The following is a 451,435-nucleotide window of genomic DNA, read 5'->3' as shown; positions in this document are numbered from 1 at the left end:
CTACTGCGGAACCATTCGTCCACGTGCGCAGGTATATGCCCATTCCGGCTGCATTGGTAGCGCCCCCGTTGAGCGCGTCCGGCCGGACGTGAGTATTGAAGACTTTTGCGGAGCCAGCGGCATTCACGAGACCTGTTGCCGTATCGCAGTCACCGTCTACAAATCCCGTGTTGCCTGCTGCGCCGACGTTGAGTTTGTCAATCAGAGGGACACGATGGTGGACTGTGTCAGGGCCGATGAAAGCCAAGAAATACTGGAGGCTGGACCAGTACGTACCGGCCTTAAGCGCCACTACAAGCGCGTCGGCCAGAGCCTTGTCGGGGCTGGTGACGGTTCCGCCTAATGCGACTACGCGAGACTCCCAGGTATTTGTTTCGGTCTGGAACCCGCCGCCGCCGCCCGATCCGCCGTACGCAAAAAGAATTTGCTGCATGCCCATGATTACGCTCACTGTTTCAGTTCCAAGAAAAAGCCCCGTGCAAGGCGAGGGTGCGTGAAAGGGAATTGGCTACTTCTGGTATCCGAGAAAAGTTCTCGGCCACTCATGCCCACCGACCCCGTTTGCACCAATAAGACGGGCGCGTAGCTCGCACACAGGAGCTTTCAGTGGACGGACAAATCAGAATTGGCGAACAAAGCAGGCCGCTTTCCGAGGCCAGCAATGACTGGATCAACTCTCAGATTTCGGGCCGGCAAAAGGACGGGCCCGTCTGCGTGCAAATCCAACTGACTTCGCCAATGGTGAACGTGACGTTGACCACCGGAGCATGCAAAGGCAGCGTCGGTGGAGGTGGCGGCCGCCGCGCGCCTAACGAGCAAGAGCGAGAACTGCTCGACGCCTGGGAGGCTCGTGGACTGAACGCGACTACCTTCAACCACGGCAAGCTCGTTTCGTTCATCAATTCATTGCGATAGGCGCCGCATCACATCGGCGAGGAAATGCCCGGAGGCCTAAGTGCCCAATGCTGCGGCTGGCGTGGTTATTTCGTGACACGGACACTCACGCCTTGTCCGTATGGGGTGGGCAGCCGCAACGCCGCCCACCCGTCCGTCATTCGTTAAGCGCGCACGCCCGTCACCAGGGCAAACGCCTGCGGATACAACGCGGCAACGTCCACGCGCGCATGGCACACGAAGCCGATTTCGCCGGTTGCGGCGTACAGTTCATTGAGCATTTGCACGCTCACGCCTTCGCGCAGGAAGAACACGAACTGCGAGAAATCGCCTACGTAGATTTCGCTCGTATCGCTCGACGAACCCACCGTGAGGTTGGTCGGGATCTGCGAGGTCTGGACGAAGCGCATGGTGTCCAGGAGTTCCGGACGGCGCAGGGGCTGGCCCGTGCTATCCGCCAGGTTCGCGAACTTCGCCATATCACGCGGATGCATGATCGCGGCCCTCGGCGCCGGAGCGTTGTCCGACACGATTTCTTGCCATGCGCTGACGAAGTTTGCATAGCTAGTCGGGCTCGCGCCGTTCGTGCCATTGGTGACCGTGTTGATGCCGGAAATGTTCTTCAGGCCACGTATCTCCGGCGCGGTGCCAGTGCCGCGCAAGCCAGCACGGTCCATTTCCTTCGCAAACGCCTGAGCAATGGCCTGCTGGAGCGCTTCATCGATGTTAGGCGAATCCTGCAACAGTTCGCGACTCACCTTGAACCGGAACGCCAGGCTGCGCGGGGTCACCACGATGGCGCGGAACGCGGGGTCACTCTCCGCAACCGCGCCCGCTTCACTGCGCCAGGCAGCGGTCGGGATTGAATCAACGCCCGCCAAAGTAAACGTCTTCGCATCCGTGCCCAGGACGGCCAAGCTCGCGCCAGCGGTCAGCAGCGATGAAGCTGGAACCAGGGCCGACAGGATGCGCGGCATGAGCACTTCGGGGACCGTGTAGCCACCGGCCGAATCGGTGCCTTCGCTCAGCGCCGCACGGATGCCTTCCGAAGACTTCATCTTCGCTACGCCCCGGAAGAAGTCGCCGAGGTTCGTGTCGCCAGCGTTGGAGATGTTGAGGCGGGCCGCGATTTCATGCTCGGTCGCGAGCATTTCGGTCGTCAGCACGGACCCAACACGCTGGCCGTTGGAGTCCCGGAGTTCCGGCGCGTTGTGCTTGGCGCGGGAGCTACCGTTCGGGGTCCATTCCTCCAGGTCGATCATGTTGGAGATCAAGTCAATCTCCGTGTGCAAATAGGTAACGGCGTTCAACTTCGCGTCATAGGATTTCTGGTCGTCGGCGCTCCACTTCGTGGCTGGCGTCGAGTCGAGCAGTTCGCGCGTAGCCTGGGAGAGCGCGTTGACCACCCGGCGAAGGTCGGCACGTCGTGCGAGCATTTCGCTGCGGCCGTTGACGTTGTTGCCCGCCTCAAAGTCGAACTTCAGGCCGAGCTTTCCGACTTCGGCCGCGGCGTCGATTCGGAGGCGGCGGTCAGCGAGGGTGATACGGAGGTCTTGCATGGATTTCATGGGATTGGATTCCTTGTGAAACAAAAAAGGCCGCCTCTCGGCAGCCTTGGGATTGGTTGGTTGGTCGCGCCCCCGGCGTAGCCAGGTCGCAGCCATAGGGCGAGCGTGCGGGCCCGTGGGGCGCGCGGCTCGTTGGCCTAGGGTTCGGTTGTCGGCGTCGCTGTGCGAGCGCGGTGGGCGCGCTGGCGGCAGCGAGCGCTGCAATAGGTCTTGTGGGGGCCGTGGAACCGTTGTGTCAGGGGTGCGGCGCACACGGCGCACACGCGCGGCCTGGTCATCCATCCCCACGGAGATGCGGGCTTGTCACAGGTCATTTTGAAAATTGTTCCGATTTAGCAAAGCAACTGAGTACGACCGGCCCACAAATCGGGGGCTCGGAACTTTGGGAGCCCCCCTCCTCCGACCGCATGCACTCATTCGCACGCACCCCTGCAATTGGCCGGACGGGGGTCGTCCCGCCAATCGCGGACACGCATGCGAACGGAAGCGATCGGTCATCGCGAACGAGCCGGCCAAAGATTTCGATATGCCCACACGGGGCGATTTTCCGGGCGGTTCGTCTAACGACCGGCTGGGGCTATGCTTCCTTGAAAATTGGACTCAGGGGAAATTGCCATGACGGCTAAGTCATCTCCGTGGGGGCTTGCAATAGCCGCCTCGCGTGGCCGAGTGGTGCGGGCCGTGTTGCTCCTCGCTCTAGGCGCTTCTGTTTCCCTAATTGCCGCCGGGAGGCCAGAACTCTTTAGAGCCGAGGACTCGGCCGAATGGGCGGGTGCGGTAGCAAACGTCCTAGCCGTGATCGTCGCTCTTGGCCTAGGGATCTATGCCGTCCAGCAAGATGGCCGTCGGCAGAAAAAACACGCTCATGGCGCTGCGCTGGTTTTCTACACAGCAGCGTCCGAGATGCTAGCCACTATTGAGCTGATCGAGGACCACGAGGACCAAATCAGAAAGTCCAAGTTTTCGGCAACAGCTTGGCGGAACTATTTGGTAAATATTGCCCCACTCCTTCCCAATGACACACTGACATTCTTGCCAGATCTACCAGAGCACACGGCGAAATTACTTGTCTTGAGTGCCCAGCGGCTAAGCACCGCAAAAATCAAGCTCAACATCCAAACTGACGACGAGCACCAGCTTGCGGAACGGGTTCTTGGGATGGCGGCGTTTATGAAAGGTAGCTACCTACCCCTCGGCAATCTGTTGCACCAGGAGATTTTCGGCGATACCCAACCCGCGTGGCGTGTTTAGGCCGAGTCAACGCGCGTTTCGCGTTGTGGCAACGAGCCGACTCATCCCATGACGCGGCCAATTAAAATTTGGAAGCCACCCGTTGTCGCGGGGTGGCGCGCGAGGATCGCAGGTGCCGGGGGGCGTTGATCCTGTCCGCAATTCTGCCTAGATCAGGGTGGCGGCGGTTCCCAAAGATCCGCCGCGATTCCATAGCGCCAGTTCGCGTCAAGGATTCCCGCTCGCAGCCAAGCAGATGCGCGCGAGCGCAAGGCCAGGAAATCGCGCTTTCGCATTCGCAGAACCTTCGCCGCGCAAGGTCTGCGACGTGTCAACACGTGCAGCATTGCGTCTCGGATTATCGCAGCCGCATCCGATGCGTCGCAGTTCCAGCCAGCGGCGATTACCCGACGTGCCAAGTACAACTGGACCTCTTGTGTCTGCATGCGGCCCGCCGAGCGGAACCACACCAGCAAGTCGTCGCCTTCTCGGGTCATGTGGTCGGCGATGCCTCGCGCGCCAGCGTCCAAGCCAACCAGTGCAGGCACCCTGGATCGCCTATCGCGGCTGCCAGAGGGCCTCATCGCCGCGCCCCTAACATGGCCGCCGCCATCCAGAGCCTTGAATTGACAGCCTCAACAGCACGGCTTGACGGGCTGCGCCCTTGGTAACTTATAAAGGTGTACGTTTCGCGACTAATGACGAGCGCGAAAAGGGGCTGACTGCTACACCTCGCGACTAGTGACGGGCTCACGGGGAAACGTCCTTTGCCGAACTGCTACACGTCGTGACTACTTCGGGCCCGATTTCGACTACAGAAAGTGTTTTTCGCCAAGCGTGACTGGCCTTGTGTTCGGGGACCACCTCTAGCCATTTGCCTTTGCATGCGTCCACGGGCCACCAGGTGAGCGCGTATAGGGCGCACCGATTCCGCCCGCCCGTTCGCGTGGACAACAGCCACCTTTCGCTCAGAAGCCGTTTGATCGCCTTATTGAGCGTGCCAGGACTGCGCCAACCCCGATGACGCAGCACTGAGAATGCGGCGGACAGGTCACCGTTGTTCTTTCCTGTGTAGTGCGCCGCAAGCTCGATGAGAAGCTTGAGCGCCCACGGGTCCAGCCCGCCGAACTCCTGCGACCTCAGGATGTAGTGCGGGATGCCTAGGTAGCTGTGCTCACTCGCGCGACCGCGCTTGCGGAAGCGCCGCGTAGTGTCGTTTGCCATTTCGCCCCCCGGCGGTTAGACGGTGGGCGGCTCGCCCTGCACCAACTCGCTGGAAAGTTGGCGGCAGACGGTGGACACCTGGTGCAGTTCCCGCACCATGAGCTCGCATCGCTCGGGGGTCGCGTCCTTGAACAACTCAATCAATTGACCGTAGGTGCGCTCGGCCAGTTCGACTAGGCAGGCGCGGAGTTCGTGCGCGCGGACAGTGGTCATGCCTGCGCCCTCCCCGCTTGCGGAGACACGGGGCCATCGGGGTTTTGCGCGGCGATCCAGCGGTCGAAGCCATCAGCGTCGATGTAAACGCGTCGGCCCCCAACGCGCACGAGCGCGCCAGACGCCGCTAGGCCATTATCGTTGGCGCGAAAAATGAACCAGCGAAGTTGGCTCTCGGAAAACGGCCCGTTGGCCGCGAAGTCCTTTACGGACCGAAGATTGCGAGTTGTCACTGTTGTTGCCCACGTTTGGCCATTAGCCGGTGGACAAAGAATCCTTGGAACGCCGAGGGCGTTTAAGTGTGCTACGGAGAGAATCTTCTACGGGTTAGCAGCCCCCAGCTAACGCGCCGGTAAATCCGCAGATAACTCAAGGCGCGAGCGTAGCGACTGTCGATTCGTCCAAGTCGCTACAGTCAAAAAAAATCGACGTCACGGCCAACGTATTCGCGCGAAGAGGCTGTCCATACCAATACCGAAAGAGATATGTGAATCGACGCAAAAAGTAGCGTCGCTCCGCGTCTCCAGAATTCGGCCGTTCAACAATTGGTTTCGTCGTTGCCCAGCCGGAGACCGCATCATTAACGGCTGAAAGAATGCTGGGCAGCGAATCGTAGATCTCCATGCTGAACAAAGAGTTTCCGCTGGAATGAACTTCGATTGCATCTGCAATTCCGTAGCTTTCCCGCAGCCGTTGAAATGCTGCTGGTCCGTATTGCAGTCCAAGGTCATCCATGACCTTGCCCAGGGAAATCTCCAGAGCGCCTCCAATTTCGTCAGGGATGATCCCAAGCTCTGTGGTCTGAAGTCCACGCATACACGCCACTACCTGATCAGATGCCTTCTTTAGCTTGTCGGCGAGTGCGCGTCGCTCCGAGAGCTTCAGCCTGCCAGATCCAGAGAACTCCTCACGAAACATGACAACAGAATCAGCCAACACGAGCGCCTTTGGCAGGTTTTGAATGCGCGGAATCTTTCGTTCCAAGCTCGCCCAAACCTTCTCCATTTCCTTATGCACAAGCAATTGGGCGAAGATCGCCGGGCCCTCAGCTGTCGCATAGGCACCCTCGACGAATTCTTCCCAGACCCAATCGGGAACCCATGCAGGCTTCTTGTCCAATTCGCTTCCCTCCGCGCCCCTTGGAGAAGTCCGCGCCAGCGCCGCAGGGGTCACGGCGTTTTCGCCCCGTCGGGCTAGGCGCGGAAGGTCGTGCTAAATCCTGTCGATGTGCTCAAGCTGTAGCCGAAGGCTCCGCCGCCGACGCTCGATCATTTCCGAGAGATCTTCGGTGCTGAAGGTTCCGCGCTCAACGAGGCGCTGTGCAACTTCAAGCCACTCGTCGAAGAACTCCCCGTAGTTGTCTTGACCCACCGCCTTCAACGACATGAGTGCCGCGTAGCGGTGCGCCAAGCCACGATTGGGGAATGAGATCACTTTGGCGTTCATGGCTACATTCCCGTCTTCTTGATCGCCCGTTCCGCGATATCTTCGATTACCGAAGCGGTGCCGTAGAGGCCAGATTTGGCGTAAGCGATGTTCTGGCTCGCCTCCTGGAGAATCTGCGCGAGTGACACAATTCCACACAGGTCGCGGTAGATATCAGCGATTGCTTCTTTGGTAGGGGCCGCCTGCGATACGCTTTCGATTGCCATTGCTGTTCTCCTAAGGAACTGCGGTGGAAGGCGTGGCCGGGTGCCTCAATCACCCGGTCGCGCCGCTTTTCCCGGCTTAGCCGGATTCGGGTGTTTCGGTCAGGTGGCCCGCCATCCGTTCCAACGTCGAACGGACGTGCTCCCCGGTCTGGTGGCTGTAACGCTTCGCCATGACGAGGGTCCGGTGCCCGAGGGCTTCGGCGACTTCGGCCAGGCTCGCGCCGTTCATGGTCAGGTAGCTGGCCGTCGTGTGGCGCAGGTCGTGGAATCGGAAGTCCTGCAACTTCGCCGCCTCACGCAGCTTTCGCCAAGGCTTGTCCAGATCTGCCGGGGCGTCGTCGTGCGCGCCTTTGAAGACCCAGCCCTCGCCGGTCGGATCGCGGTCGTGGTGCGCCTGGAGAGCGACTTGGGCAGGGCCGACAACGGGTACGTAACGGGGTTGTCCGTTCTTCGTCTCCGCGAACCGAAGACGCCATTGGTCGCGGTCTACGTCGCTCCATTTCAGACCTCGGATGTTGGAATAGCGCGCGCCTGTGGCAAGCGCCAACAACACAGCCGTGGCGATGTTCGAGTCAGAGGATTCCCGACACGCTTTCAGGAGCGCGTTGCGCTCGGCGTCGGAGAGGAAGCGGACGATGCCCGTGGACTCAGGGGCTTTGGAAACGTCCAGGACAGGATTAGATGGCAGCCAGCGCAGTTCCTTCCAGGCCCACTTACAGACGGCGCTGAGGGCCGCCAGGTGGCGATTCACGGTCGCACCGCTCAATGGCTCACCGTTGCGCTTGCGACGCGCCTGGAGCTTCCTGCGTGCCTCTGCGATGGTTTCCGGCTGCAGCTTGTCCAGCGTTAGGTGGCCGAAGTTCTCTTCCCACCAGGTCAAGAGCGACCGCTGCTTCGATTCGTCGCGAATCCCACGGGTCGGCAGGTACTCGTCGCGGTACTTCTCGATGAGGACTTTGAGCGTACGCCGCCGCTCACGTGCGGTTGGTACGTAGGCGCCGTGGCCCATATCGGATTCGACCTTTGCGGCCCACGCTTTGGCATCCGTCAGGCGCTTGAAGGTTTTCGTGCGGGGCAACTCGCCTTGCAAGCGAACCCGAACGCGGTAGCGCTTCGATCCATCACTTGCGACACGTGGCTCAATCGTTGCCATATTGGGACGAGTTGACAGCTACTGTCCCAAGAGTGTCCCACGGGATGAGTGGTCGGTCACGCCGCAATGCACAAACGCCTTATTTTATGGTGCCCGGAGTGGGGATCGAACCCACATGACCTTGCGGTCGAGGGATTTTAAGTCCCTTGCGTCTGCCAGTTTCGCCATCCGGGCGCGTGCCTGGCGCGATTCTAACCACGTGGCACGACGTGGCGTGTTCCTGCACGCAACTGCTATAAGGTCCTCCGATTCCGGGCAGGGGGCCCGGACAACAGGGGAACTGAAAGTAATGAATGCCATTGCCGTGCCCGCGTCCAACGCGAGCGCCAAAGCCGCGTGGGTGTGCCTTGCGATTGCGTGGGTGTGTTTCCTGCTGCCGATACCCGGCACCGGGATGTTCGTTGGTTGGCCGCTGAACCTGGTCGCCTTCATCCTCGCGATCGTCGCGATGTCGAAGCGCGGCGCGATGGCCGGGATTTTCCCGATGCTCGCGTCACTGCTCGTGTCACCTGCCATCTACTTCATTGGGCTCCTGATCTTCGCCGGCAGCATCGCGGCAGTGTCGGATGCCGCCGACACGACGACGCCCTCCACGACGCAGGCCCAGGCGGCCGACGCGATTTCCATCAATGCGCGCGCCCTCCAGGCGTCCTACAGCGCCAATGAAGTCGCTGCAGACCAGCAATACAAGGGAAAGCCGTTGCGCGTGACGGGCGTGGTCGAGTCGATTGAATCGGGAATCGCGGACGAACCCGTCGTCCAGCTTTCGGGCGGCGACTTCAGCATTGTCCAGGCGCATGGCCTGCTGCCGCAGCACGCGGCCAGCCTGGCGAAGGGCGACCGCATCACGCTCGCCTGCACAGGGGGCGGCGAAATCATGGGGATGCCAACCCTGGACGACTGCTCGCTGCTCTGACCGCGTGACCGGCGGGGCGCGACGTGCGCGCCCCGCACTCTCGGAAACCGCGCCGCGGCCCGCGGGAATGTCCGGTGGTGCAGATCGTCGTTGGCGTGAAGCGTCACGGTGTCTTCGCACGTTAGCATCGGTCCCCATGGAAACCATCGGTAGTCCCGGGCTCTGGGTTGCATTCGCCGCCGTCGTGATCGCGGCGCTCCTGGTCGATCTCGTGCTCATGCGCCACGGCGGGCCGCACAAGGTCACGATGCGCGAGGCCACGTGGTGGAGCCTCGGCTGGGTGGCGCTGGCGCTCGCGTTCAACGCGGCGCTGTGGTGGTGGGTGGGGCGCGAATCGGGCCCCGTCGCGGGGCAGCGCGTCGGCCTGGAGTTCCTCACCGGTTACGTGGTCGAGAAGTCGCTCGCGGTCGACAACATCTTCGTGTTCCTGCTGCTGTTCCAGTACTTCGCGGTGCCGGAGGAACAACGCCAGCGCGTGCTGGTGATCGGCGTGCTGGGCGCCATCGCGTTGCGCGCGATCATGATCTTCGCCGGCGCGCTGCTGCTGGCACGCTTCCACTGGATCCTCTACGTGTTCGGCGCGTTTCTGGTCTTCACCGGGATCAAGATGTTCCTCGCGGCCGGCAAGCCGCCGGACCTGGAAGCCAATCCCGCGTTGAAGTGGATGCGCAGGCACCTGGCGCTGAGCGACGGCTACCACGGCCATGCGATGTGGTTCATGCGCGAAGGGCGCCGCTGGTTCACGCCGCTGTTCGTCGTGGTGGTGCTGATCGGCATCACCGATGTGATCTTCGCGGTCGATTCCATCCCCGCCATCTTCGCGATCACCAGCGATCCCTTCATCGTGCTGACGTCCAACGTCTTCGCCGTGCTGGGCCTGCGCGCGATGTTCTTCCTGCTGCAGGGCATGGCCGAACGCTTCCACCTGCTGCCCTACGGCCTGGCCACCGTGCTGGTGTTCATCGGCTCGAAGATGCTGCTGCTGGACTTCGTGAAGATCCCGATCGTGTGGTCGCTGGTGGTGGTCGCGCTGATCCTGGCGGCGACGATCGTGTTGAGCCTGCGGATCAAGCCCCGCGAGTGAGCGACAGCGGGTCGTCGGAGAAGAAGCCCGACACGCCGAGCGCGAGCAACCGATCGCGTTCGGCGCGATCGTTGACGGTCCACGCGATCATCCGGAAGCCCGCGTCGCGCCACGCCGCGTACACCGCGTCGGGCGCCTTGCGGTCCAGCCCCACCCACGTCACGCCCATCGCGCGCGCCTCGGCGATCGCATCGCGGCGCGCGGTGAGGAACATCGCGGGATAGCCCGCCGCGATCGCGGGGGCGAGGTCCGCAAGCGCGAAGGCCTGCACGAGCGCGTGCTGCTGCTCGATGCCGGCCGACGACAATGCATTCGCCAACGCCGCGCCACACCCCCGCGCCTTGGCTTCGGGCACGAACAGCACGCGGCCCTTGAACTCCGACAGCACGTCCGCGAACAACGGCGGCGACACGAAAGCGGGAAAGCCCGCGTAGCGGCGCGCATCGATCCGCAACGCACGGAAGCGCGCGGTGTCGAACGTCTGCGCCAGGCCGGAGCCATCCGTCGTGCGGTCCACCGTGTCGTCGTGCATCACCGCGAGGGCGCCGTCGGCGAGCACGACCACATCCTGCTCGATCACGCGCAGCCCGGTGGCATACGCCGCGCGATACGCCTCGAGTGTGTTCTCCGGGGACAGCGCCGCTGCACCGCGATGGGCGATGTACAGCGGGTTGCGCGGGCTGCAGTCGTCGAGCGCGGGGATCGCAGCGTCAGCCATCGCGCGCGTGGCCTACGGATGCGCCAGCGCGTAATCGATCGCCGCCCGCAACGCCGCCACCTGCGCGGCGTTGCACTGCTCGGGCGTGGCGCGCGGGCTGTCGGGATAGACCTCGGTCGTGGTGCGGTAGCGCGCGTTGGTGATGCCCGCGCACAGGCCGAGCGCCTTCACCGGATAGTTGATGACGCCGTGCGCGACCACCGGCGAGCCGATGATTTCGTGCTTCGCGTCCGGCGGCGCGATGTGGGTCACCTGCTCCACCGCCGCGATGATCGCCTGCTGGAAGTCCGGCTGCGGATCCTCGGTGTCGCCGACGAGGTAGAAGCCATCGGGGATGCCTTCGGGCGTGGACGGCTTGCCGTCGCGTGCGGCGAGCGCGGGGCGGAATTCGGTTTCGTCGGTGTCGGTGGTTTCGTGCAGGTCGATGTGCACCAGGGCCCGATCGCGGAACGGTGCGAACAGGCGCACGAGCGCTGCGGATTCCTCCGCCGGGCTGCCGTCGCGGAACGAACGATTGGGATCGATCGCCAACGGATTCCAGCGATGGATGCGCTCGTAGGCCCACGGACTGACGCACGGCACGACCAGCAGGTTGATGCGGCCCGCGTACGCCTCCGCGTGCTGGTCGACGAACTGCAGCGCGCCATGCACGCCGCTGGTCTCGTAGCCGTGGACGCCGCCGGTGACCAGGATCGTCGGCAGCGTGTCGTCCCAGTGGCGCGACTGGATCGCGAGCAGCGGAAACGTTTCGCCGTCGTAATCGAGGCGGCCGTATTCCGTCACGTCGAAGCGCGAACGCAGGCGATCGACGACGGCCACGACATCGTCGGCGTGGCTGCGGTGGCGCACCTGGCGCGCACGCCACTGCTGCTTTTCGGCATCGCCCCAGGGCTGGAGGGGCGTGCCGATGGGGTACGGGGTCGAGGTCGTCATGGGAACTCGTGCGTCGACGCGGGGGAGCTGGCGAATTTAGCACTGGCGCCACGGGCACCGGAACGCCCGGGCGGAAGGCGCCATTCTGTGTTGAAGTGACCGCCGACGCTGTTCCCGATGGCACGAACATCCAGGGGAATCACCATGCAGGTTCGCACGCTGCTGTCGTTGGCCCTTGTCGTCGGTTTGGTGGGTCCTGCCGATGCGATCGTCTCCAGCGCACGCACATCCCACGCGGCGTCCACCGCCGCGCCCGCGGAAATCGTCTGGGGACGCCTGCGCCTGGCGCTCCCCGCCGGATGGACGATCGAGGCGCGGGACGATGGCCCGATCGGGCATTCGCGCGACGGCAACGAGGACGTCCGCATCACGTTGTTCGGAGCGCCGCTCGCACTTCGCAACGCGACGCCCGCGGCGCACCTGAAGCGCTACATCGACAACCTGTCGCGGCCCGATCCGGAATGGCCCGGGATCAAGGACGTCGTCCCGTACACGCCCTTCGCGATGCCCGGCGGCGAGCCGGCGACGATGCGCATCGAAGACCTCGGGGACGACGACTTCGTCGTCGAATTCGCGGTGGCGCTGCCCGGCGAGCTCTACGCGATCAACTTCTACCGCACCGGGAATCCGAAGGACGCCGCGGTGACGTACACCGAACTCGTGCGACACGCGCGATTCGTGCCTGAAGGCGATCGCGCGTACGAATGAAAACGCCCCGCATGAAGGGATGCTTCAAACGGGGCGCACATTCGAATCTGGAGGCCGAGGTCGGAATTGAACCGGCGTACGCGGATTTGCAGTCCGCTGCATAACCACTCTGCCACCCGGCCGGATGACGTATCGCTGCGGGATTCTACACATCCCGCGAAAACAACGAAGCCCCGCGAACGGGGCTTCGTCAAATGGACTCGAGGTCCACAATCTGGAGCGGGAAACGAGACTCGAACTCGCGACCCCGACCTTGGCAAGGTCGTGCTCTACCAACTGAGCTATTCCCGCGGTGAGCCCGACATTCTAATGACGAATCATGGGCTGTCAACACCCGGCTGCACGGCCTGCGCACGCAACGAGGGCCAGGCCGCTCGCAGGTATTCGTAGCCGGACCACAACGTGAGCAGGGCCGCGACCGCGAGCATCCATTCCCCGATCGTGAACACGGGAATGCCGAAGAATGAGGCTTGGTACAAAAGCAGCGTCACCGCGACCATCTGCACGATCGTCTTGATCTTGCCCACCGAGGCCACGGCCACTTTCGCGCGCTGGCCCAGCTCCGCCATCCATTCGCGCAGCGCGGAGACCGCGATTTCGCGGCCCACGATCACCGCGGCCCACAGCGCCATCCAGCGCGTGGGATGGCTCTGCACGATGAGGAACAGGGCCGTGGCCACCATCAGCTTGTCGGCCACCGGATCCAGGAACGCGCCGAACGCCGAGTACTGGTGGTAGCGCCGCGCGATCCAGCCATCCAGCCAATCCGTGATGGAGGCGAAGGCGAACACGAACGCCGCGGCGAAGTTGGTCCATTTGTAAGGGAGGTAGAACACGACCACCAGGATCGGGATCATCGCGATCCGCGCCAGGGTCAGCATGGTCGGTACCGTCATCTTCATGCGTTGCGTCCTGCCTCGTCGTTCCCCGTGGCCGCCGGCCCCGTCGCGGGCATCGGCAGCCCGTGCAGCGTCGCATAGATTCGCTCGGCCAGCGCGGCATTGATGCCTTCCACGCGCGCGATCTCCTCGGCCCCGGCCTGTTTCAGGCCCGCCAATCCCCCGAAATGCTTCAGCAGGCTCTGCCTGCGGCGCGGACCGATCCCGGGGATGTCTTCCAACCGGCTGCTGGCGCGCGCCTTCTGGCGGCGGCCACGGTGGCCGGTGATCGCGAACCGGTGGGCTTCGTCGCGCACCTGCTGCACGAGTTGCAGCGCGGGGGATTCCGGGCCCGGGCGCAGTTCGCGGCCGTCGGGCATCAGCAGCGTCTCGTGGCCCGCGCGGCGCTCCACGCCCTTGGCCACGCCGACCACCACGATGCCCCCGACCCCGAGTTCGCCCAGGACCGCGTTGGCCTGCGCGAGCTGGCCCTTGCCGCCGTCGATCAGCAGCACGTCGGGCATCACCCCGCCCTCTTCGATCGCGCGCTTGAAGCGGCGCTCGAGGGCCTGGTGCATCGCTGCGTAGTCGTCGCCCGGTTCGATGCCCGCGATGTTGTAGCGGCGGTACTGGCTGCGCACGGGCCCATTCGAATCGAACACGACGCACGAAGCGACCGTGGCCTCGCCCATCGTGTGGCTGATGTCGAAGCATTCGATCCGCTTGGGCACCTCCGTCAGGCCGAACAGATCGCGCAGGGCCTCGGCGCGCGCGCTCTGGGCGGCGTGGGTGGCCAGTTCCGTGGCGAGGGTGAGTTCGGCGTTGCGGCGCACGAGGTCGACGTAGCCCGCACGATCGCCGCGCACGTTGCACTTGAGCTGGATCTTGCGGCCGCTGGCTTCCGACAGCGCGACTTCGATGAGTTCGCGATCCGGCACGTCGCGGTCGAGCACGATTTCCTTCGGCGGCGTTTGCTCGGCGTAGTACTGCGACACGAACGCGGCCAGCACTTCATCGGGCGGTGCGCCGTTGCTCTTCGGGAAGAACGCGCGCGTGCCCAGGTTGCGCCCGTCGCGGAAGGCGAGCAGCAGCACGCAGGCCGACGCGCCCTGCATCGCGACCGACAACACATCGAGGTCCGCGGCCTGGCCGTCGACGTACTGGCGCGCCTGCAACTTGCGGATCGTCGTGATGAGGTCGCGCAGGCGCGCGGCTTCCTCGAAATCCAGGCGCGTGCTGGCCGCTTCCATCGACGTGGTGAGTTCGTTGCCGAGCTCCTCGCTGCGCCCGTCGAGGAACAACGACGCACGCCGCATCGCATCGGCGTATTCGCGCGCCTGCACCAATCCCACGCACGGCGCGCTGCACCGTCCGATCTGGTACTGCAGGCACGGCCGCGACCGGTTGCGGAACACGCTGTCCTCGCAGCTGCGCAGCTTGAACAGCTTGTGCATCGAGTTCAGCGTTTCGCGCACCGCCGCCGCGCTGGGATACGGCCCGAAGTATTTCCCGGGGATCGACTTCGGCCCGCGATGGAACGCCAGGCGCGGCCAGGCTTCCTGCGTCAGCAGCACGTACGGATAACTCTTGTCGTCGCGCAGCAGCACGTTGTAGCGCGGATGCAGCGACTTGATCAGCTGGTTCTCGAGCAGCAACGCCTCCGCGTCGGTGCGCGTCACCGTCACTTCCATGCGCTGGACCTGCGCGAGCATGGCCATCGTGCGCGTGGTCTTGGGCGTGGCGTTGAAATAGCTGCCGACGCGGTTCTTCAGCACGCGCGCCTTGCCGACGTACAGGATCGCGTCGTCCTTGCCGTACATGCGGTACACGCCCGGCTGCGAACCGAGGCCGCGGGCGAAGGCCTTGCCGTCGAAGGGCGGCGGGGTGGGGTCTTGCGTCATGCAGGGATTATCGGGGATCGGCGATGAGGCGGGTTCTGACGCCTCATTCGCCGATCGGCAGGTGCTGCACGGCCCCGGTCTTCGGCTCCACGCGCAGCACCGCGTGCGCGTCCGTGTCCGCGATCCACACCGCGCCCGCCCCCACCGCCATCCCGGCCGGCCCGTGCAGCGGCTGCGCGAGCGGGTGCGAGGTGAGGTCGCCGCCGCCCAGGCGCAGGCTGCGCAGGCGATCGTTGCCCGCGTCGGCGATCCACAGGGTCGGCGAATCCGGATCCAGCGCGATCGCCTGCGGTTCCTGCAACTGCGCGATCGTGCGCGGCCCGTCGGCCTGGCCGAACGCCCACGCGCCCTGCCCGACCACCGTCTGCACCGCGTTGTCGCGCAGTTGCAGCGAACGGATCGCCGAACCCGCGGCATCGCACACGTACACCGTCTGCTGCACCGCGGCCAGCGCGACCGGCTGCGCGAACGCGGCGGACGCGCCGCGCCCGTCCTTCACGTCCAGCGCGCCGGAGCCCGCGCGCAACGTGAGCGTCGCCTTGCCGAGGTCGTAGCTCCACACCTGGTTGTCGCCGGCGAGGGCGATATGCAATTGATCGTTGACCGCGGCGACGGCGCGCGGCGAATCCAGCATCACGTCCTGCGACGCGCGCACCGGGCCTTCCTTCGGCGCGCCGCGGCGGCCGTTGCCGCACAGCGTGTCGATGTCGCCCGTGCGCAGGTTGATCCGGCGCACCGCGTGGTTGCCGCAGTCGGCGACGTACAGCGTGTCGCGCATCAGCGTGAGGCCATGCGGCGACTGGAACGACGCATGCCCCGCATCGCCATCGATCAGGCCCGGGTCGCCGCTGCCGAACTGCCGCAGCACGCGCCCGGCGTGGCTGCATTCGAGGATGCGGTGGTGGCCGCTGTCGGCGACGTAGAGGTATTGCGCGTTGACCGCCAGGCCCATCGGGAAGCGCAGCGGCAGATCGGGTTCGCGCACGCGGCGTTGCAGCGTGGGATCGTCGCCGGGCGCATCGGACTCCATCGCCTGCAGGCGACGTTCGAGGTCGGCAAGCACGCCTTCCCCTTCGATGCGCGCCTGCACCTGGCCCATGCCGTCCACCAGGAACACGGTTGGCCACACGCGCACGCCGAACTGCTGCCAGGCCACCCAGTCGGCGTCGAGCGCCAGCGGCAGCGTGATGCCCTCGCGATGCGCGCGTTTCATCGCGCGCCGCGCATCACGCTCGTGGTCGAAGCGCGGGACGTGCAGCACGAGGGCGCGAAGGCGATTGGGGTAGCGCGCGCGCAGCGTCTGCAACGCCTGCAGGGCCTGCAGCGACCAGGCCGAGCCCAGGTTGGCGAAGGCGATCGCCGTCAGCCAGCCCGGCATCGCGCCGGGCGGTGCCACGCCGGCGTTGAGCCACTGCAATGTCGAAGGAAACCCCGGAACCTGCGCCAACCCCATTGCCACCACTCCCCCTGGATCCCGAACGTCGCGTCGCGCGTCGATTCTAGGCCTGCTTGCGATGCAGCATGGGCCCATTGCCCGGCCGGGCAGGCATCAACGTTGCGATGCCCATCGCGCTTCGGCGCGCGCGAGGTCCTCGGGCGTGTCGACGCCCGGCGGGAAGGGTTCCGGCGACAACGCGACCGCGATGCGATGGCCGGCTTCGAGCACGCGCAGTTGTTCCAGCGATTCGATGCGTTCCAGGCGACCGGGCGGCAACGCCGTGAAGGTTTGCAGGAAGCCGGCGCGGTACGCGTACAGGCCGATGTGGCGCAGCCAAGGGCCGCCCGCGGGCATCGTGTCGCGTGACGTCGCGAATGCATCGCGCGGCCACGGGATCGGCGCGCGACTGAAATAGAGCGCGTCGCCGTTCGCGGCGCGCACCAGTTTCACGGCGTTCGGATCGAGCAGCGTGGCGACGTCGTCGATCGGCGTGGCGAGGGTCGCCATCTCCGCGCCGGAGCTCGCCAGCACGGACGCGGCCGCGCGCAGCCCCGATGCGGGGGCGAAAGGTTCGTCGCCCTGCAGGTTCACCACGATCGTGTCGTCCGACCAGCACGCGATGCGTGCGCATTCGGCGAGGCGGTCGGTACCCGAGACATGGTCCGGCGACGTCATCGCGATGCGCACGCCGCTGCCTTCGAGCGCGTCGGCGATGCGCTGGTCGTCCGCGGCCACCCACACATCGTGTGCGCCGGCGGCCAGCGCGCGGCGCGCGACATGCAGCACCAGCGGCTCGCGGCCGATCAGCCGCAGCGGTTTGCCGGGCAGGCGCGTGGCCGCGTACCGCGCGGGGATCGCGACGACGAAATCGGGCGTGTCGGTCATGCGGTCGTGTCCTGCGTGCGCGGCGGGAGGCGATCGAGCAAGGCGATCCAGAAGGCTTCGGGCAATTCGGCACGCACCGGGACGGAATGGAAGTCCGCGTCGGCCAGCGCGCGGCACTTCACGGCGTCCTTCTCGGTCATCAGCACCGGGAGCTTGCTGCCGAATTCGAAATCGGCCGCAACGTACACGTGGTGATCGGAGAACGCATGCGGCACCACCGCGATGCCGCGGTCGCGCAGCATCGCGAAGAAGCGATCGGGATTGCCGATGCCGGCGACGGCGTGCACGCGCTGGCCGGCGAACGACGCAAGCGGACGCGGCCGGCCGCCGACCAGCGGATGCGCATCGCCCGGCACCAGTTGCATCGGCCATTCGCCGAAGCCGGCGATGCCTTCGCCGTCGCCGCCGGCGCCGACGTTCACGACGCGGAAATCGCAGCGCATCGCGCGTTCGATCGGTTCGCGCAGCGGGCCGGCCGGCAACAGCTGGCCGTTGCCGCGACCGCGGCGGCCGTCGGCGACGTCGATTTCCACGTCACGCGCGAGGCGGTAATGCTGCAGGCCGTCGTCGCACACCACGATGTCGCAGCCCGCCTGCGCGAGCGCGCGTGCGGCGGCAACGCGGTCGCGATCGACGCGGACCTTCGCGCCCGTGCGCATCGCGATCAATACAGGTTCGTCGCCGCCCTCGTCGGGCGACGTGTTGCGTTCGACCCAGCGCGGCGTGCGTTCTTCACGTCGTCCGTGGCCGCGGCTGGCAACGCCCGGCGTCCAGCCCGCATCGCGCAGGCGTTCGACGATGGCGATGGTGAGCGGCGTCTTGCCCGTGCCGCCGACGGCGATGTTGCCGACGACGACCACCGGCACCGGCACGCGATGCTGGCGCAGCAGGTGCCGTGAATACAGGCCGCGGCGCAGGCGCGTGACATCGCCGTACACCGAGGACACCGCGCGCGCGATCAACGGCACCGGCGCGTTGTCGAACCACCAGGCCGGCAGGCGCGCCTTGGTCATGCCTCGGCCGGTGCGTCGCGGAACTGCATGCGGTGCAGGTGCGCGTACACGCCCCCGCGCGCGAGCAGTTCGGCGTGCGTGCCCTGCTCCACCAGCCGGCCTTCGTCGAGCACCAGCACCTGGTCGGCGTGTTCGATCGTCGACAGGCGATGCGCGATGACCAGCGTGGTGCGGTCGGGCATCAAATGATCGAGGGCGTCCTGCACGAGGCGTTCGGATTCGTTGTCGAGCGCGGCGGTGGCTTCGTCGAGGATCAGGATCGGGGCGTCCTTCAACAAGGCGCGCGCGATCGCGAGGCGCTGGCGCTGTCCGCCCGACAGGCGCCCGCCGTGTTCGCCGATGCGCGTGTCCAGGCCGCTCGGCAGGCGTTCGACGAATTCCATCGCGTTCGCACCGCGCACGGCGCTGGCGAGCTTGGCCGGTTCGGCGCCCATCATTTCGCCGTAGGCCACGTTGTCGGCGATGCTCGCGTCGAACAGGATCACGCGCTGCGAGACCATCGCGACCTGGCGACGCAAGTCGCCCAGCGGATACGCATCGATGGGCTGGCCGTCGAGCAGCACCTGGCCGGATTCGGGTTCGTAGAAGCGCGGGATCAGCTTGATCAGCGTGGTCTTGCCGCTGCCCGAGCGCCCCACGATCGCGGTGACCGTGCCCGGCCGCGCGGTGAAGCTGATGTCCTGGATCGCCGGCCGCGTTTGTCCCGCGTAACGCGCGGTGACGTTGCGGAATTCCAGCAGGCCCTTGGCGCGCGGCAGCGGCGTGGTGCCGGTGTCGCGTTCGTCGGGCGTGTCGATGACGGTGAACACGCGCTCGGCCGAATTGACGCCGCGCTGGAGCATCGCCTGCACGTTGGTCAGCTGGCGCAGCGGCGGGATGATGCCGACCATCGCCGTCATCAGCACGGTGAAATCGCCGGCAGTGAGGCGACCCGCGGCGGCTTCGCGCGCGGCGAGGAACAGCAGGAGGGCCATGCCCATCGCGCCGAGCACCTGCACGAAGAAGGAGATCGAACCGCGCGTGACCTCCACCTTCAGCGCGAGCTGCAGGTTCTTCTGCGTTTGCGCGGCGTAGCGGCCGATCTCCGCATCCTGCGCACCGTAGATCTTCACTTCCTGGTGGCCGTGCAGCGCCTGGTCGGCGGACTGCAGCATGTCGGCGGCGTTCTCGAGGATGCGATGGTTGATGTTGCGGTAGCGACTGCCGACCTTGTTCATCGCGAACACCAGCGCCGGCGCGAGCAGCAACAGCGCGATCGTGACGCGCCAGCTGGTGTCGAGCATCGCCCACAGCATCGCGACCGTCATCAGGCTGGCGCTGATCATCACCTTCAGCGCATCCACGGCGGCCTGCGCGACTTGTTCGGTGTCGCCGCCCAGGCGCGTGAGCATCGACGCGACGGGTTCTGCATCGAAGCGTTCGCCCGGCAAACGGAAATACTTGCCCATCAGCAGCAGGCGCAAGTCGCGCGCCACGCCGCGGCCGGAGCGCGCCATCGTGTAATCGCCCGCCAGGCCGCACAGACCGCGCGCGATGAACAAGCCGATCAACGCCGCCGGCAACCACATCTCGAAACTCTTCGGATCCGCCAGCCCATCGACGATGGGCTTGAGCAGGCGCGTGATGCCGTAGCTCGCGGCGGCTTCCAGCATCATCGCGAACGCGGCAATGCCGAGCCAGGCGCGATACGGCTTCGCGTAGCCGAGCAAGCGCCGGTAGGTCTGCGCGGGCGTCGCGGCCGTCATCGCGTGGCCGCCTTCTGCACGACCGGCGGCGCGGTGGCGATCGACACCTTCGAGAATCCGAGCTGCCCCAGCGCATCGAGCGCGGTGACGACCGACTGGTGCGGCGTGCGGCCGTCGGCGCGCAGCAGCACGGACATGGTGCGATCGTTGCCGGCCACGTCGACGAGCGTCTGCTTCAGCGATTCGACATCGGTGCGCAGGGCTTCGCGGTCATCGATGAAATAACGGCCTTCGGCATTCACGAGCACGCTGAGCTGCTTGCCCTTGGCTTCCACCGGCTGGCCGTTGGCCTGCGGCAGTTGCAGCTTGAGCACGGAGCGCGCGTCGAACGTGGTGGTGACGACGAAGAAGATGATCAGGCACAGGACGACGTCGATCATCGGGATCAGGTTGATCTCCGGCGTGTCGTCGTCGCGGAAGTCGCGGATGCGCATGCGTCAGTCGGCGTTCGCGTGGGCCGGCGCGGCGGACGGGCCGCGGTCGATCGTGCCGTCGGCGTACGCGCTCGCGGCGGCCACGCGCTGCGCGGCGGCGCGCGGGTCCAGCGCGTCCATCAACTGGAAGGCTTCGTGTTCCATGTCGACGATGTACGTGGCGATGCGGCCGCGGAAATAGCGGTGGAAGCACAGCGCGGGCACCGCGACGATCATGCCGGTGGCGGTGCACACCAGCGCCTTGCCGATGCCGCCGGCGAGTTCGTTGACGTCGCCGATGCCCTGGTCGCCGATCGTGAGGAACATCTGGATCATGCCCACGACGGTGCCGAACAGGCCGAGCAGCGGGCCGGCCGAGGCGATGGTGCCGAGGGTGTTGAGGAAGCGTTCCATCTTGTGGACGAGGTGCCGGCCGACGTCTTCGACGCGCTCGCGGATTTCCTCGCGCGGGCGGTGGCGGACGTCGAGCGCCGCGGCCAGCAGCGCGCCCAGGGGCGAGTTGCGGCGGAGCGAATCGATATGGGTGGGGTCCAGGCGGCCACGGCCGGCCCAGGCGCGGACTTCGGCGCCGAGGGTGGGCGGGATGACGACCTTGCGCCGCAGGCTCCAGAAGCGTTCGACGATGATGGCCAGGGCGACCACCGACAACAGCAGCAGCGGGATCATCGGCCAGCCGCCCGCTTTCACCAGTTCCAGCACGCTCAATCCTCCGCGGGCCGCGGTGTTGCGGGCCCTTCGCCTTGATGCGGGCGATAGCATAGCCCAGCGCTCCGGGGGGACCGGGGCGTTGCGTCCCAAAGTCGTGGATGGGTTGCGCGGCGTGGCGCGACCTGCGTGCCGGCCGGACCGATGTCCGCGCGCACTGCGCCGCTGGCCGCCGTATCGAAGACCCGGGCCCCTGCCCTGCACCAGCGGGCCACGACGGCCGGGCGCGGGTGCCCGAAGCGATTCCCCGCGCCGGACGCCACGAGGGCGTGGCGTGCGCCGGTCGCGCGGATGAACGCGGGGTCGGAGGAGCCATCGCTGCCGTGATGAGGGATCAGCACCACGTCGGCTTGCACCGAGGCCCGGTCCCGATGGATGAGGGCGCGTTCGATGACTTCGCCGATATCGCCCGTGAGCAGCGCGGCACCGTGCGGCGTTTCGATGCGCAGGACGCAGCCGGCTTCGTTGCCGAGGTACGGGAAGTACGGGACCGGATGCAGGATCCGGAACACGACGCCGTCGCGTTGCCATGCCTGGCCGGCGAGGCACGGCGCATCGGCGACGGTCGGGCTGCCGTCGGGCGTCAGCGTTCGCGCGATCGGGAATGCGCGGCGCACCGCGGGCCAACCGCCGGCATGGTCGCTGTCGGCGTGGCTGATGATCGCGACGTCGAGTTTCCGCACGCCGAGCGCGCGCAATGCGGGAACGACGGCGCGTTCGCCTGCGTCGTAGCCGTCGTGTTGCGCAGGGCCCATGTCGTAGAGGAGCGTGTGCGATTGCGTGCGCACGAGGATGGACAGGCCCTGTCCGACGTCGAGCACATCGAGGCGCACGCCGCCGTGGGGCGGAAGTTCGCGCGAGGGAAACAGCAGCGGCAACCACGCGAGCGATGCGAGGGCCTTGCCGGGCACGCGGCGCGGCAGCAACCACCACGCCGCCGCGATCAACGCCATCGGCAACGCGAACCAACGCGCTTCAGGCAGCCACCACAACGCGAGTGCGCTGTCGCCGAGGTGTTCGAACCAGGGCCACGGCAGATCGAAGGCGAAGGCCGCGGCTTGCCACGCCCAGTCGCCGGCGCCGTGCTGCACGGTGTCGAGCCCCGTGCCGAGCAGCGAGAGCGGCACCACCACGAGGCTCCACCACGGGATCGCGACGAGGTTGGCGATGGGCCCTGCGAGCGAAGCTTGTCCGAACAGCGCGACGGTGAGCGGCAACAGCCCGATCGTCGCGACGGCCTGCGCACTCGCGAAACCCCGCAGCAACGACGTGTCGCCGCGCGGCAGGCACCACACGAGCCACGCGACGCCGCACACGCTCAGCCAGAAGCCCGCGCCGAGCAGGGACAACGGATCGACGACGATCATCGCGGTGACCGCCAGCGCGAGTGCGGCGAAAGGCGACAGTGGTCGACGCACCAGGCGCGCGCCGGCGACGACCGCGATCATCAACGTGGTACGCACCGTCGGTAGCGCGAAGCCGGACGCCGCGGTGTAGAGCAACGCGCCAAGCAAGGCCGCGATCGCCATGGCGGCGGGGCGCGGGAGGCGCAGCGCCAGGGATGGCAGCAGTCGCCAGAGCGCGGATGCGCCCAATGCGAAGAAGCCGGCGACCAGTCCGACATGGAAGCCGGAGATCGCGATGAGGTGCGTCAGGCCGGTGGCGCGCAGCGTGGCCCAATCGCGTTCGCTGAGATAGCGCGTGTCGCCGAGGGCGAGTGCGCGGACGAAGCGATCGCTCGGGCGCGCGACGGCGGCATCGATGCGATCGGACACGCGGGCGCGCCAAGCGTGCAGGCCGGACGGCGGCGACAAGATTCGCGCGGAAGCGGGATTGCGCACGTAGCCCGTCGCGGCGATGCGTTGCGCGAAGGCGTGGCGTTCGGCGTCGAGCGTGCCCGGGTTGCGCAGGCCGCGCGGCGGGCGCAGGCGCACGTCGAGATGCCAACGGCTACCGGCCGTGGGGCGCGGGCCGGGGGTGGCGTCGCGCGCGTCGTACCAGGCCAGGCGGACGAGACGGCCACGCAGTGCTTCGGGTTGGTCGCTCGCATCATCGACGCGCAGGTGGAATCGCACGCGGCGTGGTTCGGTGACGGGAAGATCGACGATGCGGCCGGTAATGCGGGTGTCGGCGCCTGCGAGCGCGTGCGCTGGCGGTGCGAGCGCGACGTGCGCGTGGATGCCGGCGAGCAGCGCGCCGGCGAGTGCGATCGCGCCACATCGCATCGCGAAAATACTGCGCGGCTGCCTGCACCAAGGCATGCAAACGAGTGCGGCGATTGCAAGCGCAACGCAGATCCAGACCCACGCGGGCAGCAACACCGGCAACCGGAGACAGGCCAGCGCACCGCAGGTGAGCAACACCGCCACGGCGATGGGCCCGGGCGTGCGCGGCGTTGTGCGGGCGACGTCCGGTGTGGGCCTCCGCGGCATCCGTGCCGCATCGCGCATGTCACACCTCGCTGGGTGCCAGTTGTCGCAGTCGGCCTTCGTGGAGTTCCAGCACGCGGTCCAGCTTGCGCGCCAGGCTGCGGTCGTGCGTCACCAGCACGAGGCTGGTCTTCTGCGCGCGGTTGAGTTCCAGCATCTGCTCGAACACGTGCGCGGCGGTGCGTTCGTCCAGGTTGCCCGTGGGTTCGTCGCCCAGCACGCACGCGGGTTTGTTGACGAGTGCACGCGCGACGGCGGCACGCTGGCGTTCGCCGCCGGAGAGCTCGCCGGGCTTGTGCTGCAGGCGATGCGAGAGGCCGACGTTTTCGAGCAGCACCTGCGCACGCGAGGCGGCTTCGGCCACCGGCTTGCCATCCAGCAGCACCGGCAGCATCACGTTTTCGAGCGCGGTGAATTCCGGCAGCAGGTGATGGAACTGGTACACGAAGCCCAGCGCGCGATTGCGCAGTTTGCCGCGCGCCGCGTCGGTGAGGGCGTTCATGCGCTGGCCCGCGACCCACACTTCGCCCGCCGTCGGCGTATCGAGCCCGCCGAGCAGGTGGAGCAGCGTCGACTTGCCGGCGCCTGATGCACCGAGGATCGCGACCGTTTCGCCTTCCACCACCGACAGGCTCACGTCATGGAAGACGTGCGTCTTCAGGTCGCCTTCGGCGTACGTCTTGGCCAGGCCTTCCGCGCGCAATGCATCACTCATAACGCAGGGCCTCCGCCGGGGCCGTGCGCGCTGCGCGCCAGGCCGGGTACAACGTCGCGATGAAGGCCATGCCCAGCGCGACCAGCGCGATCACCACCACGTCGTCCGCCTTCAGTTCGGTGGGCAGGCCGGTGATGTAGTAGACGTCCTCGGGCATCAGCTGCACGCCGAGCACCTTTTCGATGCCGGCCAGGATGTGGTCGAGGTTGAGCGTGAGCAGCACGCCGCCGACCACGCCGAGCACCGTGCCGATGATGCCGATCAGCGAGCCCTGCACCATGAAGACCTGCATGACGCCGTTGGGCGTGAGGCCCAGCGTGCGCAGGATCGCGATGTCGGCCTGCTTGTCCGTCACCAGCATCACCTGCGACGACACCAGGTTGAACGCGCCCATCGCGATCAGCAACGACAGCAGGATCGCCATCACCGTCTTTTCCATCTTCAGCGCGCGGAACATGTTGGCGTTCTCGCGCGTCCAGTCGCTGACGCTGTACGGGCCGGGCAATTGCTCGGCGAGTTCGCGCGCGACGTCGAAGGCCTGGTCCATGTCGAACAGGCGCAGCCGCACGCCGGTCACGCCATCCCCCATGCGCAGCAGCTTCTGCGCGTCCTGCAGGTTGACGACGGCCAGGCCCTTGTCGAATTCGTTGTAGCCGGCTTCGAACAGGCCGCTCACCCTGAAGCGCTTGAACTGCGGCATCGCGCCCATGGGCGTGGCCTGCAGGTCGGTGGTGAGCACGACGCTGTCGCCGACGTTGACGCCCAGCCACATCGCCAGTTCCTTGCCGAGCACGATGTTGAACTGGCCGGGCTGCAGGGCGTCGAGCTTGCCGACGACCATCTTCTCGCCGAGCACCGACACCTTGCCCTCTTCCGACGGGATCACGCCGCGGACGATCGCGGGCTGGTTGCGCGCGCCGCGCAGCAGGCCCTGGGTTTCGATGTAGGGCGCCGCGCCGGCGACGCGCTTGTCCGCCGTGGCCACGCGCACTGCGTGCGGCCAGTCCTGCAGGGGCTCGCCGTAACCGCTGACGGTGGCGTGCGCGGCCATCTGCAGCATGCGGTCGCGGATCTCGCGCTGGAACCCGCTCATCACCGCCAACGTGGTGATGAGCGCAGTCACGCCCAGCGCGATCCCGAGGATCGATGCCAGCGAAATGAAGGAGATGAAACCGTTGCGGCGCTTGGCGCGGAGGTAGCGCAGGCCGATGGCGACAGGAATGGGTTTGAACATGCGGCCGCTATCCTCTCATTCCTGCCGTGATGCCGCGAGTCGCATGGCCCGCCGCCCCCGCGCCGCCAGGGTATCGGGCCACCAGGACAGGCCGTGGCGCGTATCGAAGGCCAACGGACCGCGCCAGTGCAGGTCGAGTTCCGCGATGCGCAACGTGCGGGCGGGCCGACGCCGTTCCCGGAGCGCCCGCAATGCACCGGCCAGCAGCGCGACGCAGGCCCCGGGAATAGCGAGGTCGCGCGGCAGCGCCGACGCGACCAGCCCGATGCCCCCGAAAACGCCGAAGACCAGGTGCGCGCCGACGACCCACCAAGAGGGTCGCCAGGTCACCGTGCTGGCCGCGTCGTTCGCCATGCCCGCACCGTAGCGGGACGCGGGCCATGGCGCCGTCAGGGAATGCCGCGCCGCGCGCCGGATTCCGGCGCGCGACGGAAACCTCAGGCCGCAGTCGACCGCAGTCGACTGTTCCGATACCCATACACCGCATAAATCACCAGCCCGATCACGGTCCACGCCGCCATCAGTTCCCAGTGCTCGGCGAACACCTGCCAGAACAGGTACAGGCACGCGACCGTCCCCGACAGGCTGATCACCCACACCGCCGGCACGCGGAACGGGCGCGGCACGTCGGGCCGCGTGTGGCGCAACACCAGCACCCCGATGCACACCGTCGCGAACGCCAGCAACGTGCCCATCGACACCAGGTCGCCGAGCAGGCCGATCGGCAGGAAGCCCGCCAGCAACGCCGCCACCGTGCCGACGACCACCGTGCCCGCATGCGGCGTGCGATGGCGCGGATGCACGCGGCCGAACAGCTTCGGCAGCAACCCGTCCTGCGCCATCGCGTAGAAGATGCGCGGCTGCCCCATCAGCATCACCAGCACCACCGAGCTCAGGCCCGCGATCGCACCGATCTCCACCGCGGTCTTCAGCCACGCCAGCTCCGGATGCCCTTCCAGCGCGGTCGCCACCGGTTTCGGCGTGCCGAGTTCCGTATACGGCACCAGGCCCGTCAGCACCGCCGCGAACACGATGTAGATCACCGTGCACACCGCAAGCGACCCGAGGATGCCGATGGGCATCGTGCGCTGCGGATCCTTCGCCTCGCCCGCCGCCGTCGACACCGCGTCGAAGCCGATGTACGCGAAGAAGATGATCGACGCGCCACGCACCACGCCTTCGATGCCGAACTTGCCCGGGCCTTCGTTCTCGGGGATGAACGGCGTCCAGTGCTCAGGCATCACGTAGCCCGCCGCGAACGCGACGAACAACACGATCACCGCCACCTTGATCGCCACGATCACGCCGTTGATGGCCGCCGACTGGCGGATGCCCACATAGCACAGGCCGCTCAAGCCGGCGATCAGCAGCACGGCGGGCAGGTTCACCAACGCCCCCGTGTGCACGAGCGCGCCATCGACGACGGACAGCGGCGCACTCGCCAGCCATTCCGGCAAGCCCATGCCGAACGACGCCAGGAAACTGTTGAGGTATCCCGACCATCCCACCGCGACCGCCGAGGCCGCGAACAGGTATTCCAGCACCAGGTTCCACCCGATGAACCACGCGACCGATTCGCCCAGCGTCGCGTAGGCGTACGAATACGCGCTGCCCGACACCGGCAACATCGCCGCGAACTCCGCGTAGCACAGCCCCGCAAGCGCGCACGCGATGCCGGCCAGCACGAAACTCAGCAACACCGCGGGCCCGGCGTGATTGGCGGCCGCATGGCCGGACAACACGAAGATGCCGGCGCCGATGATCGCGCCGACGCCGAGCAACAACAGTTGCCGCGCACCGAGCGTGCGCTGCAGTTCCGGCGCCCCGCCGGCGCCGGCCGTCGCGAGCGCGACGGGCTTGATGGCGAACAGATCCTTGAACATGCAAACCTCCGTTGGCAGTGGCGTCAGAACGCGACGTTGACCGCGACCTGCGGTGCGAGCACCGCGCTGCTGTTGCGCCCCGCGAGCGAGGCGAAGACGCCGGCGATGACGCCGACGTTGTCGTTGAAGTGGTATTCGACGGCGGGCGCGACCGAGAAGCGCCACGCGTGCGGGGACTTCGAGACGAAGCGACCGTCGGCATCGCCGATCGCCACGCCGAAGTCGCGTTCGTACACGCCGTCGATCGCCAGCACCCAGCGCGAATCGAGCGCGTATTCGAAGCCGGTGGTCGCCTGCCAGCCGCCTTGCAGGTCGGCGACGCCTTCGAACCCGGCGAACGTGGCGTAGACGCTTTCGCCATGCACCGTCGCACCGTCGTAGGGCAGCGTGTACTTGAGGTTGGCGCGGCTGCGCAGCGTGCGGCCGCCGAGCGTCGAATACACCTGGCCGTGCAGCCCGACCGTGGTGGTGGCCGCGCCGCTGCCCGTGGTGAGGTCGTGCGGCTCCAGGTCCATCTGATCGTGCTTGCCGATCGGCAGGTTCTGGCGGAACACGGCGGTGAGCGATGGACGCGCGGCGCCCTGCCCTTGCAGGAACTTGTACATCACCGATACCGACGCATCGCCCATGCGCGTCGTGCCGTCGCCGAACGCGTTGTCGCCGTGGAAGGCGTTGAGCACGGCGCCGATGGTGAGGCGGTCGGTGATGCCGTAGAGCATCGGCACGGCGAGGTGCCAGCCCGCCGATGATTCGGCGAGCGAGTGGCGATCGCCGTTCGCGTCGTAGTACGCGTCGACGTGGTTGTAGATCAGGTACGGCTCGATGTTGAACAGCCCCTGCGGCAGCGAGGGTGCGCCACTGACAAGCGGGCCGGTGAAGCGCGCGGGTGGCGCGGCATCGCCGCTGTCATCGGCGAAGGCGTGGGGTGCGATGGACAGGGTGAGTGCGAGTGCGCAGGCAAGGGAAATCGTGCGCGGAAGTCGCGGATGGATCGGCATGTCGGCCTCGTCGGAAAGAAGGGCCGCTGACCGTAGGCAATGCGTGGTGCGTGCAGGGGCGTCCCGCGTCTGACATGCGAAGCCGATTTGTCTGCGAACTGTGTCGGCAAATCCACAGGAAGCAGAACCTGCCGCGTGCGATGCAGTGTCCGCACGTGCGGCGATTCGACGCTCGCGCACTGCCGGCGATCGGAACGCTCTACCGCGTCGGCACCTGGAAGGCGTTGCCGACGTTGGGTGCGATCAGGGCGATTTCCTGACGATGTTCTTGCGGGGTTTCGTTGCCACCGACTTTCGCGCCGACGGAACCGACGCGGGCTTCCTGCGTGCGGTTTTGGCCGCGCGCTTCGCGGGCCGCGCCTTCGGCACGACCGACAGCGAGAACCCGAGCGTGTCGAGCACGCGCGCGATGGTGCCCAACCCCGGGTTGCCGCCTTCGCCGAGCGCCTTGTACAGGCTGGCGCGCGTGAGGCCCGTGTCTGCAGCAATCATGCTCATCCCGCGCGCGCGGGCGACCTCGCCCATGGCGTGGAGGAAGAGCGCGATGCCGCCTTCGGCCAGGCAATCGGCCAGGTAGTTCGCCATCGTCTCGTCGTCGACGAGGTATTCGGTGATGTCGAATTTTTCCGTCGTGGTGGTCATATGGCTCCGTGGATGGCTCCCAGTCCCGCCGCCAGCGCCTTCGCGCGGCGGATGTCGCGCGCTTGCGTGGATTTGTCGCCGCCCGCCAGCAACACGATGACGCGCGTGGCGCGGGTGACGAAATACACCCGATACCGGGGCCGTAATCGATCCTCGACTCCGACACGCCACCACCCACCGGCTTGCACGGGCCGACATTGCCGAGCGACATGTTGGACATCCGCGACAACACCTTGGTGCGCGCGCGGCCATCGGTGAGGGACGCGAGCCACGTTCTGAATTCCGGTGTGCGGCGAAGTTCGAACATGCCGACGACTGTATCCGGGAGGATACGCGGTCAACCAGAGGATACAAGCCCTATCGAGGGCCGGAGGCGTCCCGCGGCCTTGGCGAATGCACGGGAATCCGCCGTGCAATTCGCGCAACCTTGCGCAAACCGACACGCCATCGGCACAAACGAAAACGGCGACCCGTTTCCGGATCGCCGTTTCGCTTGAACATGGTAGCGGGGGCAGGATTTGAACCTGCGACCTTCGGGTTATGAGCCCGACGAGCTGCCAGACTGCTCCACCCCGCAGCAGGCCGCGCATTATGCGGAACCCGCCGCGGCATTGCAACCCGAAGGAAGAAACCGCCGGCAAACGCCGGCGGTTCCGGTTCACCCACCCTGCGATCAGAAGTCGTAGCGCGCCATCAAACGCAGCGAGCGCGGTTCCGAAATCTGGATCTCCTGGCCGTAGAACTGGTTCGGCACGTTGCGACGCACCGTGGCCGTGCCCTGCTCGTAGCGCGGGTTGTACGAACCCGCCGTCTGCCGGTTGAGGACATTGATGATGTCCGCCTGCAGCGTCAGGCCTTCCAGCCACGTCGGCTCGTACGCCACGTTGAGGTTCAGCTGGACCAGCCACGGCGTTTCGCCGTGCGAGCCACGCGGGGAAATCGCGTAGTCGGCGGCGGGCGCGCGGTAGTTGGCCGAGCCCGGCGCGGTGCCCGAACCGGACAGGCCGCAGAACCAGTACGCCGAACCGTTGTAGAGGCTCGCGTTGTCCGCCGGGTAGTGGCTGGTGCAGTTGCGCGGACGGCCCGACGCCGTGATCAGCGTTGCGCCCGTGCGCCACTGGTCGTTCCACTGGTAGTAGCCGAACGCCTTCAACGCATGCTTGCGGTGGTTCGGCAGCAGGCCGTTGGAGCCGACCATCAGTTCCGGGAGGTCCCAGTCCTGCGTGCGGCCCACGTCGGCCTGGCCGCCGGCGCCCGTGTCGAGGTCCGATGCCAGCTGGCCTTCGGTGTTGCCCCAGTTCTTCGAGTACGTGTACTCGAGCTTGCCGTACCAGTTGTCCGCGTACGAATGCTCGGCGAACAGGTCAAGCGCGTAGTAACGACGCTTCAACGCCGGGAAGCCCAGCTGCTCGGCCGTGAACGTGGCTTCCGTGTACGAGCCGTCCGCGTTCTTGAAGATGAACGTGTTCGTCTCGCCCGGGTTGGCGTTGAGGCACTTGTTGCGCAGCAGCGCGCCGCACACGTCGTCGATCGCGCTCTTCAGGTCGCGGTAGGTGAACTTCGCACCCCACGCGTACGTGGCGGACAGGCCCTGCTGGAAGCCGACGATGTACTCCTCCTGGTAATGCGACTTCAGGTTCTTCGCCGTCGTGGTCAGCGGATCCGGTGCGGAACCGCATTCCAGGTTCGACGAGACCGCCTGCGTGCCCGGGCAGATCGTCGGCGCCGGCGTCATCGGGATGCGGTTCGTGCCGGTCGGCGCGCCCGTCACCGGGTCGACGCCCGTGTAGGTGAAGTACTCGGTCGTGTTGAGCGAGGCGGACGCACCACGGATGGCGGCCTGGTTCGGCGTGGCGAGGTGGTAGCGGCCCACGTTGCCGAACAGCTTCAGCGTGCCGTCGCCCTTCATGTCCCACGAGAACCCGACGCGCGGATCCAGCTGGTTGCGCTGCGAGATGTACGGGCGGCCCAGGCCGTCGAAGTTGGTGAACTGCTCGTTGCGCAGGCCCAGCGACAGCAGCAGGTTGTCGGTGACGTGCCAGCGGTCTTCCAGGTACTGCGAGGCCTGCTCGACGCTCGGATCCGAGTTGGCCTGCAGCACGGTGCGCGTGACGTAGTAACCCTGCGCACCGAGGCCACCGCCGGACGACGGCGAACCGATGAACGTGGCGATCGGCGTCGTCGGCGTGGCGGCGCGCGCGTAGGTCCACAGCTGGCCACCGGCGCGGCCGGTGTGCACGGAGGCTTCCGCATCCTGGCGCTCGTAACCGACGCGCAGTTCGTGGTCACCGAGCACGTAGGCCAAGTCGATGCGCCAGCCGCTGGTGGATTCTTCCGGCTGCGAGAACGGGATCGTGGTGGACGTCGACGGCTGGCAATTGCGATACACCAGGCCCGGGGCCTGCGCGTTCGCCGGCGCGCTGATCTGCGGGCAGTTCGGGTTGTAGCCCATCGTCACGTTGTTGTGGCTGATGGACTGCTCGCCGTACATCGCCGACAGCGTGAGGTCGTCGGTGAGGTAGCCGGTGTACTTCGCGACGTACAAACGCGCGTCGTCGTCGTTCGTCGTGATCTGGCGCGGGATCGTGTTGTGCGTGAACGTCGCGTACGAGAAATCGCTGCGCTCGGAGTGCGTCGTGGTGCGGTCCTGGATGCCGGTGAATTCGATCAGGTGGTTGTCGTTGATGTTCCAGTCGACCTTGGCGGCCCAGCGCGGCGAGTTGAAGCGATAGGCGCGCCAGCCGGTCTGCGCGGCCGTGGAGTTCGCCAGGTCCGTGCGGCCCGACAGCACTTCGGTGCCTTCGCGCTTGGTGGTTTCCGCATCGAGGAAGACGAACAGGCGGTCCTTGATCAGCGCGCCGCTGCCGTAGAAACCGGTGGTCAGCGACCACGACAGGTTCTGCTGGCGCCAGATGTTCAGCGTGCCGTCGGTGCGCTCGTTGATCGCGCGGGCCGCGTTGTCGGCCGGGTAGAAGCCGGTGTTCGCGTAGTACACGTCGCGCGGTGCGGCGCGCGTGGCTTCGGGCGTCCAGATCGTGTAGACGCCGCCGTGCCACTCGTTGCCGCCACGCTTGGTGACCAGGTTGATCACGCCGCCGGTGGAACGGCCGAACTCGGCGCCGTAACCGCCCGTGAGGATCTGCTGCTCGCCGATCGCCTCGAACGGCAACGTCGTGAAGCCCACCGAGGTCAGCGGGTTGGTGACGTTGTAGCCGTTGATGAAGTACGCGTTCTCCGACGCAGCCGACCCGCCGAAGCTCGGCACGCCGCTGTAGCTGTCGCTGCGCACCACGCTCGGCGCGAGCAGCGCCACGCTGGCGACGTCGCGGTTGATCGAGATCTTGGACAGCTGTTCGGCGGTGAGCACCGTGCGCGTGTCGGTCTGCGACACGTCGACCAGCGGCACGCCGCCGCCGATGATTTCGACCGCGTCGAAATTGGTGGTGCCGCCGGCCGAGGCGAACGACACCTCGGTGCCGCCGGCGATGTTGACCTGGATGTTGTCGCGGACGCTGACGACCGCGCCATCCTTCTGCAACGTCACCTTGTACCGGCCGTTGGGCAGCGACGCGGCGCGATAGTCGCCGTCGGCGCCGACCTGCAACGTGCGGGTCAGGCCCGTGTCGAGGTTCTGGATCACGACCGTGCTGCCGGTCCCCACCGGTGCGTGGCCGTAGATCATGCCCGTGATGTTCGACTGGGCGCTCACGCCCGCTGCGAAGCTCATTCCCAGCGCGACGAACAGCGCGCTGCGCTTCATCCCCTTGCGAAAACTAGACGTAACCAACGTTGGAATCCCCTGGTGTGTCGATGGCGAAAGGGCCATCGGTCCTTCCCGGATCACGGGAACGGGCGACACTACCGGAGTGAAGGTTTCGTTAACAGCGCGTGATACTTACATGACAACGAAAAAAAGGCCGATCTCGCGACCGGCCTTTCGTTCTGCAACGCGGGTCACGATTTCCGTGTCAACGGAACGACGCGAGGCACCACTGCATGATGGGGTTCCACAGGATGCCGAGGACCAGCAGCAGCATCGCGTTGACGCCGAAGGCCACGCGGACGGGCATGTCGTCGCGCTCGCGGGGGCCCTCGCCCACCGGCTCGTCGAAGTACATCACCTTGATCACGCGCAGGTAGTAGAACGCGCCGATCACCGCGAACACGATGCCCACGATCGCCAGCCACAGCATGTCGCCCTCGATCGCGGCGCGCAGCACGACCAGCTTGGACCAGAAGCCCAGGAACGGCGGCACGCCGGCCAGCGAGGCCATCACGCACAGCACCAGCAAGGCCATCCACGGGCTGCGGCTGTTGAGGCCCTTGAAGTCGTCGATGGTGTCGCTCTCGAAGCCCTTGCGCGACAGCACCACGATCGCGCCGAACGCCGCGGTCGACATGATCGCGTAGGTGATCGCGTAGAACATCGCCGCCGCGTAGCCCTGCGGCCCGCCGCCGGCGAGGCCGAGGAACAGGAAGCCGACGTGCGAGATCGTCGAATACGCCAGCATGCGCTTGAGGTTGGTCTGCGCCAGCGCCGCCAGGTTGCCGATGACCAGCGACAGCGCCGCCAGGCCTGCGATCAGCAGACGCCAGCGATCGTCGAGCGGACCGGCGCCGGTTTCGAGCAGGCGATACGCCATGCCGAACGAGGCGAGCTTGGGCGCCGAACCGATGAACAAGGTGATGGGCGTCGGCGCACCGTGGTAGACGTCCGGCAGCCACATGTGGAACGGCGCCGCACCGAACTTGAAGGCGATGCCCGCCAGCAGGAACACCACGCCGGTCAGCATCAGGCCCGGCGACGCGCTGCCGATGGCGACGCTGATCTCCTTCAGGTCGAGCGTGCCGGTGGCGCCGTAGATCAGCGACATGCCGTACAGCAGCATGCCCGAGGCCAGCGAACCGAGGACGAAGTACTTCATCGCCGCTTCGGACGCGAGCGGGCTGTCGCGATCGATCGCCACCAGCGCGTATTGGCACAGCGCCAGCATTTCCAGGCCCAGGTACACCATCACCAGGCTGCCGGAGGACACCAGCAGCATCATGCCCGTGGTGGCGAACATCACCAGCACCGGCACTTCACCCTTGTACAAACCGCGCTCGCGCAGGAACGGCCACGCGTAGACCAGCGACAACGCGGACACGAGGCACGTGAACAGCTTCAGCACGTCGGCGGTGACATCGCGCACGAACATGCCGTTGAGCACCGTGCCCTGCCCGCCCGTGCCCGAGGCCACCAGGCCCGCGACGACGACCAGCGTGCCGATCGCGAGCACGTGCGTGACCCAGCGCTGCCGCTCGGAGAGGAACAGGTCGAGCATCAGCAGCGCGAACGCCATGCCGACGAGCACCAGTTCGGGCAGCAGCGGCAGCAGGTCGGCGGCGGTGGGCATCGAGGGATTCATGCGTTCGGTGTCTCTCAGAGCTTGGACGCCGCCAGCTGGCTGGCGAGCTGCGCGATGGAGGGCTCCATCAGGTCGGTCAGGGGCTTGGGATACACGCCGAGGGCGAGCACGCCGATCGCGAACACGCCGAGCACGATCCACTCGCGCGGATTGATGTCTTCGAGCTCGGCGACGTGCGCGTTGCCCACCTCGCCGAAGATCACGCGCTTGACCAGCCACAGCGTGTACGCCGCGCCCACGATCAGCGTGGTGGCGCCGGCGAAGGCGAGCAGCGGGTGCTGCTGGAAGCTGGCCAGGATCACCATGAACTCGCCGATGAAGCCCGACGTGCCCGGCAGGCCCGCGTTGGACATGCCGAAGAACACCATGAACATCGCGAACCACGGCATCACGTTCGCCACGCCGCCGTAGTCGCGGATCATGCGCGAGTGCATGCGGTCGTACAGCACGCCGACGCACGAGAACATCGCGCCGGAAATGAAACCGTGCGAAATCATCTGCACCATCGCGCCCTGCAGGCCGAGGCGCGCGGCGTCGAGGTTGCCCGTGTCGCGCACCAGCGAGAACGCGATGAACGTGCCCAGCGTGACGAAGCCCATGTGCGAGATCGACGAATACGCGATCAGCTTCTTCATGTCGTCCTGGACCAGCGCGACCAGGCCGATGTAGAGGATCGCGATCAGCGACAGCGCGATGACGACCCATGCGTACTCGTGGCCGGCATCCGGCACGATCGGCAGGGTGAAGCGCAGGAAGCCGTATCCGCCGATCTTCAGCATGATCGCCGCCAGCACCACCGAGCCGCCGGTGGGCGCCTCGACGTGCGCGTCCGGCAACCACGTGTGCACCGGGAACATCGGCACCTTCACCGAGAACGCGGCGAGGAACGCGAAGAACAGCCACGCCTGTTCCTTCATCGTCAGCGGCAGCGCCGCCATGTCGGCCAGCTGCCAGCTGCCGCCCTTGAGGTACAGGTAGATGATGCCGACCAGCATGAACACCGACCCGAGGAAGGTGTACAGGAAGAACTTGATCGACGCGTACACGCGGCGCGGCCCGCCCCACACGCCGATGATGATGAACATCGGGATGAGCATCGCCTCGAAGAACACGTAGAACAGCATCGCGTCCATCGCGGCGAACACGCCGATCATCAGGCCTTCGAGGATCAGGAACGCGGCGACGTACTGGCTCACGCGCGTGTCGATCGAGCCCCACGCGCCGATCAGCACCAGCACCGTCGTCAGCGTGGTCAGCCCGATCAGCGCGACCGAGATGCCGTCCGCGCCCAGCGCGTAGCGGATGTCGTAGGCCGGGATCCAGTTGTGCAGTTCGAGGAACTGCATCGCCGCGTTGCCGCGGTCGAAGGTGGTGATCAGCGGGATGCTCAGCAGCAGCACCACCATCGACGTGGCGAGCGCGATCCAGCGCGCCAGTTGCGGACGGGTGTTGCCCGCCAGCAGCGCCAGCACGCCGCCGAGCATCGGCAGCCAGATCAGGAGACTCAGGAGGGGCGCGTTCGCCACGTCTTCGATTCCGTGCAAAGTTTGGTGAGCGGCCGGACCGTCAGGTCCAGAGCTTGTAGATGATCGCCAGCAGCGCGATCAGGCCGACGATCATCGCGAAGGCGTAGTGGTACAGGTAGCCGGACTGCACGTGGCGCACCAGGCCCGACACGAAGTCGACCACCCGCGCGCTGCCGTTCACCGCCACGCCATCGATCACCTTGCTGTCGACCGCGCGCGAGGCCTTGCCCAGCGCGATGCCGCCGCCGGCGAAGCCGTCGATCCACAGGTCGTCCATGTAGTACTTGCGCTCGAGCACGCGCACCGGCCAACGCAGGGCGTGGGCGATCTTCGCGGGGAGCTCGGGGCGGACGAGGTACAGGAAGGTGGCGAGCGCGAAGCCGGTGAAGGCGAGCAAGAAGGCCGGCGCCATGAAGCCGTGCAACGCGAACGCGATCGCGCCGTGGAATTCCTCGCCCAGCTTCGCCATCACGCCGTGCTCCGGCATCTGGATCGCGCCGAGGAAGTACGGCAGGCGTTCGTGCGCGCCGCTCCAGTCCTTGCCGAACAGCATCGGACCGGCGGTGAAGAAGCCGATGAGGATCGACGGGATCGCCAGCAGGATCAGCGGGATCGTCACCACCCACGGCGATTCGTGCGGCGTGTGCGGACCATGGCCGTGGCCGTGGTCGTCGTGCGCATGATCATCGTGCGCGTGCGCCGCGTCGCCGTGCTCGGCGGCCAGCGAGGCCTCGTGCTCGGTCGAATCCGCTTCCGGCGCGATGTAGTGGTCCGGCACCGGATCGTTGAAGCGTTCGCGGCCGTGGAAGGTGAGGTAGAGCAAACGGAAGCTGTAGAACGAGGTGACGAACGCGCCCAGCAGCACGGCCCAGTACGCGTACGTCGCGACCCAGTTGCCGGCTTCGTGCGAATGCTCCATCGCCGCTTCGATGATGGTGTCCTTCGAATAGAAGCCGCTGAAGAACGGCGTGCCCACCAGCGCCAGCGTGCCGATCACCATCGTCCAGTAGGTGATGGGCATGTACTTCTTCAGGCCGCCCATGCGGCGCATGTCCTGCTCGTGGTGCATGCCGATGATCACCGAGCCCGCACCGAGGAACAGCAGCGCCTTGAAGAACGCGTGCGTCATCAGGTGGTACACGCCGGCCGAATACGCCGACACGCCCAGCGCCACCGTCATGTACCCCAGCTGCGACAGCGTGGAATACGCGACGACGCGCTTGATGTCGTTCTGCACGATGCCGATCAGGCCCGTCCAGAACGCGGTGGTCGCGCCGATGAAGAGCACGAAGTTGAGCGCCGCCGGCGACAGCTCGAACAGCGGCGACATGCGCGCCACCATGAAGATGCCCGCGGTCACCATGGTCGCGGCGTGGATCAGCGCGGAGATGGGCGTGGGGCCTTCCATCGAATCGGGCAGCCACACGTGCAGCGGCACCTGCGCCGACTTGCCCATCGCGCCGATGAACAGGCACACGCAGATCAGCGTGGCGACCGACCAGGGATGGCCGGAGAACACTTCGGTGGTCTGGCCCACGATCGTCGGCGCGTTGGCGAAGACGGTGGCGTAGTCGAGCGTGCCGAACCAGTACAGCACCGCAGCGATGCCCAGCAGGAAGCCGAAGTCGCCGACGCGGTTGACCAGGAACGCCTTGAGGTTGGCGAAGATCGCGCTCGGGCGCTTGAACCAGAAGCCGATCAGCAGGTACGACACCAGGCCCACCGCTTCCCAGCCGAAGAACAGCTGCAGGAAGTTGTTGCTCATCACCAGCATGAGCATCGAGAAGGTGAACAGCGAGATGTAGCTGAAGAAGCGCTGGTAGCCCGGGTCTTCTTCCATGTAGCCGATGGTGTAGACGTGCACCAGCAGCGACACGAACGTGACCACGACCATCATCATCGCGGTGAGCTTGTCGACCATGAAGCCGACATGCGCGTTGTACGCGCCGATCTCGAACCACGTGTAGACGTTCTGGTTGAACGGCACCGCGCCCTGCCCCACCAGCTGCCACAGCACGTACATCGACAGGCCGCAGGCGATCGCCACGCCGCCGATGGTGACGGTGTGCGCGCCGACGCGACCGATGCGCTTGCCGAACAGGCCGGCGAGGATCGCGCCGAGCAGCGGCGCGAGCACGATGGCCAGCAGGACGGACTTGGAGATCACGATTTCGGTGCCCATCGCCCGTCAGCCCTTCAACGTATCGAGTTCGGCGACGTTGATCGTGCGCCGGTTGCGGAACAGCGTGACCAGGATCGCCAGGCCGATCGCGGCCTCGGCCGCGGCCACCGTGAGGATGAAGAACACGAACACCTGGCCCGACGGATCGCCCAGCTCGCGCGAGAACGCGACGAAGTTGATGTTGACCGCGAGCAGCATCAGCTCGATCGACATCAGCAGCACGATCACGTTCTTCCGGTTGAGGAAGATGCCGGCCAGGCTGATGCAGAACAGCACGGCGCCCAGCGCCAGGAAGTGCCCGAGGGCGAGATGGCCGATCATCGCTTGCCCTCCGATTCCATCTTGACCATGCGCAGGCGGTCCGACGCACGCACGCGCGCCTGGGCCGACGGATCCTGGTGCTTCACGCCGGTGCGGCGGCGCAGGGTCAGCATCACCGCGGCGACGACCGCGACCGTCAGGATCACCGCCGCCACTTCGAAGGGCAGCAGGAAATCGGTGAACAGCGAACGCGCCAGCCACGTGGTGTTGGGGATGTTGGCGGTGGCCGCGGCGTCGGGCGCCAGCGGATTGGCCGACAGCAGACGAACGCCGATCAGCGTGCAGATCTCCACCAGCATCGCGACCGCGACGACCAGCCCGAGCGGCAGGTAGCGCACGAAGCCTTCGCGCAATGGGGCCACGTCGATGTCGAGCATCATCACGACGAACAGGAACAGCACCATCACCGCGCCCACGTACACCAGGATCAGGGCGATGCCGAGGAATTCGGCGCCGGCGAGGATCCAGGTGCAAGCGACCGAGAAGAACGTGAACACCAGCAGCAGCGCTGCGTGCACCGGGTTCTTCATGCTGATCACGCCGACGGCGGCCATGACGGCCGTGGCGGCGAAGGCGTAGAAGGCGAGCGTGGGGAAATCCATAAGTCTCGGGCTCAGCGGAACGGGGCGTCGGCGGCGCGGCGCGCGGCGATCTCGGGCTCGAGCAGATCGCCGAGGGCCAGCAGCTGCGGCTTGGTGGCGATGTTCTGCCCGCGCTTGTCGAAGTGGTATTCGTGGATGTGCGTCTCGACGATCGAGTCCACCGGGCAGGATTCTTCGCAGAACCCGCAGAAGATGCACTTGAACAGGTCGATGTCGTAGCGCGTGGTGCGGCGGGTGCCGTCGGCGCGCTGTTCCGAATCGATGGTGATCGCCAGCGCCGGGCACACGGCCTCGCACAGCTTGCACGCGATGCAGCGCTCTTCGCCGTTGGCGTAGCGGCGCAACGCGTGCAGGCCGCGGAAGCGCGGCGACTGCGGCGTCTTTTCCATCGGGTACATCAGCGTGTACTTCGGGCGGAACAGGTACTTGAGCGTCAGCCCGAGGCCCTGCATCAGCTCGACGAGCAGCAGGCTCTTGAAGAACGAGACGATGCGAGTCATGCGCGTCACAGCCCCTTCGTGAACACGTTGAAGTGGACGAGCAGCGCGGTGACGAAGATCCACGCGATGGTGACCGGGATGAACACCTTCCAGCCCAGTCGCATGATCTGGTCGTAGCGGTAGCGCGGGAAGGACGCGCGGAACCAGATGAAGCAGCTCGCAAAGAAGAAGACCTTCGGCGCCAGCCACCACCAGCCGTCAGCGGACAGGAACGGGATGCCGAGGCCATGGAACGGGCTCAGCCAGCCGCCGAGGAAGAAGATCGACGTCGTCACGCTGACGAGCAGCATGTTGGCGTACTCGGCCAGGAAGAACAGCGCGAACTGCGAACCGGAGTACTCGACCATGTGGCCGGCGACGATTTCCGATTCGCCTTCCACCACGTCGAACGGCGCGCGGTTGGTCTCGGCCACGCCGGACACGAAGTACACGATGAACAACGGGAACAGCGGCCACATGAACCACTCGAACAGGCCGGCGTTGCCCGCCTGCGCCATCACGATCTCCGAGAGGTTGAGGCTGCCGGCCGCGATGAGCACGCCGACCAGCGCGAAGCCCATCGAGATCTCGTACGACACCACCTGCGCCGCGGCGCGCATCGCGCCGAGGAACGCGTACTTGGAGTTGGACGCCCAGCCCGCGAGGATGATGCCGTACACGCCGAGCGAGGTCATCGCCAGCAGGTACAGCAGGCCCGCGTTCGCATTCGACAGCACCACCTGCGCGTCGAACGGGATCACCGCCCACGCGGCGAACGCCGGCACCAGCGCGATCAGCGGCGCGAGGCGATACAGGAAGGGCTGCGCCACCGTGGGCTGCACCACTTCCTTGAACAGCAGCTTGAACACGTCGGCGAAGGCCTGGAGGATGCCCTTGCCCACGTACATCGGCCCGTGGCGCACGTGCATCCAGCCGATCAGCTTGCGCTCCCACACCACGTAGAAGGCCACGCCCAGGATCACCGGCACGGCGATCAGCAGGATCTTCAGCACGATCCACGCCAGCGCGCCGATCACGCCGAGCGAGAGCATCCAGTCGCGGAACAGATCGACGTACATCATGCGCGTCGCACCTCGACGTTGCCCGACAGCAGCGCGGCCGTGGCGCCGTAACCCGATTCGACCCACGCGCAGCCGCGCGCGACCTTGTCGCTCACCGCAACCGGCAACGTGGCCGTGCCCGCGTTGGTGGCGACCTTCGCCACGCCATCGGCATGCACGCCGGCGGCGCCCGCGTCTTCCGGATGCAGCACGATGCGCGCGCCCAGCGTGAGCGGATGCGCCTGCAGCGCTTCGGCGCGACGCACGGTGCCGTCGGTGCGGTAGATCGCCTGCGACGCGACGACTTCAAGCCCGGCGCCGTGCGGCTGTGCGTGCGCGGGGGCTTCGCCCTTCGCGACGTCGACCTTGCGCGGCTGCATGCCGGCGCGCAGTCCGTCGAAATGCGTGAACTCGAACCCCGGCACGCCGAGGTCGCCACCGAGCGCGCGCAGCACGCGCCAGCCCTGGCGCGCCTGGCCCGGCAGCTTGCCGCCCGCGACGCCGCCCTGGTCGCGGCCGTCGAGGTTGGTCATCGACGCATCGACTTCCGGCAGCGCGCCGATCGGCAGGATCACGTCGGCAACCTTGCGCGTGGATTCGCACGCGTAATGGCTGAAGGCCACGACCTGCGCACGCGACAACGCGTCGAGCGCGCTCTTCTGGTCGGCGAAATCCAGGCCGGGTTCGATGCCGTAGATCACGTACGCGCTGCGGGCGTCGGCGAGCATGGCCTTCGCATCGCGCGCCGTCGGCAGCACGCCCATGCGCGCCAGGCCCAGCGCGTTCGCGCCCTGCGGAATGCGGCAGATGGCGGCGTTGTTGGCCGAAGCGAAGCCGCGCACGGCGGCACGCACGGCCGCGGCGTGGTCGCCGAGTTCCGCGACGGCACCGACGATCACGACGGCACGCTTCGCATCACCCAGGTCCACACCGGCCAGCGCGGTCGCGAGCTGCGACGGCGGCACGATCGTGGACGACGCCAGTTCGAAGGCGACATCGAACGCGACCGGGTTGACCATGTGGATGCGCGCGCCCTTGCGCTGCGCCTGGCGCAGGCGCTGGTGCAGCAGCGGGAGTTCGTGGCGCAGGTGCGTGCCGACGAGGACGATGGCGTCCGCGTTCTCGATCTCGGACACCGGCATGCCGAACGCTTCGGCCACCGCGCCGTCGGACAGGTCGTGCTGCGCGATGCGGTGGTCGAGGTTGCCGGTGCCCAGGCCTTCGGCGAGGCGCGCGAGCAACGCGCCCTCTTCGTTGGACGTGGCCGGATGCACGAGCACGCCGACCTGGTCGCCGCCGTTGTCGCGCAGGATCTTCGCGGCCTTGGCCAGCGCTTCTTCCCACGACGCTTCGCGGAACGTATCGCCGTCGCGGACGAGCGGCACGTTGGCGCGATCGGCCGCGTACAGGCCCTGGTGCGAATAGCGATCGCGGTCCGAGAGCCAGCACTCGTTCACCGCATCGTTGTCGCGCGGCACGGTGCGCAGGATCTCGCCGCGGCGCACGTGCAGGAAGAGATTGCTGCCGAGCGCGTCGTGATAGCCCAGCGATTCGCGCGCCACCAGTTCCCACGGGCGCGCCTTGAAGCGGAACACCTTGTTGGTCAGCGCGCCGACCGGGCACACGTCGATGACGTTGCCGGAGAGTTCCGTCGTCAGCGGCTTGCCGTCGTAGGTGCCGATCTGCAGGTTCTCGCCGCGCAGCATGCCGCCGAGTTCGTACGTGCCGGCCACTTCCGCGGTGAAGCGCACGCAGCGCGTGCACTGGATGCAGCGGGTCATGTCGCTGGCGACCAGCGGGCCGAAATCTTCGTCGGCCACCACGCGCTTGCGTTCGCTGAAGCGCGAGACCGAACGGCCGTAGCCGAGCGAGAGGTCCTGCAGTTCGCACTCGCCGCCCTGGTCGCAGATGGGGCAGTCGAGCGGATGGTTGATCAGCAGGAATTCCATCACGTTGCGCTGCGACTTCAACGCCTTGTCGCTGCGCGTGACGACCTTCATGCCGTCCATCACCGGCGTCGCGCACGCGGGCGCGGGCTTCGGCATCTTCTCGACTTCCACCAGGCACATGCGGCAGTTGGCCGCGACGCTGAGCTTGTCGTGGTAGCAGAAGCGCGGGATCGGGATGCCGGCCTTGTCGGCGGCCTGGATGATCATCGAGCCCTTCGGCGCTGTCATCGCGACGCCGTCGATCTCGATGGCGACGTGGCCTTCGGGCACGACGGGCTTGGTGATGTCCGGCTCCGAACCAGTGTTCACGACGGCGCTCATGCGGCAACGTCCTCTTTGGGGACCACCGTGCCGGCGCGCTGGTCGTCGACCAGGAAGCGTCCATTGACGATGGCGTATTCGAATTCGTCCCAGAAGTGGTGCAGGAAGCCCTGCACCGGCCACGCGGCGGCTTCGCCGAACGCGCAGATGGTGTGGCCTTCGATCTGGCCCGCGGCGGCGCGCAGCATCTGCAGGTCGTCGAGCGTGGCCTTGCCTTCCACGATGCGCGTGAGCATGCGGTACATCCAGCCGGTGCCTTCGCGGCACGGCGTGCACTGGCCGCAGCTTTCCTTGAAGTAGAAGCGCGCGATGCGCTGGCACGCGCGCACCATGCAGGTGGTTTCGTCCATCACGATGACGGCGCCCGACCCCAGGCCCGAACCGGCCTTCTGGATCGAGTCGTAATCCATCGTGCAGGCCATCATCGCGTCGGCCGGCAGGACCTTCATCGACGAACCGCCGGGGATGACGGCCTTGAGCTTGTGGCCGTTGCGGATGCCGCCGGCGAGCTGCAGGAGTTCGGAGAACGGCGTGCCGAGGCGGATTTCGAAATTGCCTGGCTTGGCGACATGCCCCGACACCGAGAACACCTTCGGCCCGCCGTTGTTCGGCTTGCCGAGGTTGAGGAACCACTCCGCGCCGTTGCGGATGATCGCCGGCACGGACGCGTAGGTTTCGGTGTTGTTGATCGTCGTCGGCTTGCCGTACAGGCCGAAGTTGGCCGGGAACGGCGGCTTGTAGCGCGGCTGGCCCTTCTTGCCTTCCAGCGATTCCATCAGCGCGGTTTCTTCGCCGCAGATGTAGGCGCCGGCGCCGAGCACGTTGTACAGGTCGATGTCGACGCCCGTGCCGAGCACGTTCTTGCCGAGCCAGCCGTTGGCATACGCTTCGCGCGTGGCCTCTTCGAGATGCTCGAAGGGCTCGTGGTGGAATTCACCGCGCAGGTAGTTGTACGCCGCGGTGGAACCGGTGGCGTAGCACGCGATCGCCATGCCTTCGATCACCGCGTGCGGGTTGTAGCGCAGGATGTCGCGGTCCTTCGCCGTGCCGGGTTCGGATTCGTCCGAGTTGCACAGGATGTACTTGGTGCCCGGGCCCTTCGGCATGAAGGACCACTTCAGGCCGGTGGGGAAGCCCGCGCCGCCGCGGCCGCGCAGGCCCGAGGCCTTGACCATCTCGATCACCGCCGCCGGCTCGATCTTCTCTTCGAGGATCTTGCGCAGCGCGGAATAACCGCCGGTCTTCAAATAATTGTCGTACGACCACGGCTTGTCGAAGTGCAGCGTCGTGTAGACGACGTTGTGCTCCTGCGGCGCGGGGCCGACGGGACCGGTGGGATCGCTGTAATGGGAGTGGCCGGCCATTGCGATTACTCCAGCCCGTCCAGGAGGGCGTCGACCTTCTCGGGCGTCAGCTTCTCGTGGTAGTGGCCGTTGATGACCATCATCGGCGCGCCGCAGCACGCGGCGAGGCACTCTTCTTCGCGCTTGAGGAACACGCGGCCGTCGCTCGTGGATTCGCCCAGCTTGCAGCCGAGTTTCTTCTCCGCGTGCGCGACCAGGTCTTCGGCGCCGTTGAGCCAGCAGCTGATGTTGGTGCAGAAGGCGACGTTGTGGCGGCCGACCTTCTGCGTCTCGAACATCGAATAGAACGTGGCGACTTCGTACGCCCACACCGGCGGCAGGTCGAGGTACTTTGCCACCGCGGCGATCAGTTCGTCGCTGAGCCAGCCGCCGTTCTGTTCCTGCGCGGCGTGCAGGCCCTGCAGCACGGCCGAACGCTTGCGGTCGGCGGGGAACTTGGTCAGCCAGTGATCGATGTGCGCCCGCGTGGCGTCCGACAGCACCTGCTGCGGGTCCACGTTGCGCGCGTTCTCGAAATTGCCGGTCGCTCTCATCGGATCAGTGCCTTGCTCGATTCATTGCCACACGGGTTCAGCGATCGATCTCGCCGAACACCACGTCGTAGGTGCCGATCATCGCGACCACGTCGGCCAGCATGTGGCCCTTCACGACGTGGTCCATTGACGACAGGTGCGCGAAGCCCGGCGCGCGCAGCTTGCAGCGGAACGGCTTGTTGGCGCCGTCGCTGACCAGGTACACGCCGAATTCGCCCTTGGGCGCTTCCACCGCGGAATACGTTTCGCCCGCGGGGACGCAGTAGCCTTCGGTGAACAACTTGAAGTGGTGGATCAGCGCTTCCATGTCGTCCTTCATCTCCTCGCGGGAGGGAGGCGCGACCTTGTAGTTGTCCAGCATCACCGGGCCCGGGTTGGCCTTCAGCCAGCGCACGCACTGTTCGATGATGTGGTTGGACTGGCGCATTTCGGCGACGCGCACCAGGTAGCGGTCGTAGCAGTCGCCGTTGGTGCCGAGCGGAATGTCGAAGTCGACTTCGGCGTACTTGGCGTAGGGCTGCTTCTTGCGCAGGTCCCACGCAAGGCCGGAGCCGCGCACCATCGGGCCGCTCATGCCCCACGCCAGCGCATCCTCGGGCGACACGACGCCGATGCCGACGGTGCGCTGCTTCCAGATGCGGTTCTCGGTGAGGAGCGTTTCGTATTCGTCGACGCGCTTGGGGAAGTCCTTGGTGAAGGCTTCCAGGTAGTCGAGCATCGAGCCTTCGCGCCACTCGTTGAAGCGCTTGAGCTTGCCGCCCTTCTTCCACGGCGATTCGCGGTACTGCGGCATGCGGTCCGGGAGGTCGCGGTACACGCCACCGGGGCGGTAATACGTGGCGTGCATGCGCGCGCCCGACACCGCTTCGTACACGTCCATCAGCTCTTCGCGTTCGCGGAAGGCGTACAGGAACACCGCCATCGCGCCGAGGTCGAGCGCGTTGGAGCCCACCCACATCAGATGATTCAGGATGCGCGTGATCTCGTCGAACATCGTGCGGATCCACTGCGCGCGTTCGGGAGCTTCGATGCCCAGCAGCGTTTCGATGCCGCGCACGTAGGCGTGCTCGTTGCACATCATCGACACGTAATCCAGGCGATCCATGTAGCCGATCGACTGGTTGTAGGGCTTGGATTCGACGAGCTTCTCGGTGCCGCGATGCAGCAGGCCGATGTGCGGATCGGCGCGCTGGACGATTTCACCGTCCATTTCGAGGATCAGGCGCAGCACGCCGTGCGCGGCCGGATGCTGCGGGCCGAAGTTGAGCGTGTAGTTGCGGATCTCGGCGTTGTTGAGGCCGGAGGTCGCGGTGTTCACGGGGGGCAACAGGCGGGCGTTCATTCCTTGGCCTCCGTGCTCGACGGCACCGAGCGCTGCGCGCGGCCGGCGCTGTGCGGACGCAAGTCGCCGCCCTCGCCTGCTGCCGTGGCGTAACGCGCGTCGTCGCGGATCACGCGCGGCACGAGGACGCGCGGTTCGACGGAGGTGACCGGTTCGTACACCACGCGCTGCTTCTCGGCGTCGTAACGCACTTCGACGTTGCCGATCAGCGGGAAGTCCTTGCGGAACGGGTGGCCGACGAAACCGTAGTCGGTGAGGATGCGGCGCAGGTCCGGGTGGCCTTCGAACAGGATGCCGAACATGTCGAACGCTTCGCGCTCGAACCAGTTGGCGCCCGGCCACAGGTCCACGACCGAACGCACGACGGGCATCGTGTCGTCGGCGGCGAAGCAGCGCACGCGGATGCGCAGGTTGTGCTGCATCGACAACAGGTGCGCGACGACCGCGTAGCGGCGGCCCGATTCCAGGCCCGCGACGCTCGGCGCTTCGCCGTACTTGAAGCGGCCCGGGCCGCGGCCTTCGACGCCGCGGCTGAAGCCTTCGGACGACACGTCGGTGGTGTCCCACTCGTCGATGCCGTAGCCGAGGTAATCCACGCCGCACACGTCCATGCACAGCTCGAAGCCGAAGTCGTCGCGCAGCGCGCGGCAGGCGTCGTGCCAGCGGTCGGGGGCGACGTCGAGCGTGATTTCGTTGCGCGGCTGCACCACGTCGAACTTCGCGCCGGCCCAGGCAGCGTCGGTGAAATGCGCGCGCAGGCGCTCGCCGAACTCCGCCGTGCTCATGCGCTCAGCTCCGGCGACGCTGCTTCCTTCTTGCGGAAGGGATGCGTTTCGTTGCGGCGGATCTTCTTCTGCAACTGCAGGATGCCGTAGACCAGCGCTTCGGCGGTCGGCGGGCAACCCGGCACGTAGATGTCGACGGGCACGATGCGATCGCAACCGCGCACGACGGCGTACGAGTAATGGTAGTAACCGCCGCCATTGGCGCAGCTGCCCATCGAGATGACCCACTTCGGGTCGGGCATCTGGTCGTAGACCTTGCGCAGCGCCGGGGCCATTTTATTGACGAGCGTGCCGGCGACGATCATCACGTCGGACTGGCGCGGCGAAGGACGGAACACGACGCCGTAACGGTCGAGGTCCAGGCGCGCGGCGCCGGCGTGCATCATTTCGACCGCGCAGCAAGCCAGGCCGAAGGTCATCGGCCACATCGAGCCGGTGCGCGCCCAGTTCCACAGCGCATCCATGCTCGTCGTGACGTAGCCCTGCTGCAGCAGCGGGTTCTCGCCTTCCGGCCGCAGGATGTCGCCGACGCGATCTTCCGGCAGCGGGTTGTGCATCAACCCCGAAACAGTCTGGATCACTCCCATTCCAGCGCACCCTTCTTCCAGACGTAGACGAAACCGATCACCAGCAGCGCGAGGAACACGCCCATCTCCACCAGGCCGAACACGCCCAGTTCGCGGAACACGAGCGCCCACGGGAAGACGAACGCGATTTCCAGGTCGAACACGATGAACAGGATCGCGATCAGGTAATAGCGGACGTCGAACTGCATCCGCGCGTCCTCGAAGGCCGCGAAGCCGCATTCGTACGGGGAAAGTTTCTCGGCGCTCGGGCGCTTGGGCCCCAGCACGTTGCCGATGATGATGAGGGCGACGCCGATACCGGTGGCGACGATCAGGAACAGCAGGGTCGGCAGGTATTCGGCCAGCACGCTCGGACCTCTCGTTCCAGTCCGACGGCCGGTGTCCCCTGCAGGGTTGGACCGGCGTCGTCTGAGTTGCTGCGTATGGTGCCCAAGGGGGGACTCGAACCCCCACGACTTGCGTCGCTACCACCTCAAGGTAGTGCGTCTACCAATTCCGCCACCTGGGCAATCAGGTTCCCGCAGCGCATGCGCTGCGGAGTCGCGCATTGTAATCGCTATCAGCCGCCCTGCGTAGGCGTCTTCGGCGATTGCGTCGTCGCAGGCGCCGTGGTGGCGGGCTGCGTCGTCGCGGGTTGCACGACCGTGGTCGCCGCGGCCGGGGCCGTCGGGACCGAAGTATTCGTCGTCGGCGCGACCGGGACCGCGGAACCCGACGGCGCGGCGGTGGCCGGCGCGGCCGGGACCGACGACATCAGGCCCAGGTCCTGCGCGACCGGCTGGTTCGGGCCGGCCTTCGGGCCTGCCTTGTGCACGGCCATGTAGGCCATGCCCATGCTGATCAGGAAGAACAGGATCGCCAGGTACTTCGTGCTCTTGGACAGGAAGTTGCCGGCGCCGCGCGAACCGAACACGGTCGCCGAAGCGCCCGCGCCGAAGCCGGAACCGGCCTGCGCACCCGCGCCCCGCTGCATGAGGATGAGCGCGATCATGGCGATCGCGATCAGGACGTACACCACGTTGAGAATGGTCGACAACATCGGAATGCAGCAGCCTTGCGGTCAGGCCGTCGCCGCGGCTGCGGCGATGGCAAGGAAATCCCGGGCGACCAATGACGCGCCACCCACCAGCCCGCCGTCGACGTCGGGCTGCGAGAACAGCGCCTGCGCATTGTCGGGCTTGACGCTGCCTCCGTAGAGGATCGGCAGCGAGCCGGCGATGGTAGCAGAGCGTGCCGCGACCTCGCCACGGATGAATGCATGCACCGCCTGGGCCTGCTCGGGGGTGGCGGTGCGGCCGGTGCCGATGGCCCAGACCGGTTCGTACGCAATGATCGCGCCCGCCAGGGCCTCGGGGCCGCCTTCGGCGAAGACCGGTTCGAGCTGCTGTTCGATGCGCCATTCGGTCTGGCCGGCCTCGCGTTCATGCAGCGATTCGCCCACGCAGAGGATCGGCACCAGGCCGGCGCGCTTGGCCGCGAAGAACTTGCGGGCCACCAGTTCGTTGGATTCGGCGTGGAACTGCCGGCGCTCGGAATGGCCGACCAGGCCATACGCGGCGCCCACGTCCTTCAGCATCGCGGCCGAGACCTCGCCGGTATAGGCGCCCTTCTCGTTCACGCTGACGTCCTGCGCGCCGAAGGCCACCGCGCGGGGGCCGAAGTGCTCGACCAGCTCGCTCAGGTACGGCAGCGGCGGCAGCACGATGCGCTCGACGCCCGACGGAGCCGGGACCGCGGCGATCTCTTCCACCAGCGCGCACGCGAACGCGCGGTCGCCGTGCAGTTTCCAGTTCCCCGCCACGATCCTGCGACGCATCGGTATGGTCCTTCGTTGGAAGCGCGGGAGTTTACCGCGCCGCCCCCGCCACACGTGCCGAATGGGGGGTCGCGCCCCGGGCGCGCGCCCGTATGATCGGCCGCATGCCTGCCGTCCAGCCCCGCCGCCCGCTCCCGATGCTCCCCTATCGCACGCCCACGCCGGGCCGCGATTACTGGGTGTTCGACGATGTCCTGCCGGATGCGGCCGCCGTGCGCGCACGCACCCTCGCCCGGACCGATTGGGTGCCGGGCTATCCCCATGCGCCGGAAAGCTGGCCGGGGATGCGCGTGATGCCGGGGCTGGAGGCCGGGGAACTGGCCCGCGTCGAAGCGCTGGTGCGCGAGGCCACGGGTGCGACGAAGTTGTGGGTGGAGACGGCGCCGGATGGCGCGCAGCTCAACCACAACTGCATCCAGGTGGTGGGCGCGGACGAATGCGAATCGCGGCCGCATACGGATTCGCGCGCGCTGTGCCGGTTTGCCGCGGTGCTGTACCTCAATCCCGACGTGCCCGACGACTGCGGGACCAGTTTCTTCCGCCAGCGCATGCCGGGCGGACAGCGTGGCGGGAACATGGTGATGCCGCCGAACGAGACACTCGTGCAGGCGCTGGGTACGCGGTTCGTGCCGGCGGATTCGTTCGTCGAGGACGTGCGCGTGCCGCACAGGTTCAATCGCCTGCTCTTGTATCGCGCCAACCTGTTGCACAGCGCGACGGCGTACCACGGGCGCGAACTCGCGGACAAACGCATGGCGGCGGTCTTCTTCTGGATGGCGAAGACATGAGCGACGAGGGGATCAAGTACCAGGCGGTCGTGGACCTGGGCGAGCGCAACAATTCGCACACGTTGCTGCACGAACTCGCGGTGTCGGGCGGGCAACCGCGGTTGTCGATGCTGGAGGTCGGGTGTTCGTCCGGGTATCTCGGCGCGTCGCTGGTGGCGCGCGGGCACACGGTGGTGGGCGTCGAGCCGGATCCGGATGCGGCCGCCGAGGCCACGCGCGTGTTGTCGTCGGTGTGGACCGGCGGACTGGACGATTACCTCGACGCGAATCCGGACGTTCGCTTCGACGTGCTGATCTTCGGCGACGTGCTGGAGCACATGGTGGATCCGGCGGCGGCGCTGCAACGCGCGCTGCGGCACATGGCGCCCGGCGGCAGCGTGGTGGTGTCGTTGCCGAACATGGCGCATGGCAGCGTGCGTGCGATGTTGCTGGCGGGGCGGTTCGATTACGAAGACCGCGGGATCCTGGATCGCACGCACCTGCGCTTCTTCACGCGCGAGGGGATTGCGCACCTGCTCGCGGATACGGGGCTGGCGCTGGAGAAGCTGTACCAGGTGGGGCAGCCGATCGACGTGGTGGGCCGCGAGTACGGGATGGGCCTGCAGCAGGAACTGATCACGGCGGTGGAATTGCTGGATGACGCGGGGACGCGGCATGCGTTCCAGTACGTGTTCCTGGCGAAACCGTCGGAGGCCGGGCGCACGGCGTTGCTGGCGCGCAACCTGGCGGTGCCGAGTGAAGCGACGGTGCCGTTGCCGCATGTGCGGGGGGCGGGGTCGTGGAAGCAGAAGGTGCAGGTGTGGGTATTCCGCGAGTTGTTGAAGCGGATCAGTGCGCGGCGGTTTCGCGCGGAATAGTTCAACAGCCACTGTTTTCGACTCCTTTGCAGAGGCCAGGGATGCCATGGCGACCTGCAGGCGCGATCCAGCTGGGACGACCAAGCGCATCGGGGAATGGCGTCGCGGCCTGGAACAGGCTGAGGATGTCGGAGCCGGAACGATAGGAACGGACGAGTGCGTTCGCGCTCGCGCCTGCACTGCGTAGTCCGAGCCGCGACAACGTCCCGGGATGCACGCCGGCTGCGTTGAACGTGATCGCTTGACGACCCGTGGCGACCGCCGCCAACGAAGCGAGACCGCCGCCTAGCGAGTGACCTGTGAACACCACACCGTCGCCGTATTTCGCATGCACGTACTGCGCTGCGTGCAGCGCGCTGCGATATTGGCCCACGCGCAACCCGAGCGCCTGCGGGTAATTCGTGCCCCACCAATCGCCGCCGCGCAACATGCCGCCTTCGCTGCCGCGCATCGCGGCGACCACGCCTTCGCCATCTCGATAGACCGACATCGAGAATCCGTTCGATTGGTCGACGGTTTCAAGCAAGTCCGCGTGCCCGGGTGCGTACGTATCGCGCGCGTAGGCGAGCAAGCGTGCGTCTTCGCTCGGGACGTCTGCGTAACGCGGCGCGATCCCCGCCAGTGCAGCCTGCAATCCCGCCGATGCCGCGCCGTTGGCGAAGCGCCCACCGGTCGCCTCCGAGATCGCACCTCCCAGCAACGCCCCTGCAACGCCGCGCACGACGATGTGATCGATACGCCCGACCTGTGGCATGAGCGCGCCCGAGACGCCCGCAGCAACGAAGCCATGACCGAACGTGCCGCCTTGCAGCACTTCGACGGCACCCCCGCCCACGGCGCGCGCCGCCCACGCGGACGACCCGTCCACGCCCGCCACATGCATGCCGATCGAGAGGCCCGCGCCGAACGCGCCGGCCACACCTGCGCGCCACGCGCCGTTCGACGCGACCATGCCCGATGCGAACCCGCCGGCCATCGCCACGGTGAAAGCCGTGCCGACATTGCCGGCGGCGAGCGCCGCACCCGCGACGCCGCCCGTCCAGAAAGTGATCCCCAGGGCGATCACGCCGCGCAACGCATCCTGCTCGCGCTGGCCCCACAGGCCTGTGGGATCGGTCCACGCGAGCGGTGCGTTGTTCGCGTACGCGTAGGCCTGCCATCCCACTGCGGACGCCGGCGCGACGACGAAGGGATCGGGTTGCAGGAAGCGACCATCCCACGGATCCAGCAGGCGGCCATTGGCGTGCACGATCTGCAGCGCGTGCGGCGTGCCGAGATGCGCGTGCCCGGTGAATCCTTGCGCGGCGCCCAAGTCGAACGGGCGCACATCGCGTGTCCCGGGCGCGTCGTGGCGACGGGGTTCGCCGAACGCGAACCAGTCCCGCGCATCGATCATGGCCCCCGCGCGATCCAGGACGCGTGCGACCGATCCCAGGTGATCGTGGATCAGGATGCGTTCCTGCATACCTGCGGCATGGGTTTCGAGCACGACGCCGGGTGCCACGGTGCGACGAAACACCACGTGGGCGCCGACGCGTTCGATGTCCACGCCGTCGATCGACAGCACGACGCGGCCGCCCGTTTCCTGCTTGTAGCGCACGCCGTCCGGCCCGTACCAGAGGCGCGTCCGCTGCGTCGGCGACGCCACCGGGCCGAGCGTGATCTCGTGCGGGCGATCGTCGAGGGCGTAGTGCACGCGCCGCTCCGGTGACGTGCCGCCGGGCATCGGTCGACGCTCGACCTGGTTGCCGCGCGCGTCGAACGCATACACGTAGTCGCCGATGCGCAGCGCCTGCCCTGCCCCGTGCGCCGGCTCCGCACCGCTGCCCGGCAGCCCGCCGACACCACAGCCCGCCCGGCCCGCGTAATGCGAATCGCGCACGATCGACGCGACGTCCGCCCGACACAGGTTGCCGATCGCGTCATAGGTGAAGCGCTGGCGTGCGTCGATGCCGGGACCCGAGGCGCGTGCCTCGACGAGGCGATCCAGCGCGTCATGCACGAAGCGCTCCGTGAAGCCGGGACGCACGCGTTCCGCCAGGTTGCCCGCTGCATCCCATGCAAGCGTGTCATCGAACAGATCACACGTGCCCGTGCCTGCGCGACCCGCGCAAGCGCGAAGCTGTCGTCCGCCGAACGGGTCGTACTCATGCGTGAGTTCGACCGCTTGCTGCGATCCGAGTCGCTGCCGGGTTGGACGACCGCGCGCATCGCCAGCCAGGACGCGACGATGGGGCTGCGCGCAGCCGGGCGTGGTGTCGGTCGCTTCGCTAATGCAGGACGCCACAAGGAATCCCGATGCGTCGAATACGCGCTTGTCCCATCCGCCGCTGGGATCCTGCGACTTCCACGCGCGACCTAGCGCGTCGTACACGATGCGGCTGGAATACGGGACGCCGTCGACCTCCGTGCGCCGCTCGGTCGGGCGGCCCAACCCGTCGTAGGTCAGCGTCCGGGAAAACGAGAGCGCCATTTCGGCTGCGCCGCGCCATGCGAGGTACGTGCCTGTCACGCGTTCCTGGTGCAGCAGGCCCAGGCCGGACGGCGCCGTGTCGAAAATGAATTCCGATTCCGACTCGAGGCTGCCGTCGGCGGCAACGACACGCTTTCGATGCACGCGACCCTGCCCATCGCGGTGGTGTTCGATGCGATGGCCCGATGCATCCGTCTGCGCGATCAGTTCTCCCAATGCGTTGTAGTCGAAGTGGGTGGTGCCGCTGTCGGGATCGTCCTGGCGTCGCTTGCGCCGTTGCGCGTCGTACGTGAAGGCGTGGACCACCGGCCCACGTCCGGCGTCGCGGACAACTTGGCGGAGCGCCCCGTCGGCCTCGTGCTCGAACGACAACAGATGCCCACCCGGATCCACCACGGCCTGCACCTCGCCGAGCGCGTTACGCAGCTTCGTCGTGACGTGGCCGAGCGGGTTCGTGGTGCGCGTCGACAGGCCCGTGCGCGCGATGCGCGTTTCCGCGCCGTCGGGCTGGACGATGCGCAGCGCGTGCCCGAGGGCATCGAACGTCGTGCGCGTCCATGCGCGCTGGGACGTTGCGCAAGCCGTGGTCAACGCTGCCGTATCCAGTGATTCGATGGACGCCGACAGGAAGAACGGCGCGGACACGTCCGTGGTCCGGCCTTTCGCATCGTAGGCGGTACACGTGCCGGCGAGCGCTCGTCCGTCGCCTTGCGCGCCCAAGGCCTGGACGACGTCCAGCACGACGCGATCGAGCACATCGAAATACGACCACGCGCCGGGCGCGCCTTCCGTCACCACGCGCCGACGGTAGGCAGCGCCCGCCGGACACGACACCGCGGACGCGCCTGCGCCACACCAGCGATATGTCGTGTAGCGCTCGACGCCGCCGGCTGGCGCGCCCGGCACGCTGCCCGGCACGCTTTCCAGCCAGGTGTAATACGGCCGTCCGAGTGCGCCGTGGACCGCGCCGGTATCGGTCCCGTTCGCGTCGACCGAGTGCGTGGCCGCACCGAGCGCATCCCGCGCGAGCACGCGCATCACATCGCGCTCTGCGGCAACGCCCCCGCCGGCGTTGAACAACGCGCGCGTCGCGACCGGATACCGAGCCGCAGCATCGAACACGGTGCGCGTCGTGCGCTGGACGGCAAATGGATCGTCGGCATGGAATTCGTCCGACGCCATGCAGCGCCCGCCGCCGCCGCAGGCATGCGTCGCGACCACATTGCCGCGCTCGTCGCGGACATCGACGCGCTCGAGCGCAAGCGTGGTTCCGGGTTGCGTGGTCTCTCCTACCAGCAGGCCGGCGGCATCGTAACGGTGTGTCACCGTGCGTACGACGTCGGGCATGCCGGGACGCTGGTGCGTCACCGTCGATTCGCGCACGCGCCCGAGCAGCCAGCGCGCCGGGTCATCCGAGTACGACGCGTGCGTGACTTGCGTCGCCATCCATGCATGCCCAGCCCCGGGGAAGGTCTGAACGCGCGACTCGACGACGTTGCCGTGGGGCCCGTGCTGCACCGTCGTTCGTATGCGGCGCAACGGCGCGCCGGATTCCGGATCGTCATGCATCACTTCACTTGCCGATGCGCGCACGTGCACCGGCAGTTGCACGCCCTGCGTGAAAGGGATGCCCATCGCGGCTGCGGATGTCTCGCTCGACCACGTCTGCGTCACAAGCGACACGCGACGACCGGTGCTCGGCCACGATGCACTCCCCGGCGATCCGAAGCATGCATTGGCCACGGGATCGGACAAGCACGGCCCGGGGTCGAAACCGGCGACCTGCAGGCGGGTCTCGCTGCTGGCAGGTTGCCCGGTGAAAGGAAATGCCTGGTGGTACCGCGTCGTCGTGGAAACCGTCGCGTCCGCTGCGTTCGCCTCCAGGGTTTCGATCGAGGCGAACCCGAGGAATCCACGGCCGCCGGATTGCATGCGTGCGCCGGCGTAGCGGTAATGCACGGTCGCCATGGCGGCTGGCGCATCGGCCTGCGGGGCGCTGCTCGACACGCGCGCGACGATCGGCATCGAACCCCCGAGGTCCGACACTGGTGCGCCGCGACCGGACGACACCGTGTCGCGCGCGTTCGATCCCCGCTTGTGCACGCCGCCGTTCGCCAGCGCGACGTAATCGATCGATGTCCTTGCCCCCAACCCGTTGCGCACGTCGATGACGATGTCGCGGGGCCGCCCACGCGCCGCGCTGCCTGGTTGCGCCAGGAGGAACACGGGCTGCTCGGCGATCTGCAGCGCGAAGTAGTCCGGCGAGCCGTCTGCATCCAGGTCCGCGAAGGCGTGCGCGTAACGATCCGGATCGCAAGGCTGCCCGATGCAGGCATAGGCGCCATTGCCGGGGATGTCCGCGTCAGCCCCGAAACCACCACCGCCCAACGCGCGCCGCATGCGGAAGCGGAACGTGCCGTCGGGCCGCGCATCGACGAACACGAGTTCGCTGCGCGCGTCGCCGTCGATGTCCACCAGGCGGACGGAGGCGGGCCGCGGCAATACACCGACCGACAATGGCGCGAGGAAACCCTGCCCGGTGTTCAATGCCACGGCCCACTTGCCGTCGACCACGCCCTCGTACACGAGGTCGGTCAGGCCATCGGCATTGACGTCGCCCGGCAACACGCGCGCATCGCGTTTGCGATCGTCCATCAAGGAACCGCTGCTGCGCGCTAGCGTGATCGTCGACGGCGTGATGCCCGACACGCGGTGGGCGAACAGCAGGTCACGACTCGCACGCGTGCCGCAGTCGCCGTGCGGAATGCGCGTGCAGGGCTCGTACTCCTGCCAGGACTGTCCGATCGCGAGCAGGAGATCGGTCGCCGCGTCGCCGTCGAAGTCGAGCAGGCGCAGCGTCTCCGGATTCCAGGCGCGGGGCGCGGACTGCGTGCACTTCCCGGCACTCGCCGCCTCCGGGCACGGCAGCGGCGCTTCAGGCGCGAATCCGATCGTGCGCTCGTGGCCCCAGGACCATCCGGTCGCTTCGCGAGACATCAATCTCGCCTGCAATCCGTTGTAGGAGTACACGATGTCGAGCAGGCCGTCGCCGTTGAGGTCGGCCAATTGCGGGTGCGCGCCGCTGGTGGAGGTCGCAAGTTGCGGAATGAATGTGTCGGCAAGCAGGTCCTGCGTCGTGTCGATCGGCGCGCCTTCCCGCCCCTTCGACGGATGCAGGCGCCAGCGCCCCGTACCCGCCAGGAACAAGTCGTCGCGCCCGTCCCCGGTGTAGTCGAACAGCTGCCACGCGCCCTCGCCCAGCGCGGATAGCTCGGTCGACGTGCATCCCGAGAACACGCCGGGCGCGAATCCTTGCCGGCCAGCCGCGTCGCGTTCGCCGAAGCTCACCATCACGTGTTCGGTCGGGCAGGATTCCCCGGGCGCGCCATCCTTCAACCAGACCATGTCCGGACGCCCATCGCCGTCGACGTCGCCCAACTTGAAGCCCTCGAACTTCGACGCGCTGCCGAAGCCCGCAGGGTGCCAGGCGGGCGTCGCTTCGAGCGAATGCTGCGCCGCGCTCCAGGTGAACTGCGTCGGCGCAAGGCAGGTCGCGCCGCTGTCGTTGCGGCATTCCTGCACGTGTTGCAGCGTGTCGACCCCGCTGCCCGACGGACTGGGCGCGTATGCGAACTGGTACGCGCGCGCCTGTTCCGCTGTCGCACAGACCGTGGCGGATCGCGTGCAAGCGACCACCGAGGCCAGCCGCCGCGTCTGCACGAGCGCGCCGCCTGCAGCGAAACGTCGTTGCCAGGCAGCCTTCGGCAAGCGCTCGTAGCGGAATTCGAACGACGCGAACGGCGACAGCACCAACGACTGCCCGGGCAACGCCAGCTTGCCGGTGTAGTGCACGCCCTGGAGCAGGTGTTCGCCTTCGCCCGGGCCTTCTGGATTCTCCAGGTACGTCCAGTCAATGTAGTTGCCCGACGTGTCCTGCAACCGCACTTGCGCCCACGCGATCGCTGCGGCTTCGTGGCCCGGCGTCGTGCTTTCGATGAATCCGTCGGGCCGGTTCGCCGCGCCTGCGTTGTCGCGATCGCCATACCACGCCATCGTGCCGTCGGGGCGCTCGACGGTGATGAAGGCAGGGCCGCGTGACGGGCCTGCAGCCGAGTACGCGCAGACGCGGCGGAATGATTCGATCTCGGTACGCAGTTGCGCGACCTGCATGCCCGCGACGCTTCGACATGCGGCACTGCCCGCCGGGGCCGGCAGCAAGCGTTGTCCATCGAGGCACAGGCGATCGCTGGCGTCGAAGGCGATCGGCGCGGAAACGCCATCCGTTGCAATGCCATCGACGATGAAATCGCCGGCCTCGCGCGTTGCGCGGCAACGGACGATGCGCGACGTGCCTGCGATGGACCAGCCTTTGCCCATGGCGCCGTCGCCGCCATGGCTGGAGTACGCGAGCGACAGCACGGGCGCCAGGCCTGCTGCGCCAGGTACGCCCTGCAACGGAATCGTGTACGTCGCCGCACCGGACTCATCGACGCGAAAGGCCCCGGCGGTTGCGCCCACGCGATCGGACACCGCATCGGGCACGATGATCGCTGCCTGGTTTCCGCCAGTGCGCGGAGGTTTGCGCACCGACGCGCTCGCCATCGATGACCAGAGTGCGGCGCACGCCAAGGTCCACGCCATCCAGCGTCCATGCACGCGATCCATCGCGACCTCCTTGCCGCAAACGCGCATCCCGTCGTGCGCCGCGTGTCCTTCTACGCCCGTGCGTTACGCAACGCGACGAGCGCGTCTCGGATTCGCCGACGGTGTCTCCGCACGATGTAGATGGACTTCCCCGCGTCACGCCACCTTCGACGGTCGCACCCGGAACGCCAACGAGATCCGCGGCCCGACCGCATGCTTCGTCTTCGGAATCCCATGGTCGTAATGCGACTGCATCGCGTAACTCATCACGAGCAGACTCCCAGGCTCCAGGTCGATGCGCACCACGCCGCGCGGCGGCGCCTTCGCACGGATCTCCATGCGCCGCGCGCTGCCCAGCGAAACCAGGGCGATCGGCTCCCCCGCGATCAGCGTCGACAGCTTGTCGTTGTGGGGCGCGACACTGTCGTGGCCGTCGCGGTAGTAGTTGAGGCCCACGTGGGTGAACGCGACTCCGAGTTCTGCGCAGACCCGGGCATGGGCCTCGCCGAGTACGGCAGGCAACGCCTCGCTCCCATTGAGCGCATAGCCCGATGTGAGCCGCGGCACCTCCACCACCCGGTCGTACATCGGGCGGCGTTGCTGGCGCCAGTCGACTTCATCGCGCAACGCGGCGAACCACGCGTCCGCGCGGTCGACGTCGATGAATGCGGGCACATACCGGCAGCCTCCTTCCTCGTCCTCGATGAGGACGCGCTCGGCGGGGCTGAACAGGTCGGAGGCAAACGTCGCGGACGAGGAGTTCATGTGCGCGCGAGTGTGGCGCTCCCCCGTCTCAGAAGCTGCGAAAGCGCGGACCACGGTCCGCCCCTTCTTGTTGAAGGGGCACGCGCGTAGCGCGGGGGATAAGGCATGCCGCCCCGAAGGGGCTCAAGCCAAAAAGAGAAACCCCGCTCTCACGGGCTTTTTCAGGGCCTGGAGGGGAGCGAGGTTTCAGTTTGCCGAAGTCGTTCCCTTGATCGTGAATATCTCGGGTTCTTCTTCGACGGTGCAGATATTACCTGCGGGGTCGTGATGCGTCCGTCAAGCCAGCCGTAGGCGCATCGCGTCAGAAGCGCAGGGTCGCCGTGGCGTACAGCACGTCACGCGCATTGTCCGGCGGCGGGTTGCGGGGGTCGGCGGGCGGATCGCGCCGGTTCTGCATGGGTTCTGCGTGCGTGATGCTGAAGCTGGCGTGCTTCCAGTTTCCACGCAGGCCCAGCGCGAACCCCGAGATCGCTTCGTGCCGCTTGTCGGAGTGGTTGCTGTCGACCACGCCGATGTCGGCACCGACGAAGGCGGTCAACACCCGGTTGATCGGCATGGACACGGTGTTGGACAGATAGATGCCGCGGTCCCCGGAGACCGACGCCCCCTTGAAACCGCGCACGGTGTACTCGTCGCCGATGCTGAGCTGGTTGGCGGCCAGCAACTTCCTCGGCGAATACTGCCAGCCACTGCGCAACGCGTAGTCAAAGCGCCTGTCGCCGAACTTGATCGGGCGACTCCAGCTCACGTTGCCGGCGTACTTGTAGTACAGCGCGGGCGTGTGGCCTTCCCTCGGATCGATGACGACATTGTTGGCGCCCAGCCATTTCGTGCCGCGGCTCCAGTTGAAGTCCACGTACAGGGAGCCGCCCCAGAGCTGGTCGACGCGCGACATGCCCAGCGTCAGGTCGGTGTAGACCTTGCTGTTGGCGTCGATGCGCGTGCCGTTGATGAAATTCTCGCTGTCCTTGCGCTGGATGCGCAGGCTCACGTCGGTCTTCCCGCGCTTGGACCGCGAGACGGTGTGGCCGACCTTCAGGCTCTGGTCGTTGGATTTTCCTTCCGAGCCATAACTGGTGAAGATCGACTCGATTTCCTTGACGTAACGCGAATCGCCGCGACGCAGTTCGAAATCCCAGAAGCCGGCGGGAATCGACACCGCAACGCTCCGGCTGTCTTCGAAATCCGCGTAACCGTCGTAGTAGTGCCGGCGGGTGCCGCCGAACGACCAGGTTTCCGCGCCGATGCCGCGCAGCGAAGCCCCCAAGGTGGTCTTGAAGCGCCCGTATCCCGGCGGGGAAGTGTTGTCGCCCTTCGGGACGAAGGCGTCTTCGTTGGCGCCCGAGTTGTCCAGCCCGATGCTGCCGCCGATGGGCAACTTGCGTTGCACCTTGACATCGATCCACGACCAGCCAGTTTCGTCAGCGGGGACGATGCTGACCTGCGCGGTCTGGCGTTCATTGCGGGAGGGCTCCACGGGCAGGCCGAAAAAAGTGGCCGGCAGTGTCGTGGCAGACACCTGTTGCAAGAATCCGAATCCTTCCGCCATCCCGCAGGATGCAGCGCGCCTCGCCGCGCGAAAGCTAGCTGACGTAAGTCAGACGTTTCCCATGTTGGACGAATTGCGTACTTCGTCGCGACTCCACGGCCACCAACCCGTGCCGGTCAACGCGTAGCGATCGGCTGCACGTTCGAATCGATTGCGCACGCTCACGCCGCCGAAGGCGAGGTACAGCGGCAGGAACAACGGCCCCAGCACCATGTACTGGAAGACGTGCGCGCGTTCGTGGTCGGCGAGGACGATCGCCGGCTCCTTCGCATGCCCGGCCCGGTGCGCGTACGTCACGCAGGGCGCATCCAGCGAATCACCGGTATGCAGGATGGTGTTGCCCAGCGTGATCGCCCCGCCCGGCCCCCAGGGCCAGCGATGGAAGACGATCGCGCATTCGCGCCGCGACAGGTGCGCATGCGCGCCAAACGCGATGCCCACGATCCCGGCCACCAGGCCGAGCACCGTGTTGGGCACGGTCCAGAGGATCCCGAAGGCGCGCGCGATCCGAATCAACGCGCGCCCCATGGTTCAGCGCTTGCCGAGCCAGTCGTGGATCGTCTGCGGCACTTCCTTCTGCGCGCGGCCCGACACGTAGATGCCGATGTGGCCGCCGCGGAACGAGAGCTCCGTGTAGTCGTCGGTGCCGACCAGCCCGCGCAACGCCTTCGACGCCGCCGGCGGCACGAGGTGGTCCTGCTCGGCGAAGATGTTGAGCACCGGCATCTCGATCATCCCCAGGTGCACGTCGCGCTCGCCGATGGTCACGCCGCCGTTGACGAACCCGTTGGCCTGGTAGAACTGCTTCACGAACTGGCGGAACGCCTCGCCCGCCTGGTCCGGCGAATCGAAGATCCACTTTTCCATGCGCAGGAAATCCTCGACCGCCTGCTTGTCGTCCAGGATGTCGACCAGCCCCACGTACTTCTGCACGAACAACCGCGCCGGCTTGAGCGTGAGGTAGCACCAGTTCATCAGGTCGGCCGGCACGTTGCCCAGGGTGTCGACGAACAGGTCCACGTCCATCGCGCGCGTCCAGCTCGACAGCATGTTGTCGTCGGTGTGGAAATCCACCGGCGTCACCATCGTGATGAGGTTGCGGATCTTCTCCGGGTGCAAGGATGCATAGCACAGCGAGAACGCACCGCCCTGGCAGATGCCGAGCAGGTTGATCGAATCCAGCCCATGCGTGCGGCGCAGGTGGTCGACGCAGCCGCCGAGGAAGCGCTCGACGTAATCCTCGAGCGTGAGGTAGCGATCCGAACGATCCGGATAGCCCCAGTCGATGATGTACACGTCTTCACCGCGGGCCAGCAGACCACGCACGATCGAACGATCCGACTGCAGGTCCACCATGTAGGGGCGGTTGACCAGCGCGTAGCTGATGAGCAGCGGGACCTTGGCGGTCGGCGACTGTTCGCCGCGATAGCGATACAGCGTGACCTTGCCGTCGGACCACACGGCTTCCTTCTTCGTCGCGCCGTATTCGACGTCGTCGACCTCGCGCAGCGTGTTGAGGCCGGCGCCCAGCTTCTGCTGCATCTTCATCGCCTCGGTGGCGAGCTGGTCCGGCGAGAAGTCCAGCGGACCCTTGTTCTGCAGGTTCATCAGCGCTTCCCCTTCTTCTTCGTCGGCGCCGGTGCCGGCGTGGCCTTCGCGGGCGCGGCCTTCCTGTTGCCGAGGATCTTGTCGCCCTGCACCTTCAGCGACGCTTCGTTCGGACGCGACGCGGGCGCGGCCGCTTTCACGGGCGCGGCCGGCTTCGCATCGAGCATCGCATCGCGCAACTTCCGCACCTCGCGCTCCAGCTGCGCGATCTTCTTGTGCGCGGCATCCACTTCATCCCGCGTGGGCATGCCGAGCGAACCGGTCATCTGCGCCACTTCGCGCTGCACGCCGCCGCGCACGCGCATCTGCGCGTCCACCAGCTTGCCGTACACGCCGCGGAATTCCGGCGACAACGCGATCTCCGCGTACGCCTCTTCGGCCGCGTCGATCCACACATCGAACATGGCCCGCGCCGATTGCAGGCGATCGCCCGACTTCGCGCGCGCTTCCAGCTTCTGCTCGAACACTTCGTACGCACGCTGCGCGGACTTCATCATCAGCGCGTTGTAGGCGCTGTTCTGCTGCTGCAGGTCCATCTGCGCCTGCGCCAGCTGCTGCCAGCGTTCCTGGTGCTCGCGCGCGAACCCGAAGGCCGGCATGCCGAGCCACGAGCTCGCTTCGCGCTTCCACGAGTCGAGGAACGGCGAGGCGTCTTCGATCCACTGGTCGAGCCCCTGCTGCCCCTGCCCGCGCATCGCGCGGAACAATTCGGGGAACGGGTTCTCGCCGACCGCGCCGAGCGCCGATTTCCACGCCTGCGTGATGTCGTGCGCGCCCGCATTCTTGCCGGCGAACTGCGCAGCGACCTGCTGCATCGCGCCGAACCAGCCGCGCGCCTGCGAATTGAAACGATCCACCGCCGCGTTCACTTCGCCGCGCTGGCCATGGGCGAGCTGCGTCCACCAGTCCACGGCGTCGTGCCACGCCTGCGCACCCGGGGGCTGCGCGGGCTGGGCCGCCTGGGTGGCGCTGCGGAGCATGTCGCCCCAGTTGCTCCAGTACTGGCGCGACAGCGCCTCGAAATCCTGCGTCGGGTCCATGGGGGCCTCCAGAGAAGGCCGCCATCGTAGCGCCGCGCAGGTGGCAGGGCGATCACGGCCCTGCGTCGGAAGCCTTACAGCTTGGGGATCCGCATCGTCTTGCTGATCATCAGCGACCCCGACAGCGCGAACACAAGCACCAGCGGATGCAGCTGCCAGGGCCCCAGCTTCACCATGCCGAACCACAGGTCCGTGCCCAGGCGATCCTGCACCGCGGCCACCGCCAGCAGCACGACCAGCAGCAGGCTGGTGGGGATCGGCGTGCCCTCGAAGTACTTCACCTTCGCGTCCTCGCCGGACAGCTGCTCGGCGGTGACGTTGTAGCGCGCCAGGCGGCTGACGCCGCAGCCGACGAAATACGACAGCACCACCCAGTCCCACCCGCCCTGCAAGCCGCAGGCGTAGGCGAGGGCGGCGGGCGCGACGCCGAAGGAGATCACGTCGGCAAGCGAATCCAGTTCGCGGCCCAGCGTGGACGCGGACTTGCGCCAGCGCGCGATGCGGCCGTCGAGCGCATCGAAGATGAAGGCCAGCGGGATCAGCGCCATGCCAACCAGCAGGTCGCGCACCACGCCTTCCTGCAGGAAGCGCATGGCGGCGAAGATCGCACCGGTGCCGCAGAACGCGTTGGCGAGCGTGAACCAGTCCGCCAGGTGGAAGTCGCGCAGCATCGAGAAATGCCGGGGTCGCTGCATGGGGGTCGCTCCCTGTCGAGGCCGGCAGGGTGCCAAACCTCGCGTGAAAGCCGCAAGGCCGCTTCGACGCCTCCCCCTGCGGGGGAGGCCGGGAGGGGGACGCCCCGCTCGCTGCGTTATCGAGGAATCGCGAGATTCGTTGCCGTCAGCGCCTCGCCACCACGCGCCTTCGTCTCGACCACCGCATCCGCCGGCAACGCATTCGACGCGTCATCCAGGTGCGCCGCCACCCGATCCAGCGCCGCATACACGTACGGCAACAGCGGCACATACCGCGCACCGTACTCCGGCAACGCCAGGAACCCGTCGAAATGCTGCGCGTTGCGCACCTGCCAGTAGCGCACGTCGCGCCCGGCCGCTTTCGCCATCGCCACGTAGGGCGCACTCGAGAACGCCGGCGGAATCAATCCGTCATCCATCCCGTGCACCACGATCACCGGCAGGCCCTTGCGCGGGGCGGAGGCGCGCACCTCGGCGACGCCCTTGCGTACGCGATCGGCGTCGGCACCCTGCCCGGTCCAGAGTTCGCGCAGGCATTCGATGCCGGGGCGCGTGAAATCGGGTGCCGCCATCCTGGTATCGATGATGCCCACGCCCGCGCCCGGCGGAATGCCGCTCGCATCCGAGCGCCACGCCGCGATTTCCGCGGGCGTGGCGGCACGCGGCGTGAAGTCCTTGTTCTGCGCGGCGAAATTGAAACCGCACGGATGTTGGCCGAACGCGTATCGCCCATACGCCGAGGCATACGTCACCGCGACCGCGCGATACAGATCGAAGTCGACGGACAACGCGGCCGCATGCATCGCCGCATCGGTCCAGCCGGCGGCGTGCAACTTCGCGCGCGCTGCTTCGCCCGTCAGGCCCAGCGAAGCGCAACGCGCCGCGCCCATCGCGCGCCCCATCGCCGACAGCGGCGATTGCGCGAGCCCTTCCACATCGCTCAACGCACACGGCATCAACACCGCCGCCTCGGTGGTGTAGTCATACAACGATCGCCCGCCGGGCACATCGACGTTCGGCTCGCCCGCCACCACAGCATCGATCAAATCACCCGGCAATTCCGCCGCCCGCAACACCGCGCCACCGCCATTCGAAATCCCCACCGCGATCACGCGCGTGTTGTCCGCGCGGAACGGCGCCTGGTCCGGGAACGCTTCGGTCAATGCATGCAGCGCGAACTCCGCCGCCTGCACCACGTGCCGTCCCCAATCGGCTTCCGGGTTGTCCTGCGAATGCGCATGTTTGACCTCGACGCCCGCGGCGCCGTGGTCGATGTAATCCGTGCCCGCGCCCTTGTCGGTGTACGCCACCGCGCAGCCCTTCGGCAGGCCCCACGCCCCGGCGACCGCGATCGCGCCGTAGATGCCGCGCGAACCCGACGACGCCGACACCACCACGCATCGCTTCGCCTGGTCGAACGCATCCGGCACCTGCACCAGCACGCGATGCGGTTGCTTCGCGCCGGGGATGCGCGCGTCCGCGCTGAACTCGCGCCCGGGCACGTTCGCCGTGCTGCCGTAGAGCGTGCCGTAATTCCCGAGCGGGCCGAGGTCGGCGATGCCGCGCCAGTTGTTCCAGAGCGCGCGGCGGCGCACTTCGGCGTCGGTGGGATTGGCCGGGTCCGCGAACGCCGGCGCGGCCGTCCCGCGCAAGCCGTCCAGCCCCAGGCCGCCGGTGAGGAGGTCATCCGCGCCGCGATGTTCGGTCACGCGCTCGCCGTTGAACAAAGCCGCTGCCTCCGAATGCGGCGCCGAAGCGCAGCCCGCCAGTCCCGCCAATGCCGCGCCCAGCGCGACCCCCATCCAACCGTGCGTGCGTGTCGTGTCCATGCCGGCACCCTAGCAAGCCCGCGCGCGAGGCAAGCATCGTACTTTCGTCCGAAGGCGACCGGGCGCCGCCCTGCTAGGCTGCGGCAGCCCCCACGCGCCAGAGCCTCCACCATGACCTCGCGTTGCATCCTCATCACCGGCGCCGGCAGCGGCATCGGCGCCGGCGTCGCCGCCGAACTCGCGGCCGCCGGCCACCACCTGGTCGTCACCGACCTCGCCCTGCCCGCCGCGCAGGCCGTCGTCGACGGCATCCTCGCCGCCGGCGGTTCGGCCGAAGCGTGCGTCCTCGACGTCACCTCCGATGCCAGCGTCGCCGCCGCGCTCGCGCAGGCCTCGCGCCCCGTCGAGGTGCTGGTGAACAACGCCGGCCTGCAGCACGTCGCGCCGCTGGAGGAATTCCCGATCGAGAAATGGGACTTCCTCGTGCAGGTGATGCTGGTCGGCGTCGCGCGGCTCACGCGCGCCGTGTTGCCCGGCATGCGTTCGCGCGGTTTCGGCCGCATCGTCAACATCGGCTCGATCCACTCGCTGGTCGCCAGCCCCTACAAGAGCGCCTACGTCGCCGCCAAGCACGGCCTCGTCGGCTTCTCGAAAGTGATGGCGCTGGAAACCGCGGACACCGACATCACGATCAACACGATCTGCCCGACCTACGTGAAAACCCCGCTCGTCGACAGGCAGATCGCCGACCAGGCGCGCACGCGCGGCATCCCCGAAGCGGACGTCGTGCGCGACGTGATGCTCAAGCCGATGCCGAAGGGCGTGTTCATCGGCTTCGACGAACTGGCCGGCATCACCGCGTTCCTGCTCACGCCGCACGCGCGCAACATCACCGGCCACACGATCGAAGTCGACGGCGGCTGGACGGTCCAGTAGAACCACCGGATGCCTTCGCTGCTCATCGCCGACGACCATCCCCTCTTCCGCGCCGCCCTGCGCGGCGCGGCGAAGGATGCCGTGCCCGATCTCGACGTGCGCGAAGCCGATTCGCTCGAAAGCGTGCTGGCGCGGCTGGAGGAAGAACCCGGCATCGACCTGGTGCTGCTCGACCTGCACATGCCCGGCAACCACGGGCTCGCGGGGCTCGCCGCGATTCGCGCGCAACATCCGGGCGTCGCGGTCGTGGTGGTGTCGGCGAACGACGATCCGCGCGTCGTGCGTCGCGCCCTCGATCACGGCGCCGCGGGGTACCTGCCGAAAAGCACCGGCCTGGACGACCTGCGCGAAGCGATCCGCAGCGTCCTCGCCCTCGAACAATGGTTGCCGCCGAAATTGCGTGCGTCCGTCGACGGTGCGCCGTCCGCGCCCGCCGATGCCGTCCTCGCCGCGCGCCTGGCAAGCCTGTCGCCGCAGCAGTTCCGCGTACTCGCGCTGGTGGCCGAAGGCTTGCTCAACAAGCAGATCGCCGATCGCCTCGGCGTGCAGGAACGCACGGTGAAAGCGCACCTCACGTCCATCTTCGAACGCCTCGGCGTGCGCAACCGCACGCAGGCCAGCGTGATCCTGCGCGAACTCGAACTCAGCGATCCGTCGAAGCAGATGGAGTGACGCGGCGCGTCAGGCCTCGACGCCCACCTCCACCAACCCCGCCTCCATCAGCACCCGCGCAATCCGGCGCACCAGCGGATCCGTCGCCGAGGTCTTCCCTTCGCCCGTCAGCCGCTGCATCAGCGAACGCTTGCGCTCCAGCATCACGTGCCACTCGCCGCGATCCGGGTTGTCGGCGAGCGCGTCCGAGTTCCCCGCCACGCACACCAGGTACGTGGTGCCGTCGAGCGTGGCCTGGTTGGACCAGCCGAAGTCCTCCATGCCGATCACGCTCGCATCGACGCCGGTCCTGCGCAGCGCGCCAACGAGCCAGCGCGAGAAGTCCTCGCCGAAGCAGCAGTCGTTGATGAAGTGCGGCCCGACGGCCGAGAGGTTGAAGCGATCGGTGCGGCACGTGATGTCGATGATCATGGACGCCCCCCGAAGTCCGATGTGCGCAGCAGCAGCCCTGTCCCGCAGTTCCCGTGGCCCGAGTCTGCGCCGGCGCCCTGCAAAGTCCGGGTGATGACGCGACGAGGTTTTTGCGGGCTCAGGTGACCGCGCGGGCGGCCAGCAACCGGTCCAGCACGCTCTTCAGCGCCAGCGGCTTCAGGGGTTTCATCAGCAGGGGCAGGCCCGCTTCGTGCACGGCCGCCCGGACGTCGGCCCCCGCGTCGGCGCTGAGGATCACGGTGGGCCGTGCGCCATGCGCGTCCGACAGCCGCCCGTGCGCGCCCACGCCGGTGTCGCCCGCGTCCAGGTGGTAGTCGAACAGCCACAAATCCGCCGGCGTCTCGCGCAGGACGTCGTGCGCGGATTGCGCGTCGGGCACGTCGACGACCGAGCAGCCCATGCCTTCGAGCAACTGCCGCAAGGCATTGCGCGCCATCGCTTCGTTGTCGAGCACCAGCACGCGCGTGCCGGCCAGGCCGCCGCTGCGCGTGGCGACCAGCGGCGCGTCGTGCGCGGGGCCGGCCACGCGCGGCAGCGTCACGGCAAAGACCGTGCCGACGCCGGGCGTGCTGCGCAGCGTGAGCGGTGCATCGAGCAGGCGCGCGATGCGGTCCGCGATCGCCAGCCCGAGGCCCAGGCCCTGCCCCGCGGCGTCTTCGCCCCGGCGGAACTCGTCGAAGATGTGCGATTGCGCTTCGAGCGCGATGCCGGGGCCGGTGTCGTGCACCTCGATGCGCACGCGGTCGCCGTCGCGTCGCACCCCGAGCACGACGCGCCCCTGCTGCGTGTAACGCACGGCATTGGCGAGGAAGTTCTGCAGCACGCGCCGCAGCAACTGCGGGTCGCTGCGCACCCAGGCGCGCGTCGGCAACGCATCGAATTGCAAGCCATGTTCGGCGGCGAGCACGCGGAATTCCGACGCCAGCGGCTCCAGCACGTCCGCCAGCGCGAAGTCGCGCGGCTGCGGGTCCAGGCCACCGGATTCCAGGCGCGACATGTCGAGCAGCGCGGTGAGCAAGTCCGTCGTCGAATCCAGTGCGCCACGGATCTGCTGCACGCTTTCGCGCCCCGCCTCCGGCACCTGCCGTGCGAGCGCGTCGGTGAACAGGTGCGCGGCGTGCAAGGGTTGCAGCAGGTCGTGGCCGATGGCGGCGAGGAAGCGGCCCTTCGCGTCGTTCGCGCGCTCGGCTTCGCGGCGCGCGGATTCCAGATCGGCGGTGCGTTCGTCGACGCGCTGTTCGAGCGTTTCGTTCGATTGCAGCAGCGCGGCTTCGGTACGGCGGAACGCGGTGACATCGGTGAACGTCGCAACGAACCCGCCGCCCGGCATCGGGTTGCCGCGGATTTCGACGATGCCGCCATCAGGGAACACGCGCTCGGTCAGGTGCGCCGTGCCCGCGCGCATGTGCGCCAGGCGGCGTTGCAACGCACGTTCCGCGTCGCCGTTCGGCGGCATCTGGCGCAAGGCGTGGCGCGCGAGGTCGGCGATGGGCGTGCCCACCTGCAGCAGCGATTCGGGGAAGTCGAACAGTTCGGCGTAACGCGTGTTCCAGGCGACCAGGCGCAACTGCGCGTCGACCACGCTGATGCCCTGGCTCATGTTCTCCAGCGCCGCTTCGAGCACGCGCTGGTTGAAGCGCAGGTCGCGCGAGGCTTCGCCGACGATGGCGGCGACGGTGTCGAGGTGGCCGGATTCGCGACGCGCCGCATCGAGCAGCACGCGGGCGGAGGCGGATCCCAGCACGGCGGCGAGTTCGCGTTCGATGCGGGCTTCCGTCGCGGCCGGCACCGCGCCATCCGGCGGCGCGTCGCGCAGGAATTCGGCGACACGCTCCGGCGGGAGGAAGCGCAGGCCCGCGTCGCGCAAGGTGCGCGCATCGAGGCCACGCCGCGCGCGCCGCGGCAGGTCGCGCGTCCACAACGCCACGAGCACCGTCGCGAAGGTGCCGACGAACAGGCTCGCCCCCACCGCGCGCCCAAGGCGGCTCCACCCCGTCAACCCGAACAACCCGTTCGACGACAACCACGCCAGGCCGAACGGCCCCTGCGACAACCAGTCGGTGGACACACCGCGCAACGCGAAGACCGTCGGCAGCAACTGCACCCAGCACCAGGTCGCGAACGCCGCGACGATGCCGGCCACCACCGCGCGCGCCGGCGTCTGCGGCCGCCACACGGCGAACGCGAGCGCCGGCACCAGCGTGCCGAGCGCCGAGAACGACACCGCACCGACGTCCGCCAACGCTTCGCTGCCCGCGACCAGGCGACTGTAGATCCACGCCAGCAACATGATCGCGACGATGCCGATGCGCCGCAGCGCAAGCACGTGCCCGCGCAAGTCCCCGCCCTCGCCGCGCCACGCGCCGCGCAGCAGCCCCGGCGCGAACCAGTGATTGCCGATCATCAGGCTCAGCGTGAGCGTGCTGACGACGACCATGCCGGTCGCCGCACTCAATCCGCCGAGGAACGCGAACAACGCCAGCGCATGCTGTCCCTGCGACAACGGCAGCGCGAGCACGTACAGGTCCGACGGCACCCGATCGCCCAGCAACGCCGTCCCCGCCTGCGCGAGCGGCAACACCGGCAGCGCGATCAACGCGAGATACAACGGGAACTGCCACCGCGCCGTGCGCACGTCGTCCTGCTGCCGGCATTCGACGACCGCGATGTGGAACTGGTGCGGCAGGATGAACATCGCGAACGCACCCAGCAGCACCAGCGGCGCGAAGCCACTGCTCGACACGGGCGGCGTTGCGCGCACGACCGGCGCCGCATGCGAGAGATCCAGCCCGAACCACACGAATGCGCCCAGCGCGAGCATCGCGGCGAGCTTCAACACCGACTCGAACGCCATCGCCAGCACGAGCCCGCGGTTGTGCTCCGCCGCGCTCACCCGCCGCGTCCCGAACAACATCGCGAACAAGGCCATCGCGAGGGCGACGTACAACGCGCTGTCCTGCCACGCCGGCGCGGTCGCTTCAACGGGCCCGCGCGCCGTGAGCATCGCGAAGCTCATCGCCATCGCCTTCAGCTGCAACGCGATGTAGGGCACCAGGCCGAGCGCGGCGACCAGCGTCACCGTCGCGGCCAGCCACGCATCCTTGCCCAGGCGCGTGGCGATGAGGTCGGCGATGGACGTGGCGTTGGTTTCGCGCGCCAGGCGCACGAGCCGCACCATGAAGGCGCCGGCGACGAGGTACAGCAGGATCGCGCCGAGGAAGGTGGGCGGCAGCGCCCAGCCGTACCGCGCGGCCTGGGTGACCGTGCCGTAGAACGTCCACGAGGTGCAGTGCACCGCGAGCGACAACGCGTAGATGTGCTTCCACTTGCCGGCGAACGCGCGCGGGTGGCGCTCGCCGTACAGGCCCGCGAAGAACAGCACGCCGAGCCACGCGAGCGCAGCGAGGACGACGACGCTGGTGGTCAGCATGGGAAGGCACGGGTCATGGCGGCAGCATAAGGCCGGTCGGCGGAAAGACGAACGGCGAGCTCGCGCTCGCCGTCGTCCCTTCGTCCCTCACTTTCGGGGGTTCCGGACGCGAAGCCCTCAGAACTCGTACTTGGCCGTCAGGCTGACCTGGCGCGGCGGCCCGTAGAAGCCCGTGTACACGCCCAACGCCTGGTTGAGGTTGTAGCCGGTGGTCTTGTATTCCTTGTCGGCCAGGTTGGTGCCCAGCAGCGAGAAGGTCCAGTGGTCGTCCAGCGCCCACGTGACGCCGGCATTGACCAGGCCATACCCGTCCTGCGTGATCGGCGGCGCGCCGAAGGGCGCCACCGGCGGCACGGTCGCGCGGATGATCTCCGTCGTCGCCGTCACTTCGCTCTGGTAGGCGTAGCTCACGCGCGCCGACAGGTTGCCCATGTTGGCCAGCTGCGTGCGCCATTCGACGTTGAGCGCACCGGAGAACTTCGGCGCATTCGTGAAGTCCTGCTCGTCGGCGATGTCCACCGTGCGGCGCACGGCCGGGTTGGTGTCGAAGTACAGGAACTCGTCGTAACGCGCGTCCAGGTACGCCAGGTTGCCGGAGATCACCCAGCTGCTGCTCGGCAGCCACTGGTATTCGACTTCCAGGCCGTCGACCGTGCCCTTGCCCGCGTTGGTGAAGTCGCCGAAGAACCCGCCGCCCGGCAGCGCGGTGAACACCGACAGCTGGATGTCTTCGTACTTGTTGTGGAAGGCCGACAGGTTGAGGAACAGCGACTGGTCCAGCAGGCCCATCTTGGCGCCGACCTCGTAGCTGTCCACCTGCTCGTCGTTGAACGGATTGGCCGACGTCGGGGCGATCGTCGCCTGCGCGCGGATGTTGTAGCCGCCCGACTTGAAGCCGCGCGAGAACGACCCGTACACCATGATGTCCGGCGTGATGTCGTAGTCCAGCGAGATCTTCGGCGAGGTGTTCTTGAAGTTGATCGTCTTGTTGAAGCGTGCCACCGCGGTGTCGTCGTTCGGATTCAGCGGCGTGCAGTCGATCGGCGTGGCGAACGTGGCGCTGGAATAGCAGCGGTTCAGCACGACCGCGTGCTTGTCCTCGTCCGTGTAGCGCGCGCCGACGTCCAGCTTCAGCTTCTCGGTCAGGTCGAACGTCCAGTCGGCGTAGAACGCGGTGCTGGTGGTGAACACCGTGCCCTGCGTGTCGCCGAAGGACAGGTTGAAGAAGTTGTTCTGCACCTGGCCGCCGGCTTCGCCGTCGAAGTAGTAGATGCCCATCACGCCGCGCGCGCGGCCGCCGGCGTCGTAGTTCACCTGCAGCTCGTGGCTGATCTGCTGGTCGCTGTACAGCGCATGCACGTCCGCGATCTTGTCCGGCGTGGTGTCGAAGTCGATGTTGGTGTCGGTGTCCGACTCGCGCTTGGCGAAGACGTACTTGAGCGACAGGTCGTCGCTGAACTTGTAGTTGGCGGCCAGCGACACGCCCAGCATCGTGGTGTCGTTGACGTTCGGCATGCCGTTGCGCACGTCGTAGCGGTCGGCCATCGGCAGGAACGGGCCGGTCGCCGGCGTCAGCAGCGTGTCGAAGCGGTTCGGCAGGATCATCTGCGCGCCGCGCACGCCGGAGGTGTCGTCCAGGTGGTCGAAGGCGAGCTGCAGGTTGAAGTCGTCGGTGACGTACGCGCCGATGTTCAGGCGCCACGCGGTCACGTCCTTGTCGCTGACGTCGTCGCCGGTGATCACGTTCTCGCCGAAGCCGTCGCGGTGCAGGTCGGCCACCGAGATGCGCGCGCGCAATGCGTCGTTGCCGCCCAGGCCGCCGCCCACCGCGGCCTTGATGTCGCGCTGGCCGTAGTTGCCGATGGTGACCGAGCCGAAGCCGGTGACGTCGGTGGTCAGCGGACGGCTGATGTACTTGATCGCGCCGCCCACCGTGTTCTTGCCGTACAGCGTGCCCTGCGGGCCGCGCAGCACTTCCACGCGCTCCACGTCGAACACGTCGAGCAGGCCGCCCTGCGGACGCGCGATGTACACGTCGTCCAGGTACAGGCCCACGCCCGGGTCCACGCCCCACAGCGGATCGGACTGGCCGACGCCGCGGATGTAGGCGGTGATGGTGCTGTTGGAACCGCGCGCGGCGTACAGCGTGAGGTTGGGGACCTGCGTGTCGAGGTCGGACAGATCGTCCACGCCCAGCTTGTCGAGGGCCTCGGCGGTGAAGGCGGTCACGGCGACCGGCACTTCCTGCAAGGTTTCCTCGCGCTTGCGCGCAGTCACGGTGACGGTGTCGAGCGTGGCCGGCCGGTTCGACGCGGGCGTCGTCGCAGCGGCAGCGGGCTGGGCGTCCTGCGCCCACGCGAGGGCCGGGAACATCGCGACGGCGATGGCCAGGCTCAGGGTCTTGCGGTTCATGCGATCGATCTCCCCAATGCAACCGTACGCGGACGATCCGCGGATTGGCGCCAAGGCTAGGGCCGCATGCCACGTGGGCGGCATTGGACCTTCGTCCGATGGGCCGCGCGCGGGCGCTTGCCGAACACTCGCCCCCTGCAAAGGCCGCATCGCGCGGCCGGGGATCGTGCATGGCCTTCCTGATCGTCCTCGCGGCGCTCGTGTTCCTGATGGTGGTCGCCTACCGCGGCCACAGCGTCATCCTGTTCGCGCCCATCGCGGCGCTGGGCGCGGTGCTGCTGACGGATCCCTCGCTGGTCGCGCCGATGTTCACCGGCTTGTTCATGGACAAGATGGTGGGGTTCCTCAAGTTGTATTTCCCGGTGTTCGTGCTGGGCGCGGTGTTCGGGAAGGTGATCGAGCTGTCGGGATTCTCGCGGGCGATCGTCAACGCGGCGATTCGCGTCGTCGGGCCGCAACGCGCGATGCTGTCGATCGTGCTGGTGTGCGCGCTGCTCACCTATGGCGGCGTGTCGTTGTTCGTCGTGGTGTTCGCGGTGTATCCCTTCGCGGCCGAACTCTTCCGCCAGTCCGACATCCCCAAGCGCCTGATCCCCGGCACGATCGCGCTCGGTGCGTTCACCTTCACGATGGATGCGCTGCCGGGCACGCCGCAGATCCAGAACATCATTCCGGCCTCGTTCTTCGGCACGAACGGCTGGGCGGCGCCGTGGCTCGGCACGATCGGCGCGGTCGCGATCCTGATCGCGGGCATGACGTACCTGGAGTCGCGTCGTCGCGCCGCCGCGCGCAAGGGCGAAGGCTACGGCGATGCCGCGACGCTGGTGAACGAACCCGTCGCCTTCACCGGCGCGCGCCTCGCGCATCCGCTGGTGGCGCTGTTGCCGCTGGTGCTGGTGGGCGTGGTCAACAAGCTGCTCACCTCGGCGATCCCGAAGTGGTACGGCGCCGAGCACAGCTTCAAGCCCGGCGTGATCGGCGATCCGGCGCCGGTGGTGCAGGAGATCGCGAAGGTCACGGCGATCTGGGCGGTGGAAGGCGCGTTGCTCGCGGGCATCCTCGCGGTGCTCGTGCTGGCGTGGAAGCCGGTGCGCGCGCGGTTCGCCGAAGGCAGCAAGTCCGCGATCGGGGGCGCGTTGCTCGCGTCGATGAACACCGCGTCGGAGTACGGGTTCGGTGCGGTCATCGCCGCCCTCCCCGGCTTCCTCGTCGTGGCCGATGCGTTGCGCGCGATCCCGAATCCGCTGGTCAACGAAGCGGTGACGGTGACGGCGCTGGCCGGCATCACCGGCTCGGCATCGGGCGGCATGAGCATCGCGCTGGCCGCGATGGCGGACACGTTCATCGCCAATGCGAACGCCGCGGGGATTTCGATGGAAGTGCTGCATCGCATCGCGGCGATGGCCTCCGGCGGCATGGACACGTTGCCGCACAACGGTGCGGTGATCACCCTGCTCGCCGTGACGGGGCTGACGCATCGCCAGTCGTACAAGGACATCTTCGCCATCACGCTGATCAAGACGATGGCGGTGTTCCTGGTGATCGCGGTGTTCTACGCCACCGGGATCGTCTGACGCGCGTTACTTGTCGAGCGCGGCGCGTACCGCGGCCATCGCGACGTCGGTGCCCGCTGCGATGTCGCCCGGCTTGGGCGATGCAGCGATGTCGGGCGTGAGGCCGGCATCCGGCGGCGCCTTGCCGTCGCGCATCGGGAAGCGCGCGATCAGCGGCACATCGACTTCCAGCCCGGTGTTCGTGAGCTGCAGGAAGAAGAACGCACCGCCGTTGATGCCGCGCTGGTTGCCGCCGGTGGGCTCGCCGACCAGCGTCGCCAGCTTCGCCGCGCGCACGCGTTCGGCGAACTGGAACGTCGCCGAACTGTTGCTCGCATCGATCAGCACGAACACGCGCCCGCGATAGCGCGGCGCCTTCGGGGCCAGCGTGCGTTCGATGACCTCGGTGCCGGGCGCGATCGGCGGCGCATCGTCGTCGCGCAGCGTGAAGTAGCGCTGCCCGTCGATCTCCTTCGCGTAGGGCTGTGCGTCGTCGCCCCAGTCCTTGAAGCTGGGATCCCAGGTTTCCAGGTACGGCAGCAGCGGCTTGGCAACCTTGCGATAGCGGACGAGGCGGACTGGCTCGCTGAGTTTCATCGGCGCATCGACCAGGTGCGGCAGCAGCGCATCCCCGGCATCCAGCCCGCCTTCGTTGCCGCGCAGGTCGACGACGAGCGCCGCGCGCGGCGACTTGTCGAGTTGCACGAAGGCGTCCTCGATCCAGCCCTTCCAGTCCCACTTCGTGTCGTACAACGCCCACGTCGGCATCTTCATCACCGCGATGCGCGGATCGGAGGTATCCAGGCGCCAGCCGGCGTGCGGGTCGTCCGCTTCGACGTGGCGCGCGGCCAGGCGCTGCGCGTAATCGAGCCCCTGCACCACGACGTCCTTCGATGCGCCCGCGGGGGTCGTCGTGCGCAAGGTCATGCGCTCGCCGAGTTGGGGGAAATACAGCGGCAGGTAGACGTCGAACGGCTCCCATTTCTCCAGCCCCTGCACCTGCAGCTGGTCGCGGCGCTTCGCGTCGTTGCCGCCGTCGGCGCGGGCGATGCGCATCAGGCGCGCGAGGACGTCCTTGGTGTCGATGCCGTCGATCGCGGAGATCACCGTCCCCGGCGGCAACACGCCCTTGCCGGTGAGATCGCGCGTGACGAGCATCCGGCCGTCGCGCCACAGGAACTCGGCCGGCACGCGGACGCGCCCGCGTTCGAACAGCCCGCGCTGCACGTCCTTCGACTGGTTGCTGAAATTCGCCCACGTGTGCCCGCATTGCACCGTCGCCGCGAACTCGGAGAACGCGAGGTACGCCTGCGCGAGCGTGCGCGACCCATCGAGCGCCTTGCGCAGGTCCGCGAAGTGCGCACGCATCTGCGCCGGCGTGTTGTAGCGATAGAGGCCGGGGTGCAGCGCGGTGTAGGTGCGCTCGACGATGTCGACGTCGGCCTGCAGCGAACTGCGCTCGAACGTCATCTGCGGCGCGATGCCGACTTCGTCCTGCGCCGCGGGCGGCGACTGCGCGGCCATCGGTGCGGACAGCGCAAGCAACAACGAGGCGACCAGCAACCGCGGGACAAGACGCATGCGACGACTCCGGCGCGAGATGGCCGAAGTGTAAGCCGGCCTTCGCGTCAGCCCGTGACGCCGTGCAGCACCGGGTCCGGCTCCCGCAACAGCGCGCGTCGCATGGCTCGTTGTTCGTCCAGCGTCGTCGGCCCCAGCCACGCGAGCTTCCCCGCCACCCACGTCGCGACGGGGACACCATCGCGATACAGCACGCGCGCGCCGAGGTGGCGCGGCACCTTGTCGCCGGCCAGCACGGTGCCGACCAGGTTCAACGGATCCAGCGCGGACACGCTGACCAGCGCGCCGTCGTGCGGGCGCTTGCGCACGGCGCGCAAGGCGCCGATCGCTTCGGGCAGCGCGAACTGTTCGCCCGACAGGCCCGCGATGAAGCGGCCGCCGCGGATTTCGCCGCGGGCTTCGAGGCGGTGGTAGACGCGCAGCAGGTCGCGCCACGGCGGCAGCCACGCGGCTTCGCGTTCGAGCAGGCGCCAGCCGACGACGCCGTAACGCCGCAGCAAGGTGCGCGCGATGTGTTCGAGGGACTCCGGCGACAGCGGTTCACTCGTGTCGGCGTGCCGGCGCGTGAGCGTCCAGCGGCCGGCGTCCTCGATGCCGAACAGCGCGGTGCGACGGCCGCGACGACCGCCGAACGACGACGGCCGCTTGGCCTGCGGCACCAGCAACGCGCGCAGGCCGGCGAAGCTGTCGCAGTGCACGCGACCGCGCGCGACCAGTTCGGCCAGCGCGTCCTCGAGTTCGGTGCGCAGCAGGTGCGCGCCGCCGACGAGTTCGTCGAAGAACGAGGCGCCGTGGTCGCGCAGGTAGTCCGCGACCTTTTCCGCGCGCGACGACAACGCCGCATCTTCTTCGCCGCGATGCGCGGCCACGTGCGTCCACGTCGCGAGCTGGCGGCGCGGCAGCAGCACGATCGGCGTTGCGCGCACGGGGCCGCTGGTCGTCGAGGTCGAGCGCCCTGCCCCGGTGTCGACCGGCGTGTGGCGCAGGCGCGCCCACGTCACGCGGCCGGCGGTGCACAGGTCGTCGAGCCAGGCGATCGAATAGTCGGCGACGCGCGCCGGCAGCAGGTCGCTTTCCCACGCCGAGGCCGGGGCTTCGAAGCCTTCGAGTTGCGCGAGCACGCCGGCCAGCGCTTCGGGACCGCTGACGCGTGCGCCCGGCGCGACACGTTGCCAGTCGCACAGGAAGCGCAGGTAGTCGCGCGGTTCGACGGGTTCGATTTCGCGGCGCAGGCGCCCGATCGTGTAGCGATGGATGCGCGCCAAAAGATGACGTTCGCACCATTCCTCGTCGTGCGGTGCATCGGGGCCCGGGGTGAAGCGGCCGCGCATCGCGAAGCCTTCGCTTTCCAGCGTGGCGAGCGCGAGGTCGATCGTGCTGCGCAACAGGCCCAGCGCTGCAGCGAGTTGCGCGGCGGTGACCGGGCCGAGGCCGGTGAGCCGCGCACGCAGGAGCGCGACGGTGGCGTCTTCCGGCGTCCACGTGCGGGCGAATTCGGCGGGCGTCGCGATCGCGGGCTGCATCATCGCGGCCGGATGCAAGGCCTGCGCCTGCGGCAAGCGTTCGGCGGGCCACCACTGACCCCCGGCGATCGCCAGGCGCGTGGCGCGCTGGTCCTTCGCCAATGCGTCGAGCCAGCGCTGCCAGCCATGCAGGTCGGCTTCGGCCTGCGTCACGCAGCCCAGGCCCATCAGCGCGTCGTGCATTTCATCGGCGTTGCGGGCGTCGGGCCAGGCTTGCGCGCGGACTTCGTCGATCGCGGCGGCGTCGAGGCGGCCAAGGTCTTCCGCCGTGTCGGCTTCGCCATAGCGGCGCGCCATGACGGCCTGCGTGCGGCGTTCTTCCAGCGGTGCGTCGTCGAGGAAGGCGTACGGCCGCGCGTTGAGGGCTTCGGCGGCGAACGGGGACGGCGCGGTGAGGTCGCGCGCGACGATGTCGATCTCGCCCGATTCCATGCGCCTCAGGACATCGAGCCAGCCGGCCGCATCCATCGCCTCGTGCAGGCAGTCGTCGAGCGTCTGCGCGACCAGCGGGTGGTCGGGCACTTCGCGTTCGCCGACCAGGTTTTCCGCGCACGCCACCTGGTCCGGGAACACGGTGGCCAGCAAATCCTCCGACCGCATCCGCTGCAACTGCGGCGCCACTTTCTTCCCGCCCGTGAAGCGCGGCAGTGCGAGCGCCGTCGTCGCGTTCCAGCGCCAGCGCACGCCGAACAAGGGGGCATCGAGCAACGCCTGCACCAGGATGTGTTCGGCCGAGGACGAATGCAGGTAATGCGCGACTTCGATCAGCGGGAAGCTGTGGCTGGTGGAGAGCGACAGGACGATCGCGTCTTCGGTGGCCGCAGCCTGCAATTCGAAATTGAACTTGCGGCAGAAGCGCTTGCGCAGCGCCAGCCCCCACGCGCGGTTGACGCGGCTGCCGAACGGCGAATGCACGATGAGCTGCGTGCCGCCGGATTCGTCGAAGAAGCGTTCCAGCACGATGCGCGACTGCGTGGGCATGGCGCCCAGCGACACGTGCTGGCGCGCCAGGTAGTCGGCGAGCTGGCGCGCGGCGTCTTCGGGCAGGCCGACGTCGTTGACGAGCCACGCGATCGCGTCGGTCAATGCGTCGTCGCCTTCGCCCAGTCGCGCGACCACTTCTTCGCGCAACCGCGAGACGCCCTGCGAGAGCTCATCCGTGCGTCCCGGCGCTTCGCCGAGCCAGAACGGGATCGTCGGCGGCGCGCCGTGCGCGTCTTCCACGCGCATGCGGCCGGGCTCCAGCTTCAGGACGCGATAGCTGGTGTTGCCGAGCTGGAAGATGTCGCCGGCGATGCTTTCGATCGCGAAGTCTTCGTTGACCGAGCCGATGTTGAGCGCCTGCGGCTCCAGCACCACGGCGTAGTCGCCGGTGTCGGGGATCGTGCCGCCCGACATCACCGCGGTGACGCGCCCGCCCTGCCGGCCGCGCAGGCGGCGATGCACGGCGTCGCGATGCACGTAGCCGGCGCGCGGGCCGCGCCGCGTGGTGAAGCCTTCGGTGAGCATCGCGACCACGGCGTCGTAGTCCTTGCGCGCGAGCTGCGCATACGGCCACGCGCGGCGTACGAGGTCGTACAACGCATCCTCGTCCCATTCCTGCATCGCGACTTCGGCGACCAGGTGTTGCGCGAGGACATCCAGCGGCGCGCGCGGCAGGTGCAGCGCATCCAGTCCGCCGCGACGCACGCAGTCGAGCAGCGCGGTGCATTCGGCGAGGTCGTCGCGCGATTGCGGGAACAGGCGCCCCTTCGGCGTGCCGCCGACGTGGTGCCCCGACCGCCCGACGCGCTGCAGGAACGCCGCGATCGCGCGTGGCGACCCGAGCTGGCACACGAGGTCCACGTCGCCGATGTCGATGCCCAGTTCGAGCGACGCGGTCGCGATCAGCACCTTCAGCTGCCCGGCTTTGAGGCGCTGCTCCGCATCCAGGCGCAATTCGCGCGCGAGGCTGCCGTGGTGCGCCGCGACGTGTTCGCGGCCGAGCTTTTCGCCGAGGTGCCGCGCGGCGCGTTCGGCCATGCGGCGCGTGTTGACGAAGACGAGCGTGGTGCGGTGCTGCTCGACCAGTTGCGCGATGCGCGCGTAGACCTGGTCCCATTGCTCGTTGGACATCACCGCCGACAACGGCGTGGGCGGCACTTCGATGGCGAGGTCGCGCGCGCGGGTGTAGCCGATGTCGACGATCGCGCAGTCGGGCGTGCCGTCGGGCGCCACGGCGGCGCTGCCGACGAGGAAGCGCGCGACTTCATCGATCGGTTTCTGCGTGGCGGACAAGCCGACGCGCACGAGTGCGCGGCCGCACAGCGATTCGAGGCGTTCCAGCGACAGCGACAAATGACTGCCGCGCTTGCTGGCGGCCACCGCGTGGATTTCGTCGACGATCACCGTGCGCGCCTTCGACAGCATCGCGCGGCCCGACTCGGAGCCGAGCAACACGTACAGCGACTCCGGCGTGGTCACCAGCACGTGCGGCGGGGCGCGGCGCATCTGCGCGCGTTCCTTCTGCGGCGTGTCGCCGGTGCGTACGGCGGTCCGGATGGGGACGTCGGGAAGGCCGAGGCGTTCGAGCTCTTCGCGGATACCGGCGAGCGGCGCTTCGAGGTTCAGGTGGATGTCGTTCGACAGCGCTTTCAACGGCGAGACGTAGACGACGTGCGTCTCGTCGGACAGGCCGGTCGACAGGCCTTCGCGCACGAGCGCATCGATGGCGGCGAGGAACGCGGTGAGCGTCTTGCCCGACCCGGTGGGCGCGGCGACGAGCGTGTTGCGGCCGCTGGCGATCGCCGGCCAGGCCAGCGATTGCGCTTCCGTGGGCGACGGGAACGTGCGCGAAAACCACGCCGCGACCGCGGGGTGGAACTGGGCGAGGACGGAGGCCGGGGGCATGCCCGCGGGATTATCCGCCCGGGATTCGCGAGGGGGATGAACGGGCATGGCACGAGCCTGGCACGGGCCCGTCTCACCTCCTGCGACGCAAAGAAAAAGCGGGCCGAAGCCCGCTTTTTCGTGAAGCCTGCGATGTCGCGCGGCCGATTACTCGGCGGTCACGCCCTCGCCTTCTTCCACGGCCTTCATCGACAGGCGGATGCGGCCCTGCTTGTCGACTTCCAGCACCTTGACCTTCACCACGTCGCCTTCCTTGAGCTTGTCGCTGACCTTCTCGACGCGCTCGTTGGAGATCTGCGAGACGTGCACCAGGCCGTCCTTGCCCGGCAGGATGGTCACGAACGCGCCGAAGTCCATCAGCTTGACGACCTTGCCTTCGTAGATGCGGCCCGGCTCGACGTCGGAGGTGATCTGCTCGATGCGCGCCTTCGCGGCCTGGGCGGCGGCGGCGTTGACCGAAGCGATGACGATCGTGCCGTCGTCCTGGATGTCGATCTGCGTGCCGGTTTCCTTGGTGATCGCCTGGATGGTCGAGCCGCCCTTGCCGATCACTTCGCGGATCTTGTCGGGGTGGATCTTCATCGTCAGCAGGCGCGGCGCGAACTCGCTCAGCTCACCGCGCGGCGTGGTGATGGCGTTGGCCATCTCGCCGAGGATGTGCAGGCGGCCGGCCTTCGCCTGGGCCAGCGCGACCTTCATGATTTCCTCGGTGATGCCCTGGATCTTGATGTCCATCTGCAGCGCCGAGATGCCCTTCTGCGTGCCGGCCACCTTGAAGTCCATGTCGCCGAGGTGGTCTTCGTCGCCCAGGATGTCGCTCAGCACGACGAAGTCGTCGCCTTCCTTCACCAGGCCCATCGCGATGCCCGCGACCGGCGCGGAGATCGGCACGCCCGCGTCCATCAGCGCCAGCGAGGAACCGCAGACGGAGGCCATCGACGAGGAACCGTTGGACTCGGTGATTTCCGACACGATGCGGATGGTGTACGGGAAGGCTTCCATCGACGGCATCACGGCGAGCACGCCGCGCTTGGCGAGGCGGCCGTGGCCGATTTCGCGGCGCTTCGGGCCCATCATGCGGCCGGCTTCACCCACGGAGAACGGGGGGAAGTTGTAGTGGAACAGGAAGTGCTCCTTGTACTCGCCGGCGACGGCGTCGATGATCTGGCCATCGCGCGCGGTGCCGAGCGTGGCGACCACGATCGCCTGCGTCTCGCCACGCGTGAACAGCGAGGAGCCGTGCGTGCGCGGCAGGATGCCGACCTGCGAGTTGATCGGGCGCACGGTGTCGAGCGCGCGACCGTCGATGCGGACCTTGGTCGACAGGACCGAGCCGCGCATCGTCTGGTATTCCAGTTCGCCGAATTCCTTGCCGAATTCGCCCTGCGTGAAGGCTTCGGCCTCGGCGCGGCCCGAGAGCTGCGCCCACAGGTCCTTCTTGATCGCCTGGATGGCGTCGCGGCGCTGGCCCTTGTCGCGGATCTGGTAGGCCTGCGCGAGCTGCGTGCCGGCGCCTTCCTTGATGGCGGCGATCAGGCCCTGGTGCTTGGTCGGCTCGACCCACGTGTTGGCCTTCGTGCCGGCTTCGACGGTGAGTTCGTTGATCGCGTTGATGACCTTCTGCATCTCGCGGTGGCCGAACATCACGGCGCCGAGCATCACGTCTTCCGACAGTTCCTTCGCTTCGGACTCGACCATCAGCACGGCGTTGGACGTGCCGGCGACGACGAGTTCGAGTTCGGAATCGGCGAGTTCCGTCATCGACGGGTTGAGGATGTACTGCCCGTTCTTGTAACCGACCTTGGCGGCGCCGATCGGGCCCTGGAACGGGGTGCCGGCGAGCGACAGCGCGGCGGACGCGCCGATCAGCGCCGGGATGTCACCGTCGACTTCCGGGTTGAGCGACATCACCGTGGCGATGATCTGGACTTCGTTGCGGTAGTCCTCGGGGAACAGCGGGCGGATCGGGCGATCGATCAGGCGCGAGATCAGCGTTTCCTTTTCGGTCTGGCGCCCTTCGCGCTTGAAGAAGCCGCCCGGGATGCGGCCGCCGGCGTAGAACTTCTCCTGGTAGTCCACCGTGAGGGGGAAGAAGTCCTGGCCTTCGCGCGCCGACTTGGCGGCGACGGCGGTGACCAGCAGGACGGTGCCGTCGACCTTGACGACCACGGCGCCGGACGCCTGGCGGGCGACTTCGCCGGTTTCGAGGGTGACTTCGTGCTTGCCGTACTGGAAGGTCTTGGTGATTTTCGCCACGTGAGGATGTCCTTGGAATTGCTAGCTGATGAACCGCGACGGCCCTTGCCGACGTCGGTGCGGTCGCTGCGCGACCTGGGGGGCTTTGAAGAAAAACGTACTGCCGAAACGAAGACCGCGGCGCATTCCTGCGCCGCGGTCGGGTAGTGCTTTAGCGACGCAGGCCCAGCTTCTCGATCAGGCTCTTGTAGCGCTCGATGTCCTTGCGCTTGAGGTAGTCGAGCAGGCTGCGGCGGCGGTTGACCATCATCAGCAAGCCTCGGCGGCTGTGGTGGTCCTGCTTGTGCGTCTTGAAGTGGCCCGTCAGCTGTTCGATGCGGGCGGTGAGCAGGGCGACCTGGACTTCCGGCGAACCGGTGTCGTTGTCGCCGCGCTTGTGTTCGGAAATGACTTTCGCGGAATCGATGGACATGGAAAACCTCGTGTGATGCGCGGCCTCGCAGGAACGTCCGGGGTCCGGCCCGGGACGCACCGCATGGCCCGCCGCGTGCGGGAATGCAGGGATCTGCAGATGGGTGGTGCTGGAAAAGCCGCGGGATTGTAAGCGCCCGCTGCCTTTCAGGACAAGGGTTTAGCGACGGTCGGAGCGGGCTGGCCCAGTGCGGCCGCCCACGTGAACAGGCGTTGCGGGCGCAGGCAGCCGGTTTCATCCACCTGGCCCAGGCCGAGCGCGCGGCCCGCGTCGTCGTACAGCGCGACGCGGCCGGGCGTGGACGAGGCGCCGGCCACCGACTGGCCGCGCGCCAGGCGCATGGCCTGCGCGGCCGAGACGCGCAGGTGCGGCCACGCGGTCATGCCGGTTTCGATCGGGAGCAGGCAGGCGTCGAGCATGCGTTCGCCGCGGTCGGCGAGTTCCTGCAGGGCTTCCAGCGTCCACATGCGCGGATCGCGGAAGGGATCGACCCACAGGCGGCGCAGCTCGGCCACGTGCGCGCCGCACCCCAGCAGTTCGCCCAGGTCCCGCACGAGGCTGCGCACGTAGGTGCCCGAGCCGCATTCCACGTGCAGGCGCAGCAGCGGTTCGTCGCCGTGCAGCAGGTCGGCGGCGGAGATCAGTTCGAAGGCGTGGACGTCGACCGGCCGTGGCTCGACTTCGAGCACTTCGCCGCGGCGCGCGCGGGCATACATGGGTTCGCCGCCGCGCTTGAGCGCGGAATAGATCGGCGGCCGCTGCATCTGCGCGCCAGTGAGCGTCGCCAACGCGGCGTCGATGACGGGAATCGTGAGGGCGGGCACCGGCCGTTCGCGCAGCGGCGCGCCTTCGGCGTCATCGGTGTCGGTGACGATGCCCAGGCGCGCGACGGTTTCGTACCCCTTGCGCGCGCCGAGCAGGCCGCCGGCGATCTTCGTCGCTTCGCCGAAGCACACCGGCAGCAGGCCGGTGGCGAGCGGATCGAGGCTGCCGGTGTGGCCGCCCTTCTCCGCGCGGAACAGATGGCGCACGCGCTGCAACGCCTGGTTGGAACTCAGGCCGCGGGGTTTGTCGAGGAGCAGGATGCCGTCGAGCTTGCGGAAGCGCGTGCGCTTGCCGGGGCTCGGGACTCGGGGCTCGGGGCTCGGGTCCAAAGGCGATCCGTGGTCAGGCGTCCGGCGTTCCGGGACCTGCGTCCCGCAACAGGTGGTCGATGCGCTCGCCCTTGTCGACGGAATCGTCGTAATGGAAATGCAGTTCGGGCACGTGGCGCATCTTCACCGCGCGCGCGAGCTGGTAGCGGATTTCCGGCGCGAGCGCCTTGAGCGCCTTGACCGTTTCCGCCGCCTTCTCGGCCTGCAGCACGGTCACGAACACCTTGGCATGCGCCATGTCGCGCGTGACTTCAACGTCGGAGACGCTGGTGGACCCCAGGCCATGCTCGCGCACGGCGGCGTGCACGAGCGTGCCCAGCTCGCGGCGGAGCTGGGCCGACACGCGGTCGGTGCGATGGAAGGACTTCTGCGCCATGGGAGTGTGGAGCGCGCGCCTTACAGCGTGCGCTGCACCTCGATGCGCTCGAAGCATTCGATCTGGTCGCCCGGCTTGACGTCGTTGTACGCCTTGACGCCGATGCCGCACTCGGTGCCGTTGCGCACCTCGTCGACGTTCTCCTTGTAGCGACGCAGCGATTCCAGCTCGCCCTCGTAGACGACGGTGTTGTCGCGCAGCACGCGGATCGGCTTGCTGCGCTTGACCACGCCTTCGATGACCATGCAGCCGGCGACCGCGCCGAACTTGGAGCTGCGGAACACGTCGCGCACCTCGGCGATGCCGATGATCTCTTCGCGGATCTCCTTGCCGAGCACGCCGGAGGCGATCTGCTTCACCTGGTCGATGACGTCGTAGATGATCGAGAAGTACCGCAGGTCGACGCCGTTGGACTCGATGACCTTGCGCGCCGATGCGTCGGCACGGACGTTGAAGCCGATGACCGTGGCCTTCGACGTCGCCGCCAGCGTGGCGTCGGACTCGGTGATGCCGCCCACGCCGCCGCCGATCACGTTGATGCGGATCTGCGGGTTGGACAGGCCGGTGAGCGCTTCGCGCAGCGCCTGCACCGAACCCTGCACGTCGGCCTTCACCAGCAGGTTGAGCGTCTGCTGGGCAGCGCCCTCGCCCATCTGCGCCATGATGTCTTCCATGCGGTTGCCCGCCTGGCTGACGAGGCGCGATTCGCGGCGCTTGGCATCGCGCTGCTGCGCGACGTCCTTCGCCAGGCGTTCGTCTTCGACCACCGTGAAGTCGTCGCCCGCATCCGGCACGCCGGACAAGCCGAGCACCTGCACGGGAATCGACGGCGTCGCTTCCGGCACCTGCTTGCCCGTTTCGTCGAACAGCGCGCGCACGCGGCCGTACTGCACGCCGCACACCAGGTAATCGCCCTTGCGGAGCGTGCCCTGCTGCACGAGCACGGTGGCGACCGGGCCGCGGCCCTTGTCGAGCGCCGACTCGATGACCACGCCGCTGGCGCGGCCGTCGAACACGGCGCGCAGCTCGAGCACTTCGGCCTGCAGCGTGATCGCGTCGAGCAGGTTGTCCACGCCCTGGCCGGTCTTGGCGGACAGTTCCACCATCTGCGTGTCGCCACCGAATTCCTCGGCGACCACGCCCTGCGCGAGCAGGTCGTTCTTGACGCGCAGCGGATCTGCGTCGGACTTGTCGATCTTGTTGACGGCGACGATGAGCGGCACGCCCGCGGCCTTCGCGTGCTGCACCGCTTCGATCGTCTGCGGCATCACGCCGTCGTCGGCCGCGACCACCAGCACGACGATGTCGGTGAGCTTGGCGCCGCGCGCACGCATCTGCGTGAACGCTGCGTGGCCCGGCGTGTCGAGGAAGCTGATGACGCCCTTGCTCGTTTCGACGTGGTACGCGCCGATGTGCTGGGTGATGCCGCCGGCTTCGCCCGAGGCGACCTTGGTGCGGCGGATGTAGTCGAGCAGCGACGTCTTGCCGTGGTCGACGTGGCCCATGATCGTGACGACCGGCGGACGCGGGAGCTTCTCGCCCTGCTGGTCCTCGGTGTGCGCGAGCAGCACGCCTTCCACGTCGCCGGCATCGGCGTGCACCGCCGTGTGGCCGAGTTCTTCGGTGACGAGCACCGCGGTGTCGTGGTCGATCGACTGCGTGATCGTGGCCATGACGCCCATCTTGAAGAGCATCTTGACCACCTCGCCGCCCTTCAGCGCGAGCTTCTGCGCGAGGTCGGCGACGGTGATGGTGTCGCCGATGACGATCTCGCGGACGATCGGCGCGGTCGGGCGGTTGAAGCCCGTGCCGGTGCGCGACTGGTCCTGCGAACGACGCTTGGTGGGGCGGCCGCGCGCGGCGCCGCGGCGGGCGCGCTCGGAGGCGCTGAGGTGCAGCTGGCCGGCGAAGCGCGCGGCGTTGTCGTCGTCCTCGATGGACGTGACCATCGCGTGCGAGCCGCGGTTGGGCTTGCCCTTGTGCGCGGCGGCCTTGTCGTCGACGCGCGGGGCGGCCGGCTTCGGATGACCGTGGTGGCCGGGCTTGGGCTTGGTGGTCTCTTCGGCCACGGCGGCTTCGGCGGCGGCGACGACGGCGGCCTGGCGTTCCTTCTCGGCGGCTTCGTCTTCCAGGCGCTTGCGCTCGGCGATCTCGGCCTTGCGCTTGGCGTCGGTCTCGGCGAGGCGCTGCTGTTCGGTAAGGTTGCGCTGGCGCGATTCCTCGAGCTTGCGCAGGATTTCCGCGCGCTCGGGATCCAGGCCCTCGATGGCCGCGGCCTGGGCGGCCGGCGAGCTGTCGATGACGGCCGCTTCGTCGGGCTTCATGTAGGTGCGCTTCTGGCGCACTTCGACGGCGACGGTGCTCTTGGTGCGGCCCTGGGCGACCGTCACTTCCTGCACCTTGCGGCGGTTGAGCGTGATCTTCGAGGGCGCGGCCGCGTCGGCGGCCGGTGCGTCGGCCTTGCCGTGCGTGCGTCGCAGGAAGCCCAGCAGCTTCACTTTCTCGGTGCTGGTGACGACCTGGTCCGGACCGTTGAAGCTCATGCCCGCCTCGGACAGTTGCTCCAGCAGTTTTTCGACCGGCGTATTCACCAGTTCGGCGAGCTTGCGGATGGTGGTTTGCTGCGACATTCGTTATCCGTTTCGTGGCCCGGGTCCTGCGTTGGCCCCGGGCTGAGGGGGGCGATTCTAGCGCGGGCCGCGTCGGCCCCCGCGAGTCGCTCGCGTGTTACTCGAACCAGTGCTTGCGCGCTTCCATGATCAGGGCCGCGGCACGCTCGGCATCCATGTCTTCGATGTCGGTGATCTCGTCCACCGCCATGTCGGCCAGGTCGTCGCGCGTGCGGATGCCGCGCGAGGCCAGCACGTAGGCCGTGGCCTCGTCCATGCCCGCGAGCGAGAGCAGGTCTTCGGCGGGCTGGTGCTCGTCGAGTTCCTCTTCCACCGCCAGCGCTTCGTTGAGCAGCGCGTCGCGGGCGCGGGCGCGCAGTTCCTCGACGATGTCCTCGTCGAAGCCCTCCACCGCCAGCAGCTCGCCGACCGGCACGTACGCGATCTCTTCGACCGTGGTGAAGCCTTCCGACACCAGGATGCCGGCGATCTCTTCGTCGACTTCCAGCTTTTCCATGAACAGGCCGCGCGCGGCGGTCTGCTCGGCTTCGCTCTTGGCCTGCACCTGGTCGGCGGTCATGACGTTGAGCTGCCAGCCCGACAGGCGGCTGGCGAGGCGCACGTTCTGGCCGCCCTTGCCGATCGCCTGGGCGAGGCGGTCTTCGGCGACCGCCAGGTCCATCGAATGCTTTTCTTCGTCGACGATGATCGACTGCACTTCGGCCGGCGCCATCGCGTTGATCACGAACTGCGCGCTGTTGTCGCTCCACAGGATGATGTCGACGCGCTCGCCGTTGAGCTCGTTGGACACGGCCTGCACGCGCGAACCGCGCATGCCGATGCACGCGCCGATCGGATCGGTGCGGTGGTCGTGCGCGAGCACGGCGATCTTGGCGCGGTCGCCCGGATCACGCGCGCAGGCCTTGATTTCCACCAGGCCCTGGCCGACTTCCGGCACTTCGAGCTTGAACAGCTCGATCATGAATTCCGGCGCGGCGCGGCTGATGAACAGCTGCGGGCCGCGCGGTTCGGTGCGCACGTCGTAGAGGTAACCGCGGACGCGGTCGCCGGCGCGCAGCACGTCGCGCGGGATGCCCTTGTCCTTCGGAATGAAGGCCTCGGCGTTGCCGCCCAGGTCCACGAAGATGTTGCCGCGCTCGGCGCGCTTGACGATGCCGGTGACGAGTTCGCCGACGCGGTCCTTCCACTGGTCCACGACCTGCGCGCGCTCGGCTTCGCGCACGCGCTGCACGATCACCTGCTTGGCGGCCTGTGCGGCGATGCGGCCGAAGTCCGGGTTTTCGATCTGTTCTTCGATGTAGTCGCCCACTTCGGCGCCTTCGCTTTCGTCCAGCGCATCCATCAGGCGCAGCTGGCGGTCGGGCGATTCCATGACCACGTCGTCGGCCACCACTTCCCAGCGGCGGTAGGTCTCGTAGTTGCCGTCCTTCGGGTCGATCTGCACGCGCACGAGCACGTCCTGGTCGGGGTAGCGCTTCTTGGCGGCGGACGCCAGCGCGGCCTCGATGGCCTCGAAGATCACGGACTCGGGCACGCCCTTTTCATTGGCGACCGCGTCGACGACAAGCAGGAGTTCTTTGGACATCGTGAAAGTCTCTCTACGAAATGCGGGTTGCGTTGCGAAGCGCGGGTCTTACGACTTCTTCTTCGCGGCTTTTTTCTTGCCCGGGCGCGCATCGCGGCCACTGGCGTCTTTTGCGGGTGCGAAGCCAAGCGCGGCCCAGTCGGGCACCAGCTTGGCCTTCTCGATGTTCTCGAAGGACACCGCGAACGGCTGCCCATCGACATCGAAGGTGATCGTGTCGCCGGCGACGGCGTCGATGCGGCCCTGCAGCCGGCGGCGGCCGTCCTGCGGGAGCTTCAGCGTCACCTTCGCCACCTGCCCCGCGAACCGCTGGTACTGCGCGGGGGCGAACAGCGGGCGGTCGATGCCGGGCGAGGACACTTCGAGCGTGTAGTTGCCGCTGATCGGATCCTCGACGTCGAGCTGCGCGGACACCTCGCGGCTGACGGCTTCGCAATCCTCGATGCCGACGTTGCGCTCGGCGGCCTCGGCTTCCGGCACGTCGATGTAGAGGCGCAACACGGCACCGCCGGGCGACGGGAGATAGTCGGCGCCGAGCAGTTCCAGGCCCAGCGACGTGACGGTCGGGGCCAGCAAGGCTGAGATTTCGCTCGCTTTGTCGGTCATGTGGGTCCGGGTCGGAAAAACAAAAAGGGGCCCGGCGGGCCCCTTGTCCGATACAACTGGATGTCGGCGGGGCGCCCGTGCTGCAGCGCCTCCAAGCCCGCGTCCCCGAATGAAAAAAGGCTCCGAGGAGCCCTTGATCGCCAGCCCGGGGAGCTGGTGCGGCGCGCAGTGTAGTCCCCTGCCCCGTTCACGGCAACCCCGAGGGGCAAGCCTGAACACTTGGCCATCGGCAAACGCGTGTCACCCAATTGGAGGATTGCGCTCACCTGGCGTGGACGAGCGCTGCTCTACGGTGCGCGCCATCCCCCAGCGTTCCCCGGAGTTCCCAATGCCCCGCGTCCAGACTCTCGTCGCCGTCATGCTGCTGGCGTCCTGCTGCGTCGGCACCTCCCTGATGGCGCAGCAACGCGTCCCGACGCTGGTGTTCCAGGAAGTCGCCAAGGCGAAGGCCGTGCGCGAGGCGAAGACCGCCGCGGACGCCGAAGCCGCCCAGGCCCAGGCCTCGGTGCAGCCGCAGGGTCCGTCCTCGGACCAGGCCGGCGCGAAGTAATCCCGCGAATTCGGCGCCTCAGGGCGCCGTCGACGTGATCCGTTCGACCAGGCGCCGCAGCGCGGCGTCCTCCGGGACCTCGTGGCCCAGGACCCAGCGCCACAGCCGATCGTCTTCCGTATCGAGCAATTGCAGGAACGTGTCGCGTTCCTGCGGCGACGACGTGCGCCATCGCGTGTCGAGCCAGCGCTCCAGCAACTGATCGAGCTCGCGCATGCCGCGCCGACAGCGCCAGCGCAGCTTGCGGATCTCGGTCTCGTCGTCCATCAGCCTCGTCTGGCCAGCATCAACTGCTTGATCTCGCCGATCGCCCGCGCCGGGTTGAGGCCCTTCGGGCAGGTCCGCGCGCAGTTCATGATCGTGTGGCAGCGATAGAGCTTGAACGGGTCTTCCAGTTCGTCCAGGCGCGCGCCGGTGTCTTCGTCGCGCGAGTCGACGATCCAGCGGTAGGCCTGCAACAGGATCGCGGGACCCAGGTACCGGTCGCCGTTCCACCAGTAGCTCGGGCAGCTCGTGGAGCAGCACGCGCACAGGATGCATTCGTACAGGCCATCGAGCAGCGCGCGGTCTTCCTTCGACTGCAGGCGTTCGCGGTCCGGCGGCGCCGGGGTCTGCGTGCGCAGCCACGGGCGGATCGACGCGTACTGCGCGTAGAAGTGCGTCATGTCCGGCACGAGATCCTTCACCACCGACATGTGCGGCAGCGGATAGATCGGCACTTCGGGCTTGGTGCAGTCCCTGATCGCGCGCGTGCACGCCAGCGTGTTGGTGCCGTCGATGTTCATCGCGCACGAGCCGCAGATGCCTTCGCGGCACGAACGGCGGAACGTGAGCGTGGGATCGATCTCGTTCTTGATCTTGATCAGCGCGTCGAGAACCATCGGGCCGCACGTCGCCAGGTCCACGTCGTACGTATCCACGCGCGGGTTCAAGCCGTCGTCGGGGTTCCAGCGGTACACCTTGAAGGTGCGCACCTTCGTCGCGCCGGCGGGCGCCGGGAAATGCTTGCCCGGCTGGATCTTGGAGTTCTTCGGGAGTGCGAATTCGGCCATGGGTGATCTCCCGATCAGTAGACGCGCGGCTTCGGCGGAACGACGTCGACGTCGCCGCTGAGCGTGTACATGTGCACCGGGCGATAGTCGATCTCGGTGGTCCCGTCTTCGTGTACCCAGCAGACGCTGTGCTTCTGCCACTGCGTGTCGTCGCGATCCGGGAAATCCTCGCGCGCATGCGCGCCGCGGGATTCGGTGCGGTTCTCGGCGGACACGATCGTGGTGAGCGCCTGGCCAAGCAGGTTCTGCAGTTCCAGGCTTTCGACCAGGTCGGAGTTCCAGACCAGCGAGCGGTCGGTCACGCGCACGTCGGCGAACGAGGCGTGGATCTCGCGGATCTTCTTCACGCCCTCGGCCAGTGTTTCACCGGTGCGGAACACCGCGGCGTCGGCCTGCATGGCGCGCTGCATGTTGTTGCGGATCTCGGCGGTGGGCAGCGAGCCGCGCGCGTTGCGCACGCGATCCAGGTTGGCCAGCGACTTGTCGCAGGCGTCCGAGGCCAGCGGCTTGTGCGGGCCGCCCGGCTTGATCGTCTCGGCGCAGCGGTTGGCGACCGCGCGGCCGAACACGACCAGGTCGAGCAGCGAGTTCGAACCCAGGCGATTGGCGCCATGCACCGACACGCACGCGGCTTCGCCGATCGCGTACAGGCCCGGCACCACCGCGTCGGGATCGCCGTTGCGCAGCTGCACGACTTCGCCGTGGTAGTTGGTCGGGATGCCGCCCATGTTGTAGTGGACGGTGGGGATGACCGGGATCGGTTCCTTCTCCACGTCCACGCCCGCGAAGATGCGCGCGCTCTCGGCGATGCCGGGGAGCTTTTCGTGGATGTCCTTCGGGTCCAGGTGCGTGAGGTCCAGGTTGATGTGGTCCTTGTGCGCACCGACGCCGCGGCCTTCGCGGATTTCGATGGTCATCGAACGCGAGACGACGTCGCGCGAGGCGAGGTCCTTCGCGTTCGGCGCGTAGCGTTCCATGAAGCGCTCGCCGTTGGCGTTGCGCAGGATGCCGCCTTCGCCGCGCACGCCTTCGGTGATCAGGCAACCGGCGCCGTAGATGCCGGTGGGATGGAACTGCACGAACTCCATGTCCTGCATGCCCAGGCCCGCGCGCAGCGCCATGCCGCCGCCGTCGCCCGTGCAGGTGTGCGCGGACGTGGCCGAGAAATACGCGCGGCCGTAGCCGCCAGTGGCCAGCACCACGCCCTGCGCGCGGAACAGGTGCAACGTGCCTTCGGCCAGGTCCAGCGCGAGCACGCCGCGGCAGGCCCCCTCCTCGTCCATGATCAGGTCGAGCGCGAAGTACTCGATGAAGAAGCGCGCGTCGTGCGCGAGCGACTGTTGGTACAGCGTGTGCAGGATCGCGTGGCCGGTGCGGTCGGCCGCGGCGCACGTGCGCTGCGCGATGCCCTTGCCGTAGTGCGTGGTCATGCCGCCGAAGGGACGCTGGTAGATCTTGCCGTCTTCGGTGCGCGAGAACGGCACGCCCTGGTGCTCGAGCTCGATGATCGCGGGGATGGCCTCGCGGCACATGTATTCGATCGCATCCTGGTCGCCCAGCCAGTCCGACCCCTTGATGGTGTCGTAGAAGTGGAAGCGCCAGTCGTCCTCGCCCATGTTGCCGAGCGCGGCGGAGATGCCGCCCTGCGCCGCCACGGTGTGCGAGCGCGTCGGGAACACCTTGGTGATGCACGCGGTCTGCAGGCCCTTCTGCGCGAGGCCGAAGGTGGCGCGCAACCCGGCGCCGCCGGCGCCGACGACGATCATGTCGTACTTGTGTTCGGTGATCTTGTAGGCGGAAGGAACGTTCGGAGAGGTCATGTCGTCAGGCCGTCAGCGCGATGCGGGCGATCGCGTACACCGACGCGATCGCGCCGAGCGTGCACAGGAAGGTGTTGAGCAGGTGCAGCGCCACTTCGGAGGCGCGCGTGTGCACGTAGTCCTCGATGACGACCTGGATGCCGAGCTTGGCGTGCCAGAACATCGCGATCGAGAACGCCGACAGCAGGATCGCGTTCCACGGCCGCGCAAGCGTTTCGCGCGCGGTCTGCGCGTCGCTGCCGGCCATCGAGACGAGCATGCCGATCAGCCACGGCACCAGCAGCGCGAGCGCGACTGCGGTGACGCGCTGGATCCAGAAGTGTTCGGTGCCGGTCTTGCCGGAGCCCAGGCCGCGGGCGCGGCCGAGCGGCGTGCGCAGGTCGTTCCGCATCACACCACCCCCAGGGCAAGCACCCAGATCAGCGCGGTGAACACCACCGTGAGCGCCGCCACCGTGTACCCCGACTTGTAGACCTCGGGGATGTCGTAGCCGCGGCCGGCATCCCACATCAGGTGCCGGATGCCGTTGAGCAGGTGGTAGACCAGCGCGAGCGAGAAGCCGAACAGCAGGAACAGGCCGACGGGCGAGCCGACGATGTGCATCGCGCGGCCGGCGGTTTCGCCACCCTGCGCCATCGCCAGCAACCACCAGGCGAGGCCGAAGGCGCCGATCGTCAGTCCGACACCGCTGACGCGGTGGAGGATCGACATCGTCATCGTGATCTGCCAGCGATACACCTGCAGGTGCGGGGACAGGGGACGTTCGCGGGTCGCCATCGTGGCTGGTCCTTCGTCAGTGGCGCGGTGTGCTTTCGAGGTGTCTTGCGGGGCGAGCGTCAGAAATCGATGCAGCGGCCGTTCTTTTCCCAATCGCCGAAGCGCGTGGGATCGATCTGTCGACCGTCCGGCCCCTTGCGGCCCCCGATTTCCACGGGCGCGGGCACGTCGCCATCGACGGGCTTGCCCTCCGGCGCCGTCGACTGTGCCCCATCGGGCACGCCTTGCGCGTCGGTACGTGGTTCGGATTGACCTATGATTTGCGTCGTCACAGCCCGCGAAGTTTAAGTCCCGCCACGGATGCCGAACAACCCGCAGTCCATTTCAGAGCTTTCGGACGCCCTTGCGCCCGCCCCCCGCTTCGCCTTGCCGGGCCATCGCGTGATCGCCTTGTCCGGGCGCGACGCGGTGGCGTTCGCGCAGGCACAGTGCATGAACGACGTCGAGGGCGTGGCCCCCGGACGCTGGCAGTGGAACGGGTGGCTGACACCCAAGGGGCGCGTGATCGCCCTGTTCGCGCTGGCGCGGATGGCAGCGGACACCTTGTGGCTGATCGTGCCGGATGCCGACGCAGAAGCCCTTGCGGCCGCGCTGCAGCGCTATGTGCTGCGTCGCCAGCTCAGCGTGGCGCTGCGTGACGACCTGCATGCGAGCGGTGCGTTCGAGGCGCCCGCGGTGGCGGTCGGCGCCCAGTTCGCGGGCGACGAAGCTTCTGCCGTCGAGTTCGATTTCAGCGGCTTCGGCGTGCCGCGCACGTTGCGGATCGCCTCCGTGCAGGCCGGCGTCGACCCGGATTCGGAAACGCGCTGGGCCGCGGGCGACCTGCGCCTGGGCTTCCCGCGCCTGCCGGCCTCGCAGGCCGAACAGTGGACGCCGCAGCAGCTGTCGCTCGACCGGATCGGGGCCTTCAGCGTGAAGAAGGGCTGCTATCCGGGCCAGGAGATCGTCGCGCGCACCCATTTCCTCGGGCAGGCCAAGCGTGGGCTGGCGTTGTTCGAAGCCGCGCAGGCGCCGGACGTCGGGGTTTCGGTCGAAGTCGGCGCCGGCGCGCTCGGTCAGGTCGTGAGCACGGCGCGCAACGGCGAAGGCCATGTCGTCCTCGCCGTGTTGCCGGTCGAACGGCCCGATGCGGCGATCAGCGCAAGCGGGATCGCACTGCGCGAACGCGCCTTGTTGGCGGGGCTCGCGCGGTAACGACCGCGATCAACCGGCGATGCGATCCGCGGCGGCGACGATGTCCTCGTCCGACGGAATCACCAGGAACGCAGCCCCCGCCAACGGCGTGAACGTATCGGCGCCCACCACGCGCTGGAACGGGCGCGCGGCGTAACCGCCTTCCACGATCGCGGTGATCACGCCTTCGCTCACGCCCGCGCTCTTGCGGCCTTCGTCGACGATGAGGATGCGCTTCGCGTTCTTCGCCTGGTCGCGGATGAACGCATCGTTGAGCGGCACCAGCCAGCGCAGGTCCACCACGCGCGTCTTCCAGCCGTGCTTGCGCTGGATCTCGCGCGCGGCGCGCAGGCTCATCGGCACGCCGTTGCCGAAGGTGAAGATCACCAGGTCGTCGCCTTCGCCGTAGACGCGGCCTTCGCCGAGCGTCATCGCCTGGTCGGGCGCGGGGTACTCGGTGAGCCAGCCGCCGTCGCCCGCTTCGTACAGGTCCTTCGTCATGTACAGCGCGATCGGTTCGAGTACCGCGCACACGCGGCCGTCGACCTTCGCCAACGCCGCGAGCGTGCGGAACATCATCGCGGCATCGTCGCCGCGCGACGGGCAACCGACGACCAGGCCGGGAATGTCGCGCAACGCGGTGATCGAGTTGTCGTTGTGGAAATGCCCGCCGAAGCCGCGCTGGTAACCGAGCGAGGCGATGCGCATCACCATCGGGTTGCGGTACTGGCCGTTGCTGAAGAACTGCAGGCTCGCCGCCTCGCCGCGGATCTGGTCGCAGGCGTTGTGGAAATACGCCAGGTACTGGATCTCGGGGAACGGCAGCATCCCCATGTTCGCGTAGCCCTGCGCCAGGCCCAGGATCACCGTTTCGTCGAGCAGCGTGTTGAACACGCGGCGGTTCGAGAACGCCTTGTGCAGGCCCTTGGTCACCGTGTACACGCCACCCTTCTGCGCGACGTCCTCGCCGAACAGCAGCGCTTCGGGATACTTCACGAACAGATCGTGCAGCGCGTTGTTGATCTGGATCGCGAGGTGGCGCGGCAGTTGCTTCTCCGGCAGCTTCGCCTCGCCGCCGAACACCTGTTCGCGGCGCGCGGCGTCGGGCACGCGCGTCGCTTCGGCGCGCACGGCGTCCGGCGAATACGGCGCGAGCGGCGCCATGACATCTTCGAGCTTCGTCAGGCGCGGGCGGCTGTCGGCGTCTTCGGCCGCGGCGAAACACTTCTTCCGCGTGTCTTCGTACAGCGCGAGGATCTGGTCCTTCGACATCAGGCCCGACTCGAGCGCGATCGCCGCCGAACGCAGCAGCGGATCGCTCGCCTCCACCGCGCACAACTCTTCGATCGAACGCCATTCGATTTCGAAGTCGGTGCCGGCGTGGCCCATGATCCGCGTGGTGCGCAGGTGCAGGAACGTCGGGCGGCGCGTGCGGCGGCAATGCTCCACCGCGGCCTGCACGTCGCCGTAGCCGTTCGCGAGGTCCAGGCCGTCGGCGTAGAAGTAATCCAGGTCCTTGCGGTCCTTGAAGTTCTGCCCCACCCAGCCCGTCGGCGTCTTCACCGAGATGCCGATGCCGTTGTCCTCGCACACGAACAGCACCGGCGCTGGCAGCTTCTGGTACGCGGTCCACGCGGCGGCGTTGAACGCGGTCTGCGCGGTGGCGTGGTTGCTCGACGCATCGCCGAAGGAGCACACGACGATGCTGTCGTCGGGGATCGGCAATGCATGGCCGATGCGCGGGCCCTGCTCGATCGCGATCGCGGTGCCGAACGCCTTCGGCAAATGCGAGGCGATGGTCGAGGTCTGCGGCAACACCCACAACGGCTTGCTGCCCCACACCTTGTGGCGGCCGCCGGACGCGGGATCTTCCGCGCTCGCGGCGAACGACAACGCCGAATCCATGATCGGATCCATGCCCGGCAACTTGCGGAAGCGCTCGGCCATGAAGCCGCCCGAGCGGTAATGCAGGAACGCCGGATCGGTGTGGCGCGTCAGGCGCGCGACCATCGCGTTGCCTTCGTGGCCGCTGGACCCGATCGTGTAGAAGACCTTGTTCTGCACGCGCAGCACGCGCGCCATCAGGTCGAGGTGCCGCGAGATCAGCTGCGATTCGAACAACGCACGGAAGCCCTGCGCATCGAGCGCGCTGCCGTCGAGGATCGCTTCGTGCGGCGCGGGTGCGGCGTCGGCGTGGCCGTTCCAGTCGCGCACGAATTCCTGGAAGTTGACGTCGCAGATCTCGGCGCGGTTGAGGCCCTTCATGCGGGCGGGGATGACGGTCATGGGCGACTCTCGGGCGAAGGGGTGCGGGGGGAACGCCACGCGGAGGCATGGCGGCGCAATTGCGTGCCCTGCCGTCGCACGACGACGGCGAGCAGGAAAGTGGTGAGGAGCAACGCCAGCGCGATCCAGCGCCAGGGCGCGGCGTTGTTCCAGGGGTTGCCCGGCGCGTCGGCGGCGTCGGCGGCCTCCGCGCCGATCTCGACGGAATAGCGCATCAAGGCCTGGATGCGATCCACGTCGTCGCGCACGCGCGCGTAGTCGGCGGGCGGGACTTCGGCCGCCAGGCGCTTCCATTCGCCGACGATCTCCAGCGTGTCGCCCACCACGCGCACCGTGCGGTGGAAGGTGAAGTACGCGTTCGCGACGGTGTCGTCGCTCGCCGGGATGTCCCAGCCGCTGCCCAGGTGCGTGCGTACGACCTGCCGCCCGCTGCGCGGGCCTTCGAGCGCAAGCGGCATCGTGCGCACGTCCAGGTCGAGGTCCGGCAACCAGTCGATCAGCTGGAACAGCACGATGTCGAAGTCCGCGCCCTGCGAGGCGGGCCAGTGCAGCGAATAGCGTTCGGTGGTGCGCACGGCGCCCACGCTGGCGTCGCGCTCGCGCAACGACGGCGTGCCCGCGCTGCGCAGGCCGGCGTAGTAGCGGCGCATGTAGGTGAGGTAGCGCGTGGCCGGGTCTTCGGCGCCGTCGGCGAAATCGTCGCGGACGTCGTCGGCCTTCTCGTTGCGGTAATCGCTGACCACGACGAAATCGGCGCGATAGCCCTTGTCGTCTTCATGCAATGCGATGCGCTGGCCGACGTCGACCTCGGGACGGCGCGGCAGGGGTTGCGGGATCGCGACGAGCTTGTCGCAGCCTTCGCAGATCGGCAGGCCGAGTTCGAACGGCAGCGGCGTGCGATCGGCCAGTGCGTCGGCTTCGGGATCGCGCGTGGGATCGATCCACACGACCTGGTCGCCGAGGTGCGCGCGCACGACCACGTGGTCGAACACAGTCGCGCTCGGTTGCCGGCCGGCGAGCGACCTGCGGGCCTCGGTGTCGACGAGCACGGGCTCGGCGCGGATGCCCGCTTCGGCCAGCAGCGCCGACAACAGCAGCGACTTGTCCTTGCAGTCGCCGAAGCGGCGCGCGATGACGGTTTCGGGCGCGTTGGGCTCGTGCGAATTCTTGCCCATGTCCAGCGCGGTGTAGCGGATCTGGCCTTCGACGAAGGCGATCGCACGCATCATCGCGGCGCGCGGGTCCTTGTCGTCCAGGCGCAGGTCGTGCACCAGCTTCTGCGCGAGCGCGCGGTCGCTGAAGTGCGGCCGGTACATCGGCAAGGCCCAGGCGACGATGTCGGACCACGTGCGCGCGGTCGACAGGTCGATGCGGCCCCACGGGTCGAAGCTCGACGGCATGTCGTCTTCGGCCGCAACGCGGTGCAGGCGATGCGCGACGAATTCGACGTAGCGATGCCCGCCCTCCTCGCCTTCCTTGCGCGTGTAATCGGTGGTCGGCGCACGCGCAAACAGCGGCGCATCGGCATCGAAGCGCGCACGCACGCGGCGATAGCCCAGCGCCGTGCTGAAGCGCGCGCGATAGCTGTCGAAGTACGCACGCCCGAACACCGGATTGGCGCCCACGGTGCTGAAGCTGACATCGACGATGTCGCCCACGCGCACGTCCGGCACCGTGATGCTCAGCGTGTTCTCGCCGTCGAAGATGCCCGAGTCCAGGTCTTCTTCGCGCCGCAGCACTTGCAGCTGCGCATCGCGGCGGTGATCGATGCGCTGGCCGTCGCGCCACACGTCGAGCGTGTGCAACTCGACGCGCTGGTAATCGGGCTGGAACGCGATCGACACCTGCCCGCCTTCGGCGAGCGCACGCGGGCCGTCCATGCGCGTGGCGAAGCGGCGATACCAGACCGGTTGCGCCTGCGTGGTGTCCACCTGGTCGTCGAGCAGCAGGTAGCGCGTGCCATCGCTCGTCGGCGCGGCATCGGCCGCCGCGGGCATCGGCGCGAGATGGACCCAGGCGGGCGTGGGGGTGAGCGTGTGCGGAGTCGCGGCGAAGCTCGGGCTCGCGATCAGCAGGCAAGCCAGCAGGAGGATCGCGAGCGACGCGCGGAGGTTCATGCGGTGCGCGCCACGCGCTCGGCGGCTTCGGCGTCCAGGCCGACCATCTCCACGAACCCCGGCGTTGCGCGCACGCGCCCCAGCCAGGCGCGGATTGCGGGGTACGGTTCGAGCGACACGCCGCCATGCGGTGCGACATCGGTGTAGGCGAACAGCGCGATGTCGGCGACGCCGTAGCGCTCGCCGGTGAACCACGCGTGCGTGGAAAGATGGCGTTCCATCACCGCGAGCGCGCCGTGCGAACGCTCGCGCAGGCGCGGCAGGTCGGCGCGGCGCGGCGAATCCAGCGGCGTCCAGCCGGCGATGAAGCGCGCGACGGCGACGAAAGGTTCGTGGCTGTACTGCTCGAAGAACATCCACGACAGCGCCTGCGCGCGCGCCCACGCATCGGCCGGCAGGTACTGCGTGCCGTCGGCGAGCCAGCACAGCATCGCGTTGGATTCGGTGAGCACGGCGCCATCGTCGCGCACCAGCACGGGCACCTTGCCGTTCGGATTGAGCGCGAGGAAGTCAGGCGTGTGCGTGGCGCCCTGGTCGCTGCGCGTTTCGATCCAGCGAAACGGGCGGCCCAGGTGTTCGAGCAGCAGGCGCACCTTGTGGCAGTTGCCCGAAGGCGAGAAGCCGTGGACGGTGACGGGCGCCTGCGTGTTCATCGCTGCGCGCGCCGTGCGTTCCACTCGTCCCGCGTCTGGCCCCAGATTTCGATCGGGACGTCTTCGAACGGTGCAGGCAACTTGCCGGGGCCGCGGTTGCGCGATCCCAGGCGGCGTGCGAGTTCCTGCGAGCCGAAGTTCTCGTAGTCGATCGAATGGATCACGTCGGTCCAGCCCAACTCGTCGAAGGCCCAGTCGATCGCGGCGGTGGCGGCTTCGAGCGCATAGCCCTTGCCCCAGGCCTTGCGGCGCAGCGCCCAGCCCACTTCGGTGCCGGGCCAGCCTTCGGGCTGCCACGGGCCGATGTTGCCGATCCACTCGCCGCTGGACTTCTCGATCACCGCGAACATGCCGAAGCCCTGCAGCACCCAGGCACCGGGCATCTGCAGGAACTTGCGCCATGCCGCGGCGCGCGGCGAGGTGCCACCGATGTAGCGGCAGGCTTCCTCGTCCGATTGCAGTTCGGCGAAATAGTCGAAGTCTTCGGCACGCTGCACGCGCAGCAGCAGCCGCGGGGTTTCGAGCCGTGTATCGAGCCTGTTGACTGCGGACATCGGCGCCCCGTCGTTGGTCAGAACGCGCTGATGCCCGTGAGCTCGCGGCCGATCACCAGCTGGTGCACGGTTTCCGTGCCTTCGTAGGTGATCACCGATTCCAGGTTGAGCGCGTGGCGGATGGCGCCGTGCTCGGTGGTGATGCCGGCGCCGCCGAGCAGGTCGCGGCATTCGCGCGCGATGTCGATGGCCATGCGGCAGTTGTTCCACTTCGCCAGCGACACCTGCGAGGGCTGCATCTTGCCGGCGTCCTTCAGGCGACCCAGCTGCAGCACGAGCATCTGCGCCAGCGTGATGCGGCGCGCCATCTCGGCCATCTTGATCTGCGCGCTCTGCGTGGCCGCGACGGGGCGGCCGAACAGGATGCGTTCCTTCGTGTAGTGCAGCACTTCGTCCAGGCACGCGATGGCGGCGCCGATCGGGCCCCACGTGATGCCGTAGCGCGCCTGCGTCAGGCAACCCAGCGGGCCCTTGAGGCCCTTCACGTTGGGCAGGCGGTTGGCTTCGGGCACGCGCACGTTGTCGAAGAACAGCGCGCTGGTCACCGACGCGCGCAGCGACATCTTGTGCTTGATCTCCTGCGCGGCGAACCCGGCCATGCCCTTCTCGACGACGAAGCCCTGGATGCCGTCGTCGGTCTGCGCCCACACGATCGCGATGTCGGCGAGGTTGCCGTTGGTGATCCACATCTTCGAACCGTTGAGGATCCAGTCGTCGCCGTCGCGGCGCGCGTTGGTCTTCATGTTGGCCGGATCCGACCCGCCCTGCGGCTCGGTCAGGCCGAAGCAGCCGATGACCTTCCCCTTCGCCATGTCCGGCAGCCAGCGCATGCGCTGTTCTTCGGTGCCGTAGGCGAAGATCGGGTACATGCACAGCGAGGACTGCACGCTGACGAAGCTGCGGATGCCGCTGTCGCCGCGTTCCAGTTCCTGGCAGATCAGGCCGTAGCTGACGGCGTTGAGGCCGGCGCAGCCGTACTTCTCCGGGAGCGAGGAGCCCAGCAGGCCCAGTTCGGCGATCTCGCCGACCAGTTCCTTCGGGAAGCGGCCCTGGTCGAAGGCATCGCCGATGATCGGCAGCACGCGTTCGTCCGTGAAGCGCGCCACGGTGTCCTGGACGGCCTGCTCCTCTTCGGTCAGCAGCGAACGGACGTCGAACAGGTCGTAGGGGTGCAGGGCCATGGGGGACAGCTCGGAGCGGCGGAAGCCGCGCATTGTACGAGGGGCGTCCCGGCGGCGGCACCCCGCGTAACCGGTTACTTGCGCGAGGCGGGCAAAAAAAAGGGGCCGGTTGGACCGGCCCCTCGGGGAAAAGCACGCGATTGCGCTCGCGCGTGGATCAACCGTTGTCGTTGGAACCGGCGGCCGCGGCCACCTGGGTGACGACCTGGCCATCGATGACCGGCAGGCGGTCGCCCGGCTTGTCGTCCATGCGGATGGTGTGTTCGGCGCCGTCGTAGCGGTAGGTGACGTCATAGCCGACCGTCTTGCTCTCGCTGCCGAGGTTGATGCGGCTGCCCGGCTTGTCGCCCGTGCGCATCGTGCCCGTGGTGCCGTCCGGATTGCGGTAGGTCACGTTGTAGGCGACGGTGCGCGAGGACTGCGAGGTCGAGGTTTCGGTGTGGCACTGGCGCTCGGTCTTGTCCACGACCTGGCCACCGACGTGGCGCTTGTCGATCTCGCGACCGGCGAAGCCACCGGCGACCGCACCGGCGACGGTGGCGGCCTTCTTGCCGTTGCCGCTGCCGACCTGGTTGCCGAGCAGGCCACCGACGACCGCACCGACCACGGTGCCGCCGACGTTGCCGTCGCGTTCCGGCGCGCGTTCCTGCACGACGACGTCGTTGCAGACTTCACGCGGCGAGGAGGTGGTGCTGGTTTCGCGGACCGGTTCGGTGCCGATGACCTGCGCATACAGCGCTTCCTTCTTGGTGATCGGCTTGACGTTGACGACGTCCGCGTATTCGACGCGGCCCGAGGCCGGGATCGCGGAATCGTTGGCGGCCATGTCGGCGCCGGCGATGGAGGCATCGGTCGCCAGCGACGCCGGCGGCGTTGCGATGTCGGCGTTGGCCGGCTGCGACGAACGATTGTTCATGAAGGCCGCAGTGGCGACGCCACCCACGAGCAGCGCGGCCAGGGCAATGGCGAGGGTGTTGTTCTTCATCTGGGGCCTCCTGGGCTCCTGGGGTTTCAGTCCATTCCCGGCGGTGCATTGCTGGGTGCGGCGCGATTCCACCACTGTGCGGCTGAACGAAACCCTCTTTTCTTTACGCAATATTTACCAAACCGTGAATGGGGCCACGAATACACGAGGTGCGTGCTAGCGTTCGTCCATTCGTCGCATGGGAAACAAGCCCGATGGCCAACCCGCTCCTCGCGCCCGTGATGCGCTACGTGTCGAAGTTGAGCTATCCGCGCCTGTTCCTGCTGGCCGCCGGGTTGTTCATCGTCGACACGCTGGTGCCGGACATCATTCCCTTCGCCGATGAAATCCTCCTCGGCCTGGGCACCTTGCTGCTGGCCAACCTGAAGAAGCGCAAGGGTCCCGACGTCATCGACAAGGACGATCGCCGCTGATCCGATGCTGGTCGACACGCACTGCCACCTCGACGTCCCCGAGTTCGACGCCGACCGCGATGCGGTCATCGCACGCGCGCGCGCCGCGGGCGTCACGCGGCAGATCGTGCCCGCGATCGAAGCCGCGACGTGGCCTGCCCTGCGCGAGGCGTGCGCACGCGACGCGGGCCTGTTCCCCGCCTACGGCCTGCATCCGCTGCTGATCGAACGCCATCGCGACGCGCACCTGCGCGAACTGCGCGACTGGATCGAACGCGAACGCCCCGTCGCCGTCGGCGAATGCGGGCTGGATTACTACGTCGAAGGCCTGGATCCCGATACGCAGTCGAAGTATTTCGAAGCGCAACTGCACCTGGCGCGCGACTTCGACCTGCCCGTCGTCGTGCACGCACGGCGCGCACTCGATGCGGTGATGGTCGCCATCAAGAAGGTCGGCAAGCTGCGCGGCGTCATCCACAGCTATCCCGGCAGCGTGGAACAGGCGCGCCAGTTGGCGGACCTGGGTTTCCTGGTCGGTATCGGCGGCCCGGTGACCTACGAACGCGCGAACAAGGTGCGCCGCGTCGCCGCGAACGTCCCGCTCGACACGCTGCTGCTCGAAACCGACGCGCCCGACCAGCCCGACGCCGACCATCGCGGCCAGCGCAACGAACCCGCGCGCATCCTGCGCGTGCTTAAGGTGATCGCGGAATTGCGGGGCGAAGCCCCCGACGTCATTGCGCAGGCGACGACGCGGAATGCGGAGCGTCTGTTTTCGCTTCCGGCGCATCCTTCCGCGGCTTGAGCAACAACTCGATCGCGCGCCCCACCGCCGCGAACGCGAACGCGCCGGTGACATGCGTCGCCGCACCGAGCCCCGCACCGCAATCGAGTTTCAGCGCGGCATCTTTATCCATCGCCGGCCGCACGCCACACACGCTGCCGTCGGCCTGTGGATAGCGCACGTTCTCCAGCGAATAGATCGCCGACACGCCGAAATAGCGGTCGGGGCTGCGCGGGAAATTGAATTCGCTGCGCAGCTTCTTGCGGATCAGCGACAGCATCGCATCGTGTTCGGTGCGCGACAGGTCGCGCACGCGCACTTGCGTCGGATCGGTGCGCCCGCCCGCGGAGCCCACCGTCACCATCGGCAGCTTGCGGCGGCGGCACCACGCGATCGAGACCACTTTCGTGCGGAAGCTGTCGCAGGCATCCAGCACCAGATCGAAGTTGCGGTCCAGCAGCGACTCGAGGTTGGACGTCGTCAGGAAGTGCTGCACCGGATCCACGTCGATCTGCGGATGGATCGCGCGGCAGCGCTCGGCCATCGCCTCGGCCTTGTTGCGCCCGTACTGCCCGGCGATGGCCGGCAGCTGGCGGTTGGTGTTGGACAGGCACAGGTCGTCGGCGTCGATCAGGGTCAGGTGCCCCACCCCGGTGCGCGCCAGGGCCTCGGCCGCCCACGCCCCCACGCCGCCCAGCCCGACGATGGCCACGCGGCGCCGGTCGAGGGTTTCGACCGTGCCGCGGCCATAGAGCCGGTCGATCCCGGCGAAGCGTTCCCTGAGGTCGTGTCGCATGCGCACGCATTCTATTGGTAAGGTGCGGGCCATTCGACCGGAGGGATTCGACATGGCAGGCACGGGTGCGCGGTACTTCTTCCTTTTCGCCATCGGCCTGGTGGTCGGCGTGGTGGCCACCGTCATGGGCATGCGTGCCTGGCAGGCGCGGCAGGATCCCTTCCCCGAAGCGCTGATGCACGTGCAGGGCTACCACTTCAAGCAACTGCGCGACGACGTGCAGGCCAATCGCTGCAACGCCACCGACACCCTCCCGCACCTGTCCGCGCTGCGCACCACCGCGAGCGACCTGGAGTCGGCGTTCCCCGACCTGAAGGACGACGCGCGCTTCGCCAAGGCCGCGAGCAACTTCCGCGCGACGCTCGACACCGCGCGCGCCAATCCGCCGCTCAATTGCGAAGGCCTGGTCGCCGTCGTGAAGAACATCGACGACTCCTGCAAGGCCTGCCACCAGGACTTCCGCAACTAAGCGCGCGCGAAGACACGGTGACATTCCGCAACGCGCGTTGAACCGCGCGTTGCGTCTGAATGGCGTCTGACACACAGCCTTGCGATCTACGCGTCGTTCACCGCTGCGCCCCTAGCGTCGGGTCGTCCTCAACAGTGACCCCTCCAGGAGCCACGCAATGAACATTCGTCTGATCAGCGCCGCGACCATCGCTTCGCTCGCCCTCGCCGGCTGCGCTTCCACCTCGCCCAGCTACTCCGGTTCGCCGGCGCCGAACACCTATCCGCCGTCGAACAGCGCCACCTGCTACGACTGCGGCACCGTGACGCGCATCGATGCGGTGGGCGGCACGGGCCAGACCAGTGGCGCCACGGGCGCGGTGCTGGGTGGCGTCGTCGGCGCCGCCGCGGGCCGCGCGCTCACCAACGATGAAAGCAAGGGCAAGCAGAACACCGCGACCGTCGCGGGCGCCGTCGCCGGTGCCGTGGCCGGCAACGCGATCCAGAAGAACATGCAGAACAAGGCGAACAACTACGTCGTCTACGTGCGCATGGACAACGGCCAGAACGTCTCGATCAACCAGGCCGACATCGGCAGCATCCGCGAAGGCAGCTACGTGCGCGTCTACAACGGCCAGGTCTGGACGCGCTGATCCGCGCAACCGACAACCACCCGGCGCCGACCATTCGACGCCTCCGGAAGGCCGCCCGCCCGGGCGGCCTTCTGCGTTGGCGCTCCCGTCACGCGCGCGCGGGCACAAGCGGCCGGGCGTGCTGCGCCGCAAGGTGCGGCGCGGGTCGGCGGGGACTAAGGTCGGGGACACCCGCCCCCCGGCGGGTCCATTGCAAGACACAACCAGCAGTCCCCACCCGCAGTTCCCTTTGCCCGCCACGGGCGTCCCTTTCCACTGTTCGGGGGTTCCAATGACTCTGTCCGTCCGCCATACCGTCGCGGCCACCGCGATCCTCGCCGGCGCCATCGCCGCCGCCGTCGCCGCGCCGCCGTCGGCCCGCACCAATCCCTTGCAGGTGAGCCTGGTCGGCCTCGGCAACGGTGTGTTCGAAGTCGCCGTCACCAACACCAGCCGCCACACCGTGCGCGTTCCCGCGTGGGAACTGCCGTCAGCGCTGGCCGAATCCAAGCTGTTCTCGGTGTCGCGCGACGGCAAGCCCGTCCAGTACGAAGGCCCGCTGGTGAAGCGCGCGCTGCCGTCGTCGGCGGACTTCGCGATCCTGCGCGCCGGCGAAACGCGCACCGCGCGCGTCGACCTCGGCGATGCGTACGACCTGAGCGCCAGCGGCGACTACACCGTCGCGTTCGACTCGCCGCTGCAGCACGCATCGTTGTCGACGGGCGAAATGCTGCGCCAAGGGTCCGGCGCGCCGATGATCGCCAAGTCGGTGCCGGTGCGGATGTGGATCGATGGCGGCGATCGCCTCGGCAAGAACACCAACGCTGCGAAGGGCAAGCCCGGCGGCGGCGGCACGACGGTCGTCAACGGCGTGAGCTTCGTAGGCTGCAGCAGCACGCAGATCACCGGCGCGGGCGATGCGGTCGTGCAGGCGCGCGTGTATTCCGAGAACGCCAAGGGTTACCTCAACACCGGCACCGTCGGTCCGCGCTACACGACGTGGTTCGGCGCGTACACGAGCACGCGCTACAACACCGCCAAGTCGCACTTCACCTCGATCGACGCCGCGCTCGACCAGAGCGGTGGCCAGATCAAGATCAACTGCGGCTGCAACCAGAGCTACTACGCCTACGTGTATCCGACCCGGCCGTACGAGATCTTCGTCTGCCGCGCGTTCTGGTCGGCACCGCTGACCGGTACCGATTCCAAGGCCGGCACGCTGATCCACGAAACCAGCCACTTCAACGTCACCGCCGGCACCGACGACCACGTGTACGGGCAATCGGGTGCGAAGAGCCTGGCGCTCTCCGATCCGGACTCCGCGCTCGACAACGCCGACAGCCACGAGTACTTCGCGGAAAACAACCCGCACCAGAACTGATCGCGATGGAAAGAAAAAACCCGGCCGATGGGCCGGGTTTTTTCATGCACGACGATGCGGGCGCGTCAGACCGGTTGCACCTGGTCCGCCTGCAGTCCCTTCTGGCCCTGCACGACGATGAAAGTGACCTGCTGTCCTTCCTTCAGGCTCTTGAAGCCCTGGGTCTGGATGGCGCGGAAGTGGACGAAGACGTCATCGCCGCTCTCGCGGCTGATGAAGCCGAAGCCCTTCGCATCGTTGAACCATTTGACGGTCCCGGTTTCGCGGTTCGACATCGGTGGCGCTCCCTCGGTACGGTGGCTGCTCCGCCGGGACCCCGGCGAAACGGCCGCACCGTACGCCCGGGTCCGTGAAAATGCAACGGGCATGAATGCGCCCCCCAACCCCCTGCCAGAGGCCCTTCGCATGCCCCCGCAAACCCTGCTTTACGGCCTCGCCGCCCTGCTCGTGATCGTCGGCCTGGTCGGCGTGGTGCTTCCCGCCCTGCCCGGCTTGCCGCTGGTGTTCGCCGGGATGCTGCTGGCGGCGTGGGCCGGGGGCTTCCAGCAAGTCGGGCCGGTCGCGCTCGTGATCCTCGGCCTGATGACGGCCCTGTCGTTCGCGATCGACTTCTGGGCCACGGCGCACGGGGCCAAGCGGGTCGGCGCGAGTCGCAAGGCGATCATCGGCGCGATCCTCGGCACGTTCGCGGGCCTGTTCGTGTTCCCGCCGTTCGGGTTGTTCATCGGACCGTTCGCCGGCGCGCTGATCGGCGAACTGCTGCACGGCCGCGACCTGCCGCAGGCGACGAAGGTCGGCTTCGGCACGTGGCTGGGCATCGTGCTCGCGGTGGTGCTGAAGCTGGGGCTCGCGTTCGCGATGCTCGGGGTGTTCGCGTTCGACTGGTATTACTGACGCGCGCGGCCTGCGCATTCACATGCGGCGTGCAGCCGCTTCCGTACCGTGGCGCAACTTCGTGGGGGCACCATGGTCTGGAGCAGGAAGCGCATGCTGACAACGATCGTCATCACGGTCCTGGTGACCGGTTTTCTCGTGATCCTCGGCTTGAATTTCGCCAAGCCGGAGAAAAAACTCGAGCGCAAGGTCGAGCACCGCTTCGCCGTGCACGACCCGCAGTTCCGCCGCGAGATGGGCGTGCTGATGGGGCCGGCGATCATCTCCGGCAACACCATCAAGGACCTCAACAACGGCGCGGAGATCTTCCCGGCGATGCTGGACGCCATCCGCGGCGCGAAGAAGACGATCAGCTTCGAAACCTACATCTGGTGGGAAGGCCAGATCGGCAAGGAGTTCGCCGCCGCGCTGTCGGAGCGCGCGCAGGCCGGCGTGAAAGTGCACGTCACGATCGACTGGGCCGGCAGCTACAACATGGACGAGACCCTGCTCAAGCAGATGCAGGCCGCGGGCGTGAACGTCCAGCGCTACCGTCCGCTGCACTGGTACAACCTGGCGCGCATGAACAACCGCACGCACCGCAAGCTGCTGATCGTGGACGGGCGCATCGGCTTCACCGGCGGCGTGGGCATCGGCGATCCCTGGCAAGGCAACGCGCAGGACAAGGACCACTGGCGCGACATCCACTTCCGCGTCGAAGGCCCGGTGGTGGCGCAGTTCCAGGCCGCGTTCAACGACAACTGGATCAAGACGACGGGCGAAGTGCTCAACGGCGTCGACAACTTCCCCGCGCTCGAGAAAGTGGGCGACATCGATGCGCACATGTTCACCAGCTCGCCGAGCGGCGGCAGCGAGAGCATGCACCTGATGTACCTGATGACGATCGCCGCGGCCGACAAGACGATCGACCTGGAAGCGGCGTACTTCATCCCCGACGAGCTGATCACGCAGGCGTTCCTCGCCGCGCGCAAGCGCGGGGTGAAGATCCGCGTGCTGGTGCCGGGCAAGAACACCGATTCGGACGCCGCGCGCCACGCGTCCAAGGCCGACTGGGGCCCGATGCTGCAGGCCGGCATCGAGATCTACGAATACGAACCGACCATGTTCCACAACAAGATGCTGATCGTGGACAAGCTGATGGTCTCGGTGGGCTCCACCAACTTCGACCTGCGCAGCTTCCAGCTCAACGACGAAGCGAGCCTCAACGCCTACGACCCGGCCTTCGCCGAGCGCATGACGGAAGTGTTCGAACAGGACCTCAAGCCGACGCAGCGCTACACGTACGAAACGTGGAAGAACCGTCCCTTGAAGGACAAGCTGTACGAGAAGTTCGTGCTGCCCATCAAGTCGCAGTTGTAGACTCCGGCGCTCGTCCCCCACGCTCGACGGTGTCCATGGTCCGGGTCTTCGCAGCGCTGCTGCTCGTTTCGCTGAGCGCCTTCGCCTTCGCCACGCCCGCCACGGTGGCGCCCGCCCCGGCGACCACCGTCGCGTCCGACCTCGCCACCGGCAAGCGCCTGGACGCGCGCCTCGACGCCGTCCCGGAACTGCGCGACGTCGAATCCAGCGTCATCGACGGCGTCGCGCTGCTGCATGGCGAAGTGATCGCGCCGGCCGACCTCAAGCTGGCCGTCACCATCGCGGCGCAGACGCCGGGCGTGAGCAGCGTCGAAAACCGCATCACGTTGAGCGCGCGCCTCAAGGATCGCTTCGCGGTGGCGTGGACGGCGGTCGGCGAAAAACTGGTGCGCCTGGTGGCCGCCACGCCGTTGCTGATCGTGGCGCTGCTGATCGTGCTGGCCAGCGTGTGGATCGGCCGCGCCTTGTCGCGCCGCACGCGCTGGCTGCAGCGCGTGCACAGCGACAACCCGTACATGGAAGGCCTGGTGCAGCGCATCGTGCAGTGGGCCGTGGTGCTGGCGGGCGTGCTGATCGCGCTCGACCTGCTGGGCGCCTCGTCGCTGGTGGGCGCGGTGCTGGGCTCGGCGGGCGTGATCGGCCTGGTGCTCGGTTTCGCGTTCAAGGACATCGCCGAGAACTACGTCGCCGGCATCCTGCTCAGCCTGCGCCGGCCGTTCGCGCCGGGCGACCACGTGCTGATCGATCGCGTGCACGAAGGCAAGGTGGTCGCGCTCACCTCGCGCGCAACGCTGCTGATGACGCTCGACGGCAACCAGATCGCGTTGCCGAATGCGCTCGTGTTCCGCTCGGTGGTGCTCAACTACACCGAGAACCCGAAGCGCCGGTTCGATTTCCTCGTGCCGCTGGATCCCAACGCCTCGGTCGGCGATGCGCAACGCGTCGGCCTGGCCGCGGTGGAAGGCATCGAAGGCGTGCTGGCCGATCCGGCGCCCTACGCGCTCGTCACCGAATACCTGCCCGATCGCATGACGGTGCAGTTCTTCGGCTGGGTGGACCAGAAGGCCAACAGCGTCGCGCGCACGCGCAGCGCGGCGATGCGCGCGGTGAAAGGCGCGCTGGACGACCACGGCGTGCGCCGCGCGGGCACGCAGCCGCCGGCGGCGGAAATCCCGATGCACGCGCCGCAGGAAGAACAGGCCGCGCCCGCCGACACGTCGGTGGACAAGGAAATCGACGCGCAACTGGCCGCCGCGCAGCGCGCGAACGATGCCGAAAACCTGCTGGACGACCGCAACGCGGCGACGCCGCAGTAACTACTCGCCGTACATCAGCCAGTGGCGCGCGGCGACCTCGTCGCCCGACACGTGCACGGTGACGCCGCGCTCGCTCGCGAGGATCTCGCCGAGCTCGCTGCCCTGGATGTCGGACTGCAATTCGACGAACGCGGTGCGGATCTTCGCGAAGCCGAAATCCGCCATCGCATCGACCACCTTCGCGATGTCGTCGACGTCCACCGTGGACGCCAGGTCCTCGACCACGAGCAGGCGCTTCACGCCATGCTTGGCGCACTGTTCCGACAACAGCTTCCACATCGCGATCGACACCTGCAGCGAGTCGCGCCCGTCGTGCACGTACGCACGCAGGTAGCCGTAGTGGTGTTCGATGCGGACCTTGAACCCCTCGCCGTCGAGGATGGCCGGCGCGATCACTCGACGACCACGGGGATCTTGCCGATGCGCGCCTGCCATTCCGCGGGGCCGGTGCGATGCACCGACGTGCCCTGCGAATCGACGGCGACCGTCACCGGCATGTCCTGCACGGTGAATTCGTAGATCGCTTCCATGCCCAGGTCCTCGAACGCGACGACCTTCGCCGCCTTGATGGCCTTCGACACCAGGTACGCCGCGCCGCCCACCGCCATCAGGTAGGCCGAGCCGTGCTTGCGGATCGCCTCGATCGCCGCCGGGCCGCGTTCGGCCTTGCCGACCATGCCGAGCAGGCCCGTCTGTTCGAGCACCTGTTCGGTGAACTTGTCCATGCGCGTGGCGGTGGTCGGGCCCGCGGGGCCGACGACTTCGTCGCGCACCGGATCGACCGGGCCGACGTAGTAGATGAAACGCCCGCGCAGGTCGACGGGCAGCGGTTCGCCCTTGTCGAGCATGCCGACGATGCGCTTGTGCGCGGCGTCGCGACCGGTGAGCAGCTTGCCGTTGAGCAGCAGCACTTCGCCGGGCTGCCACGTGGCGAGGTCGGCCTTCGTCAGCGTGTCGAGATCCACGCGACGGCCCTTCGACGCGTCGTACGTGAGCGTCGGCCAGTCTTCGAGCGACGGCGGGTCCAGCATCACCGGGCCGCTGCCATCGAGCGTGAAATGCGCGTGGCGCGTGGCGGCGCAGTTCGGGATGAGTGCGATCGGCAGGTTGGCCGCGTGCGTCGGGTAATCCTTGACCTTGATGTCGAGCACGGTGGTGAGGCCACCCAGGCCCTGCGCACCGATGCCGAGCGCGTTGACCTTGTCGTACAACTCCAGGCGCAGTTCCTCGGCGCGATTGGACGCGCCGCGCTGCTGCAGCTCGACGATGTCGATCGGCTCCATCAGCGCTTCCTTCGCCAGCAGCATCGCCTTCTCGGCGGTGCCGCCGATGCCGATGCCGAGCATGCCCGGCGGGCACCAGCCGGCGCCCATCGTCGGGACCGTCTTGAGCACCCAGTCCACGATCGAGTCGGACGGATTGAGCATCGCGAACTTCGATTTGGCTTCCGAGCCGCCGCCCTTCGCCGCCACGATCACGTCGACGGTGTTGCCCGGCACCACCTTCACGTTGACCACGCCGGGCGTGTTGTCCTTCGTGTTGGTGCGCTTGCCCGCCGGATCGGCGAGCACGCTCGCGCGCAGCTTGTTGTCGGGATGGTTGTACGCGCGGCGCACGCCTTCGTGGACCATGTCTTCCACGCCCATCGTCGCGTCGTCCCAGCGCACGTCCATGCCGATGGTGAGGAACACGGTGACGATGCCGGTGTCCTGGCAGATCGGCCGGTGGCCTTCGGCGCACATGCGCGAATTGATCAGGATCTGGGCGATCGCGTCCTTCGCGGCCGGGCTTTCCTCGCGGTCGTAGGCGGCGGACAGGTTCCGGATGTAGTCGACGGGGTGGTAGTACGAGATGTACTGCAGCGCGTCGGCGATGGACTGGACCAGGTCTTCCTGGCGGATCGACACGGGGCCCGCGGGGCGCGGCGAAGCTTGGTGGGGGGTCACGGACAGCCGGGGACGGGATGCGAGGGGCGCGATTCTATCCCGGCCCGGGGCGCGGGGGCCTTCTAAACCTTGCGGCTGGCCAGCGCATCGGACTGGGTATGCTGACTTCCGCCGTGACCGAATGGACACCCGCCACCACTGCCGCGCCCGTGCCCGCCGAGGATCCGGACGGCGTGCTGGTGCGTGCCGCCGGCCGCGGCGACATGACCGCCTTCGAGGCGCTGTATCGCCGGCATAGCGGTCGCGTCCACGGCGTCATCGCCCGCCTCGTCGGGGGCCATGCCGGCCGCGCGGAAGACCTGACGCAGGAAGCCTTCGTCCGCGCGTGGCAGGCGCTGCCGGGGTATCGGTTCGAGAGTGCGTTCACCACCTGGCTGCATCGCCTGGCCGTGAACACCGCGCTGATGGAATTGCGCGCGCGCCGCAGCCGGCCGCAGGCCAGCGACGACGAAGATGCGCTGGACAACCTCGGCAGCATCGATTCGGCCGGGCACGTCACCGCCCTGTCGATGGACCTGGAACGCGTGGTGGCCACCCTGCCCCCGCGGGCCCGTGCCGTCCTCGTGCTGCACGACGTGGAAGGCTGGAAGCACGAAGAGATCGCCGCCGAACTCGGCATGGCGGTCGGCAGTTCGAAAGCCCAGTTGCACCGCGCGCGCGGATTGCTGCGCACGCGCCTTGGAGAAGCACGATGATCGACATCCAGCACGACGACGCCCCGACTCCGCTGCCCGACGCCCTGCGCTGGGAACTGCGCGCGCTGCGCCGCGACCTGCCGCCGTCCACCGACTTGTGGCCATCGATCGCCCAGCGCCTGGCCGCGACGCCGCAACGCGCCCCGGCCAGCCCGACGGTGCCGCTGCGCAACAAGCGCCTCGTGCCCTTCGCGATCGCCGCGTCGCTGGCGCTGGTCGCCGGCCTCACCTGGCAGCTGCGTCCGGCGCCCGCGCCGACCGGTGCGTCCGGCAACGACCCGCACCACCAGTTGCTCGCCCGCGAAGCCGATGCGATGACGCTTGAATACCAGGCCGCCCTGAAAGTGATGGATACCGGCGTGCCGACGCGCCGCACCTCGGTCGCGCCGGAACTGCAGGTCCTGGATCGCAGCGCCGCGCAGATCCGCACCGCGCTCCAGCGCGATCCGGACGCGCGCTTCCTCCTCGACCGCCTGCAACGCACCTATACCCGCCGCCTGGCGCTCACCCAGCGGATCGCCACGCTCGCCACATGACCAACACACATTCCAGCCGAACGCATTTGCACGACTTTTCCGGAGAACACCCCATGACCCGCAAGCTCATCACCGTCGCCCTGATCGCCTGCATGGCCGCACCCGCGGCGTGGGCGGGCACGCCGATCGACCAGACCCGTCCCCTCGACAAGCGCGGGCACATCGAAATCGACAACGTGAAAGGCCGCATCCAGGTCCGCGTGTGGGACAAGCCGGAAGTCCACATCGGCGGCACGCTCGGCAAGGGCGTGGAGAAGCTGTCCATCGAAGGCGACGAGAGCGATCTCAGCATCCGCGTCGAATATCCCAAGCGCAGCGGCTGGGGCGGCGGCGACAACAAGACCGAGCCGACCGAGCTGATCATCAACGTGCCCGTGCTGGCCGAACTGGAAATCGACGCGGTGTCCGCCGACGTCGACGTGCTCGGCACCGCCGGCGAATCGCTGCAGATCGACAGCGTGAGCGGCGACGTCGTCGTCGCCGGCGCGCCGCGCGAAGCCGACATCGAAAGCGTCAGCGGCGACCTGCGCCTCACGCTCAACAGCCGCGAAGTCAGCGCCACCACCGTCAGCGGCGACCTGGAACTGCGCGGCAAGCTCACCGGCGAGATGCACGTGGAAACCGTGTCCGGCAACATCCAGGCCGATGCCAACGGCCAGCGCCTGCGCCGCATCGCCGCCTCCACCGTGTCAGGCGATGTGACCGTGCGCGCCGGCCTGCTCGACGGCGGCGAACTGAAGGCCGAATCGGTGAGCGGCGACCTGCACCTGCGCCTGCCGAAGGCCACCTCGGCGCGCGCGTCGGGCGAAACCTTCAGCGGCGACCTGAAAGCCCCGGGCGCGGAAATCGAACGTCCGAAGTACGGCCCGGGCGCGAGCTTCGAACACCGCTACGGCACGGGGTCCGGGCAGATCCGGATCGAGACGTTCTCCGGCGATGCGGAGTTGATCTTCGAATAAAGCCGGGACCGGGGACCTGGGACCAGGGACCGGGGCAAGGACGAGAGCCGCGCAGCGATGCGCGGCTTTTTCTTTTTCCGGGCCCCGGCTTCACGGGCGTCCCCGCAGACTGCGGCAATGGCCGAGCCTGCCCGCCCATCCAACCCGTCCCTGCGCGAACGCGTCAGCGCCCTGCGCAACCTTCCGCCGTTCCTGCGCGAGATCTGGGCGACCAGCCGCGGGCTGACGATCGCGAGCCTCGGCCTGCGCTTGATCCGCGCATTGCTGCCGATCGCCACGCTCTACATCGGCAAGCTGATCATCGACGAAGCCGTGCGCCTGGTCGGCCGCGGACTCGGCATCGATTCGTTGCCCGAGGCGTGGCGCAGCGGCCAGCTCGACCACCTCGCGATGTTGCTGCTCAGCGAATTCGCGCTCGCGATCCTCGCCGACCTGCTCGCACGCCTGGTGAGTTACGCCGACTCGGTGTTGTCGGAGATGTTCACCAACGCGACCAGCGTGCGCCTGATGGAACACGCCGCGACGCTGGACCTCGAAGACTTCGAGGATCCCGACCTGCAGGACAAGCTCGACCGCGCGCGCCGCCAGACGATGGGCCGCATGAACCTGCTCAGCCAGTTGTTCGGGCAGGCGCAGGACGCGATCACCGTCGTGAGTTTCGCCGCCGGGCTGCTGGTGTACGCGCCGTGGCTGATGGTGTTGCTGGCGATCGCGCTGGTGCCGGCGTTCGTCGGCGAGTCGCACTTCAACGCGCTCAACTATTCGCTCAACTTCCAGTGGACGCCGGAACGCCGGCAGCTCGAATACCTCCGCCAGATGGGCGCGAGCGTCGAGACCGCGAAGGAAGTGAAGATCTTCGACCTGCACAAGTACTTCATCGCGCGCTACCAGACGCTCTCGACGAAGTTCATGCTCGCCAACCGCGCCCTCGCCCGCCGCCGCGCGGTGTGGGGCACGCTGCTCGGCGCGCTCGGCACGCTCGGCTACTACCTGGCGTATGCGTACATCGCGTGGCGCACGGTGCGCGGCGATTTCAGCATCGGCGACCTCACCTTCCTCGCCGGCAGTTTCCGCCGCCTGCGGCAGTTGCTCGAAAGCCTGCTGATCGGGTTTTCCCAGGTCGCGGGCCAGGCGATGTACCTGGACGACCTGTATTCGTTCTTCGAGATCCAGCCCGAGATCCGTTCGAAGCCCGACGCGTTGCCGATCCCGCGCCCGATCGCGAAGGGCTTCCGGTTCGAGAACGTCGGATTCCGCTATCCCGATGCGGAGCGCTGGGCGCTGCGCGGCCTGGACTTCGAACTGCACGCGGGCGAAGTGCTCGCGCTCGTCGGCGAGAACGGCGCCGGCAAGACCACCTTGGTGAAACTGCTCGCGCGCCTGTACGACCCCGACGAAGGCCGCATCCTGCTCGACGGCCGCGACCTGCGCGACTACGACCTCGACGACCTGCGCGCGAACATCGGCGTGATCTTCCAGGACTTCGTGCGCTATCACCTGACGGCCGGCGAAAACATCGGCGTCGGCCAGATCGAAGCGATGGACGATCGCGCGCGCGTGGAAGACGCCGCGCGGCGCGCGTTCGCGGACGAAGTGATCGCGGGGTTGCCGCAGGGCTACGACCAGGTCATCGGCCGACGCTTCCGCACCGGCGTGGATCTGTCCGGCGGCCAGTGGCAGAAGATCGCGATCGCGCGTGCGTACATGCGCGATGCGCAGGTCATGATCCTCGACGAACCTACGGCCGCGCTGGATGCGCGCAGCGAGTTCGAAGTGTTCCAGCGCTTCAAGGAACTCTCGACCGACCGCACCGCCGTGTTGATTTCGCACCGCTTCTCCAGCGTGCGCATGGCCGACCGCATCCTGGTGCTCGCCGAAGGACGGCTGGAGGCCAGCGGCACGCACGCGCAATTGCTGGCCGAAGGCGGCCGCTACGCCGAATTGTTCGAATTGCAGGCGGCAGGCTATCGTTGACCCGTTGCGAACGAGGAGAACCGCCATGGCACCCCGTGCGTTGTTGTTCCTGGCCGTCGTCGCGGGCTGCGCCTGCAGTGCGCAGCAATCGCCCGCCGCGGCGCCCGCCGGATCGGCCGCGGCACCGCAAGCCTCGACCGCCAGCAACGGCATGCGCGTCGAAACCCTCGCGCATGGCCTGTCGCATCCGTGGTCGGTCGCGTTGCTGCCGGAAGGCGGCTTTCTCGTCACCGAACGCGATGGCCGCCTGCGGCACCTCGATGCGCAGGGCCGCATCGGTGAACCGATCGCCGGCGTCCCCACGGTGTTCGCGCAAGGCCAGGGCGGCTTGCTCGATGTCGTGCTCGCGCCCGATTACAAGACCTCGCATCGCCTGTGCCTGAGTTACGCCGAGCCCGGCGACGACGGTACGGCCGGCACCGCGGTGTCGTGCGGCACGTTGAACGACAACGCGCTGGCAAACATGCGCGTCGTCTATCGCCAGGCACCCAAGCTCTCCGGCAGCAGCCACTTCGGTTCGCGCCTGGTGTTCGACGGCCACGGCCACCTGTTCATCACGCAGGGCGAGCGCACGTACCGACCGCTCGCGCAGCAACTCGACAAGCTGCAGGGCAAGCTGGTGCGCCTCAACGAAGACGGCAGCATCCCGCGCGACAATCCCTTCGTCGGCCGCAAGGATGCACGGCCCGAAATCTGGAGTTACGGCCACCGCAACATGCAGGGCCTCGCGCTCGACCCGCGCACCGGCACGTTGTGGGAAAGCGAACACGGCCCGATGGGCGGCGATGAAATCAACCTGCCGCAACCCGGCAAGAACTACGGCTGGCCGATCATCACCTACGGCATCGACTACTCCGGCCTGAAGATTTCCGAATCCGTCGGCACCGCCGCGCCCGGCATGGAACAGCCGCACCACTACTGGAAGAAATCCCCCGGCCTCTCGGGCCTGGCGTTCTACACCGGCCGCCCCGGCAACGCCTGGAACGACAGCCTGTTCCTCGGCTCGCTCGCCGAATCCAACCTCATCCGCCTCACGCTGAAAGGCAACACCATCGTCGGCGAAGAACGCCTGCTGCAGGACCAGGGCGCGCGCATCCGCGACGTGCGCGTCGGCAACGACGGCCAGGTGTACGTGCTGACCGACGAAGAAGACGGAAAGCTCCTGCGCCTCACACCACCCGGCATGAAGTAATGGAGCTCCACGGCGCCTGTCATTGCGGCAACCTGCGCTTCGACCTGACCTGGCCCGCCGCAGCCGCGCGCATCCCCGCACGCGCCTGCACCTGCACCTTCTGCCGCAAGCATGGCGCCACCTGGACCTCGCACGTCGACGCCCGCCTGCGCGTGCACATCGAAGACCCCGCGCACATCGCGCGCTACGCCTTCGGCACGAACACCGCCGACTTCCACGTCTGCACACGCTGCGGCGTCGTCCCGCTCGCAACAAGCACCATCGACGCCCGCACGTACGCAGTCGTCAACATCAACACCTTCGAAAACATCGATGCGGCCCTCTTCGACCGCAGCGACAGCAGCGTAGAAGGCGAATCCCTGGACGCAAGGCTGTCGCGCCGCAGCGCCCGCTGGATCGCAGACGTGCAATTCGCCGACTGAGCGCAAGTGACCCTGCAGGGATCCCGCTCTTGATTGCCGCGAAAGAAGTGATTGGGTTGTGCGTGCGTCACCACGCACGCCAGCGACCTCATGCAAAGGTCGGCCCCTTGATCGAAAAGGCGCGCAAGGTGATGCCCCAGCCCGTGGTGGGGTGAGAATTTTCGCCGCCACGTCGGCGAGAAATTCTTACCCCGCCGCGGGTTCGGGCGACGCGGTCTTCACCCCAGGCGGGCTTCTGCAGCGCCCCATGGATCCCCGCCTTCGCGGGGATGACAGCCTCAGGCCGACGCGACTTCTTTTTCCGGCCGCACCGGCGCCGGCGCCACATCATCCGCCACCTTCCGCAACGCCAACCGATAAGCATTGTCCATCGCCGGCACCTTGCCCACCTCGCTGCAGCTCTTGCCCGGGCACACCGCCTGCTGCATGAAGTCCACATCGAAGTTCAAGCGCTCGACCAGGAAATCCACGAACGCCCGCACCTTCGGCGACTGCACGCGCCCGCGCGGGAACACCGCGTTCAACTCGTACTCCGGCCCGTTCCACGCCGGCAGCACGCGCCGCACGTACCCGTTGGCCGTGTACGGCTTCATCATGATGTCGTTGGCGAGCATCAACCCCTCGCCGCCGAGCAACGCACCGCGCAACCCCGCCGGATCGTTGGCCACGAACACCGGATCGATGCGGTAATCGGTGGACTGCGTGCCATCGTGCAAGGGCCAGGCGAACCCGAACCCGTTGCGCCGCTGCTTCTGCATCGCCAGCGTCGAATGGTGTTGCAGGTCGTCCGGATGCAGCGGCTCGCCGTGCTCCTCGAGATAGCGCTGGCTGGCGTACACCTGCGTGCGCAGCACCGCGAGGCGGCGCGCAGCCAGGTTGGAATCCGGCAGGTTGCCTACGCGCAGCGCGACATCGATTTCCTTGTCGATCAAGTCGAGCGGCTCGTTGTTGAGCACCATCTCCACGCGCACTTCCGGATGGCGCGCATGGAATTCGCCGAGCAGCGGCGCGATCCATTCGATGCCCATCGAATACGGCGCGGTGATGCGCAACCAACCACGCGGGCCGCCCTGCAACTGGCCCACCGCGCTCTCGGCTTCGTCGAGCTCGCGCGCGATGCGCTGGCAATGTTCGTAATAGATGTTGCCCGCCTCGGTGAGCCCGAGCTTGCGCGTCGTGCGATGCAACAGTTGTGCGCCGAGGCGGACTTCGAGGTCCTGCACCTTGCGGCTCACCGTGGTCTTGGGAAGGCGCAGCGCGCGCGCCGCGGAAATGAAACTGCCGTGTTCGACCACCTTGACGAAGATCAGGGTGTCGTTGAGATCGCGAGCCATGCACTGCTCCTGATTGGGCCCCCGGCGGGGAGGGAATCGTCGCAGGGACGATTGGACCGGGGCCGGGACAATTATTCCCCGATTTGCCGGCTAATCAAGTGCCACCTGCAAGCCTAAGGTGTGCGCCATCCCCACCCGACCCACCGTGCCATGTCCGTCGTGCAGCGTACCCGCCTCTTCGTCCTCCCGCTCCTCATCGCCGCGCTGGCGGTGCTGGGCTGGCTGGGTTTTGCCGCGATCAGCGAAGCCATGTCCGGTGGCAACGGCCAGGCCTGGCTGATGGCCTGGGTGCTCGCGTTCCTGGTCGGCATGCCGCTGCTGGTGCTCGTCCTCGCGGTGGCCGGCGCGCTCCAGCGCCACGACCTCGCCCGGAGCCTCATCCCATATTCGGGAGAAAACATCCCGGGAGCGGGACAATGACCGCCCGGGCCGCTTTGTTGGTCCTCGGCGCGACCGGTGCCATCGGGCGGGGCGTGGTCCGCGCCGCGCTCGATGCCGGTCGGCCCGTCATCGCGGTGTCCTCCGACCGCGATGGGTTGCGCGAGATGCAGGGAACGCATGCGCACGCCGACTTTCTTCCCCTGGTGGCCACGCTCGACGGCGAACGTCGCGCCGCGGCGCTGGCCGCCAAGCTCCGCAAGCTCGACCGTCCGATCGACGGCGTGGTCGCCGCGCTGTGCACCGAACGCGAGCGCGGCCGCTTGCTCGATGCATCGTCCGACGCATTGCGCGAAGCGATCGACAAGGGCGTGATCGCCCACCTCGCCGCCGCGCGCCATCTCCTGCCGCTGCTCGCGAAGGGCGGCCGCACCGGCGGTTACATCCTCATCGACGGCCCGGGCGGCGAACGTCCGTGGGCCGGTTACGGCCATCGCTCCGTCGGCGCCGCCGCACTGCACATGCTCGCGCGCGTGCTGCACGACGAAGCCCGCGCCCTCGGCGTGCGCCTGCAGCTGCTGTCGCTGCAATGGCCGGTGCGCACGGATGCGAATGCCGCGCACGCCTGTTCGCAGTGGCCGAGCGCGAACGGCATCGGCCGCCGCGTGCTCGAACTCATCGATCGTCGCGATCGCGCACCGACGCAAGCCGTCATCACCTGTACCGGGCCCTGCCCGGACGACGACCCACCGCAAGCCGCGGATATCGATGCGGCCCTGCTGACATCACGCTGTCTGCAGGACGCGCGCACATTGCTCGGATCGATCGCAACGCCCTCCGCTCCCTCCCCCTCCAAGGAAGACACCCATGACCGTCCGACCCGCCGTTGACCAGGCGCCCGCACGCGGGCGCAACGTTCCGCTCGCAGCGCTGCTGTTGTCCGCGCTGCTGCCCGCCGCGATCGCCGCGTGCAACAGCGAAGCCGCGCCGCAGGGCGCGCCGCCGCCGCCGGAAGTGAGCGTCGCCACCGTGCTGTCGAAGGACGTGCAGCAGTGGGATGAATTCACCGGCCGCGTCGCCGCCGTCGAAAGCGTCGACCTGCGCCCGCGCGTCTCCGGTTACGTCCAGCGCGTGGCGTATCGCGAAGGCCAGGACGTCCGCAAGGGCGACCTGCTGTTCGTGATCGACCCGCGCCCGTACCAGGCCGCGCTCGACCAGGCCACCGCCAACCTCGAACGCGCCCGCGCCGAACAGACCCTCGCCCGCATGCAGGACAAGCGCGCGCAGACGCTGATCGAAGCCAAGGCGATCTCGCGCGAAGAGTTCGAGATCCGCAAGGCGGCGTCGTCGCAGGGCAACGCCGGCGTGCGCGCCGCCGAAGCCGCGGTCGCCGCCGCGCGCCTGGACCTGCAGTTCACGCAGGTGCGCGCGCCGATCGACGGCCGCGCCGGCCGCGCGATGGTCACCGAAGGCAACCTCGCCCAGGCCGACGCCACGCTGCTGACCACGCTGGTTTCGCAGGACCCGATGTACGTCTACTTCGAAAGCGACGAGCAGGCCTACCTGCGTTACGGCGCGCTGGCCCGCAAGGGCGAACGCAACGGCGTGCGCAACCCGGTGCACGTCGGCCTCGCCGACGAAACCGGTTATCCGCACGACGGCGCCGTGGACTTCGTCGACAACCAGGTCGATGCGAAGACCGGCACGATCCGCGCGCGCGCCGTGGTGCCCAACCCCGACCGCGTGTTCACCCCGGGCCTGTACGCCCGCGTGCAACTCCCGGGCAGCGGCACCTTCCACGCGATGCTGATCGACGACAAGGCCGTGCTCACCGACCAGGACCGCAAGTACGTCTACGTGCTCGGCGCGCACAACACCGCCGCGCGCAAGGACATCGTGACCGGCGGGATGATCGATGGCCTGCGTGTCGTGCAGACCGGCCTTGCCGCCAACGACAAGGTGATCGTGCACGGCGTGCAGAAGGTCTTCATGCCGGGCATGCCGGTGGCGCCGAAGGTCGTCGTCATGGGCGCGGGACCGGCGGGCGAGAAGGTTGCGGTGAAGTAGCACGTACGGGACCAGGGACCAGGGACTTGGGACCAGGGAAGAGCAGAACGCTCTGCCCCGGGCCTTGCTTTCCCTGGTCCCCAGTCCCCGGCCCCTAGTCCCCGCTTTTCCGAATTACAGCAACGACGCCGCGTCCGCCGCGTCAGCCTCTCCGGAGCCCCCATGGACTTCTCCAAATTCTTCATCGATCGCCCGATCTTCGCCGCGGTGCTGTCGATCGTGATCTTCGCCGCCGGCCTGATCGCGATCCCGCTGCTGCCGATCAGCGAATACCCCGAAGTGGTGCCGCCGTCGGTCGTCGTGCGCACCGTGTATCCGGGCGCCAACCCGAAGGTGATCGCCGAGACCGTCGCGACGCCGCTCGAGGAAACCATCAACGGCGTCGAGGACATGATGTACCTCAAGTCGGTGGCCGGTTCCGACGGCGTGCTGCAGATGACCGTCACGTTCAAGCCGGGCACCAACGCCGACGACGCGGCGGTGCGCGTGCAGAACCGCGTCGCGCAGGCACTCGCGCGCCTGCCGGAAGACGTGCGCCGCCAGGGCGTCACCACGCAGAAGCAGTCGCCCGTGTTCCTGATGGTCGTGCACCTGGTCTCGCCCGATGGCAAGTACGACACGCTGTACCTGCGCAACTACATGCGCCTGCACGTCCGCGACGAACTCGCGCGCCTGCCCGGCGTGGGCGACGCGCAGACCTTCGGCGGCGGCGATTACGCGATGCGCATCTGGCTGGATCCGGACAAGGTCGCCGCCCGCGGCATGACCGCCGGCGACGTCACGCGCGCGATCCGCGAGCAGAACATCCAGGTCTCCGCCGGCCAGCTCGGCGCCGAGCCGATGAAGAACGGCAGCGACTTCCTCACGCTGATCAATGCGCAGGGTCGCCTGCGTTCCGTCGACGAGTTCAAGAACGTCGTGCTGAAGGCCGGCGATGACGGGCAAGTCGTGCGCCTGTCGGACGTCGCGCGCGTGGAACTCGCCGCCGGCGACTACACGCTGCGCGCGCGCCTGGACGGCATGGACGCGGCCGCGGTCGGCGTGTTCCAGGCGCCGGGCGCCAATGCGCTCGCGATCCGCGACGGCGTCGTGGCCAAGATGGAACAGCTCAAGACGCGGTTCCCGCCCGGCGTGGAATACCGCACCGTCTACGACACCACCATCTTCGTCCGCGATTCGATCAAGGCCGTCGTCACCACGCTGCTCGAAGCCATCGCGCTCGTCGTGCTGGTGGTGATCCTGTTCCTGCAGACCTGGCGCGCCTCGATCATTCCGTTGATCGCCGTGCCGGTGTCCATCGTCGGCACGTTCGGCGCGCTGTACCTGCTCGGCTTCTCGATCAACACGCTGACCCTGTTCGGGCTGGTGCTCGCGATCGGCATCGTCGTGGACGACGCGATCGTGGTGGTCGAAAACGTGGAGCGCAACATCGAGGAAGGCCGCACGCCGCTCGAAGCCGCGCACCAGGCGATGAAGGAAGTCTCCGGCCCGATCATCGCGATCGCGCTGGTGCTGTGCGCCGTGTTCGTGCCGATGGCGTTCCTGTCGGGCGTGACCGGCCAGTTCTACAAGCAGTTCGCGGTGACCATCGCCATCTCGACGGTGATCTCGGCGATCAACTCGCTCACGCTGTCGCCGGCGCTCGCCGCCAAGCTGCTGCACTCGCACGACGCGCCGAAGGATGCGTTGTCGCGCGGGATCGACCGCACGTTCGGCTGGGCGTTCCGTCCGTTCAACCGCTTCTTCAAGCGCAGCTCGGCGCAGTACCAGGGCCGCATCGGCGGGTTGCTCGCGCATCGTGGCCGCGTGTTCGCGGTGTACGGCGTGCTGTTGCTCGCCACGGGCCTGGTGTTCTCGTGGGTGCCGCGCGGCTTCATCCCGATCCAGGACAAGCTGTACCTGATCGCGGGCGTGAAGCTGCCGGAAGGCGCGTCGATCGAACGCACGGACGCGGCGCTGAAGAAGATCGCCGCCGCGGCGAAGGGCATCGACGGCGTGGCGCACGAAGTCGCCTTCCCGGGCCTCAACCCGCTGCAGTTCACCAACACCCCGAACAGCGGCGTCGTGTTCTTCCCGCTCAAGCCCTTCAGCGAGCGCCACCAGTCCGCGAAGGAAATCAACGACCAGCTCAACGCGAAGATCGCCGGCATCCAGGAAGGCTTCGCGTTCTCGCTGATGCCGCCGCCGATCCTCGGCCTCGGCAACGGGTCGGGCTACTCGCTGTTCGTCGAAGACCGCGGCAACCTGGGCTACGGCGCGCTGCAGAACGCCGTGCAGGGCTTCCAGGGCATGGCCGCGCAGACGCCGGGCATGGGCTTCCCGATCAGCAGCTACCAGGCCAACGTGCCGCAGCTCGACGCCGAAGTGGACCGCGTCAAGGCGAAGGCGCAGGGCGTTCCGCTGACGGAACTGTTCGACACGCTGCAGACCTACCTCGGCTCGGCCTACGTCAACGACTTCAACATGTTCGGGCGCACGTGGCAGGTGATCGCGCAGGCCGATGGCCCGTTCCGCGACCACGTGGAAGACATCGCCAACCTGCGCACGCGCAACGTCAACGGCGAGATGGTGCCGATCGGTTCGATGGTCACGATCAAGCAGACCTACGGCCCCGACCCGGTCCTGCGCTTCAACGGCTATCCCGCCGCCGACCTGCTGGGCGAAGCCGATCCGCGCGTGATGTCGTCCGGCGAAGCGATGGCGAAGGTGTCGGAGATCGCGACGCAAGTGCTGCCCAACGGCATGGGCTTCGACTGGAGCGACCTGAGCTACCAGGAAGCCACGCAGGGCAACGCCGCGTTCATCGTGTTCCCGCTCGCCATCCTGCTCGCGTTCCTCGTGCTGGCCGCGTTGTACGAAAGCTGGACGCTGCCGCTGGCGGTGATCCTGATCGTGCCGATGTGCATGCTGTCCGCGCTGCTCGGCGTCAAGCTGACCGGTGGCGACAACAACACGTTCGTGCAGGTGGGCCTGGTGGTGCTGATGGGCCTGGCGTGCAAGAACGCGATCCTGATCGTCGAATTCGCCCGCGAACTCGAACTGCAGGGCAAGGGCATCATCGAAGCCGCGCTCGAAGCCTGCCGCCTGCGCCTGCGCCCGATCGTCATGACCTCGATCGCCTTCATCGCCGGCACCGTGCCGTTGGTGCTCTCGCATGGCGCGGGCGCAGAAGTCCGCTCGGTCACGGGCATCACGGTGTTCGCCGGCATGCTGGGCGTGACGCTGTTCGGCCTGTTCCTCACCCCCGTGTTCTACGTCGCGCTGCGCAAGCTCGTTGCGCGCGACGCCCTGCCGGCCACTGCGTCGGCCCACGCCTGATTCCCTCCCCCATGAGGATTTGCATCCAATGAACACCAACAAGATCGCGCTGGTCACCGGCGCCACCCGCGGCATCGGCTTCGAGACCGTCCGCCAGCTCGCCAACCAGGGCGTGCACGTGCTGCTCGCCGGCCGCAACCACGACAAGGCCGTCGAGGCCGCGCTGAAACTGCAGGCCGAAGGCCTGTCGGTCGAAGCGATCACGCTGGACGTCGCCAACGACGACAGCATCGCCACGGCCGCGAGAGAGGTCGCGCGCAAGCACGGCCACCTCGACATCCTGGTCAACAACGCCGGCGTCCTGCGCGACGACTGGGACCGCAAGCCCTCCGAGCAATCGATGACCACGTGGCGCGAGACGTTCGACACCAACGTGTTCGGCGTCATCGCCACCACCAACGCGTTCCTGCCGCTGCTCAGGCAGGCGCCGGCCGCGCGCATCGTCAACGTGTCGAGCCTGCTGGGCTCGATCGCGGCCAGCAACGATGCGGCCTCGGTGATCTACGACATCAAGATCCCGGCCTACAACGTGTCCAAGAGCGCCGTGAACGCGTGGACCGTGCAGCTCGCGCACGAACTGCGCGACACGCCGATCAAGGTCAACGCCGTGCACCCGGGGTCGGTGAAGACCGACATGAACGGTGCCGGGGATCTCGAAGTCGCCGACGGTGCGCGCACCAGCGTGCGCATGGCGCTGCTCGACGCGAACGGCCCGAGCGGCGGCTTCGTCCACTTCGAGGAGACCCTGCCGTGGTGAGTTTGAAACCCCTCGTGCCTGCGCTGGCCGCCGCGTTGCTGGCGGCCTGCGCGGTGGGGCCGGATTTCGTGCGGCCCACCTCGCAGGCGCCCGACACGTTCACGCGTGCCGAAGCGCCGTCCGCCGTCGCGGCCACGCCGGCCGACGACGAATTCTGGCGCCGCTTCAACGACCCGATGCTGACCTCGCTGGTCGAGGAAGCCCTCGCCGCCAACCACGACCTGCGCGTCGCGCTCTCGCGCTACGACCATGCCAATGCGTTGTTGCGTGGTGCGCGGTTCGACCAGGTGCCCACCATCACCGCGCAAGGCACGGCGAGCGACACGCGCCTGAGCGCCGACCAGGCCGCAGGCATCTCGCGCGCCGACCGCGACAACAAGTCGTATTCGGTGAACGCGCAAGCGGCATGGGAGCTCGACTTCTTCGGCCGCGTGCGGCGCAACGTGGAAGCGGAACGCGCGGGCGCGGAAGCGTCGGCGCAGGACCTCGCGGCGGCGCAGGTGGCGATCGTGGGTGAAGTCGCGCGCACGTATTTCGAACTGCGCGGCTTGCAGGAACGATTGCACGTCGCGACCGACAACGCCGCCAACCAGGCGGAGACGTTGCGGCTGGTGCAGGCGCGCTTCGATGCGGGCCGCGGCACGGAGTTCGATACCTCGCGTGCACGGGCGCAGCTCGAAGCCACGCAGGCCAACGTGCCGGCGCTGGAAGCCCTGGCCGCGGTGTCGGAGCATCGCCTCGCCGTGCTCACCGGTCGCCCGCCGGGCGCATTGGTCGCCGACCTCGATCGCGTTGCACCGCTGCCCGCGTTGCCCGATCGCCTCGATGCCGGCACGCCCGGTGCGTTGCTGCGTCGTCGCCCCGACGTCGCCGCCGCGGAATTGCGGTTGCACTCGGCCACCGCGCGCATCGGCGTGGCGACGGCGGACCTGTTCCCCCGCTTCACGCTCGGCGGGCTGATCGGCACGCAGGCCATCGATTCCTCGGCGTTGTTCGAACGCGACAGCGAAACCCGCCTCGTCGCGCTGGGCATCGATTGGTCGTTCCTCGATGCGGGGCGTGTCCGCGCCCGTATCGCGGCGGCCGACGCCGACGCCGAAGGCGACCTCGCGCGTTATCGCCAGACCGTGCTGCTCGCGCTGGAAGACACGGAGAACGCGCTCGTCATCCATGCCCGCGCGCGCGTGGAAGACCAGCATCGCGAACAAGCCGCCGTCGACAGCGCCAATGCCGCGCGCCTGGCCCGCGTGCGTTACGAAGCCGGTGCCGCGGACCTGTTCGAAGTCCTCGACGCCGAACGCACGCGCCTGCAGGCGCAGGATGCGTTCGTCGATGCGCGCACGCGCACGACGACGAGCGTGGTCGCGCTGTACAAGGCGATGGCCGGCGGCTGGCCGGGCCGGATGCCGTTGCGCGAGAAAGTCGCGCGCCAGTGAGTCGTCACCGTCATCCCCGCTTCGGCGGGGATGACGTTGTTCAGAACAATGAACCGGTTTCCGGTTCGAAGTACTGCAACCGGCCTTCAACGATTCGCGCCGCGCCCGTCCACGGATGTTCCTCCGCCCGCCCTGGCGCCATCAGGTGCATGACCTGCCACCCGTGCGCCTTGAAGTCATCCGAAATCAGCCCGCGATGGCACTGCCACCACACGGCCTCCGCGCACATCACCGCCGTCGGTGACGCATTGGCCAACGCTGCCAGTGCTTCATGCGCCGCGCGATACGCCTGGGTGTCCATGTAATCGGCATACGCCCGGAAGCTCGCGTTCCGCCACAAGGTGTTGCGCGAATCCGCCGACGGCGTGCGCCGCCCGCCCAGGGCCGGCATCGGCACATAGGCAACGCCCGCCTCCGCCAGCGCCGGCCCCATCGCCTCGCCCGAAAACTGCGGATGCCGCCGCGAGCCCGCGAAGCGCCGCACGTCCACCAGGGTTGCGATGCCCGCATCGCCCAGCATCGCGACGAAGACGTCCCAGGTCCGCGTCGAGTGCCCGATGGTCCACAAGGTCTGCATGGCGGGATTGTGCATCGGTGGATGGTGGTCACGGTGACGTTCGTCACTTCGCGTTGGCTGCACGTACGCCCCACCGTGGCTTCACTGCGTCCCGCGAACCTCGCCGGGACCTCGCATCCACCCGGGCCCCATGCAACTCACCCTCCGCGACATCCGCAAGACCTATCCCAATGGCGTGCAGGCGCTCGATGGCGTCAGCCTGACGATCCCGGTCGGCATGTATGGGTTGCTCGGGCCCAACGGCGCCGGCAAGTCGACGTTGATGCGCATCCTGGCGACGTTGCAGGAAGCCGACAGCGGCAGCGCGATGCTCGGCGAGCTCGACGTGTTGAACCGCAAGGAAGACGTGCGCAAGACCCTGGGGTACCTGCCGCAGGAATTCGGCGTCTATCCGCATGCCAGCGCGTATTCCCTGCTCGATCACTTCGCCGTGCTCGAAGGCATGGCCGGCAAGGGCGCGCGGCGCGAGGTGGTCGAATCGCTGCTGCGCCAGGTGAACCTGTGGGACGTGCGCCACCAGAAACTCGGCGGCTATTCGGGCGGCATGCGGCAGCGCTTCGGCGTGGCCGTGGCGCTGCTGGGCAACCCGAAACTGCTGATCGTCGATGAGCCCACCGCCGGCCTCGATCCGGCCGAACGCGTGCGTTTCCTCAACCTGTTGAGCGAACTCGGCGAAACCAGCGTGGTGATCCTGTCCACGCACATTGTCGAGGACGTCTCGGAGCTGTGCACGCGCATGGCGATCATCAACCGCGGCCGGATCCTGCTCGAAGCGCAGCCGCAGGACGCGATGACCCACCTCCGCGGCCGCATCTGGCGACGCGTGGTGGCACGGGACGCGCTGCCGGCCGTGCAGCGCGACCACGCGGTGATCTCCACCACCCTGCTCGGTGGCCGCACCGTCGTGCACGTGTACGAAGAAGCGTCGCCGGGCCCCGGCTTCGACGCGACGGAACCCGATCTCACCGACGTGTACTTCAGCACCATGGCCGGGCACATGGGGCAGCACGGCGCGCACGCGGCTGCCGCCGCATGAAGCTCGGCAAGATCTTCCGGTTCGAATTCGCGTACCAGGCACGTCGCGTCGCGACGTGGTTCCAGGTCGTTGCGTTGTGCTTCGTGGCCTGGAGCGTCATCCAGGGCAACTACGTCGATGACGCGCGCAACGGTTACATGCTGGTCAACGCGCCCCTGGTGATCGCCTCGACCACGGTGGTCTGCTGCCTGCTCTGGCTGTTCATCGGCGCGTCCGTCGCCGGTGACGCCGCCGCACGCGATATCGAAACGGGCCAGCATCCTCTCAGCTATTCCGCGCCGGTCGGCAAGTTCGATTACCTGGCCGGCCGCTTCCTCGCGGCGTATGCGCTCAACGCCCTGATCCTGCTGGCGGCACCGGTAGGTATGTGGATCGGCATGCACTGGCCCGACGTCGAACCCGGCATCGTCGGTCCCTGGCGGCCCGCGGCCTTCGCGCTGGCGTACCTGCTGATCGCGCTCCCGAACGCGTTCATCGCGACGGCGGTGCAGTTTTCGTTCGCCGCGCTCGGACGTCGCGCCATCCTGAGCTACTTCGGCAGCGTGGTGTTGTTCTTCGCCTCGATGGGGCTGGCGACGTTCGTCGCGGTGGCGCTGCACCAGCAGGACCTGGCGCGGTTGCTCGACCCGGTGGGGATGATTTCCATCGTCAGCCACCTGTCCGATACGTGGACGCCGACCGAAACGAACACGCGCCTGGTCGGCATGCAACCCATGCTGCTCGGCAATCGCCTGTTGTGGGCGGTCGCGGGCCTCGCGGCGCTTGGCTTCACGTATCGACGGTTTCGCCTCGTCCATCCGGCGGAAGGGCGTCGCCGGTTGCGTCACCGGTTGGCGCGGGCTGCGACGCAGGAGGCTGCGAGCGAGTCACCCAGTGCACGACCGATCTCCGCCTCCTCGCTGGAGGCCGAACGCCACTTCGGCTTCACCACGCACCTGCACCAACTTCGCGCCGTCGCGTCGCGCTCGCTGCGCATGCTCGCGAAAGGCTGGACCGTGTTCGCGCCGCTCGCACTGGTGGCCTTCCTCGCCTGCGTCGCGGTGCCCGCGCGCATGAACTGGGTCGGCGTGCCGTTGCTGCCGCGCACCGAACACGTGCTGACGTATCTCACCGCCGCGCTCGCCAATCCGGGCAACCGCGTGTGGATGGTCATTCCGTTAATGATCATCTTCTACGCCGGCGAACTGGTGTGGGGCGAGCGCGACGCGCGCATGGGCGAAATCGGCGGCACCGCGCCGGTGCCGGATTGGGTCTTCTTCGTCGGGAAGTTCCTGGCGCTTGCACTGTTGCTGGTCGCGTGGATGGTCGTGCTGGGCATGGCCGGCGTGGTCGGACAGGTCGCGCTGGGCTACCACCACGTCGAGATCGGCGTGTACGCGAAGGTCCTGCTCGGGCTGCAACTGACGGACTACCTGTTGTTCGCGCTGCTCGCGTTGACCGTGCACACCGTGGTGAACCAGAAGCACCTCGGCACGCTGGCGGCGCTGGCGCTCTACGGGCTGATCGCGTTCGCGCCCTTGCTCGGGCTCGAACACAAACTGCTGGTGTTCGGCGCCAGTCCGGACTGGTCGTACTCCGACATCCGCGGTTTCGGCGCATCGCTGCTGCCGTGGCTGGCGTTCAAGGCGTACTGGATCGCCTGGGCCGTGTTGCTGGCGGTGCTGGCGCGCCTTGCGTGGGTGCGCGGCCGCGAATCCGACCCTCGTGCACGGCTGGCATTGGCCCGCGCGCGCATGACGCGCCCGACGATGATCACCGCTGCGTTCGCGACCCTCGCGGTGCTCGGCCTGGGCACTGGCATCCTCTACAACACCAACGTGCGCAACCATTACCGGTCGCACGACGCAGGCCTGGCGAACCAGGCCGCGTACGAACGTCGCTACGCGCGTTACGCCGATGTACCGCAACCGCGCGTCACGGCATCGAGCATGCGCGTCGAGCTCTACCCGAAGCAGCGCGCCGCTGATTTCCGCGGTCGCTATCGCCTGGTCAATGCCACTCCGCACGCCATCGACACCGTCCATGTGGCCACCGCCACCGACGACGGCATCGAGACGCGCAGCCTGCGCTTCGACCGGCCGGCGACGCGCGTGCTCGACGACACGCGCCTAGGACATCGCATTTACAAGCTGGCCACCCCGTTTCAACCGGGCGAGTCCATGCAGCTCGACTACGACGTGCGCTTCGCACCACGGGGCTTCGGCAATCGTGGCGCGGACGAGACCATCGTCGGCAATGGCAGCTGGATCAGCGCCCTGCACTTCGTGCCCACCATCGGCTACCAGCCTGCGCGTGAATTGCGCGAAGCCGGCGACCGCCTCACGCAGGGCCTGCCCGCGCGGCCGCGCGTGCCGGTGCTGGAAGACCTGAAGGCGCGCGCAGGCGTACCCGGCGACGCAGGCATGAAGTTCGATGCCATCGTCGGCACGGACGACGACCAGGTGGCACTGGCGCCCGGCACCTTGCGCCGCAGTTGGCGCGAACACGGCCGCCGGTATTTCCAGTACGCCAGCGACGCGCCGATCGGCGAGGACGTGCAGTTCTTCTCGGCCCGCTACTCGGTGCGGCGCGCGCAATGCCAGGGCGTGGGCGTCGAAGTCTTCCACCATCCCGCGCACGACAGCATCGTCGGGACCATGGCCCGCAGCGCGTGTGCGTCGCTCGCGCTCTACACGCGCCTGTACGGCCCCTACCCCTATCGATCGCTGTGCATCGTCGAGAACGCTTCGCGCGACATCGGCGCCCACTCCGAACCCGGCCTCGTCGACTACGGCGATGGCTTCGCGCTGCTGGATCCTTCGCGCGAACCCGATGGCCTGGACCTCGTCTTCGCCGTCACCGCGCATGAAGTCGCGCATCAATGGTGGGGCGGCGCGCGGTTCTCGCCGGCGCGCGTGGAAGGCGCCGGACTGTTGATCGAAAGCATGGCCACGTATTCGGCGACCCAGGTCGTCGAGGACACGCTGGGCTCCGCGCAGTTGCAGGCCTACCTCGACATGATGCGCCGCGAGTACGAAGTGCCGCGTTCGCGCGCATCGCCGCCGCTGCTGCGGGCGACCGAGCAGTTCCTCAACTACCGCAAGGGTCCGTTGGCGATGTACGCGTTGAGCCAGTACATCGGCCGCGACCAGGTGAACCTCGCGCTGCGCCGATTGCTGGAGGCACACCCGCCGGGCAGCACGCCCTTGGCGACCACGCTGGACCTGTATCGCGAATTGCAGGCGGTCACGCCGAGGCAGTACCAACCGGTGTTGCACGACCTGTTCGCCGCCAACACGTATTGGGAGCTCTCCGCGACGCAGGCCAAGGCGACCAGAACGCCCGACGGTCGTTGGCAGGTCGCCGTGGACGTACGTGCGCGCAAGCTGCTGGTCGACGACGCGGGCGCGGAAATCGAGCGCCCACTCGACGAATGGGTCGAGATCGGCGTGTACCCCGGCCCGGCGCAGAAGCAGGAAAACGGCCAGGTGATTCCGGGCAAGCCGATGTGGCTGGCGAAGCACCGGATCACCCGCGCGACGCAGACACTCCTGGTGACGGTGCCGCGCGAACCGGGGTACGTCGGCGTGGATCCGCGCGCCCTGCTCGTGGACGTGCGGCCCCGGGACAATTTCGCGGAAGTGGCGCGTCCGGCGACGCGATAGCGCCCCATTCCCCACCCCGGGTGAAATCCCATTGACGCCCGCGCGTCTACGCTGCCCGCATGAATGGGCATTCCCCGAACCTCGCGCGCAGCGCACAGATCCTCCGCTTCCTCCTGCGGTATCGCGGCGCGGGCGTGTTCACCGGCATCGACCTGGATTCGGCGTCGCTGCCGACGGACGACACCGAGATCGAAGCCGGCGCCCCCGAAGAGTTCGTCGACGACCTCGAGGCGCTCGGCCCCACCTTCATCAAGATCGGCCAGGCGCTGTCGACGCGGCCCGACATGGTGCCGCCCGCCTACCTCGTCGCCCTGCAGCGCATGCAGGACGAAGTGGCGCCCGCGCCGTTCGAAGCCATCCGGCCGGTGATCGAGGACGAACTGGGCGTGCGCATCAGCAAGGCGTTCGTGCGCTTCGACGAAGTGCCGATCGGTGCGGCATCGCTCGCGCAGGTGTATCGGGCCGAATTGCGCGACGGCCGCGAAGTGGCGGTGAAAGTGCAGCGCCCCGGCGTGGCGGAACTGATCCGCGCCGACCTCGACACGCTCGCCGCGATGGCCGACAAGGCCGATCGCATGACGGACATCGGCCGGCGCATCCGCTTCGCCGACTGGGTGCACGAGTTCCGCAAGACGCTGCTGGCTGAACTGGATTACCGCATCGAAGCGGAAAACCTCGCGCGCTTCGCGGACCACTTCACCGCGTATCCCGAATTGTTCGTGCCGCAGCCGATCCGCGACCTGTGCGCCACGCGCGTGCTCACGATGGACCTGGTGCACGGCGTCAAGGCCACCGAACTGTCGGGCATCCGCCGCACCGAACAGGACCTCGGCAAACTCGGCGAGGCGCTGCTGCGCGGTTACCTCGACCAGATGTTCGTGCACGGCGAGATCCACGCCGATCCGCACCCGGGCAACCTGCTGGTGACGAACGACGGCCGCCTGGGCCTGTTCGACCTCGGCATGATCGCGCACGTCCCACCGAAACAACGCGAGCGCCTGCTCAAGCTGCTGTTCGCCTGCGTGGATGGCCGCGGCGAAGAAGTGGCGAACGAATCGATCGCGATGGGGACGCGGCTGGACGATTTCGACCAGGAGCGTTTCGTCCGCGAGATCGGCCAGCTGGTGTCGCGCTATGCCGCGCACTCGGGTTCGCAATCCTTGTCCGAAGGCCGCCTGGTCGTCGAACTGGTGCGCATCGCCACCGCGTGCGGCCTGCGCACGCCGCCGGAACTCAGCCTGCTGGGCAAGACGCTGCTCAACCTCGAACAGGTGGCCTTCGCGCTGGATCCGCAGCTGGACGTCAAGGCGATCGTCGAGACGCACATCCAGCACGTGATGCGCGAGCGCATCAAGCAATCGTTCTCGCCGGCCAACCTCGCCAACGAGATGATGGAAATGCAGGCGCTGGTGCGCGAGTCGCCGCGCAAGGTGTCCGACATCCTGTCGCTGCTCGCCGAGAACCGCCTCACCGTGAACCTCGGCGGCCTGGACGACTCGCAGCTGATGGAGAACCTGCAGAAGATCGCCAACCGCATCAGCGCCGGCGTGATCACCGCCGCGCTGATCCTGGCCTCGGCGATCCTGATGAAGGTGGAGACGCCGGGCATCAAGCTGTTCGGGTATCCGGCGCTGGCGCTGGTGCTGTTCCTGATCGGCACGGGCGTGGGCCTGATGCTGGTGTGGAGTTCGCTGCGCCGCGACCACAAGGCGCGCCCGAAGGAAGAGCGCGGGCCGCGCTAGAATCCGCGTCCCCCGCAAGCCCGCTCGCCCCCATGTCCTCCCCCTTCGGCACCGAGACCGTGCTGGATGTCCGTCACTGGACGGACGCGTATTTCAGTTTCACCACCACGCGCGACGATGGTTTCCGTTTCGAGAACGGCCAGTTCGTCATGATCGGCCTGCCCGTCGCGCAGCCCGACGGCAGCACGCGTCCGCTGCTGCGCGCGTATTCGATCGCCAGCGCGAACTGGGAAGAACAACTCGAGTTCTTCAGCATCAAGGTGCAGGACGGTCCGCTGACCTCGCGGCTGCAGCACATCCAGCCCGGCGATGCGCTGCTGATCGGGCGCAAGCCCACGGGCACGCTGCTGATCCACGACCTGCATCCGGGGCGCAACCTGTACCTGCTCGGCACCGGCACCGGCTTCGCGCCGTGGCTGGCCGTCATCAAGGACCCGGCGACGTACGAACGCTTCGAGCGCGTGATCCTGTGCCACGGCGTGCGCAACGCGCGCGACCTCGCGTATCGCGACTACATCGTCAACGAATTGCCGCACCACGAATTCCTGGGCGAGCAGATCGGGAAGCAGTTGCTGTATTACCCGGCGGTGTCGCGTGAAGGGTTCGACTTCGGCGGCCGCGACCAACGCGGGCGGCTGACCGAGTTGATGGACAGCGGGCGGATGATGGATCACCTGCGCATCGAGCCGCTCGATCCCGCACGCGACCGCGCGATGATCTGCGGCAGCCCGCAGATGCTGGCGGATTTCCGCGGGTTGCTGGACAAGCGCGGTTTCGTCGCCGCGCCGCGCATCGGCGTGCCGGGGGATTACGTGTTCGAGCGGGCGTTCGTCGAGAAATAAGATCGCTTTCACGCCCCGCGCGTTAAGGTCCGCGCGTCCCTGGATCGCGCACATCCCCGATGGCCTTGACCGGGCAACACGCTCGACCCGATGCACGCCCGCAGGCGCCACCCGCGTCGCACGCGGAATGGCGCGCGGGGTCCACGCTCGCACGCTTCTTCACCCGCCGCTCGTTGCGCACGCTCGATGAAGACGAGTGCCGCAAACTGATCGAAGGCCAGGTCGAGGCCACGCGCCCGATCATCAGCGGCCTCATCGCCAGCGGCGCGATGATCCTCGCGCTCACCGGCATGTTCGAAGCCTTCAACGTCGCGCCCGGGATCGGCTGGCCGTGGTGGCTGGTGGAACTGGTGGCGCTGACGATGGCGGGCAGCGCACTGGCGATCTGGCATTTGTCCGACTGGCGTCCGCGATTGCTGCTCACGGTGCTCAGCACCTTGTTGTTCGCAGTGTTCCTGTCGGTGCCGGTGCCGGGCACGCAGTACGGCATGGCCTTGCGCATGGCGCTGTTCTCGCTGATGCCGATCGCGTTGCTCGCGTTGATGGTGCGCCGCGCGTCGATCCTCGCGCTGTCGGGCACGATGTTGTTCGTCGCGTGGCTGCGCGTGTACCTGCACGGCGATCTCGCGGCGGGCTCGGCCGTGTACTGGTTGTACAACCTCGCCACGATCGGCTTCGGCTTGCTGCTGGGCGGGTATCGCACGGACTTCGCGGTGAGCAACTTCCGCATGCGCCAGCGCCTGCGCTACCAGGCCACCACCGACGAACTCACCGGCCTGCGCAACCGCGCCGGCTGGAACCGCGACGCGGAAGCCTGCTACGAGGATGCGATCAAGCGCGCGAAACCCGCGAGCTTCGCGTTCTTCGACATCGACTACTTCAAGCGCGTCAACGACACGCACGGCCACGCGGTGGGCGACCGGATCCTGCAGCAGCTCGGCCAGATCATCCGCGAGCGCGTGGGGTCGCGTTGCTGCGCCGCGCGCATGGGCGGCGAGGAATTCGTGGTGCTGCTGGTCGACTACCCGGCCGAATCGGTGGAAGGGTTCGTGCAACGCGTGCGCAAGGAATTCGACGACGCCACGCGCGACATCGGCGTCACCGTCAGCGCGGGCGTGGCGCATCGGCTCGAGGCGGAAAGCATGAGCCAGCACCTGCGCCGCGCGGACATCGCGTTGTATGCGGCGAAGGCCGAAGGCCGCGACCGGATGGTGGTGGCGAAGGGCTAGTCTGGGCGCAACGCGTCGCGGTACGTGCGGCTGCACGGCACCACCGTGCCGTCGTTCAAGACGATGCGCGCATCGCCGGTGTCCAGCGGTTCGATCTGCGCCACGCAATCCAGGTTGACCATGTGGCTGCGGTGCACGCGCACGAAGCGCGCGGGGTCGAGCTGCTGTTCCAACGCGGCCATGGTGCTGCGCAGCGGGTAGTCGCGGCCGCGCACGCGCAGGTTCACGTAGTTGCCGCTGGCCTGCAGGGCTTCGACGTCGTTGGCGGCGATCAGGAATTCCTTGCCGAGCTTGCGCACGAGGAAGCGCTCGGGACGTTCGGGCGCCACCGGCGCCGGCACGTCGTCGTCCGACGGCGCGAGCACACTCGCCTCGCCCTGCCAGCGGCGCAGGAACCAGCGATACGCCTCCATCGTCGCCACCAGCCCGAAGTAGCTCCGGATGTCCTTGAGGTATTCGTAGCCCCATTCGTGGAGCCAGTTGCCGAAATCGTAGTCGGCGCCCTGCGTCGCATAGGCGACCTTGCGCAGCGCGACCATCCCCGCGACGTGCGCGACCGACCAGGCCACCGAGCCCAGCAGGTGCAGCGGCAGCGCGCGCTTCCAGGTATCGAAGCGCACCGGGACCTTATTCGTGTACCAGGCGACCGCCGGCACCAGGGCCAGGCAGACGATCGCGCTCGTCCATTCCCACACCGCCGGTTCCCAGGCCTTGAAGCCCAGGTGTGCGCGCTGGATGTCGAGCCAGGTGACCGCGCTGTTGGCGATCGCGTTCATCAGGTAGGTGACGACCCAGAAGCCCACCTCGAACGTCCGCTTCCACGGGCGGAAGCGTTCCCAGGCATTGGGCGGACTTTGCGGTGCGGTGGCGACGGTCGACATGTCGCGCATTGTGGCCGAGCGCGGCCCGGGGACGGAATCGGCTCGTCCCTTGCGTCCACGTTTCGTCCCGCGGCCGCGCACCTCCGTCCCTTCGCGCTGTCGCCGGATGCGGCGCGGCGCCAACGTGCGGGCACCTTCCACCGGCCCGCCGCCATGACCGACACCGCGTTGCCCACCCGCCGCCACGACATCGACGCCCTGCGCGCCCTCGCCTTCGCCCTGCTGATCCTCTACCACTGGGCCATGCTCTACGTTGGTGGCGAGGACTGGGGCTGGCACCTCAAGAGCCTCCACACCACCGAAGCGATCCAGCTGCCGATGCTGCTGGTCAACCGCTGGCGCATGGACCTGATCTTCCTGATCTCCGGCTTGTCGGTGCACTTCCTGATGCGCGACACCTCGATCGGCCGGTTCGTCCGCCTGCGCACCTGGCGCCTGCTGCTGCCGCTGGTGTTCGGGATGCTGGTGGCCGTGCCGATCCAGCCGTATGCCCAGGGCGTGGCGAACGGGTTGGTGGCGCCGGGGTTCTGGTCGTTCCTCGCGCGGTACTACAGCGGCTCGAGCTGGCCGCCGGGCGCGTTCGACGGCTGGGAACACGGCTTCACCTGGAACCACCTCTGGTACCTGGCGTACCTGTGGACCTACTCGCTGGTGTTCGCTGCGCTGCTGCCGTTGCTGCGTCGCCTGCCGAACCCGCTCGCCAACCTGCGCGGCAAGGCGTTGCTGATCCTCCCCGCGCTGCCGCTGGTGCTGTTCACCGTGACGCTGCAGCCGCACTTCGAAGACACCGGCGACCTGGTGCACGACTGGTTCCGCCATTCCATCTACTTCACCGTGTTCCTCTACGGCTGGTGGCTGGGCACGAACGCAGGCGTGTGGGCCGAACTCGTCCGCCTGCGCCGCGTCGCCTTGTCCTGCGCGCTCGGCCTGTTCTCGATCTACGTCGTGTTGTTGTTCACCCTGCCGGACGACGGCGGCACGTGGGGCCCGGTGGCGGCGCGTACGCTGCGCAGCTTCTACATCTGGTGGATGTTGTGCGCGATCCTCGGGTTCGCCCGCGCGTACTTGAACCGCCCCTTCCGTTGGTTGCCCTGGGCGAACGAAGCGGTGTATCCGTGGTACGTGCTGCACCAGACGATGATCATCGCGTGCGCGATGGTGTTGCTGCCGATGCACCTGGGGGCGGTGGTGGAGCCGGCGTTGGTGTTGATCGGGACGGTGGCGGGGTGTGCGGTGGGGTTTGCGGTGATCCGGCGGACACCGATCTTGCGGCCGTTGTTCGGGATGAAGTGGAAGCCGCGGGGGGCTTCGATTCCGGCAGCGACCAAGTCGGCACCCGCGGTTGCATAGCCGGAGAAACGACAAGGCCCGCAATCGCGGGCCTTGTTGCATGGGTCAATCGCGGGCGCGAATCAACAGAAGGGAAAGATACCCAGCCAGTGCAGGGATCCAGAACCCAACCACGAACGCCAAGTGCGGATAGGTCATGAACGCAGCGGCCACGTTCGCTGCAATCATCAGGAGCGAACAAGCGACGATCCGTTTCGGCCTCCGGGGTTTCGTGAGCACCGCGGAAAGAAACAGACCATCCCCGACGATGCACGCGAGGTACACCGCGTACCTTCCCATTGCGGCGAGGCCATGATCCCGAAGGGCCAGGACCAGGATGATGGCGCAGCCGACCGCGATGACGCCGTTGTCGAACCTGTCCCCGGATTTGTCTTCGCGCATCAACCCAGCGCGGCCTCGATGTCCTTCGCCAACGACTCCGGCGTATCCGTCGGCGCGTACCGCTTGATGACCTTCCCATCGCGCCCGACGAGGAATTTCGTGAAGTTCCACTTGATGGCATCGATGCCGAGGAACCCGCCCTTTTCGTCCTTCAGCCACTGCCACAGCGGATGCGCCTGCTTGCCGTTCACGTCGATCTTCGCGAACAACGGGAAGTCGACGTCGTACGACAGCGAGCAGAAATTCTTGATCTCCGCTTCGTCGCCCGGTTCCTGGTGGCCGAACTGGTCGCACGGGAAGCCGAGCACCACGAGCCCGCGGTCGCGGTAGGTGCGCCACAACTGTTCCAGCCCGCTGTACTGCGGGGTGAAGCCGCACTTGGATGCGACATTGACGACCAGCAGTACCTTGCCGGCGTAGTCGGAAAGCGACTGCGGCTGGCCGTCGATGTCGTTGGCGGTGAAATCGAACGCAGTGGTCATGGCCGGCTCCTTGTCAGGACTCGGAGTTTAGGCATCGCCAGCGCCGCGTGGATTCCCGCCTTCGCGGGAATGACGCGCGATGGCTCAATGCTTCGCGGTCTTGCCCGGCTCCGACACCTGCTTCACCACTTCCGCGGCCTGGTTGTCCTTGCCGGCCAGCGCGACGTCGGCCAGCGACACGATGCCGGCCAGCTTGCCGCCCGCATCGACCACCGGGACGCGGCGGATCTTCGCGGACTCCATCAGCGCGGTCGCGTCCTTCAGGCTGCTGTCGTCGCGCACGGACTTCGCGGGCTGGCTCATCGCGTCCTTCGCGGTCGCGGTCATCGTGTCGTGGCCCTCGGCCACGATGCGCACGGTGATGTCGCGGTCGGTGACCACGCCCACGAGCTTGCCGGCCGGGTCGACCACCGGGATCTGGCCGCAGTCGTTCTCGATCATCATGCGCGCCACTTCGCGCAGCGGGGTTTCCACCGTGCAGCTGGCGGGGTTGGCGGTCATCACGGACGTCACGTTGGCCATTGGGGGCTCCGATTCGATGGCCGCCCGACGCGGCCCAGGGACGGAGCATCGCGCCGACGCGGTGCCGGCCACGTGAACCGGGCCGCCAAGGCTCGGCCGTTTCCCGGATCGGGGGGCGCTTTCACCCGCCATGCCTTTCGTCATTCGTACGATCACGCCGCCCTCGGGTAGATTGCGGCTCCCGTCCGACGAGACCCGCCCCGATGAAGCACCCGCTCGCCTGCGCCCTGGCGCTTGCCCTTGCCGCAGGATCGACCCTGGCGGCCACGCCGCAGGCCACGCAAGGAACCACCCCCGCGATGACCGCCAACACCGCCAACCCGTTCTTCGCCGACAGCACGCTGCCGCTGCACTACCCCGACTTCGCGAAGATCAAGGACACCGACTTCGGGCCGGCCTTCGACCAGGGCATGGCCGACGACCTGGCGGACTACGCGAAGATCGCGAACAACCCCGCCTCCCCGACCTTCGACAACACCATCATCCCGATGGAGAAGGCCGGCCGCACGCTGACGCGCGCGACCACCGTCTTTTACAACCTGCTCGGCGCCGACAAGAACGACGCGCGCGAGAAGCTCGACGAGCAGTACTCGCCGAAGTTCGCCGCGCACCGCGACGCGATTCGCCTGGATCCCAAGCTGTTCGCGCGCATCAAGTCGCTGTACGACCACCGCGAACACATGAACCTCGACGCGCAACAGACGCGCCTGGTCGAGCGTTACTACACCGATTTCGTCCGCGCCGGCGCCAACCTCAGCGACGCCGACAAGACCAAGCTGAAGGCCATCAACGGCCAGCTCGCCACGCTGGGCACGCAGTTCGACCAGAAGCTGATCGCCGGCCGCAACGCCGCCGCGGTGGTGGTCGACACGCGCGCCGAACTCGACGGCCTCACCGACGCGCAGATCGACGGCGCGGCCGAAGTCGCCAAGCAGCGCAAGCTCGAAGGCAAGTACGTCCTCACCATCCTCAACACCACCGGCCAGCCGGCCGCCGCGCAGCTGACCAACCGTGCGCTGCGCGAGAAGCTGTACAAGGCGTCGATGTCGCGCGGCAGCACCGGCGGCGAGTTCGACACCACCGCGATCATTTCGCAGGTGACCAAGCTGCGCGCCGAAAAGGCCAACTTGCTCGGCTACCCGAACTGGGCCGCGTTCGTGCTGGAAGACGAAACCGCGAAGACCCCGCAGGCCGTCAACGACATGCTCGGCAAGCTCGCCCCGCCGGCCGTGGCCAACGCCAAGCGCGAAGCCGCCGACCTGCAGGCGATGATCGACGCCGAGCAGAAGGCCAAGGGCCAGCCGACGTTCAAGCTGGAACCGTGGGACTGGTCGTTCTATTCGGAGAAGGTGCGCAAGGCGAAGTTCGCGTTCGACGAGAACGAACTCAAGCCGTACCTCGAGCTCGACAACGTGCAGCAGAACGGCGTCTTCTACGCCGCCAACCAGCTCTACGGCCTGACGTTCAAGGAACGCAAGGACCTGCCGGTGTACGAGCCGGACGTGCGCGTGTTCGACGTGTTCGACAAGGACGGCAAGCAGCTCGCCATCTTTATCTCCGACATGTACGCGCGCGATTCCAAGCAGGGCGGCGCGTGGATGAATTCGTACGTCGACCAGAGCGAGCTGTTCGGCACGCTGCCGGTCGTCGCCAACCATCTCAACATCCCGAAGCCGCCGGCCGGCCAGCCGACGCTGCTGACGTGGGATGAAGTGACCACGATGTTCCATGAGTTCGGCCATGCGCTGCACGGCATGTTCTCCGACGTGAAGTACCCCTACTTCACCGGCACCAGCGTGCCGCGCGACTTCGTCGAATATCCCTCGCAGGTCAACGAGATGTGGGCCGACTGGCCGCAGGTGCTCGCCAACTATGCGAAGAACTACAAGACCGGCGAGCCGATGCCGAAGGCGCTGCTCGACAAGGTGCTGGCCGCGGGCAAGTTCAACCAGGGCTTCACCACCACCGAGTACCTCGGTGCGGCGATGCTCGACCAGGAATGGCACCAGGTCGGTCCGGCGCAGATTCCGCCGGCCTCCGGCGTGATGGCGTTCGAAGCCGCGGCGCTGAAGAAGGACGGCGTGGATTTCGCGCCGGTGCCGCCGCGTTACCGCACGCCGTACTTCAGCCACATCATGGGCGGCTACTCGGCGGGCTACTACGCGTACATCTGGTCCGAGGTGCTCGATGCGGACACGGTGGAATGGATCAAGGCGCACGGTGGCCTGACGCGCGAGAACGGTGATCACTTCCGCGCGACGTTGCTGTCGCGCGGCGGCAGCAAGGATGCGCTGCAGCTGTTCCGCGATTTCGCGGGCCGCAATCCGGACATCACGCCGCTGCTGAAGCGTCGCGGCCTGGACGGCACGCAGCCGGATGATGCGAAGAAGCCGGCGGAAGCGACTCCGGCGAAGAAGGCGTCGGCGAAGTAACCGACCCATCGCTGCAAACGAAAAGGGCCGCGCAAGCGGCCCTTTTTTGTTCTTGCTCGTCATTCCCGCGGAAGCGGGGATCCATGGTCTTCCGCGAAAGCCCGCCTGGGGTGAAGACCGCGTCGCCCGAACCCGCGGCGGGGTAAGAATTTCTCGCCGACGTGGCGGCGAAAATTCTCACCCCACCACGGGCTGGGGCATCACCATTCGAGCCTTTTCGATCAAGGGGCCGACCGTTTCCCAAGGTCGCTGGCGTGCGTGGTAACGCACGCGCAACCCAATCACTTCTTTCGCGACGAGCAAGAGCGCATGCCGGATGCAGGCGCGGCGACGTCCAGGAAACGTCGATTCTTGCCCTGAAGCAGTCGCAGCTTTTGATTGCCGCGAAAGAAATGATTGGGGTGTGCGTGCGTTACACGCACGCCTGCGACCTCAGGTAATGGTCGGCGCCTTGATCGAAAAAGCGCGAAAGGTGATGCCCCAACCTGTGGTGGTGTGAGAATTTTCGCCGCCACGTCGGCGAGAAATTCTTACACCGCCGCGGGTTCGGGCGACGCGCAACTGCACCTCAAGCGCGCTTTTGCAAAAAAGCCCATGGACCCCTGCTTTCGCAGGGTTCGCTGGCGTGCGAGGTAACGCACGCAAACAAAAATCCCCGCCTTGGCGGGGATGACGTTCACAAGACTGGAAGGCAAGAGACTAGGCGGCGGACTGCATACTCACCGGCGCGTCATCCTTGCAGCACGTGTCCTTGCTCAGGCGCGCGATCTGCCACGCCGCGTGCGCTTCCTCGCGCACCTCGTTCCAGCCCAGGTGCGACTCGCCGCGCACGCGGTTCCAGTCGCTCGCCATCTGCGGTTCGACCGACTGCCACGCCAGGTTCGGATAAAAACCGGTGGCCAACTCGCCCAGCGCGCGGGCCCGCGCCGAAGTCACTTCGTCGATGTCGCGCGGCGCCGCATTCAGGTGGATCACCATGGGAACAGGACCTGGGGGACTCGGGGAGCGTGCAATCTCGGCATTGGCACGTAATGGATGAGTGAAAAAACGCCGGGATTTCCCATTCATTTTGATGATGTGCGAACTCGGCCGTATCCTGCCGGCCACGACAGGCGGAGACGGGAATGACAAAGCTCGAAGCACCGGCCGGCGGCCGCGGCGCACTGCGCGGCACGGTGCGGGCATGGCGCGAGCAAGGCATCGCCATGAAGCTGGTGCAGTCCTTCCTCGTCGCCAACAAGGTCACCGGATTCGATTGCCCGGGGTGCGCGTTCCCCGACAAGCCCGGCCGCCCGCTCGTCGACAGTTGCGAACAGGGCCAGAAGGCCATCGCGTGGGAGATGACGCGCAAGGCCGCGGGTGCGGACTTCTTCGATGGGAAGACGCCGGCGGACCTGCAGGCGCTCGGCGACTTCGACCTGGAGTTCCAGGGGCGCCTGACGACGCCCGTGTTGTACGAAGCCGCGCGCGGCACGTTCCGCGCGATCGACTGGGACGAGGCGTACGCGATCGCCGCGCGGGAGTTGCGTGCGCTGGATCCGGACACCGTCGCGTTCTACGCCTCCGGACGCAGCAGCAACGAAGCCGCCTTCCTGTGGCAACTCGCCGCGCGCGTCTACGGCAGCCCGCACCTGCCCGACTCGTCCAACTTCTGCCACGAACCCTCGGGCCATGCGCTGACCGAAAGCATCGGCACGCGCAAGGGCACGTGCACGCTGGACGATTTCGAACACGCCGATCTCTTCATCGTCATCGGCCAGAACCCCGCCAGCAACCACCCACGCATGATGGGCGCGCTGCACGAAGCGAAACAGCGCGGCGCGACGATCCTGGCGATCAATCCGTTGCGCGAGAAAGGCTTCACGAATTTCTCCGATCCGAAGGACATCGGCGAACTCGTCACCAACCGCGGCATTGAAGTCGCCGACGCGGTGTACCAGGTGACGCTCGGCGGCGACATGGCGTTGCTGAAGGGCGTGATGAAGGCGCTGCTCGAACGCGAACGCGGCGCGCCCGGCACGGTGTTCGACCACGCGTTCATCGCGGCGCACACGGAAGGCGTCGATGCGTTGCTCGCGGATCTCGATGCGTGTGCGTGGACCGAACTCGTGGCGCGCTCGGGCGTGACCGAAGCGCAGATGCGCGAGATCGCCGACCACTACGCCGCGGCGAACGCCACGATGATCACGTGGTGCATGGGCCTCACGCATCACCCCGAAGCGGTCGCGACGATCCAGCAGGTGCTGAACCTGCTGCTCCTGCGCGGCAACATCGGCCGCCGCGGTACCGGTGCGATGCCCGTGCGCGGGCATTCGAACGTGCAAGGCGACCGCACGATGGGCGCGACGTCCACGGTGACGCAACGCTGGCTCGACAACCTCGAAGCGACGTTCCCCGGCGCGCCGTTGTGCCGCGATGGCGGGCGCGATGCAGCCGGCGTGCTCGACGGGTTGTTCGATGGCCACATGCAGGGGCTGCTGACGCTCGGCGGCAACTTCGGCGTCGCCGCGCCGGATTCCCCGCGCGTGCTCGCCGCGCTCGAACGCCTCCCCTTCACCTTGCACATCGCCACCAAGCTCAATCGCACGCATTGCCATCCGGGCGCGGTGGGCCTGTTGCTGCCGACGCTGGGCCGCACCGATCGCGACCTGCGCGCCAGCGGCGAGCAATGCATCTCCACCGAGGACTCGTCGAGCACCGTGCGCGCCTCGCGCGGCGTGCAGGCGCCGATCAACGAACGGCAGCGCAGCGAACCGGTGATCGTCGCCGAGCTCGCGCAGGCGCTGGGTTGTGCGCCGACGGTGCCGTGGGACGAGTTCGCGCAGGACTACGCCGCGATCCGCGCGCGCATCGAACGCTGCCAGCAAGGCGTCACCGACGGCTTCGAGCGCTACAACGACCGCTTGCTGCAGGACGGACGCTTCGCGCTGCCGAACGCGGCCGCGGAGCGGCAATGGAACACCGCCAGCGGCAAGGCGCGCTTCGTGGCGCATGCCTTCGACGACGACACGCCGCTCGCACGGGCGCGCCGCGTGCATGGCGATGCGGTGCTGACCTTGATGACGATGCGCGCGCACGACCAGTTCAACACGACGGTCTACAGCCACGATGACCGGTACCGCGGCGTCGCAGGCGATCGGCGCGTGTTGTTCGCCAATGCGCAGGACCTGGCCGCGCGCGGGCTGGCCGATGGCGATTGCGTCGACATCGAAACGCTGGTGGACGACGGGCACGAACGGCGCGTCACCGCGTTCACGGCGCACGCGTGGGATATCCCGAAGGGGTGTTGCGCGGCGTATTTCCCGGAGGCGAGCAGTTTGATTGCGGCGAGCGTGTATTCCGCGGGGAGTCGGACGCCGCTTTACAAGGAGATGCCGGTGCGGGTGACGAAGAGCGCCCTTACTTCAGCTTGATCTCGCGCAATCGCTCTTCGAGATACCCCTGCGCCGTGATCGCCTCCGGATAGCGCGACGGATTGTCGGCATCCACGCACGACGGCAGCACGTCGATCAGGAAATCCGGGTTCGGGTGCAGGAAGAACGGCGTGGAGTAGCGCGGCTGGCGCGCGAGTTCGCCCGGCGGGTTCACCACGCGGTGCGTCGTCGACGGATACACGTGGTTCGTCAGGCGCTGCAGCATGTCGCCGATGTTGACGACGATGGTGTCGGCGTCGGAGGTGAACGGCACCCACTCGCCCGTGCGCGACTTCACTTCCAGGCCCGCGGCGCTCGCGCCAACGAGCAGCGTGATCAGGTTGATGTCTTCGTGCGCGCCGGCACGCACGTTCGGGATGTCCGGCGTGGTGATCGGCGGGTAGTGGATCGGGCGCAGGATCGAGTTGCCGTAGTTCGTCTTTTCGACGAAATAGTCTTCCGGCAGCCCGATGTGCAGCGCGAGCGCGGCGAGCACCTGCGAGCCGAGCTTGTCGAGCGCCTGGTAGAGGCCGTAGCCGACGTCATGGAATTCGGGGATTTCGGCCGGCCACAGGTTCGGGTCCATCACGTCGGCGCACTGGTGGTCGCGCGGGATCTCGCGGCCGATGTGCCAGAACTCCTTGAGGTCGGAGTACTGCGCGCCCTTCGCGGTTTCCACGCCGAACGGCGTGTAGCCGCGCGCACCGCCGCCGCCCGGCACGTGGTACTGCTTCTTGGTGGCTTCCGGCAGCGCGAAGAAGCGCTGGAACACGTCGTACGCGCGATCGATCTGCGCCTGCGGGATGCCGTGGTTGCGGATGCCGGCGAAGCCCCACTCGCGGTAGGCGTTGCCGAGTTCGGACACGAACGCGGCGCGGTCTTCGGCGCTCGTCGGGTTCGTGAAGCGGTTGATGTCGAGCGTAGGAATGCGAGCTTGCGTGGACATGGACGTTCCGGAGGTCATTGCGCGGCCGCGCGCACGGCGTCGGCCAGTCGTTCGAGGGTGGATTGCATGAGCGCGTCGTCGTCGGCCTCGACGGTGACGCGCACGACGGGCTCGGTGCCCGACGGTCGCAGGAACGCGCGGCCACGGCCGGCGACCGCCGCCTGCGCCTGCGCGAGCGCAGCCTGCACGACGGGATCGTCGACCGGCTTGGCGCCGGCATCGATCTTCACGTTGATGGTCTTCTGCGGCACCTTGCGCAGGCCCGCGATCGCTTCGCGCAGCGTGACGCCGCGGCGACGCAGTACGTCGAGCACCTGCAGCGCGCTGACGATGCCGTCGCCGGTGCTCGCGCAATCCAGGCACAGCAAATGCCCGGAGGCTTCGCCACCCAGCACGCCGTCGTGCGCGATCAGCTGCTGGTGCACGTAGCGGTCGCCGACCTTCGCGCGCACGAACGGGATGCCGAGCTTGCCCAGCGCCTGTTCGAGGCCGAAGTTGGTCATCAGCGTGCCCACCAGCGGGCCGCGCAGGCGGCCACTGCCCTGCCAGTCGGTGGCGAGCACGTACAGCAGGTCGTCGCCGTCGCACACGGTGCCATCGTCGGCGACGAACAGCACGCGGTCGCCGTCGCCGTCGAACGCGATGCCCAGGTCCGCGCCGGTGGTGCGCACGTGTTCGGCCAGGAATTCGGGATGCGTGGAGCCCACGCCGTCATTGATGTTCAGGCCGTTCGGGTCGACGCCGATGGCATCCACGCGCGCGCCGAGTTCGCGCAGCACGAGCGGGCCGATCTGGTACGTCGCGCCGTTGGCGCAGTCCATCGCGATCTTCATGCCGGTCAGGTCGAAGCCCTTCGGCACGGAGTTCTTGCACGCTTCCACGTAACGCTCGACCGCGCCGCGCGTGCGCACGGCCTTGCCGAGGCGCTCGGAGCGCACGGTGGAGAACGGCTTCTCGAGCGCGGCTTCGATCGCGAGCTCGGTGGCGTCATCGAGCTTCTCGCCTTCGGCCGAGAAGAACTTGATGCCGTTGTCGTAATGCGGGTTGTGCGACGCGGAGATCACGATGCCGCCATCGGCGCGCAGCGAACGCGTGAGGTGCGCGACCGCGGGCGTGGGCATCGGGCCGACCAGCTGCACGTCGACGCCGGCCGCGACCAGGCCCGCTTCCAGCGCCGCTTCGAACATGTAGTTCGAGATGCGCGTGTCCTTGCCGATGATCACCGTGGGCTTGCGCCATTCGCGGCGCGATTCGCGCTGCGCCTGCACGAGCGCGTGGCCGTAGGCGTTGCCCAGGCGCAGCACGAAGTCCGCCGAGATCGCGCCCTCGCCCACCCGGCCGCGGATGCCGTCGGTCCCGAAATGTTTCCGGCTCAAGCAGCAGCCTCCGCGTCGTCCGGCGGCGCGTCCTGTTTCATCATCAGCGCCAGCAGGTGCGACAGGCGATCGCGCATTTCGCGGCGGTCGCAGATCTGGTCGATCGCGCCGTGCTCGACGAGGAATTCCGAACGCTGGAAGCCTTCCGGCAGCTTCTCGCGCACGGTCTGTTCGATCACGCGCGGGCCGGCGAAGCCGATCAGCGCTTCGGGTTCGGCGATGTTGATGTCGCCCAGCATCGCGAACGAGGCGGACACGCCGCCCGTCGTCGGGTGCGTGAGCACCGACACGTACGGCAGGCCCGCGGCGCGCAGGCGCGCCAGCGCGGCCGACGTCTTGGCCATCTGCATCAGCGAGAACAGGCTTTCCTGCATGCGCGCGCCGCCGCTGGCGGAGAAGCACACGAAGGGGCAGCGCAATGCCAGCGCGCGTTCGGCGCCGAGGGTGAAGCGTTCGCCCACCACCGAGCCCATCGAGCCGCCCATGTAGGCGAAGTCGAACGAGGCGGCGACGAGGTCGCGTCCCTTCATCAGGCCTTCCATCGCGATCAGCGCATCGCGCTCGCCGGTGGCTTTCTGCGCGGCCTTGATGCGGTCGGAATACTTCTTCTGGTCCTTGAACTTCAGCACGTCCGTCGGGCCGAGCTCGGCGCCGATCTCGCGCGTGGGCGCGCCGGGATCGAACAGCGAGGCCAGCCGCGCGCGGGCGCGGATGGGCATGTGGAAGTTGCACTTCGGGCAGACCTCGAGGTTTTCCTCGAGCTCGGGCCGATACAGCACCGCGCCGCAACGATCGCATTTCTCCCAGAGGCCCTCGGGGACGCTGCGCTTGTTGCCGCCTTCGGTGCGGATGCGCGAAGGCATCAGTTTCTTCAACCAGGACACGTGGCGATCTTCCGTTCGTTCGTTCTTCAAGGGAGCGCGGGCCCCGGCTTGCACCGGGGCGCGGCAGTCTAGCGCAGGGCTTCGCGCAGGGGCGCGAGGAAGGCCCGCGCGGCGGCCGGCGGGTCGGCGGCATCCGCCAGCGCCGCCACCAGTGCGCTGCCGACCACCACGCCGTCGGCGTGCGCGGCCATCGCGGCGGCGGAGGCGGCGTCCTTGATGCCGAAGCCGGCGAGCACCGGCACGCGGCTGGCGGCGCGCAGCGCATCCAGGCGCGCGGCGGCGGCCGACGCGTCCAGCCGGTCGGCCCCGGTCACGCCGGCGAAGCTCACGAAATAGAGGTAACCCACCGCGTCGTCGACGAGCCGTTGCAGGCGCGCCTCCGGTGTGGTCGGCGAGGCCAGCAGGATCAGCGCGAGCCCGTGCGCGGCGAGCGCCGCACGCAGGTCGCCCGCTTCTTCCGGCGGCAGGTCGACGAGCAGCACGCCATCCACGCCGGCAGCGGCCGCATCGCGCGCGAACGCCTCGGCCCCGCGGATCTCCACGGGATTGAGGTAGCCCATCAGCACGACCGGCGTGCGGTCATCGGTGGTGCGGAACGCGCGCACGGTGTCGAGCACGTAGCCCATGCCCGCGCCGCGTGCGAGCGCGCGTTCGGAACTGCGCTGGATCACCGGGCCGTCCGCCATCGGGTCGGAGAACGGCACGCCCAGTTCCAGCACGTCCGCGCCGGCCGCGACCAACGCGTGCAGCACCGGCACCGTCGCCGCGAGCGAGGGATCGCCCGCGGTGACGAAGGGCACCAGCGCTTTCCGCCCGGCGCTCTGCAGCGCCGAGAACGTGGCTTCGAGTCGGCGCATTTCGATTACGACTGCGCGCTGTCCTGCGCGGCCTTGGCCTGTTCGGCGGCCATGGCGGCGTAATCGGCGGCGAGTTCGGATTCGCCCACGTCGATGCCGCGCTCGGCGCCCAGGCCGTCCAGGTGCTCGTTGAGCATGCGGCGGTACAGGGTGGTCATGTAGTCGAGGAACTTGGTGCGGTCGGTCGCGGCCGTGCTGCCGGCGTTGGCCAGGTACACGTGCGAATTGAAGCGCGCGGTGGCGTACAGGCTGGCCATGCTGATGCGCTTCAGGCCCTGCTGCTGCGACTGGCGGTTGGTGAGTTCCAGGAACTCGTTGACCACGCTGAAGAACTGCGGGTCGAGCGGCGCGCCGTCCTGCGACTGGGTGAGTTCGGGCTGGGCCTGGGTTTCGTCGGTCATTTCAACAACTCCACTGGTAAGGAAAATCGGTCGATTCAAACTGCGATGCCGTCGCGCGCGGCGATGGTGTGCACGTCCTTGTCGCCACGCCCGGACAGGTTGCACAGGACGATCGCATCGCGGGGCATCTCCCGCGCGAGCTTCATCGCCTGTGCGATGGCGTGGCTGGATTCCAGCGCGGCGAGGATGCCCTCGGTGCGCGCAAGCTGGTGGAACGCGGCGAGTGCTTCGTCGTCGGTGATGCCGACGTAGTCCGCGCGACCGGTGTCCTTGAGGTACGCGTGCTCGGGGCCGACGCCGGGATAGTCCAGGCCGGCGGAGACCGAATGCGTTTCGACGATCTGGCCATCGTCGTCGCACAGCACGTAGGTGCGGTTGCCGTGCAGCACGCCGGGGCGGCCCGCGGCGAGCGAGGCGGCGTGGCGTCCGGTGTCGATGCCGTCGCCCGCGGCTTCGGCGCCGACGATGCGCACGGACGGATCGTTGAGGAACGCGTGGAAGATGCCGATCGCGTTGCTGCCGCCGCCGACGCACGCGGTGACGACATCGGGCAGGCGATCGTATTCGGCGAGCATCTGCGCACGCGCTTCGCGGCCGACGACGGCGTTGAAGTCGCGCACCATGCGCGGATACGGATCCGGGCCGGCCACGGTGCCGATGATGTAGAACGTGTCCGCCACGTTGGTGACCCAGTCGCGCATCGCTTCGTTCAACGCATCCTTGAGCGTCTTCGAACCGCTGGTCACCGGCACGACCTTGGCGCCGAGCAACTGCATGCGGTAGACGTTGATCTTCTGCCGCTCGATGTCGGTGGCGCCCATGTAGACGACGCATTCCAGTCCGAGCCGCGCGGCGACGGTGGCCGACGCCACGCCATGCTGGCCCGCGCCGGTCTCGGCGATGATGCGCCGCTTTCCCATCCTGCGCGCGAGCAACGCCTGCCCGATGGTGTTGTTGATCTTGTGCGCGCCGGTGTGGTTGAGGTCTTCGCGCTTGAGCAGGATGCGCGCGCCGCCAACCGCGGCCGACAGGTGTTTCGCTTCGTAGATCGGGCTCGGGCGGCCGACGTAATGCGCCAGGTCCGATTCGAATTCCGCGATGAAGGCAGGATCCACGCGCGCCTCGTCGTAGGCGGCCGCCAGTTCTTCGAGCGGGCCCATCAACGTCTCGGCCACGAAGCGGCCGCCGAAGCGGCCGAAGTGGCCGTTGGCGTCTGGAACCTGGTGGTAGTCGATCGGGGCGGTGGGGCTGGGGACCCGATCAGTCTGGATGGCAGTCGGCACGACGGACTTCTTCGACGAAACGCCGCATCTTATCGCCGTCCTTGATCCCGGGCGCGCTTTCGATGCCGCTGGCCACGTCCACGCCCCACGGGAGCGTGGCGTGGATCGCGTCGAAGACGTTGTCCGGCTTCATTCCACCGGCCAGGACGAAGGGTTTGCCGAGCCCGGTGGGGATCTGCGACCAGTCGAAGGTCCGGCCGGTGCCGCCCCGCTCGCCCTGGGCGTGGCCGTCGAACAGGAACGCCGCCGCCCCCGGATAGCGCAGGTGCAACTGGGTCGCGTGCCCCGCGCGCTGCGCCGGATCCAGCCCGACCATCGGGATGCCCTTGATGTAGGGCAGCCCGAAGCTGCGGCAGAACGCGTCGTCCTCGGCCCCGTGGAACTGCAGCAGGCTCGGCCGCACCTGCTTGATCACCGCGCGGACTTCGTCGGGCGCGTTGTCCCTGAACAGCGCGACCGCATCCACCAGCGGCTCCATCGCGTTGCGCATGGCGCGCGCTTCCTCCGGCTGCAGGCGGCGCGGGCTGTCCTCGGCGAACACGAAGCCGATGGCATCCACGCCGAGTTCGCTGGCCAGGCGGACATCGCCGGCGCGGGTCATGCCGCAGAACTTGATGCGGGTGCGAAACAGGGTCTTGCTCACGCGGTCACCTCGTCGGGCAAGCCGAAGCCGGGGGGATACAACGGGCCGACGAACACCAGCCCGGCGGAGGGCGCGGTAGGTCCTGCGGCCTTGCGGTCGCGTCCGGCCAGCAGTTCGGCGATCCAGGCCGGGGGGCGGTCTCCGCGCCCCACGACCAGCAGTGACCCCACGATATTGCGAACCATGTGATGCAGGAATGCATTCGCCCGCACCTCCACCACCACGTCATCCCCCGACCGGGTGACGGAAATCGCCTGCAGGTCGCGCCGCGCATGCGGGGCCTGGCAATGCACGGTGCGGAAGGCGGTGAAATCCTGTTCGCCGACCAGGACTTGCGCGGCCTCATGCATGGCCTGCGCATCGAGCGGCACGCGCTCCCAGCTCAGCCATTGGCGACCGAGCGCGGGGCGCACGGGCTGGTTGCGCAGCGTGTAGCGATAGCGGCGCGCGATCGCGGAGAAGCGCGCGTTGAAATCGTCGGCGACCGGGACGCACCAGCGCACCGTCACCGACAACGGCAGGCGCGAGGTGGTGCCGAGCACCCAGCCGCGCGGATCGCGCACAGCGTCGGTGTCGAAGTGCACGACGTTGCATTGCGCATGCACGCCCGCATCGGTGCGGCCCGCGCACGTGGTGGCGATGCGCGCATCGGCGATGGTGGACAGCGCGGTTTCCAGCGCCTGCTGCACGGTGTCGTCGCCCGGTTCACCGGGCTTGCTCAGGCGCTGCCAGCCGAGGAACTCGCTGCCGTCGTATTCGACGCCCAGCGCATAGCGCATCAGAGGTCGCGCAACAGCCGCGCCGCTGCCTCGCGCGCCGCCGGATCGCGGCCATCCATCACTTCGCGCAGCACGACGCGTGCGGCGTCGTCGTCGCCCATGTCGAGGTAGGCGCGCGCGAGTTCGAGTTGCTGCGCGGGCGTGACCGGATCGGTCACCGCCGGCGCGACCGGCGCGGCGACGCCACCGCCGCCGGCATGCCACGTCGGCGCGTTGCCGAGCGTTGCGGGCGCGGAGGTCCAGTGCGACGGGCCCGGGCGCGGCGCGGGTTCGGAGAACGCGGGCGGCGGCGGTGCGGGCGGGGCGTCGGGTTCGAGGTCGAAGGCGTCGTCGACGAGGTCGTCGTCCGGCGCGGTCTTCGGCATGCCGGCCGCCATCGCTTCGGTGTCGTACGCGCGGCGCGGCAGCACCGGTTCGGCCGGGGCGCGGCGGCGGCGCGAGAACACCCACGCCAGCAGGCCGAGCACGATCAGCCCTGCCCCGCCCCAGACCCACGCGGGCGTGGAGGCAGGCTGCGGTGCCGGCGGCGACTGCGTCGCCTGCGCCTTCGCGACCGTCGTGGCCGGCGCGGCGGTGTTCGCCTTCGCCAGCTGCTGTTCGGCGGCGGCGAGCTTGCTGTCCTTCATTTGCAGCAACGCGGCCTGGTCCTGCTGGAGTTTTTCCAGTTCGGCCACGCGCGCCTTGAGGTCGGCCACTTCCGCATCCTTCGCGGCGAGCGTTTCCTTCGTCTGTTGCAGTTCCTGTCGCAGCATGTCGCCCTCGCCCCCGGCGCTTGCGCCGGATCGTGATCCCGGTGTCTTCGCGCCCGTCGTCGGCGGCACGATCTCGAGCCGCGCCTGCGAGACGCGCGGCGTTGCGCGGGTCGTCGACGTGGCGGCGTTGTTCTTTTCGTTGCCCGTGTCGGCGACGGCCGCCGGCTGCGGCGCCGGCGCACTCATCGCGCGCCATTGCGACAAATGATCGCGCACGACGACCGCGGCTTCGCTGGCGCTGAGCGTGGCGACGTCCTGCGCCGGCGGCACGCGCAGCACGGTGCCGGCCTTGAGCAGGTTGATGTTGCCGCGCACGAACGCGTCGGGATTGGCGCGCAGCAGCGCGAGCATCGCCTGGTCGAGCGTGTAGCCGCGCGTGGCGAGCGGTGCGGCGAGTTGCGAGAGCGTCGAACCGGCATTCACCGCGATGCTGTCGGGCGATGCGGCTGGTGCCGGCGGGGCCGGGGCTTCGACCGGCGCGAGGGCCGGTTCGGGTGCCGGCGTCGGCGCGATCGCGGTGGTGTCGGCGGGCGCGGGTTCGGGCGGCGCGGCTTCGGGCGGCGGCTGCGTGGCTTCGGTGGGCGCGGGCTCGGCGGGCGCCGGTTCCGGCGGCGGCACGGGCGCGGCGGCGACCGGGCGTTCCACGATGTTGGGCTGCGCGACCGTGGGCGCCTGGATCGGCGGCTGCGCGGGCGCGGCGACGGTGCGCGGGGTGTCCAGCAGCGCGGAGTACTCGCGGACCAGCTGGCCCGAGCCCCAGTCCACTTCGACCAGGAAGGTCACCAGCGGCTGGGTGACCGGCTGGCTGCTGGTGACGCGGATGACCGGGCGGCCGCGGGAATCCAGCGCGACGGTGAACTGCAGGTCGGCGGCCACGCCCGTGGGCGGGTCCAGGCCGATGCGGCGGAAGGTGTCGGGCGAGGCCAGGCGGGCCTGCAGCTGTTCCAGCTCGGCCGGATCGCTGGAGACGATGGGGATTTCGGCCAGCAGCGGCTGGTCGACCCGCGACTTGACCTGGATCTGGCCCAGCCCCAGCGCCGCCGCCTGCCCGGACAGGGCCAGCAGGGCGATGCCCAACGCCGTGCGCAATGGTTTGCTCATTCGTGCGACGCGCATGTCGATTCCCTCCCCGGGACCGCGCTGACAATAGCCGTGCGCTGCCGCGCGTGTAAACGCGCGGTGCGACATGCGGCCCCGGATCAGCCTTCGGCGGCGACCAGTTCGGCGATCTGGACCGCGTTGAGCGCGGCGCCCTTGCGGATGTTGTCCGAGACGATCCACAGGTTGACCGCGCGCGGGTGCGAGTAGTCGTCGCGGATGCGGCCGACGTAGACCGCGTCGGTGCCCGAGGCGTGCGTGACCGGCGTCGGGTAGCCGCCCGCCTTCGGTTCGTCCACCACTTCCACGCCAGGCGCGTCCAGCAGCAGCGCGCGCACTTCGGCGGCCGTGATCTTCTCGCGCGTCTCGACGTTGACCGCCTCGGAATGCCCGTAGAACACCGGCACGCGCACGGCGGTCGGGTTCACGCGGATCGCGGCGTCGCCGAGGATCTTCTGCGTCTCCCACACCAGCTTCATTTCTTCCTTCGTGTAGCCGTTGTCCTGGAAGTCGTCGATGTGCGGGATCAGGTTGAACGCGATCTGCACCTGGAACTTCTCCGGCCTGGCTTCCTGGAAGTTGAGGATGCCCGCGGTCTGCCGGCCCAGTTCTTCCAGGCCCGAACGCCCGCCACCCGACACCGACTGGTACGTGGCGACGTTGATGCGCTCGATGCCGGCCTTGCGATGGATCGGCGCGAGCGCGACCAGCATCTGCATCGTGGAGCAGTTGGGATTGGCGATGATCCCGCGCGGGCGGTTGCGCACCTGGTCGGGGTTCACTTCGCTCACCACCAGCGGCACGTCGTCGTCGTAGCGGAAGGCCGAGCTGTTGTCGATCACCACCGCGCCCGCGGCGGCGAACTTCGGCGCGTATTCCTTCGACGTCGCCCCACCCGCGGAGAACAGCGCGATGTCCACGCCCGCCGGATCGAACGTGGCCAGGTCCTGCACCGGGATGTCGCGCGCCCCGTATTTCACCTTGCCGCCGGCCGAGCGCGCGCTGGCGAGCGCGACGACTTCGGACACCGGGAACTGGCGTTCCGCGAGGATGGACAACATCACTTCGCCGACGGCACCGGTGGCACCGACGATCGCGACCTTGAAAGTCTTCTGCGTCATTTCTTTACCTGGGGGATGAAGGGTGTTGCGCAAATGGGATGGCGTGCGCGGCTCAGCGTTTGCCCGCGCCGGGCGCGATGCGCGGCGACACGTCGCCGACATCGCCGCACTGCGCGCGATGGCGCAGGGCCTGGTCCATCAGCACGAGGGCGACCATCGCCTCGCAGATGGGCGTGGCGCGCACGCCCACGCAGGGGTCGTGGCGACCGGTGGTGACCACTTCGACGGGCTGGCCGTCCATGTCCAGGCTGCGCGCGGGCAAGCGCAGGCTCGAAGTCGGCTTGAACGCCGCCGACACGACCACTTGCTGCCCGGTGGAAATGCCGCCGAGGATGCCGCCGGCGTGGTTTGACAAAAAACCGGTTTCGCTGATCTCGTCGCGATGCTCGGTGCCGTGCTGCGCGACCACCGCGAAACCGTCGCCGACTTCCACGCCCTTGACCGCGTTGATCGACATCAGCGCCGCGGCGAGTTCGCCGTCGAGCTTGCCGTAGATCGGTTCGCCCCAGCCGGGCGGCACGCCATCGGCGCACACGGTGATGCGCGCGCCGACGGAATCGCCCGACTTGCGCAGCGCATCCATGTACGCCTCCAGCTCCGGCACCTGCGAGGCATCGGGCCAGAAGAACGGATTGCCTTCCACGGCGCTCCAGTCGAAGCCGCGCGGCACCACGTTGCCGATCTGCGCCAGGTGCCCGCGCACGCGCACGCCGAACTTCTCGTTCAACCAGCGCTTGGCCAGCACGGCGGCGGCGACGCGCATCGTGGTTTCGCGCGCGGACGAACGCCCGCCGCCGCGCGGATCGCGATGGCCGTATTTCTGCCAGTACGTGTAATCGGCGTGGCCGGGGCGGAACGTCTGCGCGATGGCGTCGTAGTCCTTCGACTTCGCATCGGTGTTGCGCACCAGCAACGCGATCGGCGTGCCGGTGGTGCGGCCTTCGTATACGCCGCTGATGATCTCGACCTCGTCGGCCTCGTGGCGCTGCGACGTGTGGCGCGTGCGGCCGGTGGCGCGGCGCGCGAGGTCGTCGCGGAAATCGTCGGGGCTGATGGTCACGCCGGGCGGGCAGCCGTCGATCACGCACCCGATGGCGGGCCCGTGGGACTCGCCGAAGGTGGTGACGCGGAACAGCTGGCCGAAGGTGTTCACGTAATCAGCCGGCCTTGCGCATCTGCGCGCGGCGCGCGTCGGCGAGCTCGCGGATGCGCGCGTTGTGCGCGACCAGGTCGCTGCATTCGGCGACGAAAATGCCCATCTGCCCGACCTTGAATTCCACCCACGCGAGCGGGAGTTCCGGCAGCAATGCGCTGAGCGCCTTTTCGGCTTCGCCCACTTCGCAGATCAGCAGGCCGTCGCGATCCAGGTGCAGCGGCGCGTCGGCCATGATCTGCAGCGCGAGGTCCAGGCCATCGTCGCCGGCGCGCAGGCCGAGTTCGGGTTCGTAGCCGTATTCGCGCGGCAGCGCGTCGGTTTCGGCGTTCGTGACGTAGGGCGGATTGGTCACGATCAGTTCGTAGTGTTCGCCCTGCAGGTGCGAGAACAGGTCGGACTGCAGCAGTCGAACGTTCTCGGCGTGCAGGCGTTCCTTGTTCTCGCCGGCCAGGGCGAGTGCGTCGGGCGAGAGGTCCACCGCGTCGACGTGCCAATCGGGGTTGTAGTGCGCCATCGCGATCGCGATGCAGCCCGACCCGGTGCACAGGTCCAGCGCACGGCGCACTTCGCGTTCGCCGAGCCAGGGCTGGAAGCCGTGTTCGATCATCTCGGCGATCGGCGAGCGCGGCACCAGCGCGCGGCGGTCCGTCTTGAAGCTCAGGCCGGCGAACCACGCCTCGCCCGTCAGGTACGCGGCGGGGATGCGTTCTTCGATGCGGCGCAGGAACAGCGACAGGACTTCTTCCTTCTCCGCCTCGGTGACGCGCGCCTGGCCGTAGACCGGACTGAGGTCGTGCGGCATGTGCAGGGCGTGCAGGGTGAGCTGCGTGGCCTCGTCCAGCGCGTTGTCGTAGCTGTGGCCGAAGGTGAGCCCCGCCGCGTTGAAGCGGCTGGCGCCGTAGCGGATCAGGTCGATGATCGTGGCGAGCGCTTCGGTCATGGCTGGAATGAAGGAACCGCGGATGCGAAAGGCCGGTGATGATAGCGCGCCCGCTATCATTCGCCGCCGCCGGCCCCCGCGAACCGCCTTCCAGGAACACCCGCCCATGTTCAACCGCACCACCCTGTGGATCCTCCTGGTCGCCGTCGCCGCGGGCCTGGGCCTGTGGGCCGCGCAGCACGCCTTCGCCCCGCACGCCCCGGCCGCGCCGGAATTGCGGGCCGTCCGCCTGTTCCCGGAACCGCGCCCCCTGCCCGCCTTCTCGCTGCAGCAGTCCGACGGCACGCGGCTGGTCCCGGGCGAACTGCAGGGCCACTGGACGGTGGTGTTCCTCGGCTTCACCCATTGCCCGGACGTCTGCCCGACCACACTGGCCGAACTGGCGCAGGCGCAGAAACAGTGGAGTTCGCTGCCGGACCCGGTGCGCCCGCGCGTGCTGTTCGTGTCGGTGGATCCCGCGCGCGACACCGCGCTGCGCGCCGGCGAATACGCGCACGCCTTCCACAAGGACACGATGGCCGCCACCGGCGACGAGCCGGCGCTGGAGGCCTTCGCGCGCAGCCTGTCGATGGTCTTCATGAAGGTCGCGCCGCCCGAAGGCGTGCCCGCCGACCAGTACTCCGTCGACCATTCGGCCACGCTCGCCGTGCTCGATCCGCAGGGCCGCATGGCCGGCATCGTGCAACCGCCGCTGGATCCGCGCGCGATCGCCGCCGACCTCGCGGCGCTCACGACGTCCGTGGCACGGTGACCCGATGCGTCCCGTCACCGCCCTCACCTACGTCCTCCCGCATCGCTTCCTGTCCTCGCTCGCGCGGCGGCTGGCGTATTCCACGAATCCGCGCACCAAGCAGTGGCTCATCGACACGGTGGTGCGCAAGTTCAACGTCGACCTGGATGAAGCGCTCGAGTCCGATGCGACGCGCTACCCGACGTTCAATGCGTTCTTCACCCGCGCGCTGAAACCCGGTGCACGCGCGCCGCATCCGGATGCGCGCGCGTTGCTGATGCCCGCCGACGGCCGCATCAGCGAATGCGGGCACATCGGCCGCGCGGGCGACGCGGAACACGAAGACCCGGGCCACATCTTCCAGGCGAAGGGCCACGGATTTTCGGTCGCGGAGTTGCTGGGCGACGAAGACGCGGCGGAGAAATTCATCGGCGGCACGTTCGCGACGGTGTACCTCTCGCCCCGCGACTACCACCGCGTACACATGCCGTGGACCGGCACCCTGCGCGAAACGGTGCACATCCCGGGGCGGCTTTTCAGCGTCGGCGAGGATGCGGTGGGGTCGGTCTCGAAACTGTTTGCCCGCAACGAGCGCGTGGTCTGCCATTTCGACACGGACTTCGGGCCGATGGCGATGGTGATGGTGGGTGCGTTGCTGGTGTCGGGCGTCGAAACGGTATGGGGCGGCGTGGAGATTCCGCCGTACGGTGGGCCGATCACGGTGAAGGACTATCGCGGGCGTGGGTTCATCGTGGAGCGCTTTGCGGAGATGGCGCGCTTCAATTACGGCTCCACCGTGATCGTGTTGCTGCCGGCGGGTGTGGCGCAGCTTGATGAAGGGTTGCGGCCGCAGGGGTCGGTGAAGTTGGGCGAGCGGTTGGCGACGTTGCTTTGATCTCTGCGAAAGCAGGAATGTTGGTGCACTGCAGAAGCCCGCTTGGGGTGAAGACCGCGTCGCCCGAACCCGCGGCGTGGTAAGAATTTCTCGCCGACGTGGCGGCGAAAATTCTCACCCCACCACGGGCTGGGGCATCACCATTCGAGCCTTTTCGATCAAGGGGCCGACCTTGATTTGAGGTCGCTGGCGTGCGTGTGACGCACGCGCAACCCAATCATTGCTTTCGCGGCAATCAAGAGCTGCTGCGCGAATCGTCGGCAGTGTCACTGCAAGAAAGAGGTTTCCGGGCGTCGCCAACCATGAGTTCTTCGGCAAGCGCTTTTGCTCGTCGCGAAAGAAATGATTGGGGTGTGCGTGCGTTACACGCACGCCTGCGACCTCATGTAACCGCAGACACCTTGATCGAAAAGGCGCGAAAGGTGATGCCCCAACCTGTGGTGGCGTGAGAATTTTCGCCGCCACGTCGGCGAGAAATTCTTACGCCGCCGCGGGTTCGGGCGACGAGCAACCTCACCTCAGGCGAGCTTTTGCAGCGAACCATGGATCCCTGCTTTTCGCAGGGATGAAGGTCAGTCCGCAGTGCAACCTTCCAGCTGCAACGTCTGCCCCGGACGAATGGCGTAACGCGGCGCCTTGATCTTGTTGGCTTCCGCCAGCGCACGCGTATCGCAGGAGAACTTGCGCGAGATCGCCGTCAGCGTCTCGCCGCTGCGCACCTTGTAGGACTTCTTCTTCGCCGGCTTGGCCGCGGCAGCCTTCGCCGCCGGCTTCGCATCCGCCGCCACCGCAACGGGCGCCGTCGGCGTGGTCACCCCGCCCACCATCGCGATGTCGCCCACGCGCACCACCGCCGTCGTCGGATCGCTGATGACCAGCTGGTGCGCCAGGTCCGCGCGCTTGCCCATCGTGCAGTGGCGGTTGTACAGGCCCACGATCTTCGTCGTCGCATTGAGCGACGCGCCCGCCGGCAGCCTGCTGTCGGCTTCGTAGCGCGGGTTGAGGTTGCGCAGCGCGCGCATGTAGCCCTCGCGCGTGCCGCCGTTGCCGAGGCAGATCGTGAGTTCGTAGATCGACGCCGCACGCGTCAGCTTGAGCATCGCCGGTTTCGCATCGACCTTCGGGAAGGTGATGCCGTATTGCTTCGGGTGCAGGAACAGCCACGCCGCCGCGATCACCATCGGCACGTAGTCGCGCGTTTCCGGTGGAAACTGGTTGTACACCGACGCATCCCAGAAGCCCTTGCCGCCGCCGGCCTGGTACACGCGCAACGCGCGGCCTTCGCCGCCGTTGTACGCGGCCAGCGCGAGTTCGATGCTGCGGTTGAGCTCGCCCATGCGCTCGTTGAGGTACGAGGCGCTGGCTTCGGCGGCCGAACGCGCGTCGAAGCGCGTATCGAAGCCCGTGCCGTCCGGGCCCAGGCCGAAGCGCTTGCCGGTGTTGTACATGAACTGCATCGGGCCGGCCGCGCCGGCGCGCGAACTCACGTGCACCTTGCCGTTGGATTCCTTCGCCATGATGCCGAACAGCAGCGCTTCGGGCAGGCCCGCGCGCTCGTACTGCGGCCACATCAGGTGACGCATGTATTCGTAGTTCTCGTAGCTGTCCATCAGCGCCGGGCGCATGTCGGTCAGCCAGCGGCGGATGCCGGCCTGCACGGCCGGGTTGTACTGCACCATCTGGTCGAAGCGGTGGTCGTCGTCCAGCAGCTGCGCGGCGCGCGCGGCTTCCGGCACGTCGGCGGCCATCGCGTTGATGTGGTCGTCGCCGTCGCCGTCGTCCATGTCGTCGTCGCCGTCGGCCACCTGGGCTTCGGCGTCCGCATTCACCTTCAGCAGGCGCTTGTACGTCGTGAGCATCGTCGGCACCTGGCAGCCCTTCTGCTGCATGCAGGCGGCAACCACGTCTTCCATGTCCTCCAGCGCCGAATCGGCCTGCGCCTGGCCGGTGGGATCGGCGTTGCCGATCTTCACCACGGCGGCGCGGTACTTCTGCTCGGCGGCCGACATGCGCTGGTTGAGCGCGTCGATGCTGGCCTGGTCGCGGCGCGACACGGCGCCGGCGTCGGCAGGCATCAAGCCGGTGAACGCGAGGCCTGCGGCGAGGACGAGCGGAAGGCGGAACGTGACGGAAGCGGCCATAAAAATGCAAAGACGGGGTGAAGAAGATGGGGGACGGTAACCCTCGCGCGCGCCGCACTGCAACACGCCATCGGGCAGAACTGCGGACGCGGGCCGCCTTTCGACACAAACCGCCGACGGAGGGTCGGCGTGTTTAGAATCGACGCGACTCCTGAACAGGCACCCCGCATGCAACCCATCCTCGTCGGCAAGTCGGTCACCACGCCCGAGGGCGGGAGCGTCCTGCTCGAACCCAGGTACGGGAATCGACACGGCCTCGTCGCCGGCGCCACCGGCACGGGCAAGACCGTCACGCTGATGACGCTCGCCGAAGGCTTCTCGCGCATCGGCGTGCCGGTGTTCCTCGCCGACGTCAAGGGCGATGTCGCCGGCCTCGCGGTGGCCGGCACGCCCGACCAGAAACTGCTCGACCGCGTCGCGCAGATCGGCGTGCCCGATTACGCGCCCGCCGCCAATCCGGTGATCTTCTGGGACCTGTACGGCAAGCGCGGCCATCCCGTGCGCACCACCGTCAGCGAAATGGGCCCGACCTTGCTCGCGCGCATCCTGGAGCTCAACGACACGCAATCGGGCGTGCTCGACATCGTGTTCAAGCTCGCCGACGACCGCGGGCTGTTGCTGCTCGACCTCGAAGATTTGCGCGCCCTGCTCGGCCTGGTGTCGGACGAACGCAAGGACATCACCACGTCGTACGGTTTGGTGAGCACGCAATCGGTGGGCGCGATCCAGCGCGCGCTGCTGCGCCTGGAACAGGACGGCGCGGACGAATTCTTCGGCGAACCGGGCCTGGAACTCGCGGACCTGATGCGCACCAACACCGACGGCCGCGGCGTCATCGGCATCCTCGCCGCGGACCAGCTGGTGCTGAAGCCGCGCCTGTATTCCAGCTTCCTGCTCTGGCTGCTCAGCGAGTTGTACGAAACGCTGCCGGAAGTGGGCGACCTGGACAAACCCAAGCTCGCCTTCGTGTTCGACGAAGCGCACCTGCTGTTCGACGACGCGCCGCCCGCCCTGCAGCAGCGCATCGAACAAGTCGTCCGCCTGATCCGGTCGAAGGGCGTGGGCGTGTATTTCTGCTCGCAGTTCCCCGACGACGTACCCGACAACATCCTCGGCCAGCTCGGCAATCGCGTGCAGCATGCACTGCGTGCGTTCACGCCGCGCGACCAGAAAGCCGTGCGCGTGGCGGCGGAAACCTTCGTCGCCAATCCGGCGCTGGATGTTGCGAAGACGATCTCCGCGCTCGGCGTGGGCGAAGCGCTCGTGTCGATGCTGCACGACGCGCCCAACGCGCGCGCCGTGCCGATGCCGGTCGAACGCACGCTCATCGCCCCGCCGCGCTGCCGCATGGGCGCGATCACCGACGCCGAACGCATGCAGGTCCGCGCCGGCAGCCCGGTGGGCGCGAAGTACGACACGCGCATCGATCGCGATTCGGCCGCGGAAAAACTCGCTGCCGGCGTCGAAGCCACCGCTGCGCGCACGAACGCGCCGCCTGCCAAGCAAGCCGCCGACGACGATGGCGGCGGTTTCAGCCAGGCGGTGAAGGACGCCGTGTTCGGCACCAAGCGCCGGCAAGGCATGGTCGAAACGATGGCCAAGCAGACCGCGCGCACCGTCGGCAGCAAGGTCGGGCAGCAGATCCTGCGCGGCGTGCTGGGCAGCATCTTCGGCGGCCGCCGCTGAGTCCGTCATACCCACGCAATTCCAACCACGATGAGGATCACGATGCGCAAGTCGCTCCCGTTCGCTTTGCTCGCCCTCGCCACGCTCGCGGCCTGCAACCGCGCGCCGTCCACCGACGCCACGCCGGCCGCCGCCACGGTCGCCGCACCGGCCACCGTTGCAGAGGTGGCCCCCGCCGCCCCCGCGACGACCGCGCATTACGGCGTTGCCGAATCCGCCGCGCCCGGCGAACACACCACGTTCGACGCGAAGGCGTTCGCCGGCAGCTTCGGCAACGCGAACATGTCGGTCACCTTCACCGCCGACGGCATGTACAACATGACGAACGAAAGCCTGGCCGCGAAGGAACCCGCCACCGGCACGTGGACGCTCGAACCCGATGCGCACCACGTCCGCCTGGATCCGAACAGCAAGGCCGACGCCGACCGCGTGTACGAACTCGTGTCCAACGACGAGTTGCGCAACGGCGACGAGGTCCTCAAGCGCAGCACCGCGCAATGAGTGCCAGGCCCCGCGCGGCCGTCGCGCCCGCCGAACCGTTCTGGCAACGCATCCCGTCGATCGCGCTCTACCCGGGGCGCGGCGCGGCGCTGATGACGCTGATCGCGTTGTCCCTCGCGGGGCTGCTGCGGGTCATTCCCTTCATCGGCGGCATCGTCGGCATCCTGGTGTGGCTGGCCGCGTACAAGTACGCGTTCGAGATCCTGCGGCGCACGGCGGACGGCTACATGGATCCGCCGGAAGTGGAGGTGTCGATCGACGACGGCGTGGTGTGGCGCTTCATCGCGCTGCAGCTGATCCTGATCGCGGTGCTGCTGATCTGCGTGGGGCTCGGCGGGCCGAAGCTCGGCTTGCTGGCGCTGGTGGTCGTGGCGTTCCTGCAGCCGGGCATGACGATGATGCTGGCGATGACGGGCAGCCTGTCGTCCGCGTTGAATCCGGCGCAGTCGCTCTCGCTGGTCGCGCGCGTGGGTTTCCCCTACTTCGCCGTGTTCGGCCTGCTGCTCGTGATCCAGGCCAGCGCGCTGATGGCGGGGGCGTGGATCGCGCGCGTCATGCCGCTGCTGGGGCCGGTGGTGCTGATGTTCGCGCTGTTCTGGGCGATGTTCTCCGCCTTCCACCTCATGGGGTACCTGCTCTACCAGTCGCACGAAGCGCTCGGCTTCGAACCCGAGGCGTTGCGCGACGATGCGCATCCGCTGCCCGGTGCGCCGGGCGGCGATGCGTTGCTGGCGCAGGTCGAGCCGCTGGTGCGCGACGGCAAGACCGACGAGGCCCTGGCCTTGCTGCGCAGCGAAGTCCGCACGCGCTCGGTGACGACCGACGTGCACGAGGTGTATCGGCGCCTGCTGAAGCAGGCCGGCGATCCGGCGGCGGTGCTGGAACACGCACGCCAGTTCCTGCACCAGCTGATGCAGGAACGCCAGGATCGGCGTGCGCTGGGCCTGCTGCGCGAATCGCTCGATGCCGATCCTGCGTTCGTGCCCCTGGATTCGACGCACGCCGAGCGCCTCGCCGAACAGGCTCGCCTGGGCGGCCAGTCGCAACTCGCGCTGGATGCGTACCAGGCGTTGCTGCGCACGTATCCGGCCGATCCGAACGCGCCGCAATGGGGCCTGCACGCGGCGATGTTGCTGGTGGATCGCTTCGGCCGCGATGCGGACGCGAAGGTGTTGCTGGAACAGGCGCGCGCACGCGCGACCGATCCGGCGATGCAGCAGAAGCTCGAGGCCGCGTTGAAAGCGGTGGGACCGGTCGCGGGCTGAGGCCCGCGATCGCGTCGTGCGTCAGGCCTGTTCGAGCAGGAAGCGCGCCTTCGCCGCCTGCGGTTGTCCCGGGTGGCGTTGTGCGAGCAGGCGCAGGCAACGCAGGTGCGCGTCGTGCGCGCCTGCGTCGCGGTAGCGCAGCGCGACTTCGAACCAGCGCTGCGATTGTTCCGGGACGACTTCATCGGCCGGCAGGCCTTGCAAGGCGTGTTCCGCCGCATCGGGCCACTGCATCGCGAGGAAGCGTTGCGCCAATGACAGGCGCAGCGACGCCGGCAGTGCGATCGCCTGCGCATCCAGTTCGTCCAGCAACCCGACCTGCGCCGTCGCGGAGGCCACGTCGCGCGCATCGATCGACAACGCGTCCATCGCGCGTTCCAGTGCATTCGCTGCGCGCCCGCCGTTGCGCGCGACGCGATAGCGCGCGATGCGCACGTCGACGCGCTGCGGCTGCTCGGCCGCCAGCGTTTCCAGCAACGCATCGGCTTCCGCCAGCTGCATGCGGCCGATGTGGCGCTGCGCGCGCTCCCAGCGATCGTCACGCGCCGCCGCGGGATCCTCGTCGCGCAGGAAGGCCTGGCGCACCTGCCCCGTCGCAGACAACGCCCAGCCCAGCACGGCGCCGGTCACCAGGCCGCCCGCGTGCGCTTCGAACGCGACGCGCGCATCGTCCTGCGTGAGCAGGTTGAACACTTCCCACCCCAGCCACGCCGGGAACAACCACAACGCCGGCGCGCGCACGTAATCGAACCACACGCCGATCCAGAAGAAGAACCGCACGCGCTGCCGGCCCCAGATGAAACAGAACGCGCCCATCAGCGCCGCGATGGCGCCCGACGCGCCGAGGCCCGCGGTCGCTTCGCCCCAGTGCCAGGCGAGCGAGGCCGCGCTGGCCCCCAGGCCACCGAGCACGTACACGACGAGGAAGCGCCACGGCCCGATCGCGCCTTCCACCAGCAGGCCCAGCGCGACGAGGAACAGCATGTTCCCGAACAGGTGCAACGGATCGGCATGCAGGAACGTGGAAGCCAGCATGCGGCCCAGGTCGAATTCGCTGGCGCGCGCGACGTGCCGCCACGTGAAGATGTCTTCGAGCTGCGCGTCGTAGCGGGCGCGCAAGGGTTTCCACGCAGCGAAGTCCTTCGCATCGGCGAACGGCGTGCCGGTTTGCAGCGCGCGTTCGTAATCCGGATCGAAGAGCGTTTCGCGCGCGACCAGCGGGCCGCGCTTGTCGTCCGGCGCCGCGCGCAGGGCGTCGAGCGCCTTGCCGCGTCCGCCGCGCGTTTCCACCCAGCGTTCGTACGCGGGCACTTCCAGCCGGGCCAGGCCGGACTGCTCGTACTGCACGAGCGCGGCTTCCAGCTTGGCGTCGTCGCCCCACTGGAAACCGAAATACACGATCACGTTGGCCAGCAACAGCAAGGCCGTGACCACGGGGAAGGTCGCGCGCGTGAGCGGGCGATGCAGCGGCAGGATCAGCATGCGGCAAGCGTCCGCGAACGCCGTCGGCCGCGCAAGCGCACCGCCGCGCTTGATCGCGGCGCGCCGACTTGGCATAAGCACAGGCCGTCATTGGAATCCTGCGCATGGGTCGCTGGCGACCACCCGCCGAGAAAAGCACCGCGTTGATCACGCCCGACGGGCACGCACGCCTGAAGGCGGAACTCGACGAGTTGTGGCGCCGCAAGCGCCCCGAGGTGGTCAAGGCGCTGGCCGCCGCCGCGGCCGAGGGCGACCGCTCGGAGAACGCCGAGTACACGTATCGCAAGAAGCAGCTGGGCGAGATCGACCGGCGCGTGCGGTACCTGTCCAAACGCCTGGAATCCTTGCGCGTGGTGGACACCGTGCCCGCGGATCGCGAGGCCGTGTACTTCGGCGCGCAGGTCGAGATCGAACACGCCACCAGCGGGGAAACGCAGCGCTATCGCATCGTCGGCCCCGACGAGACCGACGCGAAGCTCGGATGGATCAGCGTGGACTCGCCGTTGGCGCGCGCGATGCTCAAGAAGCGCGTGGACGACGAATTCGAAGCCGTGCTGCCGGGCGGGCCGGCGCGCTACGTGATCGTCGAGGTCAGTTACGCGGCGTAGGACGTCTCGCCGAACAGGTCGTGTTCGTCGCTGCCCAGGATTTCGACGTCGACGAAATCGCCGGGCTTCAGGCCCGCGTCGCGCCCGTCCTGGATCTGCACCAGGCCATCGATTTCCGGCGCATCGAAGCGCGAACGCGCGATCGCCAGTTCACCATCCAGCGCATCGACCAGGCACTGCTGCACCGTGCCGACCTTCGCTTCCAGGCGATCGGCGGAAATCATCGCCTGCCGTTCCATGAAGCGCGCGAGGCGCTCCTGCTTCACGGCTTCCGGCACCGGATCGGGCAACGCATTCGCGGTGGCGCCGTCGACCGGCGAGTACGCGAACGCGCCGACGCGGTCGAGCTGCGCTTCGTCGAGGAAGTCGAGCAGCGTTTCGAATTCGGCTTCCGTCTCGCCGGGGAAGCCGACGATGAAGGTCGAACGGATCGCGAGTTCCGGGCACGTTGCGCGCCAGCGCTGGATGCGCTCGAGCGTCTTCTCCACCGCACCCGGCCGCTTCATCAGCTTGAGGATGCGCGGGCTGGCGTGCTGGAACGGGATGTCGAGGTACGGCAGCAGCTTGCCGTCGGCCATCAGCGGGATGATGTCGTCGACGTGCGGGTACGGGTACACGTAGTGCAGGCGCGTCCACAGGCCGAGTTCCGACAGGCCTTCGCACAGCGTCTTCATGCGCGTCTGGTACTGCTTGCCGCGCCAGGTGCGCTCGGCGTACTTCACGTCCACGCCGTAAGCCGAGGTGTCCTGCGAGATCACCAGCAATTCGCGCACGCCGCCCATCGCGAGCTTCTCGGCTTCGCGCAACACGTCGTCGACGGGGCGCGACACGAGGTCGCCGCGCATCGACGGGATGATGCAGAAGCTGCACCGGTGGTTGCAGCCTTCGGAAATCTTGAGGTACGCGTAATGCTTCGGCGTCAGCTTGATGCCGGTGTCGGGCACGAGCGACAGGAACGGGTCGTGCGCCGGCGGCAGCGCGGCGTGCACCGCGGTCATGACGCTCTGGTAATCTTGCGGGCCGCTGATCGACAGCACGTCCGGATGCGCTTCGCGGATCTGCTCGGGCTTCTTGCCCAGGCACCCGGTGACGATGACCTTGCCGTTTTCCGCCAGCGCCTCGCCGATCGCATCGAGCGATTCGGTGACCGCCGAGTCGATGAAGCCGCAGGTGTTGACCACCACGATGTCGGCATCGTCGTAGGACTGGACGATGTCGTAGCCCTCGACCTTCAGCTGCGTGAGGATGCGCTCGGAATCGACCAGCGCCTTCGGGCAGCCGAGGCTGACGAAGCCGACGCGGCCCCCGGTGGCGGCGGGTTTCGGCTTGGAAATGACGGACATGCGGGGGGCTGCTGCGGGACGAAGGCGGCGGATTATAGTCGCGCGCGCCCGGCCGCCAGCCGGCGTAGGATCAATCCCCCACTCGGCCTTCAGGTGCAGCCCGTGAATCGCTGGATCGACCTGGAAACCCCGCACGGCCCGATCCGCGGCTGGCGGGCCGAACCCACGGGCCCCTCGCGGGGCGCGGTGCTGGTGATCCAGGAGATCTTCGGGGTGAATGCGCACATCCGCAGCGTGGCCGACCGGCTGGCCGCGGCGGGCTTCGTGGCGCTGGCGCCGGCCCTGTTCGACCCGGTGGAGCACGGCGTGGAGCTCACCTACAGCGACGCCGACCTGCAGCGCGGCCGCGCCCTCACCGCCGCGCTGGGCATCCCGCGCGCGATGGACCTGCTGAACGCGGCGGCGGAAAAACTGCAGATGGAAGGCCTGCGCGTGGGCGCGGTCGGGTTCTGCTGGGGCGGCACCCTCGCCTTCCTGTGCGCCACGCGGCTGCAACTGCCGGCGGTGGGTTACTACGGCGCGCGCAGCGTGCCGTTCCTCGACGAAACGGCCGGTGCGCCGTTGCTGTTCCATTTCGGCGGCAAGGATCCTTCGATCCCGCCGGACGACATCGAAAAGCATCGCAAGCTGCAACCGCAGGCGCAGGTGTTCGTCTACGACGACGCAGGCCATGCGTTCAACCGCGACGTCGATCCGCACGCCTACGCGCCAGAAGCGGCGACGCTGGCCTGGCAACGCACGCTCGCCTTCCTCGAGGCGAACCTGCGATGACCGCGCAGCCACTCCCGTGGTCGCTGCATCCGCAGTTGTCGGAAGACACCCATCCGGTGGCGTCGTGGCCGCTGTGCGAACTGCGCCTGATGGACGACGACCACCATCCCTGGCTGATCCTGGTCCCGCGCGTGGCGGACGCCACCGAGATCACCGACCTGGATGCCGCGCAGCAGGCGACATTGATGCAGGAGATCGATCGCGCCGCACGCCTGCTGCAGGTGTTCCGCCCGCAGAAGTTGAACGTGGCCGCGCTCGGCAATCTCGTGCCGCAACTGCACGTGCACGTGATCGCGCGCTTCCACGACGACATCGCCTGGCCGAAACCCGTCTGGGGCATGACCGCGGCGCGGCCCTACTCGATGGAGGCGCTGGTGGAACGGATGCGCATGCTACGGTCGCGCCTGGAATCCGGAGACGCCTGATGCGCAAATCGTTGTTGCTCGCCGTGCTGCTCGCCTGCACGCTGCCCGCACACGCGGGCCTGTTCGACAAGAAACCCGAAGACGCCGCCGCCGAAGCGCAACGCACCGGCTTGCAGGCCGCGACCATCTGGGTCGACGCCAGCTGGGGCTTCCGCAACCAGGGCGCGGCCAATGCGCTCAGCCGCGCGCACAACGCGTTCGCGCAGCACGGCTACAAGGTCGTGAGCGTCGAGCCGTACATCGAGAACGGCGACCTGCAGGGCTTCTTCGTGACGTACCAGAAGCCCTAGGTGCGGGGCAGCGTCACGCCCTTCTGGCCCTGGTACTTGCCGCCGCGGTCCTTGTACGAGGTCTCGCAGACTTCGTCGCTCTGGAAGAACAGCATCTGCGCCACGCCTTCGTTGGCGTAGATGCGCGCCGGCAGCGGCGTGGTGTTGGAGAACTCCAGCGTGACGTGGCCTTCCCATTCGGGTTCGAGCGGCGTGACGTTGACGATGATGCCGCAGCGGGCGTACGTGCTCTTGCCCAGGCACACCACCAGCGTGTCGCGCGGGATGCGGAAGTATTCGACGGTGCGCGCCAGCGCGAACGAATTCGGCGGGATGATGCACACGTCCGATTCGATGTCGACGAAGCTGCCGGAATCGAAATGCTTCGGGTCGACGATCGTTGAATTGATGTTGGTGAAGACCTTGAACTCGCGCGAGCAGCGCACGTCGTAGCCGTAGCTGGACGTGCCGTAGCTGACGATGCGCTGGCCGTCGGCGGCCACCTTGCACTGGCCCGGTTCGAACGGTTCGATCATGGCGTGCTGTTCGGCCATGCGTCGGATCCAGCGGTCGCTCTTGATGCTCATTCGGGTCGGGGTCCGTCTTGGGGCGGAAAGGGCGGGATTCTAAAGCGTCAGAGCAGCTGGGCGCCCAGCGAGACCTGCGCGCGCGGCCGCTTTTCGAGTTCGGCCAGCAGGGCCCGCGCCGTTGCGCGGTAGGCCTCGGCCGCGGCCGAATCGGGGGCGAACGCGAAGATCGGCGTGCCCACGTCGCCCTGCTCGCGGATGCCGATGTCCAGGGGCAGCGACCCCAGCAGCGGCACGCCGTACTGCGCGGCGATGCGCTGGCCGCCGCCCTGGCCGAACAGGTGTTCGACGTGGCCGCAGTTCGAGCACACGTGCACCGCCATGTTCTCGACCAGGCCGAGCACCGGCACGTGCACCTTCTCGAACATCTTCAGCGCCTTGCGCGCGTCGAGCGTGGCCACGTCCTGCGGCGTGGTGACGATGACGGCGCCGGCGACCGGGATCTTCTGCGCCAGCGTGAGCTGGATGTCGCCCGTGCCCGGCGGCAGGTCGACGATGAGGTAATCCAGCTGCGCGTCTTCGCCCGCGCCGCCCCACAGGGTCTGCTCGAGCAACTGCGTGAGCGCGGAGGTGGCCATCGGGCCGCGCCAGATCAGCGGCGAGTCTTCTTCGATCATCAGGCCGATCGACATCGCTTCGATGCCGTGCGCGCGCATCGGCACGATCTGCTTGCCGTCGGGGCTGTCGGGGCGGCCGGTGAGGCCCAGCATCGTCGGGATGCTCGGGCCGTACACGTCGGCATCGAGCACGCCCACGCGCGCGCCTTCGGCGGCGATGGCCAGCGCCAGGTTCACCGCGGTGGTCGATTTCCCCACCCCGCCCTTGCCCGATCCGACGGCGATCAGGTTCCGGATGCGCGGCAGCGGCTTGAGGCCGGGCTGCACGGCGTGCGCGGTGGCGGGCCTGCGGGGGATGCTGCTCATGCGGCGTGCTTCGAAGGTGCGGGGGAAGCGCGGCATGGTACCGAGTCGGCGACGCTCACGCGGCCCAACGCCGACGCAACGGGCGGCCGCCCCCTTCCGTCGGGCCATGGCACTTGGGGTATAAAGGCCGCGCGTCGCCATACGGGGGCGCATCCGACACAACACATTGCATTCCCTGGGAGGGGTCCATGCGCACCAAGCTTTTCGCGTCGCTGCTCGCGCTGCCGCTGTTCGGCGCCGCGCTGATCGCGTCGGCCCAGACCTCGCCGGTCGGCCGCTGGAAGACCTATGACGAAGAAACCGGCAAGCCGCGCCTGATCGTCGAGGTGTACGAGGCCAAGGGCGGCACGATCGCCGCGAAGGTCGTCGACACGCTGTTCGCCCCGGACGCCAAGTGCGATGCCTGCACGGGCGCTGCCAAGGGCAAGCCGATGAAGGGCATGGTCATCGTCTGGAACCTCAAGCCCGACGGCGCCAGCGCCTGGGACAGCGGCACGGTCCTCAAGCTCTCCAACGGCAAGACCTACAAGTCGAAGGCCGAACTGGTCGACGGCGGCAAGAAGCTCAACGTCTACGGCTGCGTGAGCTTCATCTGCAAGCACCAGGAGTGGACGCGCGAGTAACCGCGCGTCGTTCCGATCGAATGGCGACGGCCCCGGAAGGGGCCGTTTGCTTTTGGGGATGCAAAAGGCGGGAACGGGGAACGGGGAAGGAATTGACGTTCCCTGTTCCCTGTTCCCTGTTCCCTGTTCCCTGTTCCCTGTTCCCGCTCTCGGCACTCGACGCCGGGCCTCGCTCACCCCCCATGCAATAATCCCCGGCCCCCAGTTTCGCCACGCCCATGACCCGCCACGTCGCCGTCAGCTGCGCCCTGCCCTACGCCAACGGACCCCTGCACCTCGGCCACCTGGTCGGGTACATCCAGGGCGACATCTGGGTGCGTGCGCGGCGCATGTCGGGCCACAAGGTGCGCTTCGTGTGCGCCGACGACACGCACGGCACGCCGATCATGCTCGCCGCGGAGAAGGCCGGCGTCACGCCGGAAACCTTCATCGCCGGCATCCAGGCGCAGCACGAACGCGACTTCGCCGAATTCCACGTCGCCTTCGACCACTACGATTCCACCAATTCGCCGCACAACCGCGCGCTGACCGAAGCGATCTTCGCGCGCCTGGATGCGACGGGACACATCGCGCACCGCAACGTGGCGCAGTTCTACGATCCGGCCAAGGGCATGTTCCTGCCCGACCGCTACATCAAGGGCACCTGCCCGAACTGCGGCACGCCGGACCAGTACGGCGACAACTGCGAAAACTGCGGTGCGACGTACGCGCCGACGGACCTGAAGGAACCGCGCTCCGTCCTCAGCGGTGCCACGCCCGAACTGCGCGACTCCGAGCACTTCTTCTTCGAAGTCGGCACGTTCAGCGATTTCCTGCGCACGTGGCTCGACGGCGACGTAGCGATCCCGGGCGTGAAAGCCAAGCTGCTCGAATGGCTCGACGCCGAAGGCGGTTTGCGCGCGTGGGACATCTCGCGCGATGCGCCGTATTTCGGGTTCCAGATCCCGGGGCATCCCGGCAAGTATTTCTACGTGTGGCTGGATGCGCCGATCGGCTATCTGTCCGCGTTGCAGGTGCTGTGCGAGCGCGAAGGCGCGAACTGGATGGAATACCTGGCGCACGACAGCGACGCGGAGCTGCACCACTTCATCGGCAAGGACATCGTGAACTTCCACGGCCTGTTCTGGCCGGCGGTGCTGCACGGCGCGGGCTTCCGCGCGCCGACGAAGCTGCACGTCAACGGCTACCTCACCGTCGACGGCGCGAAGATGTCCAAGTCGCGCGGCACGTTCGTCATGGCGCGCACGTACCTCGACAGCGGCCTGGATGCGGAAGCGCTGCGTTACTACTTCGCGGCCAAGTCCGGCGGTGGCGTCGATGACCTCGACCTCAACCTGCAGGACTTCGTCGCGCGCGTGAACGCCGACCTCGTCGGCAAGTTCGTCAACCTGGCCAGCCGCTGCGCGGGCTTCATCGACAAGCGCTTCGGCGGGCAGCTCGCCGATGCATTGCCGGAGCCGGCGATGTACCAGCGCTTCGTCGACGCGATCCCATCCATCGTCGCGGCGTACGACGCCAACCAGCCGGCCGCCGTGCTGCGCCACGCGATGGCGCTGGCCGACGAAGCCAATCGCTACATCGACGAAACCAAGCCGTGGGTGCTCGCGAAGCAGGACGGCAGCGATGCGCAACTGCAGGCCGTGTGCACGCAGGGCATCAACCTGTTCCGCGTGCTGTGCGCGATGCTCAAGCCCGTGTTGCCGAAGCTGGCCGGCCATGCCGAAGCCTTCCTCGCCGCGCCGGTCGCCCGATGGGACGACCTCGCGCAGCCGCTCCTCGGCCGCCGCATCAACGCGTACGCCCCCCTCTTCACCCGCATCGACCCGAAGCAGATCGACCAGATGACCGACGCCAGCAAGGACACCATGGGCGGCACCGCGCCCGTCGCCGCCACGCCCGCCGCGAAGCCCGCGCCGAAGGTGGAGGCCGCCGCACCCGCGGCCGCCGCCGCCGCGCACATCGGCATCGACGATTTCGCGAAGCTCGACCTGCGCGTGGCGAAGGTGCTCGCGTGCGAGTTCGTCGAAGGCTCCGACAAGCTGCTGCGCTTCGAACTCGATGCCGGCGACCTCGGCAAGCGCCAGATCTTCTCCGGCATCCGCGCGTCCTACGGCGATCCCGCGGCGCTCGTGGGCCGCAACGTCGTGTTCATTGCCAACCTGGCGCCGCGCAAGATGCGCTTCGGCGTGAGCGAAGGGATGATCCTGTCCGCCGGCGTCGATGGCGGCGGCCTGCACCTGCTCGACGCCCCCGATGCACCGGCCGGTTCGCCGGTGAAGTGAGCCTGTCGATGGCCATCGCCATCGATCTCGTCGAACGCCTCGATCGCCTGTTGCCGCAGACCCAATGCGGCCAGTGCGGGTTCGCGGGTTGTCGTCCGTATGCCGACGCGATGGCGCGTGGCGAAGCGGACGTCGATCGTTGCCCGCCCGGCGGCGATGCCGGCGCGCGTGCATTGGCGCACGCGCTGCACGTGCCCGCGAAACCCTACGACCGCGAACGCGGCACGCACAAGCCGCCGATCGTCGCGCTGGTGGTCGAAGCCGACTGCATCGGCTGCACGAAGTGCATCCAGGCCTGCCCAGTCGACGCGATCGTCGGGGGGAGCAAGCGCATGCACACCGTCATCGACGCGCTGTGCACCGGGTGTGAGCTGTGCGTGCCCGCGTGTCCTGTGGACTGCATCGTGATGGTTTCGCTTGGCATTCCTGCAGAAGCCCGCCTGGAGTGAAGACCTCGTCGCCCGAACCCGCGGCGGGGTAAGAATTTCTCGCCGACGTGGCGGCGAAAATTCTCACCCCACCACGGGCTGGGGCATCACCTTGCGTGCCTTTTCGATCAAGAGGCCGACCTTTTCCTGGGTTCGCTGGCGTGCGTAGTAACGCACGCGCAACCCAATCACTTCTTTCGCGACAATCAAAAGCGCGGTGCCACCGCTTTCCTTCCTAATGTGTGGAAGGCACAGACTTGGACAGGCGCCCCGCCTGCCAGAGAGCAGTGAGGCATTTCAGATGCGAGGGCTCGAGGTGGGCGGCGCGCCGTCCATCCGGAGCAGATGTGTTCGCCAGCAACTGTCCGCTGCGGTGCATGGGTCTACGCAGGCGTGTTGGCGCGAACAAGACGGCGACGAGATCCGACGCGGCACGTCGTACGGTCTTTTCTGCCGCGTTGCTCTTGCGGCAGAAAAGACTGTGCGATGGGGCGTGGCGGAGCGCCCCTCTGGGTGTCCCCGCCTTCGCGGGGACGACGCAAGTAAACAGTCAGTGCTTGCAGGCGCTGCAGATCCGCTCGACCTTGAACCCCTTCGCGCGCAGCTTCTCGACGACGCCATCGTTGCCGAGCAGGTGCAGCGCACCCACCACGACCAACGTATCGTCCGTGCCCGGCGCGCGCAGCAAGCCTTCGAGCTTCGGCACCCACGCATCGTTGCGCTCGACGTTGATACGGCGGTAGAGCGCCGGGAACTTCGCGCGCGTCTCCTTGCCCATGCCGTTCCACAACGCATCGGCATTGCCGGCGCGCCACTCGCGGTGCAGCGATTCCATCTCCTGCTTGCCGTCGGACGATTCGGTCAGCGCCTCGTCGAGCAACTGCAGCTGCTCCTCGCGCGACATGCCCGAGAACAACGCCAGCTGCTGCGCGCCCGTTTCCAGGCCGCTGGACGGCTTGCCCGCGGCCTTCGCCGCCGCGGAGAGGTGCATGTCGAGGCCGAGCTCCGATTCCATGCCCATCCCCTTCGCATCGACCAGCGACACCAGGATGCCCACCATCCACGGCTTCATCTTCTGCAGCAGTTCCGCGCCCGCGGCGCCGCCGAACATTGCGCGGATGTCGGTATCGTGCGCGGCCACCCACTTGTCGTAGTTCTTCTGCATCGCCGGGGTGAGATCGTCGGACAACGTCGTGCCGTCGGTGCGCACCGCGGCGACGAACATGCTCTGGCCCAGCTCCACCGAACCCATCTCTTCGGGCGGCAATTCGAACATCACCGATTCGGCATCCGTCAGCGCCGCATCGATGTCCTTCGACAAGGGATAGTCATCCTTGCGCAGCAGGTGGAAGGAACCGAGCAGGTACACGCTGTTGTTGGCGTCGGACACCTTCCACAGCAGCGGCACGGGCGAGGACTGCGGTGCCGGCGCCTTCGCGGGCGACGCCGCGAGCACGGGCAACGCAGCGGCGAGGAGGAGCGACAACCAGGCGGAACGGGGCATGGACGATCCTTGGTGGAATGCGGTGGTCAGTGTTTGGCGTAGGCGCGCTCGCCCGCCGCGATCGCGAGATCGAGGCGGTTGGCGGCCGGCGGCATCGGGCACGTCGCGTACGCGGTGAACGCGCACGGCGGGTTGTAGGCGCGGTTGAAGTCGAGCGTCACGTTGCCCTTCGCATCCGGGCGCGCGATGTCCATGTAGCGGCCGGCGGGATAGCTGCCGTGGCCGCTGGTGCGGTCGGCAAACACGAGGAACAACGTCGGTTCGCCTTCGTCGATCGCTTCCAGCCGGTAGGTCTTGCCGTCGCGCTGGAATTCGACCAGGCCCGGGTTCGGCACCTGTTCGACCTGGTTGATGATGTTGACGATCTGCACCGTGCGCCCGGCTTCGTGCGGCACGAACTTGCCCGGCACCACCCACGACGCGCCGCCCGGCCACCATTGCAGCCCGGCGAACTGCGTGCGCGCTTCGGCATCGGCGTGCTTGACGCGCAACGCGGTGCGATCACCACGCACGATCACCGTCGCCACGCCCTTGCCGTCGTCGAAGCCGAGCTTGCTCGCGCCGCCTTCATCCTGGTCGGTGCGCATCACGATCGCGCCCTGCAGCGGTTGGCCATCGAGCGTCAGCGCCAGGCCCTTGGCCGGCACGAAGCGCACGAGGCCCTTGGGCGAGACATCGAACATGCCCAGGTTCGCCGGGCCCTTCGCCAGGTGGATGCCGTTGTTCGGCGCTCTGCCGGCGTAGTGCGAACCGCGTTCGAGCCAGTGCAGGCCGACCAGCGTGGTCCAGCCTTCCGGCGCGAGCAGGCCGTCGATGCGTTCCTTGCGATACGGCGCTTCGTGCGCCGCGAACGCCTTCGCTTCCGCGGCGGCCTTCGCGCGCGCGGCGGCGCCGTCGTCGCCCTTGTTGCAGCCGGCGAGCGCGAACGCCACGCCGAGTGCGATTGCAATCCCCTTCCCCATTTCAACGTCCTCGCAGGAACCAGCGGTCGATGTCGGTGAGCGAAACGCGCGTCCACGTCGGGCGGCCATGGTTGCACTGGCCGGACCGTTCGGTCGCTTCCATCTCGCGCAGCAACGCGTTCATTTCCGGGATGCCGAGGCGGCGGTTGGCGCGCACCGCGCCGTGGCACGCCATCGTCGACAGCAGTTCGTCGCGCGCGTTGGCGATGCGGCGGGATTCGCCGTGTTCGCGCAGGTCGGCGAGCACGTCGCGCAGCAACGCTTCGACATCGCCATCGGCGAGCAGCGCGGGCACGCTGCGCAAGGCGACCGATTGCGGGCCGGCGCGCGTGGCTTCGAAGCCGAGTTGCGCGAGCGTGGCGGCTTCGCGTTCGGCGACGTCGGCTTCGCGCTCCGACACGGCCACCGTCATCGGCACGAGCAGCGGTTGCGTGCGCAGGCCGGCGCCGTCGTGCGCGTGCTTGAGTTTCTCGTAGCCGATGCGTTCGTGCGCAGCGTGCATGTCCACGACGATCAGGCCCTCGGCGTTCTCGGCGAGGATGTAGATGCCGTGCAACTGCGCGATCGCAAAGCCGAGCGGCGGCGCGGCATCGTCGCGCGCTTCGGGCATCGGCATCGGGCGTTCGGCGAGTGCGACGTCGGTGTCCGCGTCGACCGGGGCGTACAGGTGCGCGTAGCCGGCGCGGGTTTCTTCGACGCGCAACGACAGGCCCGATTGGTTGTTGCCCTGCCAGGTCGAGGGGCCCACCCACGTGCGCGCACCGATGTCCGCGACCGGCGCCACGTCCGCGGCCATGCCCGCGCGCGTTTCCGCGAGCGCCTGCTGCAGCGTGCGATAGGTGAAGTCGTGCACGAGGCGCGATTCGCGGAAGCGCACTTCGTGTTTCGCCGGATGCACGTTGACGTCCACCGTGCGCGGATCCACTTCGAGGAACAGGACGTACGCCGGCTGCCGGCCATGGAACAGCACGTCGCTGTAGGCCTGCTTCACCGCGTGCGCGACGCTGCGATCGCGCACGCTGCGGCCGTTGACGTACAGGTATTGCTGGTCGGCGCTGGCGCGGTTGTACACGGGCTGCGCGATCCAGCCGTGCAGGCGCAGGCCGGCGGCTTCGTGGTCCACGCGCAGGGCGTGCTTGGCGAATTCTTCGCCAAGGGTTTCGAACAGGCGATCGGTGGAGGCCAGCATGTTGTCGCCGCGATACCGGCGCGCGGGGCGGCCGTTGTGCGAGACGCGCAGTTCGACGTCGAGCCGCGCGAGCGCGAGCGAGCGCAGCCATTCTTCGATGTGGCCCATCTCCGTGCGTTCGGCGCGCATGAACTTGCGGCGCGCGGGCACGTTGTAGAACAGGTCGCGCACTTCCACCGTGGTGCCGGTCGGATGCGCCTTCGGCGTGACGCTGCCGACGCGGCCGCCGTCGACTTGCAACGCGGCGCCGTGGTCGCTGTCGGTGTGGCGCGAGGCGAGCATGAAGCGGCTGACGGACGCGATCGATGGCAATGCTTCGCCGCGGAAGCCGAGCGTCGCGACGGCTTCGAGATCATCGAGCGACGCGATCTTGCTGGTGGCGTGCCGCGAGATCGCGAGCGGAAGTTCGTCGGCGGGAATGCCGCCGCCGTCGTCGCGCACGCGGATCAGGCGGATGCCGCCTTCTTCCAGGTCGATCTCCACGCGATGCGCACCGGCATCCAGCGCGTTCTCGACGAGCTCTTTCACCACCGATGCGGGCCGTTCGACGACCTCGCCCGCGGCGATCTGGTTGATGAGCGTGTCGGGGAGCTGGCGGATCGGCACGGCGGGCGCTGCGGCAGGAAGCAGTGCCGATGATAGCCCGGCCTTGGCGGCCGTCAGCGGCTGCCGGCGGTGGACGCGGTGGCTTGTTCGGCGGCTTCGGCGCGCGCGGCGTACAGCGTGCCCGGCGGCGGCTGGCGGGTGAAGTAGGTATTGACGCCGTCGAGGATCGCGCGCGCCAGTTCGGTGCGGTGGCGCGGGTCGTTGAGCTTGCGCTCCTCGTCCGGGTTGGTGATGAACGCGGTCTCGACCAGCATCGACGGCACGTCGGGCGAGCGCAGCACGACGAAGTTCGCGCGCTCCACCGACGACTTGTGCGTGCGGCCCAGGCGCTTGAGGCCCGTCAGCACGTGGCCGGCGATGTCCTCGGAGGCCTTCATCGTGGCGCTCTGCGACAGGTCGAGCAGCACCGAGGCCAGCGTGTTGTCCTTGTCCTGCAGGCGCACGCCGCCGACCAGGTCGGCCGCGTTTTCCTGGTTCGCCAGCCACCGCGCGGCCTGCGACGAGGCGCCGCGCTGCGAGAGCACGAACACCGACGAGCCGCTGGCTTCGGGATTGTTGAACGCATCGGCGTGGATCGACACGAACAGGTCCGCCTTCGCCGCGCGCGCCTTCTGGTAGCGCTGCGCGAGGGGGATGAACACGTCGGTGTCGCGCGTGAGGTACGCCTTCAGGCCGGGCGTGGCGTTGACCTGGCGCGCGAGTTCGCGCGCGATGGCGAGCGTGAGGTCTTTCTCGCGGCTGCCGTTGGCGCCGCGCGCGCCGGGATCCTGGCCGCCGTGGCCCGCATCGATGGCGACGATCAGCGGGCGCATGCCGCCACGCATCAGTTGCTGCATCGACTTGGTCGCGCCGGGCGGCGGCGTGGTCATGGCCGAATTCGGGGACGGGAGCGTCGGCGCCACCTTCGTGGGCACGCCGGTCGCGATCGTGGTCGGGACCGTGCTGCTCGATACCGTGCCAGCCGGGAGCGTGCCGGTCGAAACGGTGCCGTTCGGAATTACCGTCGTCGCGCGGCGCGCGGTGGCCGGCGGCGGATTCACAGGCGCCGTCGTGGCGGCGATCAGGCGCGAGGTGGCCTGCGCCGACGCCGCGGCTTGCGCAGCGGTGTCGACCGGCGGGGGCGCGTCGGATTCGTCTTCCTTCGTTGCGAACGCGGCGATCGGATCGTCCGCGGCGCTGGGCGCCGGCACGTTCGCGACCGCGGTGTTCGCGCTCGTGCCGTCGCCCGGCCACTCGAGCACCAGGCGCGCGCCGTCGGCGGTGGGTTCGATGCGGGGCTTGAGCGCGACGACCGGCAGGGCCAGGTCGAACACGATGCGGACGGTGCCCGGCACGGGATGGCCGGTGCGGACTGCCTTGACGACGCCGGCGCCGGCCGGCGCACGGACGCCGCGGGCGAGGCTGGATTCGGGGAGGTCGACCACCAGCCGGTCGGGGCCGGCGAGGGTCAGCGTGGTGAACTTGGCCGGGGCGTCCAGGCGGAGCTCGGCGCGGGTGCCGGTCGGCCCTTCCGTGACCGCCAAGTCCTTGATTTCACTGGCGCGCGCAATGTTCCAGCACAGCGCCCAGACCAGCGCTGCGCCAAGCATCCATTGCTGCAATGTCGCCCCCTTGATGCGCATGGCCGGGAGTTAAGCACCGGGTCGCATCGATTGCAAGCGAAATTTCCTTATGAATCCGAGACCTGCCGCCCCTTCCTCTTAGCCAGCCACAGGAAAGGTCCGCAAGTCGGGATCGGCCCCCAGGCGGCGCAGCCAGTCGGCCCCCGCCGGGGTGCCGGCCGTGGCGGCGAAGGAGCGGCCCGGGCCTTCCAGCGCCAGTTCGATCGCCAGGTCCGGCGGCGGCAGCGCGGTGGCGCCCCGCTCCGGCCATTCGATCAACCACAACGTGCCTTCCGCGGGATCCAGGCCGAGGAACTCGAGTTCGCCCGCATCGCCGATGCGATACAGGTCGAGATGCAACGCATCGCCGCCTTCCGGCAACGGATAGCGTTCGACGAGCGTGTACGTCGGACTGCGGATCGCACCGGTGACACCGAGTGCACGCAACAACGCACGCGCGAGCGTGGATTTGCCTGCGCCGAGATCGCCACGCAGGTGCACGATCGCGCGCGGCGGACGCGACGCGGCGAGTGCCGCACCCAGGCGATCCGTTGCAACAGGCGATGGCAGGTGCAGGCGCATCAGCGTGCGATCTCCGCGTTCGAAAGACGCCGCAGGCGCGGCAACAGATCCGTCGGCAACAAACCGCGTTCGCCGCCATCGCGCGCAGCGTCGTCGCCCGCGGTGGCATGCAGCAACGCACCGATGCACGCGGCATCGAACGCGGGCAAGCCTTGCGCGCGCATCGCCGCGATCACGCCCGTCAACAAATCGCCCATGCCGGCGACGGCCATGCCGGGATTGCCTGCGCCGATGAGCGCGGAACGTCGTCCCGGCGCAGCGACGATCGTGCCTGCGCCCTTCAGCACGACGACGGCATCGAAGCGATCGGCGATCGCTTGCGCGGCGCCGAAACGATCGCGTTGCACGTCTTCCGTCGTCGATCGCAGCAGGCGCGCGGCTTCGCCCGGATGCGGCGTGAGCACCGTTTCGGGCGGCAACGCGGGGGCGTTTTCGCGCGCAGCGAGCAGGTTCAATGCATCGGCGTCGAGCACGAGCGGCTTGCCGCTGCCGAGCGCGGCGCCGAACAACACGCGGCCCCACACGCCCTGCCCCAGGCCGGGACCGACGGCGACGACGGTGGCGTGTTCGATCTGCGCGGCGAGGTCTTCGCTGCGCTCCACCGCGCGCGCCATGGCTTCTGGACGCCGCGACAACAACGCGGCGACGTGCGCCTCGCGCGTGGCGACATCCACCAGGCCCGCGCCGCTGCGCATCGCGGCCTCGGCACACAGCATGATCGCGCCGCCGCTGCCGTGGTCGCCGCCCAGGCACAGCACGCGGCCGGCCATGCCCTTGTGCGCGTCGCGGCGCCGCGGACGCAACACGTTGCGCAAGGCTTCCGACGATAACTGCGCGCAGGCCGGCGTGACGCCTTCGAACAAGTGTTGCGCGAGTTGCAGTTCCGCTAGTTCCAGGCGGCCGGCGATGTCGATCGCCTGGCCCGTGCGCAGGCCCGGCTTGGGGACGATGAATTCGAGCGTGCGCGTGGCGGCGACGGCGACGCCGCGGATCGCGCCGGTATCGGCGTCGATGCCGCTGGGCACGTCGAGCGCCAGGCACGGCGCGGGATGCGCGTTCATGGCCTCGATCAGCGCGGCCGACGCGCCTTCGGGCGCGCGCTTGAAGCCGATGCCGAACAGCGCATCGACGATGAGGTCGGCCGGCGGCAAGGCATCGACGAAGGCTTCGGTGCGGCCGTTGCGCTCGCGGAATTCATCGCGGGCGCGCGTGGCGGCGGGGCTGCGCGGCGTATGTTCGGCCAGGCGCACCACGCGCACGTTGCGCCCGGCTTCCAGCGCCAGGCGCGCGAGCACGTGCCCGTCGCCGCCGTTGTTGCCCGGCCCGCAGACCACGACGATGCGCTGCGCCTGCGGCCAGTGGCGCAGCGCGCAATGCCACGCGGCGCGGCCGGCGCGGCGCATCAGTTCGAAGGCGTCTCCGCCGAGTTCGGCCGTCGCGCGAACGTCCAGCGTCCGTGCGGCGTTCGTGTCGAAGAGCGCGAGGGTCGGCGGCATCGTGGCGATTCTATACTTGCGCCGTGACTTCCCCTGGGGCCAATGCGGTGCAAACCGCGACGCACGACCCGGATCGGCTGGCCGCCCTCGCGGACAGGATCCGCGCGATCGCGCGCGAGCTCGGGTTCCAGCGCTGCGGCTTTTCGGGCATCGAGCTCGGGCCCGACGAAGACCACCTGCGCGACTGGCTGGCGCAGGGCCTGTACGGCTCGATGGACTGGATGGCGCGCCACGGCGACAAGCGTTCGCGCCCGGCGGACCTGCTGCCCGGCACCGTGCGCGTGATTTCGGTGGGCCTCGATTACGGACAGGACGACGACGCCGCGTGGGCGACGCTGGACGACGGGGTGCGCGCCTACGTGGCGCGCTACGCGCTGGGCCGCGACTACCACAAGCTGATGCGCCACCGGTTGCAGGTCCTCGCCGATCGCATCGCGGCGGAGATCGGCCCCTTCGGGCATCGCGTGTTCGTGGATTCGGCGCCGGTGCTGGAACGCGCGCTCGCACGCAACGCGGGCCTGGGCTGGATCGGCAAGCACACGTGCCTGATCGATCGCGACGGCGGTTCGTGGTTCTTCCTCGGCGAGGTGTACGTGGATCTGCCGCTGCCGGTGGATGGACCGGCCAGCGCGCATTGCGGCACGTGCCGGCGCTGCATCGACATCTGCCCGACGCAGGCGATCGTGGCGCCCAACCGCCTCGATGCGCGGCGCTGCATTTCGTACCTCACGATCGAGCACGAAGGCGCGATCGACCCGGAACTGCGGCCGTTGATGGGCAACCGCATCTTCGGCTGCGACGATTGCCAGCTGGTCTGTCCCTGGAACAAGTTCGCGAAGCGGACCGACGAGCCGGATTTCCGTGCGCGCAACCACCTGGACACGGCGACGCTGCCCGAGTTGTTCGCGTGGACGGAAGCGGAATTCCTGCAGCGCACGGAAGGCTCTGCGATCCGGCGCAGCGGGCATGCGCGGTGGTTGCGGAACATCGCGGTGGCGTTGGGGAATGCACCGACGACGCCGGCGGTGCTGGGGGCGTTGCAGTCACGCGCGGGGATCGAAGACGCCGTGGTGCGCGAGCATGTCGAATGGGCGCTCGAACAACACGCCGCGCGCAACTCAGGGATCGCGCTGGATCTCGTCGAGTAGCGCGCGCGTCACCGGATCGGCGATCTCCGCGGGCTGGCCGCGCAACGCGGGCAGCAGGCCGTTCGCGAGTTGCTTGCCGAGCTCCACGCCGAACTGATCGAACGCGTTGATGTCCCACGCGAGCGATTGCAGGTACACGCTGTGTTCGTACAAGGCGATCAGCGCGCCGAGGCTGCGCGGCGTGAGCGCGTCGAGCAGCAACAAGGTGCTCGGGCGATTGCCCGCGTAACGGCGATGCGGATCGTCGCTGCCCTGCCCGTTCGCGAACGCTTCCACCTGCGCGAGCAGGTTGGCGAACAACGCACGGTGGCTTTCGCGATGCGGATGGTCGGCGCGCGTCACGCCGACGAAGTCGCCCGGGATGATGTCGGTGCCCTGGTGCAGCGCCTGGAAGAAGCTGTGCTGCACGTCGGTGCCGGCGCCGCCCCACCACACCGGTACGGTGGAGGTGTCGACCGGCGTGCCGTCGAGGTGCACGGACTTGCCGAGGCTTTCCATCACGACCTGCTGCAGGTGCGCGGACAGCAACTTCAGGCGTTCGTCGTACGAGAACACGCCCTGCGACGCGAAGCCGAGTGCGTTGCGATTCCACAACGCCGTCAGCGCATGCCAGGCACCGAGGTTCTCGCGCAGCGGTGCTTCGAGCACGTGCGCATCCATCTCGCCCGCGCCGGCCAGCAATTGTTCGAACGCGGGCATGCCCAGCGCGAGCGCGATCGGCAGGCCCACGGCGGACCACAGCGAATAGCGCCCCCCCACCCAGTCCCACATCGGCAGGATGCGCGCTTCCGGGATCCCGAAGGCCGCAGCGCGTTCGACGTTCGCGGTGACGGCGAGCAGGCGCGTGTCGTCGCCGAGCCATTCGCGCACGATGGCGCCGTTGAGCAGCGTTTCCTGCGTGCCGAAGGTCTTCGACACCATGATCGCGGCGGTGCGTTTCGGATCGAGCGTGGCGAGCACGCGCTGCGCGGCGGCGCCGTCGACGTTCGAGAGGAAATGCACGCGGAAGCGGCCCGGCGTTGGCGGCGACAGCGCATCGACGACGAAGCGCGGGCCGAGGTCCGAGCCGCCGATGCCGATGCTGACGATGTCGGAGACCGGCGTGTCCTGCAACGTTTCGATGACGTCGCGCATGCGCTCGAGCGCTTCGAGCGCGGTGTCGTGCGCGGCCGTGGCGATGGGCGAACGCGAGAGGTTGCTGCGCAGCGCGGTGTGCAGCGCGGCGCGATGTTCGGTGGGATTCACTTCCGCGCCGTCGACCAGCCGCCGCATGCCGCCGGCGAAGTCCGCGGCGTCGGCCAGCGCGAACAAGGCATCGAGCGCCTCGCCGTCGTAACGCTGCCGCGCGAAGTTGGCGTACAGCGGGCCCACGCGCAGCGCACAGCCCGTCGCGCGCGCGGGATCGGCGTCGACGAGCTGCTTGATCGAGGTGTCGGACAACCGCGCGGCGTGCGCGCGGAGCGTGGCGAAGTGCGTGGCGAGGGTCGCGTCCATGCGCCCCAGCTTACGCAGCCTGCTTCGGCATCGAGTGATTGGTGTGCGTCAGCGCGTTGTGGCGATCGACGTAGACCAGCGTCGGCTTGAACTTCGCCGCCTCGGCTTCGTCGCACGCGCCGTAAGCGCAGATGATCACCAGGTCGCCCGGCTGCGCCATGTGCGCGGCCGCGCCGTTCACCGAGATCACGCCCGAGCCTTCTTCGCCGCGGATCGCATAGGTGACGAAACGCGCGCCGTTGTTCACGTTGTAGATGTGGACCTGCTCGTATTCGCGGATGCCGGAAATGTCGAGCAGCCGGCCGTCGATCGCGCACGAGCCTTCGTAATGCAGCTCGGCGTGGGTGACGGTGGCGCGGTGGATCTTGGCTTTGAGCAGGTTGAGCTGCATGGAAACGGCTCCGCGATCGGCCGGGTCGGCCCGGGAAAGGTGCGCAGTCTAGGTGGGGGTTTGTGGCGCTGCAACAAAGGGGGCCGCACGGCCCGGCCGCGTATTCAGGCGCGCGCGGTCGTGAATTCCAGGTTGTCGATCAGCCGGGTGCGGCCCAGGCGGGCGGCGACCAGGGCCACGCGGGGGCCGGGCGACGCGTCGGGGTCGACCAGGTCCGGGGCGCGCACGACCGCGTAATCGACCTCGAAGCCGGCCGCATCCAGTGTGGCCCGGGCCTCGGCCTCCACAGCCCCGCGCGCGGCGCCGGCCAGCAGGCCGTCCCGCATGCGCTGCAGGCTGCGCTGGATCAGGGCCGCCACCGGGCGCTCTTCCGCCGAGAGGTACTGGTTGCGCGAACTCATCGCCAGGCCGTCGGCTTCGCGCAGGGTCTCGCCCGCCAGCAATTCGATCGGGAACGCGAGGTCGCGCGTCATGTAGCGGATCACCGCGAGCTGCTGGTAATCCTTGCGGCCGAACGCGGCGACATCGGGCTGCACCTGGTTGAACAGGCGCGCGACGACGGTGCACACGCCGTCGAAATGCCCGGGGCGATGCGCGCCTTCGAGCACGTCGGTGATGCCCGGCACGCGCATGCGCACCGCGCCATCGGCGCCGTAGGGATACATCGCGTCGACGCTGGGCAGCCACAGCACGTCGCAGCCGACGGCATCGAGGCCGGCGGCATCGGCGTCGGGCGTGCGCGGGTAGCGCGCGAAATCTTCGTTCGGCCCGAACTGCGTCGGGTTCACGAACACGCTCGCGACGATCCTGTCCGCATGCTGCCGCGCGAGCGCGACGAGCGAATGGTGGCCGGCGTGCAGGTTGCCCATCGTCGGCACGAAGCCGACGCGCAGGCCGTCGCGCTTCCAGGCACGGACGCGCGAACGCAACTCGTCGAGCGCGGTGACGGTGTCGATCATCAGTCGTAGGCGTGCGCGGCGTCCGGGAACGCGCCGCTGCGCACCGCGTCGGCGTAGGCCTGCACCGCGCCGGCGAGCGAACCGCCTTCGGCGAGGAAATCCTTCACGAACTTCGGGCGGCGATGGCCGGTGTTCACGCCGAGGAAATCGTGCAGCACCAGCACTTGCCCATCGCACGCAGCGCCTGCGCCGATGCCGATGGTGGGAATCGCCACGGACGCCGTGATCGCCGCGGCGAGCGGCGACGGCACGCATTCGAGCACCAGCAACGTGGCGCCGGCGTCTTCGACCAGTTTTGCGTCTTCGCGCACGCGTGCGGCCGCGGCTTCTTCGCGCCCCTGCACCTTGTAACCGCCCAGGCGCAGCACCGATTGCGGCGTGAGGCCGAGGTGCGCGCAGACGGGGATCTCGCGTTCGACGAGGAAGCGGATGACTTCGAGCTTGTGGCCCGCGCCTTCCAGCTTGACCATGCCCGCGCCCGCCTGCAGGCAACGCAGCGAGGCATCGAGCGCGCGTTCGGGCGTGGCGTCCGCACCGAACGGCAGGTCGGCGATCAGCAACGCGCGACGCAAACCGCGCGCCACGCACCGCACGTGGTAGACGATGTCGTCGACGGTGACGGGCAAGGTGCTGTCCTGTCCCTGCACCACCATGCCGAGCGAATCGCCGACGAGCACGAGGTCGGTGCCGTTGTCGTCGAGCACGCGCGCGAAGCCCGCGTCGTACGCCGTGAGCATCACCAGCTTGCGGCCTTCGCGCTTGGCGTCGGCCAGCATGGGCACGGTCCAGGGCTTCATGTCCGCCGGCTTGCTGTCTTTGCTGGTGTACATGACCCTAGCCTAGCGCCTGGATGTCGCCGGTGACCATCGCGGCGACGATGTCCGCCGCGCGCCCACGGCCGGGAATGACGACGTCCGGTGCGATTTCGACCAGCGGCACCAGCGCGAACGCGCGTTCGTGCAGGTGCGGGTGCGGGACGTGCAGGCCGGGTTCGTCGATGCGGTCTTCGCCGTAGAGCAGCAGGTCCAGGTCCAGCGTGCGTGCGCTCCAGCGTTCGTTGGCGCTGCGGTCGCGGCCGAAGGTGCGTTCGATCGACAGCATCGCGTCGAGCAGGGCGCGCGCGTCGAGTTGCGTGTCGAGCACGGCTGCGGCGTTCACGAATTCGGGCTGGTCGGTCTTGCCCCAGGCCGGCGTGCGGTAGAGGCGCGAGGCGCGCAGCAGGCGCGTGTCGGGCAGCGCGTCGAGCGCCTGCAACGCGGCCTGCACGGTCGCGCTCGCATCGCCGAGGTTCGCGCCGAGGCCGACGCAGGCGAGCATGGGGTTATCCGCCGCTCGCTTCGGGCCGGCGACGACGACGACGGCGCTTGCGCGGTGCGTCTTCGGCTTCGGCGGCTTCGATCGCGCGCGCTTCGAGCTGCGCGGCCACCGCTTCGCCCGGTTGCGACTGCACGTCGGTCCAGAACGCGATGTCTTCGGCGTGCTCGGGCGAGGCGTGCTGGCGCAGCACGAGGAAATCGAACGCGGCGCGGAAACGCGGATGGCCCAGCAGGCGGAACACGCGCTTGCGCTGGCGCTGGTTGAAGCGCGACTGCAGCAGCCAGATTTCCTGCATCGGCAGCGAGAAGCGGCGCGGCAACGCAATCGTGTTGAGCAGGTGCAGCGTGACGCGATCGGCGGCGCGGCGTTGCGCTTCGGCCGCGTGCACGCCCGAGGCCTGCAGGCCCATCAAATCGCGGCAATACGCGGGCCACAGCAGCACGGCGAACAGGAACGCGGGCGAGACGGGTTCGTCGTTGGCCACGCGCGCATCGGTGCTGCGCAGGCCTTCGATCACCATGCGGCGCAAGGCACCGCTGCGATTGCTGGCGAGCGCCTGCGCGGTCTCCGGCAGGAACGCGGCGAGCAGGCCGTGGTGTTCGAGGCGTTCGAAACTCGCGACCGCATGGCCGGAGAGGAAGAGCTTCAAGGCTTCTTCGAACAGGCGCGCCGGCGCGGATTCGCGCAGCAGCGGCGCGAGCGCGGGCAGCGGCGCGGCGGTGGCGGGTTCGATCGTGAAGTCGAGCTTCGCGGCCAGGCGCACGGCGCGCAGCATGCGCACGGGATCTTCGCGGTAACGCGTTTCCGGATCGCCGATCAGCCGCATCACGCGCGCCTGCACGTCCTCGAAACCGCCGGTGTAGTCGCGCACCGAGAAATCCTCGATCGCGTAGTACAGCGCGTTGGCGGTGAAGTCGCGGCGGATCGCATCTTCCTCGATCGTGCCGTACACGTTGTCGCGCAGCAGGCGGCCGCCTTCGTGCATTTCGCGATCGCCGCTGCCGTCGTCGACGTTGGCGCGGAAGGTGGCCACTTCGATGATCTCGCGGCCGTACACGACGTGCGCCAGGCGGAACCGGCGGCCGATCAGGCGGCAATTGCGGAACAGCGCCTTCACCTGCTCGGGCGTGGCGTCGGTGGCGACGTCGAAATCCTTGGGATGTCCGCCGACCAGCAGGTCGCGCACGGCGCCGCCGACGAGGAACGCGCCGAAGCCGCCCTCACGCAGGCGATAGAGGACGCGCAGCGCATTCGGACTGATGTCCTTGCGCGAGATCGCGTGTGCATCGCGCGGGATCGTGCGCAGGATCGGTTGCGCACTGGGCAGGGTCATGGGGGTCGTCGTGGACATCGGTTGCGGCAGGGCCGCGAATGAGGGCGGGATGGCAGGTCGTTCCGTTGCCTGGGGCCACGGCGGCCCGTATAGTAGCAAGCCTTCCGCGGGGGCCCTGTTTTTCCGGGGCCTGGTGCCCGTCCCCCGCCGACCAAGCCTTCGCTCCCATCGTCTAGAGGCCTAGGACACCACCCTCTCAAGGTGGACACACGGGTTCGAATCCCGTTGGGAGTACCAGATCCGTGAAAGCCCGTGCCGCAAGGCGCGGGCTTTTTCATATCCGCGCGCGCGGACGTACACTTCCCCGCCTCCGACCCCACGCCGACACGCCATGCCCTTCGTCGTCACCGACAACTGCATCAAGTGCAAGTACACCGACTGCGTCGAGGTGTGCCCCGTCGATTGCTTCCACGAAGGTCCCAACTTCCTGGTGATCGATCCGGACGAATGCATCGACTGCACGCTGTGCGAGCCCGAATGCCCGGTCAATGCGATCTATCCGGAAGACGACGTGCCGGCGGGACAGGAGGTCTTCGTTGCGCTCAACGCCGACCTGTCGAAGGCCTGGCCGGTGATCACCGTGCGCAAGGATCCGCCGGCGGATGCGAAGGACTGGGAAGGGAAGACGGACAAGTTGCCGTTGCTGGAGCGGTAACTTTTTCGGGATTCGGGCGACCTGCGGGTCCCCACCCCTGCCCTCCCCCCGAGGGGGGAGGGGGAAATCGGATCAACCGCCGAGCGCGGCCTTCAGTGCGGCCATCAGCTTCTGCGGCGCTTCGCCCGCGGCCGGCAGGCCGCGCGGGTCGACGGCCGAGACGTACACGCCGGCTTCGACCTTCGTCACGCGCACCAGGAAATCCGACCCGGCGTAGTTGATGTCGTACGTGCCGAGGATCTGCGCCTTGCTCGCGATCTTCACGCCTTCGGTCGCGGCGAGCGCATCACCCACCTTCGCGAACACGGCATCGCGTTCGCCCGGCACCGTGAAGCCGATCGGCGAGGCGGCGGTGGCGGAGGCGGCGTTCGGCGCGCCCGGCGTGGTGGCCGAAGCGGTGGGCGGCAGCTTCATCGCGGCATCCACGGCGGGGCGATCCAGGTCCGGCGGCACTTCGAGAGGACGCTGTTCCGGCGCCATCGCGTAGGGGCCCTTGTCCTTGCCGAACCAGTGGCAGCCCGTGGCCGCGACGACGACCAGGGTGGCGAGGGACAACGTGCGTGCGAGCGTATTGACGCGCATTTCGGGGGAACTCCTGTCAGGCCGCGAGCGAATCGCGAAGGGTGTGTTCGAGGGTCTGGATGTCGGCGGCGATGACCGGCGTGCGCACGGCATGCGCCGCGGACAACGGCAGCAGCGGCAGGCGCAAGCCATGGCCGTAGCCGAAATGCGCGAGCACGGCTTTCACCGGGATGGGATTGGGTTCGACGCCGAGGAAGTCGTAGGCCGGCTGCATGCGGGCATCGAGCGCTTCGGCCTCGTCGCGACGCCCGCCGCGTGCAAGATCGCACAAGCGACGGAACGCGACGGGCAGGACGTTGGAGGCGACCGACACGATGCCGTCCGCGCCGGCGAGCATCGCGCGGCAAGCGGTGGGATCGTCGCCGCTGAGCACGCTGAAGCTGGCATTGCGCAGGCGCAGCAGCGCGGTCATGCGCGCGGGATCGGCCACCGCTTCCTTGATCGCGACGATGCGCGGATGACCGGCGAGTTCCGCCACCGTCTCCACCTGCATGTCGCAGCCGGTGCGGCCCGGCACGTTGTACAGGACGATCGGCAATGCATCGTCGTCGGCGACCGCGCGGTAGTGCGCGACGAGGCCGGCTTGCGTGGGGCGCACGTACGGCGGCGTCACGACGAGCGCGAGATCGGCGCCGAGCGCGGCGGCGCGGCGCGTCTGTTCGATGGTTTTCGCGGTGTTGGACTGGCCCGTGCCCGCGAGGACGGGAATGCGCCCGGCGACCAGGTCGACCGCCGTGCGGAGCAAGGCGTCGTATTCGGCGTCGTACAACGCCGCCGCTTCGCCCGTGGAACCCGCGACGACAATGGCCTGCGTGCCTGCCTGCAGCTGTGCTTCAAGCAAACGGCGCCAGGCGTCGAGGTCGATTTCGCCGGTCGACGTGAAAGGCGTCGCCAGCGCAGTGATGCTGCCGGAAAGATGCAAGTGGATACGCTCGCTGCGTGCGTGGGGGGCGTGCCGCCCGTCGCGATCTTACTTGCGGCGTGAAACCAGCGGCAAGTATGCTGGCCGCGCCCCGGAGTCTTGTCCGGGACGCCGTTCAGACCTCGGAAGGCCGCCTTGACCGAAACCCCCGCCCGTCCTCCTGCGCCGAACGAGAACCACCTGCTCATCAATGCGTACACGACGCACCCGCAGTCGCCGCTGCTGGCGGTGACCCGCCGCATTTCCGACAGCGGCTGCAACCTCGTCGATGCGCGCCTGAGCACGGTGGGCCGCGACGTGTCGGTGACCGCGCTGGCCACGGGGTCGTGGGACGCGGTGGCCAAGCTGGAAACGATGCTGGGCCGGCTCGAACGGGAAGAAGGCCTCAAGCTCGTCTTCTATCGCACCGGCCCCAAGCAGGTGCAGTCCAACCTGCTGCCCTACATCGTCGAGGTGGTGGCGGCGGACAAGCCGGGCATCCTGTTCCAGCTGGCGGACTTCTTCGATCGCCAGGGCATCACCATCGAATCGCTGCATTGTTCGCGCTACCGCGCGATGCAGACCGGCGCCGACATGTTTTCCGCGCAGGTCACCATCGGCATTCCCTCGGACATGCACATCGCGGCGCTGCGCGACGATTTCCTCGAGTTCTGCGACCACCTCAACCTCGACGCGATCATGGATCCGATGAAGTTCTGATGGCCAAAGCCAAGCCGCTGTCCAGGAAGCTCCTCGATGCGCCGCTGGCGCTCGCCGGCAGGGACGGTCCGCGCGAAGGCCGCTTGTCCGACCACGCCGGCCGCTGGCTCGTCCTCTACTTCTATCCGAAGGACAGCACGCCGGGCTGCACCACCGAAGGCCTGGATTTCTCCGCCCTGCTCCCGAAGTTCCGCAAGCTCGGCGCAGATGTTCTGGGCGTGTCGCGCGATTCGGCGCGTTCGCACCAGAACTTCTGCACGAAGCAGGGCTTCGCCTTCGACCTGGTCAGCGATGCGGATGAGGTGCTGTGCACCGCGTTCGATGTCATCCGCGAGAAACAACTCTACGGCAGGAAATACATCGGGATCGATCGGAGTACCTTCCTCATCGACCCGGCGTCACGCGTCGCGCGCGAATGGCGCGGCGTGAAAGTCCCCGGCCACGCACAGGCCGTCCTCGATGCTCTGCAACAGGCCCAACAGGAACCTCAATGACGCGTAGCAAGCGCATCCATGTCCTCGACACCAATGTGTTGATGCACGATCCGACGGCACTGTTCAAGTTCGAAGAGCACGATGTCTACCTGCCGATGCAGGTGATGGAAGAACTCGACAACGCCAAGAAAGGCACGTCGGAAGCCAGCCGCAACGCGCGCCAGGTCAGCCGCTTCCTCAACGAACTCATCGAGACCCAGGGCGTCGCCGACGTCCACAACGGCATCCCGCTCTCGCGCCCCAACGGCCTGCAGCTGCGCGGCGCCGAGAGCGCGGGCCGCCTGCGCTTCCAGACCAGCAACTTCGACGCGGGCAAGCGCTTCGGCGCGGTGATCCCCGACAACCACATCCTCGGCGCGATCCTGGCGCTGAAGGAAGACGAACCCGATACGCCGATCGTCTTCGTCTCCAAGGACATCAACCTCCGCATCAAGGCCGCCATCGCCGGCATCGTGTCGGAGGACTACGAGAACGACCGCGCCCTCGACGACTTCAGCCTGCTCTACACCGGCGCCACCGCGCTGCCGGAAGACTTCTGGACGATCCACGGCAAGGACCTGCGCTCGTGGACGGAGAAGGGCCGCACCTTCTACGAGATCGCGCGCCGCGACGAGGACGACTGGTATCCCAACCAGTTCCTCTACCTGCCGGGCGACGAAGAAGCCGAACTGCGCGTGGCGCGCGTGACGGACGCGAAGATCACGCTGCAGATCGTCGACGACTACCGCCACAACCAGCACAACGTGTGGGGAATCACCGCGCGCAACCGCGAGCAGAACTTCGCGCTCAATGCGCTGATGGACCCGGAAGTCGATTTCGTGTCGCTGCTCGGCACCGCCGGCACCGGCAAGACGCTGCTCGCGCTCGCCGCGGGCCTGGCGCAGACGATGGACCAGCAGCGCTATCGCGAAATCATCATGACGCGCGCCACCGTGAGCGTCGGCGAAGACATCGGCTTCCTGCCCGGCACGGAAGAGGAAAAGATGACGCCGTGGATGGGCGCGCTCACCGACAACCTGGAAGTGCTCACGCACAACCAGGAAGGCGGCAGCTGGGGCCGCGCGGCCACGAACGACCTGCTGGCCTCGCGCATCAAGATCCGCTCGCTCAACTTCATGCGCGGGCGCACGTTCCTGTCGCGTTACCTCATCCTCGACGAGGCGCAGAACCTCACGCCGAAGCAGATGAAGACGCTGATCACCCGCGCCGGTCCGGGCACCAAGATCATTTGCCTCGGCAACGTCGAACAGATCGACACGCCCTACCTCACCGAGACGACCTCGGGCCTGACCTACGCGGTGGATCGCTTCAAGGGCTGGGCGTACAGCGCGCACGTGACGCTGCGTCGCGGCGAGCGTTCGCGCCTGGCGGATTACGCCTCCGAAGTGCTCTGAGGCCATGGCGCAGGGAAGCGCACGCGTCTCCGCGTTGACCATCGCCGGATCCGATTCCGGCGGTGGCGCGGGCATCCAGGCCGACCTGAAAACCTTCGCCGCGCACGGCGTGCACGGGCTGTCGGCGATCGCCGCATTGACGGCGCAGCACACGCGCGGCGTCACGGCGGTGCACGTGCCGCCGGTGGAATTCCTGCGGGCGCAGGTGGATGCGTGCTTCGACGATTTCGACATCCGCGTCGTGAAGCTGGGGATGCTGGCGACCACCGACGTGATCCGCGAAGTCGATGCGTTGCTCGAGGCGCATTGCGCGGTGCCGGTGGTGCTGGATCCGGTGATGGTGGCGACGTCGGGCGCGAAGCTGCTCGCCGACGACGCCCTCGATGCATTGCGCATGCGCCTGCTGCCGCGCGCGACGATCGCGACACCGAACCTGCCGGAAGCCGAATTGCTGCTCGGCGCGCGCATCACCGACGTCGAATCGATGCATGTCGCCGCCGGTGCATTGCTCGCGCACGGCGCGCGTGCGGTGCTGCTGAAAGGCGGCCACCTGGCGCAGGGCGATGCGGTCGTGGATGTCTTCGCCGATGCGCATGGCATGCAGGAGATCGTGCATCCGCGCCTGGCACTCGAAGCGCACGGTACGGGCTGCACGCTCGCCTCCGCCATCGCCGCGCGCCTGGCGCTCGGCGACGCGCTGCGCGAGGCCTGCATCGCGGCCTCGGATTACGTGCATCGCGCGCTGGCGTCGGGGTACCGCCCCGGCCGCGGCGACATCGTGGTCCTGGATCACTTCGGCGCGGCGCGCTGACGATGGAGGCGATCGAACTGCCGGTGGTCTCCGCCGACGGCCATCGATCGCAGCTGCAGGCCCGCATCCCGCCCTCGCCCACCGCGACGTTGCTGTGGTTCGGCGGCATGGGGATCGCGGCGCGGCATTTCCTCCCCTTCGCCGAAGCGCTCGCGCAACGCGGCATCGCGGTGTTCGTGCACGACTGGCGCGGCCTGGGCAGCAGCAGCGTGCGCGCGAGCCGTCGCGAGGACTGGGGCTACCGCGCATTGCTGATGCAGGACTTCCCCGCGTGCGAAGCGGCGATCGAACACGCCCTGCCCGGCCTGCGCCGCATCGTCGGCGGCCATAGCCTCGGCGGGCAGCTGGCGAGCTGCCGGCTCGGGCTCGCGCACGGCGTCGCGTCCGAATTGTGGCTCGTCGCCAGCGGCACGCCCGACTGGCGCGCCTTCCCGCCGCGCACGCGCTGGTGGCTGCCGATGGCCTACCAGGCGCTGCGGTCCATCGCGGTGCTGTGCGGCAAGTTGCCGGGCCGCCGGCTCGGGTTCGGCGGCGAGGAAGCACGCGGCGTGGTCCGCGACTGGTCGCGCACCGGGCTCACGGGGCGCTACGCGGCGGTCGGGGTGGACGATCTCGAAGCGGCGCTCCGGTCCGTGACGGTCCCGATCCGCGCGGTCCGCATGGCCCACGACTGGCTCGCGCCCGGCACGTCCCTTGAGGCCCTGCTGGCGAAGATGCCCGCCGCGCCGCGGTCGATCGCGGTCGTCGAGGAGGCCGCGCCTGGCGTGCGCGCCGACCACTACGCGTGGATGAAACACCCCGCGCGGACCGTGGAGGCCCTGCTTGAGCGATAATCGCCGCCGCTTCTTTGGCCCCGTAGCTCAGTTGGATAGAGCGGTCCCCTCCTAAGGGACAGGTCGCACGTTCGAATCGTGTCGGGGCCGCATCGGTACTGGTCGCACATCCATGTGCTACTGCCCGCACATCCCTGTGCGGACTGTTCACTTCGAAAGCGTTCCCCCATTGGAGTTTTATCGTGACCCATCCCGTCCTGACCGCGCTCGGCCTGCGCGACATCGAATCCGGCACTTTCCTCGGCAACGACACCTGGTCGAAGACCACGGATGCCGGTGTCCTGGAACCGGTGAACCCCACCGACGGCGCGGTGCTCGCGAAGGTCCACGCCTCCTCGCAGGCGGACTACGACACGATCGTCGAGCGCGCGCAGGCGGCCTACCAGGTGTGGCGCACCACGCCGGCGCCGCGTCGCGGCGAAGCCGTGCGCCTGTGCGCCGAAGCGCTGCGCACGCACAAGGATGCGCTGGGCTCGCTGGTCGCGCTGGAAATGGGCAAGTCGAAGCCGGAAGGCGACGGCGAAGTCCAGGAAATGATCGACATCGGTGAATTCTCCGTCGGCCTGTCGCGCCAGTTGTACGGCCTGACGATGCATTCGGAGCGCCCGGGCCATCGCATGTACGAGCAGTGGCACCCGATCGGCATCGTCGGGATCATCAGCGCGTTCAACTTCCCCGTCGCGGTGTGGGCGTGGAATGCGTTCGTGGCCGCGGTGTGCGGCGACATCTCGATCTGGAAGCCCTCGCCCAAGACGCCGCTGTCGGCGATCGCGGCGATGAAGATCTGCAACGAGGCGCTGAAGAAGGGCGGCTTCCCGGACATCTTCTTCCTGTTCAACGACGCGGGCACCGAGCTCGCCTCGACCTTCGTCGACGACAAGCGCATCCCGCTGATCTCGTTCACCGGTTCCACCAAGGTCGGCCGCATCGTCGGCGAGCGCGTCGCCCGCCGCATGGGCCGCTCGTTGCTGGAGCTGGGCGGCAACAACGCGATCATCGTGGACAAGTCGGCGGAGCTGAAGCTGGCGATCCCGGCGATCGTGTTCGGCGCCGTCGGCACCGCGGGCCAGCGCTGCACCACCACGCGCCGCCTGATCGTGCACGAGTCCATCTACGACGACGTGCTGGCCAAGCTGGTCACCGCGTACAAGCAGGTCGAAAAGAAAATCGGCGACCCGACGGATCCGGCCAACCTGATGGGCCCGCTCAACAGCCGCGACGGCGTCGATGCGTACCTGGATTCGATCGCCAAGGCCCGCGCGGCCGGCGGCAAGATCGAAACCGGCGGCACCGCGATCGAGGGCAAGGGCAACTTCGTGCTGCCGGCGATCGTGACGGGCCTGACCAACGACGCGGAGATCGTGCAGCACGAAACGTTCGCGCCGATCCTCTACGTCATGAAGTTCAAGGCGCTGGATGAAGCCATCGCGATGCAGAACGCCGTGCCGCAGGGCCTGTCGTCCTCCATCTTCACCACCGACCTCAAGGCGGCCGAGGCCTACCTGGCCGCGTCGGGGTCGGATTGCGGCATCGCCAACGTCAACATCGGCACCTCGGGTGCGGAGATCGGCGGCGCGTTCGGCGGCGAGAAGGAAACCGGCGGTGGCCGGGAATCGGGTTCGGATGCGTGGAAGGCTTACATGCGCCGACAGACGAACACGATCAACTACTCCGATGCGCTGCCGCTGGCGCAAGGCATCAAGTTCGACCTGTGAGCCACTGACCGCATGTACGGGCTCGCCAGGCCTTTCCTGTTCGGGCTGGACGCCGAGCGCGCGCACGCGCTCGGCCTGTCCGCCCTCGAAGCCGCGTATCGCACGGGTACCAACCCGTTGCTCGCGCGCGCGCCCAAGCCGCTCGCGGTCAAGGTGTTCGGGCTGCAGTTCCCCAACCCGGTGGGCCTGGCCGCGGGGCTGGACAAGAACGGCGCGCACATCGATGCGCTGATGGCGCTGGGTTTCGGCTTCGTCGAAGTCGGCACCACCACGCCGCGGCCGCAGGCGGGCAACCCGAAGCCGCGCATGTTCCGCCTGCCCTCGCAGCGCGCGATCATCAATCGCCTGGGCTTCAACAACGACGGCGTGGATGCGCTGGTGGCCAACGTCTCGCGCGCGCGTCGCCGCGGCGGATTGCTCGGCATCAACATCGGCAAGAACAAGGACACGCCGAACGAATCGGCCGAATCCGATTACCTGTTCTGCCTGGAGCGCGTGTATCCGCTCGCCGACTACATCACCGTCAACATTTCCTCGCCCAATACCGCGGGGCTGCGCGAACTGCAGGAAGAACAGCAGCTGCGCCGCCTCGTGGGCACGCTGCGCGAAGCACAGGAGCGCCTGGGCGCACAGCACGGGCGCCGCGTGCCGATGCTGGTGAAGATCGCGCCGGACCTGTCGGACGAAGACATCGATGCGGCCGGCCGCGTGCTGTCGGACCTGGAAGTCGATGGCGTGATCGCCACCAACACCACGGTGTCGCGCTTCGGCCTGGAACACGTGCGGCACGCGGACCAGGCCGGTGGCCTCTCGGGCGAACCGCTGATGGGCCGCTCCACGCTGGTGCTGCGCAAGCTGCGCACGCGCCTGCCGGAACACATCCCGCTGGTGGGCGTGGGCGGCATCCTGTCCGGCGCGGATGCAGCGGCGAAGGCCGCGGCGGGTGCGTCGCTCGTGCAGGTGTATACGGGCCTGATCTATCGCGGGCCGGCGCTGATCGGCGAATCCGTCGATGCGATGCGCCGCCGCAAGGAAGCGCCGAGCCGCGGGAACCTGCCACCCGATGCCTGAGGCGATCCACGTCGGCGGCGGCTATCGCCTCGTCGAGCACGCCCGGCTCGATGCGCGCAACACCTTCGGGGTGGCCGCGCGCGCGCCGATGCTCGTGGAAGTGTCCGACGTCGCGGCGCTGCCGGAGTTGTTCGGTTACGCGATGTTGCGCGATGCACCGGTGCTGGTGCTCGGCGGCGGCAGCAACCTGCTGTTCGCCGACGATCCGCCGGGTGCAGTGCTGAGCCTGGGCGCGCAATCGATCGCGATCCTCGAAGATGACGGCGACACGGCGATCGTGCGCGCCGACGCGGGCGTGGAATGGCATGCGCTGGTGCTGTGGACGCTGGGCCACGGCCTGGCGGGCCTGGAGAACCTCGCGCTGATTCCCGGCACCGTGGGTGCGGCGCCGATCCAGAACATCGGGGCGTACGGCGTGGAAGTGCGCGAGTCGATCCATGCGGTGCACGTGTTCGAACGCGCGACGCGCACGACGGCGACGCTGACGGCCGAAGACTGCGCCTTCGCATACCGCGACAGCGTGTTCAAGCATGCGCCGGATCGCTGGCTGGTCACCGCCGTCGATTTCCGCCTGTCGCGCACGCCGCAGTTGCGCCTGGATTACTCGGGCGTGGGCGACGAGCTGAAGGCGATGGGGATCGACGCACCGCGCGCATCGCAGGTGGCCGAGGCCGTGTGCCGCATCCGCCGGCGCAAGTTGCCGGACCCGGCGGTGATCGGGAACGCGGGCAGCTTCTTCAAGAATCCGATCGTGCCGGTCGCGGTGGCGGATGCGTTGCACGCCGAACATCCGGGCCTGCCGATGTTCCGCGGCGCCGGCGAAGGCACGCGCAAGTTGTCCGCCGCGTGGCTGATCGACCAGTGCGGCTGGAAGGGCCATCGCGATGGCGACGCGGGCGTCGCGGACTCGCATGCGCTGGTACTGGTGAACCATGGCGGCGCGACCGGTGCGCAGCTGCTCGACCTGGCGCGACGCATCGCGGCGTCGGTGCACGAACGCTTCGGCGTGCCCATCGAACCCGAACCGCGGATCGTCGGCGCCACGTGGTGACGCTGCCGATGCCGCGGATGCCGGGCGCGCATTGGCGCGCTGCGCTGCTGATGCTGGGCAGCGCGTGCTTCTTCGGGCTGATGGCGGTGGCGATCAAGCTGGCATCGGCGTCGCTGCACACCTTCGAGATCGCGTTCTTCCGCAATTTCTTCGGCCTCGTCGCGGCCCTGCCGTTGTTGCTGCGCCACGGGCCGCAGCTGTTGCGGACGACGCAATTCCCCCGCTACATCATCCGTTGCGTCATCGGCGTGGTGTCGATGTTCTGCGGCTTCTGGGCCATCGGCCACCTGCCGCTCGCGCAGGCGATCGCGCTGTCGTATTCCACGCCCCTGTTCGTCACCATCGCGGCGGTGTGGATGCTCGGCGAACAGGTGCGCGCGCGCCGCTGGGCCGCGGTGGTCGTCGGCTTCATCGGCGTGCTGATCATCGTGCGGCCCGGCAGCGCCAACTTCACCCTCGGCACGCTCGTGGCGCTGTCGGCGGCGGTGCTGAGCGGCCTGGCCGCGATCCAGATCAAGCAGCTCTCGCGCGTGGAGCCGGCGGACCGCATCGTGCTGTACACGACGATGCTGTGGGTGCCGCTGTCGTTCCTGCCCGCCCTGTTCGTGTGGGAGTGGCCGCGCGGGATCACCTGGCTGTGGGTGGTGGCCGCGGGCTTCATGGGCACGGGCGGGCACATGCTGTGGACGCGCGCGCTGAAGATCGGCGAGGTGTCCGCGCTCTCGCCCATCAGCTTCATGCAGTTGCCGATCGTCGCGGTCTTCGGCTACTTCCTGTTCGACGAACGCCTGGACAAGTGGACCTTCGTCGGCGCCTCGATCATCTTCGCCGCGAACGTCTACATCTCGCACCGCGAAGCCCAACTCGCAAAGCGCAACGCGACCCAGTCCCCCTCCGAAGCCGCCCAACCGAACGAGTAACGCGCGTCCATCCGGAGACCCCAGCCCCTTTTAGTAAAAGGGGCGCGCGACAGCGGGGGTATTTGGCGGTATGCCGCCAGGGGCCCAAAGTTTGCCGCGCAAACTTTGGGTCGGCGCGCTGAGCGCGCCGACGCGCCACTCCCAAAGAAAAAGGCCGATGCGTTTAAGCATCGGCCTTTTTCTTTGGAGTGGCGCGCCCGGAGAGATTCGAACTCCCGACCACCAAGTTCGTAGCCTGGTGCTCTATCCAGCTGAGCTACGGGCGCAGGAGCGGAATTATGAAGAACGTGTCATCACTTCGTCAACGTGCATTTTGAAAATCCATGCAAGTTTTCGTCGTGACTTGTAACTGGCGGAGACTGAGGGATTCGAACCCTCGATGGAGCTTTTGACCCCATACTCCCTTAGCAGGGGAGCCCCTTCGGCCTCTCGGGCAAGTCTCCGGAGGCACTTCATCGAAGTGCCGGCGAAGGATACAGATTCACTCCGTGCCCGGCAAACCGGATTTGCCGTCGCCCGGCTCTTCGCCGCGCTGGATTCGCTGGTAGATCTCTTCGCGATGCACGGCAACGTCCTTCGGCGCGGTGATGCCGATGCGGACCTGGTTGCCTTTAACGCCCAGGACCGTGACGGTGACCGAGTCGCCGATCATCAGGGTTTCGCCGACTCGCCGAGTCAGGATCAACATGTGGCTCTCCTTCGCCAGCGGCCATCCCGCTGGTCCGTTCCGCCGCGAAATCGCGGCGGGGCACATCCATTGGTGCGCGAAGCTGAACGATCATAGGTCGCAGGGCCGGGGCCAGACAACCGCAGGACGTCATGCCTCAGTTTAGGCGCTGGGCCACCCACTGCGGAACCTCGGCCAGCGCGGCCTGCAATGCGGGGCCATCATCACCGCCGCCCTGCGCGAGATCCGGACGGCCGCCGCCTTTGCCGTTGATGCGACTGGCGACATGCGCAAGCAGTTCCCCGGCCTTGACCTTGCCGACGAGGCCGCCCGTGACACCGGCGACCAGCGCGGCCTTTCCGTCCGACGTGCCGGCCAGCACGATGACCGCTTCGCCGAGCTGCTGTTTCAGCCGGTCGACCGCATCGCGCAACGCCTTCGCATCGAAGCCTTCCAGGCGCGAGGCGAGCACGCGCACGCCGCCCACCTCCACCGCCGCGCCCGCCAGGTCCGACGTGGCGCCGGAGGCAGCCTTCGCCTTCAGCCCTTCGACTTCGCGTTCGAGTTTCTTCTGGCGATCGAGCAGTGCGCGGAGCTTCTCGCCCACGTCCGCGACGTTGCCACCCAGCATCCGTGCTGCTTCGTTCAAGCGACGTTCCTCGTCGGCCACGTAATCCAGCGCGCCCTGCCCGGTCACTGCCTCGATCCGGCGCACACCGGCGGACACGCCGCCTTCGGAGACGATCTTGAACAGGCCGATGTCGCCGGTGCGTGATACGTGCGTGCCGCCGCACAACTCGGTGGACGTATCGCCCATGCGCAGCACGCGCACGCGCTCGCCGTATTTTTCGCCGAACAGCGCCATCGCGCCGAAGTCCAGCGCTTCCTGCATGCCCATGTGCTGCACTTCGGCCGCGTGGTTGCCGCGGACTTCGGCGTTGACCATGCGTTCGATGGTCGCCAGTTCGTCGGCGGTGACCGGCTGGAAGTGCGAGAAATCGAAACGCAGGCGATCCGGCGCGACCAGCGAGCCCTTCTGCGTGACGTGCGTGCCCAGCACCTGGCGCAACGCGGCGTGCAGCAAATGCGTGGCGCTGTGGTTGAGGACGGTGGCGGCGCGGCGCGCGTGGTCGATCGCGCCGACGAGGTGGTCGCCGACCTTCAGCTCGCCGGCCTTCAGCGTGCCGACGTGGCCATGGAACTGGCCCGCGAGCTTCTGCGTGTCGCGCACTTCGAACAGCACGCCCTGCTCGGCGAGCTGGCCGGTGTCGCCGACCTGGCCGCCGCTCTCGGCGTAGAACGGCGTGCGATCCAGGATCACGATCGCTTCTTCGCCGGCGCGCAACGCGTTGACCGGGCGGCCTTCGCGCACGATGGCCTGCACGACGAGGCCGCCGACGTCGACGTGGTCGTAGCCGTCGAATTCGGTGGGCGCCAGTTGCGAAATCAGTTCGCCAGGCAACGACAGCCCGCCGCCGAACTTGCCCGCGGCGCGCGCGCGTTCGCGCTGCTGTTCCATCAGGCGTTCGTAGTCGGCCATCGTCGTTTCGGGCAGCGTCGTGCCCTTCTCGCGCAGGATGTCGGCGATCAGGTCGGGCGGGCAGCCGTAGGTGTCGTGCAGCTGGAAGAGCTGGTCGCCGGTGAGCGTGCCACCGGATTGCTGCAGGTAGGTGTCGAGGCGCTGCATGCCCGCATCGAGCGTCTGCGCGAACGCGGCTTCTTCGGCCTTGAGCGCGCGTTCGACGAGTTCGCGCTTCTGCACGAGCTCCGGATACGCCTCGCCCATCGCTTCGCACAGCGGCAGGACCATGCGCCAGAACGCGCCGCCCGGCTGCAACGCGCCGAGCTTCCAGAAGTGGCGCACCGCGCGGCGGATGATGCGGCGGAGCACGTAGCCGCGGCCTTCGTTCGACGGCAGCACGCCGTCGACGATCAGGAAGCTGCACGCGCGAATGTGGTCGGCGATGACGCGCAGCGACTTGTGTTCGAGGTCGGACGTATCGGTGATCGTCGCCGCGGCGCGGATGAGGTGCTGGAACAGGTCGATCTCGTAGTTGCTGTGCACGTGCTGCAGCACGGCGGCGAGGCGTTCCAGGCCCATGCCGGTGTCGACGCACGGCGCAGGCAACGGCACGAGCGTGCCGTCCGGCTGGCGGTCGAACTGCATGAAGACGTTGTTCCAGATTTCGATGTAGCGATCGCCGTCTTCATCGGGCGACCCCGGCGGGCCGCCGGCGATGTGCGCGCCGTGGTCGTAGAAGATCTCGGTGCACGGGCCGCACGGGCCGGTGTCGGCCATCTGCCAGAAATTGTCCGACGCGAACGGCGCGCCCTTGTTGTCGCCGATGCGGATGATGCGATCGGCCGGCAGGCCGACGATCTTGTGCCAGATGTCGAAGGCTTCGTCGTCGGTGTGGTAGATCGTGACGAGCAGGCGCTCGGGCGGCAGCGCCCACACCTGCGTCAGCAGTTCCCACGCCCATTTGATGGCGTCGTGCTTGAAGTAATCGCCGAAGCTGAAGTTGCCCAGCATCTCGAAGAACGTGTGGTGGCGCGCGGTGTAGCCGACCTGGTCGAGGTCGTTGTGCTTGCCGCCGGCGCGCACGCAGCGCTGCGACGAGGTCGCGCGCACGTAGCTGCGCTTCTCGGCACCGAGGAACACATCCTTGAACTGCACCATGCCCGCGTTGGTGAACAGCAACGTGGGGTCGTTGCCCGGCACGAGCGGGCTCGACGGGACGACGGCATGCCCCTTGGAGCGGAAGAACTCGAGGAAATCGGTGCGGATCTGGTGACTGCTGCGGAGGGGCTGTTGGGGATTCATGCGGCGACCGGAAGGGGAACGCGGGCGCGACGGCGGCCGCGTCGCCGGGGGCGGACGCGGAGCCTGCGCTCCGGGAGGGGCGAAGCGTATCAGCCCGGCCGGAATGCCGTCAGGTCGTGGGTGAAACGCGTGGTTCCGCGATCGGCTGCGATCGGTGCGGCCGCGGGCTCAGTCGTCGGGATCGAAGCGGGTCGCGGCCCGGACGTGGTCGTTGGAAAAACCGCGGCGCAGCAGCCAATCGGCGGCCTTGTAGCGGAGGTCGCGATCGTCGGCGACGGCGGGGCCGAAGCGGCGTTGCACCAGGTCGCGGGCGAGCGAGGGCCAGTCGGCTTCGGCCGATTCCATCGCGGTGGAGACCGCTTCGCGCGGGAGGCCGTGCATGGCCAGTTCGGCGCGGATGCGGACCGGGCCGTAGCCGGTGGCCGCCCGGCTACGGATGAGTTGTTCCGCAAAGCGGCCGTCATCCTGCCAACCGGCCGCCTGCATCTTGTCGACGGCCGCGACGGCGGCATCGACCTCCACGCCGCGCGCGGTGAGCTTGCGCGTCAGCTCGCGGCGGGAGTGTTCGCGCCGGACCAGCAGGCCGAGGGCGCGCTGGGCAGGCGTGGCTTCGGGACGCTTGCGGCGTGCGGGGCGATCGTCGGGTTTGCGCGCGTCGGCGGCCGAGGCCTCCGACGACGCATCCGCGGCTTCGCGTGCATCCGCCTGGTCCCGATCGCCCTCCCCGCTGTGCCATCCCATAGCCAGCGGGGAGGACGTCGGGTCAGTCTTCGATCGCTTCCGGTGCGGCATCGCGCGGCGCATCGATCTGCGGCACGAGCTTGGCGCGCAGTTCCGTTTCCAGGCGCAACGCCATCGCCGGGTTGTCCTTGAGGAACTGGCGCGCGTTCTCCTTGCCCTGCCCGATGCGCTCGTCGTACGCGCTGTACCAGGCGCCGGATTTCTCGACGAGCTTGGCGTTGACGCCCATCTCGATCAGTTCGCCTTCGCGGCTGATGCCTTCGCCGTAGAGGATCTCGGTGATGACCTGCTTGAACGGCGGCGCCATCTTGTTCTTGACGACCTTGATGCGCGTTTCGTTGCCGATGATCTCGTCGCCCTTCTTCACCGAGCCGATGCGGCGGATGTCGAGGCGGATGGAGGCGTAGAACTTGAGTGCGTTGCCGCCCGTGGTGGTTTCCGGGCTCTGGCCCGGCATCATCACGCCGATCTTCATGCGCAGCTGGTTGATGAAGATGACCATGCAGTTGCTGCGCTTGATGTTGCCGGTCAGCTTGCGCAGCGCCTGGCTCATGAGCCGCGCCTGCAGGCCCGGGAGCTGGTCGCCCATTTCGCCTTCGATTTCCGCGCGCGGGGTGAGTGCGGCGACGGAGTCGATGACCACCATGTCGACGGCGGCCGAGCGCACGAGCATGTCGGCGATCTCGAGTGCCTGTTCGCCGGTGTCGGGCTGCGAGACCAGCAGGTCTTCGATGTTGACGCCCAGCTTCTGCGCGTAGCCCGGATCGAGCGCGTGCTCGGCGTCGATGAACGCCGCGGTGCCGCCCGCCTTCTGGCACTGCGCGATGGTCTGCAGCGTGAGCGTGGTCTTGCCGGAGGACTCGGGACCGTAGATCTCGACCACGCGCCCCTTGGGCAGGCCGCCGATGCCGAGCGCGATGTCGAGCATCAGCGAACCGGTGCCGATGACCTCCGCCGCTTCCACGGGCTTGTCGCCCATGCGCATCACCGAGCCCTTGCCGAACTGCTTCTCGATCTGCCCGAGGGCGGCGGAAAGGGCGCGCTTCTTGTTCTCGTCCATCGTCGTGTCCTTGGCTCTATTTGGATTTGGGTTCGAATCCGGGCGAGGCATCGTCTTGGAAACCGCCGCCCCGTCGTCTGGGGAGGAAGCTACTCGGGACTTGTCGCGTGGGCTGAGACGTGAGCGCATGGGGAAGATTTTTTCTCATCGGGGAGGGAGTTGGACATCGGGCAACGCCGCGCCCGCGTGTCGGAAAGCACCGACCCAGGAGAAGTGCGCTCGTACATCGAATTCATCGGTTGGGCCGCACCAGGCCGCAATACAGCCCTTCGATCGCGAAGTCCTGGCCGGGCTGCACGTCGATCGGTGCGTAATCGGGATTGCGGGGCAGCAGGCGGATGCGGTCGGCGGACATCTTCAGCAGCTTCACCGTGATCGCGTCATCCACGCGCGCCACGACAATCTGCCCGGAACGCGCGTCGCGCGTGCGGTGCACGCCGATCAGGTCGCCGTCGAAGATGCCTTCGTCGATCATCGAATCGCCCTTGACCTTCAGCAGGTAATCCGGCGCCGGCGAGAAGAACACGCGATCCAGCAGCACGTAGCTGTCGCCGCTGATGTCCGCGCCGATCGGCACGCCCGCCGCGACGCGGCCCAGCACCGGCAGGCGCAGCGCGTCGTCGTTGGCAGCCATGGGGGCGGCGTCGCCGGCCGGATGCACGATGCGGATGCCCCGCGCCTTGCCCGGCAGGCGCTGGATGGCGCCGGCGGTTTCCATCGCCTCGAGGTGGTACTGCGCCGCCCGCACGCCCTTGAAGCCGAAGGCGTGGGCGATTTCCGTCTGGGACGGCGGGACCCCGTCGCGCGCGATCCGCTCGGCGATGAGGGCGAGGATGGCTTGCTGGGTTTCGGTCAGGTCCATGTGAGTAGTAATACTACTCACGCCCCGGAGCCGTCAACACCTCAGTCGAGCAAGGCGCCCAGTCCCCGCAGGGCGGCGTCCACGGTCTGCCGGCGCACGGCCTCGCGGTCGCCGTCGAACTGGAACACCTCGGCCTTCGGATAGCCCCCGCGCCGCTTCCAGGCGATCCAGACCGTGCCCACCGGCTTGTCGGCCGTGCCACCGCCCGGCCCGGCGATGCCGGTCACGGCCACCGCGAGCGACGCGCCCGAATGCACCAGCGCCCCGGCCACCATCTCCAGCGCGGTCTCGCGGCTGACGGCGCCGTGGCGTTCCAGCGTCTCCGGGCGCACGCCCAGCAACGCCTGCTTCGCTTCGTAGCTGTAGGCGGCCAGGCCGCAGTCGAACCAGTCGGACGACCCCGCCACGTCCGTCACCGCCTTCGCGATCCAGCCGCCGGTGCAACTCTCGGCGGTGACCAGCATGTGGTGCGACGCGCGCAGGCGTTCGCCGAGTTGCGCGGACAACGCCTGCAGGGCGGGATCGTCGGGAACGGCGGCAACGGTCATGCGAACGCTCGGGGGAAGACAAGCGCGCGTTGTAACGCAAATCGACGCTGCGCGCGCAGGCCGTGCGTCATTGGCCGAGGACGTGGCGCGCCATGCCGTCGGCCAGTTCCGCTTCGCCGAGGAACACGCGCCCGACGTGTTCCTGCGTCAGCAGCGCGGCTTCTTCCTCGTTGTGGCTGCGCACGACGATGTCGATGCCGGGATTGAGCGTGCGCGCGGTCTCCACCATCTGCCGCACGCTGAAGGTGTCGGGGATCGCAACGATCAACCAGCGCGCCCGCGCGATGTGCGCCTGCACCAGCACGCCCGGTTCGGCCGCATCACCCGACACCGCGGCCGCGCCCTGTTCGCGCAAGGCTTCGACGCGCTCGCGGTGCTGCTCGACCACCACCACCGGCACGTCGCGCGCCGAAAGTTGCGCCGCGATCCGCCGCCCCACCCGCCCGTAGCCGACGAGCACCGCGTGGCCGGCGAGGAATTTCGGATCGGTCGACATCGGCAGCGCGGCCATCGGATCGACGGGCTGCTCCAGTTGCCGCGCCAGCGCCGATCGCGCGCGGATCCATCGCTGCAGCGGTTCGATCGCGCCGAACAACAGCGGATTGATCGCGATCGAAATGAGCGCGCCCGCGAGCACCAGGCTGTTGCCTTCCGCAGGCAGCAGGCCCAGCGACATGCCCAGCCCCGCGAGGATGAAAGAGAACTCGCCGATCTGCGCCAGGCTCGCCGACACCGTGAGCGCCGTGTTCAACGGATAGCGCAACAGCAGCACCAGCAACGCGGCGGCCAGCGTCTTGCCGAGCACGATGATCGCCACGACCAAGAGCACGCGCAGCGGCTCGTGCACCAGCACCATCGGATCGAACAACATGCCGACCGACACGAAGAACAACACCGCGAACGCATCGCGCAGCGGCAACGATTCGCTGGCCGCGCGGTGCGCGAATTCCGATTCGCGCAACACCATGCCCGCGAAGAACGCACCCAGCGCGAACGACACATCGAACAGTTCGCCCGCCCCGTACGCGATGCCCACCGCGCACGCGACCACCGCCAGCGTGAACAATTCGCGCGACCCCGTCTGCGCCACCCACCACAGCAGCCGCGGCAGGAACTTGCGCCCCGCGATCAGCATCACCGCGAGGAACGCGCCCACTTTCAGCAACGTCGTGCCCAGCGCGAGCCAGAGGTTGCCCGTCTCCGGCGCATTCGTGCCGCCCAGCGCGCCGGCCATCGGCGGCAGCAGCACGAGCACCAGCACCATCGCCAGGTCCTCCACCACCAGCCAGCCCACGGCGATGCGCCCGTTCATCGATTCCAGCAGGCCGCGCGACTCCATCGCGCGCAGCAGCACCACCGTGCTCGCCACCGACAACGCCAGGCCGAACACCAGCGCCGCGCCCCACGACCAGCCCCACCAGTGCGCGACCAGCGCCCCCAGCCCCGTCGCCGCCGCGATCTGCAGCACCGCGCCGGGCAGCGCGACCTTGCGGACTTCCATCAGGTCGTCGAGCGAGAAATGCAGCCCCACCCCGAACATCAGCAGCATCACGCCGATTTCGGCGAGCTCCGCGGCCAGGGCCGTGTCGGCCACGAAGCCCGGCGTGAACGGCCCGATCAGCACGCCCGCCAGCAGGTAGCCCACCAGCGCCGGCAGCCGCAGCCGTGCCGCGATGAACCCGAGGATCAGCGCCGCCCCGAAGGCGGTCGCGAGCGTGGAAATCAGAGCTACGCCGTGGGGCATCGTCACCTCGGGATTGCGGAAGGCTCCATCCTACCTGCCCGCCCGCGTCGTCCCGTGCTTCGAAGCGCGCCGCAATCGCGACATACTGTCGCCCGCGGTGCGCCGCACTCCGGAGCCATGTCGTTGAAAGAGAAGGAAGCGGCCGCCAGCGCGCGCGCCCAGGCCGAACACACGCCCCTCATGCGCCAGTTCTTCGCCGCGAAGGCGGAGCACCCGGACGTCCTGCTGTTCTTCCGGATGGGCGACTTCTACGAGTTGTTCTTCGACGACGCGCGCAAGGCCGCGCGCCTGCTCGACATCACGCTCACCCAACGCGGCAGTTCCGCAGGCCAGCCCATCCCGATGGCGGGCGTGCCGGTGCATGCGTGCGAGGGGTATCTGGCGCGCCTCGTCGCGCTGGGCGAATCGGTGGCGATCTGCGAACAGATCGGGGATCCCGCGACGTCCAAGGGCATCGTCGACCGCAAGGTCGTGCGCGTGGTCACCCCGGGCACGGTCACCGACGAAGCGCTGCTGAGCGAACGCCGCGACACGCTGCTGCTTGCGCTCTCGCGCGACAAGCGCGGCTACGGCCTGGCGTGGATGGACCTGGCGAGCGGCCGGTTCCTCGTCAACGAAGTGGATAGCGACGACGCCCTCGAAGCCGAACTCGCGCGCCTGGAGCCGGCCGAAACCCTGGTGCCCGACGACGGCACGTGGCCGCCCACGGTCCTCGAACGCACCGGCGCGCGCCGTCGCCCGCCGTGGTTGTTCGACGCCGACACCGGCCGTCGCCAGTTGCTGCAATTCTTCGCGCTGCACGACCTCACCGGCTTCGGCATCGAAGACCGTCCGCGCGCGATCGCGGCCGCCGGCGCCCTCCTCGGCTACGTCGAGGAAACGCAGAAGCAGCGCCTGCCGCACATCGGCGCGATCGCGATCGAAGCCAGCGACGGTGCGATCGCGATGAACGCCGCCACGCGCCGGCACCTGGAACTCGACACGCGCGTCGACGGCGACACGCGCACCACCCTGCTCGGCGTCATCGATACGACGATCACGCCGATGGGCGGGCGGCTGCTGCGCCGCTGGCTGCATCGCCCGTTGCGCGACCGGCGCATCGTCGGCGAACGCCACCACGCCGTCGCCACGCTCGCCGACGCTCGCGCTGAATCCACGTTGCGCGAGAGCTTCCGCGCGCTCGGCGACCTCGAACGCATCCTCACCCGCATCGCGTTGCGCAGCGCGCGCCCGCGCGACCTGTCGACGCTGCGCGACGGCCTGGCGTTGCTGCCCGGCGTGCGCGCCCTGCTCGCGCCGCTGGATTCGCCCCGCCTGCAGGCGCTCGCCGCCGAACTCGGCGAACACGCGGCCAACGCGCATCTCCTCGCGACTGCGCTCGTGCCGCAGCCGCCGGTGCTGGCGCGCGATGGCGGCGTGTTCGCGGACGACTACGACGCCGACCTCGCCGAACTGCGTCGCCTGTCGACGAACGCGGACCAGTTCCTCGTCGACCTGGAAGCGCGCGAACGCGCCGCCACCGGCATCGCGACGCTGAAGGTCGGCTACAACCGCGTGCACGGCTACTTCATCGAGATCAGCAAGGGCCAGTCGGTGCGCGCGCCCACGCATTACACGCGCCGCCAGACGCTCACCGGCGCCGAGCGTTACATCACCGAGGAACTCAAGCAGTTCGAGGACAAGGTGCTGTCCGCGCGCGAGCGTTCGCTGGCGCGCGAGAAGCTGCTGTACGACGGCCTGCTCGACACGCTCAACCGCGACCTCGATGCGTTGAAGCGCTGCGCCGGCGCGTTGTCGGAACTCGACGTGCTCGCCTGCTTCGCCGAACGCGCGCAGGCGCTGGACTGGGCGCGCCCGGAATTGCGCGACGCACCCGGCATCCACGTCGAGCGCGGCCGGCACCCGGTGGTGGAAGCCGTGCGCGACGAACCGTTCGAACCCAACGACCTGGTGTTCGACGAGCACGTGCGCATGCGCGTGATCACCGGCCCGAACATGGGCGGCAAGTCGACGTACATGCGCCAGAACGCGCTGATCGTTTTGCTCGCGCACATCGGCAGCTTCGTGCCCGCCGCACGCGCGGTGATCGGCCCGATCGACCGCATCCTCACGCGCATCGGCGCCGGCGACGATCTCGCGCGCGGGCAGTCGACCTTCATGGTCGAGATGGCGGAGACGAGCTACATCCTCCACCACGCCACGGCGGAGTCGCTGGTGTTGATGGACGAAATCGGCCGCGGCACGTCCACGTACGATGGCCTGGCGCTCGCCGATGCGTGCGCGCGGCATCTTGCCGCGGTCAATCGCAGCTACACGCTGTTCGCGACGCATTACTTCGAACTCACCGCGCTGGCCGAACCCGGCAGCGGCATCGCGAACGTACACCTCGACGCGGTGGAGCACGGCGATGCGCTGGTGTTCATGCACGCGGTGAAGGACGGGCCGGCGAATCGCAGCTTCGGCTTGCAGGTGGCCGCGTTGGCGGGCCTGCCGAAGGCCGTCGTGCGCCAGGCGCGCGGGCGCCTCGCGGAACTCGAACAGCAAGGCCGCGATGCACCTGTGATGCCGATGACGGTGGACGCGCTGGAGTCGCCGCAGCAGTTCGGTTTGTTCGCACCGTCGTCGGCGGCGATCGAAGCGCTGGCCGCGATCGAACCGGACGAACTCACGCCACGCCAGGCGCTGGAAGCGCTGTACCGCCTGAAGGGATTGCTCTAGAGCGCGTCGATGTCGCCGAGCGCGCGGATCAAGCGACGCGCGCGTTTGTCGGGCTTGCCTTCGGGCGCGCGGTAACCGGCGCGTTCCGCGGCGCGCGTGGCGCGCTCGGATTCGCGCCGTGCACGCGAAGCTTCGGATTCGACGAACAACGTTTGCGCGATCGACGCCGGCCCGCGCTTGTCCGCCAACCCGCGCACTTCCACTTCGAAACGTTCCTCGCCGCGCAGCACGACCAGCGCATCGCCGACGTGCACTTGTCGCGACGCTTTCGCGCGCTGGCCGGCGACGTCCACTTTCCCGTGCTCGATCGCCTGCTTGGCCAGGCTGCGCGTCTTGTAGAAGCGCGCTGCCCACAGCCAGAGATCGATGCGGACGCCGGCGGGCGGCGCGGGCGCGACGGGCGGGGATTGCGTCATGGGCGAAGTATCGACCTGGTGTTGTCGCTGAAACGCAAACGACCGCCACTTGGGCGGTCGTCTGGTGGCGCGCCTTGCGGCGCGCGATGCAACGAGGATTACTGCTGCGCGGCAGCGGCGGCGGCCGCAGCGGCCTTCGCCTTGGCGTTGCCCGCCAGGTCTTCCTTGATGCGCGCGGCCTTGCCTTCCAGGCCACGGAGGTAATACAGCTTGCCCGCACGCACGTCGCCGCGGCGCTTCACTTCGACCGAGTCGATGACGGCGCTGTGGGTCTGGAACACGCGCTCGACGCCGTAGCCGTGCGAGATCTTGCGCACGGTGAACGCGGAGTTGAGGCCGGCGTTCTTCTTGCCGATGACCACGCCTTCATAGGCCTGGATGCGTTCGCGGTTGCCTTCCTTCACCTTGACGTTGACCACGACGGTGTCGCCGGGGCCGAAGTCGGGAAGCTGGCGCGTGATCTGGTCGGCTTCGAAGTTCTGAAGCAGGGTGTTGAGCGAGGGCTTGTTCATGGTGACGGCCTGTAGATGAAGTGCGTCGGCGCCCTCACGGCGGCGACGGGTTGACGCGAAGCCGCGCATTCTAGCGGGCCTTCGCGGGAATTGGCTAGCTTTTCTTTGAACCTGAGGGGCTTACGCGGGTCAGGCGTCTCCGTCCGGTTCGTCCAGGGCCCGGAGGTAGCGGCTGCGGAAGGCCTCGAGCAGGGCTCGGTCGGCCTTGCCCAGCGCCGCTTCGTCCAGCAGGTCCGGCCGGCGCAGCCAGGTGCGGCCCAGCGATTCCATCCGGCGCCAGCGCGCGATTTGCGCGTGGTTGCCCGACAGCAGGACCTCGGGCACCTGGCCCAGCGGGTGTTCCAGCGGCCGGGTGTAGTGCGGGCAATCCAGCAGGCCGTCGGACTCGAAGCTGTCCTGGGCCGCGGATTCGGCGTCGTTCAGCGCGCCCTCCTGCAGGCGGGCCACGGCGTCGACCAGCACCGCCGCGGCGAGTTCGCCGCCGGACAGCACGTAATCGCCGATCGACAGTTCCTCGTCGACCTCGGCTTCGATCAGGCGCTCGTCGACGCCTTCGTAGCGGCCGCACAGCAGGACCAGGCGCGGATGCGCGGCCAGCTCCCTGACCTTGGCCTGCGTCAGGCGCGTGCCCTGCGGCGTGAGGTACACGACGCGGGCGTCGGCGGGATCGGCGGCGCGCGCGGCGTTGAGCGCGTCGCGCAACGGATCGATCAGCATCACCATGCCGGGGCCGCCGCCGAAGGGGCGGTCGTCGACGCGGCGGTAATTGCCGGTGGCGTAGTCGCGCGGATTCCAGCCGTGCAGCGAGAGTAGCGCGCGTTCCTGCGCCCGCCCCACCACGCCGAACGCGGCGCATTGCGCGACGAACTCCGGGAAGAGGCTGACGATGTCGATGCGCATCGTCAGAAGTCCGCGTCCCAGTCGACGGTCACCACGCCGGCGTCGAAATCGACGGAACGGATGTAGTCGGGTGCGACGAAGGGAATCATGCGTTCGCGATCGCCGAGCGCGACGAGCACGTCGTTGGCGCCGGTGGCGAACAGGTGCGAGACGCGCCCGAAATCCACGCCTTCGACGTTCACCACGCGCAGGCCTTCCAGGTCGACCCAGTAGTACTCGCCGGGTGCCGGCGGCGGCAGCGCGGAACGCGGCACGTACAGCTCGGTGCCTTTCGTGGCGTCCGCCGCATCGCGGTCTTCGATGCCGGGCACGTGCACGACGAGGCCCTTCGGACTCGAACGCCCACGCACGCCCGCGAGCGTGCGTTCGCGGCCCTGCGCATCGCGCAGCAGCCACGGTTGGTATTTGAGGATGCGATCGGCGGGCTCGGTGAAACTCTCGAGTTTCACTTCACCCTTGACGCCGAAGGCGCCATGAAAACGCCCCACCAGAATCGTCTTCTGCGGGGCGTCGTCGGTGTTGCTCATGCGGTCATCGCGCCAGGCGCGAGCGCAAATATCAGGCGGCCGGCGCGGCGGCCTTGCCGGCCTGCTTGGCGAGATCGGCGACCTTGTCCGTCATCTGCGCACCCTGGCCGACCCAGTGGTTCAGGCGGTCCATGTTGAGCTCGACGCGCTTCTCGGCACCGGAGGCGATCGGGTTGTAGAAACCCAGGCGCTCGATGTTGCGGCCGTCGCGCGCGCTGCGGCTGTCGGTGACGATGATGTGGTAGAAGGGGCGCTTCTTCGCGCCACCGCGGGTAAGGCGGATCTTGACCATGGTGCGGGGTTTCCTGTGTTGCCCAGTCGGCGGACGTGCCGAGGTAAGCCGGCGATTCTAAGCCAATCCCCCGGCCCGGGGGAACCCGCGGGAGCGCCCGGCCCCATCGATCCACCCGAAATCCGCCCGGAACGCGCCCAAAACCGGGGCGCCAGGGCCCCGCCTGGCCGTCGCCCTCAGCGGAACGGCATGCCGCCGCGCCCGCCCATCATCCCCTTCATGCCCCGCATCAGGCCCTTCATGCCGCCTGCGCCGAGCTTGCCCATCATCTTTTCCATCTGCTGGAACTGCTTGAGCATCTTGTTGACGTCGGCCGGCGTGGTGCCGGAGCCGCGCGCGATGCGCGCACGGCGCGAGCCGTTGAGCAGGTGCGGGTTGCGGCGCTCCTTCGGCGTCATCGACCCGATGATCGCGATCATGCGCGGCACTTCCTTGCCCGTGACCTGCTGCTTGAGGTGCTCGGGCACCTGGCCGATGCCGGGCAGCTTGTCCATCAGGCCGCTCAGGCCGCCCATGTTCTGCATCTGCTCGAGCTGGTCGCGCATGTCTTCGAGGTTGAAGCGCTTGCCCTTGGCGACCTTCTCGGCCAGCTTCGCCGCCTTGTCCTTGTCGACCTGCTGTTCCACCTGCTCGACGAGCGACAACACGTCGCCCATGTCGAGGATGCGGCTGGCGATGCGGTCGGGATGGAAGACGTCGAGGCCATCGGGCTTCTCGCCCGTGCCGATGAACTTGATCGGCTTGCCCGTGATGTAGCGCACCGACAACGCGGCGCCGCCGCGCGCATCGCCGTCGGTCTTGGTGAGCACCACGCCCGTGAGCGGCAGCGCTTCGCCGAAATGCTTCGCGGTGACCGCGGCGTCCTGGCCCGTCATCGCATCGACGACGAACAGCGTTTCGACCGGCGCGACGGCGGCATGCAGCGCCTGGATCTCGCGCATCATCGCTTCGTCGATGCTCGTGCGGCCCGCGGTGTCGACGATCAGCACGTCGACGTAGGACTTGCGCGCGTCCTCGATGGCGGCGCGCACGATCGCTTCGGGTTTCTGCGATGCATCCGACGGGAAGAACAGCACGTCGACCTGCTGCGCGAGCGTCTTCAGCTGTTCGATCGCGGCGGGACGATAGACGTCGGCTGACACCACCATCACTTTCTTCTTTCGGCGTTCCTTCAGGTGCTTGGCGAGCTTGGCCACCGTGGTGGTCTTGCCCGCGCCCTGCAGGCCCGCCATCAGCACCACGGCCGGGGCCGGGACATTGAGGTTGAGGTCGGTGGCGGCCGCGCCCATCAGCGTGGTGAGCTCGTCGCGCACCACCTTGATCAGCGCCTGGCCAGGCGTCAGCGACTTCAGCACTTCCTGGCCGACGGCGCGCACCTTGATGCGTTCGATCAGCGCCTGCACCACCGGCAGCGCGACGTCCGCTTCGAGCAGCGCGATGCGCACTTCGCGCAGCGATTCGCGGATGTTCTCTTCGGTCAGGCGACCGCGGCCGCGCAGGCGCTCGATGGTGCCGGACAGGCGCTGGGTCAGGGATTCGAACATGGGGGATGCACGGCTGCGGAAAACGGCCGCGCAGTATACCGCCGCGCCCTCCACCCCCTTCCCGCCTGAACGCGGCATGCGACACTCCGCCGCATGACGCTCGCGCTCCTCGCCGCCCTCGCCTACGTCCTGTCCGCCGGCCTGCTGGCCCGCGGCGTCGCCGCCGATCGCGCGACGCGCGGCTACGCGTGGGTGCTGCCAGCGCTCATCGCACTGGTGCTGCACGTGGCGGTGCACGTGACCACCTGGCGCACCGCGGGCTCGCTGGACCTGCACTTCTTCTCCGCGCTGTCGCTGGTCGGCCTGGGCATGGCGATCCTGACCACGCTGTACGGCGCGACGGGCCGCATGGCGGCGCTCGGCGTCATCGTGTTCCCGCTCGCGGCGGCCGCGCTGGTGGGGTACGCGGCCTATGGCCACGTGCACACCGACACGCTGGACTGGCGCCTGCAACTGCACGCGTGGTGCGCGTTGCTGGCGTACGCGACGCTCGGGATCGCCGCGGTCCTCGCCTTGCTGCTCTGGGCGCAGGAACGCGCGTTGCGTCGCCGCGAATTCCACGGCTGGCTGCGCGCGCTGCCGCCGCTGACGGAACTGGAATCGCTGCTGTTCCGCACCATCGCGGTGGGCTTCGTGCTGCTCACCGCCACGCTGCTGACCGGCGTGCTGTTCGTCGAGAACCTCCTCGCCCAGCACCTGGTGCACAAGACGGTGCTGAGCGTCCTGTCGTGGCTCGCCTTCGGCGCGCTGCTGCTGGGCCGCTGGCGGCGCGGCTGGCGCGGCGCCACCGCGGTGCGCTGGACGCTCGCGGCCATGGCCCTGCTGATGCTGGCCTTCTTCGGCAGCCAGTTCGTCCTCGAAATGGTCCTCAAGCGGGTCTGACGACCCGCCCCGGCCCCGCTGGGCCGGCTTGTTCCACTGCCGGGACAATAATTGCATTGACAACTATTGCGGGCGCATGGATCATGCCGCCCCATGAACACCGCCCCCTGCAACGGTTCCAGCCTCGGCCTGCTCTTCCGCCAGGTCCGCGACGCCATGTGGGCCCGCATGGAACGCGAGCTCGCCACCACCGGCCACGAGCTCAACTTCAGCCAGTTCATCACCATCAAGTACCTGGCCAACGGGACGGCCGGCGTCGGTGAACTCGCCCGCGCCGCCTACCTGCACCCCGGCGCCATGACCCGCCTGCTCGACAAGCTGGAGGCCCGCGGGATCCTCACCCGAGTCGCCGACCCCGCCGACCGCCGCGCGCTCCACATCCACCTCACCCCCACGGGCGAGGCGATCTGGAAGGACATCAACGAGTGCGCGCAGCGCGTGCATTCGCAGGCGACCGCAGGCCTGGACGAATCGCAACAGGACGAACTCCGCCGCCTGCTCGAGCAGGTCCGCGACAACCTTTCGAACGGAAGCTGACATGCGCCACGCGTTCCCCACAGTCGCCGCATTGGCCCTGGCCGTCGCCCTCGCCGGGTGCGCGAGCTCGCGCGGCCTCGCCCCCGAATCGCAGCCGCGCGACGCGAACGCGCTGGAGATCCAGCGCTCCGTCGGCGCAACGTCCGATGCGCAGTTCCCCACGCAGGCGTGGTGGACGGCGCTCGGCGATCCGCAACTCGATGCGCTGGTCGACGAAGCCTTCGCCGGCACGCCGTCGCTCGCCGCCGCCGATGCGCGCGTGCGCCAGGCGGCCGCGCAGGCCGGCCTCGCCGATGCGGCGCGCAAGCCCACGCTCGGCGCCACTGCGCAATACGTCGGCGTGATGCTGCCCGAGAACATCGCCGGCTCCGACCTCGGCGGCAATTACCAGGGCGTCACGCTGCTGGGCCTGAATTTCAAGTGGAGCCCCGACCTGTGGGGCGGCCACGCCGCGACGTGGCGCGCCGCGCTCGACCAGGCGCGCGCCAGCGAAGTCGAAGCGCAGGCCGCGCGCCTGATGCTCGCCTCCAACATCGCGCGCACCTACATCGTGTTCGCGCAGGCGAATGCCGCGCACGACACCGCCGAAGCGGAAATCGCGCGCGCCTCGCACCTCACCGAACTGGCGCAGCAACGCGTCAAGGCCGGCCTGGACAACCAGGTGCAACTGCGCACCGCCGAAACCAACGTCGCCACCGCGCGCCAGCAATCGCAGGCCGCGCAACAGCAGATCGATGCCTCGCGCAACGCCCTCGCTGCGCTGCTCGGCAAGGGCCCGGATCGCGGCCTGTCGATCGGCAAGCCCGGCGTGTTGCAGGCGTCCGCGCCCACCGTGCCCGGCGTGCTGCCGAACGAACTGCTCGGCCATCGCCCCGACGTCGTCGCCGCGCGCTGGCGCGTCGAAGCCGCGGGCGAAACCGTCCACGCCGCGAAGGCCGACTTCTATCCGACGGTGAACCTCACCGCGCTCGTCGGCCTGGCGTCGGGTCATCTCTCCGACCTGTTCACCAGCGATGCGCTGCTCGTCAACGGCGGTCCCGCGCTGAGCCTGCCGATCTTCGATGGCGGCCGCCTGCGCAACCAGCTCGCCAAGCGCGATGCCGACTACGACCTCGCCGTCGCCGATTACGACCAGTCGCTCGTCGGCGCCGTGCGCGAAGTCGCCGACGCCGTGCAGGCCGCGCGTGCACTCGATGCGCAGCTGCAGTCCGCCAACCAGGCGCGCGACGCCGCGCAGCGTGCGTACGACTTGTCCACCGCACGCTACAAGGCCGGCCTCGGCACGCAGCTCGATGTGCTCGCCGCGCAGCGTCCGCTGTTCCAGCTCGACCAGCAGCGCGACGCACTCACAGCGCAGCGCCTCACCGCCACCGTCGACCTGCAGCGTGCCCTCGGCGGCGGCCTGCAGATCGCGCATCCCATCGCCCTCGACGCCGACGCGTCGACCGCCTCCCACTAATCCCGGCCCACTTCCATGACGACTGCGATCAATCCCCCCGCCCCCGCCGCCGCGCCGAAGAACGGCAAGCGCAAGCGCGCCCTGATCATCCTGGCGCTCGTCGTGCTCATCGCCGCGATCGCCTGGCTGCTCTGGTACTTCCTCGTCGCGCGCTGGCACGAAGGCACCGACGATGCGTACGTACAGGGCAACATCGTCACGATCACGCCGCAGACGCAGGGCACGGTGGTCAGCATCGGCGCCGACGACGGCATGAAGGTCACCGCGGGCCAGGTGCTCGTGCAGCTCGACCCGAACGATGCACGCGTCGCCTACGAACAGGCCGCCGCCAACCTCGCCAATACGGTGCGCCAGGTGCGCGGCCTGTACAGCGCGGTGGATGCGAACCACGCCGACATCGCCGCTCGCCGCGTCGCCGTCGACAAGGCGCGCGAAGACGTCGCGCGTCGCAGCGGCCTGGTCGCCACGGGCGCGGTGTCGGCCGAGGAACTTGCGCATGCGCGCGACGAACTCGCCGCCGCCGAAGCCGCGCTCGCCAGCAGCCGCGAGAACCTGTCGAAGAACAACGCGCTCGTCGACGAAACCACGCTGATCGACCAGCCGCAGGTCGCCGCCGCCGCCGCGCAATTGCGTTCGGCCTACCTCAACCTGGAGCGCACGGCGATCGTGGCGCCGGTGGATGGTTACGTCGCCAAGCGCAGCGCGCAGCTCGGCCAGCGCGTGCAGCCCGGCGTCGCGCTGCTCACCGTGATCCCGCTGGACCAGGTGTGGGTGGAAGCGAACTTCAAGGAAACGCAGCTCGCGCAGATGCGCATCGGCCAGCCGGTCGAACTGCACTCCGACCTCTACGGCAAGGACGTGCGCTTCGACGGGCACCTCGTGAGCCTCGGCCTCGGCACCGGCAGCGCGTTCGCCCTGCTGCCCGCGCAGAACGCGAGCGGCAACTGGATCAAGATCGTGCAGCGCGTGCCCGTGCGCATCTCCGTCGATGCCAAGCAATTGCACGACCACCCGCTGCGCCTGGGCCTGAGCATGCACACCGACGTCGCGATCCGCGACCAGAGCGGTCCGCTGCTCGCCGCCGCGCCGCCGGCCAAGCCGCTGCTGGCCACGCAGGCTTACGCGAAGCAACTGGCCGAAGCGGACGCGCGCATCCAGAAGATCGTGCGCGCCAACCTGCCCGGCCGCGGCTGAGCCCGGGCAGCCCTCCCCATGTCCGCCACTGCAGCAAACGCCGGCGCACAGCCGCAGGCCGCCTTCCGCCCACCGAACATGGCATTGACGACGCTCGGCCTCGCGCTGGCGTCGTTCATGCAGGTGCTCGACCTGACGATCGCGAACGTGTCGTTGCCGACCATCTCCGGCAACCTCGGCGGCAGCGCGAACCAGGCCACGTGGGTGATCACGTCCTTCGCGGTGAGCAATGCCATCGCGCTCCCGCTCACCGGCTGGCTCACGCGCCACTTCGGCGAACGCAAGCTGTTCGTGTGGGCCACGGCGTTGTTCGTCGTCGCATCGCTGTTGTGCGGCCTGGCCAACAGCATGGGCCTGCTGGTCGCGGCGCGCGCGTTGCAGGGCTTCGTCGCGGGCCCGATGTACCCGATCACGCAGGCGCTGCTGATCTCGATCTATCCACCGCACAAACGCGGGCAGGCGATCGCGTTGCTGGCGATGGTCACCGTCGTCGCGCCCATCGCGGGCCCGATCCTCGGCGGCTGGATCACCGACAACTACAGCTGGGAATGGATCTTCTTCATCAACATCCCGATCGGCATCTTCGCCAGCTTCGTGGTCGGTCGCCAGCTGAAGGGACGCCCGGAGCGGCTCGAGAAGCCGAAGATGGATTACGTCGGGCTGATCACGCTCGTGCTCGGCGTCGGCGCGCTGCAGATCCTGCTCGACCTGGGCAACGACGAAGACTGGTTCCACTCCACGCTGATCGTGTGGCTGGCGGTGATCTCGACGATTTCGCTGGCGGTGTTCGTGATCTGGGAGATGACGGACAAGGATCCGATCGTCAACCTGCGCCTGTTCCGCCACCGCAACTTCACCGCGGGCACGATCGCGATGGTGGTGGCGTACGCGGCGTTCTTCAGCGTCGGCATCCTGGTGCCGCTGTGGTTGCAGCGGAACCTGGGATTCACGCCGATCTGGGCGGGTTTCGCCACCGCGCCGATCGGCATCCTGCCGGTGCTGCTCACGCCCTTCGTGGGCAAGTACGCGCACAAGTTCGACCTGCGCATGCTGGCGAGCCTTGCGTTCATCGCGATGTCGCTCACCAGCTTCGCGCGCGCCGGCTTCAACCTGGACGTGGACTTCAACCACATCGCGCTGGTGCAGTTGCTGCAAGGCTTCGGCGTGGCGTTGTTCTTCATGCCGGTGTTGCAGATCCTGCTGTCCGATTTGCAGCCGCATGAAATCGCGGCGGGCTCAGGGTTGGCGACCTTCATGCGCACGCTGGGCGGCAGCTTCGCCGCCTCGCTCACCACGTACGCGTGGACCGAACGCGGCGCCGTGCACCACGCGCACCTGACCGAAAAACTGTCGGCCTACGATCCCGGCACGATCGAGACGGCGACGCGCCTGGGCGGCGGCGACCTGCAACGCGGCGCGGCCATCCTGGAACGGATGATTTCCAACCAGGCGGCGCAGATCGGCTTCAACGAGATCTTCCACCTGCTCGGCCTGGTGTTCCTCGGCGTGATCGCGTTCGTTTGGATCGCCAAGCCCCCGTTCCAGGCGAAGGCCGGGCCGTCGGCGGAGGCCGCAGCGGGCGGGCACTGATCCGGGACGTTTCTGCCTCGTTTCGTGCTTGCCTGAATTCACATTAATGTTTACAGTGCGCCCACTGCCCGGCGGATGACCGGGCAGTGCTCCGACAGGACGGCGCGGCATTGCCCGACGGTCGCCGCGGTTCGCGCGCACCACCATGGACGCCGGTTTCCACGGCGCCATGGACATGAAGCAGTGCGAATTCCGCCGGTGGCTCGCATTGCGCGGCGCGTTGTTCAAGGAAGGCAGCAAGCACACGCGCGTGTACTACCGCGGCCGGCAGAGCACCCTGCCCCGGCATCCGGCGCACGAGATCGGTGAAGCGCTGCGCAAGGCGATCATCCGCCAACCCGGCCTCTGACAAGGAGCACGCGCATGCTGGTCTACCCCGTCACGATCGAACGCGATGGCAAGGGATGGTTCGTGCGTTTCGACGACATCCCCGAAGCGCTCACCTCCGGGCGTTCGCGCGCGCATGCGCTGTCGATGGCGCAGGACGCGCTCGAGAGCGCGATGGAGTTCTACTTCCAGGATCGCCGTCCGGTGCCGTTGCCGGGCAAGGCGAAGCCGGGCCAGGACACGGTCGAACTGCCCGCCTCGCTCAGCGCCAAGGTGCTGCTGCTCAACGAAATGCTGGTGCAGGGCATCACGCCGGCGGAACTCGCCCGCCGCCTCGACACCACGCCGCAATCCGTGCAGCGCATCATCGACCTGGACCACGTCACCAAGATCGACACCATCGCGCAGGCGTTCCGCGTGATGGACCGGCGGCTGGATTTCCAGGTGAAGCGTTGGCCGCAATCGGCCTGATCGCGGATCAGCTCGCCGCGGACATCGCGTCCGACAAGCGCTCCACGGGGATCACTTCCAGTCCCTTGAACATCCCGGCTTTCGGCGCGTTGGCCTTCGGCACGATCGCGCGCAGGAAGCCATGCGCCGCGGCTTCCTTCAAGCGTTCCTCGCCGTTGGGCACCGGGCGGATCTCGCCGGACAAGCCCACTTCGCCGAACGCCACCGTCTTGTCGGGCAACGGCCGATCGCGCAACGACGACAACACCGCGAGCAGCACCGGCAGATCCGCCGCCGTTTCCTGCAGGCGCATGCCGCCGACCACGTTGACGAACACGTCCTGGTCGCCGACGCCCACGCCCCCGTGGCGATGCAGCACCGCGAGCAGCATCGCCAGGCGATTCTGTTCCAGGCCCACGGCCACGCGGCGCGGATTGGACAGCGGCGAGGCATCCACCAGCGCCTGCACTTCCACCAGCAACGGCCGCGTGCCTTCGCGCGTCACCATCACCGCGCTGCCTGGCTGCGCGACGCTGCCGCCCGACAGGAAGATCGCCGACGGATTGGGTACTTCCTTCAAGCCCTTCTCGCCCATCGCGAACACGCCGAGCTCGTTCACCGCGCCGAAGCGGTTCTTGAATGCGCGCAGCACGCGGAAACGACTGCCGCTCTCGCCTTCGAAATACAGCACCGCATCCACCATGTGTTCCAGCACGCGCGGACCGGCGATGCCGCCTTCCTTCGTGACATGGCCGACCAGGAACACGGTGGTGCCCGTTTCCTTCGCGTAGCGCACGAGGCGGGCCGCGCTCTCGCGCACCTGGCTCACCGAGCCCGGTGCGGCGCCAAGCGATTCTGTCCACAGCGTCTGCACCGAGTCGGCGACGATCACCTTCGGCCGCATCGCCACTGCGTGTTCGAGGATGCGCTCCACGCCGGTTTCCGCCAGCGCGTGCAGGTGGTCGATCGGCAGGCCGAGGCGCATCGCGCGCCCGGCGACCTGCGCCAGGGATTCTTCGCCCGTCACGTACAGGCCCGGCAACGCGCCGCCCATGCGCGCGAGCGCCTGCAGCAGCAACGTCGACTTGCCGATGCCCGGATCGCCGCCCACCAGCACGACCGCGCCTTCGACCAGGCCGCCGCCGAGCACGCGATCGAATTCCGCGATGCCCGTCGGCACGCGCGCGTCTTCGCTGTGTTGCACGTCGCGCAACGCGGTGACCTTCGGCGCATCGACCTTGCCGGCCCAGCCGTCGCGGCGCGCGGCGGGCGCGGCCTCCGCGGCGCCGAGCGCCACTTCGCTCAGCGAATCCCACGCCCCGCACGCATCGCACTGGCCCTGCCATTTGGCGTAGTCGGCGCCGCATTCGTTGCAGACGTAGGCGGAACGCGATGCCTTCGCTTTGGACGCGGCGGATTTGTTCGATCCAAACCCGGTGACAGCCTTGGCCATGGTGTGTTGTTCGATGCGGGGAGCGACGCGGCACTGTAGCGGCTGGCGGTCTCGCCTGCCGAGACGCCTCCGGCACGCGCGCGAAAAAAAGGCCGGGCATTCCTGCCCGGCCTTGCTCCCCGATCGTGGCGTTTGTCGCCCTTACAAATCGGCGCCCGCCGCGGCGGCGTTCCGGATCAGGCCCGAGAACGGCAGCAGCTGCGTGATGTAGCGGTTCCAGCGCGTGATGCCGGCCGGGCCCACCCACACGACGTCGCCGGCGCGCAGCGGGAAGCGCGAGGCGAGCGCGAAGGCGGCAGGCGAGCGCGCGTCCAGGTGGTAGACGGTGGACGGCATGTTGGCCGTGTCGTCCATGCCGCGGATCACGTAGACCGCCTTGCCCTTGGAGGTTTCCGGATTCAGGCCACCGGCGCGGCCGAGGGCCTGCGTCAGCGACATGTCGCTGGTCTTGAAGCTGATCGCCTGCGGCGTGCGCACCTCGCCCACCACGTAGATCTGCTTGCGATCGTTGTACGGCAGGTACACGCGGTCGCCCGGCTTGAGGTAGATGTCCGGCGCCACGCCGTTGCGGTTGAGCGCATCGAGGTCGAGGTTGTAGTTGCGACCGTCGCGCGTGAGCACCAGGCCCGACAAGTCGGCATTGGCCACGTCCACGCCGGCGCGGCCGATCACCTGCGACAGCGTCTGCGGCACCACGGTGGTGTCCTGCGGCGCGGTGTTGGTGAAGGCGCCCTGCAGCGACACGCGACCGCCGTAGCCGACCACGTTGACGTCGACCTGCGGATCCTTGAGGTAACGCGCCAGGCGCTTCTCGAGCGTGCTGCGCACCTGCTCCACGGTCATCCCGCCGACCTTGACCTTGCCGGCGTAGGGATAGAACAGCGTCCCGTCCGGCTGCACCTGGCGGCCGTTGATGACCGTCTGCTGCTGCGAGCCGGCCGGCGTGGTGAGTTCCGGGTGGTCCCACACGGTGATGATGAGCGTGTCGCCCGGGCTCACTTCGTACGCGACGGGCTGGAAGCTCGCCAGTTCCTGCGGCACCACCACCGGGGCGCGCTTGGCACCGACCAGTTCGCTGGTGATCGGCATGACGTTGATCGATTCGCCCGACACCGTGACCGAGCCCGGTCCCGTCTGGGTCATCTGCTGGCCGGGAATGCAGCCGGTGAGCGCGATGGCCGATGCGAGTGCAAGGCTCAGTGTCGCGCTGGTCATTGCAGCTCTCGAGATAGTGCTCAAGGTGGATCCCTCCTGGCTGGTCGACGGCGGCCTGCGCACGTCGCGTTTGTGGTCACGTTGGCGTCGCGGAAAAGCAGGGAAAGCGCGCGACGCGGGCCGAATTCAGGTTGTCGCCGGGAGCCTACGTACAGGGATGCACGCGCCACGTGAAAAAGGGCCGCCCCACCACCCCGACCGGTTTCACGCAGGCTTATCGGCGCCGAGGCACAGGGCGACGAGGCCCGCGTACTCCTTCAACGCACGCCCGCTGCGCCACAGGGCACGGCCGCTGGGGATCCACTGGTCCGCCCAGGTACCGCCGAGCGTCGGCTCGGGCACCGGCACTTCGAAGACTTCCATGCCGTTGCGGCGGAACAGCAGGCTGGCCCGCGGCATGTGCACCGCCGAGGTGACCAGCAGGATCCGGTGGACACCCTGCTCGCGCGCCAGCATCCCGACGTAGCGTGCGTTGTCGTCGGTGTCGTGGCTCTTCTCTTCCAGCAGGAGCGCCGATTGCGGCACGCCCAGCACCTGCATGCCGCGCGCCATGTTGCGGGCCTCGGTGTTCTTGCCCACGCCGCCGCCGGACAGGATCACGCGCGGCGCGCGATCGGCCAGGAACAGGCGCGCGCCCGCGGCCAGCCGGCTGTATTTCAGGTCATCGATGGTCACGCCGGGGCGGCTCACCCACGTGTAACCGCCGCCGCCGAGCACGACGATCGCATCGGCGGTGGGCAGCGCGCGTTCGTGTTCGCTCGCGTGGCGGTCTTCCAGCGACTGCCGCAGCCATTCGGAATTGCGCGGCACCGACCACACCGCCGACCAGCCGAGCGCGAGGACGGCGAGCGTCATCGCCGTGCGGCGCCAGCGCAATCGCCACACGACGGCCGCCAACAGCAATCCCGCCAGCGTCAACGCAAGGGGAAACGTCAGCGCCACGAGCGCTTCGCGCAGGAAACCCATCACGTCAGGCCGCCGCGGCTGCCTTGTGCGCGGCGCGGCGCGTCGGCAGCAGTTCGTCGTACACCGCGATGGTGCGCGTGATCACCATCTGCTCGTCGAAGTGTTCCAGCGCGTTCTGGCGCGCGCGATCGCCGAGGCGGCGCAGCAGCACGCGATCGTCGTCGAGCTCCACCAGGCGATCGGCCAGCGAGCGCGCGCAACGCGGTTCGACGTGCAGGCCGTCGACGCCGTGTTCGCGCACCACTTCTCGGCAACCGGGCAAGTTGGTGGTCACCACGGCGAGGCCGCAGGCCGCGGCTTCGATGAGGCTCTTCGGCACGCCTTCGCGGTAATAGCTCGGCAACGCGATGACATCCATCGAACGCATCAGGCCCGGCATGTCTTCCACGTGCCCGCGCCAGTCGACGAGGCCGTCGGCGGCCCAGCCTTCCACCTGTTCGCGGCTCACCGAACGCGGGTTGCCCGGGTCGGGCGAACCGGCGATCACGAACTCGATGGTGCGGCCCTGCGCACGCAGGATGCGCGCGGCCTCGATGTATTCGCCGATGCCCTTTTCCCACAGCAGGCGCGCGGCGAGGAGCACGCGCAGCGGGCGCGGTTCGTCGATGGGCTGCACGGGGAGGAAGCGTTCCAGGTTGACGCCGGAACTGCGGATCACGCGGATGTGCTGTTCCGGCACCAGGCGCGCGCGCACGAAAGCGTCGGCGTCGTCCGGATTCTGCAGGATCAGGCGCGACTGCTTGCCACCCAGCGTGCCGCGCATCAGCAACTTGACCATCGGGCGCAGCGTGCGCGCGAGCATGCGTTCGCTGGCGAACACGTAACCCATGCCGGCCACCGCATTGACGACCGCGGGCACGCCGGCGGCGCGCGCGGCGATCGCACCGTAGATCGCGCACTTGACGGTGAAGTTGTGCAGCAGGTCCGGGCGCTCTTCGCGCAGCACGCGCGCCAGCGTGCGGATCAGTGCCGCTTCGCGCACCGGGTTGAGGCTGGCGCGATCCATCGCGAGCTGGATCCAGCGCAGCCCGTGCGTCTCGAACCGCGCGCCGAACTCGCCGGGCGGCGACAGCATCACCACCTCGTGTCCCTCCGACTTCAGGCGCAGCGCCGTGGAGAGGCGGAAGTTGTAGAGGTACCAATCGGTGTTGGCGTAGAACACGAACTTCATCGGAGCTCCGCAAGGCGATAGTCGTAGATGACGCCGCGGTGGCGCATGCGCGGCGTTTCCGCCGGCGCAGCCACGCCCGAACGCACCATCCACGGGAAGACGAGGAACAGCAGGAAACACGAGGCGTAACGGATGCCACTGCCGGGGTTGTAGATGCCGAACGGCACGTACGCGACCAGCGTCACCAGCATCGCCGGCAACCAGGCGAGCACCAGCACCTTGCGCGGCAGGCCGGCCGGGGCGCGGAACGCCTGCTGGATCGCATAGAGCAGCACGAAGAAGACGACCAGCCCCGACACCATGAAGGGGAACATCACCGGCCGCGACAGCACTTCGCCAGGCGTGGGACCGACCAGCGACAGCGGCAGCGTCCACCACAGGCTGGAGAACAATTCGTTGGTGTCGGCGATGTTGACCCACATGCGCGTCGTCGCCGACCCGATCGTGAAATACGAACGCGCCTTCGGCAGCACTTCGCCCGCGATGTACGCATCCAGCTGCGGCCACGCGACCACCAGCACGAGCGCCGCGAGCAGGAACATCACCAGCGCCTGCACGCCCGTGCTCAACCCGGTACGCGGTCCGCGCACGAGGATCCACGTCATCAGGAAGCAGCCCGCCATCGCCGCGCCGAACGGCGCGCGGATGAAGACCATGCCCGCGACGCAGAACACCGCGAGCCACCAACGCAGGAATCCACCCGAACGCACGTAACCGACCAGCGCGCCCATGAAGAATCCGAGCAGGCCGATGTACAGCGATTCGCGCCCCACCACCGACGCCCACACACCGAAACTGGGGATCAGCAGGATCGCGAGCAACGGCCAGCGGTACTGTCCGTGCAGGCGCGCCTGGCCGACGAGGTAGGCCACGCCGCTCGCCGCGAACAAGGAAAACACCAGGTGCGCGAGCACGTCGACGTGCACCAGGCCGATGACCGTCGTGGCCAGCTGCGTCACGAAGTACGTGCGCGCCGACGATGCATCGTCGTACGCGCCCGTGAGGTACGAGCGGGCATCGCCGAGCTGGCTGTATCGGCTGTAGACGAACACCGCGAACAGCGACCACGCCACGAAGATCGCGTAGATCGTCGCCTTCCCAAGCATCACGCGGGCAGGCGGCGGCGCCTGGTGTTCGGCGGCAATGTCGGTATAGGCCGGATCCATGACGCCGTGATAACGATCGAGCCGTGAGGGGTCCGTCATGAATGCATGCCCTTCGCACGGTGGAAATGCCGCACGCCGTGCCACGTCCCGAGCAACAGCACCGTTTCCGCGGCAACGGTCGCCCAGGCGGCGCCCACCTCATGGAAGAACGGGATCAAGGCGGCGTTCAGGACGATGGCCACGCCGGTGGCCCACGCCATCGCGTACACCCGGTACCGCATGTGGTGGTCGGTGAGCAGCGCCGAGCCCATTGCGGTCGACAGGAACCGGATCGGCGGACAGATCGCCAGGATCATCAGGATCGTGGTCACGCCGGCGTAGGCGTGGCCGAACACGCGCGGCACCACGAACGGCGCCACCACCACCAGCGAGGCGCTCACGGCGAGGCCGAGCAGGAACATGCCGAGGTTGCCGCGCTTGTACACGAGCCAGAACTTCGGCTGGTCGTGCGCGGCCCAGCGGTGCAGTTTCGACAACAGGAATTTCTGGTAGATCGTCGCGGGGATGAGGTAGATCGCCGTCATGATCGCGAGCGCGATGCTGTAGATGCCCGCGTACGCATCGCCCGCCAGGTACTTCAGCAGGATCGTGCTGATCTGGAAGAACACCGGATAGAGCACGGCGACCATGCCGTACATCCACGCCTGCGACCACACTTCCGCCACGCGCGGCGGTTGCGTCGGTGCGGGGATGTCGACGCGTGGGCCGTGGCCGCGCAGGTCGATCTCGCCACGGATCATGCCGCGCAGCTGCGGCAGCGCGAAGCCGACGAGCGCGAGCGAGATCAGCGCGTAGGAAATCGACACGAAGCGCCCGGTCAACGTCGGCACCAGCAACAGCGCGAGCGCCACCACGAACCGGCTCGCCGGGATCGCGAGCTGCCACGACGCCATCTGCCCGTAACGATCCTCCAGGCGCAGGCGGTTGCTCATCAAGTCGATCGCCAGGATGCTGAGCACCACCGGCGTCAGCACGAGCAGGTCGAAGCGCGTGTCCGCATCGGGCGCGACGAACAACGCCCAGAACACGATGATCGCGAGCGCGGCGATCGTGGTGCCCGTGGTGAAGCGCAACGACGGCCGCAACCAGCGCGCGGCGGCCCAGCCCTCGATGCCGTACACCTTCAACCGGAACTGGGTGAGCCCGAAACCCGCGAGCGGCGCGATCATCGTCACCGTCGCCAGCGACGACGCGAACAGGCCATAGTCGTCCGGCCCGAGCTCGCGCGCCAGCAGCGTCTGCGTCAGGAACACCAGCACGGCGCCCAGCGCGGTGGCCGCGCCCAGCATGCCGATCGTGGTCAGCGCCCGTTTCCAGCCCGGCACGAGCCAATGTGCGAGCCGTCCCGGGCCCGGTTCCATCGCCACCGAGGCACCCCCTGCCTGCTTCGAATCCATCCGCGCCGCGTCCTGCACCAAAGCCGCCGGACGATACCGGCGGCGTCGTGAAGAACAACGCACGAAGCAGGCGATGGATGCCAAACGACGGGCAAAAAGAAAGGCAGGCGCCCCCCGACGCCTGCCTTTGGGTGGGCCCGCGCAGCTGCGCGGGGCCCGCCGTCCGGTGGATTACTTGTAGAAGTTGGACATCACGCGCACGTTGGTCGTCATCGTCTTGACCAGGATGTCGCGCTCGATCTTCGAGGTCCACCCGGTCTGGGTGAAGTCGACGCGGTCCACGATGCCGTTGCGCGCGTAGTTGCCGTAGAAGGTGTTGCCGGTGATCTCGCAGTCGTTCGAACCGTCCTGGATGTACACGCCGGTCGCCGAATTGAGGCGGATCGTGTTGGCCTCGATGCGCATGCTGTTGGTGCCCACGGTGACGATGCCGCAGCTGCCGTTCTTCTCGATCGTGCAGCGGCGGATCGACGTGTTGGTCGAGCGCTTGTAGGCCATCAGGCCGTACTTCTTGTTGCCGCGCAGCACGCAGTTCTCGATCGACACCACGTTGGAGATGCCCGGATCGTCCGGCTCGATGTCGATGCCGCACTCCGGCGCCGTGCCGTTGCTGTTGCTGAATTCCGAATCGCGGATGACCACGTTGTTGCCGCGGCCGATCGACAGGCCCTGGCGACGGTTGTTGGTGCACACGACGTTGGCGACCACCACGTCCTCGGACGGGATGGGATCGCCGTTGAAGACCAGCGCCGCGCCGATCGACATGCCGTCGCCCCAGCAATCCGACAGCAGCATGTCGCGCACGGTCACGCGCTGCGAACCGCGCACGAACACCGCGTGGCCCCACTCGCCGGTCGTGCCGAGGTGGTTGTAGCGATCGCCGGTCACGCGGCCGCCGGAGATCTCCACGTCCGACACCTTGTAGGCGTAGATGACGTAGGCCTTCTCTTCGGCGTTGGGCTTGCACACCAGCGTGGCCGCCGGATCCAGCTGCAGGTGCATTTTGCTGCGAAGGTTGATCGAGGTGACGGCGTTGATCAGGTAGTTGCCGGCCGGCACGGTGACGGTGCCGCCGTCGGCCGGGAGCGCCTTGATGGCGGCGTTGAAGGCGGCGGTGTCGTCGTGCACGCCGTCGCCGAAGGCGCCGTACTTGCGCACGTCCAGCACGGTGGCGCCGCGGGTGCGGGCCGGCGGCGCGTAGATCGACTGGAGGGTGGGCGTGCGGCGGACCGTTGCGGCCGATGCGCCGAAGGCGACGCCGCCGAGCGCGAGCGGAACGCCCGCGAGCAGTGCGTTGCGAAGGAAGGTGCGGCGGCCGAGGCCGTCGAGCTGCTGCGTCTTCGTGTCCATTCCCCGTCCCCTTTCACGTCGCGCTCACATTCGCGGCGTGGGTCGGACACTAGGGAGAGGACGCAGCGAACGTCACTGGCCTCGTGTGCAATCTGTGGACTGCGTTGAATCTTCACCGGATGGACGGTCCGGCCTTCACGCGTTTCACGAATCTGACTGGGGAAATGCGCGGCTTGCGCCCGCCTGACTGGGGCAACGGGCGTCCGGGGGCAAGCGTGATCCAGTGCACGGAGTGCGCAATTCGCATATGGACAAGCGGGAACAGGGAACAGGGGAACAGGGAACAGATGGGTTGACCTGTTCCCTGTTCCCCGTTCCCCATTCCCGCTCTTGCTCAGTCGGTCTTGTTGTCCGGCGCGATGCGGACGGGGCCCACGCCGTCCTCGATCTTGATGTGCGGGGCCATGCGCGCGTTGGCGCCGAACGACACCAGGGGCTTGCCGCCCGCGTTGCGCGCGAATGTGTTGCCGGCCACCGTGACGCCCGAACTCTTGTCGCGGATCACCAGGCCTTGCTTGCCGTTGCCGCGGATCTTGTTGCGCTCGATCGCCACGTCGCTCGCGCCGACCGCCAGGATGCCGGCGTTGCGGTTGTCTTCGATCGTGCAATCGCGGATCGCCACCGACGTCGCGCGCTTCCACACCTGGATGCCCGGCCCGCGGTTGCGGCGGAAGATGCAGCGCTCGATGCGCACGTCCTTCGCCATGTCGCCCGCGTCGGGCTCCACGTCGATGCCGGCCGACGGCGGCGTGCCCCCGGTGTCGCTGAACTCGCAGTCGTGCACGTACACGCGCCGCGAGCGTCCGATGCTCAGGCCCTGGCGGCGATTGCCCAGGCTCGCCACGTTCGCGATCTCGATGTCGGTGCTCGGGCGCATCACGCCGCCCTTCCCCGCCTTCGTCGAGCCGATCGAAATGCCGTCGCCCCAGCAGCCCGAGATGCGCACGTCGCGCACCTTGACGTTGGACGCGCCGTAGATCGCGATGCCGTGGCCCCACTCGCCGGTGGTGCCCAGGTGCGCCTTGCGCTCGCCGAGGATCTGCCCGCCGCTGATCGTGATGTCCTGCACGCCCTGCAGCAGCAGCACGTAGGCGCGCGGCAAGGCATTCGGGATCGCACGCAGGCGCGCGTTGCGATCCATGCGCAGCTGTGTGCCGCTCGCCAGGCGCACGCTGCGTTGCGCATCGATCATGTAGTCGCCGGCCGGCACGACGACGATGCCGCCGTGCGCCGCGTCGATCGCGTCCTGGAACGCGCGCGTGTCGTCGCTGCGCCCGTCGCCGCGCGCGCCGAACTTGCGCACGTCGAACGTCGCGGCCGCAGTCGCAGCGCCCGCACCGAATACCAGCAACGGCACGCCCGCCACGGCGACGCGCAAACAGGCGCGCCGCGACACGGCGGCGCCGGAGGTCTTCGAAGGCGTCATGCGATGCGGTCCTGTCCCTGCAGGCGGCCCGTCAGCCAGGGCAGCAGCACGGCGAGCAGGTAGAACTTCGAGGCGTGGTACTTGTTGTCCAGCCGCGTGCGGTTGCGATCCAGCCAGTTGACCGCACCCGGCAACGCATGCCGCGCATCTTCGGCGAACGCATGCACCTGGTCGTAGCGCGCGGCGGCGAGCCCGCGCACGTCAAAGCGGAAGCTGCCCTTGTGCTGCACGTACGGCAGGCTCGAGAAGCGCGTGGCGATGTGCTGGCGCACGAGCACCTTGCTCAGGCCCGTGACCGGATCCATCAGCAACTCCACCGGCACGTCGCGGTAGATCCAGTCGCAGAAATGCGGATCGCAGAAGGGATAGGCGATCTTCATCGGCATCGCTTCGGCGGTGTACAGGCCCTTCGCGAAACCGCCGGCGGCCGCCGCGATCGACAGCGACATCACCCGGAATTCCTCCGGGCTCGTCGCCGTGCCGATCTCATCGAGGAACGGCTGCAGGCGCGCGCGCGACTGGTGCGCGATGGTGCGGCCGCACAGTTCGTCCACTTCCGCGTCGGTGAAGCGCGAACCGGGGAACACGCGCTCCACGGCGTTCATCTGCAACGTGCCCAGCGCGAAGCACAACTCGAAGTTGTCGCCGACCCACGGCAGTTCCGTCGTCTTGCGCGGCAGGCGCACGCCGCGCGCGAGCCACTTGAGGATCTTGTACTGCGAATTGACCGGGATGCCGAAGTACGTATCCGAGCCCAGCCCGTCGACCATGCCGTCGCCGCGCAACGACGCGATCTCGTAGGCCAGGTCGCAGTACGACAGCAACGCGAAGTCCGCGGTGAGCGACGGCATGCGCGGCGCGAGTTCGAGGTAGCGGTCGTACGCGCGGCCGGGATCGCAGGTCAGCGCTTCGTGGCGCAGGCCGAGCGTGGTGGCCACGGTGCGCGCGGACGCGACTTCGTTTTCCTCGGTGCCGCCGAGGTAGGTGATGCACGTGGTGTCGGGCCGCGCGTCGGCCAGCGCGATCGCCAGCGTCGTGGAATCCTTGCCGCCGCTCTGCAACGAGAACGGCGCGGCGATCTCCGCACAGCTGGACTCGATCGCTTCGCACAGGTGGCGATGGTAGGCCGCCACCCAGTCCGGGGACGCCACAGCGTGCCGGTCGCGCTTCTTCCCGCTGTCGCGCCAGCGGAAGCGCCATGCGTCCGGCCCGTGCGGATCGCGCCCGGCCAGGTTGGCCGAGAGCGACTGCATGTCGACGCCTTCGAAGATCGAATGCGGCGGATAGACGAACCCGTTGCGCAACACGTCGGCGACGGACACCGCATCGATCGCCTGCCCGTGCACGTCGGCGACGGGCGCGCGTGCGGCCGCCGCGGGCGACGGGGTCGTGGCAAGCGCGGACGGGGTCATCACGAGGGTCACGGCACCTGCTGTTCGCGTGCGCGATGCAACTGGATCCAGGGGAGCACCACCGCCAGCAGGTAGAACTTGGAGGCGTGGTACTTGTTGTCGAGGCGACGGCGATTGCGTTCCAGCCAGCCCGCGGCGCCCGGCAACACGTCGCGTGCCTGCACGGCGAACTCGTGCACGGTATCGAAGCGCTTGACGGCCAGGCCGCGCACGTCGAAGCGGAAACTGCCCTTGCGCTTGACGTACGGAAGATCGGGGAAGCGTGTCGCGATATGGTTGCGCACCAGCACCTTGTTGGTCCTCGTCACCGGATCGATCATCTGGTGCGGCGGGACTTCCCGGTACACCCATTCCCTGAAACGCACATCGCAGAAGGGATAGGACGCGTGCATGCCGAGCGCGCTGCACGTGTACAGGCCCTTGGCGAAGGCACCGGCAGAGCCGGCGATGGACGTGGACATGTCGCGCCATTCATCCGGGCTGCTCGCCGAGGCGATTTCCTCCAGGAACGGCGCCAGGCGCGCCTGCGATTCGCGCGAGATCGGCTGGCCGAACAATTCGTCGACTTCCGCATCGGTGAAGCGCGAACCCGGGAACACGCGCTCGATGGAGTTCATCTGCAGCGTGCCGAGCATGAAGCACAGCTCGAAGCTGCGGTCGATGAGCGGCAGTTCCGCCAGGGCCGGCGGCAGGCGCACGCCGCGCGCGAGGCGCTTGAGCAAGCGCTGCTGGCGCGACATCGGCGTACCGAAATAACTGTCGGCGCCGAGGCCGTCGATCACGCCGTCGCCGCCGCGGCCGGAGATTTCGGTCGCCAGGTCCACGTAGGACAGCAGCGCGAAGTCCGCGGTGAGCAGCGGCATGCGGTCGGCGACCGCGAGGTAGCGATCGTAGGCGCGCGCCGGATCGCACTGCAGCGATTCATGGCGCAGGCCGAGCGTCTTCGCCACCATCGTGGCGGACTCGACTTCGTTTTCCTCGCGCCCGCCCAGGTACGTCATGCACACCGTGTCGGGGCGCGCATCGGCGACCGCGATGGCGAGCGTCGTGGAATCCTTGCCGCCGCTCTGCAGCAGCCACGGGTTCTTCGACTCGCGCGTGGAGGCGGCCACCGCGTCGACGAGCAGCTTGTGGTACGTGCCGACCCAGTCGATGTCGTGGTCGGGATGCGAGGCATCGGTGTCGCCGCGCTTGCCCGAATCCCGGAACTTGAAGTGGAACTGCGGCGCCACCTGCATGTCCTGCGCCGGCGAGAAACCGAACGTCACCAGCTTGACGTCCTTGAAGATCGAGTTCGGCGGATAGACGAACGCGTTGCGCAGGATGTCGGCGACCGAGACGTAGTCGATCGGGCGATGCGGTGCGGTGTTCGCCACTTCGGAGAAATCCGGCGTGCCGTAGTACGGCGACATCGTGATCTGCAGCGGCGGCGGTCGCTGCAGGGACGGCGCGAGGGCGCGGGGATCGAGCATCGAGACATTCATGGGTCAGCGGTACGCCTGATGCTTGTTGCTGGTGGTCTGGGGGAGGTACTCGTAGTACGTGTATGCGTAGTGGCCACCGCTGCGCTTCTGGACGCCGTTGAAGATCGCGCCCTTCACTTCCACGCCGTTCTGCTCCAGGCGCTGCTTGGCCAGCGCGATTTCGCGCTGCTGGTTCAGGCCGAAACGCACCACCATCAGGCACGTGCCCACCTGGTGGCCGATCACCGCCGCGTCGGTCACCGCGAGCACCGGCGGCGTATCGATGATCACGATGTCGAAGCGCGGACCCACCTGCTCCAGCAACTCGTTGAACGCAGGGTTCATCAGCAGCTCGGACGGGTTGGGCGGGATCTCGCCGCGCGAAATGAAGGACAGGTTGTCGGCGCCGGCGACCTTGCGGATCGCTTCTTCCAGCGGGATCTGGCCGGTGATCAGTTCCGACAGGCCGCCTTCCGAACGCACGCCCACCGCGTGGTGCAGCGTGCCGCGACGCATGTCCGCATCGATCAGCAGCACCGTCTGGCCGGCCTGCGCCATGGTCACGGCGAGGTTGGCGCAAACGAAGGTCTTGCCGACGCCCGGGCTCGGCGCGGAGATCATCAGCAGGTTGTTCTTGGTCTTGAAGCGCGCGAAGTGCAGGCTCGTGCGCAGGCTGCGCAGCGCTTCCATCGCAAGGTCGGTCGGTGCGTTGAGCGCGAGCAGGCGCTGCGACCCGTTGGGGAAGCGGCTCGGGTGCATCGTGATCTCGCGGCCGCGCTCGCTGTACGGGATGGACGCGTACACCGGCAGGCCCAGCAGCTCGATGTCGGCCGGGTCTTCCACGCCGCGGCGCATCATCTGGCGGAACAGCACGAAGCCGAACATCAGCAGCGCGCCGAGCAGCGTGCCGCCGAACACCACCGGCAACGGCTTCGGCCACGCCGGGCTGTCGTAGTTGACGGCGGCCGGATCGATCACGCGCGCATTGCCGACCGCGCTGGCGCGCGCGATGTCGAGCTGCTGCGCCTGGTCGAGCAGGCTGGCGTAGGTCTGGTTGGTCACTTCCACGTCGCGCGTCAGGCGGAACAGGCCCTGCTGCGTTTCCGGCAGCGCGGCGATGCGGCCCTGCAGCTGGCCCTTCTGCGCCTGGAACTGCGCGATCTGCGACAGCACCGCCTTGTACATCGGATGCGCCGGCGTGAAGCGCGCGGCGAGGTCGGCCTGCTGGATGCGCAGCTGGCTGATGGCCGAATCGATCTGCACGGTCTGGTTGAGCAGCGACTGGTTCTGCACGCCGACATCCAGCGTCTGCGTGCGCGACTGGAACGCGGTGAGCGCGGCCTGCGCCTTGTCCAGTTCCTTGCGCACGTTGGGCAGCTGGCGCTTGACGAACTGCAGGCGCTTGGCGGCTTCGGCCGAATTGCGCGCGACGTTCTGGTGCACGTAGGCGCGGCTGACCTGCTCGAGCACCTGGCGCGCGAGCACCGGGTCTTCGTTCTCGTAGCTCAACGCGATCACGCCGGAATCGCGGCCCTGTTCGGACGCGCTGATGTCGTGGCGCAGCTTGTCGAGGATCGCCAGCGAGTTGAGGCGCGTCACTTCGAAGCGCATGCCCGGGTTCGCGTTGAGGCTGCGCACCAGCATGTTGACGCCGCCGGCCTGCACCGGCTTGCCGACGGTGCCGCGGACGAGCGCGCGGCCTTCCGGATCGTAGAGCGTGTAGGTATTCGCGTCGCCGGCGACGAGGCGCAGCGGCTGGTCGATCAGTTCCTGCGGCACGTCCAGGCGCGCGACCTGCACCGACTCGCCGCCCCAGCCGTAGCGCGCCATGCCGAACCACGGTTCGTTGACGGCGTTGGGATGCGACGGCGTGAAGTGGCGCGCGATGTAGCTGCCGAACAGCGGGAAGCGCGCCGGCTGCACCTGCACGTCCAGGTCGAGGTTGTCGAGCGCTTCGCTCAGCACCGTGCGCGAGGTGAGAAGCTGGATCTCGGTGGTGGCCGGCGATTCGGCCGGCGAGGACTGCTGCGCCGCGTTGGCGTTGAGGCCGGGGAACGTCGGCATGCGCCGTTCCACCTGCACCGTCGCATTGGCTTCGTACTTCGGCGTGGCCAGCACGACGTACAGCACGCTGAGCAGGAAGAAGGCGAGCGTGCCGAACAGGATCATGCGCTTGTGATCGCCCAGGGTGGACATCAGCGTGCGCAGGTCCAGCTCCTCGTCGCGCACCGAGGACGGGGCGATGTGCGGCGGCGGCGTGGTGCGGGTGGAAAGGTATGTCGCCATTGGTTTTTCACTCATCCATATAAGTTGGTTGAAACCCACGCCCGCTCAGGCGTCCGCTGCCTGCGCCGTGGATCCCCCTAGAACGAATCCGGTTTGAAGCGCCCCGCTCTCCTCAGGACACCTCTCGCACCCGGTCGCCCGCCGCCGCGTACCGCGGCAGGTCGGCCACCGGTGCCAGCGGCACCACCGGCGCGATGCTGGGCCGCAGCCCCGCAAGCGCCTCGACGATCCGGTCGCACACGTCCGCCTGCATGCGTTCGTCGGTCCGCAGCGTGTCCCACGCCCGACGATCGCTGACCAGGTGGAGCACCACGTCCGAGATCGTCTGTTCATGGAGGTCGAGACGACGGATGTTGGGCGCTTCACTCGTGAGCGGACCGTCAACGGCCGTATTCAGCACCAGGACAGGCGTTCCGAGCGGGGCGGCTTCGGCCGCCACGTCGCCCGACAGGGCCAGCACCAGGTGGGCCGCATCGGCCAGGTACGCGAAGTCCAGGTATTCGCCCGGCTCGACGAGGTGGATGTTGGCGAAGGCGCCGAGCATCCCGTCGATGCCATCCATGTTCCGGGAGGGCGGCAGCAGGCAGACGATGTCCAGGTCCGGGCGGCGCAGCGCGATGCGGCGCAGGGCGCGGGCCAGGGGTTCGGAGCGTTCGCCGAGCTTGTCGCGCGCCAGCACCAGCAGCAGCGGCGCGTCCTCGCGCAGGAAGCCGAAGCGCTGCACTTGCTGGCGGCGCAGGTCCTCTTCGTCGCGCAGGCGCGCGACCGCGGTGTGCAGCGTGCGGGCCGCCGGGTCGCCGGAGACGAGCACGCGCTCGGCGGACACGCCGTCGGCGATGAGCGTGCGGCCCTGCGATTCGGTGGCGGTGAAGTGCAGCGTGGCCAGCGAATCGATCACGCGGCGGGCCGCTTCCGGCGCGCTGCGCGAGGACGCGGGCCCCGCGGCTTCGATGCACGCGATCGGGATCTGCAGGTAGCTGGCGGCCAGCGCGGTGGCGACGCTGGTGGGCGCACCGGCCGGCACGATCACCATGTCGGGCCGGTATTCGGCCAGCACGCGGTCGATCGAGCCCAGGGCGGCGGACGTGGTCTGCGCGATGTCGGACGAGGCGGCGAGGTTGATGCGCACGTCTGCCGCGATGTCGAACAACGACAACACCTGTTCCGGATGTTCGGCGCACGAGGCGGCGACGCACATGCGCGCTTCGAAGCGCGCATCGCGCGACATCGCATCGGCGATCGGCGCGAGCTGCGCGGCGTCGGACGCACCGGCCACGACGTACAGCGCCTTGAGCACGTTCGGCGGCGCATGCGCCGTGGACGACGACGACGGGACCGGCGTGAGCGTCTGCACGTTCGCGGCGGGCGTGCGATGCGTGACGACGTGCGGCTCGCGGACGTGCGCCTTCGGCAAGCGACTGCCCAGCGCGGCGATGAGGTTGGGCAGGCGCGTCATGTAGGCGAACAGCAATACGCCGAACGTGGCCAGGCTCACCGACTCCGGCGCATCGCGCAGCACGAAGCCGAGGCCGCCGATCAGCAGGCCAGCGCCCGTGATCATCGCCAGCGCCATGCGCGCATTGAAACCGGCATCGAGCAGCAAGTGGTGCAGGTGCTGGCGATCGGGCTTGAACGGCGAGTTGCCCGCGCGCATGCGGCGCAGCATCACGCCGAGGGTATCCATCACCGGGATCGCCACGCACCACAGCGTGTCCACCGGCGCGAGCACGCCGACCTTGCCGTGGCTCAGATAGATCAGGCTCCACGCCATCAGGAAGCCGATGAGCGTGCTGCCCGCATCGCCCATGAAGATCTTGCGGCCGTCGGGCCAACCGAGGTTGACGCACAGGTACGGCACCAGCGCAGCGAACAGCACCTGCAGCAGGAGCAGCACGCCCAGCACCGGGAACCCGCCGTTGGCGAACAGCAGGATCGTGCCGATCGTGACCATCGCCATGCCCGCGGCGAGGCCGTCGATGCCGTCCATCATGTTGAAGGCGTTGACCAGGCCGATCACCGCGATGATCGTCACCGGGATGCCGAGCAGGCCGATCTGCAGTTCCATGTCGCCGAGCAGGTGGCCCGCGCTATCCAGGTACACGCCCGTCGCGCCGATCACGAGCCACGCGGTGCAGCACTGGATCACCAGGCGCGCCTTGACGCTCATGTCGTGCAGGTCGTCGACCAGGCCGGTCATGACGATCAGCGCGCACGGCACGAGCAGGCTCGCGACGAACGCATCGATGTAGCCCAGGTACAACAGGCCCGCGACGGTGCCGGCGAAGAAGCACAGGCCGCCGATCAGCGGGACGCGACCCTTGTGCGCTTTCCGTCCGCCGGGCTTGTCGACCAGCCCGAGCCGCCGCGCCATCGGGCGCAGGGAAAAAATCGCGAAGAGGGTGACGGCCAACGCGATCGCACTCGCGGCCACCAGTTTTGCTTCTTCCATGCGCGCCTCTCGATGACCGGACACCAGGCGCCGCGTACATGCGGAACCCCTTTCCGGCACCACCGCTTCGTGTTCACGAATGTGTCGGTGGTGCAGGTTCGGGAGAGGCTATTGAGAGGGAGTTGATGGAAAGATGAAGAAATCCCGTTAAAACGCGGATTTCGTGAACCCTTCGTACAGGGACCGTTGCCTTTCGTCGGCGTGGCCGCTGGGCTTGTCGGACTGCGTTTCCTCCGGGGATGCGTCGTTGCCGACCGTGCGCGACGCAACGCGCGCCACGCGTTGGCATCGATCCTGCATTGGCCCTACAGGTGCATGCGCCAATCGTGCGCCATGCGGTCGATGTCGCGGTACGAGGCTTCGAACACCGGCTGCGTCTTGCCGTAGGGATCGGAGACTTCGGTGTTCCCGCTCCACCGCCCCATGAGGAACGTCTTGCCGCGCGCCTGCGGGGAAATCGCGTGGATGGCGTCCAGGTGCCGCTTCTGCATGGCCAGCACGAGGTCGGCGGTGCCGATCATCGCCGCGGTGACCTGGCGCGCGACGTGTTCGGTGCCCGACAGGCCGTTGGCTTCGAGCACGCGTTGCGCGAGCGGATCGATGGGATTGCCGACCAGCGCGGCGAGGCCCGCCGATTCGACGCGCACGTGGTCGCCGCCGCCGAGGTGGTGGCGCAGGACGATTTCGGCCATGGGGCTTCGGCAGATGTTGCCGACGCAGACGATCAGGATGCGTTCGATCATGGCGCGAGTGTAAACACCCGCCGGCATGCACGCTTGCTCACGCGCGCGTCACGCCGGTGCCGGTGCCGGCTCCAGTTGCAGTTGCCAGTAGCCCACGTCGATCCAGCGATCGTGCTTGAAGCCCACCTGTTCGAAGTGGGCCACCTTGCGGAAGCCGAGGCGCTCGTGCAGCGCGATGCTCGCCGCGTTCGGCAACGCGATGCCGCCGATGACCGTGTGCAGCGAATGCGCGCGCAGGCGGTGCACGAGTGCGGTGTAGAGCGCCGTACCCAGGCCGCGGCCCATCTGCTCGGGCGCGAGGTACACCGTGGACTCGGCGGCGAAGCGATACGCGTGGCGTGCGCGCCAACGCGTGGCGTACGCATAGCCGACCACCCCGCCCTCGCCTTCCGCGACGAGCCACGGCAACGGCAGCGCCTGCGTGTCGGCGATGCGCGCGGCCATGTCGTCGGCGCTGACCGGCGCGGTTTCGAACGTCACGCACGTCGAGGCGATGTAGTGGTTGTAGATCGTCGCGAGGGCGGGCGCATCGGTGCGGGTGGCGTCGCGGAGCGTGGCGAGGGAGCGCATCGGGCCGAGTCTAGCGGTTGCATCGCCCGGGTTCGAAGCCCACCCTGCCCGCATGGAGACCCCCGCACCGTCGGCGTGGACCTGCCCCACCTGCGGGGGCCGCGTCGACACGGCGTTCTGCGCGTGCTGCGGGGAGCGCCGGCTGGAACGCCGCGACCTGGCGATGCGCAGCCTGTTCGATCGCGTGGCGCATGCGCTCACCAGCGTCGATGGCCGCGTGCTGCGCACCGCATGGACCTTGTTCCGCCGCCCCGGCGCATTGACCGTCGCCTACCTCACCGGGCGCCGCAAACCCTTCATCGCGCCGTTGCAGGTCTTCATCCTGGCGAACGTCGTGTTCTTCGCGATCCAGTCGTTCTCGGCGGCCAACGTGTTCGGCGCGAAGCTCGAATCGCACCTGCACCAGCAGGACTGGGCGCCGTGGGCGCAGGACGTGGTGGCGCACCGGCTCGCACCGTCGCATCGCACGGTGGCCGAATACGCGCCGGTGTTCGATCGCGCGGTGGAGCGCAACGCGAAGTCGCTGGTGTTCCTGATGGCCATCCCGTTCGCGCTGCTGCTGGCCGCGATGTTCCGGCGGCGGCGATTGCCCTTCATCACGCACGCGACGTTTTCGCTGCATTCGTGGGCGTTCCTGCTGGTCGTGTTTTCGTTCGCGACCTTGTTCGCCGATGCGGATGCGTTGCGTGGCGGCGCGGGATTGCGTTCGGCGATGCTGGACAACGTGTTGACGACGGTGTGCATCGTCGCGTGCCTGCTGCACATGCGCGCGGCGCTGGGGCCGGTGTACGGGATCCTGGGCGGAAGGCGCTTGCTGGCGAGCGTGTTGCTGACGCTGGCGGTGGGCGTGATCGTGCTCGGCTATCGATGGTTGCTGTTCGTGATCACGGTCTACTCGACGACGTGAGCGGACAACGGAAGGCCCGCTTGCGCGGGCCTCCTGCGAATTGCTGGAGCGGCATCAGCTCTTCAGGCAAGCGCTCTGCGCGGCCTTGTACTCGGCGCCCTTCTTGCCCTTGTTCTGCGCGGAGCACTTCGCCATGCGCTCCTGCGAGGACATCTTCGCCGGCGCCGCGGCGGGCTGGGCCTTGAGGCAGGCGCTTTGCGCGGCCTTGTACGCCTCGCCCGTCTTGCCCTTGTTGGCCGCCGAGCAGCTGGCCATCTTCTGTTGCTGGGCGGTGGGTGCCTTGGTGGCGGCAGATTGTGTCGCCGCCGCCTGGCCGGCGGGCGTGGCCGCGAAGGCCGACGTGGAAACCGTGAGCATCAATGCGAGCAAGCCAAGTCGAATGTTCATGGGACCTCCGATGGACGCGCATGCACAGGCGGGATGCCTGGCGCGTCGGGCGGCCACACGTTAGTCCTGCCGCGATCGAAGTAACGGCAAATGTGGATTAAGTTTTTTTAATCCAGCGAAGCCCGGGCAAACGGGGACATCCAGTCGTACGCATTGTTGCGTCCTAGCCGAATCCTTCGCTCCATTCTTGTTGATCAACTACGTACGCATCCACATGAAAGCCATCCTGTTGCTCCCGGAACCCTGGCAACAGCAGGTAACCAGCGATTGCCTGGTTGGCTTTCTCGGCTGAGGAAAACACGCCAAGAATCTTTTCGTCGTCCTGCAACTTCCCGGGATTTGCATGTGACAACAAATAGACCGTGTTTTCATTCCGGGTGTTCAAATGCGATCTCCTCGCGCAGTGGCTCACGAGTCCAAGGAACGTCAATGCTGTCCCGCCAAGCGCACCAGCCAGGAGCAAGGTCGGCCAAGTCCAGAAGCGTTGGGTCCATTTCGACGGGAAGACACATTTCGACGACCACAACGTCCGACGGCGGGTCCGCGCCGTCCAGGAATTGCCAGCCATGATCGTCGTCATCGTGTGTTACGAAAAGGATGGGGTGTCCGTCATACACGACTGACTTGGAAACGAGCGCTGCAGAATATGGAGTTTGATCGAAGCGCCACATTGAGATTCGAGCCGACGGAAGAACAGGGTCAGAGTAACAATTCCCAGGAGTCCGCCAATGCCAGGAGCGGACACTGCTGCGCAGATCGACCTACCGTGAACGCGCCCAGGCAAATGCAACGAGCGCGGCGCCAAGACACATGCCAGTCCCGATGAGATGCACGAAATCCACCGCCCGGATGGTGGCGAGGGACGGGCGAGCGAGCATGCTGCAGAGACTCATGAGGCCAAAGGCAGCAAGAACGAAGGCGATTCGAAACGATTCGCGGCGTGAGCTCATGGAGGGTCACCTCTCAAGCGTTGTGGACGAGGAGTTGGAACGTGACGTGGTGCGGTGCGTGCTACGACTTCTTCATGGCGGCGTGCGGGGAAGCAGTCTCCGAGTGACCAACGGCAGCATTCGGCCAAAAGCGGGTGCTCGCCAGTCCCGTTACCTAGGCGACCTCACAGTTATGCAGAAGTGCAAAGCATCGGCGCCACCACCGTGTTTTTCTTGCCAGTCCAACGCGCCAGCTTGGATCGACTTGCGCGCGTCCGCGGCAGCCTCAGCAACCGAAAGGTGTTCGGTGAAGGTATTCAAGTAGCCAGCGCTGCCATGCCCAACGCGACCGTCAGGCGCCTTTACCCAGCCCTCCCAGCCCAGGATCAGAGTCGATTGCGACTCTAAGTAGTTGATTGCTTCCAATGCATCGGCGAGGGGAAGCACGATCTCCCCCTTGGAGATTGATCGCTTCTGAAGGTGGGGCGGAATGTTGTCGAGTTGGCTCACGCCGCGAGCTTATGCAGGCAGGGTCCGACTCACAAGCCGAGCAGACGCTCAGCACTTAGGCTCGCCGAATATCCCCCTGGGTCGAAAGCGGACAGCAAGGTGATTACGGAGTGGCCTCCCCCGCCAGCCCCCAGGCGCGAAAAGGAAAAAGGGCCTGCAAGATGGTGCCTTGCAAGCCCCTGTTCCAACTGGTGCTACTCGCGCTTTGCCCTTGTCACCAAGGCGAGCGTGAATGTGCGCACCCACTCGGACGCCATTCTGTCGGTGACGGTGCATCGCGTTTCGACTTCGATCTGGAGGTCGGGACAATGCGGCACGACGATGTAGCCGGTTTTCTGGTCACCAACCATCAGGCACTCCCTCCCCTCAGCCATGTGCAGCGCAACGAGCAGGCAAAGGCAGGCATCCAACTTGTCCTGGTCGGTCTTGTGCGGGCGATCCTTGTCCCGCGCCTCATCCATCCAGCGAGCTATGCCACCAAGACTCAATTTTCTAAATGCAGCGGACGCCTCGCGGCAAAGGAATTGCCAATCGTCCAACGAAAACGTCTTTCTGCGCTCCGGGTTGTACTTGGGAAGGCGCCCCGCACGACGCGCATCCTCCCGAAGCCAGCCAAGCGCGATCAGCGCCAGGACCGGGTAGGTTTCAAAGACAACGGCGCCATCGGGTCGGGGAGTCAACGGGTCGCCTGCGCCGCCGAACTGATTGATGAAGGCCCATACCGGCGCGCCTTCGCCAAACATGTCTGCTCGTGCCGTGTTGGCCGGCTGCATGCCCCCATACCGAAGACTCACGCAGGAAGAAACGATGTTTTCGACAGGGCGTTGGCCTGCGCTGTTGTTCACGATCGTCGGCTGGTCGAGCAGGATGACGGTGGAGACCGGGGCGTGTTCGGCCTGCCACTTGCGAATTGCATCTTCAGCTTCCCGGAAGTTTGCGATTTGCGGATCGCCAAGAACCTGAAACGCGCCATCATCGTTTTGGATGGCGGCGACGATCGCTCCGCGCTTCCCTGGGGTCCAGGCCGAATCGAAACCAACCAGCAGTGTCGTCATTTCAGATGTATTGCTGCGGACTATTCCCGGCTTGCCACTCACAATGCATCAACGCAGGGGGGCTTACCGCTACCCAATTCAGGGGATGGGTACATGGACCCCAGCGCGCAAAAAGAAAAAGGGCCTGCAAGGTGGTGCCCTGCAAGCCCTTGTTTCTACTGGTGCCGGAAATAGGAATCGAACCTACGACCTACGCATTACGAATGCGCCGCTCTACCAACTGAGCTATTCCGGCGAGGGCGTGAATTCTAGGGGCGCGGGGGTGGCCGGGTCAATCGACCAGCGTGACCCGCAGCTCCTTCGGCAGCGCGAACACCATGTCCTCGGGTTCGCCGGACAGCTCGCGGACGCCACCGGCGCCCAGTTCGCGCAGGCGTTCGATCACGCCGCGGACCAGGACGTCCGGCGCGCTGGCGCCCGCCGTCACGCCGATGTGCTTGCGGCCCGCGACCCAGCGCGGGTCGATCTCGCTCGCGCCGTCGATCAGGTGCGCTTCCACGCCCTCGCGCTCGGCGAGTTCGCGCAGGCGGTTGGAATTGGAGCTGTTGGGCGAACCGACGACCAGCACGAGGTCGCATTCGCGCGTGAGTTCGCGCACGGCGTCCTGGCGGTTCTGCGTGGCGTAGCAGATGTCGTCGTTCTTCGGGCCCTGGATGTGCGGGAAACGCGTGCGCAGGGCGTCGATGATGGTGCGCGTGTCGTCCACCGACAGCGTGGTCTGCGTGGTGTACGAGCAATGCTCGGGCTGGCCGATGTGCAGGCGCGCGACGTCGTCGATGCTTTCGATGAGGTAGATGCGCCCGGTGCCGGCCTGCGCGTTCCACTGCCCCATCGTGCCTTCCACTTCCGGGTGCCCGGCGTGGCCGATCAGCACCATGTCGCGGCCGGCGCGGCATTGGCGCGCGACTTCCAGGTGCACCTTGGTCACCAGCGGGCACGTGGCGTCGAACACCTTCAGCCCGCGGCGCGTGGCTTCCTGGCGCACCGCCTGCGACACGCCATGCGCGGAGAAGATCACCGTCGCGTTGTCCGGCACTTCGTCCAGTTCCTCGACGAACACGGCGCCGCGATGCTTGAGGTCGTCGACCACGAAGCGGTTGTGCACGACTTCGTGCCGCACGTAGATCGGCGCGCCCAGCGTTTCGAGCGCGCGTTTGACGATCTCGATGGCGCGGTCGACGCCGGCGCAGAAACCGCGCGGGTTGGCGAGCAGGATGTCCATGGCGGGCGCGATTATCGCGCGTTCCCCGCCTTCTTGCCGTGCAGCAGGCCGAACAGGGCGATCCCGATGGCGCCGCAGACGATCGCCGAGTCGGCGATGTTGAAGGCCGGCCACGCGTGGTCGCGCCAATACCACTGGATGAAATCGACCACGTGGCCGTGGCGGAGGCGGTCGATCACGTTGCCCACCGCCCCGCCGATCACCAGCGCGAACGGCAGCGCCGTGCGCCAGTCGTGGCGCGGGGTGCGCGAGAGCCAGAACGCCAGCAGCGCGCTCACGCCGAACGCCAGCGCGGTGAACACCCACTTCTGCCAGCCGCCCGCCTCGCTCAGGAAACTGAAGGCGGCGCCGGTGTTGTAGCTGCGGTACCAGTTCCAGAACCCGTCGATGACGGGCACGGCCTGGTATTCGGGCAGGCGCGCGAGCACCCAGGCCTTCGACAGCTGGTCGAGGCCGATCACCGCGGCGGAGACCAGCAGCCACGGCAGTGCGTTGGGACGTTGCTGCATCAGAAGAACTTCCTCGTTTCGCCCGGGCCATCCACGTTGGAGACGCAGCGGCCACACAGTTCGGGATGCGCGGCCACGCTGCCGATGTCGCCGCGGTGCTGCCAGCAGCGCACGCACTTGGGCTTGTCGGTGCGCGTGGCGGTGATGGCGATGTCCTTCGCGGCGTCGTCGGCGATGAGCTGCACGTCGCCGCTGATCAGCAGGAAGCGCAGTTCGTCGACGAAGGGCGCGAGCCAGTTCTGCTGCGTGACACCGCAGCGCAGGCCGATCTCCGCTTCCAGCGCGGCGCCGATGTCGCCGGCGGCGCGCATGGGTTCGAGCACCTTGGCGATGTCGTCGCGCAGCGCGAGCAGGCGGTCCATGTCGTCGACCGACAACGGGGCGTCGTCGGGCAACGGCGCGAGGCCTTCGTACCAGGTGGCGAAGAGCACGTGCCCTTCCCGCTTGCCCGGCACGTGCGCCCACATCTCGTCGGCGGTGAACGACAGGATCGGCGCGATCCAGCGCACGAACGCTTCGCTGATGCGGTACATCGCGGACTGCGCCGAACGCCGCGCGGGCGAATCCTCGCGCAGCGTGTACAGGCGGTCCTTGGTGACGTCGAGGTACAACGCACCAAGGTCCACGCTGCAGAAGTTGCCGAGCGCCTGCACGATCTCCGCGAAGTCGTAGCGCGCGTACGCGGCGATGAGCTTGAGTTGCAGCGCATGCGCGCGGTGCACGATCCAGCGATCCAGCGCCACCATGTCCTCGAGCGGCTGCAGGTCGCGCGCCGGATCGAAGCCATGCAGGTTGCCGAGCAGGAAGCGCGCGGTGTTGCGGATGCGGCGGTACACGTCGCCGGTGCGCTTGAGGATCTCGTCCGACACGGCGATTTCGTTGCTGTAGTCGGTGGAGGCGATCCACAGGCGCAGCACGTCGGCGCCCATCTGGTCGATGACCTTCTGCGGCTCGATCGTGTTGCCGAGCGACTTCGACATCTTCCGGCCGTTCTGGTCGACCGTGAAGCCGTGCGTGAGCACCTGGCGATACGGCGCGTGGCCATCCATCGCGATGCCCGTGAGCAGCGACGACTGGAACCAGCCGCGATGCTGGTCGGAGCCTTCGAGGTACAGGTCGGCCGGCTTGCGCAGCTGGTCTTCCGGACGCTGCGCGAGCACGCACTCGTGGCTCACGCCCGAGTCCAGCCACACGTCCAGGATGTCGACGATCTTGTCGTACTTGTGCGCGGTGGCGCCCAGCAGTTCCTTCGCGTCGAGCGAATACCAGGCATCCACGCCGTCGCGTTCGACGCGCTCGGCCACCTGGCGCATCAGCGCCGGCGAATCCGGATGCGGCTCGCCCGTTTCGCGATCGACGAACAACGCGATCGGCACGCCCCACGTGCGCTGGCGCGAGATGCACCAGTCGGGGCGGCCTTCCACCATCGCGAAGATGCGCGCTTCGCCCCAGCCCGGGAACCATTCGACCTTGCCGATCGCATTGAGCGCGTCGCGGCGCAGGCCGGCCTGTTCCATCGAGATGAACCACTGCGGCGTGGCGCGGAACGCCACCGGCGTCTTGTGGCGCCAGCAATGCGGATAGCTGTGCACGAGCTTGGCGAAGGCGAGCAGCGCACGGTTGTCGCGCAGCACGTCGACGATCGCGTCGTTCGCTTTCCAGATGTGCATGCCCGCCAGCACGACGTCGCCCGCGGGCGGCGTGGACGGCAGGTACACGCCGCGGCCGTCGACGGGATTCATCTGCGCGGCGGTGTAGTTGTCGGTCAGGCCATAGCGCAGGCCGACCGCGAAGTCTTCCTGGCCGTGGCCCGGCGCGGTGTGCACGGCGCCGGTGCCGTCTTCGGCGGACACGTGGTCGCCGAGGATCAGCGGGATCTCGCGGTCGTAGAACGGATGCTGCAGGCGCTGGCCTTCGAGCTCCACGCCCTGCGCACGCGCATGCACGACGTAATCGGTGACGCCGTAACGCGCGAGCGCTTTCTCCGCGAGCGCTTCGGCGAGCACCAGCCACAGGCGATTGCCGTCGCGCGCGGGGCCTTCGACCAGCACGTAATCCAGTTCCGGGCCCAGCGTGACCGCGAGGCTGGCGGGCAGCGTCCACGGCGTGGTGGTCCAGATCGGCACGGCGACGTCGACGCCTTCCGGCACCGCAACGCCGAACGCCGAAGCAAGCGCCTGCGGCTGCCGCGCGCGATACGCGACGTCGATCGCAGGCGAGGTCTTGTCCTGGTATTCGATCTCCGCCTCGGCGAGCGCCGAGCCGCAATCGAAGCACCAGTGCACGGGCTTCACGCCGCGCGCGAGGTGCCCGCGTTCGATGATCTTCGCCAGCGCGCGCAGCATGTCCGCTTCGTAGCGGAAATCCATGGTCTGGTACGGACGATCCCAGAGACCGACCACGCCCAGGCGCTTGAAGTCGCGACGCTGGCCGTCGATCTGCTCGCCGGCGTATTCGCGGCACTTCGCGCGGAAGGCGGCGGCGTCGAGCTTGTCGCCGACCTTGCCGAACTTCTTCTCGACCACGAGTTCGATCGGCAGGCCGTGGCAATCCCAGCCGGGCACGTAGGGCGCATCGAAGCCGGACAGCAGCTTCGACTTCACCACCATGTCCTTGAGCACCTTGTTGACCGCGTGCCCGATGTGGATCGCGCCGTTGGCGTACGGCGGGCCGTCGTGCAGCACGAACAGGGGACGGCCGGCGGCGTGTTCGCGGATGCGCGCGTACAGGCCCTCGCTTTCCCAGCGCGCGAGCGCGACGGGTTCGCGCTTGGGCAGGTCGCCGCGCATCGGGAAGTCCGTCGCGGGCAAATGGATGGTGGCCTTGTAATCGGTGGTCACGCGAATGCCTGGTGCGGGGAATGGGAGAGGACGTCGCGCGCCTGCGCCGCGTCGCGATCCATCTGGACGACGAGCGAAGGCAGGTCCGCGAAGGTGAGCTCGTCGCGCAGGTGCGCCACGAACTCCACGGCGATGCGGCGACCGTACAGGTCGCCGTCGAAGTCGAACAGGTGCGCTTCGAGCAAAGGCTCGATGCCTTCCACCGTCGGCCGAGTGCCGAAACTGGCGACGGAGGCGTGCGCATTCAAGCCATCGCCATGCACCCGCACCGCGTAGATGCCCTGCAGCGGCGGGCGCTTGCCGCCGTAGCGCAGGTTGGCGGTGGGATAGCCGAGCGTGCGCCCGAGCTGCTTGCCGCGCACGACGCGGCCGGCGATCGCATAGCGACGGCCGAGGAAGCGCGCGGCGGTGTCGAAGTCGCCGGTCTGCAGCGCGCCGCGGATGCGCGTGCTGGAGACGCGTTCGCCGTCGACCATCACCTGCGGGATCGTGTCGGCGATGAACCCGAGTTCAGCCCCGAGGCGCTGCAGCAAGGCGAGATCGCCGGTGCGGCCCTTGCCGAAGCGGAAATCGGGACCGATCCAGATTTCGCGCGCGCCGAGGCGTTGCACCAGCACCTCGCGCACAAAGCGCTCGGCGTCCATCGAGGCCAGGCGCGCGTTGAAGCGCAGCAAGCCCACGACATCGACGCCCGCGTCGCGCAGGCCTTCGAATTTCGCGCGGGGCAGCGTGAGGCGCGGCGGCGGATCGGCGGGCTGGAAGAATTCGCGCGGCAGCGGTTCGAAACTCAACGCGACCGCGGGCACGCCGATGGCGCGCGCACGCTCGACCGCGCGGCGCACCAGCGCGCGATGACCGAGGTGCAGTCCGTCGAAGGCGCCGATGCAGACCACGCTGCCTTGGGGGCACAAGGGCCCGCCTTCGACGTCACGGAACAGCCTGCTCATGGAACGCGGGAGTATAGGTCAGTGCTCGCGCAGATCGGCCAGGCGGAAGCCCAGCGCGATCCACGCCATCGCATAGGCCGCGACCCCGGCCGCGACCAGCGCGGTGAGCCAGCCCACGCGCGTCCAGAACGCCACCGCCGTGAAATCGGGCGCGAAATGCAGGCCGATCAGCAGCGCGCAGGTCATCGTGCTGCAGGCCACCAGCAGGCGCAGCGTGAATCCGCCCCACCCCGGCCGCCGCTCGTACACGCCCGCTTTCCGCAGCCAGCGCCACAGCAGCGCCAGGTTGAGGTAACTCGCCACCGCGCTCGCCAGGCCCAGCGCGAAATGCAGGCCCGGCTGCTTGGCCAGCGCGACCAGGATCGGGCCCTGCTGCAATTCCGCCGGCACCCACAGCACGTAGAGGATCGCGAGGAACAGGCCGTTGAACACCATGTTGGCGATCAGCGAGGCCACGCCGGCGCGCATCGGGGTCTTGGTGTCCTGGCGCGCGTAGAACGCCGGCAGCACCACCTTCACCAGCGCGAAGGCCGGCAGGCCGAAGCTCAGGCCGAACACCGACAGTGCCGCCATGCGCGTGTCGAAGCTGGTGAACGCGCCGTGCTGGAACAATGTGGAGACCAGCGGGATCGCGAGCAGCATCAGGCCGATCATCGCGGGCATCGCGATCATCAGCGTGATGCGCAGGCCCCAGTCGAGCGCATTGGAGAAGCCGGCGCGGTCGGTGTTGATGTGGTGGCGCGCGAGCGAGGGCAGGATCACGGTGCCCAGCGCGACGCCGAACACGCCCAGGGGCAGTTCGAGGAAGCGATCGGCCTGCGAGAGCCAGGTCTGCGAACCGGCGACCAGCAGCGCGGCGATCACCGTATCGAGCAACAAATTGATCTGCGCGATCGACGAACCGAACAGCGTCGGCACCATCAGGCGCATGACCTTGCGCACGTCCGGATGCGAGCCGCCCCACTTCGGCAGCGCCAGCAGGTCCAGCTTCGCCAGCTGCGGCAACTGGAACAGCAACTGCAGGATGCCCGCGAAGAACACCGCCCAGCCCAGCGCGAGGATCGGCACCTCGAGCTTCGGCGACAGCCACAGGGCGCCGGCGATCATGCACAGGTTGAGGATCACCGGCGTCAGCGCCGGCATCGCGAACTTGTGGAAGCTGTTGAGCGCCCCGCCCGCGAGCGCGGTGAGCGAAACGAACAGCAGGAACGGGAACGTGAGGCGCAGCAGCTCGACGGTGAGGGTGAACTTGTCCGGGTCCCGCGCCTCCCCGCCCGAGAACAGCGTGGCGACCTGGGGCGCGAAGATCATCCCCAGCGCGACGATCAGCAGCAGGACGGCGCCCAGGGTGCCCGCCGTGCGGGAGACCAGTTCCTTCAACTCCGCGTGGGTCCGCTTCTCCTTGATCTCGGTGAACACCGGGACGAACGCCGTGGAGAACGACCCCTCGGCGAACAGCCGCCGCATGAAGTTCGGGATGCGGAAGGCCACCCAGAAGGCGTCGGTGCCCGCATTGGCGCCGAAGACGTGCGTGATGGCCACGTCCCGCACCAGGCCGAACACCCGGCTGACCATCGTCATGCTGCCGAAGGACAGCAGGCCCCGCATCATCCGGGGCTTGTGGGCAGCGGCCGTCATCGGAAATCCCCCGGCGGGTTGACGCAAGTACCTGATCCGCCCATACTTCCGCGCTTCGTCGGGCCGGCCCAGCTCTTCAGCGCCCCCGTCGACACCCCTAATTCCAACATCTGCACCCCAGGATTCCAGTCGTGGCCAATATCAAGTCCGCAAAGAAGCGCGCCAAGCAGACCGTCGTGCGCAACGCCCGCAATGCCGCCCAGCGCTCGATGCTCCGCACCGCCGTCAAGAAAGTGCTCAAGGCCCTCGACGCCAACGATGCCGCTGCCGCCCAGGCCGCGTTCGTCGTCGCCCAGCCGATCCTCGATCGCTTCAGCAGCCGTGGCCTGATCCACAAGAACAAGGCCGCCCGCCACAAGAGCCGCCTCACGGCGCGCATCAAGGCCCTGCAGGCCGCCTGATCCAGGCGCCGCAGCCGCCGTCACGAAGAACCCGGCCTCGGCCGGGTTTTTTGTTGCCCGCGAATCAAACACGCGGGGCATCCTGCGCGGCGCGCTCGGCCTCGTCTTCCTTGAGGCGATCGAAGAACGCCTGCACGGACAGCGCGATCGGCCAGGTGTTCTCGCGGCCGATGGCGGAGACCAGGTACCAGGGCTGGGTCCAACCGAGTTCGCGCACGACTTCCTCGGCGCGCTCGCGCGCCTCGTCCTCGAACAGCAGGTCGGCCTTGTTGAGCACCAGCCAGCGCGGCTTCTCGAGCATGCCCGGGTCGTACTTGCGCAGCTCGTGTTCGATGGCGCGTACCTGTTCGGCCGGCGAGGCTTCCACGCCGCCTTCCATCGGGGCGAGGTCGACGAGGTGCAGCAGCAGGCGCGTGCGCTGCACGTGGCGCAGGAACTGCGCACCCAGGCCCGCGCCGTCGGCCGCGCCTTCGATCAGGCCCGGGATGTCGGCGATGACGAAGCTGCGGCCCGGCTCGACGCTGACGACGCCGAGGTTGGGATACAGCGTGGTGAACGGATAGTCCGCGACCTTCGGCGTCGCGGCCGACACCGCGCGGATGAAGGTGCTCTTGCCCGCGTTGGGGAAGCCGAGCAGGCCCACGTCGGCGAGCAGTTTCAGCTCGAGCTTCAACGTGCGCGACTCGCCCTCGCCGCCCGGCGTGGCGCGCCGCGGCGAACGATTGATCGAGCTCTTGAAATGCATGTTGCCGAGGCCGCCCTTGCCGCCGTGCGCGACGAGCAGGCGATCGCCGTGCGCGACCAGGTCGCCGATGATTTCGTCGGTGTCGACGTTGTGCACGACGGTGCCCACGGGCACGGTGATCGTGTGGTCCGTGCCGCCCTTGCCGTACATCTGGCTGCCCATGCCGTTCTCGCCGCGCTGGGCCTTGAAGTGCTTCTGGTGGCGGAAGTCGACGAGCGTGTTGAGGTTTTCGTCCGCCTGGATCCAGACGTTGCCGCCGTCGCCGCCGTCGCCGCCATCGGGGCCGCCGAGCGGGATGAACTTCTCGCGCCGGAAACTGATGGAGCCGTTGCCGCCATTGCCGGCGGTCACGGTGATTTCTGCTTCGTCGAAGAGTTTCATGGCGTTACTTCGGTTGGCGCTGCGTACTGCGGGGGATCAAAACGAAGAACCCCGCCGGAGCGGGGTTCGTCGCACACCGGGTCGTCAAATTTACGCGACGACGCTGACGGTGCGGCGCTTCTTCGGGCCCTTGGTCGAGAACTCGACCTTGCCGTCTATCAGCGCGAACAGGGTGTGGTCGCGGCCGAGGCCGACGCCCATGCCCGGGTGGAACTGCGTGCCGCGCTGGCGAACGATGATGTTGCCCGCGTCGACGGCCTGGCCGCCGTACAGCTTCACGCCCAGGAACTTCGGGTTGGAGTCGCGGCCGTTGCGCGAGGAACCTACGCCCTTTTTATGTGCCATGGCTGCTGCTCCTTACTTCTTGTCGCCACCGGCGATGCCGGTGATCTCGATTTCGGTGTAATGCTGCCGGTGGCCCATCTGCTTGCGATGGTGCTTGCGGCGGCGGAACTTCACGATGCGCACCTTGTCGGCGCGGCCGTGCCCCTTGACGGTGGCGGTGACGCTGGCGCCCTTGAGCGCGTCGCCGAGCTTGACGCCTTCGCCGTCGCCCAGCATGAGCACGTTGTCGAACGTGATCTCCTTGCCGGCTTCGATGTCGAGCAGTTCGACGCGCAGCGTCTCGCCCTTCATCACGCGGTATTGCTTACCGCCGGTGACCAGTACTGCGTACATGACCAGACTTCCTCTGTAGTTATTGTGGTCGCTCTGACCGCCTTCGAGGGCGGACAGCCGCGGGATTCTAGGGGAATCAGTCGCTTGGAACAACCCCGGGGGCCCGATCCGGCCCCGATCCGCCCACCTGACTGCTTCAGGTCGCAGCCCCTGCGACCGGCCGCGCCCAGACTGGGTTTGCGGGGATTTGCCCCCACCTCCCCTCCTCGCTAGGCTCCCCTGTTCCCCGGGCCGCCCGCCCCCACGCACCCACCCCACGGATCCCGACACTCGATGGCGATGGACTTCATCCGCATCCGCGGCGCGCGGACGCACAACCTCAAGAACCTGGACATCGACCTGCCCAGGGACAAGCTGATCGTGATCACCGGCCTGTCCGGGTCGGGCAAGTCGTCGCTGGCGTTCGACACCATCTACGCCGAGGGCCAGCGCCGGTACGTGGAGTCCCTGTCGGCCTACGCGCGCCAGTTCCTCAGCGTGATGGAGAAGCCGGACGTCGACCACATCGAGGGCCTGAGCCCGGCGATCGCGATCGAGCAGAAGGCCACCTCGCACAACCCGCGGTCCACCGTGGGCACGATCACCGAGATCTACGACTACCTGCGCCTGCTGTACGCGCGCGTGGGCACCCCGCGCTGCCCGGACCACGGCTTCCCGCTGGAAGCGCAGACGATCAGCCAGATGGTCGACCAGGTCCTGGCCCTGGCCAACGACCCGAAGACCGCCGAGCAGCGCTGGATGCTGCTCGCGCCCGTGATCCGCGAGCGCAAGGGCGAGCACGCGCAGGTGTTCGAGCAATTGCGTGCGCAGGGTTTCGTGCGCGTGCGCGTGGATGGCGTGCTGCACGAGATCGACGCCGTGCCGCCGCTCGCGCTGCGCCAGAAGCACACGATCGAAGCCGTCATCGACCGCTTCAAGGTGCGCGACGACCTCAAGCAGCGCCTCGCCGAATCCTTCGAGACCTCGCTGAAGCTCGGCGACGGCATGGCGATCGTGCAGTCGCTCGACGACGACAAGCTCGATCCGCTGCTGTTCTCCTCGAAGTACAGCTGCCCGGTGTGCGACTACTCGCTGCCGGAGCTGGAACCGCGCCTGTTCTCCTTCAACTCCCCGGTCGGCGCGTGCCCCACGTGCGATGGCCTGGGCGTGAGCCAGTTCTTCGATCCTTCGCGCGTGGTCGTGCACCCGGAGCTCTCGCTCGCGGCGGGCGCGGTGCGCGGGTGGGACCGCCGCAACGTCTACTACTTCCAGCTGATCGCCTCGCTCGCGCGCCACTACGGCTTCAACGTCGACAGCGCGTGGCAGGAACTCACCGACGAACAACGCAACGCCGTCCTGCACGGCAGCGGCAGCCAGGTGATCACCTTCACCTACCTCACGGACGCGGGCGGGCGCACGCAGCGCAAGCACAAGTTCGAAGGCATCCTGCCCAACCTCGAGCGCCGTTACCAGGAAACCGAAAGCGCCGCCGTGCGCGAGGAACTGGCGAAGTACATCAGCGAGCGCCCGTGCGTGGATTGCGGTGGTGCGCGCCTCAATCGCTCCGCGCGCAACGTGTTCGTCGCCGATCGCCCGTTGTCGGACATCGTGGTGATGCCGATCGACGAAGCCGTCGCGTTCTTCAGCCACATGCAGCTGCCGGGCTGGCGCGGCGAGATCGCGGTCAAGATCGTCAAGGAAATCGGCGAACGCCTGCGCTTCCTCGTCGACGTGGGCCTGGATTACCTCACGCTCGAACGCAAGGCCGATACGTTGTCGGGCGGCGAAGCCCAGCGCATCCGCCTGGCGTCGCAGATCGGCGCCGGCCTGGTCGGCGTGATGTACGTGCTCGACGAACCCTCGATCGGCCTGCACCAGCGCGACAACGAACGCCTGCTCGGCACGCTCACGCGCCTGCGCGACCTGGGCAACACCGTCATCGTCGTCGAGCACGACGAGGATGCGATCCGCCTGGCCGACCACATCGTGGACATCGGCCCCGGCGCGGGCGTGCATGGCGGCGAGATCGTCGCGCAGGGCACGTTCGCCGACGTGCTGAAGGCGCCGCGCTCGCTCACCGGTGCGTACATGAGCGGCAAGAAGCGCATCGAGATCCCCGCGGTGCGCCACAAGCCCAACAAGAAGATGATGCTGAAGCTGCTCGGTGCGAGCGGCCACAACCTGAAGAACGTGGATCTCGAGATCCCCGCCGGCTTGTTCACCGCGATCACCGGCGTGTCCGGCTCCGGCAAGTCGACGCTGATCAACGACACGCTGTACGCGCTGGCCGCCAACGAGATCAACGGCGCGTCGCACAAGCCGTCGGCGCATCGCGAAGTGCACGGCATCGATCTGTTCGACAAGGTCGTCGACATCGACCAGTCGCCGATCGGCCGCACGCCGCGTTCCAATCCCGCGACGTACACGGGCCTGTTCACGCCGCTGCGCGAGTTGTTCGCGTCGGTGCCGGAATCGCGCTCGCGCGGTTACTCGCCGGGGCGTTTCAGCTTCAACGTGCGCGGCGGCCGTTGCGAAGCGTGCCAGGGCGACGGCCTGATCAAGGTCGAGATGCACTTCCTGCCCGACGTGTACGTGCCCTGCGACGTCTGCCACGGCAAGCGCTACAACCGCGAGACGCTGGAGATCCTCTACAAGGGCTACAGCATCCACGACGTGCTGGAAATGACGGTGGAAGACGCGCTGTCGCTGTTCGAACCGGTGCCCACGATTTCGCGCAAGCTCGAAACGCTGATGGACGTGGGCCTGAGCTACGTCAAGCTCGGCCAGCCCGCCACCACGTTGTCGGGCGGCGAAGCACAGCGCGTCAAGCTGTCGAAGGAACTCTCGCGCCGCGACACCGGCCGCACGCTCTACATCCTCGACGAGCCCACCACCGGCCTGCACTTCCACGACATCGAGCACCTGCTCGCCGTGCTGCACAAGCTGCGCGACGACGGCAACACGATCGTGGTGATCGAACACAACCTCGACGTCATCAAGACGGCGGACTGGGTGATCGACCTCGGGCCGGAGGGCGGCCATCGCGGTGGTTCGATCATCGCGACCGGTACGCCGGAAGACGTCGCGGGTGTTGCGCATTCGCACACGGGCCAGTTCCTGCGCAAGGTGCTCGGCACGGAAGCGAAGCCGACGAAACCCGCACCGTCGCCGCGTCCGGACGCGCCGCGTCCGCCGACGAAGGCCGAAAAGCTGGCGACGAAGAAGGCCGACGCCGCTGCGGCAAAGGCCGCCAAGGCCGCCGCGAAGAAGGCCCCGAAGCGGAAGTCCGCCGCATGACGGACACGCCGCACAAGCTGCTGTTCCGCATGCCGATGGCGTTGCGCTGGCGCGACCTGGACGCGTTCAACCACGTCAACAACGCCAACTTCATGACCTACCTGGAAGAGGCGCGCATCCGCTGGTTCGAATCGCTCGACCGCGCATGGATGGATGACACGATGGCACCGCTGCTGGCTGCGGTGCAGATGAACTACAAGATGCCGATCCCGTATCCGGCGAACGTGGTCGTCGAGCTGTATGCCGATCGCGTGGGCAACACCAGCGCGACGCTGGGCCATCGCATCGTGTCGGAGGACGGCAAGACGCTGTACGCCGACGGCCACGTGGTGATGGTGTGGATCGAACGCGCGAGCGGCCGCCCGATTCCGTTGCCGGATGCCGTGCGGGAGATGGCGAGCTAGTTTTTGCTCCTCCCCCGACACCGTCGGGGGAGGCTGGGAGGGGGCGCTCTTATTCGCCCGGTGCCTTCACCACAAATTCCCCCCGCACCACCCGCCCATCCTGCAGCGGGAATTCGATCGCCACCTTGCTGCCCGCCTTCAGCGGCGCGCGCGCTTCCATCAGCATCAGGTGCAACCCACCCGGCTTCAGCACCGCCGCGTCATCCGGCGCGATGCGTAGCGTCGGCACCGCCCGCATGCGGTTCACGCCATCGATGATCTTCGTCTCGTGCAACTCGGCCATGCCGTGCGCGGGACTGCGCGCGCCGACGATCGTCGCGGGCGTGGCGCAGCGGTTCTCGATGCGGCCGAAGCCCGCCTGCATCGAATCCATCCCCGGCACCAGGCGGATCCACCCGTCGCGCACGACCGGCACGCAGGCGGCCGCGGCGGTCGGCTGCTTCGCGCAGGCCGGGGCCAGGAACGACAGGACGAGGACGGCAGCGAACGGTGCGAGGCGGACGTTTTTCATGCGGCCTATGATACCGGCCGACCCCACGCACCGGATGCCCGCATGTCGCTCATCGAACGCACCACGCACGGCTCGATCGTCGAACTGAAACTCGCGCGCCCGCCGGTCAATGCCTTGAACCCGCAGCTGTGCACGGACCTGCGCAACGCGCTCGCCGAGGCCATCGCCGGTGGCGCTGCAGGCATCGTGCTGTCGGGCGGCCCCAAGGTGTTTTCCGCCGGCCTCGATGTGCCGCACCTGCTGAGCCTGGGCGATGACCGCGCTGCACTGCTGCAAGCGTGGGAAGCCTTCTTCGGTGCCGCGCGCGCGCTCGCCGAATCGCCGGTGCCGGTCGTGGCCGCGCTCGCCGGCCATGCGCCCGCCGGTGGCTGCGTGCTCGCGTTGTGCTGCGACTATCGCGTCATGGCCGACGGGCTGTATCGCATCGGGCTCAACGAAACGCAGGTGGGCCTCGTCGCGCCGGAAGGCATCCAGTACTTGATGCGCCGCATGGTCGGGCCGCAGCGCGCGGAGCGTTTGCTGGTCGGAGGCGAGATGGTGGACGCGCAGCGCGCGTTCGACATCGGCCTGGTCGATGAACTCGCCAGCGTCGATGAAGTCGTCAAGCGCGCGCACGTGTGGCTGGAAGCGCTGCTCGCCTTGCCGCGCCAGCCCGTGCTGGAAACGCGTGCGATCGCGCGCGCGGATGTCGTCGCGGCGATGCAGCCGGAACGCATCGGGCTTTCCCGCTTCATCGATGCATGGAGCGCGCCCGACACGCAGGCCGGGTTGCGTGCGTTGATCGCACGACTCGGGAAGTAATCAGGCCTCGCCGGTTGCGATGGGCCGCGCCGGATCGGTGATCCAGCCGCTCCACGATCCGGTATACAGGCGCGCACCGCGCAGCCCCGCGCGCTCCATCGCCAGCAGGTGGTGGCACGCCGTGACGCCCGAGCCGCACATCACCATCACCTGCTCCGGCGATGTGTGCCCGAGCAACGCGCGGAATTCGTCGGCGAGCTGCATCGGCGTCTTGAAGTGATCGTGGAGCAGGTTGTCCGGATACGGACGATTGACCGCGCCCGGCACGTGGCCGGCGATGCGATCGATCATTTCGTTCTCGCCGCGGAAGCGGTCCGCCGCGCGCGCATCGATCAGCATCTCGCCTTGCGCGAGGCGCGCCTGCACCTGCGCGCTGTCGAGCAAGCGCGACGTATCGAACGTGCCGGGATAGCGCCCGGTCACCGGCTTGGGCACCTGCGAATCCACGGGCAGGCCCACCGACGTCCAATGCTTCCAGCCTGCATCGAGCACGGCCACTTTCTCGTGGCCGAGCATGCGCATCAGGAACCAGAAGCGCGCCGCGTGCGCACCTTCGCCATCGTCGTACGCGACGATCTGGTGTTCCGGCCGGATGCCCCACGCGCCGAGCTTCGCGGTGAAGGTTTCCGCCTTCGGCCACGGATGGCGGCCTTCGCCACCGGGCGTCATGTCGGACAGGTCGCGCTCCAAGTGCGCGTACACCGCGCCCGGGATGTGGCCGTCGAGGTAGGCGCTTTCGCCCGCGAGGGGATTCATCAGCGAGAACCGGCAATCGACGATCGCCAGGTCTGGCCGATTGAGCGCGACGGCCAGCGTTTCGGCCTGCACGAGGGTGGTCCATCCGGCCATGTGACGCTCCTGGTGTGCGGGCTCAGCCCGCGGTCGTCGCGCTTGCGATGCGTTCCCGCAGGTTGAACAGGATCGAGGCGGTGGCGCCCCAGATCCGGTTCCGCGGGTTACCTCTATCCACGAATTCCAGCACGCGGCGCGGCCGTCCGCCCGGGAGGGGGCGACCGCCGACCGTCGTGATTTCGAGCTCGGCCAGGTTGGCCGGGTCGAGGATGTAGTCCAGCGGGACCTCGAAGACCTCGGCGACTTCGCCCGGATCCGGGCGCGCGACGAACTCCGCATCGACCATCGCGACCAGCGGCGACACGCGGAAGCCCGTGATCGTGCACAGCGGATCGAGGAAGCCCACGGGCGCGGCCTGCGACGGCAGCAAGCCGATTTCTTCGCGGCTCTCGCGCAGCGCGGCGGCGATGGCATCGGCGTCCACGGCTTCGATGCGACCGCCGGGGAAACTCACCTGCCCCGCGTGGTGCCGCAGCGCATCGGTGCGACGCGTGAGCAACACCTGCCACCCCTCGATGCGCGGCACGAGGCCCACGAGGACCGCGGCTTCGCGCAACGGAGGATCGGGCAACAGGCCGTCGAGTTCGGCGTGGTTCCAGCCGGGACCGGCGGGAGGCGCGTCGGTCGGATGCAGCACCGCGCGCAGGTGCGCCAGGTCCAGCGTCATTGCGCGTCGAAGGGCGCGCGCTGCGGCAGGACGATTTCCATCAGGCGCAGGCGCTCGTCATCGTTCATCTGGCCCCAGCGTGCGATCTCCGCCGTGGTGCGACGGCACCCCGTGCACAGCCCCAGGTCGTCGAGGCTGCAGATGCCGACGCAAGGACTGAGGACGGCGCGGAAAGTCATGGAATGCACGATGGAGAACTCTCATCAGAAAAACAAACGCCGGCGCGGGGCCGGCGTTCGTCGTCTTGCGACTGCGAGGTGTTACTTGACGCTGACCAGCTTCACTTCGAAGGCGACCGCGACGTTCGGCGGGAAGCCGGTGCGCGGGTCGGCGCCGAAGGCGCTGGCCGGCGGAACGACGATCTCCCACTTCGAACCCGCCGGCATCTGCGCCAGGGCTTCGCGCATCGCCGGCATCTGCACTTCGCTCAGCTTGATGCTCGGGATGTTCTGGATCTTGTCGTCCGCGGCCTTCTGGCCGAACAGGTACGGACCACCGACTTCCAGCGCGAGCGTGCTGTTGGCCGTGGGCTTGGCGCCGGTGCCCGGCTCCATCACGCGGTACTGCACGCCACTGGCGCCGGCGAGCGTCTTCACGCCGGCCTTGGCCTTGTTGGCGGCCAGGTACTGGTCGCTCTTGGTCTTGTTGGCGGCGGCATCCTTGTCGAACGCGGCCTTGGCGGCAGCGGCCTTCGCCTGCTGGCGCTTCTGGAAGGCTTCGACCGCCGGGCGCAGGTCCTTTTCGGCCAGCGCAGGCTGCTTCTTGCCGTAGCCGTCCTGGACGGCCTTGACCAGCGTGTTGACGTCGACCTGTTCGCCACTCTCGGCGAGGTCGCGACCGAACTGGTAGCCGAAGTAATAACTGAGCTTGCCCTTTTCGGTCGTGGTGTCCTGCGCCAGCGCGAGGCCGGACACAAGGGTGAGGGCCGCGACACTGGCGGCAAGCAGGCGCAACTTCATTCGGTACAACCTCTCTGGGTAGGAATCGAAGCGATCCGGCGCGATGTATTGCGCATGCAGGCCACCCCGGGGATTGCCCGTCCGTTGGTCCCGGAAGGGCGCGCTAGGATAGCGGCCGCCGCGCTGAATCGCCACTGACGACCGGGCCCTCTGACCGGACCCCGCAGGTTTAGTTCCGCGCCCCGGTTCGCCGCGTTTTTCCCCGTGAAAGCGGCGGTGCGCGCGACCCGCCCCCCTTCGAACACGCCCCAGCGAGCTTTCCGAATGACCGACTCCGCCCAGAACGACGCCGTCCTGCTCACCACCGACCACGGCGCGATAAGAATCCTCACGGTCCACCGCCCCGACAAGCTCAACGCGCTGAACCTCGCCACCCTGGACGCCCTGCATCGCGCCTTCGATGCGGCCGCCGCGGACCCGGCCGTGCGCGTCGTGATCCTCACGGGCAGCGGGCCGAAGGCCTTCGTCGCGGGCGCCGACATCGCCGAAATGCACGCCCTCACGCCGGTCGAAGGGCGCGACTTCTCGCTGCGCGGCCAACGCATGATGCGGCGCATCGAACGCATGCCGAAGCCCGTGATCGCGATGGTCAACGGCTTCGCGCTCGGCGGCGGCCTGGAACTGGCGATGAGCTGCCACCTGCGCATCGCGTCCGACACCGCGAAGGTCGGCCAGCCCGAGATCAACCTCGGCCTCATCCCCGGCTTCGGCGGCACGCAGCGCCTGCTGCGCCTGGCCGGTCGCGCCGCCACGCTGGAACTGTGCCTGGCCGGCGCGCCGATCGACGCGGCGCGCGCGTTGCACCTCGGCATCGTCAATCGCGTGGTGCCGGCGGCGGAGCTGGAATCGCACGTCATGGCCTTCGCGGAGCAACTCGCGAACGCAGCCCCGCTCGCGATGCGCGGCATCCTCGACTGCATCGCCGTCGGCGGCGAATGCGGCATCGAGGAAGGCCTGGAATACGAGAGCGCGCAGTTCGGTTTGATGTTCGCGACCGACGACATGCGCGAAGGCACCACCGCGTTCCTCGAACGCCGCAAGCCTGCGTTCAACGGCCGCTGATGCCCTGCACGGTGTGCGGTTGCGTTGATCCGCGCGGCGAGGCCGCGCATCGCATCGTCGATGCCCTGCGCGTCGACGATGTGGATCGCGCGCTCGACGCAGGCTTGCTCGGCGCGATCGAATGCGACGCCTGCAGGCCCGCCTGTAGCGCGCTGCTCGCGAACGCACGCGACGCACGCCGCGCCGCCCTCGACGCCCGCGAACGCTTCCGCGCCCGCAACGCCCGCCTCGAACGCCGCCGCGCCGAACGCGATGCGCGCCGCACCCCGGTCGCCACGCCGGACGTCGCGAAGCCGACGCTCCCGCCCGCCGCCGCGGCCGCCCTCGCCCGCGCGAAAGCCCGCGCCGCACAACGCAAGCCCGAATGAAGCAGCCCGCCCGCAGGACGAAGCGCACGAAGCTCACCCGCGCCGAAATCACCGAACTCTTCACGCGCCTGCGCGAACTCAACCCGCATCCCACCACCGAGCTCGAGTTCAAGAGCCCGTTCGAACTCTTGGTCGCCGTGGTGCTGTCCGCGCAGGCCACCGATGTCGGCGTCAACAAGGCCACGCGCAAACTCTTCCCGGTCGCCAACACGCCGGCCGCGATCGTCGCCCTCGGCGAAGCGAAACTGAAGAAGGCGATCGCCACCATCGGCCTGTTCAACACCAAGGCCGCCAATGTCATGGCGCTGTCGCAACAGCTGCTGGACGAGCACGACGGGCAAGTGCCGCGCACCCGCGAAGCGCTCGAAGCCCTCCCCGGTGTCGGCCGCAAGACCGCGAACGTGGTCCTCAACACCGCCTTCGGCGAACCCACGATGGCGGTGGACACGCACATCTTCCGCGTCGCCAACCGCACGGGCCTGGCGCCGGGCAAGGACGTACGCACGGTGGAGGACAACCTCGTGCACGTGATCCCCGCCGAATTCCTGCACGATGCGCACCACTGGCTGATCCTCCACGGCCGCTACACGTGCCTCGCGCGCAAACCCAACTGCCCGGGCTGCCCGATCGCGGACCTTTGCCGCTTCCCCGACAAGACCCCACCGCCGCAAGCAATCGCACCGAAAGTGTCACGCGCCCGCAACTTGTCACAATAACGAAAGATTCACGCCCTAGGCTGCGCGGCATTCCTCACCACCCCGCCCGAAGGGCTCGCCATGAACCTCACCCGCAGCACCCTGACCCTCGCCGTCCTCGGCGCGCTTGGCATGTTCGCCGCGCCCGCCGCGCACGCGCAGGTCGCGCTCGACGTCATCGCCGATTCCGAAGTCACCTTCGAAGGCCTGGTCCAGGCCGACGGCAACTGGTTCAACAACGACTTCGCCAACCTCAACGGCGATGCGCCGGACGGCAAGGACGCCGACTTCGAAATGCGCCGCGCCGAACTCGTGCTCAAGGGCAAGGGCCCGGGCAACCTCGAGTGGGTGCTCGGTTACGACGCGAAGGCCGACAAGTGGCTCGACGTCAACGCCAAGTACAAGATCCGCGGCAACGCCAACCACTTCTTCCAGGTCGGCCAGTACAAGCAGCTCAACTCGCTCGAAGAGCTGTCGTCGACGAAGAACAACGACTTCATCTCCAAGGCCGTCACCACCAACACCTTCGGCATCGCGCGCCGCCTCGGTGCGATGTACCAGTACGGCGACAACAACTGGGCGATCGCCGGCAGCGTCTTCACCAAGGAACTCACCGAGCATCCGGCGCCGACGCCGCACGGTCCGGGCTGGGGCGTGCGCGCCTACTGGGCGCCCATCAACGCGACGGGCTCGATCTTCCACGTGGGCCTGTCGTACAACAACTACGACACCTTTACCGACACGGTGCAGTGGCGCGCGCGTCCGGACGCCGACCTGGCCGGCCAGCGCATCGTCGATACCGGCGCGCTGCGCAACACGGACCGCATCGCGACGACGGGCCTGGAATCGTTCTGGGTGCATGGCCCGTTCAAGCTGCAGGGCGAGTACATGACCAGCACGACGGACCGCTACAGCGGCGTCGCGGGTGACTTCAAGGCGTCCAGCGGCTACATCTCCGGCGTCTGGAACATCACGGGCGAAACCTGGGGCTACAAGTCGGGCACGCCGTCCACGCCGCTGCCGAACAACCCGGGCAGCGGCATGTTCCAGCTGGCGCTGCGCTACGACACGATCGACCTGAACGATGGCTCGGTGATCCCGGGCGCGACGCCGACGGCGAACCCGACGGTGATCGGTGCGCTCGGCGGCGAGATGGATACCTGGACGGTCGGCGTGAACTGGTACTGGCGTTCGAACTTCAAGTTCATGCTGAACTACGTCGACGTCAGCAGCACGCGCTTCATCGGCCGCACCAGCGCTACGCAGGCCGCCGATCCGATCAACAACAACCGCACGTTCAACGCGTTCGTGGACGACAACCCGAGCATCGTGGAAGCGCGCGTGCAGTTCTACTGGTAATCGACTCCCCCATAGGGTCGGGAAAAGCGCGGCTTCGGCCGCGCTTTTTTTTGTTTTGCGCTCGTGGGAAAGCAGGGGTTTTGGGTGCGCTGCAGAAGCCCGCCTGGGGTGAAGACCGCGTCGCCCGAACCCGCGGCGTGGTAAGAATTTCTCGCCGACGTGGCGGCGAAAATTCTCACCCCACCACGGGCTGGGGCATCACCATTCGAGCCTTTTCGATCAAGGGGCCGACCTTTTCCAAGGGTCGCTGGCGTGCGTGGTAACGCACGCACAACCCAATCAATTCTTTCGCGACAATCAAGAGCACGGCGCGACCGCTTTCCTTCCTAATGTGTGGAAGGCACAGACTTGGACAGGCGCCCCGCCTGCCAGAGAGCAGTGAGGCATTTCAGATGCGAGGGCTCGAGGTGGGCGGCGCGCCGTCCATCCGGAGAAGATGTGTTCGCCAGCGACCCTCCGATTCGGTGCGCGGGTCTACGCAAGCGTGTTAGCGCGAACAAAACGGCGACGAGATCCGACGCGTCACGTCGCACAGTCTTTTCTGCCGCGTTGCTCTTGCGGCAGAAAAGACTGTGCGACGGGGCGTGGCGGAGCGCCCCCAATGGGTGTCCCCGCTTCCGCGGGGACGACGCAAACCTGAATCCGCACAAGAAGCCTGACCCGCCCGCCGGATGTCACGCGCCTGTCATATCGCCAACATCGCACTGTCATCGGATGGTTATGGAATGCGCGCATCCACTCGAGGAGTTGCGCCCGTGTCCAAGTTCCAGTCGCTTCGCACCACCACGCTCACCCTGGCGCTCGTCCTGGCCGGTGGGTTCGCGTCTGCCGCCAGTGCCGCCGACGTCACCGGCGCGGGCGCTTCGTTCGTCTACCCGATCATGTCGAAGTGGTCCTCCGACTACGCCGCGGCCACCAGCAAGAAGGTGAACTACCAGTCCATCGGCTCCGGCGGCGGCATCGCGCAGATCAAGGCCGGCACCGTTGATTTCGGTTCGTCCGACGCGCCGATGAAGCCGGAAGAGCTCGCCAAATTCGGCCTCGCGCAGTTCCCGTCGGTGATCGGCGGCGTCGTGCCGGTCGTCAACGTCCCCGGCATCCAGGCCGGTGCGATGAAGCTCGACGGCCCGCTGCTGGCCGACATCTTCCTCGGCAAGGTCACGATGTGGAACGACCCGCGCATCGTCGAACTCAACAGCGGCCTGCAGCTGCCGGCGAAGAAGATCACCGTCCTGCACCGCGCCGACGGCTCGGGCACCACGTTCAACTTCGTCAACTACCTGGGCAAGGTCAGCCCGGAATGGAAGACCAAGGTGGGCGAAGGCACGGCCGTGAAGTGGCCGACCGGCATCGGCGGCAAAGGCAACGAAGGCGTGGCTGCTTACGTCAAGCAGATCGCCGGCGGCATCGGCTACGTCGAGATGTCCTACGCGCTGCAGAACAAGATGACCTACACGCGCATGAAGAACGCCGCCGGCAACTTCATCGTGCCGTCCGACGACAGCTTCCAGGCCGCCGCCGCCAGCGCCGACTGGAAGAACGCGAAGGACTTCTACCTGGTGATGACCAACGCCCCGGGCGAGAAGTCCTGGCCGATCACCGCGACCAATTTCATCCTGATGTACAAGCAGCCGAAGAACGCCGCCGGCGCCAAGAACGCCAAGGACTTCTTCACATGGGCGTACGCCAACGGCGACGCCGCCGCGAAGAACCTCGACTACGTGCCGCTGCCGGACGCCCTCGTCCAGCAGATCGAAGGCTACTGGGCACAGAACCTGAAGTACTGATCGCACGCTCCCCCTGCACGACGACCCCCCACGTCGCTGCACCTTCCCAACGCGGGCTTCGGCCCGCGTTTTTTTCGGCCCACGCTTTTATCCGGCCCGCGTGTCATCCGGGTGTCATCGAACCGCCACACGCTACGCACGCCCCGCCCACGAACCGACGACGACCGCCGAATGAGTGCCATCCCCCTCGACATCGAGGCCCTCGACACCCGCAGCAGCCGCGACGGCCGCGCCGACCGCAGCTTCAAGTGGCTGGTGGGCATCGCCGGCGTGTTCGTGCTGGTGTCGCTGGTCGCCGCTGCGCTGTCGATGCTGTGGGGCGGCCGCCTCGCGTTCGAAACGTTCGGCTTCAAGTTCCTGTGGACCGATGCGTGGGATCCGGTCAACCAGCAGTTCGGCGCGCTGGTCCCGATCTACGGCACGCTGGTCACCGCCTTCATCGCCATGCTCATCGCCGTGCCGGTGAGCTTCGGCATCGCGATGTTCCTCACCGAAGTCGCGCCCAAGTGGCTGCGCGGCCCGGTGGGCGCCGCGATCGAACTGCTCGCCGGCATCCCCTCGATCATCTACGGCATGTGGGGCCTGTTCGTGCTCGTGCCGGTGCTGTCCGAACACGTGTATCCGTGGGTCGACGAACACATGGGCACCTGGCCCTTCGTCGGCCGCTTCTTCGCCGGCCCGCCGATCGGCCTGGGCATGGGCACCGCGGGCCTGGTGCTGTCGGTGATGGTCATTCCCTTCATCGCCTCGGTGATGCGCGAGGTGTTCCTCACCGTGCCGGGCCGCTTGAAGGAATCCGCGTACGCGCTGGGCTCCACGCGCTGGGAAGTGGTGTGGGACGTCGTGCTGCCCTACACGCGCTCGGCCGTGATCGGCGGCATCTTCCTCGGCCTGGGCCGCGCGCTCGGCGAAACGATGGCGGTGACCTTCGTGCTCGGCAACGCGCATGAACTCACCACGTCGCTGCTGATGCCCGGCAACTCCATCGCGGCCACGATCGCCAACGAGTTCTCCGAAGCCGATTCGGAAATGTATCGCTCCTCGCTGATCGCACTGGGCTTCGTGTTGTTCCTGGTGACCTTCGTCGTGCTGACCGTGGCGCGCCTGATGCTGCGCCAGCTGAAGAAGCGGGAGGGCACCTGATGGCCGCGTCGATGACCACGCTGTATCGCGTGCGCCGCTTCAAGAACGGCGTGGCGCAGGTGCTGGCCACGGCGGCCACACTCTTCGGCCTGTTCTGGCTGGCGTGGATCGTGTGGACTACTCTGCGCATGGGCCTGGCGTCGCTGGACATCACGCTGTTCACGCAGATGACCCCGCCGCCCGGCGAAAAGGGCGGCCTGCTCAACGCGATCTTCGGCAGCGTGGTGATGAGCCTGCTGGGCGTGCTGTTCGGTGCACCGATCGGCGTGCTGGCCGGCACGTACCTCGCCGAATACGGCGGCACGCGCTGGAGTTCGCGCCTGGCCGAGACCATCCGCTTCGTCAACGACATCCTGTTGTCCGCACCGTCGATCGTGCTGGGCCTGTTCGTGTACACGCTGGTCGTCGCGCCGATGGGGCACTTCTCCGCGCTGGCCGGTGCGATCGCGCTGGCCTTCATCGTGCTGCCGGTCGTCGTGCGCACCACCGATGAAATGCTGCGCCTGGTGCCCGCGCAGATGCGCGAAGCCGCGCTGTCGCTCGGCGTGCCGCAGTGGAAGGTGACCGTGCAGGTGCTCTATCGCGCCTCGCTGCCGGGCATCGTCACCGGCATCCTGCTGGCGCTGGCACGCATCACCGGCGAAACCGCCCCGCTGCTCTTCACCGCGCTCAACAACCAGTACTGGACCACCGACCTGTCGCAGCCGATGGCGAACGTGCCGGTGGTGATCTTCCAGTACGCGATGAGCCCCTTCGAGCAGTGGCACACGCTCGCCTGGGCCGGCGCCTTCGTCCTCACCGCGTTCGTGCTGCTCGTGGCGATCATCGCCCGCGCGGTCGTGTCGCGCTCGCGCATCGTCCACGAATGAACATGATGACCCGACTCGAAACCGTGCAGGCCCCCATGAAACTCGCCGCCCGCGGGCTCAACTTCCACTACGGCGATTTCCACGCCGTGCGCAACATCAACATGGACATCCCGGAGAAGCGCGTCACCGCGCTGATCGGCCCCTCGGGCTGCGGGAAGTCCACGCTGCTGCGCATCTTCAACCGCATCTACGCGCTGTACCCGAAGCAAGTGGCCAGCGGCCAGGTGCTGCTGGACGGCGAGGACGTACTGGATCCGAAGTACCCGCTCAACCGCCTGCGCAGCAAGGTGGGCATGGTGTTCCAGAAGCCGGTGCCCTTCCCGATGACGATCTACGAGAACGTCGCCTACGGCATCCGCCACCACGAACGCCTGTCGAAGGCCGAGATGGACGCGCGCGTGGAAGAAGCGCTGCGCCAGGCCGCGTTGTGGGACGAGGTGAAGGACAAGATGAAGCAGAGCGCGCTGGGCCTGTCCGGCGGACAGCAGCAGCGCCTGTGCATCGCGCGCGCCGTGGCCCTGCGCCCCGACGTGCTGCTGCTGGACGAACCGACCTCCGCGCTCGATCCCATTTCCACCAGCCGCATCGAGCAGCTGGTGGAAGACCTCAAGCAGACGTACACGATCATGATTGTGACGCACAACATGCAGCAGGCCGCGCGCGTGTCGGACTACACCGCCTTCATGTACCTGGGCGACATGGTCGAGCACGGCGAGACGGCGACGATCTTTTCCAATCCCTCGAAGCAGCAGACCGAGGACTACATTACGGGGCGGTTTGGGTGAGGTAAGCCGCTTGCGCGGCACTGCCGCGCGGCTTGCCGAACGCCCGGCCATGGATGGCCGGGCCGGACGATCCGAAGCACGAATGTTGCGCCATGGACGGCAGCGGCGACCTCATCGAGAAGAAGGGTAATGAATCAGATGCACGACCATATCGTGAAGAGTTACGACGACGAACAGCGCCGCCTGCTCGAGGAAATCCTGCGCATGGGCCACATGGCCGCCGCGCAGCTGGATGCCGCGCTGGACGTGGTGGAACGCCGCGACGACAAGGCCGCCGAACGCATCGTCGCCAACGACGAAGCCATCGACGCCATCGAACGCGCGATCGACCACGACGTGATGCGCCTGGCGTTGCGCGGCCCGATGGCCCGCGACCTGCGCATCATCCTGGCCGCGCTGAAGGTGAGCGCCGACATCGAACGCATCGGCGACTACGCCGCCAACGTCGCCAAGCGTTCGACCGCCCTGAACCTCTCGCCCCCGCTGCCGCATACGCGTGGCCTGGATGCGCTGGGCCGCCTGGCCGCGCAGCAGGTGCGCGACGTGCTGGACGCGTACCGCGACCTGGACGCCGACGCCGCCCAGCGCGTGCGCAACCGCGACGCCGAACTGGACACGCTCTACACCGGCCTGTTCCGCGAACTGCTGACCTACATGATGGAAGACGCGCGCGCGATCACCCCGTGCACGCACCTGCTGTTCATGGCGAAGAACCTGGAACGCATCGGCGACCACGCGACCAACATCGCGGAGAACGTGTGGTTCCTCGTGCACGGCGAAGAGCAGCTGCCGCCGCGCGAAAAGCGCGACGCCACCAACAGCGCCTGAGTTGTTGCCCCTCCCCCCACCGGGGGGAGGCTGGAATGGGGACGCTCCGATCGCGTCGAACCCCGAGGCCAGCAACGCGTTCCGGTACCCTGCGCCCCATGACGCAGTCCGAATCCCCGCCCCTCCCCGCCCCCGACGCCGCGCCCCCCGCGTTCCGCCGCATGGCCGACCGCTTCCGCGGCTACCTCCCCGTCATCGTCGACGTGGAAACCGGCGGCTTCGACTGGCAGAAGCACGCGCTGCTGGAAATGGCCGCGATCCCGATCGACCTCGACGACCAGGGCCGGTACATCCCCGGCGAAGTCAGCAGCGCGCACTTCCATCCCGCGCCCGGCCTCGAAATCGACCCCAAGTCCCTCGAGATCACCGGCATCCGCCTGGACCACCCCTTCCGTTTCGCGAAGGAAGAAAAGGAAGGCCTGGACCACGTGTTCGCTGCCGTGCGCGCCGCGGTCAAGAAACACCACTGCCAGCGCGCGATCCTCGTCGGCCACAACGCGCATTTCGATTTGAATTTCCTCAACGCCGCCGTCGCACGCGTGCAGCACAAGCGCAACCCGTTCCACCCCTTCAGCGTGTTCGACACGGTATCGCTGGGTGGCGTGGCGTTCGGGCAAACCGTGCTGGCGCGTGCGGTGCAGGCGGCGGGCATCGAGTGGAACGGCGAGGAAGCGCATTCCGCGGTGTACGACGCGGAGAAGACGGCGGCGTTGTTTTGTGCGGTGGCGAATCGGTGGTCCGAGATCGCGCCGCCTGGCTAATCGATCGAAGCCAGCACGCCCATCGCGATGAAAAGGGCGCACATCGACATGACGCCCACGGTGAGGCGAAAGCGCGCAATCGCCGCAACCTCGCCAGCCCGACCGCGCAGCGACAACCCCGAGGGATCGCCGAGGTACATGCGCAACACGCGAAATCCAGTCTTCATCCGCGTTTCGACCAGCGCCCCGTTTGCGCGGATCTCCCGCCACTTCCCTGGATCCTGCTTCTGCACCTCGGCGGAAAGCTGGCCCAGGGACATGAGGTACAGCAAGGTCCACGCCAGCGCGTTGACGAAAACGAGCGCGAATCCCATGCCAACGACATCCTGCCAAGTCGTCATGCGAAGCGGCGCCACTTTGTCCTCGCGCCGGTCTGCCTGCATGCGCAGAGCCCCGCGAGCGAACCCAGCGCTACAGGCCGGCAAATTCGATTCATTCCAGAAACCTCGCGCGCCCCGACTCTGAATTGGTAATAGACGCGATCCCGCCCCGCGCAGCAAGCATCCTTAACGACCGCAGGCCTAAGCTCGTCCACGCCGCCATAGACTCAAGCGCCGCCCCGACCCCTTCGGCATGAATCGCATCAACATCGAACTCGGCCCCCTCACCCTCGACGGCCCCATGGGGTCGGCGGCCGAGCGCTTCCTCAACATCACCGCGTCGCTGCGCATCACGGTCGATGGCGTCAGCGTGCTCGACGAACTCGCCGTGCCCGTGCTCGAACTGGCCGCCCAGCTGGACATGGCCGACCTCGAACACGGCTTCGTCTACACCTCGGTGGAATCCGACTACGCGCTGCTGATCGTGCTGCCCTGGAAGGACGGCATGTTCATCGCCTCGCCCATGTCCGGCACGTGTGCGGAGAAAGCGGTGTCGAAGGACGCGGTGCGCGTGGCGTTCACCGACATGCGGATGGGACTGGACCGGATCCTGGCGACGCGGCACATCGATATCCCGCGGGATACGCGGCATCGGGCGAATCCGTTTTTGTAGGCATTACTCCCAGTCCGGACACCACACCAGCGGATCGTCCTGCACGCGGCAATTCCGCGTGTCGTGCGTCTGGAGATAGAACGCAAGGGGGAAGAGCGACCACCCCTCGTCGCGCATGCACGATTCGACATCCCGCTTCGCCGAATTCACTCCGGGTCGATGCGTAGCCGCGTCCGAGAGTGTCTTGATGCATTGCGCCTCGGCCAGGTCGGCGTCCGTCGATTCGCTGCACCGTGCACCGTGATACGTGGGCGACAAGCTGGCAGTCGACGTCCAGCACCACAGGTGCGGCGCCTCGGTGTGGAGTGCATGCACGGCCCGGGTGTATTGCTGCGTGGTGCTACATCCGGCGAGCGCGGCAAGCATGAAGGCCATGCTGGTCAAAGCGCCTTGCGCCAGCCATCGATGCATCGTGCCGCCCCTTCTTCAGCCCGGTCGCGCCTTTCGCCCCCGCCACAATCCATACCCACTCACCAGCACCCATGCGCTTTCAAGCACGAACACCGCCACGTTGAAACTCCCCAGCAACGTGACCAGGATCGCCGCCGCGCCAAACATGTTCACCAGCTGGTACGCGCGCCCGTTGCCATCCATCTTCCCCGCCTGCAGCAGGAAGAACGCCACCAGGATCGCCAGCGTCCCCGCGAATCCCACGAAGTCGTACCAGTGCAGGCTCATGCGAGGCGCTGCCGCACGGCTTCGAACAGGGCCACGCCCGTCGCCACCGAGACATTGAGGCTTTCGAATTCACCGGGCATCGGAATGCGCACCAGTTGGTCGCAGTTCTCGCGCGTGAGGCGGCGCAGCCCATCGGCCTCGCCGCCGAGCACCAGCGCGACGTTGCCCTTCAGATCGATCCCATACAGCGACGCCTCGGCATCGCCTGCCAGCCCGTAGATCCACACGCCCTGCTGCTGCAGGTCGCGCAGGCACCGCGACAGGTTGGTCACGCGCACGACGGGAATGTTGTCCGCCGCACCGGCCGATGTCTTGCGCACGGTCGCGTTGACTTGCACCGCCTTGTCCTTCGGAATCACCACCGCCGTCACCGCCGCGGCCGCCGCACTGCGCAGGCACGCCCCGAGGTTGTGCGGATCCTGCACCCCGTCGAGGACGAGCACGAGCGCCTTGCCCGCCGCCGCCTCGACCAGCCCCTCCAGCTCGTTCTCGTCCCAGGTCTTGGCCGCCGCATACCGCGCGACCGCCCCCTGGTGGCGCAGCCCCCCGGCCACCCCATCGAGCGCGTTCTGCGCTACGCGCCGCACCTCGATCCCCACGCGCCGCGCCTGGGTCTCGATCTCGGTAATCCGGGGATTCTTGGCGCCGGCCTCGAGGAGCACCTCGCGGACGTTCTCGGCGTCGTGTTCAACGGCGGACGCCACGGCATTGATGCCGGCGATCCAGGGGGATTGTTGCTTGGTCATGGGGGGCATTGTGCTTCCAAAGGAGACGGGAGTGAACACTGCTCACAGCAACACATCGGTGAGCTCACCTTTCGATCACTGGCCACTCCGGGCCACCCCTTGCGTTTAGCCACTTCAAGCGGGCTGCCCTTTAGCACCCCGTTCGGCATACAAGTACAGAGGCGACACTACGTCCAAGTTCTAACGACTAAGCCTTCGAGTTGACGAACGAGAAGGGGCACGGTTACTGGCGAACTCGATCACAAGGACCAACTCACCCATGGAATCGGCCCGAATCTCGTCACTCGTACACTTCCTTGACTGGCTCGCCAGGACAACGCCACTCTTTCTCGCCTTCGTAGCGCTTCTCGCCTTTTACTACAGGGAGAAAATCAAACAAGTACTTTCGCGCGCACTGATGTCAGATTTGGAGGAACTCAAATCACGCCATGCAAGAGAACTGGCAGCCCACACGGCGAGTCTGGAGCGCGAACTAGAGGCATACAAGGTATCGCTCATTGCAGAAACCGAGCGCATTCGCGCGGCGCAAGAGATAAAGAAAGCGCTTGCACTTCGAGTAGCAGAACGAAAGTTCGTGGTAGTCGCCAATTTACTCGAGGCGCACATGGGAATTGATACCAACGTGGGCGCGCAAATGATCATTCCGCAATCGAATGGACAGGCTAACCAATCCGTCTGGAATGACGATCGACAAGCATTGATCAAGAGATTCTCTGCATACGCCTCGGCCGCTTCCGCGGCCAAGATATTCGTTTCGGCAGATGTGAATCTACTAAACATTGAAGTTCGCAAATTAGGCGCAGGCCTTATGAATCGCCGTCCTTCTGTGCAAACTCCCCCACTCAGTCCAAACGACCCTGAATTAAGAGACCTCCTCATGAAGTCAAGCCAGCTTGAGGCGCTGCTGCTAGCTGCGCTTCAGGAAATGGAGCAGCTCACTTGATCGGCTCAACGCGTGCGCATCTTCTGTTCGTCATGCTTCTGCCGAGTCACCGGCCAACACCTTGAACCGCCCCTTGTGACCTCTTCAACTATGCAGACGATAGCCGGGGCAAAGCGGCGCGTAATGCTGCAACAAGGGCCGGCGCGCGGTCGTTGAGAAGAATACGAGCAAGCCATGACTCAAACGAATCAAGCCTGGTACTGCGCAACCGGCTCGCGGCGCGGGCAATCAGTCCTTTGTTGTCTAAAAGCGCAAGAAGTGCAGGCAGATCTTGTGCAGCAATTGCTGCGTTAATTCCCCTCCTTCGATCTTCAGCAAGCCCATGAATGTTCAGGGCGTGCGCTTGCGCGCGAAACTCCGAATCAATCTGGTCAATTGAGCGTTCTCGGCTAACGTCTATTCGCTTTACCAAGCGATCAATTCGTCGAACCGTGTGACGACGGACCACAGCATCAATCGACTCAGGCTGCGCAGCGATGGTTAGGAGTTCGGTGCGTAGTTCACCTAGCCGCGCCTCGATCTCGGTGTCGTCTAGATGTTCCGCTCGCGCAATCTCTCTTGAAATATTGGGAAGGAGAAACACATTCTCCAATTCCGAAACCGGCAAAACTGAAACGCCCAGTTCCGTCAAACGTTCAATTTCGGTCACATCATAGTCGTCGGCATCAACGATCCCTGCACATCGAAGTCGAGTAAACGCGGCATTGGTTCGCATGGTTGCTACCGCACGAATAACGTCTTGGCACGAACCCATTGGGACTACGGTCCACTCGGGGTATACGCATCGATACACCGACTGATCCAGACTCCCACCGTCGCCTTCGACGAACAGAATCGGCCGACGGCTACCCAGCAGCAACGTTGTGATCTCTTCTGGAAATCCCGCGTCGACTGGCATTGCTTCCAGCTTCCAACGCGGGCCGGCACTGTATTCGCGAATGATGAACTTTTGCCCGACCCGCGCCGCCGCAAACTCTAGGTCGTGGGTGATAAATGCAAATGCACAGTCCGGTCGCGCATTCTCCAACTGATCCCAAAGCTTGTTCATGATTGAAGGATGGACGTGAAGCTCCGGCTCATCCACCACAAGCAGTGCCCCCTGCTCAGCGACCAGCACCTGGCCTGTTAGATAGAAAATTGCCCGTTCGCCGTCGCTCATCTCAGACGCGCTGTACAGAACTTCGGTCCCAGGCGCGCGGACGCGCACATCATCTCCACTTATGATGAGTTCGCGATGAGGTAACAGGTGATGCCAAATGTCCTGCAGCTTCTCGAACTTTGTTGGAGCCGCTGAATCCAGCGGGCCTTGGCGAACTTTTTGATGTGTCTCAAGTGCCGTACGAGATTGCTCTGCAAACAGAACCTGCAGCAGGAAATCAAAATCGTTCAGGAGAGCGACGGCTTCTTTTTGATGCCATCGATTTAGTCGCCGGTGTCCGAACTGAGAACTCTCGTCAGGGCGCCCAAACTTTAATCCTCGCTTAGCATTCGCTTCGCTGATTTTTGGAACATTTGGATTAAGGCCAAGTGCCCGGTGTGCCGAAATGCGATGACTGCGATCCTGAACTACTGTTTCGAGATGTACAGCAAGCCTTGACTTCCCGCTTCCGTTGGCTCCGACGAACGTGGTTGACGTGCCAAGCTCTATGTTGAGCTCCAATGGGGCGTTAGTGGTGGGAATTGAGATTCGAAATGACATGATGTCTTTGCCTAGCCAATTTATGAGCCGCGAAATTCCTGACCTCGACGCATCAGTTGTTCCGTCACATGTCGGAGAATACCGCCCCACTCGACTTCCGCACGATCAACGACGCCGGAATCATCTGACTCTCGATCGGCTCATCCCGAATCTGCTTCAACAACGCCTCGACCAGCAGCTCGCCCGCCCGCGTCGTGTTCTGGTACACCGTCGTCAACGCCGGATTGGCAAACCGCGCCATCGGAATATCGTCGAACCCCACGACGCTCACGTCTTCCGGCACCCGCAACCCAGACTCCGTCAACGCCCGCATCGCCCCAATCGCAATCAAATCGCTGGCCGCAAACACCGCGTCAAAAGGTTTCCCGCGCGCCAACAACGTCTGCGCCGCCGCATACCCCGCCTCTTCCGAACTCTCCGCATCCACCTGCAACGACGGATCCATCGTCACGTGCCAATCGTGCAGCGCCACCCCGCACCCCCGGTAGCGCGCAAAGAATTCCGGATAGCGATTGGACGCATCCCCGAGGAACGCCACCTGCCGCCGCCCCAGCGCATACAAGTGTTCGCCCACCAACTGCCCACCATGGAAGTTGTCGCAGCCAATGGAAACCCCCGGCTGCCCCGGCAACACCGCCCCCCAGCGCACGAAATGCGTCCCCTGGTCGACCAGCTGCTCCAGCGTGCTCTGGTAAGCCAGGTAATCCCCGTACCCCAGCAGGATCAACCCATCCGCCTTCATGCTGTTCTCGTAATCCGCATGCCAGTCGTCGGACAGCTGCTGGAAACTCACCAGCAAGTCATGCCCGTGCTTCGCGCACGCACGCGTGATCGACCCCAGCATCGAAAGGAAAAACGGATTGATGTGCGAATCATCCGGCGTCGGATCCTCGAACAGCAGCAACGCCAACGTCCCCGACCTCTGCGTCCGCAAACTGGAAGCGTGCCGGTCGACCTTGTAGTTGAGTTCGCGCGCCACCGCTTCCACCCGCTTGCGCGTCTCGATGTTGACCAGCGGACTCCCGCGCAACACGCGCGACACCGTCGCCTGCGAAACGCCGGCGCGGTACGCGATGTCGACGGAGGTGGCCTTGGTCTTTTTCGGCATGGGCCGGAGGATGACAGAGGGGTTACCCCGCGTGAAGGCCGGTAGCGAGGGTGTCCGGCGTTGACGGTGCGCCCATGAACAGGCGTGCGACCATGCGCGCCATGGCCAAACACCCCAGCAAGCGCGGCGGCAGCCGCGGCAAGTCCGCGACCCCGCCCGGCGCGACCCCCACGAAATCCCGCGGTCCCGCAAAAGGCGGCGCCCCCGGCGCCAAGACCGGCGGCCCGCGGCACAAGGCGGCACAGCGTCCCGGCTGGATGCCCGAGCCCCGCCCCGGTGGTCCGAAAGCCCCCGCCCGCGCCGCCCCCAGCCGCGACCCGAACCATGCCCGCGAAGCCGCGCGCTACGAACAACCCATCGCCAGCCGCGAAATGCTGCTGCGCATCCTGGAGGCCAACGAAGGCCCGATGGACGCGCAGGAACTGGCGGTCAAGCTCGCGCTCACCGAACCCGATCGCTTCGATGCATTGGCCAAGCGCCTCGGCGCAATGGTGCGCGACGGACAGCTGCTGCAGAACCGCAAGGGCGCGTACGCGCCTGCCGAACGCCTCGACCTGATCCCCGGCGTGGTGATCGCGAATCCGGAAGGCTTCGGTTTCCTGCGTCCCGAAAAAGGCCAGGGCGACGACCTCTTCCTGCCGCCCAACGAAATGCGCAAGGTGATGCATGGCGATCGCGTGCTCGCGTCCGTCACCGGCATGGATCGCCGCGGTCGCCGCGAAGGCGCGATCGTCGAAGTGCTGGAGCGTCGCCTCACGCGCCTGATCGGCCGTTACACCGTGGAAGCCGGCATCAGCTACGTCGTGCCGGACGATCGCCGCATCCAGCGCAACGTGCTGATCCCGCCGGGCGAAAGCAGCGATGCGAAGACCGGCCAGCTGGTCGTCGCGGAAATCGTGCACGCGCAGGATGCGCAGCGCCCGCCGATCGGCAAGGTGCTCGCGGTGCTCGGCGACAAGCTCACCGCGTCGCTCGCGGTGAAAGCCGCCATCCACGCGCACGAGATCCCGGATGAATTCCCGCCGGAGGTCCTCGCTGAAGCGACCGCCGTGCCGCTGGTGGTCGAGCCGTCGATGATCGAAGGCCGCGTCGACCTGCGCCAGCTGCCCCTCGTCACCATCGATGGCGAAGACGCGAAGGACTTCGACGACGCGGTGTACGCCGAACCTACGCGCGACGGCTTCCGCCTGATCGTCGCGATCGCGGACGTTTCGAATTACGTCAAGCCAGGCACGCCGCTGGACGATGAAGCGCAACTGCGCGCGACGTCGGTGTACTTCCCAGGCTTCGTCGTGCCGATGCTGCCGGAAACGTTGTCGAACGGCATCTGCTCGCTGATGCCCAACGTCGACCGCATGTGCTTCGTGTGCGACATGCACATCGACCGCGAGGGCGTGGTCACCAAGTCCAAGTTCTACGAAGCGGTGATGAACTCGCACGCGCGCCTGACCTACACCCAGGTCTGGAACGCGGTGGACGAGGCGGCGCTGCCGGAACACCGCGAGGACGCGCTGCAGCGCATCGGCTCGCTGCTGCCGCAGATCCAGCGCCTGCACCAGCTCTTCCACGTGCTGAAGAAGGCGCGCACCAAGCGCGGCGCGATCGAGTTCGAATCCTCCGAAGTGCGCTTCGTGCTCGGCCCGCAGGGCGAGGTCACGCAGGCCGGCATGATCCAGCGCAACGACGCGCACATGCTGATCGAGGAATGCATGATCGCGGCGAACGTGGAAGCCGCGCGCTACGTGCTGAAGAAGAAGATCCCCGCGCCGTTCCGCGTGCACGACAAGCCGCCGGAAGCCAAGTACACGGACCTGCTGGAGTTCCTGAAGGAATTCAAGCTCAAGATGCCGCCGTGGGCAAAGGTGGAGCCGCGCGATTTCACCGCGCTGCTGAAGAAGATCCGCGAACGGCCGGACGCGACGTTGCTGGAGTCCGTGCTGCTGCGCAGCCAGTCGATGGCGGTGTACGCGCACGAGAACCTGGGCCACTTCGGGCTGGCGCTGGAGGCGTACGGGCACTTCACCTCGCCGATCCGCCGCTATCCCGACCTGCTGCTGCATCGCGCGATCAAGCATGCGCTGATGGGCGGCACCGCCACCAACTATCTCTACAGCGACCACGTGATGGCCGCGCTGTGCCTGCAGTGTTCGGAACGCGAACGCCGTGCCGACGAAGCCGAGCGCGAGGTCGACGAGCGCTACCGCGCCGCGTGGATGGAACAGCACGTGGGCGGGCAGTTCAGCGGCACGATCAGCGGCGTCACCAGCTTCGGCTTGTTCATCGAACTGGATGATTCGAAGGTCAACGGCCTGGTGCACGTGACGCAGCTGCCGAACGACTACTACCACTTCGACCCGATCCGGAAGACGCTCAAGGGCGAACGCACCGGGCGCGAGTTCCGCCTGGGCGACCGCGCGGACATCGTGGTGCTGAAGGCGAGCGTGGAAGACCGGAAGATCGACTTCCGCCTGGTGGAGGAGAAAGGCGTGATGCCGCCTCCGCCGCGCGGGACGCCGGCGAAGAAGGTGAAGCAGAAGTACTGAGCGACGCCTGGGGCCTGGTCCGCGCGAGCGCGCGGATCAGGGCAGCAGGTCGATCCCGAACGGCTTGACGGCCCACGCGAACACGCCGAAGCACACCACCGTGATCACCGCGCTGGCCGCGAGCGTCGGCCAGAACCCGATGCGCGGCAGCAGCCACGGGAACGCCAGGAACATCGGCAGCGTGGGCACCACGTACCAGAACGTGTACCAGGCGTGGTTGGCGATCTTCGTTTCCGGCTGCTTCTCGACGTACAGCCACACCAGCGCGAGGAAGGTCACCAGCGGCAGGGCCGCGATGAATCCGCCGAGCTTGTCGCTGCGCTTGGCGGCCTCGGACACACCGACGACGACGAGCGCGGTGAGCAGGTACTTGGTGATGAGCCAGGGCACGGTCAGCCCTGCGCCTCGACGCCCGCCACCCGGCGCAACCAGTCGCAATAGGCATCGCCCGCGGGCGTCGCGTCGCATTGCGCGAGCGCGCGATCGAGTTCTTCCATGCCGAACGCGCGCCACACCAGCGGCGCCAGGTGCGACAGCGGTTCGACGCCGCCGGCCTTCGCCCACCAATGCAGCGTGCGCTGTTCGAAATCCAGCAGCACCGGCGAAGCCGACCGCGTCGACTGCGACAACCCCGCGAGGTACAGCAGCGCCGGCAACGGCGACTGCGGCCATTCCAGCGCCATGTGCAGCGGCCACTCGATCATGTTGCGCTCGCCCCACACGTCCTCGCGCGTCACCTGCCCGCTGACGAGCATGCTGAGCAACAGGTGTTGCGCGAGTGCGGTGAGATACGGGCCCATCGCTTCGCCCGGCATGCGGCGATACAGCGCGTCGTGCGGCTGCGCATGCAGCGGACCGAAGTACGACAGCACGCGCTGCTCGAGGTCCAGCACGTCGGCGCCGAGGTGCTCCGGCGTCGTGTCGATTTCCTCGATGCCCAGCAGCTTCGCCGGCGAGACCTGCCACACGCGGCACTGGATGCGCCAGCGCTCGTCGGCGTCGTCGATCGTGCCGAGCACCATGTAGTCGCCGTGCTCGGCGGCCTGCGCGACGGTGTCTTCGTCGCGCCCGCCATCGCCGAACACCACCGGCCCGCCGCCGGGCACGATCGGGATCTGCGTGAGGCTGCGATGCGCCGTCCATTCGTGCACGGCCTCGGCCAGGTACAGCGGCAGTGCGCGCGTCAGCTGGCCGACGGCGTCGGTGCGTTGCTTCTCTGCCTGTTCGTCCGCGCCCATCGCCTTGGCGAAGCTGAGGAACAGCACGCGCTTCGCATCGTCCGGCTTGGCGGGCAGCAGCCACGCGGGCGCACGCAAGCCGTAGCCCCACATCGGGCCTTCGAACGCCATCGCGACGATTTCCAGCTGCTCCGGATCGATCGGCGTGGATGCATCGTCATCGTCCTGCATCGCCACGGGCGGAACGGCCTGGCCCGGTGCCTCCGGGGCCTTCGGCTTCAGCAAATCCGTCAAGCGCTTGAACATCGCAAACCCTGCCGCATCGAGTGATGCCGCTAGTGGAGCATGCCGCCGCGCACGCGCGCCATCCCCGGGATGGGAGGTTGCCGACGTGGGTCACGATCAACGGTGGCGTTTACTGCGCCACGTGCCGCCGCGCCCGCGCCATCGTCCGGTCCAGTTCCGACTTCAACGCCACATCGGTCACCGGCGCATCGAGCACGTACACCGCGACATCGTGCGGCGCCACGGTCGCTTTCAGGGTGCCACCGCGGGCCACGTCGACGGCATCGCCCCCCAGCGGCTGCAACCAACGCCCGGCCTGCAGCGTGTTCTTCACTTCGAACACCTGCGGTGCGCCGCCCTTGTTCAGCAGCACCAGCACGATCTGGTGCACGTCGCCCTGCTGCAGCACGCGATAGAACGCGGCGCGATCGCCCTGCATTTCGACATCAAGCTGCAGGCCGCGCTGCAACGCCGGCGTCTTCGCACGCAACATCGCGATGCGCTTGAGCTGCGCGTAGATGCGGCCCTTCTGCGCGGCATCGATGCCCGCCTGGCCGAAGTAGTTGCGGTTGCCCGAATGCTCCCCCGTCCCGCGCTCGAAGCCGCTCTCGGAACCGTAATAGATCACCGGGATCCCGCGCGCGGTGAACAGGAAGTTGTTCGCATCGACGAACCCATCGTCGGTCGCGTCCATGCGCGCCATGTCGTGGTTGTCGTAGAACGTCATCAGCTCGTACGGGTTGGTGTACGGGCCATCGGTGAGGTACAGGCGCTCGGCGATCTTCTCGAACCCGCCACCTTCCTTGCCGAAGACGGCGCTCACGCGTTCCTTCAGCGGGAAGTCCAGCACGCTCACGCCCGCGTTCTCCGGCCAGGTGTGTTCGGCGATCTTGTTGGCGTCGTAATCGAACGCCTCGCCGAACATGAAGAAGCCCGGATGCTTCTCGCGGATGCGCGTGGTGAACTGGTGCCAGAAAGGATTGGGCATCCACCCGATCGTATCGATGCGGAAGGCATCGGCGCCCTGCTCGATCCACTGCTCGTAGGCGCCGAGGAAATAGGGCAGCACGCGCGGGTCGTTCTCGTTGATGTCCGACAGCTGCGCCAGGCCGCCCTTCGTGTTGTAGAACGCGTTGAGCGGGTTCTTCGGATCCAGCTTGTCCGGCGGCAGGTTCATGTGGTCGGCGATGAGCTTGCCGTCCTTGTCGTAGATCTTGCCGAACTTGGGCTGCGGCTTCGGCATCGAGAACGCGGGCGAGCCGTGGTTGAGCACGATGTCGAGCACCGTCTTCAACCCATGCGCCTTCAGGCCCTTCGTGAGCCCGCGGAAATCCAGGCCCGCGCTCGGCAGGTGTTCGTCGAGCTTGTAGAAATTCACGCCCCAGTAGCCGTGGTAACCGGTCTTGCCGCGATCGGTCCACATGCCGCCCCACTTCACCGGCTCGCCGCCGGTGAACGCTTCGTCCGGCTGGTCGACGATGGGGCTCAGCCACACCGCGCCGAAGCCCATGTCCTTGATGTACTGCGCGTTGTCGAGGAGGCCTTTGAAATCGCCGCCGAGGTAACCGACGTTGTCGCTGCGGCCCGGAGGCGCGCCCGGCGTCGGGCGATCGAACGTGTGCGTCGCGGCACCCCCGCCCTGCTTGCGGAAGTCGTTGGACTTGTCGCCGTTGACGAAGCGATCGGTGAGGACGAAGTACACCGCATCGGCGGCGAGCGGTTCGGTGGTGCCGTAATACTCGGTGGCGGCGGGCGCAAGCGCCTTCGCTTCCTGCTTCGGTGCAGGCGGCGGCGCAGGCGCGGTGCAGCCGGCGAGCAGGACGCTCGTCATTCCCGCGAAAGCGGGAATCCATGCATCCCGAAGGCGAGCGCGGCTCACGGCGCCACCGCCGCAACACCACGCACCATCGGTTCGCGCACCCGCAACACGCACAACCCCGCGACGATCAGACTCACCCCGCCGATCACCAGCGCATAGATCGGCTGGTTGCCGAAGAACAGGTGCAGCAGCAACCCGAGCAGGCTTGCCGCCACCAGCTGCGGGATCACGATGAAGAAATTGAAGATGCCCATGTACACGCCCATTTTTTTCGCCGGCAGGCAATCGGAGAGCAACGCATACGGCAGCGACAGGATCGACGCCCAGGCGAACCCGACGCCCACCATCGACAGCAGCAGCCACTTCGGATCGCGGATCACCGCGATCGACAACAAGCCCACCCCGCCCAGCACCGCGTTGATCAGGTGCGACGTGCGCAGGCCCCAGCGCTTCACCATGAAGGGAATCACGATCGCCGCCAGCGCCGCGAACCCGTTGTAGGCCGCGAACAGCACGCCCACCCAGTTCGCGCCCTCGTTGTATGCCGCCGACGTGGTGTCCGTGCTGCCGAAATGCACCTGCGTCACCGCGCCCGTGGTGAAGATCCACATCGCGAACAGGGCGAACCACGAGAAGAACTGCACGACCGCGAGCTGTCGCATGGTCGAGGGCATCGCGTACAGATCGTCCATCACTTCCGCGAAACCGCCCACGCGTTGCAGGCCCGTGCGCACGAGCAGCAGCACGCCGTAGCCACCGACGAGCCCGCCGAGGATGTACAACTCGCGCGCCCAGCCCTGCGTCGCGACGAGCACGGTGAACGCCGCGCCGATCCCCAGCCACACCAGCGCACTGCGGCGCATGCGTGCACGATCGAGGTCGCGCGGCGGGATCGGCGGCGCCTCATCCCAGGCCTGGAGGTTTTCCGGCGGATATTCGCGCGTGCGCAGCACGGTCCACGCGATCGCGCCCAGCAACACCGCGCCGCCCAGGTAGAACGCGTAGCGCACGGTATCGGGCACCTGTCCTTCCGCCGCCGTGTTCGCCACGCCCGCCTTTTCCAGCAACCACGGCAGCATGCTCGCGACCACCGAGCCCACGCCGATGAAGAAACTCTGCATCGCGTACCCGCTGGCGCGCTGGCGCACCGGCAGCTGGTCGCCGACGAAGGCGCGGAACGGTTCCATCGAAATGTTGATCGACGCGTCCAGCATCCACAGCAGGCCGGCCGCGACCCACAACGCCGGCGAGTTCGGCATGAAGAACAACGCGAGCGACGCGAGCACTGCGCCGACGAGGAAATACGGGCGCCGGCGCCCGAGCCCCGTCCACGTGCGATCCGAGAGGTACCCGACGATCGGCTGCACGATCAGCCCCGTCAAAGGCGCGGCGATCCACAGCACCGGGATGTCGTCCATCGACGCGCCGAGCGTCTGGAAGATCCGGCTGACGTTCGCGTTCTGCAGCGCGAAGCCGAACTGGATGCCGAGGAAGCCGAAGCACATGTTCCAGATCTGCCAGAACGTGAGCGTCGGTTTCGCGGTCGCGGGCGTGTCGGTCATCGTGTCATCCGTCGGGATCAGTGCGTGGGATCGAGGATCAGGTCGCCGACTTCGGCGTCGTTCAACGGCCCGCCCGCGCCGCCCTTGCCGCCGGTGTAGTGGACGAAGTGTGCGAGGTCGCTCATGTTCGTGCCGTCATGCAGGGTGAAGCGGCATGGTACGCCGGCCTTCGCGGTGTACGTCCAGGACGTCGAATCGCCCTCGCCTTCGCGGTGCGGCATGACGATGGGGCCCGTTTGCGCAGGCGCGTCGCCGCACTGCAGCACGAGGCGTTTCACCGCTGCGGTGATGCCGGTGTTGATCGGGCCGTTGGCGTTGCGGTAGCGGAAGGTGGCGATGTAGCGGCCCGCGCGTGGCGGGGTCCAGGCGCGCGGGAATGCACCCGCCACGCGCTGCGACGGCCCGATGCACGTCGTGGGCGAAGGCAGTGATTCCACGGCATCCGGCCCGACGTTGGTCACGGTGTAGCAGTGGCGGATCGAAGGCGGCTGCGCCATCCGGAAGCGATGCGCCGGGCCTTCGCCGTCATCGATGATCCACCCGTCGGAGTACAGGCGCACGCCTGCGCCCAGTTCCGTTTTCCATGCATTGCCGTCGCGTTCGATCACCGGGGCCGCAGGCGTCGACGGGGCCATCGCTGCGCCATTGCGCGACAAGCGCACGCCGCTGCCGGCCTGCCACGCGAGCGCGACGATGGTGTCGCGGCCTGCATCGTGCCGCGCGCCCGCCACCAGCACGCCGCCCGCGACGCCGTCCGGCTTGCGCAACACGATGCGCCGGTCCGCCGTCTGCAGCACGATCTCCGACCGTTCGCCGAACAGCATCGGCACGAGCTGCGCGGGGATCATCGGCTTCACGCTGCCATCGTCCTCCAGCCCGAAGACCCCGCGCTGCACCATGTCCAGGTACGCCGCGACGGACCACAGCTGCCGCGGGGAATTCACGACCGGCCCGCTCAGCTTGCCGTCCTCGAAATGCACGGCCTGCGTGGTGAGCTCGTAGTTCTCCATGTTCGATCCGGCCAGTGCGGCACCGCGCATGATCGATTGCACTTCGAAGGCGATGCGCTCGGTGTTGCCCGTCGTGCGCGCCGCACGCAGCGCGTACGCGCTCACGAACGGCCAGATCGCGCGGTTGTGGTAGATCGCGGTCTCCGGCTGTTGCGGCCAGATGACCGGGCTGCCCGCGGCCGAAACCGGATAGCGTTCGATCGCGCGTCGGGCGCGATCGGGCGGCGCAACACCGGAGGTCACCGCCAGCGACGTCCCCAGCAGGTCGTAGCTTTCGACCGCGGCGTCGTGGAACCACGGGCCGAGGTAGCTCATGTACAGGCCCCGGTCCTCGCGCCAGAACCGCGCGTTGATCGCCTTGCGCAAACGCTTCGCGCGATCGGCGTACGACGCCTGTTCGTCGGCCGGCGCCATCGTCGCCGCCAACCGCAACGCCTCGTAATGCAACACGTTGGTCGACAGCGCGAACGACTGCGCGATCCACGTCGTGTCCTTCGCCGTCCAGGCCGGGTAGTTCTGCTCGCGCCAGTCGAGGAACGACGTCTCGCCCCGGTACAGCTGCATCTCCGGGTCCCACGCATACAGGTCGTCCTGGGCCAACGTGTTCTTCAGCGCGCGCCAGGTCTCGTCCTTGAACTGCGGATCGCCCAGCAGGTGCCGCGCCGCGAGGAACCACACCACGCGATCGGTGCTGATCGGCCAGCTGCCGCCCGACCCCGTGTCCTGCGCCACCACGAGCCCCTGCGACACCTTCGGATTGCGCATCTCCGACAACTTGAAGCGCAACGACGTCTTCGTGCGTTCCGGGTCCAGGCGCGCCAGCGCCAGGTCCGCCGCGTACGACAGGTCGCGCGTCCAGACGTAGTGCCACTTCTCGCCGGTTTCGAAACACACGCACGGGTACGGCTTCTGGTCGTTGAAGGACCAGTCGGTGATCGCGTCCACCTTGTCCTGCGCCAGCTCGGCCTGCGCCATGGCGAACAGGCCGTCGAACAACGGGCTCGCCGTCGCCGTGCGCATCGGCTGCGGCGCGATCTCGCGCCGGCCGCCGGGGAACGCAAGCACGAACCCACCGTCCTTCCGCACCTTCACGCTTGCCTGCTGGCCTTGCCACGCCACGCTGTCCTGCCATTCCACGGGCGCGGATGCATCGGAGGCCGCCACCGTGTCGGCGAGCACCGCCGTGGCCAGCAGCGCGCCCGCGAGCGCCCCGCACGCCAGCAACGTGCCCGCCATCGAATTGCCTTGCCGCATGCCCGTCCCGCGCGAAGGCCCGGACCGGGCCGCGGGCCATGGTGTCATCGGGCCGGTTTGCGCCGCGTCGATTGCAAACGTATTCATGCCGGTGGCGCACGCGCCGATGGAATCATGCCCCCACGCACCGCGGCAGTTCGCGGCGCGGGGCTTGCCGAGGGAACGCATGGACAACATTCGCTGGTGGCGTGGCGCGGTGATCTACCAGGTCTACCCGCGCAGCTTCCGGGACACGGACGGCGATGGCGTGGGCGACCTGCCCGGCGTCCTCGAGAAACTGGACTACATCGCCAGCCTCGGCGTCGACGCGATCTGGATTTCCCCGTTCTTCAAGTCGCCGATGGCGGACTTCGGCTACGACATCGCCGATTACCGCGCGGTCGATCCCTTGTTCGGCACCCTGGAAGACTTCGATCGCCTGCTCGCGAAGGCGCACGCGCTCGGCGTGCGCGTGATGATCGACCAGGTGCTCAGCCACACGTCGATCGAACACGACTGGTTCACCGAAAGCCGCGCCTCGCGCGACAACCCCAAGGCCGACTGGTACGTGTGGGCCGACGCGCGCCCCGACGGCACGCCGCCCAACAACTGGCTGTCGATCTTCGGCGGCGTGGCGTGGCGCTGGGAGCCGCGCCGCGGCCAGTATTTCCTGCACAACTTCCTCGCCTCGCAGCCGGACCTCAATTTCCACAACCCGGCGGTGCAGGCCGCGACGCTGGAGAACGTGAAGTTCTGGCTGGAGCGCGGCGTGGATGGCCTGCGCCTGGACGCGATCAACTTCTGCTTCCACGACCGGCAACTGCGGGACAACCCGCCCAAGCCGGCGGAACTGCGCACCGGCCGCGGCTTCAGCGCCGACAACCCGTATGCGTTCCAGTACCACTGGTTCAACAACACGCAGCCGGAAAACCTGCGCTTCCTCGAAGACCTGCGCGCGTTGCTCAACCAGTACCCGGGTGCGACGTCGCTGGGCGAGATCTCGTCCGAAGACTCGCTGGCCACGATGGCCGAATACGTCGGCGACGCGCGCCTGCACATGGGCTACAGCTTCGAACTGCTCACCGACGACAGGAGCGCGGCCTACATCCGCATGACGGTGGAGACGCTCGAAGCGCGCATGCCGCACGGCTGGCCGTGCTGGGCGATTTCCAACCACGACGTCGTCCGCGCGGTCACGCGCTGGGGCAACGGTCGCGCCGACGATGCGCTGGCCAAGCAACTCGTCGCGCTGGTGTGTTCGCTGCGCGGCTCGGTGTGCCTGTACCAGGGCGAAGAACTGGGGCTGACCGAAGCCGATGTCCCGTTCGAAGCGCTGCAGGATCCCTACGGCATCGCGTTCTGGCCGAACTTCAAGGGCCGCGACGGTTGCCGCACGCCGATGCCGTGGCGCGACGACGCCAAGGCGGGCTTCACCGACGGCACGCCGTGGTTGCCGGTCGCGCCCGAACACCTGGCGCAGAGCGTGGACGCGCAGGACGCCAATGCGGCGTCCGTGCTGAATGCCACGCGCGCGTTCCTGCAGTGGCGCAAGGCGCAGCAGGCGCTGGTGGAAGGCGACATCGAATTCCTCGACGCCCCGGAGCCGATCCTGGCGTTCGTGCGTCGTCACGGCGATCGCGCGATGCTGGTGGCCTTCAACCTGTCGGATGCCGGGGTCGAATGGACGCTGCCGAAGCACGCGGATGCGACACCGATCGAAGCGCCGGGCGTGGACGCCGGTGCGATCCGCAACGGACGCCTGGTGTTGCCGGCGCGCGGCGTGCTGTACGCGCAAGCGTGAAGCGCTTCATTGCGTTGGGCGTGGCGTGCGTGTGCGCCGCGCCGGCGTTCGCGGGGCAGCCCACGCAAGCCGATTGCGATAACCCTGCGCCGTCTACGGTGCTGGCGCCTGCGGCGTCGAAAGCCACTGACGCCCGCGCATATTGGCTGGACGCGCAATCGATCGCCTGGCCAACCCCGCTTACTCCTCCCCCTGCGAAGGCAGGGGGAGGCCGGGAGGGTCCTTTCCGCGAGCTATCGCCTCGCCACGCCAGGCCGCGCCCCCATCCCGCTAACGCCGGACAACACACCCCTCCCCGACGCCTTCAAATTCATCGGCGAAGGCCCGCACCTCCGCGTCCCCACCAACACCAACGTCCGTGCGTTGCTGCGCAACGACGTGGTCATCGAACGCCTCGACGCCCGCGGCCACGTCACCGACCGCACGCACCTGCAAACCCCCGGCGCCCTCGACGCGCTCTACGCCGACGCCGCGGACAAGGTCGTCCTCGGCACGCACGACCTCGCCTACGACAGCATCCCCTTCGCCCTCTGGGCGCCGACGGCCCGCACCGTCGCGCTATGCCTGTACGACACGCCGCGTGGCGCATCGCGTTCGCGCGTCCCGATGGTGCGCGACCCCGCGAGCGGCGTGTGGTCGACCACCGTGTCGATGATTCCCGGGCCGCGCTATTACCTCTTCCTCGTCGACGTCGACGTGCCCGGCGTCGGCCTGGTGCGCAACCGCGTCACCGATCCATATTCGGATGCGCTGGCCGCCGACGGCGCGCGCAGTTTCGTCGCGCGCACGGAAGTGGACGACGACGCCGGGTGGCACGGCGACCACGCGCCGTCGCCGCGCACCAGCGTCATCTACGAACTCCACGTCCGCGACTTCTCCCGCGACGATCCCAGCGTGCCCGCCGCACACCGCGGCAAGTACCTCGCCTTCACCGACACGCAGTCCAACGGCATGCGCCACCTGCGCGCGCTCGCCGACGCGGGCGTGACCGACGTGCACCTGCTGCCGGTGTTCGATTTCGCTTCCGTGCCCGAGCGCCACTGCGATCCGAAGGGCGACAAGGCCCACGATTGCTTCAACTGGGGCTACGAACCGTTCCACTTCAATGCGCCCGAGGGCAGTTACGCGACCGATCCCGACGGCGACACGCGCGTGCGCGAATTCCGCGCCATGGTAAAAGCGCTGCACGCCATCGGCCTGCGGGTCGGCATGGACGTCGTCTACAACCACACCACGGCATCGGGCCAGGCCGCGAATTCGGTGCTCGACCGCATCGTCCCCGGCTACTACCACCGCCTCGACGCGAACGGCGCCGTCGCCAATTCCACCTGCTGCGCCAACACCGCCACCGAACACCGGATGATGGCGAAGCTGATGCGCGATTCGGTCGTGCAATGGGCGCGCGATTACCACATCGATTCGTTCCGCTTCGACCTGATGGGCCACCAGCCGCGCGCCGTGATGGAAGACCTGCAGCGCGCGTTGAAGGCCGCCACGGGCCGCGACATCCCGCTGATCGGAGAAGGCTGGAACTTCGGCGAAGTGGCGGACGGCAAGCGCTTCGTGCAGGCCTCGCAGCTGTCGCTGGGCGGCACGGGCATCGGCACCTTCAGCGATCGCGCGCGCGACGCGGTGCGCGGCGGCGGGCCCGGCGACCACGCGCCTGCGCTCGCGGAGGCGAAGGGCTGGATCAGTGGCGGCGCGGATGCACGCAGCGCCGACCTGGTGCGCGTCGGCCTCGCAGGCACGTTGAAGGATTACGAACTCCCGTCCGGCACGCCGCTGTCGAAGGTGGACTACAACGGCCAGCCCGCCGGCTACGCCACGCAGCCGAGCGAGGTCGTCAACTACGTCGAGAACCACGACAACCAGACGCTGTTCGACATCAACGCGTGGAAGCTGCCGCGCGACACGTCGCTCGCTGAACGCGCGCGCGTGCAGCTGCTCGGCGCCGCGGTCGTCGCCTTCAGCCAGGGCACCGCGTACTACCACGCGGGCATCGATGTGCTGCGGTCGAAGTCGCTGGATCGCAACAGCTACGACTCCGGCGATGCGTTCAACCGTCTCGACTGGACGTACCGGGACAACGGCTTCGGCATCGGCCTGCCGCCCGCGCAGGACAACGGCGTGGATTACGACGCGATGCGGCCGCTGCTCGCCGAAGCGGCGCACATCAAGCCCGCGCCTGCGGACATCGCGTGGATGCGGGATGCGTTCCGCGACCTGCTGCGCATCCGCTCGGGCAGCGCGTTGTTCTCGCTGCCCACGACCGATGAAGTCCGCGCGCGCCTGCGCTTCCCGGACACCGGCACGCCGGACCTGATCGCCGGCCGCCTGGAAGGTCGCGTGCTCGACGGTGCGAACTATCCGGCGATCCAATACTTCCTCAACGCCGCGACGGAAGCCCGCAGCGTGGTGTTGCCGGATTCCCACGGTGAACCGTGGACCTTGCACCCCGTACACCTGGCCCCCGACGCCACCGACAAGCGCGCCCGCGACGCCCGCTTCGACCGCGCGACCGGCCGCTTCACGATCCCGCCGCGCACCGCCGTCGTGTTCGTGCAGGGCGAGAGCGCCCTGCCCGCGCTGCGCACCTACCAGTTGTCCGCGACGTTGAAGGACGAAGAACCCATCACCGTCGACGTGCAACTGCCCCGCGGCTACGACGCACGGCAGCGCTATCCGGTGCTGTATTTCGACGATGGCCAGGACCTCGTCGCCGTCGACGCACTGCCGACCATCGAACGCCTCGACCGCGACAAGGCGATCCGCCCGTTCCTCCTCGTCGCCATCCACATGCCGAAGGATCGCCTGGCGGCCTACGGGCTGGCCGATCGCAACGCGAAGCACAGCGTCGTCGCGAACACGAAGTACGGCGCGGTCGGCGCCAACGCGCAGGCGTATTCGGAATGGGTCGCGCACACGCTCGTGCCGTTCATCGACGACAAGTTCAGCACGCAGCGCACGCCCGAAGGCCGCGCGATCCTCGGCTGGTCGCTGGGCGGCATCAACGCGTTCTCGCTGGGCTGGAACTACCCCGACGTGTTCGGCCGCGTCGGCGCGTTCTCGCCGTCGTTCTGGCTGCCCGCGGAGGCGAAGGACCCGACGCAGCGCATCGCCCCGATGCTGGTCGAACGCGGCAGGACGCCGCCTTCGTTCCGCGCGTACTTCGCGCCCGGCACTGCCGAGGAAACCGATGATCGCGACGGCGACGGCATCATCGATGTCGTCGACGACGTGCAGGACCTGGCCGCGTTGCTGCGATCGAAGGGCGCGCGCGAAATCAAGGTGGTCCCGCTCGAAGGCGGCAGGCATCGCCAGACCTCGTGGGCGGCGATGCTGCCGGGATTCCTGACGTGGGCGTTCCCGCGCTGATCAGCCCGTCATGTCCTCGAGTTCCATGCCCTTGGTCTCCTTCACCGCGCGCAGGACGAAGATGTACGAGATCACCGCGAACGCCGCGTACAGGCCATAGGCGAACGTCAGCCCCATCTCGGCCAGGCTCGGGAACGTCACGGTGATCGCGAAGTTCGCCAGCCATTGCGCGGAGGCCGCGACGGCTAGCGCGATCGCGCGGATGCGGTTCGGGAACATCTCGCCCAGCAACACCCACACCATCGGGCCCCAGCTCAGGCCGAAGAACACGACGTAGAGGTTGGCGGCGATCAGCGCGATCACGCCCCAGTGGCCCGGCAACGAGATGTCCGCCCCGCTCCCGATCGCGTGCGAGAACGCCACGGCCATCGCGCCCAGCGTGACCGCCATGCCCGCCGAACCGACCAGCAGCAACGGCTTGCGCCCCACCTTGTCGACCAGCGCAATCGCCACCAGCGTCACCAGCACGTTGACCACCGAGGTGGCCACCGTGATCGAGAACGAATCGGCTTCGCTGAAGCCCACCGAATGCCACAACGTCGACGAGTAGTAGAAGATCACGTTGATGCCGACGAACTGCTGGAACACCGACAGCAGGATGCCCACCCACACGATCGGCAGCAGGCCCATGCGCGGGCCGCGCAGGTCGCGCAGCACCGGGCGCGCTTCGGTCTTCAGGCTCTGGTGGATGTCCTCGACCTTCGCGTCCAGCGCGGCATCGCTGTGCAGGCCGAGCACCTGGCGCAGCACATCCTTCGCTTCGGCCATGCGGCCCTTGGCGACGAGGTGGCGCGGCGATTCCGGCACGCCGAACACCAGCGCGCCGTAGACCAGCGCCGGCACCACGGCGACGAGGAACATCCAGCGCCACGCTTCCTGGCCCAGCCACAACAGATGCGACGCGCCGCCGGCGATGTTCGCCAGCCAGGCGTCGCTGAGCAATGCCACGAAGATGCCGAGCACGATCGCGAGCTGCTGCATCGACCCGAGCCGCCCGCGCACGTGCGCCGGCGAGACTTCGGCGATGTAGGTCGGCGCGATCACCGAAGCGACGCCGACGCCGATGCCCCCCACGATGCGCCACAGGATCAGGTCCCACATGCCGAACGCGAGGCCGGAGCCGAGCGCGCTCACCGCGAGCAACGCGGCCGCCACGCGCATCGTCTGCACGCGCCCGTAGCGATCGGCGAGCGGGCCGGCGTACCACGCGCCGAGCGCGGAGCCGAGCAGCGCGCACGACACGGCGAAGCCCGTCGCGACCGCACTCAGGCCGAACGCCCCGCGGATCGAATCGACCGCGCCGTTGATCACGGCGGTATCGAAGCCGAAGAGGAAGCCGCCCAGCGCGGCCGCCGCGGAAATCAGCAGCACGCGGATGGTCGCGTGCTGTTCCTGCGCGGCCACGGCCGATGGTGTGGTGTTCATTGCATCGATTCCCCTCTGGTGTTCGAAATGGTCATGGCAGACGAATGGGGCCAACGGTATCGAGGATGCGTGCATCGCGCGCCGGATCGCCGCCGCCGAAGGCATGCGGACCGGCCACCGGTGCGAGCGCACGGTACCCGCCGTCGTAGTCCCACGTCGTCACGTGCACGCGCGCGCCCTGCAGGGTGCGCGGGCGGCCGAGGGCGGACGCGGGAATCGTGAAGGTGATGGTGCGCACGGCGGCGTCGACGTCGAGCTTCGGCGCCGGTGCGGGCGTGCCGTCCGCGGTGGCGGTCGCGCCGTGCGAAGTGAATGCCGCATTCGACCAGCCGTTCGCGCGCACGCGGTAGTGCCAGCGCATGCCATCGGGCAGCTCGGCGAATTGCTGCGGCATGGCGCGCGCGCCCTCGCCTGCGCCCGGCACCTCGACGAAGAGCGAAAACGCAACGTGGTCGAAGCCGTTCGGCGGATTCCAGGGCGTCGAGATGGCGCGCATGCGCACGACGATCTTCAGCGACGCGCCGGCGGTGAACACGTCCACGTGTTCGATGTCGCCCTGGCGCGGGGCGTAGCTGGCGTCGGACGGATAGGTGTAACGGCCGTCGGGGCCAGCATCGTCGTCGTGGGGATCTTCGACGGAAGCGACGCGCACCCATTGGCGATCGACGCGGAAGGTCCGGCGCGCCGACGCCCCGCCCGGCACCCACGCCACCACGCTGTGCGGCACTGCCGGATCGAGCATCGCGCTCGTATCGATGCGCGCGGTCCATGCCGATGCACGGGGCGTCACCGGGATCGCGTGCGCCAGGTCGTCGTCCACCACGATGCGCACCGCCGTCGGCGCAAGGCCGTCCGGCAACGCTCCGTGCACGTCGAAATCGCCGGCGAAGCGATCGCGGTCCAGCGGCGCAAGCATCGGAACCACGGCGTTGGAGATTGCGGAGGACTCCCGCGTGACTTCCTTCCAGACATACGCCGAGCGTGGCGGCAGCACCAGCGTCATGCGGCGATCGATCACCGGCTGGTCGCCCAGGGCGCCGCCCAGGGCGAACATCGCCTGCCATTCGTCGATTCCCGCGACGCCTGTCTCCAGGTTGTCCACCAGCACCGGATGCGCCGCGGTGTTGAACACCACCAGGCGCGCGTCGCCATCCGCGCCCCGCATCGTGTACGCCAGCACGCCGGGGCCGACCGGACTATCGCGCACCACCTTCGGCGTCCCGCGCGAGAACACCTTGTCGCTGCGCCGCAACGCGATCACCTGCTTGAGGTATTGCGCGAGCGGCGCCTCCGCATCGAAGTGATCGCGCCCGTTCGATCCATAACCACCGGCGAACATCGCCGCCCGCTGTTCGGTGAAGCCCTGCTCCGTCCCCTGCCACACCGCCGGAATCCCCGGCAGCGTCATCAGCATCAGCAACGCCTGTTTCAATCCGGCCTCGTCGCCGGCGGACAGGAAACGATCGACGTCGTGGTTGTCGATGAAGGTCACCATGCGCCACGGATCGGCGAAGTCCCGCATGCGCCGCGCGATGCGATCACCGAGCTGCGCCGTCGGCGCGCCGCGCGCGAACACATCGGTCGCGGTGGCATACAACGGGAAATCCAGCATGCCCGGCATCAACGGCGTGCCGTCGGGCATCCGCATGTAGGCCGCGATGCGCTTCGATTGCGTGTCGTCGAAGGGCTTGTCCATCGCGAACGCTTCGCCGAACACGTGGAAGTCCTTGCGCCCGGTTTCGCGCGCCACGCGCAGCACGCCGGGTGCCTTCGGATCGTCGGCCTCGAGGAAATCCTGGAAGAACGCCGGCGGCACGTAGAGCGCGGTGTCGACGCGGAACGCATCCACGCCCGCTTCGCGGATCCAGTCGCCGTACGACTTCCGCAACGCGGCGCGCACCACCGGGTTGTCGGTGTCCATGTCGTCGAGGCCGGCGAGCTGCCACGTGAGGCGTTGCGTCTCGTTGGCGAAATCGACGATGTCCGGCGTCCAGTGATAGATCGCCTCGCGCGCCTGCGCGGGATCGCGCGGGTCGTTGCGGTCGAACGGCGACTGCACCGGCGCGGTGCGGCCTTGCGTGTCGCGCACGAAGTCGACGCCCCTTGCCGGATCGCTTGCCGTCCACGTCTTGTCGTACCGCAGGTAGTTCGCGGTGTGGTTCACCACGATGTCCTGCACGAGGTACATCCCCGCGCCGTGCAACGCCTTCGACAGGTTGGCGTAATCCGCCTTGGTGCCGAAGTGCGCGTCGATCGCGCTGAAGTCCGTCGCCCAGTAGCCGTGGTAACCGCCGTAATGCGCCTGCGGGTTCCACCACTGGTTGGCCACCGGCGGCGTGATCCACACCGCGGTGAAGCCCAGGCCCTGGATGTACGGGAGGCGGCGCTGCACGCCGCGCAGGTCGCCGCCGCTGTATTTCGCGTTGTCCGCGGGATCGTATTCAGCCGCGTGCTGGTCGCTGTTGGTGCGGTCGGCGTCGTCGAAGCGATCGATCATCAGGAAGTACAGGACCTGGTCGCGCCAGTCCGGCGAGGGCACGTGCAGCGGGCCCACGGGCGTCCCCGCCACCGCCAGCGCGGAAGCGAACAGGGCACCGCTTGCGATCCACCTCGTGCGCGCCATCCGCCCCCCTTTGCCCCGCGGACTATTCCACGCACCCGCGACCGCCGTCCGCCGGGCCGACAGGCGGAACCAATGAATACGTATGCAAAAAAGCTTGCAGCGCAAGCCCTGCGCCTATGCTCCCGGCACGACTTGTTCCGGGCAGGGGCCGGGACTTTCTTGGTACATCCACTTGGGAGGGGAGCAATGCAGCAACTCAAGAGAAACCTGCTGAGCGTCGCGCTGGCTTCGGCCACGATGATGCTGGCCACCGGGGCCTTCGCGCAGACCGCGCCGGCCACCACGTCCGACCAGGACACGACGGCGACGAAGCCGGCCGACGCGAAGAAGGAAACGCCGGCGCAGGCCCAGGCCCGCCAGCTCCAGACCGTCGAGGTCACCGGCATCCGCGCCGGTATCGAAAACGCCATCCAGACCAAGCAGCAGTCCACGTCCATCGTGGAAGCGATCTCGGCCGAAGACATCGGCAAGCTGCCCGACGTCTCGATCGCAGAATCCATCTCCCGCCTGCCCGGCCTCGCCGCGCAGCGCGTCGGCGGCCGCGCGCAGGTCATCAGCGTGCGTGGCCTGTCGCCCGACTTCTCCACCACGCTGCTCAACGGCCGCGAGATGGTGAGCACCGGCGACAACCGCAGCGTCGAATTCGACCAGTACCCGTCCGAACTCATGGCCGGCGTGACCGTGTACAAGACGCCGGACGCCGGCCTCGTCGGCCAGGGCCTGTCGGGCACGATCGACATGCGCACCGTGCGCCCGCTCGACTTCGAAAAGCCCGTGTACGCCGTGAGCGCGCGCTACCAGCGCAACTCGCTGGGGTCGGCCGCCAACGCCGACGGCGACGGCAACCGCATCAACGCCAGCGCCATCACCAAGTTCGCCGGCGGCGACATCGGCCTGGCGATCGGCTTCTCGCATTCGGACACGCCGATCCAGGAGGAACAGACCGGCCTGTACGAGCCGTGGCAGACCGGCGGCCGCAACGGCGTGCCGGCGAACGTGCATGTCACCGACGGTGGCAAGGCGCTGCGCCGCACGGGCTACATCCGCCGCAACGCGGTGATGGGCACGGTGCAGTTCGCGCCGATCGCCGAGTGGACGTCCACGCTGGACATCTTCCACACCTCCGCGATGCAGGAAGACACCGCCAACCAGTTCGAAGCCAACTTCAACTACAACGGCAACCCCGACGCGCAGGTCTGGTCGCCCACCATCAACGGCAACGGCACGCTCACGGGCGGCACGCTGACCAACGCCTACCCGCTCGTGCGCGGCATGTACGAGAAGCGCCAGGACACGATCAACGGCGTGGGCTGGGGCAACGAGTTCAAGCTGGACAAGGTCAACCTGACCGCCGACCTGAGCTGGTCCAAGTCCAACCGCGACGAAGTGCAGCTGGAGAACAACACGCAGCTGCTGCCCAACCCGCAGTTCGACACGCTGTCCCTCAACTTCCCGGAATCCGGTTTCGCCACAATCCATCCGCAGCGCGACTACTCCAACCCGGGCTCGCTGTTCCTCGCCAACACGATCTACGGCTCGGGTTACGGCAAGACGCCGCGCGTGGTCGATGAACTGGTGGGCTTCAAGGTCAACGCGAACTTCGACTCGCCGTTCCTGGCCAGCGTGTTCGCGGACTGGGACGTCGGCGCCCATTACGGCGACCGCGAGAAGACCAAGCACCAGCCCGAAGGCAACATCAACCTCGGTCCGCAGGGCCCGACGCCGGTCGGCGCGGACCTGCAGTACGGCCTGGTCGACCTCAACTTCGCGGGCGTCGGCTACATCCCGTCCTGGAACGTGCCGGGCGCCGTCGCGCGCTACATGACGTTCGCGCCGGACGAGAACGCGTCGTACCTCGTGGCCAAGGCCTGGACCGTGTACGAGACGATCTCCACCGGCTGGCTGAAGGGCAACATCGACACCACGTGGGGTTCGATCCCGGTGCGCGGCAACATCGGCGTGCAGATGCAGCACACCGACCAGTCGTCCGCGTCGAACTACTGGGACGCCTCGCAGCCGGTCGGCCTGAACTCCCGCCCGTACGAGGACGGCAAGACCTACACCGACTGGCTGCCGAGCATGAACCTCGCGTTCTCGTTCTCGCATGACCAGACGCTGCGCTTCGCCGCGGCGCGCCAGATCGCACGTGCCCGCCTCGACCAGATGCGCGCGTCGTTCGAGTTCGGCATCAGCACGGCGACGGGCGTGCCGGGCGGTTCGGGCGGCAACCCGCAGCTGGATCCGTGGAAGGCCAACGCGTTCGACATCAGCTACGAAAAGTACTTCAGCGGCACGAAGGGCTACGTTTCGGCCGCGGCGTTCTACAAGGACCTGACGACGTACGTGGTCACGCAGTCGGTCACGCGCGACTTCTCGCAGTTCATCGCGCAGATGCCGCTGGACCAGCAGGCGCTGGTGTCCACGCCGTTCGGCCAGTTCTCCCAGCCCGTCAACGGCAAGGGCGGCAACCTGAAGGGCATCGAGCTCACCGCGTCGCTGCCGCTCGACCTGTTCTGGCAGGCGGCCGAAGGCTTCGGCGTCGTGGCCAGCGCGAGCTACTTCGACAGCAACATTTCGCTGCCGCCGGATCCGTCGGTGCAGTCGAGCGTGGGCACGGACGACATCATGCTGCCGGGCCTGTCCAAGAACGTCTACAACCTGACGGCGTACTACGCGCGCAGTGGTTTCGAGGCCCGCATCAACCAGCGCTGGCGTTCGGACTTCATCGGCGAGATCGGCAACTTCGCTGCGGAGCGCACGCTGCGCTTCGTGGAGGGCGAGGACATCACCGATGCGCAGGTGAGCTATTCGTTCGCGCCGGATTCGGCGTTGAAGGGTGTGACGATGCTGTTCCAGGCGAGCAACCTGACGAACTCGGGCTATCGCACGTACGCGCAGACCAAGGACCGTCCGCTCGAGAACATCGAGTGGGGGCGGACTTACCTGGTGGGTGTCAGCTACAAGTTCTGATCCATCGCGACAAAACGTGGAACCCCTCCTTCCCCTGCCGTGCCAACGGCGGGGGATTTTTTTGGGTGCTGCTTGGCATCTCTGCAGAAGCCCGCCTGGGGTGAAGTCCGCGTCGCCCGAACCCGCGGCGGGGTAAGAATTTCTCGCCGACGTGGCGGCGAAAATTCTCACCCCGCCACGGGCTGGGGCATCACCTTTCGAGCCTTTTCGATCAAGGGGCCGACCGTTGCCTGGGTTCGCTGGCGTGCGTGGTAACGCACGCCAACCCAATCATTTCTTTCGCGGCAAGCAAGAGCGGGTCAGGGCATTGCGATCGCGATGCCGTTGCAACGGCCTTCTACCTGGTCCACGACGGCTTGCGCGAGGGATTGTCCTCTTACGCGCTTGAGGCGGATGCGGAGCCATTCGTTGGCGTCGGCTTCGAGGTAGGCGTCCTGCCAGCGGTAGACCATGCAGGCGCCGGCCAGCTGGACGAGGTACGGGGGGCCGAGGGCTTCGCGGACTTCGCCTTCCTTCATGCCCAGGTGGATGAGGTCTGCCTTGATCGCGTAGACGTGCATGCGGGGCTCCTTGTGATGGAGCCCAGCGTGGGGTCGTCGCGATTGGCAGGCGATCGGCGGAACGCGCGAGCGCGCGTCGGGGATTTCCGAAACGCGGGCGTCAGCTTGCGGCGCGCAGGAAGGTGGCTTCGCGTGCGACGCGATAGACGATCGACCAGTCGCGTGCGGCCAGGGCGATCTTCGGGACCATCCACGAGCCGCCCACCGTCAGGACGTTGTGCAAGCCGAGGTAAGCGGGGGCCTTCTCTGCATCGATGCCGCCCGTGGGGCAGAACTTCGCGTGCGCGAACGGGCCGGCGAAGGCGCGCAGGGCGCCGACGCCGCCGGCGGCTTCGGCGGGGAAGAACTTGAAGCGGGTGTGGCCGAGTTCCAGGCCGCGCATGAGTTCGCTCGCGGTCGCGATGCCGGGGATCAACGGGATCTCGGCCGTCGATGCGGCGGTGTAGAGCGCTTCGGTGGTGCCGGGCGAGAAGGCGAACTTCGCGCCGGCCGACACCACCGACACGAGGTCCGCGCTCGTCAGCACCGTGCCGGCGCCGACGATCGCATCGGGCACGTCGCGTGCGATGCGCGCGATCGATTCAAGCGCGGCCTGCGTGCGCAGGGTGATCTCGAGGACCGGCAAGCCGCCATCGACCAGCGCGCGTGCGAGCGGCACGGCATCGTCGACGTGGTCGATCTGCACCACCGGCACGACCGGTGCGCGGGCGAGGATCGCGTCCACGGCGTCGCGGCGCGAATCGGGATTCCAGAGCGTCATGGCGTCCTCCGTGCATTGCGCAGGGCCATCGCGGCGCCGAGCAGGCCGGGCCGCGGGTGGGTGATGACATGGATGGCGACCGATTCCAGCCACGCGGCGAACCGGCCCTTGGCGAGGAAGCGTTCGCGGAAGGCGCTGCTGCGCAGGAACGGCACGAAGCGCGGCACCATGCCGCCGGCGATCACGACGGTGCGCGCGCCATGGATCAGCGCCGCATCGCCCGCCACGCTGCCCAGCACGGCGCAGAAGCGCGCGAGCGAGCGACGCGCGGCGACGTCGTGGCCTTCGAGCGCGGAGGCGACGATGTCGGCCGGTTCGCGCAGCGTCACCTTCGTCGCGACGTCGTGCGTGGCGCCACGCAACACCGCATCGATGTGCGCCAGGCCCGCGCCGCACAGCACGCGTTCGTTGGACGTGCGGCCGAACTGCGCGGTGAGCCAGCGCGCGATCGCCTGTTCTTCGTCGCCGAGCGGCGCGAAGCTCACGTGCCCGCCTTCGGTTTCGACCACCTGCCAGCCGGTGTCTTCGCTTCCGACGAGCAACGCGACGCCCAGGCCGGTGCCGGGGCCGATGATCGTGACGGGGCCTTTCAACGGGCCGGACGTCGGGCCATGCAACACGGTGCGATCCGCGGCGGTGAGGCCGGGCACGGCCCAACCGACGGCGCCGAAATCGTTGATGACGCGCAGTTCGTCGAAGCCCAGCACGCGCTGCAGTTCGCTGCGGCTGAAGGACCACGCGCGGTTGGTGAGTCTGATCTCGTCGCGATCGGCGGGGCTGGCCACGGCAAATGCGCCGCGTTTGGGCAGCACGCCGACTTGTTCGAGGTAATGCTCCGCGGCGTGTTGCAGGCTCGCGTATTCGGACGCGGGCAGCGCCAGGGGTTCGCGCAGCGTCGGCGACGGCGCATCGAGGTCGGTGAGCGCGAAGCGCGCGTTGGTGCCGCCGATGTCGGCGATCAACGCAACGTCCGGGGCGCAGGTCTTGTCGCTCATGCCAGGTCCAGTCCGAAGTCGGCCGAGGGCGTGACGCGCGCGGTCGGCGGGACGCCGAGGCCGCGCTGCGCATCGTGCACCGATTCGTCGATGAACAGCGCACTGCCGCCCTCCTCCGCCGTGCCCACCTGCGCGCGCATCAGCGCGAACAGTTCGCGCCCCATGCCGTGGCGGTTGGCGGCGAGGTTGGCGACGTGCGGCGTGCGCGCGTTCCATTCGGTGGCGTCGACCCTGGCTTCCATCACGCCCGCCTCGGCATCGATGCGGATGCGGTCGCCGTCGCGCAGGCGCGAGATCGGGCCCGCGTCGGCGGCTTCCGGCGTGACATGGATCGCGGCGAGCACCTTGCCCGAGGCGCCGGACATGCGACCGTCGGTGAGCAACGCCACGCGCTGCCCGCGGTCCTGCATCGCAGACAAGGTGGGCGTGAGCTTGTGCAGTTCCGGCATGCCGTTCGCGCGCGGGCCCTGGCCGCGGATCACCGCGACGAAATCGCCCTGCAGCTGGTCGGCCTTGAACGCATCGAGCAATGCATCCTGCGATTCGAACACGCGCGCGGGCGCTTCGATCGTGCGATGCGCGGGGTCGACGGCGGACACCTTGACGACGCCGCGCCCGAGGTTGCCGTCGAGCTTGCGCAGGCCGCCTTCCGAATCGAAAGGATCGGCTGCGGGGCGCACGACGGTGGGGTCGCGGGTTTGCGCGACGGGCTCGCGCCATTTCAGCGCGGTGCCGTCGAGGTACGGCTCGAGCGTCTGCTGGCGCAGGTCGCCCCCGTGCACGCAGGCGATGTCGGCGTGCATGCGGCCGGCGTCGAGCAGTTCACGGATCACGAAACCGATGCCGCCCGCGTCGTGGAAGCCGTTCACGTCGGCGGCGCCGTTCGGATACGCGCGTACCAGCAACGGCGTGATGCGCGAGAGTTCGTCGAGGTCGTTCCAGTCGATGCGCAGGCCGGCGGCGCGCGCCATCGCGACGAGATGGATCGCGTGGTTCGTCGAACCGCCGGTCGCGGCCAGCGCCACCATCGCGTTCACGATCGCGCGTTCGTCGACGGTGCGGCCCAGCGGTCGATAGTCGTCGCCGAGCGCGGTGATGCGCAGCACCTGTTCCGTCGCCGCCACCGTGAGCGCATCGCGCAACGGCGTGCCGGGATTGACGAACGCGGTGCCCGGCATGTGCAGGCCCATCGCTTCCATCAGCACCTGGTTGGAATTGGCCGTGCCGTAGAACGTGCACGTGCCCGGCGAGTGGTAAGACGCGGCTTCGGCTTCCAGCAATTCCTCGCGCGTGGCCTTGCCTTCCGCGTAACGCTGGCGGACCGCGGCCTTTTCCTTGTTCGACAAGCCGCGGCGCATCGGGCCCGACGGCACGAAGATCGTCGGCAGGTGTCCGAAGCTCAACGCGCCGATGAGCAGCCCCGGCACGATCTTGTCGCACACGCCCAGGCACAGCACGGCGTCGAACATGTCATGCGACAACGACACGGCCGTCGCCAGCGCGATGGTGTCGCGCGAGAACAACGACAGCTCCATGCCGGTGCGGCCCTGCGTCACGCCGTCGCACATCGCGGGCACGCCACCGCACACCTGCGCGCTGCCGCCGGCGTTGCGCGCGGCCATGCGGATGAGCGTCGGGTAGGTCTCCATCGGCTGGTGCGAGGAGATCACGTCGTTGTACGCGGTGACGATGCCGATGTTGCCGGTGGATCCGCCGCGCAGGCGCGGCTTGTCGTCGCCGGCCGCGGCGAATCCGTGCGCGAGGTTGCCGCAGCTCAGGTGCTGGCGGGCTGGATGGTCGGAGACAGCGGCGTCCAGGCGGGCCAGGTAATCGGCGCGCGTGTCGCGGCTGCGTTCGGCGATGCGCGCGGTGACGCGCGCGACCACGGGATGCAGGGACATCAGGGACTCCAGTGCACGTGCACGATCTGGTCGGGCGCGTTCAGCAGTGCGGCGATCGGGTGGCGCAACGCATCCTGCGAAGACTGCGCGACGCGCAGCACATCATGCTTCCCTTCGCCGCTGAGCGCGAGGTGCAGCGAGCGCGTGCGCAGCAGGCGCGCCAGGGTGAGCGTGATGCGCGGGAACGGGGCTTCGGGCGGCAGCGGATCGGGATCGATGCGGCAGGCATCGAGCACGCTGGCCGGATCGAGTGCGGCGGGCAGTTGCTTCGCACCCGGGAACAGCGACGCGGTGTGCGCATCCATCCCCATGCCGACGACGACGGCATCGAACGCATCGGGCTGGAACGCGAGCAAGCGGCAGGCCTGCGCTTCGGATTGGGCGGGATCGCCGGATTCCACCGTCAGCGATTCCAGCAGCAACCCCTCGGCGTCGGCGAAGGCCTTGCGCAACTCGGTGATGTTGGCCGCCGGGTGATCGTGCGGCACGCAGCGTTCGTCGGTGGGCAGCACCTGCACGTGTCGCCATTCGAGCGGCCGTTGCGCGAGGCGGCGATACGCGGGGAACGGCGTGCGCCCGCCGGCGAGGGCCAGGTGCGCGCGGCCGCGTTCGGCGAGCGCGGTGCGGCAGGTCTCTTCGAGCACCGTGGCGAGCGCCGCGCCCAGCGCATCCGCATCCTCGTACACGTGCTCGGTCCAGGCCATCGTCTACTCGCGCCAGGTGTGGCCGTGGCGCTCGGTCATCGCGATCGCGCTGGCCGGGCCCCACGTGCCGGCGGGATACGGGCGCGGGCGTACGTCGGCGGCGCGCCAGCCGTCGAGGATCGCGTCCACCCATTCCCACGCGGCTTCGGTCTCGTCGCGGCGCACGAACAGCGTGCCGTTGCCTTCCAGCGCATCCATGTACAGGCGCTCGTACGCGGGACGCCGCGTGGAATCGGCGAATTCTTCGTGCATGTCGAGGTCCAGTTCGACCTCCGACAGGCGCATGCCCGCGCGATCCAGGCCCGGCGTCTTGCTCATCACGCGCAGCTCGATGCGTTCGTCGGGCTGCAGGCGGATGGTGAGCGCGTTCGGCGCGATGTGCGCGCCGGGATCGAAGATCGAATGCGGCACGGACTTCAGCTGCAGGTGGATTTCCGTAGACCGCCGCGCCATGCGCTTGCCCGTACGCAGGTAGAACGGCACGCCGGACCAGCGCCAGTTGTCGATGTGCGCGCGCAGCGCGACGAAGGTTTCCGTGCGGCTCGGATGGCCGAGTTCGTCGATGTAGCCCGGCACGACCTTCGCGCCCACAGCGCCGGAGGTGTACTGGCCGGCGACGGTTTCGGCCTGCACTTCGTTGCGCCCGATGCGGCGCAGCGAACGCAGCACCTTGATCTTCTCGTTGCGCACCGCCGTGGGTTCGAAGCGCGCGGGCGGCTCCATCGCGGTGAGACACAACAACTGCAGCAAGTGGTTCTGCAGCATGTCGCGCGTGGCGCCGGAGGTGTCGTAGTAATCGCCGCGGCCTTCCACGCCGACGGTCTCGGCCACGGTGATCTGCACTTGCTGGATGTGGCGCGCATTCCACAGCGGTTCGAACATCGCGTTGCCGAAGCGCAGCGCGATCAGGTTCTGCACGCCTTCCTTGCCGAGGTAATGGTCGGTGCGGAACACGCGGTCTTCGTCGAACACGCGCGCGACGCCGTCATTGATCTCGATCGCGCTGGCCAGGTCGTGGCCGATGGGTTTTTCCAGCATCACGCGCGTGCCGGGGCCGGCCAGGCCCATCGCGCCGAGTGCGTCGCAGATGGGGCCGTAGAAGCGCGGCGCGGTGCTCAGGTGATAGAGGACGTCGCCGTTGCGCAGCGCGGTGACGCGTTCGCCGAGGCGTTGCATCGACGCGGCGTCGCTGCTGTCGGCGGCCTGGTAGTCCAGGCGCGCGAGCAAGGCGTCGAGCGAAGCGGGATCGACATCGGCGGCGGGCACGTTGCGGCGCACGGCATCGGCGACGAGGTCGCGGAAGGCGGCGACTTCGTACTCGCTGCGCGCGGTGCCGAGGATGCGCAGGCCGGCCGGCAACAGGGCCGCGTGCTGCAACCCGTAGAGGGACGGCAGCAGCATTCGCTGCGCGAGGTCGCCGGAGGCGCCGAAGATGACGAGCAGCGAAGCGGGCGTAGCGGGCATGCGGCCTGAATGGGGCGTCGGGGAGGTCCCACCATAAACCCGCCGGGCCTTCCCTGCGGTGACGGCGGCGGTGCATACGTTTGCATGGGCGTATCGTCCGGCCAGTCCTGCCAGGGAGATGCGCGATGCCGCAACGCTCGACGATGGCCGCCGGCCTGGCCGCCCTGCTCGCCTGCACCGCGCCCGCCTGCGCGGACGCCCCGCACGCCGGCCACCTCGGCCACGTGGACTTCCGCGTCGATTGCGCGCCGGCGGTGCGCGCCGACTTCGACCACGCCCTCGCCCTGCTCCACCACATGACCTATCCGGACGCGCGCGCGGCCTTCCGCAAGGTGGCCGAGCGCGACCCCGCCTGCGCGATGGCGCACTGGGGCATCGCGATGACGTTGTTCCAGCCGCTGTGGCCCACGCGGCCGACGCTGGCCGACCGCACGCTCGGCTGGGACGAGGTGCAGAAAGCGCGCGCCTTGAAACCGAGCTCGCCGCGCGACATCGGCTTCATCGACAGCGCAGCCGCGTTCTTCGAGACGCCCGCCTCGGAGGATTACTGGGCGCGCATCCATCGTTGGGAAGCGTCGCTCGCACGCCTGCATGCGTCACTGCCGAAAGACGACGACGTCACCGCCTTCTACGCACTTGCGATCCTGGCCACCACGCCCGCCGACCGCATCGACCGCACGCATGCCGATCGCGCCGCCGCGTTGCTCGTGCCGATCCTCGCGCACAACCCGGATCATCCGGGTGCAATGCATTACATCGTGCATGCCAACGATGTGCCGGGCCGCGAGAAGGAATTGCTCGACATCACCCGTCGCTACGAACGCGTCGCGCCCGACAACCCGCACGCGCTGCACATGCCCACGCACGTGTACACGCGCCTGGGCGACTGGGACGGCGTGGTGCGCGGCAACCTGCGCGCGGCCGAGGCCGCGTTGAAGGTGCCCGCGGGCGACAAGGGCCAGTACGTGTGGGACGAATATCCGCACGCGATCGAATACCTCGTGTACGCCTGGCTGCAGCAGGGCAAGGACGCGCAGGCCGCCGCGCAACGCGATCGATTGTGGGCGACCAAAGACCTGCAACCGTCATTCAAGACGGCGTTCCACCTGGCGTCGACGCAGGCGCGCTACGTGCTGGAGCGCCGCGACTGGCAGGCCGCCGCCGCGATCGTGCCGCGCCAGCCCGCGTGGGTGGACTGGGACAAGTACGCCTGGCCCGAAGCGATCGCGCAGTTCGCGCATGGGCTCGGCGCCGCGCACCTCGGGCACATGGACGATGCGCGCGCCGCGTTGACGCGCATGCGGGCCTTGCTGGACGCGATGGGCGCCGCGAAGGAAGCCGCGTTCGAACGCAACATCCACATCTTGTGCTTCGAACTGGAATCGGCGATCGCGAAGGCGAACGGGCACCCGGCCGAAGCGATCACGAAACTGCAGGCCGCGGCCACCCTGGAAGCGACCACGCCGAAACCCGCCGTCACGCCCGCACCCACGTTGCCCGCCGATGAACTGCTCGGCGACCTGTACGCATCGCTCGGCCGCGCGAACGACGCCCGCGACGCGTATCGCCGCACCCTCGCCCACTACCCCAATCGCCGCCATGCGCAGCAGGCGCTCGCGCGGCTCGATGCTTCCCCCGCCACAAGGACCGCACGCCCATGATCCTCGACCACGTCGGCCTGTATGTCAGCGACCTGTCCGCCAGCCGCGCGTTCTACACGGCCGCACTCGCCCCGCTCGGGATCTCCGTGCTGATCGAAGGCGACGGCTGGTGCATGTTCGGCAGCGGGCGCCAGCCGCAGTTCTGGATCGGCGATCGCGGGCCCGCTCCGGGCGGCATCCATCTCGCCTTCGTGGCAGCCGATCGCGCGCACGTGCACGCCTTCCATGCCGCGGCCCTGGTCGCCGGCGGCCGCGACAACGGCGCACCGGGCCCGCGCGATTACCACCCGGCGTATTACGGCGCGTTCGTCATCGGGCCCGACGGGCACAACATCGAAGCGGTCTGCCACACCCCCGAATGACGCGCGCAAAAGAAAGGGGCCCCCGATCGCTCGGGGGCCCCGCATGTCGCCGACGAGTGCGACAGGTGTAGCGATTACTTGTAGTTGTTCGAACCGATCACGATGCCGCTGGTGGTGCCGCGGATCAGGATGTCGCGCTCGATCTTGCTCGTCCAGCCGGTCTGCGTGAACGGCGTGCGGACCTTGGCGCCCAGGCGCGTGTAGTTGCCGTACGACAGGTTGCCGCTGTGGTTGAGGTTCTTGGTGCCGTCGTTGAAGACGATGCCGGTGGCGGAGTTGCTGCGGACCGTGTTGTTGGTGACCGTCAGGCCGTTGACGCCGTTGGTGCCCATGCCCAGGCTGCCGTTGAGCTCGAGCGTGGACTGCGTGATGGTGATGGCCGAGGTGTTCTTCCAGATGTTGATGCCGTACTTGTTGTTGTTGTTGATGCGGCAGTTCTGGATGAGCACGTTGGAGCAGGTGTAGCCCGCATCGGGTTCGATGTCGATGCCGCACTCCGGCGAGGTGCCGGCGGTGAAGCTGAACTCGGAGTCGTACACCTTGATGTTGGTGCAGTTGGTGACCGACAGGCCGTTGCGGCGGTTGCCGGTGGCGATGATGTTGGCGATGACCACGTCGCTGGACGAGCCGCCGATGCACACGCCGTCGCCGGTGCACTTGCTCACTCTCAGGTCGCGCACGGTGACGCGCTTGCCGCCGAGGATCTGGATGCCGTGGCCCCACTCGTCGGTGCTGGAGGTCATGTACTTGTGCGTGTCGCGCTCGCCCACCAGCTGGCCGCCCGCGATTTCGACGTCGGACTTGCCGTTGACGTAGATCAGGTAGTGGCGCGAGACCGAAGCGGTCTTGGCCTTGAGGATCGCCAGCGGGTCCATGCTGAAGAGCATCGAGCTGCGCAGGTTGATCTTCTTGGTGGTGTCGATCAGGTACGTGCCGGCCGGGACCGTCACAGTGCCGCCGGCGGTCGGCAGCGCGTTGATCGCGGCCTGGATGGCAGCGGTGTCGTCATGGATGCCGTCGCCGATGGCGCCGTAGTTCTTGACGTTGAGGACCGTGGTGCCACGCGTGCGAACCGGGGGTGCGGTCAGGGCAAGCGCCGGCAGCGAAACGCCACCGAGGATCGCGGGGACCGCCAGGAGGGCGGAGTTCTTGAGGAACGTACGGCGCGCCATCGGCGTCGTGACCACCTGGACCAGCTGCTCGTTGCTGCGATTCATTGGAAAGCCTCGGGAAAAATTGATTCGGGGGACGTCGCACGGGATGTCCCCGGGCCGAGGGCAAATGTATTGATGGCGTGAAAAAGTGGAAGCGCGAATGTCGAAAATTGTGGGTAAGTCCGGGTTTTCACACAGTCTTCATTCAAGAACACACTTCTGAATGCGGAAATCGAGCGATCAACGCAAAGTTAGGAATTCGCTAACTCTGCGGTTTGCGCAAACGAAGCGGCCGTCACGAATGTTGTCGACGCGTGAAGGAGTGACCGCGCGCACGTCACGCAGCCCCGCTTGCGCGATTCGTGAGGGCGGGCGTAGCGTGGGGTCAACAGGGCATGACGCCCTCGATGGAGGTGACACATGGCCAGCTCCGCCTTCTCCCCGTCCGTCCCCGCCGCCCGCGACTTCGCGGACATCAACATCACCCCGCTGGTCGACGTGATGCTGGTCCTGCTGATCATCTTCATGGTGGCCGCGCCCACGCTGTCGAAGGCGGTGGACTTCAACCTGCCCGGGATCGCAAAGGACCAGCCGGCGCCGCCGCCGACCGAGATCAACCTGCGCATCGACGCCAACAACGAGATCGCCTGGAACGGCAGCGTGCAGCCGTACTCGGCCCTGCAGGCCTTGATGGCGGTGGAAGCGCAGCGCGATCCCGCGCATCCGCCCCTGGTCAAGATCGATGCGAGCGGCGATGCCGACTACGGCGTGGTGACGCGCGTGCTGGCCGCCGCGCGCGAGGCCAACCTCGAGCACATCGCGTTCGTGCAGCACTGATCCAATACGCGAACGGCGCGATCGCCAAGGTCGCGCCGTTTTCGCGGAAGCGGCAAGGCTAGTGCAAGGTGCCGCGCGCCGAGCGCGGATGCGCCTGCCCGCGCACGGATTCGCGCAACGGGAATTCCAGCGTCGCGATCGCGCCCTGCCCCGGGCCGTCGCTGGACAGCGTCGCGCTGCCGCCGTGCATCGCGGCAATGGCCGAGACCATGCTCAGGCCGAGGCCGAGCCCGGCGAGGCTGCGTTCCGGTTCTTCCGCCGGGCGCGAGAACGGTTCGAACACGTGCGGCAAGGTGCGCGGCGAAATGCCGATTCCCGTGTCGACCACGTGCACCACCGCGTTGGCGCCGACGATCGCCGCGGACACCTCGATGCGTCCCCCCGGCGGCGTGCAGCGCACGCTGTTGTCCAGCAACTGCGCGAGCGCCTGGCGGATGCGCGCGGGGTCGCCCAGCATCGGCATGCGATCCGGCAACGGCGCCAGCGCGAGGCGCACTTCGGCCGCCTGCGCGGCAGCGTCGTGCGCGCGCACGGCCTCGGTGATCTCCTCGCCCAGGTCCAGCGGCACGCAGGTCGACGACGCGAGTCCGGTCAGCAACACGCTGCCTTCGAGCAGGTGGTCCACCAGGCGCGCCTGGCGCGCGACCTGCCGCGTCATGATGTCGCGCGCGCGGCGATGCGCGTCGAGGTCGGACGCATTGCCCTGCAGGTGCAGCGACGTGCGCAGCGGCCCGAGCAGCGCGCCCAGTTCGTGCGCGAGGCTGGCGAGGAATTGTTCCTTGCGCGCATTGGCGGCGCGCAGTTCTTCCACCAGCCGCAGGTTCACCAGCGCCAGGGCCGCCGAATCGGCGATCGCGCGCAGCGATGCGAGTTCGTCGTCCGTCGCTGCGTGCTCATGCGACCAGTACACGCCCATCGCGCCGATCGCCGGATCGTGCCCGATGGGCGTCATCGCCAGGCTGTGCACGAAGGTGGCCGCGTACAACGATTGCGGGATGCGCGGGTCCTGGCGGATGTCGAGGATCGCCAGTTGTTCGTCGTGGAGCATCGCCCAGCCGGAGATGCATTCTCCGATCGCGAAATCCTGGCCCTTCCACAATTCGCCGATCGCGTTTTCCTCGACGTAGCGGCAACGTTCGTGGTCGCGCATCACCACCGTCACGCCGTCGGCGCCGATCAGCTTGCGCGTGCATTCGGCCAGCGCGTGGCACACCTGTGCAGCGTCGGCGCACACGGCGAGGCGCTGGACGATGGCGACGATCTGCAGGTCGCGCGGCAGTGTGTTGGCGTGCTCCATTGCATCGGAGCCTACGCCGCGCGAGGTGAGGCCCGCCTGTATCACGGCCGCGTTCGCGCGTCGCGCTTTCACGCCGCGCTCGCATGAATGCGATCGAGCAGGCGATCCAGTGCGTCGAGGTCGGCGGGCTTCGACAAATGGTGGTCGAAGCCCGCGTCGCGCGTGCGCAGCTGGTCTTCGGCCTGGCTCCAGCCCGTCAATGCAATGAGCACGCGCGCCGCGCCGCCGGGTGCATCGCGCAGGCGTCGCGCGAGTTCGTAACCGTCCATCCCGGGCATGCCGAGGTCGAGGAACATCGCGTGCGGATCGAAGTCGCCGGCGATGCGCAATGCATCGAAGCCTCGAAGGCGATGCGATGGTCCACGCCCATCGACGACAGCAACATGCCCAGCGTCTCCGCCGCATCCACGTTGTCGTCCACGACCATCACGCGCAGCGCATTCGGGGTGGCGACCTCGGCCGCCGGTTCGACGAGCTCGGGGGTCGCAGGAAGCGCGTCGCCCTCCAGCAACGGCAACCGCACGCAGAACGTGGAGCCGCGTCGTGGCCCTTCGCTGTGCGCGCTCACGGTGCCGCCATGCAGTTCCACCAGCGTGCGCACCAGCGTCAGGCCGATGCCCAGGCCGTCCTTCGCGCGATGCGGGCCCTGGTTGCCCTGGGTGAACAAGTCGAACACGCGCGGCAACACCGCAGGCTCGATGCCGACGCCGGCGTCGACGATGGTGACCACCGCCTGCTGGCCTTCGCGCGCCACGGTCACGTCGATGCGCCCGCCCGGCGGCGAATACTTCGCCGCGTTGTTGAGCAGGTTGCTGAAGACCTGCGCGATCCGCACCGGATCGGCCATCACCAGCAGCGCGTCGTCCTGCACGTCCACGTGCAACGCATGCTGCCCCGCGTCGATGAGCGGCTGGCTCAACTCCACTGCGCTGCGCAACACCTCCGACACGCGCGCCGGCCGGCAACGCAGTTCCACCGTGCCGCGCGTGACGCGGGCCACGTCGATCAGGTCTTCGACCAGGCGCACCATGTGGTCCACCTGCCGGCGCATCATCGACATCAGCGCGTGCTCGTCCGAGCGCGGCTTCGCGCGCTGCAGCAACACCTGCAACGCGTTGCGGATGGGCGCGAGCGGGTTGCGCAGTTCGTGGCCGAGGATGGCAAGGAATTCGTCCTTGCGCCGCGCCGCCACGTCCAGCTGGGCACGTGCGTGCTCCAGCGCTTCGAGTTGCGCGTGGATCTGGTATTGCCGCCAGCGCGCGCGCAGCGCACTGCGCGCAGCGCTGGTCAATGTGGCCACCCGCAACGGACGTTCCAGGACCGTCGCGTTGCCGAGCTCGCTGGTGATGCGCGCGAGGTGGTGGGAGTCGCTGCCCACCCGCGCGAGCACCAGGATCGGCAGGTCCGACCAGCCCGGTTGCCGCACCACGGTGTCGCCCAGCACGCGCTGGGCACCGGTGGAGAGCCATTCTTCCGCGACGAACACCGCACCGACCTCGCCTTCCAGCGCACGCTCCAGGTCGAAGACCGTGTCGCAGCGCACCGCGGTGATGGCTTCGTCGGCCAGCAGGCGCGCGGCCAGTTCCGTGTCGCGCGGCGTGGGCAGCAGCAGCGCGACGGACATCCCGCGATGGGAAGGCGCTTCGCCCCTCACCGGCCAGCGCCGCCGGCCGACGCGCTGCGTTCCTGCGGCACGCCGGTCAGCACGCCGCGGAACTCGCGCAGCGGCTCGCCGATCTCGAACCCGTCGGGCCCGAGCTTGAACGGGCGGATCGTGCGTTCGTGCGCACCCGTGCGCTTCTTCAGCACCGAGATCGCCTGGCGCACTTCGCCGCTGGCTTCGAAGTACCGCAGCAGCACCACCGAATCGGCGAGGTAGCTCACGTCGAGGCTGTTGCTCATCGTGCCGATCAATCCCAGCTGCGCGCTGATGAGGATGGTGATGACGCCCAGCGATCCGAGGTAGGCCAGCAACTCGTGCAGTTGCAGCAGCATGTACTGCTGTTCCGGCATGGCGTTGAGATAGCCGTTGAGGCTGTCGATGACCACCACGCGCGCACCGTGCAGTTCCACCGCGTCGCGGATGACCTGGGTGAACTCGCCGGAGGACAACTCGGCCGGATCCACCGCCTGCAGGTGGATATGCCCATCGCGCAGGTAGCGTTCGATCGGGAAGCCGAGGCCCTGCGAGCGCGTGATGAAGGAGCGCACGCTTTCGTCGAAGGCGAAGATCGCCGAGCGCTCGCCGCGCTCCGCGGCCGTCGACGCGATCAGCGTGGCGAGCGACGACTTGCCCGTGCCCGCCGCGCCGATCAGCAAGGTGCTCGTGCCGCGATCGACGCCGCCGCCCAGGAGCGCGTCCAGTCGCGGCTCGCCCGTGCCCACGGAGCGCTGCTCGCCCTCGCGCCGGAACTCGGACGCCACCAGGCGCGGGAACACCTGCAGCCCACCATGTTCGATTCGGTAGTCGTGGTACCCGCCGATGAAACGCCGCCCGCGGTACTTGTTGACGCGCAGGCGCCGCCGGTCGCCGCCGAAGTCCGAATCCAGCGCGGACAGGCGCACCACGCCGTGCACGATCGTGTGCACCTGCATGCCGCCTTCCGATGCGGAAACGTCGTCCAGCAGCAGCGTGGTGCAGGCGCGGTCGGCGAAGTACTGCTTCAACGCCAGCACGTGGCGGCGATAGCGCAGCGCCGAGCCGGACAGCAATCGCAGCTCCGCCAGCGAATCGAACACCAGGCGGTCCGGCGCGATCGCTTCGATGTGCTCCATGATCCGGCGCGTGGTGTCGGCCAGTTCGATCTCCGAGGGATGGAACATCGTGTAGTGCGCATCGACCCCGGAGGCATCGACGGCCAGCGCTTCGTACAGGCAGATGCCGTCCAGCGACCAGCCGTGCGACTCCGCCATCTCGCGCAGTTCCGACACGGTTTCGGAAAGCGACACGTACAGCACGCGCTCGCCGCGTGCGCGACCGTCGAGGAGGAACTGCATCGCCAGCGTGGTCTTGCCCGAGCCCGGCAGGCCTTCCACCAGGTAGAGGCGGCCCGGCGTGTAGCCGCCGCCCAGCACAACGTCGAGCCCTGGAATGCCCGAGCCGATGGGAGTGTGTGTCACGTTCGTTCGCGCCCCTGCTGTAATGCATCGCGCCGAGCGCGCGACGTTGGCGTGCGCACCACGTGAAGAGCGTGTGCGACGACGTGCAAGTGTTCCTGACACTTGCTTGAACGCCTAGTTGGAAACGCGTGAATTCACGTAAAGAACGCGTAAATTTTCCGACCTGTTCGGTTGCGGGTCACGCGACGGCCGCTAAAACGTCCGTCGGTTTCAAACACCCAGCGAGCCGAATGCAGACCAACGCCAACACCAACCAGGACGAACGCAGGCAGCATCGCGCCGGCCATGCCGGTGGCGACGCGCCTGCGATGAACGATGGGCCGGCGGCCTTCCCGATGGCCCTGCTTGCTTCCGTGCTGCACGACCTGCGCGCACCGTTGTCGGTGATGATGGGCGCGGCGGAAGTGCTGCGGCATTCGCAACCGCGGATGGACGAAGACGAACGCCACGCGTTCCTCGCCATCATCCGCCACGAGGGCGAACGCCTCGACGGCTACCTGCGCAACCTGCAGCACATGACGCGCGCGTCCCGCGACGCCGCGGGCGGGCTTGCGCTCGTGCGCGACTGGGTCGGCATCGACGAGATCGTGGGCTGCGCGGTCAACCGCGCGCGGCGCCTCGGTGCCGGCGCACGCATCGACGTGGAGGCCGCACCGCGACTGGCGCTGCTGCACGTGCACGGCGCATTGCTCGAGCAGGCGATCTTCAACGTGCTGCACAACGCGACCAAGTATTCGCCGGCGGACGAGGCGATCCTGGTGCGCATCGAACAGAACGCGCGCGAGACGATCGTCGAGATCCGCGACGCCGGCCCCGGCATTGCGGCCTCGGTGGGCGAACACGCCTTCGAGATGTTCGTGACCGACGCGGGCGACACGCACGGCGGCTCCGGCCTCGGCCTGTGGATCAGTCGCAGCATCGTGCGCGCGCACGGCGGCGACATTCGCACCTGCCCCGCCGACCTGCCGCACGGCACCTGCTTCCGCCTCACCCTGCCGACGCGGGAGGCGCCGCCGGACGCTGCCCCGTGATCGGCGCCCTGGTGTCGGGCGCGGCGTGGACGGAAGACCACATCCGCCCCGCGCGCATCCTGGTCGTGGACGACGATGCGGAACTGCGTCGCTTCCTCGCCACGGTGCTGCGCGCGAACGGCTACAACGTGGATACCGCCGACGGCGAGCAACGCGGACTGCAATCGCTCGGCGCCCGGGGCGCGGACCTCGTCGTGCTGGACCTCACCCTGCCCGACGGCGATGGCCAGGCCTTGCTGCGCGCCGTTCGGCAATGGAGCCAGGTGCCCGTGATCGTCCTGTCCGGCCGCGCGGAGGAAACGGAAAAGGTGTCCGCGCTCGATGCGGGCGCGAACGACTACATCACCAAGCCCTTCGGCGTGCATGAACTGCTCGCGCGCGTGCGCGCGCAGCTGCGCGGACCATCCACCGTGCCGGAGCGCGCGACGCTGGACGACGGTTACCTGCGCATCGACCTCGCCGAGCGCACGGTGACGCTGGGCGGCGATGCAGTGACGCTGACGCGCAAGGAATACGCGCTGCTGGCGATGCTGGCGCGCAACGTCGGCCGGGTGGTCACGCAGTCGCAGCTGCTGCGCGAACTCTGGGGCCCCACCTACGAACAGGACACGCATTACCTGCGCATCCTGGTCGGCAAGCTGCGGCAGAAGCTGGGCGACGACGCGGCATCGCCCCGCTGGATCCTCACCGAACCGGGCGTCGGCCTGCGCCTGCTGCTCGCCCCCTGATCCGCCGGGGCGTCAGCGCGCGGGGCACTCGCCCGTGCGTTCGAACGCCAGGTCTTCGTAGTCGGAACTGAAGTCGCCGTCGGGATCGACCTTCGCCAGCGTCATCCGCCGCGCGACGCCGTCGCCCTTGAAGTCGACCCAGGCTTCCAGGTCCATGCGGTCTTCGTCCCAGTCGATGCGCCAGCGATCGCCCACCTTCACGATCGTGCCGTGCATCAGCGGCGACTTGTCGGAGACGAACGTCAGGCGATCGCCCGCCGGGCACACGCGCACGACGCCGAACCACGGGTCGCGCCACGTGCCGGTGCGCGTGGCGTCGAACGGCGCGACGACGGGCTTGCGCGCCACCTCCGCTTTTTTCGCCGGCTTCGAAGCCGCCGCGGCGGCCTTCGCTTCCGCATCCAGCTCGTCCGCGTACTGCTTCACCGTCGCGTGCTGCTGCGGCGCAGTGAACTGCTTCAGCAGCGTTTCGCCCAGCACCGTGCGCGCGTCGTCCGCATCGCCGTTGATCATGAAGACGAACCCGCTGCGCTTGTCCGGCAGCAGCATCATCATCGAATACATGCCCGACAAAGTGCCCGTGTGCGACACGGTCCACTGCCCGTCGACATCCGCCATGCGGAAGCCGTAGCCGTACGCATAGACGTGCGTGTTGTCCCAGCGCTTGCGCCGCGCCGACACCGGCATGGGCGTGCGCGCGAGCCACATCTGCTTGCGCTGTTCGGCGGAGAGCCACGGCTTCTGCGCTTCGGTGGGCGCGAGCCAGTTGCCCATCCACGCCAGCATGTCGTCGAGGCTGCAGCGGATGCCGCCGGCGGGCGCGGAGGCGATCGGTTCGACGTGCACCGCATCCGTGTTGTCGCCGACCTTGTAACGCCCGTCTTCCCCGCGCACGTGCGGCTGCGCCACGTTGCCCGTCGCATCGCGATCGAACGCGCCGACGCGGCAGCGCGACAGGTGCAGCGGCGCGAAGATCTCGCGCTGGACCAGTGTTTCGTACGGCGCGCCCCCCGCCGCCGCTGCAACCTGGCCCGCGACCACGTACAGCAGGTTGTCGTACGCATAGCCCGCGCGGAATCCGTACGCCGGCTTGATGTACCCCAGCCCGTGCACGATGTCCTCGCGCGAGAAATGGTTCGGCTCCGGCCACAGCATGAGATCGCCGCCGCCTTCCGGCAGGCCGCTGTTGTGCACGAGCAGGTCGCGCACCAGCATGTGTTCGGTCACCCACGGATCGTGCATCCGGAAGTCCGGCAGGTACTTCACCACCGGATCGTCCCAGTGCAGCTTGCCCTGGTCGACCAGTCTCGCCAGCACGCTGGCCGTCATCGCCTTGCTGTTGGAGGCGATCTTGAAGATCGATTGCGACGTGATCGGCTTGCCGCTGCCGGCTTCCGCTTCGCCGACGGTGCGGGTGTACGTGACCTTGCCGTCCTCGATCACCCCCACCGCCACGCCCGGCAGGTGGTAGCGCGCGACGACGTCGTCGACGATGCGGTCGTACGCGGGATCGGCGGCCCAGGCGTTTCCTGCGAAGACGCCCAGTGCCACGAAGCAGATCGATCGGAATGTGCGCATGGTGTCGAAGGATAGTGGAAAAAAAGCGGCGGCCAGGAAGGCCGCCGGAAGGGGTACCTCAGGACAACGTTGGAGCGATCAGAAGTCGACGGAGACCGTGATCTGGCCGTAGCGGCGGGACTGGTAGCCCGTGCCCTGGCCATAGAACTCGTTGAACGTGCCGAGGCCGTCCTCGAGTTCCAGGTCTTCGTTGACTTCGTTGACGCGTTGCTGGTTGAGCAGGTTGTAGACCGCGAACTTCACGCGCAGGTCGGCGGTGCCGAACGAATGCAGGTACGTCACGTTCGCGCCGAGGTCGTAGGTCCACGGCAGGCGACCCTGGGTGCCGCGCTGGTACAGCGTGAAGTTGCGCGCCGGGCTGGCCGGGCTGCAGTTGGGGGCGCACACGTAGAAGCTGTGGAACTCCGTGGCATCGAACGGGTTGCCGGCGCCGAACGCGCTCACCGGGCGACCGGAACGCGCATCGAGCGTCGCGCCCACCTGCCAGTTGTCGTTGAACGCGTACGTGCCGCGCATCTTGACCTGGTGGCGGCGGTCGTTCGGGAGATACCCGTCGCCGCTGAAGTTCACCCACGGATTGTCGAAGGCTTCGGTGCGGCCCGAGTCGGAGAAGTCGGTGTCGGAATTCACCGGGCCTTCCGCGTTGCCCTCGCTGTACGACAGCGTGTACGACGCATTGAACGCCCAGCGGTTGTCCCACGCGCGATCCAGCTGGAACTCCAGTGCCTTGTACGAGCGGCGCGGCTTCGGCCAACCGGTGATGCCGATGAGGTTCCCGTCCACGTCGTACATCGCCCAGCCCGTCTTCGACGTATCGATGTTCACGAAGGCGTCGTTCTCGCCATCGCAATCGGTGTCGCTGAGGACGGTGAGGTCCTTGCCCGGGTTGGCCATCGCGAAGAAGTCCACTTCGCAGAAGCCGTTCCAGGTGATCTCCATGTCGTCGATGGCGTTGTGCAGCTTGCGGTGGATGCCGCGGATGCCCCACGACCACGCATCGGTCAGCTGCTGCTGGAAGCCCAGGATCAGCTCGTCCTGGTAGACCGGATCCATGTCCGCGTCCACCTCGCCGCGCAGGTCGGCGACCTGGCCGTTGCCCTGCGATTCGTCGACGGGGCCGATCTGCGGCCCGAGGATCGGCGTGTTGTCGGGACCGAAGCCGTTGAACGCGTAGAACGTGCGGCGATCCAGGAACGGACCGGCCTGCTTGATGTTGATGACGTTGGCCACGGGCAGGAAGTAGCGCCCCACGTTGCCGAAGATCTTCATCCGGCCGTCGGCGTGCGGATCGAACGAGAACCCGAAGCGCGGCGCCACCATGTTGTCCATCTTGATGTAGCTGTCGCCGGCCGCGTTCTTGTTGTCGAAGCCTTCCACGCGCACGCCCGCGTTGAGCATCAGCTTGTCGGTGACCTGCCAGTTGTCTTCCAGGTACCAGGCCGAGTTGTCGGTTTCGAACGTGCCCTGGTTGCGGACTTCGCGCGTGCGCACGTAGGCCGTGGTGCCCGGGGGCACCGGCGTGCCGTTGACGCGGCCGCTGCCCGGCACGTTGAACACTTCGTAGCGGAAGCCCGGGCCCGGGTAGCGGCTGTTGTAGTCGCTGGTGTTCTGCTCGTGGTCCAGGCCGAAGCGCAGCAGGTGTTCGCCCAGCTGCCACTCGAAGTCCAGGCGCGCGGCCTTGCGTTCGTCGGTGCGGGAAATGACGGAGGTGTTGGCGGTGCAGCCGATGAAGTCGGAGCTCACCCGGCGGTCCTGCACCAGCGTGCACGCATCGTCGGCCAGGCTGTTGACGTTGGCGTTGCGCTGGTTCTCGCCGTACAGCGCCTTCATCGAGAAGGTGTCGGTGAGGTAGCCGGTGTAGGCCAGCGACCAGTCCTTGCCGCCGGTCTCGTTGAACGAGGTGTTCTCGTAGGTACGGATGCCGGCGTCGTCGACGTTGAACGAGTCGGTGGTCAGCGTGTCGTCGTCGGAGAACGCCAGGAATTCCAGCAGGTGCTTGTCGCTGATCTGCCAGTCGATCTTCGCGCCCCAGAACCCGCTGTTGGAGTCGCCGTCGAAGTAGTTCGAATAGCCGTCGTCGGAATTGCGCGGCTGGTAGTCGCGCGCCTCGTACATGCCGAAGAAGAACAGGCGATCCTTGATCAGCGGGCCGGACGCATAGAGGTTGAGGCTCGTGCGGTCGTATTCGTCGTAGCGCGAGATGCGGCCGACGTGGTCTTCCTGCGTGTCCTGCAGGAAGTCCGGCTCCCAGACCAGCTCGGCGCCGTACTGGAAGTCGTTGGTGCCGGACTTCGTCACCGCGTTGATCACGCCGCCCGTCGTGCGGCCGAACTCGACGGAATAGCCGCCGGTCTTGACCTGGAATTCCTTGAAGAAGGAGAACGGCACCGACGAGAAGCCGACGCGGTTGTAGAAGTCGGTGACGTTCAGGCCGTTGATGTAGACCGCGTTTTCCGCGACCGACGACCCGCCGAACGACACGCCGCCGAACTCGCCGCGCACCAGGCCCGGCGCGAGCAGCGCGACGGAGAGCGCATCGCGCTCCACCGGCAGGCGCTGCAGTTCCTCGGCGGTGATGTTGGTGGCCGATTCGGTCGACGTGGTGTCGATGATCGTGCCGCCGGCGCCGATCACGGTCACCGTATCCAGCGTCGACGCGCTGCCGCCGAGATCGGCGGTGGTCGCGTTGCCGAGGCTCACGTACACCGTGACCGGCGCACCCACCGCCGCTCCGCCCTGGCTCGCCTGCACGGTGTACGTGCCCACGGGCAGGAACGGGAAGCGATAGTTGCCGTCGGCATCCGCCGTGACGGTGCGTTCGAACCCGGTCTGCGGGTTGCGCGCGGTGACGGTGGCGCCCGCGGCCACGTGGCCGACCAGCGCACCATCGGTATTCGCCGCGAGGGCCATCGGCGCCGTGAAGGCCAAGGCCAGCGCGCACCACAACGACGTCCTGCGCATCAACGTGTGCTTCATGTCCCCTCCCGGAGCAATGTCCACTTGAAGTCGTAGTCGAACTGATCGAAGTAGAGGTTCCCGCCGCGCCACTCGGCTTCGCCGCGTTGCGAGTCGACGGTTTCGGATCGGAAGAAATGCTTCGCCTGCGGTGCGGTGGCGTCGAAGAACGGCACGCCCCACTCGTCGTTGAAGGCGATGCGATAGCCATCCAGGCCGCCGAGGTAGAACCACTCGGTGTCCGGGTTGCCTTGCAGGCGCCCGAACGTCACGTCCATCGGCACCCAGCCGTACGGCGCCAGGTACACCTGGCCCCAGTCGTGCAAATTCCAGTAATCGGTGGGCGAGAACATCATCCCCGACTGCCAGCGCGCGGGAATGCCGTTCAGGCGCAGCAGCGTCATCAGCAGCAGCGTCTGCTGGCCGCAGTCGCCGTGGTGCGCGTGCAGGGCGTAATCGGAAATGTTGGGGATCGTCGAATACTCGCGCGCGCCGGCCCACGGGTACTGGTCGTCCACCAGGCGGAAGAGTTTCTGCGCGATGCGGTACGGGTTCTTTTCGTCGCCGACGGTCTCGCGCGAAAGCTGCTTCATCGCATCGGTGAACACGATGTGCGGCGCACGCGCTTGCAGGTACGGCGCGAGTTCGCGGCGCTGCGCATCGGAGAGCGGCACGACCTTCGCTGCATCGATCGGGTGGTACTGCGCTGAGATCGTGACTTCGTACGAGACTTCGAAGGTCGTCGGCTTGCCCTGCACCGCCGGCGCTTCCATGTAGACGGTGCGCTGCAGGGCGGATTCCGGCGCGATGACGTGCGTGCCGGGCGTGCTCGACACGAACCTGATGGCGTCCTGCTGGCCGGGGATCGCGCGCGGATACGGCACCCACGCGCGCACCGTTTCGCCCGCGGGCACCGCGTCGGCTTCGACGGTGAGCGACTGCGTGACGCGGAACCGCTGCGGCAGCACGCTCGTCTTGCCGGTCTTCAACGCTTCGACGCGCGCCTGCGCGTGGTGCGGATGGGCGGATTCGAGCGGGCTGTCGGTGTATTTCGGCGGGGCCTTGCGGCGCGCCAGGGCTTCGGGGCTCAGGCGATACAGGTTCGACGCGCCGCGCGAGAAGTAACGCTTCTCGCCGTCGATCGTCATGTGTTCGAGCTGGTTGCTGCGCTCCCACGCGGCGAACTCATCGTCGCGCAGGTCCGGGACGTTCTCGCGCAACTGCTTGCGGACGTCGGCCTCGGACTTGTTGAAATCCAGGCGGATGCGGCGCATGCGCTCGCGTTCGAAGAGCAAAGCGTCGCGGTCTGAAGCGGAAATGCCCGGGGCCGCGAGGGCGGCATCGATGGCGGTGTTGGCTTGCTTGAAGTCGCCGGCATCGACCAGCGCCACGATGCGGGCGGGGGCCGGCGGCGGGATCTCGCCTTGATACAGGGCCGCCGCCATCGCCGCGCCGCCGCCGAGTACGATCGCCACCAGTGCAAGGGCCAGCCGGCCACGCATGCGGGGAGTGCCCGCTTGCGAAGGTCGGGGGGACATCGAACGGCGGGCCAGTTCGTCCAAGCGCAACCACCCTGTGACGGCATGCGTGCGGCTGTGTAACACGCGTCCGGGGGGCGGTCAATAAATTATTCTTCCAAGCCGACGAACGATGAATATATATTCCGACCACGCCCGGACCCCGGGCCGGATGGGGCGCGCATGATCCACACGGTCTGGCCATACCTGGCGTTGCTGCTGTCGATCGCGGGCCTGTTCCCGATGCTGGAACGGCGCTTCGGCTGGCGGCTGTTCTCGGTCATGCCCCCGATCGTCATGGTCTACCTGTGCGTCACCGGGCTGTCGGTGGCCGGGCTGTGGCAGATCAACCCGGAGATCCAGGGCGCGCAGAAGGCGCTGATCGGCCAGGCGATCCCCGCGATGCTGTTCCTGCTGATGATCAACTGCGACCTGCGGGCGATCTTCGCGCTCGGGCCACGCGTGCTCGCGGTGTTCTTCAGCACGACGCTGTGCCTGTTCGTCGCGTTCATCGCGACGTACCTGATCTTCCGCCACGTGTTGCCGGAGACCGGCTGGCAGCCGCTCGCCGCGTTGAGCGGGTCGTGGGTGGGCGGGTCGGCCAACCTGGTCGCGGTGAAGGAAGCGATCGGCATGTCCGACAACGCGCTCGCGATGGCGCTGTTCACCGATGCGCTGTGCTACTCGGTGTGGGTGGCCGTGCTGTTCTCGGTCGCGCGCCTCGCGCCCGCCTTCAATCGCTGGACGAAGGCGAAGGCCGCCGGCGACATCGTCGCGGCCGTGCCCGCGCCGCGCGGCCCGGTCACGCCGGACGCCGTGCTGCTGTGGCTGGGCCTGGCGCTCGCGGTGGGCGTGGTGTCGAGCTGGATCGCGGGGCTGATCCCCGATTCGGACTTCCTCAGCAAGACCTCGTGGACGATCATCTTCGCGACCGTCGCGGGACTCATCGTCGCGCACACGCCGCTGTCGAAATTCCCCGGCGCCGGCCCGATCGCCAGCGCGCTGCTGATCTTCGTCGTGGCGGTGCTGGCCTCGCAGAGCAATTTCGAAGGCATCGCCGCGGCGCCGTGGTACATCGCGTGCGGCCTGAGCATCCTGCTGATCCACGCCACGCTGCTCGTGCTGATGGCGAAACTCTTCCACTTCGACCTGCACCTGTGCGGCATCTCCTCGCTCGCGCACGTCGGCGGCGTGGCGGCCACGCCCGTGCTGGCCGCTGCGTACTCCCCCGCACTGGTGCCGGTGGGCGTCCTGCTCGCGTTGCTGGGCTATATCCTCGGCACCGGGTTCGGATTGCTGATGGCATCGATCCTGTCGTCGCTCGCTCCCTGATCGTGAGGTCCTCCATGCGCCTTCCGTCCATTCCGCTCGTCGCCGGCCTCGCCCTGGCGATCGCGTGCGCGCCTGCACCGGCGCGCGAACCCGTCCACGCGCTGGTGGTGCCCGCCTCCGGCGTGCCCGGCGTGACGGATGCGCAACTGGATCCGGCGTTCTGGGTGGCGCGCATGGGCGCCGATGCGGATCGCGTGCTGCTGGATGCGAATGCGATCGCCGCCGCCAACGCGCGCATGCAGGCCACCGATCCTTCGCTGTACGACCTGTCCGCCCTGCCCGCGTCGGTGACGAAGGCGCAGGCGAACGAATGGATCACCGATCTTTCCAGCCGCCCGTCGAAACCGCTGTACGACGAACAGCACCGCGCGATTCCCGCGGCAACGATCGACGGCCTCGTCGATGCGCTCGCGCTCGACAAGCTCGCCGATGCGCCGCTCACCTGGGCGCTCGTCGTGCAGCGCGCCTCGCTGCGCACCTTCCCGTCCAACCTGCGCGCGTTCACCAGCGACGACGACACCGACATCGACCGGTTCCAGGAAAGCGGCGTCTTCCCCGGCACGCCGGTGGCGATCGTGCACACCAGCCGCGACGGGCAATGGGCCTTCGTCGTGAGCCAGCGCTATCGCGCGTGGATCGAACGCAAGTTCCTGGCGACCGGCCCGCGCGACAACGTGCTGGCTTACGCCACGAAGTCGCCGTACCGCCTGGTGACCGGCGCGAAGATCCGCACCGTCTACACGCCCGAATTGCCGAAGGCCTCCGAAGTGCTGCTGGAGATGGGCACGCGCCTGCCGCTCGCCGATGCGAAGCCCGACGTGCCGGTCAACGGCCAGCATCCCTACACCTCGCACATCGTCTCGCTGCCGATCCGCGGCGACGACGGCACGTTGCAACTCGCGCCGGCGCTGGTGCCGAAGATCGCCGACACGCAAGCCGCCCCGCTCCCGCTCACGCGCGCCAACATCGTGCGCCAGGGCTTCAAGTTCCTCGGCGAACGCTACGGCTGGGGCCACGATTACGGCGACCGCGACTGCAGCGGCTTCGTGTCGGAGGTGTATGCCAGCCTCGGCATCCTGCTGCCGCGCAACACCAGCGACCAGGCGCGCAGCCCCGCGCTGCGCAAGACGCGCTTCGACGACACGTCCACGCGCGCGCAGCGCGACACCGCCGTCGCCGCGCTGGATGTCGGCGACCTCGTCTACATCCCCGGCCACGTGATGATGGTGATCGGCCGCATCGACGGGCAGCCCTACGTCATCCACGACACCAACGGCGGCAGCATCCTCGGCCCCGACGGGAAGCGCTTCTCGCTGCACCTCAACGCGGTGTCGGTGACGCCGCTGCTGCCGCTGATGTACGACCAGGACCACCGCTACGTCGACCGGATGACCAGCGTCGTCCGCGTTGCCGCGGCGCCCAATTGATTAGCCGCGGACCGACAGGGACCGACCCATGAAGATCACCCGCATCGAATTCGCCATGCTGCGCGTGCCGCTGAAGACGCCGTTCAAGACGGCGCTGCGCACGGTCACGCAGGTGGAAGACGTGATCGTGATGCTGCACACCGACAGCGGCAACATCGGCTACGGCGAAGCGCCGGCCACCGCGGTGATCACCGGCGACACCATCGGCTCGATCGTCGAGGCGATCCGGAACTACATCGCGCCACGCCTGATTGGCCAGGACATCTCGGACCTCAACCGCCTCACGCGCCTCGTGCAGACCGCGATGGAGAAGAACACCAGCGCGAAGGCCGCGGTGGAGATCGCGCTGTACGACCTGTTCGCGCAGCAGTTCGATGCACCGCTGTACCGCGTGCTGGGCGGCGGCGATCCGGTGATCACCACCGACATCACCATCAGCGTCGACACGATCGACAAGATGGTGGCCGATTCGCTGTCGGCGGTGGAACGCGGCTTCGATTCGCTGAAGATCAAGGTGGGCAAGGAAATCGGCGTCGACATCGAACGCGCCAAGGCGATCTACGCCGCGGTGGAAGACCGCGCGCTGCTGCGCCTGGACGCCAACCAGGGCTGGACGGCCAAGCAAGCGGTGCACGCGATCCGCGCGATGGAAGACGCGGGCATCCAGCTCGAACTCGTCGAACAACCCGTCAAGGCCGCGGACCTGGAAGGCCTGCGCTACGTCACCGAACGCGTCACCACGCCGATCATGGCCGACGAAAGCGTGTTCGGCCCCGCGCAGGTGATCGAGCTCATCCGCATGCGCGCCGCCGACATCGTCAACATCAAGCTGATGAAGACCGGCGGCATCTCCAATGCGATCCATATCGCCGACATCGCTGCGCTGCACGGCGTGGAATGCATGATCGGCTGCATGCTCGAGTCCAGCATCAGCGTCGCGGCCGCCGCGCACGTGGCGGTGGCCAAGGCCGACGCGATCACCAAGGTCGACCTCGACGGGCCGTCGCTGCAGCAGTTCAACCCGGTCGAGGGCGGCGTCAACTTCAACGAATCGGAGATCTCGATCCCCGACGCGCCGGGCCTGGGCATCCGCGGCATCCGCGGCCTCGAACCGCTGGCGGGGTGAGATGGATCCCCTGCTGAAAATCCGCGCCGAACGCGAGGGCATGTCCGCGATCGAGCGCCGCATCGCCGACTTCCTGCTGGAGAACGCGCAGCTGCTGCGCGACTACTCCTCGCAGCAGTTGGCCGCGGCGTTGGGCATCAGCCAGTCGAGCGTGGTGAAGTTCAGCCAGAAGCTCGGGTTCCGCGGCTACCCGGACCTGAAGTATTCGATCGCGCAGGCCGCGCGACCCGAAGGCACGCAGGACACCACCACGAACGGACGCACGGAGAAGCCGGAACTGCTTTCCGGCGACCTGTGGCGCCGCAAGTCCGACGCCGAATCCGAAACGCGCGCGATCAATCCGCCGTCGTCGCTGGAATACGTCGCGTCCGTGCTCGATCGCGCGACCACCGTGTTGCTGTACGGCACGGGCGAAGACGCGGACCTGGCGCGCGCCTTCGCGCACCGCCTCGCCCTGCTCGGCATCGTCGCCGTGCACCACAACGATTCCGGGCACCTGGCCGCCAGCATCACCGCGAGCCGCGTCGGCGATGTGTTGATGGCGCTCTCGGCGCAGGGCCGGCAACCGGCGCTGTGCCAGCTCGCGCGCCTGATGCGCGAGCGACCTGGCAAGGTCGTCAGCATCACGCGGCACATCGCCAATCCGCTGCGCGCGCATGCGGACGTCGCGCTGCTGGTGTCGGCGCACGACGAGCGCGCGTACGTCGAACCGCTGCTGCATGCAGCGGGCGTGCAGCACTTGCTGGATCGCGTGTTCGTGCTGTTGTGCGACGGACGCGCGGAGCGGCTGGCGCGGTTCGAAGCGAACCTCGAACGGTTACGCACCCTTTCCGACTGACGCGGGCGCGGGCGACAACCAGGTGGCCACGACGACCGCCAACGCTGCGCCGACCAGTTGCGCCACGATGAATCCACCGACATCCGCCGGCCGGATCCCCGCGAACGATTGCGTCAGCGACCGCGCGATCGTCACCGCCGGATTGGCGAACGACGTGCTCGCCGTGAACCAGTACGCCGCGAAGATGTAGCTCGCCACCAGCGCCGGCACCGCCGCGGGTGCGCGCCGCACACCGAGCAGGATCGTCAGCAGCAGCCCGAACGTCGCCACGCCTTCGCTCAACCACTGCGCCCCGCCCGTGCGCGCATGCGTGCCGGGTTGCAGCAAGGGCTGGTCGAACATCGCGTGCGCGAGCACCACGCCTGCGATCGCCGCGACGCACTGCACGACGATGTAGGCGAGCGCCTCGCCGTTGCGCATCGCACCCGACCACCGCGCCGCCAACGTCACCACCGGATTGAAGTGCGCGCCCGAGATCGGCCCGAGCACCGCGATCAGCACGTAGAGCACACCCGCCGTCGCTGCCGCATTGGCGAGCAACGCGATGCCGGCGTTCCCGTTCGACAACGCCACGCCCATGATCCCGGAGCCCACGACGGTCGCAAGGAGCAACGCAGTGCCCAGGCCTTCGGCCAGCAGACGGCGCGCGAGCGTCACAGCGACGCCAGCAACGCGCGCACGCGCGATTCGATGTCATCGCGCACCGCGCGATAACCAGCGTCGTCCATGTCGCGCGGATCCTGCAGCGCCCAGTCTTCGCGGCGCTTGGCCGGCACCCACGGGCACGCATCGCCGCAGCCCATCGTGACCACCGCATCGAATTCACCGTCGATGTCGTCCAGCGATTTCGACGCATGCGTGGCCAGGTCGTAGCCCCGCTCGGCCATGAAGCGCACCGCTTTCGGATTGATGCGGCCCGACGGCGCGGAACCGGCGCTCATTGCCTCCACCGCGTCGCCGCCATGCATGCGCGCGAACGCCTCCGCCATCTGGCTGCGATTGGAATTCTCGATGCACACGAACAGCACGCGTTTCATCAGCAGCACGCCGAGGCCGGTGCGCAGCAAGCGCCTTCGCCCGCGGCGGGCGCGGGCTGCATCTTCGCCACGTCCGGCGTGCACGCCGCGCCGTCGGTGGCGCAGGCCGAGTCGCCCGCGTAATACGTGGTCGCCTCGCCCATCGTGTGGAAGGTTTCCCAGCGCGTGCCCTGCGGGTCTTCCGTCCACAGCTTGTCCGATCGGGCGTAACAGCAGATGGCCGCGTCCTCCGGCACGACGGTGCCGCCGGCCGCGTCGAGGCGCTGACCAAGCCCGGTGAGTTCTTCGCTGGAGTCCACCTGGATGCCGAGATGGTCGATCCCCGGCGCGCGGCCCGTGTTGGAGATGGCGAAGTTGACGCGCGGCGCGTCGAGCATCCACTTCGCGTAGTCCGGTTTGCGGACGGTCGGCTGCGTGGCGAACAGCTCGGTGTAGAAGCGGATGCTGGCGTCGAGGTCGGCGACGTTGAGGTGCACGTGGAAGCGGCTCATGGCTTGGATCCTTTCTTCGATGGCGCGCATTGGGGAACCGGACCGCAGGCCGCGCCGGCGCAGCAGTTCTCGGTGAGGTAATCGATCAGGGCATTCATGCGCGCGTAGTGCGCGCGGACGCGGATGACGCGGCCGTCGCGTTCGTCCTGCACGAGGTCGGCGGCGCGCAGCACGTTGAGGTGCGCGCTGAGCGTGGCGGGCGGCAGGCCAAGGCGATCGCGAAGTTCGCCGACCGAGAGGCCGTCGGGCCCGGCTTGCACGAGTTCGCGGAAGGCGGCCAGGCGCGAGGCGTGGCTGAGGGCGGTGAGGGCGGCGAGCGCGTGGGGGGTCTGCATGATTCGATAGTTCCGGAATTCTGGAATTGAGTCAATCCTGCTACTTTGCCCACGCCATCGGGCATCGGGGGATGCATGCGCAAGGATCGGGCGTGGGTGGGGCTGGGGATGTTGCTGGCGGTGCAGGTCGCGGCCGCGCAATCGACGGGGTCGGAGCACGCGAAGATCGCTGCATTCCTGGAGCACAGCAGTTCGCAATTCAGCGACATGTTCCAGGTCCAGGGCGGGCAACCGGAGCCGCCATCCTTCGAAGATCGCCTCTACGCCTGGGCCAAGGCCGGCGATGACCTGCCCGCCCTCCAGCGCAAGGCCGCGGGCCAGTACGACCTGTCGCCCGAACTCACGCAACGCCTGCTCGAGCTCACCATCGAACGTGCGGTTCCCACGCGCGAGGATTACAACCCGCCCGCGCTGATCGACAAGTACATCGCGCTCGCGCACGACTTCCCGCGCGACGACACCGTGCTGGTGGAGGCCGGCCGCACCATCGACGAAGGCCACTACGGCGATTGCGACGTCGCGTCGCTGGAACGCTTGCTCGCCGGTCGTCCCGATGCCGACCGCGCGCGCGTGCTGCTGTACGACACCATCGGGTGCGATCCGCTGCTGACGACACGCACGACCTTGCGCGCCGCCGATTCCGGACCGTTCCTCGACCTCGCCGAGCGCGCCTCCGGATTGGAGGGCGAGATGCTGCAGCTCGCCGCGTTGCGCGTCGGCGATGCAAAGGCGCACGCCGACCCCAGCGTGTCCGAAGCGCGGCGCACGAAGCTGCGCGCCCTGCGCATCGGCGAGGAACTCGAGGCCGGCCGCACCGACGAAGCGCTGGCCCTGCTGCCCGAGTCACCGGCCACGCAACCGGCGTTGACCGCCGCCATGGACGACGATCTGCGCCTGGCGCTGGCGGCGGCCCATGCCTTGCGCGGCGACGCCACGCGCGCCCGCGCATGGCGCGCAAGCGTCGCACCTGCGCCAGCGCCGGCGAACGAAGAGGACTACCAGCGCAGGCAGCGCGAAGGCGATGCGTACCTCGCCGGCATGCTCGATCGCTTGCTCGATGCGCCCGCGCGCGAGGATTTCCCGTTCCTGGTGCAGCACTTCCGCGTGGATCCGGCGACCGGCGATGCGTACTACCGCACGTGGGAGGCGGTGTTCGCGCGGCTCGCCCGCGCGCAGGGATATCCGGGCCTGGTGGAGGCTGCCTTCCTGCGCGATCCGGCGGACGAAAAGCGCGAAGCGATCGCCAACTGCCATCGCTGCGCACCGGAACTGCTGGGCGAGATCGACCACGTCGCCGCCACGAATCCCGTTGCCGACAAGACGATCACCAACGCACCCGCGTCTGCCCTGCCCGACGCCGTGCGCGCACGGATGGACGCCGCGCTCGTCGCGACACGCCCCATATGGCGCGAGCAGGCGCTCCCCGTGCCGTTGCGTCGCCTGCATCCGACCGCGACGCAGGACCATGACGAAGCCCGCTTCGCCGGCCCGCCGCAGCGCAAGGCCCCGGCGTGGGCGAAACGACTTCCGGAAGGCGAACTCGTGCGCTGGCAACAGGATGGCGCGCGCATCGTCGCGTTCACGGCCTCGCAGAGCCTGGATCCCACGGGCGAGATCAGCGCCGGCGGTTACTGGGTGAGCGTGTCGCACGACAACGGCGCGCATTTCGATGGGCCGCTGTACACCGGCCTGCGCATGTTCGCGCCCTACGCGGTGCTCCCCGACTCGAAGCTGCCGATGCTCGACGGCGATCGCCTGCAACTGGAAGTCGCCGTGCGCGCGGTGGACAACGAACACATCATGCTGCCGCCGGTCTCGCTGCCCTTCCTCGAACAGCGCGACGATGCCTACGTCGAAGCCACGCTCGACGACCTGGCGCGCGACACCGACGCGGACGGCCTGACCGACCTCGCCGAATGGGCGATGCTGCTCGACGCCGCGCGCGCCGACACCGACGACGACGGCCTGCCCGATGGCCGCGACCCGCTGCCGCAGGTGTCCGCCACCACGCACGCGCGCGGCGCCGACGCGATGGCGCGCGTGCTGCAGGAAATCCTGGGCGACCGCCTCGGCGCCATCGTCACCACCAACGCCACCGACGCCTCGCCCGGCCGCACCTTCGCCCTCGGCGCCGGCACCGATCGCTACAACGCCGCGCGCACCTTGTTCATGCAAGCGCCGCCCGCATGGTTCGCGGGCCTGTCGTTCGACGGCCGCATCGTGGTGCTGGACCCGGCCCAGCGCGAACAGCTGTCGAAGGTGCGCGGCAAGACGTTCGCCACCGAAATCGAAGTCTTCGAAACCAGCCGCGACGGTTCGCAGGCCATCGTGAAATGGACGTCCGGCTGGACCGGCGGCACCTACCTGCTCACGCGCGAGCGCAACGGCTGGAAGCTCGACACGCTCACGCAATGGATTACCTGAGGCGCCTTATTCCGGCAACGTCTCGCCCGACCCACCCAGCTCCTTCGGGAAGTCGCGCATCTTCGGCAAGCCATCGCGCATGCGCAGCACCGTCTCGCCGTAGTTCACGTGCAACGCGGGCTTGAAGTCGAGCGTCGGGATCGTCGCCGCGTACACGTCCATCAAACCGAACGGCGGATGCATCGTCATCAGGTGCCCGCCGCATTCCGTGCAGAACTGCCGGTCGCTGTTTTCCGTCTTCGCGAAATGCCCCACGTGCTCCTGGCCGCGCGTGACTTTCACGTTCTCGGGCTTCCACAACGAGAACGCATTGACCGGCCCGGCCGACCACGACCGGCACGAACTGCAGTGGCAATAGCCCATCGCCTCCGGGCTGCCCGTCACTTCGACCTGCACCGCACCGCAGAAACACGTACCGCTATGGGTCGCACTCATGGCTCGCACCGCTCCTCGCACCGGGGGAATCCCCGGTTCAACGCAGGCCGGCGCCGCTCGCGGACATCGGGCGCGCGATCGCGGCGTCCGCGTTGCGCGCCGCGGCCTGCAACACCTGCTGCAACACCTGGATGTTCGGCGGCTTGACCATGTGGTGGTCGAAGCCCGCATCCAGCGCGCGCTGCCGGTCCGCGGCCTGCGCCCAGCCCGTGAGCGCCACCAGCGTGAGCGGCGCATCGGTCAAGCGTGCGCGCACCGCGCGGGCCAATTCGTAGCCATTCATCTCGGGCATGCCGATGTCGAGCACGGCCACGCTCGGCGTGAAATGTTCGAGCATCGCCAGCGCCTGCGCACCGCTGCGCGCCACGTGCACCTCGGCGCCGAGGATGCGCAGCAACGTGGCCAGCGTGTCGCCCGCATCCGGGTTGTCGTCCACCACCAGCACGCGTTGCGCGCCCAGGTCCACGGGTGCGGGCGCCGGCGCGATCTCCACCGGTGCTGCCTGCGCCAGCGGCACGCGCAACGTGAATTCGCTGCCGCGTCCCAGGCCTTCGCTGCGTGCGTCGAGGCTGCCGCCATGCAGGCGCGCGAGCTGGCGCGACAACGCCAATCCGATGCCGAGCCCGGCCTGGTGGCGATTGCTGTCGCGATCGCCGCGATTGAACATGTCGAAGATGTGCGGCAGCGCACCGGGCGAAATGCCGACGCCGTTGTCGCGCACGCGCACCACCGCATCGTGGCCGTCGCGCTCGGCGCGGATCTCGATGCGCCCGCCGTTTTCGGTGTACTTGGCCGCGTTGTTCAACAGGTTGGCGAGGATCTGCGTGAGGCGCACATCGTCGCCGTCCAGCACCAGGTCGTCGGCCAGGTCGATCACGAGCTCGTGCCTGGCCTGTTCGATGTCGCGCGCGCACGCATCCACGGCATCGCGGACCACGGTGGCCAGCGACACGCGTCCCTTGCGCAACGACAGGTTCGCGCTGTTGAGGCGCGAGATCTCCAGCAGGTCGTCCACCAGGCGCACGAGATGGATGACCTGGCGTTCCATCACGCCGAGCAGGCGCGGATCGGCCACCGCGTTGTCGCCGGCGCGCTTGAGCAATTCGATCGAATTCCGCAGCGGCGCCAGCGGATTGCGCAATTCGTGCGCGAGCGTGGCGAGGAATTCGTCCTTCGCGCGATCGGCCTCGGCCAGGCTGGCGGCCTGGTCGCGGATGGCCTGCTCGGCCGCGTTGCGATCGGTGACGTCGCGCGTGGTGCCGGCCACGGCCACCACTTCGCCGTCGCGATCCAGCACCGGCGCGAAGATGTAGTCGTAGATGCGCCGGCCGTTGGTGCCGGTGAACGGGATTTCGCTGCGGATCGGCGCGCGCGTGGCGATGACCTGCTCGATCTCCGAATCGTGCAGGTCCGCGTGCCACTGCTCGTAGCCCAGGTCCATCCACGTCTTGCCGCGCACGTCGTCCACGCCCCACACCTTCACCAGCGCGGCGTTGGCGTACAGCGCGCGGTGTTCCAGGTCGAAGACGTAGATGAAGTCGGGCGTGCTGTCGAGCGCGGTCTCGTAGATGCGGCGCTGGCGTTCGGCCTGCTCGGCGATGCGCGCGCGTTCTTCCTCGATCGCCTTCTGCGCGGTGACGTCGCGGAAGAACACCGAGATGCCCTGTGCGGCGGGATAGGTCGAGACTTCGAACCAGCGTTCCTGCGCGGGATAGAACGCCGTGAACGACGCGCGGACACGCTCGAACATCGCCGAGTGGTAGCCGCGCTCGAACTCGGTGCCTTCCAGGCCGGGGAACGCTTCCCACAACACGCGCCCCCGCAGGGCGCTCTCCCCGAGGATCCGGTGCGCTTCGGCGTTGACGTAATCGAAGCGCCACTGCCGGTCGAGGGTGAAGAAGCCCTCGCCGATGCTTTCCAGGATGTCGACGGCTTCTTCGGTCGCCGCCACCGCCGCGTCGTTGACGCGATGGATGATGTATTCCACCTCGCCGTGCGCGTCGAGGATCGGCGAGTTGATCGGCAGCCAGTGGCGTTCGACGAACTGGCCGTGTTCGTCGCGGATGTCGTAACGCTGCGGCGCCATCGCGTCCGGCGCGCGCGTGGCCAGCACGCGGAGCAGCGACGCGCGGAGGTTGGACACGCCGTCGGCCTCGATGTCCGGGTTGTCCGGGAACACGTCGAACAACGGCCGCCCGAAGATGGACGGATCGGTGTACGTCACCTGCAGGTAGCCGTGGCTGGCGCCGACGATCGTGAAGGCGGCGTCGGGGCGCAGGATGAGGTACCGGCCGGGAACGAACCGGAAGGCGCGCTGGATATCGTCGTCGTTCAAGGGGCGGGCAGGCAGCGTGCGAAGACGGCGAGGATACGGGAGACAGGTGAACATGCGTCCACAAACCACCCCCGGAGGCCCGATGGCCCTGCCCGCCCTGTTCAAGCCGCTGGACGTCCGCAACCTGCACCTGTCCAACCGGATCGTCATCGCGCCCATGTGCCAGTACTCGGCGGTGGACGGCTGCATGACCGACTGGCACCTGGTCCACCTCGGGCACCTGGCGCTGTCGGGCGCCGCGCTGCTCACGATCGAAGCCACGGCGGTGCTGCCCGAGGGCCGCATCAGCTGGGCCGACGTGGGCCTGTATGACGACACGACCGAAGCGGCCATGCGGCGCGTGGTCGAAGGCGTGCGCGCGTGTTCGGACATGCCGCTGGCGCTGCAGCTCGCGCATGCCGGCCGCAAGGCGTCGACCGAAGTGCCTTGGGAGGGCGGCGCGCCGCTGTCGCCCGACGATCCGCACGGGTGGCAGGTGCAGGCGCCGTCCGCGATTCCCTTCCACGACGATGCACCGGTGCCCGAAGCGCTCGACGCCGCCGGAATGGAGCGCATCCGCGAGGCGTTCGGCGCCGCGGCGGCGCGCGCGGCGCGCCTGGGCCTGGACGCGGTGCAGGTGCACGGTGCGCATGGGTATCTGCTGCACCAGTTCCTGTCGCCGCTCTCGAACAAGCGCACCGATGCCTACGGCGGCAGCCTGGAGAACCGCATGCGCTTCCCGCTCGAAGTGTTCGAGGCGGTGCGCGCGGCGTTCCCCGCCGACCGCGCGGTCACGATGCGCGTGTCGGGCACCGACTGGGTGGACGGCGGCTGGGACGTCTCGCAGACGATCGCCTTCGCGCGTGCACTCGAAGCGCGCGGCTGCGATGCGATCCACGTCTCCAGCGGCGGCGTGCATCCCGCGCAGCGCATCCCGGTCGCGCCGGGTTACCAGGTGCCGCTGGCGCGCGCGGTAAAACAGGCGATCGACATCCCGGTCGTCGCGGTGGGCCTGATCACGGAACCGGCGCACGCCGACGCGATCATCGCCAACGGCGACGCCGACATCGTGGCGCTGGCCCGCGCGATGCTCTACGACCCGCGCTGGCCCTGGCACGCCGCCGCGGCGCTCGGCGCGCGCGTGCATGCGCCGAAGCAGTACCTGCGGTGCCAGCCGCGCGGGCTGAAGGAGCTGTTCGACGTCACTCCAGGGTGAAGCCGGCCTTCAACGTCACCTGCCAGTGCATGACCTGCCCGTCGGCCACGTGCCCGCGCACGTCGGTCACCTGGAACCAGCGGATGTTGCGCACCGATTCGTGCGCCTTCGCGAGCGCCTTGCGGACGGCGTCGTCGGTACCGGTCGTCGACGAGCCGGTGAGTTCGATGGATTTGTAGACGTGTTCGCTCATGGCGGGGCCTCCGTTGCGTCCGGGGCAACGCGGCGCGCGACGCGCGGCGGCCATCGCCACGGCCGAGCTTGCACCGCGCGCGGCGGCGGTTCGTAATCGAAGTCCCGCGCCCAACAAGGCTTGCCATGTCCCCGGCCGCATCCGCTCTGCTCCAACCCGGCGACGCTGCGCCGGATTTCACCTTGCACGCCACGCCCGACCAGCGCGTCTCGCTGTCGGAGTTGCGCGGACAGCCGGTGATCCTGGCCTTCTATCCCGCCGACTGGAGCCCCGTGTGCGGCGACCAGATGGCGCTGTACAACGAAATCCTGCCGGCGTTCCGCGAATCGCGCGCGACGCTGCTCGGGATTTCCGTCGACGGCGTGTGGTGCCACGCAGCGTTCTCGGCCGAACGCGGCCTGCACTTCAACCTGCTCGCCGATTTCGAACCCAAGGGTGCGGTGTCGAAGCAGTACGGCGCGTACGACGATGCCGGCGGCGTGAGCAAGCGCGCGCTGTACGTGCTGGATTCGGAAGGCAAGGTGTTCTGGTCGCACCTCTCGCCGATGGCGATCAATCCCGGCGCGGACGGCATCCTCGATGCCCTCGACCGGTTGGGGGCGCGATGAGCACGCTGCGCACGCCGGTCGGCGAGAACGACCACATCGAAGGCCCGGAAGACGCGCGCGTCACGCTGCTGGAATACGGCGATTACGAATGCCCGTACTGCGGCGCGGCGTATCCGATCGTCAAGCAGATCCAGCATCGCTTCGAAGGCCGGCTGCGGTTCGCGTTCCGCAACTTCCCGCTGTCCAACGCGCATCCCAATGCGATGGATGCGGCGAGCGCCGCCGAGTTCGCGGGCGAACACGGGCGCTACTGGGAAATGCACGACGCGCTGTACGAGCAGCAGCAACACCTCGGCCCGGCCTTGTACGCAACGCTGGCCGAACGCTTGGGCCTGGATGCGGCCGCGTTGCAGACCGCGGTGGACGACGGTCGCTATCACGCGAAGATCCGCGCGCAGTTCACCGGCGGCGTGCGCAGCGGCGTCAACGGCACGCCGACGTTCTTCATCAACGGCACGCGCTTCGATGGCGTGGACTATCGCCAGCTCGGCGCCGAACTGGCGCAGGCGATCGACGCCGCGGGCAGTTGAACAACGGTCGCGGGGCCCGTTCGTCGGTCACTCCCCCGTCGGGGGGATTTCGCTGGCCGTTCCGCCATGCCTGCGGCGTAGCCTTTGGGTAGCCGCGCTGCGCGCGCTCGAGTGAGCCCCCCATGCACCGCAAGCGCGTCATCGTCGCCTTCGCCGCTGCCTCCCTCGCGCTGGCCGCGCTCGCCGGCGAGCCGCACCACGCGCCGCACTGGAGTTACGCGGGCGAGGAAGGCCCCGCGCATTGGGCGAAGCTCGCCCCCGAATTCAGCGCATGCGCCGGGCACCAGCAGTCGCCGGTGGACCTGGACCGGTTCAGCGACGTCGCCCTGCCCGCGCTCGCGCCGCATTACCAGGGCAGCGGGCGCGACATCGTCAACAACGGGCACACGGTGCAGGTCGACTACGCCCCCGGCAACACGTTGACGCTCGAAGGCAAGGTCTACACGCTCAAGCAGGTGCACGTGCACCTGCCGAGCGAACACCATCTGCATGGCAAGTCGCTCCCGATGGAAGCGCATCTGGTGCACGCCGACGCGGCGGGCCACCTGGCGGTGATCGCGGTGCTGTTCGACACGGGCAAGCCGAACACCGAGATCGCCCACCTGCTCGAACACGCACCGACCCACGCCGGCGCCCCCGTGCCGCTGGACGCCGCCGCGGGCATCGCGGTCGCCGGCCTGCTGCCGAAGGACCTGGGCTACTACCAGTACAACGGCTCGCTCACCACGCCCCCCTGCACCGAAGGCGTGCGCTGGCTGGTGCTGACCCATCCGCTGACCGCGTCGGGCCACCAGCTGCACGGGCTGGCCACGCTGCTCGGGCATTCGAACAACCGGCCCGTGCAACCGATCGGTGCACGGCGCGTCCTCGAATAACCCCGCGACGTGGCGGGTGGTGGTACAACCCTTGCGGCAGGGAAACGGAGGGGGAACGTGCCTCGTTGCGTCCGGACCACCGCGCTGACCTTCGTGGCCCTGTTCGCGGCCGGCTGCACGCTGGGCCCCGATTACGCGCGGCCCACCATCGATACGCCCACCGCGTACCGCAACGCCGACGCCACGTCCCCGGCCCCCACGCTCGAAAACGTCTCCGCGTGGTGGACCGGCTTCGGCGATCCGCAACTCGATGCGCTCGTGACCGAAGCGCTCGCCGCCAACCACGACCTGCGCATCGCCGCGCTGCGCGTGGATGAATTCGCGGCGCGCGCACGCACCACGCGGGCGCAGGCGTTCCCGCAGGTGGGCTACGGTGCGACCGCGGGGCGACAAGGCATCGGCGATGTCTCGACCGGCACGTATTCGGCCGTGTTGTCCGCGCGCTGGGAACTCGACCTGTGGGGTCGCGTGCGGCGCGAAACGGAAGCGGCGCGCGCCGACCTGTTCGCCACCGAAGAAGCCCGCCGCGGCATTGCGCTCACGCTGGTCGGCACCGTCGTGTCGGGCTACGTCACCTTGCTGCAGCTGGATCGCCAGCTCGCGATTTCCGAAGCGACCGTGGACGGGCGCAAGAAGAACGTCGACCTGTTCCGCGTGCGCCTGGAAGGCGGTGCGGTGTCGGACTTTGAATTCCTGCAGGTGCAGGCGGAATATGAAGCGGCACTCGCGACGCTCCCGGACATCCGCCTGGCGATCGCGCAGCAGGAACATGCGTTGTCGACGCTCGTCGGCCGCAACCCCGGCCCCATCGCGCGCGGCAAGCCGCTGGAAGGGCTCGCGGAGCCGCAGATCGCCGCCGAGTTGCCGTCGAAGTTGCTCGAGCGCCGGCCCGACATCCTGCAGGCCGAGCAGCAACTCGTGTCGGCCAACGCGCTCGTCGGCGCGGCGCGCGCCCTGTATTTCCCCAGCGTTTCGCTGACCGGCACGGGCGGCACCGCCAGCAACGAACTCGATGCGTTGTTCTCCGGACCCGCGCGCAGCTGGTCCTTCGTCGGCCAGTTGCTCGGCCCGTTGTTCGCGGGCGGCGCCATCGATGCCGCGAATGCACAGGCGGTCGCGCGTCGCGAACAGTCCGTCGAAAACTATCGCGCGACGATCCAGGACGCCTTCCGCGACGTCGACGATGCGCTGGCGGCGATCCGCGAATCGCGCGAACTCGTCACCACGCTGCAGCGGCGCGTGGCGGCGCTCGACCGCGCCGTGGGCCTGGCCACCGAGCGCTACGACAACGGCTACGCCGACTACTTCGAAGTCCTCGATACCGAACGCAACCTGTTCAACGCACAACTGTCGCTGGCCAATGCCCGCGGCGACGGCTATCGCGCGCGCACCGACCTGTATCGCGCGCTGGGTGGCGACTGGCGCGCGCAAGCGGTGCCGGCGCCGGACGCTGTTTCGCAAAGGAGTGAGTGAGTGTCCACGCAACCCGCCCCCGCGACCGCCCCGCCCCCCGCCCCCGCGCCCGACAAGCCGGATCGCCTGCGCAGGATCGTCAAGATCACGCTGCTCGCCCTGCTGGTGTTGTTCCTCTACAACATCGTCGCCGATCGGATCACGCCGTATTCGTCGCAGGCGAACGTCGATACGTACCTCGTGCAGATCGCGCCGGAAGTGAGCGGACCGGTCGTGCAGGTCGGCGTGCGCGACAACCGCCTGGTGCGCAAGGGCCAGCTGCTGTTCCGCATCGACGAAGCGCCGTATCGCATCGCGTTGCAGGCGGCCGAAGCCAGCCTCGCGGTCGCCTTGCAGGCCGAACAGTCCTCGGCGGCCGACGTGCGCGTGGCCGACGCGGCGTTGCGGAAACAACGCGCCGACCTGGCCGAAAGCCAGAAACTCGGCAAGATCGTGCTCAGCCTGGCGCAGAAGCGCGCGTTGTCGGAGACCTCCGCCATCCGCGCGCGCGCCGACATCGAAAAGACCAGCGCCGACCTCACGCGCGCCGAAGCCGAAGCCGTGCGCGCGCGCATCCGCCTGGGCGAAGGCAGCAACGGCAACCCGCAGGTGCAGCAGGCCCTGATCGCGGTCGAACAGGCGAAGCTGGATCTGCGGCGCACCTCCGTCGTCGCGCCCGCCGACGGCGCGATCACCAACCTGCGCCTGGCCGCCGGGCAATACGCCAACCGCGGATCGCCGGTGCTGAGTTTCATCGGCGGCGGCAACCGCTGGGTGATGGCGGACATGCGCGAGAACCAGCTCGGCAACATCGCGGCCGGCAATCGCGCGCTGGTGGTGTTCGACGACCATCCCGGCCACGTCTTCCCCGCGCATGTCGAAAGCGTGGGCTGGGGCGTGACGCAGGGCGGCGAAGCACCGACGGGCCAGTTGCCCGACGTCAGCGCGCCCGCGGGCTGGCTGCGCGAACCGCAACGCTTTCCCGTGCGCATCGCGCTGGATCCTCCGGAAGCGGGCGAGGCGCCGCTGCCGCCGGGGCGCAGCGGCGCGCAGGCGAACGTGGTCGTGCTCACGCGCGATACCTCGGTCTTCAATCCGCTCGCGCGCCTGTGGATCCGCGTCGTGTCGTGGATGAGCTACCTGCGATGAAACAGACGGAGGCGCAGTGGCAGTCGACGCTGCGCTTCGCGGTGGGCGTGACCGCGGCGTTCGTGTTGTGCGAATTCCTGAAGTGGTTGCCGTCGTTCCTGGCGGCCGCGCTGGTCGCGGCGTTGCTGGGCAACCTGCCGATCCGCCCGCCGGCGAAGGTCGCGATCGGGTTGCTGGTGACGATCTCCGTTTCGGCGCTCGGCGCGTTCCTGCTGTCGGTGTGGTTCCGTGGCATGCCCTTCGTGATGTTCGGATTGCTGGCGGTGTGGATGCTGCTGGCGTTCCACAAGATGCTCGGCGGCGGTTCGCCCTTGCCGCCGTTGCTGATGCTGATTTGCCTGGCCACCATCCCGGTGATCACGCTCACCGCACCGGCCTACGCCGACGTGCTGCCGATCGCGCTCGTGCGCGGGATGGTCGTGGCGCTGGCCATCATCTACCTGGTCTGGCTGCCGTGGCCCGCCGTGCAGCCGCCGAAACCGAAGCCGCTGCCGCCGCCGCGCGAGACCTCGACGTTGCGCCTGGCCTTGCTGGCCACCGCGGTGATCCTGCCGCTGATGCTGGTGTTCCTGCTGTTCGGCCTGGCCGACGTGCTGCCGGTGATGATCGCCTCGCTGATGATCGTCGCCAACTTCGATCCGCGCGCGGGCGGGCGGCAGGCGCTCGCGCTGATCGTGGCGAACTTCGGCGGCGGCATGTGCGGGATGTTGCTGTACATCGCGCTGTCGACGACACCCAGCCTGTGGTTCCTCGCGGGCCTGCTGTTCTTCGCCACGCTCGCGTTCGGCGCACGCATCAGCGCGGGCGGGCCGACGGCGCCGGTCTACGTGATCGCGTGCAACGCGATGCTGATCATCTTCGGCTCGTCGCTCGGCGACAGCGCGGGTTCGTTTTCGCTGTGGGTCACGCGCGTATTCCAGTTCACGGTCGCCGGTACGTTCGCGGTGGGCATGATGGAACTGGCCTGGCATCCACCGGTGCGCCTCCTGCCGCTCAGGGCGGGGCGTTCTTCGGGTTCTTCGCCCGGGAAAACTTGAGCTGGTCGATCACCGCGGCGGTCATCACCGCGGTCGACACCCCGAACATCAGGATCCCGTTGGCGGCTTCCACCGGCCCGAGCAAACGCCAGCGCGGCGACATCACGATGTCGCCGTAGCCGAGCGTGGAGAAGTTCACGGCCGAGTGGTACAGCGCGGTCGAGTAGTCGTTGAACTCGCCGAGCAGCAGGAACAGCACGGCCCACGCCGCCATCTGCAGGAAGTTGCCGAGCAGCATCAGCAGCATCACCGCCGACAGCGCGCGCACGTAGGACCACTGCGTGATCGGCGTCCTGCGCGGGTTGGCCTGGAAGTACGCGTACCCGCGCAGGCTCGCGCTGACGAACATCGCCTGCAACGCGACGCACAGCACGAGGACGGGAAATCCGGTCAGGATGGCGCGCAGCATGCGACGGTCAGGACTCGTCGAGGGGCGGCGACACCGGCGCGGGCGGGGCGAGCGGCACCGGCGCCAGCGATGGATCGTCGCCCTGGTCCACCCATTGCCAGAACAATTCGTAGCCCACCGCCAGCACGACGGGGCCGATGAACAGGCCGACGATCCCGCCCACCACCATGCCGCCGAGCGCACCGATCAGCACCACGGGCATCGGCACTTCGACGCCGCGGCCGAGCAGCAACGGCTTGAGCACGTTGTCGACCAGGCCGGCGACGAACACGTACACCGCGAACACGATCGTCCACAGCGACACGCCCTGCGTCGCCAGCACGTAGGCGATCACCGGCACCGTCACGATCGTCGCCGGCACCTGCATGATCCCGAGCACCAGCACGGCGAGCGCGAGCAGCGCCGCGCCCGGCACGCCCATCAGCACGAAGCCCAGGCCCACCAGCAGCATCTGGATGAACGCGATGCCGACCACGCCCTGCGCCACCGCGCGGATCGTCGAGGTGCACAGCTGCGCCACGTGGTGGCCGCGGCCCGGACCGAACAGGCGCGCGGCGATGCGTTCGGCGGCGCGCGTCCCGGTTTCGCCGAAGGCCATCACGATGCCGGCGATGATCAGCGCGGCGAGGAACAGCAGCAGCCCGATGCCCGCGCCCGCGAGCGCGCCCAGCGCCGAACGCGCGCCGCTGCGGATCTGCGGCGCGAACTTCTGCGCCAGGCTCGACAGGTCCGTGGCGGCCTGCGACCACAACGCGTGCAGGCGTTCGCCGACGATCGGCCAGCCCGCGACCGAATCCGGCGGCGGCGGAATGTGCAACTGCCCGCTGCGCGCGACCTGCAGCGCCTGCTGCGCCGAATCGGCCAGCGCCATGGACATGAAGTAGATCGGCACCAGCAGGATCGCGATCGACAGCACCACGATCACCGTGGCGATGCGTCCTTCCTTCGGGCCCATGCGCCTGCGCAGCCGCACCTGCAGCGGATACAGCATGATCGCCAGGATCACCGACCACACCATCAGGTGCAGGAAGGGCTTGAAGACCCAGTAGCAAGCGATGACCAGCGCCACGACCATGCCGGCGCGGAGCAGGACGTCCAGCAGCGCGCGCGGTGTGAGTTGTTGGTTCACTCAGGCTCCGATGCCGGATTCGGCGATGACTTCGTCTTCGTAGGCAACGAACCGTTGCAGGTCGAACGTGTCCATGCGCAGGCGCTGCGTGCCGGCGGAATACGCCATGGTCGCGAGCACGCGTTGCGGATCGCGCGCCCACGGCGGCACGTAATGCGCGTGGGCGATCACGCCGCTTTCCAGGTAAGGCGCGAGCGTGAGCACATCGGCGGTGGTCACGCGGCCGGCGAACAGCAACGGCAGCAATTCGCCCCGCCCTTCCTGCAGCACCTTGCGGATGAAGGCGTGCACGATCATCACGCCTTCGAGGTACGCCCCGTCCTTCGTGAAGCAGATGCGGCCGCGCACGTCGCCGCCGCGGAACAGCCGCGCGGCGCTGCGATAGCTTTCGATCTCGCTCTGCCCGGCATCGAGGAATCCCTTGAAGATCTCGATGAAGTCCGCGCCCGCGAGCGCCTTCTCCAGCATCACCACGCGCAACGCGATGCGGCGCAGGCGTGCGATGTCGATCGCCCCGGTGATGATCTCGGAGAACGTGGCCAGGCCTTCCTGCGTCTTCGTCGTGCGCGGCGCGCCCAGGGCGAGCGCGCGGAAATTCGGCTGGTGCTTGCCGTTGAGCGCGGTGAGCGTGTGGATGAAGGCTTCGTGCTCGGCCAGCTGGTCGAGGTCGCGCTCGGAGAACAGCGCGGTGGCGCGCAGCGTGATGCGGGTGCTGCAGGCGGTGGCCTTCGACGGCAGGTTGGGATCCAGCACGATCGCGACATCGTCGTCGCAGAAGATCGGGCCGATGCGGTCGCGCAGCCTGCGTGCGAATTCTTCGGCCGGAATGTCGAAGCGCGTTTCCGTGATCCGCGGGCCCGTCATCTCGTCGGTGACGCGGATCATTTCGCGCGCGCCGTCGGCGGCGGTGATCTCCTGGCTGCGGAAGCGCCTGTCCGGGCGCCCGTAGAGGTACGTGGAGCAGCGCGTGAATTCTTCCGTGCCGGCGCCTTCGAGCATGCGCGCGGCGACGAGGTAGCTCCACGCGGTCTTGTAGAGCCAGTGGCCGATCGGATGGCCGCGGTCGATCTGGCCCATCAGCGTTTGCAGGCCTTCGGCTTCGGCCTTGAAGGTCTTCGTGCACGGCGGCGGCGAGGGCAGTTCCGGCGCGCCGCGCTTCCAACCGTCGAGGAAGCGCGTTTCGACCTCGATCGGCCATTCGATGCATTTCAGCACCGTGATCTTCTTGCCGAGCTTGACGAGCGCGCTGTCCCACGCCTGCAGGCGCGAGAGGTCTTCGCCTGCGTTCGCCACCGTGTTCACACCGACTGCGGCCATGGCACCCTCGGTGGAGCGAGATCGTCCCTGCCCGGCCACCTTACGACCGGGACCCGCGCCTGCATTCACCGCCGGTCGGCTTGCGGCTCGCGAATCCACGCGTTCGCTTCTTCCAACGCATCCGGCGCGAAGTAGCGGACGTCGGTGGCGCGGAAGCCCTGCCCGACGAACGCCAGCGCCTCGTCCTGCCAGCGCGCGTCGCCGACGATGGCCATGCGGCGGATGCGATCGGCGTAATTGAGCATGTACGCGATGTCGTCGCCCCAGCGGTCGTTTTTCGCCCAGCCGTTGAAGTCGTCCAGCTCCACCAGCAGCCGCGTGTCCAGGCCGGCATCGATGGCGGTCTTCGCCAGCGCTTCGAGGACCTGCTGGTCCTCCAGCGTCATCAGGGCCGAGATGCGCGCAAGCACGAGGCCTGCTTCGTCGGTCGGTCGGATCTGGATCGGCATGCGCGGACTCCCTGTCAGGTTTTCGCCGGCGCATAGCGCGCCACGGTTTCCTCGATGCCCTTGCTCAGGGCCATGACTTTCTCGGCGTACTCGTTCAGCCGCTTGTCTTCGTCGTTCACCGGCGACCACGACGGCACTTCCATCGTCGCGCCCGTTTCGCGATCCACCGCGACGAAGGAGATGATGCAGTGCGTGCACAGGCGATCGTCGCCACCGAGCGGGTTGCGCGCGCGCACGTCCACCGCGAACTGCATCGACGTGCGGCCGGTGCGCACGAGCGTTGCGTTGACGGCCACGAGGTCGGAGATCTTCACCGGCGCGACGAACCGGATGCCGTCGACGGCCACGGTGACGCAGTAGCGGCCGCTCCATCCGACCGCGGCCGCGAAGCCCGCCTGGTCGATCCACTTCATCACCGCGCCGCCATGGACCTTGCCGCCGAAATTCACGTCGGTGGGTTCGGCGAGGAACTGCAGGGTGAGGCTGCGCTGGCGTTCGCTCATGGGTCGCCTTCCACCGGGGGTGCCGCCGAGTGTAGGGCCGCATGCAGCGGCCGTTGCGTGATCGCTTTGCCGTTGGTCGGTTTCATGGGGACCATCGCGCTGACGGACCTGGAGACGCTGGCCGTCGGGCTGGCTGCGCTCGTCGTGGCCGGGTGGCTGCACAAGCTGCCGGTGTTCTCGCGCATCGACGTGCCGGTGCCGGTGATCGGCGGCGTGCTCATGGCGGTGCTCGCCAGCGTGCTGCATCGCTTCAACGGCACGACGTTCGAGTTCGCCGGCACGCTGATGAACTTCTTCCTGCTGGTGTTCTTCACGACGGTGGGGCTGTCGGCGAAATTGTCCGCGCTCAAGTCCGGCGGGCGTCCGCTGGTGATCCTGTGCCTGGTGACCGTGGTGTTGCTGGTGCTGCAGAACGTGGTGGGCCTGCTGGTCGCGCGCGCTGCCGGCGCGAATCCGTTCTACGGCTTGCTCATCGGCAGCGTGTCGTTCGTCGGCGGGCCGGGCACGGCCGCAGCCTGGGCGAAGGAGGCACAGGCCGCGGGGCTGGCGAATGCACCGGAAGTCGCGGTGGGCGCGGCGACGCTGGCGGTGATCGTGGGTGCGATCGTGTCGGGCCCGATCACGGCGTGGCTGGTGCGTCGCCACCACTTGCACGGGCCGTCGGGGCCGACGCCGGCGAACTGGGTGGCGCCCGATCGCGGCGCACCGGCGCCGGCGCCGCCGGTCTCCACGATCCTGCGCGTGCTGCTGCTGATCATCATCGCGGTGCTCGTCGGCGATGCGGCGAACGAATGGGCGCGCGGGGCCGGCGTGGTGTTGCCGGGATTCCTGACGGCGATGCTCGCCGGTGCGCTCATCACCAACGTGGCGGATGTCATCGGGGCGCGCATTGCGTTCGCGCCCGTCGAGCGCGGCGGCGAGATCGCGCTGCAATGTTTCCTCGTGATGTACCTGATGGGCCTGAAGCTGTGGACGCTGGGCCCGGCGATCGTGCCGTTGCTGGCGAACCTGGTGGCGCAACTGGTGCTCGCGACGCTGGTCGGCGTGCTGCTGCTGTTCCGCTGGCTCGGCAAGGATTACGACGCGGCGCTGACCGTCGGCGGTTTCCTGGGCTTCGGCCTGAGTTCGATGCCCGTGGCGATGGCCACGATGGACAGCGTGGCCGCGCGGCACGGGCCGTCGCCGAAGGCATTCCTGTTGATCGCACTCGCGGGTTCGTTCTTCGTCGACTTCGCGAACGCGTTCATCGTGAAGGCGTTCCTGCTGCTGCCTGGACTGAACTGAGCCGCTTTTGGCTCCCTGCAGAAGCCCGCTTGGGGTGAAGACCGCGTCGCCCGAACCCGCGGCGGGGTAAGAATTTCTCGCCGACGTGGCGGCGAAAATTCTCACCCCACCACGGGCTGGGGCATCACCTTGCGTACCTTTTCGATCAAGGGGCCGACCTTGAGTTGAGGTCGCTGGCGTGCGTAGTGACGCACGCGCAACCCAATCATTGCTTTCGCGACAATCAAGAGCGCGGCGCTACCGCTTTCCTTCCTAATGTGTGGAAGGCATAGCCTTGGACAGGCGCCCCGCCTGCCAGAGAGCAGTGAGGCATTTCAGATGCGAGGGCTCGAGGTGGGCGGCGCGCCGTCCATCCGGAGAAGATGTGTTCGCCAGCGACCATCCGAATCGGTGCACTGGTCTACGCAGGCGTGTTGGCGAAAACCAGACCGCGACGAGGTCCGACGCGGCACGTCGCGTGTCTCTTTTCTGCTGTGGCAGCGGAAAAGAGACATGCGATGGGACGTGGCGGAACGCCCTCGATGGGTGTCCCCGCTTTCGCGGGGACGACGTGTACTCACCGCGCGCCTGCTTCCGCCTGGACTACGTGCCGACCGACGGTGATCGCCCGGTAACGAGCCGCGGAGTAACGTTGATGGCTTGCATGCCGGTCCGCCCCCCCACGGAGTCTTGAATGAACACGAAAGCCTACGGCGCACCCGCCGGCGACAAGCCGCTCGAACCGATGGACATCCAGCGCCGCGCCCCCGGTGCGCGCGACGTGCAGATCGAGATCAAGTATTGCGGCGTGTGTCATTCGGACCTGCACACCGTGCGCGCCGAATGGGGCGGCACGCAGTTTCCGTGCGTGCCGGGGCACGAGATCGTCGGGCATGTCACGGCAGTGGGCAGCGACGTCAAAAGCTACAAGGTCGGCGACACCGTCGGCGTCGGCTGCCTCGTCGACAGCTGCCAGCGTTGCGCCAGTTGCGCCGAAGGCCTGGAACAGTATTGCGAAAACGGTTTTGTCGGCACCTACAACGGGCCGACGGACGATCCGCCGGGCTACACCTTCGGCGGGTATTCGCAGCGCATCGTCGTGGACGAGAAGTTCGTGCTGAAGATCCGCCATCCCGAGGACCAGCTCGCCGCCGTCGCGCCGCTGCTGTGCGCGGGTATCACCACGTATTCGCCGTTGCGCCACTGGAAGGCCGGCCCCGGCAAGAAGGTCGGCGTCGTCGGCATCGGCGGGCTCGGGCACATGGGCATCAAGCTGTCGCATGCGATGGGCGCGCACACCGTGGCGTTCACCACCAGCGAGGGCAAGCGCCAGGATGCGCTGGACCTGGGCGCCGACGAGGTCGTGATCTCGAAGGATCCCGCGCAGATGGCCAAGCATGCGGGCTCGTTCGATTTCATCCTCAACACGGTCGCCGCACCGCACGACCTCGACGCCTTCACCGCGCTGCTCAAGCGCGACGGCACGATGTGCCTGGTCGGCGCGCCGCCCACCCCGCATCCGAGCCCCAACGTGGCCGTGCTGATCTTCGGGCGCAAGGCGATCGCCGGCTCGCTGATCGGCGGCTTGCCGGAAACGCAGGAGATGCTCGATTTCTGCGCCGAGCGCGGCATCGTGTCCGACATCGAGATGATCAAGGTGCAGGACATCGACCACGCGTACGAACGCATGTTGAAGAGCGACGTGAAGTATCGGTTCGTGATCGACAGCGCGACGCTGGCCTGAGCCTCAGAAGCGCAGCAGCGCGGTCAACCGCAAGGACCGCGGCGCGAAGACGTGGAAGTGCACGTCTTCGACGCCCTCGGCGGGCTCGCCCTGCAGGCGCGAGGCGTACAGGTAGTCGATGTCGTGGTCGTCGCTGTCCAGCGCGTTGAGCAGGTCGGCGTTGAAGGTCCAGCGGCCCCATTCACGGCCCACGCGCAGGTTGACGAGCGTGGAGCCGTTGGATTCCACGCTGCCGTCTTCGATCAGCGGATACGCACCGAAGTGTTTCAGCTGCGCCGTCGCAGTCCAGCCGTGCGCGTAGCGGCCGGTGAGGCCGGCACTGACGACGAGCGGGATCGATCCGGGAATCTCGTTGCCCACCGCGTCGGTATCGGTGAACCGCGCGTTCGTGCGTGACGCCTCGAAGCTGGCGACATAGCGCTCTCCGCCGAACCAGTACACGCCCAGTTCCACGCCCCGGCGCTGGCTCGGCCGACTCGGCTCGGTGATGCCCGCGTCGCCGACGAACAGCAGTTCGGAATCCAGGTGCAGGCTCCAGGCCGCCAACGTCGCCTGCAATCGATCGCCGAGGTACATGCGCGATCCCAGTTCGTAACCTTTCGACGGCACCAGTGCATCCACGCGTTGCGCGGGATCCCCGGTCACCGGATCCACGCGGATGGTCGTGCCGCGCGCGTCGTTGGAATGGAAGCCGGTGCCGTAGCTCGCGTAGAGCTCCAGCGCCTGCGACGGGCGATACGCCAGGCTCCCCTTGTACGACGTGCGCCCGTCGCGCGCGTCGCCCGAATTGGCGGCCAGCGAGCTGTCGACCTTGAAGTCGTATTCGTCGCGCCGCACGCCGAGGTAGCTGCGCCACTGGTCGTTGAAGCGATATTCCTGCGCCACGAACACGCCGAGGCTGCCCTCTTCCACCGCGTCGTCGCGCACCGTCGACAGGCGCGCGCGATCGCGCGTGCGGAACAGGCCGACCTCGCCGATGTCGTCGAAGCGGCCTTCCACGCCTACGCGCCAGTGCTGCTTGCCCGCGTCCCACTGTTGCGATGCGGAGAAGCCGTACAGCGTGCGATCGTCGACCTGTTCGAACTGGTCGCCGTTGTCGGGGTCGTCCAGGAAGTAGGTGAAGTCCGACCACAGGTCCAGCGTGCTTTTCACCACGTACGCATCGGCCCTGAACTGTCCGCCGAAGGCCGGGCCTTCCCAACCGGTCGACAGGCTGTACCGCGAAGACTCCCCGCCTACCGTTGTGTCGAGCGAACCGAATTCGGAGATCAGCCCCGCCTCCACGGCGCGCTCGGGTATCTGGTCCGGCGAATTCCACTGGTTGCGATACGCCATCAGCATCACGTGCCCGCGGCCTGTGCCGACCGCGCCGCTGTACCGCACGAGCGCGTTGCGCTTGCGCACGTCTTCGTCGATGTCCGTCCACGGACCGTCGCCCTGTTGCAGTTCGCCGGCGAAGTACAGGTCGCGACCGCCGACCTGCAACGAATCCACCACGACCGCACGCGCATACCCGTGTTCGCCCGCGGTCACTGCAACCTCGCCTTGCGTGGCCTTGTCTGCAATCGCGAAGCGCGCCGACCCCGTCGATGCGAAATCCCCGACGTCCGCGTAATACGTGCCCTTGCGATACGTGAGCGTCTCGACGGTTTCCGGGATCAGGAAATTGAGATCCGTCCAGCCTTGCCCGTGGCCATGCGTGCGCATGTTGACCGGCATGCCATCCACCCACGTCGCAAAGTCGGTGCCGTGGTCGAGGTTGAAGCCGCGCAGGAAATACTGGTTGGCCTTGCCGCTGCCCGAATGTTGCGTGGCGACGAGGCCGGGCACGAACTCGAGGAGATCGCCGGTGCGCAGCATCGGCCTGGCGGAAATCTCCGTGGGGCCGACTTCCCCTTCGGATGCGCTGATGGCTTCCCCGACGAGGCTGGCGCGGCGACCGAGGACGATGACCGTGTCGAGCTGTTCCGGCGTGGCGGTGCTTTGCGCCAGAGCGCCCGCCGAAGCCATCGAGGCGGCCAGGCCGAGCCAGCGCGCGGTATGTCGGGGAATCTGCATGTCCGGGAGGACCTCCGTGTCCGGTCTACGGACGCCACGCCCGCGCGGATGCACGGGCGCGACATTCACGCACGACGCCCTCGGGCGCTGTACTGCCCCTTGGTGCAAATCGTTTCCCCGTGGAATTCGGAGCGCTAGTCCGTCGCCGCGTCGGCGAACACCCGCTTCCAGTCCTGCGCCATGTCCACGACGACCCAGCCGTTGTCGTTCGCCGCGTCCAGCGCCTTGTCGAGCTTGCCGACCTTCGAATCGCGGTCGTAGGCGAACTCGCGCTTGTCGTCGGTGTGGTGGAGGATCGCGCCGAAGCGTGCGCCCTCGCCCGCCGTCGTCCACTGCAACATTTCGAAATCGCCGTCGGAATTGCCGAATGCGAACACCGGGCGCCGCCCGATGAAGCGCTGGATGCCGACCGGCTTGCCGGCGTGGTCGTCGACCAGGCCGATCGACGGGACTTTCAGCAGCACCGGGGTGCCGTCGCGCACTTCGAACTTCAGGTCGACGTAGCTGCCGACCACGTGCTCTGGCGGCACGCCGTACGCGGCTTCGACCCACGGCCGCATGAACTCCTGCCCGCCGCCCGACACGATGTACGTCTTGAAGCCGTTCGCGCGCAGGTGTTGCATCAGCTCCTGCATCGGCACATAGGTCATCCCGTTGTACGGCTTGCCGGTCGCGGGATGGCGCGCGGCGGACATCCAGTCGCGCACGATGGCGCTGAATTCCTCCGTCGTCATGCCGGCGTGCGTGGCCGCCAGCAGCACCATCGCGCCGTGTTCGCCGCTCGCCGCCACGCCCGCGATGTTGCCGGCGAGCACGGACTTGAAGGGTTCGGTGTCGCGCCATTCCGGATGGTGCGGCGCCAGCGCGCGGATGCGGTCCAGCACGAACAGCAGCTGGAAATACATCGGCTTCTCGGCCCACAGCGTGCCGTCGTTGTCGAACACCGCAATGCGTTCTTCCGGCGGGACGAACTGCGGCCCGCCGTTGCGCGTTGCCCCGGCGACGAAATCCAGGATCGCGCGCCGCGCCGCGCCGTCGTTCCACGACGGCAGCGGATCGCCTGCGTTCGACGTCATGCGCCTGCGCTTACTTGCCCGCCGATCCCGGCGGGAAGTCCGCGAACATCTTGTCCAGGCCCGCGTTGACGGCGGTGGCGAGCTTCTCCTTAGAATCCGGCACCGTGCCGCTGGCCACGCCGCGCCACACCGCCTTCTTCGTCTTCGCGTCGAACATGTCGAGCACCAGCGTGCCGACGGTGTAGGTGCGCACGGTGGTCGTCGCCGTGCCCATGCCGCCCCAGCCCCAGCCGTAATAGCCGCCGCCGCTGTAGAACGTGTCGAGCGATTGCTGTTGCTGCGTGGCCACGTTGGCGATGATCGCCAGGTCCGCGCTGCCTTCCGGCGCGAGCGACAGGCCTTCGGCGCGCATGCGGGCGTCGATGCCATCGATCAGGCGCTGCTTCGCCAGCGGGTTGGCGGTTTCGGGTTCCTTCGCCCAGTAGTAGGTGTGGAAGCTGGTGAAGTTGGCCGACGGATCGTGGTCGGTCTGCACGTCGGGCGTCGATGCGCAGCCCGCCAACGCCAGGCTGCACGCGACGAGGAAGCTTGCGCCGAACAACCGTGTCTGGAGCCGGGGCGCGTTCATGGGCAACCTGTTTTCGGGGGTCGGGCCGACACCGTAACGGCCGGTCCGGTTAACGTCATGCGAAGTTCTACGCACCGCCCATCCGAAAACTTACCTAGGACGGCGTGCCACCGGATCCGGGCAGTTCCACCGCTTCCTTCAGGTCGCGCTCGAGGAAGTAGTTGAGGAAGGTGCGGATCAACGCGATGGCCGCGAGCTGGCCGATGTCGTCCCAGTCCGGCGCGATGGCGCTGCGCACGATGTCCGCGGCCAGCATGAACTCCAGGCCCAGCAGCAACCAGCGCGCCAGGCTCAACCACGCCTGCCGCCGCAAGCCCTGCGAGGTCGTTGCATGCAGGCGCGCCAACGCGGGCAGCACGCGCCACAGCGCTTCCACCGCGCCGATCACGATCATCAGCACCGACAGGCCTTCCAGCGCCAGGGCGATCGCGCTGCTGACTTCGCGGAAGAGCTCCTCCATGGCGCGCTATCCGCGCACGACGCAGCGGAAGCCGAGGTGCGAGGTGGATGTATCGACGGGCTGCGCCATGCGCGCGGCCGGGCGATAGCGCCGGCAGTAATTGGGCGCGCACAGGTGCGAGCCGCCCTTCATCACGCGCCGCGGAATGTGCGCCTGCGGCACCGCGGGATCGAAGCTGTCTTCCTCGCGACCTCCGCGCGGGTTCTCGGGAATGCAGCAGGCCTTGATCACTTCCCCCGGATGCCGCGCGCGATACCAGTCGGAGGTCCATTCCCAGACGTTGCCGATCATGTCGTACAGGCCGTGGCCGTTGGGCGGGAACGCACCGATCGGCGACGTGCCGACATGCCCGTCTTCCGCGCGGTTGTCCCACGGGAACTCGCCTTGCCAGGTATTCGCGCGATGCACGCCGCCGGGAATGAATTCATCGCCCCAGGCGTATTCCGCGCCTTCGAGTCCGCCGCGCGCGGCGAACTCCCATTCGGCTTCCGTCGCGATGTCCTTGCCGATCCATTGCGCGTAGCGCGCGATGTCCACCCACGCCACGTGCACGACGGGATGGTCCTCCTTGCCGTCGATGCTGCTGCCCGGGCCTTGCGGGTGTCGCCAGTTCGCGCCGGGGATGAACTGCCACCACTGGAAATGATCTTCCAGCCGCACGCGCCCCCGCGGCGGCACGAACACGACGGACGCGGCGCGCAGCATCCCGGGCAACGCACCGGGATAGTCCGCCGGATCCGGTGGCACTTCGCAGAACGTGCGATAGCCCGTCGCCTCCACGAAGCGCGCGAAGTCCGCGTTGCTCACGGGCCGCGCGTCGATCCAGAAGCCATCCACCGACACGCGATGCGCCGGCGCTTCCTCCGGGTAATGCGCATCCGAGCCCATCACGAACGTACCGCCTTCGATCCACACCATGCCGGCGTCCGGCGCCGCGCGACCCGAGGGGGGAGGGTTGGCGCGCGACGCCGGTGCGTCGGCAGGTGCGATCGAAGCCGGGGCGTCCATGCGTGCGTCAGCCACCCGCGGCCGCCTGCTCCATCGCGATCGCCGCGTTGTCGACGGTGAAGGTGGCCGACTTCTGCCGCGGCGGGAACGCCTTGAACGTGCCCATGAAATCCGCGGCGATCTTCTGCGCGGCCATCAGGATGTAGGCATGGCTCATGTACCAGTCCCAGTACGTGTTGGACGTGATGTCCGCACGCTCGTACGGATCGGTGCGCAGGTTGTAGAACTTCGGCGTACGCAGCCGCACGAAGGGTTCGGCCCACACTTGCAACGTGCCGGGGCAGCGCTGCTCCAGGAACACGATCTTCCAGTTGTCGAACCGCAACGCGACCATGTCGCCGTCGTCGCTGAAGTACATGAAGCCCTTGCGCGGACTCTTGTCCTCTTCGCCCGTCAGGTACGGCAACAGGTTGTAGCCGTCGATGTGCACCTTGTAGGTCTTGTCGCCGGCCTTGTGGCCCTTCTTCAGCTTTTCCATGATGTCGGGCTCGCCCGCGGCGGCGAGGAACGTGGGCAGCCAGTCGTGGTGGTGCACGATCTCGTTCGACACCACGCCGGCGGGGATCTTGCCGGTCCAGCGAACGATCTCCGGGATGCGGAACGCGCCTTCCCAGTTGGTGTTCTTCTCGCTGCGGAACGGGGTCATGCCGCCGTCGGGCCAGGTGTTCATGTGCGGCCCGTTGTCGGTGCTGTAGATCACGATGGTGTCTTCGGCCAGGCCGAGTTCGTCGATGACGTCGAGCACCGTGCCCACGTTCTTGTCGTGGTCGATCATCGTGTCGTGGTACGGCGACTGCCAGCGCCCCGCCTGCCCCACGCTTTCGGGCTTGGTGTGCGTGCGCAGGTGCATGTGCGTGAAGTTGACCCAGCAGAAGAACGGCTTGCCCGCCTTGTGCTGGCGCTTGATGAAGTCCACCGCCGCGGCGGCGAAATCGTCGTCGCAGGTTTCCATGCGCTTGCGCGTCAACGGGCCGGTGTCTTCGATCTTCTGCTTGCCCACGCGGCCCCAGCGCGGCATCTCGGTGGCGTCGTCCTTGTCGGTGGCGAAGGTGTGCAGCACGCCGCGCGGACGGAAGTTCTTGTTGAACTCCGGGAATTCCTTCACCGACGGATAGTCCGGATCCTCCGGGTCTTCCTCGGCGTTGAGGTGGTAGAGGTTGCCGAAGAATTCGTCGAACCCGTGCACCGTGGGCAGGAACTTGTTGAGGTCGCCCAAGTGGTTCTTGCCGAACTGGCCCGTCGCGTAGCCCAGCGGCTTGAGCAGTTCGGCGATGGTGGGATCCTCGGCCTGCAGGCCGATCGGCGAACCCGGGATGCCGACCTTCGTCATGCCGGTGCGATACCCGCTCTGGCCGGTGATGAACGACGCGCGCCCCGCGGTGCACGACTGTTCGCTGTACGAATCGGTGAAGCGCATGCCTTCGTTGGCGAGACGGTCGATGTTGGGCGTGCGATAGCCCATCAGGCCGTCGGAATAGCAGCTCAGGTTCGAGATGCCGATGTCGTCGCCCCAGATCACCAGGATGTTGGGCTTGCCGTTGCCGCCCTTCCCGCCCGACTTGGCGGCTTCGGGCTTCTTTTTCGTTGCGGTTGCCATGGGAGTCTCCGTGAGGGGCGCCGCTTACGAGAACGGCGCAACGTTGAATGTCATGCTGACGACGGCGAACAGGCCGATCAGCCACAGCAGCGCGGCGGTGATCAGCGTCGGCGATACCGGGTACGGGCTCTCGCCGTGGATGAGGCCGGCCTGCACCATCGACTTGCGCTCGGCGCGCAGCACGCGCATGTAGACCACGTGGTGCCACAGCCCGAGCGTGAGCAGCACCATGCCGAGCGCCACCAGTGCGATGCCGAAGTTGCGCGGGGCGTTGGCGCCGAGTTCGAAGCCCGGCGTCTTCACCATCTTCCCGAAGAACTGGAAGATCGTGAACCCGAAGCCGATCAGCGACAGCGACGTGCGCACGATGGACATCAGCGTGCGATCGGTGCTCATGCGCGTGCGCTGGAACGACATGCCGGTGCGCCGCATCGACATCTCGGTGCGGTCGGTCGACAGGTTGGTGCGGTGCGAGGACAGGTCGGTGCGGTATTCCGACAGCGACGTGCGGTGTTCCGACAGGCCGGTGCGATGGTTCGACAGGCCCGTGCGATACGCCGAGTAGTTGGTGGACGCCACGTCGGACGCCTGGCCGGTGACGTCCGGGATCGGCGGCACCGGTTGTACCTCCACGCGATCCGGGCGCGGATGGACCACCGCCGCCTTGTCCTGGTCCGCGCTCATGTCCTGCGCTGCCGCCGGGGAATCGTGTGGGACATTCGCGCGCTGCCGTTCGCGAGGGACGCCAGAATCGACGGACCACCCTGCACCGCACAACGCGATAACTACTGCCCGGGGCCCAGTAGTTTTACTGTCCAACGCGCACGCGCCGGCTGCCTATGCTGCCGCCATGGCGCGCGACGACCTCTCCCTCATGCGCGGTGGCCCGGTGTTCCGCGTGCTGCACGCGATGGGCCTGGTGCGCCCGGATCTCGAGACGCCAACGCTCATCGCGATCGCCTTGGTGGTGGTCGCGCTCGGTCCGCCGGCGGTGATGGCGTGGTCGGCGGGCACGCTGCTGCCGGGCGGCGGCGCACCCATTCCCCTGGCCGGCGATTACCTCGTGATCGGGCGCTTCCTGTTCGCCGTGCCGGCGCTGGTGCTGGCCGCTTCACCGTGCGACCGGCTGCTGCGCGCGGCGCTGCGGCAGGTGGGGCGCGGCGGCATCGTGCTCGACGAACAACGCGCGGCCTACGACGGCCTGCTCGCGCGCGCCGGCCGCTTGCGCGATTCGTGGGTGCCCGAACTGGTGTGCGCGGTGCTCGCGATCGCACCGGCGCTGGTCGGCGCGGTGGCGCTCGGCGACCTGTGGCACCTGCGTACGTGGATGCTGGCCACCGACGGCACGCTCACGCCGGCGGGGGCGTGGTACCACGCGGTGTCGCTCTCGATCTTCCGCTTCGTCGGTTTGATCTGGCTGTGGCGGTACCTGCTGTGGTCGTGGCTGCTGTGGCGGCTGGCGCGCATCGGCCTGCGCGTGCAGCCCACGCATCCCGATGGTGCGGGCGGGCTCGCCTTCTTCGCCAATGCGCAATCGCGCTTCGCGGTGATGGCGTTCGCCTGCGGGTGCATCGTGGCGGGCAACAGCCTCAACCACGTCGTGTACCAGCACGTGACACTGTCGAGCCTGCAATACCTGCTCGGCGGCTGGATCGTCGCGGCCACGCTGCTGCTGGTGCTGCCGCTCGGGTCGCTGTGCGGCACGTTGCTGCGCGCCAAGCGGCATGCATTGTTCAAGTACGCCGCGATCGGGCAGCGCGCGTCGCTGGAATTCGACTTGCGCTGGAAGAAAGGCACGAGCGACGGCGCCGAATCGCTGCTCGACAGCCCCAACCCCTCGGCGCTGGCGGATTTCAACGCGGTGTTCGACAGCATCCGGCGCATGCGGCTGGTGCCGGTCTCGCGCAACGTGCTGGTCGCGCTCGCGTTGTCGGCGGCGCTGCCGTTGTTGCCGGTGGTGTTCGTGGCGGTGTCGTTCGACGAGGTGGTCAAGCGCCTGCTATCGATCATCGTGTGACGCTTCGTGGCGATGCCGCCCCGCGATCGACGCCGACACGAACACCTGCCCCGCCAGCGCCGCGTGCACCGCGGGAATCAGGTCGTCGCCCGCGTCGTCCTTGAGCACGTAGCCCAGCGCGCCGGCGGCGCGGACGCACTCCATGAGTTCCGGTTCGGTGTGCACCGAGGTGACCACCACGGCGAGGTCCTTGCGCTCGCGGCACAGGGTCTGCACCGCGGGCAGTCCATCCAGGCCCGGCAGGCGCAGGTCGGTGACCACCGCATCGGGCAGGAGGTCGCGCGCGATCTGCAGCAGCGACCAGCCGTCGCGCACCAGCGCCACCACTTCGAAGTCGCGCGCAAGCAGCCGGCGCAACTGGCGCGCAACCGACATGCTGTCTTCCGCCAACAGGATCCGCGGCGGATACCTGGAGTGCCCCGCGTTCATCGCCGAGCATCATGCAGTGCGCGGAGGCTCGTCCACCAAGGTAAAACAACCGAGGGCGGGCAAGTAAAACTACGCGCCGCGGACCAGCAGAACCTCGGTAGCGGCTGCCGTCAGTGCGTGCGCTCCTCGGCTTCGGGTTCTTCCTCGAAGCCGGAAATCAGCCCCATGCGCGAGGCCTTGCGCACCAGGTCCACGGTGCTGTGGACGCCGAGTACCTGCATGATCGTGTACTTGTGCGATTCCACCGTGCGCACCGACAGGCCCAGTTCCCAGGCGATCTGCTTGGAACGCAGGCCGCGCGCGACGCGATGCAGGATGTCGCTCTGCTTGTCGGTGAGCGCGGGCGCCGTGCGCGGGGCCGCCGAGGCGGAGATCGTGCGCACGGCAAGCGTCGGGGTGATGTAGGTGCGGCCCGCCAGCACTTCCTGGATCGCACGGACGAGTTCCTCGCCCGCCGAATGCTTGAGCACGTAGCCGCTGCCGCCCGCGTTGATGGCTTCGGCCGCCATCTCCGGCGATCCGTGCATCGTGAGGAAGATGAAAGGCGTGTCGTGGCCGAGTTCGCGCAGCTGCCGCATCGCATCGATGCCGCTGATGCCTTCCATGGTGATGTCGCTGATGACCACGTCGGGTTCGGACGCTGCGACCGCCGCGACCAGCGCTTCGCCCGACTGCACCAGCCGTACGTCGCCGAAGCATTCCATCAGCAGGCGTTCGACGCCCTGCGCGACCAGCAGGTGGTCGTCGGCGAGGAGGAGGTCGATGTCCCGCGCGGGCGCGTGGCCCGGTGCCACGTGGGTGTGCTCGCTCATCACTCGCTCCGTCGCGCGGCAAGTCGTGATAGTTGTGTGAACTCCGTTCAAACGCCGTGAAAACCGCGTATCGGAATGTTGTCCTCGCATCGCAGCCGTTCGCGTGACACTACGTATGGAAGGGCTGTTCAGGGCAGCCCGGTGCGCGAGGAGTGCATTCGTGGAATGGGCCATGTCCGCGAAATCGAGGTTCGGCGCGCCCATCGTCGTCGGGATCGCCACGGCCTTCGCGCAATCGCTCGAAGTGGAGCCGTGGACGCATTTGGTGTTCACGCACGTCGTCTGGTTTCCCGGCGCCGTATTGATGTGCTGCCTGTTGCTGGTGCCGACCGCGCGCTGGCCCGCGTGCATCGCCGGCGCGGTGCTCGGCAGTGCGTTGTTCTGCGTCGGGATGGGCCGGCCGTTGTTGCCGCATTGCGTGGTGCTGCTGGGGGAATGCGTGCTGGTGGCGGGCGCGAGCTTGCTGCTGCGTGCGCCGGCGCGCGACGGCATCCAGGATTACGTCGACATCGGGCGCCTGCTGCTCGTCGCGGGCATGGCCCTGCCCTTGATCGGCGGCGCATGGGCGCGCGCCGCCACGCACCAGCTCGGCCTGGTGGACATGCCGGATGCGTGGTCGCAGGTGGTGCTGGCGCGCAGCATCGGGTACCTGATCCTGGTGCCCTGCTTCATCGGCGGCCTGCATTACCTCCGCACACCGTGGCACGTGCGCCAGGCGCACTGGCCCGCCCTCGCGCTGGGCACCGTGCTGCTGCTCGCGCTCACGCTGGCCTGGAGTTCGCACTGGGCCACCAGCAATACCGCGCCCTTGCTGCTCCTCGCGCCCACCGCGTTCCTGATCTGGGCGTTGCAGGCCTTCGGCGTGGCGGGGGCGTTCGTCGCGTGGCTGTTCGTGTTCGCGATGGCGCTGGGACAGAGCAGCCTCGGCCTTGGCCCGCTGGTGCGCGACACGTTCGAGGCGACGATCCTGCGCACGCAGATGTGGGCGCTGGGCACGACGGGCGTGCTGCTGGTGCTGGCCGCGCTGTCCGAACAACGCCGCGTGAGCCGCGCGTCGCTGGAGGACGCCTACGGCCGCCTGAGCGCGCTGGCCCGCAAGATGATGATCGTGCAGGAAAGCGAACGCGTGCGGATCGCGCGCGAGTTGCACGACGACATCAGCCAGACGCTCGCGTCGATCTCCATCGAGATGAGCGCGCTCAAGCGCAGCATGGAAGGCGAAGACCGCGCGCGCGTGGACGATATGCAGGAACACCTGCGGGGCGTGTCGGAGGACGTGCGGCGCCTGTCGCACGACCTGCATCCCAGCATGCTGCGTTACACCAGCCTGGCCGCATCGCTCAGCGCGCTGTGCGAGAGCCGCACGCATCCCGGCGGGCTGCAGGTGCACTGCGACGTGGAAGACACGCCCACGCTGAGCAACGACCAGAAGCTCAACCTGTTCCGCATCGCGCAGGAAGGCATCCACAACGTGGAGAAGCATGCGCGCGCGGGCCAGGCGCGCATCACGCTGGCCTGCGTCGACGACGACATCGTGCTGCGCATCGACGACGACGGCGTGGGCCTGTCCCCGCGTGGCGGCAGCGTTGCGCGCGAGTCGCCGGGCCTGGGCATGATCAGCATCGGCGAGCGCGCGAAGATCCTGCAGGGGCACTTCACCCTGCGCGCGCGCAGCGGCGGCGGGACGCGCCTCGAAGTGCGCTGCCCGCTGCAACCGGCCGACGTCCAGTAGAACTACTGGCGGTGCACTGCGTAGAAATCGGGTTGGCGCGCGCCACCCGGGGCGGGCTTACTGCATGCCGGGCCCGTGGAGACCTCGCCATGCCGCGCGTCGCGTCGTTCATCGCATTCATGGTCGCGTGCTCGGGCGCGGCATTCGCGCCGGCGCACGCGTCAGAAGGCGCGCTGGGCCGCCCCATCACCGGCGTGCAGGGAACGAACTTCGCGGGCGTGGTGCCGGCGACGCCCGGCTTCAACCTGTCGGTGCAATACATCTACTACGGCGCGTCGATCGGCGCGGAACGCGAAGTGCCCATCGGCGGCACCTCCGCGCTCGGCATCGACCTCACGGCGCAGCTGCTCGCCTTCAGCGGCGTGTACGTGTGGCCCACCGGCGAAGGCAAGTGGAACTACGCCACCGCGGTCGCGGTGCCGTTCGCGGACATGGATGCCAGCGCCGATGTGCGCATCGGCCGCTTCGGTGCGAGCACCAACGACCGCGATTCGGGCCTGTTCGATGCGACCTTCGTGCCGGTGATCGCGAGCCGGCATTTCAGCCAGACCAGGCACATGTCGCTGGCCTTGTACGTCAGCGCGCCGACGGGCTCGTACGATCCCGACCGCCTCGCCAACCTGAGCCTCAACACCTGGATCTATTCGCCGACGGTGGGCTACACGCAGCTGTTCTCGAAGGGCGAAGTGGAATTCAGCACGCTGGCGGCGGTGGACTTCTACACGAAGAACGACGCCACCGATTACCAGAACGGCGCGGTGTTCCGCGTGGATGCGTTGCTGATGCGGCGCTATCCGAATGGCTGGGGCCTGGGCGCGGCGGGCGGCTGGATCGAACAGGTCGAAGACGACACCGGGCCCACCGCCGATCGCTTGAACGGCTTCCGCGGGCATTCGCTCGGCATCGGCCCGCTGGCGACGTATGCGAAGAAGTGGGAAGGCGGGCAAGTGGAGTTCTCGGCGCGCTGGTTGTACGAGTTCGACGTCAAGAACCGCTTCCAGGGCCATCCGATCATGGTCACCGCGACCATCCAGTTCTGAGGGCGACGCCGATGCGTATCGCAAAGTGGCTGTGGTTGTTGGCGATCCTCGCATCGCCGCTCGCGCGCGCGCAGGACAACGCGGACGAACTCGCGAAGCAACTCTCCAATCCCGTCGCCTCGCTGGTCAGCGTGCCGTTCCAGTACAACGCGGACTTCAGCATCGGGCCCGAGGATGGCGTGAAGCACACGCTCAACATCCAGCCGGTGATCCCGCATTCCTTGAACGAACAATGGAACCTGGTCACGCGCGTGATCGTGCCGGTGATCCAGCAGGACGATGTGCTCGGCAATTCCGGCAGCCAGTTCGGGCTCGGCGATACCACGCCGACGTTCTTCTTCTCGCCGAAGGCACCGACGGCGGGCGGATGGATCCTCGCCGCGGGCCCGGTCTTCCTGTTGCCGACCGCCACCGACGATCGCCTCGGCGGCGAGAAATGGGGCATCGGCCCGAGCGTGCTCGCGCTGAAGCAGACGCACGGCGGCTGGACCTACGGCGTGCTCGCCAACCACCTCTGGTCCGTCGCGGGCGCCGACGATCGCGCGGACGTCAGCTCGACGTTCCTGCAACCGTTCCTGGCCAAAGGCCTGTCCGGCGGCCGCACGATTTCGCTCAACGCCGAATCCAGCTACGACTGGAAAAGCGAGCACTGGAACGTGCCGCTCAACCTCGGCTATTCGAAGGTGACGCGTTGGGGCCAGCAGATGGTGAGCCTGCAGGGCGGCGTGCGCTGGTATCCGACCGCGTTCGGCGACGGCCCGGACTCGGGCGTTCGCTTCACGCTGACGCTGCTGTATCCGAAGCACTGACGAGGTCGCCATGGAACTGCATTACATGCTGGGGCTGTCGGATGTCTTCGTGCTGCTGTTCGTGACGCTGGGGCCGCCGCTCAAGGTGCCGGCCGCGTATTTCGACGTGACCCGCACGCTCGAGCCGCGGGCAGCGAAGCAACTGGCGACGCGCGCGTTCGCATTCGCGCTCGCCGCCTCCCTGCTCGGCGGCGCGGTGGGCGCAGCGTTGATGTCGAAATGGCACATCTCGATCCCGGCCATGACGCTGGCCGCCGGCGTGGTGTTCTTCCTGGTGTCGCTGCGCGGCGTGCTGGCCGAGTACGACGCGCACATGCATCCGCCTGTCGCCCCCGACCCGGCCGCGCCGGTCCCTTCGGCCTTCAGGATCGCGGTGCCGATGCTGGTCACGCCCTACGGGATGGCCGCGATCATCCTGCTCGTGGCGCGCTCGCGGCAGATGGAACGTGGCCTCACGGTGGGGGCGCTGGTGATCGCGGTGATGCTGCTCAACCTGCTGGCGATGCGCTACGCGCGCCCGATCCTGCGCTTCATCGGCACGATCCCGCTGCAGCTGTTCACCACGATCGTCGGCGTGCTGACGATCGGGCTGTCGCTGCAGATCCTGATTTCCGGGCTGGTGGGCCTGGGGTTGATCGACGCGGGCGTGGTCAACGGCGGATGAGTTCGATGTCCACGCCCATCACCGGCGCGGCCAGTTCGATCCCGAAGCGTCGCTCGCCGCGCAGCGCCCGCAGCTGCACGTAGTTGGCGGCGACTTCCACGTGGAAATCCTGGCTGTCGAGCACGTCGCGGAAGGCGTTCTTCAGCGCGAGCGCGATGGCGCGGTCGGTCTGGCCTTGCTTGACGTCGATCGACACGTCCATCGGCGCGGTGTCGTTGCGCCACAGGCGGAACGTCAACTTGCCGTCGGCCTTCGCGCTGCGCTCGACCTTGATCGACCAGGATTGCGAGGTGACCTTGGGACGCGCGGCCTCGTCGACGCCGGCGGAAGCGGCCGCGGTGGCGGGTGCGGCGACCTGCGCCTGCGCCACGCCGGACAGTAATGCGAACACCAGGACTGCCAGTTTCATCGCCCTCTCCTTCCCTTGATGTCAATCGACGTGGGTCCGGCGCGAGGTTACAACGTCCGCCCGTCCGTGCGGGAACGTGGTTTTACCTGTGCCCGGGCCAGTAGTTTTGCGGTGCCGCCCGGTGCGGGCGATCCCGATAATGCCGTCGTCATGCCGTCGACCCCGCGTTGCCACGCAGGAGGTTCCATGCGCACTTCACTTCGATTGGCCGTCGCGCTGCTGCTGGTGGTCGCGGGCGGTTGCGGGAAGAAAGACGCGACGCCCGCCGCCACGCCCGCAGCACGCACGGTCGCGCCCGCCGCGACGGTCGCGCCAACCTCGACGGTGGCGGCCGCCCCCGCGGCGGCGCCGGTGAAGGACGCGGTGTTCTCGCCGCCCGAACTCGACCAGATGGTCGCGCCGATCGCGCTGTATCCCGATCCGCTGCTCGCGCAGGTGTTGATGGCCGCGACGTATCCCGGCGATGTCGCCGATGCCGCGGCGTGGTCGAAGCAGAATCCGAAGGCGACCGGCGATGCCGCCGTGCAGCAGGTCGCGTCTCAACCGTGGGATCCGAGCGTGCAATCGCTGGTCGCGTTCCCGCAGGCACTGGCGACGCTCGGACAGGATCCGGCGTGGGTGCAGCGCCTCGGCGATGCGTTCCTCGCGCAACCGGACGACGTGATGGATGCGGTGCAACGCTTGCGTCACCAGGCACAGTCGGCCGGGAACCTCGAATCCAACAAGTACCAGACCGTCAGCGTGTCCGCTGCGCCCGCGCCTGCCGCCGGTGAAGCCGCGCCGATGGAGACGGCCCCGATGCAGGGCGGCATGGAATCCGGGCAGTCGAGCCAGTCGACCATCGTCATCGCGCCGTCGGATCCGGAAGTCGTGTACGTCCCCAGCTACAACCCCACCGAGGTCTACGGTGCGTGGCCCAACCCCGGGTATCCGCCCGCGTACTACCCGCCGCCGCCGGCGTATTACGCGGGCAGCGCGTTGATGGCGGGCCTGGCCTTCGGCACGGGCGTGGCGATCACCAATGCATTGTGGGGCGACATGAACTGGGGCGGCGACGACATCGACATCAACGTCAACCGCTACAACAACATCAACGTCAACAGCAACATCAACGCGAGCAGCAACCGCTGGCAGCACAACGCGGTGAACCGCGATGGCGTGCCGTACCGCGATCGCGCCAGCCGCGAACAGTACGACCGACGACTGCCCGGCGCGGAATCGCGCGAAGGCTTCCGGGGCGACAGCAACCCGCAACGTGCGCAGGCGCGCGAACAGGCGCGGGCGTCGATGGAACGGCGCGGCGTCGAACCGCGCGCAAACGCAGGCACCGGGACGCGCGATCTTGCGGGCGGCGGCAATCGCGACCAGGCCCGCGATCGTGCACGCGCTGCAACGTCGGACAATGCCGCGCGCGAACGCGCCCGCAACGCGAGCGGCAACGCGGGGCAACGCGATCGGGCGCAGCAGACGGCGCGGGATCGCGCGGGGGGTGCGCAGGGCGCGCGCGATCGCCAGCAGATGGCATCGAACGATGGCGCACGCCGCCAGCAGTCGCAACAGAACCATCGCCCGCGCGGCGAATCCACGTCGCAGTCGCGGCAGGCCGCGCAACGCCAGCAGCGCGCGCAGTCCGGCGCGCGCGACAACGCCTTCCAGGGCGCGCGCCAACCGCAGCAGGCGCGCGCGCAGGCGCAACGCGGCCAGGCCAGCCACGCGCAGGCGCGGCAGGCCAGCGCGGGCGGCGGGCGCGGCGGCGGCCAGCGCGGCGGCGGCGCATCGCGTCCCGCGGGACAACAAGTGAACCGCCAGGCTTCCGCGCCGCGCCAGAGTGGCGGCGCGCGGCAGGGCGGCGGTGGTCGCCATCGCTGAGGAGTTCGCCATGCATCACGCCGCGCTTCGCATTCCCCGCACGCTGCTGTTGATGGCGGCCCTCGCCTGCACGCCCGCCTTCGCGCAGCAGGCCTACCCCACCACCGACGCCGCCGCGCAGGCGTTCGTCGATGCACTCGGCACGCAGAAGGCCGACCAGGCGAAACTGGCCGCGCTGCTCGGCAAGGATTGGCGCACGTTCATTCCCATCGAAGGCGTCGAACGCACGGACGTCGACGCGTTCCTCAAGGCCTACGGCGAGAAGCACGCGATCCAGACCGGGAGCGACGGCACCGCGCACCTGGTGGTCGGCACCAACACGACGTGGACGCTGCCCATCCCGCTGGCGAAGGACGCGAAGGGCTGGCATTTCGACACGCGCGCCGCCGCCGATGAAATCCGCGTTCGCCGCATCGGCCGCAACGAAGACGCTGCGATCGAAGCCGCGAAGGCCTACCACGACGCGCAGATGGATTACGCCGAAGAAGATCGCAACGGCGACGGCGTGATGGAGTACGCGCGCAAGTTCTTCAGCACCGACGGCAAGCACGACGGTTTGTACTGGGCCGAAGACGACAGCGGCGAAATCAGCCCGCTCGGCCCGCTGTTCGGCGATGCCACGCCGGGCAGCGACTGGCACGGCTATCACTTCCGCATCCTGGAAGCACAGGGGCCGTCGGCACCGGGCGGCGCGTACAACTACAAGCTCGGCGACAACATGAGCCGCGGTTTCGCACTGATCGCTTGGCCCGCGAAGTACGACGACACCGGCGTGATGAGTTTCATGATCAGCCACGACGGCACGCTGTTCCAGAAGGACCTCGGGCCGGGCGGCGAAGCGCAGGCGAAGTCGATGAAAGCGTTCGATCCGGACAGCAGCTGGAGCGAGGTGCCTGCGTCGGCGCAGTGAGTCAGGTGATCGGCGGGCTGGTGAGCTTCAACGCCTCGCGCCGCGTTTCGTCGAACAGCACGTGCGCGACGGGGATGCAGCCGAAGGGCGGCAGCGATGCCGGGTCGGCGCCGTGCAGCGCGAAGCGTGCGAGGGCTTCCTCCAGCCGGTGGCCCGCGTCGTGGAGCGTGTAGATCGGAGAATCCGGATCGAAGTCGCCGGTGGAGCGCGCATCCAGGATCCAGAACGCCTCCCCGGCGGCGTTGGTCGCCAGGACCAGGCGCGGGACGTCCTGGAGATCCCGGGCTTCCACGATGCGGTGCCACTCGTTCGGCGTCATTCACTCACTCCCGGTCGGCGGGGTGCAGGATTGCACCGGGCGCAGGGCGACGTTGTAGCGTCCGCGCGATGACGAATCGGACAACGCCGGAGGATGGATGAAAACGTCCGCATGGAAGGTCCTGGCACTCGGATGCATCGCGCCGGTGTTCTGCCTGGCGGCCTGCGCGCGGGAGCCCCATCCTTCGGCGGACGTGCACGACGCAACAACGGAGGCTGCGGCCTCCACGACGTCCGGATCCCGCACGCCGCTGCCCGAGGCAGGTGACGTTGCATCGCGCGATGGCGGCGCCGCTCCGCCAGCGACTGCATCGTCGATCCCGCCACGTTCCGAACCCGCGCTGTCCCCGCCGGAATCCGTCATCGCGGACTATCTGGATCCCACGGCGGCCAACGGCATTCCGATTCCCACGACGATGGGCCGCGAAAACCACGTCGCCTTCATGGCGGAGAAGCGGGACGCCGAGTGGGCCGACTTCGTCGAAGGCCACCTGCGTGACTACCTCTCCAGGCAGCAGGACGCCCGCCTGGTGGTCACCGTCCGAATGGAATGTCGATCCACGATGTGCGAGGTGCTCGCGGTGAGCCGGACGCCGCAGGAGACACCGGATGCCGTGGAGCGATGGCAGGACGTGATCTGGCGCATGCACGAAGAACCCTGGTATCGCTCCGCAAAGATCGGCGAACCCGCCGTCGAGTTCGGGAGCAGCGGAGACGATCGGGTCGCGATCCTGACCTACCTGATTCGCGAATGACGCAGGAAAACGAAGCCCCGCATTCGCGGGGCTCGTCTTTTCCAACCGTGGCTGCGGAAGCTGCCGATCAGGGCGCGCCGCTGCAGGCGCACGAGCTCGGGCACCACTTCTGCGGGAGCGTGGCGCTCTTGCAGTGCCATTCCAGGCTGCCGGCGTTGCGGACGGCCGAGAACGACAAGGACTTCGCCGGCGCGGTGGACAGCTTGGCGTTGGCCTTGGAACCGGCGTAGGTGGCGATGATCACGCCGGTGGTGGTGCCGACGTTGACGTCGCTGACGTATTCGCCCTTGATCGACGCGGCGGTGGCGATGCCGGCCGACGAGTTGGCGGCGGGGTAGTAGCCACGGTTGTTGACGAACTCACCCACCGCGGTCTTGACGCCGTCGGCGAGCGACGAGCCTTCCGAGACCTGCGAGCGGATCACGTAATCCTGGTACTGGCTGATCGCGATGGCGGCGAGGATCGCGATGATCGCGACCACGATCATCAACTCGATCAGGGTGAAACCTGCGGCCTGCTTCTTCATGGAACTCCCCCGGGGTTTTGGCGATGCGATTTTTTATCCGAGTCACTGCCGCTTGCCAACCGCGCTTTGCTACGCGCTGCTCGCCCGATCCGTGAATGCGATTGCAGTTCGCGAACGGGACCGTCGCGCTACCATCACGGCCGGGGATCGGGGACAGGGGAACGGGGGCGTGAGCGAGATCTGGTACGTGCTGGTCGACGGGAACGCCGAGGCCCGCACGCGGGCGGACATCGCCTACCTGCGCTGGACGGGGTTGCTCGACGACGACGCGCTGGTGCGCACCGAAGGCATGCCCGACTGGGTGCCGTTCCGCGACTCCGCCCTGGCGTCGGAGCCGCCCTCGGACGTGCCGGGATTCCCGCCGCGCGTCGTGGTGCCGCCGACATTGGCGGTGAGCGACGACGGCTGGCAGGACACGACGCCTTCGCCGTGGCGCCGCTACTTCGCGCGCTCGCTGGATGTGCTGGTGCTGGGTGCGCTGGCGTGGTTGGTGACTGCGTTCGCGATGGCCGGCATCAGCACGCAGTTGTATGAAACCGTGTTCGCCTCGCCGCTGGTCGATAATTCCATCGTCTCGGGCATCGCGACGTGCGCGCTCGTGTTGCCGATCACCGCGTTGCTGCTCGGCACGAGCGGTTCCACCATCGGCAAGTGGGTCTTCGGCGTGCGCGTCACGCGGCAGGACGGCCGGCCGATCGGGATCATGGCCGCGCTCAACCGCGAGGTCGGCGTGTTCCTCAAGGGCATGGGGCTGGGGATTCCGCTGGTGGCGCTGTTCACGCATGCCTTCGCGTACTCGCGCCTCAGCGACCAGGGCGTGACCGCGTGGGACAAGGATCAACCGTGGGTGGTGACGCACCGCCCGCAGGGCTCGGGCCAGGTTGCGCTGTATTGCCTCGGCATCATCACGATCGTGGGAGGTTTCATCCTCCTTCGCGCGCTGTAACCATGGACGCGATCTACCTGCAGACACCGGCGGGCCAACTGGGTCCGCTCGCGGAAGACGAGGTGCGCAAGGCCTTCGACAAGGGCCAGCATGGGGTCACCACGATGTCGTGGAAGCCCGGCGAAGCGCGCTGGACATCGCTCGGCGCACGCTGGGAACGCAAGGCGCGTCCGACGCGCCATCCCTGGGGATGGGCCGCGGGTGCGGGCGCGGGCGTGGTGGCGTTCATGGCGATCGGGGTGGGCGTGCCGTCGGCGGTGTTCGCGGACGCGTTGCCGACGCCGTTGCGCTCGATGGGCGCGCAGATCGCGCTGATCGTCGTGGCGGGCGTGCTGGCGGTCGCGTTGCTGGCCGTTGCGATGCGCCGCGCCGCCGAGCGAGGCGGCATGCGCTTGCCGCTGGCCGTCGGCGTCCTGCTGTTCGTCGCGACGAGCCTGATGAGCGCGGGGTTGATGCGGCAACGCGCGAAAGTGGATCGCGCGCGCCATGAAAACGAAAACGCGTCGATGGTGCTCAACGCCGCCGGGGACGTGGTGCAGATCAAGGGGTACATCGCCGGCGATTTCGCCCGCGACTTCAACGCGCTGCTCGCGCGCGCGCCGCACCTGGCCACCATCGAGATCGACAGCCCCGGCGGCCTCGTCGACGACGCCCTGAAGGTCGCGGCCGTCATCCAGTCGCGCGACCTGCGCGTGCGCGTCGATCGCGAATGCGCCAGTGCGTGCGTCCTGCTGTGGGCGGCGTCGCCGACGCGCGAGATGGGCATCAGCGGCGCGATCGGCCTGCACCAGGCGCGCGGCTCCGGCGACATGCCGAAGGAATGGCAGGACGCGGGCCTCGCCCTGACCGAAGCGCCGTCGCAGGCCATCCTGAAAGGCGCGGGGTTCAGCGAAGCGTTGCTCGCCAAGCGCTCCACGACATCGCCGGACAGCATGGAGTGGATCGGGGCGGTGGAACTGGTCGACGAAGGCGTTGCGCTGCGCGTCGTCAACGACGCCGGCGCGACGCCGGGACGCGCAGAGCTGGTGATGGCGGACATGTTGCGGCGGGATGGCGCCGAGGGCGATGCGCGAAGGCTGTATCTCGCCTACGCGGTGGCCTCGCCCGGCCCGGCGTTGCGCCACGCCCAAGCCTTGCGCGCCGCACAGCGCGAGGGTCGCAGCCTCGCGCCGGCGAGCGATGCGATGAACACCGAGGCGCGCGCGTTCGCGATGTCGCATGCGCCCGACGATGCGCTGCTGCGATGGGCGACGCAGATGCTCGGCCTGTACGGCGAGGGGATCGACGGGCGCAACCCCAACGTGTGCGTCGCGCTGGTGGATGCCGCGCAGGGCACGCCGGATCCGGACACCAAGCGGCGCAGGCTCGAAGCGCTCGCGGACCTGATGGCCGCCATTCCCGCCAATGCACCGCGCGCGTCGTTCGACGCCAACATGGCGCGGGACGCCGACATCGCCATCCGCACCGAATTCTCCGCGCGCATGCGCCAGGGCCATCCCGAGTCGTGGCGCGACTGGACCACGCCGCAGCAGTGCGCGTTCGTCCAGCGCCTCTACTCGATGGCGCTGGCGCAGCCGCCGGACAAGGCCGCCACGGCGATCCGCGTGATCGAAGGCGTGCAGTAACCGACCGCGCCGTCCGCTGCGACGGCGTGGCCGACGCCGGTGCATGCCGGCGTTCCCTTGGTTGCATGCATGCACGCCACGCCGGGAGTCGCTCGATGACACGCACCCAGGGAATCGCCTGCCTGTTGTGGCTCGGCCTGCTGGCCTGCGCCGATGTTTTCGCACAGGCCCCGCCCAACCCTTCCGGCGAAATGGAATTCGCCGACGGCCAGAACTGGACGATCACCTCCCCGCCCCTGCGCTGGGAGATCGGCCAGTCGGGCGTGTGGATCATCGTCCCGAGCGGCTTCGTGCACGACAAGGCGAGCATCCCGCCCGCGCTGCAGTCGCTGATCCACAAGAACGGCACGTACACGCGCGCGGCGGTGATCCACGACTGGTTGTACTGGTCGCAGCGCTGCACGCGCGACCAGGCCGACAACCTGCTGGTCATCGCGATGAAGGAAAGCAACGTCGGCTGGCTGGATCGCCGCGCGGTGTATCGCGGCGTGCGCGTGGGCGGCGCGAGTGCATGGAACAGGAATGCGCAGGACCGCGCCCGCGGCGAACTGCGCTTCAACGGCGGCATGCTGCCGGAAGGCAACATGACGTGGCCGCAGATGCGCGCGGCGCTGAAGGCGCAGGGCCGCAAGGATCCGCCGATCGACCCGCGCAGCGATTACTGCAGGTTCGGGGATTCGCACGCGGTGCCGGGGCCGCCGGCCTAGCGCTTCCCCTGCCCCGCGCGCGCCAGCACGTCCAGCAGCGTCGCCTGGTCGATGGGCTTCACGAGGTGCACGTCCATCCCCGCGTCGCGCGAGGCGGCCTGGTCGTGCGGTTGCCCGTAGCCCGAAAGCGCGACCAGCAGTCCCGTGCGTTCGCGCAGTTGCGCACGGATCCGGCGCGCGAGCTGGTGGCCGGTGATGTCCGGCAAGCCGATGTCCAGGAACGCCACGTGCGGCGGCGCCGCGACGATCGCATCGAAGGCGTCGCCGGCACGATGGAACACGCGCGCGCGATGCCCGAGTGCCTGCAGCAACGACTGCAAGGTCTTCGCGGCATCGACGTTGTCGTCGACCACCACGATGTCCAGCACCGCGTCTTCGCGCGGCGCGGTCACCTCGGTGCGCACGTCTTCGGACACGGGCCCCTGCACCTGCGGCAGGCTGACGCTGAACACCGCACCGTGGTGGCGGCCCGCGCTGTCGGCGGTGATCGCACCGCCGTGCAGCGCGACGAGGCTGCGCACCAGCGCCAGGCCGATGCCGAGCCCGCCCTGCGTGCGGTCGGGCGAACGATCCGCCTGCGTGAACAGGTCGAAGATTCGCGGCAGGAGCACGGGGTCGATGCCCTGTCCGTTGTCGCGCACGTGGACGCAGGCGTTGCCGTCGGCGGCTTCCGCGTCCAGGTCGATCTCGCCGCCTTCCTGCGTGTACTTGGCCGCGTTGTTCAACAGGTTGGCCAGGATCTGCACCAGCCGCGTGCGGTCGCCGCGCACCCACAGCGGACCCGGCGGCAGGCGCGTGCGCAAGGCATGGCCGCGCGCTTCGATCAGCGTGCGCACCTGCTCGATGGCGCTGGCGACCACCGACTTGAGGTCGACCGTCTCCAGGTCCAGGTGCACCAGGCCGCGCGTGACGCGCGAGACATCGAGCAGGTCGTCGACCAGTTCCGTCATGTGGCGCACCTGGCGTCCGATCACCTCGCCGGCGATGCGCACGCGCGTGGGATCCGACGTCAGCAACAGCAACTGCGATGCGGTGCTGATCGGCGCGAGCGGATTGCGCAGCTCGTGCGCAAGCATCGCGAGGAATTCGTCCTTGCGCTGGTCCGCCTCGCGCAGTGCGCGCTCGCTGCGTTCCAGCGCATCCTGCGCGACGCGTTGCTCGTGGATGTCGGTGGCCGTGCCCAGCCAGCGCACGATCGCACCGTCGTCGCCGCGCACGGGCACCGCGCGCACCAGCACCCAGCGATAGTCGCCCGCGTGGTGGCGCAGGCGGAACTGGATGTCGTACTCCTCACCGGTATCCAGGCTATGCCGCCAGCGCGCCCACGCGCCCGGCAGGTCGTCGGGGTGCAGGACTTCCGCCCAGCGTTCGCCTTCCGTCGTGCCCGCGGTGAGGCCGGTGAATTCGTACCACTGCTGGTTGTAGTAGTCGTTGTATCCATCCGGCAGCGCCGACCACACCATCTGCGGCATCGCGTTGGTGATCGTCCGGAAGCGCGCTTCGCTGTCGCGCAGGTCCGCTTCGGCGCGCACGCGGTCGCTGATGTCGGTGCCCTGGATGAAGATGCCGTCGATCCGGCCGTCGTCGTCCGCGATCGGCTGGAACACGAAGTCCACGATGCGGTCCTCGATCTCGTCCTGGCCTTCGCGCCGCAGGCCGACGGGAACGCGGCGGCCGATGTAGGGCACGCCGGTTTCGAACACCTGCGTGAGCTGGTCGATGAACTTCTGGTCGAGCTCGGGCAACGCCGCGCGCACCGAGAGCCCGACGATGTTCTGGCGCCCGACCAGCGCCAGGTACGCTGGATTGGCGATCTCGTACACGTGCTCGCGCCCGCGCGTCACCGCCACGAAGCCGGGCGCCTGCGCGAACAGCGACGTCAGCCGCTGCATCTGCGCCAGGCGCATGCGCTCGGCGGTGACGCCCGTGGTGGTTTCCGTGCACGCGCAGTACATGCCCGCGACTTCGCCCTGCTCGTCGATGACGGGCGAATAGGAGAAGGTGAACCACGTGTGCTCTTCGTAGCCCTTGCGCAGCATCGTCAGCGGCAGGTTCTCGAAGTACACCGCTTCGCCGGCCAGCGCGCGCCGCGCCAGCGGGCCCACGTCGTCCCAGATCTCGAACCAGATCTCCTCGAACGGCCGCCCGAGCGCGTCGGGATGTTTCGTCCCGAGGATCTCCGAATACGGATCGTTGTAGAGGAACCCGAGCGACGGCCCCCACGCCACGAACATCGGGAACTGCGAGCGCAGCATCAGGCTGACGACGCTGCGCAGCGACTGCGGCCAGTGTTCCGGCGGACCCAGGGGCGAGGTGCGCCAGTCGTGCGCGCGCATCATGGCCGCAACCTCGCCGGGCGCATCGAGGAAGCGCAGGTTCGATGGAGCGTTCATGGGGCCGGCTTGGACGAGGCGGCCGGCATTATGGGCGGGCGCGGCGTGTCGGTCGATTTCACGCGCGGGTCGCGGCGCCGGCCGGCGACGGGCAACAAAAAACCCCGCGTTGCGGCGGGGTTTTGAGTGAATGCCCGGACCGCGGTGGACTGCGCCGGACTTCTGATTGGTGCCCAGGAGAGGACTCGAACCAGCATTCTAGGCCTTTGTTTTTGCATGTATTTTTAGATTATTTTACGACGCATACCCATAATTCAACCCGAGTGAGTAGTCGCAACTCTTTGGGCTGCTTCGACGCTCTCGAATTGGTACGAAATCTGCCTCTGCCCCCGAACACACTGAGGTCCTGGACCGAATCTGGGATCGCGCTGTGCACGACTCGACACACCTCCAGCCGACTGAGGGCACGTCGGCGGTCGACCCTCAACGCGTGCTATCCGCCGCCCAGAAGGACCAGTTCGCACGAGACGGATACCTGATCTTCGACCCCGGGATTCCGCTAAAGCTTATCGACAGCGCCGTCGCAGCACTGGATTCCCTCTACTTGGATTCCGACCAAACGCCAGACACGACTGCGAGTGTCGTGGCCTATCGTGACGACCGGCGAATCCAGGATGCGTGGAAGATTGTCGAGCAGATCAAAGCCATGGCAGTCGCACCCCGCGTCATCGGTGCGCTTCGCGATCTTTACGATCGACAGCCCTTGCCATTCCAGACGCTAAATTTCCGAGTTGGATCCGAACAGAAGACACACTCCGATACGATCCACTTCAACTCCGATCCCGCCGGCTTCATGTGCGGAGTCTGGGTCGCGCTCGAAGACATCGACCACTCAAATGGGCCAGTGGCGTATTACCCCGGGACCCATGCGTGGCCCGAAGCCACACTGTCCGATGTCGACCTGTTCCTTGCGGGATCACACATACGCTTGTGGTTGCGAAGGGGCCTCGCTCGTCTCAAGCGCCAACATCGCCGCGATCGCGACGCCACGGCCGACTACCTAGCTTACGAACGCATGATCGCCGATCGCATCGCCCGCGCCGGAATGGTTGCCCAATACGCAACCATCAAAAAGGGCCAAGCATTCATCTGGGCGGCGAATCTCCTCCATGGCGGCTCAGTGCAACTGGATCGCAACCGGACGCGCCATAGTCTGGTCACCCACTACTTCTTCGAAGGCTGTCGTCACCACACACCATTGCTCAAGCGCGGGGGGGAAACCTGTTGGCGGGCTCCCGCCTGGATTGCTTAGCCGCGATCGCGGGCGGGCCGCTAAGCATGCAGGTCCTGCAGCACGATCGCCATCATCAAACGGGACAACTAATCGCGCCTTTCGTCGAGAATCCACCAGCCATCATGCAGTAGTGGGCGAGCCTGACATGAATTCCACTTTTCCAACGGCAGAAGAGCACGCCTCGCTTGCTGCCGAGTTCCCTGCCATGTCGATGTTTGACATATTCGCCGAGCAGACTCGGATCACGGGTTCATACACCAACAAGGTGCTGGCGAACATCAACCAGGAGTGCCTGCGCCTGGCGGTCTTCGAAGGTGAGTATCGTTGGCATCACCATCCGGACTCCGACGAGTTGTTCCTCGTCGTCACCGGAAGCCTCCAGATCGATTTCGCCAACGGCGCGCAAGTCACGCTGACTCAGTGGGAATGCTTGGTGGTTCCGAGAGGCACCACGCATCGAACGCGGGCGCTAGGACGCACGGTCAACCTCACCTTTGAAAGGCTGGGCGCCCAAACCGTCTTTTCGGAAGGGCCGCCGAATACGACTCCGCCCTGCCTCGAATCTTGAGCTACCCGTGTTCGCGGTCGCTCGCGCCGTGTGCCAGGACTACGTATGCAGCGCCAACCTTCGGGCGCCCCATGTGCGAACACCTTTCTCGTTATCGATCACGGCGCGCGGCGCGCGATGTCTTCAACATGTCGGCAGTGAACAGAATGAGTGCTGCCCATACGAGCAGGTACCCGCTGCGTCTGATAGCGCGAACGGCGCATCCAGCACCAGCACGCCGCAGGCGAATTGCAAGATCGGTGCGATGAACTGCATCAGCCCCACCGTCGCCATGGGAACGACGCGCAGCCCCTTGGAGAACTCGATCAGCGGATAGGCCGTGGCCGCCCCCGTGAGTATCAACAAGGCATCGAGAGAGAGTCGGTGATCCGGCGATGCTGCATTCAAGAAGATCCCGTGGCCGCTCCAGGAGTACCAAGCAAGCGCGATCCCTGCCGGGACGACCATGTACGCGGTTTCAACTGAGAAGCCGACCAACGAATCGACCGCGACGATTTTGCGAACAAGCCCGTAGCATCCAAACGAAAGCGCCAACGCAAGCGCAATCCACGGAACATGTCCAACCTTCGCTGCCTGGACGACCACTCCAGCCGAAGCGATCACGACAGCGACCCATGGCGCGGGACGCATCCGTTCCCCAAGCACCACGACACCAAGAGCGACGTTCATGAGCGGGTTGATGAAGTAACCCAGCGCGGCGTCCAGGACACGGCCGTGATTGACCGCCCAGATATACAGCCCCCAATTCGTGCTGATCAGCAGGGAACTGAGCACAAGCGGCCCTCCGATCGCGCGCGACTTCAAGGCGCTCAAGACAGGGGTGAAGTTGCCGCGGAACAGCACGATGGCCGCCAGCACGGCGAAACTCCAGAACATCCGGTGGATCAGGATCTCCTCCGCCGGCACGACTGCGAGCAAATGCCAATAGAGCGGCATGACCCCCCACACGCCGAACGCGATTGCCACGTTGGCAATGGACCCTGCGCTTGTTGCGTCATTGCCTTGTGACATCGGACCGCCCCTCCACATACACAATCGCTAGCGCTTGAATTGGTTCCGCCAATCGGCAAATGTCATTCTTCGATGATGCGACTTGTTCCCGCACGAGGCCGCGCGCATCAGCGGGTCGGTGTCGCAGGGATGGATCTCGATCATCTGAACTCGTTCATGCGTGCAGGCTCAGCGTGCTCAGCAGGCGCTCTAGCGAGATATCTGCGCGCAGGCGCGCGGCATCGTAGCCGAGCGCGCTGGCTTGGTGGTGCAACGCAATCGCGATGGCGCACAGCTCGAATGCCACCTGTGCCGACTCCTCCCCGGGCGACAGCTCATCCATTTGTCGCGCAAGATCGATCGCACTCACTACTTCGGCGCGCCACCGCTGTTGATATCGGACGAGCAGGTCACGCTGCGGACCGGTGCGGCCGTCGTATTCGCAGGTGGCGGCGAGCAGCACGCAGGCTGGACCCGCGTCGCGCAAGCATTCGAACCACTGCTGCATCATCGCGCGCAGGCGCGGCCTTCCGCGCTCCGTGCGATTCGCAGTTGTCATCACCGAATGCAAGAAGAGCTCGGTGGCGAAATCCAGCACCGCGATCTGCAAGCCCTCACGAGTGTTGAAATGCGCGAGCAATCCGCTTTTGGAAATGCACGAAAGTGTCGCGACGCGACCGATGGTGATGCCTTCCAGTCCCGCCACGCGCGCGAGGTCGTACGCACACGACACGACGAGGCCGCGCCGTGTACCGCTGCGTGCCGTCATGCCGCACCGCCTGGGCGCGGGCGCAACCCCTGCCGCATCATTGGCCCGAGCAGCAGGCCGTGCACCACGAGGCACGCAGCAATCCAGTCCGGCGCGCGGCTCGGCACGATCGGGGCTGCGATCCACGGCACGATGCCCTGGTAGACAACTAGATACGCCGCAATGCCGTAAGTGGCGCCAGACACGAACCACCGCTGCGATCTAGCGCGCCACGCACGCACGATTGCGGCGAGCGCGAGCGTCATGGCGACGTAGATTGCGACGTGCACGGCCAGCCCCTCCATCGCGCGCGCAACGCCGGGGGAGGCCGCGGTCGGACCGACGATCCACGCGGCCATCGCCTGCAGCACCCTCAGTGGACCGATGTCCTGCGAAGCCCAATACCCCAGCGTGAACAGCAAGTCGATGGCCGCAACCGATGCGGCGACGCGTACGATGCGCAACGACTGCGCGCGCATCCCGGGTCGCGTAATCGAAAGTGTGCCTACGGTATCGAGGGGCGTGGCGGAGGACGGCATACCTTGGACGTTCCTGTTCAACGCGAGTGGGCCAATCGCAGCGCAGGGCCATGCGCGCGCAAAGCCCAACTGTCCAGGCACGCTGCGAACAACGTGACCGCCTCGCGTACATCACGCGTCGACATCGCGCCATAACCCATCAGCAATTCGCAGCGATCGGGCGGATCCAGGTAGCAATTCGTTGCCGGATACAACCCCAAGCCGCGCTCGCGCGCGTGGCGGATCAGCTGGACGCCCTCGGCCGCTGACAGCCCCGTGACCTCGGCAAGCACATGCATGCCCGCATGCGATGGCCGCAGTGTGACCCGGGCACCGCACTGGCGCACGATCGCATCGCACAGCGCGTGCCGGCGTTCGACCAGGCGTTTGCTCGCTGCACGGAGGTGGCGCTCGTAAGCGCCGGTAGTGATCAGTTGCGCGAGTGCAGCCTGCTCCAGGGCCGGCGTGCCGAAATCCGCCGCCCACTTGGCAGCCAGGAAATCATCGTGCAGTCCCGACGGCATCACGATGTAGCCCAGGCGCATCGACGGAAACAGCGTCTTCGAGAACGATCCCACGTAAAGCACGCGGCCATCGCGATCGATCGACTGCAACGCAGGCACTGGTTGCGCATCCTGGCGGAACTCGCCGTCGTAGTCATCTTCGAGGATCCAGCCTGCACACTGCCGCGCGTATTGCAGGACGTCGATCCGCCGCGAAAGCGAGAGCACCGCCCCCGTGGGAAAGTGGTGCGAAGGCGTGAGGCAGACCAGTTTGGCGGGACGGTTCGGTAACCGATCGGTACGCAGGCCCTCCGCGTCGACGGGGACACCGATGAGGTTCGCACCGTGCATCTGCAGAATCGTGCGAGCGCCGAAGTACTGCGGCTCTTCGATCACCACGTCGTCGCCCGGATCGACCAGCACGCGCGCGGCCAAGGAAATCGCTTGTTGCGCACCGCTTACGACGAGGATGTCCTGGGGGGTGCACTGCAGCCCGCGCGTGCGCGTGACGTGCTTGCAGATCGCTTCGCGCAGAGATGGCAACCCCTGCGGCATCGGGTAGTTCGGCCGGACGTAGGGCGCGGCGCGCCCGAGTTCCCGCAGCCACGCGGTATTCAGCGCCGCATTGACGAGCGGCAGCGCGTACTGGAACGCGTGGCGCATCCCGGGCAGCCGGCGACCTGAGAGGTCGTCGGGGTCGTGCAGCTCGCGTGCCCGCCGGCTGTAGGCGCTTTGCGGCAACACCGAGCGGCGCGCAACGGGTGGTCGCTGCGTCGGCGACGCCGGCGCATTCACGTAGCTCCCCGACCCAACACGTCCCGTCAACAGGCCTTCGGCGCGCAGTTGGTCAAACGCCGCCACCACGGTGGTGCGGGAGACAACGAGGTCGCGCGCGAGGTCGCGGCTGGCGGGCAAGCGCGTGCCGCCGGGCAGGCGCCCAGACGCGATCGCCTGTTTTAGCGCCCGTACCAGTTGCATGTAGCGCGGGCCGTTTCCGTCGAGAACCAGGTCCATGCTGACCTCCCTTTGCGGCATTCCAACCTGCATCCGTGGCCAATCACGTGCCATTCGGCGCGAGACCAGGCAAGACCATTCGGCCGGTGTTAGGTGCGCCTGTCGCTATGATTCCCGCGCGTGCCAGCAATACGCAGTGCGCGCCCAAGGAGGAGTCATGCTCATCAGGAAGGCCGAGCGCTTCGATGCCGGATCGATGTTCGCGATCGTTCGCGAAGCGACAGCCGCCGCAGACACATTGCCGTTCCGGGCCATGCCGGATGCGCTATGCGAAGCACACTGGTTCGGGCCCCACCAAGCATGGGTTGCAACGTCCGACGACGACCGCGTGGAAGGGATCTACAAGCTCGGCGACAACTATCCAGACTCGGGGTCGCACGTGGCGAGCGCAACCTACATCGTCGCCTCCGGCGCGAGGGGTCGTGGCATCGGTCGCACCTTGGTCGAGCACAGCCTGGACGAAGCACGGAGCCGCGGCTATTCGGCGATCGTCTTCAACTACGTCGTCGCGAGCAACGCGGCAGCGGTAGCGCTGTACCTCAAGCTGGGGTTCGCGGTGGTCGGAACGATTCCCGGTGCTTTCCGCCACCCGGCGCTAGGACCGGTGGACGTCTACGTGATGCACCGCGCTCTCTGACGCGAATGGACCTTTGGCGCAGGGCGCAGAATGGCCCGCTGCACGCAAGCGCGCGCACGCATGATAAGTGTCCCCGCTTTCCGCAGGACACCGCGATGACCGCCGTTAATCTCCAGCAGAAACCATCCATGTGCGAAGGGATCCTCCAGTCGCGCATCTCCAGCCGGTTCAACGGCATGGATGTGGCGGTCGTCAAGTCCAACGGACCCTTTGCATGGCACTCGCACGAAGAGACGGACGATTTCTATTTCGTCCTGCAGGGCGCGCTTGACATCGATATGCGACACGACACCGTTCAGCTTGGCCCCGGAGACTGCTTCGTGGTCCCGGCAGGCGTGGAACACCGACCGATCGCTCGCGGTGAAACGCATTTCCTGCAGATCGAACCTATTTGCGCGCAGATGGCTGGCAATGCCGCTACGGTCGTCGCGCGTCGCGTAATTTGAGCAGACTTGCAATGCGAACCGCTCGCAGAAGAGGCCTACAACTTCGAAACGGACATGGAGTTGTTGCAGGCGCTGCCTCTGGCGTCTGGGTACGCAGTGAGCATTCCTTTCTATGACGCGTTCCTTGATTTGGTTCCTCCGCAACGGATCCCCGTGAACGTCGTCAACGTGCATCACCGAATCTTCGACGCCCCCGCTGCGCGCGTCGCGGCATTGCTCGACACACTTGCCTCGGACACGGACCATATTTGGCCCCGCGAAGCCTGGCCGGCAATGGTGTTCGATCGACCTCTCGGCGTCGGCGCGGAAGGCGGCCACGGACCCGTGCGATACGCCGTTTGCAAATATGTGCCAGGCAATTCGGTGGTATTCGCGTTCCATGCGCCCGCCGGATTCCATGGTACGCATCGCTTCGACGTGTTGCGGTTGCCGCACGGGTGCGAATTGCGACACACGCTTTCGATGCGGGCCGGCTGGCCAGCCGTCGTCACCTGGCCCCTGCTCTTCCGCCCGATGCACGATGCGCTGATCGAGGATGCGTTGGCGAAGGCGCAAGCCGGATTGGGCGAACGGCCCTCGGTCGTGCCGTGGTCCTTGTATGTGCGGGCACTGCGCCGTCTGTTCTCGGTGGGGCGCGCTCCACGCCCCCAGACTTCGTACGACTCCGCCTCCTTGGCATGCCCGCCGCTGCGTGGGAAAAGATGAAGAGTGGTTCGGTCACTATTTCGCCTTCGTCCGCGCGATTCATGCCCGCGTCGGCGTACTTTCAGCGGGCTGGGCTTCGCGCTCACAGGGCGCAGCGCCTGGCCGCGGTCGACGCCATCGACGGCCCGCTCTACACGACGCTTTCGCAGGCCGGACGTGGTGCGGTCTTTGCGTTGTTGCAAGCAGGCCACTACCAGATGCTCGCCGACGAGGACGAATGAACGACGCCACCCAACCCTTCCGCGTGGACGTGGTCGACTACGCCACCGCCCTGCCCGACTTGCGCACCGTGCGCGAAACCGTCTTCGTGCAGGAGCAGCAGGTCCCGATCGAAGAGGAATGGGACGCGCTGGATCCGGACTGCGTGCACGTGCTGGCCCGCGCCTTCGACGGCTCGCCGATCGGCACCGGCCGCCTCACGCCCGAACACAAGATCGGCCGCATGGCGGTGCTGCGCGACTGGCGCGGCAGGGGCGTGGGCGATGCGATGTTGCTGGCGCTGATCGAAGAGGCGCACCAGCGCGGCTGGCGCGAGGTGTCGCTGCACGCGCAGGTCTCGGCCATCGATTTCTACCTGCGCCACGGGTTCCAGCCCTACGGCGAACGTTTCTGGGAAGCGGGCATCGAGCACCAGTCGATGCGCCGCGCTTTATCGGGCCCGAAGGCCGTCGACGATCGCTAGACCGCGATCGCCACCCTCGTCGCCGTCATCGACAACGCGCGCCGCGGCCTGTGGATCTACACCCGCGACCTCGATCCGGGCCTGTTCGACCACCCGGCCGTGGTGGATGCGTTGCGGCGCTTCGGCACCAGCGGCCGCGGCGTCGAGGTGTACTTCCTGCTGCAGGACGTCGCCGCCCCGCAACGCGCGCACGCCCCGCTGCTGACGCTCGCGCAGCGCCTGCCCAGCATCTTCCTGTTCCGCGAAGTCGACGATCCGGTCGACCGCGCCTACCCCTCGGCGTACCTGGCCAACGATGCCGGCGGCTGCGACTTCCGCACGCTGGGCCACCGCTTCGATGGCGAAGCGGACCTGCACGCACCCGGTCGCGCCCGCCAGCTGCGCATGGCGTTCATGGCGGTCTTGGAACGCGCGCGGCCGGTCTCTATACCGCGTGCCGGGCATTTGAGCGGCGTTCGTGCTCCGATGGCGTGTTCAACTCACTGTGGAGAGACCACGAAAGGCTTATGGCCTTCTGGTTCCTAATGCTCGGCGCGGCACTTTGGATTGTGGGGGCAGTGGGTGGTTTGGCTGGAACTGCGAAAGATCGCGCTGCCGGTGCGTCCGGCGTGCGAACGGCCCGCATCGCCGTGCCTAGGGCAGGACGACTTCACCGTTGCCAACAACGGCGATCGTCCCAAGTCCGAGCGCCACGACGGTGCGCGCGCCGGTGGCGTCGTCGGATTCCACCCGACAACGACATGCGAGTAGGCGCTTGCCCGCAGATTCGACCTCGGCAGTGGCGAACAACTCCGTACCAACGGCGGGCGTGAGGTACTGCACCTTGAACTCCACCGTCACCACCGGTGTGCCGGTCAAGCTGCCCGCTGCGAATGCCATCGCGTTGTCGACCAGGTAGGCAATCACCCCACCGTGCGCCTGGCCATATTGTTGGTGGTGTAGTGGTGCCAGCTGCAACGCGAGCACCGCGGTGCCGGGCGAAAGCTGCGCAAGTTCTGCTCCGATGAACACGCTGAAAGGCTGGGAACGCAGGACCTGTTCGCCGAATGTGTGCAGTGCAGAAGGCGACATGTCCATGACGTGTCCCCAGCAGTGGAAATCGGGAACAATAGCGGGCGAAGCACGCCATGCCGAATCCACTCAGCCGCACAATGCTCGAGACCAATGCCAGCTCGAGCAACTGCGCCCGCCTACAATTCCGCCATGGCGTGGGTTATGCACGCGGGAGAGACAGTGCAATGACGACTACGGGGATGCTCTGCGCAAGTCACGGCATCTGATCCTAGTTCAGGATTAGACGGCGTTGGACCGCATCATGTCGTATCGCGCATCCAGGCATTTGCCGAAGATCGACATCGCTGCACGGATCTCCTTGACCGAAAGCGCGCCGTAGGTCATGAGGATCCCTGCGCCGTCGGGCGGCACCAAATAGCAAGGGTCGATTAAGTGCATGCCCACGCCCTGCTCGTGTAAGTAGCGCTGGAACGCCGCCCCCTCTTTCGCAGCAACGTCTTTCAACCACACGAGTAAGTGGGCGCCGGCGCGCGAGTCGAAGTACGCAAGGCGACCGCGGTCAATCGCCTCGAGCGACTGCACAAGGGCTTCGCGTCGGTCGCGCAATGCCTTTGCTGCGACGCGCAGGTGGCGATCGAACGCCCCAGCTTTCATGAACGACGCCAGGGCAACCTGATCGATCGTATTGCACCCGAAGTCCAGGAGGAACTTCGCATTGATCAAATCTTGACGCAGGGCAGGCGGCATCACGATGTAGGCAAGTCGCAGCGAAGGAAACAATGTTTTTGAGAACGTTCCGACGTAGAGCACACGACCCTCGCGATCCTGCGAGCGCAAGGCGGCAAGTGGACGCATGGCATAGCGGAATTCGCCGTCGTAGTCGTCCTCGTAGATCCAACTGTCGTGGCGCTCCACATAGTCGAGCAACGCCTGTCGACGGGCCTGCGACAGGATCCCACCGGACGGGAACTGATGCGAAGGCGTCACGCACACCAGGCGCGCGCCGTCGGCCGGAAGCGCATCGGTGCAGATGCCGTCGAGATCCACCGGCGCGCCGATCAGGGATGCCCCGTGCGCCTGCAGAGCCTGGCGCGTTCCGTAGTACTGGGGCTCTTCAACGACGACAGGGGCGCCTTCGTCGACGAGGACGCGCGCAACGATTGCGAGCGCCTGCTGGGATCCACCAACGATCAGGATGTCGTCGGGCGCGGCAAGAACGCCCCGCCGGCGCGCGAGATAGTTGCAGACCGCCTCGCGCAGTGCGCCGACGCCCTGCGGACTTGGATAGTCCGGGATCGCATACAGCGCGGCCCGTGCCACTTCGCGACTCCATGCCGTTGACAACGCCGGATTCACGAGCGTCATCCCCGATTGGAAGATGTACCGGCAATTTTCGATGCGGCGAAAAGGCAAGGCGTCCCCGCTCCGGGCTTCCCGCGCTCGACCCGCGTAACGCGACGGCGGCGCGATGAAGCGCTCGGCGCGCGGGGACTTCATGGCGGCGATCTGGTGCGGCATGCGCACGAAACTGCCCGATCCAACGACGCCGTCCAGGTAGCCTTCCGTGCGGAGCTGGTCGTACGCCGAGACAATGGTTGTGCGGGACACCGCCAGTGAATCAGCCAAGTCGCGGGTAGATGGCACCCGAGTGCCGGTCGCCAACCGGCCGGACACGATCGCCGCCTTCATCGCACGGACGATCTGCGCGTTTAGCGGGCCCTGTCCGTCGAGTACCAAGTCCACGAAAACCTCCGAACGGTCTTATCGGACCGTCGCAGTATTTCCGGCTCAATACCATATCGATCGTGAGCGGACGTGACCAATCGGTTGGACGATTTACTCCAGAACGCGATCCAGCCGAAATTCCGTCTGTAATCGCCACGTCCGGCCGTCGTCTTCCAGGCAATGCGCCTGCCAGGTGAACGAGTTCCGCGCGATGTCCAGGAATCGCCAGCGTTGCGGCCGATCGTCCCAGTAACCCATCTGCACGATGCCCTCTTCCGTGCGCCGCCCCACGAGTCGGCAATGCACCCCGCGCGGGGGATTCCACCAGTCCACGCGCCACACCTCCGCGGACGGATCGAACACGCGCAGCGTCGTCCCGTGCATCCGACGCCGATAGGGGCTCACCTCTTCCGGAACGCCGGCCGGCGCAGACCACACATCTTGCACGGCACGCCCGTCGAGAACCCACGCGAAGCAGACTTCCAGCGGACCAGTCTCCTCGCCGTCGGGATGCGGATCACAATATGTGCCGCGCCATTTTCCGATTAGGCGTCCATACGTTTCGGCATGCGCTCCCAGGCTCGGGTGGGGGCTGCGGGACACCAGTTCTTCGAACATCGTTCTTCGCTCCGTCAACCCTAGCGGGCGCAGCGCGAAGCATTCTCGGCGCGCGATCGTGAGTCGAGACCAATGCATCTATCAGCATGCACGTCCAATGTCATTGTTGACATCGATTCAGCGTGTGATCGTGCCTTCACCGCCCAAGGAAGGATCGAGAATGCACACCAAAGCAACGGAAGCCGTGGTCATGCGAACGCGACGATACCCATTCCGTCCGCGCAGAGCCACATGCATGTCGTGGCCGACTCGTGGCGCCAAGTCCCTCGGCCACCTGGCCCGCATGGTGGTGTTGGTTGCGCTCCTAGCGTCACTCGCGGGCTGCCCGAGCGGGGGCGGCAGCGGCGGCCCCGGCTTCCAAGTGAGCGATGGCAACCGCGCACCGACCTTCACCTCCGCCGCGTCGGTCGCGGTGCCCGAAGACACCGCTGGCGTGTTCTACACCGCGAGCGCGAGCGACATGGATGGCAATCCGGTGACGTTCTCCTTGGTGGGCGGCGCGGATGCGGCCCAGTTCACGATCACGCGGGCGGGCGCGCTCGCGTTCGTCACGCCGCCAAACTTCGAAGCGCCCACCGATTCGGACGCCAACAATCTATACACAGTGCAGCTCGGCGCGAGCGACGGCACGTCGACCACGACGCTGCTGCTGTCCGTGACAGTAACCGACCGTGTCAGCGTGGGCTTCCGCGTTCGCCGCGTCGTTGCGGGCATGACCTCGCCCGTGTTGCTCGCCGCGGTGCCCGACAATTCTGGCCGCGTGTTCGTCGGCGAACTTGCGGGGCGCATCCGTATTCTCTCGCCGTCCACGGGGACGTTGGCGCCGGCGGATTTTCTAGACCTGCGCGGACAGCTCTCAACCGATGGCGAGCGCGGACTGCTGGGTTTCGCAACGGCGCCGGATTTCGCAGCCTCGGGCCTGTTCTACGTCTTCGTGACCGATCCGGTCGGGACAATCGAAGTGCGCCGCTATCGCACGTCGACCACCAACCGAGATCGCGCGGATCCGGCGACTCTGCAACTGGTTCTGCGCCAGCCACACCCCAGAAGCAACCACAACGGTGGCTGGCTCGGCTTTGGTCCCGACGGCATGCTGTACATCGCCATCGGCGACGGCGGCGGCTTCGGTGATCCCGACAATAAGGGGCAGGACCGCAACACTTTGCTCGGCAAGATCTTGCGGGTGGACGTCGCACGCGACCAGTTCCCGGGCGATGCGACGCGCAACTACGGCATCCCGACGGGCAATCCCTTCGCCAGCGCGGGCGGCGCGCCGGAAGTGTGGGCATTCGGGCTGCGTAATCCGTTCCGCAACAGCTTCGATCCAGCCACCGGCAATCTGTTCATCGGCGACGTGGGCGAAGACAGGATCGAAGAGATCGACATGATGCGGCCCGCCGACGCGGGCGCCAACTTTGGATGGTCGATCTTCGAGGGCACGCTTCCCTTCCGCGGCACCAACCCGGGCGGCCTGGCACCCCCGGTGGCGCAGTACATGCACGGCACCGGCACGCGCGAGGGCAACTCGGTGACCGGCGGCGTGGTGTATCGCGGCCCCGTGGATTCGTTGCGCGGGCATTACCTGTTTTCAGACTTCATTCGGCCGAATGTGTGGTCGATTCCCGTGGCAGCGATGGTGCCCAACACGACTTTGCCGAGCGCGGCGTTCACATTACGCAATGCGGACTTCGCACCGGATGCTGGCGCATTCAACAACATCGTGTATTTCGGCACCGACCAAACAGGCAACGTGTATCTCGTCGACCTAGATGGCGAGGTCTTCGTTATCGAAGCCGCACCGCCCGCCTCCGCGCCCCTGCACAGTGCGCGTGCCGGTACGACTCGCATGGCAGCCGACGCACCGTCGAGACATTTCTGCATCGAAGCCTGGAACGGACGCACCGTGCGCTGGTCCGGGGACACGATGATCCTCGGCGGCGAAGGCTTTACGTGCGTCCGGAAACACTACGAAACTCTGCGGGCGCGCATGTCTGGTGAATGATAGGGATTCTGACAAGGCCTTTGCTCGAAAACGCCCGCATTGCGGGCGTCTTTTTGCGACACCTCCACCGTCAGACCAATCACGTGCGGCCTCGTACCGTGCAACTGCCCCTTGACGGACTAGTCGGAAGCAACGCAACCCCTTCCTGAAGTGCGATCAGGCGCTGAGTCCAATGGGCCCAGAGACTCTTGAGTCCAATGCCGTTGTCGACATCGACTACGCGTGTAATCGTTCCTGCGTCGTCGACGGGACCAACGCGAATGCAAATCACGGCAGCAGAAACCGAGATCATGCGTGTGCTGTGGACCTGCCATCCGTTGTCCGCGGACGAAGTACACGCGGCACTGACCGACAGCACCGAATGGGAGGAGACGACGGTCAAGACGCTGCTCGGCCGGCTCCTCAATAAAGGGGCGATCTCCGCCGACCGCAACGGACGCCGCTACCTGTATTCCCCACGGCTGCGCAAGGACACATGGCTGTCGCAGGAATGCACCCGTTTGGTCGACAGGCTGTTCGGGGGACGCATCGCGCCGCTGGTCGCGCATTTCAGCTCGTCACAGCCACTGGGCGAGGAAGACATTGCGGCGCTCCGGCAACTGCTGGACGGGATGGGCGATGACGACCGCTGACTCCATCGATGCGCTCGCGCAGGCCACGCGTGTCCTGACGATCGGACTGGTCGTCATACTCGCGATGCGTCCGCTCGCTCGCCACGCGCTCGGCGCGCATACCTGCTATGCGCTGTGGTGGTTGGTGCCCGCTTTGATCCTCGCCGGCCTCGCGCCGCCATGGCCAGATGCGATCCATGCGTCGCATGTGGTGGCGTTCGACCTGACTCGCGCGGCACCCATGGCAAGTGCAGCACCATCCTCGCACGCGAGCGCGCTTATATTCTTGGCATGGCTGCTCGGCACCGCGACCATGGCCTGGTTGCTTTGGAAACGGCAGCTTGCATACGAGCGTTCGCTGGGCGTGCTGCGGCGGCGCGGTTGCACATGGATCAGCGACTGCGACGGTACGACGCCGTCCGTACTCGGCGCGCTGACCCCGCGCATGGTGCTTCCGAGCGATTTCCGCACGCGGTTCGGACGCCAAGAACGGCGCCTGATCCTTGCCCACGAACGCATTCATATCCAGAGAGGCGATCTCCTCGCGAACGCGGCGATCGCGATAGTGCGGTGCCTCTTCTGGTTTCATCCCCTAGTCCACCATGCCGCGGCGCGCATGCGTCTGGACCAGGAGGTCGCGTGCGACGCCATCGTCGTCGCGCGTCATCCCGATTCGCGACGCACGTACGGCGAAGCGATGCTCAAGACCCTGTCGCACGCACAGCCGGCACCACTTGGCGCGCACTGGGGCAACCCACATCCCATCAAGGAACGAATCCAAATGCTCACCCAACATGCTCCGCGGCGCTCAAGCCGCATCCTCGGCGCTGCGCTCCTCGGCGCGATCTGCTCGACCACGATGCTCGCCTCGTGGGCAACTGCGCCGTCGGCTTCGTCCGCCGAGAACTTCACTGCTCATGTCGTACTAGATTTCGCAAACGGCGCACACAAGGACCTGAAGCTCCGACAATCGTTCGGCAAGTCATTCACCATCAAGTCGGACGAAGGCGGCACGCCCTTCGCGCTTGCCGGTACGGTGACGAAGAACGCGGAAGGCCGCTATGACCTGCGGGCCGAGATCCGCGAGGGCGATACCGTCGCCGCCGCGCCGCACCTGGTGACGGCCCGAGGCAAGCCAGCGCGAATCCGCGTTGGAAACATAAACGCGTCCGGCGCATTCCATGGAACGACCGTGGCGATCACGTTTACCGCACGCTGATACGCGGTCCGAGCCGGAGGTCGCAAACGCGATGCCCGGCTTCGCACGCCAGCTGCGCACCACGCTCGCGTGACCATTTCGTGTCTTGTCAACGAAGACCACTCCGCCACGCATGCAGCGAAGATAGACATCGACCCTTCGACCCCGAGTGCAAGCATGCGAGCTCTGCTCCTCTTCTTCCTACTCCTGCCGATTTCATTGCGTGCCGCAAATCTGGCGCCGGGTGCGCAAGAATTGGTTGTGTCTGATGGGACACGCTTGCACCTCGTTGTAGGCGGGGCCGGCCCGCCGTGCATATTCATCCACGGGGGACCAGGCCAAGGGTTCGCGTCGTTCCGCCAATTGCGCGGCGCTTCACTCGAGTCACTGGCGACGATGATTTACCTCGACCAACGTGGCTCTGGACACTCTGGCAGTGCGCTCGATTACCACCTTTCCCGGCTGGAGGCCGACATCGACGAGGTCCGGCGCCACTTCGGCCTCCCGAAGGTGTGTCTGGTCGCGCATTCCTTTGGCGGAATAATCGCGGTGAACTATGCGGCGCACCATCCAGATCGGGTATTCGCCCTCGTGCTCGTCAACGCTTTATTGCAGTTCCGCGGCCCCTCCATCCAGCGCATGCAGATCGACTACGCAAACGGACTCCTGGGCACTCACATCGCACCCGATTCGCGTGACGGGCCCGATGCACTAAAGAAAGCGCACCTCGCAGCGCGCGACGCGCTGATGAAATCCGGTTACGGCTACCGTTTCCTTACCGATGATCCAGCGTCCTTGCAGAAGTTGATCCAGGCCGACGATAGCTATGCTCGTAATCACGACTTCGGCCAGGCCGTCATTGACCGGCCGGAAGAGTTCTCCGAGTACTACCGTGACCATGCACTCTTGTCGCAAGAGGTTCGGACGCCGACGCTGATCATCGCTGGCACGCGCGATCATGCCGTCGGGCCTGAAGAACACATGCGATTCCGTTTCTCATGCGCGCAGGTGCAGCAGATCGATGGAGGACACCTCCTCTATTTCGAAGCGTCACGGCTGTTCCAGGGCGCCGTGCAGAGCTTCCTAGCGCAGCGCCAGACTCCAGCCCAGCGGTCGATCAGGGAGGTGCGCTGCTAACGGGCTTGCCCGTTGCTTCGGTTTGCACGGCCAACGCCGCGTTGGCCTCCGGATCAACCGCGATGGTGCGCAGCCGAAGCACGACGTCGCGCAATTCCGGCGAGATGCATGCATACCGCTTCGCAGCACCCTTCCGGCGAACAGCGCGAATCCATCCGAACTGCTGGAGGCGGCGAACGTGCTGGTACATGTAAGGCCGCGCCATCTGTACGTGGCGTAACAACTCGGACACCGTCAGCTCGCCGCCCTCGGCGATCAAGTACAACACGCGAAAGCGGTCGAGGTTCTTGAGCATCAGCAGGACACGACTGCCGGCGATCTCTTCGTGTGCCGATTGTTGTGTCAGTTGAATTGACTGGGGGACCAAGAACGCTCGCCTTCGCGTGGGTGTTTCGCAAGTGTGGGACGACCCTTCGCGCGCGCGAAGGCCAATCACCGTGGCGGGCAACGAGCCATTAGGCTGCAGATGCCAAACACCTACGTGGAATCAACCTGAGGTTCCGACACGACGCCGACGTGACCTTGTTGCGCTTCACGACGAGGCGCTCCCTTTAGCGCCAGCATCGGCGACTCGATCAAATGCCACGACAGCATCGCCAGGGGTAACGATGCGATACCCGCAAGCGCCATCACCAGGAGTGGGCTTGCGCCAGGAACAGTCGCCACCACAACCTGTTGAATCGGGTACGCATACACGTATATCCCGTACGAATAATCACCGAGCGCGTTGAATCTCCGGATCGGACCTGACGGTACGTACGCAAGCCAAAGCACGATGTACGGCACCAAGAGCGGGTACACGAAGAAGAACCACTGTGGCTGCGCAACGACAATTGCCACAAGGGCGCAGGCACCGACGAGGAATCGTGGCGCAAGACTGATACGGTGACGGCATATCCACGCCACTGCACCGCTGGAGAACAGATAAAAAAGGCGGAAGGTCTGGTAGTGGGCATAGCCTGCCCTCATCCCCCATAACCACCCAAGCAGCATCAAGATGGCCACGCAAACTAGCAATCTCGCGAGCGCCGCTGCGGGCTCGGGCTTGGCACGACGACACAGCCAGTACAGAAGCGCGACGAGCGCGTAGCAGCGAATCTCGAACGGCAGTGTCCAGATCGAACCATTCATCATGAACGGAACGTGGTTCGACTCGAACACACCCGGCAATTTGTAACGAACCCCGGCAACGATCGTCGCGTTCTTGACGATAAAGGTCCACACCTCGTCGTCCAAGAAGTAGTCGGTAAGCGAGAGCGTTGTCATTGCCGCGCCAAGCACAAGCGCCGTTAGCACTGCCATGGCAGCCAGCGCCGGAAAGATACGTAACGCACGTGCGCGCAGGAATGACGTACTGACGCCGAGGCGCATGAGGCTGCCCGTGACCAGGAAACCGCTCGTCACGAAAAAGGCATCGACCCCAATGCCACCCAGCGTGTATCCGATTCGCGAGAACGGCTCCCCTGACCCTACCAGGGGAAAGCTATGGCTGATCAGCACTGCATACGCAGCGATGAGCCGTATCAAGTTGAAGTTGTTGTCACGACCGAACGATCGGTCGCCAAGATAAGACATCGGCATCCTGCGAACCCGTTGGCGCCTATGAGTTGGCGCAGGAAACTACGTGAGCCGGCTCGCTTGCTTGGGGCCAATGGACCGGCCTGCAGCATTGCAATTGGCCTCATTGCTGAAATGGGGGACGACTAGCTTCTTAGCGCCTTTTCCCTGCACGCGTCGGCGCGCGGACAACCTGGTTGCAAAGAATGAAAATCCGTCTACCGGCTGCCTTTCTGGTTGCAGCCATGTGCTCATCGCCGTGCTTTGCGCAGCAAGTGATCGATTGCGCATCCAGCGATGCAACCCTTGCGCATTGCCCAATCGATGCCAGCGGCGGCGCCTTCCTTCAACAGCAGCACAGTCGCGCCGCCTGCGTGCAGGGTTCGACTTGGGGATTCGACCGCAACGGCATCTGGGTGACGGGGGGCTGCCGTGCGACCTTCCTGGTCGGCGCGCCGCGTCATTCGCGCGTTGCAGAGCGCAATTCAGCGATTGCGGCAGCAGCTCTGCTGGCAGGGGCTTTTATGTGGTCGGCGCGGCAGCGTCGTAGCACCGATGCGCCGGAGTCCGCAGCGCCCGAGACCTTCGAACAAGGCTGCTCGGCCGCCCGCGCCTCGAGCGGCTTGCCGGCGAACGCCAGCGCTGCATTCAGGCGCGGATTCGCTGCCTGCAAGGATTGATCCTCCATGCGTATCCTTGTAATTGCATGCCCGGTCCTGACGCTGCATACGCGACCCAGTCACCCATGACCCATTCCCCGTGGGGTCGGGCCCTGCCGCTCGTCATTCTCCTTCCGCTTCTCTGGCCGCAAGCAGCGCCCGCGTTCGACGGCGCCTGCCAGGCTTCCGCTGCCCCGTCAGCCACCAAGGTGCGCGATGGGACCCAGAACATCCTGTCTGTTGACCTTCGCGCGCTGGTCGCGTGCCTCGGCGATCCTGATCCGGCCTTGCGCGACGACGTCGCCTATCGCGCGCTCGCACTCTTCGCATCATCCAGCAAAGCGAGCCCGGACCTGTTGCGTGGGTTGCTGGGCGATTTGATGCCGATTGCCGAGGAATCCGACGGCAACTCGCTGGCGCGCTCTTTCGCAATCCTGACGCTGGCCGAACTGGTGCGGCGCGACGCTCGCGCGGCGTGGATGACGGAGCGCGAGCGTGCACGCGTGGTCGCGAGTGCGGGGAGCTTCATGGGGAGCGTGGATGACTACCGGGGATTCGACGAGACCACGGGTTGGCATCATTCCGTCGCCCATGGGGCCGACCTGATCGCCACCCTTGCGAGCGATCCCAATGTCGATGCGGATCTGCTGCGGAGACTGCTGACACCACTGGCTTCCCAGGTTGTTCCCGAGGAGCAGGTCTTCTATGTGCACGGCGAAGCCGAGCGACTCGCCGCCGCCGCCGTCTCCCTGCGTCGAAGGGGGCTGATCAGCCACCCGGCATGGCTCGTCTGGCTGGACACGCTTCAGCAGAAGGTGCTTGCCATCCGGAAGCCGGGCGCGATGGGACTGTACCTTTCCCGTCGCCACAACCTGCGCTTGTTCAAGGCGGAGTTGCTTCTGTCTGGTCGCGGGTGGTTTGCCCTGGATCCCGACCGGGTATTCCAGTGGGACTGAAAAAGCGGCTTAACCGCGAAGGGCGCGTCGGACGATCCACGCGATAGGCAACCCGACGAGCACGACGTGCGCGAACAGCGAGCGCGCAATCGATGCCGGATCCGCCGGAAGCACGAAAGGCGCCGCGGACGCGGGCACGATGACGTACTGCATCGCCATCCAGCTCCCGACGCCGAAGGCCGCGGCGGACGCGACGATGTGCTCGACGAGGAAGCGCCAGCGCTGCGCCGCCGCGTAGTAGACGAACGCCATGCCGACGGCGATCGCCAGGTGGCAAGCCAGGCCGAACGCTGCGATGGGAAGCCCGCCTTCGAACGCCGGCTTGCCCAGTACGCCACTGGCGATTGCCTGCAGCATGCGCGCGGGCGAGCGACCCTGCGAGAGGACGAGCCCGATCGCATAGGCGATATCGAACGCGCCGGCGAGCAATCCGGCGGACACGACCCATGGCAACGGAGATCTGCGTGCGCCCATCGAAGTTGGCTCCCGGTTGGAGGGGCCAGTATCCGCAGGCATCGACCTGCGACCATGGCCAATCCCGGCGCGAATCCACGGGGCCATCGCGCTTGGTTGCTCCTTTCGGGATCGATGCGCGCCGAGTATCGTGACGCCTCCCAACCTCGAATCGACGCCATGTTCGGTTGGTTCCGGCGACGCAAGCCCCTCTCGCTCCCCCAGCTCGAAGCGCTGGCCGACCGCCAGGCGCGGCTGGCCGTCCATCTTCGCTCCGCCGAGCCACCGCAAGGGCGGAGTCGCCTCGGCGGGCGCCCCCCACTGCCGCCCGACACGCCTTGGCCCGTCGACGCCGGCGTGCCGATGGTGTGCCTCGGCACCCTCGACCTCGACGAAATCGCCGCGCTGGGCGTGTTGCCCTGGTTGCCGCAAGAAGGCCAGCTGCTGTTCTTCTGCAACCCCGAGACCGACGGTGAGGACGGCACGCTGCCTTGTTGCGTGCTGCATGCGCCGCAGCCGGGGACCGGGGCATCCGAAGCAACACCTGATGACACCCGTATCCGCCCCTTGGTGGCGCGAGCGTTCGCCTCCTTGCCGTCTCGAGAACGCCTCGAGCGCGAAGCGGGTCCCTTCACCAGCTACCGTGAACACATCGGAGACTACGAAGCGTTGCTCAATGCGCGCTTCGGCGGACAGTTGCGCCACCAGGTGGGCGGCTATCCTGCGGTTGTCCAGTACGACGACATGGAGCGACTCTGCGCAGAGCGCACGAACGCGAAGTTCGGCACGATGCAATCGCCGCCCGACGACTGGTGTCTTCTGCTCCAGGTAGATGGCGAGGACGATCGCCTGCTGCCCTGGACCGACTGGGGCACGTTCTACTTCTGGATCGAACGCACGGCCGCCGAACGGAGCGACTTCCGGAACGTGCAACTCCTGTTCCAGACAACCTGAATCGTCAGGCGAATTCGCGCTCGGCGATCGCCGCGGTCTGACCTCGCGCGTGCAGCAACACGCAGCGCCGGCGGAAGCCTTCGGCTTCCTCCTGCATGTACTCGCGCGTGAGCCGCCCCAGCCTGCGCGCCACGAGGCCCCCAAGCAGTCCTTCAAAGTGCACGTCCTGGCGCAGCGTGCACCCATCCGACGTCGGATCGAGTCGGTGCATCGCACGCACGCGCACGCCGGGATACCGCGATTCCCAAGTGAAATCGCATCCCGGCGTGCATGACGTCACCGTCCACGTCGCCGGCCGGAGGTGGGGCTGCCTGATGCGCACGCGCGCCCCCACGACCAGGTGCGTACCAACCTCCAGGTCTACCGACTCCATGGTCTGTGTCCACTCGGGCCAGGCCCGCACGTCCGACAGCACCTGCCACGCGACGAGTATCGGGACGCGCACGTGTTCGGTCACGGTGTGATGGCGCATGTCAGCGGGTTTCCTGCGGCGCACCCGCCTGGGAAGCAGTGCAATCGCGAGTCCATCCCGGCAACTGCTCCAACATGAAGCGTGCGAAGGACTCGGGTTCCTCGTACGGCGGGTTGTGCGCGGACCCCGGGAATGCGACCCAGCGCTTGCAGGGCGCATCCATCGCGTCGAAATACGTGCGCGCCACTGCAGTCGAGGTGACGTGGTCGTGGTCGCCCAGCAGGAACGCCACCGGCATGTCCCAAGGCCCCTGCACCGGCAATCGGAAGTCGCGGATTCCGGGCCAGAGGGCATCTAGCGAGACGTGGTTCCCGCGACCGAACAAGACCAGGTCGGGGATGCCGATCTTGTTGTCCTTCATCGCGGTGAACAGGAGCGTGCGAGTGCGCATCGGCTGGTGGAACGCGCCACCGAAGCGCTCGACCCACTTGCGCGAGACCAGCATCGCGTCGACATCGTGGGGCGGCGGTCCGATGCGATCCAAGGCCTTGAGCGCCTTCGCGTCCCCCGCGGCGACCGCGGAATCCCGGGCCCATTGCCAGCCCTCGCGCTCGGACGCCGGGACGTCGACCATCGGCCCGATCGCCACGTACGCCGCGATGCGCTCCGGATGTTCGCGCACGTAGAGCGCCGCGGGAATCGTGCCCCAAGAATGCGCCAGCAGGACCACCTTGTCCTGCTTGTACTTGCGCGTGAGAAGAGACACGAGTTCGCCCAGGTCGGAGACGAACTGCGGGATGTCGAGCGTCTGCCGCGGCATGCCCGGCGGCAGGGACCGCCCGGTGCCGCGCTGCTCCCAGTAGACCACCTGGTACGCGCTTTCCAGTTGGGGGACGTACTGCCGGTAAAGCGGATTCTCGTTGACGCCCGGACCGCCGTGCACGATCACGAGCAACGGCGCATTGGCCGGCCCGCGCACGAGTACGTGCTGCCGGATGCCGCCGATGACCAGCGAGGCTTCGAATTCCGATGGCACGTTCGGCAGGAAGCGCGCCGACGCTGGTGCAACGGCGAAGAGCATCGCCAGTGCCACGCAACCTGCAACTAATCGCACACGATGCAGCCAGCGCATCAGTCCCGCTCCGCTTCCTTGAAGTGACGAAGCGTAGTGCCAATCGCGCCGCTTGCGACGCGATTGGCACGCCCGCAAGGCGCAGGATTTGGACCCGCGCCCGCGATTTCACCAGCCAACGGCCGTTGAACACGGCATGCGCCCGCCGTTGTTCCGCAAGCCCAGCTTGAATCGCGTCGTGTTGAACCGGTTCTTCGTGGAATTGGTGCAGATGCTGTTCCACTTCGTGCTCGTGTAGCCCTTGTACTCCGCGATGAACACGGCCTTGTTCCGTTGCACATACAGCTGCAGGCCGGGCACCTCGTCGTCGAGATAGGGGTCGTACGGGTTCGTGCACTCGTTGTACTGGAAGCACTCTTCGTTCAACGTCCAGTCGAAGTCATCGACCAGGTCGCGCACCTGGATGAGGTCGCCCTTCTGGCCGATGGAAAGGCCAAGCTCGTGCGCCCACCGCGCCAACGCCTTGTTGTAGTTCAACTGGTCCTGGTAGGTGATCGGAAAGCCGGTGTCGTTCTCCCAACCATCGATCTCGTCGGGTTCGATGGCATCGAAGCCCTTGTCTTTGCAGACCTGCATGCGCGCTTTCATGATCGGCTCGAGCTCGTCCACGCGGCGAACATCGAGCCAGAACGAGTCGTTCCAGCCCTCATCCGCGTTACCCCAGATCCGGGGCGACAGCGCCTGGAAGCGATAGGCATCGGTGCGATAGGACTCGTACACGCCCGCGTCGAAGTAGCAGATGACCTTCTTCCCCTTGCCGTGAAGGTAGGCGACGGTGGCGGCGGAGTTCATTTCCCCGTCGATGTCGTACACGTTCGGTTCCGGCAGCGCATTTCCATTCATGTCTCGCAGCCCCATTTGCGTCGGACTGGTGACGTCCAGCGCTCCTTCGAGGACCCAGTGCAATGCAATGCGTTGGGTCGCGGTTGGCTTCCACCAATCGATGGATTGCGCGTGGAGGTGCTGCACCGCGCCGAACCCGACGCCAACCGTGAGGACGAGAATCAAGGTTGCACTCTTCAGCCGGCGCGCGAACTTGGTATTCCGAAGTTGCATGGAGTCAGTACCTGTTGGTAGTTGGGGAACGGAGGTGCTAGGGAGCGGTACAGCGCAGCCACCTGCCCGCGATCGCGAGCCAGGCGACGATGAGGAGGATCAGGCACCGCTGCGACACGCCGCGGGGCCAATCCAGCCCGAACGCGTGGAGCCAGAGTCCGGCGAAACACACCAGGGCTAGCGCGAACGCGAGGGGATAGCGATGCAGCCAGTGCGGATCGCTTCGCATGCGCCAGGATTGCATCACCATCGCCAGCGTCACCGCCAGGAAGGCCATGGGCGCTGCGACGGCATGCACGCGACCGGGGAGCGTCCATGGATGGCCCGAGATGTGTGTTTCGGCCAGGGCCGTCACGGCCAGTGCGAGCGCGGCGATGCCGAACAGCCACGGGGCCAGCGAACTGCCTCTCCCCGCTTGCATCGCCGTGCGGAATCGCACGCCGATGATCGCGATCGACAGTGCCAACCCGAGGTATGCGGCCTTGAGCCAGGCACCGTGCGCGCCCACAAGGTAGAAGCTCAGTGGCGTAACCGACCAGTCGAGGTCGCTGCGCAGGCCGTGCAACGCAGCTGCGACCACAACGAAACAACCGATTCCCACCATGGCGACATCGACCGACGAAATGCACCTGCACAGCGCTTGTCGGCCGCGGAACGGAGTTCGCATCCATCGAATCCTGAACAATCCAGCGCCAAGCCTAGGGCGCTGCGTCGTCCCGCGCATCGCGAATGGACTTGCTCCACCGGCACCGATTGGCCTTGCCGCGCAATGCGCCAGCACGTCGCACTGAAATGGCATTGCCCTGCACGCACGAAATCGGACATCAAGCGTCCTGACGAAAAATTAATGATTGCCGACGAAGTGCACAGTACTTCCCCTTGTTGCCCAAGGGTCTTCCAATTCCATGCAGGAGTTGCTGTGACCAAGAACCAACCTTCCCTCCAGCGCAAGTGCGCGCTGGCCCTCTCGTTGTCGTTCGCGCTTGCGACGGTGGCCCAAGCCCAGACCAATACTGCGGGTGCCATTTCCGGCCACGCGGCCTCGGGCGACACGATTACGGTTTCAAACCCCGCGACTGGATTCACGCGCACGATCACAGTTGATAGCGACGGTGCGTTCCGCGTCTCGCAGCTGCCGATCGGCCGGTACACCGTGACTCGAAATGGCGACAATGCTCGTCAGGTCAACGTGAGCGTCGGCACTGCGTCCGCGGTAGATTTCGTGGCCCCCGGCAACAGCGCTGCGGCGCTGGACACGGTCACCGTCGTCGGTTCCGGCGCGGTCAACCCGATCGACGTCTCATCGGTCGAGTCCACCACCATCCTGACGTCCGAGCAGATCGCGAAGATCCCGGTCGCCCGTGACACCACCAGCGTCGCGCTGCTGGCGCCGGGTACCGTCCGCGGCGACGCGGCGTTCGGCAACCTGGCTTCGTTCGGCGGTTCGTCCGTCGCCGAAAACCAGTACTACGTCAACGGCTTCAACATCACCAACTCGTTCCGCAGCCTGAACTTCTCGAACGTGCCCTTTGAGGCGATTGCCGAGCAGCAGATCAAGACTGGTGGTTACGGCGCCGAATTCGGCCGTTCGCTCGGCGGCGTGGTCAACCAGATCACCAAGCGTGGTACGAACGATTTCCACGCAGGCGGCAATGTGTTCTGGTCGCCCAAGGCGCTCACCGAAGATACAAAGAACACCTACCTGTCGAATCCCCTGGCCTGCGGTCCTGCACCTTTCGTCGTCTGCACCATGGGCCAGCTTCGCCAGGACAACAGCAAGGACTCGACCTACAACGTCGTCGGGAGCGTCTGGGCCAGCGGCGCGCTGATCGAGGACAAGGTGTTCGCCTACGGATTGGTGAGCTACCGCCGGCAGGGGGCCGACGCCTGGGGCATCGTCCAGTCTCCCACCAACTCCACCCAGGTCGTCGAGACTCCCGCGTGGCTCTTGAAGATGGACTGGAACATCACCGAGCAACACCTGTTTGAGCTCACGGCCTTTTCCGACAAGCAAAAGACGGAGACGGATGTTTACAGCAATACAATCGGCATCCTGAATCGCCTGAACAAGCGCGGCACGTCGTACCAGACCCAAGGTGGCACCAACTACGTCCTCAAATATACGGGCTACCTTACCGATTCATTCACGCTATCGGCGCTCTACGGTCACGGCGAGTTCTCGCGCGGCCAGCACCTGCTGTACGCGGACGGCACGGACGTGCGCTATAGCGGCAGCCTCAATGCACCCGCCAACGGTTGCCCGGTCGTCCTCGACATCCGTCCGCTGTCGCGGCGGCAGGTCACCGGCGAGTACGCGAGCCAGTGCAATATCACCGCCGGTGCACTGCCGCGGGCCGACTCGAAGGACACGCGCGATCAGTTCCGCGTCGATGCCGAATGGCAGCTTGGCGACCACCTGGTTCGCTTCGGCTACGATCAGGACGATTACACCTCGATCGCAGGTACCTCGATCGAAGGCGGGCGCCAGTTCCGCTATTCCGTGAATCGCTCTGGGGTCGATCAGGTGCGTGAGCGCGTCATCAACCAGGGGACGAAGAACGAAGTCAAGCAGCACGCTCTGTATGTTCAGGACAGCTGGAACGTCACGGACAATTTCGTCGCTTACATCGGTGGGCGATGGGATACCTTTGACAACCGCGATGGTTTCGGCAAGACCTTCGTCAAGATCGACAACCAGTTCGGACCGCGCCTGGGCTTCTCGTGGGACGTAGACGGAGACTCGACCTTCAAGGTCTTCGGCAATGCTGGCCGCTACGCGCTCCCGCTGACCTCCGACGTCGCCACGCGTGCTGCAAGCGCGTCCCTATTCCAACAGCGTCTCACTACTGCCTTCACCGGAGTAGATCCGTTCACCGGCGCGCCGCTCGGCCGTCCGAACACACCCTTTTCCTATATCAACGGTGAATTCGGTTCAGCGAAGAACAACCGGACGGTGGCTGCGCAGGATCTGAAGCCGATGTATCAGGATGAATACATCCTCGGCTTGCAAAAGACGCTGAGTGAACATTTTACATTGGGTGTTCGCGGCATCTACCGCGACCTCAAAGCCGCGATCGATGACAACTGCGACTACACTGCCATTCTGGATTCCGCCGGGTTCACATTCAACCCGACCACTGGTGACTGGGTTGACGGGGCTGGTCGTGCATCCGCACAGCCGAACGCTGGCTTCCCATATTGCCGCTTGTTCAACCCCGGCGACGACGCCGTGTTCCTTACCGACCTATATGGCGATGGCAACTTGACGCCTGTCAACGTCGCGGGCGACAGATTGAGCCCGAAGGCGAAACGCACGTACTCGGCGGTGGAGTTCTTCTTCGACGGCAATTGGGACAAGTTCTTCCTCCAAGGTTCGTACACCTACGCCAAGTCGAAGGGCAACACCGAAGGCGGCGTGAAGTCGGACATCGGCCAGGCAAACACAGGCATCACGCAGGACTTCGACTATCGCGAACTCACTGTGGATACTTACGGCTACCTCCCGAATGACCGACGCCATACCTTGAAGGTGTTCGGCAACTTCGAAGTCAACGATGAGTGGTCCATCGGCGCGAACGTGCTTGTGCAGTCCGGTCGCCCGGTCAATTGCTTCGGCATCCTGACTCCGTGGCTTGTCCCCGGCGGAGTTCATCCGTATGGCTCTTCGTTCGCGCGCTGCGGCACTACACCGGCTGGCGGATTCGGACCAGTTGCGCGCCGCCCGCGTGGCACGTCCGGCCGATTGCCCTGGACGAACGACCTGGATATCAACGTTGCATACCGTCCGGCATGGATGCACGGACTGCAGTTCAAGGTCGACGTCTTCAATGTGCTGAACTCGCAGAAGGTGACCTCAGTGAACGAAATTGCCGAAGACAATCCTTCGGGCTTGCCCTTGGACACCTACCTGACACCGGCGTCCTTCCAAGCGCCGCGCTCGGTGCGCTTCATGGTCCAGTACGACTTCTGACCTGTACGGGACGGACGGCGACAGGTGTCGCCGTCCATCCCGGAATTGGTGCGCACGCGGACACGCTCAATTGGACGCAGCGCATACCGGAGGCAGGATGACAATGACACTCCCGTCCCCGCCTGGATGTGGAACCCCTTTACGGCCCGGATGAACTCCGGGCCTTTTTTTTGAAACCAAGATGCGTGATGGCCAGATGCAGAGATCCGCATCAAGTCGCCGACTCCTCATCTGCGCGGCGACAGCACTATCTGATGGCTGCACAAATTGGTGTGCGCGCGCGCGTCCTTTAATGGATGCGAATTCCATTGGCGCGGCATCGACAATCTCTCCTCCCATCCCTCCCCGGATGTGGAACCCCCCGGGGGGCCCGGTGTGTCTCCGGGCCCCTTTTTCTTTGGTACGCAAAGTGAAGCATGCCTCGGAAGTTGTCGAGCACATGCCCCGAGACGCCGCCGTGCACAGCACAACAATCTCGATTGCGCTCACTGACGCCGAGATCTACGCCGCTTTCGAGGTCATGAATCAGTTGCGCCCGAACCTGGCGCGCGCAGATTTCGAGTCTCTGGTGCGATCACTCATGGACAACGAGGGCTTCCGCCTGGCCACGCTGCTAGATGAAGGCGCCGTCCGATGCGTGGCCGGCTATCGAGTGATCACGATGTTGTACCGCGGGCGCATCCTCGTGGTCGACGACCTGGTCACCGATGCTGCCGCGCGTTCGCGCGGATGTGGCGCTCGCATGATTAGTTGGCTCAAGCAGGAAGCCCGCCGCCTGGGCTGCGAGGAACTGCAGTTGATCTCGCGTTTGACGCGGACCGATGCGCATCGCTTCTACGTGCGTGAAGGGTTCCGCGTGGAGTGCGTGCACTTCATCGCAGATGCATGAGTGGCCTCCGCTCGCGCACGGTCTGCCTTGGACCTGCTGCGCACGACCCGTACCACGCTCGTCCGCCACTGGCTGAAGAGCGTGTCGCTGCCTATCACTTGCGCCGCCGCGTGGTCGTGGTCTTCGCGCCAGCGATCGATCGCCGCTTCGTCCTCCCAGAACGAGAGTGAGAGGTAGCGTCGAGGATCGGCGATGCTCTGGAATCGTTCGACGCCCGCGAATCCGGGCACCTCTTCGACCTTTGGGCGCAGCGCGGCCGCGATGCGCACGTAGGCTTCACGGCTCGCATCGTCGGCGAACTCAACTTCGAAAATGACTGCAAGCATCAGCTTCCTCCGAGGAACAGGGTGGTCTCGTCCCAGAGCACGGTTCGCCGCGGCTGCAGGTGCAGCCAATGGTTACCACCTGAAATTTTGACGTCGCGCTTGGCGTGCGTGCCTAGGGCATCGAACAACGCCCTGGCGTCCTGGTCGGTCGTGACGTGGTCCCATTCGCCCCGCACGATCAATGTCGGCTGCAGCAGGTGGCCGCTGTCCACCAGGCGCTCGCCCGACCATGCGCGCGCGACGTCGGCGGCCGGCCCGCTGGGCACTTTTACCGCGCTCGGCGACCTGGTGGGCGCATCGTGATCCGTCGCCTGGTAGGCCGTACACCAGCGCTCAAGCTCGTCCGCTCCGACGGGCGTCGGTTCCGAAAGCGGAAGCCCCGTGCGGTGGCGCGGTCGCTGCATCTCCGAGGTGACGAGGTGCCATGCATGATCGACAGGCGCTTCACGCTTGCCGGCACGGGTCACGACCGGCCCGAACAGGACGAGGCGCTGCATCAGATCCGTGTGCTCGATCGCGACGCGTTGCGCGGGCAATGTGCCCCAAGAGTGCGCGACCACATGGATGGGCGCATCCGGTCGCAAGCGCCGGACGTACGCCAGCACATGCTGGAGTTGCGACGCGGCCGCGACGGAATCGCCAAACGGCGGGGAAACATCGGCTGGCCGCGCGAACGCCGCGGGACGCGACGAAGCACCGTAACCGGCGAAGTCAAACGCCCAGGCATCGAATCCCGCGGCGTGCAACTGGTCCAGCCAGGAGCGGCCATGCATGCGCCAGCCCACCGCAAGGGCCGATGGAAACGTTGCACCATGCACGTACACAACAGCAGGGCCGCGGCCGCGCCGCCTGAACAAGGCAAGATCCAGTCGCTCGCCGCCACTGGACCATGACGCGACGTGCGATTCCTCCGCAGCCTGCATGGTGCCCTTGCTTTGCGCACCGGTAGCCCACGCAGCAGCGCCCATACCCGCCCACTTCAGCAACTCTCGTCGATGCATTGCGATAGCCTCGCTTTTGTTCGGCTACGCTATCCTTCGCACCTTCACCGATGTTTCGGCACGTATCGAATCATGGTCACCAGCCCTCCGCTTGCCAGGATCGCATCACTGATCGGCGAACCCGCACGCGCGCTCATGCTTGCAGCGCTCATGGACGACAGGTGCCGTACTGCCGGCGAGCTGGCGCGTGTCGCAAACATCACTCCGCAGACCGCAAGTGCGCACCTTGCGAAACTGGTGGAGGGCGGCCTCGTTGCCGTCCAACGGCAAGGGCGACACCGCTACCACCAGCTTGCATCGGCGGACGTCGCGTGCGCGCTTGAGTCGCTGATGTCGATCGCACCAGCGCGAACACATCGACTGGGGCCGGCCGACACGGAGCTCCGCCATGCCAGGTCGTGCTACGACCACATGGCGGGCGAAGTGGCAGTGCGATTCGCCAACCGATGCATCGCATGCGGCTGGATCGACGCTGGGCAAGCCGATTGGACGCTGACCGACGTCGGCGAACGGGCGTTGGTGGGACTGGGCATCGACCCGCCTGATCGCGGGTCGCGCAGGCACGTCGTGCGACCCTGCATGGACTGGAGCGAACGTCGTCCGCATCTGGCGGGCCAAGTCGGGGCAAGCCTGCTCGCGTTGTGCTTGCGTCGCCGGTGGGTGTCATCTCGCGAGGACACAAGGGTCCTCACAGTCACGCCGGCGGGATATCGCGCGCTCGAGACGCGTTAGTCACAATAAGCTGCGCCTCGAGCCTGGTCGAAAAACTTGCTGGCAACGAACTCAGACGAGTAGCGCGGTCAACGCCAACGTGGCCTTCGGTCGCAACCACTCGCTTGCACAGGTTGGCCAAAGTCGCCTCCGCGACGGGTCGTTCCCGGGATAGCCTTCGCTTGTGCGGCGATGCACCGCGTGTCTATTACGTTTTGGCGTTCAAGGGCTTGGCGATTTACCTGGTCGAGCGGATTGACTTTCGATGTCGGCGATGAGTCGATCCGGGTCGTCGACCCCGATCACCAAATCAAAGTCGCCTCGCAACTGCAATCGCACAGCACTTCGAGCGCGGCCTGCGGCCACGAAAACGGTGCTCCCATCCTTCGCGACGAACCATCCCAAGGCGAAGCCGGGCAGTCGTATTCCGTTCTTCCTCCACCGCAACGCCAGTCGATCCGGAGCGCGCGAGAAGCCTTCGATCGATTCGAGCGCAATCGTGCATCGATAGAAACCTGCCCCTACGCGAATCTCCGTCCCGGCCAGCGAGACGAAGCAATTGCGCATGTGCCAATGATCAGCGCGAACAAAGCCGCAGACGCCGCGCATGCAATGCTTCGCGTCGAGCCATCCAGACGCCAAAGTGTCAGTCCAAGAACAAGGGCGAACACTGCGGTCAGTGCTGAGACCGAAGTCAGATTGATGGCGTCGATGCGATAACGTATTGCAGCAGAACTCATGTTGATGCCTCCTTCATTGAGTCGGACGTCGGCGTCTTGATGACCCGCATGCGCACGAAGTCATCCCGTTCTAGATTCCGTTCGACCAGCGCCACGGGGTCGTTGGCAAAACAACCGGGTTGCAATGTCCTTCGAGAACAAGCACCACCTAGGGTGCCTCAGCGACAGGTGAAACCTGGTAGTCGCCTTCGCGGGGGCCGGACGCCACTTTCCATCCCGGATTCAGGACCAGCTTCCAGCCGTTGCCACGCAGCGCCACGGCATCAATCCCAGCGGCCGAGACAAATGCAACCTTGGTGTCGCCGTTAACCAGGGCGCCTCCGTCTTCGACCTCCAAGGAACCCCACGCATCGGTAAGCCTCATGGTCGGGTACACGGTGCCATGCACGCCGAGCGGTTTCAGGGTTTGGGGATTGAATTGGTACTTGGTCCGAGCGAGCGGCAGCTTCAGGACCGGACCATCGACCAGTCGATCCTCGAGGGTTTTGATCTCCGCCAGTCGACCTTGCTCGCGTGTTTCCTCGGTCGCGCGCAACGAACCGTCGTCGTATTGCGCGGTCCGCGCAGCAATCGTGCGCCGCTCAAGGGACTTCAACTTCAGGGCCGTAGAGAGGATCTGGTCGAGGCTTTGACCCGACCCAAGCTGCCCTCTCCACCCCGGCTGCGCGCCATCAAGCAGCAAACCATATGCAGGACCCGTGGCATATGCGAACGAGCGCACGAACGACGCTGCGTCGACGAACTTGCTGAGATCGCGCAACGCGTATGCAACCCGTTCCTCAGGCGCCTCTAAACCCACCATCACCCCGGTGTACTCGGGAATGCCCTCGTTGATCTCCAGCGCGGCTTCCTCGACCCGCGCTTCGGGATAGATACGGTACCGCTCCGCTCGAAAGGCAACCGCGTCGGCAACCGTGGCTAGACGTTCTTCCGACGTCCGGGCTTTCAACGCTCCCGCCAGGGCGCGCCACTCGAGTTGGAGCAGATAGCGACCCTCGAGAGCGTCAAGGTGCTGGTTCGGCATCTCGGGTCGGGCCAACCCCAAGTCTGGCTGGACGCGGTGGAACAGTTCGTGCGCGACGAGAACCTTCAGGGTTGCGTCGTCCTCAGGAAGGAGCGGGCCGATGAGCTGAGTCCAGCGCGTCCCGGACCACTCCGTAGGCGTGTTCGCAATGATGACCGACGCCGGCAGCACCCCGACGAATTGGCGACCAGCCGGCTTGAGCACATGATCGATATCGAGTTCGCTGGCAACCACGGATCGGTCATCGGGGTCGACCACCAGAATCGGACCGCACAGGGAGTGCCCCCAGAGCGCGCCGGCATCTCGCATGCAAATCGCGTTCGCCTCATCGAACACCCTCCGCGCGCTTGCCTCGCTGGTAGCTGCCAGCGCAGGTGAAGCGACCGCCGCACAGACAATGATGAAAATTGCAACGCGGAAAGTAAGTGCGGCGAATTGCATGTGCGGGTCCTGTCCGATGACGATGCCGCAAGCGTGAATTGCTAGGACGCTCATCCTCAGGCCAATCAGCATGTGCTGCAGACGCCCATTGGACTCCACTTGTTTTGGTATGACCTCATTCGCGATGAAGTGGACCCACCGGGCAGCCTGTGCACAGCGTGAAATGGGAGAACGACCGATTTTTGGGTCGACCCCGCCGGAAGCACCGGCTCTGCCACGGATCCACCAGATGGCGCCAACCGCTTGCGCATCCATGCTCATTCGCAGGCCCGCGTTGGATGTCTTCGATGCTTTCGTAAATCCGGAGATCACCCGCAGGTTCTGGTTCTCTAGCGGCAGTGGCCCGCTCGAACCAGGAAAGGTGGTCAGCTGGCACTGGGACGTGTACGGCATTTCGGCAGACGTGCGCGTCCTCGTCGTGGAGCCGGGCGCACGCATAGTCATCGAATGGCCCACGCCAGTGGAGTGGGAGTTCACACCGCAGAGCGCGGACACGACCATGGTGAACATCACAGCATTCGGGTTCACGGGCACAGACGCCGAGCGCGCCTCGAGTGCGATCGACTCGATGGGTGGGTTCTGTTACGTGCTGGCCGGGTGCAAGGCATTCCTTGAGCACGGCATCGAACTCAACCTCATCGCCGATCACGCCGCCGACGCGATCATCTATGAATGACAGCCGCGTGTAGTCGGCAGTGGTTTCGCCCCGACGTACCCCCATTGGCATGAGTGCTCCGGGACGCCACACATAGATTTGTGCGGCACCACCTTTGCGCGTCTGGTGCCCGCGCGCACACGTCCCTTCAATTCCCCCTATGAAATTCCCTTGCGTTGTTTCATTCCTCGCGCTCGCTCTTTCCGCACCAACTGCCCAGGCGATAAGCGTTGATGGGCGAATCGATCCTGTCGAATGGCAAGGCGCCCAGCACGTCACGGACTTCCGCCTGACGCAACCGCTCACCCGCGCGCCCGTGCCGCAGCCAACCGAAGCATGGATCCTGGCGACGCCGGAGGGATTGGCCGTCGGCTTCCGCAACACGCAGCCCGCCAGCGTTCCTCGCACGCGCCAACATTTGCAGCGCGACCAGAATGCCCAAGCCGATCGGGTGAACCTATACGTGGATTTCGATGGGGATGGCAGGGCCGGTTACGACTTCAGGGTCTACCTGTCCAACAGCATCGGCGATCTGACGATCACGAACGAAAACCAGTTCAACGCCGATTGGGACGGCGACTGGCGCCACGCGACCAGCGAAGACGACGCGGGCTGGTCGGTTGAAATGCTGATTCCCTGGCACCTTGCGCCGATGCGCGATCGCGAAGGAGGGCGGCGCACACTGGGGATCCAGCTGGATCGCACGATCGGCGCCACCGGGGAACGGGCGTCGTGGCCAGCCGTGAGTTTCAGCGAACAGCGCTACCTGTCGGCGCTGAACAAGATCGAGGTCCCCTTGTACCGACAGACCCTGCTGGCAGTCACACCCTATGTTGCGGCCGTGAGCGACCTGATGGCCGGCAGATACGCGGCGGACGCGGGCGCCGACGTGTTCTGGAAGCCGAACGGGCGCTTCCAGCTCAGCGCATCGATCAACCCGGACTTCAGCCAAGTCGAAAGCGATGCGTTGGTCGTCAACTTTAGCGCCACGGAAACCTTCTTCAATGAGAAGCGCCCGTTTTTCACCGAGAATCAGAATTTCTTCGACGTCCCTTTCGGTGCGTACAACGGCCGCAGCCGACTGGTGTACACGCGCCGCGTGGGTGCAGGATCCGACGACGGGACAGGACAAGGGGATGTCACCGCCGCCGTGAAGCTCAATGGCAGCGGCGCCGGCTTTAACTTCGGCCTGTTCGCCGCGACCGAAGCCGATGCCGAGGGGCGTGACTTCCAGGCTGCCCGAGTGACACGGGATTGGGAACACCAAGGCGTCGGTGCGATGATCACGCGGGTCACCCGTCCCAACCTTGATCGCGAGGCGAGCGTCCTCGAATTCGATCATCGCTGGATGCCGAATGCGTCATGGTCGGTACGTACGGCAGCGGCGGGCTCGCTGGTTGCCAAGAGCGGAGAGAAGGTGCGCGACACCGGCGCGCAAGCGCGCATCGATTGGGACATGGGAGGAGGATGGCGCCAGCAGCTCTACCTGCTCCACCTAGGCGACGATTTCCAGATGAGCGATTTCGGCTACCTGGAACGCAATAATTTCAACCTTGCTCGATATGACCTTGCAAGGCGGTACACCAGTTTTCCGGAAGCCTCGCGCTATCGCTCATCGGACTGGCACGCCGTTGTGTCCACGAGATATACCGATCGCGGATTGCATATCGCGGACACCCTGACGCTCAATCGCACCGGCCAGCTCCGGAACGGCGGAAACGACGCGTTCGAAATTGGCGTGTGGGGCCCATGGCGAGATGATCTGACTACTAGGGGACATGGCTTAGTTGAAATGCGCTCGAGCCTCTGGGCTACATACGATCATTCGCGCCCGCGACAGGGTGACAGCCCTTGGTCGTTCGACGCGGGAGCGGGATTCCTGGCCCAGGGTGTCGGCGACTTCGCTGGCGGTGAGATGCGGGCGGAGTTCGTACCGACATACCATGCTAGCGATCGCCTACGGATCTTCACCGGCCTCGAAGTGGATCGCGATCCCGAATGGCTGCTGTGGCGCGGACGGGAGAACGTGCTCGGCGAATATCGCAAGCGCATGCTGTCCCTCAACGCAGGCACGGAATGGCTGATCGATGACAGGCAGGAGTTGCGCATTCGCCTTGAATCGATCGGTCTGGACGCAAAGGCCAAGCGAGCATGGAACACAGGAGCGGGTGGAAAGCCCCAACCGGCAAGCACCATGATCCAGAACTTCGGACTGCGCAGCCTGGGGTTCCAAGTGCGATACCGATACGAACTGGCGCCCTTGTCCTATCTCTACATCGCCTACGTGCGCGGCGGCGACTCCATAGACGATGGACTCGGACCCTTCACCGCGCACCGCGAGTTCAGGAAGTCAATGGAATTGCGGGATAGCGAACAGGTGCTGGTCAAGTTGTCTTATCGATTCGAGTGAGGTTACTTCCCGATGCTGGTCCGCCACGCGAAATTGTGCTCTGCCCTAGTGTCGTCGTTGGTCGCGGTAGTCACGGTACTCGCCGCGGACGACGCCATCAGCGCAGAATCTTTCTCGCCGGCGCTGCGCAGCGACTTCCGCGTCACCACGCGCGACGGCATCGGGATCCACGTCCGCGAAGTCCACATCGGCAACCCCTCGCGTCGCGAACCATTGATCCTTGTCCACGGTGCTCGCGTGCCCGGGATCGCGTCGTTCGATCTGAAGGTGCCGGGCGGGTCACTCGCTGAGGAGCTGGCGCGCCGCACTGGACGCGTGGTGTACGTCATGGACGCGCGCGGTTACGGCGGCTCCGACCGCCCGGCCGCGATGTCGCGTCCGCCCAAAGAAAGCCTACCCTTGTCGCGCGCGTACGAGGTGGTGCGCGACATCGACGCCGTGGTCGCAGCGGCGCGCGAGCGTCAGGGCACGGACACCGTTGCGCTGTTCGGCTGGGCGTCTGGCGGGATGTGGGCGGGGTACTACGCCTCGCTGCATCCCGAACAGGGTGGGGCACCTGACCATGTTCAATGCGATTTACGGTGGGACGACCGGACACGCAATGCTTGAGGGATTGGCCGACCCGGCGAACGCACGACGCTTCGACCCGAGCGTCGGCGGGTATGCGCGCTACACCGCCGCCCAACTGTTGCCAGTGTGGGACCGTTCCATTCCCGTCGACGACAAATCGCAGTGGCGAGACCCCGCGGTCGCAACTGCCTACACCGCTGCCGCGGTCGCCAGCGACCCCGATGCCGCTGGCAGCCCGCCCACGTTTCGCGCGCCGCAGGGCGCAATGGAAGACAGCTTCCTGCAGGCGATGGGGCGACGTTTGTTCGATGCCTCGTCGATCACTGCTCGTGTCCTGTTAGTCCGATCGGAAAAGGATTTCTGGAGTCGCCCGGAAGACGTGGCAGGCTTCATCGACGATGCCTCGCATGCGCGTAGCGTCCAAGTGATCGAACTGACTGATGCCACACACTTGGCGCACCTGGATCGTGCGCCCCATGGCCGAGATCGCCTCATCGAGGCAGTGGCGAAGTTCCTGGAAGACTGACGTCGGCACGCGCAACGGTTGGAGGCCGGGTCCAATCGAGCTTCTCCAGCGGATCAGATTGGTCATGCCTTCCTGCATGGTTCCGACGAAACTCTCAAAGTCCGCATCTGCAATCCTAATCACATGATTGAATGCTTCCGCGAATATCGTTGCGCCGAAGGGCGCAACTACGAAGCTTTTGTTTCAAGCCCGCAGGAGGTTGCAGCACCCACCGTGCTCTTGTTGCACCACTGGGCCGGCCAGACTTCGGACACTCACGACATTGCTAGGGCACTGAGCGCGATCGGCTTCACGGTCGTCGCGCTGGACGTCTATGGATCGGGGCTGCGTGGGACGAGCCCCGACCAATGTCTCGCCCTCATGGCACCGCTTATGCAGCACCGGCACGTTCTTGCCGATCGGTTGAGGGCCGGACTCTCATTCGCAAGGTCGCAGCCTGAAGTCGACGAAACCCGCATGGTCGCGCTTGGTCATTGCTTCGGCGGTCTCTGCGCGCTCGACATCGCCAGGTTGAACCTGGGCGTGAAAGGCGTCATCTCGGTTCATGGCGTCTTGACGCCGCCCGAAGCCGGCGCAACGTGCGAAACGATTGGAGCCCGCGTCCTCGTGCTTCACGGGGACCGTGACCCAATGGCACCTCGCGCTGAAGAACTGGCCTTCAGGGAAGAAATGACCGTCCGCAGCGCTGAGTGGGAAGTGCAGATCTTCGGGCATGCAATGCACGCGTTCACATGGCCCGGCGCCGACTTGCCAGACCAAGGTCTCCAATTCCACCCCATGGCCGCTGCGCGTAGCCAGAAGGCAATAGCTCAATTCTTGCAGGAATGCATCGGATCGCCGGCATGACCCACCGGGGTGGATGGGTTGCCGCATGCATACAACACCTCCAACTGATTCACTGCGCCCTGCAAACCGGATTAGGCGCATGAAGACACTTACCACTCCTCGACTGCGGCTGCGCCAAGCGCTGGCCGAGGACGCTCACTTTCTCAACAGGCTCATGAACGAGCAGGGATACCTTACCAACGTCGGGGATCGCAACGTGCGCTCTCCCGGCGACGCCGCTACCTACGTCGCAACAGCCGCGATATACGACTATGTCAATGGCCTCGGATTCAACATCGTCGAAACTCGATCAGATGCGGTACCTCTAGGCATTTGCGGACTGGTCGCGCGAGGTGCCCCGGGCATTGTCGAAATCGGCTACGCCTTCCTAAATGAAGTAGCCGGACAAGGGTTCGCAACGGAAGCAGCCACGGCGACGGCACTGCATGCCCTCAATGAACTTCGCGTCACTGAGTTGCACGGAATCACAGGCGAAACCAACTTCCGGTCTCGTCGCGTCCTGGAAAGGTTGGGGATGATGCTGATCGACACCAGTTCGGATGGGGAATGCACGTACGGAATGCGCGCTTCTACTAGGTAGACTGGAAGACGCTAATTCCGAGCACCCCACCGGTTGGCCACCCACGAGCGCACGGCAGCGATATCTGAAATGTCGCCGTCGAACTTGAAGGTCGGGATAAACGGGCCAAGCACCATCTGCTCCGCGGGCGCGTAGGCCTGAAGAGTGGAAAACGTTGACAATCCACTCGGCATCATCACGTCGCGCACCTCGGTGTAACGGGTCGCTGCGTCGGTTTCTTGTCCGATCTGAACAGCACCCAATCGTCTGAAGTCAGCCACCATGGCCAAGCATGCGCTGAAGCAGCGTGCATCGGTCAGCACCAAAATTCTAGCGGGATCCATCGCGGCGCGCCCCGCTCTAACAACTTGTCCGGTGCCTCCGCCACAATGCGTAGAGCGGGTCAATGCTCGCCCTTCCCGCTGGGCTTCATCCGCTTGCACAATCAACGCATCCAACAGTTTTGCGACATCCGGGCCCCGCGCACTTCCGAACGTCTCCCGATACATGCGCAACGTCGCAACGTTAGCGTCCGAAACGCGCCAAACGCTTTCGCAGGCGTCATCGGGCGAACCCAAGTTCGCCATGACGTAGTTGCGGCCCAGGAGCAACTGTGCCATGCGACGTCCATAGGCCGACGACCCACCACCATTTCCGCGCAGGTCGATGACCATCACGTCGGCCAGCCTTACGCTCGTGTGGAAGGCTTCCAGGGCAGATAGAACGGTTTCCGCCCGCGGTCCAAGGTCCTGCAGCGAGATCCAGACACCCGCTTCGAACCTGGCAACACCGAATCCGGCCTGCCCCGTTCCAATCGCGCGTTCCAATCGCGGCCAGAGATCTTCCCGCTTCACGGGCCGCCAAGCCAGGTCGACCACCCGGGTTTCGTTGCGGTACTGGAACACACATCGCTGTGGGCGTTGCCACGCGCCAAACCCTTCATCCACGAGCAGCCACGGCGCAGCCTGTTGCTGTTGCGCAGGGACTTGCCAGTTGACGCGATAGGTTCCAAGGATTGCGCGGCCCAACGCGTCCGCCGATGTGCCGTCACAAGAGACCAGCCGCGCATTGATCAGAGATTGGCCTCCACCGGCGTCCTCGTCGACGACCACCCACGAATTCCTGCGCATCGCAACGATGAAGCCCGGCCACAGCGGCCTTGCCTTTACGAAGCTGGGCCGCGATCGGACGTGTCGATCGCCCATGGCGTTAGCAAATTCAGCCAAGACCGCCTGGTAGCCACCGAAATCCTCGACTAGTCGCGATTTTCTGCTGGCAACAGCGTGGGCGCGCGACAACGCACTCATGAACCTGGTGTCGCCGAGTTCCGCAAGAGCGGCCGGGTGGTTGTCCGACAGCAGCACGTAGGCCGCCTCGACATCGTGCTCGGCGACCGTTCGCCAATATTCCGAAGAATACGTTTCCGCGCTGGTCGTGTTAATGACCAGCGCGGTCATGCACAGACAGAAGGTGCCCAGTCGCTTCATTTCGTTCGCTCTTCCCTAGGTGACTCCGGGAAGACACATTCAAATCACCCCTGGTTGCACGCAACTCGCTCAATTGGACTCGCGCTGCGTCGACTCGATTGGTTCTTCTCAGGACATTGGCACAATTACTTTACGCATTGCATTACCCACCGGGTGTTCTTGGCATGCGATGCGCAGCTACAGGCACCAAATTGCACGCGCCAGTATCGAAGGATCACTGAATGACCATGCGAATTGGACTTGGCTTGCTCTCAGCTCTCTCCGTCTTCATTGCCGTGGCGTCCTCCGCTGCTCCGCGCGACGAAGATGAAGCGATGATCCGCGCCATCGACGCCTCATGGTCGCAAGCACTGCACCAAAAAGATCTGAATGGGGTGATGGAGAACTACTCAACGGATGCCGTCTTCTTGACGGCCGACCAACCCCTTATCCGAGGCCACGATGCCATCCGAGCGTGGTTCGCAAAGCGGTTCGCGACACCGGGCTACTCGGCGACCTTTGCGCCCACCCACATCGTCGTCGCCCGCAGCGGGGAGATCGCCTATGAACTTGGCTCGTTCCGGGTGGAGTCGTTGGGTGCGGACAATCAGACGATGGTTCGTATAGGCAAACACTTGGTCGCCTGGAAGAAGGACGGCAACGTCTGGCGCGTTGCCGCCGAGAGCATCAACGTTGATGGTCCTGCCGTTTCGGCTAAGGAAGCCGCCGCGGTTGGGGAGCGTCACTCGGCAGCAGCGTCTTCAGAAAGGTCCATAACTGCAATGCATGTCGCGTTCTTCACCGGCGAGTGGCAAGGCACGGGGAAATTTGCCGACGGGCGAACAATTACTGCCAGGGTGAACGCGCATCCAGCTAACTCCAATGGAGCATTGATCTACGTCCATGATGACGAGCCACCTAGCCGCTTCCATTCGACGGCGTTATGGGCTGCACGCGATGGCTCCACTCTCTCGACCGAAGCGAATAGCTCGGGCGGATTTCGCGTCTTTGTGGCGACCGAGGTGACGGATACGCGAATCGCGTTCATATCGAGAGGGCAACTGAGCCAACTTCTCAACGCCATGCCCAACTCAGCAAACAAGCAGGAACGAGTCACGTACGAGATCACATCGCCGAACTCCTACAAAATGACATTCGAAGCGAAGGTTGCCGGTGGCCCGTGGCGCTTGGTTGACTCCATCGACTTCAAGCGCCGTCGAAGTCCACTGCTGCCGTGAAGGCAACGACCGCCCAGAAGTCCGACGGCCGCTAGGGAGTCGATCTGCCTATCGAATCATCTGTCGTTGCCACGCACCCGGGGTCACGCCAAAACTGCCCTTGAAACGGCGCACAAGGTGGCTTTGGTCAGAAAAGCCAACCCTTGCCGCAACATCGGCCATGGGGACACCACGTGCCAGTAGACCCTTTGCAGCTTGCAAACGCCTCGAATTGAGCTGAACGTGCGGTGGAACGCCAAATACCTGCGAAAACGCCCTTGTCAGATGGACGCGCGACACCTGAGCAACATGGGCTAGGTCGTCGACAGTGACGTTTTCCGCGTAATGCGTATCCAGATACTCGCGCACCGCCGCAAGCCACTTTGCCGAAGATTGCTCGTGCACCGTCTTAGGTGCGTGGCCTGCGTGCCTGGCGAAAACATCCAGGACCGACTCGCACAGCAGTGACTCGCCGCGCAATGATTCGGTGTCTTGTGTCAATGCACGTACTGATCGCATCAACGCGCCAGAACCTGCCGGGTCGTGGATCAAAGCGCTGTGGAACAAGACGTGCTGGCTTTGCGCGCCGCTTTGTTTCAACCATGAGTCAATCAGCGATTCCGGCAGGTAGAGCATCGCGTATCGGAAGCCACTGGCATCTTCGCCGTGGCCGTCATGCGCTTCATCAGGCCGAAATACGATCAGGTCCCCATGGTGGCTGGTGGTAGTCGCGCCGCGACAACGGAAAGTCTGATTGCCAGCCAAAGTGACGCCGAGACACCAACCTTCGTGGCTATGCCGCTCGAAGGTGTGCCGCACGAAATGGGCACGCAGGAGTTCGACTCCCGATACCGGCGTTGCTTGCATGACGGCCCAGTCCGCGGCCGATTCGTGAGTTCCGGTGGCCATGTTCCAATCGTCCAAGACAGCCGATAGCGACAGGGAGGAAGCTACAGCTTCTTCAATACTGCACACTCAAATGAACGCGGCAATCAACCTGAATTCAAAGCTGAATAGCTTCGACGAATATTATGCGCCACGAACGGTCGCGACGTTCAACGACATGGACATTATGGTCGTGAAAGCCTGTGGCGAATTGAACTGGCATGTCCACGAAGACACGGATGATTTCTTCCTGGTGCTCCGAGGCCACCTCCGGCTCGAGACGGAACACGGCAACGTCGAGCTCGGCCCCGGCGACATGTACGTCGTTCCGAAAGGGGTGAGGCATCGCCCGGTTGCCGAGCAGGAATGCCACATCTTGCTCATCGAACCAACCGGCACCCCCAATACGGGCGATGCGTCGACGGCAGCGTCGCGCAAGGTCATTTGAGCGGGCACGAACTTGGCGAGCGTCGAGTACGCCGGAGGAAATCTGAGCATGAGTGACTTTGCGACCGTCGTTGGCATCTCCAGGGGCTACATCCATGATGGGGGCGGCCTTCCGGAACCGTTCGCCGGACTTGCCGTCGCAGGGCCCATCGTTGCCGGCGAGCACACTTTTGGGGGCCAGCCCAGGCTGATCCTGGACCCCGCGACAGGGGGCAAGCTGGCAGCGGTTTGTGACTCGAACGACCAAGCGATCGACAAAGCTGTGCACGCAGCAAATCGAGCGTTTGCTAGCTGGCGGTGGTCGACATCCCGGCATAAGTTTGAAGTGCTTTCATGTTGGGCAGCCGCGCTTCGCCAGCATGAGCTGGCACTCGCTCGGCTGATCACCCTTGAGCAGGGGAAACCGATCGCAGAGTCGATGGGAGAAGTGAACTACGCGGCGACATACCTTGAATGGTATGCCCACGAGGCAATGCGACCCCATGGCGAAACGATGCCATCGCACAAGAGCAACAGCGAACTTTGCGTCAGGAGCGAGCCGGTGGGGGTCGTCGCCGCCATCACTCCCTGGAACTTTCCATTGGCCATGCCTGCCAGAAAAGCGGCCGCGGCGCTTGCCGCTGGATGCCCCGTCCTGCTGATTCCTTCGGTACGCACACCGCTATCGTCGCTTGCGTTTGCTGCGCTGGGGCATCAGGCAGGTCTCGACGCATCACTACTGCAGGTGTTGCCAGGCGACGGCGCGTACGTCGTCCCGCGGGTGCTGGGGCATGCCGACGTGCGGGCCGTGACCTTCACGGGGTCGACGCGCGTGGGTCGCATTGTCAACAACCTGGCCACCCAGCACATGCAACGAGTGTCGCTGGAACTTGGCGGCCATGCGCCCTTCATCGTGTTCCCCGACTGCGACGTGGATGAGGCCGTGGCTGCCTGCGTGATCGCCAAGTTCACCACGGGTGGACAGGATTGCCTTGCAGCAAACCGCATCTACCTGCATGACGATATCGCCTCGCGCTTTCGTGAAAGGTTCGTCGCGCGCGTCGGGGCGCTCAAGGTCGGCCACGGCCTGGATCCCGGCGTGCAAATCGGACCCATGACGCTGCGGACCGGCGTAGACCATTGCCTCGCGCAAGTTGGCGATGCTACGAAAAAAATGGCACGCATCCTGGTAGGCGGATCGGACCTGACAAATCTTGGCGAGAACTTCATGGCGCCAACCGTTCTCGACGGAGTCCGGGGCGACATGGTGATCGATCAACAGGAGACCTTTGGCCCGATCGCGCCGTTGCAGACCTTCAACTGCACCCAGGATGTCCTCCGGCGCGCCAACCAAAACAACTACGGACTGGCGGCCTATGTGTTCACTGAGAGCGCGCACACCCAGGCATTGGCCGAAAGCGCGCTCGAGTACGGGATGGTGGCCATCAACACAGCGAGCTTTACCGGTGCTCCGATCCCGTTCGGGGGTTTCAAGGACTCCGGAGTAGGCAAGGAGGGCGGCGTCCGCGGGCTGGAGGAGTTCCTTCGCTTCAAGTACACGTGCCGATACCACAAGGGACTGGATGCGCATCGGTCGGCGCTGGGCGCAACGTAAGGCGGAGCGGATCACATGACCGAAGGATTGATCACGGTCCGGGACGGGAGCTCGATCTTCCATCGGGACGTCGGCTCGGGACCCGCCGTAGTCATGGTGCCTGCCTGGTCCATGACCGCCGACGCCTTTTCCCATCAGGTGGGGCATCTGGGCCAAAATTATCGCGTCATTGCATTGGATCCGCGAGGGCAAGGGCGCTCCTCCACGACGCTGGAGGGCAACGACTACGTGACCCATGCGCACGACCTGCACGATGTCGTCCAGCACCTTGGGCTCACGCGCTTTGCCCTGGTTGGCTGGTCCAACGGCGCGCTCGCTGCGGCCCACTACGTCGACATCTACGGGGTCGACCTGCTTTGGGCGCTCGTGGACATCGACATGCCGGCACTGGCGGTGCCGAAAGCACCCGGCGATTGGGCGGAAGTGCCGTGCCTCGATGCGTTCCAAGGCTTTCTCGGGCCTTTGACGGTAGATCCCGAGGCGTTCCGGCGCCAGATGGTGCGCTTCTTCGTCGAGCGCGACCTGTCCGATGAAGAGGAACGATGGCTGCTGGCACAAATGCATTCGCAACCCCCCTTCGTGGGTCGCTTGTTGCTGTCCGACATTCTTTTCTACGACTTCGCCGAGATGCTTTCGCGCGTCAGCGTCGCGACTCCCACGCTCGTGGCAGTCAAGTCGGCATGGGCACGGGATGCCGAGGACTGGGTACGTCGAACGTGTCCCGATGCGGAATTTGCGGCGTTCAACGGTGGACACATGTTCTTCTGGGAAGATCCCGAGCCGTTCAACGCCGTGCTGAAGCATTTTCTTGACGACGCCATTCAACGCATTGCCCATTATGCATGACGCGAACCGCATCTCCCCGGTCGACATTCCAACCGAGTCGCAAATCCGCGGCTTCTACAAGTCGGTGGACCTAGCCGATGCTTACGCGATCACCCTTCCCGATCACGCATCGCGCAACCCGGAAGTGCTCGCTCGTCTCCTTTTCGCGCAGCCGCCGCCGTCGATGCAGTGGCTCCTGAGGCTGCGGGACGTGCTGGTCAGGCCTTTCGGGATCAAGACAGCGACGCACCTTCAAGCTTCAAGCACGTCGAAGCCAGACCAGCGCATCGGCGTCTTCAGGATTTATTACTCGAGATCGAGCGAAATCATCCTTGGCGAAGACGACAAGCACCTGGACTTTCGACTGTCGGTACTTTGTCGACCGGTCGACGGCCCAGCCGAAGACGCGCACCAGGTAGTCGTGTCGACCGTAGTGACGTGCCACAACACACTTGGGCATTCGTACATTGCGCTCATCGCACCGTTCCATCGCATTGTCGTCCGGGCGAGCATGCGGCGGGCAGCGCGCCGCGGGTGGTCCGCCCCGTCATCGCGCGCGCCCTAACCCCACGCGGCCAGTCCTCGCATATTCGACCCCCAGATCGACGCCGCGCCACACCTTCGGCTGCAGCCGACAGGGCGTGAGGCCAGGTTCCTCCTGAATTGTTGCGCCTGAGCAACACCATCGCGACAAGCTCGTGGATATGTGTTGCGGGGGGCGTCTGGACGCGCGCGATCAGCGGATAACGTTTTGGGAGCGCCCGGTTCCTCCTCGGGGTTGCGATTCGCTGGCGGTCACACATGATGTTGCGCGCACCATCCGCACCCAGATGTATCGCGTTCTGCCCCGAATAGACTGCCGACCCCGAGCATTCCCAACATAAGTAGCGCCGCGCTCCACGTCCTCATCGACCTACTCTCGCGTTGATGTTTGTGGAGATCGTGCGGGACGCTGGGCGCTACGCCATCTGACGTCGGTCATTAATTGGTATCCCACCTCGAACAGTCACCGAAGCGATAGGCTTGATCAGCTACCCTTGGTCGAGCGCGAACGTCATCGGGCGCATCATGTTTGCCATCTAGTCGCTGGAAGGAGTCGCGTCGTTTGTGCCGGCGCCTGAGTCGATGCCGCGCGTGCCGCTCATGAAAAGCCGCGCCAGGCTGGGCTTCTTTAGTTGGCCGCAGGCGGCCATCCTGGTTTGTTCTGTGAATGCCTCAACGCGGGGACCAGATTCGTCAGACGACTAATTGGTCATCGCCAACCTGCTGAGTCGAAAAACTGGATGCACCGCACCTGCTGAATACCGGCGCTGGCCTCAGCGGTCGGGGCGCGCGGCGTTTCGACGATTTCGTTTGAACAGTCGGCCCAAGATGCCGTTCTCTTCCTCGACCCGTGACGCTTCGAGGCGCTCGCGCACGGCGTTGAGTTCGCGGCACGCCCGCAAAGTGAAGTCATCGAGTGAGGCGAGCACATCGATTTTCGACAGGGCTGCATAACGAAGATCGTCACCGCTACCGCTGATGCCCGGAGCGCTGGTCGACACTCCGGGAGTCGGGAGTTCAGGCTTCAACGAATAGCGAAGCGCCATCTCGACGAGTTCGCTGCCGTCGAGGCGATATCCCGTCGAACGAAGACGTTCGGCCATCATGTCCCAATGGAAACCCTCCGTCGGATGGCGGCCCGGTGTGATGGAAAGCGTATGGCTGCCAATCAGCGCCTTCCGCACGATCTGCTCGCTGCTCCGGATGGGGATATGCGCAAGGGGCAGGTCGATCGCCACGCCTACCGCGTCCGATGGGGAAACAAGCGCATGGTTGCCTGGGGCAACCGTGCACTGCCGCGCCACAGCTTGTGGGATGACAACCTTGTAATATTGATCCGGCTCGCTATCCCGCTGCACGAATCTGGCGTGCATCGGTGCGTCCGCCGGCACGTCTAAAGCCGGCACATAAGTTCGCCATGGAATCAGGCCGTACTGGTTCTCTTGAAGCTGCTCCTTCAACCGGTCCCAAGAGAAATCCGGCGGCGGCAGAAGATATTCGTCAGCATCCAAAGGCACGATGAAGTCGAATTTACCTGAAGCTGCCGCTTCCCGCACCAGCGCGCCGATGGTCTCGACCTGCGTTTGATAAAGGTGCTCCGCTCGCTGCACGGAGATGGGCAGCCCTTCCGACTGGAGTGCTGCAAGAATGGTCGGCGTCGAATCGCTGCTGCCGTGGTCAACGATGCAAATGTGGTCGAAGTGGCGAAGATTCAGGCGAACAAACGTCTCAATGATGTCGCATTCATTGCGGACCATCGATACGGCAGCGGCGGGCATGCGGTCATGGCTCATACCGAGGCGCGTTGCTTGCCTTCTACAGTGGAAGCAGTAACAGTAAACGCAGCGTCCAGGCGTTGGCTGATCCAGAAGCCAAAGGCAAGAATCCCGACAGCCAGGACTAACCAGATGTCGGCTGAATTCCGCAATCGGGCATGGAGTGAAGTCCAATTTGCGAACGCCCCGACCGCAATGACGAACGCCACGGCAAGATCCATGCTCCCTAGTGCAACCTCACTCACGATGGGAGCTGACAAGCTGTGCGATAGTGGTTAAGACTTTGACCGGTTCGACCACTCCCACTAGTACGTCGAACTTTCCAGAAGTTCGAATCAATATCGCGTTTCGCGTCAGTCCTCGTGCGACGAATAGTCGTCGGTGTCCGCCCCGAGACGAAAACCATCCCAGTCCGAATCCCGGCAGTGCAATCCCGTTTTGTCGCCAAGCCAAGCTGGTCCCGGATTGGTCCTGGGACGTGCCGATAATGTCGGAAACGGGAATGGAACGCCGATACAACCCAGAGCCCACGACTAGGCGATCGTCGTAGACCTTGATCACGGCAGTCGCCATGTGGAGGAATACAAAGCCCCCTACGACACACACAACAGACAATGCGATAAGGCGCGGCTGACCATGAAGTGACGCACTCAAAAGAAAAACTGCACCAAATATGCCGATGAGCGAAACGCAGGATCGAATATTCCACGCATCGACCCTGGCAACCAAGACTTCGGTAGATCTCACAATGGCAGGCTCCGTCCACGCGCCGGCACCACGGCCACGCATCGAGTTCAGAGTGATCGTCCCGTCGGTTAGAAATGTGGCCAATTCTGACCACCAAAAGCCAAACCAATCTTCCGAAAATGGCGAGACACTGTCGCGATCGTGGGCACCACTCGCAGCCGCCCTGCGGCAGTGAATACTACTGACGCCGATGAACCCCATTCCCAGCCATGTGGCAACCCCTTATGCCGCGCATTGCGGCCACGGGCGACTCTGCTACTCAGCTTGAAAGCAACTCAACTACACGAACAACGGTCTCTCGGCGGCGCCCTCCTACACGACGCAGCGCTGCCAAGACGCGACCTTCTAGCTCGTCGTGCGCATAGTCATTGAGCACGACCGCTTCGTCGAACGTTCCATCAATTGGACTGGGTGGCCCGCGACCCGTCGCCAGCCATTCGAAACAAACCCGTGTTTCGCTGGCGATTTGGGACAAGTGCGAGACGCTAGGCGTTGTACCAGCCGATCGCTCCCATTGCGTTACGGCGCTGCGTTGGACGCCCAAACGTCTGGCCAACTCGGTTTGAGTGAGCGTAGCCTTGGTTCGAGCGTGGCGGATACGAACAAAGATGGGCACCATACGAGCACCCTCGAGCTATGACCTTCCCTCGAACGCGTCGGGACGCAGGCAGCAGCCACCTTCCGTCCAACTTGACAACGGAGTTCACCCAGCCACTGGATTTCACTGATCGCCAGGGCCGGGGAGCCAAGTTCCCCGGCCACATCGTTACAGTTCCGGGGGGCCGAAAGGCTCAATTCGGGGGTCCGAAAATATGCCTACCTCCAGATCGTCGCCCGCTCCAAGATCGCGAAGCGCACTTTCGATTCGCGCGCGGGCCGATTCCTCAACTCTCACGGTATAGAGCCCCGAAGCGGAATCAATCGGCACGATGCCATACGCGGCATCAATGTCGTCGTCCGACAAGCCCAGTGCGTCGCGAACCGCTTCCAACCTGGGTGGGATCCTATCCTCACGCAACTGGACGAGCACTTTCGGCATCACCATCTCTCCTTAACTTTTTCCGCAACCGCAATCCTTCTCGCCACTACGTGTACCGGTATGCATCGCGGCCTCCACACCCGCCTCGAAGCCAGCACGATACGCCAGTTCCACCGCGTCCTCGTCACCACCCAGCATCGGCGCATCGCTGCCGGCAAATTGCTGAAAGCCGAGTTCGTTCTCCATGGAAGTGGGCCCGCGATCAATGGGGCGTGGCGGCTCGATCTCGCGGGGTGGCCACGGTTGGCCGTTCCTGCATAGCCATGGGTAGCGTTTGCAAATGTCGAATCGATCCTGGCAAATGCGCGGATACAGGTCGCAAATCGTCGGCACGCGAAATCGTCCGGCGAGCTTGCATCCACCAACGACGCCGTACCCAGTTTCGAAGTCGAATCCGCCGGCGCCTAAGTCTTCGGCTGTGGTGGCGATGAGGTTGCGGATCGCTGCAGGATGGGTCGACGGTGTCCCTGCGCTGTAAGGACGACGTGACCGAACGGCGGCGACGACGCCTGCGACGACCGGACAAGCGGCGGACGTCCCCCCATCCGCGGCATAGACGCCTGATCCCCGGAAATGCGTAAAGCCGCAGATGTCGGGCTTCTGGCGCGTCAAGCGTCCGGGCCCAATTGTGGAGTAACCGACCCGCGCCTTCGTGGTGTCCACGCCCGCCACGCACAGGACGGCAGGATGTCCATTCGCGCCATAGATGGCATTCGTCGTGATGCCGCGGCATCGACCGTCCGGACAATCCCGGCCGCAGTTTCCCGCGGCGAACAGGATATCGGCACCCGCCCGCTCGAGGTCGCCAACGATTCGATTGAATGGATGGTTCGGATTGTCGCTGTAGTTGCCAGGATCCCCGACCGGAAGATCCCAGGAGGGATGGAACATGCCCCAACTGTTGTTGACCACAAGCGATCGAGAGTCCCCCGGCCGGCGCGGCGCAAGCATGAAGGCGAGCAGATGCCGGTATGCGCGCAAAGCGTCCGACAGCACCCCGCTCATGATGGTGGGCCCGCTGGCCGTCGACTGCAGCACCGCGATATCCAGAAGGGTGCAGTTCGGCGCCGCGATGCAGACATCGTATGCGCACATGGTTCCGTGACTCACGGGCAAGCTTCCTGGGACAAGCCCCGGCCTCGGCACCCAACTATTCGCTGCGTCGAACGAGGGATTTTTGCCGTGCGCGTTGAGGTACGCGATGTTCACGCCCGTATCCACGATGGCGACGTTAACACCCTGCCCGGTCATTTTCGCCAGGCGCATCTTTGGCACGCACAGTAGCCGTTCGACATCGGCGTCGGTCCCGACGGGCCCGGCGCCTGGGCAGACGATCTGTGGCGCAATTTCGGGGTCGGAAAAGACCTCCACCACGTTCGGTGCCTTGCGTACCTCGTCGATTCGGCTCTCCTCGACAACAGCGCGAACGACGTACGTTGAGTTCTCGGGCTCCGTTTCCAAATCGAACATGTTGATCGCGTTCGGCGTATCGACTTCGGCCGGCATCGGCACCGGCGCAAATGTCGGGTCGAACTGGATCCCTGGCAGCCCGGGAACCGAAGTTGCATCGAATCCCAGCACCTGCCCGTCGAATGCCTGCGCGGCAACGCTCGCCTCATAGCGCAGCTCGACCATCACGCGTACTTCCGCCATTTCGCACCTCCCAAATTTGGATGCGATCAAGCGAACGATGTACTTTTTTTCGAACGGCCAGCGCTAAGCGCGCAATTTTCTGGAAGAATCACTTACACACGTAATCATGCCCTTGCACAGCCTCATCCTGCTCCGTGCAGAAAGTCTTAGCCGCCATATCGTCGTTAGACTCAATCACGGGGTAGTTCCGCTATCGGGTGGAACAGCCACTCTTGCCGTGCGCGATTGATCGTGAGGATGGCAAGCGTTTAAGCATCCGCACACCTCGTCCATGGTGGCGAGCCGGGCCAGCTGTGAGGCCGTCTCCTTAGCGGTAGCCATGTGACCATGGGTACACCGGGAATAATTCCTAGGCCGCTGCGACCGGTTATTACGTTGGTCTCTAAGCCGTGCTTTGCGGCGTAAGTGGTGACGTCCATGAACGAACCAGAATTGGACCCGCAAGCGGTCTCGGATCGCTTGAGCGATCTCCTGGCATCCAACCAAGCCATAGCCACAGCGCTTGCCGTGCTGTTTGCACACAACGCTGACAAGAGGACGCTGCTCGACGCGTTCAATCACTACTTGCCGACCGCTGTTAGGCAGCAACTATCCAGCGCCAAAAGCGGGAAAAATACCAAGCAGTTGATCGATGCACTTACGAGCGCCGCGACGAAGGGGCACTACGTGCATCCAAGGCGTTGAGGTGTTCGCCAAAGGTGTCCGCCACTGCATTTCTAACTCTGAACTAGCTGGGGGAGCGACGTAGCGTCGGCTTAAATCAATCGTTTGGCTTCAACGGCTTAAGATCCTTGCGCATTTCTTCGTCGAAATCCTTCAACCGCTGAAGCCCCTTAGAGACTTCCTCCTTTGCCCCTGGATCGCAAGGTTGAGCAGCGGCGAAGCGTATTGCTGCCATTGTCATCGCTTTGACGTATTCAACAGCCTCCAGCGGGTTCTTGGCCATGCCTTGCAACAATACATACCCCTCAAACTCGTTTTGCGTTGTGCTTAGACGCTGTTCGTAAATGTCTCGAGCAGATTGCTCGAGAAACTGGCACTTCCACTCAAGCGCGAAACCAAGCAGCGCGTCGGAATAAATCTTCTGAACCGGTTCTGCGGCGTAGGCCAAGTAGGTGGGCGTATCGGGATTTCCTGCAAACGCCTGGGTGCTGAATGGTGGCGCGGCAATGAGGACGAGTGCAAAGACAAGCGATTTGTACATGGTCATTCAGAGTTCCTCCAAAGTCGCTGGGATGCACTCTGCTTTGGACTTGATGCTGCCCGCAGAACCAATTGTCGCGATTACGAGCGCGGCCAATTTCGGCATAGCCGCGAACTCGCCTGAAGGAGGCCACGGCAGACCGGCTTGCAGGGGAACTGGCTTATTAACGCAGCCAAGTGCTCAGGGGTCAGCTCACGGGGCCATGGTTCTGCGTGAAAGCGCGACTCGTCCAGATACTGGCGCGCATGAACTCCAAGACCTCCCCCCTCGGACTGGCTAATCTCGGCCCCCTCGCCCAACTGCGGGCCGACCGCTTTCCCGAGCGCCTCGTGCGTCTGCTGGCTGGCCTGTGGCTGTACGGCGTGTCCAACACGCTGTTGATGAAAAGCGCGCTCGGCGGCTCGCCGTGGGTCGTATTCCACCAAGGCGCGGCACAGCACCTGCCGCTGTCGCTCGGCGGGGTCATGGTCCTGGTCGCCGTGGCGGTGTTGCTGCTCGGGATTCCGCTGCGGCAGATGCCGGGCTGGGCACGATCGCCAACACGCTGCTGCTGGGGCCTTTCACCTGGCTTCAATCTTCGGATGTTTGATGCGCCCGAGTCTTTGCCATTCCGTTGCGTCTGCCTGGCAGGTGGAATGTTGGTCTGTGCGCTGGTCACTGCGCTCTATGTCGGTGCGCAACTCGGTCCCGGGCCCCGCGACGGTCTGATGACCGGATTCGCGCGCCGCACGGGCTGGTCGATCCAACGCGTGCGCACCGGCATCGAGATCGTAGTGCTCGCGATGGCGTAGTGCTGGGCGGAACCGTCGGCGTGGGCACTCTCGTGTTTGCGTTATGCGTGGGGCCGATCACGCAGTTCTTCATGCGTTACCTGGTGTTGCGCATGGATGCGCCGGCCGATAAGTGAAATAGACGCTCCAATGTCCACTTCGGGTCGAAAGCCGTCACTCGCCTCTTTTAGCCTGCTTGAGCGCGGCTTGGTCGGCACGTTCCATCACGTCGGCGAGCAGCACTTGCAGCGCTACGTCACCGAGCTCGACTTCCGCTGGAACACGCACCAGGATGGGCCACACCGATGCGGAACGCGCGCGCAGCTTGCGCTTAAGAGCATCAGCGGCTAGTTCCTGACGTACCGAGAGGAGTCAGATAAGAAAAGCCCCGCTAAGCGGGGCTTTTCAATTAGCCGCAGGCAGCCATCCGGGTTCGTTCTATGAACGCCTCAACGGGAGGGCTAGATTCGTCTGACGACTGAGCTTGCTTCATTTGGCTATCAAGCTCACTTACGATCTGATGGATCTCAGACCTAGCGAACCGCATAAGCAAGTCCCGAATCATTGGTTGATACGCAATGCCGTAATGGCCTGCGATTGTTTTGAGAGTGTCGATCAGCGGAATCGGCAGCCTAATAGACACCAACTTCATTGCTAGGTCTGAGTCGAGTTGAAGCGACTCACCCTCCGAGGCTACAGCGACAAACTCGTCACTACGCCCCAGTTCGCCGTTTTCCCACTTCTCGGTGATGGCGGGGTCCAAGTTGCGAGCGTTCATAGATATATCTCTCATCAAAAGTCCGTTGGCTTCCCATGCTTGCGGTAGATCGCAAGTTCCGTTTCGTCGGGCGGGTAACAAGTGCGCAGGAAATAATCTCCAGCGGGGACGTAACACACCTTCAACAGTCGTTCCCTGTTGGTAGGTGCAATAAACCAAAGCGTCTTCGGGTCGCTATGTTGCTCCCGGGTATCAATAAGAAGGTTGCCAGTTCGATTGGCGAAGCACTGGTGGACCTCGGGTTCGCCCACGTCGTGGAGGGCGGCGAGCTTGGCTCGGATCGTCTCCGAGATGATGATGCGCGGCATTGCCCGGGATGCCTCCATGGCGGGGTTGCGGATTGTATATACGCTGATCTTGTATATACAACCGTGACGGACGGCATGGTGAGGACCGGCCACCCGCCTCCCCCGCCGGCTCATCTATGGCTTCCGGGCGCGCTTTGGCGGGGCCTTAGCCTTCTTGGCGGGGTTGGCTGGGGGCGTGAAGGGGTCGGCGGGGTATTCAGCATCCGGACCGGAACCGCGTCATGGAGACTTGGAGCGTGTGAGGGCGACTTCTTAGCCGGTAGCCATGTGACTAGGGTACACCGGGAATTATTCTTGGGCCGTTGGCGCCGGTTTGAGCGTTGGTCCCTGTGCCGCGCGTTGCGGTTTATAGGGGGATCCCGTGGCGGCATGCATCGTTGCTTAGCGGCACCATGTTCAAGCAGCCCGAAAACCCCAAGCCGGATGACACCGTGACCTGCATCGGGTGCGCACTTGGATCTGTGCATACCGCAGTTCGTACCCCAGTCCGCGTTCGACACTCCGCGGCGCATTTCTTCCTTTGACCGCAATGTGTGGGGCCTGTGCCACGCTGGCGCGGCGAACACGGGACGCAGTTCTGGCGATCGGGAAGCCGAGACAGTGGCCGCTACCTCCCTGTGAAGCACCCTGGCCAACAAGGCCTAACCAAGCCCAGTGCAGGCGACGGGTAGACTCTGCCGAGACACGCAATTGTGACAGGAGCGACGGGTGAGTCGGGATCGGGATATCGAGCGCGCGATCCAGGACGGCGAACGCAATCAGCACGCCAAACGCCTGATCCACAATTGGTGCCGTCATGCTCGCGTCGAGAAGTTCGGCGGCACGGGGATGATCGAGATGCAGACCGGCCTGCCCATCGGACACCACGCCATGGCGTGCGATTTTGCGTCGGCCTCGGGTATGGCGACTTGGATGCTGGAAGAGTCTGCGGTGCGCTTCCATGACGCGAACTGCGTAGGCTGTCCGCATCGGGTGCCGGTCGCGCTGCCCAACCTCTCCATGCTGGTTGCGCAGCGCGACGCTGATCGTCAGGACGCGGAGACGCGTGCGGAAGACGCGCAACGCGTTAAGGAGACGGCGCTGCAGGCGCGGGCGGCCGCACGCGCCGAGTTGCGAGCGACTCTGCCGGTGCTTGCAAAAGCCTTCATGGACGATCTGGATCGGCTCGACGCCGAACGCAACGAGCAGGCGGCGACCCGCTTGATCGAGAGCGCCCGCCTAGCGCCAGAAATTCTCGTGCCGGCGCTCACCGAGTACCTGTTCTCGGTCTTGGAAGGCGACGACCACTGGCTGGAGGCGGCGGCGCTGACCGTCCTGGCCGACACTGCGGACCAGCGACGACTGGTGCGCTGCGCGATGAAGTGCCTACGCCAAGGGTATGCGCTCGAGCTCGCCGCGGCGACGGTGACGCAGCGACTGGACCTCGTTGATGCCGCCGACGTCCCCGAAGCGGTCATGGGCCTGGCGTACGTCGCGTCGCCGCCCCGCTCGGAGTTCGGGCGCCTGCACTACGACGACTGCGACCCCAATCCGCTGATGCAGGTGGCAGATCGGTTTCCGGAGGCTGTCGAACGGGGTCTGCTCGCCTTACTCACCCGCCGCGATCGCCTGCGCGTGGGCGTGACCAGCCGGGCGATGGGTATGCTCATCGCTCGGAACACCCGCTGGATCCGCCCCTTCCTGCGTCCGCTGGCGGCGCATCTATCCCGGCTGGACGTCCTGGTCGAGTTCGAGCGCGAGTCCGAGCTGCGCCAAATCGTCCACGACCTCCAGGTGGCGTTGGCCTACGCCTTTCTGGCCGGCCCCGACTTTGCCGATGACGAGCTGATGCGCCAGTTCGAGAGCGCCTCGGACGACGGCGAAGGCCGCGTGGCAGGCGTCTACGAACACGTGTTGCGCCATGCGGATCGCGATCGTGACGCGAAATCGGTGATCGACCCCGCTCACACACAAGCATTCGTCGTGGCGATCCGGCGACTGGCTGCGCTGTCGGTCACCTCCGACAACAACGAAGTCTCCCAGCATGTTTTGGGCGCGTTCCGACGTCAGAGTGGGGCGTTCGCCCCGGCCGCGAAAGTGGCGATGGACGCGCTGCTGGGCACGGCCGCGGTCCTGGATTCCAAGCTCCAGGCACCGGAGCAGGAGCCCAGCGTGCTGACGCCGCCCGATCCGTTGGCGGAAATGGTGAAGGCCAGCCGCCGTACGCGTCTATGGCACCTGCGCGCCGCGCTGCTTGAGGTGGCAATCCACGGCGCCCTCACCGATGCCGACGGGCTGGCGCGCTTTGAGGCGTTTCTGAGCCAGCGCGGCCTGCTCGGCGACACGTTCGAGGCGGCGGTCGTACGGGAGCTCGCGCCGCTGCTCGCGACAAGTACCGGACTGAATACGATGCTGCCCCATCTGTACAGCACCATGGTAGGGGCCTCAGTCGCCGGGCGCGCTGCGGCCGCCGACGCGCTCAAGGACATCGGCAGCCAGCGATTCTCCGATCTCCCGGACCTAGTCGCCGATAGCCTGGTCCTGATGTTGTTCGATCCCTACGTAATCGTGCACAAGGCGGCGGTGCAGGCGCTGGGGCGACTCCGGCTTCCGGCCCACTTCAACCCGTTGATTGCCGCCGCCCTAGATAACCTCATCGTCGCCTACCGCGGGGGAAACGACCCCGAGTTCCTGCTCGAGTGCATCGAAGCGAAGGTAACGACCTACCGCGGCGAGGGCCCACTGCCCAAGGCGCAAGGCCAAGTGCTGGTGGCCCTGGTCTCGGAGCTGGAGACCTCGGTGCTCTTGCGCAGCGGGCACCGCTACTTCCTCACACAGTTTCAGCACCTCGATGGCTGGGCGGCGTTAGTCCTGGGTTGGATCGGCCACTGCCGACAAGACTACGAACTCGAGCACGCACTGGAGCTGGTGGCGGATCTTCCCTTGGGCGCGTGCGCGCCCCATGTCCCGGCGATCTTGGAGGCTGTGGCAACGGACCCGAGCAACCCTCAGCTGTGCAGCACGTTTGTCGAACTGCTCACGCGTGACCGCGCCTGGCGGGGTGCGACCCAAGTAGCCGCGTTGCATGTGGCCGCTTTCCCCGACACTGTGCGCGAGCGCGCTCGCCGACTGCAGGCGCAGCAGCTCGAGCGCCGCGTCAGCTTCGAACACCTGATCAGCGAGGGAAAGCTGGACGAGGCCTTGGCGCTGGGCCAGGCATGGATGCAAGTCAACGAAGAGCTGGCGCAACTGTTCAAGAACGATGAAAAATTCCCTTTCTTCTGAGTCCTTGCTGCCACGACTGCAGGCCGTTGAGGCCTTGGCGGCGATCGCGCATGGGCAGTGGCCGCCCCACGATCTCAAAACGCTGGCCGTGGCCCTCGACGCGGTGTCTGCGGCCGTGTCGAGTGCGGCAGCCGCCACGGCGTACAACGCCTTCGGCGGCATCGTGCGTATCGTTGACATGCTCACGCATTGGCGCCGGGCCGTGCTCGAGGCCGAGCCAGACGCCGATAGGTATTTGCGCAGCGCCCGCGAGCGTTACCGACTCTGGTTGAACGACTACGACCAGAGCGATGCCGCGGCGCAGTTGCGTGCGGCTGTCGCAGGTCTGGCGACTCTGGAATCGATCGAACAGGTCGCCGACATCGCCCACGCGCTCACTGCGGTACCGCTGCCTGTCGGGATCTTTGCGCAGCCGGTGAAACCGGACTGGGCTGTCCAGTCGGAACTGGAGCGCAAAGAAGAACCATTGGTCGACCTGACCGTCGCGTTCTTGAAGTTCCAGTTCGATGGACAGCCGGCCGCGGAAGTGCACCAGCTAGCAGCCCGGGAAGTGCACGACCTGGAGATCGAAGTCCGCGTGTCGCGCTGGCCGCAAGACAAGCGCGAATTGCGGCTGACGCCTATCTCCGTAGAGCCGAAATCGACCTACGACTTCCCCAGCTTTCAGTTTCAAAAGCCCGACGGCGACGCGCCGTACACGATGCGGCAGAGCGGCCGCGCCGCGTTGCTGCTGCCTCAGGGCATGCACGCACGCCCCTTCGAGTTCAAATACACCGCCGAGTTCATCCCCGAGCGCGGGGATCAACCGGTGGCCGTCGTCGGCCACCGCACGCTGATTGTGGACGGTGCTGACGCGTCCAAGCTGCAGGTCTGCGGCTATCCAGGGTTGGACCAAGCACTGTACACACTGCGTGACGCGCTGCGTCGCCGCCCCGGCGTGCCCCAATCAGAAACGGCCGATGCACTGATAGTGCTCGCGGCGCTATGCAATCTGGCCGGCCGCGCGGTACAGGATGCCGAGTTTAAAGGACGATGGGATGAAGCGGCGTTTCAACGGCACGTGCGCGCAGAGTTGCGTCGCCAAACGGTGATCGGCGCGGATCTGGACGAGCACGCTCATGCCGCCGGTGGCATCACCGATCTGTCGTTGCACGGTATGCCGATCGAGCTAAAGGCCGTCGACACCCTTATCAGTTCAGTGGATCAGTGTGACCCCTTCCTCGCCCAAACCGCCAGCTATGCCGTCGCCAAGTCAAAGCGCACGGCCATCTTGTGCGTGCTCGACAGCAGCGAAAAGAAGACGGCGCCGGTGCCGCCCGAGACACTATTGGGCATCCGCACCCACGCCAAGGGCGCGGTGTCGATCTGCGTGCTGGTGATCCAGGGCCATTTGGCTCGGCCGAGCGCGTTGTCGCGTTAAGGACGCATCGGCTTAGTACTCACACGCCAAACGTCTGACGTTTCCAGACAGGCTTCAGCCGCCGGTGCGAGGACCCAATTAGCACGCCTCCCGTGCGGGCGAAATCGCTAGCAACGAAGGCGTCGCGTCGTCGTGAGCTCGGGCCGTCTTGGATCACCCCAAACCCTGCATCGTGGTGACCACGCGGCAGCACACGCTAACGAAGGCGATTCGCCATGCTTTTGCCGGTCCTTCATAGTGAAATAGGATCAGGATCAGCAATATCAAAACGCGAAGGTTAATCTTGCCTTCCAGGGTGAATTTCATCGCGGCGCTCCTCGAGAAGACGTGGCCAGCCTGAGGCTCTTGAAACGAGCGTCAACGGACTAGCGCCCCCAAGGAGCGGATTGGCTTTTACGCAATCGCGCAAGCGATTAGGACTCCTTTTCGCGTTGGTATGCCCGCGGCGCATGCGCTACTGGACCCGCCAAATGGGCGAGGCCATCAACATAGCCACCTCCATACGTAGGAGTGTCGTGGAAATGAATTCATGCTCTGGATCGCCATGTTCGAAAACCCAACGCACCATGTTCGCGTTGTACTCAAGCCAAACCAGCCAGAGATCCCCGTTTGTAAGGTTCGCTAACGAAGTCGATTCACCATCCGCATTGTGGAACTGCATTTTCGCCAGGAACAGTTCGAAATGCGCGACAGATGACTTCGGTTCCTTCGTATCACTGCGCACGGATTCACTTTGATGATCCACCTCAAAGAGCTCGTGACAACAGCCTAGTTCGATCTCCGCGTCGTGAAGAGCATCAAGCTCATGTGGCCATGATGAGCGAACAAGATTATTCGCTGTCCGCGCTCGATTAATGATCGAATCTCGCAGGATCACGTCCACTTCCTACCTCCTACTCGGTGACGCTTATCCCGCACTCGGGGCAGGTTCAATGCGACTCGCCGTTTCCCTTCAGTCGTCACGGGCCCGGTGGACAGGCCACCATGCCACTTGCACCGCCCTGTTCCATTGAGGCCGCCGCCACGACATGGCTTGCCGCTTTTGGTGAGTGCTCGACACCTGCCGTGATGATGCCGACAGCGCCTGTAACCGGGGACAGACAACCACCTGCAGGGGGTACCTTGGGTGGTCCGGGCCTGGCACGAACCTCCCACCCTTGGACCCTTCGAAGGTGGTCCCTTTCCGGCTTCTCGATCCCCCATTTCTCGCCACCTCCTCACCAGAGTCATTCGTGCGCGCGTGTAGGCACTACCAAGTTCAGGTGACAGGGATGGCAGGGGCACCATTGCTTCCTCCCCCGTCCCCACCCGATTTGTCCTTGCTCACCTTCGACTTGCGGCGATCGCTCAGCTCCTGGGCGTGGAGGTCGCACCGGAACTGACCCGGCTGGAGAGGGGTGGCGCAGCGACCACCAGTACTTGCCTTGACGGCGCCGCACTTGGGCACGTCTCGCTTGGTCCACTTCTCACTACGCGCAGCCTTGGCGGCTAGGAAGAGTTCCTCGCGAAGTAGCAGGTGTTGCTGGCTCAGCGCCTGCATTGCCTGACCCAGTTCTTGCGCGAGGTACTTCAGTTCGTGTGCGCCGAGGCGCGGTTGCTTGGACGTGGGCATTGGGGGTCCTTGGATGACTAGTGGGTTTCGCTCGACGGATCCACGAATGCCGTCTGTGCACCGCGCCAGAGGCAATGAACCCGCCCGATGTTTCCGTGGCGGTTCTTCACAACGTTGATCTCCGCCGGCGTGCACTCGGCGGAGGGATTCGAAAGGTCACGCCAGAGCGTCATGATCTGGTCGGCCTCTTTCTCGATTTCCGAGCTGTCAGCCAGATCGGACATAAGAGGGCGTTGATCGGGGCGCTTCTCCACCTCCCGACTGACCTGCGCCAAGGCGACGACCGGGATGCGGAGCTCGCGTGCCAGGTTCTTCAGAGACTTCGCGATGGCACCCACGCGCTCGTGTCGTGGGGCCTTCGCCATAGACGCGTTCTCCAGTTTCTGGAGGTAGTCGACGTACAGTGCGCGAATGCCGAATTGATGCTTCCACCTACGTGCGACGCGGGCAACGTCGGCGATGTCGGGTGAGCTGCGGTCGAAGATGCGGATGGGGCGGTCGCTGTAAGCCCTGACGGCTACTGTTAGGCCACTCCACTGATGGTCCTCGATACGAGCGGTGCGGAGCCTTCCCACCGACACGGAGGATCCTGTCGCCATCCACCGCAGACCCACCTGTTCGTGTGGCTGCTCGGCGGAGATCAATCCAACGGGGCAGCCATTGCGCGCATGATCGATGCTGCCGGCGAGCACCATGCCGAGAAGAAGTCCCGTCTTGCCCATCGCAGGACGCGCACCGACCACGATCAGATCTGAGTCGTGTAGTCCCCCTAGCGCATCGTCCAGGCCTGCCAAACCTGTCGGCACCCCCACCAACGCACCACCTGCCTCATGAGCCGCCAGCACCTGGCCCCACGCCGCGGACATGGCGCTCTTAGCCGTGTGTTCGCATTCGCGGTCGTCGGCGAAGAGGTCCATGAGCTCGGAGATCGCTCGATCGACTGCGCCCTCCTCCCGACGGCCTGTGGCGCTTCGCAGGTCGTCGGCGATGCGACCCGCCTCGCGGCACCGCCAGCCATCGACCACTCGCTTCGATTGATAACTGGGGTAGCTGCAGGCGATGAGGTCCCTGTCGCACGCCAGGCGCACCGCCAGGTCGCGAATCGAAAGGCGCCCATCGCGCTCCGCTGCCTCGCAGATGACGATGAAGTCGGCGGGATTGCCCTCGAGGTTGAGGCGGGTGATGTACTCCCACAACTCGGCAAAGGCTTCGGTCGTGAAGTGCCGCGCCTGCAGCGGCATCTCCGACACCGAGGAGGGACGCACCAGCGCCGTATGCAGCAGCTGCTGCTCGACCAGTAGCAGGCCGTCGTCGCGACTCATGCGCGCAACTCCGGAAACGACGAGAGCGACTGCACCGGCGTATGGCCGAACTTCGCCCAGTCGTCCCTGATGGCATTCATCAGCGCCACATCCCAGTCTGCGTACGTGTAACCCTTGGCCTGCGCGACGCCGACGAAGTGCTCGAAGCGTTCTTCGATCCGAGAGATACCTTTCTCGCTGGCCCATCGGTGCACGCGTTCCGAGATAGCGAAGTCGTTGGGTAGGGAGGTCTTGCGACTCTTCGCGTCGCGCGACGCGCCTTTATCCCTCCCTTCCTTTCCTTTCCCTTCCCTTCCTACCTGTGCGTCACTGTCGCGTGCTCCACGCGTCCGCACGCGTGGTGACGCGTCAGGTGCGGGCAGGCATGAGACGGACTCGCGTGGGTTGACGTGCTGGTGCTCGCCGAACGCGGGGATGTAAGCCAACCCGTCGCCGTACAACACGACTAGCTTGCGGTCCACGATCTCGGCGCACAGGACATCTACGTCGCACTCGTCCCCAGGCATGTACCGCAACTTGAAGGTTCGAGGCTTCCAGGCCATGCGGCCTTCCCTGTCAGCCTCGCACCACAGCGCGATGTACAGAAGTCGTGCCAGTGGCGAGAGGTTCACGATGTCCTCGCTGGTGAAGAAATCGGGTTTGATGGTGCGAATACGAGCCATGTGTTTCGTCTCGAATCGTTGTAGCCCGTCGGGCGCACTCATGCGCGTCGATGGCGGGCGATGCCTTAGGGGGTGGAGTAATCGCGTTCGCGGCGCCGCACTCGTCTTCGATGCGGTTGGGGCGTTGCTTGTGCCGTGGCCTGGTCGCGCTAAATTTCGAGACGCAGTGGTGTTTACCAAAGCCCACGCCATCGATACGGCGCGCTCATGCCAGGGCCGCGGTGTTTTTTCGGCGGTTCAAGGTGCACCTTCCAGGAGGCGTTTCCGGTCCGCCGCAATGCTCGGATCACCACCGCGGAAGCGATGCCCCATTACGACATCACACGGTGATGGCCCAGTCGAACGTCGACATAGCGCATCGACCTATTGTTCGAGCTCGCTGTTGCGCTCGGGATTCGGTGCCAGCGACCCTTAGGAGGTAATTGAGTGCCCGCTGCAGGCTTTCGATTCGCGCGAGGGGCGTGATATCTCCACGTACGAGTCCGCGGACGGATCCATGGCTCAGCCCTCCTGGCCGTCGAAGGCTGCTGCGTCCCGTTCTGCAATCCGGGACCGAAGCCATTCGTTAATTTCGGACTCAACCCACGCCACAGAGCGGCAAGAACCACCGCCAAGCCGAGTCGGCCGCGGGAACGTCCCGTCCGAGATCTTCAGGTAAATCGTGCTTCGCGAGCATCCAGTTCGGGCTTGGACCTCGGGGAGGCGAAGGAACTTCAGGGGCACCGCAGCAGAAGGCTCCCCGTGAAGTACATTGTTGGTGGACATGTTCTCGTTCTCCAAAACAAAAAGGCCGCCTTTCGGCAGCCTTGGGACCCTTGTCGGGCGGTTTACGGACAATGTTCGGACACAAAAAAACCGCCTTGAAGGCGGCTGGATGTCGGACTAGCGGATTTTCGACGCTGGTAATTTTTATGCCCCAACTGTTTCCCTGTCAACCCCCACTGGATTCAACCGAATCCAGTGAGACCCGGAGCCATGTTCCCAAGCGAGCCGCCGCGACGAATGTTGCTTTCGGCGCAAGGAGCCTTAGCAGTCGCGGCGCGCGCAACGCCCGGCCGTTGCCGCTTTACCGGCTTGCGCCAGCGCGCTTGTGCACCGCTTGCGGGGCCTTGCCGCGCAGCGCTTCGTCCAGGTAATCAGCCCACTCTTGCATCATCTTCCGACGCTGGTCGAGGTAGACGGCCTTGTTGTACGTGCCACGAATTTCGTCCGGATCGCCGTGTGCAAGTTGACGCTCGACCCAATCTGCTTCGTAACCGCGATCATTGAGTGCGGTGCTCACAAGGTGGCGGAAGCCGTGTGCCGTCTGCTTACCGCCGTATCCGATCGCCTTCAGCAGGCCGGTGACCGCTCCATCACTGAGCGGCTTTCGCCAATCGTTGCGGCCGACGAAGACGTACTCGTAGTTGCCTGTGATGGGAACCAAACGCTTCAACGCAGCAACCGCTTGGATCGGCAACGGCGTGACGTGTTCGTATCCGCGCTTCATGCCTTCCCTGCCCTTCGGGATGGACCACACACCGGCATCGAGGTCGAGCTCGGACCATTTCAGCGTGCGAGTGATACCGGGGCGATTCGCCGACCACAGGCCTAGCCAGGTGCAGGTTTTGACCAGCAGCGAGCCTTCGTAGCTTTCGAGCGCGCGCAGGAATCGCGGCAGCTCCTCGATCGTGATGTGGGCGTGGTTCTGCGGCTCGGGCTGGTAGAGCGCGATTGAGCCGAGGTGGATCGCCGGGTTGTTTGCTGTCAGGCCCTTGGCGATCGCATAGGCGTAGATGGCGCTGAGCCATTGTCTCGACTTCTTGGCGACGTTGAGGGCCTTCCGGCTTTCGATTCGCTCGAGGACGACACCCAGCTCCAGAGGGGTGATGTTCGCCAGAGGACGTTTGGCCAGCGGCGGCAGCAAGTCCTTGTCGAGGTACTGCTGGACCTTCTCAAGCGTCGCCGGTTTCCACCGCGGCGTGTTGTGATCGACCCACTGCGCGGCGGCGTACCCGAACGTATGCGCCTCGACGTGGCGGAGGGCGAGCTTCCTGGCTCGGCGCTCCTCGGACGGATTGACGCCCTGCCGCAACAGCGAACGGGCCTGAACCGCGGAAGCCTCAGCTTCCTTGAGGGACACCTCGGGGTACACACCGAGGCTCAGCATCTTCTCCTTGCCGCCGAAGTGATATCGCAGCCGGAAGTACTTCGCACCGTCAGGATTTACCACGACGCAGAAGCCATGACCGCCCGACAACTTGTACGGCTTCTCGGCCGGTTTCGCGTTGCGAATCTTCAGGTCAGCCAGCTTGCCGGTCATCTTGGAAAAACGACCCGTCCAACGAAACTACCCAACCTTCTACCCCTATTTGGGGCAGGATTCTATAGATCTGCATGGGACGCCGACGGACGGTAGGCAACAAAAACCCCGCGTTTCGGCAGGGTTTTTGGTGAATCTCCGGACTGCGTTGGACTGCGTCGGACTTCTGATTGGTGCCCAGGAGAGGACTCGAACCTCCACGGTTTTACCCGCTAGTACCTGAAACTAGTGCGTCTACCAATTCCGCCACCTGGGCAGGTGGGCGCGTATGGTGCGGTGCGGCGGAAACGATGTCAACGCTCCGGACCCAGATTTCCGGCCCGTCCTCACTCCCCCGCCGCCAACGGGAACGACACCGTCGCGCGCAAGCCCGGGCCGTTGTCGGCCAATGCGATCCGGGCGCGATGCCGCAGCGCGATCGCGCGCACGAGGCTCAGGCCCAGGCCGCTGCCGGGGGTGCCCCGGTCCGTTTCGATGCGGTGGAAGCGGTCGAAGACGCGTTCGCGTTCCGCTGCCGGGATGCCCGGGCCCCGGTCGGCGACCGTGAGGCAGGCGTGCTCGCCGGTGCGCTCGACCCGCAGGTCCACCTGCGTGCCGGGCGGCGCGTACTTCATCGCGTTGTCCAGCAGGTTCACCAGCAACTGGAACACCTGGTCCGCATCGCCGCGCACGCGCAGGACTTCGGCGTTGGCGGCCAGGGTGATGCCGCGTTCGGCGGCGATGGGTTCGTAGAGTTCCATCGCGTCGCGCGCGAGCGCGGACAGGTCGAGCGTGGCGGCCTGTTCGATCGGCGCCTGCGCTTCGATGCGCGCCAGGCGCAACAGCGCGTTGGACGCCTGCAGCAATTGATCCGCTTCGGCGATGGCGGGTTCGAGCGCATCGGGCGAGACCGTGGCCTGCAACCGCAGTTGTTCGAGCCGCGTGCGCAGGCGGCCGAGCGGCGTGCGCAGGTCGTGCGCGATGTGGTCGGTGGCTTCGCGCACGCCGGCCAGCAACGCTTCGATGCGGTCGAGCATCGCGTTGAACCGATGCGCGAGGCGGTCGAACGCATCGCCGGTGCCGTCGACCGGCACGCGCAGCGCGATCTCGCCTTCGGTCACGCGCGCGGCGGTGGCGTCGAGCGCGCGCAGGCGCCTCGCCACCCAGCGCGAGATCAACGCACCGATCGCCAATCCCAGCAGCACGGCGATCGCGAGCGCGGCCAGCGACGTGCGTGCGACCAGCGCGAGGAACCCGCTTTCGGAACGCAGGCGCAGGCCGGTGGCGATTTCGACGCCGGGCGCGAGGGTGCGGCGTTCGACCAGCAGGCGCGTGCCGTCCGGTTCGCGCGATTCGTGCCAGCCATCGCGCGCGGGCGTCGCGGCGGCGGGGATGTCGGAGGCAATGACGCGGCCGTCGATGCGCAGCGCATGCAAGGCGTCCGGATCGTCGGGCCGCGCGATGCGATCGCGCACGGCGAGGATCAGCGGCGCGCGGCCGCCGTCGGCGAGCACATCGCGCAGGCCATCGGCGTCCACGACGATCGCTTCGCGCGCATCGCGCAGCAGCAGCGCGGACACCGCGGCGTACACGCTGCCGCCCAGCAACGCGAAGCCCAGCAGGAACGACAGGCTCACCGCCACGGCCAGCCGCACCGTGGTGGACCGCGCGTGTCGCCATGCGCTCATGCGGCGCCCAGTCGGTAACCCGCGCCGCGCACCGTGTGCAGCAGCGCCGTCGCTTCGCCGTGGTCGATCTTCTGGCGCAGGCGGCTGATGTGCACGTCGATGACGTTGGTCTGCGGATCGAAGTGGTAGTCCCACACCTGTTCGAGCAGCATCGTGCGCGTGACGACGTGGCCGGCCTGGCGCATCAGGCATTCGAGCAGGCGGAACTCGCGCGGCAGCAGGTCGATGCGGCGCGTGCCGCGTTGCGCGCGGCGGCCGAGAAGGTCGAGCTCGAGGTCGCCCACCTGCAGGCGCGTCTGCGCGGCGCCACCATCGGCGCGACGCACCACGTTCGCCAGGCGCGCACTCAGTTCGGCGAAGGCGAAGGGTTTGGCGAGATAGTCATCCGCGCCGGCGCGCAAACCTTCGACGCGATGGTCGACGTCACCGAGCGCGGTGAGCACGATCGCGGGCACCGTGTTGCCGGCGCCGCGCAGCGTGCGCAACAGCACCAGGCCGTCGAGCGCGGGCAGCATGCGGTCGACGATCAGCGCGTCGTAGGGTTCGGTGGTGGCGAGGAACAGGCCTTCGCGACCGTCGGCCGCGCGATCCACGGCGTGGCCTTCCTCCTTCAGCCCCTGCTGCAGGTAGGCGGCGGTGTCCGCGTCGTCTTCGATCAGCAGGATGCGCATGCGCCCGACCATGCTCCACATCAATATGTGCCGGCCCGGAGCATAGCGCCGGGCCGGAACGATGCTGTCGAAGGCGTGGGGTTGCGAATCAATAACGCCGCGCGTCGGGGAGGCACGCGGCGGGCGGACGATGCGGGGCGGCGCGACGAGACGCCGTCCCGCACCGCACACCGGGGACTTACTTCGCCGGCTTGGAGGCGTCGGCGGACTTGGTGGCGTCGGCGGGCTTGGCGGACGTCTTGGCGGCCGGCTTGGCGGTCGCCCACTTCTCGCAGTGGCCGGCGGCGCTGCGCTTCTCGCACTTGGCGTGGGTCTTGGCGGCCGGCGCCTTGGCCGGCTGGGTGCCGTCGGCGGGGGCGGCGAACGCGGTGCCGGCGACGGCGGCGAGGGCGAGGGCGATCAGGCTGTTGCGGACGATCATGGCGGTGCTCCTGGCTGGGGACAACGATGGGATCCATCGCAAGCGCAGGTTGCGCCGTGGCGGTTTTCGCCCGCATGGCCGGTACATGAAAGATTCTTCATGGAGCGCGCGCGGGTAAACTCGCGGCACAGTCCAACCGCGGCATCCCGATCAAAACCCCGATGAACGACACCGTCCGACCCGTGTTCCACGGTTTCGAGCAGATCCCGCTGCGCGAATACGCCGAGCGCGCCTACCTCGACTACTCCATGTACGTGGTACTGGACCGCGCCCTGCCCTTCCTGGGCGACGGGCTCAAGCCGGTGCAGCGCCGCATCATCTTCGCGATGAGCGAACTCGGCCTGGCCGCAGGCGCCAAGCCCAAGAAATCCGCGCGCACCGTCGGCGACGTGATCGGCAAGTACCACCCGCACGGCGATTCGGCGTGCTACGAGGCGCTGGTGCTGATGGCCCAGCCGTTCTCGTACCGCTATCCGCTGATCGAGGGCCAGGGCAACTTCGGTTCGAGCGACGATCCCAAATCCTTCGCCGCGATGCGCTACACCGAATCCAAGCTCACGCCCATCGCCGAAGTGCTGCTGGGCGAACTGGGCCAGGGCACGGTGGACTGGACGCCCAACTTCGACGGCACGCTGGAAGAACCCTCGTGGATGCCGGCGCGCCTGCCGCACCTGCTGCTCAACGGCACCACCGGCATCGCGGTGGGCATGGCCACCGACGTGCCGCCGCACAACCTCAACGAGATCGTCTCGGCGTGCGTGCGCCTGATCGACGATCCCGACGCCACCGTGCGCGATCTCTGCGAACACGTGCGCGGCCCGGACTATCCGACCGAAGCGGAAATCATCACGCCCGCGGCCGACCTGCTGCAGATGTACGAAACGGGCCTGGGCAGCGTGCGCGCGCGGGCCACGTTCAGGAAGGACGGCACCAACATCGTCGTCACCGCCCTGCCCTACCAGGTGTCGCCGTCGAAGGTGATCGAGCAGATCGCAGCGCAGATGCGCGCGAAGAAGCTGCCGTGGCTGGAAGACATCCGCGACGAATCCGACCACGAAAACCCGGTGCGCGTCGTGCTGGTGCCGCGCAGCAACCGCGTGGATGCCGACCAGCTGATGGGGCACCTGTTCGCCACGACGGACCTCGAGAAGAGTTTCCGCGTCAACCTCAACGTCATCGGCCAGGACGGCCGCCCGCAGGTGAAGAACCTGCGCATGCTGCTCACCGAATGGCTGGTGTTCCGCACCGAGACCGTGGTGCGCCGCCTGCAGTACCGCAAGGAACGCGTCGAGCGCCGCCTGCACCTGCTGGAAGGCTTGCTGGTCGCGTTCCTCAACCTGGATGAAGTGATCCGCATCATCCGCACCGAAGACGAACCGCGCGACGTGCTGATCGCGCGCTTCGCCCTCTCCGACGACCAGGCCGACTACATCCTCGACACGCGCCTGAAGCAGCTGGCGCGCCTGGAGGAAATGAAGATCCGCGGCGAGCAGGACGAGCTGGCGAAGGAACTCGAGAAGCTCATCTCGCTGCTGGACAGCAAGGCGAAGCTGAAGAAGCTGGTGAAGGACGAACTGATCGCGGACGCGAAGAAGTTCGGCGACGCCCGCCGTTCGCCGCTGGTCGCGCGCGGCGCGGCGCAGGCGCTGGCCGAAACCGAACTGGTCGCCAGCGAACCGATGACCGTGGTGATCAGCGAGAAGGGCTGGATCCGCGCGGCGAAGGGCCACGACGTCGATGCGGCCTCGCTGTCGTATCGCGAAGGCGATTCCTTGCTGGCGGCCGTGCGTGCGCGCAGCACGCAGCAGGTCGCGTTCATCGATTCGACGGGGCGCAGTTATTCCACCGCCGTGCACACGCTGCCGAGCGCGCGCGGCAACGGCGAACCGCTGACCGGGCGCTTCTCGCCGGTGGCGGGCGCGTCGTTCCAGGCGATGGCCAGCGGCGACGACGACACGCGCTTCGTGCTCGCTTCCACGCATGGGTACGGCTTCGTCACGAAGTTCGTCAACCTCACCGGGCGGCAGAAGGCCGGCAAGGCGATGTTGTCGCTCACGCCGGGCGCGAACGTGGTGCAGCCGGCGTTCGTCGCGAACGTCGACACCGATCGCGTGGTCGCCGTCACCAGCGCGGGGCATCTCCTCGCCTTCGCTGCGAAGGACGTGCCCGAGCTCGACAAGGGCAAGGGCAACAAGCTCATCGACATCCCGAAGGCGAAGCTCGGCACCGAGCGCGTGGTCGCGGTGGCCGTGGTGCCGCCGGGCGGGAAGTTGTCCATCAAGTCGGGGACGCGTGCGATGACGCTGTCGTTCAAGGAACTCGACGAGTACGTCGGCGCGCGCGCCACCCGCGGCGGGCTGTTGCCGCGCGGCTGGCAGAAGGTCGACGGGCTGGCGGTCGAATGAGCGACCCGATCGCACACGCCGATGCGGAAAACTGGATGGCGCGCTGGCGCGAAGGGCGCACCAATTTCCACCAGGGCGAACCCTCGCCGATGCTCGTGGAATTCTGGGGTGCGCTTGGTGTGCACCGCGACGCGCGCGTGTTCGTGCCGCTGGCGGGCAAGTCCGTCGACATGCCGTGGCTCGCGGAGCGCGGGCATGCGGTGTTCGGCGTGGAGCTGGTGCCGATGGCGGTGGAACAGTTCTTCGCCGAACAGGGCTTGCAGCCCGAAGTGACGCAGACGCCGATCGGACCGCTGTCGAAATCGGGGCCGATCGAACTGTTGTGCGCGGATGTGTTCGCGCTGACCGGGCGCGATCTCGCCGATTGCGAAGCGGTGTTCGATCGCGCGGCGCTGATCGCGTTGCCGCCGCCGCTGCGCGAGCGCTACGTGCGCGAGCTGTACGCGAAGCTGCCCACCGGCTGTCGCGGCTTGCTGGTCACGCTGGAGTTCCCGCAGGATCAGAAACCCGGGCCGCCGTTCTCGGTGCCGGAAAGCGAAGTGCGCGCGCTGTTCGAACGCGACTGGACGGTCGAATTGCTGGCGCGACGGGATTCGCTGTCGAAAAACCAATCGTTCGTCGATGCGGGCGTGACGTCGATGGACGTGGTGGTGTATCGGTTGCAGCGTCGCTGATCGAACAACCCCGGGGGCAAGGAATGCGGCGCTGGATCCTGCGGAGTGCGTTGGCGCTGCTGGCGCTCGTGGTGTTGCTCGCGTTGACCGCGTGGTTGCTGCTTCGCGGCAGCCTTCCCCGGCTGGAGGGCGACGTCGCGGTGCCGGGCTTGTCCGCGCCGGTGCACGTGGCGCGTGACGCGCGCGGCGTGGTCACGATCGAGGCGGCCAACGAACTGGATGCGATGCGCGCACTCGGCTACGTCCACGGCCAGGAGCGCTTCTTCGAGATGGACCTGCTGCGGCGCACAGCCGCGGGAGAACTTGCCGAACTGTTCGGACCCAAGGCGGTGTCGCGCGATCGCGAACACCGCGTGCATCGGTTGCGCGCGCGCGTGCGGGCGGATCTCGACGGCATCCTCGGCGACAAGCGCGCGGTGGTGCAGGCCTACGTCGATGGCGTGAATGCGGGCGTCGGCGCCTTGCGCGTGCGGCCCTGGCCCTACCTGTTGCTGCGGCAGCAGCCGCGGTCGTGGGCGGTGGAGGACACGCCGCTGGTGGGCTTTGCGATGTACTTCGACCTGCAGGATGCGTCGAACGCGCGCGAACTCGCGATGTGGAAGCTGCAGCCGCACCTGCCGCCGGCGCTGTTCGCGCTGCTGTCGCACGATGGGTCGAGCTGGGATGCGCCGCTCTCGGGGGCGTCGCGCGGCGATGCGGTGTTGCCGACGGCCGATGCGGTCAGCCTGCGCAAGCTGCCGATGCTGGCATCGAACGACATCCCTGCCTTGCCGCAACCCGTGGAAGTCGGCAGCAACAACTTCGCGGTCGACGGCACGCGCACGCGCGACGGTCGCGCGATCCTCGCCGACGACATGCACCTGGCGCTGCGCGCGCCCAACATCTGGTTCCGTGCGCAACTGCGTTGGCGCGATGCGCGCGTGCCGGGCGGCCAGGTGGACGTTGGCGGCGTCACCCTGCCAGGCATGCCGGCGGTGGTGGCAGGCAGCAACCGGCACGTCGCGTGGGGGTTCACCAACGGCTATGTCGATACCGCGGACTGGGCGATCGTGGACGCACGCAAGGCGCATCGCGTGCGCGAAGCGATCCGAGTCGCGGGTGCCCCCGACGTCGCGCTCGACATCGACGAAACGACGTGGGGCCCGATCCTCGCCCACGCACGCGGCAAGGCACTCGCCTTGCGGTGGGCCGCCCAACGCCCCGGCGCGCTGCGCATGGCGTTCATCGACATGGTCTACGCGCGCGACGTCGAGGATGCATTGCAACGCGCCGATCGCATGGCGATCCCCGCGCAGAACCTGCTGGTCGTGGATTCGCGCGACATCGCGTGGCGCATCCTCGGCCCGCTGCCGGCGCGCAATGCGTCGTGCGATGCGTCGCGGCCGACGACGACGTGCGCGGCGTGGGCACTGCGCACCGACAATGCACCGCGCATCGTCCGGCCCGCCTCCGGCCGCCTGTGGACCGCGAACAGCCGCGTTTCCGACGATCCACGGTTGGGGAACGGCGGCTACGTGTTGGGCGCGCGGGCGCACCAGATTCGCGACGACCTCTTCGCGCACGAGACCTTCGACGAACGCGCGCTCCTTGCGATCCAGCTTGACGATCGCGCGGTGATGCAGGCGCGTTGGTGGAAGTTGCTGCGCGACGAAGCGGCGCGCGCGGGATCGCCGGCCTTGACCGCGCTCGCGCAGGCGGCGTCGCACTGGGAAGGCCGCGCATCCGTCGATTCGACCAGCTACCGCATCGTGCGCGAATGGCGCCTCGCGGTGCACAAGCGCCTGGCCGACGGCTTGCTCGCGCCGGCGCAGGCACGGATGGGCGCTGCCTTCGAGATGCCCGCGTTGCCGCAGTTCGAAGGCGTCGCCTGGCCGTTGGTGACGCAACGCCCGGCGAACCTGTTGCCGCGACGCTATGCCACGTGGGACGCGCTGTTCGAGGAAGCCGCCCGCGAAGTCCGCGGCGATCTCGCATCGCCGCTCGCAAAGCGCACTTGGGGCGAACACAACACCGCCCGCATCTGCCATCCGCTCGCGCGCGTGCTCACCTTCGCGAAGGCGCAGCTGTGCATGCCGTTCGAACCGCTGCCCGGCGATGGCGGGATGCCGCGCGTGCAGTCGCCGGAGAATGGCGCATCCGAACGCATGGTGGTCGCGCCCGGCCGCGAGGCCGACGGGATCCTGCACATGCCCGGCGGACAGAGCGGGCATCCGCTGTCGCCCTACTGGGGCGCAGGCCACGAGGATTGGGTGCACGGGCGCGCGACGCCGTTCCTGCCCGGCCCCGCACAGCACACGATGACGCTGGAGCCCGCGCGCTAGGCCAGCAACCGCCGCATCAAATCGAGATACACGCCCGGCAGCGCGTCGAGGTCCGCGATCGACACGCACTCGTCGACCTTGTGGATCGTCGCGTTCACCGGACCGATCTCCACGCACTGCGCGCCCAGCGGCGCGATGAACCGCGCATCCGACGTGCCACCGCCGGTGCTTTCCTCCGGCGGCGCGCCGGCGATCGCGGTCAGCGTTGCGCGCGCGGCCTCGCGGAGCGGGCCTTCCGGCGTGTGGAACGGTTCGCCGCCGCGGTGCCAGTGGATCGCGTAGTCGAGCGCGTGCTTGCGGAAGATCGCATCGCACTCGCCTTCCAGCCGTTCGGCGGACCAGTGCGGGTTGAAGCGCAGGTTGAACAGCACCTGCAGTTCGCCGGGAATCACGTTGTTCGCGCCGGTGCCTGCGTGGATGTTGCTGATCTGCAGGCTGGTGGGCGGGAAGGTTTCGAAGCCGTCGTCCCACCGGCGCGCGACCAGTTCGGCGAACGCGGGCAGCGCGAGGTGGATCGGATTGCGCGCCTTCTCCGGATACGCCACGTGGCCCTGGATGCCGCGCACGGTCATGGTCGCGGACAACGTGCCGCGACGGCCCACGCGCAGCAGGTCGCCGAGCTTCGCCTTCGACGACGGCTCGCCGGTGATGCACCAGTCGATCGCTTGCCCGCGCGCGCGGAAGACGTCGGCGACGCGGCGCACACCGTGGATCGCGTCGCCCTCTTCGTCCGAGGTCACCAGCAACGCGACGGTGCCTCGGTGTTGCGGATGCGCGGCGACGAATTGTTCGAGCGCCACGACGAAGGCGGCGACGCTGCCCTTCATGTCGGCGGCGCCGCGGCCGTACAGCACGCCATCGCGTTGGGTCGGGACGAACGGGTCGCTCTTCCACGTTTCGACGGGACCCGGCGGCACCACATCCGTATGCCCGAGCAGCACGAGTACCGGACCGCCGCTGCCATGCGTCGCCCACAGGTTGTCGACGTCGCCGAAGCGCAGCGATTCGCACGCAAAGCCCGCCTTCTGCAGGCGGCTGGCGATGAGCGGCTGGCAGCCGGCATCGTCGGGCGTGATCGACGGGCGTTCGATGAGCGCCTTGGTCAACGCGAGGACGTCGCTCACTTGTGAACTCCGAAGCGCGCCTTGAAGCCGTTGTCGGTGAACCCCTGCGACACCACGCCGTCGTCGGTGACGACGACGGGGCGACGGATCAACTGCGGATATTCCTTCAGCAGCAACTGCCACTCCGCATCGCTGCCCGGCGTCTTGCGCATCGGCGGCAGCGTGCGCCAGGTGGTCGAAGACTTGTTGATCAGGGCATCCCAGCCGCCGGCCTGCTTCGCCCAGTCGGCGAGCGTGGCGGCGGGCTGGCGCACGTCGCGATAGTCGACGAAGTCATGCGCCACGCCGAAGCGTGTCAGCCAGTTGCGGGCTTTCTTGCAGGTGTCGCAGTTCGACAGGCCGTAGAGAGTCGTCATGCTCAGCCGCGCAACAGGTCGTTGATCGAGGTCTTCGAACGCGTCTTGGCGTCGACCTGCTTCACGATCACCGCGCAATACAACGAATGCGTCCCGTCGGCCGCAGGCAACGAGCCCGACACCACCACGCTGCCCGGCGGCACGTAGCCGTAGCTGATCTCCTTTGTAGCCCGGTTGTAGATGCGCGTGCTCTGCCCGATGAACACGCCCATGCCGATCACGCTGTGGTGGCCGACGACGACGCCTTCCACCACTTCCGAACGCGCACCGATGAAGCAATGGTCCTCGATGATCGTGGGCGAGGCCTGCAGCGGTTCCAGCACGCCGCCGATGCCCGCGCCGCCGGAGATGTGGCAATGCTTGCCCACCTGCGCGCACGAACCCACCGTGGCCCACGTGTCCACCATCGTGCCCGCGCCGATGTGCGCGCCGATGTTGACGAAGCTCGGCATCAGCACGACGTCCTTGCCCAGGTACGTGCCGCGCCGCACGACGGTGCCCGGCACCACGCGCACGCCGAGCTTGCGGAACTGCGTTTCGCCGAAGCCCGTGAAGCGCAGCGGCACCTTGTCCCAGAACGGCGAGGGTTCGCCTTCCATCAGCTGCATGTCGCGCGTGCGGAAGTACAGCAGGACGGCTTTCTTCAGCCATTCGTTGACCTGCCAGCCGCCCTTGCCGTCGGGCTCGGCGACGCGGAACTCGCCGCTCTCCATGCCTTCGATCACGCGTTCCACCGACGGGCGCGTTGCCCATTCGATTTCTTCGGGCGTGAGCATCGTGCGGCGTTCCCAGGCGCTGTCGATGTGGAACTTCAGCTCCTCCACGCTCAGGCCGGGGGCGGGCTGCGTGGCGGTCTTCTTGGTGGTCTTGCGGGGGCTCATCGTGAGTCTCCTTCGAAACAGGCGATCAACGCAGCACGCAGAGATTCGCGGTGCGCGGGATCGAGCGCGTGGTCGCGCTCGTCGGTCAGCTTGAACACGTCCTCGGCGCGGGCGCCGAAGGTCGCGATGCGGGCATCGTGCACGCGCAGGCGCTGCGCACGGAAGACTTGCGTGACGTCGGCCAGCAGGCCGGGGCGATCGGTGCACACCAGGCTCAGCAAGGTGCGGCCATCGGCGGCGTCGGCGAATTCCACCTGCGGCGCGATGCGGAAATGCCGCAGGTGCCGCGGCTGGTTGCGGCGCGCGGGCTTGATGGTGTCGAGGTCCGGCGCGGCGAGCGCGGTGGACAGGCGACGCTCGACGTCCTCCGCCGCCACGGTGCGCTGGCCTTCGGCGGGCAGCACTTCGAACGTGTCGAACACGTGGCCGTCCGGTCCGTCGAACAGGCGCGCCTGCTGGATCGCCAGGCCCGCGCGGTCGAGGGTGGCGATGATCGCGGCGAACAAGCCATCGCGGTCGGGCGAATGCACGAACACTTCGAGTGCACCGATGCGTGCGGCGCCCTGCGCGTTGAGCGTGCGCGCACTCACGCGCGCGGTGCCGGCGCGCGCGCCGCGCAACACGGCGGCCTGCCAGGCGATCTGGTCCGGGCGGCCGCGCAGGAAGGTTTCGTCCGGCATCGTGGCGAAGAGCGCGTTGGCTTCGTCGCCTTCCACGCCGAAACCGCGCAAGGCTTCTTCGGCGGCGGCGCGGGCTTCGGCGATGCGATCGGCGGCGGCGACCGGGTTTTCCAGGCCGCGACGCAGGGCGAGGCGCGTGGCGGTGTGCAGGTCCGCGAGCAGGCGATCCTTCCACGCGTTCCAGAGTTTCGGCGAGGTGCCGGCGATGTCCGCGCACGTCAGCAGGTACAGCAGGTCCAGGCGCTCGCGATCGGCCACCTCGCGCGCGAAGCGGTGGATCACGTCCTGGTCGGAGATGTCCTGCTTCTGCGCGGTGACCGACATCAGCAGGTGCTTGCGCACGAGCCACGCGACGATGTCGGTGTCGGCGTCGCTCAGGCCGTGCGCACTGCAGAACTCGCGTGCATCCACGGCGCCGAGTTCCGAATGGTCGCCGCCCCGCCCCTTCGCGATGTCGTGGAAGAGGCCGGCGAGCAGCAGCAGTTCCGGCTTGCGCAGGCGTGGATACACCTCGTGCGCGATCGCGAAGCGTTCGTCCGGCGTGCCGCTGGCGAAGCCTGCGATGTTGCGGAGGACGGCGAGCGTGTGCTGGTCGACGGTGAAGACATGGAACAGGTCGAACTGCATGCGCCCGGACACCTGCGCGAACGCCGGAAGCCAACGCGCGAGCACGCCGAGGCGCGCCATGCGGGCGACGGTGTCCACCGCCTGCGGGCCGCGCAGCAAGGCGACGAACTTCGCGCGCAACGCGGGCGTGGCGGCGGTATACGCGGGAATCGCGGGCAGCGCTTCGGCCAGCGCGCGCGCCGTGCGCGAATGCAGGCCGCGCACGCGCGGCTGCGCTGACCAGGTGGCGAACAGATCGAAGATGCTCGCCGCATCCAGCGCCGGCCAGTCCGCATCGCGCGCGGCGAGGTAGCCGCGGCGCAGTTCGAACGCAGCGTCGATCGGTTCGGCGACCGCCTCGCCTTCCAGCTGTTCCTCGAAGCGTTGCAGCAAGCGGTCGTTGATCCGCAGCACTACCGCGGCGCTGCGATAGAAGCCCTGCATCATCTGTTCGACGGCGAGGTTGTCCGCCGTGTCGACGTGGCCCAGGCGCGCGGCGAGCGTCTTCTGGTGGTCGAAGCGCAGGCGTTCTTCGCGACGTTGCGCCACCAGGTGCAGGCCGAAGCGCAGGCGTGCGAGCGCGCGGCGTTCGCGTTCGAGCGTGGCGTATTCGTCCGCGCCGAGCTGGCCGAGCGCGATCATGCCCTGCGGATCGCGCGCGCCGAGTACGCGCAGGGCCATCCAGCGCAGCGTCTGGATGTCGCGCAGGCCGCCGGGGCCTTCCTTCAGATTCGGCTCGAGGTTGTCCGCGGTGTCGCCGAAACGCGCGTGGCGCGTGCGTTGTTCTTCGCGCTTGGCGACGAAGTAATCATGCGGCGGCCACGTGTGGCGCGCGTCGATGGCGTCGGCGAGCGCGCGTTGCGCGGAGGCGTCGGCGCGCAGCGGGCGCGCTTCGGACAGTGCGGTGAGCACGGTGATGTCGGCTGCGGCGGCGGCGGTGCATTCGGCGGACGAACGCACGGCGTGGCCGACGGGCAGGCCCGCATCCCATAGCAGCGCGAAGAATTGCGCGAGGGCGTCGGCGTGCGCGGCCTGTGCGTCGGGTTCCGCCAGCACGAGCAAGTCGATGTCGGATTGCGGATACAACTCGCCGCGGCCATAGCCGCCGACGGCGAACAACGCGAGCGGCGCATCCGCGGGCAGGCAATGCGCCCAGGCTTCGCGCACCAGCGTGTCGACGGCCACTGCGCGGGCGCGCAGCAGTGCGTCGATGTCGTCGTTGCGGTCGAAGCGCGCGGCACCGTCGGCGTCGGCCTGCGCCAGGCGCGCGCGGGCGTCGCTGGCCCAGGCGGTGTCGGGCGCGGTGGGCGGCGACCCCGCCGCCGGGACGTTGGCGGCGGCGCCGTCGGTCACAGGGCGTTGTCGTCGCCGGGGACGCGGGTGAGGATCTCGACGCCGTCGGCGGTGACCGCCACGGTGTGTTCCCACTGCGCGGACAGCGAGCGGTCCTTGGTGACGACGGTCCAGCCATCGGGCAGCAGCTTGGTGTAGCGCTTGCCCTCGTTGATCATCGGTTCGATCGTGAAGGTCATGCCTTCCTTCAGCACGAGGCCCTGCCCGGCGCGGCCGTAGTGCAGCACCTGCGGATCCTCGTGGTAGACCTGCCCGATGCCGTGGCCGCAGTACTCCTGCACGACGGTGAAGCGTTCGCGGTCGGCGATCGCCTGGATGGCCGCGCCGATGTCGCCCAGCGTGGCGCCGGGCCGGACGATGCGGATGGCGTTGAACATCGCCTCGCGGGTGGTGTCCACCAGCCGCTTGGCC

409 protein-coding genes, 11 tRNA genes and 4 pseudogenes (2 of these 424 only partly in view) are annotated in these 451,435 nt (G+C 67.2%); 161 read left to right on the top strand and 263 right to left on the bottom strand.

Annotated features, from left to right (window positions below; translation table 11 throughout):
- On the bottom strand, positions 1 to 439 hold the 5' portion of the coding sequence (locus LYSHEL_RS12965; protein WP_213434443.1) for a hypothetical protein. The gene continues 395 nt to the left of window position 1, outside the view; only the first 439 of its 834 coding nucleotides appear in the window; the start codon lies at positions 437 to 439; the stop codon falls past the left edge of the window.
- 167 nt (positions 440 to 606) lie between these two features.
- Between LYSHEL_RS12965 and LYSHEL_RS12960 the strand changes: the two genes are divergently transcribed.
- The gene (locus tag LYSHEL_RS12960) at positions 607 to 915 is read left to right on the top strand and encodes a hypothetical protein (protein WP_213434442.1); all 309 of its coding nucleotides are present in this window, start codon (positions 607 to 609) and stop codon (positions 913 to 915) included.
- Positions 916 to 1,058: 143 nt separating this feature from the next.
- Here LYSHEL_RS12960 and LYSHEL_RS12955 read toward each other — a convergent pair whose 3' ends face one another.
- Positions 1,059 to 2,462, bottom strand: coding sequence for a phage major capsid protein (locus LYSHEL_RS12955; protein ID WP_213434441.1), 1,404 nt, complete (start codon positions 2,460 to 2,462; stop codon positions 1,059 to 1,061).
- 681 nt (positions 2,463 to 3,143) lie between these two features.
- Here LYSHEL_RS12955 and LYSHEL_RS12950 point away from each other — a divergent pair.
- On the top strand, positions 3,144 to 3,713 hold the full coding sequence (locus LYSHEL_RS12950; protein WP_213434440.1) for a hypothetical protein: 570 nt from the start codon (positions 3,144 to 3,146) through the stop codon (positions 3,711 to 3,713).
- A gap of 1,218 nt (positions 3,714 to 4,931) precedes the next feature.
- Here LYSHEL_RS12950 and LYSHEL_RS12945 read toward each other — a convergent pair.
- The 6 genes from LYSHEL_RS12945 to LYSHEL_RS12920 all read right to left on the bottom strand — a co-directional run bounded on the left by LYSHEL_RS12945 (position 4,932) and on the right by LYSHEL_RS12920 (position 8,108).
- The gene (locus LYSHEL_RS12945) at positions 4,932 to 5,129 is read right to left on the bottom strand and encodes a hypothetical protein (protein WP_213434439.1); all 198 of its coding nucleotides are present in this window, start codon (positions 5,127 to 5,129) and stop codon (positions 4,932 to 4,934) included.
- Between the two features lie 369 nt (positions 5,130 to 5,498).
- The gene (locus LYSHEL_RS12940; RefSeq protein ID WP_213434438.1) at positions 5,499 to 6,248 is read right to left on the bottom strand and encodes a hypothetical protein; all 750 of its coding nucleotides are present in this window, start codon (positions 6,246 to 6,248) and stop codon (positions 5,499 to 5,501) included.
- A gap of 93 nt (positions 6,249 to 6,341) precedes the next feature.
- Complete coding sequence (locus LYSHEL_RS12935; protein WP_213434437.1) at positions 6,342 to 6,575, bottom strand: hypothetical protein; 234 nt, start codon at positions 6,573 to 6,575, stop codon at positions 6,342 to 6,344.
- A 2-nt stretch (positions 6,576 to 6,577) separates the two neighbouring features.
- The gene (locus LYSHEL_RS12930) at positions 6,578 to 6,781 is read right to left on the bottom strand and encodes a hypothetical protein (protein WP_213434436.1); all 204 of its coding nucleotides are present in this window, start codon (positions 6,779 to 6,781) and stop codon (positions 6,578 to 6,580) included.
- A gap of 76 nt (positions 6,782 to 6,857) precedes the next feature.
- The gene (locus tag LYSHEL_RS12925; protein WP_244858542.1) at positions 6,858 to 7,859 is read right to left on the bottom strand and encodes a tyrosine-type recombinase/integrase; all 1,002 of its coding nucleotides are present in this window, start codon (positions 7,857 to 7,859) and stop codon (positions 6,858 to 6,860) included.
- 162 nt (positions 7,860 to 8,021) lie between these two features.
- A tRNA-Leu gene (locus LYSHEL_RS12920) sits at positions 8,022 to 8,108 on the bottom strand.
- A gap of 115 nt (positions 8,109 to 8,223) precedes the next feature.
- Here LYSHEL_RS12920 and LYSHEL_RS12915 point away from each other — a divergent pair.
- Both LYSHEL_RS12915 and LYSHEL_RS12910 read left to right on the top strand, forming a co-directional pair.
- A complete protein-coding gene (locus tag LYSHEL_RS12915) occupies positions 8,224 to 8,850 on the top strand; it encodes an OB-fold protein (protein ID WP_213434434.1) in 627 nt (208 codons plus the stop codon).
- 136 nt (positions 8,851 to 8,986) lie between these two features.
- The gene (locus tag LYSHEL_RS12910) at positions 8,987 to 9,934 is read left to right on the top strand and encodes a TerC family protein (protein ID WP_213434433.1); all 948 of its coding nucleotides are present in this window, start codon (positions 8,987 to 8,989) and stop codon (positions 9,932 to 9,934) included.
- Here LYSHEL_RS12910 and LYSHEL_RS12905 read toward each other — a convergent pair.
- Both LYSHEL_RS12905 and LYSHEL_RS12900 read right to left on the bottom strand, forming a co-directional pair.
- Complete coding sequence (locus LYSHEL_RS12905) at positions 9,918 to 10,652, bottom strand: glycerophosphodiester phosphodiesterase (RefSeq protein ID WP_213434432.1); 735 nt, start codon at positions 10,650 to 10,652, stop codon at positions 9,918 to 9,920. The genes LYSHEL_RS12910 and LYSHEL_RS12905 overlap by 17 nt on opposite strands.
- A 12-nt stretch (positions 10,653 to 10,664) precedes the next feature.
- Positions 10,665 to 11,585, bottom strand: coding sequence for a M14 family metallopeptidase (locus tag LYSHEL_RS12900; protein WP_213434431.1), 921 nt, complete (start codon positions 11,583 to 11,585; stop codon positions 10,665 to 10,667).
- 144 nt (positions 11,586 to 11,729) lie between these two features.
- On the opposite strand from LYSHEL_RS12900, the gene LYSHEL_RS12895 reads away from it, so the two are divergent.
- Positions 11,730 to 12,293 (top strand): hypothetical protein, encoded by a 564-nt coding sequence (locus tag LYSHEL_RS12895; RefSeq protein WP_213434430.1) that lies wholly within the window; start codon positions 11,730 to 11,732, stop codon positions 12,291 to 12,293.
- A 48-nt stretch (positions 12,294 to 12,341) separates the two neighbouring features.
- Here the strand turns inward: LYSHEL_RS12895 and LYSHEL_RS12890 are convergent.
- The 36 genes and pseudogenes from LYSHEL_RS12890 to tpiA form a co-directional block, all read right to left on the bottom strand.
- Positions 12,342 to 12,415, bottom strand: a tRNA-Cys gene (locus LYSHEL_RS12890).
- 93 nt (positions 12,416 to 12,508) lie between these two features.
- A tRNA-Gly gene (locus LYSHEL_RS12885) sits at positions 12,509 to 12,584 on the bottom strand.
- 26 nt (positions 12,585 to 12,610) lie between these two features.
- On the bottom strand, positions 12,611 to 13,195 hold the full coding sequence (pgsA, locus tag LYSHEL_RS12880) for a CDP-diacylglycerol--glycerol-3-phosphate 3-phosphatidyltransferase (protein ID WP_213434429.1): 585 nt from the start codon (positions 13,193 to 13,195) through the stop codon (positions 12,611 to 12,613).
- Positions 13,192 to 15,072 (bottom strand): excinuclease ABC subunit UvrC, encoded by a 1,881-nt coding sequence (gene uvrC, locus LYSHEL_RS12875; RefSeq protein WP_213434428.1) that lies wholly within the window; start codon positions 15,070 to 15,072, stop codon positions 13,192 to 13,194. Before uvrC ends, pgsA begins: the two co-directional genes overlap by 4 nt.
- Before the next feature lie 43 nt (positions 15,073 to 15,115).
- Positions 15,116 to 16,525 (bottom strand): hypothetical protein, encoded by a 1,410-nt coding sequence (locus LYSHEL_RS12870; protein ID WP_213437830.1) that lies wholly within the window; start codon positions 16,523 to 16,525, stop codon positions 15,116 to 15,118.
- 96 nt (positions 16,526 to 16,621) lie between these two features.
- Positions 16,622 to 17,395, bottom strand: a complete 774-nt coding sequence (kdsB, locus tag LYSHEL_RS12865) for a 3-deoxy-manno-octulosonate cytidylyltransferase (RefSeq protein ID WP_213434427.1) — start codon at positions 17,393 to 17,395, stop codon at positions 16,622 to 16,624.
- Positions 17,392 to 18,408 (bottom strand): tetraacyldisaccharide 4'-kinase, encoded by a 1,017-nt coding sequence (gene lpxK / locus LYSHEL_RS12860; RefSeq protein WP_213434426.1) that lies wholly within the window; start codon positions 18,406 to 18,408, stop codon positions 17,392 to 17,394. The genes kdsB and lpxK overlap by 4 nt, the downstream gene beginning before the upstream one ends.
- On the bottom strand, positions 18,405 to 20,153 hold the full coding sequence (msbA, locus tag LYSHEL_RS12855) for a lipid A export permease/ATP-binding protein MsbA (RefSeq protein ID WP_213434425.1): 1,749 nt from the start codon (positions 20,151 to 20,153) through the stop codon (positions 18,405 to 18,407). Before msbA ends, lpxK begins: the two co-directional genes overlap by 4 nt.
- Positions 20,150 to 20,587, bottom strand: a complete 438-nt coding sequence (locus tag LYSHEL_RS12850; protein WP_213434424.1) for an ExbD/TolR family protein — start codon at positions 20,585 to 20,587, stop codon at positions 20,150 to 20,152. The genes msbA and LYSHEL_RS12850 overlap by 4 nt, the downstream gene beginning before the upstream one ends.
- 3 nt (positions 20,588 to 20,590) lie before the next feature.
- The gene (locus LYSHEL_RS12845; RefSeq protein WP_213434423.1) at positions 20,591 to 21,286 is read right to left on the bottom strand and encodes a MotA/TolQ/ExbB proton channel family protein; all 696 of its coding nucleotides are present in this window, start codon (positions 21,284 to 21,286) and stop codon (positions 20,591 to 20,593) included.
- Positions 21,180 to 23,724: pseudogene (locus LYSHEL_RS12840) on the bottom strand (DNA internalization-related competence protein ComEC/Rec2); the annotation flags it as partial. The gene LYSHEL_RS12845 and the pseudogene LYSHEL_RS12840, both read right to left, overlap by 107 nt.
- Before the next feature lie 19 nt (positions 23,725 to 23,743).
- Positions 23,744 to 24,436, bottom strand: coding sequence for a lipoprotein-releasing ABC transporter ATP-binding protein LolD (gene lolD / locus LYSHEL_RS12835; RefSeq protein WP_213434422.1), 693 nt, complete (start codon positions 24,434 to 24,436; stop codon positions 23,744 to 23,746).
- Positions 24,429 to 25,670, bottom strand: coding sequence for a lipoprotein-releasing ABC transporter permease subunit (locus LYSHEL_RS12830; RefSeq protein WP_213434421.1), 1,242 nt, complete (start codon positions 25,668 to 25,670; stop codon positions 24,429 to 24,431). Before LYSHEL_RS12830 ends, lolD begins: the two co-directional genes overlap by 8 nt.
- Before the next feature lie 15 nt (positions 25,671 to 25,685).
- The gene (locus LYSHEL_RS12825; protein ID WP_213434420.1) at positions 25,686 to 26,024 is read right to left on the bottom strand and encodes a hypothetical protein; all 339 of its coding nucleotides are present in this window, start codon (positions 26,022 to 26,024) and stop codon (positions 25,686 to 25,688) included.
- An 83-nt stretch (positions 26,025 to 26,107) separates the two neighbouring features.
- Positions 26,108 to 27,553 (bottom strand): amino acid permease, encoded by a 1,446-nt coding sequence (locus tag LYSHEL_RS12820; RefSeq protein ID WP_213434419.1) that lies wholly within the window; start codon positions 27,551 to 27,553, stop codon positions 26,108 to 26,110.
- Positions 27,554 to 27,576: 23 nt separating this feature from the next.
- The gene (locus tag LYSHEL_RS12815) at positions 27,577 to 28,551 is read right to left on the bottom strand and encodes a hypothetical protein (RefSeq protein ID WP_213434418.1); all 975 of its coding nucleotides are present in this window, start codon (positions 28,549 to 28,551) and stop codon (positions 27,577 to 27,579) included.
- Between the two features lie 243 nt (positions 28,552 to 28,794).
- Positions 28,795 to 29,193, bottom strand: a complete 399-nt coding sequence (locus tag LYSHEL_RS12810; protein ID WP_213434417.1) for an addiction module antidote protein — start codon at positions 29,191 to 29,193, stop codon at positions 28,795 to 28,797.
- A 500-nt stretch (positions 29,194 to 29,693) separates the two neighbouring features.
- A tRNA-Met gene (locus LYSHEL_RS12805) sits at positions 29,694 to 29,770 on the bottom strand.
- Between the two features lie 96 nt (positions 29,771 to 29,866).
- Entirely contained in the window at positions 29,867 to 32,953 is a 3,087-nt protein-coding gene (locus LYSHEL_RS12800) for a TonB-dependent receptor (RefSeq protein WP_244858540.1), read from the bottom strand.
- A gap of 208 nt (positions 32,954 to 33,161) precedes the next feature.
- Positions 33,162 to 34,589 (bottom strand): NADH-quinone oxidoreductase subunit NuoN, encoded by a 1,428-nt coding sequence (gene nuoN / locus LYSHEL_RS12795; protein ID WP_407075147.1) that lies wholly within the window; start codon positions 34,587 to 34,589, stop codon positions 33,162 to 33,164.
- 26 nt (positions 34,590 to 34,615) lie between these two features.
- Positions 34,616 to 36,127, bottom strand: coding sequence for an NADH-quinone oxidoreductase subunit M (locus LYSHEL_RS12790; RefSeq protein WP_213434414.1), 1,512 nt, complete (start codon positions 36,125 to 36,127; stop codon positions 34,616 to 34,618).
- 40 nt (positions 36,128 to 36,167) lie between these two features.
- The gene (gene nuoL / locus LYSHEL_RS12785; protein ID WP_213434413.1) at positions 36,168 to 38,309 is read right to left on the bottom strand and encodes an NADH-quinone oxidoreductase subunit L; all 2,142 of its coding nucleotides are present in this window, start codon (positions 38,307 to 38,309) and stop codon (positions 36,168 to 36,170) included.
- 6 nt (positions 38,310 to 38,315) lie between these two features.
- Positions 38,316 to 38,630 (bottom strand): NADH-quinone oxidoreductase subunit NuoK, encoded by a 315-nt coding sequence (gene nuoK / locus LYSHEL_RS12780; RefSeq protein WP_213434412.1) that lies wholly within the window; start codon positions 38,628 to 38,630, stop codon positions 38,316 to 38,318.
- Complete coding sequence (locus LYSHEL_RS12775) at positions 38,627 to 39,232, bottom strand: NADH-quinone oxidoreductase subunit J (RefSeq protein WP_213434411.1); 606 nt, start codon at positions 39,230 to 39,232, stop codon at positions 38,627 to 38,629. Before LYSHEL_RS12775 ends, nuoK begins: the two co-directional genes overlap by 4 nt.
- A gap of 11 nt (positions 39,233 to 39,243) precedes the next feature.
- Entirely contained in the window at positions 39,244 to 39,732 is a 489-nt protein-coding gene (gene nuoI, locus LYSHEL_RS12770) for an NADH-quinone oxidoreductase subunit NuoI (RefSeq protein ID WP_213434410.1), read from the bottom strand.
- A gap of 5 nt (positions 39,733 to 39,737) precedes the next feature.
- A complete protein-coding gene (gene nuoH / locus LYSHEL_RS12765; protein WP_213434409.1) occupies positions 39,738 to 40,793 on the bottom strand; it encodes an NADH-quinone oxidoreductase subunit NuoH in 1,056 nt (351 codons plus the stop codon).
- On the bottom strand, positions 40,790 to 43,042 hold the full coding sequence (nuoG, locus tag LYSHEL_RS12760) for an NADH-quinone oxidoreductase subunit NuoG (RefSeq protein ID WP_213434408.1): 2,253 nt from the start codon (positions 43,040 to 43,042) through the stop codon (positions 40,790 to 40,792). The genes nuoH and nuoG overlap by 4 nt, the downstream gene beginning before the upstream one ends.
- Positions 43,039 to 44,406 (bottom strand): NADH-quinone oxidoreductase subunit NuoF, encoded by a 1,368-nt coding sequence (gene nuoF / locus LYSHEL_RS12755; protein WP_213434407.1) that lies wholly within the window; start codon positions 44,404 to 44,406, stop codon positions 43,039 to 43,041. Before nuoF ends, nuoG begins: the two co-directional genes overlap by 4 nt.
- Positions 44,407 to 44,411: 5 nt before the next feature.
- Positions 44,412 to 44,939 carry an NADH-quinone oxidoreductase subunit NuoE gene (nuoE, locus tag LYSHEL_RS12750; protein WP_213434406.1) on the bottom strand — a complete coding sequence of 176 codons (528 nt, stop codon included), beginning with the start codon at positions 44,937 to 44,939 and terminating at the stop codon, positions 44,412 to 44,414.
- A gap of 37 nt (positions 44,940 to 44,976) precedes the next feature.
- Positions 44,977 to 46,281 carry an NADH-quinone oxidoreductase subunit D gene (locus LYSHEL_RS12745; protein WP_213434405.1) on the bottom strand — a complete coding sequence of 435 codons (1,305 nt, stop codon included), beginning with the start codon at positions 46,279 to 46,281 and terminating at the stop codon, positions 44,977 to 44,979.
- Entirely contained in the window at positions 46,278 to 47,066 is a 789-nt protein-coding gene (locus tag LYSHEL_RS12740) for an NADH-quinone oxidoreductase subunit C (protein WP_213434404.1), read from the bottom strand. Before LYSHEL_RS12740 ends, LYSHEL_RS12745 begins: the two co-directional genes overlap by 4 nt.
- On the bottom strand, positions 47,063 to 47,653 hold the full coding sequence (locus LYSHEL_RS12735) for a NuoB/complex I 20 kDa subunit family protein (RefSeq protein ID WP_213434403.1): 591 nt from the start codon (positions 47,651 to 47,653) through the stop codon (positions 47,063 to 47,065). Before LYSHEL_RS12735 ends, LYSHEL_RS12740 begins: the two co-directional genes overlap by 4 nt.
- Entirely contained in the window at positions 47,644 to 48,000 is a 357-nt protein-coding gene (locus LYSHEL_RS12730) for an NADH-quinone oxidoreductase subunit A (protein WP_213434402.1), read from the bottom strand. Before LYSHEL_RS12730 ends, LYSHEL_RS12735 begins: the two co-directional genes overlap by 10 nt.
- 76 nt (positions 48,001 to 48,076) lie before the next feature.
- Positions 48,077 to 48,161, bottom strand: a tRNA-Leu gene (locus LYSHEL_RS12725).
- A 51-nt stretch (positions 48,162 to 48,212) separates the two neighbouring features.
- Positions 48,213 to 48,692: a preprotein translocase subunit SecG gene (gene secG / locus LYSHEL_RS12720; RefSeq protein ID WP_213434401.1), complete on the bottom strand. Its 480-nt coding sequence runs from the start codon at positions 48,690 to 48,692 to the stop codon at positions 48,213 to 48,215.
- A 21-nt stretch (positions 48,693 to 48,713) separates the two neighbouring features.
- On the bottom strand, positions 48,714 to 49,469 hold the full coding sequence (gene tpiA / locus LYSHEL_RS12715; protein ID WP_213434400.1) for a triose-phosphate isomerase: 756 nt from the start codon (positions 49,467 to 49,469) through the stop codon (positions 48,714 to 48,716).
- Positions 49,470 to 49,573: 104 nt separating this feature from the next.
- On the opposite strand from tpiA, the gene LYSHEL_RS12710 reads away from it, so the two are divergent.
- A complete protein-coding gene (locus LYSHEL_RS12710) occupies positions 49,574 to 50,257 on the top strand; it encodes a DUF6445 family protein (protein WP_213434399.1) in 684 nt (227 codons plus the stop codon).
- On the top strand, positions 50,254 to 51,114 hold the full coding sequence (locus LYSHEL_RS12705; protein WP_213434398.1) for a class I SAM-dependent methyltransferase: 861 nt from the start codon (positions 50,254 to 50,256) through the stop codon (positions 51,112 to 51,114). Before LYSHEL_RS12710 ends, LYSHEL_RS12705 begins: the two co-directional genes overlap by 4 nt.
- 1 nt (position 51,115) lies before the next feature.
- Here LYSHEL_RS12705 and LYSHEL_RS12700 read toward each other — a convergent pair whose 3' ends face one another.
- From LYSHEL_RS12700 to LYSHEL_RS12665, 8 genes are all read right to left on the bottom strand, one after another.
- On the bottom strand, positions 51,116 to 58,252 hold the full coding sequence (locus LYSHEL_RS12700) for a Tle-like phospholipase domain-containing protein (protein WP_213434397.1): 7,137 nt from the start codon (positions 58,250 to 58,252) through the stop codon (positions 51,116 to 51,118).
- 135 nt (positions 58,253 to 58,387) lie between these two features.
- Positions 58,388 to 58,996 (bottom strand): alpha-ketoglutarate-dependent dioxygenase AlkB family protein, encoded by a 609-nt coding sequence (locus LYSHEL_RS12695; protein WP_213434396.1) that lies wholly within the window; start codon positions 58,994 to 58,996, stop codon positions 58,388 to 58,390.
- Between the two features lie 301 nt (positions 58,997 to 59,297).
- Entirely contained in the window at positions 59,298 to 60,515 is a 1,218-nt protein-coding gene (locus LYSHEL_RS12690) for a ShlB/FhaC/HecB family hemolysin secretion/activation protein (protein WP_213434395.1), read from the bottom strand.
- A gap of 78 nt (positions 60,516 to 60,593) precedes the next feature.
- Positions 60,594 to 61,073 (bottom strand): hypothetical protein, encoded by a 480-nt coding sequence (locus LYSHEL_RS12685; RefSeq protein ID WP_213434394.1) that lies wholly within the window; start codon positions 61,071 to 61,073, stop codon positions 60,594 to 60,596.
- Between the two features lie 3 nt (positions 61,074 to 61,076).
- Positions 61,077 to 62,153: a class III poly(R)-hydroxyalkanoic acid synthase subunit PhaC gene (locus tag LYSHEL_RS12680; protein WP_213434393.1), complete on the bottom strand. Its 1,077-nt coding sequence runs from the start codon at positions 62,151 to 62,153 to the stop codon at positions 61,077 to 61,079.
- Entirely contained in the window at positions 62,153 to 63,193 is a 1,041-nt protein-coding gene (gene phaE, locus LYSHEL_RS12675) for a class III poly(R)-hydroxyalkanoic acid synthase subunit PhaE (RefSeq protein ID WP_213434392.1), read from the bottom strand. The genes LYSHEL_RS12680 and phaE overlap by 1 nt, the downstream gene beginning before the upstream one ends.
- 74 nt (positions 63,194 to 63,267) lie before the next feature.
- Positions 63,268 to 63,888 carry a CDP-alcohol phosphatidyltransferase family protein gene (locus LYSHEL_RS12670; protein ID WP_213434391.1) on the bottom strand — a complete coding sequence of 207 codons (621 nt, stop codon included), beginning with the start codon at positions 63,886 to 63,888 and terminating at the stop codon, positions 63,268 to 63,270.
- Between the two features lie 116 nt (positions 63,889 to 64,004).
- Positions 64,005 to 65,717: a 3-hydroxybutyrate oligomer hydrolase family protein gene (locus LYSHEL_RS12665; protein WP_213434390.1), complete on the bottom strand. Its 1,713-nt coding sequence runs from the start codon at positions 65,715 to 65,717 to the stop codon at positions 64,005 to 64,007.
- Between the two features lie 111 nt (positions 65,718 to 65,828).
- Between LYSHEL_RS12665 and LYSHEL_RS12660 the strand changes: the two genes are divergently transcribed.
- Together LYSHEL_RS12660 and LYSHEL_RS12655 are read left to right on the top strand one after the other, a co-directional pair.
- A complete protein-coding gene (locus LYSHEL_RS12660; protein WP_213434389.1) occupies positions 65,829 to 66,593 on the top strand; it encodes a 3-hydroxybutyrate dehydrogenase in 765 nt (254 codons plus the stop codon).
- A 9-nt stretch (positions 66,594 to 66,602) separates the two neighbouring features.
- Complete coding sequence (locus LYSHEL_RS12655; RefSeq protein WP_213434388.1) at positions 66,603 to 67,265, top strand: response regulator transcription factor; 663 nt, start codon at positions 66,603 to 66,605, stop codon at positions 67,263 to 67,265.
- A gap of 9 nt (positions 67,266 to 67,274) precedes the next feature.
- Here the strand turns inward: LYSHEL_RS12655 and LYSHEL_RS12650 are convergent, their stop codons facing one another.
- The 3 genes from LYSHEL_RS12650 to LYSHEL_RS12640 form a co-directional block, all read right to left on the bottom strand.
- Positions 67,275 to 67,676, bottom strand: a complete 402-nt coding sequence (locus tag LYSHEL_RS12650) for a hypothetical protein (RefSeq protein ID WP_213434387.1) — start codon at positions 67,674 to 67,676, stop codon at positions 67,275 to 67,277.
- A 118-nt stretch (positions 67,677 to 67,794) separates the two neighbouring features.
- The gene (locus LYSHEL_RS12645) at positions 67,795 to 71,127 is read right to left on the bottom strand and encodes a hybrid sensor histidine kinase/response regulator (RefSeq protein ID WP_213434386.1); all 3,333 of its coding nucleotides are present in this window, start codon (positions 71,125 to 71,127) and stop codon (positions 67,795 to 67,797) included.
- Between the two features lie 117 nt (positions 71,128 to 71,244).
- A complete protein-coding gene (locus tag LYSHEL_RS12640) occupies positions 71,245 to 73,539 on the bottom strand; it encodes a TonB-dependent receptor (RefSeq protein WP_213434385.1) in 2,295 nt (764 codons plus the stop codon).
- A 170-nt stretch (positions 73,540 to 73,709) separates the two neighbouring features.
- Here LYSHEL_RS12640 and LYSHEL_RS12635 point away from each other — a divergent pair, with 170 nt between their 5' ends.
- A complete protein-coding gene (locus LYSHEL_RS12635; protein ID WP_213434384.1) occupies positions 73,710 to 75,113 on the top strand; it encodes a GntP family permease in 1,404 nt (467 codons plus the stop codon).
- 6 nt (positions 75,114 to 75,119) lie between these two features.
- Here the strand turns inward: LYSHEL_RS12635 and LYSHEL_RS12630 are convergent, their stop codons facing one another.
- The 10 genes and pseudogenes from LYSHEL_RS12630 to rimP all read right to left on the bottom strand — a co-directional run bounded on the left by LYSHEL_RS12630 (position 75,120) and on the right by rimP (position 90,104).
- A complete protein-coding gene (locus tag LYSHEL_RS12630; RefSeq protein WP_213434383.1) occupies positions 75,120 to 76,673 on the bottom strand; it encodes a S41 family peptidase in 1,554 nt (517 codons plus the stop codon).
- 47 nt (positions 76,674 to 76,720) lie between these two features.
- Positions 76,721 to 81,085 (bottom strand): DEAD/DEAH box helicase, encoded by a 4,365-nt coding sequence (locus tag LYSHEL_RS12625; protein WP_213434382.1) that lies wholly within the window; start codon positions 81,083 to 81,085, stop codon positions 76,721 to 76,723.
- A 147-nt stretch (positions 81,086 to 81,232) separates the two neighbouring features.
- Positions 81,233 to 83,341, bottom strand: coding sequence for a polyribonucleotide nucleotidyltransferase (gene pnp, locus LYSHEL_RS12620; protein WP_213434381.1), 2,109 nt, complete (start codon positions 83,339 to 83,341; stop codon positions 81,233 to 81,235).
- 151 nt (positions 83,342 to 83,492) lie between these two features.
- Positions 83,493 to 83,753, bottom strand: a complete 261-nt coding sequence (rpsO, locus tag LYSHEL_RS12615) for a 30S ribosomal protein S15 (protein WP_036168046.1) — start codon at positions 83,751 to 83,753, stop codon at positions 83,493 to 83,495.
- 146 nt (positions 83,754 to 83,899) lie between these two features.
- Positions 83,900 to 84,907 carry a tRNA pseudouridine(55) synthase TruB gene (gene truB / locus LYSHEL_RS12610; protein ID WP_213434380.1) on the bottom strand — a complete coding sequence of 336 codons (1,008 nt, stop codon included), beginning with the start codon at positions 84,905 to 84,907 and terminating at the stop codon, positions 83,900 to 83,902.
- Between the two features lie 13 nt (positions 84,908 to 84,920).
- Entirely contained in the window at positions 84,921 to 85,283 is a 363-nt protein-coding gene (gene rbfA, locus LYSHEL_RS12605) for a 30S ribosome-binding factor RbfA (RefSeq protein ID WP_213434379.1), read from the bottom strand.
- A 20-nt stretch (positions 85,284 to 85,303) separates the two neighbouring features.
- A pseudogene (gene infB / locus LYSHEL_RS12600) lies at positions 85,304 to 87,301 on the bottom strand (translation initiation factor IF-2); the annotation flags it as partial.
- Between the two features lie 54 nt (positions 87,302 to 87,355).
- Positions 87,356 to 87,913 (bottom strand): annotated as a pseudogene (locus LYSHEL_RS16175) (translation initiation factor IF-2 associated domain-containing protein); the annotation flags it as partial.
- Between the two features lie 97 nt (positions 87,914 to 88,010).
- Positions 88,011 to 89,498, bottom strand: coding sequence for a transcription termination factor NusA (gene nusA, locus LYSHEL_RS12595; RefSeq protein ID WP_213434377.1), 1,488 nt, complete (start codon positions 89,496 to 89,498; stop codon positions 88,011 to 88,013).
- Between the two features lie 48 nt (positions 89,499 to 89,546).
- The gene (rimP, locus tag LYSHEL_RS12590; RefSeq protein WP_213434376.1) at positions 89,547 to 90,104 is read right to left on the bottom strand and encodes a ribosome maturation factor RimP; all 558 of its coding nucleotides are present in this window, start codon (positions 90,102 to 90,104) and stop codon (positions 89,547 to 89,549) included.
- A 328-nt stretch (positions 90,105 to 90,432) separates the two neighbouring features.
- On the opposite strand from rimP, the gene LYSHEL_RS12585 reads away from it, so the two are divergent.
- Positions 90,433 to 90,654, top strand: coding sequence for a hypothetical protein (locus LYSHEL_RS12585; RefSeq protein ID WP_213434375.1), 222 nt, complete (start codon positions 90,433 to 90,435; stop codon positions 90,652 to 90,654).
- Between the two features lie 18 nt (positions 90,655 to 90,672).
- On the opposite strand, the gene LYSHEL_RS12580 is transcribed toward LYSHEL_RS12585, so the two are convergent.
- From LYSHEL_RS12580 to LYSHEL_RS12555, 6 genes are read right to left on the bottom strand one after another with little or no spacing between them, the layout of a single operon-like run.
- Positions 90,673 to 90,921 carry an FAD assembly factor SdhE gene (locus LYSHEL_RS12580; protein ID WP_213434374.1) on the bottom strand — a complete coding sequence of 83 codons (249 nt, stop codon included), beginning with the start codon at positions 90,919 to 90,921 and terminating at the stop codon, positions 90,673 to 90,675.
- Positions 90,921 to 91,706 (bottom strand): succinate dehydrogenase iron-sulfur subunit, encoded by a 786-nt coding sequence (locus LYSHEL_RS12575; protein WP_213434373.1) that lies wholly within the window; start codon positions 91,704 to 91,706, stop codon positions 90,921 to 90,923. The genes LYSHEL_RS12580 and LYSHEL_RS12575 overlap by 1 nt, the downstream gene beginning before the upstream one ends.
- Positions 91,707 to 91,720: 14 nt before the next feature.
- Entirely contained in the window at positions 91,721 to 93,526 is a 1,806-nt protein-coding gene (sdhA, locus tag LYSHEL_RS12570) for a succinate dehydrogenase flavoprotein subunit (RefSeq protein ID WP_213434372.1), read from the bottom strand.
- A 4-nt stretch (positions 93,527 to 93,530) separates the two neighbouring features.
- A complete protein-coding gene (gene sdhD, locus LYSHEL_RS12565; RefSeq protein ID WP_213434371.1) occupies positions 93,531 to 93,917 on the bottom strand; it encodes a succinate dehydrogenase, hydrophobic membrane anchor protein in 387 nt (128 codons plus the stop codon).
- Positions 93,917 to 94,303, bottom strand: coding sequence for a succinate dehydrogenase, cytochrome b556 subunit (sdhC, locus tag LYSHEL_RS12560; RefSeq protein ID WP_213434370.1), 387 nt, complete (start codon positions 94,301 to 94,303; stop codon positions 93,917 to 93,919). Before sdhC ends, sdhD begins: the two co-directional genes overlap by 1 nt.
- A 59-nt stretch (positions 94,304 to 94,362) precedes the next feature.
- Positions 94,363 to 94,524 carry a DUF1674 domain-containing protein gene (locus LYSHEL_RS12555; protein ID WP_213434369.1) on the bottom strand — a complete coding sequence of 54 codons (162 nt, stop codon included), beginning with the start codon at positions 94,522 to 94,524 and terminating at the stop codon, positions 94,363 to 94,365.
- A 211-nt stretch (positions 94,525 to 94,735) separates the two neighbouring features.
- Between LYSHEL_RS12555 and ygfZ the strand changes: the two genes are divergently transcribed.
- Positions 94,736 to 95,497 (top strand): CAF17-like 4Fe-4S cluster assembly/insertion protein YgfZ, encoded by a 762-nt coding sequence (ygfZ, locus tag LYSHEL_RS12550; protein WP_244858538.1) that lies wholly within the window; start codon positions 94,736 to 94,738, stop codon positions 95,495 to 95,497.
- 9 nt (positions 95,498 to 95,506) lie between these two features.
- On the opposite strand, the gene LYSHEL_RS12545 is transcribed toward ygfZ, so the two are convergent.
- The 6 genes from LYSHEL_RS12545 to LYSHEL_RS12520 form a co-directional block, all read right to left on the bottom strand.
- Positions 95,507 to 97,762, bottom strand: a complete 2,256-nt coding sequence (locus LYSHEL_RS12545) for a thiamine pyrophosphate-dependent enzyme (RefSeq protein ID WP_213434367.1) — start codon at positions 97,760 to 97,762, stop codon at positions 95,507 to 95,509.
- Positions 97,759 to 99,879, bottom strand: a complete 2,121-nt coding sequence (locus tag LYSHEL_RS12540; RefSeq protein WP_213434366.1) for a DUF3857 domain-containing protein — start codon at positions 99,877 to 99,879, stop codon at positions 97,759 to 97,761. The genes LYSHEL_RS12545 and LYSHEL_RS12540 overlap by 4 nt, the downstream gene beginning before the upstream one ends.
- Complete coding sequence (locus LYSHEL_RS12535) at positions 99,876 to 100,532, bottom strand: glutathione S-transferase family protein (protein WP_213434365.1); 657 nt, start codon at positions 100,530 to 100,532, stop codon at positions 99,876 to 99,878. The genes LYSHEL_RS12540 and LYSHEL_RS12535 overlap by 4 nt, the downstream gene beginning before the upstream one ends.
- Positions 100,529 to 101,086, bottom strand: a complete 558-nt coding sequence (locus tag LYSHEL_RS12530; RefSeq protein WP_213434364.1) for a GNAT family N-acetyltransferase — start codon at positions 101,084 to 101,086, stop codon at positions 100,529 to 100,531. The genes LYSHEL_RS12535 and LYSHEL_RS12530 overlap by 4 nt, the downstream gene beginning before the upstream one ends.
- Before the next feature lie 17 nt (positions 101,087 to 101,103).
- Entirely contained in the window at positions 101,104 to 102,267 is a 1,164-nt protein-coding gene (locus LYSHEL_RS12525; protein ID WP_213434363.1) for an acyl-CoA dehydrogenase family protein, read from the bottom strand.
- Between the two features lie 157 nt (positions 102,268 to 102,424).
- Complete coding sequence (locus LYSHEL_RS12520; protein WP_213434362.1) at positions 102,425 to 103,252, bottom strand: glycine zipper 2TM domain-containing protein; 828 nt, start codon at positions 103,250 to 103,252, stop codon at positions 102,425 to 102,427.
- Positions 103,253 to 103,446: 194 nt separating this feature from the next.
- On the opposite strand from LYSHEL_RS12520, the gene LYSHEL_RS12515 reads away from it, so the two are divergent.
- Both LYSHEL_RS12515 and LYSHEL_RS12510 read left to right on the top strand, forming a co-directional pair.
- Positions 103,447 to 103,665, top strand: coding sequence for a DUF6116 family protein (locus tag LYSHEL_RS12515; protein WP_213434361.1), 219 nt, complete (start codon positions 103,447 to 103,449; stop codon positions 103,663 to 103,665).
- A gap of 4 nt (positions 103,666 to 103,669) precedes the next feature.
- A complete protein-coding gene (locus LYSHEL_RS12510) occupies positions 103,670 to 104,449 on the top strand; it encodes a TatD family hydrolase (RefSeq protein ID WP_213434360.1) in 780 nt (259 codons plus the stop codon).
- Here the strand turns inward: LYSHEL_RS12510 and LYSHEL_RS12505 are convergent.
- Entirely contained in the window at positions 104,379 to 105,224 is an 846-nt protein-coding gene (locus LYSHEL_RS12505; protein WP_213434359.1) for a tRNA threonylcarbamoyladenosine dehydratase, read from the bottom strand. The two genes, LYSHEL_RS12510 and LYSHEL_RS12505, sit on opposite strands and share 71 nt — an antisense overlap.
- Before the next feature lie 52 nt (positions 105,225 to 105,276).
- Between LYSHEL_RS12505 and LYSHEL_RS12500 the strand changes: the two genes are divergently transcribed.
- The 3 genes from LYSHEL_RS12500 (at position 105,277) to LYSHEL_RS12490 (ending at position 107,684) form a co-directional block, all read left to right on the top strand.
- On the top strand, positions 105,277 to 105,693 hold the full coding sequence (locus LYSHEL_RS12500) for a cytochrome c (protein ID WP_213434358.1): 417 nt from the start codon (positions 105,277 to 105,279) through the stop codon (positions 105,691 to 105,693).
- Positions 105,694 to 105,850: 157 nt separating this feature from the next.
- Positions 105,851 to 106,324, top strand: coding sequence for a glycine zipper 2TM domain-containing protein (locus LYSHEL_RS12495; RefSeq protein WP_213434357.1), 474 nt, complete (start codon positions 105,851 to 105,853; stop codon positions 106,322 to 106,324).
- Between the two features lie 271 nt (positions 106,325 to 106,595).
- Positions 106,596 to 107,684 (top strand): M35 family metalloendopeptidase, encoded by a 1,089-nt coding sequence (locus LYSHEL_RS12490; RefSeq protein ID WP_213434356.1) that lies wholly within the window; start codon positions 106,596 to 106,598, stop codon positions 107,682 to 107,684.
- A gap of 65 nt (positions 107,685 to 107,749) precedes the next feature.
- Here LYSHEL_RS12490 and LYSHEL_RS12485 read toward each other — a convergent pair whose 3' ends face one another.
- Positions 107,750 to 107,959 (bottom strand): cold-shock protein, encoded by a 210-nt coding sequence (locus LYSHEL_RS12485; RefSeq protein ID WP_213434355.1) that lies wholly within the window; start codon positions 107,957 to 107,959, stop codon positions 107,750 to 107,752.
- Positions 107,960 to 108,089: 130 nt separating this feature from the next.
- Between LYSHEL_RS12485 and LYSHEL_RS12480 the strand changes: the two genes are divergently transcribed.
- The 3 genes from LYSHEL_RS12480 to LYSHEL_RS12470 all read left to right on the top strand — a co-directional run bounded on the left by LYSHEL_RS12480 (position 108,090) and on the right by LYSHEL_RS12470 (position 111,253).
- Positions 108,090 to 108,578 carry a DUF456 domain-containing protein gene (locus tag LYSHEL_RS12480; RefSeq protein WP_213434354.1) on the top strand — a complete coding sequence of 163 codons (489 nt, stop codon included), beginning with the start codon at positions 108,090 to 108,092 and terminating at the stop codon, positions 108,576 to 108,578.
- 93 nt (positions 108,579 to 108,671) lie between these two features.
- Positions 108,672 to 109,937 carry a phospholipase D-like domain-containing protein gene (locus LYSHEL_RS12475; RefSeq protein WP_213434353.1) on the top strand — a complete coding sequence of 422 codons (1,266 nt, stop codon included), beginning with the start codon at positions 108,672 to 108,674 and terminating at the stop codon, positions 109,935 to 109,937.
- Positions 109,938 to 109,972: 35 nt separating this feature from the next.
- Positions 109,973 to 111,253, top strand: a complete 1,281-nt coding sequence (locus LYSHEL_RS12470; protein WP_244858751.1) for a mechanosensitive ion channel family protein — start codon at positions 109,973 to 109,975, stop codon at positions 111,251 to 111,253.
- Here the strand turns inward: LYSHEL_RS12470 and LYSHEL_RS12465 are convergent, their stop codons facing one another.
- Both LYSHEL_RS12465 and LYSHEL_RS12460 read right to left on the bottom strand, forming a co-directional pair.
- Complete coding sequence (locus LYSHEL_RS12465; RefSeq protein WP_213434351.1) at positions 111,254 to 111,649, bottom strand: hypothetical protein; 396 nt, start codon at positions 111,647 to 111,649, stop codon at positions 111,254 to 111,256.
- Entirely contained in the window at positions 111,646 to 113,160 is a 1,515-nt protein-coding gene (locus LYSHEL_RS12460) for a fumarate hydratase (protein ID WP_213437826.1), read from the bottom strand. Before LYSHEL_RS12460 ends, LYSHEL_RS12465 begins: the two co-directional genes overlap by 4 nt.
- A 137-nt stretch (positions 113,161 to 113,297) precedes the next feature.
- On the opposite strand from LYSHEL_RS12460, the gene LYSHEL_RS12455 reads away from it, so the two are divergent.
- The 6 genes from LYSHEL_RS12455 to LYSHEL_RS12430 all read left to right on the top strand — a co-directional run bounded on the left by LYSHEL_RS12455 (position 113,298) and on the right by LYSHEL_RS12430 (position 118,977).
- Entirely contained in the window at positions 113,298 to 113,894 is a 597-nt protein-coding gene (locus LYSHEL_RS12455) for an RNA polymerase sigma factor (protein WP_213434350.1), read from the top strand.
- A complete protein-coding gene (locus LYSHEL_RS12450; protein ID WP_213434349.1) occupies positions 113,891 to 114,430 on the top strand; it encodes a hypothetical protein in 540 nt (179 codons plus the stop codon). The genes LYSHEL_RS12455 and LYSHEL_RS12450 overlap by 4 nt, the downstream gene beginning before the upstream one ends.
- A 53-nt stretch (positions 114,431 to 114,483) precedes the next feature.
- Complete coding sequence (locus tag LYSHEL_RS12445; RefSeq protein ID WP_213434348.1) at positions 114,484 to 115,389, top strand: DUF4097 family beta strand repeat-containing protein; 906 nt, start codon at positions 114,484 to 114,486, stop codon at positions 115,387 to 115,389.
- Between the two features lie 117 nt (positions 115,390 to 115,506).
- The gene (locus tag LYSHEL_RS12440) at positions 115,507 to 117,363 is read left to right on the top strand and encodes an ABC transporter ATP-binding protein (RefSeq protein WP_213434347.1); all 1,857 of its coding nucleotides are present in this window, start codon (positions 115,507 to 115,509) and stop codon (positions 117,361 to 117,363) included.
- Positions 117,364 to 117,388: 25 nt separating this feature from the next.
- Positions 117,389 to 118,555 (top strand): PQQ-dependent sugar dehydrogenase, encoded by a 1,167-nt coding sequence (locus LYSHEL_RS12435; protein WP_213434346.1) that lies wholly within the window; start codon positions 117,389 to 117,391, stop codon positions 118,553 to 118,555.
- Positions 118,555 to 118,977 (top strand): GFA family protein, encoded by a 423-nt coding sequence (locus LYSHEL_RS12430; RefSeq protein WP_213434345.1) that lies wholly within the window; start codon positions 118,555 to 118,557, stop codon positions 118,975 to 118,977. The genes LYSHEL_RS12435 and LYSHEL_RS12430 overlap by 1 nt, the downstream gene beginning before the upstream one ends.
- Positions 118,978 to 119,255: 278 nt before the next feature.
- Here LYSHEL_RS12430 and LYSHEL_RS12425 read toward each other — a convergent pair whose 3' ends face one another.
- Positions 119,256 to 120,311 (bottom strand): LysR family transcriptional regulator, encoded by a 1,056-nt coding sequence (locus tag LYSHEL_RS12425; protein WP_213434344.1) that lies wholly within the window; start codon positions 120,309 to 120,311, stop codon positions 119,256 to 119,258.
- Between the two features lie 150 nt (positions 120,312 to 120,461).
- On the opposite strand from LYSHEL_RS12425, the gene LYSHEL_RS12420 reads away from it, so the two are divergent.
- The 6 genes from LYSHEL_RS12420 (at position 120,462) to LYSHEL_RS12395 (ending at position 128,267) form a co-directional block, all read left to right on the top strand.
- Complete coding sequence (locus tag LYSHEL_RS12420; RefSeq protein ID WP_213434343.1) at positions 120,462 to 120,731, top strand: hypothetical protein; 270 nt, start codon at positions 120,462 to 120,464, stop codon at positions 120,729 to 120,731.
- Positions 120,728 to 121,579 (top strand): SDR family oxidoreductase, encoded by an 852-nt coding sequence (locus LYSHEL_RS12415; RefSeq protein WP_213434342.1) that lies wholly within the window; start codon positions 120,728 to 120,730, stop codon positions 121,577 to 121,579. Before LYSHEL_RS12420 ends, LYSHEL_RS12415 begins: the two co-directional genes overlap by 4 nt.
- Complete coding sequence (locus LYSHEL_RS12410) at positions 121,557 to 122,756, top strand: efflux RND transporter periplasmic adaptor subunit (RefSeq protein ID WP_213434341.1); 1,200 nt, start codon at positions 121,557 to 121,559, stop codon at positions 122,754 to 122,756. Before LYSHEL_RS12415 ends, LYSHEL_RS12410 begins: the two co-directional genes overlap by 23 nt.
- Positions 122,757 to 122,918: 162 nt before the next feature.
- Positions 122,919 to 126,074, top strand: a complete 3,156-nt coding sequence (locus tag LYSHEL_RS12405) for an efflux RND transporter permease subunit (protein WP_213434340.1) — start codon at positions 122,919 to 122,921, stop codon at positions 126,072 to 126,074.
- Positions 126,075 to 126,102: 28 nt separating this feature from the next.
- Positions 126,103 to 126,831, top strand: a complete 729-nt coding sequence (locus tag LYSHEL_RS12400) for an SDR family oxidoreductase (protein WP_213434339.1) — start codon at positions 126,103 to 126,105, stop codon at positions 126,829 to 126,831.
- Positions 126,828 to 128,267 carry an efflux transporter outer membrane subunit gene (locus tag LYSHEL_RS12395; protein ID WP_213434338.1) on the top strand — a complete coding sequence of 480 codons (1,440 nt, stop codon included), beginning with the start codon at positions 126,828 to 126,830 and terminating at the stop codon, positions 128,265 to 128,267. Before LYSHEL_RS12400 ends, LYSHEL_RS12395 begins: the two co-directional genes overlap by 4 nt.
- A gap of 40 nt (positions 128,268 to 128,307) precedes the next feature.
- On the opposite strand, the gene LYSHEL_RS12390 is transcribed toward LYSHEL_RS12395, so the two are convergent.
- The gene (locus LYSHEL_RS12390) at positions 128,308 to 128,907 is read right to left on the bottom strand and encodes a DUF488 domain-containing protein (RefSeq protein WP_244858536.1); all 600 of its coding nucleotides are present in this window, start codon (positions 128,905 to 128,907) and stop codon (positions 128,308 to 128,310) included.
- Positions 128,908 to 128,974: 67 nt separating this feature from the next.
- On the opposite strand from LYSHEL_RS12390, the gene LYSHEL_RS12385 reads away from it, so the two are divergent.
- From LYSHEL_RS12385 to LYSHEL_RS12365, 5 genes are read left to right on the top strand one after another with little or no spacing between them, the layout of a single operon-like run.
- Positions 128,975 to 129,880: an ABC transporter ATP-binding protein gene (locus LYSHEL_RS12385; protein WP_213434337.1), complete on the top strand. Its 906-nt coding sequence runs from the start codon at positions 128,975 to 128,977 to the stop codon at positions 129,878 to 129,880.
- A complete protein-coding gene (locus tag LYSHEL_RS12380; RefSeq protein WP_213434336.1) occupies positions 129,877 to 133,524 on the top strand; it encodes an ABC transporter permease/M1 family aminopeptidase in 3,648 nt (1,215 codons plus the stop codon). Before LYSHEL_RS12385 ends, LYSHEL_RS12380 begins: the two co-directional genes overlap by 4 nt.
- 59 nt (positions 133,525 to 133,583) lie before the next feature.
- Entirely contained in the window at positions 133,584 to 135,266 is a 1,683-nt protein-coding gene (locus LYSHEL_RS12375; RefSeq protein WP_213434335.1) for an ABC1 kinase family protein, read from the top strand.
- 32 nt (positions 135,267 to 135,298) lie between these two features.
- Positions 135,299 to 136,108: a ferredoxin--NADP reductase gene (locus tag LYSHEL_RS12370; protein ID WP_213434334.1), complete on the top strand. Its 810-nt coding sequence runs from the start codon at positions 135,299 to 135,301 to the stop codon at positions 136,106 to 136,108.
- Between the two features lie 59 nt (positions 136,109 to 136,167).
- Positions 136,168 to 137,337, top strand: coding sequence for a GGDEF domain-containing protein (locus LYSHEL_RS12365; protein ID WP_213434333.1), 1,170 nt, complete (start codon positions 136,168 to 136,170; stop codon positions 137,335 to 137,337).
- Here LYSHEL_RS12365 and LYSHEL_RS12360 read toward each other — a convergent pair.
- Entirely contained in the window at positions 137,334 to 138,218 is an 885-nt protein-coding gene (locus tag LYSHEL_RS12360) for a LytTR family DNA-binding domain-containing protein (RefSeq protein ID WP_213434332.1), read from the bottom strand. The two genes, LYSHEL_RS12365 and LYSHEL_RS12360, sit on opposite strands and share 4 nt — an antisense overlap.
- A gap of 153 nt (positions 138,219 to 138,371) precedes the next feature.
- Here LYSHEL_RS12360 and LYSHEL_RS12355 point away from each other — a divergent pair, with 153 nt between their 5' ends.
- Complete coding sequence (locus LYSHEL_RS12355) at positions 138,372 to 139,568, top strand: acyltransferase family protein (RefSeq protein WP_213434331.1); 1,197 nt, start codon at positions 138,372 to 138,374, stop codon at positions 139,566 to 139,568.
- Between the two features lie 45 nt (positions 139,569 to 139,613).
- On the opposite strand, the gene LYSHEL_RS12350 is transcribed toward LYSHEL_RS12355, so the two are convergent.
- The 3 genes from LYSHEL_RS12350 to LYSHEL_RS12340 form a co-directional block, all read right to left on the bottom strand.
- Positions 139,614 to 139,949, bottom strand: coding sequence for a hypothetical protein (locus tag LYSHEL_RS12350; RefSeq protein ID WP_213434330.1), 336 nt, complete (start codon positions 139,947 to 139,949; stop codon positions 139,614 to 139,616).
- A complete protein-coding gene (locus tag LYSHEL_RS12345) occupies positions 139,949 to 140,431 on the bottom strand; it encodes a glutathione peroxidase (protein ID WP_213434329.1) in 483 nt (160 codons plus the stop codon). Before LYSHEL_RS12345 ends, LYSHEL_RS12350 begins: the two co-directional genes overlap by 1 nt.
- Before the next feature lie 84 nt (positions 140,432 to 140,515).
- Positions 140,516 to 140,953, bottom strand: coding sequence for a CBS domain-containing protein (locus tag LYSHEL_RS12340; protein ID WP_213434328.1), 438 nt, complete (start codon positions 140,951 to 140,953; stop codon positions 140,516 to 140,518).
- 203 nt (positions 140,954 to 141,156) lie between these two features.
- Between LYSHEL_RS12340 and LYSHEL_RS12335 the strand changes: the two genes are divergently transcribed.
- The gene (locus LYSHEL_RS12335; protein ID WP_213434327.1) at positions 141,157 to 143,385 is read left to right on the top strand and encodes a M3 family metallopeptidase; all 2,229 of its coding nucleotides are present in this window, start codon (positions 141,157 to 141,159) and stop codon (positions 143,383 to 143,385) included.
- A 699-nt stretch (positions 143,386 to 144,084) separates the two neighbouring features.
- On the opposite strand, the gene LYSHEL_RS12330 is transcribed toward LYSHEL_RS12335, so the two are convergent.
- Positions 144,085 to 144,363, bottom strand: coding sequence for a hypothetical protein (locus LYSHEL_RS12330; protein ID WP_213434326.1), 279 nt, complete (start codon positions 144,361 to 144,363; stop codon positions 144,085 to 144,087).
- 146 nt (positions 144,364 to 144,509) lie between these two features.
- Between LYSHEL_RS12330 and LYSHEL_RS12325 the strand changes: the two genes are divergently transcribed.
- Entirely contained in the window at positions 144,510 to 146,798 is a 2,289-nt protein-coding gene (locus LYSHEL_RS12325; protein ID WP_213434325.1) for an FdhF/YdeP family oxidoreductase, read from the top strand.
- Here the strand turns inward: LYSHEL_RS12325 and LYSHEL_RS12320 are convergent.
- The 12 genes from LYSHEL_RS12320 to prmB all read right to left on the bottom strand — a co-directional run bounded on the left by LYSHEL_RS12320 (position 146,785) and on the right by prmB (position 159,034).
- Positions 146,785 to 147,744 (bottom strand): isopenicillin N synthase family dioxygenase, encoded by a 960-nt coding sequence (locus tag LYSHEL_RS12320; protein ID WP_213434324.1) that lies wholly within the window; start codon positions 147,742 to 147,744, stop codon positions 146,785 to 146,787. The genes LYSHEL_RS12325 and LYSHEL_RS12320 overlap by 14 nt on opposite strands.
- Before the next feature lie 14 nt (positions 147,745 to 147,758).
- Positions 147,759 to 149,120, bottom strand: coding sequence for a phosphoglucosamine mutase (glmM, locus tag LYSHEL_RS12315; RefSeq protein ID WP_213434323.1), 1,362 nt, complete (start codon positions 149,118 to 149,120; stop codon positions 147,759 to 147,761).
- Complete coding sequence (gene accD, locus LYSHEL_RS12310) at positions 149,117 to 150,004, bottom strand: acetyl-CoA carboxylase, carboxyltransferase subunit beta (protein ID WP_213434322.1); 888 nt, start codon at positions 150,002 to 150,004, stop codon at positions 149,117 to 149,119. The genes glmM and accD overlap by 4 nt, the downstream gene beginning before the upstream one ends.
- 68 nt (positions 150,005 to 150,072) lie before the next feature.
- Positions 150,073 to 150,861: a tryptophan synthase subunit alpha gene (trpA, locus tag LYSHEL_RS12305; protein ID WP_407075146.1), complete on the bottom strand. Its 789-nt coding sequence runs from the start codon at positions 150,859 to 150,861 to the stop codon at positions 150,073 to 150,075.
- 5 nt (positions 150,862 to 150,866) lie between these two features.
- Positions 150,867 to 151,262, bottom strand: coding sequence for a DUF3144 domain-containing protein (locus LYSHEL_RS12300; RefSeq protein WP_213434321.1), 396 nt, complete (start codon positions 151,260 to 151,262; stop codon positions 150,867 to 150,869).
- Positions 151,263 to 151,297: 35 nt separating this feature from the next.
- Positions 151,298 to 152,533: a tryptophan synthase subunit beta gene (trpB, locus tag LYSHEL_RS12295; RefSeq protein WP_213437820.1), complete on the bottom strand. Its 1,236-nt coding sequence runs from the start codon at positions 152,531 to 152,533 to the stop codon at positions 151,298 to 151,300.
- The gene (locus LYSHEL_RS12290) at positions 152,523 to 153,146 is read right to left on the bottom strand and encodes a phosphoribosylanthranilate isomerase (RefSeq protein ID WP_407075188.1); all 624 of its coding nucleotides are present in this window, start codon (positions 153,144 to 153,146) and stop codon (positions 152,523 to 152,525) included. Before LYSHEL_RS12290 ends, trpB begins: the two co-directional genes overlap by 11 nt.
- Before the next feature lie 38 nt (positions 153,147 to 153,184).
- Positions 153,185 to 153,967 (bottom strand): tRNA pseudouridine(38-40) synthase TruA, encoded by a 783-nt coding sequence (truA, locus tag LYSHEL_RS12285; protein WP_213434319.1) that lies wholly within the window; start codon positions 153,965 to 153,967, stop codon positions 153,185 to 153,187.
- Positions 153,967 to 155,835 carry a type IV pilus assembly protein FimV gene (locus LYSHEL_RS12280; RefSeq protein ID WP_213434318.1) on the bottom strand — a complete coding sequence of 623 codons (1,869 nt, stop codon included), beginning with the start codon at positions 155,833 to 155,835 and terminating at the stop codon, positions 153,967 to 153,969. The genes truA and LYSHEL_RS12280 overlap by 1 nt, the downstream gene beginning before the upstream one ends.
- Positions 155,836 to 155,918: 83 nt before the next feature.
- Positions 155,919 to 156,938 carry an aspartate-semialdehyde dehydrogenase gene (locus LYSHEL_RS12275; RefSeq protein ID WP_213434317.1) on the bottom strand — a complete coding sequence of 340 codons (1,020 nt, stop codon included), beginning with the start codon at positions 156,936 to 156,938 and terminating at the stop codon, positions 155,919 to 155,921.
- Between the two features lie 52 nt (positions 156,939 to 156,990).
- Positions 156,991 to 158,091 (bottom strand): chorismate synthase, encoded by a 1,101-nt coding sequence (aroC, locus tag LYSHEL_RS12270; RefSeq protein ID WP_213434316.1) that lies wholly within the window; start codon positions 158,089 to 158,091, stop codon positions 156,991 to 156,993.
- Positions 158,092 to 158,095: 4 nt separating this feature from the next.
- Complete coding sequence (gene prmB, locus LYSHEL_RS12265) at positions 158,096 to 159,034, bottom strand: 50S ribosomal protein L3 N(5)-glutamine methyltransferase (protein ID WP_213434315.1); 939 nt, start codon at positions 159,032 to 159,034, stop codon at positions 158,096 to 158,098.
- 106 nt (positions 159,035 to 159,140) lie between these two features.
- Here prmB and LYSHEL_RS12260 point away from each other — a divergent pair, with 106 nt between their 5' ends.
- On the top strand, positions 159,141 to 159,785 hold the full coding sequence (locus LYSHEL_RS12260) for an SCO family protein (protein WP_213434314.1): 645 nt from the start codon (positions 159,141 to 159,143) through the stop codon (positions 159,783 to 159,785).
- Between the two features lie 4 nt (positions 159,786 to 159,789).
- The gene (gene asd / locus LYSHEL_RS12255; RefSeq protein WP_213434313.1) at positions 159,790 to 160,659 is read left to right on the top strand and encodes an archaetidylserine decarboxylase; all 870 of its coding nucleotides are present in this window, start codon (positions 159,790 to 159,792) and stop codon (positions 160,657 to 160,659) included.
- A 572-nt stretch (positions 160,660 to 161,231) separates the two neighbouring features.
- On the opposite strand, the gene LYSHEL_RS12250 is transcribed toward asd, so the two are convergent.
- The gene (locus tag LYSHEL_RS12250) at positions 161,232 to 162,800 is read right to left on the bottom strand and encodes a transglycosylase SLT domain-containing protein (RefSeq protein WP_213434312.1); all 1,569 of its coding nucleotides are present in this window, start codon (positions 162,798 to 162,800) and stop codon (positions 161,232 to 161,234) included.
- 168 nt (positions 162,801 to 162,968) lie between these two features.
- Between LYSHEL_RS12250 and LYSHEL_RS12245 the strand changes: the two genes are divergently transcribed.
- Genes LYSHEL_RS12245 through LYSHEL_RS12235 form a run of 3 tightly spaced genes read left to right on the top strand, consistent with a single transcriptional unit; the run spans position 162,969 to position 166,252 of the window.
- Positions 162,969 to 164,486: a helicase HerA-like domain-containing protein gene (locus tag LYSHEL_RS12245; protein ID WP_213434311.1), complete on the top strand. Its 1,518-nt coding sequence runs from the start codon at positions 162,969 to 162,971 to the stop codon at positions 164,484 to 164,486.
- Positions 164,487 to 164,528: 42 nt separating this feature from the next.
- On the top strand, positions 164,529 to 164,987 hold the full coding sequence (locus LYSHEL_RS12240) for a hypothetical protein (protein WP_213434310.1): 459 nt from the start codon (positions 164,529 to 164,531) through the stop codon (positions 164,985 to 164,987).
- A complete protein-coding gene (locus LYSHEL_RS12235; RefSeq protein WP_213434309.1) occupies positions 164,984 to 166,252 on the top strand; it encodes a tetratricopeptide repeat protein in 1,269 nt (422 codons plus the stop codon). The genes LYSHEL_RS12240 and LYSHEL_RS12235 overlap by 4 nt, the downstream gene beginning before the upstream one ends.
- 21 nt (positions 166,253 to 166,273) lie before the next feature.
- Here LYSHEL_RS12235 and LYSHEL_RS12230 read toward each other — a convergent pair whose 3' ends face one another.
- The gene (locus LYSHEL_RS12230; RefSeq protein ID WP_213434308.1) at positions 166,274 to 167,734 is read right to left on the bottom strand and encodes a rhomboid family intramembrane serine protease; all 1,461 of its coding nucleotides are present in this window, start codon (positions 167,732 to 167,734) and stop codon (positions 166,274 to 166,276) included.
- A 104-nt stretch (positions 167,735 to 167,838) separates the two neighbouring features.
- On the opposite strand from LYSHEL_RS12230, the gene greB reads away from it, so the two are divergent.
- Positions 167,839 to 168,342 (top strand): transcription elongation factor GreB, encoded by a 504-nt coding sequence (greB, locus tag LYSHEL_RS12225; protein ID WP_213434307.1) that lies wholly within the window; start codon positions 167,839 to 167,841, stop codon positions 168,340 to 168,342.
- On the opposite strand, the gene rimO is transcribed toward greB, so the two are convergent.
- Entirely contained in the window at positions 168,330 to 169,685 is a 1,356-nt protein-coding gene (gene rimO / locus LYSHEL_RS12220) for a 30S ribosomal protein S12 methylthiotransferase RimO (protein ID WP_213434306.1), read from the bottom strand. The genes greB and rimO overlap by 13 nt on opposite strands.
- 102 nt (positions 169,686 to 169,787) lie before the next feature.
- Between rimO and LYSHEL_RS12215 the strand changes: the two genes are divergently transcribed.
- Genes LYSHEL_RS12215 through LYSHEL_RS12205 form a run of 3 tightly spaced genes read left to right on the top strand, consistent with a single transcriptional unit; the run spans position 169,788 to position 171,171 of the window.
- Positions 169,788 to 170,456 carry a dienelactone hydrolase family protein gene (locus LYSHEL_RS12215; RefSeq protein ID WP_213434305.1) on the top strand — a complete coding sequence of 223 codons (669 nt, stop codon included), beginning with the start codon at positions 169,788 to 169,790 and terminating at the stop codon, positions 170,454 to 170,456.
- Entirely contained in the window at positions 170,453 to 170,881 is a 429-nt protein-coding gene (locus LYSHEL_RS12210; protein ID WP_213434304.1) for an HIT domain-containing protein, read from the top strand. Before LYSHEL_RS12215 ends, LYSHEL_RS12210 begins: the two co-directional genes overlap by 4 nt.
- Complete coding sequence (locus LYSHEL_RS12205) at positions 170,881 to 171,171, top strand: hypothetical protein (protein ID WP_213434303.1); 291 nt, start codon at positions 170,881 to 170,883, stop codon at positions 171,169 to 171,171. Before LYSHEL_RS12210 ends, LYSHEL_RS12205 begins: the two co-directional genes overlap by 1 nt.
- On the opposite strand, the gene dcd is transcribed toward LYSHEL_RS12205, so the two are convergent.
- Both dcd and apbC read right to left on the bottom strand, forming a co-directional pair.
- Positions 171,168 to 171,737 carry a dCTP deaminase gene (gene dcd, locus LYSHEL_RS12200; RefSeq protein WP_213434302.1) on the bottom strand — a complete coding sequence of 190 codons (570 nt, stop codon included), beginning with the start codon at positions 171,735 to 171,737 and terminating at the stop codon, positions 171,168 to 171,170. The genes LYSHEL_RS12205 and dcd overlap by 4 nt on opposite strands.
- Before the next feature lie 47 nt (positions 171,738 to 171,784).
- Positions 171,785 to 172,660, bottom strand: a complete 876-nt coding sequence (gene apbC, locus LYSHEL_RS12195) for an iron-sulfur cluster carrier protein ApbC (protein ID WP_213434301.1) — start codon at positions 172,658 to 172,660, stop codon at positions 171,785 to 171,787.
- Positions 172,661 to 172,848: 188 nt separating this feature from the next.
- On the opposite strand from apbC, the gene LYSHEL_RS12190 reads away from it, so the two are divergent.
- The 3 genes from LYSHEL_RS12190 (at position 172,849) to rnfB (ending at position 176,014) form a co-directional block, all read left to right on the top strand.
- Entirely contained in the window at positions 172,849 to 173,283 is a 435-nt protein-coding gene (locus tag LYSHEL_RS12190) for a DUF2147 domain-containing protein (protein ID WP_213434300.1), read from the top strand.
- 218 nt (positions 173,284 to 173,501) lie between these two features.
- Positions 173,502 to 175,565 (top strand): methionine--tRNA ligase, encoded by a 2,064-nt coding sequence (gene metG / locus LYSHEL_RS12185; protein ID WP_213434299.1) that lies wholly within the window; start codon positions 173,502 to 173,504, stop codon positions 175,563 to 175,565.
- Between the two features lie 8 nt (positions 175,566 to 175,573).
- The gene (rnfB, locus tag LYSHEL_RS12180; RefSeq protein WP_213434298.1) at positions 175,574 to 176,014 is read left to right on the top strand and encodes an Rnf electron transport complex subunit RnfB; all 441 of its coding nucleotides are present in this window, start codon (positions 175,574 to 175,576) and stop codon (positions 176,012 to 176,014) included.
- Positions 176,015 to 176,543: 529 nt separating this feature from the next.
- Here rnfB and LYSHEL_RS12175 read toward each other — a convergent pair.
- The 6 genes from LYSHEL_RS12175 to LYSHEL_RS12150 form a co-directional block, all read right to left on the bottom strand.
- Positions 176,544 to 177,497 (bottom strand): TraB/GumN family protein, encoded by a 954-nt coding sequence (locus LYSHEL_RS12175; RefSeq protein WP_213434297.1) that lies wholly within the window; start codon positions 177,495 to 177,497, stop codon positions 176,544 to 176,546.
- Positions 177,498 to 177,523: 26 nt separating this feature from the next.
- The gene (locus tag LYSHEL_RS12170) at positions 177,524 to 178,459 is read right to left on the bottom strand and encodes a DUF1684 domain-containing protein (RefSeq protein ID WP_213434296.1); all 936 of its coding nucleotides are present in this window, start codon (positions 178,457 to 178,459) and stop codon (positions 177,524 to 177,526) included.
- 1 nt (position 178,460) lies between these two features.
- On the bottom strand, positions 178,461 to 180,254 hold the full coding sequence (gene mutL / locus LYSHEL_RS12165; protein WP_213434295.1) for a DNA mismatch repair endonuclease MutL: 1,794 nt from the start codon (positions 180,252 to 180,254) through the stop codon (positions 178,461 to 178,463).
- Between the two features lie 53 nt (positions 180,255 to 180,307).
- A complete protein-coding gene (locus tag LYSHEL_RS12160) occupies positions 180,308 to 181,876 on the bottom strand; it encodes an N-acetylmuramoyl-L-alanine amidase (RefSeq protein ID WP_213434294.1) in 1,569 nt (522 codons plus the stop codon).
- Between the two features lie 78 nt (positions 181,877 to 181,954).
- The gene (gene tsaE / locus LYSHEL_RS12155; RefSeq protein WP_213434293.1) at positions 181,955 to 182,437 is read right to left on the bottom strand and encodes a tRNA (adenosine(37)-N6)-threonylcarbamoyltransferase complex ATPase subunit type 1 TsaE; all 483 of its coding nucleotides are present in this window, start codon (positions 182,435 to 182,437) and stop codon (positions 181,955 to 181,957) included.
- Positions 182,437 to 183,933, bottom strand: coding sequence for an NAD(P)H-hydrate dehydratase (locus tag LYSHEL_RS12150; RefSeq protein ID WP_213434292.1), 1,497 nt, complete (start codon positions 183,931 to 183,933; stop codon positions 182,437 to 182,439). The genes tsaE and LYSHEL_RS12150 overlap by 1 nt, the downstream gene beginning before the upstream one ends.
- 47 nt (positions 183,934 to 183,980) lie before the next feature.
- Between LYSHEL_RS12150 and queG the strand changes: the two genes are divergently transcribed.
- Positions 183,981 to 185,081: a tRNA epoxyqueuosine(34) reductase QueG gene (queG, locus tag LYSHEL_RS12145; RefSeq protein ID WP_213437818.1), complete on the top strand. Its 1,101-nt coding sequence runs from the start codon at positions 183,981 to 183,983 to the stop codon at positions 185,079 to 185,081.
- Here queG and pgi read toward each other — a convergent pair.
- The 6 genes from pgi to pcnB form a co-directional block, all read right to left on the bottom strand.
- Entirely contained in the window at positions 185,052 to 186,575 is a 1,524-nt protein-coding gene (gene pgi, locus LYSHEL_RS12140) for a glucose-6-phosphate isomerase (RefSeq protein WP_213434291.1), read from the bottom strand. The genes queG and pgi overlap by 30 nt on opposite strands.
- A gap of 10 nt (positions 186,576 to 186,585) precedes the next feature.
- Positions 186,586 to 186,966, bottom strand: coding sequence for an aspartate 1-decarboxylase (gene panD, locus LYSHEL_RS12135; RefSeq protein WP_213434290.1), 381 nt, complete (start codon positions 186,964 to 186,966; stop codon positions 186,586 to 186,588).
- Positions 186,967 to 187,070: 104 nt separating this feature from the next.
- On the bottom strand, positions 187,071 to 187,925 hold the full coding sequence (gene panC, locus LYSHEL_RS12130; RefSeq protein ID WP_213434289.1) for a pantoate--beta-alanine ligase: 855 nt from the start codon (positions 187,923 to 187,925) through the stop codon (positions 187,071 to 187,073).
- Positions 187,925 to 188,755, bottom strand: a complete 831-nt coding sequence (panB, locus tag LYSHEL_RS12125) for a 3-methyl-2-oxobutanoate hydroxymethyltransferase (protein WP_213434288.1) — start codon at positions 188,753 to 188,755, stop codon at positions 187,925 to 187,927. Before panB ends, panC begins: the two co-directional genes overlap by 1 nt.
- Before the next feature lie 4 nt (positions 188,756 to 188,759).
- Complete coding sequence (folK, locus tag LYSHEL_RS12120) at positions 188,760 to 189,242, bottom strand: 2-amino-4-hydroxy-6-hydroxymethyldihydropteridine diphosphokinase (RefSeq protein ID WP_213434287.1); 483 nt, start codon at positions 189,240 to 189,242, stop codon at positions 188,760 to 188,762.
- Between the two features lie 4 nt (positions 189,243 to 189,246).
- Entirely contained in the window at positions 189,247 to 190,593 is a 1,347-nt protein-coding gene (pcnB, locus tag LYSHEL_RS12115; RefSeq protein ID WP_213434286.1) for a polynucleotide adenylyltransferase PcnB, read from the bottom strand.
- A gap of 143 nt (positions 190,594 to 190,736) precedes the next feature.
- On the opposite strand from pcnB, the gene LYSHEL_RS12110 reads away from it, so the two are divergent.
- Together LYSHEL_RS12110 and fdxA are read left to right on the top strand one after the other, a co-directional pair.
- Positions 190,737 to 190,812, top strand: a tRNA-Glu gene (locus tag LYSHEL_RS12110).
- 94 nt (positions 190,813 to 190,906) lie between these two features.
- The gene (gene fdxA / locus LYSHEL_RS12105) at positions 190,907 to 191,230 is read left to right on the top strand and encodes a ferredoxin FdxA (protein WP_213434285.1); all 324 of its coding nucleotides are present in this window, start codon (positions 190,907 to 190,909) and stop codon (positions 191,228 to 191,230) included.
- A gap of 72 nt (positions 191,231 to 191,302) precedes the next feature.
- On the opposite strand, the gene LYSHEL_RS12100 is transcribed toward fdxA, so the two are convergent.
- Positions 191,303 to 191,812 (bottom strand): hypothetical protein, encoded by a 510-nt coding sequence (locus tag LYSHEL_RS12100; protein ID WP_213434284.1) that lies wholly within the window; start codon positions 191,810 to 191,812, stop codon positions 191,303 to 191,305.
- A gap of 16 nt (positions 191,813 to 191,828) precedes the next feature.
- Positions 191,829 to 192,734, bottom strand: coding sequence for a 4-hydroxy-tetrahydrodipicolinate synthase (gene dapA / locus LYSHEL_RS12095; RefSeq protein WP_213434283.1), 906 nt, complete (start codon positions 192,732 to 192,734; stop codon positions 191,829 to 191,831).
- Between the two features lie 135 nt (positions 192,735 to 192,869).
- Between dapA and LYSHEL_RS12090 the strand changes: the two genes are divergently transcribed.
- The 10 genes from LYSHEL_RS12090 (at position 192,870) to LYSHEL_RS12045 (ending at position 201,722) form a co-directional block, all read left to right on the top strand.
- Positions 192,870 to 193,433: a glycine cleavage system transcriptional repressor gene (locus LYSHEL_RS12090; protein ID WP_213434282.1), complete on the top strand. Its 564-nt coding sequence runs from the start codon at positions 192,870 to 192,872 to the stop codon at positions 193,431 to 193,433.
- A complete protein-coding gene (locus tag LYSHEL_RS12085; protein WP_213434281.1) occupies positions 193,433 to 193,927 on the top strand; it encodes a peroxiredoxin in 495 nt (164 codons plus the stop codon). The genes LYSHEL_RS12090 and LYSHEL_RS12085 overlap by 1 nt, the downstream gene beginning before the upstream one ends.
- Entirely contained in the window at positions 193,924 to 195,321 is a 1,398-nt protein-coding gene (locus LYSHEL_RS12080; protein WP_213434280.1) for a PhoH family protein, read from the top strand. Before LYSHEL_RS12085 ends, LYSHEL_RS12080 begins: the two co-directional genes overlap by 4 nt.
- Before the next feature lie 4 nt (positions 195,322 to 195,325).
- Positions 195,326 to 196,132 carry a bifunctional hydroxymethylpyrimidine kinase/phosphomethylpyrimidine kinase gene (gene thiD, locus LYSHEL_RS12075; RefSeq protein ID WP_213434279.1) on the top strand — a complete coding sequence of 269 codons (807 nt, stop codon included), beginning with the start codon at positions 195,326 to 195,328 and terminating at the stop codon, positions 196,130 to 196,132.
- A 2-nt stretch (positions 196,133 to 196,134) separates the two neighbouring features.
- The gene (locus tag LYSHEL_RS12070; RefSeq protein WP_213434278.1) at positions 196,135 to 196,965 is read left to right on the top strand and encodes an alpha/beta hydrolase family protein; all 831 of its coding nucleotides are present in this window, start codon (positions 196,135 to 196,137) and stop codon (positions 196,963 to 196,965) included.
- A 16-nt stretch (positions 196,966 to 196,981) separates the two neighbouring features.
- Positions 196,982 to 197,055 (top strand) — tRNA-Arg (locus tag LYSHEL_RS12065).
- Between the two features lie 92 nt (positions 197,056 to 197,147).
- Positions 197,148 to 198,680: an L-piperidine-6-carboxylate dehydrogenase gene (amaB, locus tag LYSHEL_RS12060; RefSeq protein WP_213434277.1), complete on the top strand. Its 1,533-nt coding sequence runs from the start codon at positions 197,148 to 197,150 to the stop codon at positions 198,678 to 198,680.
- A gap of 12 nt (positions 198,681 to 198,692) precedes the next feature.
- A complete protein-coding gene (locus LYSHEL_RS12055; protein WP_213434276.1) occupies positions 198,693 to 199,751 on the top strand; it encodes a quinone-dependent dihydroorotate dehydrogenase in 1,059 nt (352 codons plus the stop codon).
- Positions 199,744 to 200,802, top strand: a complete 1,059-nt coding sequence (gene murB, locus LYSHEL_RS12050) for a UDP-N-acetylmuramate dehydrogenase (protein WP_213434275.1) — start codon at positions 199,744 to 199,746, stop codon at positions 200,800 to 200,802. Before LYSHEL_RS12055 ends, murB begins: the two co-directional genes overlap by 8 nt.
- A gap of 8 nt (positions 200,803 to 200,810) precedes the next feature.
- On the top strand, positions 200,811 to 201,722 hold the full coding sequence (locus LYSHEL_RS12045) for a DMT family transporter (protein ID WP_407075187.1): 912 nt from the start codon (positions 200,811 to 200,813) through the stop codon (positions 201,720 to 201,722).
- Positions 201,723 to 201,911: 189 nt separating this feature from the next.
- On the opposite strand, the gene LYSHEL_RS12040 is transcribed toward LYSHEL_RS12045, so the two are convergent.
- The 9 genes from LYSHEL_RS12040 to LYSHEL_RS12000 form a co-directional block, all read right to left on the bottom strand.
- Positions 201,912 to 201,988: transfer RNA gene (locus LYSHEL_RS12040), tRNA-Arg, on the bottom strand.
- An 84-nt stretch (positions 201,989 to 202,072) separates the two neighbouring features.
- Positions 202,073 to 202,165: transfer RNA gene (locus LYSHEL_RS12035), tRNA-Ser, on the bottom strand.
- Between the two features lie 38 nt (positions 202,166 to 202,203).
- The gene (gene csrA, locus LYSHEL_RS12030; RefSeq protein ID WP_213434274.1) at positions 202,204 to 202,410 is read right to left on the bottom strand and encodes a carbon storage regulator CsrA; all 207 of its coding nucleotides are present in this window, start codon (positions 202,408 to 202,410) and stop codon (positions 202,204 to 202,206) included.
- A 136-nt stretch (positions 202,411 to 202,546) separates the two neighbouring features.
- Entirely contained in the window at positions 202,547 to 205,213 is a 2,667-nt protein-coding gene (gene alaS, locus LYSHEL_RS12025) for an alanine--tRNA ligase (RefSeq protein WP_213434273.1), read from the bottom strand.
- Between the two features lie 168 nt (positions 205,214 to 205,381).
- Positions 205,382 to 205,954, bottom strand: a complete 573-nt coding sequence (locus LYSHEL_RS12020) for a regulatory protein RecX (RefSeq protein ID WP_213434272.1) — start codon at positions 205,952 to 205,954, stop codon at positions 205,382 to 205,384.
- Between the two features lie 22 nt (positions 205,955 to 205,976).
- Complete coding sequence (gene recA / locus LYSHEL_RS12015) at positions 205,977 to 207,014, bottom strand: recombinase RecA (RefSeq protein ID WP_213434271.1); 1,038 nt, start codon at positions 207,012 to 207,014, stop codon at positions 205,977 to 205,979.
- A gap of 232 nt (positions 207,015 to 207,246) precedes the next feature.
- Positions 207,247 to 207,876, bottom strand: coding sequence for a transcriptional repressor LexA (gene lexA / locus LYSHEL_RS12010; protein WP_213434270.1), 630 nt, complete (start codon positions 207,874 to 207,876; stop codon positions 207,247 to 207,249).
- A 41-nt stretch (positions 207,877 to 207,917) separates the two neighbouring features.
- A complete protein-coding gene (locus LYSHEL_RS12005) occupies positions 207,918 to 208,424 on the bottom strand; it encodes a CinA family protein (RefSeq protein ID WP_213434269.1) in 507 nt (168 codons plus the stop codon).
- Positions 208,425 to 208,491: 67 nt separating this feature from the next.
- Positions 208,492 to 210,168: a cation:proton antiporter domain-containing protein gene (locus tag LYSHEL_RS12000; RefSeq protein ID WP_213437814.1), complete on the bottom strand. Its 1,677-nt coding sequence runs from the start codon at positions 210,166 to 210,168 to the stop codon at positions 208,492 to 208,494.
- 117 nt (positions 210,169 to 210,285) lie between these two features.
- Here LYSHEL_RS12000 and mutS point away from each other — a divergent pair, with 117 nt between their 5' ends.
- Positions 210,286 to 212,886, top strand: a complete 2,601-nt coding sequence (gene mutS, locus LYSHEL_RS11995) for a DNA mismatch repair protein MutS (RefSeq protein WP_213434268.1) — start codon at positions 210,286 to 210,288, stop codon at positions 212,884 to 212,886.
- Here mutS and LYSHEL_RS11990 read toward each other — a convergent pair.
- The 6 genes from LYSHEL_RS11990 to ffh form a co-directional block, all read right to left on the bottom strand.
- Positions 212,883 to 213,302, bottom strand: a complete 420-nt coding sequence (locus LYSHEL_RS11990) for an RNA-binding S4 domain-containing protein (RefSeq protein WP_213434267.1) — start codon at positions 213,300 to 213,302, stop codon at positions 212,883 to 212,885. The two genes, mutS and LYSHEL_RS11990, sit on opposite strands and share 4 nt — an antisense overlap.
- A gap of 98 nt (positions 213,303 to 213,400) precedes the next feature.
- Entirely contained in the window at positions 213,401 to 213,814 is a 414-nt protein-coding gene (gene rplS, locus LYSHEL_RS11985; RefSeq protein WP_213434266.1) for a 50S ribosomal protein L19, read from the bottom strand.
- Between the two features lie 129 nt (positions 213,815 to 213,943).
- On the bottom strand, positions 213,944 to 214,714 hold the full coding sequence (gene trmD / locus LYSHEL_RS11980) for a tRNA (guanosine(37)-N1)-methyltransferase TrmD (RefSeq protein WP_213434265.1): 771 nt from the start codon (positions 214,712 to 214,714) through the stop codon (positions 213,944 to 213,946).
- 2 nt (positions 214,715 to 214,716) lie between these two features.
- Positions 214,717 to 215,241 (bottom strand): ribosome maturation factor RimM, encoded by a 525-nt coding sequence (gene rimM, locus LYSHEL_RS11975; RefSeq protein WP_213434264.1) that lies wholly within the window; start codon positions 215,239 to 215,241, stop codon positions 214,717 to 214,719.
- Positions 215,242 to 215,272: 31 nt separating this feature from the next.
- Entirely contained in the window at positions 215,273 to 215,533 is a 261-nt protein-coding gene (rpsP, locus tag LYSHEL_RS11970; protein ID WP_213434263.1) for a 30S ribosomal protein S16, read from the bottom strand.
- A 176-nt stretch (positions 215,534 to 215,709) separates the two neighbouring features.
- Positions 215,710 to 217,077 carry a signal recognition particle protein gene (ffh, locus tag LYSHEL_RS11965; RefSeq protein WP_213434262.1) on the bottom strand — a complete coding sequence of 456 codons (1,368 nt, stop codon included), beginning with the start codon at positions 217,075 to 217,077 and terminating at the stop codon, positions 215,710 to 215,712.
- Between the two features lie 93 nt (positions 217,078 to 217,170).
- Here ffh and LYSHEL_RS11960 point away from each other — a divergent pair, with 93 nt between their 5' ends.
- The 7 genes from LYSHEL_RS11960 (at position 217,171) to LYSHEL_RS11930 (ending at position 223,537) form a co-directional block, all read left to right on the top strand.
- Positions 217,171 to 217,959 carry a cytochrome C assembly family protein gene (locus tag LYSHEL_RS11960; RefSeq protein WP_213434261.1) on the top strand — a complete coding sequence of 263 codons (789 nt, stop codon included), beginning with the start codon at positions 217,171 to 217,173 and terminating at the stop codon, positions 217,957 to 217,959.
- 93 nt (positions 217,960 to 218,052) lie between these two features.
- A complete protein-coding gene (locus LYSHEL_RS11955) occupies positions 218,053 to 218,496 on the top strand; it encodes a MarR family winged helix-turn-helix transcriptional regulator (RefSeq protein WP_213434260.1) in 444 nt (147 codons plus the stop codon).
- A 1-nt stretch (position 218,497) separates the two neighbouring features.
- Complete coding sequence (locus LYSHEL_RS11950) at positions 218,498 to 219,955, top strand: efflux transporter outer membrane subunit (RefSeq protein WP_213434259.1); 1,458 nt, start codon at positions 218,498 to 218,500, stop codon at positions 219,953 to 219,955.
- A 15-nt stretch (positions 219,956 to 219,970) separates the two neighbouring features.
- Positions 219,971 to 221,149, top strand: coding sequence for an HlyD/EmrA/EmrK family protein (locus tag LYSHEL_RS11945; protein WP_213434258.1), 1,179 nt, complete (start codon positions 219,971 to 219,973; stop codon positions 221,147 to 221,149).
- An 18-nt stretch (positions 221,150 to 221,167) separates the two neighbouring features.
- A complete protein-coding gene (locus LYSHEL_RS11940) occupies positions 221,168 to 222,739 on the top strand; it encodes a DHA2 family efflux MFS transporter permease subunit (RefSeq protein ID WP_213434257.1) in 1,572 nt (523 codons plus the stop codon).
- Positions 222,740 to 222,884: 145 nt separating this feature from the next.
- A complete protein-coding gene (locus LYSHEL_RS11935; RefSeq protein WP_213437897.1) occupies positions 222,885 to 223,088 on the top strand; it encodes a hypothetical protein in 204 nt (67 codons plus the stop codon).
- A gap of 14 nt (positions 223,089 to 223,102) precedes the next feature.
- Positions 223,103 to 223,537: a type II toxin-antitoxin system HicB family antitoxin gene (locus LYSHEL_RS11930; protein ID WP_213434256.1), complete on the top strand. Its 435-nt coding sequence runs from the start codon at positions 223,103 to 223,105 to the stop codon at positions 223,535 to 223,537.
- A 7-nt stretch (positions 223,538 to 223,544) separates the two neighbouring features.
- On the opposite strand, the gene radA is transcribed toward LYSHEL_RS11930, so the two are convergent.
- From radA to LYSHEL_RS11860, 14 genes are all read right to left on the bottom strand, one after another.
- On the bottom strand, positions 223,545 to 224,969 hold the full coding sequence (gene radA / locus LYSHEL_RS11925) for a DNA repair protein RadA (RefSeq protein ID WP_213434255.1): 1,425 nt from the start codon (positions 224,967 to 224,969) through the stop codon (positions 223,545 to 223,547).
- A gap of 141 nt (positions 224,970 to 225,110) precedes the next feature.
- Entirely contained in the window at positions 225,111 to 226,184 is a 1,074-nt protein-coding gene (locus LYSHEL_RS11920) for a polysaccharide biosynthesis/export family protein (protein ID WP_244858535.1), read from the bottom strand.
- A gap of 204 nt (positions 226,185 to 226,388) precedes the next feature.
- Positions 226,389 to 227,150, bottom strand: a complete 762-nt coding sequence (locus LYSHEL_RS11915; RefSeq protein ID WP_213434254.1) for a YdcF family protein — start codon at positions 227,148 to 227,150, stop codon at positions 226,389 to 226,391.
- 4 nt (positions 227,151 to 227,154) lie between these two features.
- Positions 227,155 to 228,321, bottom strand: a complete 1,167-nt coding sequence (locus LYSHEL_RS11910; protein ID WP_213434253.1) for a glycosyltransferase family 4 protein — start codon at positions 228,319 to 228,321, stop codon at positions 227,155 to 227,157.
- On the bottom strand, positions 228,318 to 229,526 hold the full coding sequence (locus LYSHEL_RS11905) for a hypothetical protein (protein WP_213434252.1): 1,209 nt from the start codon (positions 229,524 to 229,526) through the stop codon (positions 228,318 to 228,320). The genes LYSHEL_RS11910 and LYSHEL_RS11905 overlap by 4 nt, the downstream gene beginning before the upstream one ends.
- Complete coding sequence (locus LYSHEL_RS11900; RefSeq protein ID WP_213434251.1) at positions 229,523 to 230,884, bottom strand: lipopolysaccharide biosynthesis protein; 1,362 nt, start codon at positions 230,882 to 230,884, stop codon at positions 229,523 to 229,525. Before LYSHEL_RS11900 ends, LYSHEL_RS11905 begins: the two co-directional genes overlap by 4 nt.
- 171 nt (positions 230,885 to 231,055) lie before the next feature.
- Positions 231,056 to 232,234, bottom strand: coding sequence for a right-handed parallel beta-helix repeat-containing protein (locus tag LYSHEL_RS11895; RefSeq protein WP_213434250.1), 1,179 nt, complete (start codon positions 232,232 to 232,234; stop codon positions 231,056 to 231,058).
- Between the two features lie 334 nt (positions 232,235 to 232,568).
- Positions 232,569 to 233,660, bottom strand: a complete 1,092-nt coding sequence (locus LYSHEL_RS11890) for a right-handed parallel beta-helix repeat-containing protein (protein ID WP_213434249.1) — start codon at positions 233,658 to 233,660, stop codon at positions 232,569 to 232,571.
- Complete coding sequence (locus tag LYSHEL_RS11885; RefSeq protein ID WP_213434248.1) at positions 233,657 to 235,072, bottom strand: asparagine synthase-related protein; 1,416 nt, start codon at positions 235,070 to 235,072, stop codon at positions 233,657 to 233,659. Before LYSHEL_RS11885 ends, LYSHEL_RS11890 begins: the two co-directional genes overlap by 4 nt.
- A gap of 8 nt (positions 235,073 to 235,080) precedes the next feature.
- Entirely contained in the window at positions 235,081 to 236,544 is a 1,464-nt protein-coding gene (locus LYSHEL_RS11880; protein ID WP_213434247.1) for an asparagine synthase-related protein, read from the bottom strand.
- 15 nt (positions 236,545 to 236,559) lie between these two features.
- The gene (locus LYSHEL_RS11875) at positions 236,560 to 238,821 is read right to left on the bottom strand and encodes a polysaccharide biosynthesis tyrosine autokinase (RefSeq protein ID WP_213434246.1); all 2,262 of its coding nucleotides are present in this window, start codon (positions 238,819 to 238,821) and stop codon (positions 236,560 to 236,562) included.
- 112 nt (positions 238,822 to 238,933) lie between these two features.
- Complete coding sequence (locus LYSHEL_RS11870) at positions 238,934 to 241,270, bottom strand: UDP-N-acetylglucosamine 2-epimerase (RefSeq protein WP_213434245.1); 2,337 nt, start codon at positions 241,268 to 241,270, stop codon at positions 238,934 to 238,936.
- A gap of 305 nt (positions 241,271 to 241,575) precedes the next feature.
- A complete protein-coding gene (locus LYSHEL_RS11865; RefSeq protein WP_213434244.1) occupies positions 241,576 to 242,013 on the bottom strand; it encodes a low molecular weight protein-tyrosine-phosphatase in 438 nt (145 codons plus the stop codon).
- Positions 242,014 to 242,061: 48 nt separating this feature from the next.
- Positions 242,062 to 242,583, bottom strand: a complete 522-nt coding sequence (locus tag LYSHEL_RS11860; protein WP_213434243.1) for an arsinothricin resistance N-acetyltransferase ArsN1 family B — start codon at positions 242,581 to 242,583, stop codon at positions 242,062 to 242,064.
- A gap of 52 nt (positions 242,584 to 242,635) precedes the next feature.
- On the opposite strand from LYSHEL_RS11860, the gene LYSHEL_RS11855 reads away from it, so the two are divergent.
- On the top strand, positions 242,636 to 243,490 hold the full coding sequence (locus LYSHEL_RS11855; RefSeq protein ID WP_213434242.1) for a DUF3667 domain-containing protein: 855 nt from the start codon (positions 242,636 to 242,638) through the stop codon (positions 243,488 to 243,490).
- Positions 243,491 to 243,544: 54 nt separating this feature from the next.
- Here LYSHEL_RS11855 and LYSHEL_RS11850 read toward each other — a convergent pair whose 3' ends face one another.
- The 10 genes from LYSHEL_RS11850 to murJ form a co-directional block, all read right to left on the bottom strand.
- Positions 243,545 to 243,877 carry a PsiF family protein gene (locus LYSHEL_RS11850; protein WP_244858534.1) on the bottom strand — a complete coding sequence of 111 codons (333 nt, stop codon included), beginning with the start codon at positions 243,875 to 243,877 and terminating at the stop codon, positions 243,545 to 243,547.
- A gap of 163 nt (positions 243,878 to 244,040) precedes the next feature.
- Positions 244,041 to 244,457: a DUF7336 domain-containing protein gene (locus LYSHEL_RS11845; protein WP_213434241.1), complete on the bottom strand. Its 417-nt coding sequence runs from the start codon at positions 244,455 to 244,457 to the stop codon at positions 244,041 to 244,043.
- 520 nt (positions 244,458 to 244,977) lie between these two features.
- The gene (locus tag LYSHEL_RS11840) at positions 244,978 to 245,316 is read right to left on the bottom strand and encodes a hypothetical protein (RefSeq protein ID WP_213434240.1); all 339 of its coding nucleotides are present in this window, start codon (positions 245,314 to 245,316) and stop codon (positions 244,978 to 244,980) included.
- A gap of 194 nt (positions 245,317 to 245,510) precedes the next feature.
- Entirely contained in the window at positions 245,511 to 246,371 is an 861-nt protein-coding gene (locus tag LYSHEL_RS11835) for a DUF429 domain-containing protein (RefSeq protein ID WP_213434239.1), read from the bottom strand.
- Positions 246,372 to 246,530: 159 nt separating this feature from the next.
- A tRNA-Thr gene (locus tag LYSHEL_RS11830) sits at positions 246,531 to 246,606 on the bottom strand.
- A 36-nt stretch (positions 246,607 to 246,642) separates the two neighbouring features.
- Positions 246,643 to 247,593, bottom strand: coding sequence for a 4-hydroxy-3-methylbut-2-enyl diphosphate reductase (ispH, locus tag LYSHEL_RS11825; protein WP_213434238.1), 951 nt, complete (start codon positions 247,591 to 247,593; stop codon positions 246,643 to 246,645).
- Positions 247,594 to 247,604: 11 nt separating this feature from the next.
- On the bottom strand, positions 247,605 to 248,102 hold the full coding sequence (gene lspA / locus LYSHEL_RS11820; RefSeq protein WP_213434237.1) for a signal peptidase II: 498 nt from the start codon (positions 248,100 to 248,102) through the stop codon (positions 247,605 to 247,607).
- Entirely contained in the window at positions 248,102 to 250,942 is a 2,841-nt protein-coding gene (ileS, locus tag LYSHEL_RS11815; protein WP_213434236.1) for an isoleucine--tRNA ligase, read from the bottom strand. The genes lspA and ileS overlap by 1 nt, the downstream gene beginning before the upstream one ends.
- On the bottom strand, positions 250,939 to 251,889 hold the full coding sequence (locus LYSHEL_RS11810; RefSeq protein ID WP_213434235.1) for a bifunctional riboflavin kinase/FAD synthetase: 951 nt from the start codon (positions 251,887 to 251,889) through the stop codon (positions 250,939 to 250,941). The genes ileS and LYSHEL_RS11810 overlap by 4 nt, the downstream gene beginning before the upstream one ends.
- An 18-nt stretch (positions 251,890 to 251,907) precedes the next feature.
- On the bottom strand, positions 251,908 to 253,500 hold the full coding sequence (gene murJ, locus LYSHEL_RS11805) for a murein biosynthesis integral membrane protein MurJ (protein ID WP_213437808.1): 1,593 nt from the start codon (positions 253,498 to 253,500) through the stop codon (positions 251,908 to 251,910).
- A 158-nt stretch (positions 253,501 to 253,658) separates the two neighbouring features.
- Between murJ and rpsT the strand changes: the two genes are divergently transcribed.
- A complete protein-coding gene (rpsT, locus tag LYSHEL_RS11800; RefSeq protein WP_036166639.1) occupies positions 253,659 to 253,928 on the top strand; it encodes a 30S ribosomal protein S20 in 270 nt (89 codons plus the stop codon).
- Positions 253,929 to 253,992: 64 nt separating this feature from the next.
- On the opposite strand, the gene obgE is transcribed toward rpsT, so the two are convergent.
- From obgE to rplU, 3 genes are all read right to left on the bottom strand, one after another.
- Positions 253,993 to 255,054, bottom strand: coding sequence for a GTPase ObgE (gene obgE, locus LYSHEL_RS11795; RefSeq protein WP_213434234.1), 1,062 nt, complete (start codon positions 255,052 to 255,054; stop codon positions 253,993 to 253,995).
- 90 nt (positions 255,055 to 255,144) lie between these two features.
- Positions 255,145 to 255,399 carry a 50S ribosomal protein L27 gene (gene rpmA, locus LYSHEL_RS11790; protein WP_213434233.1) on the bottom strand — a complete coding sequence of 85 codons (255 nt, stop codon included), beginning with the start codon at positions 255,397 to 255,399 and terminating at the stop codon, positions 255,145 to 255,147.
- 12 nt (positions 255,400 to 255,411) lie between these two features.
- Positions 255,412 to 255,732: a 50S ribosomal protein L21 gene (gene rplU / locus LYSHEL_RS11785; RefSeq protein ID WP_213434232.1), complete on the bottom strand. Its 321-nt coding sequence runs from the start codon at positions 255,730 to 255,732 to the stop codon at positions 255,412 to 255,414.
- Between the two features lie 273 nt (positions 255,733 to 256,005).
- Here rplU and uvrA point away from each other — a divergent pair, with 273 nt between their 5' ends.
- Both uvrA and LYSHEL_RS11775 read left to right on the top strand, forming a co-directional pair.
- Positions 256,006 to 259,008, top strand: coding sequence for an excinuclease ABC subunit UvrA (gene uvrA / locus LYSHEL_RS11780; protein WP_213434231.1), 3,003 nt, complete (start codon positions 256,006 to 256,008; stop codon positions 259,006 to 259,008).
- Positions 259,005 to 259,412 carry an acyl-CoA thioesterase gene (locus LYSHEL_RS11775; protein ID WP_213434230.1) on the top strand — a complete coding sequence of 136 codons (408 nt, stop codon included), beginning with the start codon at positions 259,005 to 259,007 and terminating at the stop codon, positions 259,410 to 259,412. Before uvrA ends, LYSHEL_RS11775 begins: the two co-directional genes overlap by 4 nt.
- 49 nt (positions 259,413 to 259,461) lie before the next feature.
- On the opposite strand, the gene LYSHEL_RS11770 is transcribed toward LYSHEL_RS11775, so the two are convergent.
- A complete protein-coding gene (locus LYSHEL_RS11770; RefSeq protein WP_213434229.1) occupies positions 259,462 to 259,923 on the bottom strand; it encodes a copper chaperone PCu(A)C in 462 nt (153 codons plus the stop codon).
- 42 nt (positions 259,924 to 259,965) lie between these two features.
- Here LYSHEL_RS11770 and LYSHEL_RS11765 point away from each other — a divergent pair, with 42 nt between their 5' ends.
- A complete protein-coding gene (locus LYSHEL_RS11765; protein WP_213434228.1) occupies positions 259,966 to 260,724 on the top strand; it encodes an enoyl-CoA hydratase/isomerase family protein in 759 nt (252 codons plus the stop codon).
- On the opposite strand, the gene LYSHEL_RS11760 is transcribed toward LYSHEL_RS11765, so the two are convergent.
- The 3 genes and pseudogenes from LYSHEL_RS11760 to LYSHEL_RS11745 all read right to left on the bottom strand — a co-directional run bounded on the left by LYSHEL_RS11760 (position 260,725) and on the right by LYSHEL_RS11745 (position 263,202).
- Positions 260,725 to 261,573, bottom strand: a complete 849-nt coding sequence (locus tag LYSHEL_RS11760; protein ID WP_213434227.1) for a sulfurtransferase — start codon at positions 261,571 to 261,573, stop codon at positions 260,725 to 260,727.
- Between the two features lie 22 nt (positions 261,574 to 261,595).
- Positions 261,596 to 262,422 (bottom strand): annotated as a pseudogene (locus LYSHEL_RS11755) (NUDIX hydrolase).
- An 81-nt stretch (positions 262,423 to 262,503) separates the two neighbouring features.
- Positions 262,504 to 263,202, bottom strand: a complete 699-nt coding sequence (locus tag LYSHEL_RS11745) for an FKBP-type peptidyl-prolyl cis-trans isomerase N-terminal domain-containing protein (RefSeq protein WP_213434224.1) — start codon at positions 263,200 to 263,202, stop codon at positions 262,504 to 262,506.
- Positions 263,203 to 263,466: 264 nt separating this feature from the next.
- On the opposite strand from LYSHEL_RS11745, the gene LYSHEL_RS11740 reads away from it, so the two are divergent.
- From LYSHEL_RS11740 to rnt, 10 genes are all read left to right on the top strand, one after another.
- On the top strand, positions 263,467 to 264,264 hold the full coding sequence (locus LYSHEL_RS11740; protein ID WP_213434223.1) for an enoyl-CoA hydratase/isomerase family protein: 798 nt from the start codon (positions 263,467 to 263,469) through the stop codon (positions 264,262 to 264,264).
- Positions 264,264 to 264,632: a hypothetical protein gene (locus LYSHEL_RS11735; protein WP_213434222.1), complete on the top strand. Its 369-nt coding sequence runs from the start codon at positions 264,264 to 264,266 to the stop codon at positions 264,630 to 264,632. The genes LYSHEL_RS11740 and LYSHEL_RS11735 overlap by 1 nt, the downstream gene beginning before the upstream one ends.
- Entirely contained in the window at positions 264,629 to 265,348 is a 720-nt protein-coding gene (gene nth / locus LYSHEL_RS11730) for an endonuclease III (protein WP_213434221.1), read from the top strand. The genes LYSHEL_RS11735 and nth overlap by 4 nt, the downstream gene beginning before the upstream one ends.
- A 60-nt stretch (positions 265,349 to 265,408) precedes the next feature.
- Entirely contained in the window at positions 265,409 to 266,686 is a 1,278-nt protein-coding gene (locus tag LYSHEL_RS11725; protein ID WP_213434220.1) for an OprO/OprP family phosphate-selective porin, read from the top strand.
- A 671-nt stretch (positions 266,687 to 267,357) separates the two neighbouring features.
- The gene (pstS, locus tag LYSHEL_RS11720; protein WP_407075144.1) at positions 267,358 to 268,473 is read left to right on the top strand and encodes a phosphate ABC transporter substrate-binding protein PstS; all 1,116 of its coding nucleotides are present in this window, start codon (positions 267,358 to 267,360) and stop codon (positions 268,471 to 268,473) included.
- 171 nt (positions 268,474 to 268,644) lie between these two features.
- Entirely contained in the window at positions 268,645 to 269,616 is a 972-nt protein-coding gene (gene pstC, locus LYSHEL_RS11715; protein WP_213434218.1) for a phosphate ABC transporter permease subunit PstC, read from the top strand.
- Positions 269,613 to 270,485: a phosphate ABC transporter permease PstA gene (pstA, locus tag LYSHEL_RS11710; RefSeq protein ID WP_213437806.1), complete on the top strand. Its 873-nt coding sequence runs from the start codon at positions 269,613 to 269,615 to the stop codon at positions 270,483 to 270,485. Before pstC ends, pstA begins: the two co-directional genes overlap by 4 nt.
- A 2-nt stretch (positions 270,486 to 270,487) precedes the next feature.
- Positions 270,488 to 271,270, top strand: coding sequence for a phosphate ABC transporter ATP-binding protein PstB (pstB, locus tag LYSHEL_RS11705; RefSeq protein WP_244858533.1), 783 nt, complete (start codon positions 270,488 to 270,490; stop codon positions 271,268 to 271,270).
- A gap of 129 nt (positions 271,271 to 271,399) precedes the next feature.
- Positions 271,400 to 272,098: a phosphate signaling complex protein PhoU gene (gene phoU / locus LYSHEL_RS11700; protein ID WP_213434216.1), complete on the top strand. Its 699-nt coding sequence runs from the start codon at positions 271,400 to 271,402 to the stop codon at positions 272,096 to 272,098.
- A gap of 161 nt (positions 272,099 to 272,259) precedes the next feature.
- Positions 272,260 to 272,859, top strand: coding sequence for a ribonuclease T (gene rnt / locus LYSHEL_RS11695; RefSeq protein ID WP_407075186.1), 600 nt, complete (start codon positions 272,260 to 272,262; stop codon positions 272,857 to 272,859).
- Here rnt and LYSHEL_RS11690 read toward each other — a convergent pair.
- Positions 272,856 to 273,242: a hypothetical protein gene (locus tag LYSHEL_RS11690; RefSeq protein ID WP_213434214.1), complete on the bottom strand. Its 387-nt coding sequence runs from the start codon at positions 273,240 to 273,242 to the stop codon at positions 272,856 to 272,858. The two genes, rnt and LYSHEL_RS11690, sit on opposite strands and share 4 nt — an antisense overlap.
- 190 nt (positions 273,243 to 273,432) lie before the next feature.
- Between LYSHEL_RS11690 and LYSHEL_RS11685 the strand changes: the two genes are divergently transcribed.
- The gene (locus LYSHEL_RS11685; protein WP_213434213.1) at positions 273,433 to 273,852 is read left to right on the top strand and encodes a hypothetical protein; all 420 of its coding nucleotides are present in this window, start codon (positions 273,433 to 273,435) and stop codon (positions 273,850 to 273,852) included.
- A gap of 3 nt (positions 273,853 to 273,855) precedes the next feature.
- Here the strand turns inward: LYSHEL_RS11685 and LYSHEL_RS11680 are convergent, their stop codons facing one another.
- From LYSHEL_RS11680 to rlmB, 3 genes are read right to left on the bottom strand one after another with little or no spacing between them, the layout of a single operon-like run.
- Complete coding sequence (locus LYSHEL_RS11680) at positions 273,856 to 274,263, bottom strand: hypothetical protein (RefSeq protein ID WP_213434212.1); 408 nt, start codon at positions 274,261 to 274,263, stop codon at positions 273,856 to 273,858.
- A 15-nt stretch (positions 274,264 to 274,278) separates the two neighbouring features.
- Positions 274,279 to 274,530 carry a CBU_0592 family membrane protein gene (locus tag LYSHEL_RS11675; RefSeq protein WP_213434211.1) on the bottom strand — a complete coding sequence of 84 codons (252 nt, stop codon included), beginning with the start codon at positions 274,528 to 274,530 and terminating at the stop codon, positions 274,279 to 274,281.
- Positions 274,527 to 275,276 carry a 23S rRNA (guanosine(2251)-2'-O)-methyltransferase RlmB gene (gene rlmB / locus LYSHEL_RS11670; RefSeq protein WP_244858532.1) on the bottom strand — a complete coding sequence of 250 codons (750 nt, stop codon included), beginning with the start codon at positions 275,274 to 275,276 and terminating at the stop codon, positions 274,527 to 274,529. Before rlmB ends, LYSHEL_RS11675 begins: the two co-directional genes overlap by 4 nt.
- Before the next feature lie 259 nt (positions 275,277 to 275,535).
- Here rlmB and LYSHEL_RS11665 point away from each other — a divergent pair, with 259 nt between their 5' ends.
- Positions 275,536 to 276,219, top strand: a complete 684-nt coding sequence (locus LYSHEL_RS11665; protein ID WP_213434209.1) for a hypothetical protein — start codon at positions 275,536 to 275,538, stop codon at positions 276,217 to 276,219.
- A gap of 88 nt (positions 276,220 to 276,307) precedes the next feature.
- On the opposite strand, the gene LYSHEL_RS11660 is transcribed toward LYSHEL_RS11665, so the two are convergent.
- Entirely contained in the window at positions 276,308 to 277,918 is a 1,611-nt protein-coding gene (locus LYSHEL_RS11660; protein ID WP_213434208.1) for an AAA family ATPase, read from the bottom strand.
- 64 nt (positions 277,919 to 277,982) lie between these two features.
- Entirely contained in the window at positions 277,983 to 279,026 is a 1,044-nt protein-coding gene (locus tag LYSHEL_RS11655) for a LacI family DNA-binding transcriptional regulator (protein WP_213434207.1), read from the bottom strand.
- A 101-nt stretch (positions 279,027 to 279,127) separates the two neighbouring features.
- On the opposite strand from LYSHEL_RS11655, the gene rnr reads away from it, so the two are divergent.
- Positions 279,128 to 281,569: a ribonuclease R gene (rnr, locus tag LYSHEL_RS11650; protein WP_244858531.1), complete on the top strand. Its 2,442-nt coding sequence runs from the start codon at positions 279,128 to 279,130 to the stop codon at positions 281,567 to 281,569.
- Positions 281,570 to 281,605: 36 nt separating this feature from the next.
- On the opposite strand, the gene LYSHEL_RS11645 is transcribed toward rnr, so the two are convergent.
- From LYSHEL_RS11645 to LYSHEL_RS11625, 5 genes are all read right to left on the bottom strand, one after another.
- The gene (locus tag LYSHEL_RS11645; protein WP_213434205.1) at positions 281,606 to 281,959 is read right to left on the bottom strand and encodes a DUF3147 family protein; all 354 of its coding nucleotides are present in this window, start codon (positions 281,957 to 281,959) and stop codon (positions 281,606 to 281,608) included.
- Positions 281,960 to 281,961: 2 nt separating this feature from the next.
- Positions 281,962 to 283,053 (bottom strand): hypothetical protein, encoded by a 1,092-nt coding sequence (locus LYSHEL_RS11640; protein ID WP_213434204.1) that lies wholly within the window; start codon positions 283,051 to 283,053, stop codon positions 281,962 to 281,964.
- Between the two features lie 109 nt (positions 283,054 to 283,162).
- On the bottom strand, positions 283,163 to 284,863 hold the full coding sequence (locus tag LYSHEL_RS11635) for an alpha-amylase family glycosyl hydrolase (RefSeq protein ID WP_213434203.1): 1,701 nt from the start codon (positions 284,861 to 284,863) through the stop codon (positions 283,163 to 283,165).
- A gap of 44 nt (positions 284,864 to 284,907) precedes the next feature.
- Positions 284,908 to 286,413, bottom strand: a complete 1,506-nt coding sequence (locus tag LYSHEL_RS11630) for an MFS transporter (RefSeq protein WP_213434202.1) — start codon at positions 286,411 to 286,413, stop codon at positions 284,908 to 284,910.
- A 17-nt stretch (positions 286,414 to 286,430) separates the two neighbouring features.
- Positions 286,431 to 288,677, bottom strand: a complete 2,247-nt coding sequence (locus tag LYSHEL_RS11625; RefSeq protein ID WP_244858530.1) for an alpha-L-rhamnosidase-related protein — start codon at positions 288,675 to 288,677, stop codon at positions 286,431 to 286,433.
- 166 nt (positions 288,678 to 288,843) lie between these two features.
- Here LYSHEL_RS11625 and LYSHEL_RS11620 point away from each other — a divergent pair, with 166 nt between their 5' ends.
- Together LYSHEL_RS11620 and LYSHEL_RS11615 are read left to right on the top strand one after the other, a co-directional pair.
- Positions 288,844 to 290,457: an alpha-glucosidase family protein gene (locus tag LYSHEL_RS11620; RefSeq protein ID WP_213434201.1), complete on the top strand. Its 1,614-nt coding sequence runs from the start codon at positions 288,844 to 288,846 to the stop codon at positions 290,455 to 290,457.
- Positions 290,458 to 290,466: 9 nt separating this feature from the next.
- Complete coding sequence (locus tag LYSHEL_RS11615; protein ID WP_213498433.1) at positions 290,467 to 293,832, top strand: alpha-1,6-glucosidase domain-containing protein; 3,366 nt, start codon at positions 290,467 to 290,469, stop codon at positions 293,830 to 293,832.
- On the opposite strand, the gene LYSHEL_RS11610 is transcribed toward LYSHEL_RS11615, so the two are convergent.
- Both LYSHEL_RS11610 and LYSHEL_RS11605 read right to left on the bottom strand, forming a co-directional pair.
- The gene (locus LYSHEL_RS11610) at positions 293,833 to 295,257 is read right to left on the bottom strand and encodes a sugar porter family MFS transporter (RefSeq protein WP_213434199.1); all 1,425 of its coding nucleotides are present in this window, start codon (positions 295,255 to 295,257) and stop codon (positions 293,833 to 293,835) included.
- 31 nt (positions 295,258 to 295,288) lie between these two features.
- Positions 295,289 to 297,880, bottom strand: coding sequence for an alpha-amylase family glycosyl hydrolase (locus LYSHEL_RS11605; protein ID WP_213434198.1), 2,592 nt, complete (start codon positions 297,878 to 297,880; stop codon positions 295,289 to 295,291).
- A 186-nt stretch (positions 297,881 to 298,066) separates the two neighbouring features.
- Between LYSHEL_RS11605 and LYSHEL_RS11600 the strand changes: the two genes are divergently transcribed.
- Positions 298,067 to 300,850: a TonB-dependent receptor gene (locus LYSHEL_RS11600; protein WP_213434197.1), complete on the top strand. Its 2,784-nt coding sequence runs from the start codon at positions 298,067 to 298,069 to the stop codon at positions 300,848 to 300,850.
- Between the two features lie 299 nt (positions 300,851 to 301,149).
- Here LYSHEL_RS11600 and LYSHEL_RS11595 read toward each other — a convergent pair whose 3' ends face one another.
- The 6 genes from LYSHEL_RS11595 to zwf form a co-directional block, all read right to left on the bottom strand.
- The gene (locus LYSHEL_RS11595) at positions 301,150 to 301,410 is read right to left on the bottom strand and encodes a hypothetical protein (protein ID WP_213434196.1); all 261 of its coding nucleotides are present in this window, start codon (positions 301,408 to 301,410) and stop codon (positions 301,150 to 301,152) included.
- Positions 301,411 to 301,510: 100 nt separating this feature from the next.
- On the bottom strand, positions 301,511 to 302,170 hold the full coding sequence (locus LYSHEL_RS11590) for a bifunctional 4-hydroxy-2-oxoglutarate aldolase/2-dehydro-3-deoxy-phosphogluconate aldolase (RefSeq protein ID WP_213434195.1): 660 nt from the start codon (positions 302,168 to 302,170) through the stop codon (positions 301,511 to 301,513).
- On the bottom strand, positions 302,167 to 303,165 hold the full coding sequence (gene glk / locus LYSHEL_RS11585; RefSeq protein ID WP_213434194.1) for a glucokinase: 999 nt from the start codon (positions 303,163 to 303,165) through the stop codon (positions 302,167 to 302,169). The genes LYSHEL_RS11590 and glk overlap by 4 nt, the downstream gene beginning before the upstream one ends.
- Complete coding sequence (gene edd, locus LYSHEL_RS11580) at positions 303,162 to 305,066, bottom strand: phosphogluconate dehydratase (protein WP_213434193.1); 1,905 nt, start codon at positions 305,064 to 305,066, stop codon at positions 303,162 to 303,164. Before edd ends, glk begins: the two co-directional genes overlap by 4 nt.
- On the bottom strand, positions 305,066 to 305,770 hold the full coding sequence (pgl, locus tag LYSHEL_RS11575; RefSeq protein ID WP_213434192.1) for a 6-phosphogluconolactonase: 705 nt from the start codon (positions 305,768 to 305,770) through the stop codon (positions 305,066 to 305,068). The genes edd and pgl overlap by 1 nt, the downstream gene beginning before the upstream one ends.
- A 3-nt stretch (positions 305,771 to 305,773) precedes the next feature.
- Entirely contained in the window at positions 305,774 to 307,234 is a 1,461-nt protein-coding gene (gene zwf / locus LYSHEL_RS11570; RefSeq protein WP_213434191.1) for a glucose-6-phosphate dehydrogenase, read from the bottom strand.
- Between the two features lie 125 nt (positions 307,235 to 307,359).
- Between zwf and LYSHEL_RS11565 the strand changes: the two genes are divergently transcribed.
- Both LYSHEL_RS11565 and LYSHEL_RS11560 read left to right on the top strand, forming a co-directional pair.
- The gene (locus LYSHEL_RS11565) at positions 307,360 to 308,895 is read left to right on the top strand and encodes a tetratricopeptide repeat protein (RefSeq protein ID WP_213434190.1); all 1,536 of its coding nucleotides are present in this window, start codon (positions 307,360 to 307,362) and stop codon (positions 308,893 to 308,895) included.
- Positions 308,892 to 309,257 (top strand): VOC family protein, encoded by a 366-nt coding sequence (locus tag LYSHEL_RS11560; protein ID WP_213434189.1) that lies wholly within the window; start codon positions 308,892 to 308,894, stop codon positions 309,255 to 309,257. The genes LYSHEL_RS11565 and LYSHEL_RS11560 overlap by 4 nt, the downstream gene beginning before the upstream one ends.
- 74 nt (positions 309,258 to 309,331) lie before the next feature.
- Here LYSHEL_RS11560 and LYSHEL_RS11555 read toward each other — a convergent pair whose 3' ends face one another.
- Positions 309,332 to 310,474, bottom strand: coding sequence for a right-handed parallel beta-helix repeat-containing protein (locus LYSHEL_RS11555; protein ID WP_213434188.1), 1,143 nt, complete (start codon positions 310,472 to 310,474; stop codon positions 309,332 to 309,334).
- A gap of 357 nt (positions 310,475 to 310,831) precedes the next feature.
- On the opposite strand from LYSHEL_RS11555, the gene LYSHEL_RS11550 reads away from it, so the two are divergent.
- Positions 310,832 to 311,248, top strand: a complete 417-nt coding sequence (locus LYSHEL_RS11550; RefSeq protein WP_213434187.1) for an ExbD/TolR family protein — start codon at positions 310,832 to 310,834, stop codon at positions 311,246 to 311,248.
- 58 nt (positions 311,249 to 311,306) lie between these two features.
- On the opposite strand, the gene LYSHEL_RS11545 is transcribed toward LYSHEL_RS11550, so the two are convergent.
- From LYSHEL_RS11545 to LYSHEL_RS11530, 4 genes are all read right to left on the bottom strand, one after another.
- Positions 311,307 to 312,545 carry a GAF domain-containing sensor histidine kinase gene (locus tag LYSHEL_RS11545; protein ID WP_213434186.1) on the bottom strand — a complete coding sequence of 413 codons (1,239 nt, stop codon included), beginning with the start codon at positions 312,543 to 312,545 and terminating at the stop codon, positions 311,307 to 311,309.
- Between the two features lie 68 nt (positions 312,546 to 312,613).
- The gene (locus LYSHEL_RS16030; RefSeq protein WP_244858529.1) at positions 312,614 to 312,841 is read right to left on the bottom strand and encodes a response regulator; all 228 of its coding nucleotides are present in this window, start codon (positions 312,839 to 312,841) and stop codon (positions 312,614 to 312,616) included.
- A complete protein-coding gene (locus LYSHEL_RS11535) occupies positions 312,742 to 314,169 on the bottom strand; it encodes a hybrid sensor histidine kinase/response regulator (RefSeq protein WP_213434185.1) in 1,428 nt (475 codons plus the stop codon). The genes LYSHEL_RS16030 and LYSHEL_RS11535 overlap by 100 nt, the downstream gene beginning before the upstream one ends.
- A 26-nt stretch (positions 314,170 to 314,195) precedes the next feature.
- Complete coding sequence (locus LYSHEL_RS11530) at positions 314,196 to 315,665, bottom strand: ATPase domain-containing protein (protein WP_213434184.1); 1,470 nt, start codon at positions 315,663 to 315,665, stop codon at positions 314,196 to 314,198.
- Between the two features lie 230 nt (positions 315,666 to 315,895).
- On the opposite strand from LYSHEL_RS11530, the gene LYSHEL_RS11525 reads away from it, so the two are divergent.
- Positions 315,896 to 316,696, top strand: a complete 801-nt coding sequence (locus tag LYSHEL_RS11525) for a sensor histidine kinase (protein ID WP_213434183.1) — start codon at positions 315,896 to 315,898, stop codon at positions 316,694 to 316,696.
- A complete protein-coding gene (locus LYSHEL_RS11520; protein WP_244858747.1) occupies positions 316,696 to 317,424 on the top strand; it encodes a response regulator in 729 nt (242 codons plus the stop codon). Before LYSHEL_RS11525 ends, LYSHEL_RS11520 begins: the two co-directional genes overlap by 1 nt.
- A gap of 12 nt (positions 317,425 to 317,436) precedes the next feature.
- On the opposite strand, the gene LYSHEL_RS11515 is transcribed toward LYSHEL_RS11520, so the two are convergent.
- From LYSHEL_RS11515 to LYSHEL_RS11505, 3 genes are all read right to left on the bottom strand, one after another.
- Positions 317,437 to 318,975 (bottom strand): serine hydrolase, encoded by a 1,539-nt coding sequence (locus tag LYSHEL_RS11515; protein ID WP_244858528.1) that lies wholly within the window; start codon positions 318,973 to 318,975, stop codon positions 317,437 to 317,439.
- A gap of 105 nt (positions 318,976 to 319,080) precedes the next feature.
- On the bottom strand, positions 319,081 to 321,978 hold the full coding sequence (locus tag LYSHEL_RS11510) for a TonB-dependent receptor (RefSeq protein ID WP_213434181.1): 2,898 nt from the start codon (positions 321,976 to 321,978) through the stop codon (positions 319,081 to 319,083).
- Complete coding sequence (locus LYSHEL_RS11505) at positions 321,975 to 323,459, bottom strand: transglutaminase-like domain-containing protein (RefSeq protein WP_213434180.1); 1,485 nt, start codon at positions 323,457 to 323,459, stop codon at positions 321,975 to 321,977. The genes LYSHEL_RS11510 and LYSHEL_RS11505 overlap by 4 nt, the downstream gene beginning before the upstream one ends.
- Positions 323,460 to 323,657: 198 nt before the next feature.
- Between LYSHEL_RS11505 and LYSHEL_RS11500 the strand changes: the two genes are divergently transcribed.
- From LYSHEL_RS11500 to LYSHEL_RS11485, 4 genes are read left to right on the top strand one after another with little or no spacing between them, the layout of a single operon-like run.
- The gene (locus tag LYSHEL_RS11500; protein ID WP_213434179.1) at positions 323,658 to 324,806 is read left to right on the top strand and encodes a DUF819 family protein; all 1,149 of its coding nucleotides are present in this window, start codon (positions 323,658 to 323,660) and stop codon (positions 324,804 to 324,806) included.
- A gap of 14 nt (positions 324,807 to 324,820) precedes the next feature.
- Positions 324,821 to 326,233, top strand: coding sequence for a C40 family peptidase (locus LYSHEL_RS11495; RefSeq protein ID WP_213434178.1), 1,413 nt, complete (start codon positions 324,821 to 324,823; stop codon positions 326,231 to 326,233).
- 28 nt (positions 326,234 to 326,261) lie between these two features.
- Complete coding sequence (locus tag LYSHEL_RS11490; RefSeq protein ID WP_213434177.1) at positions 326,262 to 327,359, top strand: dipeptide epimerase; 1,098 nt, start codon at positions 326,262 to 326,264, stop codon at positions 327,357 to 327,359.
- Position 327,360: 1 nt separating this feature from the next.
- A complete protein-coding gene (locus LYSHEL_RS11485; protein ID WP_213434176.1) occupies positions 327,361 to 328,197 on the top strand; it encodes a MurR/RpiR family transcriptional regulator in 837 nt (278 codons plus the stop codon).
- Here LYSHEL_RS11485 and LYSHEL_RS11480 read toward each other — a convergent pair.
- From LYSHEL_RS11480 to LYSHEL_RS11465, 4 genes are read right to left on the bottom strand one after another with little or no spacing between them, the layout of a single operon-like run.
- Entirely contained in the window at positions 328,177 to 328,854 is a 678-nt protein-coding gene (locus tag LYSHEL_RS11480) for an aquaporin (protein WP_213434175.1), read from the bottom strand. The two genes, LYSHEL_RS11485 and LYSHEL_RS11480, sit on opposite strands and share 21 nt — an antisense overlap.
- Positions 328,851 to 329,264 carry an arsenate reductase ArsC gene (locus LYSHEL_RS11475; RefSeq protein ID WP_244858527.1) on the bottom strand — a complete coding sequence of 138 codons (414 nt, stop codon included), beginning with the start codon at positions 329,262 to 329,264 and terminating at the stop codon, positions 328,851 to 328,853. The genes LYSHEL_RS11480 and LYSHEL_RS11475 overlap by 4 nt, the downstream gene beginning before the upstream one ends.
- Positions 329,234 to 329,725 (bottom strand): ArsI/CadI family heavy metal resistance metalloenzyme, encoded by a 492-nt coding sequence (locus LYSHEL_RS11470; protein ID WP_213434174.1) that lies wholly within the window; start codon positions 329,723 to 329,725, stop codon positions 329,234 to 329,236. The genes LYSHEL_RS11475 and LYSHEL_RS11470 overlap by 31 nt, the downstream gene beginning before the upstream one ends.
- Positions 329,722 to 330,060 carry an ArsR/SmtB family transcription factor gene (locus LYSHEL_RS11465; protein ID WP_213434173.1) on the bottom strand — a complete coding sequence of 113 codons (339 nt, stop codon included), beginning with the start codon at positions 330,058 to 330,060 and terminating at the stop codon, positions 329,722 to 329,724. The genes LYSHEL_RS11470 and LYSHEL_RS11465 overlap by 4 nt, the downstream gene beginning before the upstream one ends.
- 75 nt (positions 330,061 to 330,135) lie before the next feature.
- Here LYSHEL_RS11465 and LYSHEL_RS11460 point away from each other — a divergent pair, with 75 nt between their 5' ends.
- Entirely contained in the window at positions 330,136 to 332,484 is a 2,349-nt protein-coding gene (locus LYSHEL_RS11460; RefSeq protein WP_213434172.1) for a hypothetical protein, read from the top strand.
- 6 nt (positions 332,485 to 332,490) lie between these two features.
- Here the strand turns inward: LYSHEL_RS11460 and LYSHEL_RS11455 are convergent, their stop codons facing one another.
- Positions 332,491 to 332,919, bottom strand: a complete 429-nt coding sequence (locus LYSHEL_RS11455; RefSeq protein ID WP_244858526.1) for a GFA family protein — start codon at positions 332,917 to 332,919, stop codon at positions 332,491 to 332,493.
- A gap of 37 nt (positions 332,920 to 332,956) precedes the next feature.
- Positions 332,957 to 335,254 (bottom strand): PAS domain-containing protein, encoded by a 2,298-nt coding sequence (locus LYSHEL_RS11450; RefSeq protein WP_213434171.1) that lies wholly within the window; start codon positions 335,252 to 335,254, stop codon positions 332,957 to 332,959.
- Positions 335,255 to 335,336: 82 nt separating this feature from the next.
- Between LYSHEL_RS11450 and LYSHEL_RS11445 the strand changes: the two genes are divergently transcribed.
- Complete coding sequence (locus LYSHEL_RS11445) at positions 335,337 to 336,449, top strand: NADH:flavin oxidoreductase/NADH oxidase (protein WP_213434170.1); 1,113 nt, start codon at positions 335,337 to 335,339, stop codon at positions 336,447 to 336,449.
- Here LYSHEL_RS11445 and LYSHEL_RS11440 read toward each other — a convergent pair.
- Entirely contained in the window at positions 336,436 to 336,642 is a 207-nt protein-coding gene (locus LYSHEL_RS11440) for a dodecin (RefSeq protein ID WP_213434169.1), read from the bottom strand. The genes LYSHEL_RS11445 and LYSHEL_RS11440 overlap by 14 nt on opposite strands.
- Positions 336,643 to 336,767: 125 nt before the next feature.
- Here LYSHEL_RS11440 and LYSHEL_RS11435 point away from each other — a divergent pair, with 125 nt between their 5' ends.
- The 6 genes from LYSHEL_RS11435 to LYSHEL_RS11410 all read left to right on the top strand — a co-directional run bounded on the left by LYSHEL_RS11435 (position 336,768) and on the right by LYSHEL_RS11410 (position 342,293).
- On the top strand, positions 336,768 to 337,250 hold the full coding sequence (locus LYSHEL_RS11435; RefSeq protein ID WP_213434168.1) for a redoxin domain-containing protein: 483 nt from the start codon (positions 336,768 to 336,770) through the stop codon (positions 337,248 to 337,250).
- Positions 337,247 to 337,780, top strand: coding sequence for a DsbA family protein (locus LYSHEL_RS11430; RefSeq protein ID WP_213434167.1), 534 nt, complete (start codon positions 337,247 to 337,249; stop codon positions 337,778 to 337,780). The genes LYSHEL_RS11435 and LYSHEL_RS11430 overlap by 4 nt, the downstream gene beginning before the upstream one ends.
- Before the next feature lie 122 nt (positions 337,781 to 337,902).
- Complete coding sequence (locus LYSHEL_RS11425; RefSeq protein WP_213434166.1) at positions 337,903 to 338,655, top strand: carbonic anhydrase; 753 nt, start codon at positions 337,903 to 337,905, stop codon at positions 338,653 to 338,655.
- A gap of 57 nt (positions 338,656 to 338,712) precedes the next feature.
- Complete coding sequence (locus LYSHEL_RS11420) at positions 338,713 to 340,128, top strand: efflux transporter outer membrane subunit (protein WP_213434165.1); 1,416 nt, start codon at positions 338,713 to 338,715, stop codon at positions 340,126 to 340,128.
- Positions 340,129 to 341,256, top strand: coding sequence for an HlyD family secretion protein (locus LYSHEL_RS11415; protein WP_213434164.1), 1,128 nt, complete (start codon positions 340,129 to 340,131; stop codon positions 341,254 to 341,256).
- On the top strand, positions 341,253 to 342,293 hold the full coding sequence (locus LYSHEL_RS11410) for a DUF2955 domain-containing protein (protein WP_213434163.1): 1,041 nt from the start codon (positions 341,253 to 341,255) through the stop codon (positions 342,291 to 342,293). The genes LYSHEL_RS11415 and LYSHEL_RS11410 overlap by 4 nt, the downstream gene beginning before the upstream one ends.
- Here the strand turns inward: LYSHEL_RS11410 and LYSHEL_RS11405 are convergent.
- The 5 genes from LYSHEL_RS11405 to LYSHEL_RS11385 form a co-directional block, all read right to left on the bottom strand.
- Positions 342,250 to 342,702, bottom strand: coding sequence for a potassium channel family protein (locus LYSHEL_RS11405; RefSeq protein ID WP_213434162.1), 453 nt, complete (start codon positions 342,700 to 342,702; stop codon positions 342,250 to 342,252). The two genes, LYSHEL_RS11410 and LYSHEL_RS11405, sit on opposite strands and share 44 nt — an antisense overlap.
- Before the next feature lie 7 nt (positions 342,703 to 342,709).
- A complete protein-coding gene (locus LYSHEL_RS11400; protein ID WP_213434161.1) occupies positions 342,710 to 343,831 on the bottom strand; it encodes an AI-2E family transporter in 1,122 nt (373 codons plus the stop codon).
- Positions 343,832 to 345,148, bottom strand: coding sequence for a tyrosine/phenylalanine carboxypeptidase domain-containing protein (locus LYSHEL_RS11395; protein WP_213434160.1), 1,317 nt, complete (start codon positions 345,146 to 345,148; stop codon positions 343,832 to 343,834).
- A 65-nt stretch (positions 345,149 to 345,213) separates the two neighbouring features.
- A complete protein-coding gene (locus tag LYSHEL_RS11390; protein ID WP_213434159.1) occupies positions 345,214 to 345,597 on the bottom strand; it encodes a SpoIIAA family protein in 384 nt (127 codons plus the stop codon).
- A 14-nt stretch (positions 345,598 to 345,611) separates the two neighbouring features.
- Positions 345,612 to 346,100, bottom strand: coding sequence for an acyl-CoA thioesterase (locus tag LYSHEL_RS11385; RefSeq protein ID WP_213434158.1), 489 nt, complete (start codon positions 346,098 to 346,100; stop codon positions 345,612 to 345,614).
- Positions 346,101 to 346,157: 57 nt separating this feature from the next.
- Here LYSHEL_RS11385 and LYSHEL_RS11380 point away from each other — a divergent pair, with 57 nt between their 5' ends.
- Together LYSHEL_RS11380 and LYSHEL_RS11375 are read left to right on the top strand one after the other, a co-directional pair.
- Positions 346,158 to 347,384 (top strand): sodium/glutamate symporter, encoded by a 1,227-nt coding sequence (locus tag LYSHEL_RS11380; RefSeq protein WP_213434157.1) that lies wholly within the window; start codon positions 346,158 to 346,160, stop codon positions 347,382 to 347,384.
- 673 nt (positions 347,385 to 348,057) lie between these two features.
- Complete coding sequence (locus LYSHEL_RS11375; RefSeq protein ID WP_213434156.1) at positions 348,058 to 349,107, top strand: NAD(P)-dependent alcohol dehydrogenase; 1,050 nt, start codon at positions 348,058 to 348,060, stop codon at positions 349,105 to 349,107.
- A gap of 3 nt (positions 349,108 to 349,110) precedes the next feature.
- Here LYSHEL_RS11375 and LYSHEL_RS11370 read toward each other — a convergent pair whose 3' ends face one another.
- The 7 genes from LYSHEL_RS11370 to LYSHEL_RS16025 form a co-directional block, all read right to left on the bottom strand.
- Positions 349,111 to 351,165 carry a TonB-dependent receptor gene (locus LYSHEL_RS11370; protein WP_213434155.1) on the bottom strand — a complete coding sequence of 685 codons (2,055 nt, stop codon included), beginning with the start codon at positions 351,163 to 351,165 and terminating at the stop codon, positions 349,111 to 349,113.
- Positions 351,166 to 351,299: 134 nt separating this feature from the next.
- Positions 351,300 to 352,241, bottom strand: a complete 942-nt coding sequence (locus LYSHEL_RS11365; protein ID WP_213434154.1) for an HAD family hydrolase — start codon at positions 352,239 to 352,241, stop codon at positions 351,300 to 351,302.
- A gap of 10 nt (positions 352,242 to 352,251) precedes the next feature.
- Positions 352,252 to 352,809, bottom strand: coding sequence for a DUF4136 domain-containing protein (locus tag LYSHEL_RS11360; protein ID WP_213434153.1), 558 nt, complete (start codon positions 352,807 to 352,809; stop codon positions 352,252 to 352,254).
- A gap of 94 nt (positions 352,810 to 352,903) precedes the next feature.
- Complete coding sequence (locus tag LYSHEL_RS11355; RefSeq protein ID WP_213434152.1) at positions 352,904 to 353,269, bottom strand: DUF1622 domain-containing protein; 366 nt, start codon at positions 353,267 to 353,269, stop codon at positions 352,904 to 352,906.
- 6 nt (positions 353,270 to 353,275) lie between these two features.
- Positions 353,276 to 354,292, bottom strand: a complete 1,017-nt coding sequence (locus LYSHEL_RS11350) for a formylglycine-generating enzyme family protein (protein ID WP_244858525.1) — start codon at positions 354,290 to 354,292, stop codon at positions 353,276 to 353,278.
- Positions 354,285 to 355,874 (bottom strand): arylsulfatase, encoded by a 1,590-nt coding sequence (locus LYSHEL_RS11345; RefSeq protein ID WP_213434151.1) that lies wholly within the window; start codon positions 355,872 to 355,874, stop codon positions 354,285 to 354,287. Before LYSHEL_RS11345 ends, LYSHEL_RS11350 begins: the two co-directional genes overlap by 8 nt.
- A gap of 24 nt (positions 355,875 to 355,898) precedes the next feature.
- On the bottom strand, positions 355,899 to 356,558 hold the full coding sequence (locus tag LYSHEL_RS16025; protein ID WP_244858524.1) for a YidH family protein: 660 nt from the start codon (positions 356,556 to 356,558) through the stop codon (positions 355,899 to 355,901).
- A gap of 166 nt (positions 356,559 to 356,724) precedes the next feature.
- Between LYSHEL_RS16025 and LYSHEL_RS11335 the strand changes: the two genes are divergently transcribed.
- Positions 356,725 to 357,891, top strand: a complete 1,167-nt coding sequence (locus tag LYSHEL_RS11335) for a hypothetical protein (RefSeq protein ID WP_213434150.1) — start codon at positions 356,725 to 356,727, stop codon at positions 357,889 to 357,891.
- On the opposite strand, the gene LYSHEL_RS11330 is transcribed toward LYSHEL_RS11335, so the two are convergent.
- Together LYSHEL_RS11330 and LYSHEL_RS11325 are read right to left on the bottom strand one after the other, a co-directional pair.
- Positions 357,874 to 358,266: a response regulator gene (locus LYSHEL_RS11330; RefSeq protein ID WP_213434149.1), complete on the bottom strand. Its 393-nt coding sequence runs from the start codon at positions 358,264 to 358,266 to the stop codon at positions 357,874 to 357,876. The genes LYSHEL_RS11335 and LYSHEL_RS11330 overlap by 18 nt on opposite strands.
- A gap of 164 nt (positions 358,267 to 358,430) precedes the next feature.
- Positions 358,431 to 359,132: a response regulator transcription factor gene (locus LYSHEL_RS11325; protein WP_213434148.1), complete on the bottom strand. Its 702-nt coding sequence runs from the start codon at positions 359,130 to 359,132 to the stop codon at positions 358,431 to 358,433.
- 172 nt (positions 359,133 to 359,304) lie between these two features.
- Here LYSHEL_RS11325 and LYSHEL_RS11320 point away from each other — a divergent pair, with 172 nt between their 5' ends.
- From LYSHEL_RS11320 to LYSHEL_RS11305, 4 genes are all read left to right on the top strand, one after another.
- Complete coding sequence (locus tag LYSHEL_RS11320) at positions 359,305 to 360,864, top strand: sensor histidine kinase (protein ID WP_213434147.1); 1,560 nt, start codon at positions 359,305 to 359,307, stop codon at positions 360,862 to 360,864.
- An 89-nt stretch (positions 360,865 to 360,953) separates the two neighbouring features.
- Positions 360,954 to 361,904, top strand: coding sequence for a SphA family protein (locus tag LYSHEL_RS11315; protein WP_213434146.1), 951 nt, complete (start codon positions 360,954 to 360,956; stop codon positions 361,902 to 361,904).
- A gap of 11 nt (positions 361,905 to 361,915) precedes the next feature.
- Positions 361,916 to 362,713, top strand: a complete 798-nt coding sequence (locus LYSHEL_RS11310) for a transporter (protein WP_213434145.1) — start codon at positions 361,916 to 361,918, stop codon at positions 362,711 to 362,713.
- 10 nt (positions 362,714 to 362,723) lie between these two features.
- Positions 362,724 to 363,377 carry a MarC family protein gene (locus tag LYSHEL_RS11305; RefSeq protein WP_213434144.1) on the top strand — a complete coding sequence of 218 codons (654 nt, stop codon included), beginning with the start codon at positions 362,724 to 362,726 and terminating at the stop codon, positions 363,375 to 363,377.
- On the opposite strand, the gene LYSHEL_RS11300 is transcribed toward LYSHEL_RS11305, so the two are convergent.
- Positions 363,364 to 363,786, bottom strand: coding sequence for a hypothetical protein (locus LYSHEL_RS11300; protein ID WP_213434143.1), 423 nt, complete (start codon positions 363,784 to 363,786; stop codon positions 363,364 to 363,366). The genes LYSHEL_RS11305 and LYSHEL_RS11300 overlap by 14 nt on opposite strands.
- A gap of 186 nt (positions 363,787 to 363,972) precedes the next feature.
- On the opposite strand from LYSHEL_RS11300, the gene LYSHEL_RS11295 reads away from it, so the two are divergent.
- Both LYSHEL_RS11295 and LYSHEL_RS11290 read left to right on the top strand, forming a co-directional pair.
- A complete protein-coding gene (locus LYSHEL_RS11295; protein WP_213434142.1) occupies positions 363,973 to 365,655 on the top strand; it encodes a DUF3300 domain-containing protein in 1,683 nt (560 codons plus the stop codon).
- A gap of 10 nt (positions 365,656 to 365,665) precedes the next feature.
- The gene (locus LYSHEL_RS11290; protein WP_213434141.1) at positions 365,666 to 366,565 is read left to right on the top strand and encodes a DUF2950 domain-containing protein; all 900 of its coding nucleotides are present in this window, start codon (positions 365,666 to 365,668) and stop codon (positions 366,563 to 366,565) included.
- Position 366,566: 1 nt separating this feature from the next.
- Here LYSHEL_RS11290 and LYSHEL_RS11285 read toward each other — a convergent pair whose 3' ends face one another.
- Positions 366,567 to 366,884, bottom strand: a complete 318-nt coding sequence (locus LYSHEL_RS11285) for a hypothetical protein (RefSeq protein WP_213434140.1) — start codon at positions 366,882 to 366,884, stop codon at positions 366,567 to 366,569.
- A gap of 97 nt (positions 366,885 to 366,981) precedes the next feature.
- Between LYSHEL_RS11285 and LYSHEL_RS11280 the strand changes: the two genes are divergently transcribed.
- Positions 366,982 to 367,638, top strand: coding sequence for a hypothetical protein (locus LYSHEL_RS11280; protein WP_213434139.1), 657 nt, complete (start codon positions 366,982 to 366,984; stop codon positions 367,636 to 367,638).
- A 67-nt stretch (positions 367,639 to 367,705) separates the two neighbouring features.
- Here LYSHEL_RS11280 and LYSHEL_RS11275 read toward each other — a convergent pair whose 3' ends face one another.
- On the bottom strand, positions 367,706 to 368,164 hold the full coding sequence (locus LYSHEL_RS11275) for a pilin (RefSeq protein ID WP_213434138.1): 459 nt from the start codon (positions 368,162 to 368,164) through the stop codon (positions 367,706 to 367,708).
- Between the two features lie 169 nt (positions 368,165 to 368,333).
- Here LYSHEL_RS11275 and LYSHEL_RS11270 point away from each other — a divergent pair, with 169 nt between their 5' ends.
- The 3 genes from LYSHEL_RS11270 to LYSHEL_RS11260 all read left to right on the top strand — a co-directional run bounded on the left by LYSHEL_RS11270 (position 368,334) and on the right by LYSHEL_RS11260 (position 371,442).
- The gene (locus LYSHEL_RS11270) at positions 368,334 to 369,110 is read left to right on the top strand and encodes an RDD family protein (protein ID WP_213434137.1); all 777 of its coding nucleotides are present in this window, start codon (positions 368,334 to 368,336) and stop codon (positions 369,108 to 369,110) included.
- A gap of 2 nt (positions 369,111 to 369,112) precedes the next feature.
- Positions 369,113 to 370,735, top strand: a complete 1,623-nt coding sequence (locus LYSHEL_RS11265; protein WP_213434136.1) for a hypothetical protein — start codon at positions 369,113 to 369,115, stop codon at positions 370,733 to 370,735.
- Positions 370,736 to 370,830: 95 nt separating this feature from the next.
- Positions 370,831 to 371,442, top strand: a complete 612-nt coding sequence (locus tag LYSHEL_RS11260; RefSeq protein WP_213434135.1) for a DUF1353 domain-containing protein — start codon at positions 370,831 to 370,833, stop codon at positions 371,440 to 371,442.
- Here the strand turns inward: LYSHEL_RS11260 and LYSHEL_RS11255 are convergent.
- Complete coding sequence (locus LYSHEL_RS11255) at positions 371,439 to 373,835, bottom strand: hybrid sensor histidine kinase/response regulator (RefSeq protein ID WP_213434134.1); 2,397 nt, start codon at positions 373,833 to 373,835, stop codon at positions 371,439 to 371,441. The genes LYSHEL_RS11260 and LYSHEL_RS11255 overlap by 4 nt on opposite strands.
- A gap of 430 nt (positions 373,836 to 374,265) precedes the next feature.
- Here LYSHEL_RS11255 and LYSHEL_RS11250 point away from each other — a divergent pair, with 430 nt between their 5' ends.
- The gene (locus tag LYSHEL_RS11250) at positions 374,266 to 375,087 is read left to right on the top strand and encodes a phytanoyl-CoA dioxygenase family protein (RefSeq protein WP_213434133.1); all 822 of its coding nucleotides are present in this window, start codon (positions 374,266 to 374,268) and stop codon (positions 375,085 to 375,087) included.
- A 127-nt stretch (positions 375,088 to 375,214) separates the two neighbouring features.
- Entirely contained in the window at positions 375,215 to 375,637 is a 423-nt protein-coding gene (locus tag LYSHEL_RS11245; RefSeq protein ID WP_213434132.1) for a cupin domain-containing protein, read from the top strand.
- Positions 375,638 to 375,760: 123 nt separating this feature from the next.
- On the opposite strand, the gene rarD is transcribed toward LYSHEL_RS11245, so the two are convergent.
- The 4 genes from rarD to pdxR (LYSHEL_RS11225) form a co-directional block, all read right to left on the bottom strand.
- The gene (rarD, locus tag LYSHEL_RS11240) at positions 375,761 to 376,603 is read right to left on the bottom strand and encodes an EamA family transporter RarD (RefSeq protein WP_213434131.1); all 843 of its coding nucleotides are present in this window, start codon (positions 376,601 to 376,603) and stop codon (positions 375,761 to 375,763) included.
- Between the two features lie 199 nt (positions 376,604 to 376,802).
- Positions 376,803 to 377,396 carry a TetR/AcrR family transcriptional regulator gene (locus LYSHEL_RS11235; RefSeq protein ID WP_213434130.1) on the bottom strand — a complete coding sequence of 198 codons (594 nt, stop codon included), beginning with the start codon at positions 377,394 to 377,396 and terminating at the stop codon, positions 376,803 to 376,805.
- Positions 377,393 to 377,854, bottom strand: coding sequence for a hypothetical protein (locus LYSHEL_RS11230; RefSeq protein ID WP_213434129.1), 462 nt, complete (start codon positions 377,852 to 377,854; stop codon positions 377,393 to 377,395). The genes LYSHEL_RS11235 and LYSHEL_RS11230 overlap by 4 nt, the downstream gene beginning before the upstream one ends.
- A gap of 77 nt (positions 377,855 to 377,931) precedes the next feature.
- A complete protein-coding gene (gene pdxR, locus LYSHEL_RS11225) occupies positions 377,932 to 379,410 on the bottom strand; it encodes a MocR-like pyridoxine biosynthesis transcription factor PdxR (protein WP_213434128.1) in 1,479 nt (492 codons plus the stop codon).
- A gap of 157 nt (positions 379,411 to 379,567) precedes the next feature.
- On the opposite strand from pdxR (LYSHEL_RS11225), the gene LYSHEL_RS11220 reads away from it, so the two are divergent.
- The 6 genes from LYSHEL_RS11220 to LYSHEL_RS16200 all read left to right on the top strand — a co-directional run bounded on the left by LYSHEL_RS11220 (position 379,568) and on the right by LYSHEL_RS16200 (position 382,405).
- Complete coding sequence (locus tag LYSHEL_RS11220; protein ID WP_213434127.1) at positions 379,568 to 380,047, top strand: GNAT family N-acetyltransferase; 480 nt, start codon at positions 379,568 to 379,570, stop codon at positions 380,045 to 380,047.
- Between the two features lie 95 nt (positions 380,048 to 380,142).
- Positions 380,143 to 380,493, top strand: a complete 351-nt coding sequence (locus LYSHEL_RS11215) for a cupin domain-containing protein (RefSeq protein ID WP_213434126.1) — start codon at positions 380,143 to 380,145, stop codon at positions 380,491 to 380,493.
- A 54-nt stretch (positions 380,494 to 380,547) separates the two neighbouring features.
- Positions 380,548 to 381,198, top strand: coding sequence for a hypothetical protein (locus LYSHEL_RS11210; RefSeq protein ID WP_213434125.1), 651 nt, complete (start codon positions 380,548 to 380,550; stop codon positions 381,196 to 381,198).
- Entirely contained in the window at positions 381,171 to 381,419 is a 249-nt protein-coding gene (locus LYSHEL_RS11205) for a hypothetical protein (protein WP_213434124.1), read from the top strand. The genes LYSHEL_RS11210 and LYSHEL_RS11205 overlap by 28 nt, the downstream gene beginning before the upstream one ends.
- Complete coding sequence (locus tag LYSHEL_RS16020) at positions 381,416 to 381,880, top strand: GNAT family N-acetyltransferase (protein ID WP_244858522.1); 465 nt, start codon at positions 381,416 to 381,418, stop codon at positions 381,878 to 381,880. The genes LYSHEL_RS11205 and LYSHEL_RS16020 overlap by 4 nt, the downstream gene beginning before the upstream one ends.
- A gap of 6 nt (positions 381,881 to 381,886) precedes the next feature.
- On the top strand, positions 381,887 to 382,405 hold the full coding sequence (locus LYSHEL_RS16200) for a DUF7931 domain-containing protein (protein WP_455430087.1): 519 nt from the start codon (positions 381,887 to 381,889) through the stop codon (positions 382,403 to 382,405).
- A 108-nt stretch (positions 382,406 to 382,513) separates the two neighbouring features.
- On the opposite strand, the gene LYSHEL_RS11195 is transcribed toward LYSHEL_RS16200, so the two are convergent.
- From LYSHEL_RS11195 to LYSHEL_RS11185, 3 genes are all read right to left on the bottom strand, one after another.
- Positions 382,514 to 382,957 carry a PaaI family thioesterase gene (locus LYSHEL_RS11195; protein WP_213434123.1) on the bottom strand — a complete coding sequence of 148 codons (444 nt, stop codon included), beginning with the start codon at positions 382,955 to 382,957 and terminating at the stop codon, positions 382,514 to 382,516.
- 216 nt (positions 382,958 to 383,173) lie between these two features.
- Positions 383,174 to 384,637 carry a MocR-like pyridoxine biosynthesis transcription factor PdxR gene (gene pdxR, locus LYSHEL_RS11190; protein ID WP_213434122.1) on the bottom strand — a complete coding sequence of 488 codons (1,464 nt, stop codon included), beginning with the start codon at positions 384,635 to 384,637 and terminating at the stop codon, positions 383,174 to 383,176.
- Positions 384,638 to 384,730: 93 nt separating this feature from the next.
- Positions 384,731 to 385,237: a hypothetical protein gene (locus LYSHEL_RS11185; RefSeq protein WP_213434121.1), complete on the bottom strand. Its 507-nt coding sequence runs from the start codon at positions 385,235 to 385,237 to the stop codon at positions 384,731 to 384,733.
- A 361-nt stretch (positions 385,238 to 385,598) separates the two neighbouring features.
- On the opposite strand from LYSHEL_RS11185, the gene LYSHEL_RS11180 reads away from it, so the two are divergent.
- The 4 genes from LYSHEL_RS11180 (at position 385,599) to LYSHEL_RS11165 (ending at position 390,185) form a co-directional block, all read left to right on the top strand.
- Positions 385,599 to 387,239, top strand: coding sequence for a PQQ-dependent sugar dehydrogenase (locus LYSHEL_RS11180; RefSeq protein ID WP_213434120.1), 1,641 nt, complete (start codon positions 385,599 to 385,601; stop codon positions 387,237 to 387,239).
- A gap of 260 nt (positions 387,240 to 387,499) precedes the next feature.
- Positions 387,500 to 387,871, top strand: coding sequence for a BlaI/MecI/CopY family transcriptional regulator (locus LYSHEL_RS11175; RefSeq protein ID WP_213434119.1), 372 nt, complete (start codon positions 387,500 to 387,502; stop codon positions 387,869 to 387,871).
- Positions 387,858 to 389,069 (top strand): M56 family metallopeptidase, encoded by a 1,212-nt coding sequence (locus LYSHEL_RS11170; protein WP_213434118.1) that lies wholly within the window; start codon positions 387,858 to 387,860, stop codon positions 389,067 to 389,069. The genes LYSHEL_RS11175 and LYSHEL_RS11170 overlap by 14 nt, the downstream gene beginning before the upstream one ends.
- 156 nt (positions 389,070 to 389,225) lie before the next feature.
- A complete protein-coding gene (locus LYSHEL_RS11165) occupies positions 389,226 to 390,185 on the top strand; it encodes an alpha/beta fold hydrolase (protein ID WP_213434117.1) in 960 nt (319 codons plus the stop codon).
- Here LYSHEL_RS11165 and LYSHEL_RS11160 read toward each other — a convergent pair.
- Both LYSHEL_RS11160 and LYSHEL_RS11155 read right to left on the bottom strand, forming a co-directional pair.
- The gene (locus LYSHEL_RS11160; protein WP_213434116.1) at positions 390,166 to 390,480 is read right to left on the bottom strand and encodes an ArsR/SmtB family transcription factor; all 315 of its coding nucleotides are present in this window, start codon (positions 390,478 to 390,480) and stop codon (positions 390,166 to 390,168) included. The two genes, LYSHEL_RS11165 and LYSHEL_RS11160, sit on opposite strands and share 20 nt — an antisense overlap.
- Positions 390,481 to 390,662: 182 nt before the next feature.
- Positions 390,663 to 391,760, bottom strand: a complete 1,098-nt coding sequence (locus tag LYSHEL_RS11155) for an acyltransferase family protein (RefSeq protein ID WP_213434115.1) — start codon at positions 391,758 to 391,760, stop codon at positions 390,663 to 390,665.
- Between the two features lie 188 nt (positions 391,761 to 391,948).
- Between LYSHEL_RS11155 and LYSHEL_RS11150 the strand changes: the two genes are divergently transcribed.
- Complete coding sequence (locus LYSHEL_RS11150) at positions 391,949 to 392,422, top strand: DUF3011 domain-containing protein (protein ID WP_213434114.1); 474 nt, start codon at positions 391,949 to 391,951, stop codon at positions 392,420 to 392,422.
- Positions 392,423 to 392,487: 65 nt separating this feature from the next.
- On the top strand, positions 392,488 to 393,357 hold the full coding sequence (locus tag LYSHEL_RS11145) for a DUF2785 domain-containing protein (protein WP_213434113.1): 870 nt from the start codon (positions 392,488 to 392,490) through the stop codon (positions 393,355 to 393,357).
- Between the two features lie 9 nt (positions 393,358 to 393,366).
- On the opposite strand, the gene LYSHEL_RS11140 is transcribed toward LYSHEL_RS11145, so the two are convergent.
- Entirely contained in the window at positions 393,367 to 393,798 is a 432-nt protein-coding gene (locus LYSHEL_RS11140) for a hypothetical protein (RefSeq protein WP_213434112.1), read from the bottom strand.
- A gap of 192 nt (positions 393,799 to 393,990) precedes the next feature.
- Here LYSHEL_RS11140 and LYSHEL_RS11135 point away from each other — a divergent pair, with 192 nt between their 5' ends.
- Positions 393,991 to 394,764: a DUF1963 domain-containing protein gene (locus tag LYSHEL_RS11135; protein WP_213434111.1), complete on the top strand. Its 774-nt coding sequence runs from the start codon at positions 393,991 to 393,993 to the stop codon at positions 394,762 to 394,764.
- Positions 394,765 to 394,768: 4 nt separating this feature from the next.
- On the opposite strand, the gene LYSHEL_RS11130 is transcribed toward LYSHEL_RS11135, so the two are convergent.
- The 4 genes from LYSHEL_RS11130 to LYSHEL_RS11115 all read right to left on the bottom strand — a co-directional run bounded on the left by LYSHEL_RS11130 (position 394,769) and on the right by LYSHEL_RS11115 (position 398,031).
- Complete coding sequence (locus LYSHEL_RS11130; protein WP_213434110.1) at positions 394,769 to 395,236, bottom strand: SRPBCC family protein; 468 nt, start codon at positions 395,234 to 395,236, stop codon at positions 394,769 to 394,771.
- Position 395,237: 1 nt separating this feature from the next.
- Positions 395,238 to 396,308: an alpha/beta fold hydrolase gene (locus LYSHEL_RS11125; protein WP_213498430.1), complete on the bottom strand. Its 1,071-nt coding sequence runs from the start codon at positions 396,306 to 396,308 to the stop codon at positions 395,238 to 395,240.
- Between the two features lie 108 nt (positions 396,309 to 396,416).
- On the bottom strand, positions 396,417 to 397,316 hold the full coding sequence (locus LYSHEL_RS11120) for an endo alpha-1,4 polygalactosaminidase (protein WP_213498428.1): 900 nt from the start codon (positions 397,314 to 397,316) through the stop codon (positions 396,417 to 396,419).
- Between the two features lie 85 nt (positions 397,317 to 397,401).
- Complete coding sequence (locus LYSHEL_RS11115) at positions 397,402 to 398,031, bottom strand: DUF998 domain-containing protein (RefSeq protein ID WP_213434107.1); 630 nt, start codon at positions 398,029 to 398,031, stop codon at positions 397,402 to 397,404.
- Between the two features lie 252 nt (positions 398,032 to 398,283).
- On the opposite strand from LYSHEL_RS11115, the gene LYSHEL_RS11110 reads away from it, so the two are divergent.
- Positions 398,284 to 401,334 carry a TonB-dependent receptor gene (locus LYSHEL_RS11110; protein ID WP_213434106.1) on the top strand — a complete coding sequence of 1,017 codons (3,051 nt, stop codon included), beginning with the start codon at positions 398,284 to 398,286 and terminating at the stop codon, positions 401,332 to 401,334.
- 439 nt (positions 401,335 to 401,773) lie between these two features.
- On the top strand, positions 401,774 to 402,223 hold the full coding sequence (locus LYSHEL_RS11105) for a GNAT family N-acetyltransferase (protein WP_213434105.1): 450 nt from the start codon (positions 401,774 to 401,776) through the stop codon (positions 402,221 to 402,223).
- On the opposite strand, the gene LYSHEL_RS11100 is transcribed toward LYSHEL_RS11105, so the two are convergent.
- Together LYSHEL_RS11100 and LYSHEL_RS11095 are read right to left on the bottom strand one after the other, a co-directional pair.
- Entirely contained in the window at positions 402,169 to 402,549 is a 381-nt protein-coding gene (locus LYSHEL_RS11100; protein WP_213434104.1) for an antibiotic biosynthesis monooxygenase family protein, read from the bottom strand. The genes LYSHEL_RS11105 and LYSHEL_RS11100 overlap by 55 nt on opposite strands.
- The gene (locus tag LYSHEL_RS11095; protein ID WP_213498427.1) at positions 402,549 to 403,550 is read right to left on the bottom strand and encodes an alpha/beta hydrolase; all 1,002 of its coding nucleotides are present in this window, start codon (positions 403,548 to 403,550) and stop codon (positions 402,549 to 402,551) included. The genes LYSHEL_RS11100 and LYSHEL_RS11095 overlap by 1 nt, the downstream gene beginning before the upstream one ends.
- On the opposite strand from LYSHEL_RS11095, the gene LYSHEL_RS16170 reads away from it, so the two are divergent.
- A complete protein-coding gene (locus LYSHEL_RS16170; protein WP_407075143.1) occupies positions 403,545 to 404,282 on the top strand; it encodes an ArsR/SmtB family transcription factor in 738 nt (245 codons plus the stop codon). The two genes, LYSHEL_RS11095 and LYSHEL_RS16170, sit on opposite strands and share 6 nt — an antisense overlap.
- A 201-nt stretch (positions 404,283 to 404,483) precedes the next feature.
- On the opposite strand, the gene LYSHEL_RS11085 is transcribed toward LYSHEL_RS16170, so the two are convergent.
- Together LYSHEL_RS11085 and LYSHEL_RS11080 are read right to left on the bottom strand one after the other, a co-directional pair.
- A complete protein-coding gene (locus tag LYSHEL_RS11085) occupies positions 404,484 to 404,870 on the bottom strand; it encodes a PH domain-containing protein (RefSeq protein ID WP_213434101.1) in 387 nt (128 codons plus the stop codon).
- Positions 404,871 to 405,149: 279 nt separating this feature from the next.
- Entirely contained in the window at positions 405,150 to 406,466 is a 1,317-nt protein-coding gene (locus LYSHEL_RS11080) for a hypothetical protein (protein ID WP_213434100.1), read from the bottom strand.
- A 229-nt stretch (positions 406,467 to 406,695) separates the two neighbouring features.
- Here LYSHEL_RS11080 and LYSHEL_RS11075 point away from each other — a divergent pair, with 229 nt between their 5' ends.
- The 6 genes from LYSHEL_RS11075 (at position 406,696) to LYSHEL_RS11050 (ending at position 412,053) form a co-directional block, all read left to right on the top strand.
- A complete protein-coding gene (locus tag LYSHEL_RS11075) occupies positions 406,696 to 407,142 on the top strand; it encodes an SRPBCC family protein (RefSeq protein ID WP_213434099.1) in 447 nt (148 codons plus the stop codon).
- 139 nt (positions 407,143 to 407,281) lie between these two features.
- On the top strand, positions 407,282 to 409,531 hold the full coding sequence (locus tag LYSHEL_RS11070; protein WP_213434098.1) for a DUF5916 domain-containing protein: 2,250 nt from the start codon (positions 407,282 to 407,284) through the stop codon (positions 409,529 to 409,531).
- A gap of 12 nt (positions 409,532 to 409,543) precedes the next feature.
- A complete protein-coding gene (locus tag LYSHEL_RS11065; protein ID WP_213434097.1) occupies positions 409,544 to 410,140 on the top strand; it encodes an alpha/beta hydrolase in 597 nt (198 codons plus the stop codon).
- On the top strand, positions 410,133 to 410,627 hold the full coding sequence (locus LYSHEL_RS11060; RefSeq protein ID WP_213434096.1) for an alpha/beta fold hydrolase: 495 nt from the start codon (positions 410,133 to 410,135) through the stop codon (positions 410,625 to 410,627). Before LYSHEL_RS11065 ends, LYSHEL_RS11060 begins: the two co-directional genes overlap by 8 nt.
- Positions 410,628 to 410,750: 123 nt before the next feature.
- The gene (locus LYSHEL_RS11055) at positions 410,751 to 411,473 is read left to right on the top strand and encodes a dienelactone hydrolase family protein (protein WP_213434095.1); all 723 of its coding nucleotides are present in this window, start codon (positions 410,751 to 410,753) and stop codon (positions 411,471 to 411,473) included.
- A 79-nt stretch (positions 411,474 to 411,552) separates the two neighbouring features.
- A complete protein-coding gene (locus LYSHEL_RS11050; RefSeq protein ID WP_213434094.1) occupies positions 411,553 to 412,053 on the top strand; it encodes a GNAT family N-acetyltransferase in 501 nt (166 codons plus the stop codon).
- An 11-nt stretch (positions 412,054 to 412,064) separates the two neighbouring features.
- On the opposite strand, the gene LYSHEL_RS11045 is transcribed toward LYSHEL_RS11050, so the two are convergent.
- On the bottom strand, positions 412,065 to 413,519 hold the full coding sequence (locus LYSHEL_RS11045; RefSeq protein ID WP_213434093.1) for a S41 family peptidase: 1,455 nt from the start codon (positions 413,517 to 413,519) through the stop codon (positions 412,065 to 412,067).
- Between the two features lie 221 nt (positions 413,520 to 413,740).
- Here LYSHEL_RS11045 and LYSHEL_RS11040 point away from each other — a divergent pair, with 221 nt between their 5' ends.
- Positions 413,741 to 414,736: a YybH family protein gene (locus LYSHEL_RS11040; protein ID WP_213434092.1), complete on the top strand. Its 996-nt coding sequence runs from the start codon at positions 413,741 to 413,743 to the stop codon at positions 414,734 to 414,736.
- Positions 414,737 to 414,784: 48 nt separating this feature from the next.
- On the opposite strand, the gene LYSHEL_RS11035 is transcribed toward LYSHEL_RS11040, so the two are convergent.
- On the bottom strand, positions 414,785 to 415,624 hold the full coding sequence (locus tag LYSHEL_RS11035; protein WP_213434091.1) for an AraC family transcriptional regulator: 840 nt from the start codon (positions 415,622 to 415,624) through the stop codon (positions 414,785 to 414,787).
- A gap of 70 nt (positions 415,625 to 415,694) precedes the next feature.
- On the opposite strand from LYSHEL_RS11035, the gene LYSHEL_RS11030 reads away from it, so the two are divergent.
- The 4 genes from LYSHEL_RS11030 to LYSHEL_RS11015 are packed head-to-tail and all read left to right on the top strand — an operon-like array spanning position 415,695 to position 419,031.
- The gene (locus LYSHEL_RS11030; protein ID WP_213434090.1) at positions 415,695 to 416,048 is read left to right on the top strand and encodes a cupin domain-containing protein; all 354 of its coding nucleotides are present in this window, start codon (positions 415,695 to 415,697) and stop codon (positions 416,046 to 416,048) included.
- A 48-nt stretch (positions 416,049 to 416,096) separates the two neighbouring features.
- The gene (locus LYSHEL_RS11025) at positions 416,097 to 417,641 is read left to right on the top strand and encodes an NAD-dependent succinate-semialdehyde dehydrogenase (protein ID WP_213434089.1); all 1,545 of its coding nucleotides are present in this window, start codon (positions 416,097 to 416,099) and stop codon (positions 417,639 to 417,641) included.
- A gap of 15 nt (positions 417,642 to 417,656) precedes the next feature.
- Positions 417,657 to 418,487, top strand: a complete 831-nt coding sequence (locus LYSHEL_RS11020) for an alpha/beta fold hydrolase (RefSeq protein WP_213434088.1) — start codon at positions 417,657 to 417,659, stop codon at positions 418,485 to 418,487.
- The gene (locus LYSHEL_RS11015) at positions 418,450 to 419,031 is read left to right on the top strand and encodes a DUF2867 domain-containing protein (RefSeq protein WP_213434087.1); all 582 of its coding nucleotides are present in this window, start codon (positions 418,450 to 418,452) and stop codon (positions 419,029 to 419,031) included. The genes LYSHEL_RS11020 and LYSHEL_RS11015 overlap by 38 nt, the downstream gene beginning before the upstream one ends.
- A gap of 751 nt (positions 419,032 to 419,782) precedes the next feature.
- Here the strand turns inward: LYSHEL_RS11015 and LYSHEL_RS11010 are convergent.
- From LYSHEL_RS11010 to LYSHEL_RS10990, 5 genes are all read right to left on the bottom strand, one after another.
- Complete coding sequence (locus LYSHEL_RS11010) at positions 419,783 to 420,787, bottom strand: glycosyltransferase family 2 protein (protein WP_213434086.1); 1,005 nt, start codon at positions 420,785 to 420,787, stop codon at positions 419,783 to 419,785.
- A gap of 234 nt (positions 420,788 to 421,021) precedes the next feature.
- Positions 421,022 to 421,357 carry a PH domain-containing protein gene (locus LYSHEL_RS16165; RefSeq protein WP_407075185.1) on the bottom strand — a complete coding sequence of 112 codons (336 nt, stop codon included), beginning with the start codon at positions 421,355 to 421,357 and terminating at the stop codon, positions 421,022 to 421,024.
- A gap of 433 nt (positions 421,358 to 421,790) precedes the next feature.
- Positions 421,791 to 422,150 carry a helix-turn-helix domain-containing protein gene (locus LYSHEL_RS11000; protein WP_213434083.1) on the bottom strand — a complete coding sequence of 120 codons (360 nt, stop codon included), beginning with the start codon at positions 422,148 to 422,150 and terminating at the stop codon, positions 421,791 to 421,793.
- A 147-nt stretch (positions 422,151 to 422,297) separates the two neighbouring features.
- On the bottom strand, positions 422,298 to 422,570 hold the full coding sequence (locus LYSHEL_RS10995) for a hypothetical protein (protein WP_213434082.1): 273 nt from the start codon (positions 422,568 to 422,570) through the stop codon (positions 422,298 to 422,300).
- A gap of 12 nt (positions 422,571 to 422,582) precedes the next feature.
- Positions 422,583 to 424,223: a S8 family serine peptidase gene (locus tag LYSHEL_RS10990; protein WP_213434081.1), complete on the bottom strand. Its 1,641-nt coding sequence runs from the start codon at positions 424,221 to 424,223 to the stop codon at positions 422,583 to 422,585.
- Positions 424,224 to 424,640: 417 nt separating this feature from the next.
- Between LYSHEL_RS10990 and LYSHEL_RS10985 the strand changes: the two genes are divergently transcribed.
- Positions 424,641 to 424,907: a hypothetical protein gene (locus LYSHEL_RS10985; RefSeq protein ID WP_213434080.1), complete on the top strand. Its 267-nt coding sequence runs from the start codon at positions 424,641 to 424,643 to the stop codon at positions 424,905 to 424,907.
- 76 nt (positions 424,908 to 424,983) lie between these two features.
- Here the strand turns inward: LYSHEL_RS10985 and LYSHEL_RS10980 are convergent, their stop codons facing one another.
- Positions 424,984 to 425,433: a hypothetical protein gene (locus LYSHEL_RS10980; RefSeq protein WP_213434079.1), complete on the bottom strand. Its 450-nt coding sequence runs from the start codon at positions 425,431 to 425,433 to the stop codon at positions 424,984 to 424,986.
- A gap of 239 nt (positions 425,434 to 425,672) precedes the next feature.
- Between LYSHEL_RS10980 and LYSHEL_RS10975 the strand changes: the two genes are divergently transcribed.
- Positions 425,673 to 426,218, top strand: a complete 546-nt coding sequence (locus LYSHEL_RS10975) for a YczE/YyaS/YitT family protein (RefSeq protein ID WP_213434078.1) — start codon at positions 425,673 to 425,675, stop codon at positions 426,216 to 426,218.
- Between the two features lie 96 nt (positions 426,219 to 426,314).
- A complete protein-coding gene (locus LYSHEL_RS16160; RefSeq protein WP_407075142.1) occupies positions 426,315 to 426,548 on the top strand; it encodes a transposase in 234 nt (77 codons plus the stop codon).
- 441 nt (positions 426,549 to 426,989) lie between these two features.
- Here the strand turns inward: LYSHEL_RS16160 and LYSHEL_RS10965 are convergent, their stop codons facing one another.
- Positions 426,990 to 427,283, bottom strand: a complete 294-nt coding sequence (locus tag LYSHEL_RS10965) for a DUF4258 domain-containing protein (RefSeq protein ID WP_213434076.1) — start codon at positions 427,281 to 427,283, stop codon at positions 426,990 to 426,992.
- Positions 427,284 to 427,991: 708 nt separating this feature from the next.
- Between LYSHEL_RS10965 and LYSHEL_RS10960 the strand changes: the two genes are divergently transcribed.
- Both LYSHEL_RS10960 and LYSHEL_RS10955 read left to right on the top strand, forming a co-directional pair.
- A complete protein-coding gene (locus tag LYSHEL_RS10960) occupies positions 427,992 to 430,547 on the top strand; it encodes a hypothetical protein (protein WP_213434075.1) in 2,556 nt (851 codons plus the stop codon).
- Positions 430,525 to 431,967, top strand: a complete 1,443-nt coding sequence (locus tag LYSHEL_RS10955) for a hypothetical protein (RefSeq protein WP_213434074.1) — start codon at positions 430,525 to 430,527, stop codon at positions 431,965 to 431,967. The genes LYSHEL_RS10960 and LYSHEL_RS10955 overlap by 23 nt, the downstream gene beginning before the upstream one ends.
- A gap of 153 nt (positions 431,968 to 432,120) precedes the next feature.
- Here LYSHEL_RS10955 and LYSHEL_RS10950 read toward each other — a convergent pair whose 3' ends face one another.
- The 12 genes from LYSHEL_RS10950 to LYSHEL_RS10900 all read right to left on the bottom strand — a co-directional run bounded on the left by LYSHEL_RS10950 (position 432,121) and on the right by LYSHEL_RS10900 (position 440,624).
- Positions 432,121 to 432,273, bottom strand: a complete 153-nt coding sequence (locus tag LYSHEL_RS10950; protein ID WP_213434073.1) for a hypothetical protein — start codon at positions 432,271 to 432,273, stop codon at positions 432,121 to 432,123.
- 148 nt (positions 432,274 to 432,421) lie between these two features.
- A complete protein-coding gene (locus LYSHEL_RS10945; RefSeq protein WP_213434072.1) occupies positions 432,422 to 432,850 on the bottom strand; it encodes a hypothetical protein in 429 nt (142 codons plus the stop codon).
- On the bottom strand, positions 432,841 to 433,170 hold the full coding sequence (locus LYSHEL_RS16155; protein WP_407075141.1) for an HGGxSTG domain-containing protein: 330 nt from the start codon (positions 433,168 to 433,170) through the stop codon (positions 432,841 to 432,843). The genes LYSHEL_RS10945 and LYSHEL_RS16155 overlap by 10 nt, the downstream gene beginning before the upstream one ends.
- A 55-nt stretch (positions 433,171 to 433,225) precedes the next feature.
- Positions 433,226 to 433,579, bottom strand: a complete 354-nt coding sequence (locus tag LYSHEL_RS10940) for a hypothetical protein (protein ID WP_213434071.1) — start codon at positions 433,577 to 433,579, stop codon at positions 433,226 to 433,228.
- 17 nt (positions 433,580 to 433,596) lie between these two features.
- A complete protein-coding gene (locus LYSHEL_RS10935) occupies positions 433,597 to 434,901 on the bottom strand; it encodes a replicative DNA helicase (RefSeq protein ID WP_213434070.1) in 1,305 nt (434 codons plus the stop codon).
- Positions 434,898 to 435,563, bottom strand: coding sequence for a hypothetical protein (locus LYSHEL_RS10930; protein ID WP_213498424.1), 666 nt, complete (start codon positions 435,561 to 435,563; stop codon positions 434,898 to 434,900). Before LYSHEL_RS10930 ends, LYSHEL_RS10935 begins: the two co-directional genes overlap by 4 nt.
- Before the next feature lie 501 nt (positions 435,564 to 436,064).
- Positions 436,065 to 436,328 carry a helix-turn-helix transcriptional regulator gene (locus LYSHEL_RS10925; RefSeq protein ID WP_213434068.1) on the bottom strand — a complete coding sequence of 88 codons (264 nt, stop codon included), beginning with the start codon at positions 436,326 to 436,328 and terminating at the stop codon, positions 436,065 to 436,067.
- 301 nt (positions 436,329 to 436,629) lie between these two features.
- The gene (locus tag LYSHEL_RS10920; RefSeq protein WP_213434067.1) at positions 436,630 to 437,865 is read right to left on the bottom strand and encodes a tyrosine-type recombinase/integrase; all 1,236 of its coding nucleotides are present in this window, start codon (positions 437,863 to 437,865) and stop codon (positions 436,630 to 436,632) included.
- Between the two features lie 171 nt (positions 437,866 to 438,036).
- Positions 438,037 to 438,121, bottom strand: a tRNA-Leu gene (locus tag LYSHEL_RS10915).
- 70 nt (positions 438,122 to 438,191) lie between these two features.
- A complete protein-coding gene (locus LYSHEL_RS10910; RefSeq protein WP_213434066.1) occupies positions 438,192 to 439,532 on the bottom strand; it encodes a HAMP domain-containing sensor histidine kinase in 1,341 nt (446 codons plus the stop codon).
- Positions 439,529 to 440,203: a winged helix-turn-helix domain-containing protein gene (locus tag LYSHEL_RS10905; RefSeq protein ID WP_213434065.1), complete on the bottom strand. Its 675-nt coding sequence runs from the start codon at positions 440,201 to 440,203 to the stop codon at positions 439,529 to 439,531. Before LYSHEL_RS10905 ends, LYSHEL_RS10910 begins: the two co-directional genes overlap by 4 nt.
- Positions 440,204 to 440,381: 178 nt before the next feature.
- On the bottom strand, positions 440,382 to 440,624 hold the full coding sequence (locus LYSHEL_RS10900; protein ID WP_213434064.1) for a hypothetical protein: 243 nt from the start codon (positions 440,622 to 440,624) through the stop codon (positions 440,382 to 440,384).
- A 161-nt stretch (positions 440,625 to 440,785) separates the two neighbouring features.
- Here LYSHEL_RS10900 and parC point away from each other — a divergent pair, with 161 nt between their 5' ends.
- The 3 genes from parC to LYSHEL_RS10885 are packed head-to-tail and all read left to right on the top strand — an operon-like array spanning position 440,786 to position 446,024.
- Positions 440,786 to 443,029, top strand: a complete 2,244-nt coding sequence (gene parC, locus LYSHEL_RS10895) for a DNA topoisomerase IV subunit A (protein ID WP_213434063.1) — start codon at positions 440,786 to 440,788, stop codon at positions 443,027 to 443,029.
- Positions 443,026 to 443,703, top strand: a complete 678-nt coding sequence (locus tag LYSHEL_RS10890) for a thiopurine S-methyltransferase (RefSeq protein ID WP_213434062.1) — start codon at positions 443,026 to 443,028, stop codon at positions 443,701 to 443,703. Before parC ends, LYSHEL_RS10890 begins: the two co-directional genes overlap by 4 nt.
- 23 nt (positions 443,704 to 443,726) lie before the next feature.
- A complete protein-coding gene (locus LYSHEL_RS10885; protein ID WP_213434061.1) occupies positions 443,727 to 446,024 on the top strand; it encodes a penicillin acylase family protein in 2,298 nt (765 codons plus the stop codon).
- On the opposite strand, the gene dapE is transcribed toward LYSHEL_RS10885, so the two are convergent.
- The 5 genes in view from dapE to map are tightly spaced (at most 2 nt apart) and all read right to left on the bottom strand, a layout consistent with a single transcriptional unit that may run on beyond the window.
- Positions 446,021 to 447,148, bottom strand: a complete 1,128-nt coding sequence (gene dapE / locus LYSHEL_RS10880) for a succinyl-diaminopimelate desuccinylase (protein ID WP_213434060.1) — start codon at positions 447,146 to 447,148, stop codon at positions 446,021 to 446,023. The two genes, LYSHEL_RS10885 and dapE, sit on opposite strands and share 4 nt — an antisense overlap.
- Positions 447,145 to 447,504, bottom strand: coding sequence for a Spx/MgsR family RNA polymerase-binding regulatory protein (locus LYSHEL_RS10875; protein ID WP_213434059.1), 360 nt, complete (start codon positions 447,502 to 447,504; stop codon positions 447,145 to 447,147). Before LYSHEL_RS10875 ends, dapE begins: the two co-directional genes overlap by 4 nt.
- Before the next feature lie 2 nt (positions 447,505 to 447,506).
- Positions 447,507 to 448,385: a 2,3,4,5-tetrahydropyridine-2,6-dicarboxylate N-succinyltransferase gene (gene dapD / locus LYSHEL_RS10870; protein WP_213434058.1), complete on the bottom strand. Its 879-nt coding sequence runs from the start codon at positions 448,383 to 448,385 to the stop codon at positions 447,507 to 447,509.
- On the bottom strand, positions 448,382 to 451,024 hold the full coding sequence (gene glnD, locus LYSHEL_RS10865) for a [protein-PII] uridylyltransferase (RefSeq protein ID WP_213434057.1): 2,643 nt from the start codon (positions 451,022 to 451,024) through the stop codon (positions 448,382 to 448,384). Before glnD ends, dapD begins: the two co-directional genes overlap by 4 nt.
- On the bottom strand, positions 451,021 to 451,435 hold the 3' portion of the coding sequence (gene map / locus LYSHEL_RS10860; RefSeq protein WP_213434056.1) for a type I methionyl aminopeptidase. Its footprint extends 362 nt past the window's final position; the window shows 415 of its 777 coding nt (coding positions 363-777); its start codon lies off the right edge, out of view — the gene reads right to left on this strand; the stop codon is at positions 451,021 to 451,023. The genes glnD and map overlap by 4 nt, the downstream gene beginning before the upstream one ends.

It is taken from the genome of Lysobacter helvus, assembly GCF_018406645.1.
Taxonomy (GTDB): domain Bacteria; phylum Pseudomonadota; class Gammaproteobacteria; order Xanthomonadales; family Xanthomonadaceae; genus Noviluteimonas; species Noviluteimonas caseinilytica.
The sequence above is the reverse complement of the archived record's forward strand: the minus strand, read 5'-3'. Positions and strand labels throughout refer to the sequence as shown.

Excerpts from the sequence above, each read along its gene's own strand:
- LYSHEL_RS12530 (WP_213434364.1), bottom strand. The coding sequence starts at position 101,086 with ATGTCCGCAGTCAACAGGCTCGATACACGGCTCGAAACCCCGCGGCTG.
- LYSHEL_RS11915 (WP_213434254.1), bottom strand. The coding sequence starts at position 227,150 with ATGGGTTTCCTGCGCGAAGCGCTCGTGGCGCTGACGTTTCCCCTTGCG.
- LYSHEL_RS12905 (WP_213434432.1), bottom strand. The coding sequence starts at position 10,652 with ATGGCTGACGCTGCGATCCCCGCGCTCGACGACTGCAGCCCGCGCAAC.
- LYSHEL_RS12340 (WP_213434328.1), bottom strand. The coding sequence starts at position 140,953 with ATGGCCAACGTGACGTCCGTGATGACCGCCAACCCCGCCAGCTGCACG.
- LYSHEL_RS11210 (WP_213434125.1), top strand. The coding sequence starts at position 380,548 with ATGGAGTTGTTGCAGGCGCTGCCTCTGGCGTCTGGGTACGCAGTGAGC.
- LYSHEL_RS12405 (WP_213434340.1), top strand. The coding sequence starts at position 122,919 with ATGGACTTCTCCAAATTCTTCATCGATCGCCCGATCTTCGCCGCGGTG.
- secG (WP_213434401.1), bottom strand. The coding sequence starts at position 48,692 with ATGTTGTCGACCATTCTCAACGTGGTGTACGTCCTGATCGCGATCGCC.
- LYSHEL_RS12430 (WP_213434345.1), top strand. The coding sequence starts at position 118,555 with ATGGAGCTCCACGGCGCCTGTCATTGCGGCAACCTGCGCTTCGACCTG.
- LYSHEL_RS12915 (WP_213434434.1), top strand. The coding sequence starts at position 8,224 with ATGAATGCCATTGCCGTGCCCGCGTCCAACGCGAGCGCCAAAGCCGCG.
- LYSHEL_RS16155 (WP_407075141.1), bottom strand. The coding sequence starts at position 433,170 with ATGGGGGATCGAGAAGCCGGAAAGGGACCACCTTCGAAGGGTCCAAGG.
- LYSHEL_RS12455 (WP_213434350.1), top strand. The coding sequence starts at position 113,298 with ATGCTGACTTCCGCCGTGACCGAATGGACACCCGCCACCACTGCCGCG.
- pcnB (WP_213434286.1), bottom strand. The coding sequence starts at position 190,593 with ATGTCCACGACGACCCCCATGACCCTGCCCAGTGCGCAACCGATCCTG.
- LYSHEL_RS12670 (WP_213434391.1), bottom strand. The coding sequence starts at position 63,888 with ATGCAGCGACCCCGGCATTTCTCGATGCTGCGCGACTTCCACCTGGCG.
- LYSHEL_RS11485 (WP_213434176.1), top strand. The coding sequence starts at position 327,361 with ATGGATCCCCTGCTGAAAATCCGCGCCGAACGCGAGGGCATGTCCGCG.
- LYSHEL_RS10875 (WP_213434059.1), bottom strand. The coding sequence starts at position 447,504 with ATGACGACTCTCTACGGCCTGTCGAACTGCGACACCTGCAAGAAAGCC.
- LYSHEL_RS12515 (WP_213434361.1), top strand. The coding sequence starts at position 103,447 with ATGGCCAACCCGCTCCTCGCGCCCGTGATGCGCTACGTGTCGAAGTTG.
- LYSHEL_RS11065 (WP_213434097.1), top strand. The coding sequence starts at position 409,544 with ATGCTGGTCCGCCACGCGAAATTGTGCTCTGCCCTAGTGTCGTCGTTG.
- LYSHEL_RS12435 (WP_213434346.1), top strand. The coding sequence starts at position 117,389 with ATGGCACCCCGTGCGTTGTTGTTCCTGGCCGTCGTCGCGGGCTGCGCC.
- LYSHEL_RS11625 (WP_244858530.1), bottom strand. The coding sequence starts at position 288,677 with ATGCGGCAAGGCAATTCGATGGCGGGCACGTTGCTGGCGTGCGGGGCG.
- rpsO (WP_036168046.1), bottom strand. The coding sequence starts at position 83,753 with ATGTCCATCGATTCCGCGAAAGTCATTTCCGAACACAAGCGCGGCGAC.
- LYSHEL_RS12955 (WP_213434441.1), bottom strand. The coding sequence starts at position 2,462 with ATGAAATCCATGCAAGACCTCCGTATCACCCTCGCTGACCGCCGCCTC.
- rplU (WP_213434232.1), bottom strand. The coding sequence starts at position 255,732 with ATGTACGCAGTACTGGTCACCGGCGGTAAGCAATACCGCGTGATGAAG.
- LYSHEL_RS11315 (WP_213434146.1), top strand. The coding sequence starts at position 360,954 with ATGCCGCGCGTCGCGTCGTTCATCGCATTCATGGTCGCGTGCTCGGGC.
- LYSHEL_RS11860 (WP_213434243.1), bottom strand. The coding sequence starts at position 242,583 with ATGCGCTCCCTCGCCACGCTCCGCGACGCCACCCGCACCGATGCGCCC.
- glk (WP_213434194.1), bottom strand. The coding sequence starts at position 303,165 with ATGAGCGACAAGACCTGCGCCCCGGACGTTGCGTTGATCGCCGACATC.
- LYSHEL_RS11675 (WP_213434211.1), bottom strand. The coding sequence starts at position 274,530 with ATGAGCCTGCACTGGTACGACTTCGTGGGATTCGCGGGGACGCTGGCG.
- rimO (WP_213434306.1), bottom strand. The coding sequence starts at position 169,685 with ATGTCCGTCATTTCCAAGCCGAAACCCGCCGCCACCGGGGGCCGCGTC.
- nuoN (WP_407075147.1), bottom strand. The coding sequence starts at position 34,589 with ATGCCCACCGCCGCCGACCTGCTGCCGCTGCTGCCCGAACTGGTGCTC.
- LYSHEL_RS11055 (WP_213434095.1), top strand. The coding sequence starts at position 410,751 with ATGATTGAATGCTTCCGCGAATATCGTTGCGCCGAAGGGCGCAACTAC.
- LYSHEL_RS10920 (WP_213434067.1), bottom strand. The coding sequence starts at position 437,865 with ATGACCGGCAAGCTGGCTGACCTGAAGATTCGCAACGCGAAACCGGCC.
- LYSHEL_RS12895 (WP_213434430.1), top strand. The coding sequence starts at position 11,730 with ATGCAGGTTCGCACGCTGCTGTCGTTGGCCCTTGTCGTCGGTTTGGTG.
- LYSHEL_RS10950 (WP_213434073.1), bottom strand. The coding sequence starts at position 432,273 with ATGAAATTCACCCTGGAAGGCAAGATTAACCTTCGCGTTTTGATATTG.
- LYSHEL_RS12545 (WP_213434367.1), bottom strand. The coding sequence starts at position 97,762 with ATGACCGTCATCCCCGCCCGCATGAAGGGCCTCAACCGCGCCGAGATC.
- LYSHEL_RS11935 (WP_213437897.1), top strand. The coding sequence starts at position 222,885 with ATGGACGCCGGTTTCCACGGCGCCATGGACATGAAGCAGTGCGAATTC.
- LYSHEL_RS11510 (WP_213434181.1), bottom strand. The coding sequence starts at position 321,978 with ATGAAGCACACGTTGATGCGCAGGACGTCGTTGTGGTGCGCGCTGGCC.
- LYSHEL_RS11435 (WP_213434168.1), top strand. The coding sequence starts at position 336,768 with ATGTCCCCGGCCGCATCCGCTCTGCTCCAACCCGGCGACGCTGCGCCG.
- LYSHEL_RS12475 (WP_213434353.1), top strand. The coding sequence starts at position 108,672 with ATGCTGACAACGATCGTCATCACGGTCCTGGTGACCGGTTTTCTCGTG.
- LYSHEL_RS11470 (WP_213434174.1), bottom strand. The coding sequence starts at position 329,725 with ATGAGCCGCTTCCACGTGCACCTCAACGTCGCCGACCTCGACGCCAGC.
- LYSHEL_RS10905 (WP_213434065.1), bottom strand. The coding sequence starts at position 440,203 with ATGCGCATCCTGCTGATCGAAGACGACGCGGACACCGCCGCCTACCTG.
- LYSHEL_RS11455 (WP_244858526.1), bottom strand. The coding sequence starts at position 332,919 with ATGAGTGCGACCCATAGCGGTACGTGTTTCTGCGGTGCGGTGCAGGTC.
- LYSHEL_RS10955 (WP_213434074.1), top strand. The coding sequence starts at position 430,525 with ATGAAAAATTCCCTTTCTTCTGAGTCCTTGCTGCCACGACTGCAGGCC.
- LYSHEL_RS11215 (WP_213434126.1), top strand. The coding sequence starts at position 380,143 with ATGACCGCCGTTAATCTCCAGCAGAAACCATCCATGTGCGAAGGGATC.
- pgsA (WP_213434429.1), bottom strand. The coding sequence starts at position 13,195 with ATGAAGATGACGGTACCGACCATGCTGACCCTGGCGCGGATCGCGATG.
- dcd (WP_213434302.1), bottom strand. The coding sequence starts at position 171,737 with ATGAGCATCAAGAGCGACCGCTGGATCCGACGCATGGCCGAACAGCAC.
- LYSHEL_RS11440 (WP_213434169.1), bottom strand. The coding sequence starts at position 336,642 with ATGAGCGAACACGTCTACAAATCCATCGAACTCACCGGCTCGTCGACG.
- nuoL (WP_213434413.1), bottom strand. The coding sequence starts at position 38,309 with ATGGGCACCGAAATCGTGATCTCCAAGTCCGTCCTGCTGGCCATCGTG.
- LYSHEL_RS11865 (WP_213434244.1), bottom strand. The coding sequence starts at position 242,013 with ATGATCGAACGCATCCTGATCGTCTGCGTCGGCAACATCTGCCGAAGC.
- LYSHEL_RS11230 (WP_213434129.1), bottom strand. The coding sequence starts at position 377,854 with ATGCGCGCGCAGTCGTTGCGCATCGTACGCGTCGCCGCATCGGTTGCG.
- LYSHEL_RS12540 (WP_213434366.1), bottom strand. The coding sequence starts at position 99,879 with ATGAACCTCCGCGCGTCGCTCGCGATCCTCCTGCTGGCTTGCCTGCTG.
- LYSHEL_RS12020 (WP_213434272.1), bottom strand. The coding sequence starts at position 205,954 with ATGGGATGGCACAGCGGGGAGGGCGATCGGGACCAGGCGGATGCACGC.
- LYSHEL_RS12425 (WP_213434344.1), bottom strand. The coding sequence starts at position 120,311 with ATGGCTCGCGATCTCAACGACACCCTGATCTTCGTCAAGGTGGTCGAA.
- LYSHEL_RS12815 (WP_213434418.1), bottom strand. The coding sequence starts at position 28,551 with ATGCCGATCCATCCGCGACTTCCGCGCACGATTTCCCTTGCCTGCGCA.
- LYSHEL_RS11300 (WP_213434143.1), bottom strand. The coding sequence starts at position 363,786 with ATGAAACTGGCAGTCCTGGTGTTCGCATTACTGTCCGGCGTGGCGCAG.
- LYSHEL_RS16170 (WP_407075143.1), top strand. The coding sequence starts at position 403,545 with ATGCATTGCGATAGCCTCGCTTTTGTTCGGCTACGCTATCCTTCGCAC.
- LYSHEL_RS11095 (WP_213498427.1), bottom strand. The coding sequence starts at position 403,550 with ATGCATCGACGAGAGTTGCTGAAGTGGGCGGGTATGGGCGCTGCTGCG.
- asd (WP_213434313.1), top strand. The coding sequence starts at position 159,790 with ATGCGTCCCGTCACCGCCCTCACCTACGTCCTCCCGCATCGCTTCCTG.
- LYSHEL_RS12825 (WP_213434420.1), bottom strand. The coding sequence starts at position 26,024 with ATGGCGAACGACGCGGCCAGCACGGTGACCTGGCGACCCTCTTGGTGG.
- pstB (WP_244858533.1), top strand. The coding sequence starts at position 270,488 with ATGATGACCCGACTCGAAACCGTGCAGGCCCCCATGAAACTCGCCGCC.
- LYSHEL_RS12235 (WP_213434309.1), top strand. The coding sequence starts at position 164,984 with ATGAGTGCCAGGCCCCGCGCGGCCGTCGCGCCCGCCGAACCGTTCTGG.
- LYSHEL_RS11375 (WP_213434156.1), top strand. The coding sequence starts at position 348,058 with ATGAACACGAAAGCCTACGGCGCACCCGCCGGCGACAAGCCGCTCGAA.
- uvrA (WP_213434231.1), top strand. The coding sequence starts at position 256,006 with ATGGCGATGGACTTCATCCGCATCCGCGGCGCGCGGACGCACAACCTC.
- LYSHEL_RS12800 (WP_244858540.1), bottom strand. The coding sequence starts at position 32,953 with ATGAAGCGCAGCGCGCTGTTCGTCGCGCTGGGAATGAGCTTCGCAGCG.
- LYSHEL_RS12365 (WP_213434333.1), top strand. The coding sequence starts at position 136,168 with ATGGCCTTGACCGGGCAACACGCTCGACCCGATGCACGCCCGCAGGCG.
- LYSHEL_RS11185 (WP_213434121.1), bottom strand. The coding sequence starts at position 385,237 with ATGTTCGAAGAACTGGTGTCCCGCAGCCCCCACCCGAGCCTGGGAGCG.
- LYSHEL_RS12070 (WP_213434278.1), top strand. The coding sequence starts at position 196,135 with ATGGAGGCGATCGAACTGCCGGTGGTCTCCGCCGACGGCCATCGATCG.
- LYSHEL_RS11565 (WP_213434190.1), top strand. The coding sequence starts at position 307,360 with ATGCCGCAACGCTCGACGATGGCCGCCGGCCTGGCCGCCCTGCTCGCC.
- LYSHEL_RS12685 (WP_213434394.1), bottom strand. The coding sequence starts at position 61,073 with ATGGGGCGCGCGTTGATTCGGATCGCGCGCGCCTTCGGGATCCTCTGG.
- nuoF (WP_213434407.1), bottom strand. The coding sequence starts at position 44,406 with ATGGCCGGCCACTCCCATTACAGCGATCCCACCGGTCCCGTCGGCCCC.
- pgi (WP_213434291.1), bottom strand. The coding sequence starts at position 186,575 with ATGGACGCGACCCTCGCCACGCACTTCGCCACGCTCCGCGCGCACGCC.
- LYSHEL_RS12655 (WP_213434388.1), top strand. The coding sequence starts at position 66,603 with ATGCCTTCGCTGCTCATCGCCGACGACCATCCCCTCTTCCGCGCCGCC.
- LYSHEL_RS11550 (WP_213434187.1), top strand. The coding sequence starts at position 310,832 with ATGGCCAGCTCCGCCTTCTCCCCGTCCGTCCCCGCCGCCCGCGACTTC.
- LYSHEL_RS12385 (WP_213434337.1), top strand. The coding sequence starts at position 128,975 with ATGCAACTCACCCTCCGCGACATCCGCAAGACCTATCCCAATGGCGTG.
- LYSHEL_RS12810 (WP_213434417.1), bottom strand. The coding sequence starts at position 29,193 with ATGACCACCACGACGGAAAAATTCGACATCACCGAATACCTCGTCGAC.
- LYSHEL_RS11990 (WP_213434267.1), bottom strand. The coding sequence starts at position 213,302 with ATGACGCAATCCCCGCCCGTCGCGCCCGCGCCGCCCGCCGGCGTCCGC.
- LYSHEL_RS11335 (WP_213434150.1), top strand. The coding sequence starts at position 356,725 with ATGGCGCGCGACGACCTCTCCCTCATGCGCGGTGGCCCGGTGTTCCGC.
- LYSHEL_RS11655 (WP_213434207.1), bottom strand. The coding sequence starts at position 279,026 with ATGCCGAAAAAGACCAAGGCCACCTCCGTCGACATCGCGTACCGCGCC.
- LYSHEL_RS12520 (WP_213434362.1), bottom strand. The coding sequence starts at position 103,252 with ATGAAGAACAACACCCTCGCCATTGCCCTGGCCGCGCTGCTCGTGGGT.
- nuoG (WP_213434408.1), bottom strand. The coding sequence starts at position 43,042 with ATGAGCGCCGTCGTGAACACTGGTTCGGAGCCGGACATCACCAAGCCC.
- prmB (WP_213434315.1), bottom strand. The coding sequence starts at position 159,034 with ATGACCGAAGCGCTCGCCACGATCATCGACCTGATCCGCTACGGCGCC.
- panB (WP_213434288.1), bottom strand. The coding sequence starts at position 188,755 with ATGTACACCAGCAAAGACAGCAAGCCGGCGGACATGAAGCCCTGGACC.
- LYSHEL_RS12695 (WP_213434396.1), bottom strand. The coding sequence starts at position 58,996 with ATGAACTCCTCGTCCGCGACGTTTGCCTCCGACCTGTTCAGCCCCGCC.
- LYSHEL_RS11020 (WP_213434088.1), top strand. The coding sequence starts at position 417,657 with ATGACCGAAGGATTGATCACGGTCCGGGACGGGAGCTCGATCTTCCAT.
- LYSHEL_RS11525 (WP_213434183.1), top strand. The coding sequence starts at position 315,896 with ATGCAGACCAACGCCAACACCAACCAGGACGAACGCAGGCAGCATCGC.
- phaE (WP_213434392.1), bottom strand. The coding sequence starts at position 63,193 with ATGGACCCGACGCAGGATTTCGAGGCGCTGTCGCGCCAGTACTGGAGC.
- LYSHEL_RS11390 (WP_213434159.1), bottom strand. The coding sequence starts at position 345,597 with ATGCCGATCCAGATCCGACCGACCGACGAAGCAGGCCTCGTGCTTGCG.
- LYSHEL_RS12870 (WP_213437830.1), bottom strand. The coding sequence starts at position 16,525 with ATGGGGTTGGCGCAGGTTCCGGGGTTTCCTTCGACATTGCAGTGGCTC.
- LYSHEL_RS12210 (WP_213434304.1), top strand. The coding sequence starts at position 170,453 with ATGACCGCGCAGCCACTCCCGTGGTCGCTGCATCCGCAGTTGTCGGAA.
- LYSHEL_RS12775 (WP_213434411.1), bottom strand. The coding sequence starts at position 39,232 with ATGGATTTCCCCACGCTCGCCTTCTACGCCTTCGCCGCCACGGCCGTC.
- LYSHEL_RS12485 (WP_213434355.1), bottom strand. The coding sequence starts at position 107,959 with ATGTCGAACCGCGAAACCGGGACCGTCAAATGGTTCAACGATGCGAAG.
- LYSHEL_RS12470 (WP_244858751.1), top strand. The coding sequence starts at position 109,973 with ATGGTCCGGGTCTTCGCAGCGCTGCTGCTCGTTTCGCTGAGCGCCTTC.
- LYSHEL_RS11255 (WP_213434134.1), bottom strand. The coding sequence starts at position 373,835 with ATGAACGCTCCATCGAACCTGCGCTTCCTCGATGCGCCCGGCGAGGTT.
- LYSHEL_RS11040 (WP_213434092.1), top strand. The coding sequence starts at position 413,741 with ATGACCATGCGAATTGGACTTGGCTTGCTCTCAGCTCTCTCCGTCTTC.
- murB (WP_213434275.1), top strand. The coding sequence starts at position 199,744 with ATGCCTGAGGCGATCCACGTCGGCGGCGGCTATCGCCTCGTCGAGCAC.
- pstC (WP_213434218.1), top strand. The coding sequence starts at position 268,645 with ATGAGTGCCATCCCCCTCGACATCGAGGCCCTCGACACCCGCAGCAGC.
- LYSHEL_RS10930 (WP_213498424.1), bottom strand. The coding sequence starts at position 435,563 with ATGGCTCGTATTCGCACCATCAAACCCGATTTCTTCACCAGCGAGGAC.
- rlmB (WP_244858532.1), bottom strand. The coding sequence starts at position 275,276 with ATGACCAAGCAACAATCCCCCTGGATCGCCGGCATCAATGCCGTGGCG.
- rimP (WP_213434376.1), bottom strand. The coding sequence starts at position 90,104 with ATGACCGACAAAGCGAGCGAAATCTCAGCCTTGCTGGCCCCGACCGTC.
- LYSHEL_RS11445 (WP_213434170.1), top strand. The coding sequence starts at position 335,337 with ATGGCCCTGCCCGCCCTGTTCAAGCCGCTGGACGTCCGCAACCTGCAC.
- LYSHEL_RS12630 (WP_213434383.1), bottom strand. The coding sequence starts at position 76,673 with ATGCGTCTTGTCCCGCGGTTGCTGGTCGCCTCGTTGTTGCTTGCGCTG.
- LYSHEL_RS11555 (WP_213434188.1), bottom strand. The coding sequence starts at position 310,474 with ATGAATCGCAGCAACGAGCAGCTGGTCCAGGTGGTCACGACGCCGATG.
- LYSHEL_RS12535 (WP_213434365.1), bottom strand. The coding sequence starts at position 100,532 with ATGAACACGCAGGCGCCCGTCACCGTCCACGGCTTCTCGCCTTCGGGC.
- LYSHEL_RS12640 (WP_213434385.1), bottom strand. The coding sequence starts at position 73,539 with ATGAACCGCAAGACCCTGAGCCTGGCCATCGCCGTCGCGATGTTCCCG.
- LYSHEL_RS10885 (WP_213434061.1), top strand. The coding sequence starts at position 443,727 with ATGCGGCGCTGGATCCTGCGGAGTGCGTTGGCGCTGCTGGCGCTCGTG.
- LYSHEL_RS11010 (WP_213434086.1), bottom strand. The coding sequence starts at position 420,787 with ATGCCCGCCGCTGCCGTATCGATGGTCCGCAATGAATGCGACATCATT.
- LYSHEL_RS11360 (WP_213434153.1), bottom strand. The coding sequence starts at position 352,809 with ATGAACGCGCCCCGGCTCCAGACACGGTTGTTCGGCGCAAGCTTCCTC.
- LYSHEL_RS12360 (WP_213434332.1), bottom strand. The coding sequence starts at position 138,218 with ATGTCGACCGTCGCCACCGCACCGCAAAGTCCGCCCAATGCCTGGGAA.
- LYSHEL_RS16025 (WP_244858524.1), bottom strand. The coding sequence starts at position 356,558 with ATGAGCGCGGACCAGGACAAGGCGGCGGTGGTCCATCCGCGCCCGGAT.
- LYSHEL_RS11920 (WP_244858535.1), bottom strand. The coding sequence starts at position 226,184 with ATGACCAGCGCGACACTGAGCCTTGCACTCGCATCGGCCATCGCGCTC.
- LYSHEL_RS12005 (WP_213434269.1), bottom strand. The coding sequence starts at position 208,424 with ATGACCGTTGCCGCCGTTCCCGACGATCCCGCCCTGCAGGCGTTGTCC.
- LYSHEL_RS10935 (WP_213434070.1), bottom strand. The coding sequence starts at position 434,901 with ATGAGTCGCGACGACGGCCTGCTACTGGTCGAGCAGCAGCTGCTGCAT.
- LYSHEL_RS12080 (WP_213434280.1), top strand. The coding sequence starts at position 193,924 with ATGACGCGTAGCAAGCGCATCCATGTCCTCGACACCAATGTGTTGATG.
- rimM (WP_213434264.1), bottom strand. The coding sequence starts at position 215,241 with ATGAGCAACACCGACGACGCCCCGCAGAAGACGATTCTGGTGGGGCGT.
- ygfZ (WP_244858538.1), top strand. The coding sequence starts at position 94,736 with ATGAACGACGTCGAGGGCGTGGCCCCCGGACGCTGGCAGTGGAACGGG.
- LYSHEL_RS11025 (WP_213434089.1), top strand. The coding sequence starts at position 416,097 with ATGAGTGACTTTGCGACCGTCGTTGGCATCTCCAGGGGCTACATCCAT.
- LYSHEL_RS10900 (WP_213434064.1), bottom strand. The coding sequence starts at position 440,624 with ATGATCGTCCGCAACAGCCTGATCGCCCTCGCCCTCGCCGCCGTCGCC.
- LYSHEL_RS11620 (WP_213434201.1), top strand. The coding sequence starts at position 288,844 with ATGGACAACATTCGCTGGTGGCGTGGCGCGGTGATCTACCAGGTCTAC.
- LYSHEL_RS11130 (WP_213434110.1), bottom strand. The coding sequence starts at position 395,236 with ATGCGCCATCACACCGTGACCGAACACGTGCGCGTCCCGATACTCGTC.
- LYSHEL_RS11835 (WP_213434239.1), bottom strand. The coding sequence starts at position 246,371 with ATGACGACACTGCTGGTTGGTTTCGATTCGGCCTGGACCCCAGGGAAG.
- ffh (WP_213434262.1), bottom strand. The coding sequence starts at position 217,077 with ATGTTCGAATCCCTGACCCAGCGCCTGTCCGGCACCATCGAGCGCCTG.
- LYSHEL_RS11535 (WP_213434185.1), bottom strand. The coding sequence starts at position 314,169 with ATGTCCGTCGCGCTGCTGCTGCCCACGCCGCGCGACACGGAACTGGCC.
- LYSHEL_RS16165 (WP_407075185.1), bottom strand. The coding sequence starts at position 421,357 with ATGGCGACTGCCGTGATCAAGGTCTACGACGATCGCCTAGTCGTGGGC.
- LYSHEL_RS12945 (WP_213434439.1), bottom strand. The coding sequence starts at position 5,129 with ATGACCACTGTCCGCGCGCACGAACTCCGCGCCTGCCTAGTCGAACTG.
- LYSHEL_RS11260 (WP_213434135.1), top strand. The coding sequence starts at position 370,831 with ATGACACGCACCCAGGGAATCGCCTGCCTGTTGTGGCTCGGCCTGCTG.
- LYSHEL_RS11875 (WP_213434246.1), bottom strand. The coding sequence starts at position 238,821 with ATGGCGACATACCTTTCCACCCGCACCACGCCGCCGCCGCACATCGCC.
- sdhA (WP_213434372.1), bottom strand. The coding sequence starts at position 93,526 with ATGACCTCTCCGAACGTTCCTTCCGCCTACAAGATCACCGAACACAAG.
- csrA (WP_213434274.1), bottom strand. The coding sequence starts at position 202,410 with ATGTTGATCCTGACTCGGCGAGTCGGCGAAACCCTGATGATCGGCGAC.
- LYSHEL_RS11900 (WP_213434251.1), bottom strand. The coding sequence starts at position 230,884 with ATGGATTCGAAGCAGGCAGGGGGTGCCTCGGTGGCGATGGAACCGGGC.
- LYSHEL_RS11465 (WP_213434173.1), bottom strand. The coding sequence starts at position 330,060 with ATGCAGACCCCCCACGCGCTCGCCGCCCTCACCGCCCTCAGCCACGCC.
- LYSHEL_RS12085 (WP_213434281.1), top strand. The coding sequence starts at position 193,433 with ATGGCCAAAGCCAAGCCGCTGTCCAGGAAGCTCCTCGATGCGCCGCTG.
- nuoK (WP_213434412.1), bottom strand. The coding sequence starts at position 38,630 with ATGATCGGCCATCTCGCCCTCGGGCACTTCCTGGCGCTGGGCGCCGTG.
- LYSHEL_RS11735 (WP_213434222.1), top strand. The coding sequence starts at position 264,264 with ATGCCCTGCACGGTGTGCGGTTGCGTTGATCCGCGCGGCGAGGCCGCG.
- murJ (WP_213437808.1), bottom strand. The coding sequence starts at position 253,500 with ATGATGCGGGGCCTGCTGTCCTTCGGCAGCATGACGATGGTCAGCCGG.
- LYSHEL_RS11385 (WP_213434158.1), bottom strand. The coding sequence starts at position 346,100 with ATGAGCGAACGCCAGCGCAGCCTCACCCTGCAGTTCCTCGCCGAACCC.
- pgl (WP_213434192.1), bottom strand. The coding sequence starts at position 305,770 with ATGGCCTGGACCGAGCACGTGTACGAGGATGCGGATGCGCTGGGCGCG.
- rbfA (WP_213434379.1), bottom strand. The coding sequence starts at position 85,283 with ATGGCGCAGAAGTCCTTCCATCGCACCGACCGCGTGTCGGCCCAGCTC.
- LYSHEL_RS10940 (WP_213434071.1), bottom strand. The coding sequence starts at position 433,579 with ATGCCCACGTCCAAGCAACCGCGCCTCGGCGCACACGAACTGAAGTAC.
- LYSHEL_RS12190 (WP_213434300.1), top strand. The coding sequence starts at position 172,849 with ATGCGCACCAAGCTTTTCGCGTCGCTGCTCGCGCTGCCGCTGTTCGGC.
- LYSHEL_RS16160 (WP_407075142.1), top strand. The coding sequence starts at position 426,315 with ATGCGCCGGCCGATAAGTGAAATAGACGCTCCAATGTCCACTTCGGGT.
- LYSHEL_RS11895 (WP_213434250.1), bottom strand. The coding sequence starts at position 232,234 with ATGGACACGAAGACGCAGCAGCTCGACGGCCTCGGCCGCCGCACCTTC.
- LYSHEL_RS11955 (WP_213434260.1), top strand. The coding sequence starts at position 218,053 with ATGAACACCGCCCCCTGCAACGGTTCCAGCCTCGGCCTGCTCTTCCGC.
- LYSHEL_RS11690 (WP_213434214.1), bottom strand. The coding sequence starts at position 273,242 with ATGCAGGCAGACCGGCGCGAGGACAAAGTGGCGCCGCTTCGCATGACG.
- LYSHEL_RS11945 (WP_213434258.1), top strand. The coding sequence starts at position 219,971 with ATGACGACTGCGATCAATCCCCCCGCCCCCGCCGCCGCGCCGAAGAAC.
- LYSHEL_RS12935 (WP_213434437.1), bottom strand. The coding sequence starts at position 6,575 with ATGAACGCCAAAGTGATCTCATTCCCCAATCGTGGCTTGGCGCACCGC.
- LYSHEL_RS10985 (WP_213434080.1), top strand. The coding sequence starts at position 424,641 with ATGAACGAACCAGAATTGGACCCGCAAGCGGTCTCGGATCGCTTGAGC.
- LYSHEL_RS12300 (WP_213434321.1), bottom strand. The coding sequence starts at position 151,262 with ATGACCGACGAAACCCAGGCCCAGCCCGAACTCACCCAGTCGCAGGAC.
- LYSHEL_RS11145 (WP_213434113.1), top strand. The coding sequence starts at position 392,488 with ATGACCCATTCCCCGTGGGGTCGGGCCCTGCCGCTCGTCATTCTCCTT.
- thiD (WP_213434279.1), top strand. The coding sequence starts at position 195,326 with ATGGCGCAGGGAAGCGCACGCGTCTCCGCGTTGACCATCGCCGGATCC.
- LYSHEL_RS11355 (WP_213434152.1), bottom strand. The coding sequence starts at position 353,269 with ATGGAGGAGCTCTTCCGCGAAGTCAGCAGCGCGATCGCCCTGGCGCTG.
- LYSHEL_RS11500 (WP_213434179.1), top strand. The coding sequence starts at position 323,658 with ATGATCCACACGGTCTGGCCATACCTGGCGTTGCTGCTGTCGATCGCG.
- LYSHEL_RS12735 (WP_213434403.1), bottom strand. The coding sequence starts at position 47,653 with ATGGGAGTGATCCAGACTGTTTCGGGGTTGATGCACAACCCGCTGCCG.
- LYSHEL_RS12400 (WP_213434339.1), top strand. The coding sequence starts at position 126,103 with ATGAACACCAACAAGATCGCGCTGGTCACCGGCGCCACCCGCGGCATC.
- LYSHEL_RS12500 (WP_213434358.1), top strand. The coding sequence starts at position 105,277 with ATGGCAGGCACGGGTGCGCGGTACTTCTTCCTTTTCGCCATCGGCCTG.
- sdhD (WP_213434371.1), bottom strand. The coding sequence starts at position 93,917 with ATGCGGAACGACCTGCGCACGCCGCTCGGCCGCGCCCGCGGCCTGGGC.
- LYSHEL_RS11770 (WP_213434229.1), bottom strand. The coding sequence starts at position 259,923 with ATGAAAAACGTCCGCCTCGCACCGTTCGCTGCCGTCCTCGTCCTGTCG.
- LYSHEL_RS11175 (WP_213434119.1), top strand. The coding sequence starts at position 387,500 with ATGCAAATCACGGCAGCAGAAACCGAGATCATGCGTGTGCTGTGGACC.
- LYSHEL_RS11325 (WP_213434148.1), bottom strand. The coding sequence starts at position 359,132 with ATGAGCGAGCACACCCACGTGGCACCGGGCCACGCGCCCGCGCGGGAC.
- LYSHEL_RS11050 (WP_213434094.1), top strand. The coding sequence starts at position 411,553 with ATGAAGACACTTACCACTCCTCGACTGCGGCTGCGCCAAGCGCTGGCC.
- LYSHEL_RS10910 (WP_213434066.1), bottom strand. The coding sequence starts at position 439,532 with ATGAGCGCATGGCGACACGCGCGGTCCACCACGGTGCGGCTGGCCGTG.
- LYSHEL_RS11775 (WP_213434230.1), top strand. The coding sequence starts at position 259,005 with ATGACGGACACGCCGCACAAGCTGCTGTTCCGCATGCCGATGGCGTTG.
- LYSHEL_RS11725 (WP_213434220.1), top strand. The coding sequence starts at position 265,409 with ATGAACCTCACCCGCAGCACCCTGACCCTCGCCGTCCTCGGCGCGCTT.
- truA (WP_213434319.1), bottom strand. The coding sequence starts at position 153,967 with ATGCGCTATGCGCTGGGCGTCGAATACGACGGCAGCGAGTTCCTCGGC.
- LYSHEL_RS11890 (WP_213434249.1), bottom strand. The coding sequence starts at position 233,660 with ATGACGCCTTCGAAGACCTCCGGCGCCGCCGTGTCGCGGCGCGCCTGT.
- LYSHEL_RS12175 (WP_213434297.1), bottom strand. The coding sequence starts at position 177,497 with ATGCCCCGTTCCGCCTGGTTGTCGCTCCTCCTCGCCGCTGCGTTGCCC.
- LYSHEL_RS12660 (WP_213434389.1), top strand. The coding sequence starts at position 65,829 with ATGACCTCGCGTTGCATCCTCATCACCGGCGCCGGCAGCGGCATCGGC.
- LYSHEL_RS11045 (WP_213434093.1), bottom strand. The coding sequence starts at position 413,519 with ATGAAGCGACTGGGCACCTTCTGTCTGTGCATGACCGCGCTGGTCATT.
- LYSHEL_RS11595 (WP_213434196.1), bottom strand. The coding sequence starts at position 301,410 with ATGCACGTCTACGCGATCAAGGCAGACCTCATCCACCTGGGCATGAAG.
- LYSHEL_RS11075 (WP_213434099.1), top strand. The coding sequence starts at position 406,696 with ATGGCGCCAACCGCTTGCGCATCCATGCTCATTCGCAGGCCCGCGTTG.
- LYSHEL_RS12710 (WP_213434399.1), top strand. The coding sequence starts at position 49,574 with ATGCCTGCCGTCCAGCCCCGCCGCCCGCTCCCGATGCTCCCCTATCGC.
- fdxA (WP_213434285.1), top strand. The coding sequence starts at position 190,907 with ATGCCCTTCGTCGTCACCGACAACTGCATCAAGTGCAAGTACACCGAC.
- LYSHEL_RS11295 (WP_213434142.1), top strand. The coding sequence starts at position 363,973 with ATGCGCACTTCACTTCGATTGGCCGTCGCGCTGCTGCTGGTGGTCGCG.
- obgE (WP_213434234.1), bottom strand. The coding sequence starts at position 255,054 with ATGAAACTCTTCGACGAAGCAGAAATCACCGTGACCGCCGGCAATGGC.
- LYSHEL_RS12205 (WP_213434303.1), top strand. The coding sequence starts at position 170,881 with ATGCGCAAATCGTTGTTGCTCGCCGTGCTGCTCGCCTGCACGCTGCCC.
- kdsB (WP_213434427.1), bottom strand. The coding sequence starts at position 17,395 with ATGACCGACACGCCCGATTTCGTCGTCGCGATCCCCGCGCGGTACGCG.
- LYSHEL_RS11070 (WP_213434098.1), top strand. The coding sequence starts at position 407,282 with ATGAAATTCCCTTGCGTTGTTTCATTCCTCGCGCTCGCTCTTTCCGCA.
- LYSHEL_RS11170 (WP_213434118.1), top strand. The coding sequence starts at position 387,858 with ATGACGACCGCTGACTCCATCGATGCGCTCGCGCAGGCCACGCGTGTC.
- LYSHEL_RS11850 (WP_244858534.1), bottom strand. The coding sequence starts at position 243,877 with ATGAACATTCGACTTGGCTTGCTCGCATTGATGCTCACGGTTTCCACG.
- LYSHEL_RS12635 (WP_213434384.1), top strand. The coding sequence starts at position 73,710 with ATGGCCTTCCTGATCGTCCTCGCGGCGCTCGTGTTCCTGATGGTGGTC.
- nuoH (WP_213434409.1), bottom strand. The coding sequence starts at position 40,793 with ATGATGTACGTCGATCTGTTCCGCGACTGGATGCTCTCGCTCGGCGTG.
- LYSHEL_RS11205 (WP_213434124.1), top strand. The coding sequence starts at position 381,171 with ATGCCCGCCGCTGCGTGGGAAAAGATGAAGAGTGGTTCGGTCACTATT.
- lpxK (WP_213434426.1), bottom strand. The coding sequence starts at position 18,408 with ATGACCAAGGCGCGCCTGCCGGCCTGGTGGTTCGACAACGCGCCGGTG.
- LYSHEL_RS11870 (WP_213434245.1), bottom strand. The coding sequence starts at position 241,270 with ATGGAAGAAGCAAAACTGGTGGCCGCGAGTGCGATCGCGTTGGCCGTC.
- LYSHEL_RS11370 (WP_213434155.1), bottom strand. The coding sequence starts at position 351,165 with ATGCAGATTCCCCGACATACCGCGCGCTGGCTCGGCCTGGCCGCCTCG.
- LYSHEL_RS12280 (WP_213434318.1), bottom strand. The coding sequence starts at position 155,835 with ATGCGCGTCGCACGAATGAGCAAACCATTGCGCACGGCGTTGGGCATC.
- pstS (WP_407075144.1), top strand. The coding sequence starts at position 267,358 with ATGTCACGCGCCTGTCATATCGCCAACATCGCACTGTCATCGGATGGT.
- pdxR (WP_213434128.1), bottom strand. The coding sequence starts at position 379,410 with ATGGACCTGGTTCTCGACGGAAACGGCCCGCGCTACATGCAACTGGTA.
- radA (WP_213434255.1), bottom strand. The coding sequence starts at position 224,969 with ATGGCCAAGGCTGTCACCGGGTTTGGATCGAACAAATCCGCCGCGTCC.
- LYSHEL_RS12370 (WP_213434334.1), top strand. The coding sequence starts at position 135,299 with ATGTCCTCCCCCTTCGGCACCGAGACCGTGCTGGATGTCCGTCACTGG.
- LYSHEL_RS11640 (WP_213434204.1), bottom strand. The coding sequence starts at position 283,053 with ATGTTCAAGCGCTTGACGGATTTGCTGAAGCCGAAGGCCCCGGAGGCA.
- LYSHEL_RS12240 (WP_213434310.1), top strand. The coding sequence starts at position 164,529 with ATGCGCAAGTCGCTCCCGTTCGCTTTGCTCGCCCTCGCCACGCTCGCG.
- LYSHEL_RS11105 (WP_213434105.1), top strand. The coding sequence starts at position 401,774 with ATGCCCCGAGACGCCGCCGTGCACAGCACAACAATCTCGATTGCGCTC.
- LYSHEL_RS12505 (WP_213434359.1), bottom strand. The coding sequence starts at position 105,224 with ATGCGACACGACCTCAGGGAACGCTTCGCCGGGATCGACCGGCTCTAT.
- LYSHEL_RS12900 (WP_213434431.1), bottom strand. The coding sequence starts at position 11,585 with ATGACGACCTCGACCCCGTACCCCATCGGCACGCCCCTCCAGCCCTGG.
- panD (WP_213434290.1), bottom strand. The coding sequence starts at position 186,966 with ATGCAGCTCAACCTGCTCAAAGCCAAGATCCACCGCGCCACCGTCACC.
- LYSHEL_RS11600 (WP_213434197.1), top strand. The coding sequence starts at position 298,067 with ATGCAGCAACTCAAGAGAAACCTGCTGAGCGTCGCGCTGGCTTCGGCC.
- uvrC (WP_213434428.1), bottom strand. The coding sequence starts at position 15,072 with ATGACGCAAGACCCCACCCCGCCGCCCTTCGACGGCAAGGCCTTCGCC.
- LYSHEL_RS12440 (WP_213434347.1), top strand. The coding sequence starts at position 115,507 with ATGGCCGAGCCTGCCCGCCCATCCAACCCGTCCCTGCGCGAACGCGTC.
- LYSHEL_RS12585 (WP_213434375.1), top strand. The coding sequence starts at position 90,433 with ATGCCCCGCGTCCAGACTCTCGTCGCCGTCATGCTGCTGGCGTCCTGC.
- LYSHEL_RS12575 (WP_213434373.1), bottom strand. The coding sequence starts at position 91,706 with ATGGCCGAATTCGCACTCCCGAAGAACTCCAAGATCCAGCCGGGCAAG.
- LYSHEL_RS10990 (WP_213434081.1), bottom strand. The coding sequence starts at position 424,223 with ATGGCGGAAGTACGCGTGATGGTCGAGCTGCGCTATGAGGCGAGCGTT.
- lexA (WP_213434270.1), bottom strand. The coding sequence starts at position 207,876 with ATGGACCTGACCGAAACCCAGCAAGCCATCCTCGCCCTCATCGCCGAG.
- LYSHEL_RS10925 (WP_213434068.1), bottom strand. The coding sequence starts at position 436,328 with ATGTCCACCAACAATGTACTTCACGGGGAGCCTTCTGCTGCGGTGCCC.
- LYSHEL_RS11950 (WP_213434259.1), top strand. The coding sequence starts at position 218,498 with ATGCGCCACGCGTTCCCCACAGTCGCCGCATTGGCCCTGGCCGTCGCC.
- LYSHEL_RS11505 (WP_213434180.1), bottom strand. The coding sequence starts at position 323,459 with ATGCGTGGCCGGCTGGCCCTTGCACTGGTGGCGATCGTACTCGGCGGC.
- sdhC (WP_213434370.1), bottom strand. The coding sequence starts at position 94,303 with ATGGCGACCCGCGAACGTCCCCTGTCCCCGCACCTGCAGGTGTATCGC.
- LYSHEL_RS12100 (WP_213434284.1), bottom strand. The coding sequence starts at position 191,812 with ATGCGCGTCAATACGCTCGCACGCACGTTGTCCCTCGCCACCCTGGTC.
- LYSHEL_RS11085 (WP_213434101.1), bottom strand. The coding sequence starts at position 404,870 with ATGCGCGGCGTCTGCGGCTTTGTTCGCGCTGATCATTGGCACATGCGC.
- LYSHEL_RS12410 (WP_213434341.1), top strand. The coding sequence starts at position 121,557 with ATGACCGTCCGACCCGCCGTTGACCAGGCGCCCGCACGCGGGCGCAAC.
- folK (WP_213434287.1), bottom strand. The coding sequence starts at position 189,242 with ATGCTCGCCTGCGTCGGCCTCGGCGCGAACCTCGGCGATGCGAGCGCG.
- LYSHEL_RS12700 (WP_213434397.1), bottom strand. The coding sequence starts at position 58,252 with ATGGATCGCGTGCATGGACGCTGGATGGCGTGGACCTTGGCGTGCGCC.
- LYSHEL_RS11905 (WP_213434252.1), bottom strand. The coding sequence starts at position 229,526 with ATGACGGACCCCTCACGGCTCGATCGTTATCACGGCGTCATGGATCCG.
- LYSHEL_RS12580 (WP_213434374.1), bottom strand. The coding sequence starts at position 90,921 with ATGGACGACGAGACCGAGATCCGCAAGCTGCGCTGGCGCTGTCGGCGC.
- LYSHEL_RS12320 (WP_213434324.1), bottom strand. The coding sequence starts at position 147,744 with ATGTCCACGCAAGCTCGCATTCCTACGCTCGACATCAACCGCTTCACG.
- LYSHEL_RS11610 (WP_213434199.1), bottom strand. The coding sequence starts at position 295,257 with ATGAACACCACACCATCGGCCGTGGCCGCGCAGGAACAGCACGCGACC.
- msbA (WP_213434425.1), bottom strand. The coding sequence starts at position 20,153 with ATGACGGCCGCGACGCCCGCGCAGACCTACCGGCGCTTGCTCGGCTAC.
- lolD (WP_213434422.1), bottom strand. The coding sequence starts at position 24,436 with ATGAGTGATGCATTGCGCGCGGAAGGCCTGGCCAAGACGTACGCCGAA.
- dapD (WP_213434058.1), bottom strand. The coding sequence starts at position 448,385 with ATGAGCCCCCGCAAGACCACCAAGAAGACCGCCACGCAGCCCGCCCCC.
- LYSHEL_RS11080 (WP_213434100.1), bottom strand. The coding sequence starts at position 406,466 with ATGCAATTCGCCGCACTTACTTTCCGCGTTGCAATTTTCATCATTGTC.
- LYSHEL_RS11275 (WP_213434138.1), bottom strand. The coding sequence starts at position 368,164 with ATGAAGAAGCAGGCCGCAGGTTTCACCCTGATCGAGTTGATGATCGTG.
- LYSHEL_RS11910 (WP_213434253.1), bottom strand. The coding sequence starts at position 228,321 with ATGAAGTTCGTGTTCTACGCCAACACCGATTGGTACCTCTACAACTTC.
- LYSHEL_RS12355 (WP_213434331.1), top strand. The coding sequence starts at position 138,372 with ATGACCGACACCGCGTTGCCCACCCGCCGCCACGACATCGACGCCCTG.
- nusA (WP_213434377.1), bottom strand. The coding sequence starts at position 89,498 with ATGTCCAAAGAACTCCTGCTTGTCGTCGACGCGGTCGCCAATGAAAAG.
- LYSHEL_RS12045 (WP_407075187.1), top strand. The coding sequence starts at position 200,811 with ATGCCGCGGATGCCGGGCGCGCATTGGCGCGCTGCGCTGCTGATGCTG.
- LYSHEL_RS12415 (WP_213434342.1), top strand. The coding sequence starts at position 120,728 with ATGACCGCCCGGGCCGCTTTGTTGGTCCTCGGCGCGACCGGTGCCATC.
- lspA (WP_213434237.1), bottom strand. The coding sequence starts at position 248,102 with ATGCAGCAACGTCCCAACGCACTGCCGTGGCTGCTGGTCTCCGCCGCG.
- LYSHEL_RS11425 (WP_213434166.1), top strand. The coding sequence starts at position 337,903 with ATGCACCGCAAGCGCGTCATCGTCGCCTTCGCCGCTGCCTCCCTCGCG.
- LYSHEL_RS11660 (WP_213434208.1), bottom strand. The coding sequence starts at position 277,918 with ATGTCATTTCGAATCTCAATTCCCACCACTAACGCCCCATTGGAGCTC.
- LYSHEL_RS10980 (WP_213434079.1), bottom strand. The coding sequence starts at position 425,433 with ATGACCATGTACAAATCGCTTGTCTTTGCACTCGTCCTCATTGCCGCG.
- LYSHEL_RS11490 (WP_213434177.1), top strand. The coding sequence starts at position 326,262 with ATGAAGATCACCCGCATCGAATTCGCCATGCTGCGCGTGCCGCTGAAG.
- LYSHEL_RS12480 (WP_213434354.1), top strand. The coding sequence starts at position 108,090 with ATGCCCCCGCAAACCCTGCTTTACGGCCTCGCCGCCCTGCTCGTGATC.
- LYSHEL_RS12680 (WP_213434393.1), bottom strand. The coding sequence starts at position 62,153 with ATGAACCTGCAGAACAAGGGTCCGCTGGACTTCTCGCCGGACCAGCTC.
- LYSHEL_RS10890 (WP_213434062.1), top strand. The coding sequence starts at position 443,026 with ATGAGCGACCCGATCGCACACGCCGATGCGGAAAACTGGATGGCGCGC.
- apbC (WP_213434301.1), bottom strand. The coding sequence starts at position 172,660 with ATGAGCAGCATCCCCCGCAGGCCCGCCACCGCGCACGCCGTGCAGCCC.
- LYSHEL_RS11460 (WP_213434172.1), top strand. The coding sequence starts at position 330,136 with ATGCGCAAGGATCGGGCGTGGGTGGGGCTGGGGATGTTGCTGGCGGTG.
- edd (WP_213434193.1), bottom strand. The coding sequence starts at position 305,066 with ATGTCCCTGCATCCCGTGGTCGCGCGCGTCACCGCGCGCATCGCCGAA.
- LYSHEL_RS12345 (WP_213434329.1), bottom strand. The coding sequence starts at position 140,431 with ATGACCACTGCGTTCGATTTCACCGCCAACGACATCGACGGCCAGCCG.
- rpmA (WP_213434233.1), bottom strand. The coding sequence starts at position 255,399 with ATGGCACATAAAAAGGGCGTAGGTTCCTCGCGCAACGGCCGCGACTCC.
- LYSHEL_RS11235 (WP_213434130.1), bottom strand. The coding sequence starts at position 377,396 with ATGACGGCACGCAGCGGTACACGGCGCGGCCTCGTCGTGTCGTGTGCG.
- LYSHEL_RS11150 (WP_213434114.1), top strand. The coding sequence starts at position 391,949 with ATGAAAATCCGTCTACCGGCTGCCTTTCTGGTTGCAGCCATGTGCTCA.
- LYSHEL_RS12375 (WP_213434335.1), top strand. The coding sequence starts at position 133,584 with ATGAATGGGCATTCCCCGAACCTCGCGCGCAGCGCACAGATCCTCCGC.
- LYSHEL_RS11035 (WP_213434091.1), bottom strand. The coding sequence starts at position 415,624 with ATGGCCACCGGAACTCACGAATCGGCCGCGGACTGGGCCGTCATGCAA.
- LYSHEL_RS12510 (WP_213434360.1), top strand. The coding sequence starts at position 103,670 with ATGCTGGTCGACACGCACTGCCACCTCGACGTCCCCGAGTTCGACGCC.
- LYSHEL_RS11880 (WP_213434247.1), bottom strand. The coding sequence starts at position 236,544 with ATGCTCGATCCCCGCGCCCTCGCGCCGTCCCTGCAGCGACCGCCGCCG.
- LYSHEL_RS12910 (WP_213434433.1), top strand. The coding sequence starts at position 8,987 with ATGGAAACCATCGGTAGTCCCGGGCTCTGGGTTGCATTCGCCGCCGTC.
- nuoE (WP_213434406.1), bottom strand. The coding sequence starts at position 44,939 with ATGAGAGCGACCGGCAATTTCGAGAACGCGCGCAACGTGGACCCGCAG.
- LYSHEL_RS11590 (WP_213434195.1), bottom strand. The coding sequence starts at position 302,170 with ATGACGCTCTGGAATCCCGATTCGCGCCGCGACGCCGTGGACGCGATC.
- LYSHEL_RS11000 (WP_213434083.1), bottom strand. The coding sequence starts at position 422,150 with ATGGTGCCCATCTTTGTTCGTATCCGCCACGCTCGAACCAAGGCTACG.
- LYSHEL_RS11680 (WP_213434212.1), bottom strand. The coding sequence starts at position 274,263 with ATGCATCGATGGCTGGCGCAAGGCGCTTTGACCAGCATGGCCTTCATG.
- LYSHEL_RS10995 (WP_213434082.1), bottom strand. The coding sequence starts at position 422,570 with ATGCCGAAAGTGCTCGTCCAGTTGCGTGAGGATAGGATCCCACCCAGG.
- LYSHEL_RS11605 (WP_213434198.1), bottom strand. The coding sequence starts at position 297,880 with ATGGCGCGCACGAGGTGGATCGCAAGCGGTGCCCTGTTCGCTTCCGCG.
- LYSHEL_RS11410 (WP_213434163.1), top strand. The coding sequence starts at position 341,253 with ATGAAACAGACGGAGGCGCAGTGGCAGTCGACGCTGCGCTTCGCGGTG.
- LYSHEL_RS16030 (WP_244858529.1), bottom strand. The coding sequence starts at position 312,841 with ATGTTCCTCGACCTCGGCATGCCCGGGATGGACGGTTACGAACTCGCG.
- LYSHEL_RS12820 (WP_213434419.1), bottom strand. The coding sequence starts at position 27,553 with ATGTTCAAGGATCTGTTCGCCATCAAGCCCGTCGCGCTCGCGACGGCC.
- tpiA (WP_213434400.1), bottom strand. The coding sequence starts at position 49,469 with ATGCGTCGCAGGATCGTGGCGGGGAACTGGAAACTGCACGGCGACCGC.
- LYSHEL_RS11765 (WP_213434228.1), top strand. The coding sequence starts at position 259,966 with ATGTCGCTCATCGAACGCACCACGCACGGCTCGATCGTCGAACTGAAA.
- LYSHEL_RS12275 (WP_213434317.1), bottom strand. The coding sequence starts at position 156,938 with ATGACGCAGAAGACTTTCAAGGTCGCGATCGTCGGTGCCACCGGTGCC.
- LYSHEL_RS12380 (WP_213434336.1), top strand. The coding sequence starts at position 129,877 with ATGAAGCTCGGCAAGATCTTCCGGTTCGAATTCGCGTACCAGGCACGT.
- LYSHEL_RS11305 (WP_213434144.1), top strand. The coding sequence starts at position 362,724 with ATGGAACTGCATTACATGCTGGGGCTGTCGGATGTCTTCGTGCTGCTG.
- LYSHEL_RS12445 (WP_213434348.1), top strand. The coding sequence starts at position 114,484 with ATGACCCGCAAGCTCATCACCGTCGCCCTGATCGCCTGCATGGCCGCA.
- LYSHEL_RS11560 (WP_213434189.1), top strand. The coding sequence starts at position 308,892 with ATGATCCTCGACCACGTCGGCCTGTATGTCAGCGACCTGTCCGCCAGC.
- LYSHEL_RS11405 (WP_213434162.1), bottom strand. The coding sequence starts at position 342,702 with ATGCTGCGCGCCATCCTGACCGGATTTCCCGTCCTCGTGCTGTGCGTC.
- rplS (WP_213434266.1), bottom strand. The coding sequence starts at position 213,814 with ATGAACAAGCCCTCGCTCAACACCCTGCTTCAGAACTTCGAAGCCGAC.
- LYSHEL_RS12350 (WP_213434330.1), bottom strand. The coding sequence starts at position 139,949 with ATGCGCGAAGACAAATCCGGGGACAGGTTCGACAACGGCGTCATCGCG.
- panC (WP_213434289.1), bottom strand. The coding sequence starts at position 187,925 with ATGATCGACACCGTCACCGCGCTCGACGAGTTGCGTTCGCGCGTCCGT.
- LYSHEL_RS11220 (WP_213434127.1), top strand. The coding sequence starts at position 379,568 with ATGCTCATCAGGAAGGCCGAGCGCTTCGATGCCGGATCGATGTTCGCG.
- LYSHEL_RS12495 (WP_213434357.1), top strand. The coding sequence starts at position 105,851 with ATGAACATTCGTCTGATCAGCGCCGCGACCATCGCTTCGCTCGCCCTC.
- LYSHEL_RS12230 (WP_213434308.1), bottom strand. The coding sequence starts at position 167,734 with ATGCTGATCCTGCCGCTGCATCGCCCGCTCACGCGCGCGACCTTCCCC.
- LYSHEL_RS11280 (WP_213434139.1), top strand. The coding sequence starts at position 366,982 with ATGAAAACGTCCGCATGGAAGGTCCTGGCACTCGGATGCATCGCGCCG.
- rnt (WP_407075186.1), top strand. The coding sequence starts at position 272,260 with ATGGCCGACCGCTTCCGCGGCTACCTCCCCGTCATCGTCGACGTGGAA.
- LYSHEL_RS11310 (WP_213434145.1), top strand. The coding sequence starts at position 361,916 with ATGCGTATCGCAAAGTGGCTGTGGTTGTTGGCGATCCTCGCATCGCCG.
- LYSHEL_RS11665 (WP_213434209.1), top strand. The coding sequence starts at position 275,536 with ATGGAATCGGCCCGAATCTCGTCACTCGTACACTTCCTTGACTGGCTC.
- LYSHEL_RS12420 (WP_213434343.1), top strand. The coding sequence starts at position 120,462 with ATGTCCGTCGTGCAGCGTACCCGCCTCTTCGTCCTCCCGCTCCTCATC.
- rnr (WP_244858531.1), top strand. The coding sequence starts at position 279,128 with ATGGCCAAACACCCCAGCAAGCGCGGCGGCAGCCGCGGCAAGTCCGCG.
- LYSHEL_RS12740 (WP_213434404.1), bottom strand. The coding sequence starts at position 47,066 with ATGAGCACGGCGGAGTTCGGCGAGCGCCTGCGCGCGCATTTCACCGAC.
- LYSHEL_RS12000 (WP_213437814.1), bottom strand. The coding sequence starts at position 210,168 with ATGCCCCACGGCGTAGCTCTGATTTCCACGCTCGCGACCGCCTTCGGG.
- LYSHEL_RS12490 (WP_213434356.1), top strand. The coding sequence starts at position 106,596 with ATGACTCTGTCCGTCCGCCATACCGTCGCGGCCACCGCGATCCTCGCC.
- LYSHEL_RS11960 (WP_213434261.1), top strand. The coding sequence starts at position 217,171 with ATGACGCTCGCGCTCCTCGCCGCCCTCGCCTACGTCCTGTCCGCCGGC.
- LYSHEL_RS12055 (WP_213434276.1), top strand. The coding sequence starts at position 198,693 with ATGTACGGGCTCGCCAGGCCTTTCCTGTTCGGGCTGGACGCCGAGCGC.
- LYSHEL_RS11760 (WP_213434227.1), bottom strand. The coding sequence starts at position 261,573 with ATGGCCGGATGGACCACCCTCGTGCAGGCCGAAACGCTGGCCGTCGCG.
- LYSHEL_RS11100 (WP_213434104.1), bottom strand. The coding sequence starts at position 402,549 with ATGCTTGCAGTCATTTTCGAAGTTGAGTTCGCCGACGATGCGAGCCGT.
- LYSHEL_RS11810 (WP_213434235.1), bottom strand. The coding sequence starts at position 251,889 with ATGAGCAGGCTGTTCCGTGACGTCGAAGGCGGGCCCTTGTGCCCCCAA.
- LYSHEL_RS12325 (WP_213434325.1), top strand. The coding sequence starts at position 144,510 with ATGACAAAGCTCGAAGCACCGGCCGGCGGCCGCGGCGCACTGCGCGGC.
- LYSHEL_RS11195 (WP_213434123.1), bottom strand. The coding sequence starts at position 382,957 with ATGGACATGTCGCCTTCTGCACTGCACACATTCGGCGAACAGGTCCTG.
- LYSHEL_RS12705 (WP_213434398.1), top strand. The coding sequence starts at position 50,254 with ATGAGCGACGAGGGGATCAAGTACCAGGCGGTCGTGGACCTGGGCGAG.
- LYSHEL_RS12260 (WP_213434314.1), top strand. The coding sequence starts at position 159,141 with ATGTTCAACCGCACCACCCTGTGGATCCTCCTGGTCGCCGTCGCCGCG.
- alaS (WP_213434273.1), bottom strand. The coding sequence starts at position 205,213 with ATGAATCCCCAACAGCCCCTCCGCAGCAGTCACCAGATCCGCACCGAT.
- LYSHEL_RS12850 (WP_213434424.1), bottom strand. The coding sequence starts at position 20,587 with ATGCGCATCCGCGACTTCCGCGACGACGACACGCCGGAGATCAACCTG.
- LYSHEL_RS12250 (WP_213434312.1), bottom strand. The coding sequence starts at position 162,800 with ATGGCCGCTTCCGTCACGTTCCGCCTTCCGCTCGTCCTCGCCGCAGGC.
- tsaE (WP_213434293.1), bottom strand. The coding sequence starts at position 182,437 with ATGCGCCTGCACCTGCCATCGCCTGTTGCAACGGATCGCCTGGGTGCG.
- LYSHEL_RS11290 (WP_213434141.1), top strand. The coding sequence starts at position 365,666 with ATGCATCACGCCGCGCTTCGCATTCCCCGCACGCTGCTGTTGATGGCG.
- rnfB (WP_213434298.1), top strand. The coding sequence starts at position 175,574 with ATGGCCATCGCCATCGATCTCGTCGAACGCCTCGATCGCCTGTTGCCG.
- nuoI (WP_213434410.1), bottom strand. The coding sequence starts at position 39,732 with ATGACTCGCATCGTCTCGTTCTTCAAGAGCCTGCTGCTCGTCGAGCTG.
- rpsP (WP_213434263.1), bottom strand. The coding sequence starts at position 215,533 with ATGGTCAAGATCCGCCTTACCCGCGGTGGCGCGAAGAAGCGCCCCTTC.
- LYSHEL_RS11740 (WP_213434223.1), top strand. The coding sequence starts at position 263,467 with ATGACCGACTCCGCCCAGAACGACGCCGTCCTGCTCACCACCGACCAC.
- LYSHEL_RS11885 (WP_213434248.1), bottom strand. The coding sequence starts at position 235,072 with ATGACCCCGTCCGCGCTTGCCACGACCCCGTCGCCCGCGGCGGCCGCA.
- LYSHEL_RS11125 (WP_213498430.1), bottom strand. The coding sequence starts at position 396,308 with ATGCGCTGGCTGCATCGTGTGCGATTAGTTGCAGGTTGCGTGGCACTG.
- LYSHEL_RS12525 (WP_213434363.1), bottom strand. The coding sequence starts at position 102,267 with ATGGCCCTGCACCCCTACGACCTGTTCGACGTCCGTTCGCTGCTGACC.
- LYSHEL_RS12245 (WP_213434311.1), top strand. The coding sequence starts at position 162,969 with ATGCAACCCATCCTCGTCGGCAAGTCGGTCACCACGCCCGAGGGCGGG.
- LYSHEL_RS11265 (WP_213434136.1), top strand. The coding sequence starts at position 369,113 with ATGGACGCGATCTACCTGCAGACACCGGCGGGCCAACTGGGTCCGCTC.
- LYSHEL_RS11745 (WP_213434224.1), bottom strand. The coding sequence starts at position 263,202 with ATGAAGTTGCGCCTGCTTGCCGCCAGTGTCGCGGCCCTCACCCTTGTG.
- LYSHEL_RS11685 (WP_213434213.1), top strand. The coding sequence starts at position 273,433 with ATGAATCGCATCAACATCGAACTCGGCCCCCTCACCCTCGACGGCCCC.
- greB (WP_213434307.1), top strand. The coding sequence starts at position 167,839 with ATGGGTCGCTGGCGACCACCCGCCGAGAAAAGCACCGCGTTGATCACG.
- LYSHEL_RS11115 (WP_213434107.1), bottom strand. The coding sequence starts at position 398,031 with ATGCGAACTCCGTTCCGCGGCCGACAAGCGCTGTGCAGGTGCATTTCG.
- LYSHEL_RS12745 (WP_213434405.1), bottom strand. The coding sequence starts at position 46,281 with ATGAACGCCCGCCTGTTGCCCCCCGTGAACACCGCGACCTCCGGCCTC.
- LYSHEL_RS11630 (WP_213434202.1), bottom strand. The coding sequence starts at position 286,413 with ATGACCGACACGCCCGCGACCGCGAAACCGACGCTCACGTTCTGGCAG.
- LYSHEL_RS11165 (WP_213434117.1), top strand. The coding sequence starts at position 389,226 with ATGCGAGCTCTGCTCCTCTTCTTCCTACTCCTGCCGATTTCATTGCGT.
- zwf (WP_213434191.1), bottom strand. The coding sequence starts at position 307,234 with ATGCCCGCTACGCCCGCTTCGCTGCTCGTCATCTTCGGCGCCTCCGGC.
- LYSHEL_RS12645 (WP_213434386.1), bottom strand. The coding sequence starts at position 71,127 with ATGCTGACCACCAGCGTCGTCGTCCTCGCTGCGCTCGCGTGGCTCGGC.
- LYSHEL_RS11845 (WP_213434241.1), bottom strand. The coding sequence starts at position 244,457 with ATGACGACGATCATGGCTGGCAATTCCTGGACGGCGCGGACCCGCCGT.
- LYSHEL_RS11330 (WP_213434149.1), bottom strand. The coding sequence starts at position 358,266 with ATGTCGGTTGCGCGCCAGTTGCGCCGGCTGCTTGCGCGCGACTTCGAA.
- LYSHEL_RS12625 (WP_213434382.1), bottom strand. The coding sequence starts at position 81,085 with ATGCCCCCGGCCTCCGTCCTCGCCCAGTTCCACCCCGCGGTCGCGGCG.
- parC (WP_213434063.1), top strand. The coding sequence starts at position 440,786 with ATGAACGACACCGTCCGACCCGTGTTCCACGGTTTCGAGCAGATCCCG.
- LYSHEL_RS11940 (WP_213434257.1), top strand. The coding sequence starts at position 221,168 with ATGTCCGCCACTGCAGCAAACGCCGGCGCACAGCCGCAGGCCGCCTTC.
- LYSHEL_RS12830 (WP_213434421.1), bottom strand. The coding sequence starts at position 25,670 with ATGTTCAAACCCATTCCTGTCGCCATCGGCCTGCGCTACCTCCGCGCC.
- LYSHEL_RS11395 (WP_213434160.1), bottom strand. The coding sequence starts at position 345,148 with ATGGCCGCAGTCGGTGTGAACACGGTGGCGAACGCAGGCGAAGACCTC.
- LYSHEL_RS11495 (WP_213434178.1), top strand. The coding sequence starts at position 324,821 with ATGCGCCTTCCGTCCATTCCGCTCGTCGCCGGCCTCGCCCTGGCGATC.
- LYSHEL_RS12650 (WP_213434387.1), bottom strand. The coding sequence starts at position 67,676 with ATGATCATCGACATCACGTGCCGCACCGATCGCTTCAACCTCTCGGCC.
- LYSHEL_RS11545 (WP_213434186.1), bottom strand. The coding sequence starts at position 312,545 with ATGGAGCACGCCAACACACTGCCGCGCGACCTGCAGATCGTCGCCATC.
- trpA (WP_407075146.1), bottom strand. The coding sequence starts at position 150,861 with ATGCGCCGACTCGAAGCCACGTTCTCGGCGCTGCAGAGCGCCGGGCGG.
- metG (WP_213434299.1), top strand. The coding sequence starts at position 173,502 with ATGACCCGCCACGTCGCCGTCAGCTGCGCCCTGCCCTACGCCAACGGA.
- LYSHEL_RS12335 (WP_213434327.1), top strand. The coding sequence starts at position 141,157 with ATGAAGCACCCGCTCGCCTGCGCCCTGGCGCTTGCCCTTGCCGCAGGA.
- LYSHEL_RS12290 (WP_407075188.1), bottom strand. The coding sequence starts at position 153,146 with ATGACCCGCGCCGGCGATGTCCGCCTGGCCAGCGAACTCGGCGTGGAT.
- LYSHEL_RS12665 (WP_213434390.1), bottom strand. The coding sequence starts at position 65,717 with ATGGACACGACACGCACGCACGGTTGGATGGGGGTCGCGCTGGGCGCG.
- LYSHEL_RS10965 (WP_213434076.1), bottom strand. The coding sequence starts at position 427,283 with ATGCCGCGCATCATCATCTCGGAGACGATCCGAGCCAAGCTCGCCGCC.
- ispH (WP_213434238.1), bottom strand. The coding sequence starts at position 247,593 with ATGGACATCCTGCTCGCCAACCCGCGCGGTTTCTGCGCCGGCGTCGAC.
- phoU (WP_213434216.1), top strand. The coding sequence starts at position 271,400 with ATGAATCAGATGCACGACCATATCGTGAAGAGTTACGACGACGAACAG.
- LYSHEL_RS12450 (WP_213434349.1), top strand. The coding sequence starts at position 113,891 with ATGATCGACATCCAGCACGACGACGCCCCGACTCCGCTGCCCGACGCC.
- LYSHEL_RS11320 (WP_213434147.1), top strand. The coding sequence starts at position 359,305 with ATGTCCGCGAAATCGAGGTTCGGCGCGCCCATCGTCGTCGGGATCGCC.
- LYSHEL_RS11245 (WP_213434132.1), top strand. The coding sequence starts at position 375,215 with ATGAATTCCACTTTTCCAACGGCAGAAGAGCACGCCTCGCTTGCTGCC.
- LYSHEL_RS12160 (WP_213434294.1), bottom strand. The coding sequence starts at position 181,876 with ATGCGCATCAAGGGGGCGACATTGCAGCAATGGATGCTTGGCGCAGCG.
- LYSHEL_RS11365 (WP_213434154.1), bottom strand. The coding sequence starts at position 352,241 with ATGACGTCGAACGCAGGCGATCCGCTGCCGTCGTGGAACGACGGCGCG.
- LYSHEL_RS12930 (WP_213434436.1), bottom strand. The coding sequence starts at position 6,781 with ATGGCAATCGAAAGCGTATCGCAGGCGGCCCCTACCAAAGAAGCAATC.
- LYSHEL_RS12330 (WP_213434326.1), bottom strand. The coding sequence starts at position 144,363 with ATGGTGATCCACCTGAATGCGGCGCCGCGCGACATCGACGAAGTGACT.
- recA (WP_213434271.1), bottom strand. The coding sequence starts at position 207,014 with ATGGACGAGAACAAGAAGCGCGCCCTTTCCGCCGCCCTCGGGCAGATC.
- LYSHEL_RS11855 (WP_213434242.1), top strand. The coding sequence starts at position 242,636 with ATGGAGACCCCCGCACCGTCGGCGTGGACCTGCCCCACCTGCGGGGGC.
- LYSHEL_RS11285 (WP_213434140.1), bottom strand. The coding sequence starts at position 366,884 with ATGACGCCGAACGAGTGGCACCGCATCGTGGAAGCCCGGGATCTCCAG.
- nth (WP_213434221.1), top strand. The coding sequence starts at position 264,629 with ATGAAGCAGCCCGCCCGCAGGACGAAGCGCACGAAGCTCACCCGCGCC.
- LYSHEL_RS11135 (WP_213434111.1), top strand. The coding sequence starts at position 393,991 with ATGTTCGGTTGGTTCCGGCGACGCAAGCCCCTCTCGCTCCCCCAGCTC.
- LYSHEL_RS11155 (WP_213434115.1), bottom strand. The coding sequence starts at position 391,760 with ATGTCTTATCTTGGCGACCGATCGTTCGGTCGTGACAACAACTTCAAC.
- LYSHEL_RS16020 (WP_244858522.1), top strand. The coding sequence starts at position 381,416 with ATGAACGACGCCACCCAACCCTTCCGCGTGGACGTGGTCGACTACGCC.
- mutS (WP_213434268.1), top strand. The coding sequence starts at position 210,286 with ATGTCGTTGAAAGAGAAGGAAGCGGCCGCCAGCGCGCGCGCCCAGGCC.
- LYSHEL_RS12150 (WP_213434292.1), bottom strand. The coding sequence starts at position 183,933 with ATGCCGCCGACCCTCGCGCTCTTCGACACGAACGCCGCACGGACGCTG.
- LYSHEL_RS12170 (WP_213434296.1), bottom strand. The coding sequence starts at position 178,459 with ATGGGGAAGGGGATTGCAATCGCACTCGGCGTGGCGTTCGCGCTCGCC.
- trmD (WP_213434265.1), bottom strand. The coding sequence starts at position 214,714 with ATGCGCATCGACATCGTCAGCCTCTTCCCGGAGTTCGTCGCGCAATGC.
- LYSHEL_RS10975 (WP_213434078.1), top strand. The coding sequence starts at position 425,673 with ATGAACTCCAAGACCTCCCCCCTCGGACTGGCTAATCTCGGCCCCCTC.
- LYSHEL_RS11635 (WP_213434203.1), bottom strand. The coding sequence starts at position 284,863 with ATGACGAGCGTCCTGCTCGCCGGCTGCACCGCGCCTGCGCCGCCGCCT.
- LYSHEL_RS11030 (WP_213434090.1), top strand. The coding sequence starts at position 415,695 with ATGAACGCGGCAATCAACCTGAATTCAAAGCTGAATAGCTTCGACGAA.
- LYSHEL_RS11345 (WP_213434151.1), bottom strand. The coding sequence starts at position 355,874 with ATGGCAACCGCAACGAAAAAGAAGCCCGAAGCCGCCAAGTCGGGCGGG.
- LYSHEL_RS11930 (WP_213434256.1), top strand. The coding sequence starts at position 223,103 with ATGCTGGTCTACCCCGTCACGATCGAACGCGATGGCAAGGGATGGTTC.
- LYSHEL_RS11060 (WP_213434096.1), top strand. The coding sequence starts at position 410,133 with ATGCTTGAGGGATTGGCCGACCCGGCGAACGCACGACGCTTCGACCCG.
- LYSHEL_RS11160 (WP_213434116.1), bottom strand. The coding sequence starts at position 390,480 with ATGCTCAAGAACCTCGACCGCTTTCGCGTGTTGTACTTGATCGCCGAG.
- LYSHEL_RS11430 (WP_213434167.1), top strand. The coding sequence starts at position 337,247 with ATGAGCACGCTGCGCACGCCGGTCGGCGAGAACGACCACATCGAAGGC.